This is a genomic window from Paenibacillus sp. J22P169 (assembly GCF_059691995.1).
Window position 1 is genome coordinate 2,018,502 of the sequence record NZ_JCAUAO010000001.1, and the last position, 461,373, is coordinate 2,479,874.

The 461,373-nt window shown below is 45.7% G+C and carries 350 protein-coding genes, 1 tRNA gene and 5 pseudogenes (2 of these 356 running past the window's edge); 56 read left to right on the forward strand and 300 right to left on the reverse strand.

The window, feature by feature from the left end; genetic code table 11:
* The 25 genes from AC58QG_RS09625 to AC58QG_RS09745 all read right to left on the reverse strand — a co-directional run.
* Positions 1–709 carry the 5' portion of an ABC transporter permease gene (locus AC58QG_RS09625; RefSeq protein WP_497361828.1) on the reverse strand. It extends 260 nt beyond the left edge of the window, so 709 of the gene's 969 nt are visible here — the first part of the coding sequence; the start codon lies at positions 707–709; its stop codon lies beyond the left edge, outside the window.
* Positions 710–828: 119 nt separating this feature from the next.
* Entirely contained in the window at positions 829–2,838 is a 2,010-nt protein-coding gene (locus AC58QG_RS09630) for a beta-galactosidase (protein ID WP_497361829.1), read from the reverse strand.
* A 172-nt stretch (positions 2,839–3,010) separates the two neighbouring features.
* The gene (locus AC58QG_RS09635; RefSeq protein WP_497361830.1) at positions 3,011–5,872 is read right to left on the reverse strand and encodes an Ig-like domain-containing protein; all 2,862 of its coding nucleotides are present in this window, start codon (positions 5,870–5,872) and stop codon (positions 3,011–3,013) included.
* Between the two features lie 114 nt (positions 5,873–5,986).
* Positions 5,987–8,866 (reverse strand): Ig-like domain-containing protein, encoded by a 2,880-nt coding sequence (locus AC58QG_RS09640; RefSeq protein ID WP_497361831.1) that lies wholly within the window; start codon positions 8,864–8,866, stop codon positions 5,987–5,989.
* A gap of 127 nt (positions 8,867–8,993) precedes the next feature.
* Positions 8,994–10,103: a glycoside hydrolase family 172 protein gene (locus AC58QG_RS09645; RefSeq protein ID WP_497361832.1), complete on the reverse strand. Its 1,110-nt coding sequence runs from the start codon at positions 10,101–10,103 to the stop codon at positions 8,994–8,996.
* A 206-nt stretch (positions 10,104–10,309) separates the two neighbouring features.
* Positions 10,310–11,467: a DUF2264 domain-containing protein gene (locus tag AC58QG_RS09650; protein ID WP_497361833.1), complete on the reverse strand. Its 1,158-nt coding sequence runs from the start codon at positions 11,465–11,467 to the stop codon at positions 10,310–10,312.
* The gene (locus AC58QG_RS09655; protein WP_497361834.1) at positions 11,460–12,581 is read right to left on the reverse strand and encodes a glycoside hydrolase family 88 protein; all 1,122 of its coding nucleotides are present in this window, start codon (positions 12,579–12,581) and stop codon (positions 11,460–11,462) included. The genes AC58QG_RS09650 and AC58QG_RS09655 overlap by 8 nt, the downstream gene beginning before the upstream one ends.
* 454 nt (positions 12,582–13,035) lie before the next feature.
* Positions 13,036–13,818 (reverse strand): SDR family NAD(P)-dependent oxidoreductase, encoded by a 783-nt coding sequence (locus AC58QG_RS09660; protein WP_497361835.1) that lies wholly within the window; start codon positions 13,816–13,818, stop codon positions 13,036–13,038.
* Positions 13,819–13,971: 153 nt separating this feature from the next.
* Complete coding sequence (locus tag AC58QG_RS09665; protein ID WP_497361836.1) at positions 13,972–15,057, reverse strand: Gfo/Idh/MocA family protein; 1,086 nt, start codon at positions 15,055–15,057, stop codon at positions 13,972–13,974.
* A gap of 173 nt (positions 15,058–15,230) precedes the next feature.
* A complete protein-coding gene (locus tag AC58QG_RS09670) occupies positions 15,231–15,896 on the reverse strand; it encodes a hypothetical protein (RefSeq protein ID WP_497361837.1) in 666 nt (221 codons plus the stop codon).
* A 92-nt stretch (positions 15,897–15,988) separates the two neighbouring features.
* On the reverse strand, positions 15,989–16,954 hold the full coding sequence (gene glpX / locus AC58QG_RS09675; protein ID WP_497361838.1) for a class II fructose-bisphosphatase: 966 nt from the start codon (positions 16,952–16,954) through the stop codon (positions 15,989–15,991).
* A gap of 46 nt (positions 16,955–17,000) precedes the next feature.
* The gene (locus AC58QG_RS09680) at positions 17,001–17,804 is read right to left on the reverse strand and encodes a pyruvate, water dikinase regulatory protein (protein WP_497361839.1); all 804 of its coding nucleotides are present in this window, start codon (positions 17,802–17,804) and stop codon (positions 17,001–17,003) included.
* Positions 17,805–17,820: 16 nt separating this feature from the next.
* The gene (locus AC58QG_RS09685; protein ID WP_497362823.1) at positions 17,821–18,456 is read right to left on the reverse strand and encodes a helix-turn-helix transcriptional regulator; all 636 of its coding nucleotides are present in this window, start codon (positions 18,454–18,456) and stop codon (positions 17,821–17,823) included.
* A gap of 409 nt (positions 18,457–18,865) precedes the next feature.
* Positions 18,866–19,051, reverse strand: a complete 186-nt coding sequence (locus AC58QG_RS09690) for a hypothetical protein (RefSeq protein ID WP_497361840.1) — start codon at positions 19,049–19,051, stop codon at positions 18,866–18,868.
* Positions 19,052–19,136: 85 nt separating this feature from the next.
* Positions 19,137–19,679 carry a chromate transporter gene (locus AC58QG_RS09695; protein WP_497361841.1) on the reverse strand — a complete coding sequence of 181 codons (543 nt, stop codon included), beginning with the start codon at positions 19,677–19,679 and terminating at the stop codon, positions 19,137–19,139.
* 18 nt (positions 19,680–19,697) lie between these two features.
* On the reverse strand, positions 19,698–20,342 hold the full coding sequence (locus AC58QG_RS09700; protein WP_497361842.1) for a chromate transporter: 645 nt from the start codon (positions 20,340–20,342) through the stop codon (positions 19,698–19,700).
* A 144-nt stretch (positions 20,343–20,486) separates the two neighbouring features.
* Positions 20,487–21,401: a DMT family transporter gene (locus AC58QG_RS09705; protein WP_497361843.1), complete on the reverse strand. Its 915-nt coding sequence runs from the start codon at positions 21,399–21,401 to the stop codon at positions 20,487–20,489.
* Between the two features lie 357 nt (positions 21,402–21,758).
* Positions 21,759–22,262 carry a hypothetical protein gene (locus AC58QG_RS09710; RefSeq protein ID WP_497361844.1) on the reverse strand — a complete coding sequence of 168 codons (504 nt, stop codon included), beginning with the start codon at positions 22,260–22,262 and terminating at the stop codon, positions 21,759–21,761.
* 211 nt (positions 22,263–22,473) lie between these two features.
* Positions 22,474–24,024, reverse strand: a complete 1,551-nt coding sequence (locus AC58QG_RS09715; RefSeq protein ID WP_497361845.1) for an ABC transporter substrate-binding protein — start codon at positions 24,022–24,024, stop codon at positions 22,474–22,476.
* 80 nt (positions 24,025–24,104) lie between these two features.
* Positions 24,105–25,004: a carbohydrate ABC transporter permease gene (locus AC58QG_RS09720; protein ID WP_497361846.1), complete on the reverse strand. Its 900-nt coding sequence runs from the start codon at positions 25,002–25,004 to the stop codon at positions 24,105–24,107.
* Positions 25,005–25,026: 22 nt separating this feature from the next.
* Positions 25,027–25,971 (reverse strand): ABC transporter permease subunit, encoded by a 945-nt coding sequence (locus AC58QG_RS09725; protein WP_497361847.1) that lies wholly within the window; start codon positions 25,969–25,971, stop codon positions 25,027–25,029.
* Positions 25,972–26,163: 192 nt separating this feature from the next.
* Positions 26,164–28,500 carry an AraC family transcriptional regulator gene (locus tag AC58QG_RS09730; RefSeq protein WP_497361848.1) on the reverse strand — a complete coding sequence of 779 codons (2,337 nt, stop codon included), beginning with the start codon at positions 28,498–28,500 and terminating at the stop codon, positions 26,164–26,166.
* Between the two features lie 31 nt (positions 28,501–28,531).
* On the reverse strand, positions 28,532–30,613 hold the full coding sequence (locus AC58QG_RS09735; RefSeq protein ID WP_497361849.1) for a right-handed parallel beta-helix repeat-containing protein: 2,082 nt from the start codon (positions 30,611–30,613) through the stop codon (positions 28,532–28,534).
* Positions 30,614–30,719: 106 nt separating this feature from the next.
* Positions 30,720–31,868 (reverse strand): glycerate kinase, encoded by a 1,149-nt coding sequence (locus AC58QG_RS09740; protein ID WP_497361850.1) that lies wholly within the window; start codon positions 31,866–31,868, stop codon positions 30,720–30,722.
* A 30-nt stretch (positions 31,869–31,898) separates the two neighbouring features.
* Positions 31,899–32,780: an NAD(P)-dependent oxidoreductase gene (locus AC58QG_RS09745; protein WP_497361851.1), complete on the reverse strand. Its 882-nt coding sequence runs from the start codon at positions 32,778–32,780 to the stop codon at positions 31,899–31,901.
* A gap of 224 nt (positions 32,781–33,004) precedes the next feature.
* Between AC58QG_RS09745 and AC58QG_RS09750 the strand changes: the two genes are divergently transcribed.
* Positions 33,005–34,534, forward strand: coding sequence for an MDR family MFS transporter (locus AC58QG_RS09750; protein WP_497361852.1), 1,530 nt, complete (start codon positions 33,005–33,007; stop codon positions 34,532–34,534).
* Positions 34,535–34,598: 64 nt separating this feature from the next.
* On the opposite strand, the gene lacZ is transcribed toward AC58QG_RS09750, so the two are convergent.
* Positions 34,599–37,748 (reverse strand): beta-galactosidase, LacZ type, encoded by a 3,150-nt coding sequence (gene lacZ / locus AC58QG_RS09755; protein WP_497361853.1) that lies wholly within the window; start codon positions 37,746–37,748, stop codon positions 34,599–34,601.
* Positions 37,749–37,880: 132 nt separating this feature from the next.
* Between lacZ and AC58QG_RS09760 the strand changes: the two genes are divergently transcribed.
* Positions 37,881–38,717 carry an AraC family transcriptional regulator gene (locus tag AC58QG_RS09760; RefSeq protein WP_497361854.1) on the forward strand — a complete coding sequence of 279 codons (837 nt, stop codon included), beginning with the start codon at positions 37,881–37,883 and terminating at the stop codon, positions 38,715–38,717.
* 1,199 nt (positions 38,718–39,916) lie between these two features.
* Here AC58QG_RS09760 and AC58QG_RS09765 read toward each other — a convergent pair.
* The 6 genes from AC58QG_RS09765 to AC58QG_RS09790 form a co-directional block, all read right to left on the reverse strand.
* Complete coding sequence (locus AC58QG_RS09765) at positions 39,917–40,219, reverse strand: hypothetical protein (RefSeq protein ID WP_497361855.1); 303 nt, start codon at positions 40,217–40,219, stop codon at positions 39,917–39,919.
* Between the two features lie 241 nt (positions 40,220–40,460).
* Positions 40,461–41,333 carry a sugar phosphate isomerase/epimerase family protein gene (locus tag AC58QG_RS09770; protein ID WP_497361856.1) on the reverse strand — a complete coding sequence of 291 codons (873 nt, stop codon included), beginning with the start codon at positions 41,331–41,333 and terminating at the stop codon, positions 40,461–40,463.
* A 33-nt stretch (positions 41,334–41,366) separates the two neighbouring features.
* The gene (locus AC58QG_RS09775) at positions 41,367–42,227 is read right to left on the reverse strand and encodes a sugar phosphate isomerase/epimerase family protein (RefSeq protein ID WP_497361857.1); all 861 of its coding nucleotides are present in this window, start codon (positions 42,225–42,227) and stop codon (positions 41,367–41,369) included.
* Between the two features lie 31 nt (positions 42,228–42,258).
* Positions 42,259–43,323: a Gfo/Idh/MocA family protein gene (locus AC58QG_RS09780; RefSeq protein WP_497361858.1), complete on the reverse strand. Its 1,065-nt coding sequence runs from the start codon at positions 43,321–43,323 to the stop codon at positions 42,259–42,261.
* Positions 43,324–43,485: 162 nt separating this feature from the next.
* Positions 43,486–44,454, reverse strand: coding sequence for a quinone oxidoreductase family protein (locus AC58QG_RS09785; protein ID WP_497361859.1), 969 nt, complete (start codon positions 44,452–44,454; stop codon positions 43,486–43,488).
* 157 nt (positions 44,455–44,611) lie between these two features.
* Positions 44,612–46,276, reverse strand: coding sequence for a putative bifunctional diguanylate cyclase/phosphodiesterase (locus tag AC58QG_RS09790; protein ID WP_497361860.1), 1,665 nt, complete (start codon positions 46,274–46,276; stop codon positions 44,612–44,614).
* A 229-nt stretch (positions 46,277–46,505) separates the two neighbouring features.
* Between AC58QG_RS09790 and AC58QG_RS09795 the strand changes: the two genes are divergently transcribed.
* Together AC58QG_RS09795 and AC58QG_RS09800 are read left to right on the forward strand one after the other, a co-directional pair.
* On the forward strand, positions 46,506–47,270 hold the full coding sequence (locus tag AC58QG_RS09795; protein ID WP_497361861.1) for a phytanoyl-CoA dioxygenase family protein: 765 nt from the start codon (positions 46,506–46,508) through the stop codon (positions 47,268–47,270).
* A gap of 89 nt (positions 47,271–47,359) precedes the next feature.
* Positions 47,360–48,190 (forward strand): helix-turn-helix domain-containing protein, encoded by an 831-nt coding sequence (locus tag AC58QG_RS09800; protein WP_497361862.1) that lies wholly within the window; start codon positions 47,360–47,362, stop codon positions 48,188–48,190.
* 82 nt (positions 48,191–48,272) lie between these two features.
* Here AC58QG_RS09800 and AC58QG_RS09805 read toward each other — a convergent pair whose 3' ends face one another.
* The 9 genes and pseudogenes from AC58QG_RS09805 to AC58QG_RS09845 all read right to left on the reverse strand — a co-directional run bounded on the left by AC58QG_RS09805 (position 48,273) and on the right by AC58QG_RS09845 (position 58,295).
* Complete coding sequence (locus tag AC58QG_RS09805) at positions 48,273–50,105, reverse strand: heparinase II/III family protein (protein ID WP_497361863.1); 1,833 nt, start codon at positions 50,103–50,105, stop codon at positions 48,273–48,275.
* 177 nt (positions 50,106–50,282) lie between these two features.
* Positions 50,283–50,915 (reverse strand): SGNH/GDSL hydrolase family protein, encoded by a 633-nt coding sequence (locus AC58QG_RS09810; protein WP_497361864.1) that lies wholly within the window; start codon positions 50,913–50,915, stop codon positions 50,283–50,285.
* A 171-nt stretch (positions 50,916–51,086) separates the two neighbouring features.
* Entirely contained in the window at positions 51,087–51,257 is a 171-nt protein-coding gene (locus AC58QG_RS09815; RefSeq protein WP_497361865.1) for a Spo0E family sporulation regulatory protein-aspartic acid phosphatase, read from the reverse strand.
* Positions 51,258–51,385: 128 nt separating this feature from the next.
* Positions 51,386–52,186 (reverse strand): polysaccharide deacetylase family protein, encoded by an 801-nt coding sequence (locus AC58QG_RS09820; RefSeq protein WP_497361866.1) that lies wholly within the window; start codon positions 52,184–52,186, stop codon positions 51,386–51,388.
* A 76-nt stretch (positions 52,187–52,262) separates the two neighbouring features.
* Entirely contained in the window at positions 52,263–53,330 is a 1,068-nt protein-coding gene (locus AC58QG_RS09825) for a dihydrodipicolinate synthase family protein (protein ID WP_497361867.1), read from the reverse strand.
* Between the two features lie 2 nt (positions 53,331–53,332).
* A complete protein-coding gene (locus AC58QG_RS09830; protein ID WP_497361868.1) occupies positions 53,333–54,349 on the reverse strand; it encodes an NAD-dependent epimerase/dehydratase family protein in 1,017 nt (338 codons plus the stop codon).
* Positions 54,350–54,513: 164 nt separating this feature from the next.
* Positions 54,514–55,866, reverse strand: coding sequence for a GGDEF domain-containing protein (locus AC58QG_RS09835; RefSeq protein ID WP_497361869.1), 1,353 nt, complete (start codon positions 55,864–55,866; stop codon positions 54,514–54,516).
* Positions 55,867–55,953: 87 nt separating this feature from the next.
* Positions 55,954–57,336: pseudogene (locus AC58QG_RS09840) on the reverse strand (ADP-ribosylglycohydrolase family protein).
* A gap of 41 nt (positions 57,337–57,377) precedes the next feature.
* Positions 57,378–58,295, reverse strand: coding sequence for a nucleoside hydrolase (locus AC58QG_RS09845; RefSeq protein ID WP_497361870.1), 918 nt, complete (start codon positions 58,293–58,295; stop codon positions 57,378–57,380).
* A gap of 168 nt (positions 58,296–58,463) precedes the next feature.
* Between AC58QG_RS09845 and AC58QG_RS09850 the strand changes: the two genes are divergently transcribed.
* Positions 58,464–59,216 (forward strand): helix-turn-helix domain-containing protein, encoded by a 753-nt coding sequence (locus AC58QG_RS09850; RefSeq protein WP_497361871.1) that lies wholly within the window; start codon positions 58,464–58,466, stop codon positions 59,214–59,216.
* Positions 59,217–59,294: 78 nt separating this feature from the next.
* Here AC58QG_RS09850 and AC58QG_RS09855 read toward each other — a convergent pair whose 3' ends face one another.
* Together AC58QG_RS09855 and AC58QG_RS09860 are read right to left on the reverse strand one after the other, a co-directional pair.
* Entirely contained in the window at positions 59,295–60,122 is an 828-nt protein-coding gene (locus tag AC58QG_RS09855; protein WP_497361872.1) for a sugar phosphate isomerase/epimerase family protein, read from the reverse strand.
* A 14-nt stretch (positions 60,123–60,136) separates the two neighbouring features.
* On the reverse strand, positions 60,137–61,330 hold the full coding sequence (locus AC58QG_RS09860) for a Gfo/Idh/MocA family protein (protein WP_497361873.1): 1,194 nt from the start codon (positions 61,328–61,330) through the stop codon (positions 60,137–60,139).
* Positions 61,331–61,448: 118 nt separating this feature from the next.
* Here AC58QG_RS09860 and AC58QG_RS09865 point away from each other — a divergent pair, with 118 nt between their 5' ends.
* Positions 61,449–62,315, forward strand: coding sequence for an AraC family transcriptional regulator (locus tag AC58QG_RS09865; RefSeq protein ID WP_497361874.1), 867 nt, complete (start codon positions 61,449–61,451; stop codon positions 62,313–62,315).
* A gap of 90 nt (positions 62,316–62,405) precedes the next feature.
* Here AC58QG_RS09865 and AC58QG_RS09870 read toward each other — a convergent pair whose 3' ends face one another.
* The 4 genes from AC58QG_RS09870 to AC58QG_RS09885 all read right to left on the reverse strand — a co-directional run bounded on the left by AC58QG_RS09870 (position 62,406) and on the right by AC58QG_RS09885 (position 65,975).
* Positions 62,406–63,314: a fumarylacetoacetate hydrolase family protein gene (locus AC58QG_RS09870; protein WP_497361875.1), complete on the reverse strand. Its 909-nt coding sequence runs from the start codon at positions 63,312–63,314 to the stop codon at positions 62,406–62,408.
* 47 nt (positions 63,315–63,361) lie between these two features.
* Positions 63,362–64,135 carry an SDR family NAD(P)-dependent oxidoreductase gene (locus tag AC58QG_RS09875; RefSeq protein ID WP_497361876.1) on the reverse strand — a complete coding sequence of 258 codons (774 nt, stop codon included), beginning with the start codon at positions 64,133–64,135 and terminating at the stop codon, positions 63,362–63,364.
* Between the two features lie 147 nt (positions 64,136–64,282).
* Positions 64,283–65,038, reverse strand: a complete 756-nt coding sequence (locus tag AC58QG_RS09880) for an IclR family transcriptional regulator (protein ID WP_497361877.1) — start codon at positions 65,036–65,038, stop codon at positions 64,283–64,285.
* Positions 65,039–65,111: 73 nt separating this feature from the next.
* The gene (locus tag AC58QG_RS09885) at positions 65,112–65,975 is read right to left on the reverse strand and encodes a helix-turn-helix domain-containing protein (RefSeq protein WP_497361878.1); all 864 of its coding nucleotides are present in this window, start codon (positions 65,973–65,975) and stop codon (positions 65,112–65,114) included.
* 146 nt (positions 65,976–66,121) lie between these two features.
* Here AC58QG_RS09885 and AC58QG_RS09890 point away from each other — a divergent pair, with 146 nt between their 5' ends.
* A complete protein-coding gene (locus AC58QG_RS09890) occupies positions 66,122–68,716 on the forward strand; it encodes a GH116 family glycosyl-hydrolase (RefSeq protein ID WP_497361879.1) in 2,595 nt (864 codons plus the stop codon).
* Between the two features lie 59 nt (positions 68,717–68,775).
* Here the strand turns inward: AC58QG_RS09890 and AC58QG_RS09895 are convergent, their stop codons facing one another.
* From AC58QG_RS09895 to AC58QG_RS09945, 11 genes are all read right to left on the reverse strand, one after another.
* A complete protein-coding gene (locus AC58QG_RS09895; protein ID WP_497361880.1) occupies positions 68,776–70,944 on the reverse strand; it encodes a MerR family transcriptional regulator in 2,169 nt (722 codons plus the stop codon).
* Between the two features lie 150 nt (positions 70,945–71,094).
* Entirely contained in the window at positions 71,095–72,309 is a 1,215-nt protein-coding gene (gene fdhA, locus AC58QG_RS09900) for a formaldehyde dehydrogenase, glutathione-independent (RefSeq protein ID WP_497361881.1), read from the reverse strand.
* A 235-nt stretch (positions 72,310–72,544) separates the two neighbouring features.
* Positions 72,545–74,833 (reverse strand): chondroitinase-B domain-containing protein, encoded by a 2,289-nt coding sequence (locus tag AC58QG_RS09905; RefSeq protein WP_497361882.1) that lies wholly within the window; start codon positions 74,831–74,833, stop codon positions 72,545–72,547.
* A gap of 377 nt (positions 74,834–75,210) precedes the next feature.
* On the reverse strand, positions 75,211–77,811 hold the full coding sequence (locus tag AC58QG_RS09910; RefSeq protein WP_497361883.1) for a discoidin domain-containing protein: 2,601 nt from the start codon (positions 77,809–77,811) through the stop codon (positions 75,211–75,213).
* Positions 77,812–77,847: 36 nt separating this feature from the next.
* Entirely contained in the window at positions 77,848–78,858 is a 1,011-nt protein-coding gene (locus AC58QG_RS09915) for a glycoside hydrolase family protein (RefSeq protein ID WP_497361884.1), read from the reverse strand.
* Between the two features lie 492 nt (positions 78,859–79,350).
* Positions 79,351–79,566: a hypothetical protein gene (locus AC58QG_RS09920; RefSeq protein ID WP_497361885.1), complete on the reverse strand. Its 216-nt coding sequence runs from the start codon at positions 79,564–79,566 to the stop codon at positions 79,351–79,353.
* A gap of 232 nt (positions 79,567–79,798) precedes the next feature.
* Entirely contained in the window at positions 79,799–80,530 is a 732-nt protein-coding gene (locus AC58QG_RS09925; protein ID WP_497361886.1) for an alpha/beta hydrolase family protein, read from the reverse strand.
* Positions 80,531–80,745: 215 nt separating this feature from the next.
* Positions 80,746–82,788 (reverse strand): alpha-galactosidase, encoded by a 2,043-nt coding sequence (locus tag AC58QG_RS09930; RefSeq protein ID WP_497361887.1) that lies wholly within the window; start codon positions 82,786–82,788, stop codon positions 80,746–80,748.
* Positions 82,789–82,861: 73 nt separating this feature from the next.
* On the reverse strand, positions 82,862–84,478 hold the full coding sequence (locus AC58QG_RS09935) for an extracellular solute-binding protein (RefSeq protein WP_497361888.1): 1,617 nt from the start codon (positions 84,476–84,478) through the stop codon (positions 82,862–82,864).
* A 123-nt stretch (positions 84,479–84,601) separates the two neighbouring features.
* Complete coding sequence (locus tag AC58QG_RS09940; protein WP_497361889.1) at positions 84,602–85,492, reverse strand: carbohydrate ABC transporter permease; 891 nt, start codon at positions 85,490–85,492, stop codon at positions 84,602–84,604.
* A gap of 30 nt (positions 85,493–85,522) precedes the next feature.
* Complete coding sequence (locus tag AC58QG_RS09945) at positions 85,523–86,446, reverse strand: ABC transporter permease (RefSeq protein ID WP_497361890.1); 924 nt, start codon at positions 86,444–86,446, stop codon at positions 85,523–85,525.
* 229 nt (positions 86,447–86,675) lie between these two features.
* Here AC58QG_RS09945 and AC58QG_RS09950 point away from each other — a divergent pair, with 229 nt between their 5' ends.
* Together AC58QG_RS09950 and AC58QG_RS09955 are read left to right on the forward strand one after the other, a co-directional pair.
* A complete protein-coding gene (locus tag AC58QG_RS09950; protein WP_497361891.1) occupies positions 86,676–88,214 on the forward strand; it encodes a response regulator transcription factor in 1,539 nt (512 codons plus the stop codon).
* Positions 88,211–89,992, forward strand: coding sequence for a sensor histidine kinase (locus AC58QG_RS09955; protein WP_497361892.1), 1,782 nt, complete (start codon positions 88,211–88,213; stop codon positions 89,990–89,992). Before AC58QG_RS09950 ends, AC58QG_RS09955 begins: the two co-directional genes overlap by 4 nt.
* Before the next feature lie 50 nt (positions 89,993–90,042).
* On the opposite strand, the gene AC58QG_RS09960 is transcribed toward AC58QG_RS09955, so the two are convergent.
* Positions 90,043–94,173, reverse strand: a complete 4,131-nt coding sequence (locus AC58QG_RS09960; RefSeq protein ID WP_497361893.1) for a carbohydrate-binding protein — start codon at positions 94,171–94,173, stop codon at positions 90,043–90,045.
* Between the two features lie 538 nt (positions 94,174–94,711).
* Between AC58QG_RS09960 and trxB the strand changes: the two genes are divergently transcribed.
* The 5 genes from trxB (at position 94,712) to AC58QG_RS09985 (ending at position 97,596) form a co-directional block, all read left to right on the forward strand.
* Positions 94,712–95,641 (forward strand): thioredoxin-disulfide reductase, encoded by a 930-nt coding sequence (gene trxB, locus AC58QG_RS09965; protein WP_497361894.1) that lies wholly within the window; start codon positions 94,712–94,714, stop codon positions 95,639–95,641.
* Positions 95,642–95,667: 26 nt separating this feature from the next.
* Positions 95,668–95,994 carry a thioredoxin family protein gene (locus AC58QG_RS09970; RefSeq protein WP_497361895.1) on the forward strand — a complete coding sequence of 109 codons (327 nt, stop codon included), beginning with the start codon at positions 95,668–95,670 and terminating at the stop codon, positions 95,992–95,994.
* 80 nt (positions 95,995–96,074) lie between these two features.
* The gene (locus AC58QG_RS09975; RefSeq protein ID WP_497361896.1) at positions 96,075–96,623 is read left to right on the forward strand and encodes a pyridoxamine 5'-phosphate oxidase family protein; all 549 of its coding nucleotides are present in this window, start codon (positions 96,075–96,077) and stop codon (positions 96,621–96,623) included.
* A 79-nt stretch (positions 96,624–96,702) separates the two neighbouring features.
* Positions 96,703–97,182 carry a DinB family protein gene (locus AC58QG_RS09980; protein WP_497361897.1) on the forward strand — a complete coding sequence of 160 codons (480 nt, stop codon included), beginning with the start codon at positions 96,703–96,705 and terminating at the stop codon, positions 97,180–97,182.
* Between the two features lie 87 nt (positions 97,183–97,269).
* A complete protein-coding gene (locus AC58QG_RS09985; protein ID WP_497361898.1) occupies positions 97,270–97,596 on the forward strand; it encodes a hypothetical protein in 327 nt (108 codons plus the stop codon).
* Between the two features lie 22 nt (positions 97,597–97,618).
* Here AC58QG_RS09985 and msrB read toward each other — a convergent pair whose 3' ends face one another.
* The 4 genes and pseudogenes from msrB to AC58QG_RS10005 form a co-directional block, all read right to left on the reverse strand.
* Positions 97,619–98,077: a peptide-methionine (R)-S-oxide reductase MsrB gene (gene msrB / locus AC58QG_RS09990; RefSeq protein WP_497361899.1), complete on the reverse strand. Its 459-nt coding sequence runs from the start codon at positions 98,075–98,077 to the stop codon at positions 97,619–97,621.
* A 7-nt stretch (positions 98,078–98,084) separates the two neighbouring features.
* Positions 98,085–99,095, reverse strand: coding sequence for a peptide-methionine (S)-S-oxide reductase MsrA (gene msrA / locus AC58QG_RS09995; protein WP_497361900.1), 1,011 nt, complete (start codon positions 99,093–99,095; stop codon positions 98,085–98,087).
* Positions 99,096–99,887: 792 nt separating this feature from the next.
* Positions 99,888–101,063, reverse strand: a pseudogene (locus AC58QG_RS10000) (right-handed parallel beta-helix repeat-containing protein); the annotation flags it as partial.
* A gap of 144 nt (positions 101,064–101,207) precedes the next feature.
* Positions 101,208–101,861, reverse strand: a pseudogene (locus AC58QG_RS10005) (3-keto-alpha-glucoside-1,2-lyase-like domain-containing protein); the annotation flags it as partial.
* A 435-nt stretch (positions 101,862–102,296) separates the two neighbouring features.
* Here AC58QG_RS10005 and AC58QG_RS10010 point away from each other — a divergent pair.
* Complete coding sequence (locus AC58QG_RS10010) at positions 102,297–103,124, forward strand: helix-turn-helix domain-containing protein (RefSeq protein WP_497361901.1); 828 nt, start codon at positions 102,297–102,299, stop codon at positions 103,122–103,124.
* A gap of 22 nt (positions 103,125–103,146) precedes the next feature.
* On the opposite strand, the gene AC58QG_RS10015 is transcribed toward AC58QG_RS10010, so the two are convergent.
* The 19 genes from AC58QG_RS10015 to AC58QG_RS10105 form a co-directional block, all read right to left on the reverse strand.
* Positions 103,147–103,851 (reverse strand): phytanoyl-CoA dioxygenase family protein, encoded by a 705-nt coding sequence (locus AC58QG_RS10015; protein WP_497361902.1) that lies wholly within the window; start codon positions 103,849–103,851, stop codon positions 103,147–103,149.
* Between the two features lie 381 nt (positions 103,852–104,232).
* A complete protein-coding gene (locus tag AC58QG_RS10020; RefSeq protein WP_497361903.1) occupies positions 104,233–105,120 on the reverse strand; it encodes a glycoside hydrolase family 43 protein in 888 nt (295 codons plus the stop codon).
* Between the two features lie 63 nt (positions 105,121–105,183).
* Positions 105,184–105,735, reverse strand: a complete 552-nt coding sequence (locus AC58QG_RS10025; protein ID WP_497361904.1) for a GNAT family N-acetyltransferase — start codon at positions 105,733–105,735, stop codon at positions 105,184–105,186.
* Positions 105,736–105,803: 68 nt separating this feature from the next.
* Positions 105,804–107,894 carry a glycosyl hydrolase 115 family protein gene (locus AC58QG_RS10030; protein ID WP_497361905.1) on the reverse strand — a complete coding sequence of 697 codons (2,091 nt, stop codon included), beginning with the start codon at positions 107,892–107,894 and terminating at the stop codon, positions 105,804–105,806.
* A 74-nt stretch (positions 107,895–107,968) separates the two neighbouring features.
* Positions 107,969–109,297 (reverse strand): ABC transporter substrate-binding protein, encoded by a 1,329-nt coding sequence (locus AC58QG_RS10035; RefSeq protein ID WP_497361906.1) that lies wholly within the window; start codon positions 109,295–109,297, stop codon positions 107,969–107,971.
* Between the two features lie 122 nt (positions 109,298–109,419).
* Positions 109,420–110,976 carry a response regulator transcription factor gene (locus tag AC58QG_RS10040; RefSeq protein WP_497361907.1) on the reverse strand — a complete coding sequence of 519 codons (1,557 nt, stop codon included), beginning with the start codon at positions 110,974–110,976 and terminating at the stop codon, positions 109,420–109,422.
* A gap of 31 nt (positions 110,977–111,007) precedes the next feature.
* The gene (locus tag AC58QG_RS10045; RefSeq protein WP_497361908.1) at positions 111,008–112,711 is read right to left on the reverse strand and encodes a cache domain-containing sensor histidine kinase; all 1,704 of its coding nucleotides are present in this window, start codon (positions 112,709–112,711) and stop codon (positions 111,008–111,010) included.
* An 86-nt stretch (positions 112,712–112,797) separates the two neighbouring features.
* Positions 112,798–113,637 carry a carbohydrate ABC transporter permease gene (locus AC58QG_RS10050; protein WP_497361909.1) on the reverse strand — a complete coding sequence of 280 codons (840 nt, stop codon included), beginning with the start codon at positions 113,635–113,637 and terminating at the stop codon, positions 112,798–112,800.
* Complete coding sequence (locus AC58QG_RS10055) at positions 113,634–114,593, reverse strand: carbohydrate ABC transporter permease (protein WP_497361910.1); 960 nt, start codon at positions 114,591–114,593, stop codon at positions 113,634–113,636. Before AC58QG_RS10055 ends, AC58QG_RS10050 begins: the two co-directional genes overlap by 4 nt.
* A gap of 176 nt (positions 114,594–114,769) precedes the next feature.
* On the reverse strand, positions 114,770–120,088 hold the full coding sequence (locus AC58QG_RS10060) for a carboxypeptidase regulatory-like domain-containing protein (RefSeq protein WP_497361911.1): 5,319 nt from the start codon (positions 120,086–120,088) through the stop codon (positions 114,770–114,772).
* A 292-nt stretch (positions 120,089–120,380) separates the two neighbouring features.
* Positions 120,381–121,193 carry an MBL fold metallo-hydrolase gene (locus AC58QG_RS10065; protein ID WP_497361912.1) on the reverse strand — a complete coding sequence of 271 codons (813 nt, stop codon included), beginning with the start codon at positions 121,191–121,193 and terminating at the stop codon, positions 120,381–120,383.
* 264 nt (positions 121,194–121,457) lie between these two features.
* Positions 121,458–121,754, reverse strand: a complete 297-nt coding sequence (locus AC58QG_RS10070; RefSeq protein ID WP_497361913.1) for a hypothetical protein — start codon at positions 121,752–121,754, stop codon at positions 121,458–121,460.
* Between the two features lie 847 nt (positions 121,755–122,601).
* Positions 122,602–124,680, reverse strand: a complete 2,079-nt coding sequence (locus tag AC58QG_RS10075) for an acyltransferase family protein (protein WP_497361914.1) — start codon at positions 124,678–124,680, stop codon at positions 122,602–122,604.
* A 289-nt stretch (positions 124,681–124,969) separates the two neighbouring features.
* The gene (locus AC58QG_RS10080) at positions 124,970–125,326 is read right to left on the reverse strand and encodes a response regulator (RefSeq protein ID WP_497361915.1); all 357 of its coding nucleotides are present in this window, start codon (positions 125,324–125,326) and stop codon (positions 124,970–124,972) included.
* 18 nt (positions 125,327–125,344) lie between these two features.
* Entirely contained in the window at positions 125,345–125,791 is a 447-nt protein-coding gene (locus tag AC58QG_RS10085; protein ID WP_497361916.1) for a chemotaxis protein CheX, read from the reverse strand.
* A 136-nt stretch (positions 125,792–125,927) separates the two neighbouring features.
* Positions 125,928–126,758, reverse strand: a complete 831-nt coding sequence (locus AC58QG_RS10090; RefSeq protein WP_497361917.1) for a sugar phosphate isomerase/epimerase family protein — start codon at positions 126,756–126,758, stop codon at positions 125,928–125,930.
* Positions 126,759–126,866: 108 nt separating this feature from the next.
* Positions 126,867–127,076 (reverse strand): alpha/beta-type small acid-soluble spore protein, encoded by a 210-nt coding sequence (locus AC58QG_RS10095; RefSeq protein ID WP_056615159.1) that lies wholly within the window; start codon positions 127,074–127,076, stop codon positions 126,867–126,869.
* A 71-nt stretch (positions 127,077–127,147) separates the two neighbouring features.
* Positions 127,148–128,902: a sensor histidine kinase gene (locus AC58QG_RS10100; protein ID WP_497361918.1), complete on the reverse strand. Its 1,755-nt coding sequence runs from the start codon at positions 128,900–128,902 to the stop codon at positions 127,148–127,150.
* A 71-nt stretch (positions 128,903–128,973) separates the two neighbouring features.
* Entirely contained in the window at positions 128,974–129,951 is a 978-nt protein-coding gene (locus tag AC58QG_RS10105) for a hypothetical protein (RefSeq protein ID WP_497361919.1), read from the reverse strand.
* Between the two features lie 148 nt (positions 129,952–130,099).
* Between AC58QG_RS10105 and AC58QG_RS10110 the strand changes: the two genes are divergently transcribed.
* On the forward strand, positions 130,100–131,026 hold the full coding sequence (locus tag AC58QG_RS10110; RefSeq protein WP_497361920.1) for a hypothetical protein: 927 nt from the start codon (positions 130,100–130,102) through the stop codon (positions 131,024–131,026).
* A 65-nt stretch (positions 131,027–131,091) separates the two neighbouring features.
* On the opposite strand, the gene AC58QG_RS10115 is transcribed toward AC58QG_RS10110, so the two are convergent.
* The 33 genes from AC58QG_RS10115 to AC58QG_RS10275 all read right to left on the reverse strand — a co-directional run bounded on the left by AC58QG_RS10115 (position 131,092) and on the right by AC58QG_RS10275 (position 172,595).
* On the reverse strand, positions 131,092–132,009 hold the full coding sequence (locus AC58QG_RS10115) for an aldo/keto reductase (RefSeq protein ID WP_497362824.1): 918 nt from the start codon (positions 132,007–132,009) through the stop codon (positions 131,092–131,094).
* A gap of 193 nt (positions 132,010–132,202) precedes the next feature.
* Entirely contained in the window at positions 132,203–132,328 is a 126-nt protein-coding gene (locus AC58QG_RS10120) for a hypothetical protein (protein WP_497361921.1), read from the reverse strand.
* Positions 132,329–132,367: 39 nt separating this feature from the next.
* Positions 132,368–134,197 carry an FAD-dependent oxidoreductase gene (locus AC58QG_RS10125; RefSeq protein WP_497361922.1) on the reverse strand — a complete coding sequence of 610 codons (1,830 nt, stop codon included), beginning with the start codon at positions 134,195–134,197 and terminating at the stop codon, positions 132,368–132,370.
* An 86-nt stretch (positions 134,198–134,283) separates the two neighbouring features.
* Complete coding sequence (locus AC58QG_RS10130; RefSeq protein ID WP_497361923.1) at positions 134,284–134,460, reverse strand: hypothetical protein; 177 nt, start codon at positions 134,458–134,460, stop codon at positions 134,284–134,286.
* Positions 134,461–134,704: 244 nt separating this feature from the next.
* On the reverse strand, positions 134,705–135,673 hold the full coding sequence (hutG, locus tag AC58QG_RS10135; RefSeq protein WP_497361924.1) for a formimidoylglutamase: 969 nt from the start codon (positions 135,671–135,673) through the stop codon (positions 134,705–134,707).
* A complete protein-coding gene (hutI, locus tag AC58QG_RS10140; protein ID WP_497361925.1) occupies positions 135,670–136,977 on the reverse strand; it encodes an imidazolonepropionase in 1,308 nt (435 codons plus the stop codon). Before hutI ends, hutG begins: the two co-directional genes overlap by 4 nt.
* Positions 136,978–136,992: 15 nt before the next feature.
* Entirely contained in the window at positions 136,993–138,669 is a 1,677-nt protein-coding gene (hutU, locus tag AC58QG_RS10145) for a urocanate hydratase (protein WP_497361926.1), read from the reverse strand.
* 31 nt (positions 138,670–138,700) lie between these two features.
* Entirely contained in the window at positions 138,701–140,263 is a 1,563-nt protein-coding gene (gene hutH / locus AC58QG_RS10150) for a histidine ammonia-lyase (protein WP_497362825.1), read from the reverse strand.
* Between the two features lie 276 nt (positions 140,264–140,539).
* On the reverse strand, positions 140,540–141,400 hold the full coding sequence (locus tag AC58QG_RS10155) for a DUF421 domain-containing protein (RefSeq protein ID WP_497361927.1): 861 nt from the start codon (positions 141,398–141,400) through the stop codon (positions 140,540–140,542).
* 567 nt (positions 141,401–141,967) lie between these two features.
* Positions 141,968–144,418, reverse strand: coding sequence for a carbohydrate binding domain-containing protein (locus AC58QG_RS10160; protein WP_497361928.1), 2,451 nt, complete (start codon positions 144,416–144,418; stop codon positions 141,968–141,970).
* A 122-nt stretch (positions 144,419–144,540) separates the two neighbouring features.
* Complete coding sequence (locus AC58QG_RS10165) at positions 144,541–145,773, reverse strand: DegT/DnrJ/EryC1/StrS family aminotransferase (protein WP_497361929.1); 1,233 nt, start codon at positions 145,771–145,773, stop codon at positions 144,541–144,543.
* A 32-nt stretch (positions 145,774–145,805) separates the two neighbouring features.
* On the reverse strand, positions 145,806–146,903 hold the full coding sequence (locus tag AC58QG_RS10170; RefSeq protein WP_497361930.1) for a neutral/alkaline non-lysosomal ceramidase N-terminal domain-containing protein: 1,098 nt from the start codon (positions 146,901–146,903) through the stop codon (positions 145,806–145,808).
* Entirely contained in the window at positions 146,900–147,820 is a 921-nt protein-coding gene (locus AC58QG_RS10175; protein ID WP_497361931.1) for an N-acetylglucosamine kinase, read from the reverse strand. The genes AC58QG_RS10170 and AC58QG_RS10175 overlap by 4 nt, the downstream gene beginning before the upstream one ends.
* Positions 147,817–148,548, reverse strand: a complete 732-nt coding sequence (locus AC58QG_RS10180) for an SIS domain-containing protein (protein ID WP_497361932.1) — start codon at positions 148,546–148,548, stop codon at positions 147,817–147,819. The genes AC58QG_RS10175 and AC58QG_RS10180 overlap by 4 nt, the downstream gene beginning before the upstream one ends.
* Before the next feature lie 19 nt (positions 148,549–148,567).
* A complete protein-coding gene (locus AC58QG_RS10185) occupies positions 148,568–150,298 on the reverse strand; it encodes a polysaccharide deacetylase family protein (RefSeq protein ID WP_497361933.1) in 1,731 nt (576 codons plus the stop codon).
* Positions 150,299–150,312: 14 nt separating this feature from the next.
* Positions 150,313–151,224, reverse strand: a complete 912-nt coding sequence (locus AC58QG_RS10190) for an ABC transporter permease (RefSeq protein ID WP_497361934.1) — start codon at positions 151,222–151,224, stop codon at positions 150,313–150,315.
* Complete coding sequence (locus AC58QG_RS10195; RefSeq protein WP_497361935.1) at positions 151,193–153,001, reverse strand: NHL repeat-containing protein; 1,809 nt, start codon at positions 152,999–153,001, stop codon at positions 151,193–151,195. The genes AC58QG_RS10190 and AC58QG_RS10195 overlap by 32 nt, the downstream gene beginning before the upstream one ends.
* 52 nt (positions 153,002–153,053) lie before the next feature.
* The gene (locus AC58QG_RS10200) at positions 153,054–154,664 is read right to left on the reverse strand and encodes an extracellular solute-binding protein (protein ID WP_497361936.1); all 1,611 of its coding nucleotides are present in this window, start codon (positions 154,662–154,664) and stop codon (positions 153,054–153,056) included.
* Between the two features lie 66 nt (positions 154,665–154,730).
* Complete coding sequence (locus AC58QG_RS10205) at positions 154,731–155,603, reverse strand: carbohydrate ABC transporter permease (RefSeq protein WP_497361937.1); 873 nt, start codon at positions 155,601–155,603, stop codon at positions 154,731–154,733.
* 107 nt (positions 155,604–155,710) lie between these two features.
* On the reverse strand, positions 155,711–157,099 hold the full coding sequence (locus tag AC58QG_RS10210; protein ID WP_497361938.1) for an ABC transporter substrate-binding protein: 1,389 nt from the start codon (positions 157,097–157,099) through the stop codon (positions 155,711–155,713).
* 173 nt (positions 157,100–157,272) lie between these two features.
* Complete coding sequence (locus AC58QG_RS10215; protein WP_497361939.1) at positions 157,273–158,040, reverse strand: MgtC/SapB family protein; 768 nt, start codon at positions 158,038–158,040, stop codon at positions 157,273–157,275.
* A 17-nt stretch (positions 158,041–158,057) separates the two neighbouring features.
* The gene (locus AC58QG_RS10220; RefSeq protein WP_497361940.1) at positions 158,058–159,059 is read right to left on the reverse strand and encodes a CehA/McbA family metallohydrolase; all 1,002 of its coding nucleotides are present in this window, start codon (positions 159,057–159,059) and stop codon (positions 158,058–158,060) included.
* Positions 159,056–159,523, reverse strand: coding sequence for a hypothetical protein (locus AC58QG_RS10225; protein WP_497361941.1), 468 nt, complete (start codon positions 159,521–159,523; stop codon positions 159,056–159,058). Before AC58QG_RS10225 ends, AC58QG_RS10220 begins: the two co-directional genes overlap by 4 nt.
* A gap of 61 nt (positions 159,524–159,584) precedes the next feature.
* Positions 159,585–160,517, reverse strand: coding sequence for an aldo/keto reductase (locus tag AC58QG_RS10230; RefSeq protein ID WP_497361942.1), 933 nt, complete (start codon positions 160,515–160,517; stop codon positions 159,585–159,587).
* Between the two features lie 95 nt (positions 160,518–160,612).
* Positions 160,613–161,491, reverse strand: a complete 879-nt coding sequence (gene iolE, locus AC58QG_RS10235; RefSeq protein ID WP_497361943.1) for a myo-inosose-2 dehydratase — start codon at positions 161,489–161,491, stop codon at positions 160,613–160,615.
* Between the two features lie 21 nt (positions 161,492–161,512).
* Complete coding sequence (locus AC58QG_RS10240) at positions 161,513–164,206, reverse strand: DUF5054 domain-containing protein (protein ID WP_497361944.1); 2,694 nt, start codon at positions 164,204–164,206, stop codon at positions 161,513–161,515.
* A 26-nt stretch (positions 164,207–164,232) separates the two neighbouring features.
* Positions 164,233–165,516, reverse strand: coding sequence for a CehA/McbA family metallohydrolase (locus tag AC58QG_RS10245; protein WP_497361945.1), 1,284 nt, complete (start codon positions 165,514–165,516; stop codon positions 164,233–164,235).
* A 26-nt stretch (positions 165,517–165,542) separates the two neighbouring features.
* Positions 165,543–166,337, reverse strand: coding sequence for an endonuclease/exonuclease/phosphatase family protein (locus AC58QG_RS10250; protein WP_497361946.1), 795 nt, complete (start codon positions 166,335–166,337; stop codon positions 165,543–165,545).
* Between the two features lie 21 nt (positions 166,338–166,358).
* On the reverse strand, positions 166,359–167,246 hold the full coding sequence (locus AC58QG_RS10255) for a carbohydrate ABC transporter permease (RefSeq protein ID WP_497361947.1): 888 nt from the start codon (positions 167,244–167,246) through the stop codon (positions 166,359–166,361).
* 18 nt (positions 167,247–167,264) lie between these two features.
* Positions 167,265–168,155, reverse strand: coding sequence for an ABC transporter permease (locus tag AC58QG_RS10260; RefSeq protein ID WP_497361948.1), 891 nt, complete (start codon positions 168,153–168,155; stop codon positions 167,265–167,267).
* A gap of 85 nt (positions 168,156–168,240) precedes the next feature.
* Positions 168,241–169,908 (reverse strand): type 2 periplasmic-binding domain-containing protein, encoded by a 1,668-nt coding sequence (locus AC58QG_RS10265; RefSeq protein WP_497361949.1) that lies wholly within the window; start codon positions 169,906–169,908, stop codon positions 168,241–168,243.
* A gap of 171 nt (positions 169,909–170,079) precedes the next feature.
* Positions 170,080–170,865 (reverse strand): response regulator transcription factor, encoded by a 786-nt coding sequence (locus AC58QG_RS10270; protein ID WP_497361950.1) that lies wholly within the window; start codon positions 170,863–170,865, stop codon positions 170,080–170,082.
* Entirely contained in the window at positions 170,865–172,595 is a 1,731-nt protein-coding gene (locus AC58QG_RS10275; protein WP_497361951.1) for a sensor histidine kinase, read from the reverse strand. Before AC58QG_RS10275 ends, AC58QG_RS10270 begins: the two co-directional genes overlap by 1 nt.
* 249 nt (positions 172,596–172,844) lie before the next feature.
* On the opposite strand from AC58QG_RS10275, the gene AC58QG_RS10280 reads away from it, so the two are divergent.
* A complete protein-coding gene (locus AC58QG_RS10280) occupies positions 172,845–173,660 on the forward strand; it encodes an alkaline phosphatase family protein (RefSeq protein ID WP_497361952.1) in 816 nt (271 codons plus the stop codon).
* 357 nt (positions 173,661–174,017) lie between these two features.
* Here the strand turns inward: AC58QG_RS10280 and AC58QG_RS10285 are convergent, their stop codons facing one another.
* The 3 genes from AC58QG_RS10285 to AC58QG_RS10295 form a co-directional block, all read right to left on the reverse strand.
* Positions 174,018–175,220, reverse strand: a complete 1,203-nt coding sequence (locus AC58QG_RS10285; protein WP_497361953.1) for a multidrug effflux MFS transporter — start codon at positions 175,218–175,220, stop codon at positions 174,018–174,020.
* 186 nt (positions 175,221–175,406) lie between these two features.
* Complete coding sequence (locus tag AC58QG_RS10290; protein WP_497361954.1) at positions 175,407–176,309, reverse strand: DMT family transporter; 903 nt, start codon at positions 176,307–176,309, stop codon at positions 175,407–175,409.
* Between the two features lie 10 nt (positions 176,310–176,319).
* The gene (locus tag AC58QG_RS10295) at positions 176,320–178,545 is read right to left on the reverse strand and encodes a hypothetical protein (RefSeq protein WP_497361955.1); all 2,226 of its coding nucleotides are present in this window, start codon (positions 178,543–178,545) and stop codon (positions 176,320–176,322) included.
* Between the two features lie 145 nt (positions 178,546–178,690).
* On the opposite strand from AC58QG_RS10295, the gene AC58QG_RS10300 reads away from it, so the two are divergent.
* The 4 genes from AC58QG_RS10300 to AC58QG_RS10315 all read left to right on the forward strand — a co-directional run bounded on the left by AC58QG_RS10300 (position 178,691) and on the right by AC58QG_RS10315 (position 183,942).
* Positions 178,691–180,067, forward strand: coding sequence for an extracellular solute-binding protein (locus AC58QG_RS10300; protein ID WP_497361956.1), 1,377 nt, complete (start codon positions 178,691–178,693; stop codon positions 180,065–180,067).
* 163 nt (positions 180,068–180,230) lie between these two features.
* Positions 180,231–181,721, forward strand: a complete 1,491-nt coding sequence (locus AC58QG_RS10305) for a spore germination protein (RefSeq protein WP_497361957.1) — start codon at positions 180,231–180,233, stop codon at positions 181,719–181,721.
* Entirely contained in the window at positions 181,718–182,803 is a 1,086-nt protein-coding gene (locus tag AC58QG_RS10310) for a GerAB/ArcD/ProY family transporter (RefSeq protein WP_497361958.1), read from the forward strand. The genes AC58QG_RS10305 and AC58QG_RS10310 overlap by 4 nt, the downstream gene beginning before the upstream one ends.
* The gene (locus AC58QG_RS10315) at positions 182,800–183,942 is read left to right on the forward strand and encodes a Ger(x)C family spore germination protein (RefSeq protein WP_497361959.1); all 1,143 of its coding nucleotides are present in this window, start codon (positions 182,800–182,802) and stop codon (positions 183,940–183,942) included. The genes AC58QG_RS10310 and AC58QG_RS10315 overlap by 4 nt, the downstream gene beginning before the upstream one ends.
* 5 nt (positions 183,943–183,947) lie before the next feature.
* Here AC58QG_RS10315 and AC58QG_RS10320 read toward each other — a convergent pair whose 3' ends face one another.
* Together AC58QG_RS10320 and AC58QG_RS10325 are read right to left on the reverse strand one after the other, a co-directional pair.
* Positions 183,948–184,895 carry a hypothetical protein gene (locus AC58QG_RS10320; protein WP_497361960.1) on the reverse strand — a complete coding sequence of 316 codons (948 nt, stop codon included), beginning with the start codon at positions 184,893–184,895 and terminating at the stop codon, positions 183,948–183,950.
* Positions 184,895–188,236, reverse strand: a complete 3,342-nt coding sequence (locus AC58QG_RS10325; RefSeq protein ID WP_497361961.1) for a DUF5107 domain-containing protein — start codon at positions 188,234–188,236, stop codon at positions 184,895–184,897. The genes AC58QG_RS10320 and AC58QG_RS10325 overlap by 1 nt, the downstream gene beginning before the upstream one ends.
* Positions 188,237–188,345: 109 nt before the next feature.
* Here AC58QG_RS10325 and AC58QG_RS10330 point away from each other — a divergent pair, with 109 nt between their 5' ends.
* Positions 188,346–189,236: a helix-turn-helix domain-containing protein gene (locus AC58QG_RS10330; protein WP_497361962.1), complete on the forward strand. Its 891-nt coding sequence runs from the start codon at positions 188,346–188,348 to the stop codon at positions 189,234–189,236.
* Here AC58QG_RS10330 and AC58QG_RS10335 read toward each other — a convergent pair.
* The 6 genes from AC58QG_RS10335 to AC58QG_RS10360 all read right to left on the reverse strand — a co-directional run bounded on the left by AC58QG_RS10335 (position 189,205) and on the right by AC58QG_RS10360 (position 202,297).
* Positions 189,205–191,295 carry a hypothetical protein gene (locus tag AC58QG_RS10335; protein ID WP_497361963.1) on the reverse strand — a complete coding sequence of 697 codons (2,091 nt, stop codon included), beginning with the start codon at positions 191,293–191,295 and terminating at the stop codon, positions 189,205–189,207. The two genes, AC58QG_RS10330 and AC58QG_RS10335, sit on opposite strands and share 32 nt — an antisense overlap.
* Positions 191,296–191,315: 20 nt before the next feature.
* A complete protein-coding gene (locus AC58QG_RS10340; RefSeq protein WP_497361964.1) occupies positions 191,316–193,169 on the reverse strand; it encodes a heparinase II/III family protein in 1,854 nt (617 codons plus the stop codon).
* A 275-nt stretch (positions 193,170–193,444) separates the two neighbouring features.
* Positions 193,445–198,544 carry an immunoglobulin-like domain-containing protein gene (locus AC58QG_RS10345; RefSeq protein WP_497361965.1) on the reverse strand — a complete coding sequence of 1,700 codons (5,100 nt, stop codon included), beginning with the start codon at positions 198,542–198,544 and terminating at the stop codon, positions 193,445–193,447.
* 148 nt (positions 198,545–198,692) lie between these two features.
* On the reverse strand, positions 198,693–200,294 hold the full coding sequence (locus tag AC58QG_RS10350; protein ID WP_497361966.1) for an ABC transporter substrate-binding protein: 1,602 nt from the start codon (positions 200,292–200,294) through the stop codon (positions 198,693–198,695).
* Positions 200,295–200,386: 92 nt separating this feature from the next.
* On the reverse strand, positions 200,387–201,280 hold the full coding sequence (locus AC58QG_RS10355; protein WP_497361967.1) for a carbohydrate ABC transporter permease: 894 nt from the start codon (positions 201,278–201,280) through the stop codon (positions 200,387–200,389).
* A gap of 36 nt (positions 201,281–201,316) precedes the next feature.
* Entirely contained in the window at positions 201,317–202,297 is a 981-nt protein-coding gene (locus AC58QG_RS10360) for an ABC transporter permease (RefSeq protein ID WP_497361968.1), read from the reverse strand.
* Positions 202,298–202,539: 242 nt separating this feature from the next.
* Here AC58QG_RS10360 and AC58QG_RS10365 point away from each other — a divergent pair, with 242 nt between their 5' ends.
* Together AC58QG_RS10365 and AC58QG_RS10370 are read left to right on the forward strand one after the other, a co-directional pair.
* Complete coding sequence (locus AC58QG_RS10365; protein WP_497361969.1) at positions 202,540–204,141, forward strand: response regulator; 1,602 nt, start codon at positions 202,540–202,542, stop codon at positions 204,139–204,141.
* Positions 204,125–205,933 carry a sensor histidine kinase gene (locus tag AC58QG_RS10370; protein ID WP_497361970.1) on the forward strand — a complete coding sequence of 603 codons (1,809 nt, stop codon included), beginning with the start codon at positions 204,125–204,127 and terminating at the stop codon, positions 205,931–205,933. The genes AC58QG_RS10365 and AC58QG_RS10370 overlap by 17 nt, the downstream gene beginning before the upstream one ends.
* Before the next feature lie 67 nt (positions 205,934–206,000).
* Here AC58QG_RS10370 and AC58QG_RS10375 read toward each other — a convergent pair whose 3' ends face one another.
* The 6 genes from AC58QG_RS10375 to AC58QG_RS10400 all read right to left on the reverse strand — a co-directional run bounded on the left by AC58QG_RS10375 (position 206,001) and on the right by AC58QG_RS10400 (position 211,919).
* A complete protein-coding gene (locus tag AC58QG_RS10375) occupies positions 206,001–206,240 on the reverse strand; it encodes an SGNH/GDSL hydrolase family protein (protein ID WP_497361971.1) in 240 nt (79 codons plus the stop codon).
* A 126-nt stretch (positions 206,241–206,366) separates the two neighbouring features.
* Positions 206,367–207,029 (reverse strand): hypothetical protein, encoded by a 663-nt coding sequence (locus tag AC58QG_RS10380; protein ID WP_497361972.1) that lies wholly within the window; start codon positions 207,027–207,029, stop codon positions 206,367–206,369.
* 14 nt (positions 207,030–207,043) lie between these two features.
* On the reverse strand, positions 207,044–207,919 hold the full coding sequence (locus tag AC58QG_RS10385) for an amidohydrolase family protein (RefSeq protein ID WP_497361973.1): 876 nt from the start codon (positions 207,917–207,919) through the stop codon (positions 207,044–207,046).
* Between the two features lie 16 nt (positions 207,920–207,935).
* Complete coding sequence (locus AC58QG_RS10390) at positions 207,936–209,870, reverse strand: DUF8034 domain-containing protein (protein ID WP_497361974.1); 1,935 nt, start codon at positions 209,868–209,870, stop codon at positions 207,936–207,938.
* Positions 209,871–209,882: 12 nt separating this feature from the next.
* On the reverse strand, positions 209,883–210,995 hold the full coding sequence (locus AC58QG_RS10395) for a glycoside hydrolase family 88 protein (protein ID WP_497361975.1): 1,113 nt from the start codon (positions 210,993–210,995) through the stop codon (positions 209,883–209,885).
* 15 nt (positions 210,996–211,010) lie between these two features.
* Entirely contained in the window at positions 211,011–211,919 is a 909-nt protein-coding gene (locus AC58QG_RS10400) for an aldo/keto reductase (RefSeq protein WP_497361976.1), read from the reverse strand.
* A gap of 272 nt (positions 211,920–212,191) precedes the next feature.
* Between AC58QG_RS10400 and AC58QG_RS10405 the strand changes: the two genes are divergently transcribed.
* Complete coding sequence (locus AC58QG_RS10405; RefSeq protein WP_497362826.1) at positions 212,192–212,269, forward strand: AraC family transcriptional regulator; 78 nt, start codon at positions 212,192–212,194, stop codon at positions 212,267–212,269.
* A 26-nt stretch (positions 212,270–212,295) separates the two neighbouring features.
* Here AC58QG_RS10405 and AC58QG_RS10410 read toward each other — a convergent pair whose 3' ends face one another.
* The 9 genes from AC58QG_RS10410 to AC58QG_RS10450 form a co-directional block, all read right to left on the reverse strand.
* On the reverse strand, positions 212,296–213,027 hold the full coding sequence (locus AC58QG_RS10410; RefSeq protein ID WP_497361977.1) for a sugar isomerase domain-containing protein: 732 nt from the start codon (positions 213,025–213,027) through the stop codon (positions 212,296–212,298).
* Between the two features lie 22 nt (positions 213,028–213,049).
* The gene (locus AC58QG_RS10415) at positions 213,050–213,994 is read right to left on the reverse strand and encodes an ROK family protein (protein WP_497361978.1); all 945 of its coding nucleotides are present in this window, start codon (positions 213,992–213,994) and stop codon (positions 213,050–213,052) included.
* Positions 213,995–214,008: 14 nt separating this feature from the next.
* Positions 214,009–214,767 carry an SDR family NAD(P)-dependent oxidoreductase gene (locus AC58QG_RS10420; RefSeq protein WP_497361979.1) on the reverse strand — a complete coding sequence of 253 codons (759 nt, stop codon included), beginning with the start codon at positions 214,765–214,767 and terminating at the stop codon, positions 214,009–214,011.
* A 42-nt stretch (positions 214,768–214,809) separates the two neighbouring features.
* On the reverse strand, positions 214,810–216,090 hold the full coding sequence (locus AC58QG_RS10425; RefSeq protein ID WP_497361980.1) for a Gfo/Idh/MocA family protein: 1,281 nt from the start codon (positions 216,088–216,090) through the stop codon (positions 214,810–214,812).
* A gap of 175 nt (positions 216,091–216,265) precedes the next feature.
* On the reverse strand, positions 216,266–220,360 hold the full coding sequence (locus AC58QG_RS10430) for an InlB B-repeat-containing protein (RefSeq protein ID WP_497361981.1): 4,095 nt from the start codon (positions 220,358–220,360) through the stop codon (positions 216,266–216,268).
* A gap of 276 nt (positions 220,361–220,636) precedes the next feature.
* On the reverse strand, positions 220,637–222,208 hold the full coding sequence (locus AC58QG_RS10435; protein WP_497361982.1) for an ABC transporter substrate-binding protein: 1,572 nt from the start codon (positions 222,206–222,208) through the stop codon (positions 220,637–220,639).
* 61 nt (positions 222,209–222,269) lie between these two features.
* Positions 222,270–223,145, reverse strand: coding sequence for a carbohydrate ABC transporter permease (locus AC58QG_RS10440; RefSeq protein ID WP_497361983.1), 876 nt, complete (start codon positions 223,143–223,145; stop codon positions 222,270–222,272).
* Between the two features lie 12 nt (positions 223,146–223,157).
* Complete coding sequence (locus AC58QG_RS10445; RefSeq protein ID WP_497362827.1) at positions 223,158–224,033, reverse strand: ABC transporter permease; 876 nt, start codon at positions 224,031–224,033, stop codon at positions 223,158–223,160.
* Positions 224,034–224,357: 324 nt separating this feature from the next.
* Entirely contained in the window at positions 224,358–225,920 is a 1,563-nt protein-coding gene (locus AC58QG_RS10450; RefSeq protein WP_497361984.1) for an ABC transporter substrate-binding protein, read from the reverse strand.
* A 391-nt stretch (positions 225,921–226,311) separates the two neighbouring features.
* Between AC58QG_RS10450 and AC58QG_RS10455 the strand changes: the two genes are divergently transcribed.
* The gene (locus tag AC58QG_RS10455) at positions 226,312–228,447 is read left to right on the forward strand and encodes a helix-turn-helix domain-containing protein (RefSeq protein WP_497361985.1); all 2,136 of its coding nucleotides are present in this window, start codon (positions 226,312–226,314) and stop codon (positions 228,445–228,447) included.
* Between the two features lie 72 nt (positions 228,448–228,519).
* Here the strand turns inward: AC58QG_RS10455 and AC58QG_RS10460 are convergent, their stop codons facing one another.
* The gene (locus AC58QG_RS10460; protein ID WP_497361986.1) at positions 228,520–229,398 is read right to left on the reverse strand and encodes a phytanoyl-CoA dioxygenase family protein; all 879 of its coding nucleotides are present in this window, start codon (positions 229,396–229,398) and stop codon (positions 228,520–228,522) included.
* Between the two features lie 99 nt (positions 229,399–229,497).
* On the opposite strand from AC58QG_RS10460, the gene AC58QG_RS10465 reads away from it, so the two are divergent.
* On the forward strand, positions 229,498–230,397 hold the full coding sequence (locus AC58QG_RS10465; RefSeq protein WP_497362828.1) for an AraC family transcriptional regulator: 900 nt from the start codon (positions 229,498–229,500) through the stop codon (positions 230,395–230,397).
* Between the two features lie 57 nt (positions 230,398–230,454).
* Here the strand turns inward: AC58QG_RS10465 and AC58QG_RS10470 are convergent, their stop codons facing one another.
* From AC58QG_RS10470 to AC58QG_RS10495, 6 genes are all read right to left on the reverse strand, one after another.
* Positions 230,455–231,369 (reverse strand): NHL repeat-containing protein, encoded by a 915-nt coding sequence (locus tag AC58QG_RS10470; RefSeq protein WP_497361987.1) that lies wholly within the window; start codon positions 231,367–231,369, stop codon positions 230,455–230,457.
* A gap of 68 nt (positions 231,370–231,437) precedes the next feature.
* A complete protein-coding gene (locus AC58QG_RS10475) occupies positions 231,438–231,761 on the reverse strand; it encodes a MocE family 2Fe-2S type ferredoxin (protein ID WP_497361988.1) in 324 nt (107 codons plus the stop codon).
* A 24-nt stretch (positions 231,762–231,785) separates the two neighbouring features.
* Positions 231,786–233,000: a formaldehyde dehydrogenase, glutathione-independent gene (fdhA, locus tag AC58QG_RS10480; RefSeq protein ID WP_497361989.1), complete on the reverse strand. Its 1,215-nt coding sequence runs from the start codon at positions 232,998–233,000 to the stop codon at positions 231,786–231,788.
* A gap of 21 nt (positions 233,001–233,021) precedes the next feature.
* The gene (locus AC58QG_RS10485; RefSeq protein ID WP_497361990.1) at positions 233,022–234,140 is read right to left on the reverse strand and encodes a fatty acid desaturase family protein; all 1,119 of its coding nucleotides are present in this window, start codon (positions 234,138–234,140) and stop codon (positions 233,022–233,024) included.
* 109 nt (positions 234,141–234,249) lie between these two features.
* Positions 234,250–235,146, reverse strand: coding sequence for a cupin domain-containing protein (locus AC58QG_RS10490; protein ID WP_497361991.1), 897 nt, complete (start codon positions 235,144–235,146; stop codon positions 234,250–234,252).
* Between the two features lie 24 nt (positions 235,147–235,170).
* Positions 235,171–236,256 (reverse strand): fatty acid desaturase, encoded by a 1,086-nt coding sequence (locus AC58QG_RS10495; RefSeq protein WP_497361992.1) that lies wholly within the window; start codon positions 236,254–236,256, stop codon positions 235,171–235,173.
* Between the two features lie 170 nt (positions 236,257–236,426).
* Here AC58QG_RS10495 and AC58QG_RS10500 point away from each other — a divergent pair, with 170 nt between their 5' ends.
* The gene (locus tag AC58QG_RS10500; RefSeq protein WP_497361993.1) at positions 236,427–237,296 is read left to right on the forward strand and encodes an AraC family transcriptional regulator; all 870 of its coding nucleotides are present in this window, start codon (positions 236,427–236,429) and stop codon (positions 237,294–237,296) included.
* A 30-nt stretch (positions 237,297–237,326) separates the two neighbouring features.
* On the opposite strand, the gene AC58QG_RS10505 is transcribed toward AC58QG_RS10500, so the two are convergent.
* From AC58QG_RS10505 to AC58QG_RS10540, 8 genes are all read right to left on the reverse strand, one after another.
* A complete protein-coding gene (locus AC58QG_RS10505; RefSeq protein ID WP_497361994.1) occupies positions 237,327–238,133 on the reverse strand; it encodes a response regulator transcription factor in 807 nt (268 codons plus the stop codon).
* Positions 238,134–238,164: 31 nt separating this feature from the next.
* A complete protein-coding gene (locus tag AC58QG_RS10510; RefSeq protein WP_497361995.1) occupies positions 238,165–239,988 on the reverse strand; it encodes a cache domain-containing sensor histidine kinase in 1,824 nt (607 codons plus the stop codon).
* A gap of 116 nt (positions 239,989–240,104) precedes the next feature.
* On the reverse strand, positions 240,105–241,748 hold the full coding sequence (locus AC58QG_RS10515; RefSeq protein WP_497361996.1) for an extracellular solute-binding protein: 1,644 nt from the start codon (positions 241,746–241,748) through the stop codon (positions 240,105–240,107).
* Between the two features lie 74 nt (positions 241,749–241,822).
* On the reverse strand, positions 241,823–242,698 hold the full coding sequence (locus AC58QG_RS10520; protein WP_497361997.1) for a carbohydrate ABC transporter permease: 876 nt from the start codon (positions 242,696–242,698) through the stop codon (positions 241,823–241,825).
* A gap of 18 nt (positions 242,699–242,716) precedes the next feature.
* A complete protein-coding gene (locus AC58QG_RS10525; protein WP_497361998.1) occupies positions 242,717–243,667 on the reverse strand; it encodes an ABC transporter permease in 951 nt (316 codons plus the stop codon).
* Positions 243,668–243,877: 210 nt separating this feature from the next.
* Positions 243,878–245,041 carry a DUF4317 domain-containing protein gene (locus AC58QG_RS10530; protein ID WP_497361999.1) on the reverse strand — a complete coding sequence of 388 codons (1,164 nt, stop codon included), beginning with the start codon at positions 245,039–245,041 and terminating at the stop codon, positions 243,878–243,880.
* Between the two features lie 447 nt (positions 245,042–245,488).
* The gene (locus tag AC58QG_RS10535) at positions 245,489–245,746 is read right to left on the reverse strand and encodes a hypothetical protein (protein ID WP_497362000.1); all 258 of its coding nucleotides are present in this window, start codon (positions 245,744–245,746) and stop codon (positions 245,489–245,491) included.
* Positions 245,731–245,937, reverse strand: coding sequence for a hypothetical protein (locus AC58QG_RS10540; protein WP_497362001.1), 207 nt, complete (start codon positions 245,935–245,937; stop codon positions 245,731–245,733). The genes AC58QG_RS10535 and AC58QG_RS10540 overlap by 16 nt, the downstream gene beginning before the upstream one ends.
* Before the next feature lie 238 nt (positions 245,938–246,175).
* On the opposite strand from AC58QG_RS10540, the gene AC58QG_RS10545 reads away from it, so the two are divergent.
* The gene (locus AC58QG_RS10545) at positions 246,176–247,363 is read left to right on the forward strand and encodes an AraC family transcriptional regulator (protein WP_497362002.1); all 1,188 of its coding nucleotides are present in this window, start codon (positions 246,176–246,178) and stop codon (positions 247,361–247,363) included.
* 473 nt (positions 247,364–247,836) lie between these two features.
* On the forward strand, positions 247,837–248,055 hold the full coding sequence (locus AC58QG_RS10550) for a hypothetical protein (RefSeq protein ID WP_497362003.1): 219 nt from the start codon (positions 247,837–247,839) through the stop codon (positions 248,053–248,055).
* A gap of 261 nt (positions 248,056–248,316) precedes the next feature.
* Here AC58QG_RS10550 and AC58QG_RS10555 read toward each other — a convergent pair whose 3' ends face one another.
* Positions 248,317–248,451, reverse strand: a complete 135-nt coding sequence (locus tag AC58QG_RS10555) for a hypothetical protein (protein WP_497362004.1) — start codon at positions 248,449–248,451, stop codon at positions 248,317–248,319.
* 239 nt (positions 248,452–248,690) lie between these two features.
* Between AC58QG_RS10555 and pdxR the strand changes: the two genes are divergently transcribed.
* Both pdxR and AC58QG_RS10565 read left to right on the forward strand, forming a co-directional pair.
* Positions 248,691–250,127: a MocR-like pyridoxine biosynthesis transcription factor PdxR gene (gene pdxR, locus AC58QG_RS10560; protein ID WP_497362005.1), complete on the forward strand. Its 1,437-nt coding sequence runs from the start codon at positions 248,691–248,693 to the stop codon at positions 250,125–250,127.
* A gap of 346 nt (positions 250,128–250,473) precedes the next feature.
* Positions 250,474–250,623: a hypothetical protein gene (locus tag AC58QG_RS10565; RefSeq protein WP_497362006.1), complete on the forward strand. Its 150-nt coding sequence runs from the start codon at positions 250,474–250,476 to the stop codon at positions 250,621–250,623.
* Positions 250,624–250,909: 286 nt separating this feature from the next.
* Here AC58QG_RS10565 and AC58QG_RS10570 read toward each other — a convergent pair whose 3' ends face one another.
* From AC58QG_RS10570 to AC58QG_RS10595, 6 genes are all read right to left on the reverse strand, one after another.
* Positions 250,910–252,025 (reverse strand): copper amine oxidase N-terminal domain-containing protein, encoded by a 1,116-nt coding sequence (locus AC58QG_RS10570; protein WP_497362007.1) that lies wholly within the window; start codon positions 252,023–252,025, stop codon positions 250,910–250,912.
* 7 nt (positions 252,026–252,032) lie between these two features.
* On the reverse strand, positions 252,033–252,614 hold the full coding sequence (msrA, locus tag AC58QG_RS10575) for a peptide-methionine (S)-S-oxide reductase MsrA (protein WP_497362008.1): 582 nt from the start codon (positions 252,612–252,614) through the stop codon (positions 252,033–252,035).
* Positions 252,615–252,653: 39 nt separating this feature from the next.
* Entirely contained in the window at positions 252,654–253,673 is a 1,020-nt protein-coding gene (msrA, locus tag AC58QG_RS10580; protein ID WP_497362829.1) for a peptide-methionine (S)-S-oxide reductase MsrA, read from the reverse strand.
* Between the two features lie 272 nt (positions 253,674–253,945).
* Entirely contained in the window at positions 253,946–254,587 is a 642-nt protein-coding gene (locus tag AC58QG_RS10585) for an aquaporin (protein WP_497362009.1), read from the reverse strand.
* A gap of 341 nt (positions 254,588–254,928) precedes the next feature.
* A complete protein-coding gene (locus tag AC58QG_RS10590; protein WP_497362010.1) occupies positions 254,929–255,309 on the reverse strand; it encodes a hypothetical protein in 381 nt (126 codons plus the stop codon).
* A gap of 219 nt (positions 255,310–255,528) precedes the next feature.
* On the reverse strand, positions 255,529–256,725 hold the full coding sequence (locus AC58QG_RS10595; protein ID WP_497362011.1) for an epoxide hydrolase family protein: 1,197 nt from the start codon (positions 256,723–256,725) through the stop codon (positions 255,529–255,531).
* Between the two features lie 503 nt (positions 256,726–257,228).
* Here AC58QG_RS10595 and AC58QG_RS10600 point away from each other — a divergent pair.
* Positions 257,229–257,912: an MOSC domain-containing protein gene (locus AC58QG_RS10600; protein WP_497362012.1), complete on the forward strand. Its 684-nt coding sequence runs from the start codon at positions 257,229–257,231 to the stop codon at positions 257,910–257,912.
* Positions 257,913–258,105: 193 nt separating this feature from the next.
* Positions 258,106–258,678: a CGNR zinc finger domain-containing protein gene (locus tag AC58QG_RS10605; RefSeq protein ID WP_497362013.1), complete on the forward strand. Its 573-nt coding sequence runs from the start codon at positions 258,106–258,108 to the stop codon at positions 258,676–258,678.
* Between the two features lie 5 nt (positions 258,679–258,683).
* On the opposite strand, the gene AC58QG_RS10610 is transcribed toward AC58QG_RS10605, so the two are convergent.
* From AC58QG_RS10610 to AC58QG_RS10635, 6 genes are read right to left on the reverse strand one after another with little or no spacing between them, the layout of a single operon-like run.
* On the reverse strand, positions 258,684–259,280 hold the full coding sequence (locus AC58QG_RS10610; protein ID WP_497362014.1) for a CDP-alcohol phosphatidyltransferase family protein: 597 nt from the start codon (positions 259,278–259,280) through the stop codon (positions 258,684–258,686).
* Positions 259,237–260,343: an ABC transporter ATP-binding protein gene (locus tag AC58QG_RS10615; RefSeq protein ID WP_497362015.1), complete on the reverse strand. Its 1,107-nt coding sequence runs from the start codon at positions 260,341–260,343 to the stop codon at positions 259,237–259,239. The genes AC58QG_RS10610 and AC58QG_RS10615 overlap by 44 nt, the downstream gene beginning before the upstream one ends.
* Entirely contained in the window at positions 260,324–261,154 is an 831-nt protein-coding gene (locus AC58QG_RS10620; RefSeq protein WP_497362016.1) for an ABC transporter permease, read from the reverse strand. Before AC58QG_RS10620 ends, AC58QG_RS10615 begins: the two co-directional genes overlap by 20 nt.
* Positions 261,126–262,019 carry an ABC transporter permease gene (locus AC58QG_RS10625; RefSeq protein ID WP_497362017.1) on the reverse strand — a complete coding sequence of 298 codons (894 nt, stop codon included), beginning with the start codon at positions 262,017–262,019 and terminating at the stop codon, positions 261,126–261,128. Before AC58QG_RS10625 ends, AC58QG_RS10620 begins: the two co-directional genes overlap by 29 nt.
* Positions 262,000–263,277 (reverse strand): ABC transporter substrate-binding protein, encoded by a 1,278-nt coding sequence (locus AC58QG_RS10630; RefSeq protein WP_497362018.1) that lies wholly within the window; start codon positions 263,275–263,277, stop codon positions 262,000–262,002. Before AC58QG_RS10630 ends, AC58QG_RS10625 begins: the two co-directional genes overlap by 20 nt.
* A 1-nt stretch (position 263,278) precedes the next feature.
* The gene (locus tag AC58QG_RS10635) at positions 263,279–264,727 is read right to left on the reverse strand and encodes a dihydrolipoyl dehydrogenase family protein (RefSeq protein ID WP_497362019.1); all 1,449 of its coding nucleotides are present in this window, start codon (positions 264,725–264,727) and stop codon (positions 263,279–263,281) included.
* A 568-nt stretch (positions 264,728–265,295) separates the two neighbouring features.
* Here AC58QG_RS10635 and AC58QG_RS10640 point away from each other — a divergent pair.
* Entirely contained in the window at positions 265,296–265,865 is a 570-nt protein-coding gene (locus AC58QG_RS10640; protein WP_497362020.1) for a CGNR zinc finger domain-containing protein, read from the forward strand.
* A gap of 95 nt (positions 265,866–265,960) precedes the next feature.
* On the opposite strand, the gene AC58QG_RS10645 is transcribed toward AC58QG_RS10640, so the two are convergent.
* The 8 genes and pseudogenes from AC58QG_RS10645 to AC58QG_RS10680 all read right to left on the reverse strand — a co-directional run.
* Positions 265,961–267,787, reverse strand: a complete 1,827-nt coding sequence (locus AC58QG_RS10645; RefSeq protein ID WP_497362021.1) for an APC family permease — start codon at positions 267,785–267,787, stop codon at positions 265,961–265,963.
* On the reverse strand, positions 267,714–267,974 hold the full coding sequence (locus tag AC58QG_RS10650; protein ID WP_497362022.1) for a hypothetical protein: 261 nt from the start codon (positions 267,972–267,974) through the stop codon (positions 267,714–267,716). The genes AC58QG_RS10645 and AC58QG_RS10650 overlap by 74 nt, the downstream gene beginning before the upstream one ends.
* A 155-nt stretch (positions 267,975–268,129) precedes the next feature.
* Positions 268,130–269,317 (reverse strand): epoxide hydrolase family protein, encoded by a 1,188-nt coding sequence (locus AC58QG_RS10655; protein WP_497362023.1) that lies wholly within the window; start codon positions 269,315–269,317, stop codon positions 268,130–268,132.
* A gap of 480 nt (positions 269,318–269,797) precedes the next feature.
* Positions 269,798–270,346, reverse strand: coding sequence for a DUF4309 domain-containing protein (locus AC58QG_RS10660; RefSeq protein WP_497362024.1), 549 nt, complete (start codon positions 270,344–270,346; stop codon positions 269,798–269,800).
* Positions 270,347–271,259: 913 nt separating this feature from the next.
* Positions 271,260–271,562 (reverse strand): hypothetical protein, encoded by a 303-nt coding sequence (locus tag AC58QG_RS10665; protein WP_497362025.1) that lies wholly within the window; start codon positions 271,560–271,562, stop codon positions 271,260–271,262.
* A 300-nt stretch (positions 271,563–271,862) separates the two neighbouring features.
* Positions 271,863–272,276, reverse strand: coding sequence for a hypothetical protein (locus tag AC58QG_RS10670; protein ID WP_497362026.1), 414 nt, complete (start codon positions 272,274–272,276; stop codon positions 271,863–271,865).
* A 233-nt stretch (positions 272,277–272,509) separates the two neighbouring features.
* Entirely contained in the window at positions 272,510–273,160 is a 651-nt protein-coding gene (locus AC58QG_RS10675) for a YdcF family protein (RefSeq protein ID WP_497362027.1), read from the reverse strand.
* 169 nt (positions 273,161–273,329) lie between these two features.
* A pseudogene (locus tag AC58QG_RS10680) lies at positions 273,330–273,503 on the reverse strand (small acid-soluble spore protein H); the annotation flags it as partial.
* Between the two features lie 243 nt (positions 273,504–273,746).
* Here AC58QG_RS10680 and tlp point away from each other — a divergent pair.
* A complete protein-coding gene (gene tlp, locus AC58QG_RS10685; protein ID WP_497362028.1) occupies positions 273,747–273,968 on the forward strand; it encodes a small acid-soluble spore protein Tlp in 222 nt (73 codons plus the stop codon).
* A 244-nt stretch (positions 273,969–274,212) separates the two neighbouring features.
* On the opposite strand, the gene AC58QG_RS10690 is transcribed toward tlp, so the two are convergent.
* Positions 274,213–275,514: an epoxide hydrolase family protein gene (locus AC58QG_RS10690; protein ID WP_497362029.1), complete on the reverse strand. Its 1,302-nt coding sequence runs from the start codon at positions 275,512–275,514 to the stop codon at positions 274,213–274,215.
* 218 nt (positions 275,515–275,732) lie between these two features.
* On the opposite strand from AC58QG_RS10690, the gene AC58QG_RS10695 reads away from it, so the two are divergent.
* From AC58QG_RS10695 to AC58QG_RS10705, 3 genes are read left to right on the forward strand one after another with little or no spacing between them, the layout of a single operon-like run.
* Positions 275,733–277,259 (forward strand): spore germination protein, encoded by a 1,527-nt coding sequence (locus tag AC58QG_RS10695; protein ID WP_497362030.1) that lies wholly within the window; start codon positions 275,733–275,735, stop codon positions 277,257–277,259.
* Complete coding sequence (locus AC58QG_RS10700) at positions 277,237–278,364, forward strand: GerAB/ArcD/ProY family transporter (RefSeq protein WP_497362031.1); 1,128 nt, start codon at positions 277,237–277,239, stop codon at positions 278,362–278,364. Before AC58QG_RS10695 ends, AC58QG_RS10700 begins: the two co-directional genes overlap by 23 nt.
* Positions 278,354–279,451, forward strand: a complete 1,098-nt coding sequence (locus AC58QG_RS10705) for a Ger(x)C family spore germination protein (RefSeq protein ID WP_497362032.1) — start codon at positions 278,354–278,356, stop codon at positions 279,449–279,451. Before AC58QG_RS10700 ends, AC58QG_RS10705 begins: the two co-directional genes overlap by 11 nt.
* A 106-nt stretch (positions 279,452–279,557) precedes the next feature.
* Here the strand turns inward: AC58QG_RS10705 and AC58QG_RS10710 are convergent, their stop codons facing one another.
* The 6 genes from AC58QG_RS10710 to AC58QG_RS10735 all read right to left on the reverse strand — a co-directional run bounded on the left by AC58QG_RS10710 (position 279,558) and on the right by AC58QG_RS10735 (position 285,257).
* A complete protein-coding gene (locus AC58QG_RS10710; protein WP_497362033.1) occupies positions 279,558–280,052 on the reverse strand; it encodes a TVP38/TMEM64 family protein in 495 nt (164 codons plus the stop codon).
* A 208-nt stretch (positions 280,053–280,260) separates the two neighbouring features.
* Complete coding sequence (gene msrA / locus AC58QG_RS10715) at positions 280,261–281,400, reverse strand: peptide-methionine (S)-S-oxide reductase MsrA (protein ID WP_497362034.1); 1,140 nt, start codon at positions 281,398–281,400, stop codon at positions 280,261–280,263.
* A 402-nt stretch (positions 281,401–281,802) separates the two neighbouring features.
* Positions 281,803–282,189 carry a hypothetical protein gene (locus AC58QG_RS10720; RefSeq protein WP_497362035.1) on the reverse strand — a complete coding sequence of 129 codons (387 nt, stop codon included), beginning with the start codon at positions 282,187–282,189 and terminating at the stop codon, positions 281,803–281,805.
* 269 nt (positions 282,190–282,458) lie between these two features.
* The gene (locus AC58QG_RS10725) at positions 282,459–283,121 is read right to left on the reverse strand and encodes a response regulator (RefSeq protein WP_497362036.1); all 663 of its coding nucleotides are present in this window, start codon (positions 283,119–283,121) and stop codon (positions 282,459–282,461) included.
* Positions 283,118–284,335: a sensor histidine kinase gene (locus AC58QG_RS10730; protein ID WP_497362037.1), complete on the reverse strand. Its 1,218-nt coding sequence runs from the start codon at positions 284,333–284,335 to the stop codon at positions 283,118–283,120. The genes AC58QG_RS10725 and AC58QG_RS10730 overlap by 4 nt, the downstream gene beginning before the upstream one ends.
* Before the next feature lie 376 nt (positions 284,336–284,711).
* Positions 284,712–285,257 carry a pyridoxamine 5'-phosphate oxidase family protein gene (locus AC58QG_RS10735; RefSeq protein ID WP_497362038.1) on the reverse strand — a complete coding sequence of 182 codons (546 nt, stop codon included), beginning with the start codon at positions 285,255–285,257 and terminating at the stop codon, positions 284,712–284,714.
* A 203-nt stretch (positions 285,258–285,460) separates the two neighbouring features.
* On the opposite strand from AC58QG_RS10735, the gene AC58QG_RS10740 reads away from it, so the two are divergent.
* Positions 285,461–286,042 (forward strand): CGNR zinc finger domain-containing protein, encoded by a 582-nt coding sequence (locus tag AC58QG_RS10740; RefSeq protein WP_497362039.1) that lies wholly within the window; start codon positions 285,461–285,463, stop codon positions 286,040–286,042.
* A 475-nt stretch (positions 286,043–286,517) separates the two neighbouring features.
* Here the strand turns inward: AC58QG_RS10740 and AC58QG_RS10745 are convergent, their stop codons facing one another.
* The 29 genes from AC58QG_RS10745 to AC58QG_RS10885 form a co-directional block, all read right to left on the reverse strand.
* A complete protein-coding gene (locus AC58QG_RS10745; RefSeq protein WP_497362040.1) occupies positions 286,518–287,411 on the reverse strand; it encodes a MurR/RpiR family transcriptional regulator in 894 nt (297 codons plus the stop codon).
* A gap of 27 nt (positions 287,412–287,438) precedes the next feature.
* Positions 287,439–288,281: a carbohydrate ABC transporter permease gene (locus AC58QG_RS10750; protein ID WP_497362041.1), complete on the reverse strand. Its 843-nt coding sequence runs from the start codon at positions 288,279–288,281 to the stop codon at positions 287,439–287,441.
* A 10-nt stretch (positions 288,282–288,291) separates the two neighbouring features.
* Positions 288,292–289,185, reverse strand: a complete 894-nt coding sequence (locus AC58QG_RS10755) for a carbohydrate ABC transporter permease (RefSeq protein WP_497362042.1) — start codon at positions 289,183–289,185, stop codon at positions 288,292–288,294.
* Between the two features lie 87 nt (positions 289,186–289,272).
* Positions 289,273–290,625 carry an ABC transporter substrate-binding protein gene (locus AC58QG_RS10760; protein WP_497362043.1) on the reverse strand — a complete coding sequence of 451 codons (1,353 nt, stop codon included), beginning with the start codon at positions 290,623–290,625 and terminating at the stop codon, positions 289,273–289,275.
* A gap of 28 nt (positions 290,626–290,653) precedes the next feature.
* On the reverse strand, positions 290,654–291,568 hold the full coding sequence (murQ, locus tag AC58QG_RS10765; protein WP_497362044.1) for an N-acetylmuramic acid 6-phosphate etherase: 915 nt from the start codon (positions 291,566–291,568) through the stop codon (positions 290,654–290,656).
* Complete coding sequence (locus AC58QG_RS10770; protein ID WP_497362045.1) at positions 291,558–292,559, reverse strand: N-acetylglucosamine kinase; 1,002 nt, start codon at positions 292,557–292,559, stop codon at positions 291,558–291,560. The genes murQ and AC58QG_RS10770 overlap by 11 nt, the downstream gene beginning before the upstream one ends.
* A 177-nt stretch (positions 292,560–292,736) precedes the next feature.
* On the reverse strand, positions 292,737–293,681 hold the full coding sequence (gene mdh, locus AC58QG_RS10775; RefSeq protein WP_497362046.1) for a malate dehydrogenase: 945 nt from the start codon (positions 293,679–293,681) through the stop codon (positions 292,737–292,739).
* A gap of 18 nt (positions 293,682–293,699) precedes the next feature.
* Positions 293,700–294,086, reverse strand: coding sequence for a BMC domain-containing protein (locus AC58QG_RS10780; protein ID WP_497362047.1), 387 nt, complete (start codon positions 294,084–294,086; stop codon positions 293,700–293,702).
* A gap of 4 nt (positions 294,087–294,090) precedes the next feature.
* Positions 294,091–294,363, reverse strand: a complete 273-nt coding sequence (locus AC58QG_RS10785) for a EutN/CcmL family microcompartment protein (protein WP_497362048.1) — start codon at positions 294,361–294,363, stop codon at positions 294,091–294,093.
* Positions 294,364–294,375: 12 nt separating this feature from the next.
* Entirely contained in the window at positions 294,376–295,053 is a 678-nt protein-coding gene (locus AC58QG_RS10790) for a hypothetical protein (protein ID WP_497362049.1), read from the reverse strand.
* A 2-nt stretch (positions 295,054–295,055) separates the two neighbouring features.
* Positions 295,056–295,712 (reverse strand): phosphate propanoyltransferase, encoded by a 657-nt coding sequence (locus AC58QG_RS10795; protein WP_497362050.1) that lies wholly within the window; start codon positions 295,710–295,712, stop codon positions 295,056–295,058.
* A 43-nt stretch (positions 295,713–295,755) separates the two neighbouring features.
* Positions 295,756–296,049: a BMC domain-containing protein gene (locus AC58QG_RS10800; protein WP_430089281.1), complete on the reverse strand. Its 294-nt coding sequence runs from the start codon at positions 296,047–296,049 to the stop codon at positions 295,756–295,758.
* Positions 296,050–296,076: 27 nt separating this feature from the next.
* On the reverse strand, positions 296,077–297,609 hold the full coding sequence (locus tag AC58QG_RS10805) for an acetaldehyde dehydrogenase (acetylating) (protein ID WP_497362051.1): 1,533 nt from the start codon (positions 297,607–297,609) through the stop codon (positions 296,077–296,079).
* A gap of 48 nt (positions 297,610–297,657) precedes the next feature.
* Positions 297,658–298,308, reverse strand: a complete 651-nt coding sequence (gene eutL / locus AC58QG_RS10810; RefSeq protein ID WP_497362052.1) for an ethanolamine utilization microcompartment protein EutL — start codon at positions 298,306–298,308, stop codon at positions 297,658–297,660.
* The gene (gene eutC, locus AC58QG_RS10815; RefSeq protein WP_497362053.1) at positions 298,292–299,392 is read right to left on the reverse strand and encodes an ethanolamine ammonia-lyase subunit EutC; all 1,101 of its coding nucleotides are present in this window, start codon (positions 299,390–299,392) and stop codon (positions 298,292–298,294) included. Before eutC ends, eutL begins: the two co-directional genes overlap by 17 nt.
* A gap of 34 nt (positions 299,393–299,426) precedes the next feature.
* Complete coding sequence (locus AC58QG_RS10820) at positions 299,427–300,803, reverse strand: ethanolamine ammonia-lyase subunit EutB (protein WP_497362054.1); 1,377 nt, start codon at positions 300,801–300,803, stop codon at positions 299,427–299,429.
* Positions 300,804–300,820: 17 nt separating this feature from the next.
* A complete protein-coding gene (locus AC58QG_RS10825; RefSeq protein ID WP_497362055.1) occupies positions 300,821–302,284 on the reverse strand; it encodes an ethanolamine ammonia-lyase reactivating factor EutA in 1,464 nt (487 codons plus the stop codon).
* A gap of 34 nt (positions 302,285–302,318) precedes the next feature.
* On the reverse strand, positions 302,319–302,822 hold the full coding sequence (locus tag AC58QG_RS10830; RefSeq protein ID WP_497362056.1) for a EutP/PduV family microcompartment system protein: 504 nt from the start codon (positions 302,820–302,822) through the stop codon (positions 302,319–302,321).
* A 14-nt stretch (positions 302,823–302,836) separates the two neighbouring features.
* Entirely contained in the window at positions 302,837–303,178 is a 342-nt protein-coding gene (gene eutS / locus AC58QG_RS10835; protein WP_497362057.1) for an ethanolamine utilization microcompartment protein EutS, read from the reverse strand.
* 31 nt (positions 303,179–303,209) lie between these two features.
* On the reverse strand, positions 303,210–304,139 hold the full coding sequence (locus tag AC58QG_RS10840; RefSeq protein WP_497362058.1) for a metallophosphoesterase family protein: 930 nt from the start codon (positions 304,137–304,139) through the stop codon (positions 303,210–303,212).
* A gap of 2 nt (positions 304,140–304,141) precedes the next feature.
* Positions 304,142–304,930, reverse strand: a complete 789-nt coding sequence (locus AC58QG_RS10845) for an MgtC/SapB family protein (protein ID WP_497362059.1) — start codon at positions 304,928–304,930, stop codon at positions 304,142–304,144.
* 29 nt (positions 304,931–304,959) lie between these two features.
* Positions 304,960–305,727: a DeoR/GlpR family DNA-binding transcription regulator gene (locus tag AC58QG_RS10850; protein WP_497362060.1), complete on the reverse strand. Its 768-nt coding sequence runs from the start codon at positions 305,725–305,727 to the stop codon at positions 304,960–304,962.
* Between the two features lie 19 nt (positions 305,728–305,746).
* A complete protein-coding gene (locus AC58QG_RS10855; RefSeq protein ID WP_497362061.1) occupies positions 305,747–306,571 on the reverse strand; it encodes an HAD family hydrolase in 825 nt (274 codons plus the stop codon).
* 174 nt (positions 306,572–306,745) lie between these two features.
* Positions 306,746–307,795, reverse strand: coding sequence for an ABC transporter ATP-binding protein (locus AC58QG_RS10860; RefSeq protein WP_497362062.1), 1,050 nt, complete (start codon positions 307,793–307,795; stop codon positions 306,746–306,748).
* Entirely contained in the window at positions 307,792–308,637 is an 846-nt protein-coding gene (locus AC58QG_RS10865) for an ABC transporter permease (RefSeq protein WP_497362063.1), read from the reverse strand. The genes AC58QG_RS10860 and AC58QG_RS10865 overlap by 4 nt, the downstream gene beginning before the upstream one ends.
* Positions 308,637–309,488: an ABC transporter permease gene (locus AC58QG_RS10870; RefSeq protein WP_497362064.1), complete on the reverse strand. Its 852-nt coding sequence runs from the start codon at positions 309,486–309,488 to the stop codon at positions 308,637–308,639. Before AC58QG_RS10870 ends, AC58QG_RS10865 begins: the two co-directional genes overlap by 1 nt.
* The gene (locus tag AC58QG_RS10875) at positions 309,455–310,612 is read right to left on the reverse strand and encodes an ABC transporter substrate-binding protein (RefSeq protein WP_497362065.1); all 1,158 of its coding nucleotides are present in this window, start codon (positions 310,610–310,612) and stop codon (positions 309,455–309,457) included. The genes AC58QG_RS10870 and AC58QG_RS10875 overlap by 34 nt, the downstream gene beginning before the upstream one ends.
* Before the next feature lie 379 nt (positions 310,613–310,991).
* Entirely contained in the window at positions 310,992–314,684 is a 3,693-nt protein-coding gene (locus AC58QG_RS10880; RefSeq protein ID WP_497362066.1) for a polysaccharide lyase family 8 super-sandwich domain-containing protein, read from the reverse strand.
* A 167-nt stretch (positions 314,685–314,851) separates the two neighbouring features.
* A complete protein-coding gene (locus AC58QG_RS10885; RefSeq protein ID WP_497362067.1) occupies positions 314,852–315,253 on the reverse strand; it encodes a hypothetical protein in 402 nt (133 codons plus the stop codon).
* Positions 315,254–315,422: 169 nt separating this feature from the next.
* On the opposite strand from AC58QG_RS10885, the gene AC58QG_RS10890 reads away from it, so the two are divergent.
* A complete protein-coding gene (locus AC58QG_RS10890; protein ID WP_497362068.1) occupies positions 315,423–316,232 on the forward strand; it encodes a helix-turn-helix transcriptional regulator in 810 nt (269 codons plus the stop codon).
* A 17-nt stretch (positions 316,233–316,249) separates the two neighbouring features.
* Here AC58QG_RS10890 and AC58QG_RS10895 read toward each other — a convergent pair whose 3' ends face one another.
* The 11 genes from AC58QG_RS10895 to AC58QG_RS10945 form a co-directional block, all read right to left on the reverse strand.
* Positions 316,250–317,302 (reverse strand): Gfo/Idh/MocA family protein, encoded by a 1,053-nt coding sequence (locus tag AC58QG_RS10895; protein ID WP_497362069.1) that lies wholly within the window; start codon positions 317,300–317,302, stop codon positions 316,250–316,252.
* 13 nt (positions 317,303–317,315) lie between these two features.
* Positions 317,316–317,696 (reverse strand): cupin domain-containing protein, encoded by a 381-nt coding sequence (locus AC58QG_RS10900; RefSeq protein ID WP_497362070.1) that lies wholly within the window; start codon positions 317,694–317,696, stop codon positions 317,316–317,318.
* A 292-nt stretch (positions 317,697–317,988) separates the two neighbouring features.
* On the reverse strand, positions 317,989–319,059 hold the full coding sequence (locus AC58QG_RS10905) for an alpha/beta hydrolase (RefSeq protein ID WP_497362071.1): 1,071 nt from the start codon (positions 319,057–319,059) through the stop codon (positions 317,989–317,991).
* A 126-nt stretch (positions 319,060–319,185) separates the two neighbouring features.
* The gene (locus tag AC58QG_RS10910) at positions 319,186–323,382 is read right to left on the reverse strand and encodes an endo-1,4-beta-xylanase (RefSeq protein ID WP_497362072.1); all 4,197 of its coding nucleotides are present in this window, start codon (positions 323,380–323,382) and stop codon (positions 319,186–319,188) included.
* A 201-nt stretch (positions 323,383–323,583) separates the two neighbouring features.
* Positions 323,584–324,576 carry an endo-1,4-beta-xylanase gene (locus AC58QG_RS10915; protein ID WP_497362073.1) on the reverse strand — a complete coding sequence of 331 codons (993 nt, stop codon included), beginning with the start codon at positions 324,574–324,576 and terminating at the stop codon, positions 323,584–323,586.
* A 208-nt stretch (positions 324,577–324,784) separates the two neighbouring features.
* A complete protein-coding gene (locus tag AC58QG_RS10920; RefSeq protein WP_497362074.1) occupies positions 324,785–326,290 on the reverse strand; it encodes a response regulator transcription factor in 1,506 nt (501 codons plus the stop codon).
* Positions 326,283–328,106, reverse strand: a complete 1,824-nt coding sequence (locus AC58QG_RS10925) for a sensor histidine kinase (RefSeq protein ID WP_497362075.1) — start codon at positions 328,104–328,106, stop codon at positions 326,283–326,285. Before AC58QG_RS10925 ends, AC58QG_RS10920 begins: the two co-directional genes overlap by 8 nt.
* 25 nt (positions 328,107–328,131) lie before the next feature.
* Positions 328,132–329,649 (reverse strand): response regulator transcription factor, encoded by a 1,518-nt coding sequence (locus tag AC58QG_RS10930; protein WP_497362076.1) that lies wholly within the window; start codon positions 329,647–329,649, stop codon positions 328,132–328,134.
* Between the two features lie 120 nt (positions 329,650–329,769).
* Entirely contained in the window at positions 329,770–330,681 is a 912-nt protein-coding gene (locus AC58QG_RS10935) for a carbohydrate ABC transporter permease (RefSeq protein ID WP_497362077.1), read from the reverse strand.
* A gap of 13 nt (positions 330,682–330,694) precedes the next feature.
* On the reverse strand, positions 330,695–331,669 hold the full coding sequence (locus AC58QG_RS10940; RefSeq protein WP_497362078.1) for an ABC transporter permease: 975 nt from the start codon (positions 331,667–331,669) through the stop codon (positions 330,695–330,697).
* Between the two features lie 72 nt (positions 331,670–331,741).
* On the reverse strand, positions 331,742–333,418 hold the full coding sequence (locus AC58QG_RS10945) for a type 2 periplasmic-binding domain-containing protein (RefSeq protein ID WP_497362079.1): 1,677 nt from the start codon (positions 333,416–333,418) through the stop codon (positions 331,742–331,744).
* Positions 333,419–333,639: 221 nt separating this feature from the next.
* Here AC58QG_RS10945 and AC58QG_RS10950 point away from each other — a divergent pair, with 221 nt between their 5' ends.
* Positions 333,640–334,746: an FAD-dependent monooxygenase gene (locus tag AC58QG_RS10950; RefSeq protein ID WP_497362080.1), complete on the forward strand. Its 1,107-nt coding sequence runs from the start codon at positions 333,640–333,642 to the stop codon at positions 334,744–334,746.
* Positions 334,747–334,947: 201 nt separating this feature from the next.
* Here the strand turns inward: AC58QG_RS10950 and AC58QG_RS10955 are convergent, their stop codons facing one another.
* From AC58QG_RS10955 to AC58QG_RS10995, 9 genes and pseudogenes are all read right to left on the reverse strand, one after another.
* Positions 334,948–335,529, reverse strand: coding sequence for a glycosyl hydrolase family 95 catalytic domain-containing protein (locus AC58QG_RS10955; protein ID WP_497362830.1), 582 nt, complete (start codon positions 335,527–335,529; stop codon positions 334,948–334,950).
* A gap of 254 nt (positions 335,530–335,783) precedes the next feature.
* Positions 335,784–336,815: a galactose/methyl galactoside ABC transporter permease MglC gene (mglC, locus tag AC58QG_RS10960; RefSeq protein WP_497362081.1), complete on the reverse strand. Its 1,032-nt coding sequence runs from the start codon at positions 336,813–336,815 to the stop codon at positions 335,784–335,786.
* A gap of 17 nt (positions 336,816–336,832) precedes the next feature.
* A pseudogene (locus AC58QG_RS10965) lies at positions 336,833–336,976 on the reverse strand (ATP-binding cassette domain-containing protein); the annotation flags it as partial.
* 435 nt (positions 336,977–337,411) lie between these two features.
* Entirely contained in the window at positions 337,412–338,947 is a 1,536-nt protein-coding gene (gene glpK, locus AC58QG_RS10970) for a glycerol kinase GlpK (protein WP_497362082.1), read from the reverse strand.
* A gap of 2 nt (positions 338,948–338,949) precedes the next feature.
* Positions 338,950–339,888, reverse strand: coding sequence for a transketolase family protein (locus AC58QG_RS10975; protein WP_497362083.1), 939 nt, complete (start codon positions 339,886–339,888; stop codon positions 338,950–338,952).
* A gap of 3 nt (positions 339,889–339,891) precedes the next feature.
* Positions 339,892–340,737, reverse strand: coding sequence for a transketolase (locus tag AC58QG_RS10980; protein WP_497362831.1), 846 nt, complete (start codon positions 340,735–340,737; stop codon positions 339,892–339,894).
* Between the two features lie 26 nt (positions 340,738–340,763).
* Positions 340,764–342,197 (reverse strand): L-fucose/L-arabinose isomerase family protein, encoded by a 1,434-nt coding sequence (locus tag AC58QG_RS10985; RefSeq protein ID WP_497362084.1) that lies wholly within the window; start codon positions 342,195–342,197, stop codon positions 340,764–340,766.
* 30 nt (positions 342,198–342,227) lie between these two features.
* Positions 342,228–343,517: a Gfo/Idh/MocA family protein gene (locus AC58QG_RS10990; protein WP_497362832.1), complete on the reverse strand. Its 1,290-nt coding sequence runs from the start codon at positions 343,515–343,517 to the stop codon at positions 342,228–342,230.
* 35 nt (positions 343,518–343,552) lie between these two features.
* Positions 343,553–346,252: a glycoside hydrolase family 78 protein gene (locus tag AC58QG_RS10995; protein ID WP_497362085.1), complete on the reverse strand. Its 2,700-nt coding sequence runs from the start codon at positions 346,250–346,252 to the stop codon at positions 343,553–343,555.
* Positions 346,253–346,605: 353 nt separating this feature from the next.
* Between AC58QG_RS10995 and AC58QG_RS11000 the strand changes: the two genes are divergently transcribed.
* From AC58QG_RS11000 to AC58QG_RS11010, 3 genes are read left to right on the forward strand one after another with little or no spacing between them, the layout of a single operon-like run.
* The gene (locus tag AC58QG_RS11000) at positions 346,606–347,553 is read left to right on the forward strand and encodes an OmpL47-type beta-barrel domain-containing protein (RefSeq protein WP_497362086.1); all 948 of its coding nucleotides are present in this window, start codon (positions 346,606–346,608) and stop codon (positions 347,551–347,553) included.
* 36 nt (positions 347,554–347,589) lie between these two features.
* Positions 347,590–349,518, forward strand: a complete 1,929-nt coding sequence (locus tag AC58QG_RS11005) for a hypothetical protein (RefSeq protein ID WP_497362087.1) — start codon at positions 347,590–347,592, stop codon at positions 349,516–349,518.
* A gap of 17 nt (positions 349,519–349,535) precedes the next feature.
* Positions 349,536–352,148, forward strand: coding sequence for an Ig-like domain-containing protein (locus AC58QG_RS11010; RefSeq protein WP_497362088.1), 2,613 nt, complete (start codon positions 349,536–349,538; stop codon positions 352,146–352,148).
* Positions 352,149–352,231: 83 nt separating this feature from the next.
* Here the strand turns inward: AC58QG_RS11010 and AC58QG_RS11015 are convergent, their stop codons facing one another.
* The 57 genes from AC58QG_RS11015 to AC58QG_RS11295 all read right to left on the reverse strand — a co-directional run bounded on the left by AC58QG_RS11015 (position 352,232) and on the right by AC58QG_RS11295 (position 439,234).
* Positions 352,232–354,379: a hypothetical protein gene (locus tag AC58QG_RS11015; RefSeq protein ID WP_497362089.1), complete on the reverse strand. Its 2,148-nt coding sequence runs from the start codon at positions 354,377–354,379 to the stop codon at positions 352,232–352,234.
* A 50-nt stretch (positions 354,380–354,429) separates the two neighbouring features.
* Positions 354,430–356,352 (reverse strand): ABC transporter ATP-binding protein, encoded by a 1,923-nt coding sequence (locus AC58QG_RS11020; RefSeq protein ID WP_497362090.1) that lies wholly within the window; start codon positions 356,350–356,352, stop codon positions 354,430–354,432.
* A gap of 45 nt (positions 356,353–356,397) precedes the next feature.
* Complete coding sequence (locus AC58QG_RS11025) at positions 356,398–357,750, reverse strand: four-carbon acid sugar kinase family protein (protein ID WP_497362091.1); 1,353 nt, start codon at positions 357,748–357,750, stop codon at positions 356,398–356,400.
* A gap of 32 nt (positions 357,751–357,782) precedes the next feature.
* Positions 357,783–359,042, reverse strand: a complete 1,260-nt coding sequence (locus AC58QG_RS11030) for a ribulose-bisphosphate carboxylase large subunit family protein (protein WP_497362092.1) — start codon at positions 359,040–359,042, stop codon at positions 357,783–357,785.
* Positions 359,036–359,710, reverse strand: a complete 675-nt coding sequence (locus AC58QG_RS11035) for an aspartate/glutamate racemase family protein (protein WP_497362093.1) — start codon at positions 359,708–359,710, stop codon at positions 359,036–359,038. Before AC58QG_RS11035 ends, AC58QG_RS11030 begins: the two co-directional genes overlap by 7 nt.
* A 13-nt stretch (positions 359,711–359,723) precedes the next feature.
* Positions 359,724–361,715, reverse strand: a complete 1,992-nt coding sequence (locus tag AC58QG_RS11040; RefSeq protein ID WP_497362094.1) for an alpha/beta hydrolase family protein — start codon at positions 361,713–361,715, stop codon at positions 359,724–359,726.
* The gene (locus AC58QG_RS11045; RefSeq protein ID WP_497362095.1) at positions 361,708–363,033 is read right to left on the reverse strand and encodes a Gfo/Idh/MocA family protein; all 1,326 of its coding nucleotides are present in this window, start codon (positions 363,031–363,033) and stop codon (positions 361,708–361,710) included. The genes AC58QG_RS11040 and AC58QG_RS11045 overlap by 8 nt, the downstream gene beginning before the upstream one ends.
* Before the next feature lie 229 nt (positions 363,034–363,262).
* Positions 363,263–366,502, reverse strand: coding sequence for a hypothetical protein (locus AC58QG_RS11050; RefSeq protein ID WP_497362096.1), 3,240 nt, complete (start codon positions 366,500–366,502; stop codon positions 363,263–363,265).
* A gap of 277 nt (positions 366,503–366,779) precedes the next feature.
* The gene (locus AC58QG_RS11055) at positions 366,780–367,097 is read right to left on the reverse strand and encodes a MocE family 2Fe-2S type ferredoxin (protein ID WP_497362097.1); all 318 of its coding nucleotides are present in this window, start codon (positions 367,095–367,097) and stop codon (positions 366,780–366,782) included.
* On the reverse strand, positions 367,094–368,188 hold the full coding sequence (locus tag AC58QG_RS11060) for a fatty acid desaturase family protein (RefSeq protein ID WP_497362098.1): 1,095 nt from the start codon (positions 368,186–368,188) through the stop codon (positions 367,094–367,096). The genes AC58QG_RS11055 and AC58QG_RS11060 overlap by 4 nt, the downstream gene beginning before the upstream one ends.
* Before the next feature lie 27 nt (positions 368,189–368,215).
* Positions 368,216–369,118, reverse strand: coding sequence for a sugar phosphate isomerase/epimerase family protein (locus AC58QG_RS11065; RefSeq protein WP_497362099.1), 903 nt, complete (start codon positions 369,116–369,118; stop codon positions 368,216–368,218).
* Positions 369,119–369,144: 26 nt separating this feature from the next.
* Positions 369,145–370,251: a Gfo/Idh/MocA family protein gene (locus AC58QG_RS11070; protein WP_497362100.1), complete on the reverse strand. Its 1,107-nt coding sequence runs from the start codon at positions 370,249–370,251 to the stop codon at positions 369,145–369,147.
* A 41-nt stretch (positions 370,252–370,292) separates the two neighbouring features.
* Positions 370,293–371,282: an aldose 1-epimerase gene (locus tag AC58QG_RS11075; protein WP_497362101.1), complete on the reverse strand. Its 990-nt coding sequence runs from the start codon at positions 371,280–371,282 to the stop codon at positions 370,293–370,295.
* Between the two features lie 13 nt (positions 371,283–371,295).
* A complete protein-coding gene (locus tag AC58QG_RS11080) occupies positions 371,296–373,029 on the reverse strand; it encodes a glycoside hydrolase family protein (RefSeq protein WP_497362102.1) in 1,734 nt (577 codons plus the stop codon).
* Between the two features lie 17 nt (positions 373,030–373,046).
* The gene (locus AC58QG_RS11085; protein ID WP_497362103.1) at positions 373,047–373,934 is read right to left on the reverse strand and encodes an ATP-binding cassette domain-containing protein; all 888 of its coding nucleotides are present in this window, start codon (positions 373,932–373,934) and stop codon (positions 373,047–373,049) included.
* A 1-nt stretch (position 373,935) separates the two neighbouring features.
* A complete protein-coding gene (locus tag AC58QG_RS11090) occupies positions 373,936–376,848 on the reverse strand; it encodes an ABC transporter permease (RefSeq protein WP_497362104.1) in 2,913 nt (970 codons plus the stop codon).
* Between the two features lie 12 nt (positions 376,849–376,860).
* Positions 376,861–377,889 carry an efflux RND transporter periplasmic adaptor subunit gene (locus tag AC58QG_RS11095; protein WP_497362833.1) on the reverse strand — a complete coding sequence of 343 codons (1,029 nt, stop codon included), beginning with the start codon at positions 377,887–377,889 and terminating at the stop codon, positions 376,861–376,863.
* On the reverse strand, positions 377,879–378,583 hold the full coding sequence (locus AC58QG_RS11100; protein ID WP_497362105.1) for an ABC transporter ATP-binding protein: 705 nt from the start codon (positions 378,581–378,583) through the stop codon (positions 377,879–377,881). Before AC58QG_RS11100 ends, AC58QG_RS11095 begins: the two co-directional genes overlap by 11 nt.
* A gap of 84 nt (positions 378,584–378,667) precedes the next feature.
* Positions 378,668–380,047: an S-layer homology domain-containing protein gene (locus AC58QG_RS11105; protein WP_497362106.1), complete on the reverse strand. Its 1,380-nt coding sequence runs from the start codon at positions 380,045–380,047 to the stop codon at positions 378,668–378,670.
* Positions 380,048–380,090: 43 nt separating this feature from the next.
* A complete protein-coding gene (locus AC58QG_RS11110) occupies positions 380,091–381,455 on the reverse strand; it encodes an ABC transporter substrate-binding protein (protein ID WP_497362107.1) in 1,365 nt (454 codons plus the stop codon).
* Positions 381,456–381,473: 18 nt separating this feature from the next.
* Positions 381,474–382,475, reverse strand: coding sequence for a hypothetical protein (locus AC58QG_RS11115; protein WP_497362108.1), 1,002 nt, complete (start codon positions 382,473–382,475; stop codon positions 381,474–381,476).
* A 74-nt stretch (positions 382,476–382,549) separates the two neighbouring features.
* The gene (locus AC58QG_RS11120) at positions 382,550–383,860 is read right to left on the reverse strand and encodes an ABC transporter substrate-binding protein (protein ID WP_497362109.1); all 1,311 of its coding nucleotides are present in this window, start codon (positions 383,858–383,860) and stop codon (positions 382,550–382,552) included.
* Between the two features lie 125 nt (positions 383,861–383,985).
* Positions 383,986–384,672: a hypothetical protein gene (locus AC58QG_RS11125; RefSeq protein WP_497362110.1), complete on the reverse strand. Its 687-nt coding sequence runs from the start codon at positions 384,670–384,672 to the stop codon at positions 383,986–383,988.
* Between the two features lie 32 nt (positions 384,673–384,704).
* Complete coding sequence (locus tag AC58QG_RS11130) at positions 384,705–385,445, reverse strand: hypothetical protein (RefSeq protein WP_497362111.1); 741 nt, start codon at positions 385,443–385,445, stop codon at positions 384,705–384,707.
* A 27-nt stretch (positions 385,446–385,472) separates the two neighbouring features.
* Positions 385,473–386,183: a hypothetical protein gene (locus tag AC58QG_RS11135; protein ID WP_497362112.1), complete on the reverse strand. Its 711-nt coding sequence runs from the start codon at positions 386,181–386,183 to the stop codon at positions 385,473–385,475.
* 39 nt (positions 386,184–386,222) lie between these two features.
* On the reverse strand, positions 386,223–387,140 hold the full coding sequence (locus AC58QG_RS11140; protein WP_497362834.1) for a carbohydrate ABC transporter permease: 918 nt from the start codon (positions 387,138–387,140) through the stop codon (positions 386,223–386,225).
* Positions 387,141–387,206: 66 nt separating this feature from the next.
* On the reverse strand, positions 387,207–388,067 hold the full coding sequence (locus AC58QG_RS11145; RefSeq protein WP_497362113.1) for a carbohydrate ABC transporter permease: 861 nt from the start codon (positions 388,065–388,067) through the stop codon (positions 387,207–387,209).
* Positions 388,064–390,337, reverse strand: coding sequence for a DUF5696 domain-containing protein (locus tag AC58QG_RS11150; protein WP_497362114.1), 2,274 nt, complete (start codon positions 390,335–390,337; stop codon positions 388,064–388,066). The genes AC58QG_RS11145 and AC58QG_RS11150 overlap by 4 nt, the downstream gene beginning before the upstream one ends.
* Entirely contained in the window at positions 390,334–392,448 is a 2,115-nt protein-coding gene (locus tag AC58QG_RS11155; RefSeq protein WP_497362115.1) for a YIP1 family protein, read from the reverse strand. The genes AC58QG_RS11150 and AC58QG_RS11155 overlap by 4 nt, the downstream gene beginning before the upstream one ends.
* Positions 392,435–395,575, reverse strand: a complete 3,141-nt coding sequence (locus AC58QG_RS11160) for a glycosyl hydrolase (protein WP_497362116.1) — start codon at positions 395,573–395,575, stop codon at positions 392,435–392,437. Before AC58QG_RS11160 ends, AC58QG_RS11155 begins: the two co-directional genes overlap by 14 nt.
* Positions 395,562–397,631, reverse strand: a complete 2,070-nt coding sequence (locus AC58QG_RS11165; protein ID WP_497362117.1) for a beta-galactosidase — start codon at positions 397,629–397,631, stop codon at positions 395,562–395,564. Before AC58QG_RS11165 ends, AC58QG_RS11160 begins: the two co-directional genes overlap by 14 nt.
* Positions 397,628–400,750, reverse strand: coding sequence for a glycoside hydrolase family 2 TIM barrel-domain containing protein (locus AC58QG_RS11170; RefSeq protein ID WP_497362118.1), 3,123 nt, complete (start codon positions 400,748–400,750; stop codon positions 397,628–397,630). Before AC58QG_RS11170 ends, AC58QG_RS11165 begins: the two co-directional genes overlap by 4 nt.
* A 25-nt stretch (positions 400,751–400,775) precedes the next feature.
* Positions 400,776–402,854, reverse strand: coding sequence for a hypothetical protein (locus tag AC58QG_RS11175; protein ID WP_497362119.1), 2,079 nt, complete (start codon positions 402,852–402,854; stop codon positions 400,776–400,778).
* Positions 402,809–405,886 carry a glycoside hydrolase family 2 protein gene (locus tag AC58QG_RS11180; RefSeq protein WP_497362120.1) on the reverse strand — a complete coding sequence of 1,026 codons (3,078 nt, stop codon included), beginning with the start codon at positions 405,884–405,886 and terminating at the stop codon, positions 402,809–402,811. The genes AC58QG_RS11175 and AC58QG_RS11180 overlap by 46 nt, the downstream gene beginning before the upstream one ends.
* A gap of 23 nt (positions 405,887–405,909) precedes the next feature.
* Positions 405,910–407,559, reverse strand: coding sequence for a hypothetical protein (locus AC58QG_RS11185; protein WP_497362121.1), 1,650 nt, complete (start codon positions 407,557–407,559; stop codon positions 405,910–405,912).
* On the reverse strand, positions 407,552–408,406 hold the full coding sequence (locus AC58QG_RS11190; protein WP_497362122.1) for a sugar phosphate isomerase/epimerase family protein: 855 nt from the start codon (positions 408,404–408,406) through the stop codon (positions 407,552–407,554). Before AC58QG_RS11190 ends, AC58QG_RS11185 begins: the two co-directional genes overlap by 8 nt.
* Positions 408,403–409,497, reverse strand: a complete 1,095-nt coding sequence (locus AC58QG_RS11195) for a Gfo/Idh/MocA family protein (RefSeq protein WP_497362123.1) — start codon at positions 409,495–409,497, stop codon at positions 408,403–408,405. Before AC58QG_RS11195 ends, AC58QG_RS11190 begins: the two co-directional genes overlap by 4 nt.
* Positions 409,498–409,648: 151 nt before the next feature.
* Complete coding sequence (locus tag AC58QG_RS11200) at positions 409,649–412,006, reverse strand: glycoside hydrolase family 95 protein (protein WP_497362124.1); 2,358 nt, start codon at positions 412,004–412,006, stop codon at positions 409,649–409,651.
* Positions 412,006–413,466 carry a DUF5605 domain-containing protein gene (locus AC58QG_RS11205; RefSeq protein ID WP_497362125.1) on the reverse strand — a complete coding sequence of 487 codons (1,461 nt, stop codon included), beginning with the start codon at positions 413,464–413,466 and terminating at the stop codon, positions 412,006–412,008. Before AC58QG_RS11205 ends, AC58QG_RS11200 begins: the two co-directional genes overlap by 1 nt.
* 22 nt (positions 413,467–413,488) lie before the next feature.
* Positions 413,489–414,925, reverse strand: a complete 1,437-nt coding sequence (locus AC58QG_RS11210) for a DUF5060 domain-containing protein (RefSeq protein WP_497362126.1) — start codon at positions 414,923–414,925, stop codon at positions 413,489–413,491.
* Positions 414,926–414,965: 40 nt separating this feature from the next.
* Positions 414,966–415,865 carry a carbohydrate ABC transporter permease gene (locus AC58QG_RS11215; RefSeq protein WP_497362127.1) on the reverse strand — a complete coding sequence of 300 codons (900 nt, stop codon included), beginning with the start codon at positions 415,863–415,865 and terminating at the stop codon, positions 414,966–414,968.
* Positions 415,866–416,840 carry a carbohydrate ABC transporter permease gene (locus AC58QG_RS11220; RefSeq protein ID WP_497362128.1) on the reverse strand — a complete coding sequence of 325 codons (975 nt, stop codon included), beginning with the start codon at positions 416,838–416,840 and terminating at the stop codon, positions 415,866–415,868.
* Positions 416,827–419,802: an extracellular solute-binding protein gene (locus AC58QG_RS11225; RefSeq protein WP_497362129.1), complete on the reverse strand. Its 2,976-nt coding sequence runs from the start codon at positions 419,800–419,802 to the stop codon at positions 416,827–416,829. The genes AC58QG_RS11220 and AC58QG_RS11225 overlap by 14 nt, the downstream gene beginning before the upstream one ends.
* Positions 419,803–419,820: 18 nt before the next feature.
* A complete protein-coding gene (locus AC58QG_RS11230) occupies positions 419,821–420,942 on the reverse strand; it encodes an ABC transporter ATP-binding protein (protein ID WP_497362130.1) in 1,122 nt (373 codons plus the stop codon).
* 198 nt (positions 420,943–421,140) lie between these two features.
* Entirely contained in the window at positions 421,141–422,031 is an 891-nt protein-coding gene (locus AC58QG_RS11235) for a helix-turn-helix domain-containing protein (protein WP_497362835.1), read from the reverse strand.
* 131 nt (positions 422,032–422,162) lie between these two features.
* Positions 422,163–423,230 carry a sialidase family protein gene (locus AC58QG_RS11240; protein WP_497362131.1) on the reverse strand — a complete coding sequence of 356 codons (1,068 nt, stop codon included), beginning with the start codon at positions 423,228–423,230 and terminating at the stop codon, positions 422,163–422,165.
* Positions 423,227–425,383, reverse strand: a complete 2,157-nt coding sequence (locus tag AC58QG_RS11245) for an MGH1-like glycoside hydrolase domain-containing protein (protein WP_497362132.1) — start codon at positions 425,381–425,383, stop codon at positions 423,227–423,229. Before AC58QG_RS11245 ends, AC58QG_RS11240 begins: the two co-directional genes overlap by 4 nt.
* A gap of 134 nt (positions 425,384–425,517) precedes the next feature.
* Positions 425,518–426,492: a sialidase family protein gene (locus AC58QG_RS11250; RefSeq protein WP_497362133.1), complete on the reverse strand. Its 975-nt coding sequence runs from the start codon at positions 426,490–426,492 to the stop codon at positions 425,518–425,520.
* Positions 426,489–428,867 (reverse strand): glycoside hydrolase family 95 protein, encoded by a 2,379-nt coding sequence (locus AC58QG_RS11255; RefSeq protein ID WP_497362134.1) that lies wholly within the window; start codon positions 428,865–428,867, stop codon positions 426,489–426,491. The genes AC58QG_RS11250 and AC58QG_RS11255 overlap by 4 nt, the downstream gene beginning before the upstream one ends.
* A 16-nt stretch (positions 428,868–428,883) precedes the next feature.
* Positions 428,884–431,595, reverse strand: coding sequence for a hypothetical protein (locus tag AC58QG_RS11260; protein WP_497362135.1), 2,712 nt, complete (start codon positions 431,593–431,595; stop codon positions 428,884–428,886).
* Complete coding sequence (locus AC58QG_RS11265; protein ID WP_497362136.1) at positions 431,592–432,914, reverse strand: alpha-L-fucosidase; 1,323 nt, start codon at positions 432,912–432,914, stop codon at positions 431,592–431,594. Before AC58QG_RS11265 ends, AC58QG_RS11260 begins: the two co-directional genes overlap by 4 nt.
* 309 nt (positions 432,915–433,223) lie before the next feature.
* A complete protein-coding gene (locus tag AC58QG_RS11270; protein ID WP_497362137.1) occupies positions 433,224–433,850 on the reverse strand; it encodes an SGNH/GDSL hydrolase family protein in 627 nt (208 codons plus the stop codon).
* A 24-nt stretch (positions 433,851–433,874) separates the two neighbouring features.
* Positions 433,875–434,792, reverse strand: a complete 918-nt coding sequence (locus AC58QG_RS11275; protein WP_497362138.1) for a dihydrodipicolinate synthase family protein — start codon at positions 434,790–434,792, stop codon at positions 433,875–433,877.
* Positions 434,789–435,712, reverse strand: a complete 924-nt coding sequence (dapA, locus tag AC58QG_RS11280) for a 4-hydroxy-tetrahydrodipicolinate synthase (protein ID WP_497362139.1) — start codon at positions 435,710–435,712, stop codon at positions 434,789–434,791. Before dapA ends, AC58QG_RS11275 begins: the two co-directional genes overlap by 4 nt.
* Before the next feature lie 40 nt (positions 435,713–435,752).
* Positions 435,753–436,763, reverse strand: a complete 1,011-nt coding sequence (gene pdxA, locus AC58QG_RS11285) for a 4-hydroxythreonine-4-phosphate dehydrogenase PdxA (RefSeq protein WP_497362140.1) — start codon at positions 436,761–436,763, stop codon at positions 435,753–435,755.
* Positions 436,760–438,061, reverse strand: a complete 1,302-nt coding sequence (locus AC58QG_RS11290) for a four-carbon acid sugar kinase family protein (protein ID WP_497362141.1) — start codon at positions 438,059–438,061, stop codon at positions 436,760–436,762. Before AC58QG_RS11290 ends, pdxA begins: the two co-directional genes overlap by 4 nt.
* A gap of 24 nt (positions 438,062–438,085) precedes the next feature.
* Positions 438,086–439,234, reverse strand: coding sequence for an iron-containing alcohol dehydrogenase (locus tag AC58QG_RS11295; RefSeq protein WP_497362836.1), 1,149 nt, complete (start codon positions 439,232–439,234; stop codon positions 438,086–438,088).
* Between the two features lie 241 nt (positions 439,235–439,475).
* Between AC58QG_RS11295 and AC58QG_RS11300 the strand changes: the two genes are divergently transcribed.
* From AC58QG_RS11300 to AC58QG_RS11310, 3 genes are read left to right on the forward strand one after another with little or no spacing between them, the layout of a single operon-like run.
* Positions 439,476–440,492 carry a glycoside hydrolase family 130 protein gene (locus AC58QG_RS11300; RefSeq protein WP_497362142.1) on the forward strand — a complete coding sequence of 339 codons (1,017 nt, stop codon included), beginning with the start codon at positions 439,476–439,478 and terminating at the stop codon, positions 440,490–440,492.
* A gap of 15 nt (positions 440,493–440,507) precedes the next feature.
* Positions 440,508–443,186 carry a family 78 glycoside hydrolase catalytic domain gene (locus AC58QG_RS11305; RefSeq protein WP_497362143.1) on the forward strand — a complete coding sequence of 893 codons (2,679 nt, stop codon included), beginning with the start codon at positions 440,508–440,510 and terminating at the stop codon, positions 443,184–443,186.
* 47 nt (positions 443,187–443,233) lie between these two features.
* Complete coding sequence (locus tag AC58QG_RS11310; RefSeq protein WP_497362144.1) at positions 443,234–445,303, forward strand: glycoside hydrolase family 65; 2,070 nt, start codon at positions 443,234–443,236, stop codon at positions 445,301–445,303.
* 238 nt (positions 445,304–445,541) lie between these two features.
* Here the strand turns inward: AC58QG_RS11310 and AC58QG_RS11315 are convergent, their stop codons facing one another.
* Complete coding sequence (locus AC58QG_RS11315; protein ID WP_497362145.1) at positions 445,542–448,181, reverse strand: adenosylcobalamin-dependent ribonucleoside-diphosphate reductase; 2,640 nt, start codon at positions 448,179–448,181, stop codon at positions 445,542–445,544.
* A gap of 281 nt (positions 448,182–448,462) precedes the next feature.
* Between AC58QG_RS11315 and dat the strand changes: the two genes are divergently transcribed.
* The 4 genes from dat to AC58QG_RS11335 all read left to right on the forward strand — a co-directional run bounded on the left by dat (position 448,463) and on the right by AC58QG_RS11335 (position 452,438).
* Positions 448,463–449,293: a D-amino-acid transaminase gene (gene dat, locus AC58QG_RS11320; protein ID WP_497362146.1), complete on the forward strand. Its 831-nt coding sequence runs from the start codon at positions 448,463–448,465 to the stop codon at positions 449,291–449,293.
* A gap of 309 nt (positions 449,294–449,602) precedes the next feature.
* Positions 449,603–450,658: an ABC transporter substrate-binding protein gene (locus AC58QG_RS11325; protein WP_497362147.1), complete on the forward strand. Its 1,056-nt coding sequence runs from the start codon at positions 449,603–449,605 to the stop codon at positions 450,656–450,658.
* A 71-nt stretch (positions 450,659–450,729) separates the two neighbouring features.
* Positions 450,730–451,644 (forward strand): ABC transporter permease, encoded by a 915-nt coding sequence (locus AC58QG_RS11330; protein WP_497362837.1) that lies wholly within the window; start codon positions 450,730–450,732, stop codon positions 451,642–451,644.
* Positions 451,644–452,438: an ABC transporter ATP-binding protein gene (locus AC58QG_RS11335; RefSeq protein WP_497362148.1), complete on the forward strand. Its 795-nt coding sequence runs from the start codon at positions 451,644–451,646 to the stop codon at positions 452,436–452,438. The genes AC58QG_RS11330 and AC58QG_RS11335 overlap by 1 nt, the downstream gene beginning before the upstream one ends.
* Before the next feature lie 323 nt (positions 452,439–452,761).
* Here AC58QG_RS11335 and AC58QG_RS11340 read toward each other — a convergent pair whose 3' ends face one another.
* The 4 genes from AC58QG_RS11340 to AC58QG_RS11355 form a co-directional block, all read right to left on the reverse strand.
* Positions 452,762–453,016 (reverse strand): hypothetical protein, encoded by a 255-nt coding sequence (locus tag AC58QG_RS11340; RefSeq protein ID WP_497362149.1) that lies wholly within the window; start codon positions 453,014–453,016, stop codon positions 452,762–452,764.
* Positions 453,017–453,364, reverse strand: a complete 348-nt coding sequence (locus tag AC58QG_RS11345) for a hypothetical protein (RefSeq protein WP_497362150.1) — start codon at positions 453,362–453,364, stop codon at positions 453,017–453,019. It lies immediately after the preceding gene.
* 27 nt (positions 453,365–453,391) lie between these two features.
* Positions 453,392–453,571, reverse strand: coding sequence for a hypothetical protein (locus AC58QG_RS11350; protein WP_497362151.1), 180 nt, complete (start codon positions 453,569–453,571; stop codon positions 453,392–453,394).
* Between the two features lie 172 nt (positions 453,572–453,743).
* Positions 453,744–454,583: a lipoate--protein ligase family protein gene (locus AC58QG_RS11355; RefSeq protein WP_497362152.1), complete on the reverse strand. Its 840-nt coding sequence runs from the start codon at positions 454,581–454,583 to the stop codon at positions 453,744–453,746.
* Between the two features lie 218 nt (positions 454,584–454,801).
* On the opposite strand from AC58QG_RS11355, the gene AC58QG_RS11360 reads away from it, so the two are divergent.
* From AC58QG_RS11360 to AC58QG_RS11370, 3 genes are all read left to right on the forward strand, one after another.
* Positions 454,802–456,592: a DEAD/DEAH box helicase gene (locus AC58QG_RS11360; protein ID WP_497362153.1), complete on the forward strand. Its 1,791-nt coding sequence runs from the start codon at positions 454,802–454,804 to the stop codon at positions 456,590–456,592.
* Positions 456,589–457,599 carry a YqhG family protein gene (locus tag AC58QG_RS11365; RefSeq protein WP_497362154.1) on the forward strand — a complete coding sequence of 337 codons (1,011 nt, stop codon included), beginning with the start codon at positions 456,589–456,591 and terminating at the stop codon, positions 457,597–457,599. Before AC58QG_RS11360 ends, AC58QG_RS11365 begins: the two co-directional genes overlap by 4 nt.
* Positions 457,600–457,715: 116 nt before the next feature.
* Positions 457,716–458,657: a hypothetical protein gene (locus AC58QG_RS11370; protein WP_497362155.1), complete on the forward strand. Its 942-nt coding sequence runs from the start codon at positions 457,716–457,718 to the stop codon at positions 458,655–458,657.
* Positions 458,658–458,805: 148 nt separating this feature from the next.
* On the opposite strand, the gene AC58QG_RS11375 is transcribed toward AC58QG_RS11370, so the two are convergent.
* The 4 genes from AC58QG_RS11375 to AC58QG_RS11390 form a co-directional block, all read right to left on the reverse strand.
* Entirely contained in the window at positions 458,806–458,997 is a 192-nt protein-coding gene (locus tag AC58QG_RS11375) for a YqzE family protein (protein WP_497362156.1), read from the reverse strand.
* Positions 458,998–459,089: 92 nt separating this feature from the next.
* The gene (locus AC58QG_RS11380) at positions 459,090–459,371 is read right to left on the reverse strand and encodes a hypothetical protein (RefSeq protein WP_497362157.1); all 282 of its coding nucleotides are present in this window, start codon (positions 459,369–459,371) and stop codon (positions 459,090–459,092) included.
* A gap of 482 nt (positions 459,372–459,853) precedes the next feature.
* Entirely contained in the window at positions 459,854–460,507 is a 654-nt protein-coding gene (locus AC58QG_RS11385) for a Bax inhibitor-1/YccA family protein (protein WP_497362158.1), read from the reverse strand.
* 142 nt (positions 460,508–460,649) lie between these two features.
* A tRNA-Leu gene (locus AC58QG_RS11390) sits at positions 460,650–460,733 on the reverse strand.
* Between the two features lie 112 nt (positions 460,734–460,845).
* Between AC58QG_RS11390 and AC58QG_RS11395 the strand changes: the two genes are divergently transcribed.
* Complete coding sequence (locus AC58QG_RS11395; protein WP_497362159.1) at positions 460,846–461,031, forward strand: hypothetical protein; 186 nt, start codon at positions 460,846–460,848, stop codon at positions 461,029–461,031.
* 150 nt (positions 461,032–461,181) lie between these two features.
* Here AC58QG_RS11395 and AC58QG_RS11400 read toward each other — a convergent pair whose 3' ends face one another.
* Positions 461,182–461,373, reverse strand: partial view of an adenosylcobinamide amidohydrolase gene (locus AC58QG_RS11400; protein WP_497362160.1) — the end only. It continues 594 nt past the right edge of the window; only the last 192 of its 786 coding nucleotides appear in the window; its start codon lies beyond the right edge, outside the window; it ends in the stop codon at positions 461,182–461,184.

Consider the following 461,373-nt stretch of genomic DNA (forward strand, 5'->3'; position numbering starts at 1 on the left):
TCATACCGGGAATCGTTATATGCAGGAGCTGCCTCCATCGACCTGCTCCATCGATTCGAGCAGCTTCGTACAAGGAAGGATTGATACCTGTAATAGCCGCGAGGAAAACAATTGCACTCCACCCCGCCTCCTTCCACATGCCAGAGCTGACAACAATGGTACGGAACCAACTCGGCTCTTGCAGGAAAAAGATTGGCTCGTAACCGAAGGCCTTGATCATGTGGTTAATAAGTCCGATCTGGGGAGACAGGAGCATGTAACCGAAGCCCGCAATAATGATCCACGACAGAAAATGAGGAAGATAGACAATGGTCTGTATTGTCCGACGCATCGCCATGTTGCGGATCTCATTCAGTAGAATGGCGAGTATAATCGGAGCAGGAAACGCAAAGATCAGTTGATAAAAGCTTATGGCCAACGTGTTCCATAACAGCCGTCGGAAGTGTACAAACTCAAAAAACTGCCGAAACCATTTGAAGCCTACCCAATCGCTTTGCAAAAAGCCGCCGTACAAGTTGTACTCTTGAAACGCTATAATGCTTCCCAATAAAGGAACATACTTGAATACTAAAAAGTATAAAATACCTGGCGCCAACATAGCGTAGAACGGCCAAAAACGCCTCATATAACGAAATGTTGGGATTCCGGCAAGTCGCGTGTGCTTATCCTGCAGCGCCGCATCCTTCGCACTTGACGGTGCAGTACTCATGAAGTCAGCCTCCTTCTTTCTAAGATGTACCTTGATGTCTCTATACTTAAATTGTAAATGAAGCGTTTTCACTAAACAATAAGGGGATCAACCGAAAAGCATAGGAATCGTCTTGGCTTTCAATACAGGACCCGCACATCCTGCGAGTTCAATACGATCGCTCCATTAACGATTCTGTCCGTCAACGCATCCGTATACGTGGTATCAAGATGAACGGTTACATCATCTTCCGTATGGTTGATGACAAAGAGCAATTTACGTAAACTATCGTCGGAACCAACTCTGGCAATAGCTTCAACACCTTCCGGCAATCCGAACAAGATCGGCGTAATGCCTGCTTCACCGACGATCTGATCCAAGATGCCATATAATCCTTCCTTATCAGGAACAGTACCGATATATACCCCACAGCCATTACCGTAAGCTCTGCGGGTAACGGCCGGAGTCCCCCGATAGTAATTGCCAGTATATACCGCCATCGGTTCGGCCGCTGACTCTACCGGAAGTAAATCGATCACTTCGTACCACATCGTAGCTGCACTTATCTTACCGTTGTGCAGGTTACGGATTCCCACAGCAGGTTCTCCCTCGATAATACCGTAGTCCTCAATCCCAATCCCCAGCAGATCGCGAAACAGTCCCGGAAGCCGCTTCTGCGTGATCTGATTATTCCACTCCTTCGCTCCGGTGCGGATATCCGTTATGAAATAACCGCCGTCCTCCACGAATCGATACAGAGCATGTACTGTCTCTTCTTTGGCCATCATCAGGCTAGGAGCAACGAGCACCTCGTAGCCGGTGAAGTCCGCTTCCGGAGATACAATATCAACGGGAATTCCCCGATTGTAAAAGTAGGCATAATACATTTCAAAATGCTTGATGTATTCGTACCCTTTCATATGCGGTTGAAGCTCGAACGCCCACTCGTTGTTGTAGCAGCGAATGAGTCCTACTTTCGCCTGAGGCGATGTTCCGGACAGGAGCGGAGCCAGCTTCTTCAGCTCCAGCCCTACCTGCTTCACTTCCTCATATTTACGTCCGGGCTCACCATGGTGCTGCAGGATGCCATGCCAAAGCTCCTCGATGGAATAGGGCAGCGTCCTCCAACGGAAATAGACGATCGCATCCGCACCCCGGGCGACAGATTGGAACGTCCATCTTCGCAGCTCTCCCGGTATCGGAGTCGGAGCCATCTCAACAGCACCTGGAGCTCCGCTTTGGTGCTCCAGTACCCAATAGTTTCGACCGCCTTTGAAGCCTCGGGTCATATCATGCTGCTCTGCCGCATAAGCAGGTCGTTCCTTCGGTTCCGATTTCATATTCGGGTACACGTCCAGGGAAATCAGATCCAGCTCCTTGGACATGTCATAGAAATCCACTTGGTTATACTTACCCATCGCATTGTGTGTAATAAGCTGTCCCGAGGTGTTACGTCTGAGAATATTTACCTGAAACAGCTGATATTCGTGTACCGAGTCGGAGGAGAACCTGCGGTAATCCAGGGCAAGGCCCGGGTTGTGATGCTGATGCACGGCATAAGCAGGCAGATGCAGTTCATCCCATGTGCGATAAGTTTGACTGGAGAAAACCGTTCCCCACGCTTCATTGACCACTTCGATAGAGGCGTACTTCCGCTGCAGCCATCCAATAAAGGCTTCGCGACAACTGCTGCAATAACACCGGGCTGTATCAATCATCCCGAATTCATTGTCGATCTGCCATCCAATTACGTTGGCATTCGTTCCGTAATGACGAGCCATCTGAGTTACGATTCGCTCTGTATTCATCCGAAAATCCAGGTTGTTAAAGCAGTAGTGCCGTCTAGCTCCAAAACCTCGTGCCCGTCCGTACATATCCTGTTGGTAAATGCCGGGATTCTTATCCATCAGCCACTTCGGCGGACCAGCAGTCGGAGTCCCCAGTATCGTTTTTATTCCATTTTGCTCAAAGATCCTCATAACCCGGTCTAACCAGGAGAAATCGAATTCTCCCTCCGAGGGCTCCAGCCTCGACCATGCAAACTCGGCCATGCGGACCACGTTAAAGTGTGCTTCCATCATAAGCCGGGCATCTGTTTCCCAGCGTTCCTCCGGCCAATGCTCCGGATAATAACATGCGCCGAAATACATAAGCTATCTTCCTCCTCATCCAACTTATCTTCATTCTATGGCCGATGCTTGTATCCAACAATGAGGAGATCTTCCGAATTACATAGGGATAGCATGATTCTCACACAAATCAAGCCGTCCCGCTTTCGCAGAACGGCTTGAACTTACATCATGGGAGTATGTTCCCGATTCATTATGGCAAAAGGCCCATCCCCTGATAAGGCGATGTCGAATCCAGCCTGAAATCCTCTTTCATCGGTGCCAGAAGACTCCATGTATTAGGGTTCGTCGTAGGATTCTTACCCGTATGGGTTCCCGCTTCTATATTTTTGTACAAATTACCTGTCGGGAAGTCATACACATAATCACCATAATTAAAATAGATCGGGACAGCGTATAAATCCGAGTAGTCGTCCCATCTTTCTACTAAGCTCCAATCAAAGGTGGAAGTGAACGGCGTCACATCTTTGAATTTAATCGGAGCCAAGCTTGCTGTAGTCGTATTGCCCGTTGCGGTAATATTGCCTACTGCTCCGTTGTTTCCAGCGATGGTGTCAATGAATACCTGCCCGCCATCCCGGGTATTATTTGTGAAAACCATCGGATTGTGCGTATTGTCCGATACGTAGAACATTTTGTTCGAGTTCACATGTCCGCCAGGAATTTCATCATAGTGGAAATTGATTTGCCGTATTACATTGTTTTCAAACTTGAATTTCGTTGCATAATTGGAAGGCGTATCATGGATATAAGCAAGAATATCCCTGCTATGGGAGAAGTAATTGTCATGCATCACCACTTCATCCGTGGGATCCGGCGTCTCTCCGGGAGCCGCAGAAAATCTTAAAGTAAAGAGGGTGCTGGCTGTACCGATAAATACGTTGTTGTAGATCTCAGCGCTGCCGGTTCTTTGACCATACTGGAAGGTACCGTCCTGCCATTGCTGGAACGGATCTTTCCAATCTAGTGCGTTCATGACGACAACGTTATTATAGACCTTGACACCATCTCCCATATTAGTCAGCTGTATACCTTCCGTACCCGACCTTAAGACCCGATTATTATAGATCTCCAAATTAGTGAAGATATGCTGCTTGCTGATATCGCTGCTGGTATTACCGATGTACATCCCTTCCGACTCCGAATCGTGGATGTACATATCATGGATTCTTACGCCATCCATGGTCGCCGTCGGAACACCGTCTGTTTTAATCAATAGGCCCGCGAATCCGGCATGGGCAACTTCCATATGCGCAATCTCGAAATTTGTGGCGTTCTTACTTACACTGATGCCATTGGAATCGTTGCGACCCACTTCAATGCCATATTTGCCTGCGGAAGTTAAGTAATTTCCATTCTGATGCCCTTGGAAATTGACATGACCTGTTTTGAGCACACTGTCATATTTTCCAGTTAAAATCCAATGTTTACCACCTTCGATGGACAAGGTATACGAATAGGTGCCGCTGACTTTTACCTGTCCGCCATAGTTTGTAATAATCAGAGGATTGCTGGCCGTCCTTTGCGGTAAATTCCCCAGTTTAATGTATTGATAATTCCCGGCTGGGATGTAAAGCCGTTCAAGTGTCTGCCAGTTAACATTCGGGAAAGAAGCTTGCAAATCAATGTAGTAGATAGAGGTAGCCCCTTGAACAGGCAAAATGAATTGACTGTATTGTGAAATAGCAATCTCGAGAGATCCGAATACACCTGACCCATCCTGTGCGGTTGCCTTTACCGTTACATTCCCGTCCGATACCGCTGTGAGTAAGCCGCTCGCATTAATGGCAGCGTTTCCAGTTCCATTCACAACTGACCAGGTAACATTTTTATTTGTAGCGTTAAAAGGCTGAACAGCAGCTGACATCTGCAGCGTACTGCCCGTTAATATACTGGTTGCTCCACTTGCTCCCGTTACACTTATTCCACTAACAGGATGATTTAGCGAGTCCTGAATCCCGTTTCCATTCTCGTCGATCCACCCGACGATTGCGTATTCATTGGCCCTATTGGTCATCGTAAGAGGACTGCGGGCTAACAAGTATCTGGCTTTTGGTACCACAGGGTTGCTGCTGACATCCTTATCCTTTATCCATGGCGTGGTTGATCCTGTCGAAAGGTTTTGCGCACTGTTGAAGTTGATCCGAGTTTCCGCGAAACCATTGTCATTTGTAGTGTCAATGTCATCATCCCACCATAGTGATGCATAGGGGGTCTGGTTTCCTGTGCTAGATGCTCTATATTTCGTCCATGTTGAAGTTATTCTTGCCTTGCTCCAGTCCGCTCCAAAGTCAATATAGCCAACCCTATCGGTATAAGACGGTGCATCATCGGCTGTTACGCCTCCCGTAGGATCCCCGGTTAATGGATCGATACTCGGCTGGCCATCAAATGCGTTGTCCATTGGGAAAAACAAGCTTCCACTCGCCTGCCCAGCCAAAGGAGGAGTAATGACTTTGATCGACTCTTCAAAAAGATATCCAACTATGGCATATTCACTCGCTCTGTTTGTCATGTTGATCGGAGAGCGTAGCATCATATACCGTCCCAATGGCTGAACTGGGCTGCTGCTGACATCATTGTCCCGAATCCAAGGTGTTGTAGTGCCTGTATTGGGAAGATCCTGTGCACTGTTGAAGTTAAAGCGAGTTTCGGTTAGCCCACTGTCATTCGTCACGTCGATATCATTGTCCCACCATATTTCGGTATAAGGGGTCATATCGCCAATACTTGATGCTCTGTATTTGGTCCAAGTTGAAGTGATTCTTACATTCGCCCAATTCGGGCCGAGATCCACATAACCAACCCGGCTTGTGGAGTAGGCAGGCGCATTGTTCGTTCCCGGACCGCCTACCGGCACTCCGGCAACATCAAGTGCAGCATCCGGACTGTCAAAAGCATTCTCTATCGGAAAAAATGTACTTCCCGTCGCCGCACCGGCAGCAGAAGGTTTTATAATCTGCAGCTCTCCGCTTGCCATTGCAGCGCTTCCAACAAGCACAAAAGCAAGCAACATCATGATGCCGATCAACGTACTAGTGAATATTCTTTTCATCCACTACTTACCTCCTCATAGAAATTTATACATAACCGCATTAGCGGACTATGCCAAACGTTTCGAGTCTGGTTTTCATGCAGGTGAGGAGCTAAGATGTGTATACGTGACGGTTCAGTTGCCTATTGTATTCCCAAGAAACGCCAAATCCGCAAGAATGACGTCTGCGAACGCTTCGTCGATATGTTTGCCTTTTTGCGCACTTACGGCATTATGCATGGATTTGATGCTGTTTTCGAATTTCTTGGCATTGCCTTGATCGCGCTGAATATTTTTCACGTGAGACATCAAGCTGTTGCGGATACCGTTATTGCTAATCCATTCGTTAGCACTTCCGTACTCCACAAGTTCATCCAAATGATTGGCATCCATTCGAATGACAAGCTCGAATTCCGCCACAGTTTGGTTTCCGGCTCGATCTACAGCCGTAACGACGATCGGATACGTTCCGACACCCATCTCATAAGCATTTAAAGCGATAGTGGTTCCCGCAGGCTCCCCATTGAACGTTACTTCAAGCGAGTGCAAACCGCTACCTCCGTTATCGTTAGCCGTAATGTCCACCACAACCGGTTCATTCTGCAGAAACGACAGTTGCTCCGATGATTCGATGAATGGAGGCGTGGTATCAGAAGTCCCCGTTCCTCCGTCTAACAGACCTATGCCCTGATACGGAGATGCTGGGTCGAGTCTAAAGTCTTCCTTCATCGGTGTCAAGAGCCTCCAGGTAGAAGGATTCGTCGTTGGGTTTTTGCCCGTGTGGGTTCCCGGCTCAATACATTCGTACAATTCACCGGTTGGGAAATAATACACATAATCACCATAATTGAAATAGATCGGTTCTTTATACAAATCGGAATAATCGTCCCATCTCTCCACCTTGCTCCAGTCAAAATCGGCAGGGAACGTCACATCTCTGAATAAGATAGTCGCTGCATCGGATAATGTGCTGTTGGCTGTTGCAGATATATTGCTTGTCGTTCCGTTGTTTCCTCCGATTGCATCAATGAATACTTGCCCGCCATCACGGGTATTGTTATGGAAGATCATCGAATTGTTTGTATTGTCTTGAACATAGAGCAGTTTGTTCGCATTTACTTGTTCGCCAGGTAATTCATCGTACTGGTAATTGAATTGCTGGACGATATTGTTCTCGAACCGGAATTTCGACGCATAGTTGGAAGACGTATTATGGACATAGGCAAGAATATCCCGTCCATGGGAGAAGTAATTGTTGCGGAACACAACTTCATCCGTCGGATCAAGTAGCTCCCCAGGTGCTGCCGATAATCTTAGCGTGAAAAGGTTGCTGGCGCCGCCGATAAACACATTGTCAGAGATTTCTGCGCTTCCAATGCGTTGACTATACTGAAAGACACCGTCCTGCCAGAGCTGGAATGGATCTTTCCAATCGAGAGAGCTCATCACGACCACATTGTTATGAACTTTGATGCCATCCCCCATATTAGACAACTGGATGCCTTCCGTTCCTGACCGCAGGACCCTATTGTTATAGATCTCCAGATTGGTGAAAATATGCTGCTTGCTGAGATCGCTGCTGGTATTGCCAATATACATCCCTTCCGACTCCGAATCATGGACGTACATATCATGGATTTTGACACCGTCCATGGTGGCTGTCGGTACACCGTCTGTCTTAATTAACAGCCCTGCAAAACCGGCATGAGCAACCTCCATGTACGAAAGCTCAAAGTTTGTAGCTCCGTTGCCTATGCCAATCCCATTGGACGTGTTGCGGCCGACTTCTATGCCGTATTTGCCAGCGGAGTTGGCATAATTGCCGTCCTTATGCCCCTGGTAGTGGACATCTCCAGTTTTTAATTCATCGTTATATTCCCCAGTCAAAATCCAGTGTGCACCGCCTTCGATGGACAAGGTATAGGTGTGGGTGCCGCTAACCGCTACTTTACCGCCATAGTTGGTAATAATCAGTGGATTATCGGCGCTGCGTTTGGGAAGGTTACCCAATTTGATATATTGATAGTTCCCCGCAGGAATGTACAGACGTTCAAGAGTTTGCCAATTCACATTTTTGAAAGTGGCCTGCAAGTCCTTGTAATAAATGTTGCTGTTTCCTTGATCGGGCAAGATCAGCTGGCTGTACTTGGAAATAACGATCTCTTTCGTTCCTGTCACGCCTGATCCATCTAACGCCATTGCCTTGACCGTCACCGTACCTTCTGATCCTGCAGTAAGAAGTCCGCTCGCATCAATCATTGCACTTCCGGTTCCATTCTGGACGGACCATACATAGGATTTGTCGGTTGCGGTATAAGGCTGCACGACAGCCGACATTTGCAGTACAGTGTTCGTCAACATGCTGGTTGCCCCGCCTGCTCCCGATACGGTTATTCCGGATACAGCGCGGAACGGCGCCTCCTGAACTCCGTTGCCGTTGGCATCGATCCAACCAATCATCGCGTATTCACTGGCCCTATTGGTCATCGTGGCAGGTCCACGGAGTAGTAAATAACGAGCCTTTGGCGTAACCGGGTTGCCGCCGACATCGCTGTCCATAATCCATGGTGTTGTGGAACCCGTTGAAAGGCCTTTTGCACTATTGAAGTTGAGACGGTTTTCCGTGTAAACGCTGTCAATCACCGTGTTGATATCATTGTCCCACCAGAGTTCCGCGTAGGGGGACTGATCGCCAGAGCTGGACGCTCTGTATTTGGTCCATGTCGACGAGATCCTAACCTTGCTCCAATCCGCTCCGAAGTCCATGTAACCGACCCTGCCTCCGCTATAAGCGGGGGCATCCGCAGCTCCTACACCCCCAACAGGAAGGCCGGAATTCTCATCCAGGTCCGGCTGGCCGTCAAAGGCCCTTTCCAGCGGGAAAAATTGGCTTCCTGCCGCTGCACCTGCCAAAACAGGCCGAACGATTTGCATCCCTTCCGTCCCCGCAAGGCTTTGAAGCGGTTCGTTTTCCATGGCATGGATACCCGTGGGAACTATCGTTAGGGTCAACATTATGCACATCCATAAACTGCTAAGTCTCCTCATACTTACCTCCTCATCGTGATACTAGTTATACATAACCGCATTAGCGTGTCATGCCATACAGACCAGGGAGATTATTAATACGAGTTGGCCTTACTCACTCCAGCTCATTCCCCCAAAGCTTGCCAGAACCTTTGGACTTTCTCCATGCATCCCGCCAACGGTGAACGTCGCTCGCCGTAATTACCGGCATGTTTTGACGCAGTGATCTCTGCGGAATCGCTGGAAATGCCTTGTGCGGCTCACTTTGGTACCAATAGGCCACACTGGCGATATCTAATGTCAGTACGTTGGCATGCCCATGCTCAATACTAGATCGGAGCGATTTGCGAAAATGAATGGCATCCTCCAACAAGAAGCGGTAACAATGAGTACGTCCCATAAATCCGAGCTTATCCGGTATTCGGGCGTAACCGAAGTAAGGATGGGCATACAACTCGTTCGGGCACCAAGAGGAATTGAAGAAATCCTCCGTGCCGGTGCCATGCAGCGATCCCGGCCAAGGTTCACCATCCACCATAAACATGTCGTCGCCCTCTCCGTACCACATAGGACCTGGACTATCGACATAGTAATTAACACCGACAAAATGTCCCCGTCCTTCAATTTCAGCAAACAAATAATTGCCTTCATCCGTTTGATTTTTCGGCGGTTCCCCCATAAGTCCCCACTCGTTCTCTTGCTCACAGGACGGTTCGGTTATTTCCCGATTCCACCAAGCGTGGAAGCGTCCTGCATCATCTGGAATGGAAGCGTGCTCCTCATAATCGATGTAAAAATAAAAAGAGGGAACCTCAAACTCCGAGTCGTTCTCAAGTGTAATTTTCGCGCCTTGTGCGAACGGCATGGGGAAGTAGCAATTCAGACCTTTTCCGCCTCTTGGAGCCGCAGCCATCGGAAGGGAGACAAATGGATAATTCTCGCCCCAACCCTGTCCGAAGAAATCTCCGATCGGGCTTTGTACGCTTGGCTCCGATTCGCCGTCCCAGTACATGCGCAAAATCAGGTTGCGATTGTACATGGGATCCTTCGCATTGATAGTGATCCAAATATGTTTGATGATCCCCGTATTTGGAAGATCGGCGAGCACCGCCGTCTCCCCAGGCTTAATCTTAATATAATCGTCATTTCCTCCCGTTCGGTCATAGCTTGAAACCCGAAGCGTTTTGCAGTCTTGAAATCGATACAATCCATCCAATAAGCCCATTAAGATCTCTCCTTGGTTTACAGGTCGTAGGGAAGATGACCCCCAGTTTCATAATTCTTATTGTATGGGTCGCCTGTACATCAAACAATGAGGCAATCTCCCGATTTGCATAGACATAGAACGGTTCTTCAATCAATCATTGAGAAAAAGCACGTACCCATCCCATCGGGACGTGTACGTGCTTCGAAATGAAGTAATCTCCACTACTAATATAATGCTTTATCTATGGCAACCTTCTGACCTGACCATACCTGTTGGGAGGTCCACAGCGCTTCCGCACCTTGCCAGAACTCATCATCCGCCGCCAACCCAAGTGGTAGAAAGACTGCAGAGCATAAGTATAAGCTTCCAGTTGAAATGTAAGGCTCGCCTAGCTCTGGCTGATGACCGCAAAGTCCAATCCGCAACCAGCCGTTTTCATCGAAGGTGCCTGGTGCTTCAATTAATCTACGAATGACAGCCGTCAAGGCGCCACGTACTTGAGCTGGTGAAACCTCTACAGGAAGCTCCCGACGCAGTGCCGTCTGAGCAAGCGCTTGAAATGCGCCGAAACGGTAGGCTAACGAGCGGCCAATCGCTGGGAACGTACCTTCCGGTGAAATCATGCGCTCCTGAACGGCCGCATAACGCTGTGCTCGCTTCAGGATGTTCTCACGCATTTTGGCCCAGTCCGCATAATACCCATGCACATGCTCAATGATATCCACCATCATCGGCTGAATGACGAAGCTGTTGTAATAATCCGCATGATAGTCAACACCATCACCATACATGCCGTCTCCTAGATACCACTGTTCATGCTGCTTCAGAGCAAAGTCAACACGCATATGATCCCAGTCCTCGCCCATTACACCAAGTGCGGTTTCTGTCATTGCTGCGAAGAGCAGCCAGTTATTGAAGCCTGGCTTACGCGTCCGTGAGGTTTTCATCGCCGCTGCGAGATTCACCTTAACATGAGCATCCAAGCTGTGCCATAGCGTATTCGGTGCACGCAATATCGCATGCGCCAGAAACGCAGTATCCACGATGGGCTGCATGCCATTCGCGAAGTTCAAGAAATCCGGAGACTCCGGATCCGTAGCCGCATCCATGGCTTCTCGTGCCAGCTTGCCATACGCCAGACGATGTTGTTCTTCATCGGCATCTGACGCTGGTGTCTCTAACCAAGGCGCCATCCCGACGAGCGTCCGACCGAATGCTTCGAGATGCGTGAACGCGCGTTGCTCTTCTTTTTTACATTCCACTGGCATGGTGGCACGAAGTTGTTTAGCTGCAAGCGCCCGAAGGACAGGCTCAGCGATGCGGAGCATCGTCTGAACCCAATATGCGCGATCTGTGGCCACGGCTGTGTGTGAATTACTCATACCAATACCCCTTAAATCCTTTTTCTAGACGAAGCAGAGCCTCTAAATAGTAGTAGTCTCCCCAGATCACATAATCATCCGGTGCTGCGCCGCCGCGAACACTGTAAGATCCGCGCTCAAGGAATCCTTGTGCATCCGGTTTACCGATTGTAGCATAAGATTTCACTAGTCCTGCCATTGAACGTTGCACGCCATTTTCCAAATAAGCCCGATCTGGATCATCAGCTGCTAAGTGCTCCAAGATCTCCAAAGCACCCGCAGAAGCAATCGCGGAAGCAGAACTATCCCGCTTCGTTTCAGCATTTACTGGCGCATTGAAATCCCAATACACAACGTCATCTTCAGGCAAGCGCTCGAAGAAATAACGCGCTAAGCGTTTGGCTGTCTCTAAGTATAGCGGGTTTTTCGTATAGTGATACGAAAGCGCAAAGCCGTAAATCCCCCACGCTTGTCCTCTCGTCCACGTTGATCCATCTTGATAACCTTGATGAGTTCCGCCACGCAGCGGTTCACCCGTTTCTTGATCGAAATAGAACGTGTGATACGATGAATCATCACCGCGTACCAAGTAGCGGCGTGACAAATCCGCATGAATGACAGCTACATCTTTATATTTCGTATCTCCTGTTTGTTCATATGCCCAGTACAGTAATGGCAAGTTCAACAAACAATCGATAATGATTCGTCCGCCGTTGTGCGCATCACCCTCAGGACCCCAAGCTTGAATATATTGGCCTTTCGGTCTCCAACGCTTCATAAGTACATCAGCAGCTTGCAAAGTAAGTTGCTTCGCGTTCTCATCCTTCTCAAGAATCCATTGCGCCTTCGAAGATAAGGAATAAAGGAAGCCAATATCATGATGATCTAGTCCAACATGATTCTCAAGTCTTTCTTTAAAGCTCGCAACCGTTCGCTGTGCGGCTTCTTGGAACACTTTGTCCCCACTGTACTGATAGCTAAGCCACAAGATGCCTGACCAGAAGCCATCGGTCCAATCGGTATTCGGATTCAAATGATAAATATCGTTCTCACTGACATGAGGGAACTGATCCCCGAAACGCTCAATATTCACTTTCGTTTTCTGCAAAGCATCTTCAATAGCTTGTTTCCACATGTTAGAATCACTCCGTATCACTTGTTATAGGTTGCTCAATACCTGCTCCAGTTGCACGAGCGAGTTAAACGTTTAACACTCACTTTCAGCTTAAATTGAAACGTTTAACCTGTCAAGAGAAAATATCGAGATTGGTCGTCCAACTCCTATAAATTTTAAGCTTCAAAAATTAGGCTTTGCCCACCAAAAAAAAATAGAACCATCGTTACATTTGTTACGTAATACTATTCATGCATGACATTCTTTCAGGGTTAGGGAGGTTTCTTGCTTATGACAATGACATTTGCTTTTCATCCAAACACTTCAATCCGGGACGCTATCTCTGAGATAGTCTGGTATCTAAGAAAGAAGCGTAGAGCGTAAATCAAGCCCATGCCCTAAGAAACATAGAAGAAGAACAAAGCCTATGGCTTTCCGTTACTGGAGAGACATAGGCTTTGTTGTCTTTTATCAGCTATAGTGCTGCGCTTTTTCCACCATCAATATTCACGGACGTCCCCGTCACATAAGAAGCAGCATCTGATGCTAAAAAGGTGATCACATTGGCCGCTTCCTCTGCATTACCAATACGCCCTAGTGGAATATCGTGTCGCGGATCGCTAGCGAATTCCTCCCAAGTCAGGTCCGGTGCAAGTCTTTTCCATGCCTTCTCGATTTGGTCACTGCGAATTGTTCCAATACACACGGTGTTGACACGAATCTGTGCTGAACCCAGATCCTTGCTCATCGCATTGGTTAAAGCTAATCCAGCAGCTCTGCTAACGGAAGTTGGAAGCGATGAAGCGGGAGGTGTCTTGGCTGCGGACGTCGTAATATTCACGATGGAACCGCCGCCAGCTTCTTTCATATGCGGAATCGCAAATTGCGAGCAATGAATCGCTCCGAATAGTTTCAATTCCAGATCCTGGCGCCACACATCCGAGCTAACCTGCTCAAATGGTGCTGCAGCAGCTGTACCGGCATTGTTCACAAGAATATGTAAACCACCGAAACGTTGTACCGTCTCTTCAATTGCGCGCTGACAATCGGCTTCCGACGTCACATCCGCCTGAATCGTGAGCACTTCACCCTCGGTTAAGTTGGCAATTTGGATAGCGGCTTCCTGAAGCTGCTCTTTATTGCGAGCAAGTATAGCTACCTTCGCCCCCTCACGAGATAGCGAAATAGCCGTTGCAAGACCTATCCCTTTGCTGCCTCCTGTGATTAAAGCGACTTTATTTTGTAAGCCCAGTTGCATATCTTTCGCTTCCTTTCCCTATATAACAGAATAATTCCAATATAGGAATAAGCATACGCCATCTCAACGCTGTTTTTCAAATCTAATTTGAAATTCCAACAAAGACAAAAAACCATCAGGATCAATCATCCTAATGGTTTTCCGTCTAGATTTCTATTGGTTTAAGTAAACAGCCTTGCCCGTGCGAGCAGACTCATAAATGGCTTCAAGAATTTGCGATACCACATACGCTTGTTCTGGCGTCACGACAGGTTCAATGTCTTGATCAATGGCATTGATCCATGAACGCATTTCCACATCTGCCGCACTTTCGCTAGCCCCGTCGTAGAAAGCAACACCACCTGTTTTCAACTCCACTTCTGTTGTGAACAGACGGCTATGCTTCTCACCATTGATGCGAAGTCCGCCTTTCATGTCCGCTCCACCCTCTGTACCGCTTAACGAACACTTCGCTTCGTCTACTTCAAGGGTATTTAACGCCCAGCTGGATTCAAGGATAATTGTCGCGCCATCCTCCATCACGATCATCCCGAAAGCGGAATCCTCTACGGTAAACTTGCTTGGATCCCATGGGCCCCATGCGTTGGCTGCGTTTTCTTTTTGGGACAATTCATGATAGGACGTACCTAATACAACCTTCGGCTTATAGTTGTCCATCATCCAAAGTGTCAAATCTAACGCATGCGTACCAATATCGATTAATGGTCCTCCACCTTGCTTCTCTTCATCAAGGAAAACACCCCATGTAGGTACAGCACGACGACGAATCGCATGCGCTTTAGCAAAATAGATGTTCCCCAACTCACCGTCTGCACATACTTTTTTCAAATGCTGGCTATCCGCGCGGAAACGGTTGTTATATCCAATAGTCAGCTTTTTGCCTGTACGTTTCGCAGTTTCAACCATGCGTTTCGCGTCTTCGGCTGTCTTCGCCATCGGCTTCTCACACATAACATGCTTGCCTGCCTCAAGTGCAGCAATCGAAATTTCTGCGTGCGAAATATTCGGTGTTAACACATGTACAATGTCAATAGTAGCATCTTGTAATACTTCTTTATAATCTTCGCAAACAATTGCGCCTTCAATGCCATATTTCTCTGCTGCTGTTGCTGCGCGCTCTTGAACAATATCACAAAATGCAACTAATTCAACATTAGCTAGCTTCTTCAAACTAGGTAAATGCTTGCCATTCGCAATTCCACCGCAACCAATAATTCCAATTCGATACTTACGTGACATGTGAAGACCTCCAGTAGGTTTTTTCCTTGCATGCAACTATATGATATCTAGACAACTTTCTTTAATGTAGCACACGAAAACGCTTATTTTTAGTCTAATTTTCGGACAAGCCTACTCAGAAAAGACGACAAAAAAACCAGGAGAATATTTCTCCTGGCACCAACTTCACATATTCAGCTTCCGCCTGCTCGCTTCTTGGCATCCTCCAAGCAGCTCCTATAAAGCTGATCTTCCGGTTGCTGCCGCGTTAAATCCTCGTAGTAGCGAGCAACCTTTTGAAAATAGTACGCATGCACATCACTAGTCGGTACCAACCGGTGAGGTTCCCAACGATAGGTTTCTACGCGATACGCTTTGCCTTGTTCCTGCGTCCATAGCGCAATTTCACATAATCCATCCGGGCCGTTTCGTGTTGGCATATCTTCAATTTCCAAATGCGAATATGTCGTGCCAGGAGGAATGACACGTTGAAATCCGGATTGCGTCCATTGAATAATGTCCAAATCTGCAATTTGCTCACTTGTACGCTCCCAGCCAATAATGACGTCCCAGCCCTCTTGGCGTGAAACAGGAGCTGCTGCAAAATCCTTGACTGCCTGCTCCCTGCCAGTAGATGCCGACCCGATCGGGAACCAATTGCCAGAGTACTCTTTCAAGGAGAACAAATATTGACTATCTAGATATCTATACAGGGCTGTGATTTCTGGAAATCCATCACCATCCACATCGGCATAAAGAATCGCCGCGGGATTTCCCTCCTGCTGCAGTACGACAATCTCGGCCTCCTCAGGTATACAGCTGCGGACGACGGAAAGAAAATCAATTGAAGACAAGCTCATCGTTATCCCTCTTTTCGCATCTTCTCAAAACAAGTATATGCGGAGGGGAACTTGGCACATGAATAGCATTCTAAATTCGAAGTGCCTAGAAATTAGGCGCTTCCGCGTTGCTCGTTATGCATCTGATGAACACATTGGATAAACCGTACGGTCTGTGTTTGAGCTCTCATGACAACTGAATGGGTATGCGCACGTCCACCCCAGCCGTATTTGACACCGTTTAAGAAATCGCCGGATGTGACCCCTGTTGCTGCGAAAATGATATCGGAATCTCCCACAAGATCACGCATACCTAATACTTTCGATGGATCGGAAATTCCCATTTCTAGACAACGAAGGCGTTCCTCCTCATTCTCTGGCAGCAGACGGCCCTGCAACTCGCCTCCCATGCACCGCAAGGCAGCAGCGGCAAGTACCCCCTCAGGAGCACCACCTGAACCTACATGCAAGTCTATGCCAGTTTCTGGGAAAGCGACAGCCATTGCACCTGCCACATCACCATCGCTGAGCAAATAAATTTTGACCCCGAGCTTGCGCAGGATCATAATGTGTTCGGCATGCCGATTGCGATCCAGAATGGAGACGGTAAGCTCGCTGAGCTCCTTTTGCAGCAAGCTCGCGGCTTTCTGTATGGTCACCTCTAGCGGATCATCCAGACTCAGCTTGCCAGCCAAACGCGGCCCTACAGCCAGCTTCGCCATATACATATCCGGGGCATGGAGGAGATTGCCTTTCTCAGCAATTGCGACAACCGACAGTGCATTATTCCGACCGCTTGCAACAATATCTGTTCCCTCTAAGGGATCAACTGCGACATCATATTCAGGCCCTGTTCCACTGCCTACCTCTTCACCGATATAAAGCATCGGAGCCTCGTCCATTTCCCCTTCCCCGATGACAACTGTCCCACGAAAAGGAACGGCACGAAAGTATTCACGCATCGCAGCGGTCGCAGCTCCATCCGCATCGATTTTATTCCCTTTACCCGTCCAGCTAGCCGATGCAATGGCTGCGGCCTCCGTTACCCGTACGATTTCCAACGACAAGTCTCTATGCATGAGCGATCCATCCTCTCGAATTTGGTTTTATTCGTAATATGATGCGCTATGATCTTTCCGCCAAGATTAAGCCTGCTGTTTCTTCAATCGCTTTCTCACTCACATCAATTACCGAACAACCCAACTCACGATACAATCTCATGGCAAAAGCTAATTCTTCCTCTACGCGCTCTTTCGTCGCATATTTAGCCCCAAAAGGGAGACCTACTGCCTTCAGTCTTTCGGTACGAATGCCAATCAATTTATCAGGACTCATGGTGAGTCCAACCAACTTCTTCGGATCTAGCTCAAATAAAATGCTTGGTGGTTTAACCTCTGGTACAAGGGGATAATTGGATACCTTATAGCCTTTATGTGCCAAATAGATGCTAAGTGGTGTTTTCGATGTTCGTGACGGTCCGAGCAGTATAATATGCGCTTGCTTCATCGTGCTGGGATCCTTGCCATCATCACTATTGACGGTAAACTCAACCGCTTCAACCCGTTGATAATACTGTTCGTCAAGCTGATAGAGCAGCCCCACTTTGCGTTTAGGTGAATCCTTAAACGTATCAATAAAGGCTTGCATCATCGGACCCATAATATCGATCGCATTCACGTTCAATCGAATGGCTTCCTGCCGCATCATTTCTCTCAGCTCTGGCAGCACGAGTGTGTAGGCGATAAATCCTTTTAGTCGTGAAGCTTCTTCGACGATCGCTCGCACTTCATCTTCTGTTCGGATAGAACCATGCCTCTTCACACTAACCTGACTTGCATTGAACTGCCGAATCGTTGCTTGTACAACCGTATTTGCTGTTTCTCCTACCGAATCCGAACATACGAAAATGGTATGCAGCTTCTCTCCCATGTAAATTCCCCCTGATTTACGTACCCAGCGCTACATCCAGCAGCAATTTGGTCATCGTTGTTTTCGTAATTCGGCCAACCACTTCCAGCCCTTCCCGACCCTCAACTGCCTTGACGACGGGCAAGGTGTCAACCTCATGATGAATCATCTTCCGTGCGGCCTCAAGCACACTATCTTCTGGCTTTACCGTAATAATGTTTGGTTGTCTGGTCATCACTAGCGAAACAGGCATGGACGTTGCCGTTGCATGTCCTAGCGTAACTTTAAGCAAATCCTTACGCGAAACAACGCCCGCTAGGGCTCCTTCTTGATTGACAATCATCAGACTCCCTACATTTTCGAGAAAAAGTGTAACGACAGCATCGCTGACAGTGACCGTCTCCCGAAGTACGACAGGAATACCCATCACGTCCTTCACTTTCATAGACTCGATCAACTTGAATGGTGTGTGTACATCGAGTGCTGCTGTTCCGAGGAAATAACCTACTTTGGGCTTGGCATCGATATGCCGTAACATGACTAATACGGCTAAATCCGATCGAATGGTTGGGCGGCTAATGCCGAGCAGCTCCGCAATGCGTTCCCCCGCAATTGGCGCATATTTGCCGACAAGATCAATAATTTCTAACTGGCGTGCTGTAAGCTCGATGATGTTTCCCTCCTAATGCCGTGTATTCCCGTTATATAGTGTGTTCTATTTGTTATATATTGTACATTATATAACATTTATGCGAAATATAAAGTTGTTTATTGCCTATAAAAGAAATATTTATCACCTAAATAAGCGGAAAAATAGAAAAAACTCCTTGCCACCCATCTCTTAGATGTGGGTGGCAAGGAGTTGGAGTTAAAGAGGCCAGTAAGGCTTTAAATCGACTAACCTGTGTGCGACGGTGCATTGGAGTCAGCTAAGTCGACGAAATCGACTTAGCTGCGCCCAGACTCCACTTTGACGTCCTCTATGTCGATAAAATCGACTTACACGCGGCCAGACTCGGCTTTCGCATCCTCTAAGTCGATAAAATCGACTTACACTCGGCAAGACTCGGCTTTCCAGTCCTCTATGTCGATAAAATCGACTTAGCTGCGGCCAGACTCCAGCTTTCCAGTCCTCTAAGTCGATAAAATCGACTTACACGCGGCTCGTCTCCACTTTCCAGTCTTCTAAGTCGATAAAATCGACTTACACGCGGCTCGTCTCCACTTTCGCGTCCTCTAAGTCGATAAAATCGACTTACACGCGGCAAAACTCCACTTTCCAGTCTTCTAAGTCGATAAAATCGACCTAATCGCTCTGACGGCGTCCCAGGAACTGCCTAAACGGGCAGATTTTTACAATAAAAAAACGATCCCCAAAATGCCTGCGCCAATGATAACAACAAATGGATGCAGCTTATATTTGACAATTGCGATAAAAGCGCCGCCTGCAATGAGAAGCGTTGCGACCTGCTTCCATGTGACTCCCGTGTGCACCGTTCCGAAGGATGCAAGGCCAAAATGCAGCGCCGCATAAAAAATGAGGCCTGTCACAACTGGTTTTAGACCATAAAACGACGATTTAAACCAAGTATGCGAGTGCCATCGGAATAAGAAGGCTGCCACGATGATGATTAATACTAGAGAGGGCAGCACCATGCCAAGTGTTGCCACGATTGCTCCCGGGATACCCGCTGTCTCATAGCCGATTAATGTGGCACTATTCGTGGCAATCGGTCCCGGGCTAGTGCCTGCCAGCGAAATCACATGATGAAATTCGTCTACTGTCATCCATTGATGACGCTCTACCTCAAGTTGAATAACGGGAATCATGGCATAGCCGCCGCCAAAGGATATAAGTCCTATTTTGAGAAAAGTGAGAAATATATGGAGCAGCATCTACGAAGCACCTCTTTCCTATATGCCATCCGCCATATAAAATTCGGCAGTCTTGTTGTCTGTGCTTGTAGTTCCTGTTGGTGCAATATGAGAAGTAGGCTTTTTCTTGCCCCATTTTAGCTTGAAATACGTTGCGATAACTCCGACCACAACTCCGAGCGCAATCAACACAAGTGGTGATACAGGAACAAGAATCATGATAATAACGGTTCCAATCGCTGTGAGGAGGGTTAGTCGATCGAAGATTGAGGATTGTGCCATTTTGTAAGCCGCAGCTGCAATGAGACCGATAATTGCTGCATGGATGCCTTCCATGATGGCTTGCATTTTGGGGTAATGCTCAAGCCAAGCATACAGCATGCTAAGTATGAGAACGATCAGAAAGGTCGGAAGCGTAATCCCGATAACGGCCGCAATTGCTCCAGCAATTCCTGCTAGACGGTAACCGACCAAAGCAGAAACGTTGACACCAACCCCACCTGGGGCTGCACCGGAAATGGCTAAAAGCTCCGACATTTCTGAATCTGACATCCAATGTTTCGATACAACAACCTCTCGGTGAATGGCAGGAAGCATCGCATAGCCACCACCAAATGTGAGCGGACTAATGCGTAAAAATGTCCAAAATATGCGGATGAGCTTGCTTAAGATGTTCTTTTGCATGATGATCAACCTCCCCTGCACTTAATTCTATTTTGAACGAAAGTGGAGGAGAAATCCAATCAATATTCGTAATCCATTTCCAAGTATATGCTTATAATCTGGGACATTCACCCTATTTTTAGCACACTTCGAGATCAGTTTGATTTATTTCGAAAGAAAGAGGCGAACTTGCTTCTTCATAGCCAAATTCGTCATGTACACGCCCAATACAATTGAGAAGGCTCCTAACAGATGATATAGCTGCAAGGACTCACCGGTAAAGGTGGTTGCAAATATCGCGCTAAACAAAGGGATGAAGTTAAGAAAGCCTGCACAACGCTGAGGACCGACAAGCTCTATCGCTTTATTCCAGCTCAGAAAAGCGACGATGGACGCAAAGATTCCTACATACAATAACCCGCTCACCAAAGCGGGACTCCATGAAACGTGAGGTGCCATGATGATCCACTCGATGGACGAACTTGGAATCAACACGACAAGCGCAACAGTTACTTGAACCAGCAAAAAGGGACTTGCAGGGAATCTTCCTGCCATCTTTTTCATACCCACCGAATATAACGCCCAGCATAAGACGGCAATCAGCATGAACCAGTCCCCTTTATTCACAGATAACCGGAGAAGTGCAGATAAATCCCCCTGACTTATGATCCAGCACACACCTAGGATGGACACACCAATTCCCGGCAGCGCCCACCAAGCAAGTCTTTCTCTCATAACAGCCCAGGTGATAAGGACAACGAAAATAGGTGTCGCTGAATTCATTAATGACGCATTGATAGAGCCCGTGTATTGGACAGCGACATACGTTAGTGAGTTAAATCCCGCTACACCTGTCAAGGAGAGGAACAGCACCATTTTCCAATTAGCTAGAAATTCATGTTTAAGTCGCCAGGCTGTTTGGCCAAAAAAGGGTAGTAAACATAAGAAAGCAATACCCCAGCGACCTGCTGCCAATGTGATGGGAGGAATATGTAAGACGAGCGCCTTACCTGCAACAAAGTTCCCTCCCCAAATGCAGGTTGCGAGAATTAATAATAGGTACGGAGATCGTTTCAGCATGGCATGCGTAGCTCCTTTAGTTGACGTGATGAATTTCTTAGATGGGACTGCGTCCACAGACTCGAATAGCCCTCTGGAAAAAGATACATGCTAAAACATGGTATTGGCAAGCATTTATATAGGATGTCACTCTGTTACATATGGAAGATCCTTTCAATTAATGACACGAATGGGCTTGTCCAATATTTAGGGAACAATAAGTTTACGTTTACACGGCTCCATCAACCTTTATTATTTTCTACTTTTCGTTAGACGAGGCTTGGAACAATAAAAAATTGGGATACCGTCTATCCGACGTTGGACATCCAAGTAAAAGGTTGATAGCGGTATCCGCGACTACGGTATGATTCGTTGAGTCTATACATCCTCATCCAGAAAACGAACCTCACAAAAACAGCCGAGGGGAATCATCTCTCGCAAATAGAGCAGCATGCTTCCTTTCTCATGCTCTTCCATTCGCTTAAGCGCATCAAAATCAAAATGGATAATACTATTGATGACATCATAATGCTTAAAGCGTAAACGACCATAAGGAAATTGCCGATTAATCGCGGCTAGAATGCCATATTGATTTAAGTTCGAGCGTAGTGCCGTTTGAACAATATCGACAGGCACTTCTTCCAGTAATGGCACTTTATCTGAGCGAACCGCACAATACGCCTTTACTTGAAATACGACGTACGGGTACAAGTAAGCGTTTGCATACTTTTCCACATTGAGCGCATCCTGCTTCGTTAGTTGCAAATCCTCCGTCCATGCATAAATCGTCGCCTTATATTTATCTGAAGTGTGAATTCGGATGTACCTTATATGGGGAAAGCGCGTTTTCACAAGCTGTTCCGATAAGAGCCGTGTTCCCACCAAGATCACCTCTTTCATTTCTGCTTTTTTGTATGATTAGTATATGCTTGAAAATAAAAACAGCCATCCTTTTACTTTGAAAAGGTAGCTGACTTGGTCACCTCGTTTACTCATCTATATTCGAGAGCTTGGCCTAATATGATGACGCGACAGCAAAAGCCGTCCCATAAGGTCAAATGACCCCAAGGGACGGCTTCTTTCTCTGCGCTTCCTATAAGCCTTTGGCTTTCAAGAAAGCTTGCCATTGCTTCGTCGTTTCCGCATCAATTTTATCTTGACCAGCCGCTTTCAGCTTGTCGATATATTTCTGCAGTTGATCCGCAGGATCTACGGCGCCTGTTTCAAGTGCAACTTGGAACTCGTTATCGACAGCAGTTACATTGGCAACCTCAGATTTGATGGTGTCTCGATTCACATCAAAGCCGTAGGAGGCAGGGACCATGGCGCTTTCGTTCAATTTAATCGTTTTGTCCCATACATCTGGCGTTTGTGCACCTTTCAAGAAGGCATTAAATTGATTACCGAACACCCAATCTACATTCGGCGCATAGCCGGAATCCTTGATCGGTTCAATATATTTGTCATCCTTCTTCGTATAGTGCTTGCCTTCCACACCATTCGAAATCAGATTGTATAACACTTTATCCGTGTTCAGAAGGTTGATAAACATGAGAGCGCGTTCTGGATTTTTGGACGTTTTGGAAATAACCTGCATGGCGCTCGCAACACCTGTAAAGTAAGAATCTGAAATCGGTACATACACGACAGCATTGTTGCCATTGTTAGCCATTTCATCCACTTCGCCGCCTGGTTTCGTTGTAAACTCAAGACTGACAGCCACTTTCCCTTTTTTCTTGAGATCTGTAATGTTTTTCAACAGCGGTGCATCCTCGTTGATATAGCCAGCTAGTGACCATTTGTGCATCGTCGTGAAGAAGTCCTTCTTGTTCTGCAGCTGCTGAATTTTCGTGATGGATGCGTACGTCTTGTCATCCTTTTTGTAAGCAACCGCAAGACCATCTGCGGCAACCAAGTTAGGATCCGTATAGAGGCCCCATGAATTCTGTGCCATCCCGAAAGGAATAACATCCTTTTCGTTATCCTTGATTGTTTTCAAGAAAGGCTCGATATCTTTATATGTCTTAATCGAACTAACATCCAATTTATATTTATCAACGAATTGTTTTTGAATGACGAGACTTTTCGTCTTGGCAGCAATTTGATAAACAGGGAAGCCATAGACTTTGCCATCGGTCGCTTTCATGTCTGGCCAGAATTTATCTGGAATGTTCTTCCGCGCTTGAGGCGCATATTTGCTGATCATCGCATCCGTTAGCTCCAAGAGAGCACCTTTATCGATGTTCGGCTGATAGCTAAGAAGCCAATATTTCGAGCCCCATGCCACATCGAAAGCTTCACCGGAAGCCATGATTGTATTCAATTTCGGATCATACTCATCAAAGGAAAGAGGCTTCAAGTCTACCGTAGCATTGATTTTACTCTTCACATATTTGTTGATTTCCTCATTTACGAGAGCCTGATCTTTTCCTGGTGGATTACTTGGATAATAGAATGTCAATTTAACTTCAGGCAGCGTGCTTGGTGCAGGTGTGGCGGGAGTCGCGCTTGTCGATGCTGCAGGTGTTGTTGCCGCCGGTGATGTCGTTTCACTTGCCGTGTCGGTCTTGCATCCAGCCAACACAGTCATACTCAGAAGTATCATGGCTACACTGCTCAGGTACATTTTTTTTCCTTTTTTCAACCTTCACACCTCCATATTAATAACCCCTAGTATCATCAGATCCATCAAAAAAACCTTACAAACGCAACCCTCACCTCCTCTCAGCTTTTTAATGAGCCTACCGTAATCCCTTTCACAAAGTACTTCTGGAAAAAAGGAAACATGATCATCATCGGGCCGCCCGCGACCAAAGCCATGGCCATCCTAACAGATAATGTCGGGAAGTTCGCGAACTGTAATTTACTTGCAGCCTCGGCCAGAGGCGAATTCGCTAGAAATTCAATTTGCGATAAAATACGTACAAGCAACAACTGAAGCGGTACATATTTGTTATCATCAATGAACAACAAAGCATTAAACCAATCATTCCAATAGGCAAAAGAAATGAATAAGCCAAGTGTCGCTAACGCCGGTGTAGATAGCGGTAAAATAATGCGATAGAAAATGCGAAGCTCGCTAGAACCGTCAATCTTGGCCGATTCGATAATTTCCATCGAAATTTTATCGAGATAGCTTTTCATAATGATAATATTGAACGGATTCATAAGCAGCGGAATGAGAAGTGCAAGAATGGAATTTTTCAGATGGAGGTACTGTGTCATTAGGATATAGAACGGAATGGTGCCTCCATTGAACAACAACGTGAAGAAAATATAGAACGTAAGCGGTCGATGATAGCGAAAGTCGCGTCGCGACATCGGGTATGCCGTCAATGTGGTTAGTAACAATGAAAGCACGGTTCCAGCAATCGTAATGATAATCGTAACCCCATATGATTTCAGCCAAATTTCCGGTGATTTCAAGACGATTCGGTACGCTTCCAAGCTGATCTCTTTCGGAATGAAACGATAACCGAATTGAATTAAGCTGTTCTCCGAAGTCAGCGACACCGCAATAACGAGCACAAAGGGGATGATCATCAACAGACAGATGAGCGTAAAGAATACATGGATATACCATATCGATGCCGGTTTTACTGGTTTTGCTAGTGCAAGCTCCATAAGACTCCTAGGCCCTCCCCCATTAAAATAGTGCGTTATCTTTATCGATTCGGCGAACCGCTGCATTAGCTGACACAATGGTAATTAATCCTACGACCGATTGCAGAAAACCTACAGCCGCCCCTGAATTGATATCGCCAAGCTTCGAAAGGGCACGGTACACATACGTATCAATGACATCTGTTGTCGCCATATTGGCTCCTACATTGTTCGGCACAAAATAATGCAACCCGAAATCGCCCCGGAAAATGTTGCCTAAGCCTAAAATAAACACAATGATAATTAACGGCTTCATGAGGGGCAGTGTGATTCTAAAGATCATCTGAACGCGCGAAGCGCCATCTAATTTGGCCGCCTCATAATATTCCGTATTGATTCCGACGATTCCCGCATAGTAGATTAAGGTCGAGAAGCCAACACTTTTCCAAAGCGCCACCACAGGCAAAATAAATAGCCATGGCGTTGTTTCTAAGTACCATTTGTGCGGAGAAAGCCCGATGGTTGTCAGAAAGCTATTGAGGTACCCGCTTTTATGTTCCAAGAAGGCGTACGTAATGTAACCGACTAAGACAAGTGAAATAAAATACGGTAGAAATAATGTGGTTTGATACACTTTTACCATGCGCCCGCTTACCTCATATAACAAAATGGATAAAATTAGCGCTGCCAGTGTGCCGAGTACGATATACGTCATGTTGTACAAGAGGGTGTTTCGGATGATTCGAAAGGCATCTTGTGACTTAAATATAAATTCGAAATTTTTGAAGCCTACCCATTTGCTCCCCAGAATCCCTTGATCATACCTGAAATACTTGAAGGCCAAGATGAGTCCGATCATAGGTAAATACTTTATGACCAGTTCGAACAAAATGCCTGGTATCGCAAGCAACAGCAGCTCTCGATTCTTCCGCAGGTGTTTGAACTCCTGAATGAGCCATCGTTTTTTGATTGGACGTGATTTCATCATTGTGCTCCTCCTCCATATTCGTATCTTGCCACAGGATAAAGCGTTTACATAGCGTAAGATTTCCGAATTCATGTACAATGCCTATGTACAATGTTCGAATTACTCTCTTTTTTACCAACGAAAAGTACAAAACCGCCCTTCCATGCACCAATTGGTGGAAGAAGTGGCGGCGAGATGTACACATTTCCCCTCTTATGAAATGGATTTCTTCATGCGGTATTCTTTCGGTGTACTGCCGAATTTGGCTTTGAATAATCGAAAAAAATAACTCGGATTCGCATATCCGCATTTTTCCATAATATCTAAGACTGAATGATCCCCATTCTCAAGTAGCTGTTGCGCATGCTTGAGTCGAATATCGTTGATATACTCGGTAAGCGTTTGCTGGTAACTATCCTTAAATAATTTCCCCAGATAAGCAGATGACAGCTTGACTGTTGCAGCGATAGTTTGTTGGCTGAGGTTGATATCCGCATACTTCTGATGAATGAGTTCTTTGACCGTTTCCAGAATCATGTCATTCCGTTCCACATTGGACGGTTTCTGGCCATCGCAAATTTGTGCACATAAAGCCAGAAGCGCGACATACATCTCCTCTAGCGTCTCTTTCTCCTGCGGGATGTGATGAATATAATCGACGTTGAAGCTCATCTTCGTAACTCGATTTTCCATAATTTCAACGACTGTATATTTGATCACCCAGGCTAAATTCGTTACGGCGCGATGAATATCATGATAATGAAAGGTGGCAAAAAGGGAGAAGGCTTTCTCCAATTCGATACCCGCTTCTGTCATTAACCCCTTCTTCAAGCTCTCCGATAATTTACGCTCAATGGCTTCTGGGATGGATACACGCTTATTTGCATTGTTTTCCTTCACCATTTCACTCGTAATGATGGACCTGTAGCCGAAAATGACCGTATACAAGCTATTCTGCAAGGCTTGGGTATACCCAGAGGACAGCTGAGTAAGCTGTAAAATCGGATCACTGAGCCCACACGATAGACTCAAATCGTAATACGTCTCAATCGTATGCTGGATGTCCCCAAGGATATGAACAATCCTATCCATTTCGCTTGTCGTCGCCTTGTCATTCCGCGATACGATGAGGATGACATGATCTCCCCATACCTCCACGGCTTCACATGGATAGGTCTTGGACATCATTTCCTGCGCAATATTCGTGATGGCAAAGCTATGCATTTTCTTCAAGGAAAGGGCCGTGTTACTTGCATACGATTGGAAACGATCCAAGCGGAGCACGCAAACAAGGATTTCGGAGGGATAGGCAATGTTCAATCGATGCTTTTCAATCAGACTAATCATATCGTGATGCGAAAACATCTGGCCGTCTGTCATAAATTTACGAATGTAATATTTATTGACGATGTGCTCAGAGCTGATTTCCTGCAATGCATGGGACAACTCCAAATAATTCTCACTCATGGCATGCAACTCATCACCTTCGTTTCGCCTTGCGTGTCCATCGCGCGGGTGCTGGAAGCGAATTCGGTGCAGCATATCTTCGATCGGGTGATACAATTTATAAGACAACCAGACCGATATACCAATAGCGATCAGGAGTAGAACGCCAGAAACCAGCAATGATTTCACACGAGTCTGTGTGACTTCCGCCATCAGTTTGTCATACGACTGTACATAGAGAATCGTCCAATTCGGGATTGGATCTGCCATATAGGTAATCATGCTTTTCTTACCGTCTACGTCCCCTATGACGAATCCAGAAGGTTCGTTCGTTGCTAGCTTATGATTCATGATGTAGCTGTGTATGGTGTCTTGCGTCGTTGTACGCGCGTATTCATCAATAAAACGCGAGGAGTATAAGCGTCCTTCCTGATCCGCCATTAGAATATCACCTTGGGATCGGCTTCCCGTATCGTTCATTTTCTTTAAGCTGTCGAAGACCCAATCGGATTTGATATAGAGTACAATGGCTGATTCACCGCGTGAGAAAGGTTTTAAGGAGTCCGTTACAACAAAAGCGAACGCATCGATCTGTCCATCCTCGTGTTCAAGGCTCACGGGGATGAGCCGGGAGGTTTCATGCTTCTGGGAGGGGTCTAGCAGCCAATCTGAAATTTTCTTTTTGGTAACGCCGCCGTCTAAAAGAAAATCGCTCGTGGTCCCGTAAATCTCATTTTGCGTATGATTATAGACGACCATGGAATGTAAGAACGATGAACTGTCCATGATACTGGACATGCGTTGGTAGCTGCGAATTAAGTCCATCTTGGGCAAGGTTTCATCAAACATCAATGGTATGAGCAAGTTATCCTTAAAAACGAAGTACGATAAATGTGTGATGATTTCATTCATGTAGGAGAAATTGTATTGCATTTGCGTGAGGATTTTCAGATTCGAATCCTCCTGAATCCTTTTTACCGACTTCTCCAGCAAATATGTATTGGCGAATGAGGATGCTAATAGCACAATAACCATCGATAACATGATTGAACTTAGTACACGCTGCAAATATTTCTTGGATTTATAGAATCCGAAACCTTTCAAGAATACCAAGCCCCCTCACATTATGGCGATATTACTGTGGTCCTATCTGGGTATCATCAATGTCAACCCAACCAAGTTCATAGGCAGGTGAATCCTGTTGGAGTCGAATCCTTCCCTCCGGTGACAGTATGAACCTAGGATCTGCAATCGTTGTGTGCGCGTCAAACTTACCTCCAAGTAAGGAGCGCCACGCTTGCCAGTCATAGACTTGACGTTTTAGCAAGTCAGCACCCGAAGATGGTAAGGGGAGCATACCAGCAACCTGACAGACGCCTTTAGCCTGATCCTGCCAATAGAGATTCCGATCTGCTTCGGCAAATTTATCATCGCGCCAATTGACGAAATAATAGAGGTAGCCGGAATTATATATGATGTTCCCCTTCACGCTGACATCCTTATTGTCTTCGCCCGCCATTTCTTGTGTGCCAATAGCAGCTATCGCATCGGGATTCGATACGAGTAAATTTCCTTGAATAAGGTTGCCAATGCCTTTGGAAAAAATAAGCATCCAAAGCTTTCCTTCCCCTGTACTATACAGGTGCGTCAACACATTCTGGGTTACGGTAAAGTAGTCCGAAGCATCATCCAAATAAATGCCGAAACCAAATGAAAAATGAATCCCACTATGATGTAAGCGGTTCCCACGAATCGTATTCTGTGTCCCTACACCCCAAGATTCAATCAAACCGCCATCCTGGCTGTCCATCATCACATTCGAAATATCGTTATAGGCGATCTCATTATTCCGCGTATGCAGGAAGTCCCAGTGATTCTCCCAAGTCACCGTTATCCCATAAATAGTTGCTGGCATGACTTTGTGACGTAAGCCTTTCAACGATATGCCATATCGCGGCATATGCGAAATTAGATTATGGGCGATTTCGTTATGTCCGCTTTGATAGAGCAATATCCCGCAGCCATGCCCAATCAGCTCACCACCATACCGAATCACGTTATTTGTTATCCGATGCTCTTTATTCGTGTAGGAGGCAGCCGCTGAAGTGAATTCCCCTTGGAGCGGTGAAAATCCTGAGGCACATATACCCATATATCCTACATGCTCGATGCGATTACCGTTAAATCCGATGTTCCTCGTATGTTGATCCAAGAATATGCCGCAGCTGCCTGAGTTCACGATCTGACAATGTGAGACTTCGATATCCGCCGCGTACTGCATATAGACCATTCCTTCACGATGCTCATCCCGCTCCACATTACTTAAGCCCTCGTCTTCCTGAATCATTTGATAATTCGACCAGAAGTCTGTGCAAGAGAAGTGGAGTCCTTGCAAATGAAGATGCTGAATAGGCTCATCTTGATCGTTGCCTCTCAATTCAATCAGCCTTGTTACCGTTGGTACAATCATCTCTTGTTGTAACGGTGTCCCTATTTTCGGTTTGTAATAGAGCCATCCTTCCTTCTCATCCAAGTGAAATTGACCTGGTACTTGAAGAAAATCGAGCGAGCCTTGGATAAAATAACGCGAGCCTACACCGATATCCCAGATGGAAGGCTGCTGGAATCGTACATATCTGGCTTCCGCATCATGGGATTTCAGGGCTCTCAGCTCTGAAAACCAATTCCACTCTCCCTTCCCAGGCCATACGAATACCTGCGCTTGAGAGAGGTCACTTCCATGCGGAATATCACCTTCGCGGTAGTGAATTCCTTCCGTATAACTTGCCTCTGGTTCCCCCTCTACTTGATAGTAACCCGTTGCCGGAAACCGTGCTTTGGCAATTCGTTCCCCATCCGCATACAGCGTATGGAAGCTCCTTCCAGTCCCCAGCCACGCCCGCCACATGTCTGCGCTATAGGGTTCCCAGTTCGTAACCGCCTTTCCACCCACAATGCTTACAACTTCACCAGGCACATTGCGATAGGTTACACGGTAACCATTTCTCCCGGAATCTCTCTCATCGAATTGCCATGTTTCTTCTAAATAATAGGTGCCGCCGTACAAAAACACGATGACATCGTGACTCATCCCGTTTTGGATGCTGTCCCGAACTGTCATCTGCGCTTTTGTTATGGTTAAAAACGGGGCATCTTTACTCCCATCGTGATCATCATTCCCAGTTGTCGCTACATAGAATTGGGCTTCCAATGTCATGAGCTTACTCCTTTTTACATCATAATAACCTTATTTATGACTAGGAGCCTGTAGGTATACCTCTTTCGTGCGTTTAACGTACTCCTTGTTTATTCGTTGACAAGATCTATTCCTCCTTCTTACTTCCAGCTATAAACGTACGCATCACTTGCTCCGCCTTCTGCGCTAAAAGCTCAGAAGTGCGGCCCATCGCCTCCTGAAGGGTCATCGGACCATTTACGATGCTGTGAATACTTGTCATCCCAGATTCATATAGCTTCTCAATCCCTTGCCCTACGGATCCCGATAAGACGATAACGGGTACGCCAAACTTCGCTGCAGCCTGCGCAATCCCCATTGGCGCTTTGCCTGAGGCCGTCTGCGCATCCGTCTGCCCTTCGCCAGTGAATACGAGCTGTGCATGCTGCAGATGCTCATTCAACTTCGTTATCTCCATCACGACGTCGATCCCTCGCTTCGTCGTGCTCGAGGGGAAGAAAGCCTGAAATGCACCGCCAAGTCCTCCTGCGGCGCCTGCCCCAGGACGATGATGCACAGCAATCCCCGTATGCGCTTCCATCAAATCTGCCCAATGGGTGAGCGCTTCATCGAGCGCTTCAACCATATCCGGTGTCGCACCTTTCTGCGGTCCGAATACAGGGGATGCCCCTTGCGGACCGATAAATGGATTCGTGACATCCGAAGCAATGATAAACCGGGATTCAGCAATACGCTCGTCCCACTTGACGGCATCAATGTGTGTAATGAGAGACAGCGCTTGCCCTCCTGCGCCAATCTCCCGCTCTTCCGCATCTAGGAGCCGTAAACCCAACGCTTGGAGCATCCCGCATCCTCCATCGTTGGTTGCACTGCCGCCAAGCGAAAGGATAAAAGATCGATATCCTTGATCGAGCGCATGTAGAATCAGTTGACCCGTACCAAATGTTGTCGTTAGCATCGGGTTTCGTTGTTCTGCTGGAACTAGCATAAGGCCGGAAGCTGACGCCATCTCTATCACGCACGTGACGCCATCTCCGAGGACTCCATACATGGCCGTCACTTCCTCTTGCAGCGGCCCTCGTACTTGGATAGAAATCTTCTCGCCATGTGTTGCTCGAACAAGACTATCCACCGTGCCTTCTCCCCCATCCGCGATCGGAATGAGGACGGTTTCTGCTTCGGGCTTAGCTCGCAGAATCCCGTCTCTAATTGCCTCGGCTGCCCGTTCTGAGCTAAGGCTTCCTTTAAATGAATCTGGTGCGATGACGATTTTCATAGGTCAGCCTCCAAGTCGCTGCGTGTAAGTTTACTTATTAATTAATTTATACAACGCTTGGGTACCACTATCCTCTTCGCCCATTGCAGCTAATTGCTCATAGAGGGATTTGGCGAGTGAAAGGCCTGGAAGCTCCACGTTCATTTCTTCCGCTGATTGCAACGCAATCTTCATATCCTTGATAAAATGTTTCACATAGAAGCCTGGTGCAAAATTATCAGCAATCATCCGTGGCCCCAAATTGCTTAAAGACCAGCTGCCCGCGGCACCTGTTTCAATGCTTTGCAGTACAGTTGTCGGATTGAGCCCCGCTTTCTTGGCATAGACCAGCGCTTCAACTACACCCATCATATTACTTGCAATGGCAATTTGGTTACACATCTTGGTGTGTTGCCCTGCGCCCGCTTCACCCTGATGGACGATATTCGTGCCGATTTTTTGGAAAATAGGCAGCATCTGCTCGAATACTTCGCGAGCGCCACCGACCATGATGGACAATCGAGCTTCTCTAGCACCGATATCTCCGCCAGAAACAGGAGCATCCAAAGCGAATAACTGACGAGTCAACGCTTCCTCATAAATCCGTTTTGCCAAAGACGGGCTCGAAGTCGTCAAATCGATCAGAAAGCTGCCTGGCTGTGCCATAGCGAGAATCCCATTTTGCCCAAAATATATGTCTTCAACATCGCTCGGAAAACCAACCATGGTCATAATAACCTGACACTTCTGTGCTAATGCCCCAGGCGTCTCCTGCCAAATCGCACCTTTTTCTACAAGCTCCTGCGCTTTCGCTTTCGTACGTGTATAAACATGAACCTCATATCCTGCCCCAATAAAATGTCCTGCCATGCTTTTCCCCATAACGCCTGTTCCAATGAGTCCTATGATGGGTTGTGCTGAATGATTTGTCATATGGATGTCCACCTTTCTCCCGATACCTAGTTGTTCTTTGAATCACCTTTTAAACTTATCACCCTCTCTCCTTCTGGTCAAACTGGGATCGCTTTTCAGGCACAACCTTTCATCGTATTTAGAAAATACATCCTAAGGCTGATATCAAGTTGCACGTGTTGCGTACATATTAAATAGGTAATTGAAACCAATTCAGGTAGAAGAAAGTGAGGAAACGAAACGTTATGTCCACACCAGAGAAGAATAAAGGATTAGGTATTGTCCTTGCAGGGCTTCTACTAGGTATTCTTATGGCTTCTATGGATAATACCATTGTGGCAACGGCTCTGGGGACCATTGTCGGAGAACTAGGCGGATTGGATAAATTCGTATGGGTGACCTCCGCTTACATGGTTGCTGAGATGGCAGGAATGCCGATCTTCGGGAAACTATCCGATATGTATGGCCGTAAGAAGTTCTTCGTATTTGGGCTCCTCGTGTTCATGCTAGGCTCCATTCTTTGCGGTACGGCAGACTCGATTGTCGAGCTTAGTATTTATCGGGCAGTTCAAGGCTTTGGCGGCGGTGCACTCGTACCTATCGCTTTCACGATTATGTTCGATGCCGTCCCTCTGGAATCTCGAGGTAAACTTGGCGGCTTGTTCGGGGCCGTATTCGGCATGTCGAGCATTTTTGGGCCGCTGCTAGGCGCCTATATTACCGATTATATTAGTTGGAAATGGGTCTTTTATATCAACCTTCCCCTTGGACTGCTCGCTTTCATCTTCATTGCCTTCTTCTATAAAGAATCTGTCGAGCACTCTAAGCAACGAATTGATTGGTGGGGAGCCATATTACTTGTCTCTGCCATCGTATCGCTTATGTTTGCACTTGAATTAGGCGGCAAACAATATGCATGGGATTCCGCTTTTATCCTTGGTTTATTCGCACTATTCGCTGTGTTGACGATTACATTTATCTTCATCGAACGTCGAGCCGCCGAGCCGATTATTTCGTTCGCGATGTTTAAGAATCGCTTGTATGCGACAAGTAATGCGGTCGCGATCTTTAGTGGTGCGGCCTTCATTACGGCATCGGTGTATATTCCAATTTTTATCCAGGGTGTATTAGGCGGTACGGCTACGAACTCAGGCTTAGTACTGTTGCCAATGATGCTTGGTACTGTGGTAACGGCAACAGGCGGTGGGTTCTTGATGACCAAATACAGCTTCCGTTCCATCATGATTCCGACAATCGCATTGCTCGTTGTGGGTACCCTATTGCTAACGACGCTATCAGGTGATTCACCGCGGTGGCTCGTGACCCTTTATATGATTGTAATCGGTCTTGGGATTGGCGCTTCCTTCTCCGTCCTCAGTAATGCTGCTATTTACTTATTCGATGCTCGGCAACGCGGCTCAGCCACATCGACCTTGAATTTCCTCCGTTCCCTAGGCATGACGCTTGGGATTACGGTTTTTGGGATTATCCAGAGCCACGCATTTACCAGAAAAATGACAGAAGCATTCTCCGCTGGCGGGCAATCGCCCGTCAATATGCCTGCCGGCGATTCGCATACCTTACTAGATCCTGCCAAAAGACTTGAGATTCCCGCCCCTGTGCTGGACAAAATCACGAGTGCCTTATCCTCATCTATCGTGCTCACATTCGCTTGGACTATTGTCCCTGCAGCATTAGCGCTTGTATTCGCCTTTGCCATGAGTAAAGAACAACTTGATCCTACAAAGGAATTTGAGGGCGCGACTGGGCATTAAAGGATTAAAAGCAAAAAGCCGTTCTACGGGTGAAGCCACCCATGGAACGGCTTTATATGTCTAATTACATACCTTTGAAGGTGAAGGCATATGTGTACGTACGGTTTGCGAATAACGTAAACTCGGGATGTGTTCTTGCTCCCCAGCTATCGTCGCCGCCAACGCCCATCTGCTTGTAGTTCACACGCACAACAACTTTATCACTTACAGGCAGCTTATATGGGTGATCATGCGCTTCCAGCTCCGAAGGTGAGTACGGCAGCGCATTAAGCTCAACCGTTGGCAAACCTGCAATGCGGAGTCCACGACCAGCTGCATTCGTGAGGGTCGCCCAACGAACATCGGTCTTATTGCCACATTCCTGCGGACGCAAATAGGGAACGAATTGCTCTTCAACCGTGCCGCTATGCAGCGCAAGTTTGGCACCTACATTACGATCCCAGTGGTTTTCGTGCGGCCCGCGGCCATACCACGTTAGGTTCTCGAAGGCGGCGTCCAATTCGAACATGACGCCTACTTCTGGGATCTCTGGCAGCTTGTCGCCAGGCGTTAATTGCATGCTAACCTCGACTTCGCCACTGGTAGAAACGGTATAGACGAGCTGCACTTTGGAAGCAGGCTGTGTCGCTAGCTCAAAGCGTACACGAACCTCAGCGCGTCCAGCATCCAGTGATTTCGCTTGCAAGGAAAGGAGCTTGCGTCCACTTCCTGCTCCCTGCCACGGTGCACAACGAATGTGGTGCTGGTTGCCTCGGTCATTATCCGTATAGGCACGCCAGAAGTTCGGTACCGGTCCCGTTTGGAACAGCTCCACGCCTTCGTACAAGTAGGAGGTTATATCCCCTGTCGCAGCGTCAACTCGTAGAGCAAAATTCTCACCTTGAAGCGTAATGCTATCTGCTAAGGTCAATACGTTCACTGCAGTCTCCGTAGAGAGTGCCGCGGCGGATTCTTTCTCCGCTTCCCAATTGCGTGAAAGAGCAGTTGGATGAGTGGATGGCAGGATAAATTGCTCCCAAGCGATTTCGTGACCTTTAGCTCCCCAGATTGTATCGGTCTTCAAGACTAAGCTCAGCGTTAATACGAATTCATCGTTCGGGAAAAGACTTTCAAATGTACTCAGTGCAAGCTCTACCGTCGTTGTTTCGCCAGGTGCAACTGAGTAAGATTCACTTACCACACCGTTAACCGCCGCAACACCATTACGTGCAATTGTCCATGTCCAATCAAATTCATTCAAGTTCGTGAACAAGAATTGGTTTGTCACTTTGATGTGACCTTTCGCCGCATCCACTGCCTCGAACTTCACATTCTGATAGCATTTCTTCACTTCGTGCAGCTTCGGTGAAACCGAGCGATCTGCGAAGATCAAGCCATTGCCACAGAAGTTGCCATCATTTGGCGTATCCCCAAAATCGCCGCCATAGGCTTGATACGTGATGCCATCTGGCGTCGTCGTACGAATGGATTGATCAATCCAATCCCAAATGAATCCGCCCTGCAAGACTGGATATTTGTCGAACAAATCCCAGTACTTAAACAAATTACCGCAGGAGTTCCCCATCGCATGGCTGTATTCACAAAGAATAAACGGCTTTTTCGGCTTGTTGTTCGCGTATTCTTCGATGGTCTCAATTTTCGAATACATATGACTTTCCATATCCGATGCACGATCAGAGGCACGCCAGTGGAAGACGCCTTCGTAATGAACGACACGGGAAGGATCAGCTTCACGGAAGAAATCATGCATTTTCAAGAAATTGTCCCCGCCTGAGGACTCATTGCCTAACGACCAAATTACGATGGAAGGATGGTTCTTATCTCTTTGCAGCATCGAATTCGCACGATCCAGCACCGCTCCCGTCCATTCTGGTCGGCTCCCTGGCACCGATTCACCCAACTCTTCCTGCTTATAGGTCCAAGAACCGTGCGTTTCCAGATTCGTTTCATCAATCACATACAAGCCATACTCGTCACAAAGTTCATACCAGCGCGGATGATTCGGATAATGGGAAGTCCGCACAGAGTTAATATTGTATTGTTTCATGAGCAAAATATCAGAAAGCATGCTTTCCTCTTCAACGGAACGTCCGCGATCACGGTCAAATTCATGGCGGTTCACACCTTTGAATTTGATGACTTCGCCGTTAATTTTCATCAAACCGTCTTCGATTTCAAACTTGCGGAAGCCTACTTTACAGCTCTCCGTCTCTAAAAGTGTACCTTCTTCATTCCATAAACGAAGAACGAGCGTATACAAGGATGGACTTTCTGCACTCCATTTGGCTGGACGATCGATGTGAGCAGAGAATTCCACCGCTTGTTTAGCCGTACTGCTCGTTTGAATGCCAACTCGAAGCGATTCCTCCCACAGAGCTTGCTGCTCACCATCGTATAACATCGCTTCAACATGATGCACGCCTTGGCTCAGCAGATCATAGTTGGTGATTGTAGCTTGAATATGCAGCTCTGCATCCTGGTAAGCTGAATCTAGATTCGTATTTACTTTGAAATCAGCGATATGCGCTGTTGGCGTTGTGTACACATATACGTCACGGAAAATCCCGCTTAAACGCCAGAAATCCTGATCTTCTAACCAGCTAGCATCGCTCCAACGATACACTTCCACCGCAAGCTTATTCTCGCCATCGATCAAATAAGGCGTAATATCAAATTCCGCTGGTGTAAACGAATCCTGGCTAAAGCCAACCAGATCACCATTCACCCACACATAGAAGGCCGATTCCACACCTTGAAAGCTTAGGTAGACGGGCTGACCGTTCCAACCTTCAGGGATCGAAAAGCTGCGCACATAAGAGCCGACAGGGTTATATTTTACTGGGGCAAATGGAGGCTTGAGATCCTCGTGACCTACCCATGGATAAATGATATTCGTGTACTGCGGGAAGTCAAAGCCCTGCAGCTGCCAGTGCGATGGCACGGGAATATCCGCCCAATTGTTTGTTTCGAAGTCAGTCTTGTAGAAATTCTGTGGACGTCCCTCCGCATTTTCCGCAAAGTGAAATTTCCATGTGCCATTTAAGTTTTGATAAAATTGCGAAGATTCCCGAACTCCTGCCAAAGCTTCTGCTTCTGTATGATAAGGCATTAAGGTGGCATGAGCCTCTAATCGATTCAATTGGAAGATCTCCGGATTATTATTCCACTCGGGGTAACCGTTTTCAGGTGCTGTGTATACAAATTTATTCGCCATAGATGTTATGCCTCACTTTAGGTTATTGGATTATGAATCAACCTGCTTCCCTTATTGTACAAGACAACTATTTCTTTTAAAATATAAGAAACTACGCATCACATATTAAAAAATGAAAGAGCTGAGTCATTCATGGCAATTGATTATAGAAAGTTTTTCGTCATTACCGAAACCGACCGCAAGCTCCCCCTTATCCTCGAAACGATCGGATATGAGCGAGAGCAGCAGTATTATGAACGCGAAGAAGGATATCCGTGCTTTCATTGGCTGCAAACGATCTCCGGCAGTGGCGAAATCATTCTGGACAGCGGTCCCGTTAGACTTGGTGAAAGGCAAGGTATGCTCCTCGCCGGCGGTGTCCCTCATGCTTATCACGTACCTGAAACTCCGTGGTCAACCTGGTATTTAACGTTTGACGGCGCGCTTGCTGCATCTATCGTACATGCCTTGGAAATCCCTCTCTCCACGCAAATTAGCTGGGGACCTGATACGCCGCTCGCTAGTATTCATGAGTATTACTATCATAAATATCGCGATAGTCACGACTTCACCGGTACCAACGGCTCCCTGGAAATCTATCAATTCCTGACGTTGCTTAAGAAGCACGGCATCCTGAACAAGAGTGCCTCCTTCTCGCAAAGTCATGAGCGGCTTCTGCCGCTGCTGCTCGAGCTCGAACAAAGCTTCGCCGCTGCCCACGTTGGACTAAGCTGGATGGCGACTCAGCTCGGCGTCTCTCCGCAGCATGTGAATACGTTATTTCGTCGTGCTTTCGGACTCTCTCCCTACCAATATCTGCTTCAGCTGCGCCTACAGAAGTCCAAAGAAATGCTGATCGCGCAGCCTGATCTTACCGTTAAACACATCGCAGAGGCTACGGGGTTTCTCGATGCTTCGCATTTCATTTCGACCTTCCGCAAAGCCGTTGGCCAGACGCCGGATGTATTTCGACATCCGTATTTAAAATAAACGTGCCAATAATGGTTGGGATGGTGGTTGGCTTGGTGGTTGAGTGGGCAGGTAGGTGGATAGGTGATTGGCTGAATGGTGGCTGAGTAGACAGGTTGGTGGGTAGGTGATTTGCTGAATGGTGGCTGAGTAGCAGGTTGGCGGGTAGCTGATTGGCTGAATGGTGGCTGAGTAGGCAGGTTGGTGGGTAGCTGATTGGCTGAATGGTGGCTGAGTAGGCAGGTTGGCGGGTAGCTGATTGGCTGAATGGTGGCTGAGTAGCCAGGTTGGTGGCTAGCTGATTGGCTGAATGGTGGCTGAGTAGGCAGGTTGGTGGCTAGCTGATTGGCTGAATGGTGGCTGAGTAGCCAGGTTGGTGGCTAGCTGATTGGTTGGAAGCATAGGACTAAGCGATAGTGGGTATTCAGCCTGCAGCTACACCAAATAACTGGAAAAACTCCATCTATTTTCGCCTATTTCAACTCATTTTGGAAATTAGATGGAAATAGTACAGCTATTTCTGGGGATTCTTTCCTCTTTGACGCAAAAGCTTGAAATTAACTGTACTTTTTACAGTTATTCGAATTCAATCGACGATCCGCGTGAAATTAGATGTATGTTTTCCAGTTATTTTGTCGGAGGGTTCGATATTCTTAGCATAGGGTAGCTAAGCATAGTTGCTCTGGAGCAGAAAATTAGCCCAAATTTGCTTGGCAGGCATTAATTGAAGTCGATGTAGCGATGTAGCTGCTGGGATTAATGTAGTTAATGTATCTGATGTAGTTGAGGTAGTTGAGGTAGTTGAGGTAACCGATGTAGTCGATGTAGTTGAGGTTGTTGATGTTGTTGAGGCAGTTGATGTTGCTGATGTGCTGATGTAGCTGATGTTGATGTAGTTGATGTAGCTGATGTTGCTGATGTGCTGATGTTGATGTAGTTGATGTAGCTGATGTAGTTGATGTTGCTGATGTTGCTGAGTTGCCGATGTAGTCGATGTAGCTGATACAGTTTATCGAAATAGAAGTGTTCTTGAAAATAATAGTGATGATACAGAAAACGAGAAAGATGTCCCCTAGTCACTGCCTAATCTTTTCATATTCCAGCATACTCAAATTGCTTACTAGACTTAGCTTCTTAAAATCCCCCTTCCTAGCACAGATTGATAGTAACTTCCACCTCAAACACAAAAAAACCGCCGCGGCGGTTTTTGATACATATACTTATGAGATTTTATGATTAGGTATGAATTCGCTATGCACTTCCAGAAGCTTTTGGACGAAAATCTCAAAGTCTCGCAGATTCGACGAAAATTTGAAATCGGTTACACCTGTGTGGAAATCAATAACAGTTAAGGCGACGCGATTAAGGGGGTACTCAGGAATCGGTTCAGAGGCAAGTGAAATATTTTTGAAAGGGTAAATGGATGTTTCACCGTAGAAACGAAGCACTGTTAAATGATCATCTCTCAACTCCAACGAAATCTGCTGTTCCGAATCCGTGAAACTCTTCAGTGTACTCATCATAAATCAATCCTCCTCTTGTCCTCTATTTTACTCTCATTCTGGCACATTAAGAAGCCCAATTTGTAAATATTTGTTACAGAATCTTTGCTCTGTCGGCAGACATGCTGACATTACAGCGTATGCTGCAATTCGCACTTGGTCTAGGTATGAGAAAAAAATCTATTAAAGTTCCAATAGGATGAGCGACCGCGTTCTATTTGGGAGCAGCAAAGAAACCCTCGCCATTGGCGAGGGTTATCCTTTATTTATACTTTTGAATAAAAGCAATTGCGCTGGCAATATCTTTCTCAGGCTGCTCGCCTACTTCACGTTCGATCGTTAGATAACCCTTGTAGCCAATCTCTTGCAGCGCCTTAAAGTATCGGTCGAAATCAACATGACCTTCACCTAGCGCTAGCTCACGGTACGTATCTCCGGATGTTGCTGCTTCAGCGATGTTCTCGTGGGTCATCGGCTTATAGCCAAGTGAACCATATACCTCACGCGGATCTGCTTGACGAAGTCGAATGCCATCTTTTACATGCGTGTGAACGATGTAATCCTTCAGGGTGTAGACCCCTTGAACAGGATCATCCCCAGTCACCATCACCATATTCGCTGGGTCAAAGTTAACCGAGACACCTTTGGTGGATAGGTTATCGAGGAAACTTTTCAGATGCGCCGACGTTTCAGGCCCTGTTTCCACTGCAAAATAAGCGCCTAAACTGCTCGCATAGACACCAAGCTCTTCACAAGCTTGCAGCATCGTCTGATAAATCGGATCGTTCCGATCCTCTGGCACAACGCCAATATGCGTCGTCACAACCGACGAACCCAGTTCAACAGCAAGGTCTAGAATACGCTTGGATTTTTCAATTTTTGCTGCATTCACGGTCTGATCTTGAAAGCCATGTCCACCTAAGTCGCCGCAAAGCGCTGAAATTTGAAGATCCAATGATGCGATGTAGTCACGCAACTCTTTACGCGCCGCCGGCGTTAAGTTCGCTGGGTCCATCTCACCGGAAACTGCATAAATTTGGACGCCATCCGCACCTAGTTCTTTCGACTTCTTTAATCCTTCCCGCAGTCCAAGACGCAGGCTATCTACCATAATACCGATTGGATTGATTATCATTTTGTTGAACAACTCCTTATCGCTAACTTAATGCTAGTTAATTTCATCCCACAATCTTCGGATATTCTGCAATCCAATAGATGTGCCCTTCTTGCACTCTTCCATCCCTTCAAATTCCAAAGAAATGTAACCATCATATCCCGAGCTTTTGACCACACGTAGAATCTCACGCATATTCAAATCCCCTTGTCCTACAATCGCTCCCCGCAAAAAGGTACCATAGGATGATTTGAACCAGCCTTCTCCTGGATTCTGATTGGAAGGACGTATGTAGAAATCCTTCACATGGACTATAGAAGCATAAGGAAGATTATTCGTCACAGCAGCAACGGAATCCTCGTCTACGCACACAAAATTACCAACATCCAATGTTGTCCTGAAATTTTCACGATCAACGGCATGAATCAGGGCTTGAACACGTTCACTATGCTGCACAAAGAATCCGTGATTCTCAACGCTGGTAACAATTCCAAACTGGTTCGCATAGTCAGCAATCTGACGGCACGCTTCAGCTAACCGATCCAGGTTGGCGTTGAAATTTCGAATCGAGAGATCCTCACTTCGAGCAACATCGTGCCGCATTTTGGTAACGCCCAATCTGGCAGCAAGATCGACCTCGCCCTTCACTCGCTCAATTTCCTGTAGATACTGCTCCTCAGTCTCTGTTAGGAAATTAGCGCCAATGGCGTAATTGGAAATAGCTATACCTCGGGCCTGAGCTTTCTCACGAATCGCATCCGCAAGCGCAAAGTTACCCGGTAAGTCATACCCCAACGGCACAATCTCGACATGTTCACCTCCCTGATCCGCAATCCAATCGATAACATCCATGATCGACATCTCGCCAGACCTTAACGCCTGATACAAGCTATATGTGCTTACCCCGAGCTTCATACGTGCTCCTCCTTAGTTCCGATACGTCGGACTATAATCTGATTTCTTGCCCCTTCGCAGCTGATTCATATATGCCGCAAAGAATTTTCATCATTTCAAGACCATCTTCCACCGGACTAATCGGAGTTTGGCCTGTTTGACAGCAAGAAACGAAATGATTGATTTCATTTTGGAAAGCGCTGCTGATGTCAATCGACTTGTTATTGATTTGAGGTGTCACATTCGTAATCGTATCCAAGATCTCCGTTACAAACACAATCTCAGGCTCAAGTTCAACGCCGCCTTTATCACCATATAGCTTGACAGCGATTTCATCCTTCTTAGCATGAAGCGTGAAACTCACATCCACCATGAGGGAAGCCCCATTCTCAAAACGGATCAAAACATTCGCCAAATCCTCAACGGTATTGCGTTCCGCATCATAATCAGCTGCTTTATAAAAGGATAAGTTCTTCACATTCTTCCGATTTCCTAGCTTGTTGTACGTATGTCCGCTCACAGCAACCGGCTTCGGTCTGCCCATCAAGTACCAACACACATCAATCACATGTACACCAATATCAATCAGCGGACCGCCACCTGAACGTTCAACATCCGAGAACCACCCGCCAGGATTCCCTAATCGACGGAGACACGATGCTTTCGCATAATAAATCTCACCCAATTGACCATTATCTATAAAATGCTTCACAAGCTGTGCATTCGTATCATATCTTCGCACAAATCCAACTTGAAGAATCTTCCCTGTTTCACGAACCGCATCTTGAATGCGTTGCGCTTCTTCCACAGTTTTGCATAGCGGCTTTTCTACCAATACATGCTTGCCAGCATGAAGAGCAGCAATACTGATCTCTGCGTGCGTATTGTTCCATGTACAAATACTAACCGCATCAATCTCCGGGTTTGCCAAAAGCTCTTTATAGTCTGTATAAATATGAGCAATGTCATATTTCTCCGCTTTCGCGGCTGCACGTTCACGATTAAGGTCGCAGACAGCAACGATAACAGCATCCTCTGATTTCGTATATGACGCAAAGTGCAAATCTGAAATTGAACCTGCACCAATAACACCAATTCTCAATTTGTTTATGCTCATTGCACATTCAAGCCTCCTTTAAATATCTACTCTTTAAAGTTAACATGCTTTGGGCATAGCGAGAATATCTAGAATAAGCAGCTGCATGGACTATATGTTCAAAATTATTGTTGAAAATAAAGCGGTAACCCTAGAACTTCTCTAAGAATTACCGCTTCTGTCTCAAGGGATGAGTAAAATCTTGCCAGTAGACTGTCTACTCTCGAGTAATTTGTGTGCTTCTGCGCCATTCTTCAAGGAGAACGTTGTCAGTGTATCCATTCTCAAGCTTCCGTCTCGAAGCGCATCGAACAAATCATTGGCTCGCTTCATGCGATTGTCTAAGCTAGTCACGTGATTCCAGAGGTCGCCGCCCGTTAAGGTTTTGGAAGTATCCATCAACATCCTCGGATCCACAGGCGCTGGATCTCCTCCTGCCATGCCATAGAACACGACAGTCCCCTTGGTTCGAACCGCGGCAAAGCTATCCATTAAGGTTGAGCCTACTGAATCGTAGACAACTTGAACACCGCTTTTCTCAGTTGACCATTGCTTTACCCCATAAACCCAGTCCGAAGAATAGAGGAGGACTTCATCTGCACCCGCGTCTAGGGCAACTTGTTTCTTGCCTTCGGATGAGGTGAGTCCGATTACCCTTGCATCTTTCCTTTTGCACAATTGGATCAAAAGCTGTCCCACACCGCCTGCCGCGGCATGGATGAGCACTTCATCTCCCGCTTGAACACGATAGCTATCGTTCACTAAGTAATGCGCGGTCATGCCTTGCAGCAGAAGTCCAGCCGCATGTTCAAAGGAGATGTCCGCAGGCAGCGGAATCGCGCGGTCTACAGGAACGGCGACTAGCTCCGCATTCGCAAAGGGAACGTCGGCAAATGCGATGCGATCCCCAATTTGAATATGCTTGATATGCCCAGGCACCTGCTCGACTATCCCCGCGCCTTCGTACCCAAGTATGTAGGGCGGCTTCCCAGCCAAATGATAGTTACCTTTGCGCCGGTAGACGTCAGCAAAATTCAGACCTATCGCTTTTGTCCTGATTAGAAGCTGATCCGCTTCCAGAACGGGGTCTGGAATCTCCTTATATATGAGTACTTCGGGACCACCGAATTGTTCAAAAATTAATGCTCTCATGTGCAACCTCCAACGCTTAATTAACCGATGTTATTTTAACATACGCGGTGATAGAAGCAAAAATTGACAAGACTCAGAGTCCTCAAAAATACAAAAATGCCGTTATACGCAACTAGGCGTATAACGGCACATGACTACTAAACTTTTTTGTGCAAAACTATTCTCTCATAACTGATTGCTGATTTGCCAGAACCAAATCCCTTGGCAATTCCGTATAATGTGTGGGTTTATTAATAAAGTAGCCTTGTATGCCCCAGCACTGCATGTCCGCGAGCATGTGGAAATGAACACTCGTTTCAATGCCTTCTGCGACAACCTGTAAATTCAGTGCTTTGGCCATAGCTAGTATAGCCGCGATCAGCGGGACATTCCCATCCGCGATGAAAATGCGGTCGATCTTCAGCTTATCAATCGGCAGAAGCGTTAACATGCTTAACGACGAATAGCCCGTTCCGAAATCATCCAAAGCAATCGTAAACCCAGCCATCCGCAGCTTACTCAAGATGAGCTGCACTTCTTGCAGCGAGTGAAGGGTCGTGCTTTCGGTAATTTCTAATTCCATGGCGGGTGGTTCCACACCCTCCTCTTTCAAAATTTGCAATACCTCTTGGGCAAAGCTCTCCTCATTTAATTGAATACGCGAGATGTTGACCGATATTTTGAATAGAGGACCGTAGATCTCCTTCAGTTGATGCCAATCCTTGCAAGCTTGACGGATAACCCAATAGCCGATGGGTACGATGAGACCTGTTTCCTCCGCAATGGGGATGAAATCATTGGGCTGCATATGTCCACCATTCTCGCTGCTCCATCTCAGGAGTGCTTCAGCACCAACAGCTCGCCCGGAAGCCGGATTATAAATCAGCTGGTACTGCAAATGCAGCTCATTCTTTTCAATAGCTTGCGAGAGGGCTAGTTCATGAATGAAATTTTCCACATGATTATATCGAGATGAGGCTTCAAACAAATGATAACGCTTTCGACCTGCTCCTTTGGCTGTGTATAGAGCGATATCTGCTTGCTTTAGCAAATCTTGAATCGTTTCTTCGTGCTTTCGCTCTGCAATTCCGATACTCACATTCACTTTCACCGCATGTTCATCTACTTTGAAAGGATCATGAAACAGCTGACTCAGCTGCTCTGCCGTCTCTTCGACACGTAGCGATAGCATGGAATCTACGACCACGAATTCGTCTCCCCCTAAGCGAACAAGCGAATAACGACTATCTCCAAATACTTCAATAAGGCGGCATGCCACTTCTACAAGCACGGAATCTCCCGCCTGATGGCCAAACGTATCATTAATATTTTTGAAATTGTCCAAATCCAATAAATAGATCGTTGATGGCTCTACGACATGCTCTAATAAATATCTGCGATTAAACAGATTAGAAAGATCATCTTGGTACGCATAGCTGTACAAAATATTCTCATGCTGTTTTCGCTCTGTAATATCCCGAGTCACTGAAAAAATAAAGCTTACATTCCCATTCTCGTCCAAAATAGGCGTTAAAATGCTCTCGCCGCTTATCGTCCCATTGGGTAATTTAACGCCATCCTCGTACCGTATCGTGCGGCGTTCCTCGAGAACCCGGGCATATTTTTTATATAAGTAGTCCGCCATTTGACTCGAATTGGACTCAAAAAAAGATGTCCCCATTCGATCCATCGTGATCCCACTAAATTTCGTTGCGGCTTGGTTAACGTAGAAATACATAATCTCCGCACCAGATACCTTCATAATGTAAATAGAGTCTTCAATATCATCCAGCATCATTTGCAGTAAATTCAAATCCATTGTTGTCGTTGCAGGAATTGTCATCCGTAGAACCCCTTTATCCGAATAACCTAAGCTGTAAGCCCTAGCTGGGCCGTTTGTACTATCAATTCAACACGGTCCTACTCATTTCCTTCCTAGATGGTCCTATGCCAATTAAAACAATCGTTTTGTGCTATTCATAATCGTTTTACTTCCTTACTCTGAAGGGCTGTGAGATTTACAATTACATTATGCAAGAAATTAGAGCTAACTCACATGGGAGGTTACATGTATGATAACAAAAGGCGATCCATTCTCACTCACCCAGTATGCCAACGAAGGCTATAGCGGACCTATGCAAGGACTAACATTGGAAGAATCCGATATGTACTATAATCGATTCTTCGAGGTGATCGAACAAAATAAATTTGAGCCGGGTCCCACCAAAATGAACCTGTCCGCCTGGCATCAGCGTCATCATTGGGCTTATACGCTCGCTACGCACCCGAGCATCGTTAACGCGATGAAACAGATTCTAGGAGATGACTTAGTGTTATGGGCCATGCATTTCTGGTACAAAGAACCTAATAATGATAAATTCATTCCTTGGCACCAGGATATCAATTATTGGCCCATGGAACCTGCGATCAATGCGACAGCTTGGGTGAGCTTGGGATGGTCGATTCGTGAGAACGGTTGCCTCCGCGTGATTCCAGGAACGCACAAATCGTTCGTCACGCATGTTGCAACTGGGACCGACCAAAGTGCATTCGAGCAAGGCCTGCCAGCAGAGTCGGTTGACGAATCCTTAGCCATCGACTTAGAGATGTCGCCTGGTCAGATTGCTTTTTTCAATGAAGCTACCTTCCATGGCTCTGAAAATAATAAGTCAAATATTCCTCGCGTAGCCTTCTCGGTACGATATACGACCCCAGAGGTCAAGTTCAAAATCGACGAATGGGGCGGCGATACCTCGCGCATCCGCACCTTCCTAGTGAACGGTGAAGATCGGTTGAAACGAAATGAAGATATTAAAGGCGTCGTGCCGCAGGCTTAAAATGGGCCACTCCTCCTCACCTCGTCTAGTCGCTGCGAACATGATAGAATAATAAGAACAGACGAGACACGGGTGCGGAGGGATACGCATTGAATTCTTTTCAGATGATGATTGAAGCGTTAGAGATCCGATTTCTGCATATTACACAATATCAGCTTGATTATCACTGGCAGGCCAAAGGGCGCACACTCCGACACTGTGTGATGTGGTATGTGCATAAGGGAAGCTTCCAACTTGAGATTGATCATACGGACTTGCGTTGTAAAGAGGGTCACATCATCATTCTGCCTGCCCAAAGCTTGATCAGCTTTCACGCCATTTCTGATGAACTGTTGTTAACCAGCATTAACTTTGATGCCGAAATCTCATTAGTCAGCAATCGAAGCTGGGTGCAGCTTTTGAATTTGCCGCTTTTATATGAGGATAGCGCAAACTTGGTTGAACCCGTTATTCACGAGATGCTTGCCTCTGAACGGGATGCGACTCCTTATATTCATTTGCTGCAGCAGGCTTCATTGCTCCGTATCTTGTATTCGCTGCTGCATACGCGAGGCGTGGCTGAGCCCAGCTCCAGTTACTCGCACCTGGACAAACGGATCCATACCATCATCCATTTTCTACATGCGCATCCGCAGCGAATGCCGGAAATTAAGGAACTGGCGGAGCTGGTACAGCTTAGTGACTCCCATTTGCGCAAATTGTTTATCAAACAAACAGGACAAGCACCGCTCCATTTCGTTCATAGCATCAAAATTGAACAAGCCAAGAAGCTCCTTGCAACTAGTGTGAAGCCTGTCTCGCAAATTTCATATGAGCTTGGCGTGGAGAATGCGAACTATTTCTCTCGAATGTTCAAGATCAAAACAGGCTTAACCCCTATACAATATCGCCAACAGTTCGGACTATGGTTGAATGCGTAGTAAAGAAAAACCTCCAGCTCATTTCCGATCATCTCTGCACGTGCAGCGGATACCAGAAAAAAGCGGAGGTTTTAAGTTATTTTCACCCTAATTCCAACGTCACTACAATCCTCACTTGATCTCCCACCTCAGCTGCAGCTAGATCAATCAAGTAAACAATCTCCGTACCACCCTCATGATTCTGATGCTCCACAGTATGAATCGATGCTTTCAACTGTTTCGCATCATATCGTATCAGCTGCTGAGGTTGGTCATTGGCCATAGACGCAGCACCCACCCGAATCTCGCCATCCTGTACGATGACTGGCTTATGCTGTGTAATGAAGCGTTCCGTTACCGCTGCGCCAGATTCACGGAATTCGAAAGAATCCGAAAGGGTCAACTTGCCTTGCTGTTTATCAAAGTCGAAACTTCGCTCGAGCCTCTCAAGTGTAGGCTCAACATACGCCTTAGTCAGATCCAACGTGAACCTGTCACTAGCAGCTGTGAGATCAGCAGCGAGTACCTCCGCACGATGTGCGATGCCCGCCTGCTGGTAGTTGCCGTTAATGATCGGAACGCTGTGACCTGCTGAGCTGTTACACAGAATAGAATATCGCTCATCACCGAAATACTGCTTAGTGTATAAACCCGCTCCCAAATCTTCGAACCATCTGACCCCATCTACGATCCATATGAAATGTCCAATGTCATTATGATTATGGGGCTCATCGTTATGACCGCCTTTGGCAGCAAAACTGACGAATTGCTTCCCTACCTTTGCTCGGCTCACCATCCATTGTGCTTCTGACAGGAAGTCTGTCTGCAGCGGCATCTCCTCACGTTCGCGAAGCAGCGGTTCATTCAACCACACAACATTACGCACGGCACTTGCGAAGCGTCCGCAATGATCAACGGCAAGTGGCTGATTATCTAACGTTGGAATCCGAATCTCCGCAAACTGCTCACATAACCGGCTGAAAATACCAATTTGAATGCCATTCTTCCTAGCACAGTCGGAGAAATTGGCAATATGGTTGCCTTGCAAGAAACATCGCTGTGGGAACTGAGCGACTTTGCGTGCCTTGGCATCCGATTGGAGGATATCCACTTTGCCTCCCGTACGCTGCTTCAACAACTCGCTGAAATACACGTAATAGCCAAACCCGTAGTACCAGTAGCCTAATCCTTCCAAACAAGCGCCTTCTTCTGAAAACCCTTCAAGGAAGCAATCCATCGACGCGAGAACGCGTCCAATAATCGGCATCAGTGCTTTCGAATCAGGTATCAGGTAAATCGCAGCCATACCAATATTCCCCGCACAAACCGCGGACCAGTTAATCTCGCATGTTTCCCACCAATAGGCTCTCTTGAGGGTCATATACGGCTCGAGCACTCGCGCCATTATCTCACGTTGCACTCTTCTGACTACCAAACCATTAAGCTGAGCTCGGAATATATGGCAAGTCTCACTTAGCGCATGAGCTGTTTCTGAAGCAAATAAATCAATATGTTTGAATTCTTCTCCCTCAACTGCAGGATCATGATTCATTAAATGTGCTGGCAAACACCACGTATATTCATCGCAAATCGCCCAAATGGTATCTTCCAACGCCGACAGATAAGGCTCAATCCCATCTTTCAAAGCGGCCACGACCAAAGCTGCTAAGCGCCGACGGCGATCAAAATAGAGCGTTTCGAACTCCATTCGCAATCCCTTTGAACGAAATAAATCCCACTCTTTGAAGGGTAATGCCGCGATCGGTTTGCTTTCAAATTCGTGTACCAATGGTGTGATCTCGTTATAAACCGAAGTGAGCAGGGGGCTCTCCGTTTGGATCATAGGTGCATTGACCACCTGCAAGGCTTCATGAAACAAGCTACCGTGATCAGCTTCAGCTTCTAACAATGCTTCTAATAATAATCGACTATTCATAGATAATCCTCCCTACGTACACACTTTACGTTTTACTATAAACCTACCTTATACTCATAAACTAGCCAAAATATTGACCACTCTACGTCAAATAATGACTAATTTACATCAAAATTAAGAAAAGCTTCTCGCAAGGTGCGGAAGCTTTCATTTCATTTCCTGACGATATCCAATTCCTTACTCTGCTGCCCCAACGGCCTTCAACCAGGCATTTGCAATTAAGGCATGGCCAGCTGGTGATGGGTGCACGCCATCCGGTGCCCAGAAAGCGCTATCAGCTTGTGTAGAAGCTTGGGCAAATAAACCATCTAAACATAGTAAACGCGCGCCGAATTCTCTAGCTAATTCACGAACAGCCGTAATCTTAGGGTCCAAATCTTCTCTCCATAGCTTGCGATCTTCAGGCACAGGTAGAACAAATGGCTCGATGAGAAGCAGCTTCGCTCCCATGCTCGCCGTTTGGTCTAGTACCTGACGATATCCCTCTTTGAATTTCTCCGTTGAGGTCCCATCATTCCGGTCAAATCTGCGCCACGTATCATTAATGCCAATATAAATCGAAACCAGATTTGGTTTCAAATCCAAACAGTCTTGCTGCCACCGTTCCTGCAAATCAGGAACACGATTACCAGACACCCCGCGGTTTAAGAATGTAACCTGTTTCTCCGGATATTTCGCTGAAAACTGAGCAGCTGTCATAAGTGCATAGCCTCTGCCTAAATCATTGCCATTGTCACGAATGCGTCCAGCATCCGTAATACTATCTCCTTGAAATAGAACGATATCTCCTTGCTCCAACCATACTGCCATTCGAACGAACCCTCCTTTGATTTACCAAGCCTTCTTCTTGCCTATCCATAAATTCCTCACAAATTATACCATGTCATTCGGATCGCGTGAACAAAGAATATCTGCGAGCCTTGGCTTAAAAACATAAAAAAACCGAGATTCACACCCATAAGTGTGGACTCGGTTTCTTTATTACGCAATGGTCCGTATAAAAAGGTAATGATAATAGGTATTCAACAGTTCATCCAGCTCGATAGAAAGTTTCAATACCGTTTCAGACAATAGGCCGTATGTTTGACTAGCAAGATTCAGCTCATTGCGTACTGCTTCAATCTTCTCTTCCAACTCATATCGTTGACCCATATTGATCCCCCCGATTTAGAACTTCCTACTGTGGATAACTCACATGTTTTGTTACCTTTATCATAATTGATGATTGTTAAGAAACTATTAGCAAACTATTCGAAATCACGAAATTTCACAAATAAATACTAGATGTTGATCAATTGACCTGCTTGAACTACTACCTGTTCTCCTTCAACACTTAACCAGACTGGGATCGCCGAAGGATTATGGATCATCTGGCAATTAGCAGAGAAGCGAAGACGTTCAACCGCTTGCATGTACGCCACAATTTCAGCATTGGTTGCAAACCAAATGTCGGATCTGCCTTTTACTTTTTCACCGAATTGCTCAAGCAGCTCCCAGTTGTTATCATTCTCAAACTCATAACTATGTCCCCATACATACAACAACGACACCCGAGAATGTCTCTGCTCTAGCTGTACGAATGCATCGGCCTGCTCGAGCATGTTTTTATGATGACAGGTTGGATGCCACCGCAAAAAATCTTGCGGCATTTGAAAGCCGCCGTGGCTAGAAACCGTCCGCGCATATTCCATGCCTAGCGTAGGAAGTGCCTGGATCACGCGCTCTGAATATGTTCCGAAAGGATAGCTCATTCCGCGCACAGGATAGCCAACTAAGGATTCCAATGCTTCGCGATCATGCGAAATTTCTCGCACGATTTGGTCCATTGGCGATTGCTCTAGAAAGGGATGATCAATGGTATGAGCAGATACCTCATGTCCTTCGAATAACGAGGCCACTTCAGATGCTTCAATATACCCTTCTTTCCCCAAAAATCCACTGTTCAAATGAAACGTTCCTTTAATCCCGTATTCATTCAATATACGCACGAGCCTGCGATCATGTACCTTCCCATCATCGTAACTTAGCGTTAAAGCTTTGGTGACACCTTGTGGAAACCGATCAAATCGAATGCGGCGCATAGGAATCCCTCCAAAATAAGTCAATTTCATACTATCAATGTATCAGAAACTTCTTTGGCGGGCTATCATTTCCTAATTAGGACAACCAATTCGAGAGATTCGTCTTCACAAAGGCATCATCATTCAAATGAGGATAATCTTTGTACATGCGGTCGATTTCTTCCGATTGGCCTGGTGACAATTCTTCATGTGGATTCAAACACCATGTCCCCTTCAACAATCCTTGTCGACGAAGTACTTCATGAATACCAGGAATACAACCTGCGAAGCCATTGGCGGGATCGAAGAACGCTGCGTTCGCTTCGGTCACTTCGATATTACGTGTAAGCCATTCGGAAGCAAGACTAGGGTTCATTCTTATTCCTTTTATCTCGTCTAACAGCTCCACCGCTTTTTGCGTCCAGACGGCCCAATGTCCAAGTAAACCGCCAACAATTCTTTTCTCTATGTTCTTACCCTCGACTTGGAATTTGTAAACAGTTAGAAGATCATTAATGATATTATCATCATTCCCTGTATATAGAGCTATTTCATCGCGGCGCTCCGAATAGCAGACAGCACGCACCACATCAATCGTTTGATAGCGGTTGAATGGGGCCATTTTGATTGCGATAATCCCTGGAATATTCGCAAATTGCTTCCAAAAATCGAAGCTGTACACCTTGCCGCCAACGGATGGCTGCAGATAGAAGCCGATGACAGGCATTTTCTCGGCAATGCGTGCTGTACGTTCCAATATTTGTGACTCTGTCCAGCCGCTCAAGCCCCCCATAGATAATAAGGCAGCATCATAGCCTAGTGAGATCGCGGTATCTGTTTCATGCTTTGCTTGATCGGTAGGACCACAAATGCCAGCCACCTTGATAAAGGGTCTGTCCAGTCCTGCGCGGTCCACTTCTTCAGCAGCCATACGAAGCACTTTCTCGTACAAATTGTATTTCGGATCGCGGATTTCAAACTGTGTGGAGTGCACACCTACGGCAATCCCCCCAGAACCCGCAGCCATATAATAGCGCGTCAATGCGCGTTGACTTTGCTCATCCAGCAACCGATCTGCGGTTAATGCAAGGGGATGTGCAGGAATGACGAGTCCATCATGAAGTGCAATTCGCTGCTCATTACTTAATTCCCGACGTACTGTCATTGTTAGAATTTCCCCTCTCGCTCTTGAAAATGAGTAGGTTTATTGATCATACTGCCCCCATGCTCTATCCACTCTGCTACCCAGTCAAACATCTGGAGAAGTGAAACACGCGGGTATCCAAACAGCTGCATACTCTTCGCCGCATTACTAAGCAACGCTGTTTCCGACTCTTGTCCTTTGAAGATGGGCTCGATGCCAAGGCGCTTGCCTAATTGCTCCGCTGCATATTTAACAGATACGGTCTCTGGTCCCGTCACGTTCAAGAAATTGGCTGGACTATGCGTAGCCGATAGGGAACGGATCGCAATATCATTTGCATCACCCTGCCAAATACAATTGAAGTGACCCATGGAAAGATCTATCGCGCGTCCTTCCTTCAACGATTTCGCAATTTCCAACAGAACGCCATAGCGTAAGTCAATGGCATAATTCAAACGATAGATCAAAACCGGTGTTCCGTTCTTGTGACTATAATGTTCAAACATCCGCTCGCGGCCAAGACAGGACTGACCGTACTCCCCGATCGGAGCTGGACTAATGGCTTCATGAGCCCCGCCATACGACACCGGTGTGAATGGGTACACATTGCCTGTTGAGAAGACGACGATCCGGGAGTTGCGATATTTCTCGGCTACTCTTCCTGGTAAGTACGCATTCATCACCCAAGTGAAATGTTCTTTCCCCGTTGTACCGAACTTAGTGCCTGCCATATAAATAACATTGGGCACATCTGGCAATGCCTGTAAAGCTTCGTCATTCAAAAGGTCACATGCAATCGTTTCTACGCCGAAGGATTGAAGCTCTTCCTGCAAGCCGCTTTCTGAGAATCGAGAAACCCCATACACCTTTTTATCAACACCTGCTGCTCGAATCGCGTTCATCGCTAACTTGGCTAAGCTCGGTCCCATCTTACCCCCGACACCTAGCAGCATAATATCCCCTTCCAATTCCCGCATAAACTGTATTAAGTCTGTGGAAGGTGTCGACATGACCTTATCCAAATCTTCTAGTGTTCTCATTCTCGCAATCTCCTCACATCATGATCTTTAATTAAGCTTCCTGACTGTAGTATACGGACTCTCGAACATAAAAGACAAATCTTTATATCGTCTTTAAATAGAAAGAAAATACCGCCCCAGAATGGCAACAGTAGCCAACGCTAGCGCGGTTATTTGTATCCTATTTATACGCCACTCGGATTAGCGGCCAATTTCTCCAGAAATCGAAGTCGGAACGTTTGCTTAGGTCTTCCTTTGGGCACCTTCACATAACCAACACTCGATATCAAATCATGATCCATCCATTGCAGCAGCAGACGATGCGTGCTTCTAACGGTTACCCCAAGGATACTCGCTAACTCATGCACTTCGTAGTCTAGCTTGCTCGTTCGCGCGACTGTCGCCATAAGACGACTCAAATACGTGGAAGTCATCCCGGCATCTTCAGCGCTCTTAAGCAGCTCCGGATCTGTCACGGACAAATCCCGACTGAGCGGATCGGCCATTTCTAGCGGCCCTATGAGTGTTTTGTCTTCACGAACAATGAAGCACGTGTTCCCGCCTGCTTCTTTGCATCTGCGCAGGGCAAGTCGGGCATGTGTACCCGCTTCATTCGCACTGCGACCAAAGCCGATTCCCATACTTAGCGAAAGACCAAGTGATTTCCAAACTTCCCGTGCGAGTGGTACCGACTTATACCCCACCGTCTCGCGTTCGAATATCCCCCTTGTTGTAAAAAACAAATACTCATCAGCGCCGAGATGCGTTAAATAGCCATCCAACGACTCGACATAGTCAATCAGTTTCCTGTGGACTTCAAGCTTGAAGCGCTGGATATCATGCTCAGTGCTCTGCTGTTGCAGCTTTTTACCGAAATCATCCACATTAATCATGCCCACTAGGATTTGCGCTTCTTTACTTCGCCGAGTTTCTGTTGAAAGGAGCGCACGCTCCAAGGCTACCGTAATGTTCTGATCGGTCGGGGTAATCCATTCGCAGGGAATCCCCTTCTTGTTCAGCGCATCAGCGACCTCAATATCGGTTGTCATTGCTGCCTTGGTTGCTCCCCTGTGGAAAGCCTCTACGTGGAATTGCATCATCGTCTCCACTTGCGGATAAGGCACACCATCATAGATCAAGAAGCTGGAAGGTGTTTCACCAATCTCCTTAACATGCCTGCCTAAGGTGGAGGACGTAAAGGAATCGATACTAAAAATCGCATCCGCCGAATGGAGCTCCGGCTTGCTGCGCAAACGATATAAGGCACTAAATAGCCCCGTGTCCGTTAGAGGGATCATATGTACAGGCAAGTGGGTAACGATATGTTCCTTTACTCGTCGGTAGAGAGTTGGTCCTGTTACAAGAAGCACTTCAACCTCCAAGAGAAGCTGCTCGGCAATCTCCGACGCCGTTTCTGCTGAACAGGCGCGCGAAATAGGCTGGAAGGATGGAAAGGACGTCGCAATAACGCTTAACACTTTATTCACCAGAGCCTCAGGCCCTAATATACCAATGGCAATTCGATTCGGACTATCCATGCATGGCGGCTCCTTACTTCATCATTATGATCAAGTATACGCCTGTTCTCGAATAAAAGACAAATCCTTATTGTGTCTTTAAGTCCATTAGAGATTCAATTTCCTAAACACTTCATAGCTGCGTACACTACACGCATGTATCGAGATCGGGTGGAAACCCGGTAGTTGTGCATACAAGGTGTCGTTTAACGGTTCGAACCAGTGGCTAGGAATTGCTTCTTTACCCAACAAAGCGCCCATAATCGAGCCAACTGTTGCACCATTGCAGTCTGTATCCCAGCCTCCAAGGACAGCCGTTGTCATGGCTTTAGTAAAATCCCCTTTGCCATGAAGGAGCGCAGCTACAACTAAAGCTGCATTATTATTCGTGTGTACGGGGTGATAATGATTAAACGTGTTCCAAATGCGTTCAACTAACGTTAATTGGTCCGAAGTAGACTTGGCAATCTCAATTGCAAGGGTAATATCCTTGGCTAATCGAGAAGTGCGGGGAATTTCACTTAGCCCTATTTGAATCACTTTCTCGATATCATCTTCGACAAATGCTGCTGAGATCATCGCTGCCACGAACATCTCACCATAGATCCCATTTTTCACATGAGAGAAAGAGGCGTCTCTCCAAGCAAGCTCAGCAGCCAACTCAGGGTTCCCCGCTGCGCCATAAGCTAACCCATCGGCCCGAATTTGAGCACCGATCCACTCGCGGAACGGATTCAGGTGCATGCGAACCCAAGCTAGCTTCTCTTACCAATCTACCGGCTTCTCAGCATGATAATGATGGGTCACTTGGGCAAAATTCAAATATGCCTGCGTCTCTGCTGTACATACAGATTGATAGGGCAATATTCGGTGCCATAGCTTTCCAATGTCCCACGTATCAAATTCAAGCCCGAATTCCTCTAACACCATGAGCCCCAATACAGTGTACCGAATATCGTCATCCGTTAGCATGAAAGATATATGCTCCCTCGTGGCTGGCTTATGGAAGGGATATATATGAATATTGTCTGTTTTTTCTGCCTCCGAATGATACGGTGCATACGTGTTGATCGGCCAGGCGTCAGCCCCTTTGAACCACTTCTCAATGTATTGCCAGCCTGTGTGCGATTCGTCCCCTGACATAAACGTCGGGTTTTCGAAGGGAAGTCCTAAGGCGCAACCTGCACAGCGCCCTAACCATGCACCATGAAACTTGTCCTTCCATTGTTTTTCCGTAAACGCGTGGTTCAATTTCCTAGGACCTTCTGGTCGAAGCTCTCTGATTTCCGCTAAGCTATTCGGCTCTTGATATGGGAAATCCGGACTTGGCTCTAATGCCATCAGCCTTTGATAAACGTCCATTAATTGAGTTTCTGTTAGCTCAGGTGATGCTTGAAGCTCCTCTTGAATTTCTTGGACATGGCACCCTTCTTCTCGTCTTTGATTCACTTCACCTTTGACCAAACCTCGCAATTGCGACCAACCTGCCACAAGTATCATCCTTTCCACTTCTATTTTAGTTGTGTCGATAACTAGCTTGAATGGCGAAGTTTGAGGAAGAAATCTCGGAATACAAGATCTCGATCAATATGATGAACATAGCGTATGAGATGTCGTGATTGATCTTGGCTCCATCTTGCCTCGTCGGACACAATCGGGCTTGATAAAAGTACACTCGGTGTGCTTGTTTCGTTAACAAGATAAGCGATCGTTGAAATATCCCATATCACACGGGAGTAGGCATAGTGATCATGATGAACTTGTTCGAACGTCTCGTATAAATACTTACCAATAACGCCTGATTCCTCAACAAAATCTTTCAACTCTGATAGCGTTGTTGTCAAATGTGAGGCAACTCCCATGCATGGAATTAACACGAGTGGGACTCCGCTATTCAAAATAACTCGTGCCGCATGGATATCTTGCACTAGATTAAATTCGCGCGTATGCTGCCAGTGGAGCGCATGGCCCCCTAGCCAAACGACTACTATGTTCTCAATGATGCGAGGTTCCATAAGAATGGCGGATGCCACGTTGGTGATCGCACCAATGGCAACAACATATAAGGGATCTTCCGGCGAGGATGCCATCGCTCGTTCTACCAGATTACGCGCTGCCTCACTTTCCACTGGTGTTTCAGGACCCGGCAAGTACGCCACTGACCCTTTATATATGGGAATGTTCGTCCGCTCCATCAGAGCTAGGATCTTGTGAAGCTCTTCATAACTCTTCTCCATGCCGTCCTTCGGTCCTGTCGACAGATCATTGAAGAAGGGCGCGGCATAGAAGGCTTCTATCTGAAGCCGCTCTGGCGATTGCAAGGCATAAACGACAGCAAACTGATCATCAATTTCATTAAAAGTATCCGTATCCAGAACCATCCGCAGCTTACCAGACTTTGGCCTCAGTCGTTGGATACGTTGTTCTTCCGTTATTAAGGGGTATTGCATACGACAACTCCTCACTTTTTATATCATGATTTGGCTTCTCAAATTGAGCAACGCGCTTGAATATACTGCTATTCTACATAAATTCGTGCTATATTTTTATCATGGATCGGCTTATTTTTTATACGATTCGGCTATCATGCTAACTTGTAAGTGGAAGGACAATCTGCCATGAACGGACATTTGGATTTTCTATTTCGAACGACAAGGCGACAGCATGAGACGATCACCCCTCATAGGCATCAATGCTATGAATTGGTTTATTATTTACAAGGTAATGGGGCAACTCGTATCGGAGAATACACCTACTCCTTTCAAGGTGACACTTTCACCTTGATCAAACCTCATACCTTGCATGATGAGAAGCATGCAGCTGACTGTGAAGTTTTGTTTATCGGATTTCAAGTGGAGCTTGGCAAATATGCCCTCCGGGAAGGCTTATATCTCGACCAAACAGACGGAACTATTCTTGCATTGTTGCAAAGAATGCTTATTGAGATGCAGAATAAACGCTCCTTCTACTCAGCAAAATTGAATCATCTTGTTGGCGAGTTAGTTATTGAACTCCTCCGCTATGATGAATTCACCTCCCCTGAACCTTCCATCGATAAGGTTTATTACGCAAAAAACTACATCGATGAGAACGTAAGTCAGAAAATTAGTGTTGATCTATTAGCCGAATTGGTTGGCTACAGCTACGATCGCTTCCGTCATCTATTTAAAGAAAAGTATGGTCTTTCCCCTATGCAATACGTGATGTCCAAGCGCTTTGAGTTAGCCAAACGGCTGTTGAAGCAAACGGATCTCCCCATATCTGTCGTTTCAAATGACTGTGGTTTCTCCAACGATACTCAGTTCTGTTCCCTTTTCAAGAAAGCTACTGGGCTCTCTCCTCGTCGATATCGTACGGAAGAATCTAACTAATAGGACTTATGTCATGTTGATAAAAAAAGAAGAGCCGAGCAATGACTGCTCGACCCTACGAAAAATAGGAGTGATATATTATTCCCATGCCATCTCTGCTCGCGTGAGCAGGTCCTTCAAAGCACGAATCGCTGTTACCACGCGTTTGGGATTACTTGCATGAGGCAAATAATGATGCAAATGAGGTTCAACGGAAAGAAATCCCGTAAAACGATGCTCACGTAATTGGAGCATTAGAGCAGCGAGCTGGCCTGCCCCTGCACCTGCAGGAACGAATTGATGCGGCTCCTTCGTTGCATCTTTGACATGGATATAGGCCATGTATGGCTGCAATTTCGGATAAGCTTCATCCACAGGTTTAACTTTGTTCATGACAAAGTTACCGGGATCGAACGCCATACGAAGCGCATTGGAGTCACAATGCTGCAAAATATCCAGAACACGGTCATCCTTCGACCCATACAGATTATTGTCATTTTCTAATAGGATAATTACATTAGCCTGTTCAGCGAGCTCAGTGAGCTGTTTCATTCTGCTCAGTACTTCGTCCCTGCACGCATCTAAATCAGTATTCTCCGGTGGATAATACGAAAAGACTCGAATATAGGGTGTACCTAATGTTTGTGCGGCATGAATCGCACGCTGCATGGCGGCCAACTGAGGTGCAAAATCTGCTGCCACGGGATATTTGCCTATTGGTGATGCGATGGAAGAGACTGCAAATCCTCGCTCATCCAGTGTTTTGCGAATCGACTGTAACTCCTCTTCGTTTAAGTCCAGTACATTTTTCCCCCATACATTGCGAAGCTCGAGATAAGCAAGCCCCTCCTGCGTAAGAACATCAAGCTGTTCTTCCAAATCATGCGAGATTTCATCCGCGAAACACGTTAACTTTACTTTTGACATCGCGATTCCTCCTCTTATTTCGTAGTTCCGAAGGATGCCGACATATCCACGGCCGATTCGGGTACTTGATTCACTTTTTTCACAAAGCTGGATGTGCGAATCTTTTCATTCAAATGGGCCATGAACGCATCGCCATCCAATGGTACAGAAACCGGACGCTTCTCGAAGGAAGATAACATGATGCCATTGGCTAGCGTCAACGCGCCCAAACCTTCCGGTCCCTCAGCAATTAAGTCCACTTCTAAGCCGATCAACCGATCCACCAACCGTCTTGTTACAATGGCATGCCCACTCGGAACTGAGGTGTCGACGGGAACCTCCGTTGGTTCAAGCTCCCATGTTGCGAATTGCTGCTCCGTCTCTTTGGTGAAAGTAAGCATCGATTGCGGGTATTTGTAGTGGAGCAGCTTACCATTTTCAAGCAGCAGTTTCCCGTGATCTCCCACGATTTCCAGACGATTCGTTCCTGGCAGCTCAGCTGTTGTTACTATTAAATGGCCAATCATCCCGTTCGTATGTTCAAAATAAGCTGTTACCTCATCCTCAACCTCGATATCATGGTACTTGCCAATATGGGCATGCCCCGAAATCAACGAAGGCAAGCCAAACAACCATTGATACATGTCTAGTGTGTGCGGACACTGATTCGTCAGAATGCCGCCGCCTTCGCCGGCCCAAGTCGCGCGCCACCCACCGCTGTTGTAATACGTCTGGGAGCGGAACCACTTCGTATGTATCCATGTAGCACGTGTCAACTGACCGAGCTCGCCGCTTGCTACAATTTCCTTCAGCTTCGCATAGAACGGCAGCGTTCTCTCTTGGAACATAATCGCGAATTGCAGGTTCGGATACGTCAGCTTTGCCGCTTCGTAGGCCTCAATCATACGATTCGCATCGTTCACATGCACAGCGATCGGCTTCTCACACATGACATGAATGCCACGTTCGAAAGCTTCGACGGCAATCACAGGATGGTCATAATGCGGAACGGCGATGATTACGACATCGATACCTGAATGCGCTAACATCTCACTGGCGTTATAGTACGCTTTCGCCCCGTAGGTGTCAGCATACTGGTCAGCCTTCTCTTGGTCCACATCACAGACCGCAACCAATGCCACATTGTCCATATCATCCAAGTATTTCAGATGCGTACGGCCAATGTTGCCAATCCCAACAAGTCCAAATTTGATAGTCGATTTACTCATGCATGTTCCTCCCCTATATTGAATATCTCACTTTCATCCTATATCATTCTAATTACTACTTCCTTGAAGAAATTGCCTCAGATATGGATAATCTTGCTCAGTGAAAGAGGGAACGCTGATGATTTCGGACTATTTGACACAATTCGATCAACATGTGTATTTCCAGCATGCCACTAGGAAACCACCTTTTAATGTTCATTTCCATTTGCATAAGGGTTGCGAGATTTTCTTCCTCATCCGGGGAGATGTGAATTACTTTGTAGAGAAAACGGTGTATCCCCTACAGTACGGTGATTTGATCATTACCAATGAACACGAAATTCACAAGCCTGCCCTGACGACCGATGCCATGTACGAGCGCGTTACAATCGAATTTAATCCTGCACTGCTGGCACAATTCCAAACGGAAACGATTCGTCCCTTACATTGCTTCTATGACCGCCCACTTGGCGAAAATAATAAAATCACACTCACCGAACAGGAAACGTCTTCCTTGGTTGATTTATTTCACAAATATGACCACACAAACAAGCATCCCTTCGCTGGCAATGCCCTCGTTAAGCTTGGTTATCTCTTAGAAATCATTTCACTTGTGCAGAGGTGTTTTGAGACGAACAAAGAGATGGAGCTTGGTGTGGGCTTACCCGTTCGCTTGACCCCCATTCTTGCCTATTTGAATCAGCATCTAGCCGAAGATCTCTCCCTAGAGACGTTAGAAAAGCAGTTCTATATCAGCCGATACCACCTCAGTCGCCTATTTAAAAAGCATACCGGCAGTACAATCCACGAATATATCGTGTACAAACGCATCGCGCTTGCCAAAAAGCTGCTAAAGGACGGGGCCAACGTGACCGAAGCTTGCTTGGGCTCTGGCTTTAACGATTATACGGGCTTTTTGCGTATGTTTAAGAAGAAAGCAGGAGTTCTGCCGAGGCATTATGCGAAGCAGGTAAGTACACAGGGAAGTATGCAGATGAGGGAGTAGCGAAACATCCATAAACCAAAAGAGACAACCCGCAGGCTGCCTCCTTTACGAACTAATCGAACTTCTTTTCATATATAAGCAGGAAATTTGCTATACTAGCTCATCTACCATGCGGTTGGTCAAGGCACCTAATTTCTCTATCTCAATCGTAACGACATCACCATGCTTCAAATATACGCGTTGATCTACAGGCTTACCGAGAACAACACCTTCAGGAGTTCCTGTCAAAATAATATCACCAGGCGACAGCGTCATGTGCTGGGAAATATAGCTGACGATTTCATCGCAGTGGAAAATCATATCCGATGTATGTGAATTTTGTCTCGTCTCACCATTCACCGTGCACGTTATTTTCAACTGATTCGGATCACCTACTTCATCAGCCGTTACCAAATAAGGTCCAAGCGGACTAAATTCATCGCAGGATTTCCCTAACAACCATTGTTGGGTACGCATTTGCAAATCACGTGCAGACAAATCGTTCACATTGCAATAACCAAACACATGGCTCAAGGCATTCTCTTTGGAAACATATTTAGCTTGCTTGCCGATCACGATAACCAGCTCAGCTTCATAATCAACTTGACTTGTAACGCGATTCGGAAGTGGGATGTCGTCGCCTTGCGATGCAATCGTATTATTGAATTTATTGAATAAGATCGGATATTGCGGGATTGCGGCATTCGTCTCTTCGGCATGCTTGCGATAATTTAAGCCAACGCAGATGATTTTGCCAGGCTGTGTCACACAGGGTCCATAATTAACTTGGGATTCATCCAAAAGGTATGGGATTCCCTCTCTAACATCCTCCACAATTCTTGCTATATATCGTTCAAGCTGAGGGATCACCGTTGTAGCGTTGCCAATAACGGACATGATGTCAGTTGGAAGCCCCTCTTCAGGAAACGCTTTCAGAGCCTCGTTAATATCCAATACATATTGCTCCAGTTTCACACCAAGATGAAGACTACCGGATTGATTAATTGTGACGAGCTTCATTAGGAAACATCCTTTCTCTTCCATTCATTGATTTCAATAGTACTTATTTACGCGTTTTTACCAAACACAGCACCGCCATCAATATATAACGGCGAGCCCATCATGAATTTGGATTCATCCGAAGCTAGGAATAACGCGGCTTGCGCAACATCCTCAGGTGTTCCAAGCTCATCGCTAAGCTGTCTACTTTTCAGAGAGGCAATCGCAGCCTCAGGATCATCATAAGAGGTTTTTAAATAATTCTCAACAAAAGGTGTTAAAATCGTGCCCGGCAGGAGAGCATTCACACGAATTTGGTAGGGAGCATAATCGACTTGCATCGATTTGGTCAACGCCAGTACTGCTCCTTTCGTCGCAGCATACGATGCGCGTCTGGCTAACCCAATCTCCGCAATACAGGAGGACATGTTGATAATAGACCCGCTGCGCTTCTCCATCATGTGAGGGATAACATATTTGGATGGCAGAAACACGCCGCGAATGTTCACTCGAATGACCCGATCCCATTGCTCAGGCTCAAGTTCATGAAGGGCGCCAACACCGCTAATACCGGCATTATTAAAAAGCACATCAATCCGTCCACAGACTTCGATTGCCCGGTCTACCATCGTCTTAACGGATTCAGGATCAGTTACGTCTGCCTGCAGGAAGAGCGCTTTCCCACCATTAGCTTGAATTTCGGAAGCCGTTTCCTCACCCTTGATCGCATCCAAATCATTTACAATGACATGCGCCCCTTCTTGTCCAAAAAGCAGCGCTGTGCTCTTCCCAATTCCTGATCCAGCACCTGTAATCATGATTACCTTGTTCAGCAATCTCATTTGGTTTCACCTCGTAGTTTATTATAATAAACTTAGTTTTGTATTTAAAAGTATAGATTTAGTTTAGCATCCGCTTTCTATCTCGTCAATGCACAAAAAAACCATCTGTTTATCCGAATTCCGGATAGACAGATGGTTTTGGCAATTCTAGAAAACGGCTGACAATGCGTGTGCCAGCAGCTTCATCTCTTCCATCGCCAGCGCGTGTTTCAGCGACCATTGATGAACAGGCATGGAGCAGCTAACTGCCGCAATCGGCTCATCGTTACGATCAAGAATCGGCATGGCCAAGCAGCAAAAGCCGAGGACAACTTCTTCTTGATCGACCGCGTAGCCGTATTCTCTTGCGATGCGGAGCTGTTCCAGCAGCTCCGCTCCGCTTCGAACTGTGTTCGGCGTAAAGGCTTGGTAGCTGCCTTCCTCAAAGAAGGCGAGCACCTGCTTTTCTTCCAAAGCAGCAAGCAGAACCTTGCCCATAGCCGTCGCGTACGCGGGTAAACGCATGCCAGGCTCAGAGATGAGACGGACTTGTGTTGCTCCCTCTTTCTTGGCCAAATACACGAGCTCGCCTTTCTCCAAGCGGGCTAACTGAACGGTTTCACCAAGTCGCTCCACGGAACGGCTTGCCTTCTCCTCAAATAGCTTCACCAGAGACATGCCCGCGAAATAAGCGTTGCCAATCACACCGAAGAAGGAGCCTAACGCATAGGTGTCCCCTTTTTCTTTGATCACCCAATTCAAGGTCTCCATCGTATGTAAAAGGGAAAACATCGTGCTTTTATTAATCCCCGTCGCTGCGCTCAAATCCATTAATTTCAACTTCGAGGGTTGCGCTGCAACTAGCTGGAGCACGTCTTGTGCTCGTTCCAGTGCGGGGACCCAGTATTTTCGATCCATGTTCATACCTCGCAGACTCCACATGCAGACTTTGTTATTCGATGATAACACAAAGTGCGAGCCGGTGTAAGGGAGCTGCTTACAAACCGCCTCTCCTCCGATGCACGCCAGGCGTCACGCCGGTTGCTGCTTTAAATGCTTTCGAAAAGTGATGTACATCAGTAAATCCACAATACTCGCTTACTTTTTGAATCGAAACTTCTTCCTTTAGTAGCTCCAATGCATGTTCCATTCGCAATTTCATCAAGTATTGATAGGGTGTCATCTGAAAATGCTGCTTAAAAAGCACGTTAAATCGGGATGATGATAAACCAGCTCTTTGAGCCATATCCGCGACTGTTATAGGTTCAGAAATGTGAAAAGCGAAGTATGAGGTGATCCAGTTTAGAAAAGGCTGATGCGTTCGTTGTGGAGATTGCGGCTTCATGTACTGTTTGAATACGAGCGTGATCCACTCATGAGCTAGTTGATTGGCTTCCATGACGCCTAAATAGGTTTGTAATTGCCAGCATTCGATCATTTTCAAGACGAGATCTCGCATTTTATTTGGTTGGGTAGTCTCTATCTTAAAAGGGATTCGAATATCCGCACATTCATGCAATCTGGGCTGTGTGTAAGCCCTGTACGGGGACATGTCCAATTGTCCAGGGCGGGTTACGAAGCTTTCTTCTCGATATGAATTATAAAAGAAATCGAGATGGATATATGGGTTAATGGTATTGTTGAGTCCTTTGATGGTATGCAGATCGCCAGGTTGAAGAAGGCATAGATCGCCCTCCTTCAAGGCATGTTTATGTCCATTGATCTGGATCTCGAACTGGCCTTCTTGCACATAAAAGATGATGTAATCCAACAAATTGCGTTCACCTAGGAAAAAAGGCGGGCGGATTGCATAATCAGCAATACGAATATAGGGGGCTATTGCATAATCCTCTAGAATCATCTGAATCCTCTCTTCCAAGATCTCAATTCAGTCGTTTTTCACACTACAAATACTTGTAATTTACAAAGGAATCGCTGAGTCGTTCCCTTATACTAAAGATACTATTTGGGTTCTAGTATACCATTTCCAGAAGCGAGGTTGAAGCCATGAAAAACGTGTATAAAGGCCATAAAACAAGAGAAATTAGTTTTCCATTAGGGGGAATTGGCAGTGGAAGCATTGGTCTTGCAGGCAACGGTCGACTCGTCGATTGGGAAATTTTCAATCGCCCCAACAAGAAGAGTTTTAACGGTTTTAGCCACTTTGCGATTAAAGCAGAGCGCGACGGCGTTGTTGTCGATGCCCGTGTGCTTCAAGGCGATATGCAAGCTCCCTATGTGGGGGAATTTATCCGCGGTGGTCCCTTGCACAGCGGATATGGATTTGGTCCAGAGAGCCAGACGATGGCTGGAATGCCTCATTTTCAAGAAGTAACGTTTAAAGGGGAATTCCCTTTGGCAGAAATGACATTCGCAGAGCCGGCTTTCCCTGGAAATGTTCGATTAGTAGCCTTTAATCCCTTTATTCCGCTCCAAGCGGATGATTCAAGCCTACCTGCCGCCTTCTTCGAGTGGGAGCTTGAAAACACAACTGATAGCCTTCTTTCCTATACGTTATGTCTTTCGGCCAGCAATCCGATGCCAACCGAGAAAGTCGTACACGCTTACAGAAATAGCCCTGGCGAGCATGACCGCGAAATACATATGATTAAGCTAGGCTCAAATCAGTATAAACATGATGATCCCCAATTTGGGGATATCACGATCGCTACGGATGCTGTGAATGTCAGTTATCAAGATTTCTGGTACCGAGGTAATTGGTGCGATAATTTGGAAATGTTCTGGCATGATTTCAATCAACCTGGGCCTTTGACAAATAGACAGTATCCTGAGGATGAGAGCCCTCCGCATCGGAAGGACACGGCATCGTTAGCCGGGCATATTGAATTGTTGCCTGGTCAGAAGCAAAAGATCCGATTTACGATCTCGTGGCATTTTCCACTTGTAACCAATTATTGGAACCCTAACGCATCCGGTCCTAATAGTTGGACAAATTACTATGCAACGTTGTTCCAAGATTCTCAGTCAACCGCACTATATGCTTTCGAGCATTGGGATCGTCTGTTTGGGGACACCATGGCTTTTAAGGAAGCTTTATTCTCATCCACTATGCCAGCGGTTGTGCTTGACGCCGTTTCATCTAATCTATCCGTTATCAAAACAGCGACAAGTCTACGCCTGACGGATGGTTCCTTCTATGGGTTTGAAGGATCCATCGCCGATACCGGCTGTTGTGAAGGCTCCTGCACCCATGTGTGGAACTACGCCTATGCATTGCCATTTCTGTTCCCTTCCTTGGAGCGCAGCATGCGCGATCTCGACTTCACGTATAATCAACGCGAGGATGGTCGCATGTCCTTTCGATTGATGCTGCCACTCGGACGAGAAAGAAATAACTACCGCGCTTGTGCGGACGGCCAATTCGGCGGTGTTCTAAAAGCGTATCGCGAATGGAAAATATCAGGAGATACCGCGTGGTTGCGCTCGATTTGGCCAGCTGTTAAACAATCGATCGAGTATGCCTGGGCTGATACCAACGAAGACAAATGGGATCCTGAGAAGAAAGGTGTTCTAACTGGGCGCCAGCACCACACCTTGGACATGGAACTATATGGAGCCAACTCCTGGCTAAGCGGATTTTATTTGGCTGCCCTAAAGGCAGGAGCAGAAATGGCTTCATTTCTAAGCGAAGAGAACACCGCTGATACCTATATGCAAATCTTTGAAACCGGGAAAGCATGGGTTGACGAGCACTTGTTTAACGGTTCTTATTATGTACAGCAAATTGATTTAACAGATAAAACGATTCTTGATCCATTTGGTGAAGATACCGTGAAAAGCTATTGGAATAAGGAACTTGGCGAGATGAAATATCAAATCGCAGAAGGCTGCGCAATCGATCAGGTCATCGCCCAATGGCATGCCAATCTGTGCGGATTAGGTGAGATTTTCGATAAAGAGCAGACACGAACCGCATTGAAATCCTTATACCAGCACAATTTCAAAGCAAGCATGCGGCAGGAAGCGAATACTTGGCGGCTGTATGCACTCAATGACGAGGGTGGGCTTGTCATCTGTACATGGCCGAAAAGCGTTAGCAAGCCGGCCATTCCGTTGACTTACAACTCGGAAACGATGACAGGATTCGAATATCAAGCCGCCTCACATATGATACAAGAGGGATTCATCGAGGAAGGGGTTTCCATCGTAGCCGCTATTCGAGATCGGTATGACGGCGAGAAACGTAATCCATGGAATGAGATCGAGTGCGGCAGCAACTATGCAAGATCAATGGCTAGCTACTCCTTGGTTCAGGCTTTTAGCGGCTTTGAATATAACATGGTCCATGGGATGATTGGCTTCCGCCCCGCTCAACTGGTTGATGGTAGGTTCCGTACCGTGTGGTCGCTGGATATGGGCTGGGGGACATATGAGCAAACAGCTGAGCAGATTCAGATACAGGTGCTAGGCGGAAGGCTGGAGCTGAGCAGATTGAAGCTTCGTATGGAGCAGTTGTTATTGATTCAACATATTCGACATGACGAGGATATCGTAGCGTTTGAAATATACGACGATGAAATCCGCATGGCATATCCGCTCAACATGGCGTCACAATCATCACTTATCATTGCACTCTGCTAGGCCCAGCATGAGAAAAAACGCCACGCTAATCGTGTGGCGTTTTCTTGTGCCTTCCTGACTCAGATACCCAAAAATTTGGCAAGCTTATCAAGCAAGCGTTGTTGGGATGACAACTGTATCGTTATATTGTCAAATCGATTGTCTAGTAATTCTTCATTTGTAACAACTTGATTATTAACTGCCTGTTGTATAAGATCATTTAATTTCTGATTATTGATCGCGTAATTATTCCGCATTTCTTGCTCTAATTCTGTGATACTTTCCTTATGTTGCTTTCGCAATTCATATGTCACTGCATGCATTTCATTAGAGAGATTTTGCTCCAAAACTTCAGTGATCTTGGGTTGAATGGTCTGGAGTTCTTGCTCTATCTTCGTGATACTTTCCTGAAGTTGATTCTTCAACTCACTTGTTGCTGCCTGCATTTCACCCCTGAGATTTTGCTCCAGAGCCTCTGTCAACTTGGGCTGAATCGTATTGAGCTCCTGGAGTTCTTGTTCCAACGTCGAGACACTTTCTTGAAGTTGATTCTTTAACTCACTTGTTGCTGCCTGCATTTCACCTCTGAGATTTTGCTCCAGAGCTTCTGTTATCTTAGGTTGAACCGTATAGAACTCTTGAAGTTCTTGTTCCAACGTCGAGACACTTTCATCAAGTTGTTTCTGTAACTCATTGGTCGATGCAAGCATTGATCCTCTGAGATTTTGCTCCAGAGCTTCTCTCAACTTGTGTTGAACCGTATAGAACTCTTGGAGCTCTTGTTCCAACGTCGAGACACTTTCATCAAGTTGATTCTTTAACTCATTCGTCGATGCAAGCATTTCTCCTCTGAGATTTTGCTCCAGAGCTTCTATCCTCTTTGGTTGAACGGATTGGAGCTCTTGGAGTTCTTGTTCCAACGTCGAAACACTTTCTTGAAGTTGCTTCTGCAACTCATTGGTAGATGTAAGCATTTCTCCTCTGAGATTTTGCTCCAGAGCTTCTATCACCTTTGGCTGAACGGTATGGAACTCTTCGAGTTCTTGTTCCAACATCGAGATACTTTCATGAAGGTGCTTCTGGAGTTCATTGGTCGATGCAAGCATTTCTCCTTTGAGATTTTGCTCCAGAGCTTCTATCCTCTTTGGTTGATCGGATTGGAGCTCTTGGAGTTCTTGTTCCAACGTCGAAACACTTTCTTGAAGTTGCTTCTGCAACTCATTGGTAGATGTAAGCATTTCTCCTCTGAGACTTTGCTCCAAAGCTTCTGTCATCTTGAGCTGAACGGTATTGAGTTCTTGTAGCTCATCTTCTAACTTCGTGTAGCTTTCATGTTGCTGCTCCTGCAGCTTCTTTGTCCCTGCAACCAAATCAGCTTTGAGATCGTGCCCCAGCGTTTCTATCAGCTTAGGCTGAACGGTATAGAGCACATGCTGAAGTTCATTAACTTGATCAGAAACACTCTTAAATTGTATGTTGAGTACATCAACGTTAGCGGCAACTTCGTTGCTGTCATCTTGTTCAATTACCTCAGTTACTTTGTACGTAAAAATCTTGATAATATTACGCAGTTCTGCAACTTCTTGGGATATTCCATTAAATTGAAGATGTAAGGATTCTGTCATGTTGGTAATCCGCTCATCTTGATGAGCATCCTTGGCAACTTCGATCATTTTTTCCATAAATGTAAGTACAATATTTCGAAGTTCTTCAACTTCACTTGTTAGCTGATCAAATAGAACGTTAACGTAATTTTTAGTTGGTCCTACTTGTCTACCACTTGAGATTGAAGATATTCCAACCATTTGATTCTCATCAACTTGTTCGTTTGTCTGCCTTGGTGTTTTATGTGCTTCTATTTTTTGCGCTAGAAACTGTACCAAGTTACGTAATTCCAAGATTTCATCGCTTAAAAGGGGGTTAGATTTGTTGTCAGTCTGAGGTGCTTTCAATTCAGGAACGATTGCAGGAGAAGGAGCTGCAAGGTTCTCTTCAGCATTAGACGTTCGAATTTCCTCTTTCCGGTATATTTCCTGTAAATTTTCGATAATAAACTTATGTGATCGATTGGCATCCTTCATCTTTGAAATCATTCGAAATACATCAACAGTCTCTTCTGAGTATCTTAATGTTCCCCCTACAGCGATGGTTGGAAGAAAATCAGCAAATAGCTTCGACCATTCCACTATCGTTCCTTGCGTTTTTCTAAGTTTACGTGCGATTTCATTGACCTTATATGTCCTTTTCATATGTTAACGATCATATCCTTTCTTCTTATATCCCGTAGGCTTAGGCATCTATAACATGGTATTCAGGGCCATATACAAATGACAATGAAAGTGTGAAATAGTTCGCATGCAAAGAGGCTGCCCAAAAAGGACAGCCCCAAAATAGAAAACTTATTTTACAAGTCCATGCGGATCAATAACGAATTTTCGAGAAACACCACGATCGAATTCTTGATAAGCTTGCGGCGCTTCTGCCAAGGAAATAAGTGTCGCATTGACCGCTTTGGCAATTTGTGCTCTGCCGCTAAGAATCGCCATCATCAGGTCTCTGTTGTACTTCATAACAGGTGTTTGTCCGGTTACGAACGTATGCGATTTCGCCCAGCCCAGTCCGAAACGGATTTTCAATGTGCCGATTTTAGAGTCTTCATCCACTGCACCTGGGTCCCCAGTTACATAGAGTCCGGGAATCCCCAAGCTGCCTCCGGCGCGTGTCACTTCCATGATGGAATTGAGCACCGTTGCGGGCGCTTCGCCATGCGCTTTGCCATGACCATGTGCTTCAAAGCCTACGCAGTCGATGGCAGAATCCACTTCTGGGGAGCCTAGAATCTGATCGATTTGTCCTGCTAAATCAGCATTCTCTCGCAGATTAACCGTTTCGCAGCCAAAGCTTTTCGCTTGAGCTAGGCGCTCAGCATTCAGATCCCCAACAATGACAACCGCTGCCCCAAGCAGCTGTGCGGAATGGGCTGCTGCAAGACCGACTGGGCCTGCCCCAGCTACATATACCGTCGAGCCTGGACGAACACCCGCGCTAACGGCGCCATGATACCCCGTTGGAAAGATATCCGAGAGCATCGTCAAATCAAGTATTTTCTCCATGGCTTTTTCTTTGTCAGGGAATTTAAGTAACTGAAAGTCTGCATATGGTACCATTACATATTCCGATTGACCGCCAACCCAGCCTCCCATGTCAACATACCCATAAGCGGAGCCTGGCCGATCTGGATTTACATTTAAGCAAACATTGGTGTTCCGCTCTCTGCAGCTACGGCAACGACCACAGGCAATATTAAAGGGCACAGAAACTAAATCTCCCTTTTTAATAAATTCCACATCGCGCCCAACTTCAATGACTTCTCCCGTAATTTCATGACCTAAAATGAGTCCTGACGGAGCCGTTGTCCGACCTCTTACCATGTGCTGATCGCTGCCACAAATATTCGTCGTTACTACTTTCAGAATAACCCCATGCTCACATTTCCTGCCGACATTCAATGGATTCACGCCGGGTCCATCCTTCAGCACTAATTCTGGATAATCGGTGTCACGAATCTCAACACTTCCTGGTTTGCTGTAGACAACTGCTTTGTTTCCTGCCATGTTCTCTTCTTCCTCTCACACTTTAATTATGCTGAGTTAGTCCCATTCATAAAAGGTGCCTTCGATCATAACAATTTGGAAGTAACGCAAACACAAGGATACTATTCTCGCTTCTTACCTATAATCCTTCCTTCGTGCGATTAAAATGATAGCGATTACAAAATAAAACAAGAACGCACAGCCAAGCTGTTGCGCTCTTGCTTTCTAGACATATCGTTATCGAACGTTTCGTTACTTATGGCGCATTAGGTCCAACCTCTGTTGCTCCCAGCGGATGTTTCCCAAAGGATGTGCTTGTTGACCGTTCATCTGCTCCAATGTCAGTAGTGGAACGTACTTCCCCATCCATATCCTCTGTCACATACGTGTAGGTTCCCACCGCAGCGTTTATTGCCGGACTGGTGGAAGATAACTTTTGCAAACCGTTTACCGTTGTGAATAACGGATTGATTCCCCATATTTGAGCAGTAGTCCTCGAACCATTATTACTTACTGTGCTGCCGTATCCCATGTTCCCTTCAAATACTGTGTTGGTGGTGCCAACTTCATTATAGAGGGTCCCCGTGGAATTTCTTACGATATTATTAGCCACTCTGCTGTCCTGTGGAGCTAAGGGTTTACCAGAACCAACGATGATTCCCGTCGTGCTATTCACAATCGTATTGTTGACGACTTGCGCTCGGTATATTTTCCATTGTTCTTTCAAGTCATCCGCTGATGGATTGGAAGGATAACCACCCGTACCACCATCATAATCAGCATTATCAAGAATAATAGCGTTAGCTGTTAGATTTTCCATGTAATTGTTGTAGATCTTATGATCGTTGCCATAAATGCGGATTCCTGCTTGTTCTGATTCTACACCATCACCTAGGAAATAGTTTCCGTAAAAGGAGTTGTTATGTCCATGTCTCGAGGTGAGTCCACCTTTGGATGTCTTGAAGGTATTGTATCGAACGGTATTGTTACTGCTTTTCACAGAAACGATTTCCGGTTCACCATCGCAGTTCTCAAATAGATTGTACTGGATGGTATTATATCCATTGGATAATGAGATGCCCGATAAGCCAAGACGTATCGTTTCTTTGCCATTAGCAACCCATGGACCCAAATCATGAAAGTAATTATATTCAATAACATCATATTGAGAGATATTCCCGTTACCATCACCTTGATAGGCAATCAGAGGATCCGTGTCGCTCTTCGGACCAAAGTCATTATGGTCAATTCGATTATGATGACTATTGACACCACTAACCTGCAGCCAGATGAGGGTTCCTCCTGTTGCTTGCAGAGCGAATCGATTTCGAGTAACACGAATGTTATTAGATCCATCTAAAAGAAGTGCTGTATTTCCTAAATTGGTGAATTTCAGTCCCTCGATAACGACATTGGACGAATTTTGAATTTGGAGAGAAGCACCGCCAGAAATGATCGCCTGACCTGGATTAGCTGCCTTGATTGTGATTGGGCTGCTCACTGTGCCATTTTTATTACTTAAGATAAAAGCTCCCGTTTGTGAGTAAGTCCCATTGGCTAGCACGATCGTCGTACCTGCGCTTGCATTGCTTAAGGCAGATGCTAACTGTGCGGAAGTGGAAACCGAAACACCGGGTATCACAGGGGCTTCACCATAAATCTCCACCTCGGTATAACTGTTCCATAAGTTGTTGGAGTTGCCGTGGCCAACAATTCGCACATAACGGGCTGACGCTACATCTGGGAAGTCGAACGTTTGTAAGTTTGTATTCAAACTGCTCGTCACATTGGCCTGAACCGTCGTGAAATTCACATTATCCGTGGACGTTTGAATATCGAAAGTGGAGGTTCTCGTATCCCCGCTTACAAAGGCTATTTTAATAAAGGCAACCCTGACGTTCGAGCTTAAATCATACTTGATCCATTGTCCGTTGCCGCTAGCTGACCAGCGAGTCGTTAAGCTTCCATCCACTGTGTTAGCAGGCACATTCCCATCATCGGCACTAGCCGTTACGGATGCCCCAGCGATGGAGAACTTCACATCAACGGAAGCGCTTACAGAAGTATCACCGTAAATTTCTACCTCGGTATAACTATTCCATAAGTTCACAGAGTTGCCATGTCCCACAATCCGCACATAACGGGCCGGGTCTACATCGGGAAAATCAAAAGTCTGCAGGCTTGTATTCAAGCTGCTCGTCACATTAGCCTGAACCGTCGTAAAAGTAATATTGTCTGTAGATGTTTGAATATCGAAATTCGAAGTTCTCGTATCCCCACTAATAAACGCGATTTTAATGTAAGATACTTTTTTTACAGAGCCCAAATCATATTTAATCCATTGCCCATCTCCGCTTGCAGACCAACGTGTCGTTAAACTTCCATCCACCGTATTTGCTGGCACGTTCCCATCATCCGCACTCGCCGTCACCCCGGATGGCGCGACTGACAATTTCGTGTCCGCAGCATAACCTGCAAAAGGAATCATGGCAAGAAACAAACTAACTAATAGAAGAACAATGCCTACTTTTTTACCTTTTCCCATAAATACATCCTCCCTTAATTTTGATTGCCATTGGAAACAATGAATTCTCGCTAATCTTTGAACTCCTTTCATCGATGTCGAGTGCGTGCACTCTCCTCCAATTTAATACAAATCACGGAAAATAATCATCATCATTATCGTAAATTCATCTTCAAAATCGAAACTAGTTACCCTCATTACCTAAACTGGCTATTCAAATCTAGTCGTGAACGCATGCAAAGAAGCCCATGCTCACTTGCATGGACCACTCACAGGAGATTCGTACAATTTATTTACATGCTTCCACCATAAGCATCAGTGCCATGGACTGCCCATACGGCATCGGGCATTGTTTGATGTTGCGGTTCATCATCAATTTGAATTGCCTCGTGCACTCCTTAGGTGAGAATCGGCTGTTCAAGACGGTCCAGTAACTGTTGTATATAAAGACTGCGTGGAGTTACATGTCTCCCGAAGCTTTCCCAGTATGCTTCTTTGCGCTGCCGCTGATCATAGGGACTTGGTAAAAGTGACTTGCCTAGTTTTCCAACATGTCCGATCGCATAGTTTTGAGCAGTTGGAGGCTGTTGGGAGACCAACTCATTCGAGGTATTCCAAGTCACATAGTTCGCCCCTGACCACCCATGGCCGCTCCCCAACCATCCACGGTCCTGAATATGGATACGTCCCTTTACATTGTCATAGAGACAGCCCACAGACCACCGATGATGGGGTTCACTCGAGTTGTAATCCTTCTGTGACTCGCAATCGAGGAATACATTGGGACCTGCAACGCGCGCATCAACGGCAAAGGCATGTCTTGCGGTTTCCGTGTACGCTCGTTGGACGAGCGTTAATTCACCCATGAGATGAAACGGGTACCGACGGCCTCCGGTGATCACGCTGATGAAGGCATAAGCTGCACAATCCTGAATGGTGATCCATTTCGCAGAGCTTCCAACCTGCACCAGTGCATGTTGGAAATGGACGCCAATTATATTGCGTATCCAGGCGTTTTTGACATGATCCAAATAAATGAAGTTAATCGCATGCTGCTCGTCAGCCAGGTAGTGTACACTGCCCGCATTACCATCGATTCTCGTGTCACAGATACTTGGATCATACGAAACAACCACCTTCAAACACTCGATACCGATCTGTTCGATACGGCCTCCATCCTCGTATTTCATAAGCGCACCGCCTCCCCAGCGGCTTTCAATCGCATTCGCGATAGGTGCATCCAGTGTGATGCAATTGCCATCAACATGGGTAATCACTCTGTCGAACTCAAGCTGGAACGGAGACCATTGAACAGTTCCGCCTGTAACGGGCCTCATTCGAATCGCATCCATGCCAATCGCATGAATCCAACGTTCATTTCCATAGCGAAGCACCTTGACGGTGTCTCCTGCACGATAACTAGAAGCGTCCTGTACATGGATCGTACGTGCACCTGAGGGTACATACAGATCACAAATGGAGGTCTGCGTATCTGGTAATAGACGAGGGGCGGACTCTCCCTTGATCTCAATCACATTTCGCTGCTTGGTACCTGTGGCATACAGTAAAGTCCCGTCCTCAGTTTCCCCTTCACCACGCAAAACAATGCCGCTTGCCAGAATCTGCAATGTACCGTCGATGGGATAGACACCCTTCTTCAAAAGAACGGTGCCACGAAAGCCTGACGAAGATTGCGGTAATGCAGCTACCCTGTTTATAGCCTCTTGGATATGCGCCGTATTATCTCCCTCCACGGGTTCAAGTGAAATAACAGGTGCGATATCAGGGATCGCTACACCGCCTCCACCATATCCGCAATTGGAAAAGTCGATGATCTGATTCCCCTTGAAATCAGGCACATAAACCAGTTTTCCATTCTCGCCTACATGAGCGATTCGACTCTGCCCTTCCATCGTAATTAGAGGATTCTGGACGGTAAAATAGAAGGCATCATAGTAAGTGAGACCACCTTCTACTTTGATCTCTACGTTTATCTGGTACTGACCAGGTTCCCTCACTTCTCCTGGAAATGTATATGTCGAGGCCTCCCCCGATGCAAATTGCGCTATGGGATGTGTCCACATCAGCTGACCTGCAGATACATTCACTAAAGTAACTTGCAAACTCATCGCTTCAGCCGGTCGCACATGTAGAGCTGGGAATGGGCTGTCCATATCCAAGAAGGCTGGCTGACCAATCTCTAAGACTAAGGAAGGATGATCCAACTCGAGATCCACCAACCACTCCATTGAATCGTGAATATCTGCGAAGCAACTAGTCTCTTTGGTCACGCCGTTTAATTGAACGATCGCATGGATTTGGGCGACGCCCGATTGATGACTGGTCAGGCTGCCGAGTTCATCTACTAAGATCACATTATCGTTGCTGCTGCGTAGCGTGACTTTCGCTTTCGTCAAATCGGCTTCCGAACCGTCTGTCAGGATCCCTCTCAATGCCAATTGCAGCACGTTGTTCACTGGTACAGTAAACGTATCGTCCTGACCGTAATCCCTGCCTCCAACAGTGAAAACGAGTTGCTCCAACAAGGGACCAGACGGAATAGATATCTGTTCATAAATGCCGAAATCGATGAGCTGAACATCACGCTCTGGATCAAATAGGTCCATATCCAAGGATACAAATCGTCCCGTTACCTTCGGAAAAACAGCTTTTTCAATTGTGTGAATCCCGCCTATCGACGTCTCCCGACTGAAAGCTTTCTGCCAAGCTAATCCGTCATTAGAATAAAGAACACGGTAACCACTAATGAAGCCAGACGCCAATTTTAATTGGACCTTATTGAACGAATAACTTGCGCCAAGATCAACTGTTAGCCAGACGCGGTTATCATCCTTCTGATCGGAGCCTAATGGCTGCCAATAGGTATCCACGGCCCCATCTACCGCTTGTCTGCCAGCGCCATTCGCACTTTCTGAACTGCACGTTACTGCGCATGCTAGTGCGAGATTTACTCCGGTTACAGCTTCCATGCTAGTCATAACACCTCATCCTCCCAATGTTGATCCTGTTGTTATTCATTCACGGGCTATCGGAATGACCATATTCCAAGTCTGTGAGGCATCATGGAAGCCCTTGGTACCATCCGAGGTAGCTGCGAACAGATGCGTTGGCTTGCCATCCTGAAATAATAAAAATGGTCGCTCCAAATTTCCCATTGTGCGTGTGACCCCATCATCCCACCGCACGTTTCGGGAATAGGCGAGTGATGGATGAATTTTCCATCTCAAACCATCCGTCGAAGATGCGTGTACGCCGCCATACTTTTCACCAGACAGATTGCCCTCCATGTCCTTGGCTATCAATTCATACCCGTCCTCTGTTCGCCAAACGAAAGGGTCTTCCAAATGAACGTCAGGCGGGAATAGCGGATTTTCACTCATCACCTGGTAAGGGCCCTCGTAATGAGATGCACGTGCAACGCCAAACGTCATTTTCCCATGCTGGTGACCTTCATATTGTCTAGCTTTATAGATCAATAACACAGATCCGTCTTCCTCTACGCAAGGTGCAGGATTGGATGTTAAGAAGCTGTCGAATCTCCCTGGCCTTGTAGATAAAATAGGGACATCACGTCTCTCCCATGGTCCATGAATGCTGTTCGATACTGCTAATCCGATGCGCTTATTCGCTCGTGCGACGATACAGCGCGGATCTTGTAAACCATATCCGTCTCCCGCAATCGGATCAGGAAAGGGATGTGTTGACCCCATATAAAACAGTAAATACTTGTCTTTATGCTTAACGATATGCGGATTATGCGTACTGCGACCATCCCAATATTCGGCTCCTCGCGCAGGTAGAACTACCTCCTGAAACGTATAGGGTCCTTCGGGCTGATCAGAAACAGCACGAACAATTTCCGATTGGACAAGCCAGCCCGGATGCATCGGAAGAGACTTCGGCCATCTTGAGGCAAACAAGTGAAATCTGCCATCTTCGCCTTGAACAGCGGATCCGCACCAGACCCAGTAGTCTGCCATTTGGAAGCCGCCACTCATAGGTGCAGGCATAAAATTGTAAAGCATAGCGCCACTCTCCTTTTCTTGTTCATTCGTGATCTAGATACGTTCAAGCGTAATTTCTTTTAAGTTCATCAACACAGAACCGCAGATTGCCTTGGGCTGGATGGTTAGTGTATATTCCCCTGGATCGTCTAAAAACGGAGTGAGAATAATCGACCTTCGACTCGATATTACTATCCTTGTACCCCTTTGTCATTGTCCATACTTATACCACTATGTCTTTTTTTATGATGGTGAGAAGCATATTGCACAAAGAACCGCCAAGGTCATCCCCCCAGACGGTTCTTGTTCACGATCTTCGCTTCTAATTTTGTAAAGCTCTTAACCAAATTCTTAAGTCGGAAAGCTTATGAGACAACATGTAATCTGTAGTTGGCACAACTTCCACATCCTTTATCGAATTGAGAAAAGCCCCACCTACCATAAGGCAGGCGGAGCATAGTTCCCTTTAGTCATTTTTGAAAATAAGTAGCTGTGGGGGAGGGGCCTTACTTCTTAGGAAGCACAGATGTGCACGGGTGTACTTACGATATATCCGCGCTCATCTATGATTTGAATGAAACATGCAGACGTATTTTCCTCAAGTAATGCTGTAATTTCATTGATATCCGTATGAATAAGTGCTTCCTTCGTCTGCCATTCAATCTCAAACCAGTTGGAAATATGCCCTACATAGCGCAGTTCTGCCTTCACGATAGGGAACTCTGACATGAATTGGAGGGTTATCCGTTCCCCACTCACTACTTCCCTTATAATCTTAGGCAGTGATGGCGTACCCTTTGTTATGTGATCTGCGAAAGCATATATCTCTGCCGGTTTCCATCCTGCTGCATGCGAATGACTGAGCCCGAAAAGAATGCTAAGGCTGGAAGTTTGGCTGCCATTTCTCGACGCTTGATACGATTTGCTGAACAAGTGCAGCGGAAAATGCGTATCATGGCTCTCATTTTACCCATAGCATGGGAATCGTAATTCGATCGAAGTACGCCGAAGGATCCCACAATTGTTTGATCTTCTCCGCATAAATAGGCGGCATCAGCTTAAAGCTCTGCCCATACTTATTGCTCGACTCGAACAAATAACCGCACCCATAGACTGGAATGGCGAATGAAAAGCGTTCGTCCACCCCCGCAGCAATACCTGTCACGATGCCTCCCCATGATATCCCATGCAAACCGATTTGATCCGTTGCTACGCTTTCGAAGGAACACAGGATCGAATGCGCAAGGATCACGTTTGCAACGGCGTGAAACATCCACTGATCCTCCACGGGGCTTTCATAATCGGCAAATTCGCCTTGCCGAGAAGGTCCGCTCCATGCGTGGTCTGGCCTTACACCTTCCTCATCCTTAGATGTAGGAATATGTCCTTCCAGATCCATGGCGATGGCTGCGTATCCCCGGTCGTTCCACAGCTTTACCCATTCTTTGAATGCTGTCCCCCCACCTCCATGTACGAGGACTACGCCTGGGATCTTGGCTCCCATTGGTGCATCGGGAATCCCGTAATAAGCAAATACACGTGTCTGCTTTCCTTGGTATGGCAGCGCTTCATACATGATGGCTTTGATCTTTGCCTCTTCCATTTCGGGCATGGAAACTTGAATCGGCACCTGATATAGGGTAGCAAGGTCCCATGGGAGAGATGGCGGATTACTTACGTTCTGATAACTCATGCCTGAGTGTCTCCTTCGAAAGTAAAATACTTCCAACTAACTTTATTGAAATTATAGTACTGAATCTCAAAAAAGCGAAGACCTTCCACCAAATCATTTTAGAAAAATACCTTTAATTACGTAAAAAGACTGTATCTCTCTGTAGAACATCTACGAGAGATACAGCCTTGCCTGGCTTTCAGTATATTTTTTTGCTGCCGATGCAGCTCTTCCCTCTACAGAATCAACTTAAAAATCTTCGACTCTGCCGGTTCCAAGCGAACGCTTATATCGCCTTTTGACTGAAGGGCAGTTTCCTCCCAAAGATCATGCAGCCAATACGTCGCATTTTGGGGCAGACCTAAGCGCTCAATCGATATACGTTTCTCAACCGGTTCATCTTTATTAAAGTTAAACACGGCTATCAAACATTCCTTATCTGCCATTTGGAAAAACACATTGTCAGAAGCAGCGTCTGTATTTCCTTCAACCGGAATAAAACTTTTTCCTGTCCTTGCAATTTTGAGCAGCTCCGGACGGCTCAGCCAGTCCTCTGCCCTAGTTCTAGCATCCTCATTCCGGAAATCATCCCCCATGAGAAGAACCGTCCCTGCAATAAGGGAAGCAGTTAGACGACTCCTACCTTCTTGTACCCTTGTAGGTTCTTGGTTAAAGCTCTTGTATAGCACGGTATGGTCAGGATCATTGAACGGAAATAAGGTCCCATTCATCCACCAACCATATGTGAGTGAATTCAACATATACGCCGTATCTTCGAGTGTACCAAAAGCATCGCATGAAATGCGCCTGCTATGCGCATATTGATGTGGAAACATCGGCGCAATGGACAAATTTATAAAGAATGGACGCCCAATAACCTTGGGATCAAGCCTAGTTTTGATCAACGCCATGCCAAGGTTGTATGCTTGAAGTCCTGTACGTACTTCTTTATCGAAGTGCATGCCTTCCAAAGCACCGTGTCCTAGGAAGTCGAGTTTAATGTACTCGAAGCCCCACCTGACAAAACGTTCAAGGTGCCATTCCGTCCGCATCAAATTGCCAGGGTGGGTAGAATCAATCGCAAGTCCTCCGTCCAACTCGGGTAAAATTTGTCCCTGTTCATCACACAGCAGAAGATCTCGATACGTATACTTGCCATCGGTGCCTTCCACAACCCGATCAAAATCTTTCCCCCAGAAAGCAAAAGGTGTCCAATAAATGCCGGGTTTTTGTCCATTGTCACGAACGTGACGCACGGCGTCTTCGAGCTGCTCCTGCGATAAGTTCGTCCAGAAGGAATCGAAGTTAATATAGACAGTCCCCTGATGATGAAACCCGCCATCGTGCAAGCTCTTTAAGAAGTCCGACGTATGAGTGTAAAGTTCGTAGTCGAGTTCTCCCCCTGCCGCCGACCAGCTATTCCATCCGAACGGAACACCGTGTTCCCATTGAAGCGGTGGCACGATCACAGCATTAGCCTTCCCGTATTCCTCCAGTCCGGTTCTGTAATCTTCATACATGCCCACAAAGATGCGCGGTGAAGCAACTGTTTTACCGATCAGCGTACCGTGAGGAATGGTATCGCGTGTGTACTCCCCTACTGCTCCACCATAAACCTCCAGATGGTGAATAGCCGCTCCTTCACATCCGACCACTTTCAGACCGGTTTTCCAAGTATCATGCGTAACCGAACCAACGACTAAGCCTTTTCGCGATACAGGTTCAAAAATAGCCGTTACCTCGTAGCTTTCCAGCTTATTCGGCATAGCGACTGATTCGTAACGCACCCACTTGTCGTTATCGAAAGGCACCAACAACGCACGTAGTTCCTTTACCTCCATATCCAAAGAAATCGCTGATGACCCCGTAGCTGGATTCACCGTCAATGGAGAAATATAGTTCGTCTCCAAAGCATCCGATTCACCCTCCAGCTCGACTTGAACGAAAAAATATGGCACTTTTTCATAGAGCCAGAACGTCTGTGTCATAACCGGAAGCGACTCAGCTGAATGAATCACAGAGAAGCGGCAGCCTGTGCCGAAATCATCACGGATCATGTGAGTGCCGCTAACGGCCAGTTTGTGCTCTGAATATTCGGTCGAAGCAAAGTATTGGCCGTCGATCCGGGCTGCACTGTAAGCGCTGCTCAAGCGGCTCCCGGAATCCCATTCATATTCGGTTAATCCGCTTGCCAAATCGACGATTATTCGGCACAACCCATTTTCTACAACCAATTGTCCGTTCAACTCTTGAAAGATAATCGTACTGGATATCATCATGATCCGCTCCTTCATGCCTATTGAATGAAGAAGGAAGCCGAACAGTGCATCGGCTTCCTGTCTGCATCCTCTCTTACTTCCAAAGATCCATACGTTTCTTGTAGTTGTCGCTCATGATTTTCTCTACCTTCTCGTCACCTGCTGCCTTCATATCGGCAAGCATTTTATCGAACAATGCAGCTGCATCCGTTTCGGTCTTGGAGATGATTACTTTCGTAATTGTCTGGCTCATAATATCTGAAATTTTCTGGCTGACTAGCGCATCTGGGGTGCCGCCGGCAGGGCCGAGATTATCATAAGCCGCTGTTTCCCACACCGTATCGGACAAGTTCTTCAGTGCCATCTGGTCGATCTCGTTACGTTGGTAACGTCCCGGCAAATCATACGGCGTACCGTCGGAGCCTTTACCGTTCTTCACGAACCAAGTCCATTTGCGAATACCTGTTTTCTTCGCGTAGTTATCCCAATCATCTTTAAAGCCTTGAAGAACTTCCGGACGCGGTGTATGCTTGCCGTCCTTCTTATCCCAGTGCACACCCTCTATCCCCCACATGAGAAGGTATTGGCCTTCTTCGCTGGCTAAGAAATCAATAAGTTTCATCGTTCTTTCAGGGTTTTTATTCGTTTTTGTGATCGCTATCGCATCCCAACCGAGCGAACTTTTAGGTCCTAATGTCGTTTTTGCCGGGTCAACGCCAGGTCCTACAAGTTTATACGGATAGAGCTGTCTTTCAGGTCCGCCTGCTTTCTTAAGCACACCGTTAGGCGTACCGAAATCCCAATAAGCGCCTGGCGATGCAAATACGAGTCCGTTAGAAATCTTTTGCTCCCACGTTTGCTTCTTGTTGACGGGCCATTCCGGATCAATTAATCCTTGGCGGTACAGTTTATTCAAGTACATTAGCATTTCCTTATATTTCGGGTCTTTCACATCATACTTCAGGGTTCCATTTTCTTCGAAGTACGTTCTCATTCCCCACATGCCTTTAAACGTTCCGAGCACAGCGCCCATGTTTTCACCGTTGAAGCTCATCGGGAATACGTCTTTGCCGTCTACTTTGCCAAGCTTTGTCTTAAAATCCTTCAGCAGCGTCTCGAATTCATCTGCCGTGAACGGCTTTCCGCCATCAGCTTTGTCCGGAGCAATCTGTTTAAGCCAATCCATGCGCATATTTATGCCGAATACAGGCTCATTCTCTGGGCCGTACCAGTTAGAAAGATAGTAGTTCTTCCCGTCGGTAAACCGTGTCTTTTTCAAAGTGTCCCCATACATTTTCTGCACGTTGGGACCGTATTTCGCGATTAGATCATCCAGCGGAATAATCGCCCCTGCGGCGATGTACTTACTAACGATATCTCCGCGATCCATTAAAACAAGATCCGGCAAATCGCTGCTGGCGAGCATCAGATTCAGCTTTTCGGAAGGATTGCCCGTTGGCTGCTGAATTTCGATCGTAACACCCGTCCGTTTCGTAATTTCCTTCGCAACATCGTTCGTGAAAGCATCGCCCGTATTTTTATCAAAGAACGTCATTTTAATTGGTGTCGTATCGTTTGCTTTGTTATCGGTAGTAGCAGCTGGCTTATCGCTTGTAGAGGCCGTATTTTCCTTCGTCGAGCAACCGGCGATAACGGACCCCATAAGGAGCGTTGAAAGCAGCACATTGAACGATTTCTTGGTTTTGAACATAGAATAAAATCCCCCTTGACTAATTGTATTGGAAATATCTGATTACATAGCTTACTAGGGTATCGTCCTATCCACTGTGGATTGGGCTCCTAACCACCGCCTTTCAAAAATGAGCAAGCTTGATTAGGCTTTAACTGCTCCAACAGTCATCCCTTTGACAAAATACTTTTGCAAGAACGGATAAACGATGACAATAGGCACTGTTGCCACGATCGTTGCAGCCATACGGATCGAATCCGACGATACGGCGAGGCGTTTCGCCGAATCCGCCATCTGTTGCGCATCCGACACCATAGAGGATGTCTGATATTGATTCAAAATTTTGACGAGAACAGCCTGCAGCGTCTTAAGTTCAGGCTTATAGGTGAATACATAAGAATCGAACCAAGAATTCCAATGGCCGATCGCCGTAAACAAACCGATCGTAGCAAGCACCGGAGTCGTCAACGGCAATACGATCTTAACGAAAATTTGCAGATCGTTCGCGCCGTCCATTTTCGCAGATTCATCTAATTCCCCAGGAAGCTGCTGAATAAATGTGCGTACTAGAATCATAAAAAATACATTCATAAGACCTGGCGCAATGTACACCCAGAAGGTATCAATCAGGTGCAGACTCTTTAGGATCATATAGTAGGGGATTAAGCCACCGCCAAAGTACATCGTGAATATGAAGAAAAGTGTGATGAACTTCCCACCGACCAAATCACGCTTGCTGAGCGGGTATGAAAGCAGACTGATTACCAGAACAGCGAGAGGTGTGCCGATCAGTGTGCGTGCTAGAGTCACTTTAACCCCATTAATAATCTCCTGATCGCCTAAAATCTGCACATAACTTGTTAAGGAAAACACCCTCGGCCAGAAATAAACACCGCCCCGGATCGTATCCTCTGCACTATTCAGTGACAGCACTAAAATGTTCCAGAAGGGGTAGAACGTTGCAATAAACACCAGAAAGAGGAACGCATACACGAACCCGGTGAAGACGATATCGCCACTCGATTTTGTTCTCATTCAGACTCACCTTTTCCTATCTATTTCTTATTAGAACAAAGATTGCTGATTCATTCGCTTGGAGAACGTGTTGACGCTGACCACCAAGATGAAGGCAATGACCGATTTGAACAACCCAACCGCAGCACCATAAGAGAACATGCCATTCTGTAGTCCGTATCTGTACGTATAAGTATCGATAACGTCCGAATATTTCAATATGGTGTTGTTTTGCAACAAATACTGCTGATCGAACCCCGCGTTCAAGATACCTCCGATTGACAAAATGGCCAGAATGACGATCGTGGGGCGTAATGACGGAAGTGTGACATGAAACATTTGGCGCATGCGGCTTGCACCATCAACTCTTGCTGCTTCATATTGTTCGGGATTGATAGCGGATATTGCAGCCAAATACATGATTGCGTTAAATCCCATATCTTTCCACATATTGGATACGGCAATGATCCCCCAGAAATAATGGCCATTTTGGAAAAATTGTACCGGTTGTTCCGTAATGTTCATTAGCATCAACAACTTGTTGATTAGACCTTGCGAAGATAGCAGCGTTATGATGATGTTTGCAGCTATAACCCAAGATATAAAGTGAGGCAAATACGATACCGTTTGTACCAATTTTCTGAATACACCGGTCTTCACCTCATTGATCATAAGGGCCAGCAGAATCGGTGCAGGAAATCCAACCAACAGTGATAAGAAGCTTTGAGCCAATGTATTGCGCATGATGATATAAAAATCACCGCTTGTGAAGAAGTACCGAAACCACTCGAATCCAACAAACTTGCTCGTAAAGAACTGGTGAAAAAAAGAACCTCCGCCGGGCGAGTAATTGATGAACGCCATGTACAAGCCGAACATTGGACCATATGAAAATAAGATGGTAGAGATGAAGGCAGGCAGGATCATTAGGTATAAATATTTTTGCCCCTTCATCTTTTTAAGTCGCGCTTCCATATGAATAACCCGCCTTTTCCAGGCTGCGGCGGCTTGTGCCGCTCAGTCACAACCATAATCATTTTGTATATTCTCATTATAGGAATGGGCAAAAGGAAATTCTATACAAGTTTCTTCAGAAACATATTCCAAAAGAACGATCCTTTTGCGAGGTCATTGTTTATTTGAGCTATACGTTTTACAATACATTTGGTAAGATTAGGCGTTCAGAAAGGTGGTGACGCTTTCAATGTACAGCATATTACTTGTAGACGATGAAAAAATAGAGCTCGAGATGCTAGCCGATTACGTTCGTTGGGGAGACATGGGCATTCGTGTCGCTGGGACAGCGAAGAACGGCAGAGAAGCGCTTCAACGCATGGAAGAGCTTCGACCTGATATCATATTAACAGATGTCCGTATGCCAATTATGGACGGACTGGAATTCAGCAGACGAGCCAAACAGATCAATCGCAATGTCCAGATCGCTTTCCTAAGTGGTCACGATGAGTTTCACTATATTAAAGCAGCACTATCCGTGGAAGCGATCGGCTATTTGTTGAAGCCTCTCGACATCGGAGAGCTCCAGCATTTAATGGAGAGAGTTAAACAGAAGTGCGAGGAATTCCGGATTTCCTCCCAAACTTCGGAAGTACTAAAAGAATCCTATCTGAGGGAGCTGCTCCTAGAAAGTAGTCCCATGATTAGATCTCAATGGATCGAGAAACTGTTATTACTGCCTTCCCAGTTACCATCGAGCGGTCTTTTTCAAATTATATATATAACGGTTGACCCTGTTAGCAATTATGGTGTGGAGCTCGTGACACTTATCCGCAATTTCGCGCAGGCGGAAATCCCCCATTCCTTTCTCTGTCAAATCAAAGAAGGAACATTCGTACTACTCTGTCACAAGCTTGATATATCGTCATTAGAGCTTTACCATGCATCAGAGCAACTGATTCGGTATGTAAACGACAGGAACGACGCCATCATTTCAATCGGTGTATCCGACGTTCGTATGGGCTTAGATAGTCTATACGAATTATCCGTAGGCGCCAAACGAGCGAATGAAAGCAAATTTTATTTTGGCTTGGGATCGTGTACCAAGGCCGATCAAGCTGTTGAGCCGGTGTACAAAGAGGTGAACCCTGAACCGGCAATAGCATCACTTTGTCATGCCATTTCCCACTTGCAGGAATCTACAGGTATCACCGTGATTCAAGACTTCTTTGAAGAAATGCGCACCTCGAAAGTCGACCGGGATCTGGTTTGCTCAAGCTCGCTGCGCCTTATTACGGCCATAGAGCAGCATTTTGCCAATTTAATCGGAGGTGACTCCGTCAATTCCATGTATGTCGACGATTGGAAGCGTATAGCCAATTATTCAACCATAAATGAAATCGAAGATCACATCCTGGATGTCTGCCATTCCATCCTCTCCCTTATGAAGGACAAGGACAAGGACAAAAATCTCCATATCGTTCATCAAATCGTTAGTCTTATCGACCGCAGCTTCAGCAGACAGTTAACCATCGAGGATATCGCTAAACAAGTGTATCTGTCACCCAATTACGTACGAACCTTATTTAAGGAAAAAACAGGAGAAACGATATTGGAATATTTGACACGTGTACGGATTCATCATGCCGCTGAATTGCTAAAAGATAAATCCAAAAAAATTCATGAGATTGCTTCATCTGTTGGATACGAAAACGTCTCTTATTTTTGCTCCGTGTTTCAGAAGTTCAAAGGAACGACCCCTAATGAATACAGGAAGAAACTTTTATGATACAAAGACAATTGCCATTGCCACTCCGGTTTGTAGCCAGAACGTTTCTTAATCTCAGTTTGCACCGCAAATCGTTCACTGTCTTTTGCATCGTTTCAATCTTGCCGTTATTATTTTTCGTGAAATATTCCTATGACACGACCACACGGGAGTTAACGAATCAAATCTACAGCAATATGATTGCAACGACAGATCAAATAAACACAAACTTGGAAACGAAGCTAGATTCTTATTCAAAAATATCAGCATCCATTTATTTGGATAGTACCCTTCGTTTGCTGCTGATCAAAGATTACACCGAAAACAGTACAGAATACTTGGATTCATACATTTATTTCAATAATGTGATTAATAATGTACTGGCCACAAATCCCGACATTCGGGCGGTATCCATCTATACGAGCAATACGACATTTCCTGCGGATAGCGTATATATTAAGCGAATTGATGCTGAGGCAACAAAAACCAATTGGTACGAGTCTATCGCCCACTCTCACGGCAATGTGACTTACAGCGTTTCAGCAACTACAGCTTCCACAGAATCTGTATTCAAGCTGGCGCGCTTGCTAAATAACAACAGCATTAACTTTCCTTACGGTATTCTTACGTTCGATATTGCCGAAGCCGACATTTATCGGCTCATGGAAAAGGAAGATAAACAAAAAGATATTTATATCGTTAACGAGAACGGCAATATCTTATCTAACCGCAATAAAGCGCTTCTTAACCAAAATATCGGCACATTGATCTCTACTAATTTCGGTGAGAACAACTCAGGAAGCTTCGATAGTATGTACAATGGTGAGAAATCACTCGTCGTTTACAACACGATCAAGAATGGCTGGAAGACCATTTCCGTGATCCCATACAAGAGCTTTATCACGAACGCTCAAATCGCCTCCAAGCGAATTCTTATCATGGCTTTGAGCAGTATAGCGATCTCCGTTGTTTTAATTTATATAACCGCACGCTTCTTCACCAAACGGATTGAATCCCTGCTTCAAGTCATCCGGCGCGTAGAACGGGAAGATTTTAATGTCAACATGACTTTTATGGGGCATGACGAAATTGGTCAGTTATCATTTGCATTCCAAAAAATGATAGGTCGTCTGAAAGAATTGATCAATGAGGTCTACAAGAAAGAAATTTCGAAGAAAGAAGCCGAAATGAAAATGCTGCAAGCCCAAATCAATCCACATTTTTTATATAACACATTGGCGTCCATCTCTGCATTAGCCGTTAAGCATAAAGATAACACAATTAACGAAATGGTCTCACACCTCGCCAAGTTTTACCGAATTTCCTTAAATAAAGGAAAAATGATATTGCCCATCAGTGAAGAAATCAAACTCACTCAATATTACATTGCCATCCAGCAGCGCAGGTTCGAGGGACTGCTTCGACTCCACTATGTGATTGACGATTCTGTACTTGTTTATCAAACGGTCAAGCTAGGGTTGCAGCCATTTGTCGAAAATGCCATCAATCATGCCATTTGGGATGATGAAGTGGGAATTAATATTATCATAAAAGTGTACAAGGATGATCGCGATATTTATCTGGAAGTGATTGACGACGGGATGGGCATGCGGACTGAAACGCTGGAACGTGCTCTGAATAAAACCGACAACGTCTCGGGATATGGGATTACCAATGTTGACCAGCGGATCAAATTAGCGTTCGGCGACGAATACGGTGTTAGGCTTTATAGTAAGTTCGGCATCGGAACGAAGGCGCAAATTCGTATTCCGCTGCACGGTATTAGTTCTCAAGCATGATTGAAAATATGAAACAAAGGGGCTCTTGCAAGAGCCCCTTTTCCATATGGTTATTTACTGGCATTATGGATGAAGTAATCGATGTCGGCAATGAGAATGTTAGAAAACTCTTTGGTGATCTTCTTTCCGACGGTTAAAACTTTCACAAAGATTCGCAGTGCTTTTAATTGCTGGACAGTCGCTTCTTTATTATGGCTGCGCACAATCGCTTCCACTTTGGCAAGCAACTCCTTGCCTTTGTCTGAAATTGTGATTGAACCATTCGCAACACCAATGTTGATGAGATCCATGAAATGATTGGTATCTATCTGTACCTGCAGCGTATACGTATTCGCCGTCACATTGCCGGCCAGATCTGTCCCTATGATCTCAATCACATGGTTTCCAACGGCTAAGGATGCAGGGGCAGCTTGAATTGGATTGCCCATGACATTCTTATCCAGTTGGACGGTGCTATTGCTCATGCCGCTTAACACATCCGTGATCTGAACTGGCAGGCTCAAAGGATCCGTTTGCCAGATTGTTAATGGATCGCTTATTCGGACAACAGGTGCTGTGCGATCAATACCTACTGTCACTTGCTTAGCTTCCTCCACATTACCGTATCGATCCTTCGAACGATATTGAATGCTGTAAACGCCTTCCACGGTTAGCGTTACAGATCCGTTAACCGTTATCCAATCTCCGCCGTTCAGCTGATATTGCGTCAACAGTAAGCCGGTGCCTCCTGGTTGGTCTGCTGCGTTGAATGTCAACTTGATGTCTTTGTTGGTAAAGGTTCCAGAACCACTGATCCCACCAATGACGACGGTTGTCGTAGGAGGAATAGAATCAAGCTGAAGCTTAAACAGTTTAGACTCGGCAGGCTTCAGGGTTACGTCTAGCTTGCCGCTCACCTTATCCTCCGCTCCCGTCCATAAATCAGTTCGTAGATAGTTACTGCTGCCATTCAATCCCGCACGAGCCAGATCGACGGACTTCACCGAAGAGGAAGTACCGTTGTAATTGAAGACAGCCACATAATAAGTTCCATTGTTATTCAGTACGAAAGTATCGGCAGCAGTTGCTCCGGTATTCCCTTCGACCGGTTGGAAAGCTTTACCTAGTAAAGCAACTCGGTTGATTTCCTTGTTCGTCAACAATTCGTTCATGTAGGCTTGAGCGCTCTCATTATGAACATCATCAGAATTCAAGAAAACCGTGCCCGAAATAACGGCAGAATTTACTCTGCTGCGCGCTTCGTCCAAGGAACTTGCCCTCGATAATGCCATATGATCTGGGTCGGTGTACGAGTAAATCGTTCCATTCTGCCACCAACCATAGGTGAGCGCATTCAGTTCATATTCTGTTTCGCTGATTTTGCCATATGCATCGCATGAGATTCTTCGGCTGTGTGCATATTGACTTGGGAATAATGGCGCAATCGATTCGCTAATAAACATGCTGCCGGCAATGACAGTATTTACGTACGCCATCCCTTGATTATAAGCTTGAATACCGGTAGTCACAGTTGGGTCCGCGTGCTTTCCTTCCAAAGAACCGTGCGTTAAGAAATCCAATTTGATATAAGTGAAACCTAAAGCCTTAAATTTACCCAAATAATAATCCATTCGTGCCTTCGTCCCCGGATGAGTCGGATCAATCGCATAAGCACCGTCCAGAGTAGGCAAGATCTTCCCCATGCTATCCTTCAATACAATATCTCCGTACGTATATTGATTGTTCGTCCCTTCAACCGTCTGACTCATATTATTGCCCCAGTAAACAAAGGGTGCCCAATAAATACCGGCTTGTTGACCATTTTGACGAATTATTGTCACCGCATTTTGCAACTGAGTATCCGTTAAATTGTCCCAATAGGAGTCCAAGTTAATGTAGAGTGTATCTTTGTTGTTAAAAGAATGGTTTTGAAGGTGCTCCTTGAAGTAATTCGACGTATCTATGACATCTTGGTAGGTGAGATTGCTGCCGTAGGCTCCCCAACTGTTCCAGCCTACCGGAACTTCTTGGGCAACAGGTCCATGGAAGCTTAATGGCGGAGTAAACACGGCGTTCGCACGACCGTATTCTTCGAGACCGGCACGATAATCCGCAAAAAAGCCAACGAACACGGTTGGTGACGTTACTTCAGTACCAGATATGCTCCCGTGAGGCTCTACGTCGTGCGTCACGTTGGAAGAAGCTCCCCCATACACCGTGAGGTTATTCAATTTATTATTAAACCCGTTCCAAGTAATACCCGTCTTCCATGTATCGTGAGTGACAGAGCCGATCACGAGACCATTCCGATTCGCGTTATCGTAGATAGCTGTTACTTCATAACCTGTATTCGAAGTGTTGATCGATTGTGCCTTATACCGAATCCAATTATCGTTATCAAATGGGACAAATAGCGCTCTGTTATCGCCATTGCTTCCAATATCCACACCGCCACTATTGTTCACAACGACAGGAGCTATGTTATTCGTCGTCATAGATGAAGTGTCTACCGCTTTTAACTGTGTCAGAAAGAAGCTCTTTCCTTCATACACAGTATAGATTTGATGAAGTGTAGGTTTACCAGGCGATTCGTTGATGACGGTAAAACGAAGCCCTGTACCGAAACCGTCATGAACCGGGACGATCGCAGCATCCGATAAGGTATGATGGGTATAACTCTTGCTGGTAACGAGTTCCCCCAATTGTAAGCTGCCGTATACGCCTTTTACGATTTTGGCATCCTTCCATGAATAATCTGCCAGACCGGTATTCGTATGATACGTAACGGTAGTTTCACCGTTCGAAAAAGTCGCGCCATACGTATAATGCGTTACAGTGATGGAACCGTACTGTTTCGACTCGCCGGGGGCGCCAAGGTTGCTGTCGACGTTATCATCTTCACCAGGATTCGGTTCAATCTTTGGACCGACGACGATTTTATCCAAATCCGGGGAGTAGCCGTTGCCGTCAGCAAACTGGATCGTGTTGCTGCCAGCCACTAAAGCTAAAGGAATAACGTACGTATTCACTGTATTCCAGTCAGGTGTTTTCGGAAAATCATACGTCTCTGAAGCTCCACCATTTGCACTGACTTGTACGGAACGAGGATCACCGGAAATATATGAAACCGTTACTTGATAATTCCCCGTTGAACCCACTTCAACGCCATTAAATTGCAAGGCGCTGCCTTGATATAAATTGCCGACTTTTTTGCCTTCGGAACAACTGCTGCAATTCGAAATGGTTGCTTTGCCAGCTAGTGTATTAGCAGGAGCTTCTGCTTCATAGGTAACAATTTTAGGCGAAACAGCGATCATATCGATATCAGGGGAGTAAGCGTCACCGTCAGACAAGATGATCGTGTTGCTGCCCGCCTTTAAATTAAGATCAACGTCAAACGTGCCGATCGTATTCCAATCCGTCGTCTTCGGCAGATCATACAACTCGGACGTTCCTCCATTCGCACTGACGTGAACAGATCGGGGATCACCGGAGATATAGTACAGTTTCACCGAGTAGATACCAGGAGCATTCACTTGGATTTGATTGAATTGCAGCGAGCTGCCTTGATACAAATTACCGACTTTCTGACCTCCTGAACACTTCCCGCAATTGGACACCGACGCTTTGCCAGTAAGTATATTTACAGCAGACTCAGCCTCGTAATTGTGTGCGAATGGCGGCTCAGTTCCGCCTCCGTCACCTCCTCCTGGATTTTGAGTTACTTTGGAAGCGATTACTATTTTGTCAATGTCCGGCGAATACCAATTTCCATCGTCAAACACGATCGTATTCGTACCGGCATTCAGTTGAAGCGTGACCTCAAAAGTGCCAACCGTACTCCAGTCAGCCGTTTTGGGAAAATCGAAGTTTTGCGCACTCCCTCCATTTACACGGATGTTCACCGCACGAGGATCACCGGATATGTAAGAAACCGACACCTTGTAGCTTCCAGCTTCGTTCAAGGTAATGCCGTTGACTTGCAGTGAGCTACCTTGATAGAGACCACCTACCTTCTTCCCTCCCGAGCACACGGTGCATTCGGTTACTGAGGCGTTACCGCTTAAAACATTAACCTGGGCTTCTGCTTCATAGGTTTGACTTTCCGCATAAGCAGTTTGAAGGCCAATCCCCGTGTTGGAAGGGAACGTCAAAAACAAAAGCAGGAATAAAGCTACCCATTTCGTAATCCTTTCTCGCATAAAATCTCTCCTTCTACAATGTAATTACATTCATGTCCATTATAGGAATGAAATCAAAGAGATCTCTACACGATTATTTTCAGATATATAACGTTAATTAACGATCTTTATAAATCGCCAGCATTCAAAATAAAAAGGATATCCTATTCCATATCCAATTACAGTGCTCGCACACTAGTTATCGGTAATGGAAGATACCCTTATACGCGGAACCTCCGCACCTTCATTTAGTTGTCGTAAATAAGCAATCGTGAGGGATCGCCAGCCGCGAGCATGCAGCCGAAGGAAGCGGCATCCTCTGCTCAGCGTACGGTTCTGCCCCTCGAGATCGGCGGAGTGTCGTGATAATCGCTTTTCATAAAAACCTTATATAACATTATGCCTCTACTCCTCTTCTTTTATGTAAGGCGTCTCGTTTGTAACAACCAAAATAATATTTACCTAGTTACTTGCCATCCATCACAGTTCATGCTATAGTACATCAAGTAACCTTCGTAATAAAAATAAATAGTTACAAAATAGAGGAGGAATTCACTTCATGTATAAAGCAATTGTAATTGGAACAGGACCTGCTGGATTAACCGCCGCTATCTATTTGGCACGTGCCAATCTGGAACCTCTTGTCATTGAAGGTCCCGAACCAGGCGGGCAACTAACCACCACCACAGAGGTTGAAAACTTTCCAGGGTTCCCGGAAGGAATTATGGGACCGGAACTCATGGCTAACATGCGGAAGCAAGCAGAGCGCTTTGGTGCTAGATTTCGTACAGGCTGGATTAACAACGTCGATTTATCCAATCGTCCATTTAAACTGACGCTTGAAGGCGGAGAAGAACTTATAACTCAAACACTGGTACTTTCGACCGGTGCTTCGGCTAAATATCTGGGTATTCCCGGCGAGAAAGAAAATATAGGGCGTGGCGTGAGCACCTGTGCCACTTGCGACGGTTTCTTCTTCCGCGGTAAAAAGATCATCGTTGTAGGCGGTGGCGACTCCGCCATGGAGGAAGCACATTTCCTTACGAAATTTGCTTCCGAGGTACGTGTTGTCAATCGCCGCGAGGAGCTTAGAGCTTCTAAAATTATGCAGGACCGTGCTCGCAACAACAGTAAAATTACGTGGAGCTTGAACAAAACGCCGCTTGAGGTAGTAGCAGGCAGCAAGGGAGTAAACGGCTTGAAAGTAAGTAATAATACGACGGGTGAGGAAGAAATCATCGAAACCGATGGCATTTTCATCACAATCGGTCACACCCCAAATACGAAATTCTTAAATGGACAATTGGAACTTGATGAAGTCGGTTATTTAGTGGTTAAGCCAGGCACTTCCGAAACAAGCATACCAGGCGTGTTTGCATGCGGAGATGTCCAGGACAACAAATATCGTCAGGCGATTACGGCTGCGGGTAGCGGTGCAATGGCAGCTATTGATGCCGAGAAATTTTTGGAGCATAACGAAAACCATTAAATCACAATATATGGAGAAGGAAGGGATTGATAAACATGGAACGTATTCAAACACAACAACAATTTCAAGAGAAAATTAACGGTGACGGCTACACGATTATGAAATTCGATGCAACTTGGTGTCATGATTGTAAAAATTTAGACCGGTTTATCGGTGATATTATAAACGAACATTCGGATAAGCAATTCTATGCGGTAGATTCCGAGCAATTCGAAGAGCTCACCGAAAAATATGACGTCAAAGGCATTCCAAGCTTGCTGGTATTTAAGAATGGTGAAAAATTAGCTCATCTGCACAGCAAATTTGCAAAGACCCCTGCACAAATCAGAGAATATTTGGATACGATCAATTGATTCGTAACATCTATTTCACAGCATCTAACCAGAACGTTTTCTTATTTCCAATCCCCACAATTTGAAAGGCGATGAATACGATGTTTCCACTTCGCAATGTGAAACGCAGCTCGACGGATGCCGATAAAATCCTGCAATTTCTTAAACAAGCCCAGATTGGATTTCTCGGGCTTTCTTCAGAAGATGTCCCTTATGTCATTCCACTCAATTTCTCTTTTCTGAACAACGCCATTTATTTTCATGGTGCAGAAGAAGGAAGAAAAATCACTTATATCGAGCAAAACCCTCGAGCCTGCTTCACCATCAGCGAAAATTACGGAACCATCACGAGCCCGATACCCGCTAAAACGGATACCGCCTTTATGAGTGTCATTATCGAAGGCAACTTGGAACGCGTAACCGATTTAGATGAAGCGACGGCCGCCATGCAGGTCATGCTGGACAAATATGTGCCAGGCTATTACGATAAGCCGCTGGGGCGGACTCATTTGGATCGGTACGTTTCCCCGCTAGGGAGTAAAACCGCTATCTTTAAATTAAGCGCGGGCGATTTGACGGCCAAAGAGAAAGTAGAAATCCCGGATCGCATGTTCTACGAAGGTAGAACTGTTCAGAACGACCGGCCGTAACTCCTTTGTTCAAAGAACCGACTGGTAACGGATTAAAAAGTGAAACATTTAAATTATAAAAAATAGAGGAGCGATACAGATGAACACAATTATTTTCGAAGAATTGATCAATATTAGAACAGAAACATTGAAAGCATTCGAAGGTCTAACTGAGGAGCTCGCAGACCGTATTCCCACTGGTTTTCGCAATAATATTCGCTGGCACCTTGGTCACATCTATTTCGTTACGGAGTACTTGGCGCTATCGCAACTGAAGCTGCCGCTTCATCTGCCAGAAGGGTTTATGGATCGGTTCGTTTCCGGAAAGTCGCCGCTCGACACGTACCCTGCTTCACTTCCTAATCCAACATTGCCAGAACTGAAAACCCTGTTGACAGAGCAGCTGGATAGAATTCGCAAGCAGTATCCGATGGATCGCTTGAACGAAAATGTAGCCGCGATTAATACGTCCACGGGACTCGCTCGAGTAACTCCAGAGCAATCGCTCCGTTATAACCTGTACCATGAAGGATTGCACTTCGCAACACTTTCCACTTATAAACGATTATTGTCTCAATAATTGCAAAAGCGAAAATAGCCTCTCAATGAGAGTTTCCTAATAAATTTCGTCGGAATAGATAAGGGTTCAATCACTTCCAAAGAAGAAGTGATTGAACCTTTTTTCTATCTATTTTCCTTTGATCCATCAATAGCTACCTATGCCCCCATCCGTTGCCAATCGTCTGTGAATGCTGTGGGGTACTTGCTGTGTACGATGGGTGAGGCGTTGGCACCGCTTCACGATACTGTTATCATCGTTCCGCCTACAGACTGCAAGCCAGCTCAGAATGGTGGTGCACGAACGGACTCGGCCGCCAATTACTACGGCATGAATGCTGTCAGTTATGTTCAGCAGTGCATGCAAATGAATGATGGAATGATATTTGGAGACACTGGCTATATAAAAAAAAGTCGACTTTTCATTCATAATTGAATGCGAAGTCGACTTTATTCATTTATTCATTGCGAAATTGCGCGGCATAAGCCCCATAACCTCTTTTTTCAAGATCCGCTTTCGGAATGAATTCCATAGCTGCCGAATTCACGCAGAATCGTAAACCTGTTGGTCCAGGTCCGTCTTTGAACACGTCGCCTAGGAAGGAATCCGCATTCTGGCTTCTAACTTCGGTCCCCAAAAAATCTTTGCGTTTAAGCACAACGCTGTTTGATTCCAGTGGCTTTGTAAAACTAGGCCACCCTGTACAAGCATCGAATTTGTCCTTCGAGCTAAACAACGGCTCACCCGAAACGATATCTACGTAAATCCCCTCATCTTCGTTATCCCAGTATTCGTTACCAAACGGCTTCTCGTCAATGCCATGCTGAGTTACGTTATACTGGAGTTCAGTCAGCGTCTTCAATTTTTCTTCTTTGTTAAAATCTCCATTATAGCCTTGATCTGTGCTATTTTTCATCTCTCAATCACTCTCCCATATTGTGTTCAAAATTAAAACCGCGACCGGAGGAGAACTCACTCATCCTGTACCTTTTCGTTGAGCGGACTTTTTCGTAATAGTCCTGATGTTCGTCCTCGGCTTTGTAAAACGTTTTTGCAGCAGCGATCTTCGTTACTACCGGTTTATGGAACTCTTTGGATGTTTCCAATTGCTTTCGGGATGCCTCTGCCAACTCTTTTTGTTCAGAACTTGTGAAAAAGATGGCTGAATGACTGCCCGCATTTGTTGGATTAACGTTTCGCCAGAAAACTTGGAGCAGCTCATCATACGTAATCACATTCGGATTATAATGAACTTCGACTGATTCGAGATGGTCCGTAGTATTAGAAACAACTTCCTTATAGGTCGGATTTTTTCTATCTCCACCCGTATAGCCGGAATACACACTAGAGACGCCGTCAAGCTTCTGGAAAGTATCTTCCATATGCCAGAAGCAGCCGCCAGCAAAAATTGCAGTATCGGAAGAACTAGTTGAGTTTTCATTAACCGTCGTCACAACATCTTGAACCTCGGCAACTTTCGATTTCAGTGATTTAATCATGCCGTAAATAATTCCTTGGTGATAGAACATATGCAACGAAGTCGAGTAGATGAGCTCTCCGATGTCTCGGGCTTGCAAGGAGTTCTCTTTCACGGGCTCATCCAGTCTATCTTTCAACGTCTCGTTGATATATTTGCGGAGTTCTATCAGCTTGGCCATCAATATCTCCCACTCAGGGGGTTCTTCTTTCCATTTCGTAGGTTTCGAACCATAAGCGAAAAAGGTTTTATAGCTTTCCGGAAGGGCAATAGGTTGTTCGGAAAGACCAAGTACATCGAAATGTGTAATGTAAAGAACATGCCCCAGATGCCAATGGATGTTATTTTTAAATCCTTCTGGAATGACTCTGCGTTTTTCCGGTGGACATTGATTAAGTACATTTATCAATTGATTAACGTGTTTGTTAAATATACGCATTACGAATTCATCTCTCATTTTAAAACCCCTCCATTATTGAAGCACTATCAAGGTAAATGCCTTCTTCTTTGTTATCCCAAATTGAACTATACAAGGGATAAACAATGAAGACGAATAGAACAATAGATAACAGAACTATTTTACGGTTTTTAAAATTCAATTCCAGATTCCCTCGAATACTTTTAGTAATTCAAAAAACAATTAATTTCATTCAAAGATCCAACCACTAAAATTATAAGAAGAGACACAATAATCATTAATTTAAGTTTTTTGAAATTCATGTCCCGCAACACCTCCATGGAATCTATTGGGGAGAGAATCCCCTCACTTACTATATAACGTCGATAACATTGATCATCCGAACGTCTCAAAAGCTCTATGGATGCCAGTCCAACCGAGGGAGTATACATGCCTTAAGCCACTCCTCCACCAGAGACAGGTTTACGGTCCTCTTGTCGAAGCTGCAATCACATCCATGAAGCAAAGTTTTCACTTGATTCATATGATCTCTCCTTCTCTTTTGTAACCTATTATACATATTTAGATAGTTACAAATCATACTTTACCACGAACTATCACAGATTTCAAGTAACTATTTATTTTTCCTTTGAAAGTTACAAATTATGTTAAGTGATATTATAGCTTATTTTCCAAGAATTGCTCACTTTTACAAAGAAGAAAAATCTGGTTACTCCTTTTTAGTAATAAAAAATGAGACCCGCAGCAACAATGCTGAGGATCTCACTTGGATTGATTCTACCTAATTGGCCATTAGCGTAGCGATTTGAACGCGGCTCGGAGTTTCAGCAGTTAATTACGACCAATATTCGTTCCGCTCGGTGTACCCGCGCCTAGCAAGTCACTGCCTGTGGCAAGTTTCAAGAAGTTGCCTAAATTTGGAGAACCGTCGGCATTCCGTGTGAGTGTTGGAGTTAGACTTACGAAATCTGCATCACTCGCTAAGAGGCCTGCAGCATTGGTACTATTCCCGCTTTTCCACCAAACATTCGAGCTAGCTACATCAGTTCCACTCGTTTTATCACTTGAAGTACCTTTGTAAGACAAGTTATTCGTGAACGTATGCGTGCCTAAATCGAACGTGAAATTGCCTTCACCATTGCTAAATGACGTGTTGTTGGTGAGGGTGATTGAACCAGGGTTACTGTTAAACGTAAAACCGTGTTTTTTATTGAGATAGGCGACGGAATTGATCACAATATGGTTAACTGCTATTTTTTCCCCACCTAATTTATAACCGTTCCCATCGCTGCTGCTTGTCGAGTTCCCCGATGAAGTTTGGCCGTTATGATGCGCTACGCTGTTCTTAATCGTGATGGGATCAATCGGTCCCGTGTCTGATTTGGTATACAAATCCCAGCCATCATCTGTGTTGTAAGACGAAATGCATCCATCAAACACATTGCCAGGTCCTGTGGTCAGCTTAGCAGCGAATCCATCCGCGTCTTCCCCATTATCGGGATCGAAATTGTCATGTGAGTACACATTTACAATGTTATTGTTCGCAGGCCACTCACTGCGAGTTGCCGTTGATGCATATCGACCAAGCTGAACGCCTGTATCCCGATTGTCGTGGACGTCCAAATTTTCCAAACGATTGTTATTGCCTGCTACATATACACCATTATCAGCGGCACCCTTAATCTCGAGCCCTTTAATCGTCCAGTAACTGCCATTTACTTGTAATCCTCTTGCATTCAGAGATACATCTGCTAAATTGTAAGTCTGTGATGAGAAATCCAGGACAGGCTTCTCTGATCCATAAGGCATGATTTGTTTGCTCGCACTTGCAGTACCGTTATTCGTACGATCAATCGTAATTTGATTGTTGTAGCTATACGTTCCGCCTCGCAAATAAATGACCCCGCCAGGAGCAACCTTCGTCAGCGCTGAACTCAGCGTCGTTGGGCTTGTCAATGTCCCTGGGTTGCTATCTGAGCCATTCGGATCCACATAGACAGCACCTGCAGTTGGAGGAGGCGTAGGTGAAGGTGACGGACTTGGTGGAACGGATGGTGAAGGCGAAGGGGACGGTGAGGCTGATGGTGAAGGTGACGGCGATTGCGTCGGTGCTGGGGTCGTTGTCGAACCAGCACTATCCGAAACAAGGATATCATCAAAGCTTGCCGCCGCTTTATAGCCAACTAAACCAATGCCACCCGAGCTTAGGCTTGAATCTGTTGCAGTAAGCTGTAAGGTACCATTCACATACATCCGAATTGTCGTACCCGATAGTTCTAGCTTGACGGTATACCAAGTTCCTACTGCAAGCGGATAATCCAAAGTTGCCAGCGTCGTTGTGGAACCGCTTACTTTTTTACGAATTTCAAGCTTACCTCCATTGCTGTTATACAAAGATGCCGCATAGAAGTTGTTTCCATCTTGATAACGCCCCGCTACATACGCTCGGTTTGACCCATTCCAGTTATCAATTTTGACCTTGGATTCAACAGCGTAATCCGTCCAAGAAGCAATCCCTGCTGATGCGCGTCCTTCACTTGAGCTGGTTTGCCGATATACATAGGAGCCATTATCTTGAACCACTGTCCATGTGCCATTCTGCGTGGACCAGCCGCTTGCATTCCTATCATCGAAATTGTCGCTAAACAAATTGGCTGCGAAGACGGAAGGAATGAGCATGACACCAGCGATCAGTGTGGATGATACAAGTGCTGTAAGCGTATGCGCAGGTTTAAGCTTTTTCATTATTGAATTTCCTCCTTCAAGTAATTTCATGCTTAATGAACACGTTAACATTTGTTTCATAATGACACGTTAAAGTGAGGCTAAGCCGTTACTCCTAGACACCTCCTCATTTTTCTCCCGGCTTCAAAGAGGAACTAGCTTGTATCGAAGTCACTATCCGACTATATCCAGTGATTACCAGGTTCGGCAATAATCATTTTTACATAAATTAACTTTTCATTCTAAAAATAGGTCTCTTTAACCAGTAGTAATCTTTAGCTTAGATGATAATCATTTGGTTAGTTTTTAGGTTGAAGGGCTGATGCTGGCATGTGTTCCAGCTTAAGTCCACAACGAAAAGCACCACCCAAGGAAGCTGTAAAACTTCATGGGGGATGCTTGCGAACTAGCGCTTTCATATTTGAAATTATGATTCTTTTCATGAAAGAATTTGTATAAGACTTCAATTTGAAAAAAAGATATACTAAGTCATAGAACATAAGAGGTGAAACTAAGATGCAGTTTGAGAGTATGCCTATAACTTCCGGGTACATCATCCAAGAGAAATTCGCCCAATTTACCGACCATGATTTACATATGCACGATGCACTTGAGGTCAGCATAGCGCTGGATCAGGGGATGAAATACAAGATTGGAGATGCCTGCTATTATGCTGGCCCTGGGGATATCTTCCTGCTGCGTCCCTTTGAACCGCATTGGAATCTAACCCAAGAAGAGGGGCAGCCCAGTCGCTGGATCATGCTGCTCTTCTCTCCTTCATTCGTTGGGCTCATGCCTCGAGGTTCAAGCTTGCTTACACCTTTTTACATGACGAATACCTCTCCACTCATTCCTGCTGATACGGACTACGCACAAGCGGTGAAAAGATTGGCCATTGAAGCCCTCGAGGAAGCGAAGCAAGCACTCCCTGGCTGGGAGCTTCAACAGCAAACATTGATGATCCAAATGCTTGTTCACATGCATAGATTCTACATGACGCACAACCGCGATCAACTACAAGATGATTCCTCAACAAACGGTATTATCCAGGCGATCGAATATCTCATGGCGCATTGGTCAGAGGACTTGGATATGGACATTGTAATTGAACATTCACACCTAAAGAAAACGTGGTTCTATACAAAATTCAGGGAAGTGACGGGCCTAACCCCCAATGAATTTATCATTCGGTTACGTCTTCAGTATGCCGGGCATATGCTTCACGCCACATCCAAATCCATTACGGATATCGCCTTAACTTGCGGCTTTGGGTCAGCTAGCTATTTTAATAAAGTGTTCAAAGCGTTCCACCACTTAACTCCAAGAGAATACCGCAAGCGTTAAACCCTTGCCGCACTCTTACAGCCTAGAATTGATATCCTGACAGCTGTACGCGATCTTCCAGCAGCTTGCCCGTCTTCGCATAACGGCAGTTCGCCGCTCCTACTTGGAAAGCATAGGCACGTCTTGGCTTATCGGTATGGTTCATTTTACTATGGTGAAGCGTTTCGCGATGGAAAAATACCGCATCCCCTGGTGCCATCGGGTTGCAAGGTGTTCCATTAGCCGGCTCTGCTGCTCGCCTATGCCCCTCTTCTGTATTCAGATTCGGTTGCCGACCCAGCAGATGGGAACCAGGAGCGAGCCAAAGTCCTGCATTTTCCTGCGAGATATGATCAAGTGCAATAAAACCATTCAGCATGTGACCAAGAATATGTGTATATTGGTTATCCTGATGCCATTCGAGCCCCTTCCCCTGCGGATCCACGACAGCATACATCCCCATCCAGAGCTTGACGTCATCTCCCAAAATACGTTCAAAAACGCGAACAACATCCTGATTCGTCAGAAAGCTAGTAGTTTCGGGATAGGTATCTCTTTCTTTGGCGATATCTATAATCGCATTACTTTTCCATTGCCCGTTGCCCATCGTATTCGCGAACACGGTATTCTCAATGTTAATCGCATCAACGGTTTCCGCTGTTATGAAACCTGGCGCGTAGAAATACCCCTCTCGATAAAACTGATTGATCATTTCCTCTGTTAATTGAAAGTTCGTAACTTGTGACATCGCGTCTGCCTCCTCAATATCCATGGATTACTTCCCTTTCATCGTACAAAATTAATCCTATGTTTTCTTGCATTGCCAATAGCTAAAATTAGCAATTTTGTTCAGTGGGCATATAAAAAAACCGTAGATCGGGGATCTACGGCAATCATATTGTAAAACTTTAAGTGATCATCTAGATTAAATGGAAACAATACAGCTAATTTCACCATGTTTTCATCACACGAAGGAATAACTGGAAAATATACAGTTAAATATAAGAACTCTATGCAAAAGCAGCCGAATCCTGAAAATTAGATGGAGTTTTTCCAGTTAAAATGGATTTATAAGCAAAATTCGTTGGAATAACTGGATATTTTCCATTTAATTATACAACCTGCTGCTTTACTCAGCCTGTTCAGCGATTTGAAGCATCCCACTGCTCACCTGGATGGGCAATATAACTGGGCGCTCCAACGGGTGCTTATTCGGCTGATGAATGGTCAATTGCAGTGTTCCGTCAAGCTTGTGAAATAACATGCCATGGCCACCATCTCGAATATTCAGCGGTTCCGCATCTTGTATCCAAGGTCCAGTAATCTTACCCGTAGCCGAACGGGCTAAGCCCATTGTGTACCCATTTACCCCAGTCGTAGACCAGAGCATGACAAGTTCGCCATTCGGCAATCGGTGAAGAAAAGGACCATCCGTGACATAGTTGCTTTTATCCTCGCCAAAACCAACCGACCAGGGCGCCTCAGAGGCTCGGAATAAGAGGATCGGCTCGGATACGGTTCTCTGAAGATCCGCCTGCAGCTGAACTGCGTACATCTCTCCGTCCTTCACTTCCAGCCATTCCCGGCAGAAGATCATCCATGGATTCCCCAATTCATCTTCGTACAGCGTGCCGTCCAAGCATTCCCAATCCCGGGGCGTTAGCGTATCACCAGCGGGTTCAAACGGCCCAAGCGGCGAATCGGCACTCAGCAAGCAAGTTGCCCTGCACCGGTTTTCCGCTTTAAAGCTGGCCAGCATATAATAGCGACCATCACGTGCATAGACCTCAGGAGCCCAATAGTGTTTATTTGACCAAAAATCAGGCGATGGACGAAAAGCTTGAAATGGTCCTTCCCATCCTGCTAAGTCCTCACTCACATAGACATCAAATCCGATTGCTGGACCTTCCCACACATTTTGCCCAGTAGAACCGTACAAATAATATTTGCCGTTCGTCTGATCAACTAAGATATACGGGTCCCGAAAATGAATATCGCTTAACTGTAGTAGCTGCATGATAAGTGATCCCCCTAAGAGTAAAGTCTAGAGCTACCGCTTTATAGTTCAATAAGAATGATTTTAAGCATGTATAAAGTCTTCAGCCAGCATAGCGAACAACACGTGATCCTCACGCACGCCATTAATTTCCAATAATTTGCGAGCCAGTCCTTCTTGCTGGAAGCCGGCCTTTTCCAAAACGCGCATCGACCCCACATTTCGCGGCATGACACCTGCTTCTACCCGCAGTAGGCCTGCTTCCTCAAAAGCAAATTTCATGACAAGGTGAATCGCTTCTGTCATATACCCTTTTCCATTATGCGCCTGGTCCATACTATAGCCGAGAATGCACTTCTGATGCGGTCCACGTTGCACGTCAAAAAGCGAAATATCACCAATGAGTTGTTGCGTTTCATTTAGAAAAATGCCGAAAGCGTATCGTTTATCTTCTTCTCTTTGTTTGATACCGTTTTCAATGCTCTTCTCTTGCACTTCACTTGTATAAAAAGATTCATTGCGCTTAGGACATACTCCCTCAAATAATTGACGGTTACGCTGCATGAGATTCAGCAAATCATCTGTGTCACCTACATCCAGGAAACGGATATAGACTCTTCCATTATTGTCATTCATGACTACCATCATCCTTTATCTAGAGCTCCTGTTATTATACGTCGGATTAGAGGATGGTTCAAACTACGCTACCCTTGCTTACTAAAATAGTGCTGCAATTGTATAGCAAGCTCATCGTCCGAAAGCGGATTCCGATGTGTGTTTTCCAAGTATATATACTTCTCTGTTTCTGGCATGAGGTATTGTTTGTACCAATGGAAAAAATCAGGACTATCTCCTTGCATCCGTAAGAATCGTCGCAGTGTATCCACATTTTGAACGGTACTTGCGATATTGGTCAGCCAATCGGCTCGGTAGAAGTGAGCCCACTTGCTGTGCTCAGCCAAGCGAAGTGCTTGTAAGCCTTGGTTATAGCACCACATCGATTGAGAGGCAAATACGAATGCTTGCGCATACTGCTCATTGCGCGCAGCAGCATAAGAACGGCAGAGCCATAGCAATCCTTCCGAACCCGTCTGGTGAATAACGCCTGGCAGCCACAAGTGGTCAACAACCCGCTGCTTGTCATCTCCATCCAGCTTGCTGAGTAGATCATCACACTTCTGAACCCACATAGACCAAGAAGCATGCCCCTCTTTACCTCGCTGCTCAAACCACTGCATCTGCTCAGCGAAACTCACTTTACCTGTCGCCCACATTAAACCTTGATCCGCTTCTCCCGATCGCCCTTGCAGCCAATGACCAATTAGTCTCCTCGCCGGATGATGATAAAACTCATCTCCAGCCAAATCATCTGCATGAGGCCCATAAGCTATTGCAGCTTCTGTATAGGTGCGATATATTTCGGCAATTTCATCCTGATAACTTGTGTAATAGCGATGAACAAACGCATGCAAGTGAGTCTCTGTCACCATTGTCCCTTGAAGCCACAGCTCGCGAACGATATCTAGCATATACACATGCTGGCGGATATTCCCGCAATTCAACAGGAGATAATCGGTGCATCCCGCTTCAAAAGCGCTCTCCACTTCTTGCTTCACAAAGTCTGCGGAGCTTTGAAACATCGTCAAATGATTCGACGCTTGCAGATCATGGAAGGTCACATGGTAATAGATGCCATGCTTTCCTCCATCTTCCGCAGAAGGCAGCGCCGGCATCCGCAGATTCAAATTACCGTGTCGGCGCGACACCATTTTGCCATAGCCATTATCGGCCCAGATTTTAATCACATCTTGAGGTAAATCAATATAACCACCCTTGTATAACTCCGCAATTTCTCCATATAAAGCTACACAGTAGACAGGATGATCCACGGCTTGCTTAATCGTCTCATATTGCCGATAAATCACACGGGATATCATTTCCCCACGCTTTGTTGGCGTATCAAAGGATGGATCATTCTCCCAAAAAGGCTTATCACCCTGCCCTCTGAAAGAGAGCACCCACAGGATGTTTTGGTCCTTTTGCTTCTCAATGGCTTCCAACCAAAGCTTTTCAAATAATTCAGGGGCATCCTTATAGCTGGCCGATCTGCCTGTATAGGCTCTTAGGAACATTTCTGCGCCTAATGGCTCTGCATGGTGATGTGTGATCCAAAGGCCCATCTCTGCCGCAAGCTCCAAATGAATGCCTGTCTTCGGTAGATCCGTTCCCGGAATGACCATATTTCCACCACAGCGAAGCAATGCTTCAAAAACTGGCAACCACACTTCACGCGAAGGCGGGTAAGCTTCCTTCCATCCGATGAGACATACCTCATCATTGACGAACCAACCTCTAAATCTAACCTTAGCAACTGGTGAGTCATACGGTTCACCATGCACATCAATCGAAGTACATTTCTGTATGGACTGATCCATCCAGTACCAAAACGGATGAATACCTAAAACCGTCTCACTCACATGCAGAATGCCGTAAACGAGCCCTAAATCATCGTTCGCAACGACATGTAACTGCGTTTTATCCCCATCGTGCATAAAACGAAGTGCGAATGCTTCCGGATGTGCTGCACATCCATCACTTTCCGACGCATAACGAATAACAAGCTTTGCATCATCTGGTTCGTTTACAAGCATTGGCTCCGAGCCAAGCACATGCATGACATCTCTCTTCAGCATATCCAAGGCATGACGAACAGGCGAGGCCGCTTGATCTGGCGGGCAAATCGAAATCCGCCCCTCCAGTCGCAACGTAGATTTATTATTAATATTTAAGCTCATGTCTACACCCCTATCGAAGGAAAAAATCATGGCGCGTCCTAAGAAGCGACAACGCCATGATCCATTGATTTATCTTATTTTTTTACTGCTGCATCATATTCTTTGGCTTTCTTCATCAATTCCTCATAGGCTTGATCAGCTGTTGCTTTGTCGAACATGACTTTCTCTACGATCGTTTTGTAATCTTTCTTGAAGTTACCCCAGCCTTGCGGTTCAGCTACGAATTTCTGTGCTGCCGGACCCACTTTGTTAATAAAATCAACGGATGTTTTGTCAGTCGCGCTGAAATTAGGAGCAAGTGTCGTTACGATTTTCGCATTTCCTGGAATACCACGAGTTAACGCCAATGTTTTCCCAGCTTCTTGGTCGTTAATGAACCATTCAACGAATTTCTTCGCTTCATCTTGTTGTTTGGAGCCCGCGTTCACACTCCAGAACATACCTGGTTTCAACCAACCACCCGTTTGTGCTGCTTTAGGAAGTGTTGTAAATCCAAAGGCGTCTGGTTTAAGACCACTGATTGCGCCCACTTGGTTGGAGAAAATGTGACGAGCAAGCGCTGTCCCATTTACCACACTATCCATTTTCGGATCAAGTTCTTTGTCTGTGACGGTAATATCAGCAGGTGTAACGATGCCCGCTTTACGCATTTCAGATTGCTTATTCATGTATGTAATCCATGTATCCTTATCGATGGAAAGCTTGTTATCCGTAAAGGACTGGCCTTTGCCTTGACTGAGCTGATAAGCTGTATAGTCAACTAAATCTGAGCTTTGATCAACGAATACGTATTTATCTTTCCCTAGCTTTGCTTTGGCATCTTGACCGAATTTATAGTAATCATCCCAAGACCAATCCCAAGCAGGTGCCTTTAAGCCAAGCTTTTCGATTACAGTTTTATCGTAAGCCATACCAAGTGCTGCAGTTCCCAGCGGCATTGCGAAGAGCTTGCCATTAACTTTGCCTGACTCGACAAGTGCTTTGTCCATATCTGCTACATTAATGCTCGCTAGATCAGCAACCAAGTTACGAGCTACATACTCATTCAAGTAGGCTGCATCCATTTGGATAATATCTGGCGCATTTTTCGCAGCGAATTGTACCCCTAGCTTATCGTAGTAGCCGTCCCAACCAGAGAATTCGCTTTCAAAAGTAATATTCGGATGTAGTGCTGTATACTGAGTAAGTGCCTTCTGCGTCGCATCATGACGTTCTTGAGCACCCCACCAAGCAATACGAAGTTTAACAGGCGTAGCAGGTTCTGCCTTTGGTGTTGCAGCCGCTGCCGTTGTCGGCTGAACCGATGCTTTCGCAGGAGCTGCTTCCTCTGTTTTGGAACCACAAGCTGATACGGAAGCCATGACAACAAGTGATAGTGCAGCAGTCATTAATTTTTTCTTCATTGTATAATTACCCCTCTCGCATATGTCGATCTCACACACTTATCGTATCGCTGAAAGCCCTAACGGTATAGGAGAGGATCGAACTGATTTCTTTCAGTTTTTGAAACAAGTGGGGAGAAAATCTACTTTTTTAGCAAATCACTCGGGTTAATTCCGCAATATTTCTTGAAAAGAGTACTGAAATATGGCACATTTTGATATCCAACCTGTTCAGAGACTTCATAAATCAACAAATTCCCTTCTAAGAGAAGTGCCTTCGCTTTCTCAAGTCTGACACGTATGACATAGTTCATAAAGGTTTCCCCTGTCACCTTTTTGAATAATTGATTCAAATAATTTTTCGAGATAAATAACTGCCCCGCCAGCTCATCCATTGTAATGTCTTTCGCATAATGCTCATGAATATAGCCGAGCATGAAATCGACTGCCCCTTTATGCTTCTGGTTAATGCTTGGCTGTCGCTTCAATCCAATGCTCTTCACCTTCGCTTGCAGGAAGCTCTCCACATCCGCACGATGAATAATCGTATCCGTCGTCGTGACCAGCTCGTTCTCATCCGTTTGCACAATCGCCATATCAGCTTGTTGAGCTGCATATTGCAGCAGTGTCCAAATTTCTGTGGCTAAGACTCGATAGAATAGCTTTGGGTCTCCGCCTTTCGCCGACGCCTCTTGCCGATTAATGAATCGTTGAATATGCGACCATAGCTCTTCCTCACTGCTTTCCTGCAAAGACTGGGACAGGTAACGAACCAGATCCACCGCACCTTGACCTTGTTCAAATGCTTGCAGCGATTCGAAAGCAACGTCTGCTGACTTTTTCAAGTCTTCCCAATTACCTATGCGTTCACCTACTGCGGCTTTCACCGTTAAGCCCAAATACCGCAGCATGCTGCTTGTTAATGTCTCCATGAAGCGTGCTGATCTTTCAAGAGATTTCACATCTGTTTCGCTGCGAGGAATATGCAAAACGAGCGCTGAATACGGCCCGAATAGCCAAGTAAACTCTGATTCCGGCCATTCCTGCTGCGTTAGCTCCTTCGTTATATTCGACATGGCGAATCGAAATAAATGCCAATCCGCCACCGAAATATCGGTGATTCGGTCTGTTTTCACCAATTCCAGCACAACGACTTGCTGATCATAGTCTGTCCAGTACGTTTCCATATTGGGCAGCTTCAGTTCAGCCGCATTAGGCTGAAGGGTACCATTAAGCAGAGCTGCAAGCTGCTCATCTGCCATTTGCTTCTCATAGTTTTGAACAAAACGAACAAGCCGCTTTTTCTCCATTTTTTCCAGATAGAAATCTTCTAATTGTCCAATCGTCCGAAACAAGACTTCGCGAATCTGTTCGATCGTTATTGGTTTATTCAAATAATCGTCGACATCGAGTCGAATCGCTTGCCTAGCATATTCAAAATCCGTATAACCGCTATGTATAATAAATCTGCCCTGAAAGCCTTCTCCTCGCAGTTTCTCGATCATTTCAATACCGCTAATGCCAGGCATATATAAATCCGTTATGACGATATCGGGCTCCACTTCACGGATTAACTCTAGTCCACTTTCTCCGTCAATCGCCTCTCCCGCGAATTCAGCATCCATCTCGGCCCACGGAATGATATGTCGTAAACCTCGCAAAACCTGAAAATCGTCATCCACTATGGCTATTTTCCACATGCTCATTTACTCCCTTATGTTGTGAATATGGTTATTGGTCTGATAGTGGGAATCGAATGTCAACTTGAACCCCGCCTTGTTCCCGGTTGCTCAGTTGTAAGCTATACTGATTTCCGAATAAAGCATCGAGTCTTTCCTTCACATTCCGAAGTCCATAGCCTCCACGCTTTCTAGGCTTGTTCTGCCAATTATCACTGAGCCCTTTGCCATTATCTGTAATCGTTACATATAAGTTGTTCTCATCCCGATGTATGTCTATACCAATCTCAGCCTCGGCAGCTCCATGAAAGCCATGCATAAATGCATTTTCTACAAATGGCTGCAGAAAAATTTTCGGCATCAGTGAGTTCTTACAGCTCTCATCCACTTTGATTAGGTACGACATTTTATCTTCCCAACGCACCTGCTGAAATTTCAAATAATGCTCAATATGAGCTACTTCCTCCGTCACAGCCACAAGACTATTGGTATTCGAAAGAGCTAAGCGAAACATACTCGCTACTTGCGCGAGCATAGAGCTGATCTTATTCTGTCCCGCTTCAATCGCCGTCCAGTTAATCTGATCAAGCGTATTGTATAGAAAATGAGGATTGATCATCATTTGCAACGATTTGAGCTCTGCTGCCCGCTGCTGCACATGTTGCTCCCGCAGTGATTCATAGAGGTCCTCTATACGTTGTGTTAGCTTGCGATACCCATGAAATAATTTACCAAACTCATTCTTATAATCGGTTGGCAATCCTTGATCTTCCCCAGGTGAATACTGCCCCATGGCTCGAATCAATTGATTCATCGGCCTCATGAATCTACGGGATAGGAATAAGGTAAGCAGCAGCACGAGCACTATCGAGGTAGCCCCAAGAAGGAGGAAAAGCTTCGCCATGCTTTTACTTCCTTTGGTCATTTCACTCCAAGAGCTTGCCTCAAAGAGTGTCCACTGGGAATCCGGTGATTTTGCCCAAACGAAGAAATCATCCTCAACACGTAAGGAACCGCTCGGCTTATCCAATTCCCCCTTCAAGGTGAGTGTCGCTTGCTGCAATTTGCTGCTGTTGCCAGAATGCGTAATTAATCTTCCTGCTGCATCGAGTAAGGCCATGTTGGTCGTATCGTCTTCCGATGAAATCAGATGCCGAATGCTCGATACTTTAATATTAAAAACCATCAAGCTGTAATACTGGTTGCTATTATTGATGACCTTGCGGGCGAAGCTTATAACCGATTCTTCACGTCCATTGGACATGATTTTGTGCTCTCCAAGCCAAGCGCTATCCGTTTCCAAAATACTCGGATACCACGATTCCTTATCTAATTGCGACATCCGGAAGAATGTAACAGGACCTTGGGTATCAGATGTAAATGGGTAATCCGAATACACATGGATCGATTGCAGAATCGGTGTTCCGAAGACAAGATAGTTCAATTGACTTTGAAGGTCCGTCTCTACTTGAAGGCGTTCGTAAGCGTCCTTATCTCGCAATCGACCATAAAGGAGATCGACGTTTTTGGCAGAGGTTCCCGAGGTCTGCTCAATGCCAATTAAGCTTGTGCTCATCTTTTTGCTCAATTCATTCAGCAATCGTTGCTGATAAAAGGAAGTATTGGAAGCGATTTCGCTCGAAGTCCCCGAGTAACTGACGGCAATAACAATGCCGATTAACATGGCAATAATGACAGCAGAGCTGAAGAAATAAACCGCGATAATGCGGTACGTTTTGAAAGGATTTTGCAGCATGTGTCTGCCCTCCGTATGATTCAAACTAAGCTCTTATGCAAAGAAAGCCGCGGCAAATGCAGCAGCTTTCCTAGTCATTCCTTAGCTTATCCTTTTAAAGCACCTGAAGCAATACCTTCTACGAAATGCTTTTGGGCTATAAAGAAAATGATAACGGCAGGCATTACAGATACTAAGGACATGGCTAACATTTGCCCCCACGGCACCGTTCCCGCTGAATCAATGAACAGCTTCAAAGCTAAGTTAACGGTATATTTATCAACGGAGTTGATGTACAACAATTGACCGAAGAAATCATCCCAATTCCAGAGAAAGCAATAGATGGCAACGGTAACTAGCGCTGGTTTGGTCAAAGGGATAATAATTCGCCAGTAAATACCGAACCACGAGCACCCATCTATTTTCGCAGACTCATCCAGTTCTTTCGGTATGGAACGAATAAATTGAACAAGCAAATAGATGAAAAATGGACCTCCCACACCGCCTGCGAGCAAATGAGGGACATAGAACGGTAAATACGTATTAATCCAATCAAATTTACTGAATAACACATACTGAGGTACGATCGTTACTTGTGTCGGCAGCATTAAGGTCACAAGCAGAATGCCGAACCACAGCTTCCGAAGCGGGAAATCAAGCCGGGCGAAAGCAAAAGCAACTAGTGAACAAGATACGATACTAGTGAACAATACGCCAATAATTAACTGAAAGTTATTGATATAAAATACACTGAAGTCATAGTTAGGAACCGATACCCAGCCTTCGGTGTAATTAGCCCATCGGAATGTTTCGGGAAATAAATTCGGCGAGCGCATTTCATCATTCGTTTTGAGCGAAGCTCCTAGCCACCAGAAAACGGGATACATCATGATGATGCTTGAAATTAGTAATACAAGATGGGTAAAGCCTTGGCGTCTTGCTGTCATTTCCCCTTCCCTCCTTGCGTCTCATAATAAACCCAGTATTTGGAGGTAGCGAATATAAGCGCCGTTACCACTGCAATTATGACCAGTAGAATCCAAGCTAGCGCTGAAGCATAGCCCATTTGAAACTTCGAGAAAGCTCGTTCATACAAGTACATGACGTATACATAGGTTGAATTAACAGGTCCCCCATTGGTGATGATAAACGCCTGCGTAAACATCTGGAAGGAATTAATCGTGGATTGCACAAAGTTGAACAAAATGATCGGTGACAGCATCGGCAGTGTAATTGTGAAGAATTGCCGTACCTTGCTAGCGCCATCTACCGAGGATGCTTCATACAAATCCGTTGGAATTTGCTTGAGTCCAGCAAGGAAAATAATCATTGCCGATCCGAATTGCCACGCAACTAGCAGAACGATTGTCCCCAAAGCAGTATCTGGGTCAGCAATCCAGGACTTGCCTTGAATGCCGACTAGCGCTAAGGCTTGATTAATGAAACCATCTTTGCTGAAAATGTTTTTCCATAGAATCGATACTGCGATACTCGTCCCGATCAGAGAAGGGAAGTAGATCATCGTCCGATAAAAGGAAATCCCTCTGATCTTCTTATTCAGCAGCATCGCTACCAGAAGTGCAGTAACGAGCTTCAGTGGTACAGAGAATACGACGAACAGCATCGTCACTTTGATGGACTCCCGAAAGGTATCATCCTCCATCACGATATGCTTGTAGTTCTGTGCGCCGAGCCAATGCGGTACATCCAGCAAGGAATAATCCGTAAATGAGTAATACAAGGACATCAGGATTGGCCCCAGTGTTAATAGGAAAAAGCCAATCAGCCATGGGGATAAAAAAAGGTAACCAGCAACGGGAGATTCCCATCGGCTCAGAAACGGAATTTTCTTTTTCTTCGGTTTTGCAAGCAAACTGTCTGTTTGCAGCACGGTGCTTTCCATCAGTCATTCCACTCCTGTTCAAAGCGCTACGTGATTCGCTTGATATCTTATAGATTTATTATAAATCGCCTCAAATGTAAGATACATTGCGCATTGAATGAAGTTCTTTCACTATTTCACAGTAAAATAAAGGCAAGACCCAGAGCAATGTCACTCTGGGTCTTGCCTTTATACGACTAATTGTTCACTACAATACGATGAATCAGAACGGCCGCTTGTGCACGGGAAAGGTTCTGTTTCGGATGAATGCCTGTTTCATCACCTTGGACAAAGCCTGTGGCGGTAAGTGCAGCGATACTGCCTATGGCATAGCCGGAAATGTCGGAAGCATCTTTATAGTCTAGTTTTTCCTCTGTCGAACTTGGACTGCTAGGAATCTGCTTAAGTACTTGAAGCGCTCTTGCAGTCAGCACCATCGTATCTTCACGAGTGATCTGTTTATTCGGTTCAAAACGGTTATTACCTGTACCTGTTGTAAGACCATATGCTTTGGCATTGGTGAGCGCGTTGTAATAATAATCATTGGTAGCAACATCCGTGAAGGCTTCCGTTGTACGCGATGGAAGCTCCAATGCACGCATCAATAGAACAATGAAATCTGCTCGTGTAATGCTGCTTTGCGGGTCGAACTCAAGTGCATTTCTGCCTTCAATAACTCCCTTGGCTGCGAGTGTTTCAATCGAGCCGCGTGCCCATTCCACAGAAGCTAGATCAGTGAAAGTCGGATTCTTAAACATTATCGCATATTGACTAAAATGTTTGGTTGTAAAGATGACTTGACCTGTCTGTACATCATAATGCCCATTAGGTACAGGAATCATCAGACCTTGTGGATCGACATAATAAACTACGATGTGATCCGGATTCTGCTGTTCTTCTTGAGAAGGTGAATAAGGAATCCGAATCGTGACTGGTGCTTCTGGATTATGCCATGCAATCGGCTCTCCATTCGCAAGCAGCTGCACGTCGTAAACAGGATGATTGTCGATCACGTTAGCCTTTTTCAATCGAATTTCCACCATGTCACCTAGATTGTCGAGACCTTTCAGCATTTGATCTGAGATCATAATAATGCCCAACTCCGACTCAAGCTTAAGTTCAAATGCATGCTCATTCGCCTTCAACAGATCTGCTGGGAGCAGCAGGCCAAATTGTTCTAAGGACGAGTTGGTTTTCAAGTTAACAACGATCACTTTCTTGCCATTTGGACCATCTTGTGTTGAATGAATGGCGCTCTCTAAGATAGCCTTTGTTACCATAGCGGTTCCTTGGTCGTTCGTCTCTAGCATAAGTTGGGACGGGTCCTTTGTTGTATTCTGTCTCGTGTCTGGCTTCGCCACAGGATCAAGATCAGGATCTGGAGTTGGATCTGGATCTACAATCACTTCTCGTTTGATTACAAACGCATGCTCTGAAGCCGTCGCTTGAAACTGATCTCCCCGACCATTCGTTAAATCTGATTTCGTTAATCCGACTACTGTTTCACCTGAAGGAGCTGTGTCTTTAACCTTCCAATTTACAACAAATAGATCCGTATCTGGCAGGATAGATTGATTGACATCCGTCATCATCACTTTTATCTTAAGTGATCCCTCATCTGTTTGATCACCCTGGATAATTTGCAATTGAGGTGAACTTGGAAGTGTGGAAATCCACTGCAGCCTTGTCGAATCGAAGTCGACGACGAGGTCAAGCGAATACACAGCCGAGTACACACTGCTCGAAACATTGTTAATTTGAAACGTAGATTGCATGGATTGTCCCGGAGCCGCTTCTGCGGCGCCTGTTAAAGATGCAATTGCTCCGTGTGCTTGCAAGGACAACGGGTTAACCAACGTCGTCTGTCCAACCGTCACAGTGACATTGTCGATCGTCGCTTCGTCATAGCCTGCTTTTTGTGCTGTGATTGTAAATTCTGTATCGGGTGCCACGTCAGCGAAGGTAAATTCACCAGTTGCATCCGTAATCGTAGTTCTCGACTCGCCAAGTTTAGTGAGAGTTACAGTAGCACCATAAATGACATGGTTACTTTGATCAATGACCGTTCCTGCGATTTGACCATAGGGACTATTTGCCCTGTGGACGGTAATCTCATACGTTTCATTTGCAGTTCCATCAGGTGAAACTACATAAACAATAATTATATTTTGCCCTTCAATTAATGGAATCGCTTCTGAAGTTGTACCACTTAACACCGTTTTCCCATTGATTGTGATATCTGCTTGGCTGTTGCCAGCTGTCGGCACAAGTGTGACGTCATGGATGGCATAAGGGACATTGACTTGATATTGCGTAATGTCTGAAGCAAAATCAGGTATGATTGCCCCGCCATTCATAAGTAATCCATGTAAGGACGCATCGACTTGAGCAGAAATCCGGTGAATCGAAACCGTATATGTGGCCGTTGTCAAATTATCTTCTGCTGTTACAACAACTGGAATGTCCGTGTCATCTCCAGTTAAAGTAATGGAATCAGAGCTATTACCACTTACCACAGGTACGCCGTTTACAAGAATTGATTTTACATTAGGACTGCTAGCTACAGGTGTCAGATTCACATGCTCCACATTACTCGGCACTTGCATCGCGTAATGTGTACCATCCAGACGTGTTAATGTCCCGGCATCACTTGATAAATCTGCAAGTGTTGTATCTGTCTTAGAATAACCAATCCCTTGCGTAACTCGGATATTATCGACATAAACACTGCCATAATTGGAGCTATTCGCATAAAAATCGATTTTCTTAATATCCGCCATGGCGATTCGGTATGCGGCATGGTCTACTATCTTTTGACCATCCATGTATAAATCGAAATTTTGAGCAGCCATGTCGATTACCATACGCATGTTATACCATTGGCCTACGACATACTTCATAAAATCAGTTGACGTTGTACCTTTATATCCCTTCATTGTGCCTTTATCGAAAGCAAAGCTAATTCCAGGGTTCGTTAGATTCGTACTGCCATACACATAGGGTAAGCTAATCCAGTTATTCCCACTGACATATGTATCTTTTCTTTTCAAATCGGCTTCAATGGTGACAATCCCCGTTAGTGGTGTAGCAAAAGTTTGAGAAAGACTCGTGCTTCCAGAGTTGCTGCTTCTCGTTAAGAGAACACTTTTATCTGTAGCACTAGGAACCTCAGCGACCTCAACACTTCCGCCAGCAGTGCTGATTGTTAAATTATTTCCCGAACTCAATGCTCCTGTCGACAGTCCATTAAAGGTATGATTGTATAGCACTTGCGGTTGTTTGCTCGACAGCAGGACTTTGCCAATATCCGTGAGACTCTCCGGTGTAATGGTGACATTACCTTTGGAAACAGTATAATAGCCTGCTTTCGAGAGCATAATTGTGTAATTGTCGCCGATTGGTACCTGATCTAATTGCAAAGTACCCGTACTATCGGTTGTTCCGCTAACGAGCTCCACACCTTCATACATAACTTTGGCGGAAACTCCCTCAAGTGCGGACATCTTCTCATCCAAAATGCTTCCGCGTAGACTGCCATAAGGACTTGTGGAAGTAATGACAATATCCAACGTAGTCATATTGGGTGGTTGAATAGCAATTGTCGAGGTCGTCGTCACATAACCCGTTTTTTCAGCTTTAAGCTCAATCCCCGCAGCTAAAGGTACATCCGCGATCACGAAAGAGCCTTTCGCATCACTGATTGCCGTATAACTCACACTATTGACAACCATAGATACCTTCGCTCCAGCAACCGCTTTGCCTGAGCCATCCTTCACTTTTCCGTTCACCGATTCTGTTGTGCTGTCTGGTTCTGTGTAATATTCGAATGCTCCGATATCCGGAAGCCCGTTATAAAGCGTTTTACCCGCATAGTCTTTCGAGCCGTTATTAAACATCGCAACTCCGGCATTGATCATGGCTGAACCTGACTTTGAACGAAAACCCAGCGCTGAATCTAATCTTGGTCCTGTTTCGATCGTTCCAGAAGGACCGCTCACCGTGCTAACAAATTTGGGATCTACTTGTAAGGCCTTGGTATCACCAGTAGGAATCATCAACCCGGTACCAAAATAATTGTTATTCTCATAGAAAGTTGTTCCACTTGTAGTGATCGTCGCACCTGCACGTGTCGTGTACAGATTATTATTGCGAATGTTGTAGGTTGCGTCTAAAGATGTGCCATAGCCATATATCAAATAATTACTTTTATCATTATAAATGGTGTTGTTATATACCTCAGCTATCGCCTTCTTGTCCGAATGCAGATAAATGGGATATCTGGTGTTGCTTTTAATCACATTATTACGAATCACGGTATCGCCGAATACAAATTGGCATATTAGAATGCCATCCCCATTATCATGAATATAGTTATATTGAATGACAATCTTCGTAGTTCCTTTATCAGGATCAATCCCATTAGAATCGGCTCCGCCCGCTTTTTGCGTGGTCTCATAAACCTCATTGTGCTGCACGACGATATCATCTGCATAGTACATTTCAATGCCTGATGTTCCAGCCTTATAGACGACATTATTTTCAACAAGACCGCCTCTTATATCCGTCAAATACATAGCATTACAGCCATACGCCGTATCTTTTTGCGTTATATAATTGTCTCTAATAATAATATTGGTATGCGGTGTGAATTTCGGATCGGTCCCATTGGCACGTTCGCCCCATCCCGTCGATACTGCGATGGTATTCCCGTCCGCGTCTTTCCCATCCCCTGTGTACTGCTTAAATGTAATACCCGCAAATGAAGTATTCGTAATTGTAGACTGTTCCACGACCACATCATTAATAACAGTCGCTTGACTAGGGGGACTAAATATATTCGGCACAGTCGTGTCGAATACGATGCCTCCTGTTTTTTTGGAGCCGTCCCAGCCTGTCTTAAAACGAATGCCGGGCTGCGGTGGAACAGGCTGTGTGCCGCTAATCCAGTTGATTTGCCCCGTTACATCATGAACATCGACAGCCACGATACGGAAATAATCCAATGTTGTACTATTATCGCCTGAAATATGAATGCCCCGATAGTCCCCCAGGTTCTCACCTGCCGTTGCTGTTGCTGGCTTAGCATTGGATACATCTAAGTGATGAATTTCCCAATACTCCTGATTAAATAAACGTACCGCATCTTCTACTAAGCCTTTCCCTTGAATGACAGGCTTACTCCCGCTGCCATATTGATCAATAATAATCGGCATGCCTGGACTCCCTGAGCCTTTGGGCCATAACTGACCTTCCCAAACTTCACCAGACTTAAGTAAAATCTGATCCCCAGGTTGAAAAGTGGTAGCGTTTACTTTTTCTAACGTTTGCCATGCTGAGCCTTCACTCTTACCTGTATGAGAGTCATCCCCTCCTGTCGCATCTACGTAATAGATGCTCCCCGTACCTAGAGATGCCTGAACGCGTGATACAGGAAGAAGCGTACTTATACTTCCAAATACAAGAACAATCGCAAGGAACAAGGACGACCATTTCAATCTTTTTTTATAAAGTAACATGTCTGACCTCCTCTGAATTTCGATATGCCATATTATAAGATCGATTTTCCGCTCAAAGCCAGTAGGCAAATGAACGATTCTCTTTCACTATTCCAATCATTCCGCTTCACTTCGCACAAAAAATCCCAAATCGCCGACGTTGTTTCCCTCCGCTTAACTCTGGCTTCAATCGTGATTGTACCGCTTGAAGCACCAAACGATTTGGACATGGAGGTTTTCTTTATTTTATAAGGAATTAAATGGAAAATAGACTGATCTTAAAGATCAGCCTCAGCCGTCGTTGCTAACTTGCTCATTCGTTTCTAAATACTTTCAAATTATCAAGATGTCTCCGATCCATACACGTTCTGTATCCGTATCCTTGGTCAATAAGAAACTGCTCGAACTGTTCGCTATGACCATCCGCAGCCTCTTGTTTGACAATATCCAAATACTTCTCTGAGTCCCGAATACGCTTGACCATCTCTCGCTTGTCTTCCGTGACGGATCCATGACCCGGAATCAGCACGTTAACAACATCCTTATTGACCAGACTTTCAAATGTTGAGAGCGTCTGTCTATATTCGCCAAAGCTGTCATAGATAAAAGGAAATTCAATATCGGACAGATAATCGCCAGCAATCAGTATACCAAGTGGCTCAATGAGTGTCAGTATGCCATCCGGGTTATGCCCTCTTGCTTTGAAGAAGGTCAGCGTTGTTTCCCCGATTCGAAGCGCTTCTTCCACTTGGCAGACAATATTCAACTTCGGATATCGTGCATCATACCCTCTGTTGATATAGAACTCATCATCATATTTCTTCACTTCCATGACGGCTAACTCTTTATCGGTAGTCGTGTCGAAAGCTTCACCTGCTAGCGTAATCTCTTCGGCAAAAGCACCGTAACCAGCGATATGATCATAATCCGAGTGGGTATATAGCACATAAACGGGTCTACTACCGCGAATATCATCTACATACGTCCGAATTTCCAGTACTTCATCAGTCAGGTATCCCGGATCCGTGACCAAAATGAGATCAGGTGTCTCGACAACCGTGGAATTCATCTGATAGATTCGGCTTTGATACACGGTAACCCCATTTTTTTTATATAAAAGCGGCATGATGCCATCCTCCTTCCTAAACATAAACTACTCAATGTTTCCTACTCGAAATGGTTCCCGAGGAGTTGATATCAGCATAGAGAACAAGTCGCTCGTTTGCAATGCTTAACTCTCCAATTGCAGAGCGTGCTTTGATATTATCTTCGATGAAGAAATCTTCACTCCTGCTAAATCTAGCTATGACTCCAAAACAATAACACCGCGGATCTGGGATCCGCAGCGCTACATTTCTATTTATAAGGATATCGTTTCCTTAATTGTTGATTACATCTCTCTTAATTGAATAGCCGAGAACACAAGATCGATGATTTCCCCGCGTGCTTGGTTTAAAAAGCCTAAGGATGTCTGTTGCAAATTCTCAATGGAGACGCAGGAAGTTAAGAGAATCTTATCCGAGAAGAAATACATTGAAAGCTCATAAGATGAGGATACATTCTTGACTACCTCAGTAACATTCGTGTTTTTGTATTTCTCGGGGAGTTCAATCGCGTACATTAAGTACATGGGTTCACCTTGAATTTGGCTTATCTGAAAGAACTCTTTATACAAATTAGCTGTCATAGCGTTCCATCGAAAACCAAACTTATAGAATGGCTCCTCCTCCCAATTAGGCTCGAATTGTGATATTAATTCGAGAAATTGCTCGCGATAGTAGTGGATTAGATTCATCGTTGTAGATCCCTCGCAATTCCTTAGTAAAGTTTGAAAACTTCTATTTATCCTATCTTATCGATTAATTGTTGTGAAACTTCTATTTCAGGTTTTAGCTAAACATGTTCTTTGCTAATAGTTCGCTAATGTTTCTTAGAAATAATTGCTCCTCTAGCGAGGGAGTAAGTCGATTTTTCGACTTAAGCGGGGCGGATGGCTCCTCCTCTGGTGGGCAGTAAGTCGATTTTTTCGACTTAATTGGGGCAGATCGCTTCTCCAGCGGGCAGTAAGTCGATTTTTTCGACTTACTAGGGCCGATGGCTCCTACGGCGGGGCAGTAAGTCGATTTTTTCGACTTACTAGGGTCGTATGGCTACTCTGACGGGCAGTAAGTCGATTTTTTCGACTTAAGCGGGGCCGATGGATCCTACGGCGTGCAGTAAGTCGATTTTTTCGACTTAATCGGGGCCGATGGATCCTACGGCGGCCAGTAAGTCGATTTTTTCGACTTAATCGGGGCCGATGGATCCTACGGCGGGGCAGTAAGTCGATTTTTTCGACTTAATCGGGGCCGATGGCTTCTCTGGCGGGGGAGTAAGTCGATTTTTTCGACTTACTAGGGCCGACGGCTCCTTTGGCGGGCAGTAAGTCGATTTTTTCGACTTACTGCCCGCCAAAAAGAGGCAAGCTTCGCTCACCCCCTCTTCCTAAACGTATACATTATTTGTGCTGATTTTCATTCATATCAGATTCCTATTCACTTACTATCCATATGAATCGCTTTACTAATGAGGGTTGCATAATACTGCGCACCAACTTCAGTTAAATGTACGCCATCATTCACGAAGTACGCTTCCTTTCCTTTGCTAGCAGAGTACCAATCCACGATTGTCGCTACTGGAAATTCTGCAGCTACTTTTTTCAGCGTGGTATTCACAGTATCTTGCCAATCTCGAGGCACACGCGTGTTCACAAGAATAATCTGCTTCATTTCCCCTAGCGAAGTGAGCAAGTCACGCAATTGGTTCGGATTGAACGCACCGTTCGTACCAAGCTCAATAATCACTCGATCACCGAGCATCCCTTTGGACTTTAGTTCATTGAGCGTCGACTGCGCTTGGGACATCTGTCTGCCCACTTTGCCATCTACTATGATGCCTGGAAGTATTTTATCAAGGAATGGTGTTGCATCCAAAATAACGGAATCACCAATAGCGGTTATACGCGTATCTTCTTCATCCACGGGTTTGACTGGAGGTTCGACTGCCGTTGCAGTATTTTGCTGTCCTAACGACTCCGGTGACGTAATTGATGCTGCCGCTATTGGTGTTGGTGTTTCTTCTACTGTTGTTGCTGTTGCTGTTGCTGTTGCTGTTGCTGTTGCTGTTGCTGTTGCTGTTGATGTTGCTGTCGCTATTGGTGTTGCCGTTCCTGCTACTGGTGTTGTTGGTGGTGTTGATATTGGTGTTTCCGTTCCTATTGCCGTTTTTGCAGTCGTTGCCGTTACTGTTGCCGCTCCTGTTGCCATTCCCGTTCCCGTTACTGCTAACGAATTGTCTGTCGTTACCCCCTCAATGGCTATAGACTGGCTGTCTACCGATTTCTGAGCAGACAAGTTATTCGAACAAGAAATGGCGAATAATTGAATCGGCAAAATGGTGATCACTAGCATATACCGGAAACGAGATGGTGACCAGAAGTCAATTTTCCAAATGGTGGGTTGCAATGTTCCCCGACGAAAGGGTTCCTCGATATAGGAATAAGAAAATGCGGCCAGAAGAACACTCAAGACAACCTGCATGATAATTTTGGCCATACTTACTTCCCCAGTATCCATTGCTGAGCTAGTAAGAATAATGACTGGAAAATGCCAAATATACAGACTGTATGACCGTTTGCCGATCCAACGTAACGGCTTACATCCCATGACTTTACCCAGGATTGTAGCTGGATGAACAATGGCCACGATGACGATCGCGGACAACACTGAAAATAGCGCTAATCCACCGTAATAAAGAGAAGCATTGTAGGCATCGGTTTTCCACATCATGATCAGGATACCGAAGAGTCCAGCTCCACCGATCCAATCCAACATCAAGCTCGATCTGCCGCTCGCCGCGCGTTTGGTTAACATGCGACTAGGACAAACAATCGCTAGTGCTCCGCCAATGAGCAGCGCAAAGGCCCGAGTATCCGTCCCATAGTAAACGCGACTAGGATCTACACCCGGTTGATACACATACGCCATGACAAGTGTAGATGCCACCGCACCTAACAACGTAAACAAAATGAGATATCCTCGGCGGTTCGCAATCCGCAATATAAGTGCTAATACTAATGGCCAAAGGAAGTAAAACTGCTCTTCGATCGCCAACGACCATAGATGACCAATCGGAGACGGCGGACCGAAGCTCTCGAAGTAGGATACTTGATGGAAGATAAGCCACCAGTTATTGAAATAGAGTAATACCGATACGAAATCATCCCCTAATGGCATTAATCTTGAGCGATCTATGATGAACAGCCACAAGCCAACGATCACAAGCATGAAGATCATAGCCGGCATGAGTCTACGCATCCTTTTCATCCAAAAATCCTTCAAATCAATCCGCCTTGTTGTTTGCCATTGCATCAGCAACTGGTCGGTAATTAGATAGCCGGATAATGTGAAGAATACCCCTACGCCCAACAAACCTCCTGGAAGCCATGAGCTATTCAAATGATAGACAATAACAACCAGCACCGACAGCGCTCGCAGCCCGTCTAATCCTGGCATGTATCGCCTACTATCGCTGACACCGCTCACCGTCAGCTTACTTTCCGACTTATTTCCCATATGATGCATCCTCCTGCTGTTAACATAACTCTTAATCAGATATGAATAAGACGGTAAGTTCGCAAGGAAAGTTTGAACATTTACAAGTAATAATCAAAAAATATGTTAACCCTTTCGTCGACATCATCATTTACCTGACCTAGCCTTTTGCTGAGAGTTTGTAGAATAGCTTAAAAAAAAGAAAACGCTCATCCCGCTTGCAAAATAGCAACGGATGAACGTTTCTCATATGGTTTACATGGGTTAGATGGGTTACATTGGTTACATTGGTTACATGGGTTAAATAGGTTTACATCGCTCGGCGAATCGCGTCCAAAACACGATCACCTTGAAATGGTTTTACAATGAAATCTTTGGCCCCAGCCTGAATCGCCTGTACGACCATGCCCTGCTGCCCCATGGCTGAACACATAACAATTCTAGCGTTCGCGTCTTTTTTCTTAATTTCCTTGACGGCTTCTACGCCTTCCATCTCAGGCATTGTAATATCCATGGTCACGATATCCGGTTTCAGCTCTTGATACTTTTGTATGGCGACTAATCCATTCTCCGCTTCGCCCACAACATCATGTCCACCTTTTGTCAGAATATCCTTCAGCATCATTCGCATGAAAGCTGCATCATCTACGATTAAAATTTTAGCCATTCCCAATCACTCCTCTGATCAATGCTCTTTCAGTAAAACCACTCGGATATCCCCAACCGTCTCAATGGAAATGGGCAACATTAGCTTGTTAGACTGATCGTTAATATGAAAATTATCCTCCAGCAAAGACGGCGGCGTGATATCCAGTGAAACACCTTGTTCACCTAGGATCGTCGTGGTTCCACCTGCAATAATATTCGCAATTTCACTAACACAGCTATCCAGCATTTCACCTTCCATATACATCCCAAAGATCGCCTCACTCATTCGGCTAAACACGACACGCTGCCCGTCTAGGATCATACAATACTCACTGTTCGTAAAATTGATGGAGACACCAATTTCATCCTTGCTCAGCGGTTCATTGCTTGTGCTTACTTCTGCTTGATCCAACGACTTTGGAATCACGTTCCCGATCGAAACCCTTACACTATCCAATAATAAATTTTGCAGGTTTTGTGTCATGCTTTTCTCCCCTATTCAGTTGTATGTAACCGGGTGTTGACTACGTTCTATACACTCACTTTAGCCTATAATTGTTAGTTAACTACACTCCTAAATGTTAAGGATGTATGTGAAGAATATAAAAAACGGAGCTCGCTTATCGCGCTGCTCCGTTTTCAAATGATTGGCCCTTATATAAATCATCTAATAATTGCATTAATTCGGCGGCATCCGCTTCCAATTGCTCAGATGTGCTATCCATAACAAACTCCATTAGGATGTAACGCTCTTCACGGATATCAATCTGTGCCAAATACTGTGACCACTCATGAATTCCCTCAGAGAAGGGTCTGCGAATGTCTCCTTGCCAATAATAAGCGTGAATGTTTAACAGCTTCTTACTTGTCGCTAATGCCTGTAGTCCCTCACACCGTTCTTTCATGGAAAGCTCAGGAGTTGGCTGCCACAAACTGTATAGATTCGAATGCTCTGCCTCCTCTAAGAGTCGCAATGACGATTCACTAGTGTCCGTTAAGGTCCCCCTATGGCACTCCAGCGCAACCTTGATCCCTTCCGTTGCTGCCATTTCAGCAATTCGCTTAGCTTCCTCAGCAAGCCGTGCGCGGTATTCAGCGCTAGCTGCTGCAGATGACTGGGTTCCTGCCCATATACGAATGACGGGAGCATGTAAGGCCTTCGCAGAAATCAGGCTCTCTCGAAAAACTTGCTCAGGATGCTCGTTCTCCAGCAACCGAAAATAAGAACCATAAGCCGCTACCTGCATGCCAGAGGCGATCGTCTTTCTGTAAAGCAGATCTGCTCCCTCTGTATCCCCAGGATGCACATGTGCATGCTCCGACCATTCAATTGCTTTCAACCCACAAATGCTGCTTAGTAGGAGTATGTCATCTGCGGTTTTTTCACGAAATGTGACCGATACAATCCCTGGTAAAATCATAGTTGGTTCCTCACTTTGAAATAGTCTCAAGTACCATAATTCCCTAATCCATTTGATTTGTAAAGTAAAAAGACTGCATTCACCCGAGTTGCATGAGTGATTGCAGTCTTTGTAATCCTTGTGCTGATAAGCAAGCGTCTAGCGTTTGAAGCCTTGCAGTTGTTGTTCAGCAATTTGTACTAATCTTTTCGTGATCGTACCACCGATTGAACCTGCGTCGCGTGTAAGGAGATTTCCATTATAACCATTCGGTTGCAGTGCAATCCCTAACTCTTGAGCAACTTCATACTTCAATTGATTTAAAGCGGCTTTGGCCTGTGGAACTAGCAATGTGTTGTTGTTAGCCATTCATAAATCACTCCTTCTCGTGGTGTAAGCTTAGGATGTGGAGTGTAAGGAAATCTTATACATTCAAATTTTTATTTTTCATGTTTTAATGGAATGAGAATGGAAAACGTAACGCCAGCCTCTTGTGTTGTAAAATCAATACTTCCTTTATACCGTTCAATTAACTGTTTGATGATGTGTAGCCCTAAGCCTTTATTGTTCTTTCCTGTTTTGGTCGAAAACCCAGATTCAAATATTTTGGTGTGGATATCTGGACTAACTGGATTACAGGAGTTCTGCACCCGAATAATAAGCTGGTTAGCTTGAACTTGGCCTTCAACAGTAACTTTTCTTTCTGTGATAGGAAGCTCGATCGCCGCGTCAAACGCATTATCGATTAAATTACTTAAGATGCGAACTAAATCCGTCGTTTTGATCGTCGTGAGTCGCAAATTTTCCATATTTTTAAAATCAACTTGCATGTCAATGTTATGAACTTCAGATTGAGCAAGCTTTGCTTGGATAATTCCGCTTAATGCAGGAATATTAATTTCAACAGCTTTAATTTTGTAATCCATCATTTTGGCATCTTGGATTAAGGGATCAATATATTCTTGCAGGCTTTCATATTTCTTTAATTTAATCATCCATGAGATGGTCGTAATATGATTAATGATATCATGACGCTGTTCCTTAATTGACTGAACAATGGAATTAATGTTATCCAGATAGACGTCTTGAACGGTCTTAACGGCTCCTTCATTCTTCTTTCGTGTAGCCGAGAAAAGGATGATGATAACGGCACAAACCAGCAGCGTTACAATGCTCATGAAGATGAACACATCACGGAACTGTTGTTGCAAAGTCTTCTCAATCTGACTGTAATCGGTTGCAACCATGACCACTTTGGGCAAGTCATCCCGCTTATACTTCAGATTAGAGGTTTCAATGGGTGTAAAGCTTTTTAGAATGTTCGTTCCATTAATCATAACATTGTAAAACACCGTGCTATTTTTTTGTAACGCTTCTCTGAGTTTACTCTCTTCTGCATGATCTCTATATACATAAGAACCGTTCAATACGAGCCGCTCAGAATACCAGTTCGCTCTATTATTAGGCGTAGGAGTTTTATCGAAAATCTTCTCTGGATTTATGACGCCAATTTCCATTAAATTTCCTTTGTTACTTTCAAGCAGCTCGTCGATGCTTACATCCACGCCTACCTTTTCGCGATAATGCTCCAGACTGCTTGAAACATTCAGATACGGATTAATAATATAATTGGTGGTGCCATCATAATATTCTCCCCATTTTCTGATGTTGGCTACATCCGTCGAGGCCGTATCAATAGGACCGCTCCAATAATTGTCGAGGGTTAAACCCGTGCCTACATCTACACTTTTACGATCCGTTAACTGTAAATGTGCTGAATACACGATTCCCCACGTTTTCGAGCTTGCATTGATTTCTTTGGGATCCGAGGATCTAACCCCAATAAAGTCATCATCCCGTCTCTCAAATAATGTAATCCCATCTAAATTTAATTGCTTTGCCAATTCGACTAGCTCATCGTTCGTCACTTGGTGAAAGTCTGGGTTCAACGATTTCTGAATAGCGATCGAAGCTGTCCTGAGATCATGACCAAGCATTTCATCAAAGGTTGCTTCTACTTCGCTCTGCTTATCTAACTCTGTTGAAATCGTAGAGGTCACAAGGTTTATTTTCTCTTTTTGCTGATTGTTCAGAAGAATCTTCGAATGTTGGAAATAAGTCAAATTCATACTTAATATAGCAATCAAAAAAATTAATATCGTTTTTAATGGGAACTTCTCTAGAGATGAAAACATTGCTTACGATCTCCCTCAACAGGCATTTGTAACTTCATTATAAAGCAATATTGTCGAATTTTGCAGTTTTTTTAAAAAAAATGTCTATTTTTGCTTAGCAGATAATCTAGAACGATTCTGAATATTTCAAGTGTTTCGTTGTATTGCCGTAATAGAGCTGATTCTTCAAACCTTTCTTGCGCGATGTCTTCTTCAATTAACAGCAGCAACCACATGGAATACAAAGCACTATATTTATGATAATCACTAATGAAGCTCGCCTTTGTGGGAATTTGTAGTGTCGTGCGAACAGCTATGTATCTGGCAAGAATGTCTACGCGTGGTACTTGCTGAATGACCAAACGGCTATATTGCGGACTTGTAATGTCCATCAGGGAGTATAGATCCCAGAATACACTATTCAAATGTATATATTCCCAGTCGAAAATGAAAAGTTGGTTATTCACTTCCGCTATGTTTAACGGATACAAGTCACCATGTGAAATGACAGATTCATCCTCAAGGTGATCCTGTAAAAGAATATCCTCATAAAAGTAGGTAATATGGTCAGCTAGAAATCCATGTTTAATGAATAATTGCTTCAGTTGTACATCCTTTGAGTGGATAAAACGTTGTATTTCTTTCATTCTTGGTGAATGACCTTCATAATCAAGAGGTAAAAGTGATGTAGGCAAACGATGCCAAAAGGGCATGAGCTCCGACGTTTTCATCATGATGTCCGCACTGAAGCTATGTTCCAGCTCACCAAGATCTTCAAAGACCATCCAATCGTTTTCCGGCTCCAGAGTATGTGAGCTACACATAATTCGGGGGATATGCACCTCTGGAATTCGAAAGCTTATATTCTCTTGAACCCATAACTCTTTTCCCTTATTCGGATAATTCGTTAGGGGCTTATAAATAAAACTAGTCATTGTATCCTCTATTTGCACTCGAATCCGTTCTACCTTCTGACCATTACGCCCCACATAGATGACTTCTCTTTCATGGGGAATACCATCACGAACCTTACCGGACTCTAAGAAAATCATTTCGTTATTTGCAGCCATAATTTCTACACCGTCCTGATAATATTCACGATCTTAACTTACCATAACACATAAGTTAGCAGACAATGATATAAATGATATCCTTATTAAAATATGATATATTTTGCTTATAGATTCAATACATAGTCCCTATGGAGGCCATCTTATCATGTTACATGTGCTAGTAGACGAAAATGATCAAACAGCGTGGTATCCCAATTATCTCAGTGGTTTAAAAAAAGGGCTTGATTCCTCGGGAGTCCCGTATACCTTTTCCAATAAGCTGCCGGAGGATCCCAAGCATCCCGTTTTGATTACTCGCTTCACGCTATTTGATCTGATCAAAGAAGCAGACCCTGTACCTGAACAGCTTTATATTCAAGAGCATGATGTCTGGAATCCTTTCACGAATGTCTTAGACTTGGAGTCATTATGGATCTTTCATCATCCTTCCTTGAAAGCCATTTTCTATACAAATCCCAGCATGGTGCCTTGGGGGCAACGATGTCTGCCTCCAGCATCTCAAGTTGAAGTTATCGCGGCAGGCTTTCCTTACGACCACGACTATGTGAATGCCACCTTGAACGGAATCAAATCTTCAGATGAACGGGAAAAGCTGATTGTATTCCCAGGTCGAATGAATGAATTCTATCAACCTTATCTTTCTGTCCGATTGGCGTTTGAATTTATGGATTTAGGCTACAGAGTCGTTGTGGCTTCGCCCGTAACACCGCTCTCCCACTATCCTGTGGCCATGTGGAGAGAATTAGGCATTGAAGTCGGAAGGCTGCCGCATGCTGAGTATTATCAACTATTATCAAAGGCAACAGCTGCCGTGTCCGTCACGATCGGTGGTAGTCTCACCTTGGCTCTCTATGAAGCTCAACTGCTAGGCGCTACGCCAATCGCACCTAAGGGACGAGCTGATCTGCCTCCGTTCACCGAAATGTATAGCCCCAGATATGATCTGCTGCATCCTAGAGAAGCTATTGAAATGGTAGAGAATAAAGTCTCTGTTACCATTGATACGCGATGGTTCAGTATTGATGCCTATGTGGGAACATTGCTTGATACGGTTTCAAATCAAGCGAAATAACAAAAAAAACCATCATTTCCCAGAGGGACAATGATGGTCTTTTTTTGCAATCGTATACTATTTCACTATGGAAGCACGTTTCCTGCGGCACGATAAATCTCATACCATTCTTGACGAGTCAACTGAATGTCTCCAGCTTTCGCGCAATCGATTAAGCGATTGACATTCATAGTCCCCGTAACCGGCTGCATACGCGCCGGATGGCGTAGAATCCATGCAATCGCGATCGTCGTATTGGACACCTCATATTTCGCCGCGATCTCATCAATCTTCTGATTCAGCTCCGGGAACTTCTCGTTTCCGAGAAATACGCCTTCGAAGAATCCATACTGGAAAGGCGACCAAGGCTGAATGGTGATATCGTTCAATCGGCAGAAATCAAGAATACCACCGTCACGGTCCACTGCGGAATCATTCAGCATATTCACATTCATACCATTCGAAATCATCGTAGCGTTGGTAATGCTTAATTGCAATTGATTCGCTACAAGCGGCTGCTTAACCGATTTCTTCAATAGTTGAATTTGTAGCGGAGTCTGATTGGAAACACCGAAATGTCTGACTTTCCCCGTGCTTTCTAAGAGGTCAAATGCTTCAGCAACTTCATCTGGCTCTACTAAAGCATCTGGACGATGCAAAAGCAGAATATCTAAATAATCCGTTTTGAGCCTTTTCAATATGCCATCCACGGATTCCAAAATATGTTCTTTGGAAAAGTCGAACATCCCTTTCCGAATACCGCATTTGGATTGCAAAATGATCTTCTCTCGTACATCATCGCTCATATGGATGGCATCGGCGAAAATTTCCTCACAAGTACCACCACCGTATATATCCGCATGATCGAAGAAATTAGCTCCGATATCCAGCGCCCCTTGTACGAAGCGTTCAGCCTCGATCTTGTCCAGCGAGTTAATTCTCATGCAGCCTACTGCAATAACTGGAACTTCTAATGTACTAGTTCCAAGCTTCATCGTTTTGATCATAAAATAAATCCTCCTTCAACACTGCATCGCTTAATACGTGCTCCTGAGTTGCCTCTACCATTGTCACACATCGCCAACTCATATTCAAGAAATGGAGGGACTATTTACTATTCCTTTAAAAATAACAATGTCAGATTAGCATGCTACATAGAGTTAGCGTGTTGTGCGGCGAGATGATTTCGCTTGTATGCTATTCTCTGAACATAATACTCAGCCATTCTACACATAGTTTGACCCAGCTTGCATTGCGGTTATAGTTCATGAGGTCGGCATCGGAATTCAAGTAATCATTGCCTCTCGTATCCCTTTCATCCAATGCGGCCGTCCTCCTCATGAAGAAAACATTTAATTAACTTCAATAACATCGAATTTCAAATATTCGCGCATGATCCAAACCATTGGTGCTTAGAACCTCTACGCGGAGTTTCTTAACTTGTTCCAATTGAACAAAGCTTGCGACCTGTCGTTGGTAGTTCTCCTTTATGTCCATCACTTGGTGAGAATCTTCGAGAGGATTCGCCAAATAAGCAATCACACGGAAATCCTTCAAGGTTTCCGACTGCGGTCCCCATTCGTTCTTTTTGTGCAAATTATCCTCGTGGGTCAATGTCAGTCTACGGTGCATGCCTGTGTCCAGCACGATTGTTATTTCATTAATGGATATAGGTGCATCCCATTCCAGCTCAATCCAAGGCTCTCGGTCTTCCGGAAGTGACATCCATCTATGCGTACCTGGAAGGACCAAATCCAATCTGACGCCGTTCGTTCCATGCATGGAACGGGTATATCCGTCTATAATATTCGAAGCTTGCCCCTCTGGTTGCTCAGATGAAGCTCGAACAACAGCCTGACTTGCCAGATTGTCAACTGTAGGAATACCAGGAAGGAATGCATCCTGTTTAATAAGCTGCTGTTGTGTTTTCCGAATTAATTCTTGCTTTTGATAAGCCAAATTTAGCGGAAGGCCTTCTTTTATCGCTAGAGCTGCAAATGTACCAGCACCTTGCCCCATCACACCACAGGTTGCCATGACCCTAGTGCTTGAGAAGGCGATATGCGTAGCGGATATATTGCGTCCAGCAAACATCAGATTCGCTACATTGTCACTAATCAATGCTCTTAACGGAATGCCATATACATGATTGGTATGCGGTTGATGGCAGGGATCAATATCTTTGGCCTCTATCCCCTGTGGCGGATGTGTATCCATCGGCCAGCCTCCATACGCGACGACATCCTCGAAATGGACCGAATGCTCAAGATCCCCCTGCGTCAGCATGTGTTTGCCGATAAATCGACGCGATTCACGCTTGCCTGGGACGAAGCCGAACCAATCAAGCGCCCAGTTCTCCGATTCCGGATGGTATCCGCTATTTTTGATGTGATCCCAGACACCCATCATGATGGCAAGCAGCTCATCGCGAATCATTTCATTATCGGTGATTGTATCCAATAATCCGCCAAACTCCACCCACCAATACCCATATTCCCACGAGGTATGACTACGGTATTTCAAATCCTCCTCTGAATAGTGCTTCGCCCACACAGGGGGAATAAATTTCATCGGTTTGCCCATATTTCGAGCCGTGAACAAAAGCGAAGAACCGAGACGATACGTATCCGATTCCTCCCCTGCGAATGACTCCCCATATTGCTGCGAAGATTCCCTGCCTGTCGTAAATAAGGCTCCCGCTTCTTTCCCGAGGCGACCATCTCCCGTACAATCCATGAAGATATCCGCAAATATTTCGAAGCCGTGCTCCGTGCTTTCCCTTGTTGCCAGCGCTGAGATGATCCGGTCGCCATCCATTCTCACGCCAATAATCACCGTATTCAGCATCAACGTTAGATTCGATTCCGCTCTGCACTTTTCATATAAAAGGAGATCTAGCATAGATGCGCTTCGCTGTGGATTGCGTACGGCACATTCAAGTAGGATTTCTTCAAGGATGCCGCCCTCTCTGGCTTCTGTCTCTAATACCGTTCCCCGCTTGGAGTGAGCCGCCCCGACGATGTGCATCCGAATCTCTGAGGAGGCATTGCCTCCCAGCACAGACCGATCCTGACATAGAATCACTTTTGCACCATTGCGTGCAGCCGCCAATGCAGCTACTACACCAGAAATGCCGCCTCCGGCAACCAATACATCGCCATGAATTTCTAGTTTATTGTTGTCTCCACTCATGATTTATGATCTACCCCTTCTTCTCTGTCATTTTGAGTATTCGCTGATAGGTCTTGCTGTGTAAAAGATACCCGCTTGTCCTTTGATCACCTTTCTGTAGCCTGCCCTTGTGAAGTAGCTATGAGTTCTGGATCCACCACGCCTGCAACTACCATATTTTTAATCGCAGCAAGAGCATCTTTCATTCCATTGCATTCCGGATCTTTTTCCGTAAACGCTTTCACAACTATAGCAAGCATCGGTACGTATAATTTCTTTTTCATAGAAACCATTTCTTTCTTCTATTATTATATAATAAATTTTGTTTGGATATATTGTAACCGTGATCAAATTCTTCAGGCTTTACTGCACCCCACAAAGTGAAGCAAAACTTAGGAGCTAATTCCTAGTACTTTGAGGGGACGAAGAGGTGCATGGCACTGTCACAGAGCATTTGAGTCAAATTCGCTAACCACAAAAAACGCCGCCAACTCCAACGAAAAGGAGCTAGCGGCGTTTCGTATTCGATTATTTCGAGCGCGCAGCGAGCCCTGCCAAGAAGCTGAGCATGAACTGTACCGCGAGACGCGAGGTCACGTTACGCACATCGATGGTCGGATCAATGCACACGAAGTCCAGCCCTTGCACCTGCGGCAGCGAACCGAGACGGTAGAGGGCATCCAACGCATCCCACGGATTCATCCCGCCGGTACCGATCGCAGGGCATCCCGGCGCATAGGCCTGATCGATAACGTCCACGTCGAAACTCACATACAGCACATCCGTGCCATTCCCCGCTAGCTGAAGCGCCTGATCGAGCACTGTATCCATCCCCATCCGCCGTATATCACGCGACGTAAATATATGAACGCCTTTACTCTTCACGTAGTCATGGTACGGCTTCGAATTCATGAAGCCTCGAATACCGATTTGTACGATGTGATGTCCCTGAACCACACCTGATTCGAGGATGCCGCGGAACGGCGTACCGTTGGTGACGCCACCGTCCTCAAAATTACGGACATCATGATGGGCATCAAAATGAAGGATACCCACTTTTTGACCAGGATGACGGTCAACGAACGCTTTGATTGACGGGCAGCTCGTCGAATGATCACCGCCAAAGATGATCGGGATCAAGCTCGGCTGTTCTCTGTACAGCGCGCGCAGACTTTCCTCAATGCGGCGATGACATTCTGCTATATCTGTCACATGCATTTGGATATCGCCGAGGTCACGAATAGCTAGCTCTTGCAGGTCAACACCATACTCCATAGAGTATGTAGTAAACGATTTGAATGCCGCACGAACCGCCGCCGGTGTTGTCGAAGCGCCTGAATGCGAGATCGAAGGCTTAGACAACGGGATGCCGATGATCCCTGCAAGCAGTTGCTCTTGACCGTCCCACTGGCGAATCCAATGAGCAACCTTGGTTTCCATATGATCTCTAAACGCAGCTTGATCCGGCGGTTTGAGAAATGGGATCTCGTGGCTCACAGCGCAGCCCCCTCTTTACTTGCTTCACTCGTCACGATGGTACGGTTCCATACGATCACGTTTCCGTTTTTGATAACACCAAACGTATGGTTAATACCGAAATGATACGGCAGATAAGCGAGATTCGGCGCATCGAATATCGTTAAATCCGCACGCTTCCCCACCGCGACCGAACCGATATCATGCCCTCGTCCCAGCGCGTTCGCCGCATTGATTGTGCATGCGGTCAGAATCTCCTCCGGCGTCATCTTCAAGTTCAGAGACGCCAGCATCATGACGAGCTGGATCGATTCCGTCGGACAAGAGCCCGGGTTATAGTCCGTGGCAAGAGCCACCGGCAATTCAAAGGCATCGATCATGTCGCGTGCACGCGCATGTTTGGTCAGGCCGAGGTTGAACGAAGTGCCCGGCAAGAGCACTGGAATCACGCCGTGTCGGGCCATTGCAGCCAAGCCTTTATCGGTCGCAGCCAGCAAATGTTCAGCGGAAATCGCACCGATTTCGCCCGCCAGCTCCGCTCCGCCAAGTGGTTCTATTTCGTCTGCATGGATTTTCGGAAGCAAACCACACTGCCTACCTTTCAGCAGAATGCGTCTTGACTGTTCAATGGAAAAAACACCATGCTCACAAAAAACGTCGCAAAATTCCGCAAGCCCCTCTTCTGTCACCTTGGGAAGCATCTCATGGACGATGAGATCCACAAATTCCTCAGCACGCCCTTTATATTCTAGCGGCACCGCATGTGCCCCCATAAACGTAGAGACAATATCGAGCGGGTGCGTATCGTTCAAACGTTTCGCCACACGCAATTGCTTCATTTCGTCCTCCAAGGAGAGACCGTATCCGCTTTTCGCCTCAACTGTCGTGACACCATTCAACAGCATCTCGTTCAGGCTTCGACGCGCCTTATCAGATAGGTCCTGCTCACTGGCGGCCCGAGTATTTTGCACCGTGCTCAGAATGCCACCGCCCTGCGCCAAAATGTCCAAATAGGAGACGCCGGACCGCTTCAGCGCAAGCTCATGCTCACGGGAACCGCCGTGAACGAGATGGGTGTGCGGATCGATTATCCCCGGCGTCACCATACATCCGCCAACATCTATTGTTTTTGTGATTGCGACGTCTGCCAGGAGATCCATAACTTCTTGGGCTGGGCCAAATGAGACGATTCTTCCCCCGCGGATGGCAACCGCAGCATCCGTGATCACTTGGACTTCTTTCATTTGTTGCCCACGACGCGGCACATTCCCCGGAGGTGTGACCAAACGGCCAATCCCCGTAACGAGCAAATCAATCCGTTCCATCTCTTCATTCCTCCTTCACTGTCCCTGCTCACGCATGGGGATGCGAATGCCGTGCTTTTCCGCTGTTTCAATCGCTTCGTCATAGCCCGCATCCACATGGCGGATAACCCCCATGCCAGGATCAGAAGTCAGCACACTGCGGAGTCGCTCATCTGCCGCATCCGTCCCATCCGCAACTACAACCATCCCTGCGTGCAGCGAGTAGCCCATGCCTACGCCACCGCCATGATGGATAGAAACCCAAGAAGCGCCTGCTGACGTGTTGATCAGCGCATTCAAGATCGCCCAGTCGCCAACGGCATCGGAACCGTCTTTCATCGCTTCCGTTTCACGGTTTGGCGAAGCAACAGAGCCACAATCTAAATGATCGCGACCGATGACAATCGGTGCTTTCAATTCGCCATTTCTCACCATTTCGTTCAATGCGAGACCGAATTTTTCACGCTCCCCATAGCCGAGCCAGCAAATACGCGCTGGGAGACCTTGAAATGCGACACGCTCACTCGCCATCGTAATCCAGCGACGCAGGTGATCATTCTCCGGGAACAGCTTCATCACAAGTTCGTCTGTTTTGCGAATGTCTTCCGGATCGCCGGATAGCGCTACCCAGCGGAAAGGTCCTTTGCCTTCGCAAAAAAGCGGACGGATATACGCTGGAACGAAACCTTGGAAATCGAAAGCGTTTGTGACGCCTTGGTCGAAGGCGACTTGACGAATATTGTTGCCATAATCGAATACGACGGAGCCTAGCTGCTGAAGGTCGAGCATCGCTTGCACATGAGTCGCTATGCTGCTTTTTGAAAGCTTCACGTATTGCTCAGGGTCCTTCTCGCGCAGTTCGGCAGCTTCGGCCAACGTAAAGCCAACCGGGATATAGCCGATCAGCGGGTCATGAGCCGACGTTTGGTCCGTAACGAAATGCGGCTTGATGCCACGTTGCACGAATTCAGGGTATATTTCCGCTGCGTTGCCCAGCAGGCCGATGGCTAGCGCCTTGTTCTCTTCCATAGCTTTACCAGCAAGCAGCAGTGCTTCATCCAGCGTTTCCGCCAGGACATCACAGTAACGCGTTTGGATACGGCGCTCAATGCGAGTTCGGTCAACCTCAACTGCAATGACGACACCCTCATTCATGGTGACAGCTAACGGCTGTGCGCCCCCCATGCCGCCTAGGCCAGCGGTCAACGTCAAAGTACCTTTGAGTGAACCGCCTGTATGTTGGCGGGCCGCTTCGGCAAAGGTTTCATACGTACCTTGTAGAATGCCTTGCGTCCCGATGTAAATCCAGCTGCCCGCCGTCATTTGCCCGTACATCATCAGTCCCTTTTGCTCCAGCTCACGAAAATGCTCCCAATTCGCCCATTTGGGCACGAGAACAGAGTTAGAAAGAAGCACACGCGGTGCACGTTCGTGAGTTTTGAAAACGCCGACCGGCTTGCCGGATTGGATCAACAGCGTTTCATTACTTTCCAGACGCTGCAATTCGCGGACGATGGCATCGAATGAAGGCCAGTTGCGAGCCGCTTTACCGATACCACCGTAGACGACGAGATCTTCCGGTCGTTCTGCGACTTCCGGGTCAAGATTGTTCATCAGCATGCGCATGGCAGCTTCCTGTACCCAGCCTTTACAAGACAGATCTGTACCGCGAGGGGCACGAATTTCTCGTTTTTGAGGATTAGAATTCGTCATAAGTGATCTCCTTCTAAATTTCTCTATTTAGTCAAAATAGCGTTCCTGCTACAGCCTCAACCGCTTGCAGCCACTCGCCCTCCAGCAAAGCAGTAGCCACGTTTTCAATATCACGGGATGTAGAACGGTCCTCCACAACTGGGGGAACGAGCGCCCGCAGCTTGTCGTAGAGAACCCGAGTCGCTGGAGCGAGACCCTCAGATCCTACAAATTCGGCAGCTTCAGCTGCACAAATCAACTCGATCGCTAGCACCTTGGACACGTTGTCGATGACCTGCGCTGCATGGCGAGCTGCTGTTGTTCCCATAGACACATGATCCTCTTGATTCGCCGAAGACGGTATGGAGTCCACGCTTGATGGATGAGCGAGCACTTTATTTTCCGAAACGATAGATGCACTTACATATTGCGTGATCATCATGCCAGAACCAACCCCTGGATTATGGCTCAAAAAAGCAGGCAGTCCCCCGGATAGCGCTGGATTTACCAGCCGTTCGGTACGACGTTCCGAAATGTTCGCCAGCTCGCTCATGCCGATTTTCAGAAAATCCATAGCGAACGCGATTGGCTGCCCATGGAAGTTACCGCCTGAGATGACAAGACCTTTATCCACGAATAACAACGGATTGTCGGTTGCTGAGTTAATTTCAATGGCAATTTTATCCTGCACATAGGCAAGAACTTGACGTGTCGCACCATGTACTTGTGGCAGACAGCGCAGTGAGTAAGCGTCCTGTACCCGAAGCTCGCCTTGGCGTGTTGTCAATTTGCTGCCTTTCAGCAGCTTACACAGGTTCTTCGCTACGCCGATTTGTTCTGGATAAGGGCGCACCTGATGCACCTCTTCCGCAAAAGCATCCGGAATGCCGCGCAAGCATTCAACCGTCAGTGACGCGATCACATCGGCGATTTTCGCAAGTCGTTGTGATTTTATAAGCGCCAGCGTTCCGATGGACGTCATAATCTGCGTGCCGTTAATCAGTGCCAGCCCCTCTTTCGCCTGCAAGCTAATCGGTTTAAGCCCTGCATTTGCGAGCGCTTTCTCTCCTGACAGGCGTTCACCTTGGTACATCGCCTCACCCTCGCCCATCAGCACCAGAGCCAAATGAGACAGCGGAGCCAAGTCTCCGCTTGCGCCAAGCGAGCCTTGTTCCGGCACGACCGGATGTACGCCACAATTGATGCAGTCGATCAATAGTTGCAGCGTTTCCGGGCGGATGCCGGAATGACCTTTGGCTAGTGCGTTTGCGCGCAGCACCATCAATGCACGTACCGTCGGTTCCGGCAGCGGTCTGCCGACAGCGCAGGCATGGCTGCGGATCAGGTTAACCTGAAGCTGGACAGCGTCTTGTGGTGAAATCGTCATGTCGCTGAATTTTCCGAACCCTGTCGTGACCCCGTAGACCACTTTGCCAGCAGCGACCAGTTCCTCCACCATTTTGCGGCACGCGATCACACGCTTGAGTGCCTGTTCATCTAGCTTGACCGGCACATTGTCATAAACAACCGCCGCTACTAACTCAGGTATCAATTGCTCCCCGTCTAATAAAACCGGAGTCGCTTCTAAGCTGCTTTCCTGCTGTTTGTATACCATCGCCATATCAACACAGACTCCTTTCCTTTCTCGCTTTACCAAAAGAAAGGGACCGTACGGAAGTTATTAACTTCCATACGGTCCCTTTTTAAAAAAGAGGGTAGTATGCGATTGTCCGGTATCAAGCTCCAGCCGATCCATCATCGCGATCACTCACTTTATCGTTATTATGTTTTTGCCTAATCTTACCTAATCTCATTTTCACACGCTGGTTCGCAAGCTGTCAAGATGGCTTAAAGCCTAGTTATTGCCGCATGTCCAGATGAACAATTCGCATCAATGCTTAAGGATCGGCTTCAATTGGGCAATGATTTCCTCCATCTGCTTCGAGCATTGCTCGTACATCTCTTTGGCCTTTTTATTATTTGTGGTCAGTCCATACGTCATCAAATCGCCCTCGCATTGTTTTAACGTTGCAAATAGCGTTGCTTTTTCCTGAGGCACAGGTACATTAATCTTGTCATCATACAAATCTACAAACAATTGGCCGTACGAATCCACTTGACCTAGAAATACATTTTCAATCGTCACACCTATTTTATCTAATTCCGTTTTCAACCATGCCCGACTCAAACCGATGGTAGCTAAGGGTTCATCCATGATTTCACCGTCCATAATCACCGCTTGAGGCTCCTTCTCGGGTGCTACATTGATGCCCAAATGCTTTGCTGTTAGCGGTAGATTATCTCGCGTTAAGAGCACATTCACTTCTCCGCTTGGTTCCATAATTGCAAATTCAACATCGGCTACTCGAAATACCGATCTTTTACGCAATTGCTCCATGAGTTCATCCGTGGTGAGACGTTCCTTCTTTAAATTATCCTCCAACACTTTTCCCTCTTTAATCAGCACAGTTCCTTTACTATCGATGAAATCCCGCGCTTTCTTGCTTTTTAACTGTAAATATTCAATCCCCAATGTACATGCTACCCATACACCTATGGAGACCAAACCTAGATACCAGACCGAATCCGTATCCAACGAGATGTAGGCTGCAAGGTTGCCAATGGAAATGCCTGTTATGTATTCGAAGAAGGAAAGCTGCGTAACTTGTCTTTTACCCAACAGCTTAGTCATAAGGAAAAGTACAACCACGGATAATAATGTACGCAACATAATTTCGACCCAATCTAACAAAGTGAACCCTCCTGTTCATCAAACCAAATTCCTATTGTACTCAATTGTTTGTAGAACTGATGAAATTTATACAATAAAATGGAAAATATTCCAGTACTTATAGTGAATAAAAAGCCAACTATACTGCAAGCTCCTCTGAGATCAGATAGCTCTAATCCAGCCAAACCTTTCTCCGCCACCCCAAACAAATTAGATGGATTTTAAGTAGTTAAATTTGTGGATTCTCTTCAACCGGGAGCATTAGATGGATTTCCTACAGTTAATTTCTGCTAAAATCCACCAAACCGCCAATCTTACTCAAATTAGCTGTACTTTTTCCATCTAAGCACTAAATCCAAGGATAATCAGTAATATTAGCTGTACATTTTACATTTATTTGAAAAACTAGCTACTTAATTGACCACACTACTTCTACTTCTACACCTTCCCTACTTGCAACCATCATGCGCACATCATCAAGTCCAATTAAATATGGGGTAAGTTTCAATTACCCAAAGGACAAAAAAAGAGGAGATTGCCGAAGCAACTCCCCTTCATACTCGGTCTTCTCCTTACTCCATCTTCTCATTAATAAGCATATCGAACTAATTCCGTATGACCACCAGGCAGCACATAGTACAAATTCTCATACTCATCTGCGGCTAAGTAATAAGCGCCACTGCTGCTGATCGTGGTCACAGCCTTCGTGGAACGGTTAATCTTGAACAAATAAGTGCCATTGATGGTGCCATAGACGTAATTCGGATCCTTCGAAACGGTGAGCAATGTGGCATCTACCCAAGTACCCTGGCTATTGTAATCCACATCTGAGAACTTTTGTTGAAAGTAATCAAACGTATTCGTCGTAGGATTAAAGATAAATAAGTACCCTTCCGCCATACCCCATATTTTACCATCCACCGTATTCATCCCCGTGATTCCTGTCAATCCGGAAACTGGAAGTGTGTATTCTCCGCTTTTGGTTGCGGTCGCAACATCATAGACGAAAAGCTTCGCCTGGGTTTGCGTTGGCGCCAGACCATTGCCCCCTTTAATGGAAGTCCCTCCGTAGACTTTGCCATTATAATAGGCCAGTGCAGTAACACTTTGGTCCGTGACGATGTCTTTTTTTAGGGTACGTGTGTTGGTAGCAGGGTCGTAGATGGTCAATCCACCCTTCAAACTGCCATACTCGGCTACACTGCCCATAAATATTTTGCCGCCGCCACTTATCATCTCAACCGGTCGATCCATGCCATCGCTCTTTTGATCAAATAAAAGGGTTGGATTCGTACTCGACCAGCTAAGTGCTGGGTCGAACTTCCATAACTTCGCACTTCCATAAGAGGCAAAGTACGTATAACCATTTAACGCTAAGAAGCTGTACGTTTGGAACGGTGCTGCGTAGTTTTCGTCAGGGTAACCTTCATTGGCATCCCCGCGCATCGGTGTATATCTGCCAATACCGCCATCCAAATACCCACCCGAGAAGATTTTACCATCGGAACCGCCACCGATTTGATTAATGATCGTCGTAAGCTCCGGCATTCCGCTCACGTAAGCAGTACTGGTATTGCCAGTTTGAAGATTATACTTAAACAAGCTCATGCGACCATCTTTTGACCCATACACGACAAGCGAATTTCCTGGAAAGTTCGTCTGATCAGCAAGCTGTACCCAGCCGTATTTATTGGCGCCCAAATCTGCCTGAACACCAAGATTGGTGGATGTCTTCGCGACAATGTCATAAGCATACAATTGACCACCCGACACGTAGTACACTTTTCCATTGGATGCAGGAGACGGCAGTGCGGGCAGTGTCGCATCTAAGGTCGCGTTCCCACTGGCATCAATGTTCAAGACCAACACGGTTCCACTTGGTCGCATTCCTGCGAATAGCTTGCCACCTGTAAAATTCAACTCATAGACAAATGTTTCACCTGTATAGGCAGCGGGCAAAATGTCCGTTTTAGCCCCTGTCGTGTTGTCAAATCGAACTAAGGAGCCATTCGTTCCAGTGCCGATATAGGTGACGTTGGAAGCAGCATCATAGGCTAAACTTCGCACATATTCTTCATTTGGCCAAATGGGCTTCGTATTAATCATGGAATACCCGATGTTCGGCTCATATTTAAAAAATCCGGCATCCCCAAAGCCGCCGCCATATATTTTGCCATTAGTCCCTGCTGTTACCGCGTAGATATTCTCACCGCCAGTATAGGATAAACCAAGATCTGTTACCGACGTAGCGCCTGGTGAATAGCGATAGACGTGACCATTCGAGTAACCGCCGAAGTAAATTTTGCCATCCGTTGCTGTTGTCGCCCCCCAAGCTCCCAATGCACCTGGCAGCGGATAATTGGCAACAACCGCATTCGTGTCCGCGTCGATGATCGACATCATCGCGTCACTTCCAGCTGAACCTGATCCAACGGTATATATCTTGTCTTGGCTCGTGTTCATTCCGAACGTCGTGCCAAGTGTGGACGTATGTACCACTTGATTACCCAGCGACGTAAACTCTTTCGTTATCAAGACATCATCCCAGTAGGCTGTCGACAAGGTAGCAATGCCCGAGTACAACAGTACGGAAACCTTCGCCGTATTGGCTGGAGCCGTATATTTCACCTGCGCAGTTGTCCATTGATTCGTAGGTGCAGATACATTTGCGATGCCATTCCCAATGACGGTACCGCTGCTATTCCAAAATCGTAGATACAGGTCAACGCTGCCGCTGACGACAAACACTTTCGCATAAGCCAGGTAAGTCGTCCCCGCTGTTGCATCCAACTTCACGCTCTCAAGTCCAAGATTAGACGTCGTACTGGTATCGACAATTTTGGCGCTTTGCGTACCTGTATAGGCTTGCTCTGAGCTTGCTGACATCCCTGTCGTGCCATATGCTTGTGTCCAGCTTGATGTTCCACTTTCAAAGCTGTAGTTCGAAATCAGTATATCGGCTGCAGAAACCGAGAATACCATGCTTGCAAATGATAAGAAAAAGAGCAAAACAACGGCTGCGCTTACCTTTCGTTTCATCCTTCATTACCTCCCTTTGGTAAGTGAAATCATAACCATGCCAAACCTGATACATGACAGGCTCATCTTGGTGATGTGGATAACGAACAGTGGCATCCCCCCTTTCAAGCAGGCATTCCGTCTCATTTTTTCAAATAAAAAGCCGCCACTTTCCGAATCGCTCGAATCATATCCTCGATATCCTCAGGGGTGTAAAATTCACTGATCGGCAGGCGAATTGCCGTTTGTAGAACCGTCTCAGCGCGAGGACACAACCCTCTGTAATACTCCCTCTTCGTTAGATCGAACGGAAACGAGCTTCTCAAGTAAGCTTGTTTGGCTGTGAAGAGCGGCTGCATATACACAACATCCGGGATATATCCGGCCGAGTTTGGAATACCTTCGGCTTGTAAAGCAGCACTAAATTCATTACGTGTACAAGTGAAAGCTTCCGAATCCATCCGAAACATGTAGAACCAATACGAAGATTCATTTCCCTCTGCGATCGTAGGTGTATACAAACCTTGCACATCGGCGATGCCGGCAGTAAGGCGATCCCCAGCTGCTGTTCGGCGTTCACAAATCCACGGTAATTTCTTTACCTGCGCGATCCCGACAGCACCTTGAAGCTCTGTCATCCGGTAGTTCGGCGCTAGATATTGGAGATCGCGAGTCACTCCGTTGCCCAGTCGTTGATAGTTCTTATCGGCAAAGGCATGCGCCCGGAAGTAATCGCGCTCATCACCCGAATTGACACATACCATACCCCCATCTCCCGTGGAGATATGTTTGTAATCATTGGTACTAAAGCAGCCATAATCCCCGAGCGTCCCTGTTAAATGACCTTGGTAACGTGACATATAGCTTTGTGCGCAATCTTCAATTAGAACTAAGTTATGGCGCTTCGCCAGCTCGATTAATGCCGTCATTTCACACGGATTACCGGCAAGGTGAACGGCTACAATCGCTTTGGTACGCGGAGTAATCATCGCTTCCACAGACATAGGATCCAAATTGTAAGTGCGGAGATCTACATCAGCGAAAACGGGGATCGCATTTTGATACAAAATGCCAATCAGTGTTCCTTGATCGGTAATCGGACTCGTAATCACCTCATCACCGACTGAAATCCCTGCTGCGCCAAGGGCAACATGAATGGCAGCTGTACCTGAAGATGTCGCAACTAGATGCTCGACACCATATAAACGGCCAAAATCACCAAGAAACTGCTTCACTTTCGTACCGTGATGATAAAACAATGTGTTCTGTTCCAATGCGCTCAGCAGCTCTTCCGCTTCTTCGAGTCCGAATCTGCGTCCTGTTCCAAATGGGGTTATCTTCGTTGGGGAGCCGCCATCAATCGCGAGTCTATCCACTTTATCCCTCCTGTCACTTTAAAGCATCTACTCTATTCCACTGCATATTGAAGAAAGTGCTTGCAAGCGTCCCTGGATATTCGGCATACCTCAACTTCATACCCTGCCATTTCCCATGCCTGTTCATCCGGTATATAACCGATATACCCATTGGCATAGCCGACGACTAACTGATTGTGTTGCTTCGATACCTTTGCATAGCTGGAAAAGGCCTCACCAGGAATGAACCAAAGCCGTATCCCGCCTAGTTCAATCCACTGCTGATAGCCGAGCAGCAATTCCCCTGTCCGTTGGTCTTGCAACGGGAGATTTTCCTCTTTCAAAAAGATATACCGAGACGTGGATGGAATTGGCTTGCTGGTTTGCAAGCTGCTAACCAGACGATTCCCCATACGGTCCGCTTCTTCCGAATCTGATCCTTTTCTCGTAAATCTTGTGGAGATATCTCCAGCAGCGCCGTTTGCAAACAAGAAGATGCTATCCTTATATAAGCGCTCTAAAGCATCCATCGCCACGCCTGGATAATCAGCTGAGATGACCGATCCTTCAGGACCGATGACTGTTGGATGGCAAGTAAAATGGAGAAGCCCACCCAATGTTTCCTTCGAATGAGGATCATACACCATTAACCAATAAACCTCGGGATCAGCCTCCGCTGAGAAATCCCGACGATTGGAAGCGATGTCGCTGCAAGTAGATACTGACCATTGCATCGCTGCTTCACGCATATTCGCCAGCGCCTGCTCCAGACTAAGTGCAATGAAGGATACTAGGCTTTGCCTATAGACAGTTGGAACGTGTGCCGCATCTCCCGTCCATAATCCTTTGTGCAGCACATCAGGAATCCCATCGATCGCGGAGTGCGTATGCGTGGCGATTAAACTAAGTTGACTAGGGGACATACCGAAGCGCTCAGCCGCTATCCGGCATACAGCCTCACGAAGTGCATGATCAACACCAAGCAAATCCAAGCTTATAATTGCGAAGCGCGTACCTTCCGATTCTCCTGTCATGCAACGCGTATATAGCTTGGTATGCAATCCGTCAGCTTGGCGTTGCCGATGTTCATAGCCCCCGAGCGTGACTGGGAGCGATGGCGAAATATCTATTTTGGCGAACCCTATTTTCATCCCACATCTCCTAGCGCTTTCTTCGCAAGCATAACAGCCCCATGTACAGGTGTATTTTTCGGTGGCATCAAGTGTTCTGCCCACGAGCCAAGGTAGCTTTCAAGCGGCCGTAGTATGCTGCCTCCCATCTGAAAAACACCACCCGCATAGGATAATTGAGGGGGCACTGACCAGTGGCACTGTTCAATTAGCCGAAGATAATGGGCAGCCAATTGGTTGGCCGCATGATCAATAATACGTTGCGCAACTTGATCATTCTCCTGCGCACACCTCCCGACTTCTAGGGCTAGAGCAGCAATCTGCTTTCTGGACATCTCGCCATATACTTTTTCAATCAACGTCGTTTCGTTCTGAAAAGATAACCGCTGCTGGAGCCGCTCCGTCAACAAGGTTGACTTCCCTCTGCCATCCAAATCCATGGCGATCGCCTGCAGCGCATCTCGGCCAATCGCATACCCGCTTCCTTCATCACCGAAGATTGGACCAAAGCCCCCACAACGTCTAAGGGTCCCTGCCTCATCCAACGAATAGGCCACTGACCCCGTACCCGCTACCACAATTACCCCCGGTGAACCATCCAATGCACCTATCAAAGCGATTCGTCCATCCGCAACCCCTTGAATCTGCGCCTGAGGAAAGAAGCCTGCTATCAGGTCCACTGCCCAATCCGGCTCCTCTTCTCTAAGCATTGAAGCGGATCCGAGGCATATATGCTTGAGACACCCCTGATTACTTGCAAGCCAATGTGACATCATCTTCATGATTTCTTGCAGATTAGCCTTAGAAACAGCGCTGTCATCCGTCAACGCATTCATGCCACCGCCTATAAATCGTTGCGATTCACCCGTTGTTACTTCTACGAGTAATGCTTCTGTCTTGGAGCCCCCGCCATCAATACCGGCCACAAAGGTTTTCAACTCACGTCACTCCCTCCTGAAGGAGGCTTGTGCGTTAACTGCTCGTTGTGCGCATCACCTTTTGCGATGTTCGCACTGACATAGACCGGAGGGACAAAGCCTTGCGCCAAACAATTCGTTACCGTCTGAACGATGACGGCATTAATGATAAAAGCGCCGATAATTGTGGACGTAGGCCCAATGTACTGCTGCATCTCTTCCACATAGACGGAAGCATCACCTACGACGCCACAGTTATCGATGACAATATCGGCTATTTCATAGCAACGTAATTGACTGGAATGTCTTGGTAACTCCTGCATGGATTGCTTTAAATTGGTAATTAATACGACAGTTGCCCCTCGCTCTTTCGCACCAAGCGCCATTTCCACAGGGACCGCGTTGATACCCGAGTTGGACGCTAGGATGAGCACATCACCCTGAGCGACCTTGTAGGTATCTAATAGAACAGAAGCATAGCCTTCCAGCCTTTCCAGCTTCGTGCTTTTGATCCCACCTTCGTGCAGCATCAGGCCGGTTTCCAAAATTGGAATGATATCCTTGAGTCCACCAGCACGATAGAAGGCTTCCTCCGCTAACATATGAGAATGCCCCGTACCGAAAACAAAGATGTGCCGGCTGGATACCAACGTATTCGCCAACACCTCTGAAGCACGCTTCATGGCATCAGTCTGGGTCAGCATGACGGAGGATAGAATGCTTTGTACATGGGTCATAAATGTTTCCATCGTATTGGAATCCTCCTTTTTAAACACTTACCATACCGACGCTCACTTTTTTGTAGCAGTCGTGACCATATCTTTTAACAATTGAACCGCTTGTTGCATCCGAGCTCGTGAACGTAACCGGCACACAAATGACCATCTCAGGCATTGCACTTTCTACGATAAGCTCCCCATCAGCACCAAACCCCTGAATGACCGTTGTACGTCTCTTACGTTCCCAAGCATTTATCTCCTCACTTGTCATCGAAACAAATCCACGCTGAAGTGCTTCCCTCACTACCTTACGAAACGATTCACGAACGAGTGGCTGCGCTTCAATGTGCAGTTGGTGGACGAGGAAGTGTGCTACCCCGCGTACCCTGGCTACTTCATCTAGAAATGGCGTTATGATCGAGCTGTCCGCCCAGCCTTTCAAATCCATATCCTGTGTAAGGAAGCCCAGCTCTAATACATTGTAGAAGCGATTCTGATCCGAACTCCACGCTATTGGAAAATACGGATGACAGGTGCCAAATGCAAAGCCAACATTACCAGGTTTGCTCGGCCCGCGTGTCTGGTCCATTTCAATCCCATGCTTTTCACACCATTCAAACAGCTCGCCCCAACCTTCGAACCGCGTATAGTGATTTTTATTGGTAACAACGGACGTAAGTTTCGCTGTTCGCTTCAACTGCTGCAGCTGCCTGGCAAATTCAGTCTCACTCCACGTCTTCCCCTCCAATGCGTGCTCGCTTCGTTGTGAATCTAGCGCATTATAATGGAAAGCGAGTTCATGCCCATCCTCTTTAATTTGACGATATACCTCGTCGGAATACCCCGGTTCCAACATACACCACGTGGAGCGCAAACCTAATTCCCTTAACAACTCCAAGGCTGCAGTTGCTTGGGAATCGAGATTGCCATCACTATCATGGGAAATGGTTAACACGTGATCGATACCATCTGGCCATACATCAACAAAGGGTAACGTTTTGCCAAGCGCAAGTGCTGAACCAATCAACCGCGAGATAACCGCTTCTCGCCATAGATCCCCATACGGCTTGGCGAAATACTTACCGCCCGTTTCCGTTGATTGGCGATCAAATTCCCAGTCAAGTGTACAACCATCATCCGCTTTCAAAATGCCCTCATCCACATTGCCCGTTCCATCTCCAGCAGGCACTCCATCACCAAGAACAGGTTCCTCACCTTGCTGAAGGCTAACAACCGTCTTAGGAATGTCGACACCCCAGCGTTCAATTGTGCCTTGCCCGATAGCGAACTTAAGATACAGATAGCCTGCCTCTTTCCCATCAGGTGAATAGGACTTGATCGAGCCACTCGCCTCTAACAGCGAATCCGCGTCTACGATCGTCCAAGGATTCGCACCTACAAAGCGCAGCAGCTCATCCGCAGCCTCTAGCTCTTTCGGCAAGCCCCCATTTGCATAACCTGATTGCAAGTAGGGAGTTCGCAAACAGCCTAATCGTTTAGCCCATTTATTCAGCCCGCCGAAGGAGATCAAACGCCCTCCACCTGTGACATAATCCCATAATTCCTCATCGCCAGGTTGAATCTCTTCATCCAGATGCGTTTCAATGAGGATATCATACGATGCAAGCGACTTTGTCGTCGTTACTTGCACCCATTCGTAGGGAATCCCTGCATGGGACAGGATCTCTGCGATATAGCTGCCATAGCAGTTGAGTCCATAGCTTAGTCTGCGCTGGGCAGCAGAATCATCCTTGAGGATACCTAGCCTCACCATGTTCATCTATGTTTTCCCTCCTAATAAATCCCCTGTTCGCCGTACTTTTTGGCAATACGATTTGCACCGAGTACGAGAATACAGCCGATTACTCCTTTAAATAAGCCTACAGCTGTTGCAAAGCTATAATTCGATTGGTCAATTCCTTTGTAATATACATACGTATCCAGCACTTCAGCAATTTCTTTGTTGTACGCACTCCGCATCAAGAACAGCTGCTCAAATCCGCTATCCATCACATGGCCTAATCGTATGATTAATAAAATGACAATCGTACTGCGAATACCTGGCAAGGTGACATGCCAAATTTTGCGCCAGCGATTCGCACCGTCCATCGTCGACGCTTCATAGAGGTCAGGATTAATACCGGCTAGCGCCGCAAGAAATAGAATCGTCCCCCATCCGACCTCTTTCCAAATGACTTGCAGCACAATCAGTGGCCGGAAGAAATGAGGGTTCGAAAGAAAGCCGATCGGCTCCGTTCGATGGAAATAAACTTCCATGAAATTATTAATGAGCCCTTCGCCACGCAGGAAAATAATGAAGATACCCACAACAAAAACCCAAGATAAAAAGTGCGGCAAGTAAACAACCGTTTGTACAAATCGCTTAAACAATTCATTGCGAAGTTCATTTAACATCAATGCTAGCAAAATGGGCGCGGGAAAGGCGAAGGCGATCTGCATCACAGACAGCACTAACGTATTCCACATCACTTTCGTCAATTCGCTCTCAGCAAATAAGGCACGAAATTGATCGCAGCCTACCCAAGGACTTTTCATAAAACCTAAGAAGGGACTATACTCCTGAAAAGCGATCACGATCCCTGCCATAGGTAAGTACTTATAGATGATAAAATACAAGATGCCGGGCAAAGCAAGCAGGAAGAGATACCGGTCTTTATACAGTCTTCTGCGTACTGATTGAGTCAACTGAGGTGTCCCTCCCTATCGTGTTCGTGTTCCTGAAGTTATACAACGTATCTCCCACTGCAAAATAAATGTCGCCGTTCGAAGCTCGGGCAGCCGCCCTTACTGTACCTGGCAGCTGCTCTTTTCTTATAATCTCTGTCGTGCGTTCCTCGAACCATACAGCTTCATTCCCGATAAAGGCTAGAATGGTCCCCTCATCCCCTTGCAGTAGCCAGCTGCAAGGCTCCGCTGTAGGAATACGTTGGACAATATCCATCGTGTTCGGATCAAAGAGATGAATGGATGACCCGGCTTGAATAAACACATACAACTTTCCAGCTGCAATCGCATGACCCATTTGCTCTTCTTCCGTGAAAGCAATTTTATGCACAAGTCCAACACCTGGCTTCCAGACACCGAAACCACAAGCTAATTCACGAGAAGGAAGTCCGCTCGCACCGCCATTCGTCTTCATGTACACATAACGTTCATCTGCCGCAAGTCCACAAATTTGCTGACCATTGCTCAGTGGTTCAGGCCAAATGTGTACTTCATCCGTGTCTGGATCAATCCGGCTCAACGCACCGCCGTATTGCCCATATTGGGCGGACCATCCTGTCCAGATGCCGTCATCCGGACCTAGCACACTGCGTCCCTCCGGTCTGATGTAGGCTGGCGATGCAGCCGTTAACATTCGAGGGTTGCGATTATTCATTTGATCCCATGGTTGCTCGGGATCATAAATAATATGATCTCCGCCGACATAGGCGGATAAATACAATTGCTCACCTACAGCTACCATCCCGTATACCTCTCCACCTGCATTGCAGACAGTGGCTGAATTCCAAGCTTCATCCTGCACAGGATTATACCGGAAGATCGTTTGGCCGAATCCGCTGGATCCCCATACCTGATCCTTAGCGTCCGTCATTAGCGTGAATATACGGGTAGGTGTTGGATCGGAAGGTATTCTTTGTAAAATAGGAACATCTGAAAGCCGCTCAAGGATAAAATAATCCTGACCGCGAACGCCAGCATACCGCCCATTCGCCAGAGCTATGACCGAGCATGATTGGCCATTGGGCAGCATAATCGAATCGATACTCAGACACGCTGGGTCCAGATCAGGTATGCGCTGGAAGGTGGCAGCGTCGTACCACATCCGTTCCGTTCCTTTTTCTAAACAGATGAATGTACTGTTTGCTTCCCGGACCGTAAATCCAGGTGCATCGATGGATTGAAACTCACCCTTTTGCATATCGTACGCCTTCAGGAATGACTCGCTGAAACCACCGCCTACGAAGATTGTGCCTGGAAGACCGCCATAGACGGGACGGCTGTAATGATTTTCAGGATTATCTGACACCCTGCCCAGATTATGCAAGACATGGGTTAGCGGATCATATCGCAGCAAGCGGCATCCCGGCCAACTCCCGCCATATACATTCCCATCTGAGCCTAGTGTCAGATCCCAGAAATATTTCTCATCTGGATCGGAGAGCGGGGGCGCCCACTCTCGCGTTATCAGATCAAGACAATGGAGATATGCGTGATTCGGGCAGGTTCCCACGATCAGTTTTTGATCGAACCAATTCACAAGCCCCCAAGCGCCTTCATCGCCTGGCAATGGAATGACCTCATAGGCGTGACTTTCGGTATCGACGAGAATAAGAGATCCAGTTCCCCCAGCCACAAAGTTGGAGAGAACCAGCTTTTCCCTCCCGTCCAACGGATCAATCATGACGGTCTTAGCCAAAATATTAAAATTTCTACAAGGACGACCCAGAAATGTGTACACGGCTAGCCCCCCCAAAAAAGTTGATGTATGAATGTGCGACACTGGACTTAACTTACTGCCATGCTTCTTTTGCGTCCTTAATTTTAATACCCGCATTCATTTCGGTAATCATGGCTTCGCCGCCTTTTGTTTTCCATTCTTCAACTAATTTGCTCCAGTCTGCAACGGGACGGACGCCAGCAATCATTTTGGATTGCTCATCTAGTAAATATTTTTTCAATTCCGCGCCTTTCGAAATTTCTGTTGGTGAAATGACCGCGTAATTCGGGCTTTGGTAGAATTTTAGTTGCGTATACGATTTGGAAATCGCCGATGTCAATTCTTTCAGCTGTGGAAGTTTATACATAGCTGGATAGTCTACATCGGTATCCTTCGACGGAACCATGACACCATCAAGCAGATACGTGGCTGGCACAAGCCCTTGCGTGATCGATGCTGGCTTCACAACCCCAATACCATCGGCAAGATCATAACCCTCACCAAGTCCACCGCTTAGGAAATCAAAATCTTTATTTTTATCATTCTTTTGGTCATTCGGATAAAAGTTACGGGAGAAGTCCAACATGCTTAGGATACGTTTAACCTTATCTGGCTCTTTGCCAGCTTGTGCTGAAATAACTGTCATATTTGCGAAGCCACGGCTTGCGGTAAAACCTTTCGATCCATCGGGTGCTGTAAAGGCATCTAGTGGAAGGAACTGTGCTTTCGGTTCAATCTTCAACAGACCGTCCATATATTGCTCCGACATCCCGCGTGGACTACCAATGAAAATGCCTGCTTTGCCCGAATAAAACTCTTTATTCGTCGCTGCCCAATCAAGCGTAATGAAGTCCTTGGTCATCGCACCTTCCTTATAAAGGTCTGCAAACCACTGAATCATTTCCTTGCGGGCATTTGATACGATTCCCGGAATAAAGCGGTTCTTATCGTCTTTATGGTACCAAGCATCAGGATCCCAATACGCCCCCATCGGAATCGGCCAGTTAATGTCCTTCCCAATTGCGAGCCCATAGGTATCGTTTTTACCATTCTTATCCGGGTCATTCTTGGTAAAAGCTAGCGCAACTTGCTTAAGCTCTTCGTAGGAAGTTGGAGCTTTTAATCCTAAGCTGTCCAGCCAATCTTTGCGTACGACTACCGTGAAACCAAATTTCGGATTATAGCCTGGAATCGCGTATACTTTGCCATTCACTCGGAACTGATCCCAGACGTAGTCAGGAATAAGTTTCAAGGACGGATAGCTTTTAATGTAGTCGTCTAGTGCTAGAAATGCGCCTTGCTTGGCAAATTTACTGTATTTATCTGTTAATTCAGCCGAAGGCAGCAAGGTTGCATCAGGAAGACTGCCAGATGCTAAGGTGACATTTAATTTCTCTGTGTAGGATCCGCCAGGCACTAAGGCTGCTTGGTAATCAACGTTAAATTTCTCGTTAATTTTTTGAACAGCTTTGCCATTTTGCGGCGGGACATCGCCATTAATGGACTTCATCGTTGTAATGGTAATTTTTTTGGCCGCTTCCTGCGTAGCCGCTGGACTGTTGGTTGTTGGTGTGGCAGCTGTCGGTGATGATGTGGCGGTGGGCGTTGAGTTGGAGGAACAGGCAGTTGCCGCAAGCGAAACACTTGAAGCCATTAACACGACAAATAACTTTTTACGATTCATTGGTCACGTCCCCTTTTTAGTTAACAAGCGTGTATACTTTCCCTTTCTTAAATAGACGATATGAAGCTAGCCCTTGACGGAACCGAGCATAACGCCTTTTGCAAAATGCTTTTGTAGAAACGGATAAACGAGCAGGATCGGCAGCGTAGCAACCAAAATCGCCGCCATTTGAATCGTCTCGGGCGGTGGCGGGTTCTCAACCATCGCGAGATCCATTCCCGTTAACGCTTTGGAATCGCTTTGTACAACAAGTTGACGTAAGATAACCTGAATTGGCCAATAAAAAGGATTGTTTATGTAGAGGATGCCTGTGAAGTAGTTGTTCCAATGGGTGACTGCGTAGAATAAGCAAAATGCGGCTAAAGCTGGCTTAGAAAGAGGTAATACGATTTTGCGGAAGATCGTCAGATCATTTGCCCCATCGATGACGGCCGCTTCATTCAACTCATTCGGAATGTTGAGAAAAAACTGACGCACCACAATGAGATTAAACGGGGCGATTGCGACTGGCAAAATTAACGCCCATATCGAGTCTAAAAGTCCTGTTGCCTTCACGACAAGATACGTTGGAATAATACCCGCTGAGAACAATAAAGTGATAAGGATAAGCAACAGCATCACCTTTTGCCCATAAATGTTTCTTGTTAACGCATAGGCAAATGTGCAGGTAAATAATAAATTGACTGCTGTTCCAATAATGGTTACGAGAATCGTGATCCACATGGCATGAACAAAGGTACTGGAACCTAATATATAGCGATATGCATCCGCTACCCATACACGTGGAAAGAGCAGCACCTCACTGTGCAAATATTGTTCCAGTGTCGTGAATGAAACCGAGAAGATGTAGACAAACGGAAATAACATCGTCACCGAGATCACAACCAGCAGCCAAACATTCATCCAGTCGAAGAGTCGGCTCGACATCGGACGTCTCATGTAATCCCCCTTTCCGATTTACATGTAATTTATATTCTTGTTGTTATTATATAAATTACAGGACTTCATCTGCATTGTCAACAACAAAATAAATTGGATATAAACTGCTAATCACGTTTTGATGTAAGAATGTCCGTCAATCGCTGATTTAACGTTGTCTCATCTTCCAACATGGACCAATTGAGCTGTGCAGCCTCCATGATCTTATCCAGCTTCTCCGATGACAGCCCCATCTCTTTGAGCGAGGTATACGTAGGCACAATATCCCGATACATCGTATATCGGCTGAAGGCCATATCAGCCCCCTCTAATTCTGCTGCGCTGCGAAGGGCAGGAATGCTTGTTGTACGCAGCCTTAATCCGATTTGAGATTCATACGATGTGAAAAATTGTGCAAGCAGCGCGGCCTCATCTTTATTCTGCGAACGATTCGAAATCGCTATTCCGAGCGTAATCAGCAGTGTCTTTGCTTCTTTCCCACGTGGGATTGGTGCGATATCAAAGTCTATACCTTGCAGGTTCAGCAATCGATTGAGATGAAAGTACGATGTAATAATCATGGAAAGCTTTCCTTGCGCGAATAAGGCTTCTGGTGTTAGCGGCAAAGGTGCATTAGCTAAGAAATGCGGAAACAACATCGGACCATCCAAGACACGTCGATATTCGTTAAGTCCATCTTTGATTTGGTCAACACACTGTGGAATGGATCCTTCATTGCCACGAGGCGCTTCAACGCCATTTTGCATCAGAAATAAAGGCCAGCGGTTGCGCGATCTTGTATAGAAATAGAAGCCATATTTCGTATTCGGCTGCGTCAGAAGCTTCGCGTGCTCCGCAAGATCGGACCACGTCCAACTTGAATCTGGCATAGCAAGCGACATCTCTCGAAAGTGGGATTTATTATAGCAAAGCACAAGCGGTGAAAATGAAAACGGCGAAGCATACAAGTGTTCATCTTGGCTAAAGCTTTGTGCTAACATACGATATTGACCTTCTAGTGGGGGAGTAGGTGCAAAATAAGCTGCTGCATCTTGTTCCGCGGTTAAGCTGTAGAAGACAGAATCGCTCAATAGCGCAACATCGACTTGCCCCTCCTGCAATCCTGAGCGCAGAAAGGATGTGTAGTCGCCGCCGCTTTCAGCAATTCGCCCAATTTCTATATGGGGATATCGCGCCTCAAATTGATCAAGCAGTGTGGAGATTTGAACCGACTCTTCCAAGTCAGCTGGATAAGCAAATCGGATATGGCATTTTTGCTGTTTAAACTGTTCGATGACCTGATTGCCGACAGAAGGTATTTTCGTGATATACCCTTCCTCCACCAGGGTTTGCAGCCCTTTACGAACAGAAAGATTGCTCAAATCGAACTTTCTAGACAAATCTATTTCACTGGGCAAAAAATCACCAGATTGCAGAGTACCCTGAATAATTTCTTTGCGAAGTGTGCCTACCATCTCATTTAATCGCTCTCTAAATGACTTACGTCCCTTAACCACGATGATCTTCCTCCCTCGCACCAATTTACATCCAATTTAAATTTATGATTTATTGTGTATTATTTTACCATGTTCGTTATTAGATGTACATCAGTGGCTGACAACAAAAAAACAGAGCCCGTTAACTCACGGCCCTCTGTTGTTGTTGTGTTTAAAAATTAATAACTAGTATGTTACTGCATACTCACCGTTTTTATCACTGGTTTCATTTGAAGTCCATCCAACCATGGAGAATCAGCTGACAGTACGTATTCGGATCGATGAATTTCATCCAGCGCGGCAAGGAGCTTTCCTTTCTCCGGTGCCTTCATCGTGAAACAGAGCTGCATCGTAGGCTTCTCGAGGCTATTTCCTGTCATCTCAACATCAGGGATCATTTTCATCTTCATGATTTGAATGCCTTGATCCCCTAACGCGGATGCGATCTTCCCGAGTACACCTGGATGATCCAGCACCTTAACGGTAATCTCATGGACACGGCGGTTTCTGAGCAAGTGTTTCTCCCATTTGTTCAATAATAGCAAACTAACTAAAGCTAAGAAGGTGCACAACACAGCTACGAAGAAAAATCCTGCTCCAACACATAGCCCAACTGCAGCAACAACCCACACAGAGGCAGCAGTGGTGAGTCCGCTGACTACGGAACCATTCCGTAAAATGGCTCCCGCTCCAAGAAAGCCAATACCGCTTATGACTTGTGCTGCTAGCCTTGCTGGATCAGCACGCACATTGGGTTCATTGACGAATTCCGAAAACCCATAAATGGATAGAAGCATGATCGTAGTAGAACCTAAACAAACCAAAATATGTGTTCGAAACCCGGCAGCATGGTTACTCCATTCCCGCTCTAAACCAATTAATCCACCCAGTACTGTAGCAACCAACATCCGAATCAATAGATCTAGATGAGAAATATGCCAAACACTATGAATATCCGCCATAATCTTCCCTTCCTCCCTCAATCATTGAAATAAATCGGGTTTGTAAACCCAATCATGGTATGGACATGATGGAACGTCCCGAACATTTCAGCTCTCATCCAGCTAACGCCATCCAAGTCAAGCGATAGCACTTTTTCCTGATCTGTTTCCGACAGTTCACACACCGCGATTTCACCTTTGTTGCTGTTCAATCGCAACGTCATTGAAGTGTCCATTAGCTCCCATTGGCCCTTCCGCGCAGTAAAATTGACTCCGATCACGACCTCTAAACGGATGGATGAGTTCGCTTCTCTACTTACCGAGCCTCCGATTCCTGCAATCGTATCTCCTCCCAATTCACGGATGGTTAGAAGGGGAAGTGGTCCCATAGAGACAGCGATCTCCCCGCTGCGCAGGGCGTTTATGACACCCAGTTCCGCCCCTTCATCCGAGTCCAATTGCAGATACGTAGCACACACGGGTTCTTTCACAGGATCTTTGACATGCCAATCCCTTCCGCTTGTAGCGGAGATCCTAATCCCGCGATTCAGTAAATCGGTCCATAGGGCAAATGCCCGAATGTTATTCTTTTGAATCGAAGGGAATAAGCCTGACCAAACCTCGATGTAGTCAACCTGACCCCAATCGGAAATTTCAAACTCCCAAAAACAACCGGTGCACATGGGGCTTCCGACACGGAAGGGATGAGCAATGCCTACGACACCGCCTTGGCAATGAACACCTTCAATTCCCCGGGAAATATGAAAGGGACTTAACTGCCGCCAATCTACATAGTCACAAATGCCCAGCGTAACCATATGACCAAAAAACGTCGTCCATTCCAACCCTTGAATAATGTCAATGCCAATGTGCTCCTGAACTTGAACTCGTTCAGAGAGCCCTGTCATCGTATTGTGGTCGGTTAAAGCGAAGCCGGCAAATCCAAGTGTCTTTGCGGCCTCTGCTAATTCAAGAAGCGACTGTTTTCCATCACTATGATAGGTATGCGTATGAAGCTCATAGGGTAGCCAGTGTCTCATTCACTTTGTCCCCCTTCTTCAATTCGCAATCTGTAACGGACTTGCTCAGATACAACGCAATGAAGACTTATCGTCACTCGGAATTGCCCCCGTGGAAGCTGTCCTGGTATTAACCCTGGAGAGGCTTCTTCTCTAGCAATCTTAAGCGTTTGGACGGGGTCGTGCCGGTGCCCAGCACCGCGAAAGCCATTTTCATCATCGATGGAAAGGGTTAGTAAATTCTGTAAAGGCAAGTAAGCTCTCCAATTATGCTGACTTGCTTCTACATGTTCCGGCAGCATATAGCTTCGAAGACCTTCATCGATCAAAGCTTTGGCTTTCATCTCATCTTCCAACGTCTTAGGCTCATAGGCAAAATCCACAACCAATTCATCTACGGGAGCATGGAGATGCAAGGTGTAGGTGATGTGGCTTTTCGAGCAGCTTGGCGTTACAACCCCTTCAGCAGAAAATAGTGTATTCACAATATGGTTCCCCTTCCTACTGTTTTTCTCGGCTGGTTGTGGGAGCGAATCTCCCTCTCCCTTACCTATGACCATTTTCGAGCCAATTTACTTCTTGCTCGGACAATACAATATCTACGGCTGCTCGATTTGCATACAGTTCCTCTAAGGAATGGGCAGCAACTATCGCACAAGTAGGGAATGGTTGATTCGTTACATAAGCTAATGAAATTTGGGCCAAAGTTACCCCTTTGTCTTCCGCCAATTGTTTGGCTCGATCCAGTCGTTGCCAATTGGACTCATTGTAATAGACACGAACCATCTCTTCGTTATCGCGATTGTCTGGGGTGAAACGCCCCGTCAAGAAGCCGGCAGCCAACGATGACCAAGAAAATAACGGCGTGTTGGTCAGCTGATGCCATGCGCAAGTTGCTTCATCGGCTGAGACGCAACCTGGCCATCGCGGCATATTCGGTTTGGCTAAACTTAAATTCGTGCTGCTAAAAGTAAAGCCCATCAGTCCGTTTCGCGCAGCATAGTCATTAGCTAACTGGATTCGCTGATGCGTCCAATTGGATGCACCGATTGCACGGATTTTCCCGCCCTGAATATGTTCATTCAAGATATCAATGATAGGTTCCACAGCTACTTCAGGATCGTCACGATGCAGAGCATAGAAATCGATATAATCGGTTTGTAACCTTTGTAAACTATCAGTTAGGTCACTTGTAATCGCTTCGGCATTCACTCGAGGTCCATTCTCATCATGATGCGCCCCCTTCGTCAGGATATGCATCCGGTCGCGATTACCTCTCGCTTGCATCCAAAGACCGATGGATTTCTCGCTTTCACCAGCTCGATAGCCATGCGCAGTATCCACCACATTCCCGCCAACCTCAACATAAGCATCGAGCAGGTTGTCGACTTGCTGTTGTATCGAAGGCTGAAAATAATCTGAACCCAGAATCATTTGAGAAACTGCTGACGAAAATCCTGGTAGGGATAATTGTTTCATTTGTATATACTCCTTCATTCGATTCGAATCTTGATTTCACTTATGTGAAACAGTGCCCCTGGATGCATGAAGCGCCAGGGGCAAGGTAGGCCAAGTTATTCGGTTAGTGATTTCAAATAGTCCCTTGCTTTTTCGGCGTAATACAAAGGGTTCGCAATCTCTGGATTTTGTTCAGCTTCAACAATGATCCAGCCTTCGTAATTGCGTTTCTTCAACGCTTCAAAAATAGTTTTAAAGTCAATACAACCATCCCCAGGCACTGTAAACACGCCTCTTCGCACACCTTCGCGGAAACGATAGCCATCCTTGAGATGCTGTTCCAACACAGCCTCACGTACGTCTTTTAAATGGATGTAAGCGATCCGATCATAGTACGTTTGCAAAATATACAGCGGATCGCAGCCACCATAGTAAGCGTGACCGGTATCGTACAACAAATGAACCAATGTGGGATCCGTCATTTCCATTAAGCGAGCAATTTCTTCGTTGGTTTCAACGACGGTTTCACCGTGGAAATGGTACACAAGCTTCATGCCATTGTCTTTGCAATACTGGCCAGCTTTATGTAACCCTTCTACCATATATCCCCACTGCGCATCCGTTAAGGGAGTGATATGGATCTTGTTATTAGCAAGATCCTCCGTCTTATTGCTAGATTCGCATGTCACGACGTGCTTGCAGCCCATAGCTTTCAGGAAGTCTGCATGCGCACGAAACGCTTCCATCTCCTCCTCATGTCGAGCAGGATCACTAAAGTGAACCGATCTCCACTGTGAGGTGAGAACCATCTCTTTACTTGCTAATAGCTGTTTGAGCGCGTCGACATCACGTGGGAATTTGCGGCAAAACTCCGTACCTTCGAATCCGAGACTCGCCATTTCGGTCAGCACTTGCTCAGCCGTATAGTGATTTCCATATTCTTTGATGTCTTCATTAACCCAATTAATGGCGGAAATGCCGTATTGAACCTTCACTTCGATAACCTCCTAAACGTCCTAACAAATGCGAAGCGTATGCACCTCAAAAGGCTTGGAAGGTAGGATGACTTGCTTAACTCCTCTTTCGTTGCCTGCTTCTGTAAATGAAAGCTCACACTGCGTATATTCCAACAAATCGGTCTGGAACACATGAGAGATCGATGCTGGAAGAGTGATGACAAGCTCTCTCGTGGTCCCCGTCCAGTCACGTAATCTCAGCACACATCCATCTCCATTCTCAGCAGGTTTGAAGCAAGTTACCGCAGCACCCACCAAACCTTCTGGCAGTACATCCATCACCTGCGGCTCTGCCGACACGTTGCTTTCAGCAACGGTGACTGCGACAGCTGAGCTTAACGTCTCTTCCGCTTGTTTCCAAACTTCGGCATCAGACCAGCTGCCAGCGTGAGGGATGAGCCGGTAACGATAGCGTAAATCTCCTCCGGTCCACTGCGGGAAATTCGTTCCCCACATATTGTTAAACAAATTGAAGTGAAGCTCCGGCTTCTCGGGTTTATATTGATGTTCAAAATCCCACATGCCATTCTTTCCAATATAGAATAGTGGTGAGTCCAGCGGAACGATACTCATTCCGACTTCACCCTTGCCATCCGTCACATCGACAAAGTATTCGCAGCAGTTAAGCAGCGTGCTCGAAGATGGCACAAGATCACGAATCGGATCGATGACGGTTCCCATCTTATTAATCCGATACTGGGCTTGATTCAATTGGAGAGGGAAGACGAAGCTGCCTGATTCGGCCTTTGGTGTCTCTTCCTTATCCTTCAATTGCAGCTCGATATCCAGATAAGGGGAATCTGCATGCAAGCTGACCGACCAACTGATCTTGCCAGCATTCCCATATTCGTTAAGAGATTCACGATCCCCAAACGTTAGACATTCAATTCGCATGGAATTGTCTTCTTGGACAAGGTTCAACTCAGGCGCTGCTGTCGTAAAGGACACCCTTTTTTGTTGCTCCGGGTACCCGGTTTTCCCGAAATCATGGATTCCCCAGTCGTAGAAACGGTAAGCATATTTCTTGATAAAAGCCGTAATCTCACTGCTGGCGTATACATCATACGCATATTGAGCGAAACCGAATTCCGCTTCCTTATCGACGAATTCCTTCTGCAAACGTTTATCCCAGATACTTTGAATCCATCCTGTTTTTCTGGAAATCTTAACGAGCAGATACGGATTTTCGATAATCGCTTCCTCTTCTGTCATATAACCGCGCAATGGGCTATCGACAGCTGACTCCTCGGACTGCGTAGTCGCAACTGAAGCTGCAGCCACTTCTTTGGAACTTGCTGTAATGGCTAATGTCTTATAGCCAAGAGCTGGCAGCCCTGTCACGTCAGCCCACGTACCTTTGTCATCCGTATGCAGCTTCACAGGCTCTCCTGATTCACAATCGATCAGCGTTTCGTGAGCCTCTGGCAGCTGATCCTTCGGCAATAACACACGTGCATCCCGTTTCCAACCGAGATCATTATAGACTCGATAGGCAGCTGGTTTTCCTTTTTCGCTAACAAGCTGAATCGCTGTTTCAAGGGCTGCTTCCGCCGTGTTCAAATAGTCGCGTTGCTCCTGCCAGGAATGCTCCATCTGTTTGTAGCGATCGCTTTCCTTATCCTGCAGAAACTCTTTTTTCTCATATCGTCTTGGGAACAGGAACGTTTTGCAGTCCATCCCCCACGTATGTTCACCGAAGTGAAGGGCGTATTCATAGCTCAAATCAATTTGCTTCTTCGCAAGGGTAGCATCGAATGTTGCGTCCCCACTCAGCTTCGCTACTGCCAGCGCGCTTTCTGCAGCTGTAATCTTGCTTCGCAGCTCCCTCACACGAGAAACTTCACGTGGCGCCGTGCCGACACCGTGAATCCAAGAATCCGCCATATCGCCACGAATCACAGGCAGATCGGGATTTCGCGCGAGGAAATCTTCTGCAAAGTCTGTCAAACTGCCGATGTGTAGTTCGGCATTAAGACCGCTCTCTGCGATCGATTGCTTCATTTCTTGAATATAAGAAGGGTCGTGTGGACCATGATTATCGCTCGTTTGAATCATCGCTAGCCAGACAGGATGTTCCCATTCCTCTGGGGGAAGAATTCCTGTTCCATAGGAACCCTTCGAATAAAACGTTAACAACCGTTCGCCATCTGGTCCTTCCCAGAAAAAGACGGGAGGCACATCTGGCGGTGTGGATGCCGGGTTACAGCCCAGATGCAAAATTTTCACACCAGCCTTAGCTAGTAAGGATGGTACGGACCATGTGTGGCCAGGAACATCTGTCATTTTGGCATCCCTAGGTTTATAGCCATATTGCTCTGACAAATTGCGAGACACATACATCCCGCGAATCCATTCCTCCAACCCGCAAAACTCCGTATGTGTCGTATAAGGTAGCATGTGCCAGATCAATTGACGGTTCTCCAAAAACGCGAGCGCCTTCTCACGGTCCTCCGCCCTACTTCCATCCAACGATTGCTCGAGCGGCCAGGCCGACATCGTCCACACATATTTTTCGTGCTCCGCATTCGGAGCCGTCTTTTCACAAATATCAATCACATCTTTTAACATTTCTGTCCGATATCGCTGTACAACATCAGACACCCAGCCCGTAAAACCGATATCGAAATGAGTTTTAAACACAACGTAAATTTTCTCAAGCTTTTGCGCCATCGTCTGAACTCCTTTACCCGACATGATCTGTCTAATTGTCTCTGTATTCCTTATTTATCAAAATAAATAGGGTTCGTTAACGCAGCCATTAACGTCATGTCGACCTCTTGGAAATGCCGCCAAACTTCCGCACGTACAAATGTTGTGCCCTGCGCGTCGATTTGAATTGCAAGAACGCCGTCTGCCGATACTTCAACTTCCTTCTCCAAGCCCCGATTACTAATTAATTTCACCGTATCCCCGATTTTCAGATCCTCGGCTTGGAAAGAAACTACGCCGTTTGAATCCCCAGCTGGAACAATGTCTCCAACCATATAGGCACCGCAATTCAGCTGTAAGTAAGGTCCTTCAGGCGCATATGAAATGCAAACATGACCCAAGTCGATCGCACTCAAAATGCCATCCACCGATTTCTCAGAAGCGTATACCCATGTACATGGCATGGCATGCTTCACATAGGGATCCGGGCGATGTGTATCACTGCCTCCAACGGCAACCAGTCTTCTACCCAAGACGAGTTGATCATGCCACCATTGCAGTGCTCTCGCATTCCGATCTGCAAATGGCCCATTCCACACTTCTACCCAATCATGATCGACATTGAAATCCCATTCCCACGGACAAAATTCACAGTGAGGATGATTGATGACGATTTTGGCGCCATTTGCGCGAGCTTCGGCCATCTTAACCTCGACATCTTCCTGCCCTTTCACTCGGAAATCAAGGATGGGATCAGGGACACCTAGAAAATTGCTATGTCCGAAGTTCGTAGTAAACTCCATGCCAGGTATCATAAGCACATTCGTATTTCGTGGATAAGTCAGGTTCTGGCTAACCGTATTGTGATCGGTCATGGCGATGAAATCGCAGCCGAGTTCCTCCATAATTGCTGCGTTTTCCTCAAGTGTAAACGTACCATCACTATTCACGCTGTGTGTGTGCAGATCACCCTTAAGCCATCGAGGCGTTTTAAACAGAAATTCGATGGTAACGTGAACCGAACAACCTTCGCTCGGTACCTTGTAGGCGTTATGCAATACCGCCCAGTTGCCTGGCGTTAAGTCGCCTGACAAATAGCCAGGCGTAGCCTTTTCTAGACCAACTTGAAACTGTTTGCGCGCGCCTCCACTCCACCCTCTCACTCTCCCTGCATCCCTCAGACCCAGGTCGATGACTGCTCTCTGCGCACCGTGCGATTCAATCGTATACGATACCAGTAACTCCTCAACGTGCTCAGGCATTTCAAAAGGTACTTCGATATAAGCGCTTTGCTCTGAATGAGCAATTTGGCGCGTAATTGTCATAACTGAACGGTTTCTATCTTCAGGTTTCATCGCTTATCTCCTTGATTGGCGCCGCATTAGGATAGGCGCAAAGATGCAATAATAGGGTAATGATCAGAAGGGTAGCCCCCCTCAATTTGCCTTCTATCGACGATCGTTTCCAACAGTTCTACTTCAGGTGATACGAATATATAGTCAATGGGTTCTTCATCTGCACCACCATTGAAATCATGCGCAGTTCGACCTATAGGTCCTTCTAGAAGTGAATAAGCGTCTTTCAACCAACCTTTTGGTCCTTCTTCCCTAGACTCCCCGCTTAAATAACGGATAGTAGGATTGCTCGGATGACTATTCATGTCTCCCATCAGAATAACCGGCAATGGTTGGATAGACTGATGCGTGGCGATGTAATCCCAAATCACCTTCACACCGTTTTCTCTTGCTTCTTGGCTGCGGTGATCCAGATGCGTATTGTAGACAACAAATGCTTTATTGCTGTTCTTGTCTTTGAATCGAATCCAAGTACACATTCTTGGGAACATGCTGTCCCAGCATTTCGTTGCGACAACTTCTGGTGTATCGGATAGCCAGAAATGTCCCTCTTCCAGAACTTCAACTTGATCATTTTTATAGAAAATAGCATTATGCTCATCCTCATGCTCCCCAAACCGACCTGTGCCAATCCAATTGTAGGCCGGCAGCTCTTCATGAAGCTCCTTCAGCATGTCATAATAGCCTTCTTGTGTGCCGAAAAGAAGGGGATCGTGTTCTTGGATGGTTTGAGAAACACGCTTAACGCGATAAGGCCACGCATTGTCCCCATCCTTCGGCTCGTTATATCGTAAGTTGAAAGTCATGACCTTCCATGTCATCTCATTGCACCTCTTTTGTAGTTATTCTTTGACAGATCCTAGCATGATTCCATGGATAAAGTACTTTTGCAGGAATGGATAAATAATCAGAATCGGCACCATAGATACGACGATCTTGGCCGCATTGAGTGTTTTATCTGAAACCTTCATTAATAATTCCAATTTGGAGGAATCAAGCTCCAACATCGCGTTCTGACTAACAACTAGCTGCTGAATATACGTTTGCAGCGGATAATATTCCGCGCTGCGCATAAAGATCATTCCGTCAAAGAAAGCATTCCAATGACCAACAATACTGAATAACGTAACAGTTGCCATAGCGGGCAATGAAAGCGGCAGATAGACTCGAATCATCATATACCATGGGCCTGCTCCATCCATGTAACCCGCTTCGCTGAGCTCCTTCGGCAAGTTTCTAAAGAAGTTCATTAACAAAATAACGTTAAACACGGGGACTGCACCTGGCAGCACAAGCGCCCAGATTGTATTGAACATCCCTAAGGACTTAATTGTTAAATATAATGGGATAATGCCACCTGTAAATAGCATCGTGAATAACATAAACCACATATACACAGTCCGATGCGGGAATTCCTTGTTGCTTCTTGATAAAGGGTAGGCCATCATGACAGTCAATATGAAATTAATGCCACCGCCGAGCAACACCCGTTTGACAGAGACCAGAAAGGCATTGAAAAAGTGCGGCTCTTCCAAAATTTTACGATAAGATTCCAAAGTAAAGCCAACAGGCCAAAACTTAACGAGGCCGCCTGCCGCTGCTGCGTTATCGCTAAACGAGACAGAGAATACGTGTACAACAGGCGCAAGCGACATGAACGAGATGAGAAGCATAACTAAGATGAGAATGGCTTCGGCTACCTGAGCGGATATTGTTTTATTTCGTACCATAAGTATTCACCTGCTTCTTTAGAAAATTCTGTAATTAGCGTATTTGTAAGCTATCTTGTAAGAGATGATAATGAGAATGAATCCGATCATCGATTTCAATAGGCCGACGGCAGTAGCTAAGCCATATTGCGCCTGCACGAGTCCAACCCGATATACGTACGTATCAATAATATCGCCTGATTTGTAAACAAGTGGATTATACAAGTTGAAAATTTGATCAAATCCTGCGTTCAGAATATTACCAATGCTTAACGTAGCCAACAATACGACGGTAGGAATCAAACTTGGCAAAGTGACATACCATAACTGTTTCAATCGATTAGCGCCATCCATTTCAGCCGCTTCGTAAAGCGAAGGATTGATGCCAGCTAGAGCAGCTAAATAAATGATGGCAGCGAATCCAAATTCCTTCCAAATATCAGAGCTAACCACAATGGTAGGAAACCAGCTGTTTTTTGCCAAAAACATGATCGGTTCGAAACCAAACATTTTCAACGCACTGTTGATGATGCCGTCCAAAGACAACATATCCATCACGACACCTGCTAAGATGACCCAAGAAATAAAATGAGGAAGATAGACAACCGTCTGTACCCATCTCTTGAAAATATGAAATCGAATTTCATTAAGCAATATCGCAAATGTGAGTGGAACGATTAAGTGAGCAATAATTTTACAGACCGCAATAAATACGGTATTAAAGAAGATTGTTTTGCTGTCTTCCAGCTCAAACATGTACGTGAAATTTTCGAGCCCAATCCAAGGGGAGTCCCAGATGCCCAATCCGATCTTAAAGTTTTGAAACGCAATGGCGATTCCAAACATTGGAATAAGTTGGAAAATAATGAGCAGCACAATTCCCGGCAAGAGCATCAAATGGTAGTGCTTGTAAAAAGATCTAATATTCATCAGCGATACACCTCTGTTCCAATCATGATTGTACAAAAAGCGCACCACCAATCGGTTAGGCGGTGCGCTCTTGGTCATTACACGTTTATTTTTTGGATTTACTCAGTTCATCTGTTACTTCTTTCGTAATTTCGTCGCCGCCTTGTGCTTTCCAATCGGTTACGAACTTATCAAAGGCTTCCAGCGGCTTCTCACCCATTACAATACCGAAGAACGTTTCTTTCTCCAGCTTTTGCAGATTAGCCCACTTTCTTTCCATCGTTTTGGTGTTAGCTGTAAATTCGCTATACACTTTATTCATGTTTTGTTTCAACAAATCTGCTGGAGCTGTGTAGCCATAATAGCCAGACCAGTCTTTCAAATCCGCTTTAGGATTCGCTTTATCGCGCGTTGCTTTATCAAACATTTCTTTCATTTCTGGACTCAGCTCTTCTGGCTTGGTTTGCCCACCCATAGCCTTTTTCAACATATCCGACTTTCGTTCAACCGCATCTGCAAAATCGAAGGTCGCATTCCCAATTGGCCAGTGTTCTGCACTTACTGAGAAATCAAGTTTCAAAGCATCTGGGTCTACTTTACGCTGCGCATTGATAAACGTGTTCGCGTAGACCATTGCGGCTTCAGGGTTTTTCATGCCTTTCTTCACAACGATAAACTGTGTACTCACAGGCACCATCATTGTATTCACTGTGCCTTTCGCATCAGGGATCAAATAGGGTACGAAATCAGCCTTTGGATTGAGCTTCATCGTGTCAGCTGCCAAACCGCCGGACCACCATGGCCCGAAGAAAACACCTGACTTACCAGATACGATATTCTCGTTCGGATCTTTACGCAGCGCAAATTCCTTATCAATCGCGCCAGCAGCATACATATCACGCAGCTTACTAAGTGCTTGTTTCGTTTCTGGTGTGATCGAAGCATAGACAACCTTGCCTGAGCTATCTTTAATCCAGTTGGAAACACCCTCAACGCCACCGGATGGATACGCGCCAAACGCTTGGAATATACCTTTGAAATCTCCACGTTGCGCTTTCCCATTAACAGCTAGCGATTTCTCAAACCCAGCAATTCCCATTGTATCCGCTTTACCATTTCCGTCTGGATCTTTCTCAACGAAAGCTTTGGCAATCGCGGTTACATCGTCAACCGATTTCGGCGGTTGCAGCCCCAATTTATCCATCCAATCCTTGCGTACCCACACCATACTTGCAGCATCCGCTTGTACGCTAATATTCGGAATACCCATTAATTTACCCTTATAGGTCGCTTTCTCAAGCGCTTTATTATTCGTTGAACCATACAATTCTTTTGCCAACGGTGACGCATATTTCTCATATACTTTGGTCATATCCTCAATTTGGCCCGCCTCAGCTAATGCTAGGAAGATTTGCTCATTCACCAGCATAACGTCAGGTAAGTCGTTGCTCGCGATCGCCAGTTTCATTTTTTGCTCATGGTCCTGAGGAGCGGCATACCAGAGAATTTTAAAGTTAATATTCGTTTTTTGTGAAATATATTTCATGTACTGGTTGCTCTCTACCGTATCACCAGCCGGCAGCTTAGCCCCAGGGCTTAAACTCTTAAACGTAGTAACTTCAATCGGACTTGGCATCTTAAAAGGATCCACTTTCACGTTGGAATCCGCCGTCGATTGTCCGCCATCCTTACTAGTCCCTGCGTTGTTGGTAGAACATGCTGTCATCAGAACAGCGATTGCCATCATGGAAATTAGAGCTTTTTTATTCTTCATAATGCCCCTCCTCTTTAATTACCCTACACTTACATCTTAAAGAAAATGAAAGGCATCCGGGTCCATTTCTGTCTTATGTTTAGGAGCAAATCGTCTCGTATTCGGCAACTTTGAACGTCTAGTAGACGAAAGTGCACTTTTTAGGAGACGATTTGTGACCAATCCTCCTAGTTATGACTGGCTCTTGCGGAACTCTCCAGGCAGCATCCCTGTTAACTCCCGAAACACCTTGCTAAAATATTTTTCATTGGGATACCCAGCCTGTGTGGCGATCCACCCAATGGATTTGTTGGTCTGTGTAAGCATGGCTTTCGCGTGATTCACCCGTACTTCACGGATAAAATCGTTGAACGTTTTCCCAGCAACATCCCGAAAACAACGGCTGAAATAGCTGCGGCTCATATTCACCCTTTTCGCAATATCCGGCAATAAAAGGTCATGTTGGAACTCCGATTGAATAATATCGACGGCTTTCCATACACATGCATTCACTTCTGGTGAGTAAGGTCCCTCGTCTTCATCCGCAAGCGTCGTCAAATGAAGATGCTGAACTTGTGTATCCCTAGATCGCACATTTTGCTCTTCCATCTTCTTCACAATTCGTCTTAGAACCTCATCCATGTGCTCATGTTCAAGCTCGACCTTCGTAATGTAATCCAACGCCCCCAAACGAAGTGCTTCCTGGATAAGTTCGAAATCCTGATGAAACGTCAAAACGACCATGCTGATATCCTTGTACTTCTCCTTTACAGACCTCATTAAATCAATGCCTGACATCACAGGCATCGCTAAATCGGTGATGAGCAAGTCAACTTGATTGTTCTCAAGAAACTCCAATGCTTTTTTACCATTCCCAGCTTCGCCTACGACTTCTAAATTATGCTCACGCCAAGGCATCATTGTAATGAAACCTTTTCGTACCAAGTGATCATCGTCAACAACCATAACTTTTATCATCAGACCACTCCTCCTATCGGAAGACGAAGAACGATCGTCGTCCCTGCACCGATTGTGCTTTCAATACGAAAACTTGCTGCTGGGCCAAATTGAAATTTTACCATGCGATACACATATTGCAGCCCAATGCCCATGCCTACCTTCTTTTTCTCTAATGTATTTTCGCTCATCAATTGAGTGATATCTTCCTCTGTCATGCCGTCGCCATTATCCTTCACTTCAATAATGACATGTGATAGGCCATCTTCAATTACGCTCACTTCAATCACACCATTGTCACCCAAGCCATGATATAACGCATTCTCTACTAGCGGCTGAAGAATAAACCGAGGAACTGCCAATTCAAGTGCTTCAGAATCCGCATGGATCTTCACATCAAAATGAAAATTGTAGCGGATCCCTTGCAACTCGACATAATTTTTCAGAGCCTCAATCTCATCTTTAATTCGTGCAGGTCCACCTTTACCGAGATTATAATAGAGCACTTTATTTAACGTAGATACCAACCGATCAATATCCTTCTGTCCATTGGCACGAGCCAGCCATCGAATCGTATCCAGCGTATTATGTATAAAATGAGGATTGATTTGGGTCATTAATTTCTCTACCTCAAGAAAGGCTTTACTCTGTTCCTTCTGCTCAACCTCACTAATAAGTTCAAAAATGCGACTTCTCATTTCGGCGAACTCTCTGTAGATCATAGAAAACTCCGAAATCTGCGATTGCCTTCTAGGAAAGACCTCATTATTACTTTTTACATTACGAATATCCGTACTGAGCAGGTTAAGCGGCCGATACACCGTTCGCCAAATCAGCCAGGCAATAAAGAAACTCGCGATTAACGTTAAAATGGCAAAAAACACAAACTGTTTCATCCATCTATATACTTCGAGGTTATAGACCGAATTGGGAACTGCAGACATGACTTTCCATGTTTGGTTACTCGCTTCCTCGAACATACGATATTTACCAGTAATGTCCTTATTCGAATCGTCTGCGGCATACACCATCCCCACTGGGAAATCAGCCGAATTCTCGCTATAGACAATTTTGCCGTAATTATCGAGGATCAGATGCACCAAGTTGCCGCCGAATTGATCATTGTCTTTGAGGATGCTTTCAGCCAATTTAAAATTCGTTTCAATATAGACATACACATCATCACGATCCGGCAGCTCCACTTTACGCAGAATCGATAGCACTTGATTGCCATCAATTGGATTTAAAGAAAGATGTGGTCCCATATACGTAAGTTTATCGAATTTAATGAGAACAGGAAGATTCTTCAGATCATAATTGTCATTCACACTAAAATTCTCAAATAATGCCTGATTGTCATTCTCAAAATAGTAAAACATCAATCCCAGCGTAGGGTTCGTAAAATGAATCAATCCTAACTCACTTCTGATCTCGTCGTTCAATCTTTTCTTCTCATAGATATCAGCTGACAAATAGGTTTCAAGGCTTTTGCCCACTCGACCGTCAAAGGCGAGCTGCTGCGAAGTATGGTTCAACTGGCCTATGGTATCTTCCAACATAATCCTGACTTGATGCAAATTACTCTGGGCACCGCCCTCCGCCTTATTTTGCAAAATGGCATACATAGAGAAATAAGAAATGCTTCCAATCAGAATTAATGGCGCAAGCGAGCTAATAAACAGAATTATGATGAGCCGATATTTTAACGAATGCGGTTTCGGTGGTAATCCAAATTTCTTCCATCCTGTCATGATTCAGCCTCGCTTTGTTGTTATTTATTCTAGTATTGCCTAGTATACAAAACAAATAAAGCGCTAACAACCGTTAGTCAGGATGCAGCATTTGGAAAATGAAAAGACAAGAACCCGGTATGTGTGTTGATTCATGTGAAATTCATTTGTTTTTATTTGTATTGTGTTGTTTTGTGATTGTCTTCAGTTTTGAAATGCATTATGATAAATTCACAAATACCTATTTTGCTTAGAGAGGCAGGAAGACTTATGAACAGATGTAATCGTGTAATTATCATTGGCTGGGATGGAGCTGGGACATTTATCCGTGACGCTCATACACCGAATTTAGACCATTTGTTCAAGGCGGGAGCTCATACACTTGATGCGCAAACAGCATCGCCAACAATCAGTGCAGAGTGTTGGGGGACGCTGCTCCACGGGGTTGATCCATCCAAACATGGACTTCATAATGCTAAAGCTGGAGCTGAGGAATTTCCAAGTGATTCCTTATATCCTTCCATTTTCCGAGTTGCTAGGGAAGCCTTTCCTAATGCCAAATTAGCTGCTTATAGTGCTTGGGAACCCATTAATTCTGGCATCATCGAGGCAGCCATCGGTGTCCATAAGGTTTCCATGCGGGATGATCAACTTGTACTAGCAATTGCTGCATATATCAAAGACAATCCTGACTTCAAGCTGCTTTACGTCCAATTGGATCTACCCGATGCCGCAGGCCATAAGCATGGCTACAATACACCGGAGCAGCACCTCATCATCGAAGAAGCTGATCGTCATACAGGAGTTATCCTGGATGCGCTAGCAGAAGCCGGACTTATGGAAGATAGTTTGATTATCGTAGTTACAGACCATGGTGGAGGCGGTGAAGATGCATTCGGGCACGGGAGTGATCATCCACTAGACAAAACAATCTTCTGGGGCTGTGCAGGTCCAGGAGTTGAGTCCGGAACCACACTTGCTAACGTGGCCATTGCTGATACTGCAACTGTCGTTGCGCATGCGCTCGGACTTGATGTACCTTCTTCTTGGGAAGGAAAGCTGCCTGTCGGATTGTTCCGTGAATAATTTACGTCATCATACTTAAATAACGAGAGTAGGTTATCTCAAAAGTAAATATTATAGAAATGTGAGTCACTCTCAAACGTTTGAGAAGCAGCAGGCCGCTTACCTGCCTGAATTAGTCGGTTTTTCCGACTAACTCCCTCCTGCGGGGTGCTTTCCTGCCCGAGTAAGTCGGTTTTTCCGACTAACTCCTTCCTACGTGCCGCTTTCCTGAGAGACAACGGAGGCTAAAACAAAGGAGCTAATTATATGCAAAAAAGCCCAACCATCAGATTCTGTGGTTGGGCAAGACTATAACTAATGTATATTATCATTTATTAATTTGAGACAGTTTTTTAAAAAACTCTCACTTTCTTTTCCTCAAGCCGCCTCTTTTGACCCTTTTTTCACTAAAAGGAAGTAAGACAGCATCGCCGCGGCGCTAGTGGTTAAAATGATGGCACCGAGCGGAACAGCCGTGTCTTCACCGGCAATGCCGACTAATGGAGAAACAACCGCACCGAGCAAAAAGGGAATGACACCCATCAGCGCAGCCGCACTTCCCGCCATATGCCCCTGGCTCTCCATCGCAAGAGGGAAAGCTGCCGTGGACGTAATACCGATGGCCGCTACAAAGAAAACGAGCGGAATCACGAGTGCGTACAGCGGCCCGTGGAATATAGCCACCAGTAAGACGGCGATGCTGGCTGCGCCAGCAAGGAATAAACCGAACAGCAGGAAGGTCTGCTCCGATACACGGTGAGCCATTCGACCGACCAACTGCGAGCCAATGATCAAGGTGATGCCGTTCGAGCCGAACAACAATGCAAATACCGTAGGTGAAACCCCGTAAATATTTTGATAAATAAAAGGTGTACCCGAAACGTACGCGAACACCCCTGCGATCATGACCCCCTGCGCGAGCATATAGCCCGTAAAGGAGCGATCGCGCAAAAGCGATCCATAATTCCGCAATTGCTGAGCAAAATTGCTAGGACTGCGACGCTCCACAGGCAGCGTTTCTTTGAGCCTCCATTTTGTCATAGCAAGGAGGAAGGTTCCCAGCAGTGCTAAAGCAACAAAGACGCCGATCCAGCTCGTGAGCGCTAGAACACCGCTTCCCGTCACTGGCGCCACAAGTGGGCCCAAATTTCCGACTAGCAAGAGCAGCGAGAAAAATTTGGTAAGCTCGTGACCGCTAAACATATCGCGTGCGATTGCACGGGAAATAACAATACCCGCCGACGCAACAAATCCCTGCACGAGCCGAGCAAAGATCAGCAGCCATATACTTGGCGCGATCGCACAAGCTATGGATGCAGCAACATATAGCGCCATGGAAATGAGCAGCGGCTTGCGTCTTCCGTAGACATCGCTGAGCGAACCCATGACCACTTGGCCGACTCCCAGTCCGAGTAAGCAGGCGGTCAAGCTGAGCTGGACGAGGGAAGCTGTCGTACCGAATTGTTCCACAATCTGAGGAAAGGCCGGTAAATACATATCGATGGTAAAAGGGCCGAGTGTCGAAAATAAACCGAGCAGCAGCGCTAGTCGAACGGCATGCTGTTTGTTCGTGTTGGTCATCGTATGAGGTTCTCCTAATCTTCATTCCTTATCCGGAACTCTTATCTCTTTTTTGTTACACCATAACATAACTGTATAGTTTTTGACAACAGTTATATTGCGACGTCGTCATAGTAAAAAGCAGCTGATCCAGGAATTTCCTGTACCAACTGCTTCTCGACTGACTTCGTTAGGGTATTTGAACTTTCACGATAGTAGATTCCTCTCCTGTTTATACTTTATACGTATTTTATTCGAGGTAACCAAAGATACTCCGATAACGAGGATGACGGAACCGATAATTTGTGCGAGGCTAACTCTAGTTCCCAATAAAATAAATCCAACAAGCATAGCGATGAACGGTTCTAAATTAATATAGTTGGCAGCTCGGCTTGCCCCAACGACCTTAACTTGGTAAGCCCAAATCAGCGAACATATCGCCTGTATGACAACCGCTGAGATCAAGAGTAATCCCCATGCCCATAAATGCCAACTAACATGCAAGACAGGTTCGTAAACAATAACGACAGGTAAAAGCATGCTGGTGCCGACTAAGGTGCTATAAACCGTTATTATAAAAGGATCCATCTTTTCGGCTATTTTCCTTGTCTGGATAATAGAAACGCTAAATGCAAACATCGAAATGAAAATCAAACCTATGCCCATGTTCAAATGAATATCTCTTCCAAAGGCAATGACCAAATAGACACCGATTAACGCTAAAACAGAGCCTGCAGCTATTCGCATGGTAATGGCCTCTTTCAGAAAATAAGCCGCTAGAATAGCGGTAGTAATGGGGACCAACGCGATTATTAATGCAGCGGTAGTCGCGTCCGTTTCTTTTAAGCCAATAAAGAAGGTACCATGATGGATAAGTATGGCTGTGATCCCGAGAGGCAATAATTGTTTCCAGTCCTTCATGTTAACCCGGACTAATTTTCTCGTAACCAGTCCGTAAATCAGTAAAACGATGATGGATAATGTCAATCGTAACGCGGCCAGCAACAAAGGAGAAAACTCCTTTGAAAGCATGGAAGCAAATACAAAATTGCTTCCCCAAAGGGTTACACAAAATAAGAGCAATCCGTCTGCCCGTTTCAACACATCCACCGTCTTTCCCTCATGTAACTAGCTCAATACGAATCGCATGATGCAGCCCAATGCCATAACCTGATGAAGCCGTGTCTTTGCCGACTATCTTAAAAGTAAGCGAATGTTCGCCTTTACTCAGCGATGTCTGGCCTAAGAAAATTCGTATGACAGGTATAGCGTTCTCCGTATCACAATACTGGTTTACCCGATCGCCAATGGTGGTACCGTCAAGATACGCTTGAACAATTCCCCTATCCCGTCCCATGGAATAATCCGCAAACAGTTCAACGTTACGTGTGTCGTCAGGCCAGTGGAATGCCATTTCGACATATTGTCCCACCTCTGAAGCCTTACAAACCCGACCTTCCCCGATATGCTGCTCCGGATCAAACGGCAGCCCCCCTGTATCCCAAGGGAACAAGCATTGAACCGGGTACAAATATATGGAAGATTCCGTCTTCTTCATTTCTTCTTTCACGTAGATTTCCGGCTCCGGCCACGGACTCTCTATCACTTTTGCCGCTGTATCTTCTGGAAATGGAAACAGCAGCCTCGCTCCGAAAGAAAGGAAATTAGAGCTATTCAACTGCGATTGTATAGAAAAGGGAAGCGCATAACTATGGGGACGATCGCCAAAGCTTCCTGTTGTTGCTCGGACAATTACGGATTCACCTTTGACATGAAGCCAGCATGCCAATTCGCTATCTGGATTCTCTGCCTCATATCGGTCAAAATTCTCCTCGCAATTCGCCCAATAGCTAATCCGATAGGTTTCACCGTTGTGCAACTCAAATGGCAATTCGATGCCTTCAACCAGCTGCTTCCGCGTGATCAGGATCGTTCGGTCCGTTTCAGGGGCGGACCTCCAATCGGAAGTATGCTCATCCGGAGGTAACAATCGGCTTACCCGTATAGGGAATTGCTCCTGCACGGAAAGACCGGCTGCGAGGTTATCCCTAAATCGAACATTCTGCAAAGAAGGGCCAGTTACATGGAAAAAGGTGCTGAACATCAGCTGACTTCCCGGTGCAGGCGAACCGTCGTAAACTTTAGCCATTTTCAAATATGCTTTGCGCTGAAAAACGCCAGACATGACGGCATATTTGGCCTCCATATCAGACAGACTGCTCACGAACGGAGCGATATCCGCGCCTGCTTTGTAAAGATACACCAGCGCAATCATGGAACATACGATACAGACGATATCATGGGATTGGTATTTCCGCTCGTTCATCGGATTTTCTGCCCCATCATAAAACCATCTGCCGTCCGTCTCCCACTCCCGGATCATATACCATAACAAACCGCGAGCATATTCCAACAATCGGGCCTTCATAAGGGGATCAGATTCGTAGAAGCCGGTTTTTGCAACAGCCATAGCAACTAATGCAACTACGTTATCGGTGGCGTCTACGACCGGATTTCCTTCCGAACTACCCGTAGGATTATACTCCGTCCAATAATAAACGCGGCCATTCCAAACCCCTTTATGAAACCCGTAACGAGGAATTTGGTTCATAACAAAAGATCTTGCGTCTTCCAAATAATGCTGTATCCCAGTTCGCTCATACATATGGATGTGGAGGGAGGCGATGGCTGCGCATACATGGTGATCAGGCTCGTGAAGATGCCAGTTATAGCCGTATCCGTCTAACCATTCCCAATCGAACACATAATCCCACCCTCCAGCCCATCCGGGACGTGGGTGGAACTCCTCTGGATAGAACTGCTCCACAAAATCGTTCGTTCCGTCTTCTTTCCAGCGCGTAAATCGAAGAAAGGCGAGAAGTTCTTCAGCACGGTTCCAAAACTGTTGATCCTCGGTTAATACGTAAGCCGGCAAATATTCCTGCAAAATATAATCATGCATGCGTCTCGGATAGTAACGGTTGCTATAGGTGAGGGTTTGTTTATCATGACCAGTCATGAAAGGTTTAAATGGCATAGCTTTATCAATGACCAAGCGTTCGTGAACAGTCTTTCCTATGACATTGGAGACGACTGGTGTTTCAGCATCCCTTTTAACCGTGTCATTTGCCACTTGGAACGTCACAAGCTTCTCTTCCATTTCCGTTAAACCCCAAAAAAACGAGCGAAACAATGGGATCGTCCATATGTTGTGATTGGATGGATGCAGCTGGAGATCAGGCAGTTTGCTCCAAAATTCCTCTGGAGAAAGAAATTCAGTAACATCTTCCACATCGAAAACTAAATAGGGTTCGCCATATGCGTTCTTTAATAGTGAACTATTCATTCCCTCTCCTCCGCATCACAGATCAAATAAATAACATGTATCATACTTGTATCGTAATTGAATATCAATTAAAATACTAGTGAAAATGTAATTTCTTTTTACGCTATAATTGAACAACCAAATATGAATGAAAGAATGATACAAGATGAGACGAGAAAGCAATTTCCGGTATTCCCAACTGGCTAACATTTTACGCGAACAAATATTTTCCGGTTATATGAGGCCGGGTCAATATCTTATGTCTGAGAATGAATTGTGCAAACACTATCAGATGAGCAGAACTTCAGTCCGAAAGTCATTAGAAGAATTACTGAAAGAGAACTTGATTGTCAAAAAGGCAGGACAAGGCACGATTGTTTCTCCTGATCTCGTCATCCCGGTGACACAGCGTAAAACACTGCGCATCGTTGCAACCTCTCCTTCCCATTTTGCCGATAACGCCATGCAGTTGATTATTGATAGATTTCAAGAGCAACACTCGAACGTTGATGTCAAACTGCTGAGCTTACCTTCTGATGATTTTTGGGCGAACATAAGGACGAGCAGTGAAATGGGGCTGCAGCCAGACCTCATCTTTGTGACCGACCGACAATTTATGGAGAGGGATCAAGCTGAGACCTTTGTTGATTTGCGGGAGCCGCTAAAAGGATGTCTTCCATCGATGTATCCTAGAATGGTAACTACCTTTCGCCGTGAAGATGCCGTGATCGCTGCACCGGTTACTTTTTCCACCGTTTATCTGGCGTATAACCCGAATTTATTCGATAAATATAACGTACCGCGACCGGATCCGAATTGGACCAAGGACGATTTCATCCATGCTGCACAGAAGCTTTCAGTCGATACAGATGGCGATGGTATTGTAGATCAATATGGGATCTCCCTTCATTCATCTTCCAGTCGCTGGCCTGTATTCGCCTTGCAGAACGGTGTTGATTTCAAAAGCACGACACACAAAGAACCTCTTATGAAGACGTTAACCTTTATCCACGATCTCCTTTATCGCTTGCGGATCGCTACGTTATCCTCGAAATATCATTCGAGCTCAGAAGCATTTATCCATGAGAAAGCAGGCATGGTTCTTACTACATCGATCGAGCTAGCAGGCTGGAGAAACGAAAATCTAGGCTTTGAGCCGCAGGTGGCAGCTCTCCCCTTTGGCGATCTGAAAGCTACACTGCTATTAGCCAATGCTTTTATGGTGCCAGCCGCATGCAGCGACTTGGATCTAGCCGTCCAATTTCTTCAAATCGCTTGCGACACCGACGTACAGGAAACGATCAGTAGGACCTCACAGTTCTTATCTGTTCTGAAGTCAGTCAACGAAAAACTTTGGGATAAGGATACGCTTGAATCTCTTAACATCGTGAACGATTCGATCGAAAACAGCTATTTTCAACATGAGCTATTTACGGATTGGACAATGCTTGAGGAGATAGAAGCTGAGATGGGTTTGTATTGGGCTGGACTGGAGTCGGCCTCCGCAGTCGCTGAAAGGCTGGAGAGTAAGCTGCTTACCTAGCTGATTTCTAGCGCCTTCGTAAAATTAAGCAGACAACTAAGTATTCATCAGAAGTCTGCTTATTTCTTGCATTCATTGTCCCCTCCCCCAAATATTGCAAAATAATTACGGGGGGATTTGTTAATAATAGGTAATGACTTATTAGCAGCGAGGTGATGATGACATGAAACTCAATAAAATTAATTACCAAGCGCTCATGGAATCACAAACCTCTACCCTCGAGCTAGAGCCTGGAGATCTCGAGTTTCTAATCGCACAGATCCACGAACATTTATCCTATACAGAAGATCTAAAGACGCATAACCTCGAATTTAACAATCAACCTTGCGCATTGGTATATATAGAGTCGCTTGTACAAGCCGAAGTGCTTCAATCTAGCGTTATTCAGCCGTTGTTGGAATCTAATTCTGGTGTTGTGGAGCAAATCGTAACTTCAATCGATGTCAAGCATTCCAATGATGTTCTTCAAATTGGGAAGTATCTACTTAATGGCTCTTGCATAATGGTCATGGAGAATGATCCTATCGCGCTCATGATGCTAGTCGCACAATCACATGTCCGTAATATCCAAGAACCCAAAGCTGAACAAGTCATTCAGGGTTCACACGAAGGCTTTATAGAGAGCTTAAGCACAAACATTTATTTGCTCCGCAATCGGATCAAAAGTCCAAAATTGAAGGTCAAGTACTTTACAATAGGCCGTGTCACGAATACGAAAGTAGCTATGATCTATATGGATAACATAGTTGATCCAACCATTACCCAAGAATGCGAGAAAAGAATTCGGTCAATTGATCTGGATTATTTATATTCCGCAGGAAATATCGACGAGATGATCGAGGAGCACCCGTTTTCGCCTTTTCCTCAATCCCTTCAGACCGAAAGGCCGGATCGTGCTGTTTCTTATTTAATGGAAGGGAAAATTAATATTCTCGTTGACGGTAATCCCAGCGTTTTGGTACTTCCCATCACTTTTTTTTCATTTTATCAATCCCCCGATGATTACAACAACAGATGGATCACAGGGACGTTTTTTCGTTGGATTCGATTAATTAGCTTTATTTTGGCCATATCTTTACCTGCGATCTATATCGCTACCGTCTCGTATAATTCCGAAGTACTACCGATTGGCATCCTATATTCCGTTAAGGTTTCATTAACCTACGTTCCATTACCGCCAATCTTGGAAGCAATCACCATGCAAATTATACTTGAATTGCTGAAAGAAGCTTCGATACGACTGCCCTCACCCATCGCCCAAACGATTGGTATTGTCGGGGGATTAGTCATAGGCACGGCCGTTGTGGAAGCACATTTGGTTTCTCATACCATGATTGTTGTTATCGGATTGACGGCAATTGCCTCTTTTGCAACTCCGATTAATGAGCTTGGAACCAGTTTGAGGATTCTAGGGTTTCCGACCATGCTTGCCGCATCAATGTTTGGCTTTTTCGGGATTGCCATCATGATGATGATCATCTTTATACATCTGTGCAAGTTAGAGACATTAGGGGTCGCTTATTTCGAACCTTTTGGTCCTTTTACGGGTAAGCAGAGTCTAAAAGATATTTTTCTAAGACTCCCTACATGGAGGAACAATAAACAACCTGGCAACACCAAACACTCCTTCTTCGTGAGGTGGAAGCGTCCTTGAAACCTACGATAAGTAGAACTCACTTGTTTTTTCTGATCATCAAGACGCAAATTGGCATAGGGCTATTATCTTTACCTTCGAAAATCCAAGGTTCAGCGAAAGGGGATGCTTGGATCTCCGTGCTTGTGGCCGGGGTTGTCATTCAGTTATTGCTTTTCGTATATTGGCAGCTGCTCAAAAAATTTCCCAATCAGACCTTAAGTGAATTGACGGTTCGAGTGTTTGGAGCTTATGTTGGTAAAGCTCTAAATTTAATCTACTATGCTTTTTTCATCGTTATTGCGGGTTATGCATGTACACTCTATGTGAAATTAGTGAATACGTGGATGCTCGCGCTTACGCCTAGCTGGGTACTCCTTTTGCTCATCATAGGGACCGGTGTCTATCTAGCCATTGAAAATTTGCGCGTCATTGGTAGATTTTTCTTATTATGTTCCGTACTTTTTGCCCTGCTGCTCTTGATCAGTTTTTTAAACTTTTCGAACGACATGCAATTTACTAACATTTTGCCAGTGGGTCAATCCGGTGTTGGGCAAATCTTCAAGGGAAGTGAAAGCACCTTTTTTTCAATGCTAGGTTTTGAGGTGATCCTCTATTTCTCTGCCCATGTCCAAAATAGCCCCAAAGGGTTGCTCCGTGTGATCTCCTTAGCAAATGGCTTTGTTACGTTATTCTACACGTACTTTGTATTCCTTTGCCTGATTGGATTTAGTCCTACCGCGTTAGCACAAGTGAATGAACCCGTTTTGTTTATTTTCAAAGGGTTAACTTATCAATTGTTTGACCGCTTGGATCTGATCTTCTTGACGATTTGGATTATTCCAATGACCGCCACCATTGTGTCTTATCTATGCATAGCTGGCAAAAGTCTAACTACAAATCAATCCTCTTATCGATGGATGATTTTGTTCAGTGGGGGGCTTATCTTTCTATTAGCGTCCTTTCTTTCCACATTGGAAAATTATGATGTCTTCAGTAAGTGGTTAGAATATGGCTACCTGATTATGATTGTCGTGATTCCACTGCTGTTATGGATGATGTCCTTCTTGCGGAAAAACATGAAAAAGGTCGGGTCAACATGAGAAAAAAACTTGTTCTTACGGTTTGCTTAGGATTTCTAGCTATGCTCCTCACAGGCTGCTGGGACATTCAATATTTAACGAGTAAAAAGATGATAAATGGCGTAAGCCTTGATAAAGCGAAAGATAATCAAATCCTCGGAACGATAAGAGCCGTTATTTTGGAGAGTAAAGGTGGCGGACAATTCGATGTGAAGGATGAACTCATGCAAGCAACGGGGGATTCCGTTTCCAATCTTGGTCACACATTAGATAGTATGCTTCCCGGTACCATTGAAGCAAGCAAGAACCATGTGGTTATCATCGGTGAAGATCTGGCGAAAGGAGGGTTAATGTCAACTTTAGAATTTTTTTATCGGAATCCTAAAGGGTATCTGAAATCGTATTTTATCATAAGTAAGGGAAGAGCCTCTGACATACTCTCATTTAAACAAATAGAAAAGGGTCCTGTTGCTTTTGGCATTAAACAATTGATTGATGGCGCAGTGCGTACGACGGTTGTTCCTGAGCAAACGAACTATTCGATATGGAGTCAAATCACGGATCCAGGTGAAGATACGGTTGTTCCCATGATTCGTAGTATTAATAATAAAGCTTTAGTCGTTGACAGTAGCGGATTATTTGATGGTGACAAATTCACTGGTGTGACTTTGTCCCGTGAGGAAAGTATCATCCTATTGCTTCTAAAAGACAAGCTGTACAAACATGCCTTCTTGGATATTCCAATTGGGCAGAGTTCTGCACCGAACAAGTCTAGCAAGTCAGAGACTACTTTGATTGTTTTTGAAGTAAGGAAATTAAAGAGAGCCTTCGAAGTTTCTGTTGATCCAAATACGCAAGAAATCGAAAGCACTGTTAAGATTGACCTCTATGGTGCGCTTAGTAGCTCCCCAAGCAGTTTGGGCCAAAAAATCGATAGAGAGCAGCTAAATCAAGAATTGTCTGCAGTACTAAACAAACAAGCAGCGGGCGTCGCAAAGCAATTGCTAGAAGCGAATTGCGATGCGCTTGGAATAGGAAGAAAGCTCAGAGTAAAGTACCCTGAGCGTTGGAAAAACATCGACTGGAAGAACAAATACAAGGATGTGAAGTTAAAGACGAATGTTCAAGTGCACATAACAAGTACAGGGGCTATCAGTTGAAGATCTTAGAAGGCTAGCGTAGCATTACGCCAATCTCCTTGGCCAATTGAAAGCTCCAAATGCCATTCAAAAGATGCATTTGCTAGAATCCGTTGTGCAGTCCCATTTGCGACTGCCATTTCAAGTGAATCATAATAGCCGATGCTAGGCTCTAAGGCACAAGTAACTCGATCGTTAAACATCCCTTCGTCTATCCACACTCCTAGGAATGGAACCTTATCTGGTGGGACAGACATGATCAAGAAGTTACCGCTTTCTTCGCCATATAACCCTGACCAGCCCTCTGGCACCTTGCTTTCGCAATAAAACTTTCGACCATCCCGAGTAACTTCTGGGGAAAGCCGCGACACGTCTTCCCATGCGTAGGATTCGCCATTCTTCAACGTGTTACCTTCGTACACGCAGAGCATCTCCTTCATGGATGCTGGAAGAAGAACACGCGTCGGTTCCGTGACACTAAATTGGGGATGCGGCACCCACAAAAAGGGAATTGGTTGATCACTATAATTGTAAACATGGTAATCAAGCCGCACCCGATCCGCAGATGGGAATGAGATTCGTCTCATGAACCGATAGGGAGCCTTTGGGCTCCGAACGGAACAAATAACTTCGTTACCTTCGATCACGTACTCCCATGGCAGCGCCCAAAGTTCACCATGATCAGGTAAATGAACATAGTTATCCATTTCCGCTGCACATGCCGTAATCGTAGGAAAACATTCATCCCAACCGCTCATATCCCAATCCGTGAAGGTGGAGCCGTATTTCGGCTGTCGCAAAGAACGAGGACCAGAGTCCAGCATCCACTCCTTCCCTGTAGGCTTATAAACAATCGAAACCAGTTTACCACCGAGTTGCGGTATCATTTCAATCCGAATCTGCTCACTTTCAATCGTTAAGGATTTGATGCCTTTGTAGTTTCCTGCTGCGATTATAGCCTTATGCTTTTCCATTAGAAACACATGCCCCGATGAATTCGAGCGCCAGTATGATTCGCTTCCTGACTAAGCGCTTTATTAAACTGCTCTCTCGCCAGTTCCAAATTACCTAGTCCGAGATGCCCAAGTCCCATCATATAGCGGCAGTGGACTTCATTCCGAACGTTCAAATTATCCTCGAATACCAAGAAGTCTGGCAACGAAACCGCGAAATAGTCGAATTTCACATCGTCGAATAGATGCTTCTCTGCGTAATCCACCAACTTATTGAAGCGACGCTTCGCTTCCTTTTCATTGCCCAACGCAAGCCAAGCCATCCCTTGATAGAAAATCATATCAGGCGGTTGGTCGTTGTAATACATCGCACTTGCCGGTTCCTCTAATCCTTGGGATGCAATGGTGAAACATTCTTGTGCAAGCTCAGCCTCATTTAAACCTCCATGTGCGAGGCCGAGGTAGTAATAGATGTTATTCTCTTGGGCACCCGACAGCTTGCCTTCTCCTAAATTGTCTGGATAAACAAGTGCATGCCGCAATAAGGTAACTGCCTCTTTGAACCGTTTCTCGGCCAAAGCTTGCTTAGCCAGTTCGATATGGGCAAAAACATGCTGCCCAGTTACTTTGCCCTCGCCGCCTTCCCAAGGATGGAAATTTCGTACCTTTAGAGCTTGAACAGCTTTTTCGTGATAACCCTGCGCATTCAAAAGGGTAACGTACTCGACGTAAAGATCGTCGCGTTTGTTGACTAAAGCTTGATGTTCCTCTAGCTTGCTGCAGCGAGTCTCTGCCGAGTAGCCAAGCTTTTTGTACAATTGATCCAGTTCATAAAATACGCGAGCGTCTTCATAATTGCATTCAAAAGCTTTCTCCATAGCAATAAGTGCTAATGCTGAATCCCCTCGCTTGTTGAAATAAGCAAGTGATAGATTCCGATTTACAGTCGGGAAATCTTCCTTTATAGAACGTGACGCTTCCCAATGCGTGATTGCATCCTCATGTCTTCTTTTATCGTAAAACCAATTTCCCAGGTAATAATGTGCTTTATCATCATTAGAATCTGCCGTAATGACACTCGTCAGTACTTGCAGATCGAATAGGCTATTCGGGAAACAGTAATCTGATGTTGCCGAATTACCAGCTTTCCTATGAAGCTGTGCCTGCTCCGCATTCCCTCTTTTCTCTTGCAGATAGTTAAGTGTGTAATGAACCATCGGGTACACTTCTGAAATAACGTGATCTTGGACGATACGATTAAGCACGTCAATCGCTTCCTCGTACAAGCCGCTATTCGCATAATCAGATGCTAGGTTCAGATAATTATGTGCGTCTTCGCGCATAAGTCGCACAAGCTCAGATTTCACTTCACTTGCAAGCGCTTGGTCACCTTGGCTAGTTAGTGTAAGGTATCGTTCATTGGCTGAACCGAAATCAGCGATATCTAATGCAAGTGTCTCCTGCGAGTAGACTAAGGCTTCCTGTGTTTGTCCCAGCTTGCGAAGAAGCGCGGCTTTCAGGTGACGTGCTTTGTAATTGCGGGAATTGCGAATGAGGGAACGCTCAACCAACTCCAACGCTTCTCCGTAAACCCCCTTCTCACAAGCAATCTGTGCAAGCGTGAAGAAGCCAGCGTCCTGCCAAGCTGCAGACCACGTCGATTTATATAGCGCGTCAAAGGCTTCTTCCAAACGTCCTTGAAGCTTAAGCGAAACACCTAACTGATAGAGAGCTTCACTGTCATAAGGGTTTGGATTCCTCCAAGTGAGTGTCTTCACTGCCGTCCGGAAATGACCTTCTGCCTCGGCAAACAATCCGCGGCGCAACAATTGTGTTCCGTATGCTACATTGATGCGGCTATCGCTTGGGTCGCGCTTCAAACCTTCCAGATAGTAATCTTCAGGTTCGAACGTTGCATGACGATACTGTTCCAGATGCAACCCTGCCAAATATAGCTGCTCATTCGTTTTCAACTCTTCTGGGGCTTGCAGTGGCTTAGCTGCATCCGGAACCTGCTCGATGGACGGCTTCGCAGGCTGATAGCCAATGAGTAAGGTACCGTGTGCATCACGGACAGTCAGCTTCAGGTCGTGTGGTTGATCGTTATCATCCAATGTAATCACAGACTTGAATGTTTGCGTCGGAGATATCTTGACGATTTCTTTCAAGTACGTGCGGCTGCGGCCTTTCAACTCTACGACAGCACCTTCGAAAACAGATGTCGCATACGCAAGCACGATAGCTTCACGCGACTTCTCATCAACTTCTAAGTTGACGGCTGCATCGATAGATGCATTTTTCACGACACCGATATTTTTGTAAGGCATGAAATATTGTTTGAAGGATTTCTCTTCATACGGCTGCAGCCACGTGAAATCCGGTTGATTGTCTGTGTAAACACCTGTCATCAGCTCGATATAGGGGCCATCTTCATCGGTTAGGTTACGATCCCATGCTTGACCAAACTCGCCATTCCCCCACGTCCATTGTTTCTTGCCTGGAGAAACGTGGTGATTCGCGACGTGAAGCAATCCCGCTTGAACACCATGATCATAACCGCCGACGAAGTTATAATCGGATTTATAAGCCATATAGGATGTGGGTACCGGAATATTTTTATAGCGTGAAATATCAACGCCTGCGGAGTAGTCCATTTTGTAATACGTTCCTGTCGCGATTGGAAATCTAGATACATCGCGTTTACCGTGGTCGAAGACCGCTGTTACATCGGGAGGAAATACGGATTGCGTATTTTCATTAACCGCTACCGCTGGGTTTGCCCACCATAGGAATGTCTGTGGTTCCGGTGTTCGATTGTACAACTGCGCCGATATTTCCAGATAGGCTTTGCCCGGATACAGGGTGAAACCAGCTGTAACTTTCGTTCCATACATACGGTCAATTTCGCTGACCCAAACTGTTGCGCTGCCATCTTCATTTTCGGTTAACTTGTATTCAACCGGACCATACGTATTTGGACGGTGATGCTGCGGCCAGTTGAACTCAATACCGCCTGAGATCCATGGACCAGCTAGACCAACTAGTGCTGGTTTAATCACACGATTGTAATAAACGAAATCGTAATCATTCGTTTTATCTAGGGCACGGTAAATACGTCCGCCAAGCTCAGGCATGATCTCGATGCGAACATATTCGTTTTCCAGAATCACCATACTATAGGATTGTGGTTTCTTCTCATCTTCAATTTTATCGATAACCGGATGCGGATACACCTTACCCGAGCTTCCTTGATAGACACGTTTCTCTAGGAACATTGGATTGCGATCTGGCTCTCCGATGCCATAAGTCGGTATTGACGACTTTTCTTCCCAAATGCGAACTTTCTGACTCAACACGATCACTCCTTTATCTTATTGTCTCTACTTTACCTTGACAGAAGCCAATCGCCAATTGACAAAATGCTTAATGTAATGGATTATATTCTTATTTATAGGAAGGAAGCGATGGGAATTGGATACCACTAGAAAACCTGAAGGATTTAAAGAAGAGAAATTATTTGTGCTCCCCGATTACATGCAGACAGAGCTATGCCGATCAGAGCTGACACGCGATTTATTCATAAGCGACATTGGATTTTTCCCCCAAGCACAGCATCATTATCGAGAACGACCCGAAGGCAGCGACTCCCACATCTTCATCTTTTGCTCAGACGGGGAAGGTTGGATCGAGTTGGATCAGCAAAGGACAATCGCTTTGACCCAAAACCATCTAGCCGTTATTCCTGCCAAAACGCCGCATCGCTATGGAGCCTCCTTATATGCCCCATGGAGTATTTACTGGTTTCATCTACGAGGCGACCATGTCACTTCTTTTATTCGAATGTATGGCATGGATGCGGGACCGCTCCATTTACCAGTTGGAGCCATTAGCGAATTTAAGGATGTTTTTGATAAGTGTTTTGCCTTGCTATCGGACAAAACCTATTCGTTGCCCATCCACACGCATGTATCACAGTCAATTCGACAGTTGATAAGCGGCATAGGTATCAGCGCTGGAGGTACCGCCAAGGACAAAAAAAGAGAGCAATATCTCGAACTCGCCATCCGCTACATGAGTGATCGTCTGGAGGATTCGATTAAGCTCCCTGAATTGGCCAAGCACACGGGCTTGTCGAAACAGCATCTAATTTTGCTATTTAATGAAGAGACCGGATTCCCTCCGATTGAGTACTTCTTGCGTCTCAAAATTCAGAAGGCCGCCCAATTGCTTAGTTTAACAGGATTGACGATCAAAGAAGTTGCTGCAACCATTGGGATCACGGATCCTTATTACTTCTCGAGATTATTCAAGAAAATGACGGGCTCCTCACCTAGCGCATATCGGAACGTTCCGAAGGGGTAAAGTCTTTCTCTAATGCGAAATGAAGGGCAATTGTTTTCTTCACATCTTTACGAATCCATTGTGCGAGACGATAGTTGCCATTGCGATTCGGCATCAAGCCTGGTAGAAGCTCCAGCTCTACATCGTCAGATTCACCTTCAGGCTGGATGATATAACGCGAATTGGCATAGGAGACAACCAGCTTATTCCCTTCCACGCAAATGACACTCTCATCCGTTCCGTTGGATACGAGCACTGGAACCGTGACGCCAACAGCGGATAACGGCATGTCTTCTGCTGCTTCAACGGACCATTCGGTTGTGACACCTTCGAAAGCAATCCGATAAGTTTCCGTGATCCCTGCTATCCCCTCGACACCAGGTCTTGGCAGCATATCAGCAATGGATCGCTTATACGCTGGATGTAGATCTTCATCAGGAGTACGCAAATCCATATCGTTTAAGAGCTGGAGTCCCGTTGAAGCATACTGGATTTGGAAGGACAACACATCAGGATCTGCCTGAACATTTGCCAGATTGGCTTGCCAATGCATCTTCTCAGGAATGGTTGGCACACCATCCTTATCCAAAGATGCAAAAGCTTCGTGCTTTCTTCTGCCAAAGCCTGCTAATCTGTGCCAGACGCCGTGCCCGTCCCTCCAAGTCAGTCCGATAGCTGCTGGTGTATGCGGACGCGGGATGATTTGCTTAGCCACAAAATAATTCAAGTGAACATTGCCGCTGAGCCCGGGTATCCCCATCGACAGTGCCGATTCTTCTGGGAAATCTGCTTTGTGCAAGCGAACCCAACCAGTTGCATCATGCCCCATTTGTGCAGCCGTATCCATGACGAGATGATAACTGCCTTGCTGAGGTCCTGTTGTTGCATAGATCCGCTGAAAAGACTCGATCGGTACAACATATCCGCCTAAATCCGCAGGCGTTGCCTTCTCCCGTATGCTTTCGTCAGCACTTTCGAAGCATGAAGCTGCGATTTGAGCTGCATATAAGCTGTACGTGGAATAATAGGCGTAAAATTCCCAACCATTTCGAAGATCGCTATCGAACCGATTCTTTAACAACCGAAATTCTACGGGATCTTCGATCCAGCGCATAATCGATTGCAAAGCTTTCCGTGCAGCGCGCTTGAAGCAGCCAGCCCATGCGAGATCTCCTACCTTCGCATACCGCGCTGCCTCACGTTCACAGAGATTAGCAAAGGTCAAATCATTCCAAATGATTTGGTTACTCCTGCCTCCAGAGCTCGTCCCTCCAGTTGTAGATTGCATAAACATCATCGTTTGGGCACCTTTGCGCAGCTGTAACTCCAGGAATTCCTTCCATTCCCCGTTATATCCGGCATCAAGTAACCCACTAAGCTGTTGACGTGCCGCCAAATCATAGGCAGCTGGGAGATTCGGGTCGCGATAGAGCCCTTCCCGTGTGAAACGCGTCATTTGTGGCTTCAAATACTTATCGATGAAAGCCGTAGAGTTCGTAAACCCTTCTCTATGCCTCATCATTTCTCCATGCATGGCATAAGTAGCCCAGTTGCGGATGGTGCGAATATCTGGAAAATTCCGAACCGTTTGACAATAAAAGGACTCAGGCTCAACGTTGGACAAATTCATTTCCCAAGCTTCGCTCCTCTTCGTATCAACCCTCGGTGACAGCAATTGATAGGCCCGAACTAACATGTATGTCGTGAAATCAGCGTGGTCGTCCGGAACTCTATTCTCGCCTAAACAGATACAAGCCCAATCCATCGCCAGTAAAATCAGATCTTGTACATCCTTACACCGTTCATTCGCAAGTAGAATCGCCCCAGCTTTGGCAAAAGAAGCGGTAGCAAATTCATGCTCTTTCCCATCACTAGGATCCAAGATCCCTCCGTTTTCACTTTGAAACGGAAGAAATTGCCGTATACGCGCTTCGGCAAAATCCAGATAGATGTCACGAGATAATCCGGTTACTTCAAAATTATCGTGCTTACTTGCTTGTTGAAACTTATCAATGTGAGGTTGAATCGGACTTGATCCCTTTAAACTTTCTAAATAATCCATTTCATCTGCGGTAAACATGCTGCACCCCCAAGACATAGTTAGATTTCTCTGATTTCAAATTGAAACTGGGCCGTCATTTCCTTTTCCACTTGCTTGCGATCCAATATAATCCTGTAAAATGGCATTCCCGATTTATAGTGAGAGTCTACCAAGAGATGCTCGATTTCAAGTTTCCACTGGTTTGGATCGTAGATCAGTACCACCGAATTCATTTGTAACCGTCCTGTATCTGTCTCTTGGGGCTCAACAGAACTTATAAATACCTCATGAAACGTAACCGATGTTTTATTCAAAACGACGCGATCCTTGATCACCAATTGAGGGTTCTCATTTAATGGACGTTTCCAAACAAATTCACGCGTGAGGCTTTCCATTGCAACACAATCATAAGCTTGGGTCAAATCAAGAGTTACTTCGAGACCGTCTTCTGTGATTTGCTTGTGTAAGATCTCCGACCTGTATGATTTTCCAAATCCTTGTCGGCAGCCGTCTATGATTGGTACGGAATGCCCATGAGAACCTGCGTTAATCATCTCGTATCTAATCTTTGGTTGAAAATACTGTCTGGTATAGCGTCCAAGCCCTAAATCAGCCAGCACATTTTGACCATTCACATGTAAAATAAAGTGCCCCAGATCATTATGATTGTGTGGCTCCTCATTATGTCCACCTTTAGCGGCAAATGCTGTAATCCCGCCATGTGATCCCCTTACTTTCGAGATGACCCATTGATTTCCGGTGAAAATCTGTTCTTGAAGTCTCTCTCCATCTTCTGCGGCGTGTTCAATTTCCGAGTCTAGTGACCACAGCATCCCTCTCGTTACATCTAACCAATTGCCTGGAACAGGTTTCATTCGGTATGCGTCCTTAGGAAGCTGCAGCGTTGGTACATAGTGTTGTAACCGCTGGATAAGCCCTGGATTCAGGGTGACTTCGTCGGCAGAATCGGAGAAATTAACGACCTTCCCCCCCGATAGCATACAGAATTGCGGAAACTGTGAAATCGCCGCCACCTTCTCATCGCTGAGAAGGGAAATCCGCCCATGCGTTCGTTCCTTTAACAATTCGGCAAAATAAACAAAATGTGAAAACCCATATTGCCAATAGGCGGGCCCTTCTGGTGTCGCACCCTGCTCATCAAAACCAGAGAAGTAATTACGCAGGACTCCAATCACTCGCCAAAGCATGCCAGCTAGCTTCTCACTATCTTCGATCATGTAAATAGCCGTCGCCCCTATACTTGAGGAGCAAACTGCCGGCCAATTATTTGTTTTCAATTCCCAGTTTTGAGGTGTCGGGTCATTGAAGTACACGTTAAATATTCGCTTTTCAATTTCCTCTTTCACACGATGAACAACCCAGGGATGCAAGCGATCTTTCAGCAAATGAACCGTTTCCGCCAACGTAAATGCCGTCATTCCTGCTAGAAGGTCTACTGTTTCACGGGGTGGAACAGGTTGGTCCCAGATGCCGTTCGGATATTCATTCACGTAAAGTCCCACATGTGCAGGTATTACCCACGTGTATTCGTTGCATACGTTCCAAATCGCATTCTCAAGTCCTGACTTCCATTTTGGCTTATCTTCTGTCGTCGCAAGCATGCTGAAGACATGGACACCAGAATACAGCTGTTCAAAGACTTTCTGATATATCTCTCTGTCTCCCGTATCGCCAAACAGCGTGAACTCCGTGAATAGCGGGGCTCTAACGGGATTTTCAATTAATTGCTCTGCTCTCTTTTCTAAGGAAAGCCAGAAATCGGAGTAGTTCACATCTTCCCGGATGCGACGCCAATTCTCAGCATGGGTTGCTTCTGAATAGAGCGTACGCGGTAAGTGTTGCGTTTCCTCTAAAGCATTCTTTAGTTGACGAAAGGTTAATTGCTGAAGCATATTTATGATCCACTCCTACATATTAAAATTGAGCCATTGCTATGTGTTGCAATGACTCCTTACTTTGATTGTTCTATACTTTTATTTTACGAAACCGGGATACGGATGAATAGGGAGCCAATTTAAAGATAAAGCTATTATATTGTTGTCGCGAATGAGAATAGATACGAAAAGCAATTAAAGTTACTTTATTAAACTTAAATAAGTAAACATCTGCGTCCATCATGAACAAAAGGAAAGGGCACTCCTTGAGAGAGTGCCCTTCGCCAATCATCCTATTTAGTTCTCAAACTGATTGTAACTTTTAGAGGCGTTGTTGAAACAAGTGTATAGGTTGAAGGCAATACAACTTCAACTAGATATTTCCCAGCCTCCAGATTTTTGGTGCTCAAATTAAAGATATATTGTTTAGCTGTACTATCATAACGGAAAAGCGTTCCTGTCGAAGCATCAGTCGAAATCACATCTTCAATTTCTGTTCCATCTACATCAGCTGACAAGTAAGTGATTTTTATTGAAGCACTTAAATTGGAAACGTATTGATTTAAAGCGTCCGTTAGTTGGAATTTCACTGGGACTGTGCTTCCTTTTTTGAAAACACTTGAACCATCCACGTTTATCGGTTTTAAAATCCCACTAAACTTATAGACGTTTATTACTTGGACCGTTCTCGTAGCGATTGCTGTGTTTCCAACATGGTCATGGACACTATACATAATTGAATAAGTACCCTCTTTGGATGTATCAACTGTTCCAGTTGTTTCAATTGAGCTCGTTACATCGCCATCCACTGTGTCAGTAGCTGTCGCCCCAGCGTCTGTGTAAGTCGAACCCAAGTAAACAGTTGTAGAATTTGAACCTGATATCGTAATGTTCGGAGCCGTCTTGTCGATGCTTACGGTTACCGTATGGGCTTCTTCAACGTTGCCTGCATGATCCACACTCCAATATACAAGCGTATGCACTCCATCTGTGTTGAACGAAATCACATTTCCGCTTTGTTGGGCGCCACCGTCTACCGTAAAGTAAGTTGCCGCTACCCCTGAGACGATATCAACAGCGTTCAAAGTTACGTCAATATCTCCCTTGACCCATCCGGTAGGGGCATTGTCTGTCGTTACAGCCGGTGTATAATCAATGATTACAGAACTGGAACCTTGTACACCGCTGCCGTCAACAGCTATCGCTACTACTTTGACAATTCCTTCTTTTACTCCCGTAAGCACCCCGTTATCATCAATTGTTGCCTTATTCGTCGAAGTAACACCGTCTTCCTCGAAGATACTCCATGTTACATTTTTATTTGCAGCATTAGTCGGCAGAACTGAAGCCTGCATTTGCAGTGTGCCATTCTCAACGGCGATTGCATTAGCACCACCTGCACCTGATACGGAGATCGATGCAACCGGTATTTGTCCGCTAATCGTAATCGTTTTGGAAACTTTAACACCGCTGTTGTCATTAGCTGTTGCAACCACGATAACTGTCCCGTCTTTTTTAGCCTTAAGTAGTCCATTCAAATCAATCGTTGCATTATCTGTCGCCGTAACACCATCGGCATCATAAACGCTCCAAGTTAAATTGCTGCTTGCAGCCGCAGGTAGTAAAGAAGCCTGCAACTGTAATGTGCCATTCAACGCAGTGATCGTATTCTCCCCAATTAAATTGATCGAGTAAACTGGCAGTGTCGTATCAATTCTCACGTCATCGTAATAGGCTGCTTGCACGGCAGACCCGGCGCTCGACCATTGATCGCCAAGTAACACTCGCTTAAAGCCAGTAACTCCCGTCGGCGTGGCGACAAGGGTTCCATCGATATACATATCCAACTTTGTTCCGGAGGTATAATCAAATGTAAATTGATGCCAGCCAACCGTTCGTAGAATGTTTGTAGCCGTATTAGTACCGTCTATACGATACATGTATTTCGTTGCTGAACTATTCTTATCAACCCCGATTCCTCTGACGTTAGTACCATTGTCGACCCAGGCTAAATTCTGCTGCAAGCTTGGTGCTGCAAGCGTATCGTAGAACCACACAGATACGACTTTGTTCTGTAGAGAAGCAAAGGTTTGCTGAATCGCATCCATGTCTTCATTAATAATATAGCTCCAAGAGCCAGAATGACTTTGAGCGGAGCTTAGCGTTGGCGTGCCTTTACCCGAAACCACAGCCCAGTTGTTGAGGCCGGTTTCAAAACTGTCTAACGAATACATCGATTGATTCGTATCACCCGATGTCACATACTCTATGGAGACCGAGTATTCATCCGAAGTTGAGATTACGGTGCCGTTTGAATCGAGAGATTTCAAGACATAATAATATGTCAATCCTTGCATCGTCGTTGTATCCGTGCAAGCGTAGTTCGTTACTGAGCTGCATACCGCTGTCGTGTAAGGCCCGCCTGCGACAGTCGAACGCAGTACATCGTAGCCTACCGCTCCCAGCACATATTGCCAGTTCAAACTAACGGTGCTGCTACTCTTAGTTCCCTTCAACCCGGAATAAGGCACTTCTTCTGCCAAACCAAACTCATCCACATAACCTCTTAATTTGCCGCCGGTACCTTTTTGAGTGGCATAGATGGTAACACTGGTGTCGTTAGGTCCTGTCGTAAAGGTGACATTGATAGGCCTAGCTCCTGCGCCAGCGGGACCATAGATCATGGAGGAGTACTCTTTTTTCACTGAACCACCGCTGAACCCGTCGACTCCGAGCTCAATGTAGTCTGTACTAGGATTGGGTGTAGAGTCAAAAAGTACAAAGTCACTAAAATAGCTATTTCGTGGAGTCGCTGTATTGGTGTTTGTAAATTTCAAATAAACATCATATGTCCCAGGTGCAGGTAGGTTATTAAGTGCGATTGCAGTTTTATATTTCCATCCGCCTGATGATGCGTCATCGCTAAATGGGTCTGTGGCAATCAATGTACCGCCTGCGGCCGGATCGCCAATATACATCTCGATCTTACCGGTAGTGGAAACAGACGATGTACCAAAATACACTTTATCCACGCCCGGTGCAAACTCCACATCTTTGAATTTCAGGGTAGTGTCTGCTCCAGTGATCAAGTAAGCGTCGGTTGCACGGTATAAAAGGGGATTAATGGGCGTACTGACTGACGTATCTCTGTCACCAGCAAACACGCGTTGTCCCATTACCTTGCCCCAAACACTTGCATTGTAACTAGTGTTGGGTTTCACAGTTATCGTTTGGGAAATCTTTTCGCCATTTTCCAAAACAACACCGGTGTAACCATCTTTTATCAATCCACCATTTCCGGCTCTGTAATCCCATGCGTTATGCTTAATAACTTCCGGACTTCCTATTGAGGTCCATTCAGCCAAATCGTCAACAAAACCGCCATTCTTCACCAACTGTTTATAAGGAATATTGTGTATCTGGAAAGTTGGATTAATATTGGCAGCATTGGCAAAGTCATGTCCCGCTTTCCATGTCACGCCCGGTTGGACTGCACCAGCTACCGCGTAAGATGAAGTATGCCCGTCTGTAACACCAGGGATCTCAACACTACGATAGCTGTCTGTATTGACCAACGCAAAATTGCGGTTTGTTGCATCTACAAAATTAGAACCAAGATTGGCAACAGTACCAACGACATTGAGTTTCTCAACAGCTCCGCCTGCCGCTTGTGAGTTGAATGTACCAGTGAAGATATTGCCCATAATCACAGTTCCATAATTGCCGATTGTATCGTTGGGGTCACCCCAGCTACTATAAGCCGTGGCATTATCGTATGCCGTATTGTTCAACACGATCATACGCTCGCTAGGTGTGTTAATCAGGAACCCTACGCTAGTCTTCCAAACGATGTTATTATAAATCACCGCATTATTTGTCACGTTGTCAAAATAAATACCTTCACCATTTGGCGTATCATGTACCGTATTGTGGTGAACTTCTGAAGCACCAAAGTCGTGGTTCACAACATAAAGGAGTCCGCCGTCGTAGGAAATCTTCATGCCGTTGTAGATGTCATTGTACTGGATGACAGAGTTGCTGAACTTACCGCCAATACCACTTCGGCCTACATCGTGGATGGAGTTGTGGCTCACCAGCTGATTGTACCCATAGATGGTGACACCGTCAGCATACACGCCATAACGGTCAACATCGTGGATGTGATTGTTAATTACCTTGTTGTCATGGCCTTTCATAATGATTCCAGAGCCAAACATATCCTTGATTTCACTGTCACGTACAGTGTTGTTGTAGCCATCCAATGTAAAACCAGAAACCAGGCCATCGGTTATTACACTCGTATCAAAAAGCCTGTTGTAGGAGTCCACTTTTTCAATAACTCCGCCTTTAAATATGTTGTCATGGGAGTTTGCAAAGTTGATTCCTGCAGCACGTACGTCAATACCCTGGATGGTAGTACCAGAACGACCATCTAAGTTAAACACAAACGCCCTATGCTTTGCCTCAACGGCACCGCTGCTTGGATCCACCACAACATTGGAGGCATCCGTTAATACCATATACAGTTTTCCAGCGGCAACGTCCTTATACCACGCTGCTGTATTGGCTGTTGGAGTTGCTGCAATCCTCTTCAGTGCGGTAAGGGAGTTGGTGAGATAAAAACCAAAGCCTGGACTCGCAGATTTTGGGAAATAACCGGAGGTATAAGGCCATTTAAAACTCAACGAAGTGCTGCTGCCCGTAACTTCACCCGTATAGACGGTAAAACCATTAGCTACAGATGCAACAATCAACGCACCTTTCCAAGCATCTGTTGTTGTAACAGGTAAGCCGCCAGTGACAGCTTTGTTAGAATACGTCATATAGAGACCATCAGCTGTTCCGACAGGCCCTGTAGGATCAGTAGTAAATTTTGCATACTTTGTCTTGTTAAACATCTCACTATCCTTGATGTATGGCCATCTGGCTTGGCTCATGGATACGGGATTCCCCGCTGCATCCGTATAAAAGACAATATTGCCATTACCATTGTCAAAATCCCAAGACATAGGTGCCTCATAAATGTTAGCACCAGTTGCTGATGGTGCCCATCCTGTCACCAAGTCGCCTCCAGACATGATAACTTTTTCACCGTTGTAGTTCTTATATGTTACATTGTCACTTGCAGGGGTAACAGTCTCACGGTAAACACCAGCCCTAATCTCGACTGTGTCACCGCTAGTTGCTACAGTAGCGGCTTTTTGGATGGTTTTATAAGGTGCTGCTAAAGAACCATCGTTAGCGTCGTTTCCATTTGTATCATCAACGTAGTAGCTTGTCACACCTGCTGCTAATGTTGTTTCCGGCATTGAAAGAATTGGTGCGCAAATCATTAGAATCGCTAACAGTAGGGCAATTACTTTGCGCGTTTTTTTTGCTATTCCTTTATGCATCAACTATACCTCCAAATATCATTAAATTCGGGTGGTTGTAAGCGCTGTCATTTAATGTGCACCCAGTTTTTCATATTTTTCGTATAAGTGAAAGAGAGTCATTGCAATAATTACAATGACTCTTTTCTTTACATCCATTTACTACAACTTATTTTTTAGTTTTCAAGAACTCATCAACTTGTTTTTGTAGTTCAGCTACAACTTTGTCTGAACCTGCTTTTTTCATTTTTTCAATGAATTCTGCATATTTCTTGTCGGAGTCAGCAACTGCACCTGATTCTAGGACTAGTGCACTACCAGCACCAATATATTCTTTAACAACTGCTGCAATTTGTGCAAGCTCTGTTTTAATTGGATCAAGATTAGGTTTATAACCAAGTAATGGTGAAACGGTTGCGCTGGCATTCGCATCTTGCCAGATCTTAATGAAATTAGCCGGGTTAGCTTGTGTTTCGAAACTATTTGCTGTATTACCCATTGCATAAGCAAATGTTCCATATTTAGCATCTGCTGTTCCTTGGCCTGTGTAACCAATGGTTTCAATTTTATTGTCCCCAGTTTTCTTGTAATGCTTTCCTTCAATCCCCCATACAAGAAGGTTATAAAGATCTTTACCCTTAGCCGTATCTAGCAAATTAAGAAGTTGCATAGCGCGATCTGGGTTTTTGGATGTTCTTGTAATAGCAAAGTTTGTGGAATCTGACAAGTTGGAGATGGTATACTTCTCTTCCATAGGAATTAGTTGAATTGGGAAACCATATCTTGTTGAATCTGTTTTCGAAACATCTTCAATACTTCCAACCATCGTATGGAACCAAGCAATGTTTCCATCTGGTTTACCTTCATCTTGACGTTGATTTTGTAAGCTCAACATATCTTTACGAATGTAACCTTTGGCAAACCAATCCGTCATTGTTTTGATATATTGTACTTCTTGAGGTGTGTCATACAAATTGATAACCTTTAAGCTTTTCGGGTCTTTCAAATCACCTACTAATTTGAAAGATGGTGTAATGATATTGTGATGCTGCATACCCGTAAGTACAGTCGGGCTAAACCCTTTGCGTAATTGATTGTTCTGCTTCAATTTCTCTAAGTAACTTTCGATGACAGCCAAAGATTCCTTGGAAGTAGGGCCCGTTTTATAGAAAGTTTCTTGTGCTGCCTTCGGATCAATGTACCCTTTATCAATAAACTCTTTCGGTACGCGCATCGTTGGACGGTTATCTACCGCTTGCTGATAGTTTGGAATCGCATACAATTTACCATTCACACGAGCACGGTCTAATACCCAAGCTGGAATTTCTTTCTTAATTTCCGGTGCATATTTATCAACTAATGCATCCAATTCGATGTAAGAACCTTTGTTGACTTCAGCTGGATAATCCAATACAAATCCTGTCCAAGCAATGTCAATCTCCTCGGATGCTGCAGCCATAAGCTTCCATTTCTCAGCATATTCTGCCTGAGTGAGTGGAATGAATTCTACCTTCGTATTTGGAAGTAACGTTGCCAATTTTTTGTTAAACTCTTCATAAACCTCTTGTGAATCTGCTTGCTTACCAGGCCCCATTGTTACAAACTTCAGTGTAACCGGCTTTGCAGCAGCTGCTGTTGCTACAGCAGTTGGTGTTGCATTTGTAGAAGCCGCTGGTGTGCTAGCAGGTGATTTGCTGCACCCAGTTATAATTAAAGCCGTCGTCATACTTAGAAGAATCGTCTTGCTAAATACTGTGTTAAACGATTTCATTTTTGTTTTTTCCCCTTTCAATCTACACAAATATTATATTATACAGCTCTGTAATATACATCAATCATTCCAGAGCTGGTATAAACAGGCAATTATCCTTTTACTGCACCAACTGTAAGTCCTTTAGAGAAATATTTTTGGAAGAACGGAAACACCATAAGTAGTGGTCCTGCCGCCACGATCGCCATAGCAAATCTGAGGGATTCAGACGGAAGTTTATACAGATTTACATTGTCCAACTCCATGTTATAGGTCATGGCATTTTTGAGGAACTCAACTTCCATCAAGATTCGTTGCAATAGAAATTGCAAGGTGTAAAGATGCTCATTACGAATATAAATCAAAGATGTAAACCAATCATTCCATTTGTCAAGCAGCACGAACAATCCGATGGTTGCAAGAGCTGGTTTAGACAGCGGAAGAATAATTTGCCAATAGACTCGAAATTCGCTAGCACCATCAATTTTGGCTGATTCAACCAAAGCATCAGGCAATCCTTGGAAGAATGTGCGCAAAATAATGATATAGAAAGCATTAGCTAGCGTCGGAAGAATATACACAAAGATCGTATTATTGAGATGTAGATACTGCGTAATGAGAATATAGCTTGGAATTAATCCTCCACCGAATAGCAATGTGAAGAAGATAAACATAACAATCGGTTTACGAAGCTTAAAGTTTCTTCGAGATAAGGCATAAGCGCAAGTGGACATGACGATCAATCCACAAATCATGCCGCCTACTGCCTGAACAGACGTTGTTAGATAGGCATACAATATTTGATCCGGCTTTCCGAATATGAGTTTATAAGCCGTCAGATCAAAGTCTATCGGGATTAACTTGTATCCGTATTCTAATAATGATTCCTCATTGGAGAATGAGACGGCGATAACAAGAATAAATGGAATGATGAACGCTAAACTAAATAGAATTAAGAACACATGAATTAACTTATTGCCTAAATTAGCAGAGAATGATCTAGACATTCTGGGCCGCCTCCTTCTTACACTTTTATTAACAAATTAGAACAAAGAATTATCAGGATTTATTTTCTTAACAATCGTATTACTAATAACGATTAGAATAAGTCCGACTACAGCCTGGAACAATCCTACAGCAGCTGAAATGCCGAAGTCCCCTGCACGCAATCCACGGTACACATAAGTGTCAATAACATCTGTTGTTGGATACAACACGCCGATATCCCTTGGAATTTGGTAGAACAATCCGAAATCTCCTCTGAACAGATTACCAATCGCCAGAATGATGATAATCGTTAATACAGGCGCAAGTGAAGGAAGCGAAATTGCGAATATTTGTCTCATTCGCCCAGCCCCGTCAATTTTGGCAGCTTCAAACAATTCTGGATCAACACTCATCAAGGCCGCGTAATAAATAATGGAGCTTAATCCAACCGTTTTCCAAACTTCCACAGTCACGATAATATAAGGCCAATACTTGGAATTAGAGTAGACGTCAATGGACTCAAATCCTAAGAATTGGATCAATTGGTTGAAATAACCCAATGTAGGATTAAATAACGCGTACGTCATATATCCGACTAAAACCCAAGATAAAAATTTCGGCATAATCATGGATGTTTGATAGAATTTCAAAGCCAATTTCCCACGAACCTCGAACAGCAAGAGTGCAACAGTAACCGCCGCCATATTACCCAAGATGATAAATACACCTGCATAACTAACTGTATTTCTTGTAATTCGCCATGCATCCATCGATGTGAAGAAATATTCAAAATTTTTGAACCCAATCCATGAGCTCCCAAATATACCTTCGCTATACTTATAATCTTTAAAGGCAAGTATGATTCCGAACATCGGTGTATAGTGGAAAATCAGGTAATATAGAATCGCTGGCAATGTTAGAACAAATAAGGCTATATTCTCTCTAACTAGTCTTTTAAATGAATTACTTTTTAGTGGCTTAGCGATTACCTTGCTTTTTGTATCATCCGATAGGTTTTGTATGACTGTCTCTCTCATTTTGCGCTCCCCCTTTGCTTAATTTAATTCTACGAAATAGGGGTATAATTGAATAGGGAGCCAAATTAAAGAAACGGATTCGAAGTTGCGCAAATCGCAAGGATGAAGTTACTTAAAGCAAGTAAGGTTACTTATTTCAACCAATCCAGTGAATATACATTGAAACACTCCAATATCGAGCTGCCTTTGAGCTATAATGAGGTGTGCTTTAAGGAATGAATACAGCGAGAGGATGGCGTACTATGTACAAGCTTGTTCTAGTTGATGACGAAGAAATTGTACGCAGAGGCTTGAGATATTTCCTAGACTGGGAATCACTTGGGTTTCAGATCGCGGCTGATTTCGAGGATGGTAAAGAAACAATTGAATATTTAAAAACCCATGAAGTTGACATTGTGTTATCCGATATTCGAATGGCAGAGATTAACGGTATCCAGTTAGCTAAGCATATTTATGAGAACTACCCGCAGACTCATGTCATTATCATCAGCGGATACAAGGATTTCGAATATGCGCAACAAGCCATTGCTTATAATGTGGAGAATTATTTGCTAAAGCCGACGAAGTACGATGAAATTATGGTGGTTTTTCAGAGCCTGAAGCAAAAGCTCGATCATCAGAAGAGCACTCATATCCAGCAACAACAGCAGTCTGTTCGCTTTGATGAGCTTCTTCCTCTTTTAAAGGAGCAATTTTATACGGATTTAGTCATGGGAGCTTTACGGAATCCGAATGAGCTTCATAAAAGAATTCAATTATTATCCCTTGCCCTCGATCCTGCCAATTGCCCCTGTGCTTTAATCGAATTAGAGCTATGTGAACCAGAAAAACTGGCCATGAAAAGAGAAAAACTAACCTATTCCTTAAAGAGTATTTTTCTTGCTGAGAATTCGAACTTCTTATATAAAGCAGTTTTCAACGATTATCATGGGCTGCAGTTAATTGCCTTTCCGAACAAAATAACAAGCCAAGATGATCTTGGAAAAGAACTCGAAGTAGAACTGAATGAAATTATTGCTCGTATTCGCAACAATTTTGACATCGAGATTCGTTATCGTGTGACGGCCACATTCCATGATCTGATTGAATTCGCACAATTTAGTGTTCCTTTGAAATTGGTTTATTCACAAACACAAGGTAAAGATCGACTTGAGCCGATCGAGTATGAGATTCTGACGGAGAAATACAAGTTATTCATGGCGAATATTACAGACAGCCAAGCGGAGGAAACCATGAGTTTGCTTGACCGCTTATTAGACGAATTTCGAGATTTGCCAATCTCGTTTGTTCATCGTTTGATTATGGATCTGTTCGCTATGGTGTTTCGCTATTATGCAGATCGGGGGTTAGTTGGCAAAATACCTCACGAGACTGCTCATAATTACCATATTGTGATTGAAATAGGCGATCTGGAGAGCATACGCAAATGGGCCAAGCAGTTCATCCGTGATCTCATGGTGCTTAATGTGAATCCGAAAGAAACGAATGCCAAGTTGATCGTCGAAGCAGCGCAGAAGTATATCCTGCAGAATTTTCATAGGGATTTGTCGCTCGAAGAAGTGGCTAATCACGTTTTCTTAAATCATATTTACTTTAGTCGGATTTTCAAGCTAGCCTTAGGCATCAATTATATCGACTATTTAACACAATTACGCATTCAAAAAGCAATTGAACTACTGGAATCTCGTCAATATAAAATTCATGAAATTACCGAAAAAGTTGGGTATCTCAATAGCAAATACTTTGCTCGCCTGTTCAAACAAACAACGGGTGTCAGTCCTAAGGATTATGTTCGTGGGCAAAGCTTGCGTTCAGAAGGTGCTGTTAATGAAAACAAACCGTAATCTACTTCAAGCTGTCCGAATGTATAAGTTTCAAAGTCTCTTTATCAAGAGTTTAATTTTGATTTTCATCCTAGTTATTGTTCCTTTCACTGGTTTAAGCGTCGTTACGTATGTACAAATGAATAAAGCGATTGAGACGGAAATAAGCGGTGTGAACATGAATGCACTGTACCGCGTAAAGGACAGTATCGAGACCATTTTCAAACAAATGGAGCGTGTTTCGCTGGAATTGACTTATCAGGATGATGTCAACTCCTTCATGCTATCTCCTGCGGACAATACTAATCTCAATTCAAAAATGAAGACGATCCATGATAAGATTTCGATGTTTACACGTTCCATCAAATACATGGATTCCCTGTACGTGTATTCGGAGAGAAATTCGTACATGCTTTCCAATCGATTTGACTCTACTTTAGCCGATTTTGATGATAAAACCTGGTATAAATCCGTCTATCAGAAAATGGACAGCAACCGCTCTTATTTGGATCTACGTAAACGGAACGATATTTATCCATACTTCATTTCCTTTACTCTGCCTGCCTATTCGTATGAGACTAGAATTGGGGCTGTTACCGCGAATATTGATATCGAAGAACTACGTAATTATTTATTTCAAACAGGCGAGCAGTTTGAAAACACGTACATCTTGAGTGGAGATCTTGTAGTTTACAGCAATAATCGCAATGAATTTATGTCCAATATCTTTGATATCGATCTACTGAAAAATGCGGATATCATTACTAATGTCAAAGTCCCAAACACCGTGATAAAAACCATTCACAAACAGAAATATATTGTTTCTGTGCTACCTACTGAATATAAAAATTTAACTTATATCTCGTTGTTACCTCTCAAAAATTACGAACAAAAAATGAAAGGCCTGCGCACCTTTTTGTATGTGTTTTTTGTCATCGGCGGTATCATCGTCTTGGTTGTTTCCTTATTAATCTCCATTAAAACATTCTCACCTGTGAACCAGATCATGTCGATGATTGATGATCAGGAAAAGTTTGAGCCTCTCATGGACTCCAGCGAGAAAAGTAAATGGAACGAAGTACGAACCATCACCAGTTCGATCTTTCGAACCTTAGATGCGAAAAAGGGTCTCGAACAAGAGCTTCAGCTCCGTATGCATTCCTTACGAAAGGCTCAGACGATTGCCTTGCAAAACCAAACGACACCGCACTTCTTATACAACACCTTGGAAACGATTAAATACCTAGCCATCGATTTGACCAAAGGTCACAACCAAGTTTCCACTATGGTAACAGCACTTTCGGATCTCTTACGTCGTAGTCTGGATACCGACCATCCATTGACCGATATTCGCGATGAAATCCAGCATGCTAAGCAGTATGTTGACATTATGCAAGCCAGATATCCGAATAAATTTGACGTTATCTGGCAGGTCCAGAAAACTCTACTTTCTTGCCAAATTTTGAAGATTTCCATTCAACCGCTATTGGAAAATGCGTTTCAGCACGGTATTATTCCTACACGTCTGCCAGGACAGATTATTATTACAGGACTGCGCACGTCGGACGGGATTGTCATCACCGTTTCCGATAATGGGAAAGGAATGCCGGAAGATCAACTCAATAGTCTTCAGCAAAAACTGGCTAGTGGTGTTAATTTAGAAGAAAAGCATATTGGTCTTAAAAACTTAAATCAACGGATTAAATTACTGTTCGGTGATGCTTACGGGGTGTTCGTTACGCCAAATCTACACAGAGGATTAGCCGTGTTTATCGTGTTTCCTGAAAAAAATGACAGCCAAGACATCATGTAAGCTTTACGTTCGAACAGCCGGTTCAGAGTCGATTGACTCCAAACCGGCTGTTTTTAATTCCACACCCCTAGGAGAGGAACATCCGCAACGCTTGATAAATATCTATATGCGGATTCATTCGCTTAGCTTGACGAGCGATGCCTTCCATCGCCCGGATAGACTCGGTTCGGTTACCTGCATCATTAACAGCAAACTCGACAAAAAGAAGGTCGGTAGCAGCATGATCAAACACATGCTCCTTCGAGCGAAACGCCCCATAGGTTGACGTGGTTCCACCAATGGCTGCGTTGATGAACTTGGACGCCACCTCTGGAAATCGGCGCTCTAAATATCGGTATGTCGTTCATTTTAGTTTCCTTCTTTTCGATAGAGTCTTCGATAACTTTTTATAAGAACAGCCGGTTAGGAGTCGCTTAACTTCTAACCGGCTTTTTTACATCAATCGCTCCATTTTACGCCAAATCTGCTGCCCCTCTATCGCTTCTTCCCATAGGTCAAAATGAGGATACATCACCTCATGCCAATTCGTCGGAGATTGCTTCGTGGTCAGCAAGCCTTGACGTGTGATCGGACTAATCCTGCTAGGTAACTCATGATAGGAGAATATCAGCCTGTTATGCATACCAATCATATACGTCTGATTAAAACTGTTCGGGGACTCTTCTTGCTTCTGGTAATGGTAATAGACATAGCTCGGCACCATCTCTGGTTTTAATCGCGCTATCGAACCTACTCGCTCATCAATCGATTGACTGCCTCGCCAAGCTTCGTCCGGTAAACCATCATGAAACACGTCGATCATAGGAATTGTCAATCGATGCAGTGTCTCATTCGTACTAACATTTATTTCGGGCTCTTTTGGCCACTTCTCCAGATAGCGTTCAAAAGAAACGGGCCAATCCCAAAGTGAAGCGCTGTGACTGCTTACTGCCTCAGCGTAGACGCAAACATATAATTCGCAAGCGAACACAGCTACTTGCTCTAGACCTGCAGCCCCCCACTTATCACGCAGTGCAGCTGCATCTTCCTTCACGATTTGCTTGAACTGGTTAGCCGTACCTCTACGTGTCTGTGAATAGAACAATACTCTTTGCATGCCGCTTCACTCTCCTACATGCCCAAATAAAAAGCCTTCGCATTGTGCATTCGCACATTCGCACGCTCTTGGTCGCTCCAATGATCCGGCAGCAGCTGTTCGAATAATTGTACAACCTCTTCATACGTACCTGCCATTAAAGCTACCGGCCAGTCGCTGCCAAACAGGATACGCTCAGGACCGAATTGTTCTGCCGTGTGACGTACATAAGGCGCCACTCGCTCTGGGTGCATACCGTCTGCAGGCGTAATCATACCTGACCATTTGCAATACACATGAGCGAACGCGGACAACGCCGTGATATTAGCTGACCAGCTCTCTATTTCACCAGTGCGAATAGGCGGACCGCCTAAATGATTAATAACAGCCTTTAGCTTTGGCACGCTATTGAGGTATTTAAGCACGGTCGGCATCTGTTCTGGAGCGATTAAAAGGTCGATCGGAAAACCATCCTCTTCCAAGACGCGTAGATGCGCTAGCAAACGTTCTGACACCTGATCTTTGCCGGGTTCAAACATAGTTCGGTCTAGTCGAATCCCCACAAATAGCGGATGCTTCCGTAACCGAATATATTCAGAGACAAAGTTGTCAGCAAGTGGATCGAGCCATCCTACGACACCCAGAATTTCCTCATTCTCGCCTGCCAGCTCAAGCAGAAATTCCGTTTCTGCTATTGTAGGTGCAGCCTGTACTGCGATGAATCCTCGCAAGGCATCAGCATGGTCAGCAGCGTCGACAGCATTAGCTAGATCCGCTGGCAAGTAATTCTGGTAGAGCGTTGGATTGCTCGGCTTAAGCCAATGATAATCCCCACGCTCTAACTGCCAGAAATGGACATGAGTATCGAGGTAGACATCGTTACCGGTAGATGCCTTGCTTTTAGATGACATGGTAGACAAACACTCCTTATTCTTGGTTACGACCACGGATCAGCTTCTCCGTAGCATTGGCTTCTTCAGAACTCCACGGTGTTGCATAAGTAGGCTGATTCACGTAACGTTTCATGTGCAGCTTCAATTGGATGCCAGCTCCTGGAGCCAGGCAGACTGGCATCCATTTCCCGTCAATGGCACCCTCGTCCACTTTATCACTGCTTTGATTATAGCTCTCCATATAGGTGAACTGGTGCTCTCCGAAGCTGCCTGCTTGGACAATCACTTCACGTTCCTCGAATGAAGATAAGTTCACTAATGTTAGCGTGACAAACTCGTCGCCTAGCGCTTCAACCAAAGCACCGATATCCTCAGGTAGACCACAACGTTTCTGTTTGGCATCGAAATAACGTACTCTGGCATGCTGCAAGCCACCATGAGAGATGTGCATCGGAGCGCCAAGCATCATTTGAAGCAACCCTTCAAAGTAAACCGGCGAATATTCCTGCCATTGATGAATGCTGTAAGGATGATCCCAGTCCCAGCTTGTTGGATCGCCATCAGGTGAACGAAGCTTTTCTAACTGAATGGAGATCAGCTCTAGATTTTGCTTTAATATCTGCTCAGGATAATCTGGAAATTGCCCTCTCATATATAAATACCAAGGCACTGTGTTAGCAATATAATGTTTCGTTTCCTTACGTGTTATTGGATTTCTCCCCGAAATGGTAGGCATATCAATATTGCGGAAATGATCCTCGTAGGGAATCCGGTCTACACGTGCTGCGTCTTCCTCCGCCATCGAAATCGTCCATAAATAAATCGGATAGGTTGGCACTTGGATACGGTAGTCCGTCCACCCAGAATCAAAGTGCTTATTCGGAACATGCCATTTCCCATTGATTTCCTTACCTAGTTCCCAGTTAAGATCCAATTGCGAACGTGCCAAATCTAATTTACTGCGGTCACCAGTCAAAAGCACAGCATTCATCCCGGCATTGGTTAGAGGCTCGATAATGGACATGAAACCATGCGGCCAACGGTAGCCGTAGTACCCGCCCCACCATTTGCCATCATTGTACTCACCAATCGTATCGCTTAGTCCGACGTTGTCCGGAATCAACCCACCGTTACGCACTGTGCGCTCTTCCCACGCTGCCAAATAATCCAAGACCCACTGGCGATAGGATTCATCACCTGTATACATAAAGGCGTTGGTCATGAGTCCAGTTGAGTTCAAATTAAGCGGGACGTCACCTTTCGCTTTACGTTCATTCATACGGCTAATAATCTGGCGGTAAATGTCATCATCTGACCACTTGCACTTCCCGCTTGCGAAGTCCACACCTGGAATATCCTCGAATGGAGCTAAATAATTGTCGAGTACACCGCGGTGCGTGACCCAGTCTTCTTCTGTCATCTCGAACCGTGGTCCCTTACTGCCCGTAATTGGCGAACGCATTAGCTTACGCTCCGCATCAAAGTTAGGGGCTTCAGGGTTTCTGCCCATATAGAGCTCGGCAAACTTAACCGCTCTCTGACGATTCTTCAGAAGATGCGGGTCAGATAAGCCTAGGAAATAAAAATATAAATAGCCTTCGCCATGATGCATCCAATCGTAATAAGCGTCGAATTCATTATGAATTTGACCATATTCCGTCCATTGCCACGTAATGACATCCCACATTAGACGGGATAACCGCAAAATTTCTTCGTTCCCGCCTAGCGTGTACAGCAAAGATAAATTCATAAACGCTTCATATGGATCATCGGATCCGTCCATCCCTGGCCAATCTTCTCGCCAAACAATGGTTCCGTCCTCCCGCGTATAGCGTCTTACATATTCAACCGCTGCCTCATTTAAGGTATCGATTAATTTCCGTTCCATGAGTGCCCAAGTTGGTGGGGTCCACGCATCACGCGCATGTATCGTCCCCGTAGTGGCATTGGAGCTATTCTTCTGTGACATGGATCTTTCCTCCTACCAGAATGTGTCGTGTACGCCGCGCAGCTTGCAGACCGCTTCTGCAAAGAAAAAATCACCGTAGATCATCGGTACATTGACATGGGTTTTCTTAGGGCGATTGGCCGTGCCCATGCGAAGAATGGCTTCCTCATTCAAATCATCCCAAGTGGCACAGCGTTCATTTAGTTTAAAAATCAACTTCTCTGCTGCTTTGCGATACAGCTCAGACTCACTCTTAGGTACTAATAAACTCAATTCCAACATCCCGCTGGCTGCACAAGCTGCGGCACTAGAGTCCATCGCCATGTCTACTTCCCATGGCGCTCGGAAATCCCATGGCGGTAACCCATCCTCTGGTACATTCGCTAGGAAGAAATGCGCTGCGCGTTTGGCTGCATCTAGATAACGTTGTTCACCCGTATAACGAGCGCTAAGTGCCATACCGTATAAGGCCCACGCCGTGCCACGTGACCAAGCTGAATCTGGTGCATATCCTTGCCCGCCGAGCGCTTCTTGTCTTTCACCCGTTTCGGGATCGAAACACACAATATGGTGTGTAGACCCGTCAGGACGAAGAAATTCACGCATTGTTGTATCCGCATGAAGACGAGCTACATGACGGAAACGCGGGTCCCCCGTCTCTTCACTTGCCCAATAGAGCAGCGGCAGGTTCATCATGCAGTCAATAATCGCCCAACCAGTACGCTCCGGTTGATTCCATGCCCGAATGAACTGCCCTTTCACATTGAAACGCCCGACCAGATGGCTGGCTGCTGTCATTGCACGTCTCTTCGACTGTTCACTGCCAAGCAGCTTGTACTGTGCGACGGAGGAAAGACTCCACATAAACCCTACATCATGGTGCAGCGGATAAAAGTCTGCCAGTACGGGGTCCATTAAGGCTTCAATCTGATCTGCTGTATCTTTGAACTGATCTTCCTTTGACTCTCGATAAACCAGCCAGAGTAAGCCTGGCCAAAACCCATTCGTCCACCAATCCGCATCTTCACGATTGTACTCCCCATTATAAGAAATATAAGGGAAATCAGCGCCGATAGACACGTTCATACGATCTACTTTACCGATGATTTTATGCCATATTTCGTCAAGCCATGGTGCGTTCGTCATCCTTCATTAACCCCTTTACCAAGATAATGGCTGACCTGGAAATAAAGAGAGCAGCCGATCCAACTCATGTTGCGGTAAGCCAACCCCATCACAATAGCTGGCATTGAGTGCCAGTGAGCGCATCGAAGTCGTTCCCGTTAGCGTTACAGTAATATGCGGACTTGAAAGACTGAATCGCATAGCAGGCTCGATTAATCCCTTAGGCTCGGTCTTCCGCAGGAATGCTACTTGTTGTATACGACGCTGCGCTTTTTCAAACATCGGAGAATCTTGCTTCATAAATGGTGCTGGTGCTTCAGCAAGAAGCCCCATGCCAAGGACGCTTCCGTTAATAACGGATACACCATATTCCTTTGCAGTCGGTAAAAGCTCATCCATTGCTGAATAGTCGATGAGCATATAGCGGCAGAACGTTTGGATTGAATCAATCTTCCCAGTTCGAATAAATGGTAGCAACAGCGACGGATTGAAAGCATTGACTCCAATTGCTCGCACCTTCCCTTGTTCCTTGAGTTTAAGAAAGGCAGGAATGGTTTCATTCATCCCCATCTCCGAGTTCAGTTCTGAAAGCTCGTGCATTTGAATGAGATCCACATAATCTGTGCCAAGACGCTTAAGACTTTCTTCTACGGAAAGAATCGTATTTTCATACGTATACGGCACACCGCGCATAACAGCTTTGGTAGCAAGGACTACTTGGTCCCTTTTTCCTTTGAGTGCCAACCCAATCCGCCGTTCGCTTTCACCTCTACCATATAACGGTGCTGTATCGATAAAGTTGATCCCGAGTTCCAAGGCTCGATCAATCACTTCTGTTACTTGTTCGTCTGTTACCGGACCGTAATCCCCGCCAAGCGGAGCGCCCCCAAGCCCTAGCTTCGAAACTCGCATTCCTGTTTTGCCAAAAGTGGTATACTCCATCATGATCACTCCTTCACAATTTTCTGATATTTTAATACTACGGAACTGGGTTAAACATGCATAGGGTGTCAATTTAAAGATAAGTAGGATAATTTGTGTTACACGAGAAGACATGGTTACTAAAAGCAATTAAAGTGACGTATTTAAACTTTTACTACACTTTCTATGACCTCACTATATAAAATCCGATTCGTTCAAAGTTGTACTGACTTGCATGAAATTGTTGTTATCTTGTCATATTTGAAAAAGGCGTGATACACTAGGAGCAGATCAGCATTGAGGTGGGAATGCACAATTCCTCTTATTTCTGCCAAGCTTTCAAGAAACTTAATGGCGTGACACCCCTGCAATAGGAAAAAGCGCTGAATCTTAGTTATCCTTATAAATACCTAACCCGTTGCTTATATCGATCAATTAATTCTCTGTTATGTCCGTCTCCTCCGTCCCGATTGGCACTAACCAAAACCGGAGGAACCGTTCCTCTCTGCGTCAATTCATCTACTACCGCCACCGTTAAAGCTTGAATCATGACAATGCCGCCAATCGTTGAAGTCGGCCCTATTTTATGCAAGCTGTCGTCATAAGACAAGGTGGCATCACCGTGTACCCCACAAGTATCCAAGACGATATCGCCTGCTTCGTACAGCTTTTTCCCGCTCGGATGACGAGAAGCCGTCTTCAAGGAATGATCCATATTGGTTAGCACAACGATGAACAAGCCCCGCTTTTTGCTCTCCAGCGCAACCTCGATCGGAACGGCGTTAATGCCGGAATTGGAGACGATCACAATCACTTCACCCGGTCGCAAATCATAACCAGTTAGCAAAACTTCCGCATAGCCAGGCAACCTCTCCAACAGCGAAGCCCGTCCTACATTAATTTCCATCAACGATGGCTCAAGCATCGCATTCACGCATGCAAGTCCGCCAGCGCGATGAAACACTTCTTCAGCAATCATATGAGAGTGGCCGCTTCCAAAAACGTGCATAATGCCACCCTTTTCTATCGAATCCGCAATCTTGGATGAAACTTCAATTAGGGCATTTTTTTGTGTCGTTTGAATGTTGGAGATTTGTTCTTGAATGTTTCTGATGTACTGATCGAGCAGCATACACATTCACCTTCTATCCTAGTTATTGAAAAATGTGCGCCGCTGCCCCTAAGATGCCCGCGGCTGTCGGGAGAGAGGATTGCAAAATATTTACATCGTTACTTAGGAACCGTTCTCTCACTGTGTTTCTTGTAGATTCCAACAGCAAATCCCCAGCCTGACTGAACCCGCCGCCGATAATGATAGTCCCGACACCGAATAGATGTAGACAATTGACCAAGCTTACACCGAGAAGTTCCCCTGCATCCCGAAATACTTCCCTGGCATAATGATCACCTTCCAGAGCAGCTTCATAAACAAGCAAGGAGTTCAAGGTTCGCGACTGTACCCACGTTGACAAGATTGAATTTACTGATCCAAGTTCTATCCGAACTCGATCGAAAATCGCAGTAGCCGAAACGTAGGTCTCCAGGCAGCCTCTATTTCCGCATATACAAGGTTTACCGTCTGGAATAACGCTTGTATGTCCAATATTGATAGCAGGTCCACAATCCCCATGATAGATATGCTTATCAACCACTAAACTTGCGCCAACTCCGGTACCTAAACAAATATATAGAAAAGAGGATCGATTGATTCCCGCACCATATCGCCATTCACCTATTGCGCCTGCCGTTGCATCGCATTCCAGCTTAACAGGTAGTTTCAGCTGATGCTGCATGATCTCGACCAGCGGAATATCGCTCCAGCCCAGATTAACTGCAAATTTTACGATACCGAAGTTTGTATCCAGAATACCCGGACATGAGACACCTACGCCCGCAAGTTGATTCCTGACATTCAGTCTTTCAATAAACCTCTCAACTTCTTGGGTAATTAATGTTATATTTGCTATCCTCTTTTCGTCTCGGTGCAAATTCACGGAATATTGGTCAATGACATCTCCCTGCTTATTAATTAATCCCATCTTGATATGGGTTCCACCGATATCGACACCGACTGCCAGGCTCTTTTTGGAAAACATCATACGTCCGCCTTCTTTCAACCGATGAAATAACCGCCGTCCAACGGAATTTCCGCTCCATTGATCCAAGCCGATTGGCTGCTGGCCAAAAAGACGATCACATGCGCGATTTGTTCCGGGGTAGTAATGTTGGGCGCAGTCTTTAATAGATATTCCGCTTCTTCCAGCGAGTGGTTCGTCATATCGAACCATTTGTTTAACAGCGGCGTTGCTGTGCCACCTGGCATAACCGCATTCACCCGAATGCCTGACTCGCGCAAATCGAGCGAAAGGCCGCGAGTCATATGGTTTAAAGCAGCTTTCATCGCGTCGTAAACCAAATTATTACGGCTATTCACAAGCCGGTTGATCGAGCTGACATTGATAACGACGCCGCTGCTGCTTCCTTTAAGCCATGGGAGCGCTTCCTGAACAAGAAAAAACGGTGTCTTCACATTCACCGCAAACAGCGAATCCCAGTCTGCGTGTTCGATTTTTTCCATCGGTTTGTTGCAGATGAGTGCCGCATTGTTGACAAGAATGTCCAATGCCCCCCAGTGCTGCGTCGTTTGTTCAATTATCTGCCTTGGTGCTTCCGGAGAAGACAAATCCATCTGTACAAAAATGGCATCGCCTCCACGCGAGTGGATCTCATCCAACACTTGTTTTCCGCGTTCTTCGTTCATCCCATGAACAGTCACTTTGGCACCATGGGATGCCAATTCAATCACCGCTGCTTTGCCGATGCCGCTCGTTGATCCGGTTACGAGTGCTACTTTCCCTTTCAGATCTTTCACACAAATCACCTCTTATAGGTAGATTGATATACACTCCTGACTTTAATTATGAATGCTTTCTTTTAACTCCTTGAAATAATCGCCGATGCGAATAACCTTACTCTCCAAGCGCGACTTCTCGGCGGCAAACGCCATCAAATGACTCTGCACAGAAGTCCGCGCGCCTGTAAGTCCAACTTCATTCCCATCTTGGCTCACTAGTCGAATGAAGTCTCTCATGATGCCGTGGTCGCCACCGCCATGTCCTTCCACGGGAGCGTCTATCTCAATTATTTCGGTCCCACCTGTAATAAAATTGCTTACTTCGATGACGTTTTTCTCCATATCGGCTCTGATCTGACCTCGTGTTCCCATCAGCTTCATCGATCTGCCTCCTTCTTTGGTGAAGGCGCACATCGTAAAGGCGACGGTAACCTCGTTCGCGAACTCCAGATTGACAACCTGATGATCGACCACATTGTTATCGCAGTGATATACACATCTGCCGTAAGGCCCATTTTTCAAAGCTTGAAGGACTCCTTCTGTACTGTCATCATTACTGACAACTTTTCGCAGCACAGAACCTACCCAGTCCTCTCTTTCCAAGTACATTTTAGGAGCATAATAAGGACATTCGTTCTGTACTGGGCAACCATCCAAACAGTACATAGGCGCACCTTCCGGCGCGCTTTCGCCGCGAAAATGCGTCAACGAGCCAAATGACGACACCTTTGTGCAATCGGCATCCACTAGCCATGACAAAATATCCATATCATGACAGCTCTTAGCTAAAATCATAGGACTGGAAGTTTCGGAGTTTCGCCAGTTTCCTCTTACAAAACTGTGCGCTTGATGGCGGTGCTCCACATTTTCCGTATGTTGGATGGAAATAAGTCTGCCTATCGCTCCATCAACGAGCAACTGCTTTAACTTCTTATAGAACTCGGTATACCTAAGCACATGGCAGATGGAAAATACTCGTTTATATGTTTCGGCGTATTCCCCCATTTGAACACATTCAATTGGGCTTGGTGACATCGGCTTCTCGAGTAACACATGATACCCTTTCTCCAAAGCTCGAATCGACGGCTCAAAATGCATTTGGTCCTGGGTGCAAATTAAAACGGCATCAGCTAGTTTCGGCCCTTCAAGCAGCCGCTCCCAGCTTTCGAATACGTTGGCATCATCGATATTGTGAGCCTGTTGAAAACGTTTCCTTCTTATAGGGTCAATCTCCGCGATCGCTATAAATTTCACTTCATTCGGATAGTCGAGTGCATAAGAAGCGTATGCATCGGCGCCTCTTTGTCCCGCTCCAATTAATACCGCAGTTATCGTTGCCATCAGATATTCTCTCCTTTAAGATAAATCAACTGTATTAAGCTGACATAAATCTTCCAATTTTTGCTTGCTCAAAAGAGAGGCCATAAAAAGCATTTTTGCTTTTCATGGCCACTTGCTTAAATATTTTTTTTTACTTAGTCCATGCTATAATTACCGCATTCAATTGAGCTACCTCTTAATTTTTACCGGATTGATCATGCGGCACTGTGACGGTTAGGGAAGTAACAGTTTTGTTGCCCGCTTTATCAGTTGCCGTGTACGTGATGGTATAGATGCGCGACTTCTCCGCCCGTAAGCTAAAGGAAGTAGCGTCTGTACCGAAATTGGCCTGAATGTCGCTTGGATCGCTACTCGGTTGATTGCTCGTAATGGACGATAACACCACGGATTCAACGCCCGAGGCAGCATCGCTAGAATTCAGTGTGGCGTTGATCGTAACCATTTTATGATTTGCCGGCCAAATTGACGTTTTATCTAGGTGGACGCTAAACACTGGTGCTGTATTATCAGTCTTAACGCGAATGGATTTGACGTCTTCTATATTCCCCGCTTGATCCGTCGAGCGATATTTCACTTCATAAATTCCGTTGCCAAGTACAATCGGCGAGGTATATGGAACGAAACCGTTTGTCGGTTGCGTACCGTAAGTACTTTGCACAACAGTAAGCGCATACTCGGTCGAAGCTACGTTAGATTTGTCATCCGATGCCTGGAGCGAAACTGATACGTCCGACGTATACCAATCGTCTGCTCCAGTAATTCCTGTTACTGTTGCAGAGGTAACTGGTGGAGCGGTATCAGCCCTGTTAAATTGTGCCGTTATGGTGATGTCCTGTGACGGCATATGGAATGTGTAAGTGCCGTCACCATTTGCGGATACCGAATATACGGTGTTATCCGCACCTGTAACTTTCAAAGTATTTTCATCAAGCTGAAAGCCTGAATTTGCCTGGGTGTAAACTGTTACAGTGTCACTGCTGTGCGCTCTTGAGTAATTGAGACTTGTGTTGGTCGCGATATAACCGTTTGCAGGTTGCACAACATTAATATTGTTTGTTGCATTCAGGGTTATGGGGCTTCCGATTGGTGTAAAGTTAGTGTCTTTGGTAACCTGTTGCATGGTCCATTGCTTATCCGGTACAACCTCAGTCAGCCTCCAGATCTTTCCGTTAGACCATGCTTTTCTCATCTCTGCCTGCACCGCAGACGTGAATTGGCCGCCTACAACAAACGCGCCATGATTTATCGCATTGTTCCAAAGCTTGATATCATTTGCCATGTAAGGTTTATTTACAAATGTGTTTTTATCAACATACCAACCAGTTCCAGCATTCCAACCGCCCTTCATAGCAAGGTTCATAAGTAGGGTAGGCTCGGTACCAGCTCCATGACCTCCGCTTTGGTATGTCCAGCCAAGCATTTCAGGGAAAAAGTTTTGACCGTAGAACTCTAAATAATTGTTAATTTGGTTGACATTTGTATTGGATTCTCCCCAGCTGATTCTGGACGCCACATTCCATAAATTTGAGCCCATATCACTATGCTCTGTTATGAATCCATCTTTGTTTCCAGCATGAATACGATTATAAACTGCGATAGGAAATTTGCTGAAATTAAGAGGACCGTAAGTTGTCATTTTGGTTGCCTCTAAGGCATCATAAGACATGGCATGGACACCTACGGTATTAAATATGTCTGCCATACGGCCGGTCATCTGCGTATTCAATGCCATATCCGCAAGATATCCTACATAATAGTACCAAAGCAGATTAGCATCATCTCCAATATCATGAGCACTTACCATAGTAGAACGATAACCGCGCGTAACGCCTGTCAATTGCCATTCGTTATCACTTACTTGCGTGCAGGCGCCAAAAGTAATCATTTCATTGTCGATAAGAACGCTGTTTGAACCTGCTGCGTTGACAGCTGCCGGTGAGAAATCCTTGCCGTTATCGATATATACGATAGTGTCAGTAGCCGACATTGGTCTTGTCAGATGCCCAATGCCCGCGCTTGCAAGTCCAGCATTAGCAAGGGGCCTGATATATGTCGCGTCACTAGGGGAAATCTGGTTCGATAAGGTATGAACGCCAACCTTAATGCCGTAGCTTGCAGCAGTGTCAACCATCTGTTTTGCCGCTGCATCAGAACCGCCGAAGTTGCCATTAAACTGATATCCGCCATCTGTAACCCATGGACCTGATGCACCGTATTGCCCGTAGATGTAATTAATACCTGCGGCTCGAGCCATTTGGGAGTCGTTTACAATATTATTGGACATATTGTCGGTAAACACTAGGAAATCCTGCGCTGTCTCCAGAGAGGTCTTTTGCCACTTGCCGTTAATCGTCGGGTGCGGCAAGCCTTCATTGACCTCTATGTTGGATAAAACGTTTAAAATGTTAGGAGTCCTTGTTCCGTACAAGGCAATAGAGGAGCCTATCATGCTCGCATCACCTGCATAATCACCAGTAAGCACAGGAATCGTGCGCGTTGGTGAATCAGCGTTCCATGACTGAACCTTTCGCTCGGTTGGCTTCGTATAATCCCATGTGTATGACTGCAACGCACTGCCCCATGTGCTGAAAGAGGCCGAGACATTGTTGAAACCTCTAGTATTGAGAGGATGTGCGAATCCGTTAATGTTCGGTAGATTCGATGGGTAGCTTAAATTGTTATATTCAACCGGCCAACCACCGACGGTCTTACTGTTTAAGTCATGAATACCGATGCCAAAGTTGTTGTTGTAGGCAACACCTGCAACCTGACCACCTGATGTTATGCCAGTCTTAATGGGACCCCATAATACAGCCTGCGCCGAAAATCCCGACGGTAATGTCAAATCTTCCAGTGTAAATTTGGTATAGCCGCCTTTTTCATCAATATGTACGGTGGCCTTGCCCTTTACAGAGGCAAAGTCCAAGCTTAAAGTCCCGTTTTCTTTTGTATATTGTACCGCTGTTGGATACTGCGGAGTATAGTTCACAATCAGGGACATCAGATACGACGACTTGCTGTCAGGACCCGTTGTAACAAAGTCGGTGCCGTCAAGCGTGTTGACCAGTTTTGTAATCTGACCCGCGCTGTTTAGCACAATATTCAACAACCCTGCAGGAATTACATAAGCATCTGGAGTGGGCACAGTTACCCAAATCGCTGCCATAGTTGCATTATTTGTAATCGGAATGGAAAAATCATAAGGCACGTCATTAAGTTCCCATCCTGCCAAAATCATACCATCTTTGGTCAGACCTCCAGGAGGGGTTACCGTATTGCCTTTCGTGACATTCACAGTAATGGGTTCCTCATTCTCGCTGTAAGAAAATGTAACGGTGTAAACCGGAACGGTTTTCCAATTAGCCACAAGCTTCATGTCGCCTGTCGCAGGTTGCGAGAAATCCCACACTGTTCCGCCGGCAACATCCACTGTCCATCCGTCGAACACCTGACCCGATGTTTGGGAAACAGGGTCATTGGGCTTTGTTAATAATGTGCCGTTGCTTACTTTTACAGTAGATGAAGGGGTAACTCCGTCATTATAATCATAGGTAACAGTGTTCATATAGTAAGCTTGTAGCTGAACCATCTGGGGAATGTTATTGTTGGAGATTGTGCCAGTTTCACCGCCACTCCACCATCTGATATAGCGTGCAGTTGTCGGCGCAAAGTTAATCAGATGACCGCCGGCATTGGTATCCTCCTGATATTCGGCATCATTTCCTGCCGAAACTCCCGTGATGGAACCGTTCACAAGAGTACCGTTTGCAAATGTCTTGTTCGAGTCCGTTGGATCCTGATGAGCGACATCGTTGCCATCCTGATTGAATACGTTAACCCAATTGATGCCGTCTGCCGAAAGTTGAACAATTTGATTATGATATGTCCTTAAGCCTACAGCTTGGTGATTTCTAAAATAATTCCAAATTTTAATGACATTCATTGTTTTTGCAGTTCCTAAATCGATGGTCAGATATACGTCGGAAGTATTGCCGGGAGGTGGTGAATTGTTAGCACCCGGTGCAACCCATAAATCGGTATTTAAGGTGCCGCTTGTGATGTTTTGGAGTGAAAATGGAGCTCCTCCCCACCAAACACCGGCGCTTTGACCAGTTGAGTCATGAGTAGACCCCGTTACGGTAGCTTGATATGCAAGATTTCCCGGAGGGGTACCTGGTGCCACCGCTGCCGTAACATAGGTTGGAAGCGATACTGTTATGAAATAACATAAGGTTAGAATTATTGATAAAAGCCTTAACTTGGTTTGCATAGTCCAAAACACTCCCTATCATTTTAACTTTCGAAGTTTTATATTACTTTTTCCGAAGTTCTTGGGTGATGGTGATGGATTGATAAACCAGATACTCCAAGGTGTAATGAGAATAATCTTCTATTTTCTAAAAATCCCCCCTCTCAGCAGACTGAACACTTATTGTATAAAAAGCGATGAAACATTGAATGTAAAGGGACTTTTCATGTATTCACTACAAGTAGGATTACATGAAAAGTTCCCCAATTACGAACGTTCAGAACAAATTTGCTTCAATTACTTGTTTGTCGCTTTCCAAGCATCCAATTGCTTTTGCTTCTCAGCAATAATTTTGTCGCCGCCTGCACTCTTGAGCTTCTCAAGGAAAGTTGGTAAATACTTGCTAGGATCAACCGAGCCGGAAGCAAGCGCGTTATAAAGCTCCGCAATGACTGCATCAGTGTTCGCCTTCTCAGCTTTCACTGGCGTAAAGTCAAAAACAAATCCCAGCGCATTGGAAGGTGTTGCGTTTTTATTCAGATCAACCCACATTTGCGTAAACTTCTGATCATTTCCTTTGGGATCACCTTCCGACAAATAGGAGAGCGCCATGTTGCCAAATTCCCATGGAGCAAAAATTTGGAAGCCGCCTTCTTTGATCGTTTCTATGCGAGTATCAGAAACTTTCTTGTAATGCTTACCTTCAACGCCCCAGACAAGTGTGTTGTAAATTTCTTTGTCCGTGTTCAACAGATTGAGGAACATCATGGCTCTTTCTTTGTTTGGTGAATTGGCGGAAATCGCCGTCATGGTCGCAGCAGCTTTGTCGGTAGTAAGCAGCGGCTTCACGAACTGGAAGTCGTAAGACTGTGTATCCGGATTGAAGCCGGACATTCTACCTGTAGCATTCATTCCTGCTGCTGCAAAGGCCACGGAGTCAATATCGATCTGACCTAATTGAAGGGCATTCTTTCCAGCCTTACGATCTGCAGACGTATCTTTCAGGGTCGCTGCGTCTTTCCGCAAATAACCTTTGGAGTACCAGTCTCTCATCATCGTAAGATAATCCTTGAATTCTGGCGTTTCATACTGATTAACTACCTTGCTGCCATCTTTTAGGTATAGATCTCCTGGCGTCTTCGCATCGCCTAAACTCTCAAGGCCAAACATCGGAGGGGCAGTCGTGAAAGCATCGGTAAACTCCCAAGGTATCAGATTAGGCTCATTCTTCTTGACTGTTTCCAGGAAAGGCGTCAGGTCCGATAACTTGGTCACAGACTTCCAATTAAGATTGTACTTATCCGCTACTGCTTTCTGGATGATGTAGCCGTATCCTGCGGTTGACTGTTGGAAGACTGGCACACCGTAAATTTTCCCTTTTACCTTCACAGCATTCCAGAACATATCGGGAATACCTTTCTTCATGTCTGGATATTTGGCAATCAAATCATCCAACGGTGCATAAGCGCCATTCGCGACATTCTGAAAGTAATTGTTAAAGCCTGCCGCTGTCCATACGAGATCGTAGGATTCACCAGAAGCCATGGTGACTTTCATTTTTTCTTCGTAAGCGCCCCAATCAATAAGTTTCAGTTTAACCGTTGCGTTAATTTTTGGCTTGATGAGTTTATTCACGGCATCTTCTACAGTTTGCAAATCCTTCTGAGGTCCATTCGGGAAGTAATACGTAAGTTCAACCGGCGCTAATGGAGTTGCTGTAGGTTGAGCAGTTTGAGCTGCCGCCGTGCTTGGGGCAGGAGTTGCAGAAGGCGTTGGCTCAGCCTTTGGAGTACTACAACCTGCTAGTACGACAGTGAAACCAATACTTAACGTAACCAGTGAACTCGCCATTTTCATCGCTTTTTTCATGGATAGACCTCCGTATTTGTTTTTATATGTTTAACGGGCTGATGCCCGGTGAAACCGCGATTTAAGATTTCACTGCGCCTAATGTAAGGCCTTTGACGAAGTATTTCTGCAAATAAGGGTAAGCGAGAATAATTGGCCCCACGGATAACACGCAGGTTGCCATCCTAGCCGTCTCGTCCGGTTGTACAGCTGCGGCTTTCTGAGTCAAAGCATTTCCTTGGAGGAATGCGATGTTGTTCATGATAGACTGTAGAAGAAATTGCAGCGTATACAACTTGCCGTTCTCAATGAATAAAGCAGCAGTAAACCAATCGTTCCAAAAAAAGACTGCTGTGAAAAGACCTATGGTTGCGAGCACCGGTGTCGATAAGGGAAGAACCAGCTTCATAAATGTATGAAACTCGCCTGAACCATCAATTCTTGCGGATTCTATAATGGATTCCGGAATGGTGTATGTAAAAAAATTTCTCATGATCAACACATTGACCGAAGAAACCAAGTAAGGAACGAAAAGCACAAATATCGTATCTTTCAGATGAAGGTATTTCGAGAGTAGAATATACCAGGGCACTAATCCTCCACTGAACAATAGGCAGAATACGACCAAGAAGGATACAATGCTTCTATACTTCACTTCTTTTCTTGAAAGACTATACGCAAACAAGGACGAGATGATAAGGTGCAGCAGAGTGCCGACAAAGGTTACGATAATGGTAACGAGGTAAGCTCTCAAAATAGGTGAATTCCCGTTCAGAATGTATGAATAAGCATTTAAACTAAATTTCAAGGGAATTACATGATAGCCAGATTGAAATATCGTCTGCTCATCGGATAGAGATACGGAAAGTACAATAAGTAAAGGTATCAGACATATTACGCAATACACCATAAAAACAGCGTTGAGAATAAAGTTAGGAAAAGAAAGTCGTTTGATCATCTTGTCATCCTCCTAGAACAATGCACTGTCACGATCATAAAGTCTTATCAAAAAGTTCGATACAAGCACTAGGATAAATCCAACACATGCTTGATACAGTCCAACGGCGGAAGACATGCCGAAATCGCTCATGCTTTTCAGAGATCTGTAAACGTAAGTATCGATGACGTTCGTGGCACTGAACAAGACACCCGACTCCTTCGGCAGGTTATAAAACAATCCCCAATCGCCAAAAGCGGCGTAAAAAATTTTCCCCGCCTGCAGCAGTAATAAAGTAATCGTGATCGGGGCTAGCATCGGAATCGTAATTTTGATGGCTTGCTGAAATTTGTTTGCCCCATCCATTTTCGCAGCCTCATAATACTCAGAGGAAATCCCAGCAATTCCTGCTGCAAAAATAACCGAGAAGTAACCAACGTTCTTCCAGACATAGCTCGCCGGTAAAATAAACCACCAGTAGAACGGCTCGGAATACCACTGGACAGGTTCGACATCGAATTGTGCCAGTAATGTATTGATAATGCCTTTGTCCATACTCAGGAAAGTGAAAAGTAAATATTCAGCTACCACCCAAGACAAGAGAAAAGGAAGCAGTAAAATGCTTTTGTAAGCACTCGCAAGATAACGATTGCCTATTTCATTGATGAGAATCGCAATCACGAGCGATAAACCAATACCGAGTACAATGAAGATTAGGTTGTAGGCGATCGTATTGAAGGTGATTTGAAAAAGTGCATCGGATTGAAATAGAAACTTAAAATTCGTGAAGCCTACCCATTTACTCTTAAAGATCCCTTTAATGGGGTTATATTCTTGAAACGCAATGACAACCCCTAACATCGGTAGATAATACATGACAATGATGTAAAGCAGTCCGGGAAGCATCATGAGATAAAAAATTTTGTTTTTAATTAGTTCGCTTACGACCGGTATGACGGGCGCTCGCTTATTTATGGTTGGTTTCGATTCCACAAGCATTCTCCTTTGCGTGGCGGCTATGAATTTGATGTCCCCATCATAAGTCGAAACGAAACGATCGGAATACAGAAAAAAAACAGAATAACACCGATTTTTAAATAAATTAGGACTACAAAAATGAATCAAATCTCTGAAAAATGAACTAAAACGGAAAAGATTCATGTAAAAAGAGCATTCACCGAAATACAAGGCGAATGCTCTTAGAGAACTTAGCTGGTTAGGTTTTAACCAACCCTATTTAGTTGTCGCTTTCCAAGCATCCAATTGCTTTTGCTTCTCAGCAATAATTGTATCGGAGCCTGCCTTTTTCAACTTATCCAAGAATTGTGGCAAGTACTTCTCAGGGTCAACAGAACCACTCGCGATCGCATAATAAAGTTCATCGATGGCAGCGTCAACATTAGCCTTCTCTGCTTTAACCGGTGTAAAGTCAAATACGAAACCTAACACATTCGAAGGTGTTGCATTTTCATTGAGATCTACCCACATTTGTTTAAACTTCTGATCGTTTCCTTTTGGATCACCCTCTGACAAATAGGAGAGCGACATATTGCCGAACTCCCACGGAGCAAAGATTTGATAACCGCCATCTTTAATCGTTTCAATACGGGTATCAGAAACTTTCTTGTAATGCTTACCTTCAACGCCCCATACAAGCGTGTTATAGATTTCTTTGTCGGTGTTAAGTAAATTGAGGAACATCATGGCTCTTTCTTTGTTTGGCGAATTGGCAGAAATTGCCGTCACTGTCGCTGCAGCTTTATCAGTTGTAAGAAGTGGCTTAACAAACTGGAAGTCGTAAGACTGTGTATCCGGATTGAAGCCGGACATTCTACCTGGTGCATCCATGCCTGCTGCTGCTAAGGCTACGGAGTCAATATCGATCTGGCCCAATTGAAGGGCGTTCTTTCCCGCCTTACGATCTGCCAAGGAATCCTTTAAAATTGCTGCGTCTTTACGCAAATATCCTTTGATGTACCAGTCCCTCATCATTGTGATATATGCTTTGAATTCTGGCGTTTCATACTGATTGACGACCTTATTTCCGTCTTTCATGTAAAGACTTCCTGGTGTCTTCGCATCTCCTAAACTCTCAAGGCCGAACATTGGAGGGGCAACCGTGAAAGCATCCATAAACTCCCATGCGTTAAGATTGGGCTCGTTCTTCTTAATGGTTTCCAAGAATGGCGTCAGATCTGATAACTTGGTGACAGATTTCCAATCCAGTTTGTACTTATCCGCTACTGCTTTCTGTATGACATAGCCGTAACCTGCGGTTGACTGTTGGAAGACAGGCACACCATAAATTTTCCCTTTTACCTTCACAGCATTCCAGATCATATCCGGAATACCTTTCTGCATGTCAGGATATTTGGCAATCAAATCATCCAACGGCGCATAAGCGCCATTCGCCACATTTTTGAAGTAATTGTTAAAGCCCGCACCTGTCCATACGAGATCATAGGGTTCACCAGAGGCCATGGTGACTTTCATTTTTTCTTCGTAAGCACCCCAATCAATCAGTTTCAGGCGAACTGTGGCGTTTATTTTTGGCTTGATGAGCTTATTAACAGCATCTTCTACTGACTGCAAATCCTTCTGTGGCCCGTTTGGGAAATAATACGTTAGTTCAACTGATGCTAATGGGGCTGATGTAGGTTGAGTTGATTGAACAGCGGCCGCACTAGGCGCAGAAGTTGAAGATTCAGTCATTTGAGAGCTGCATCCAGCGAGTGCAACAGAGATACCAATACTCAGCAAAACAAGCGAACGTTTCATTTCCTTTGATTTGTTCAAGGTTTGACCTCCATGGGTAGGTAATAAGCCGAAGATTCAGTGAAAATCGGTCTACAATAATTGATCAAATCTCCAAAAATTGAACTCAGATGGGAAAATAACACTTTTTAAATTGAGTTTCTATGGGGGATATAATAAAATTGATTTGCATCGTACATCATTAGATTGAGGTGGTTATATGTACAAAAAATTACTAATCTCTTTCGTTGCGAGTATCACTGCCTTGATTATAATCCTTTCCTCGCTGTTGTACTATAACTACACTTCTTCTTCTATTGAGACCGTAAAAGAAATGAAGGGAAATATTTTATCTAATATCAGCTACAGTTCTGTATACATGGATAATATTGCGAAAAAGTTTTGCCAATCCTTAATGCTTAACAATTCCATTATGTCTTTCGCATACAGCAACGAACAGGATATTCTAACGATCAGCGGTGCTATGAAAACATTGAATAATTTAACGATCCCCAACAGCTATATTTACTCTACCTATATATACAATAAAAAAGTCGATACCTTCCTCACGACGAACACATTCTATGATAGCCATGATTTTTTTGATAAAGAAATCGTTGCTATGTTAAAAAGTCCTCAAGCAACCAAATCACCAAGTTTATATCCAATCCCAAGAAAAATCCCGGTAACAGATGGTTCAAAAGTAAGCGATATGAATGTATACACCTATCTTTTGTTCGATACAAATAATAACAAAGGCGACTTCGACAGTGCGATCGTATTGAACGTGGACGCGGATTGGCTAAGATTGACTATTTCATCCTTGGATAACAAAATGGGCAAAGATGGGAATGAAATTTTCGTCTTGGATGATAAAGGCGATATCGTAAGCCACTACTCTCCTGCAATGTTCAAGCAAAATATTTCAGATCAGAGCTATATTCGTGATGTTCTTCAAACAGCAGCCCCATCAGGAACCTTCTTTAAAAAGCTGCATAATAAAAAATACGTGGTTTCCTATGTTTCTTCAAATGAATTGAAATGGAAATTTATCAGCTTAACGCCTTATGATACATTTTTCTCGAGTGTCAAAAAGAATGGTTTCATTACACTTGCCTTTTGTCTAATCGTTCTTGTATTGGGACTATTATTCGCCTTTCTGGCATCTAAGAGGCTTTACCATCCTATTGAAACGCTGACGAAAGGGATCAAACAAAAGCTGGGCCAAGATAGCAAACCTGAGAAAAACATCGATGAGGTTAGCTTTCTCTCAACTGCTTTCAATGGCATGATCGATAAAACCATCCTGTTGGAAAATATGAAACGAAATACAGCTCCCCTTCTTAAAAGTGATTTTCTGAAAAATTTAGTCATTGGCCAGACCTATCTGCCTCTTGAAAAAATATTGGCCAAAGAAAACGAACTTCAAATCGATCTAAATCTTGAGAACAATCTGTTCTTGTTTATGTTAAAAATAGACTTTTATAAAGATTTCGTCGACCAGCATAATGAAAAAGATCGTTCCTTATATAAAATTGGGATTTCAAATATTGCCAAGGAAATAACCAACGAGTATTACAGAAATGAAGTTATCGAGACTGGATTCGATCAATTCACCATATTGGTTGACATTGGAGAACTTACTGAGGAATCGGATTCGTACATGGACATCTTCCATGATATCGTGACTAGAATCCAATTCTGTGTCGAGAAATATTTGAACATTTCATTAACTGGAACGCTTGGATATGTGATTGAATCGCCAGATCAAATCAAATACGCATATGAAAAAACACTTAACTTGTCCATGTATCGTATTAAATTAGGCCATTATAGTATTATTACCTCAGAGATGTTAAATGACTTGGACGACAGCTCTTTCCAATTTCCCGCCTCTAAAGAAAAACAGCTCATTGATTCCCTAAAGCTAGGGAACAGTGAAGCTGCAAAAGCAGCATATAATGACATTATTAAAGCCATGGAGCATTCATCGTATGACACGATTTTAACATCTGTGATCTATTTATTTTTCTCCATTTACAATTCTCTAAATCGGATCGTCGAAGGCTCGCAATCTACATTCAATGCGATTTCGATTGATTTTTTCAACAAAGTAGCCGGGTTTGAGACCTTAGATGAAATCGAAAAAACATTTTTCACGTTATTCGATGATATTATTCTTTTAAAGGATGGTACAAAAGATAAGAAAAAGAATATGATCGTCGACACTGTCATCGACATGATCCATGCGAACTATTCGGATAAAAACCTTACATTAACTAGCTGCGCTGAAGCGTTGTCCATTTCATCCGTATATCTTGGCAAGCTGTTTAAGAATGCAACCGGTAAATCAGTAGCCGAGTTCATTACGACAGTTCGCATGGAGAATATCAAGGACTTACTGGGACAAACACAAATGCCAATTAATGATATTTTAGAAAGATGTGGCATCGAAAAGTCAAATTACTTTTATACCAGCTTTAAAAAGTACTTTGGTGTCTCGCTAACTGAATACAGATTACAAAATGTGAAGGTACATAGTGAGAAGGAGATTTTGCCCGGCGGGTAATCGAATAATAGCCTGGTTGCCCTAATTCGCAGCATAATGGTAAAAGATCATTCAAAAAAAGACGTGACGGCATTATGCCGTTACGTCTTTTTTAAATATGACCGGGTACATCTCCCCTTGAGCAATATCGCCATCTTTTCCGCCTGCAGCAATGAATTGATTGATGGAGATGTATCGGAATTTCTCATCGTCTCGGAATCGCGTTTCACCGGTCATTAAGTGAATCGCCGACGAACGGCGTACACGGTCCGATCTGTTAGGTCCGCTTCCATGAATGGTCAAGCTGTGATGGAAGCTGACTTGTCCAGCTTTCATTATGATCGGTACAGTCCGAAAAGTTTGCCCTTCAGGTACGTTTATCCCAAGCTTGAGTTTATCTAAATTTTGTTCATGAAAATCACTGCCTGATAGAAGTCCCCAATGGTTGCTGCCTGGCACCATCTGCATACAGCCATTCTCTTCATCAACATCATCGTAGGCGACCCATGCCGTAAGGAGCGTTTCTGGGTTGTGGAAACATTGCCAGTACGTATAATCCTGATGCCAGCCGACATTAGAGCCTTGGCCTCCAGATTGTTCCGGTTTGAGCAGTAGCTGATCAGCCCAGAAACGGATCGTGTCCATTTCCGTTAGAGCAGCGGCAATCTCGCCGATCACTGGATCGTTGGCGAGTGTGCGAATCGTTAAGTCGGCATAACTCGCCATATCTGTTTTGCGAAGTGTTTTAGGATGGCCTTTCTTATAGCTCCAGATGGTTTCGGGAGGCGTTCCGGTCTCGAATTCCTCCCGGTATACTCTCTCCATTCTGTCGCGCAGTTTGGCAAGCCTTTCATCGTCGATTATTTTCGGAGACACCCAGTAACCATTTTCCTTGAAAAATTTCACGTCATCTTGCGTTGGGATTCCATTTGCATTTGGCACTTTCAGCTCATCCTCTCGTCGCGAATTCACTCTCGCTTTAATAAAATTATGACACAATGCTGGCAGCTCCGTCTTTGTCTGAAAATACTCACTTTATCCATTTGTATGGTATTATTAAAATAAAACTTGGTGATTACATTGAATCCTACATTTATTTGTCCTTTTGTACGATTTTCAATCCGCGTACCACTCCTCGCTGGCGATCGGTATGGTCCTCGGTTCTGCTATGTCCCCTCCATCTATCTCATCGAATCGGGCTGCGGCAGCATCATCTACGAAGACCGACCGAATCTACAGTTACAGCCAGGAACTTTGTTCTTTATCCAGCCTGGCCTATCCCACACTTGGGAGGTGGATGCAGACAGTCCGCTTACGTTTCGTTGTGTATTCTTCGAATGGTCCTATCGACCGAAGATGGGGATAAGGACTCCCAATGATTTATTGTGTCAACTTACCGAAGAATCAGATATCCGTTTGTTGGATGAGCAACTCGACTGTGGAATTCCTGACTCGCTAGTCGTGGATTCAATCAGCGTATGGAAAGGATTATTCGAGGCGGTAACGAATGAGTTCGAGGCTGTATCTCCCGATTTATCGGTTCTCGATCACGAAGATTATCCGAATTCGCTAGCCGTCACAGGTCATTTCAACCTCTTGCTTCACCAAATCTATCGGCTGGCTAAGCGCCAATCCGATATCACTGATCCACGTATCACCAAGCTGCTCGCGTCGATGGAACGGCTGGCAGGTGGTGAATACGAAGACGTGGAAGGATGGGCAGAGCAGCTTGGACTCAGCAGAAGCCACTTTCATACGCTTTTCCGGACGCATACCGGCTATACGCCCAAATGGTATTGGAATCGCTGCCGCATATACAAAGCCAGGAACGACCTGCTAAGTACGAACGATACCGTAACGGTGATCGCTGAACGTTACGGGTTTTCCTCTGTTCACGCCTTTACTAAATTATTTCAGAGGATGGAAGGTGTAGCTCCAACGGTCTTCCGCCGTCAATATCGATTAATCTAAACAAACAGCAGCGGTTAACTCAAATGAGTTAACCGCTGCTGTTTGTTTATTCTTCCCCTAGCAACGAACCAGCTTCGTAATTCTGCCGTGCACCGTCCATTCAGCAACATAGACGTTACCTTTGGGATCTACGCAAATACCATGTGGGGAACTGAACCTATTGGTACGGAAGTAACTGGCCTCCAAATTCGGCCATCCTGGCTGTTTGTACGCCTGTTGATCTTCTCCAAGATGAGTAATCAGCTTGTCATTACGATCGAAGATCGTGATGCGGCTGTGCAAATCTGGGAAATATAGTTCATTTCCAAAATAATAAAAATTGCAAGGCATATCCATATTCTCGTCAATAAATCTTTTGTGCTGGCCATCCAACGTAAATACTTGAATCCGGTTGTTGCCGCGATCCGCAACATAAAGTTCCGGCTCATCACCACGCAGGTCTACAGATATACCATGTGGGCATTTCATTTTACCTGGCTCAGTGCCGGTGCCGCCCCATGATTGGATGTATTCGCCAGTGGCTGTGTAACGGTGAATATAACTCTGTCCATAACCGTCTGCAACGTAAATATCGCCATTCGGCGCAACAGCAACGTCAGTAGGTACGTACTTTTTCTCGGAGTCATAAATACTAGGGAGATCAGGCGTGCCAAGAACCATTAAAACTTCACCATTCAGTGTCGTCTTCACCATTCGACCCGCAGTATCTGTTAAAAATAAAACTTCGCTTTCTCCTTCCTGATGCAAATAAAAACCATGGGCACCTCCAGCAAATTCTTCTCCCCAAGAAGACAGATAATTGCCATGTCGATCAAATTTCAAAACACTAGGAGCACTGGTGTGAAAGATATAAACATTCTCCTCGGAATCTACAACAATGCCATGGGTATAGCCTAGTTGAATTGATGCCGGGACTTTTGCCCATCCCTCCTCAACTTGATAAACATGCGAACCACTTCCAATTTGCACCATTTACATTTTCCTCCCAAGGTAGTCATCTTATTTTCTATTTCTTAAATCAACCATAATTCATTCTCTACTCAGTCGATCTTGATGAAGACCTTGTCTTCTTCAATCTTTACCGGATATGTTTTTAGATTGACGCATACCGGCTTACGCTTCGCTTCACCCGTCGTATAGTCAAACCGGCCATTATGCTTAGGACATTCAATGGTGCTTCCCATGACAAGCCCATCAGCTAAATGGAACTTCTCATGGGTGCAGAATCCATCAGTCGCATAATATTTACTTTTGTCTGATCGATAAATAGCAAACGTACGATCTTGATAATCGAATCGAATAACATCTTCTTCTTCAATATCATCGACTTCACAAGCTTCAACCCAACCCTCTATATTATGCATACGTGCCTCCAAGTAAGATGAGATTTATTTAACAAGTCCATGTGGATCTATGACGAATTTTCTTGATACACCGCGATCAAAATCTTGATACGCTTGCGGAGCAGCATCTAACGAGATGAGCGTGGCATTAACTGCTTTTGCAATTTGTGCTCTCCCACTCATAATCGCCATCATCAGCTCTCTGTTGTATTTCATAACAGGCGTTTGCCCAGTTACAAAGGTATGCGATTTCGCCCAACCAAGACCGAAACGAATCTTCAATGTACCAATTTTGGAATCCTCATCCACTGCACCTGGATCGCCAGTTACATAAAGGCCAGGAATACCCAAGCTGCCTCCTGCGCGAGTCACTTCCATGATCGAATTCAGCACCGTCGCTGGCGCTTCACCATGAGCTTTACCATGCCCATGCGCCTCGAAACCTACGCAGTCAATAGCTGAATCAACTTCTGGAATGCCTAAGATTTGATCAATTTGTCCAGCCAAATCCGCATTTTCACGCAGATTGACGGTTTCACAGCCAAAGCTTTTGGCTTGAGCTAGTCGCTCTGCATTTAAGTCCCCTACAATAACAACCGCTGCACCAAGCAATTGTGCGGAATGTGCTGCAGCAAGTCCTACTGGGCCAGCGCCTGCGACGTATACGGTTGAACCTGGTCGAACGCCTGCACTGACTGCACCATGATAGCCCGTTGGGAAAATATCAGAAAGCATTGTTAGATCAAGAATTTTCTCCATGGCTTTCTCTTTATCTGGGAATTTCAGTAATTGAAAGTCCGCATAAGGAACCATGACGTATTCCGATTGTCCGCCGACCCATCCCCCCATATCGACATAACCATAGGCAGAACCAGGACGGTCCGGATTAACGTTTAAGCATACATTCGTATTTCGTTCTTTACAGCTGCGGCAACGTCCACACGCAATATTGAAAGGAACGGAGACCAAATCTCCCTTTTTTATAAATTCCACATCGCGTCCAACTTCAATGACTTCACCCGTTATTTCATGTCCTAGGATGAGACCTGACGGAGCAGTTGTCCGACCTCTAACCATATGCTGATCGCTGCCGCAAATATTAGTGGTAACAACTTTGAGAATGACACCATGCTCGCATTTTCTTCCTATATTTAATGGATTAACACCGGGACCGTCTCTTAGAACTAGCTCCGGATAATCCGTATTACGTACCTCAACACTACCTGGTTGACTGTAGACAACTGCTCTGTTTCCTGCCATGTTCTCATCTTCCTCTCAAATTTAATTAGTCATTGATCGAGGTTCGGTAGTCACTTGTGATGCCACTGTCTTCCCAACTTGGGTGTCGTAATAATACGGGTTAGCTGTTCTAGGGAGTGGGCGATCCACCACATATTGCGGGTTTTTCTTCTGTTTAATCAATGCGTTAATGACCTCTTTGAGCGCCGCCCAAAGATTTGGACTTGGTGCCGGGTAATCAAACATCAATTCTTTGTGCAATTCAGGCAAGGCATGATAAGGAACCATCGGAAACATATGGTGCTCTATGTGATAATTCATGTTCCAGTAAAGGAATCTAAAGAATGGATTCAAATATATCGTACGCGTGTTCAGGCGATGATCCAGAACATCTTCATGCAGGCCCAAATGCTGAGTAATCCCCACAAGTATAAGTAGAATTGGACCATAGAACGTCGGAAGACCGACAAACATGAGCGGTAGAATACTCCCTACTAGAAAGCACCAGACAATAAGGCAGATGAAAATCAGCATCCAAACACGGGAGATCCAAACCGCTTTTTTGAATTCAGACTCCGGCACATAGTCCTTCTCTGTGTCAGTCAGCTTCCCGAAGCAGTGCATAATAACGCTTTTGAGATCTCTCGAGCCGCCATAAATATGAATAATTTCTCCAAAAAGAATCCGCCACACAGGTGGTCTGGTCATAGCTATTTCCGGATCACGGCCGACGATATAGGTGTCGGTATGATGACGAGCGTGACTCCAACGCCAAGGGGTTGGCGGTCTTAAGTCCATGAAAGAGGCAATCTGATAAAGGACATCATTCATCCAAGGTGTCTTGAATGCTGTACCATGTCCACATTCATGCCATCTTGAGTCGGCAGTTGACGCATAGCTGATCCCATATAAGGCAAAAGCAGGAATAGCCCACCAAGTGCCCCAGGAATAATAGGCAAGAATTCCCGTACCAATTAACCAAGCGAACATAATGATCGTGTCCCGAATTGCAGGACCATCTTTACGCTTCATGAGCTCCTTAAGACGCTTTCGCGAAATCGGGCTCACATACCATTCAGCCGTTGCTAATCCTCGTTCCTGTGCTCGTTTATTTTCTGGTCCTGTAAGAGAATAATCTCTTTTAATAGATTGATTAGACACTGATTCCCCTCCTTTTTATCATGTTAGCGCTTACTTAATGATAAACTTCTTGGGCTTCAGTGTCTTTGAAATTAGAGGACATTCATTTGCACTATACGGACATTATTATTTAGTTAAACGGAATTTCTGACAATTGAGACTTACGAAACTGACCTGGTGGAACACCAATTTTACGTGTAAACACTCTTGTGTAATAGTGAACCGTTTCAAACCCCGTCTCCTGTGCAATCCGGCTAATCGTCCAATCCGTCTCAAGCAGAAGCTCCATTGACTTCCGGACTCTTCGCTCTTGTACATAATGCGAAAAGGTTTGTCCTACCTTCGTAGCAAACAATCGTGACAAATGACGCTCTGTTATGTTGAGATAGCTGGCCAACTGATGAAGACTCAAAGAAGCAGTTAGATTGTCCTCGATGAAAAGCTTCGCTTGCAGTAAATAATAGGAAGAAATTTGTTGATGTTCTGGGAAGTCATCACTTTCAGCCGTCTCTGCAAATTCACTACAAAAAGACACAAGCAAAGCATAAGCGAAACTACGAATCATTTCTTTCGTCATGGTACGATCCTGCTCACACAGCGTAAACAACATCCGCCAAGTCTGTGCGGCTACCGTATCGTCAGCTTCCCGCACAACGATTTTATTCCGATTCATGATTTGTGAATATTGGTTTATTTTCTCTTCCGATGACCGTGAGCCATCGATTTCAAAGGCAACAAAATAGAGCTCGATTCCGTCTTCACTTTTAATTTGATGCCATTTGCCAGGTCTTGAGCATAATAAGGTTCCTTGACGGAGCGGATATTCTTCACCTGACTCCAAGTAGCTCCCCACGCCTGACAATATATAACAGACTTCAAAAAAGGAATGCCGATGCTCAGGATTATCAAAGTGTTCAGGCATGGCCCCCCAATATTGAACCCTAAAGCTTAGCTCTGCGCCTTGTAAATCAACTGCGTTTTCATTTAAAATACGGCTCATTTTTTTGTAATCTGATTTAACTGTCATGGAGATCACCTCCGATCAAGCTTATCATACCGACTGAGATAATGATGAAAGATTTCGATCATTCGCCTTCCGACGTTCAGCAAATTGACGGTACCGGGGAACAACATGAGAATAGTCTTTCCGCGCCTTCCAAATAGCCGCCCACGTCTCGCGGACAGCGGCTGTGAAACTTGGGGCTGCTGCAGGACAGTCATCCTTGATCTCCTCATGCAAAGCAGGCAAGTTATAATACGGAACCATCGGAAACATATGGTGTTCCATGTGATAATTCATATTCGTGTACAGAAACCGGAGTATTCGGTTCGAATAGAACGTCCGGGTGCAAAGCCGGTGATCGAGTGTGTCTTCGTAAAGACCCATATGCTGCGTTGAGACCAGTAAACCGTTCAGATGAGCGCCGTAGAACGCGGGCAGCCCTACGAACATTAATGGCAATATGCTTCCTGTATAAAAGCACAGGGCGATAATACTGCCATAGACAAGAAGAAATATGCGTGCTTCCCAAAACAATTTCCCGTGTTCGGTAGCCGGGATCAGTTCCTTCTCCACGGCGTTTAGACGTCCGATCGCATGTTTGAATAGGTAAGGCCCGACATGATGAATAAACGTCTCCCGGAAAAGGTAACGAATCACACGGCGCAACTTTGGAGGACGCGGTTCCATAATCTCCGGATCGCTGCCCACGACGATTGTATCCGTGTGATGGCGGGTATGGGTCCAGCGATAGTTCGTCGCTTGATTCAAGATCAAAAACGAGGTGAACTGATACAAGGCTTCGTTCATCCACGCCGTTCGAAACATCGTGCCATGGCTGGATTCATGCCATTTCGAGACTGCGGGTACTGTATAGACGCCTCCATATACGATGAAAGCGGGTATTGCCCACCACGTTCCCCAGGATAGATAAGCCACATAGCCAAGGGCTATCGTCAGTGCGATCCAGAGCAAAGTGTCCCGAATTGCCGGACCATTCTTGCGAGTCATGAGTTCCTTCATGCGTTTTCGGGAAACGGGACATTGATACCATTCCCCAGAAACAAGCCCGTTCTCGATCGCTTTTTGCCGTTCTGCTCCTAGAATACTATAGTCCCGTTGAGAGGTGTTCCCCATATGATCTCTCCTCATCAGTCTGTATTTTGCTTCGAATCTGAATATTCTAAGCGTACCAGATGGGTTGACACTTGACTTCCCAGAACATATTAAATAGGATCAGACACATAGGAGCAATTCGAACGAATGGAAGGAAGAATTGGATGACTAATAATCACTCGTCTAGTTCAATGCGCTGGATTTACCCTCCGCATTATGAAACTCTAGAGAAATTAGAAAGCGCGACATCCATCCGACTCGTTCCGGAATTACTCGTCGTTGGATACCAAAAATATGCAGAAGCGTATCCCATTCCCCTTCATTGTCATCATCACGGATATGAATTCGTCTATTTGCAAAGTGGAAGTGCGACGTGGGAGATCGACGGCATCCCTTATCCAATGAGCGCTGGTCAATGGTTTTACACCCGCCCAGGGGAGCTTCATAAAGCTCGCTTCAATCATTTGGAGCCTAGTCGGATCTGGTGGATGATTGTACAGGATCCAGAGTGCACGCCGAACTGGTTCCGCTTGGAAGGCACAGATCGCGAGTTCGCGGTTTCTCGCTTACTTCAACTTCCAAGGGTATTTCGCGCAGGTCATCGCGTGCATGAACAATTCGCTCGCTTGAAGGCGACATTAGAAACAGAAGGCCCTGATAAGGCATTTTTTGCCCGCCATCAGGTTCTAGACATCATCATGGGACTTCTGCAGCCTACTTCCTCCAAGGCGATCGAGCCCGGAGTCAAGGATGCAGTGATCCGTTCCGTCAATCAAATGACCCAAACGCCTAATCATCGTTATTCAGTTGCAGAACTGGCCCGTGCATCTCAGATGAGCGAGTCACATTTCTATAAAGTGTTTCACGAAATATTCGGACAGTCTCCTGCTGCTTATATGGAACGCGTAAGAATGGAACGTGCCTGCTCCCTTTTGCAAACGAGCGTCTCCATCACGGAAATTGCATTTGAACTAGGTTTTAAGACCAGCCAACACTTCACAACTGTATTTCGGAAACATATCGGCAGTTCTCCAAGCGAGTGGCGAAAAATGGGGCTCTAACCAAATCGGAGTCCCATCAATTAGCTCCCGCTACAAAAACTTGTTGCGATACTCGGTCGGTGTCAAACCGAACTGCTTCTTGAAGTTCTCGCGAAAGTGGTCCTGATCTGCATATCCGATCTGGTCACATATCTCGTAGATTTTAATTGCGGGATCCTTCAGCAGCCGGCTAGCTTCCTCCATACGGTGCCGAATAATCCAATGATTGATCGTCATGCCGGTTACTTCTTTAAACAGCAAATTCAAATATTTTTCGCTAAGACCGACTGAAGCCGCCACATCCGCTAGCGTCAATTCCCTGCGTGTAAATTCTTCCTTCAGATACTGAATTATCTGTTCGACCAGCTTGGTCTTTTTCATGCTTCCACGCCATTCCCCGGAAGGCAGCCTCTCCGACAAATATGGAAGCTTTTCCTTAGCGACATGTTCAGCGAGGGTCATCTTCTGACGCTCTTCCCTTTCTTTGCGAAGTACTTCGACCGCACGCAAAACAACTTTTTCTATTTCAACCGGATCGATCGGTTTCAGGACATAGTCCAGCACTTGAAGTTTAACCGCCTGCCTTGCATGCTCAAATTCACTCAGTCCGGATAAAATAATGCAGCGTATGTCCGAATTACGAGCCTTTAGGGTCTCAATTAACTCCAATCCATTCATTTTGGGCATTCCGATATCGGTCAAAAGCAGATCAGGTTCCTCACGATCCAACCAAGCCAGCACCTCTTCCCCATTCTCAACCGCACCCAGCAATGTGATGCCAATTTCCTCCCAGTGAATGGCGCGAACCAAAGTTTCACGGACGGTTTTCACATCTTCCGCAATAAGCAGCTTAAACATTCGTAACTCCTCCGTCCTTCATCCCGATTGCTCATGACAACAAGGGCAGAACAACCTCGACACAGGTACCTTCGATTGCCTCCAGATAACGCAAACCAAACGTCTCTCCGCAATGCAGCTGGATTCTCCGGTGAACATTCATTGTGCCATAGCCGGCTCCACCGCCGTTCGACTTACCGACTGGATCGCTCACAGACTGCTGCAGAAGCATGCGGTTCATTTTATCCGCTTCGCAACCTCGTCCGTTGTCTTCAACACGCAGCACAAGCGTCATCCCCTCAAGTCGGGCTGAAATTGCGATTCGGCAACCGATCGTACGGTCGGCAAACCCGTGAATGATGGCATTTTCTGCTAACGGCTGCAACGTAAGGTGTACAATTTTTACGGACAAAAGATGGTCCGGCACTCGTATATCTACGTGCAAATCGTCCATCATCATCTTTTGAATATCGAGATAGGATTCGACCTGCTTAACCTCCCCTTCCAAGGAAATCCAAGCTTGACCTTGATTCAATCCGTAACGAAATACATTAGCAAGGGAACGAACGATCTGGCTCGCTTCCTTATCCCCAGCCATAATCGCCCGGCAATTGATTAAATCTAACGTGTTATATAAAAAGTGAGGATTGATCTGTGCATGCAATAGCTCAAGCTGAAGCTCTCGACGTTCCATCTCTTCAGCAAAGGATTTCTCGATCAGACTATGAATGGTGACGAGCATGGAGGTAAATTTCTGGTTCAGCTCATCCACTTCATAAATCCCTGTATTTTGATAAGGAAGCGGTTCTTTAAATTCAACGACTTCCTGTCGCTGGATGGAGGTAACCAGCCTGGTGATAGGTACGGTGACTCGCACGACAATTCTTCTGAGCCAGAAGCCCGCAACCAACAAGGCTACTGCTGCGGTGGCTGCGCCGATTGCCGATATGGCAAAGGTGTACCTGTTGAAATGGCTCTCAGGAACTACCGCCAACAGCTTCCAACCATTTTCCAATGTCTCGAACATCACCCGGTTGTTTTCTCCGTCGATCCTAGTTACGATCGATCCATTGGAGCCGGCTAACGAACGCACAAATGGAAGATCTCCCACATTTTCAAGGAAATCGTAACGCTCGCTGTAGATAACTCGATTGCTTTCATCCAGCAGCAAATGATAGCCCTTTTCAATCTGAGCATTGTCGAACACGCCTTTAATGCTTCCCGTATCCGCTGCGACGATCACCGTACCGATGTTTCGGCCGTCTTTGATACTCGACTTTTTCCTCGCCGAATAGATCATACCCGCATGTAACCGGTCTGTCTTTTGCCCCCACCACACGGTCTGTCGTTCCCTGCTGCTTAGACTGCGAAACCATTCCTGATTCTGCAGGTCCCCATTCTTATAGATTCCCGTCGATGGGTAGAAATGATCCGGAGCCAATTCGTAAAGCCCACTTCCCGGCTCCAATGTGATGGACACAACATAGGATTGCTGGGCGACATTGTGGGAACCGAAATCGTTTAATAGGGATAGTAGGGACAGATTCTGTAAATTGGTCTGCAGCGTGTAAAAGTCGCTAACCGCTTCGAAAGGCTCATGATAAGAGCTTTCCAGCAAATTTTCTATCGATTGATTGGATAAAATGAACGCGGCTACATTATTCATCGTATTGAATTGGTACCCTACATTTCTGTAAACAAATTTCATCGACTGTTCCGCCATTTTGACGGTATGGTCGTTCTGCACCCGAATGAGAATGTAACTGGCCGCCGTTGCAAAAAGAGCGATGAAGGTGACGATCAACACAAAAATCGGAAGACTGAGCCTTGATAATAACCCCGAACGGCCGCTCCGCTTTCGTTCACGTGTAGGCATCAAATTCCCCCTTCTTTCATCGGCGTTACTGCAGAAGCCCCGTCGCCGGCAATCGCCATCCGCGGGGCTTCCTTATCTCTTAAGATTTCTGCAAGTAGGCAATATCCTCCTGCAAGCTATTTGCCCGATTTCTTCTTAAAGGACTCTTCCAGCTCCTTCAAAATTTGTGTCCCGCCTTGTGACTTCCATTTGTCCACAAACTCATCGAACTTCTTGATATCGGCACCCATAATGATTTGCGTAAAGACAGAGTCACGCATCGTGTTCATTTCCACTAGCTTAGCGATTTTAGTCGGTGAATCCAAATAGTTGGAAGCGTCCGTAATCTGGAACTTATTATTAATCGCGACATCAAGCGCCTGAGCGTTCCGGGCCTGTAGAGAATCCAGATAATGCGGCCAGCCATTTAGTCCCGGAGCAAATAGATAGCTCTGCACTCCGCGGAAACTTCCACTCTTGTCCTGCATTGTCGTCGGATCTACGATGTCGTTGGTCGTCACCTTCATCTTGCCATTCTCGAGCTTGTAGTCTTCCCCCTCAATTCCCCACACGGTTAGCATTTGATTTTCCAAAGACAAGGAATTTTCGATAATTGCCAGGGCTTTCTTCGGATCTTTGGTCTTGGCGCTGATGGCATTCATCTGGCTGAAAGGAGCTCCTTGTGGAGCTACCGCTTTTCCGTCCGCACCTACGAGAGAGTCAGTTAAAGTCAAATATTTAAATGGTAGATCGACCTGGTTCGGAAGCTTCCCATCTGTCGCCAGTTTACCGCTTTTCTTGAGTTCATTCGTTTCCACTTGGGTATCATAATCGTTTGGCGTCGACCACCAACCCATCCATGAGAACAATTTCCCACTATATAGCTTCGCCCTCAGCTGCTCCTCCTTAATGGTCGCGAACTCCTTATCGATCAGACCTTCCGTGTACATTTTTTGCAGGAACTGAAGGGCATCTCTCATTTTTGGATCAATATCGTAATTGCTGAATTTGCCATCCTTTTCCGTGAAATAGCCTGGTGTCACACTAAATGCGCCGAATATATTGTCGAAGGAATTGTTAGCAAATTTCTGCTGACCGATTTGAGCCGTATACCCTCCAAGTGGAATGACATCTGGTTTCTCCGCCTTGACCTTTTTCAGCAGGTTGTAATATTCATCAAGCGTTTTGGGTACCTTGACACCCATTCCCTCTAAGTAATCCTTACGCATGACTAGATTCCAACGGTACCCGGCACCAGGTCCTCCTTGGTAAGGAATCCCGAAGATTTTGCCGTTTACCTTCGCCTGCTCAAAAATTTCCTTCGGCACTTCCTTCCAAATATTAGGCGTATCCTTCTCATTGATGAGATTAGTAAGATCGACAAAAGCTCCTTGAGGGGCATACTTCTGGAAGTCGTCGGCAAAATCAATCCTCACCACATCGGGAATGTCACCACTTGACATTTTCAAGTTGAGCTTGGTCTTATACTGTTGGACGTCCACCATTTCGGGAATGATTTTAATGTTGAGCTTTTTCTCGATAGCTTGTTTGACGACGTCCTTCGAAGGGTCATAAGGTTTGGAAATGTCTTGTGCTTTTAACCATTTGAGTTCATAAGGCCCCTCAGCTATAGGCGAAACGGCTGCCGTTGCCGAACCTCCTGACGGTGAAGATGACGCACTGTCTGTTCCATTATCTTTGCTGCACCCCGCAACGGTTACAGTTCCAGCCAGTACAGCGGCAAGTAAGCCAAAAGACCATTTCCTGGTTTGATTTGACATGAATAATAGACCTCCTTGGTATGTCTTCTATATTTACCCTAATGGGGATAAATCGTTGGAAATGCCCGAATGACTTAGCCTTTTACTGAACCTATTAGCATACCCTGCTCAAAATATTTTTGGATGAACGGGTAGATGATCAGCATCGGCACGGCCACGATTACGATGGCGGCCATTTGGATGCCTATCGCAGGCGGTGGAGACGAACCAGCTGCTTCAAGCAGCTCCGGCGGAAGACTGGAACTAGCGATAATGGTTCGGAGAACGAGCTGCACGGGCGCTTTGTGCCAGTCGGTCACATATAGCATAGCATTAAAGAAATCGTTCCAATAAACAACCAAGTAAAGGAGACCGATGGTTGCAATAACTGGCATAGACAGGGGAAGCACAATTTGCCACAAGATCCTGAATTCGGATGCTCCGTCCATAGAGGCCGATTCCCTCAAGCTTTCTGGGATACCTTCAAAGAATGATTTCATGATGATCATATTAAAAGCGCTGTAGGCCATAACCAGTATGAGAACATAGTTGGTGTTCAGCAAACCTAACTGCTTGATGGTGATGTAGGTGGGGATCATCCCGCCCTTGAACAGCATCGTAAAGACAAAGAACATCATGATGACCCGCCTGCCGGGTAATTTCTTCTCCGCTAATGCGTAAGCCGCCGTAACGGTAAGAAACAAAGCAAGCACGACGCCCCCCGCCGTGTTGCGGAACGTGTTGCCGTATGAGGTATAGATCAGGGAGCCTTTTTTCAGTAGATATTCATAGTATTGAAAGCTGAAAGAGGTAGGGAATAAAATCAACCCATTCTTTTCGCTGAAAATATGATAAGGCGTAACGGATACGGAAATGACATACCAAAATGGAATGACAATCATTATTGTTAATATCGTGAGAACGATATAGTTGGTGGTGACAAAGACGGTCTCGCCTCTCGTGAGTTTCATAGATTCGTTTCCCCCTTATCAGAAAATGCCGGAATCATTGATCCGCTTGGCGATTTGGTTGGCGAGCAGCACCATCGCTAGTCCAATGACACCCTTGATGAGGTCAGCAGCTGCAGCAAGGCTGAGATTGAACTGTTCGATGCCTATCCGATAAATATAGGTATCCAGGATGTCTCCCATTTCAAATACCATCGGATTATATAAGTTGATGACCTGATCCAGTCCAGCGCTCATGATGTATCCAACTTTCAGGATGAAGATAACAATGATGGTCCCCGTAATTCCCGGTAAGGTGATGTGAATGATCCGCCTAAACCGCGTAGCTCCGTCCATTATAGCTGCTTCGTATACCTCCGGATTGAGCCCAGCGATGGCTGCTATATAAATGATTGCGGCCCAGCCCATTTCCTTCATCGCATCTGTGACGACGAGGATCGTTCGGAAGTACGCGGGTTCAACAAGCAGATAAACCGGTTTTCCGCCGAAAAACTCGATGATTTTGTTTATGACGCCAGTTTCTGGCGAGAGCAGCAGTGTGATGATCCCTCCGTATACGACCCAGGACACGAACCTCGGCAAATAGACCGCGGTTTGAAGCGTCTTCTTGAACCAAGCAGCTTGGATTTCGTTCAGTGCAAGCGCTAACAGGATGGGACAAAGGAAGCCACTGATCATTTTGTACAAACTAATAAGCAGCGTGTTCATGAAAGCATTGCGGAACATCTCGGATTCAAAAAGTAATCGGAAATATTTCAGTCCGACCCACTCGCTGCCTGAAAATCCTTGAATGACGTTATAATCCATAAACGCAATGCTGATCCCGTAAAGGGGGAGGTAATCAAAAATGAAAACCCATACAACTGCGGGAAGCAGCAACATATATAACAATTTGTATTTCAAAAGCCGCTTTAGCTGCTTCCTATGCCGTGTCTCTCTAGTTTCGGCGACCCTGGCTGTCACCAACTTCATCTAACTCTCCTCCTCTCTCTCTACCCGCACTTGATAAGAATGTGCTTACATTAGTTAGCTTACTTGAAATAAGAAGATCGGAAAACCCGAGCGAAGTACAATAATACAGGGGGAAAGTCACATTCACCACGCCAGTGTGATATTCCATATTTAATAGAAAAACGGAGCCCGCAAATCCGCGGCGCTCCGTTTTAGTTGTTTCAGAATTAATTATAACGTCTCCGTATTGAGCGTAAATCCTTCGATCACGACGTCTTCATCAACCTCGATCAAGATACATCGTTTTCCTTGATAATTCACCTGTCTCACGTATTTTAAATCTTGCGGACTGACCGTAATCGTGGCTACCTTCGTATCAATCTTAATCGATTTCGATGTGAACTTCGGAAGGACGCTGCTCGCTTTGATTTCATAGTTTTTGTCGTCAACGACGTTTTGGAACGCTCGTTCCACCTTTTCCATCGTCACGTTTTCTACGCCACTCGTCGATAGCATACGTTCCACATCTTTATAATCCAACTTTGGAGGCTCTTCTTCCTCGTTGGACTCAATGACACGATGAATTTCCTCGTACACATGAGCAATCGTTGCGGCATCAAGCTGATCGCCCGCCACTTCCTTCACAATGTCTTCGAAAATAGCTCTTTCTTCTAACGCTGTCACGGTCTTCTCGGCATTTAAGACTTGCTCGATGAATTGCCAATTCGGTTCATGCGCTCTCCCCGAACAATACAGAATGCGATTCACGTCGGAATAGTTGTCCGTCACGCTAGGGTAGAAAAAACCTTGCTCCGGCGTGTTCAATTTGATGATCGGATCTACGAAGACATTATACTTATATTCCCTCTCCACATAGTCGAACATGAGCGTTTTCTTTTGTTGTTCCGTAGAATTCATGCTGCACAGAATGAATAGATTCGCGAACATCTCGTTCTTTTCGCTCTCCATGGCATCTTCGTTCCTACTCTTGGTCGGCCGTGAATATTGCCCGCGAACGAAAGTAATCACTGTATCCTGCTCGTATACGGTATCCACAAACATTTTCTCCACCAACAACAGCATCAGATCTTGCCATTCTTCTGAATTACCGGTCACCAAACCTTGATGCAGAAGCACCTGTGTAGGCTGCTCCGCTTCCTCCTGAAACTTTAACTCATACATCTTCTGATCTAATTCGCCGGTCAGCAGTTTCTTGAAATTGAGCATATATAGTTCCTGCTTTTCCCTGTCCACTAAGGCGAACGGTTGGCGCTCATAATGGTAGATCTCGTTGGTTTCCTTCATAATATACACGTTTAAAATCTCGTGAATTTTAAGCATTTCGTTATCCAATTTAAAATGCTTGCGAATATGGGCAATTTCTTTCTTTATCATAATCCGTTAGCCAACTCCTAAGAAGTGAAATAGCCTTACTAGCAAAAACCATAAACTATGGTACAAAAAATTGTAAAGGATGATCTACCTTCCTGAGCGTTCACATCAAAACAAAAGCCCTTCATGAGAAGGGCTACCACCGTTACTTCCCTTTATTTTCGTTCCAAACTAAGAGTGCATTATTTATGAAGTGCACATGTGCTTTTCTATCACTTGGATGAACTACTTCCTGTATGTTAATTCATAATTATAAATTTCTCAACAATTTTGAGAAACTATCCTCAAAAAACAAAAAAGAAGATAAAAAAAAGTGTGATATTTCATAATTAATTAGAAAACGGAGCACGCAAACCCGCGGCGCTCCGTTTTTATTGTTCCATAATTCGCTAGAATTACTTATAGTATGGTTTTCGAATTTTTCATACGGCTGGCGCTTAGAAATCCCCTCTACGTTAATTGGCGTCCGCGTTCAGGATCTTTATCTAGTTTATCGCGGAGCTGCTGGATCTGCCCGTTTAGTACATGGATCGCATCCAGAGCGTTAACCTCTGTTGCGAGATGCACCAGTTTATTGAGAGACTGGATAGCTTGCAAGGGGGAAACATCTCCTAGCTCCTCGTTCAATAACGTTTTGCATAATTCATTCGTGATTCGCTTCCTGACTTGTACCTGCGCGGATTTGCTTTGGTCTAATTGTAATTGCATTTGTAATCCTCTGCAGTAGCTACCGGATTTCCGTTATCCTCCATGATCCTGATCTCACTGACCCCGTCCTTTTCGCACCAGCCGCGCAGCTTGGAGAACCCAGCGGCGATCGCTTCGATCTTGTTTCTAGCTCTCACGGTAACACCGTGTACAATTCCCCTGACAGTAAACTCGATAGTATAAAGTTTCATGATGATTTTCACTCCCCGAAGTTCTTTTTTCCATAATGTACGTTAGCGGTTTTTCTTGATCATTGAGAGCCCAATTGCTGTGAATTATACTTCCAATTAGATTTCGAAGTTGATGAAATATTAAGATTATAGAAATAGAACTATTATTTATTTTCTTTGGAATGATTTGAAAAGTTGATTTAAAAATTGAACGATTGTTAATATTGTAGATATATAGTTAAGTTTGTGGAGGGTTCCTTTGAGATCTATTGAGGAGAAAGCGCGATGTTTTCATTATCTGCACGGAATTGATGTCATTGGAGCTGATAACGATGGCCAGCTTCTGTTTGCTTGTATCCACCCAGAAAGACAAAAGTTGCTTTCCAAGACACTGCTAATCATGAAAGAGATGATCGAGAAATTGTCTGAAGTTGATCAGCCATTCTTCTCTTTTTGGACACCTGACTCGTGTTTGTTTCATACCCTATCGGTTCTGACTGAAAACGAAAGGCTCATCCTCATTATAGGGCCGATTGGACTCGCATCCCCAGAGAGCAAATACGATAAGCTAATCCCCTCCAAAAATCGAAAAGAGCTCGAATATCTGGGCCGATTATTCTATTGGTTGTTCATCAAAAATGAAGAGCAACGTATTCCACAGCCGAAAACGTACAGTATAACGCATACCCCTTCTCCCCTCGGAATCGCTGAGGTTTCTCTTGTCAACCTCTACTATGAACAAGAAGCTTTGCACATAACACTTGAGGAATACGAGCGGTTAAAAGAAAAAATGCAGACCGGAGACGTCTCTATCGTTCAGAGCCACTTGGACTCCTTGTCTAGCTTTCAAGAAGGCGTCAACCGATTTGAACTTGCGAGCGGCGACATCCTACGTTCCGCCAAAAATCATTTTATTTCCACATGCGCGATCGTTTGCCAGATTACGGTGGCAAGCGGCGTAGAAAATGAATATGCAAGAACAATTGCCTACAAATTTATCGTACGAGCGGAGAGCCTTGGTACAAGAGCAGAAATTGTACTACTCATGAAAGAGATGATTTTACACTATACGGCTGCCATCAAACAATTTGCAAATCCACAATACTCGGCATTAGTAAGAGATATCATTCACTATATGAATTTACATTTCTTCGAAAAAATCACATTAAAAGACGTGGCGGATAAATTCGGAAAGCATCCTTCCTATATATCGAATAAGATCAATTTGGAAACAGGGATGTCTTTCAGCGATAATTTGAATGAAATTCGCATAGCCGAGAGTAAACGACTACTGACTGACTCTCAAAAGTCGATCAATGAAATTGCCATCGCAGTCGGTTTTGACTATCAGAACCATTTTTCGAAAGTTTTTAAGAAAATAACCGATGTCACGCCATCCGAGTATCGGAATAAACATCGAGTGATTACTTCCGATCATTCTCAGTGATGAGGTCATTCCTGAAATTTCAAAATCAAGTCATTTTAAAGATTTATCTTCTAAACGAAGTGGTATGGTTTGCTGTTTATTACAAATACCCGCAATATATAAATTGTTTTGGTGATAATGGAATCCCGAAATAAAAACGCTTTCTTTTTTAACCTCTCAAGATCGAAGCCGGCTTCCAGTTATCGTTTTGCCGATGCGAACGAGCCAAAGCAGAGTATGTTCCATTTGGGTTTCCCTACCTTCTCCTCCAAATATTTTCTTGATTTGAACAAGCGAATATATTCATCTAGACTCACATTTATTCTAAGCGTAGCTCTCGTTTCTCCCCTTGTTCCCATTACCTAAGAAGACCAGACCTCTCTTCTTAATTGGATGGATATATCGATTGCTGATTGGATGGTTACATGACTTGGATGAACTGATACTATGATTTTGATACTATGGTTCTGAAAAACTTAAAGGAGTGAACATATATGTCGTTATATCTTTACTATATTATATTTTCCGCTATTTTAATTACCGGTGGAGTAGCAACAATAGCAATCGGGCACTCAAATAAAAATAAAGAAGGTAATCCGGGATATGATCGCCAAACAAAAAGCATATTCGTTAATCTATCTCTTTATTACGCTGTTATCATCCCTTTAGGACTGTTAGCTTTGATCGTTTATATTGTCAAATTTGTTATGTAATAGGGTATAAGATAATTTGGGACAAAGAACCTTAGTTCAGTAAGTAACTGTACTAAGGTTCTTTAGTTTCTTATACTTATAATTTCATAAAGCACTCTCAATAATAGCTTTACTTCAATAAAAATTCGTTTATTAGAAAGTAAAAGAACCCTGAAAAAATGGAAAGAAAAAATATAATTGTTAATGGAAGAAGTCCATCCATTTTCTGCTCGTAGTTGTTTCTATGTGAATTATTCATTCTTATTCTCTCCTTTTTTACGTTTATCTTATTATTTCCGGCCTTATGTCATTTTCACGTTCATCTTCACGGATGAGATGAGCCCCCCCTATAGCAAGAATCAAAGGACTTGATACAAACGCGATACAAAGCATAATAAAAGATATCAAAGCTGTCATTGGTCCATCTCCTTCCCACAGTAATAACACCAAGAGTACTACTAATAACAATCATAAATTTGAAGAGGAGGAATGTAACCAACCAATTAATCAGTTTTTATGCCATCCACTAATGATGCAATCCATGTTCACAGAATGATAAATCATAAAGACGAAAACATCGGTTATTATTCGTAGATAAGTGGTATTATATATGTAAAATTTGTCTGGTTTGATCTAATATTCAAGGGGATTTTAAGATGTGGAAACCTGATCGCTCTAGTAAAAAAGCTCTATACGAGCAAATTGCGGACCATCTGGAGCAAAAAATTTCATATGGGGAGTTTCCTCCGGGCAGTTTGCTGCCCTCCGAACGAAAACTTGCAGAACAATTTGATGTGAACCGCAGCACGGTTATTTCGGCATTCGCGGAACTGCGATCTATGGGGATTATCGAAAGCCGTACTGGTAGCGGAACTCGGGTAAGTACATCCAAATGGGGGGCCACTCCGAAACATACGCCAAACTGGAGTCGGTTTGCCGAAGGAGGAAGCTTTCTTCCTAACCTGCCCTTTTTACGGAGGATCCGCGAAGCGCTAGCTCAACATCCATCATTGATCGATTTTGCGAGCGGTGAACTATCGGCTGATCTAGCTCCCACAGATGAAATCGCTGCATTGATGAGTAAAAACGCATACACGTCCTATTTGGGTTACGTTAACCCTCAAGGTTCAACTCCATTAAGAGAGGCTTTAGTCGATTATCTAAACAATTATCGTGGAATCCGGACAACGGAATCCTCCATTCTTATCACATCAGGCTCTCAGCAATCGTTATTTTTAATTACACAATGTCTTCTGTCTCCAGGTGATGCCGTTGCAATTGAAGATCCTTCCTACTGCTATTCGCTGCCCATGTTTCAATCAGCTGGCCTTCGCTTGTTCCGTCTACCAGTCGATAAGCATGGCATACAACCAGATGATATTCGCAATTTGTACAAAAAACATCGTATTAAGATGGTGTTCTTGAATCCGAATTACCAGAACCCAACGGGAGCCCTACTAAGTGAAGAAAGGCGCAAACGTCTTCTTGATATCATTAGTGAATTGGGACTACCTGTTGTGGAAGATGATCCATATAGCTTAACCTCCTTTGATGGCATCCCTCCTTTGCCGCTCAAATCCATGGATACTACGGGTTCGGTTCTGTATATTGGCTCATTCTCCAAGATCGCCGCTTCTGGCCTACGGATCGGATGGATGGTAGCGCCTCGTTCCATTGTGGACAGACTAGCCGATGCTAGACAGCAGATGGATTTTGGATTAAGCATCATTCCTCAGCAGGTAGCGGGACAATTTTTACAATCTGCTTATTTTGCTCCTCATTTGGAGCGCTTGCGTATGCAGCTTCAATTTAAACGAGATTTACTCATCGAATCGTTAGAGAGGGAACTTTCAGGTCTAGTCGAGTATGTGGTGCCAGTCGGAGGTATTCATTTTTGGTGCAAATTGATTCCGAATATCTCAGACAGTGTTTTGTTGGAAGCATGCATTAAGCAAGGAATCGTAATGGTACCTGGGAGTGTGTATGGTTCCGATTCTGGATACGTCCGATTTACATTCGCTAGGGCGAAGCAGGAGGAAATTGCATTGGGGATATCCAGATTTGCTAGGGCACTACGTGAGTTGATTGAATGAAAACTCATTATTTCCATTACATAGTAAGCTTTTTTGGGGCATTCAATTTCCTGAAAGACATATCAGCGAAATATTTGCTACCGTGGGCTATAATAACATTCATACGTTTTTACGCGCCTTCAAAAAATTCGAGCATACCACTCTAAGCCAATTTAGAGAAAAAAACCGACAAGACAAATGAAAAGAAATTAAAACAACCTCCCCTGGTACGAATCTGTGGGCAGGTTCTTTTGCATTGGGCTTCAAATATTCCAATAAAATGGAAAAATTGAAACAAGGACAATTCTTACAACATACAATGTAGTTCATTAAAAGGTCAAACTCCAAGTTGAACAGAGGTATCTATATGTCAAAAGAAGATGAATCAGAGTCATTCGCTGATCTGGCTGATCGGTTCGATTGTTGCGAGGGTACAATTGAATTGGTGAATGACGAAATTTGCGGAAATATTTATATAGATCGTAAATTGGCACATCGTACTGTTCTCTGGGTATGACTGATCTGACCTTTAGTGTACCTGCACTTACTACGATAAGTAGATCCGTTCTCAATCCTACTGGATTAGTGGTCACATTAGACGCTGGTCAATCAGGAAAGTACTGTATAAATTTGTACAAGCGGGTATATTAAAGTTAATTGAATCACACGAAAATCCCTCCATCCGCATTCATTGGAGATGGTTTTTTTCATTTCAGGTTGATTTTCAAAAGAACGCAAAAAGATCGTTCTAACCCGTTCGGATGGTAGTAGAACGATCTTCTTTTCTGTTTGGATGGAGATTGTTAGCTCCTAGAACCAATTTCCAAGTCGATGTTGGTGAAATAGAGCGTCTGCAACCCTTCATATCCTGAATCCGTACCAATTATGATGTATAATTCTCCGTCAGCGTTGCTTTTTAGAGTGTACGTACGTTCGAAGCTTTTCAGCTGAAATCCACTTTTCTCAGCGTCCGGTTTGGCGATGTTTCCTAGGAGGCCTACGTCTTTGCCCTCAGTCGATTGGTTACCTTTGTCGAGGTTCAGGCGATAGTAAGGCGTATTCGCATAAGCACTGTCTTCTAAGACGGAAGGTTCGCGGTCGACAACGCCGGCCTTCACGAATACCGCAGAGGCGGGACCGCCACCGATTCCAACGGAGCTCTCAACTTCGTTGGTAGCCATGTCGAAACGTAATTTCACTTCGTATTCCGTATTCGGTTTCAAACCGGCGGCACCGTCCAGCTTTTTGGACATAAACATGAACAGGTCGTCACTGCGGTTCATTCCGCTTAGCATCATGCCGTGTAACTCGGCGCCGTCGTTTAGCTTAACCGTATCCACTTTAGCGTTTATCTGATAATCCTGATCTTGATAGTTGACCGGGAGATCGGCCACGCCAGTTTTCCATCCTCCGTTATCCTTGCTGAAATCGAAGGTGAGGTGGGTTTGTTGCGATTGATTTGGAATCGCGATACACGCCGTGCTCGTTTTGGAATCCCACAACGTAACCGCCCCCATTCTGGCTGCCAGTACCCTCAGAGGAGCGAAGGAAACTTCGTTTTTCAAAACGACAGGTGTCTTCAGCAAGAACGGCTCAAAATCTCCTATCGTTCCGTGAGGGCTGTTCAAAACAAGCCGAATAACATTATTTCCTTTGACGAGCTTGACTTCTTGTGCATTCCCATTCCATGTGACATCCCACCCGAGACCTTGGGCTATTTCACGAACAGGCACCATGAGATTACCATCTTCCAAATATGTGGATGATTCGCCTTTGTTCACGGAGAGGGGAAAATTTTTAATAACGGTGTATCCAGATGTATTGTCCATGGCTTGAACCGGGGCACCAAGTAAGACGGGAGCCAGCAGCACGGCTGCCATAGCAGTGGATGCGATTGTTTTTTCCAACATCGTTTTCATTTCACGATCACTCCCACATATAATGTTCTAAAATATCTCCGCTATTAGAGAAAAACTCTCTCAACTTGCTCTTTGTGGATAATCGGACTTTTTTGTAATAGTTTTGATGTTCGTCCTCTGCTTTGTGAAACCTTGATGCAGCATCAATCTTCGTTACAACCGGAGCATGGAACTGTCCTCTTGAATCCAATTCTTTGCGGGATGCTTCTGCCATCTCTTTTTGTTCATGGTTCGTGTAAAAGATGGCGGAATGACCGCGTGCATCCGTAGGATCAACGTTACGCCAGAATATTTGGAGCAACTCATCATATATAATCACATTCGGATCATAATGAACTTCGACCGCTTCGATGTGGTCCGATGTTTCCGAAACAACTTTCTTATAGGTTGGATTTTCATCATGCCCACCCGTATAACCAGTATACACATGCGAGACACCGTCAAGCTTCTGAAAAGTATCTTGCATGTGCCAGAAGCAGCCTCCAGCAAATATTGCAGTATCAGAGGGCTTGTTCGAGCTTTCACAAACCGACGTCAACTCCTCTTGAACCTCGTTGTCACACACGCGCAATACGATTTCATCTCTCATTTTATATCTCCTCCAGCTTTCTTTTGTTATCGTTTAAAACTAACTGTTCTCACTAAATTGCTCCGCATAGAAGCCATATCCTCTTGCGTTAAGTTCATCTTTTGGAATAAACTCCATGGCAGCAGAGTTCATACAGTACCGCAGCCCCGTTGGTTGAGGGCCGTCATTGAATAAATCACCTAGAAATGAATCCGCATAACGACTTCTGACATGTATAGTCGTTAAAAAAACACCAGAACTTCGTTTTAGAACAATATTGTTTGGCTCCAAAGGCTTTGTAAAACTAGGCCAGCCCGTGCCAGCATCATATTTATCCTTTGAGCTAAACAACGGCTCACCAGAAACAATATCAACATAAATGCCTTCTGCTTTGTTATCCCAATATTCATTATTAAATGGCGGCTCATCGATACCCGCCTGCGTTACGCTGTATTGGCGATTAGACAACATTTCCAGTTTTTCCGCTTTATTAAATTCTCTATCAAAACCTATTTTTGCAGGAAACTTCACTTCCCGATCCTCGCCCCAAATTTTATTTAAAAATTTATCACGACCAGATCCACGCTCAGTTATCTTGTAGTTGATTGGATTGTTTATATAAAAATCCTGATGTTCCAACTCAGCTTTATAAAACGTCGATGCAGCTGCAAGTTTAGTTACAATCGGCTTATCGAATCTTTTTGATGCTACTAATGCATCTCTAGATGCTTCAGCTAACTCTCTCTGTTCATTATTTTTATAAAATATGCCAGATAGAACATCATTGCCGCGATCAGCGAATTGACCGTCTGCATCTGTAGGATCTATGTTTCTCCAGAAAACCTGAAGGAGGTTATCATACGTTATTAGATTTGGGTTATAGCGAACTTCCACCGACTCGAGATGTCCTGTCGTTTTTGAACCTACTTCTTCATAAGTCGGATTCTCCGTATGCCCTCCCGTATAACCAGTTTCAACACGCAGAACACCATCAAGCTTTTCAAAAGCTTCTTCCATATGCCAGAAACAACCGCCAGCAAAAATTGCGGTCTCGAAAGGCGTACCCAAATTTTCATTAATTGTAGTTATAAGTTGTTGCGCCTTCACTTTTTCTTTCTTTTGATATGACATATAAATGGAAATGGCAGAAACAATAAAGATTAATAGGACAATCGTTACAACTGATTTACTTTTCTTTAATTTCATTTTCTCCTTCGCCTCCGTTTTATCTAGTGGGATGATGCGTCCGCATTCTTAGTTGTTCAAGAAACAAGTAACTTCATAGAAAGATCCAGCCGCTAGCAGAATGAGAAGAATCACAATAATTACTTTTTTCATAACCGAATGTCCCCTTATTCGTGAATTTGCAAATATACAATTGATGCAGCCACTGCCCCAAGAACTGTTGCTGCAATGTAAATCCAAAGATATTCTGTCGATCCTGATATAATCGCAGGACCAAAGGAACGGGCAGGGTTCATAGATCCCCCACTGATAGGACCGGCAACCATGACCACTAATCCAACAGTTCCACCTATTGCCATTCCAGCAAAAGGTTTAACCGCTTTTCCATGAACCGCGGACCCTAATATCACCATCATTAAGATGAAGCTCAAGATAAATTCTAAGGCAAAAGTCTGCTGCCAAGTAGACAGAGGAAGCGTTGCTCCTAAGTGAGCAATGTTACCAAACATGAGTAAGAGAGTGACACTCGCGGATATGCCCGCTACAATTTGCGTTACAATGTAAAGCACACTTTCTTTCAAGGAAATACCTCCTCTTACCAAAAACCCAATGGTAACAGCAGGATTAAAATGGGCTCCCGAAACATGTCCGAAGGCATAAATAAGAGACATAACAACCAAGCCAAATGTAATTGCAATCCCTACATGCGTAAGACTTTGTGTAAGCTCGTTAATAACTACAGCTCCAGTACCCGCAAATACTAAAAAATAAGTACCAATAAATTCAGCAATCAGTTTCTTTTTTAACATCCAATACAGCTCCTATTCACTTCACTCTTGTAACAATCTATTTATGTTATGTGGGTTACAAATATATCACGAACTTTCATGGAATGCAAGTAACTATTTAAGTTAATTTTATAGGTTACAAGAAAGATCGCACCATTGAGAAACCAATGTTCTTTTATCACAAAGTAAAAAAGGAGCATCATTGCAGCTCCTTTTTTGCTTTACTATTCCATTTTGCGAAACTTCAATTTTATGGCTCCATTTCCGTAATAGGGTAAGGAAAATAAAATTGCAAAAACAGTAAAAACATTGTCTTCGGATCCAGCTTAACATGCACTTCTCTGTTCCACTCTTTTACACGTTTATCCAAGTTCATTAAATACATACTCAGCTTCAGTTATATTCAATTGTGCTGACTCCCTTTGTTTGTTACTATCGTAACTCCACCAAGCGTCACTTAAGCCACGTGAATATGCCATATGTAACATGACTTCCATTTCTGGTGCTATGCCTGGGTATTGTTTCACTAATGTACTTAAACGTGAGTCCATAAGTTCAACTTCTTCTAGTGCGGCAAACGTCACCCTATTTCGAAAATTTGCAATCTGATCCCGATGTCCGTCATTATAGCCGCGTGAATACGCCACATATAACTTAGGTTCCATTTGGGGTGTAGTGTCTGGATACTGTTTAATTAATTTAGTAATACTAAATTCCATGAGTTCAATTTCTTCTCGTTTCATTGTTTTCACCTTTCTTTGTTATAAGAGTTTCATGCACTCATATCAAACAAAAACCGAGGAATTAATTGCTTCCTCGGTTTTTGTTTCGTCTTCGAGCTAGACAGCCCGATTGTATTAGTTAATGTATTTTAAGTCCGAATGCAGCCAACAAGACATTTGATTATCCGGTCCTATGAGTACCAACTAGCACCCGTGCGAGTTTATTCCAACTAATTCAGATTAGCGCAGTGACTTGAATGCCGTGCGAAGTTCTGAAATCATGAACTCTGACTGTTCCCAAGCTGCGAAGTGTCCGCCCTTAGGAAGTTTGTTGTAGTGGATCAGATTCGGGTATGCCTTCTCTGTCCAGCTTCTCGGTGCTTCATACATCTCATCCGGGAATACGCTAGCGGCAACCGGGAGCTTGACGCCTTTGACGACGAAGAAGGAAGTTCCGGCAACGCTGTTCTCCCAGTAGATACGAGCTGCAGAAATCGCCGTGTTCGTCAACCAGAAGAGTGTGATGTTGTCGAGAACGTCGTCGCGCGTTAGGCCTTCATTGACTCCGGCAAAAGATCTCGAGATCATAGCCAAGCTCCTCCAATCATGGTCAATCATGAAGGAGGCCAATCCTACTGGCGAATCCACCAAAGCGGTCAAAGTCTGCGGACGCGTTCCCATCAAGAAGGCGTAATAGAATTTATTTTCGCGAACTTGCTCGCACGCTTTTAACTCTTCGTCTGAGAGACCGGACGGTAGCGGGTTGCCGGACCAGATAGCCGCATCAACTTCAGGTGGAATCACTTCAGGCATGTTGGTGTGAATTCCAATCAATCCTTTTGGTTCCTGAAGGCCCATAAAGTTAACGACAATCGAACCCCAGTCGCCGCCTTGCGCCACATACTTCGTATAGCCAAGTCGAGTCATCAATTCAGCATAAGCGCTTGCGATGCGTTCAGGATTCCAGCCAGTCGCGGTCGGCTTGCCCGAGAATCCAAATCCAGGCATCGATGGAATAATGACATGGAAAGCTTCATCCGCACTTCCGCCGTGCTCTGTAGGATTAGTAAGCGGTTCGATAAGCTTCATTTGCTCGATAATCGAGCCCGGCCATCCGTGCGCAATAAGCATAGGCATCGCATTTTCATGCTTTGAACGAACGTGAATGAAGTGAATGTCCAGACCATCGATCTCAGTAAGGAAATTCGGCACAGCGTTGATCTTCGCTTCGATCTTGCGCCAGTCGTACTCGTTCGCCCAATAACGCGCAAGTTCCTGCACCGTCGCAAGCTGCGTGCCTTGTGATTGATCAGAGACCGTTTCTTTCTCAGGCCATCTTGTCGCATTGATACGATTGCGCAATTCAGTAAGTTCCTCTTGGGGAACATTCACATGAAACGGACGAATAGCATTCTTGTCTGTAGTTGTTTGTGTCATTTTTTTAATCTCCTTTTGATTGGTCTTGGATTTTTGAGTTTGTGAGTGGCCGAGTCGTGAGCACAGCGATCAGAACGAAACGCGCGGAGTTCTGCATCGCAAAGCTCGGTCTGTTCTAATTCCTCTATTGTCACCATCAAACAATTCGTCTTTGATGGTGAATGACATGTCTGGATCACCGCCGCCATACGTACAATAAGCGAACGTTTCATAACTAAAGAAGAAAAAACATCACTCGATTCATACATATCCAATCCATTTTAGTAACCTTCTAATAATGTTTTATGCGTTACGGATGTAATATATCACGGAGAGTAATGAATTGCAAGTAACCTTCTAATGTTTTTTTAAGAGTTACGAAATGGCATATCAAAATATGAATCGAAGTCTTGACGCCAGCAGATAATTTGTATAATAATAAGCAGGATTATAAAGTGCCGCTTCTTTTCGGAGCAACACTTTCCGCGTTTGATTACGTGGCATTTTGAGTGAGGAGATCATAAATGATTAACGGAGAACTTATTTCACTTAATATTAGTAAGCCACTGACAGTCTTCTATAAAAACAAAGAAATTTCTACAGGAATTTATAAATTGCCTGTGGATGAAACTTTATATTTATCTTGGGAGAATTTTGAAGGTGATGGACAAGCGGATCTAATTCATCATGGCGGTCGAGAGAAAGCAGTTTGTGTGTACCCTTATGAACATTATCCCTTTTGGGAAAAAGAGTTACTGACAAAATTGGAATATGGGGCTTTTGGAGAGAACTTAACGGTTCGTGGTCTCCTGGAAACTGAGGTTTGTATCGGAGATATATTTACATTGGGAGAAACCGTCCTACAAGTTAGTCAACCACGACAACCTTGCTTCAAACTATCCGTTCGATACAACAATCCTGGCATGCCGCTAAAAGTACAAGAGTCCGGTTACTCAGGTTTTTATTTCCGTGTTCTTAAGGAAGGCAAAGTCGCCTTAACCGACAGGTTGGAGCAGATATCGGCTCACCCAAAGTCTATTACAATTGCCTTCGCAAACCACATCATGCATGTTGATAAGAATAATTGTGAAGGACTGCAACGAATGCTTGAAATCGATGAGCTTTCGATGAACTGGAAACAGACTTTTACCAAGCGTTTATTAGGGAAAGAGACGGATACTCGCGAGCGATTGCAAGGCGCTGACTAATTTACAAATTATTAAAAAGTCATACGAATTCTAATTCGTATGACTTTATTTCATTTCCGTAGTAGTTGAGGAAAATGATCGCTGAGCAATCTGCGTTAGTGTCGGAAATTCAGGAAATCTGGGTACATAAGTAGAAGTCCGATTGGTAAAAATATCTTTGCATTCCAAATGAATACAAGGGAGTTGCAGCGAGATGTTATGGGACGATTTTATGAAAAGCGACTATCACGACTGGAGAGGCCGCGGTGAATCAGAAGACCTGTTGGATAAACCGGGATGGTTGGAACAATGGTTGGCTACCCACAACATTCCCTTTCCCGGTGCTCCGTCGGCGATAGAATTGGATGATCTGAGACGGTTGAGGGAACACATGTTGCAAATCGTCCAAAAGCTTACAGTGCTCCAATCCGCTAATTCCGCTGATCTCGCGGGTCTGAACCGAGCGCTATCCGGCGGACCCATGATTCTAAGCATCACGGAATCGGATTCGGGTTATCACTTGGAATCCACCCCTTTACAAACGGGCTGGACCCCCATAGGAGCGGAAGTGGCCGCCTCCTTCAGCCGCAAACTTGCGGAGGGAGAGCCTGCCCGCTTTCGCTTTTGCGATAATCCGGATTGCAGGGTGGCTTACTACGACGAAACCCGGAACCGTTCCAAACGGTTCTGTGACGATAAAGTTTGCGGCAACCTAATGAAGGTCCGACGGTTCCGCGAACGCAAAAAAGCACTAAAAAAGCCGCTAAAACCAGCTGTTCGCAGATAAATATGTTAGTCGACACTACTTTTTCTGAGCCACACGTACACATCGCGTAGATGCTTTGTTGTTGTGAAAATGAGAAGCATTACAAATAGCCACGACAACTCCCAGATCGCGTTTGGAAACAGTATCATTAAAGAAAAAAACACAAACGCTTCCGTTCGCTCTAAGATCCCCGGGTTATAGTGAAATCCTTTTGCTCCTGAATTTGAGATGACATTGCCTGTTACAAGAAACGTCGTAATATTAACTAGGATTGCTGCTAAGTTGAGCGAAATCGGTAAATAAGCATCGGGATGGACGAGTAAAATCGCAATAATTAAAGCACTTTCCACCACCCGATCAAACGTGATATCCAAAATATTTCCCCATTTAGAGGGCTTCGTCATTCTGGCAAGCGTACCGTCCACAGCATCAAGATAACCGGATATCCACAGAATCACAACAGACGTTATGGGAAAACCAAGAGTAAATACAACCCCACTTCCTACGCCTATCAACATCGCGATCCATGTGATCAAATTCGCTGATAAACCAGTAGATCGCAGGATTCTTGCTCCTCTATCAATTACCGGCTGTACGGTGTGACGTGCATAAGAATCCAGCACTGCTACTTACCTCCTTGGGTAGACACCAGACATTTGAGGCGACCAATCGAACACCTATTTCAATCCCTAATTCATAATGTGAAAAGCCAAGTTCCTTGATTACAACAGATATACCGTTCACGCGCGCCCTTACTTCTGTATATTCTCCGAGAAAAGTGCTGCTCTCAATCGTTCCCTTTATAGGTGATGTAGAATCCAACTGGAGCCATTCTGATCGAAGAGCAATTCGAACCAACCGATCCGGCTCTTTCGCACAATGCGGATGGACCTCTAAATCACCGAGAATGGTTGAGACACTTGTTCCCCTCTTGATTCCATATAAAACATTATCTATTCCCATGAAGTCTGCCATCCATCGGTTGGCAGGCTCGTAATAAATGTTTTCCAGCGTTCCCGCCTGCTGCTCCACGCCATCCCGGAGGATCAAAAACTGGTCACCAAGCGTCATAGCTTCTTCCCTGTCATGTGTGACCATAATCATCGGAATATCCCATTTTCGCTTCATGTCACCAAGCCAGCGCCCCATTTGTCTGCGTAGTAACGGATCCAGTTGACTGAAAGGTTCGTCTAGGAGCATAAGCTGCGGTTCGATGACAAGCGATCTAGCTAATGCCACACGCTGTTCTTGTCCGCCAGAAAGGGAAGAAAGTGGACGATGATAAAATCCCGTCAAACCGACTTTATGCAGCATTTCTTCCGATTTAACTTTTCTCTCATGAATAGGAACCCCTTTTATCTTAAGTCCGATCTCCACATTCTCTCCAACTGAAAGAAAGGGAAGCAAATAAGGTTTTTGGAAAATCATGGACAAATCCCTTTTCTCGGGTAAAAGATGGTGAATCGGTTCCCCACCCATTATGATACTTCCCTGGTTGGGTCTTAATAGGCCTGCTATAAGCTGAAGTAACGTTGATTTCCCACTGCCAGATGGTCCGAGTATGACAAGCAATTTGCCCTTCTCTAGAGTAAAAGACTGCTTTGACAGGGAAAATGACTTCGTATCATCGTATTGGTATGTCACATTGGTCACTTGTAAAAATGGATCAGACAATCGGGTCAACACGATTCGCCTCCTTTCCTTCGTAGAGATCCTTCTTTACTCCTATGGAGCCTAGAATAACGATTATGAGCGCCGGTAGGACAAACATCATGCATAACGCTCCCATGAGCGAGTAGTCACCGCTAGATAACGTACTGAAAAGCAGCATCGGAAGTGTGATCAGATTGCCACCGCCAATGAAAACTGAAAACAAGTATTGGCTCCAGGAAATCAAAAAACTAAATAAGATACTCAGTGACAAAACGGAACGCATCAGCGGCAACTCAACCAGCCAGAACGATTGCAGTCTGCTAGCCCCAAGCAAACGAAGCTGTTTTTCATATCCGATGTCGTATCCGGCATAAAATCCGTACAATAAGTAAATGGAATATGGAATAGCCGGAATCAAGTGTGACAGCAGCACCCCAATCCATTGATCGGATAATCCCAAATGCAGAAACAGGACATGTACGCCTAACGCAATGGAAATACCGGGAATCAATATAGGCGATATTAGCACTAACCGAATCGTTTTGTTCCATCTTTTCACATATAGTCCCAATGCACGAGCTGCTGGATACGCCACTACTTGAGACAGCAAACTTGTAGCAGCAGCCAATCCAAAGCTATTTAATAGCGCATCGCTCACTTGTGAATGCGTGGAAAATACATAATGCCAAGCGCGTAGAGAAACGGTTGGAAGCAGATCAGGAAATCTCCATTGTTGTGAGAATGACCATGCGAGTAGTGGTAGAAAGGGGATAAAAAACAACAAGATCATAAAAGCATACAATATGGCGTAGCCTTTACGGTAATTGATGTCGTTTTTGCGCATAGCCTTCCCCCCATTTCATATATAAAATAATAAGAATCATGCTAATTATCGTAATCACGATATTAATTCCCATAGCTTCTGACCGATACGTAAGATCAGGATTGAGATAAGCTTGATAGGCTAGGATCGGCAGTGTAGGTTTGCTCACAGAGCCTAAGACGTAAGGAACTTCAAACGATCCGAATGTATAGGCAAACACGATAATCGAAGAAGCTAACAAAGCAGGCAGCATGAAAGGAAAGGTGACGAACCTCCATCTTTGCCATGCATTTGCTCCAAGAAGTTTCAATTGCTTTTCATAGGGGACAACCCAAGACTTTAGAACACTAAGCACGGACACTGCAATAAACGGAACTTCTTTCCACACATATTCCAGCACGATTCCTCCACCAAACTGATCGGTAACCAATACAGGAAAATGCCAAGGCTGCTGTACCATCCCAAACAAGTAAGCTAACCGCGAGATCAATCCACTTTGCCCAAAGAGTATCAATATCGCTATTGCCCCTACAACATGAGGGACAGGCAGATTGAACTGCAGCAAGAAATGAAGCCCTCCTCCTTGATTTGTATACCGACGAATCCAAAATGCCAGTGTAACGGCTATCAGAGCCGCAACAGCCGTCGTAACTAAGGAGATCCCTAACGAAAAAAAGAGTGAATGATAAAATACGGGGGAATGAAAAAGCTTACTGTATACATGCAGCGACACCGTTGTCTTCCCGATTATCGGGAAGTAATCCAGGCTTTGGATACAGCTAATGAACAATCCAGCAAAGAACGTTCCTGCCACAAATAGAAGGGCTGGAAAAAGCATGCCCCCTAAGATTAGCAGTCTAATTGGTTTACTTTTGGAATAAAACATGGTTCTTCCAGCCTTCTTCTAATGCCGTTGTATATGCAGCCTGTAAATCAGGAAGCTTATGCTTTAAAAGCTCGTCTGTCGGTACGGCTGTATCGCCGCTTTTAGCCTTAAGCTCCTCATAAAGCTTTGTGTGTTCTCCTTCTAATTTCGAAGGATCTATTCCAATGCCGTCTCCCCAGCCCCTTGCCGGATTAGCTTTTTCAAATTGCAGTTGTGGATCAAGTATTAGATCGGCGACAACCAAGGCAGCAGCTTTATGTGCGGCATTAAATGGAATCCCGACATAATGATAATCACCAATTGTGCCAGTGTCGAAGATATAAGGATGAGCCGTATTAGGCAATTTCCCTTTGCCGATATCCGTCGCAATACCGCCGATATCCTGTGTGAAGGCAAAGTCCACTTCATTGTTATTAAAAAGTGTCGTTAATTCAGCGATCGTTCTGGGGTAGGTTTCCCCATTTCGCCATAATGACGGCTTTAACTCATTCAAGTAGTTCCAAACTTTCGATGCCTCAGCATTAAATTCTTGTTGATCGAAAGGTTTTGACCATAACAGATACCCACCGCTTAATTCGTAGAACAATTGCTTCACAAAGCGCGTTCCCGTAAAGTCAGGAGGTGCATTGTAAGTAAATCTTCCTGGATGTTTCTCCACCCACAACTTTAATTCTCTATAGTTGCGCGGTAGATCGTCTGGATTTATCCGAGTTTCATCATACACAAATTGAAATTGCGCACTCCCCCAGACTGATTCGTATCCATCCGTATCCAAACCAAAGTCCTTCCCGACAGCATGACTCTGATAATCGACGTATTTGGCATTCGGAAGCTTGGTTGCAAAAGGACCAAACAGAGCGTCTGCTTGCTTCAGGCTAGCGAAGTTTTCTCCGTTTATCCAAATCATATCCACACTGCCATCTTTGTTTTTACCAGCCTGCTTTTCATTTAGCACCTTATTAACCGCTTCCGCAGTATCACCTAGTGGTACACGGTGCAATATGATTCCATACCGATCTTTCAATACAGTCCCATATTTCTGATCTACAAAATCATTGATCGCATCGCTTCCGCCCCACATATACCAATTCACTGTTTGTCCATTAGCTTCCGCCAAAACTTGATCCCAACTGCCTGAAAGAAGAGTATCATCAGCAGCTTTTCCATTATCATTGGAATCTTTACCTGAGCAAGCCGAAGCGAGCAAGCTAAAGACGCATATTAATAAAATAATTTTAAAATAACGTAAACTTTTCAATCTATTTTCCTCCACTTAATCTAAACCATCTTAAATAGGTCTTTATTATGCGACCTACTATTCCAGCTTGAGAGAACTTGTATCGCCAATATTGATCAGCTGTTTTTAATAAAGCCTCGGACCTTGCAGGATACGGATGCACGACTTGCGAAATATCGGGGAGCTTGTGTCCATAGCGTTTTGCAAAAACGGCTTGCTGCATCCAGTCACCTGCTCCATCCCCGGCAGCATGAGCTCCCAAGATTATTCCTTTCCGATCCGTAATCACCTTAACGATACCTTCCGTATTCCGATCGGTTATAAATCGATCCACATGATCCAAATTCACTTTGTAAACCCGAATATCACCTCCAGTGTGTCTCCGAGCTTCTTCCTCCGTCATCCCCAAATGAAAAATTTCCGGATCCGTGTAGATAACCCATGGAACGTTATCGTAGCTTGCTTTTCGTTTCAAACCGAACACCGCGTTAGCTACGACAATCTTCCCCTCCATGCCAGCAGCATGCGTAAAAGGAAACGGCTTGATCACATCTCCAACTGCGTAAATGTGGGGAATGTTTGTCTGCAATGTTTTTTTAACCTCGATGTGATGATTGTCCATTTGAATGCCGATGTTAGGAAGTCCAAGACGATCGGTGTTAGGCTTTCTGCCGGTCGCAATCAGAATGGCATTGGTCTCCAATTGCTTCTTCTTCCCGTCACTTTCAATAAATAGCCGCTTTTTCCCATCAGGCATTGATTCAACTTTGCTAACGCTCGTTTTTAACATTATTGTTATTTCTTTGGCCAGCTCTGTGTGTAAGGCGTGAACAATATCCGAGTCTTCTTTGTTTAATATCTGCGATCCTCTCACGAGTACAGTCACTTTGGCACCCAGACGAGCGAAAGCTTGAGACAATTCCAAGCCGACCGGTCCAGCACCAATGACAACAAGGCTTTCGGGTAAGAATTTCATATCAAATACACTTTCATTGGTCAGAAAGTCTACATCTTGCAAACCTTCAATAGGCGGAATGTCAGCTCTGGAACCGACTGCAATGACAATGCGTTTACCATAAAGCACTTCGCCACCATCGATTTCGACATGGTGTTTGTCACGGAATTGACCGTGTCCCTGAAATACATCCACTCCCATGCTGCGAAAATGCTTCGAGCTGTCATGAGGCTGAATTGTTGCTTTAGCAGTTTGGACTCTACGGTAAGCTTCTAGGTAGTTTGCTTCGCCTTGTAATTGCATGCCATAGGCTTCGGCAGCGTTCTTAGCCGTATACAACTCCCTTGCTGCGGCAATCAACGCTTTGGAAGGCACACATCCTGTATGCAGACAGTCTCCTCCCGGTTCAGGTTCTTTTTCAATCAACGCTACTTTTGCCCCGAAACCAACTGCACCCGCCGCAACGGTTAGCCCACCGGATCCACCACCGATGACAATGAGATCATATCTTTTCAAAGCATACGCTCCTCTTCATTATGATTTAACCACTCGTTTCTTGAGACCAAGCGGAATCAGTGTCACAAAGGGGAATGCGTCCACTTGTAGTAGCTTCAATCACATCCAATAAGCAATGTCTTCACTTGTTTTTAAAAATTACCCCTCAACAAATGTCTCTTCTTATCAGCACTCTTATTTGATCAAATAACAAATAGATTCATAGAAAGACCCAACTGCTAGCAGAATAAGAAGAATCACAATGATTGTTTTTTTCATATCCGAATTCCCCCTATTCGTGAATCTGTAAATATACATTTGATGCAGCCACTACTCCCTAATAACAAATGTAATTATCTATAATTATTTTATAGGTTACCAAAAATACTATATCACGATTTACACATCTCCACAAGTAACCATCTATGAAATTTTTAAAAGTTACAGTCAATGCATAATGGATAATCTGAAACGGTTATGGAGCGTAGGCTTCGTATGTTTATGCGTTCTAATTGTAACTATCTATTTTTATATTTGAGTGTTACAATACAGATATAGACATTCCACATGAAAATAAGAGGGTCACAAAATGATGTTATGGGACAATTTTCTGAGAAGCGATTATCACGACTGGAGAGGCAGCGGTCATTCCGAAGACATGCTGGACAAACCAGGATGGTTGGAACAATGGTTGGAAACCCACAATCTTCCTTATCCGGGTGCTCCGTCCGTACAAGAATTGGATGATTTGAAACGGTTGAGGGGTCACATACTTCGTATCGTCCAAAATTTGACGGTGCACAAGTCCACTGACCCCACCGATCTCGAATGGCTGAACCGAGCGCTGTTAGTCGGATCAATGATTCTGCGCATCGCGGATTCTGGTTCGGATTTTAGATTGGAATCCACTCCGTTACGAACAGGATGGCCCCGCATCGGAGCGGAAGTGGCGGCTTCCTTCGGCCACTTGCTCGCGGAGAGCGATCCCTCCCGATTACGTATTTGCGGCAATCCAGATTGTCTATTAGTTTACTACGACGAAACCCGGAACCGTTCCAAACGGTTTTGCGATGATAAAGCTTGCGGCAATTTAATGAAAGTCAGACGGTTCCGCGTACGCCAAAAAGCAACGAAGCTACACGGGACTTCCGCAACCTGAGTCCCACAAGACAACGGTTCAATTTTGTTCGCAAACAAGGAAGACCCCAATAATTAATCGGGGTCTCGATGAATGTTTGATGTCTTACCTTACGTCTATTCGGTAAGATGATACGGTACGGTCGTCACAATAACGTTTCTCCGATATAGTAGGTGAGCACGTATTAGTAAACTTGATTGGTTATGAAGGATATTGTGCCAACCTTTTTTAGGAATAAATTGAGGGATTATCACCGTGACCTTATAGTTTGATTCACTTGCTTTGTGCTGAATCGTATCTATAAATTTAGTAAGCGGATTAATGATACTTCTATATGGGGAGTGCAGTGTCACTAGTCGCACATGAGGTTTCCATTTCTTCCATTTTTCTTCAAACATAGCTTCATCTTCGCGCTCAAATGGAACATAAACAGCAATAATCTGGTGAGGTGAAAGAGATTTTGCGTAGTTCAATGAATTCTCTACCACATGCGTGATACCAGCAACAGGAAGAATGATGACATTCCCCTCAATTGGTAATGTAGGTACACGGTTTGCAATTTTTAATTGGTCGCCAACTGCCTCATAATGCTTCCTTATTCGATGAAAGAGATAGATGATTATAGGCAAAAAAACTAAGACTGACCATATCTGTGAAAACTTTGTTAAGAAAAACATTAACGTTACTATAAAGCTAATGATCGCACCAATGGAATTAACGATAAGTTTTGGAATCCAACCTATAGGCTTTTCACGAATCCATTTTAACATCATACCTGTTTGGGAAAGAGTAAATGGGATAAATACCCCGACAGCATAAAGAGGGATAAGATGCTCGGTCTGCCCTTTAAATGCAATGATCAATATAATCGAAAAAACGCCAAGAAAGATAATTCCATTGGAGTATCCTAATCGATCACCACGAATCGTGAACATCCTTGGAATAAAATTATCTTTGGCAAGATTAACTGCTAGCAGTGGAAAAGCAGAATAGCCCGTATTCGCGGCAAGAATTAAGATTAATGCCGTCGTACCTTGAATAAAGAAATACATAAAGTTCCGTCCAAAGGTTTGTTCAGCAATTAGTGAAACAACGGTTACCTCTTCTCTAGGGGCTACCCCGTAATAGTAAGCTAAGTACACAATTCCTGCGAATAACAAAGCGAGTAAACTCCCCATCGCAACTAACGTTTTAGAAGCATTTTTAGGAGCAGGATCTTTAAAGTTTGGTATTGCGTTCGAAATGGCTTCCACACCTGTTAATGCTGAGCTTCCGGAAGCAAACGCTCGTAAGAGTAGAAATAAACTGATACCTGCTATCGGTGTACCGATTGGGGCATGTAAATCAGGCGAAACATGACCCGTTAAGATTTTGTAAATACCCACACCAATTAAAATGAATAAAGCTAAAACGAATAAATAAACCGGATAAGCTAATATTGAAGCCGATTCTGTTACTCCTCTTAAGTTTAAGATTGTAATAAATAGAACAAAAACAATAGCAATACCTACATTGTAAGCATGCAAACCGGGAAAAGCGGATGTAATGGCGTCTGTACCTGCAGACACACTTACTGCCACAGTTAACATGTAGTCCACTAATAAAGAGCCCCCAGCAACTAATCCTGGGTATATGCCCAGGTTTTCCTTAGATACTATATAAGCCCCTCCACCGTGAGGATAAGCAAAAATAATTTGTTTATATGAAAGAATTAAAGCCGTTAACAGAATTAAAACACCAATTCCAATTGGTATCGAATACCAGAATGCTGCTGCACTAATGGTTATCAAAACTAGTAATATCTGCTCTGGACCGTAGGCAACTGAAGATAGAGCATCTGAAGACAGTATGGCTAATGCTTTGGTTTTATTAATTTTTTGCTCCCCTAATTCCGTTGATTTCAACGGTCTTCCAATTAAAAACCTTTTTAACATGGATATCATTGTAAGTATCTCTCCCTTTTTGATTAAGACTGCTCCCGTTTTCGTTATCGTAACTCCACCTCGCTTCAATAAAGCCGCGTGTATAGGCCCAATAGAACATAGCTTCCATTTCCGGTGTAATGCCTGGGTACTTTTTGATAAATTTGGTTAGACATAATTCCATAAGCTCAATTTCTTCTTGTTCCATTTCTTTTCACCTTTCTTGGTTAAAATCGTGTGTCATGTACACCTTTCATACATGGCACGACAGTTGCTTTTTCGGGTATTCTTTAGTGGTCTGGCGTTACCAAACAATCAAAAAGGAGCTGCCTCACGGCAAGCTCCTTCATTGTATCGTTCCAATTAGCGCAGTTTCTTGAATGCCGTACGAAGTTCAGAAGTCATGAACTCCGGTTGCTCCCAAGCTGCGAAGTGTCCGCCCTTAGGAAGTCTGTTGTAGTGGAAAAGGTTCGGATATGCTTTCTCTGTCCAACTCTTCGGTGCTACATAGAGCTCGTCAGGGTAGACGCTAACGGCAACCGGGAGTTTGACGCCTTTGACGCCAAAGAATGAGAGATCGTTCTCCCCGTAGAGACGAGCCGCAGAAATCGCTGAGTTCGTAAACCAGAAGTGCGAGATGTTGTCTAGAATATCGTCGCGCGATAGGCCTTCTTGGACTCCGGCAAAAGTTCTCGAGATCAGGGCAAGACTCTTCCAGTCGTGGTCAATCATAAAGGCTGCTAAACCGACAGGCGAATCTACCAGTCCGGTCAGCGTCTGCGGGCGCGTTCCCATGATGAAGGCGTAATAGAATTTATTTTCGGTAACTTGCTCGCACGTTTTCTTCTCTTCGTCAGAGAGGCCGGATGGCAGCGGGTTACCGGACCAAATCGCCGCATCAGCATCGGCCGGAATCACGCCAGGCATATTGGTGTGAAGGGCGATCAATCCCTTAGGTTCCTGAACACCCATCATGTCAACGACGACCGCACCCCAGTCGCCGCCCTGCGCTACATACTTCTCATAGCCGAGACGAGTCATTAGTTCGCCATAAGCGCGTGCGATGCTTTTAGGACCCCAGCCCTTCGTGGTCGGCTTGCCTGAGTACCCGTAACCAGGCATCGATGGAATGACGACGTGGAAGGCATCAGACTCGCTTCCGCCGTGTTCCGTCGGATTAGTCAGCGGCTCGATCAGCTTCAATTGCTCGATAATCGAACCCGGCCATCCGTGCGCAATGAGAATCGGCATCGCGTTCTCATGCTTCGAACGAACGTGGATGAAGTGAATGTCCAGACCATCGATCTCGGTAAGGAAATGCGGGTAGGAGTTAATTCTTGACTCGACTTTGCGCCAGTCGTATTCATCTGCCCAGTAACGCGCAAGTTCTTGAACCGTTGCGAGCTGCGTGCCTTGCGATTGGTCCGAAACAGTTTCTTTCTCAGGCCATCTTGTCGCATTGATACGCTTGCGTAATTCGATAATCTCTTCTTCGGGAACATTCACATGAAACGGACGAATGGCATTTTTTTCTGTAGTTGTTTGTGTCATTTTTTTGTCTCCTTTGATTTTTGAGTTTGTATGTGATCGAGTTAACCTCGTAGAAATCGATTAGCTTGTGATCATCTACGCTCAACCCAGCTCCGCGCGGCCTGTTTGATCTCTCAGGGATAAGCGTGATATCGTCAAGCACTTCGTCTTGGTGGTGAGTTACTCACAGGTCAGCGACTCTATTGTACAATTGGAACTTTATTATAGAGATCGAAGAAAATTCCCACTCGATTCATACGATTCTCTCACACTTCAGTAACCAGTTAGTTGTTATTAGCTGGTTATGAATAGTACTATATCACAAGCGTAAAGTGATTACAAGTAACTACTTAAAAATATTTTAATAGTTACGTATATTCAACTTTCCGTGTCAACTCATCGATCTATTCTGCCCGTTACTTAAGAAAAGGCAACCGATCCACTTAGGTCCGGCTGCCTTCTCAAGTTGTTTTTGAACTTATCAATAGCTGTTCATCTTCATTATTTAAGTATAATTCTAATAATGGGTCCATCTTTGGTATCTGAAATAAATATTAGATATAAATTTTCCTTAACCTTATAAATTTGATTCCAAGCAGGACCAAATGCTTCATCGTTAAACTCTTGATCAGGTTTTCCAAACACTTTCCGAACATCATCAGTCGTCCCCTGCCATCCTACGGTAGTTGGTTTGGCTGATATCGTCTGAACTTTTGCACTTTCATCAAGTTCATTTAGTAATTTAATGGTCTTCTCACCATAAACACCAAATTCCAACGAGTACCCTTCATATTCTAGGCGATACCCAAATTCAGATCGCCCAGCACTTAAAGGAGTAGGAAGTTTCTTAAGAGCTTCGTTTTTCGTGGTCCCAAGTGGAACTTCAACTCCTCTAATTTTCCCCTCCGTCGCTAGCTTCCATATATCATTCTGGGTTCTGTTGATTTTTTCTTGATCGTCATTACAACCCATCACAATAATACACATTAAACTCATAGCGATGGTGAGTACAAATAACTTTAATAGGATTTGAATAGATATATTCTTCATCAATTACCTCCTGACCCTCAACTATTGTTCCGGATTGCAGTGTAATCCCACAACTAAGATCAAGATCAAAAAAGATATTTTATATGAAGCAGTTCCATAAAATACGCCCACTCTGTCAATGCTCCCAATAGTAGCCACAAATTAGCTAACAATATAATATTGAAACCCAAAAATAGACCTGTGCTCCGTCCAAAGGATTTGAATAGACCATAGACGGCTATACCGATAAGCATGAGGCTTAAAATGGTTACCAATTGATCGGTTATCTTTGTAACTGAATTCTTAAACAAGATAAGATGTAATAGGAATATAAATAACTCCACAGTTGTGCCAAAAATACTAGATCTTAATACAAAAATGATAAATTTCGTTCTGTCCAATTGGATCATATTTCTTACACCTTTCAAAATACTTGGAGTAGGGATAATGTTTTGACCTCCTACTATTCAGGCACAATAAGTCAGCTTACTGTTATTAAGACTTGTGCTAGTGCACTTATTTTCCATTGCCCTAAAATGTACCACGAGTAAATCATGAACTGCATTCTCATCGTTCTTTGTTATACTTTCTGCATCCGCACTAGGGATTGGTGTAAAAAATGGTTGGTGTCTAAGATGCAGTGCTTTCGACACTCGGATTATTAGATGTTTCCGACTTGCATCCACCTAAAATTAGAAGTGAAATGCTCAACAATCCATAACAAGTATATATTTTGACTTTGTCAATTCAACAACATCACATTCCATTTATTTACATATATAGACGTTTATTATTTTAATTAGTTGCAAAAATTAGGTATCAAAAATCACTCTAAACTTTCCATATACTTTTTCACAATCTGCCTGTTACTTGAATGAAGGGCTGCCTCGCGGCAGCCCTTTTGATATTTTTGACATAATTAGGATTATTTATCTCACCGAAGCTTGAATCTGAGCAGATGATCGGTCAAATGTTCTCTCTTTAAGATTTCAATCTGCTTGCTCCCTATTAGGTCGTAATGTGGATATTCATCACGAAGATGTATGTAAACTGGATTTAAACCATTCGCCAAGCACCATTCCTTCAATCGTTCCAGATCACAGCAGCCCACCTTAGTGATCGTCTTCACTCCTGGAAAGCGAGGTTCTACCCAATAATGCGTCAAAAAGGCAATTTCCCCCTGTGAGCATTTGCTTTTCCATTCATTCAGTTCATGTCTGGATATTCCAAAAGCCATGTCATCAATCTCCTATTCGGTGCAAACGTCCTGGCGCATAAATACCCCAATAATGTCCTCGGGTGGTTTGCAACCTGAATAACAACTATATTCGCTGTCCAGGCTCCTTTTAATATGCATTAGTATGAAACTTTTCCCTTGAAAATATCAGGCCCGTCCCAGTGTTTAGCTTAATGACCAGACCAGTCTAATACTTCTTTTCCTAGTGTACGACCCAGACCTTTGGCGATTATGAAGGGCAAATAAAAGCACCCTCGTATGAAGATGCTAGCTAGAATAATGCTTATTTAAATTATGTTACTAATCCCACCAACTCAACAACCCATTCACATCTTCAGTATGTAGCTCTGTTGCACTTTTGCAAAATTCCAAAAAGGCGTTCTTTAATTCTTCAGTTACATCTTCTTGATTAACCGCTAGACCTTCTATTGAAACTCTATAATCCCTACGTTTTGGTGTTACTGCATACCCATACACAAACACGGCAGGATACTTTCTCATAAATTCAAGCATATCATTAACAGTTGGTGAATTATTCTGTCTATCTTGTGGGTTAATAAACTGTTTATTGATTAGGCTTTCTAGTATATCAATACGAAAAGGTTCAAACTTAACTATCCTGTTCATCTTATCTTCCCAGTCTACCTCTAGTTTCAATAAACTATCTCTAATTCCATAGTTTAAATTGTAATTAAACGGAGTGGTTATATCCATTTTTCATTCCTCCTATTTGTTGTATAAACACACCAAGTATTTCGAATGATACTTGGTAATTTAAGGGTGTATGGGTGGATTTTTTCCCAATTAAGTTGCCTTACTCTTATGTCTCTCTAGACATGAGCTACAGCACTTTCACTATTGCTTTTTAAACTAAACTGCCCTTTCGTTTAATAGCCACAATATAAAATAGACCAACTGCGGTAGCAGCTGGTTTGATGTCATTTCAGCTATGGATCACTATAGGACTGAATTTCTTTCGTTATATATGTTAATAAAATCACTTGCTTAAGTTGTTTGAGCTCGAAAACGGCGATGCCTACGGCTTCCCGAAGCACATAATACCTTAGATCAATCGGTCGAATTTGAACGGGTTCAACGCTAGTTTGGATACCAATGCTCTCCGCCATTAGGCGGGCCCTTAATGCGTGAAAGCCATGAGTGACCAATATGGCGCTCGCATACCCGTGGTCCTGCATGATGACCTTGCTATTGAGGAGATTCTCCATGGTGGAATAGGATTGTTCTTCCAGGAGTAGCGCGGCTTCAGGTATCCCTTTTTCCATTAAGTAGGCTTTCATGACTTGAGCCTCGGAAAGCTGATCTCCAGATCCCACTCCTCCTGAAAGGATCAAGTGATCTGCCAGCTTTTCTTGATACACTTGGAGTGCGATATCGAGCCTTTCCTTCATAGATGTGCTCGGCTTACCATCCCACACTGCGGCGCCGAGAACGATTGCGCAATCACTTGGATTGCCGTGGGAGGATTTCCAGGACTCCATTACCTGACTACTCATCCAGGTGAAATAGACTACGGTTAAAAACATCATAGTGACCGTTGCAATAGCCGTCCATATCCAAAACTTTTTCTTTTTTTTCATCTCTTAGTACCCCCTTTCCTTCCATGATAAAACGTATTTTAAAGGGTGTTATATCATTAGCAAAGAGGATACCGCAAAGGTATCCTCTTTCTTTTTTCTTACATATTTCTAATTATTTAGGTGATGGGCATATCATTTTAATATCTTCAAAATCTAACATTTGGGAGCTCTCGACTAAACTGCTTAAAGGGACGCTTTGCTCGTTTTCCGGTTGATCCAAAGGATAAATTCTGGCCGTATCATTCTTTTCGTCCACATGCTGGATGTAGATTGGCGTCCCATTATAAGTGACATCAACCATAGCTGGTGAAACTGCAATCTCTTGAGCGCGTTGAATGTTCATTTTTTGTCCTCCTTCACGTACTAGTTACATTATTTGTAAGTGTGAAAGGATGTATTCATGGATATGTTACTAACGTTTAAAACCCGAGGATAATCCCCTGCTCTACTGTTTCAGGTCGTCTGGCCTTCAGTCGGTGGCTAACGAGATTGGTAGCCGTTTTTTTGATTGAATGAATAATTTGATTGATCATTTGGAATCGTATAACAGGATGTTAATCTATCACAACAAAGGGAGAGAACTACTATGGCTAAGCCAGACAATCGCGAAGATAACCCAGCCCGTATTCAGAATGCCATCGATAATACAATGACCAATCTAAACGAAGCTGAGGAATACTTGGATGAACATGCGGATGAAATTTCTGCTGTAGACAAAGAGAGCATCGAATCCAAAAATGCTCGCCGCAAAGAGAGCATCAATGGATTTATCGCAGAGAAACAAGACGAATCCAACGCACAAGAATAACAGATTTCACCTCTTATTAAAAGCTATTAAAAGCACCCTTTAGTCGAGATATCGGATAACCATTCTGGTTCAACCGAAGTCTGCTATGGGGTGTTTTTCTATGCCCGACCATCCTTTTCTAGAAGATCCGGGAACACACCAAATACCAAAAGCCGATCCTTCGTTCGGATTCGGCTTTCAGTCGATTCAGCCTTTGTTGCAAGAGATTTGACTCAGTTGCTGAGCGATTTCCACATAATTCCCTTTAACGCAGCGGCTTGAATGCCTTGCGAAGCTCTTTAACGAACAGCTCCGGCTGCTCCCACGCAGCGAAGTGTCCGCCCTTGTCGACCTTGTTGTAATAGAAGAGGTTGGGATAAGCCTGCTCTGTCCAACTCTTCGGTGCTTCATAGAGCTCGTCAGGAAAGACGCTCACTGCAGCCGGAATGGTAACGCCCTTAACGCTGAAAAAGGGGTACTTGTTCTCCCAGTAGAGACGAGCCGAAGAAATCGCTGTGTTCGTCAACCAATAGAGCGTAATGTTGTCTAGGACATCGTCTCGCGAAAGGCCTCCGGGTTGTCCATTGAAGGCCTTGGAGATCAGGTCCAGGCTCTTCGCGTCATGGTCAAGTATAAATGCTGCCAAACCGACAGGCGAATCCGCAAGTCCGGTCAGCGTCTGCGGGCGCGTTCCCATCATCATGGCGTAAGCGCTTTGCCTGTACACGTATTCCAACTGCTCGCATGCGCGCTTCTCGTCGGCCGAGAGACCAGGAGGGCAACCATAGCCGGCTATGAGCGCCTTATCGAGACTGGTCGGAACTATGCCAGGCATGTTGGAGTGAATACCGATCAGTCCCTCTGGCTTCTGAACACCCATTAAATCGGTGACAATCGCCCCCCAGTCGCCGCCTTGCGCCACATATTTGGTGTATCCAAGGCGTTTCATCAGCTCTGCCCAAGCACGCGCGATGCGGTCAGGCCCCCAACCAGTCGTGATCGGCTTACCCGAGAACCCATAGCCGGGTATCGAAGGAATGACCACATCGAAAGCGTCTGATGCCTTCCCGCCATAGGCCGTGGGATTGGTAAGCGGATCGATAATCTTAAGCAGCTCGATGAATGAGCCGGGCCATCCGTGTGTAATGATGATCGGCAAAGCCCCCTCATGCTTCGAACGAACGTGAATGAAGTGAATGTCCTCTCCATCGATTTCGGTGACGAACATCGGAAGGGCATTCAACTTCGACTCGAGCTTGCGCCAGTCGTAATCCGTTGCCCAATAGTTCGCGAGTTTCTTCATCGTTTCCAGCTGCGTGCCTTGCGTTTGATTCGGAACGGTTTCCTTATCCGGCCATTTTGTCGCTAGGATCCGCCTGCGCAGTTCGTTAAGCTCATAGTCAGGAATATGCACTTGAAACGGACGAATGGCAGTCTTGTCCGTTTGTGTTTCGTTAGGGGCTGCTTGCAGCTTCCCCACAACCCCTTCGGCATTTACGCCGAAAGCCGTCAAACCTAGGGAAAGGGTCATAATCAATGTAAAACGAGACCAGAATCTGCTGTTCATATGTAAACGCTCCTTCATATAATTTCCTATTATTAAGTTCCATCCAAACTGCAATTCTTATCCCTATTTCAAAATTAAAAAAGACGCGATCATTTTCGCATGATCGCATCTTTTTACTATGATAACGTATCTACCCTATTTCAAGGTGTCTACATACATATTATCAGGATTTATGATCCATATTATAGATAATGTTGGTTATAAAGGAAGGAACTTAAATGCGGCACTTTCGAACGAAAATCAAAAAGATTATCCATAAGAATTCAGATATAGATTTTTCTAATCCACATCCTACGCTTGAGTTAGAAAGTACTATAAAAACTTCTAATGAAAAAACAATGAAAGAAGCTAATATTGAAAAGACACTTGCAGAATTCGGGGATAGTTTTGACCTTGTTCACCGTTCATTTCATCTAGATACGATTCACATTATATATTTAAATTCATTAGTAGATTCCAACACATTAGAGTGGGAATTACTTTCACCATTAAGAGAAATGTCATTCAATGATTTCGGAAAATCTGTTCAACAATCACTTTTTAAACGAGTAAATAATCAGGAGGAAATCATACAAGGAATATTAGACGGCAATGTGACTATGTTCACTGGGGTGGATACATTTTTAATAAATGTCTCTGGATTCGAGGAACGTGCCATTTCACAATCTGAAACAGAAACTGTAATCAGTGGGCCACATGACTCTTTTAATGAGGCATTAAAAACGAATGTATCGTTGATAAGAAGAAGAGTCAGAAGTTCTCGCTTAAAAATGATTACGTTATCTGTCGGGGAAATTTCAAGAACAAAAGTTCTAATCATCTATATTGAGGGTATTGCAAAAATGGATTTTGTGAATCATCTGAAAGAAAAGATTCAATCGATTAAAGTTGATTCCATAACTGACTCCAATGTTTTGGTTCAAATGTTAGATGATCATCAAAACTCGCCATTCCCTCAATTTTATACCACGGAAAGGCCAGATATTGCTGTGACAAAACTATATGCTGGAAAGATAATTGGACTTGTCGAAGATAGTCCAAACATTTTTTGTACGCCTTCCAGTTTCTCTGATTTTTTCGAGTCACCAGATGACTATAATCAGCGTTGGACTATAGGAACAGCGGTTAGGATTCTACGATACTTCGCTTTATTCATTACCTTAGTACTAACAGCTTTTTATGTCTCTATATGTACGTTTCATTACGAAATGATTCCACAATCCCTTCTACAAAGCCTTATGCAGTCTAGAAGTAGAGTGCCTTTTGCGCCTTTCGTTGAAGCTATGTTTTTAGAAATAGTAATTGAACTTTTAAGAGAAGCGGGTGCGAGACTGCCTACAAAAATTGGTCAAACAATTGGCGTAGTAGGCGGTATTGTGATCGGCCAAGCAGCTGTTGAAGCTGGGGTTACAAGTAATATCTTAATCATTGTTGTTTCTGTATCGGCCATAGCTTCATTCATAGTACCAAGTTATATTATGAGTTCTTCCGTTAGAATCATTAGGTTCCTATTTATTGTAATGGCAGGATTTTTGGGTAATATCGGCATTTTCTTCGCATTAGGAATAGTTATCATCCACTTAACCGGGTTAACAAATTTATCATCACCTTATGTTAAGCCTGTTTCTGCAACCTTCTTCAAAAATTTGATGGAGAGCATTGTGAGAGGGCCTTTTTATAAAATTAAAAAGGGGCAACCGGCGCATTCTTTGATGCAAAACGATGGTGAAAATGAGAGGAATTAATGGTGACAATATGAAAGAACGGCTCAATCCACTTCTACTGTCTATACTATTCTATAGCATCCAAAATGGGCTTGTCTTGTATACATTACCTCGAGTAACTGCCGAATATTTTGGAACAAATGGCTGGTTAAGTATTATTTTCATTTTCGTACTCGTTAATATCAATATTACGATGATTGTAATAAGTTATAAGTTAGGTAAAGGAAGATCAATTTTTGAAATCATTGAGGCAACAGTTCCCAAGTGGGTAATGGTACCCATCTATTTGTTTATCATTTGTGTTTGGATTGGAATGGCAAGCATGATTATGAGGGAATATATCTTCATCATGAAAATAATGTTTTATCCATCATTACCTGCCATATTTTTTGTCATATTCTTTACTCTTCTTAGTTTTCAATTATTAAGAGGTGGCATCTACCATATTGCTAAAGCACTTGTGGTTTTATTCTTCGTCGTTATTCCAATGATTGTTTTGCTTTTTTATCTTATTCCAGAATTTGAATTTGCACGTTTCACGCCTTTCATTTTTAAAGGAGATACAGATTTTTTCAAGGGGACTCTTCATGTTTATTCAGCTTTCTTAGGTATTGAGGTTTCCATTCTTTTTTTCCCTTTTGTTGAAAAAAAATGGACGAAAGCACTTTTTATTGGAAATATTCTCTCAACTACCATCTATTTACTTATCACCTGTATAAGCTTTGGCTTTTTTAGCTTCGATCAAATATTAAATGATCTATACCCCGTTATGACATTGTTTGAATATACAGAAGTCTCTTTCATTTCACGCGCCGAGAATCTTTGCTTTTGTGTTTATGCCTTCAAGGTATTATCAACAACTATCATATATTATTGGGGAGCTCAGCAAATTTTTGGGAATATGGTGAAAAGTGTAAAACCCAATGTTTGGATAATTATCATACTTGCAATCGGTTTTATACTTGCAATGATTCCAAGTTCAATGTTGGATGTTAAAAAATGGTTGAACTTGTTGAGTAATTATTCAATCGGAATTGCTTGGGCATTACCTTTATTCGTATTATGCAACCTGTCTATTCAAATTCTTAAAAAAAAGATGCCTAGGGAGACAGATCATGCAAAATAAAATTATTGTATTGATCGCAATATGCTGTTTATTATTAACAGGCTGTGTAGAAAGAAATATTATTGAAGAATTGGCAATACTTGAAGCTGGTGCTTACGATTTGTCGGAAAGTGATGTAAATCCAATTAGAACAACAGTCCTTTTTCCCACTGTTACTAAAGAAGGATTGGTTGATACAATGACTCTTACTGCTAATGGCAAATCCGTTCATGATACTTTCCTAAAAATTCAAAATTTAACCAATTTAAAGCTAGTTGGTGGACAGGGTACGATTCTCTTTGGTGAGGAACTGTTGAAAAAAGGTCTAATAAATGTTGTGAAGTCATTTACAAGAGATCCAGAAATCGGAACTCGCGTTAAATTTGCTATCGTGGAGGGAAATGCAGCGAATTTACTTAAAAAAAAGTTACCATCTGTCGAAGATAATGCTGAGTTTCTTTACACGTTCTTGGATAAGGCGGGCAAACAAAATAAAGCTTTCATTACAAATAAATATCGTTTTTTAAGAGATTATTATGACGATGGTATTGATCCAGTACTACCCGTTTTTTCATCTGAAGGCGAGAACATTGAATTAAAAGGATTGGGTATTTTTAAAGGAGATCAATATGTTACACGTCTAACCTTAAGTGAAACACAGATCTTTAATTTATTAATGGGTGACATCAAAAATGGCAACTTAATGATTAATATGAATACGGAAGAGTCAGGAGAAAATTATCAGCTTTTGTTACATAGTATTAATTCTAAAAATGATAAAAAAATGAACACAGGAAATATGTCGGTCGAAGTCATTTTAGATATAAAAGGAAGCGTCCTTGAATACACAGGCACCATGGATCTAACTCAAGAGAAGTATCAAAGAGAATTGGAAAAACAGGTTGAAAAATATATAATAACCAGTTCACAAAAACTGTTAACCAAATTACAAAAAGATCAAACAGATCCTATCGGAATGGGGAAGGTGGTACGCAATCATTTATCATATGAAAGATGGCACAATATGAACTGGAATATGATTTATTCAAACTTGAATATTAATGTAAAAGCAAAAGTAGATCTGATTCATATTGGAAAATCAAAATGATCTTCGGAATGGTTAAGTGCTCCGCAATGAATATCGACTTCCCACAATCGTCGCGGCCCTATCCTCGAACAAGGATAGGGCTGTCCAGCTCTTCGGAGCTAGCTGTTCAAAGTATTTGCTCCTCCGCTTTAGATTTTACAACTCTGTACTTGAGAACAAGCGGGATCAGTGTCATAAGAACGAAAACAATCGTAGCAATGACTAGGTATGATTTCTTTTCTTGCAGAAAACTCGAACCCAGAAAACTATAAGCAAACGTTCCTGGAATGATTCCAAGAAGGGTACCGAATAAAAATGCATAAAAATTCACCTTAGCCACACCTGCTCCGTAACTGATTAGATCAAACGAGAAAATGGGAATCAAACGCAAAATTAAAATATAGATAAATCCCTTTTGCTGCAGTTGCTTTTCAATTTTGCCCCACCTCTCCTTCGACCTAGTGGAAACCAATTTATTACCCAAAAATCGCGCTAACCAAAAAGACAACACCGCACCTATTGTTGCACCAATGATCGTATACAAGGTTCCCCACACCGGACCGAAAGCCAATCCTCCTGTCAATGAAAGCACGGACGCGGGAAACAAAATCAAAGGACGCATCGCGTAAATGAATATGAACAGAAATGGCGCAGCCTCTCCGAATGTTAGTATCCACTTCCTTATGCTTTCAGGACTAAGATGCAAAACTGTATGATTGAACCATAATAAACCACTGACTACTATGAAGAGTGATAATGGTTTGAATAACTTTGGTAGTGCTTTCATTCTTATCTCCTTTCTGATGAGCATATAATAGAGCAGATATAGCTTATTTACTGCTGAATTGCGCAACATAAGCTCCATATCCTCTTTTTTCAAGATCAGCTTTCGGAATGAATTCCATCGCTGCAGAGTTCACGCAGAATCGTAAACCCGTTGGTTCAGGTCCGTCTTTGAACATGTCGCCTAGGAAGGAATCCGCGTAACGACTTCTCACATGGGTTGATGATGAAAAGAAACTAGTTTTTTGATTTATAACAATATTATTTGGCTCCAAAGGTTTCGTGAAACTAGGCCAGCCCGTACCAGCATCATATTTGTCCATTGAACTAAACAATGGCTCACCAGAAACAATGTCGACGTAAATGCCTTCTTCGTTGTTATCCCAATATTCGTTACTATATGGCGACTCATCCATATCATTCTGAGTTACGTTGTATTGGCGCTTTGTCAGCTTTTTAAGCTTTTCTTCCTTATTAAAATCTCTATCAAAACCTGTTTTTGCTGTAATTTTCACTTCTTGATCCTCGCCCCAAATTTTATTCAAAAATTTATCACGACCCGATACGTGCTCACTTATTTTGTAGCTGATTGGGCTTTTTTTGTAATAATCTTGATGCTCCACTTCGGCTTTATAAAACATTGATGCTGCTGAAATTTTTGTTGCAATCGGTTGATCGAACCTTTTTGATACTACTAATGCATCTCTGGATGCTTCAGCCAATTCCTTCTGTTCAATGCTGGTATAAAATATGGCAGATAGAACATCATTCCCACGATCAGCAAATTGACCATCTGCATCGGTAGGATCAATGTTTCTCCAGAAAACTTGAAGGAGGTCATCATACGTAATCAGATTTGGGTTATAACGTACTTCCACCACTTCGAGATGTCCTGTAGTTTTTGAACCCACTTCTTTATAGGTCGGATTTTCCTTATGTCCTCCTGTATAACCACTCTCTACACGCAGTACACCATCCAGCTTTTCGAAAACCTCTTCCATATGCCAGAAACAACCACCAGCAAAAATAGCAGTTTCGTAAGGTATACCCGAATTTTCATTAACCGTAGTTAAAACCGCTTGCTCCTTCACTATTTCTTTTTTGTGAAACGAACTGTACAAGAGATAAACTGTAATAACTAAAAAAGCAATCGATAAAGCATATAAATCACCATTTTTAAAAATCATTTTCCCTTATACCTCCTTATTATCTATTGCGAATTGAGAATCCCATTCTCTAACACTTAATAATCAAATAACACGAGCTACTTATCCCGAAGAGGAGTTGATATGCCCACGCGTTTTGTAACCTCTTAATCGCCATTAAATAGTTACGAAACATAATTTATCACGAACTTACACTATTTGCAAGTAACCACTAAAATATTTTTCAAACGTTACATTTACAACTTAGGCATTATGTTTTGGCACCCTAGATTGCGATGCGAATGAGAGGAGTATATTTTTCAAAATAAAAATGCAGCTCCAACTTTTAGAGGAGCTGCATTAACACATAGATATTTTTATATTAAAATGACCGATGCTGCCATGATTTGCGGAAAGATTTCCGAGCAATTGTGTTTAAGTGAACTAGGTCATTGAGTTTTGTACGTATTTTCCACAATAAAAATACTCGCTGCAGACCACTAAATGCTCAGTCAAACTAACTGAATCATTTTCACTACTGATCTGATCTAATTTTTTGACCAATGAAGTTACTTCATCAAACATAAGGGCGCGGCCTAAAAATGTAATCGAAAACTCCACCAAATAATAACCGTTGCCATCTTCTTTAGTCGTATTCAAAATCAAGGTTGCATCGGGTATTGAGTCTTCTTCTTCTGCACCTTCATACGTATATATATGAATTGCCCACGATTTCGAGCATTCGCCACAATAACAATCGTCATGCTTGTACTTGACCAGTTCAAACCAGCCTTTTTTCATACCTTCTCTTCCTTTTACCTCTAATTCCATACTTTCACCTCCCTGTTTGTCCGTTGGCTATGCGTAGTCTGATGCTTTTTCAAGAAAAAAATAAACCGCTTATAAAAACGGTTTTTTTCATTCTATGTTGGGTTTCGGTAGGTCTCGTCAAGGCAATGTAGTACTAACTTTTATTATACCAAGGATAAAATGTTCGTATATCTGTGAAAAGTCATGAATTACAAATAAAAAAAAGACGTACGCTCGATAATAAGGCATGATTTATTTCATTCTTCCATGACTAAAGTCATGCCGCTTACTTATAAAAGATAACGAACGGAAAATATGGCTGCTTGTGTCCTGTCGCGTAGACCCAGCTTCGCTATCAGATTGGAAACGTGATTTTTCACGGTACCTTCAGTAAGATACAGGAAACCAGCAATTTCTTTATTATTGAGCCCTTTCCCCAATAATGCGAGCACATCTTTCTCACGTTCTGTCATTAGTCTCAGCTCGTCCGGCTCATCTTTACTTAATGGGTGTGCCTGATCCGGAATCCTATCTGACATTTTTTTGTATTCTTTGAGAAGCATCTTCGTGATATCGTGTTGAAGCACAGTCCCTCCACAGTACACCGATTGAATCCCACTAATAATCGCCTCCGACGACATATCCTTCAGTAAGTATCCGTGAACACCCTTTTCCAATACTTTCATAATGAGTTCCGCGTCATCGAAAGTAGTCAGAATCAGTATTTTTGTCTCTGGGAAGTTGTTGAGGATCAATTCTGTTCCATCCACACCATCCATTCCAGGCATTCGAATATCCATCAACACGACGTCTGGTTGCCATTCGCTTACTTTGTCAAAGGCATCTCTCCCATCCTCGGCCGTTCCAACCACTTCCATACCCGGCTCCAAACCGATAATGGTAGCAAGTCCCTCTCTCATCAAACGCTGATCGTCGACAATCAGGATTTTCAATTTGGTCGCTCCATTTCCGTTTTAGAGTAAGGGAACTTAACTTCAACCGTAAAGCCTGCCTTTCGATCCAACCTATAATTCACTTCTCCGTTCCACTCCTTCACCCTTTCTTGCAAATTCCTCAAACCAAACCCCGGCTTTATCTCAGTAGGTAGCTCTCCATCATTACTAATGCTCAGAGAGAATCCGGTTTCGGCATAAGTCAACAAAATGACAATATGGGTAGCATGACCATGTTTCTGAGCATTGGTAAGGGATTCCTGTACAACCCGATAAGCCGTTAATTGAAGAGTGGCTTGAAGCGCAATGGGTGTACCTTCGACATTAATAATAGTATGAACCTTTGCATATTTAGTAAAATCTTTTGCTAAGCTGTTAAGGTTATCATCTAAAGTAGTAGAAGATATAGACTCGTCTCGTATGGCACTTACGGAAAAACGCACCTCTTGCAAAGTAGACCTAGCTAGGTTCTCACATTCCAAGATGGCTTGCTCGCTGCGTAAAGAATCCAGTTTAGCTAGTTTGCGAGCTACTTGTACTTGAACCAACAATGCCGTCAGTTTATGACCAACTGTATCATGAATATCCCGTGCAATTCTCACTCTTTCCCTCGTGGCTGCCCACTCCTCCGTCTGTTGTGCATACACCTTCAGCCGGTCATGTGATTTCATCAATTGTTCATACAGTTGCATGGTTTCCATACGTGCCCTTTGATGGAAATTAATCAAAACGCTCACAATACATGCGAATACTATGAATGAGGAGGAAATGAAATAGCTTGTTTCATCAAATTGTTGATGTATATACCAATCAATGCTGCCCATCGTAACCAAATAGAGTGCTAGTAAAAATATAGCAGTAATAATAAGCACACGCGTATTCTTCACGAACATGAAAATGGCTAAAGCCGTAATTCCATTAAACAAATGATTTGGAAATTTGCCGTCGAAATAAACATAGCCATAAGAAGCAGATACTAAGAAATCGATGACCAAGAGGTGCAATAACCAATGCCTTTTTATGTTGGAATAAAATAGATTAAAGCAAAGAAAAACCATCAAGGAAAATACAACAAAAAAGAGTCTCCAAAAGATCGCAATTGAGTTTTCAAAATAAAACAACCCTGTCAAGACTAAATCATAAACGAGCTTCAGCCCGAAAAGCCATCTTAATGAAAAAGGATTCTTCCATACGATATTCCTTACTTTCAGCATTATCGATAACTCCCTTTTTTGCTAAACCATTCATTCCACTACGGACATATCATTTCAAATAATTTACTGTGATTTTTCCTTATCCTGTATAGTTTTAACCATAATGCGAAGTCCTATTAACACTTTAATAAAATAATAGGACTGCAACCTACGGAATCTCATCTAGCTGTTGCATGATTTGCAAGGATTGTTTATCGCCAACTTTAACAGGAATGTTTACTTAAATGAAAATAGGGAACAGATGTCACTCTAATCTGCTCCCTAGTTAATTCCGATATCGTTTTACCAAAAAGGAGCTGCCTCACTGAACTGAACCCCAAACGTTAGACACAGTCTACATTTGGAGGTGCAGTTCAGCCGCTTAGCTCCTTTTTCATTACTTCCGGTCGTTTTGAACTGTCTTGCCTTCATAAAATAAGCGTTCCGCGGCTACTTCTTTCTCTTTGGCCGACAAGGAGACTGCGGGTAATTTATAGATGGCAGTTTTACTTCCTGTAGAGGAAACATATCGTTCCAAATGACTCCTCCCAAGCGGTCGATCATAATAACCTGGCACATATTTATCCAGCATGACCTGCATGGCTTCCGTCGCCTCGTTTAAATCTGTTACGCGAACTAATGATCCTTCGATGATGACACTCATATAGGCGGTATCTGTTCCTGCAGGGATCGGACTCGTAATAGTCCCGTAATTCTCACTGACTGTGAAGCAAGCTAGAGGGTTATGGTCAATGTAAGTGATTTTTCTTCCTTCTTCTGCCCCATGAAAATAGACAGCTTCGTTTAACCAAACGAAATTGAGTGGAATGACATAGGGGACGTTTTCTGAAGATAAGCCGAGAAAACCAGTTCGGGCATTTTCAAGAAAGCACTGGATTTTTCCAGTATCTGTACATTTGCGTTTGACATTGGGGAACATCATTTTCAACACCTTTTTACATATTTTAGAATTAACAAAGATAAAACTGGAAAAGGCAAAACGGTAACCATCTAGTTAAATTAAATAGGTTACGATCACAACTGTATCATGAAGCAATCCGATCGTCAAGTCACTAGCTAAAGAATGATTTGAGTGTTACAATAAAGACAATTCATTCCACATGAAAACAAGGGAGCTGCGACGCAATGTTATGGGACGATTTTCTGAAAAGCGATTATCACGATTGGAGAGGCAGCGGTCATTCCGAAGATCTTCTGGACAAAGCGGGATGGTTGGAACAATGTCTGGAATTATACAACATTCCCTATCCGGGCGTTCCGTCCGCGAAAGAATTGAATGAGCTGAAACAGCTGCGCAAGGACATACTTCAAATTGTCCAAAAGCTTACGGTACAAGCTTCCGCAGATCCTGCAAATCTCAAGGGGCTGAACCGGGCGCTTTCAGGCGGACCTATGATTCTGCACATAGCAGAATCAGATTCGGATTTTAGAATGGAATCCACTCCTTTACAAGAAGGCTGGTCCCGCATCAGAGCGGAAATAGCCGCTTCCTTTGGCCGCTTACTCACGGATAGCGATCCCTCCCGCTTGCGTATCTGCGGCAATCCGGATTGCAAAGTGGTTTACTACGACGAAACCCGAAACCGTTCCAAACGTTTCTGCGATGATAAAGTATGCGGCAATCTTATGAAGGTCCGGCGGTTCCGCGCACGCCAAAAGGCCGCTAGAATCGGCGGCTCCTCGTTACAAGGTTCGTCCGAAACTTGATTCGCCCAGAACAACCATTTAGGCTTTGTCCGAATTTATAATACAAAATAGTTAACACTCCTTTCTAAGAACATTACCGTAAGTAAAAAAAAGGAGTTGACGTATCTTAATAGATGCGTCAACTCCTTTTTACTCCACCCTTGTTTTATGAGCGGGTGACATTAAAGTTTTTAAGTGCAAGATGCCAGCAACCATAAGGGGCATACGGGTTTGATATTCCATAATTAATTAGAAAACGGAGACCGCAAACCCGCGGCGCTCCGTTTTTTTTGTTTCAGAATTCGATAGAATATCACAATTATTTGATTAGTGTTTATTTTTCTGCACCACAAATCGAAGTGGACAAGAGTAGGAAGCATTTTGTCCACAACCTCTTGAGGTTGTGAACAAAAAGCAAGGTAAACCCATTCATTATCATCCAATTTTTGGAAAATAAACAAACCACCTCAAAGGGTGGCTATCTAATCATGCTAACTCACTGTTTTTTTAAATTTGCATGCTGCTTCACAAAATTAATACCCATTCGTACTTCATCCAGTTGTTTGACAGATTCATCATACTGGCTCGTTAATACACACATAAACAAAATATCAATGAGGTGGAGCTGTGCCAACCGTGAGGACATTGCGGCGCTGCGGAACACTTCTTCCTGTTTGGCGGATACGTACAAATGAATATCTGCAATCTCACTGATCGGAGATAACCCATAGCTTGTCAAGCTGATCGTCGTTGCGCCTTTCTCTTTGGCCAGCTCTAACATTTTCCCGACTTCGTAGGTTTCCCCTGAAAAAGATATGCCGACAACCACATCATCCTTTGTTGACTTAGAAACCAGCATAGCCGAAATATGGAAGTCCGTATGGAAAGTCGTCGCTCTGTTAATACGGACGAACTTCAGCTGCGCGTCCTGAGCGATCACAGCAGAAGCCCCGACGCCGAAGAAATGGATGCTTTTCGCTTGCTGCAAAGCCGACACTGCATTAGTAAGCTCCTCATAATTCATAATTTCAGCAGTCTCCTGCAAGGCGCGAATACTGTTGCTCGTGACCTTTTGAACAATAGATTCCTCGGGCTCATTCGGTTCAATATCTGACATTCGGATGTCGCCTGAATTTCGAATATCGCCAGCTACTCTTAGCTTTAATTCTTGGAACCCGCTAAGCCCAACGGATTTACATAATCGAATGACCGCTGATGCGCTCGTAGAGCTCAATTCGCCTAACTCATTCGCTGTACATCTGATAGCCTCGTGGGGGTTTTCAATAATAAATTGAGCAATTTTACGCTCAGACGGCGGTAATTGTTCTGCTATTTCTTGGAGCATAATTAAGCCCCCTGAGAGCGACTTAGCAAGATGGTTGTCCGACATGCTTCCCACTCCATTCATTCCGATGGTTTAACCTTTAACCGCTCCTTCAATCATACCACGAACGATGTGTCTTTGGAAAAAAGCATATAGAACCATAACAGGTATCATTGAAATGGATAGCCCTGCAAATAGGGTACCCCAAGAGTTCTGATACTGTGCTTTTTTATTTAAAAAGTCCATCGCTACGCCAATTGTGTAATGATCCTGTGTCTGCAAAAAAATCAAAGCCATAAAGTATTCGTTCCAAAATTGGATCGCATTCATAATCGACACCGTTATAATGCCAGTCATCGCCAGTGGCGTAACGATGCGGAACAGGACGCCATATGGTGATAACCCGTCCATCGTCGCTGATTCTTCGAGTTCTTTCGGAATGCTGCCGATAAAGCTGGCCAGAATAAAGATGCTGAATGGCACTTTGGTAACCGCATAGACGACGGCTAGACCGATTAAGTTATTCAACATGTGAAATTTCATCAGCATGAAGAAGAGCGGAATCCAGCCTAAGACCATGGGAATCATCATCGCTGATAAATAGACGTTATGGAGCAGTTTGCTTCCGCGAAATTGAACTCGTTCAATCGCATAGGCGGTCGGAACAGCCAGCGCCAAATTGAGCAGCGTTCCAAGCCCAGTCACAACCACGGAGTTGAAAAAGCTTCTACCAATATGAAATTCTGTCCACGCTTTCGTAAAGTTCCCAAAATTTAATATGTCGGGAATGCCCCAAGGCGATGCGAAAATTTCCGCATTAGACTTCAAAGCGCTGATCAGCATCCATATGATGGGGAAAATAACGGCAATAGACCAAAGGATCAAGGGAACACGGATGGCTGAACCAGCAGCAAGTTGTCTTAGAGATGATCTCATCTGAATTCTCCTAGTACTGAATTTTTTCGCGTTTCAATAACAATTGCAGAAGTAGAACGGTAATTAAGGAAAAGACCAAAATCATGACTCCGATCGCAGCAGCATAGCCGAAGTTAAAGTTGACAAAAGCCTGCTGATATAAGTAAGACCCCATAACGTGTGTCGAATTACTCGGGCCACCCTCGGTCATGATTTGCACAATGACGAACGAACCATTTAGCGTTGTAATGACAATATAGATCATCGAAGATTTGAGCTGCGCCCAAATAAGCGGAACGGTTATTTCCCAAAATTGCTTCCAGCGTGATGCCCCATCCACATCGGCAGCCTCATAAATACTTGTCGGAATATTACTAATACCGCCCATAATCATCAGCATAAACAAACCGATCCCTGCCCAAACGGCAGGCAGCACCAAGCTCGGCAGCGCCCAGGTCATATCTCCTAACCAAGGCCGCGTCCAGCTTTCCAAACCTAGCACGCGAAGCCCCGAATTCATGAGTCCCATATTGGGATTGTAGATAAACATCCAAAGAATACCGATAACAACGACTGACATGATATTCGGGAAAAAGAAAATAACTCTATAAAACGCTGCCTCTCTGATGCGGAACTGCGTCAATACGACCGCAAAGAACGTGGCTAACAGCATAATCAGTAACACTTTAAAAAACACAAGAAAATAATCATGGTAAATGGCGCTCGGGATAACGGGATCGTGAAATAAACGAATATAGTTTTTCAAACCCACAAACGTCTTATTGCTTCCTGAGCCAGACCATTTGAAAAACGAGTAGTACAATCCGCTAAATAACGGATACACACTGAAGATTGCGAACATGATGAACGTTGGAAGCAAGCAAAACGTGAGAAACTTTGCTCGCTGTGCCTTCGATTGTACCACCCAGATCACCTTACTTCCCTTACGGAATATGGAGGAAAACTATGGAGGAAGACAGGTACTGCACCTGCCCTCCTCTCTCTAATGAAATTAATGGTTTGCTTTGAAATCCGCAGCCGCCTTGTCAGCGCGTTTCACGAAATCTTCCGCTGAAATTTTGCCTAACATTAATGCAACCAGCTCGTTGAAAATCGGTTTCTCCAAGTCAGCATGCATCGGATGCGGCAGCGGATAGAAGGTCACTTTAGACGTATTATTCACCAACGCATTGACTTCTTTTAAGTATACTTGGATGTTCGGGTTCGCATTCACATCGACACCTTTGATACTCATCATTGCGCCTTGCAGCTCCAATGAAGCCTCAGCAAGTTTACGTTTAAATACAAAGTCCACGAACGCTTTCGCGTTTTCTGGATTTTTCGCTTGTTTGGCGATGGCGATCGGAGCCGGCTGAGGAACGATAGCAAATGGCTTGCCTGCGTCCTGGATCGGTGTCGGACTGAATCCGAAATCAAAGCCTTGCGGAATATCTTTTTGCATTTCAAACGGAAGCCAGAAACCTACTGGAATAAACGCATTTTTATGAAGCAGGAAATTCATTTGGGATTGTGTATGGTTGAGTGCGGCAAAGCCAGGATCAATCAAACCATCCTTTTGCATCTGCTCAATTTTCTTCGCCACTTTCAGAACAGGCTCGCTCTTCCAAACGCCCGGCTTGGCGTCGACCAGATCAGCGACCAAAGCTTCGCCGCCTTCAGATGCGGCACCCGGCATGAATAGACCTCTAAGCGGATAAGGGTGCATGCCGTCTGTTACAAGCGGTGCTATACCGCTTTTGGCTTTAATTTCTTTCATGGAATCTGTCCAAGTTGTGAAATCGTAAGGCACTTTAAAATTGTTTTCTTTCAAGAACTTACGATCGTACCACGTTCCCCATGCATCGAAAACAAGAGGTAGGCTGTAGTTTTTACCTTCATAAACACTTGGTTTTACAAATAAGCTGGACAACAGGGGGGAACCATCTTCCAGCTTTATTGTTTTAGACCACTCGGTCAGATCCATTAATTGTCCGTCTGTCACCATCTGTGCTTCGCTGGAGCCAGCGCCGGCTATGTATACGACATCAGGCGGGTTATTGGAAATCCAGCGGGTCTTCATTTCGGTATTGACATTCGGTCCTGCTTGCTCAATGACTTCTACGCCAGGATTTGACGCTTTGAAGTCGTTAATCGCTTTTTTCCACCATTTGTCGCCGTAGCCGCCGACGAAATACTGAACTTCCAACTTGCCAGAAAGCTTAGCTTTCGTTGGTGCCGTAGTGGAAGTACCTGCGGAAGGCTGTTCCGAAGCTTTACTTGTCGCTTGATTTCCATTGTTGCTGCAACCAGCCAGCATACTGACAGCCATTGCGGCAGTTAGCACAACTTTAATTGGTTTTCTCATATACATAGCCCCTTTTCATTTTATCAACTTAGTTTCCGTTTTTGGCACGTTCGATGGCATGTCTTACATGACCTGCCGTTTGCTCAAGGACATCTTTGGCTTGAATAAGTGAAACATTCGCTTCAATCATGACAAGGGCTGGCTTAACTTCATAATTCGTCTGAACCAGTACTTCTTCAGCTTTGCTGTATGAGGCACCCGTAATATCCATCACCATTCGTTTCGCGCGTTCAAGCAGTTTTTCGTTTGAAGCCTGAACGTCTACCATTAAGTTCTCATAAATTTTACCCAATTGAACCATGGTTGCTGTACTCATCATCGTGAGAATCATTTTATGAGCGGTAGCCGATTTCATCCTCGTCGATCCAGAAACGACCTCTGGTCCAACGACAACCTCAATTTTGCAATCAGCTAACTTGCTGATGACCGCGTTATGATTACAAGATAGTGCTATCGTGTAAGCACCAACTTCGCGGGCGTACTTCAATGCGCCGATCGGATATGGCGTTCGACCGCTTGCTGCAATGCCTACGACGACGTCAAGTTGGGTCAAATTTCTGCTTTTTAATTCCTCGATCGCCAGTTCTTCGCTGTCTTCGATCCCTTCTGCGGCTTGGGTCATGGCATCCTGTCCCCCCGCAATAACGGCTTGTATCATTTCTGGCGGTGTCCGGTACGTAGGCACACATTCCGCTGCATCGAGTACGCCAAGCCTTCCGCTGGTGCCCGCTCCTACATAGAAGAGCCTGCCTCCCTGCTTAAAAGCTTTGACAATATGCTTAACTGCTATCTCCACTTGTGGCAGAACGGTTTCAACTGCCTCTGCGATTTTCTTATCTTCAGAATTAATCGTCTGCAGAATCTCTTGAACCGACATTCGATCGAGATTTAGACTGTTCTTGTTGCGCTGCTCAGTGACAAGCGCGGATAAATCAATTGTCATTTGGTATCACCCTCACTTGATCTTTAGTATGAGAATATATGGCTTCACGGGCGATGGTTAAAGCACCGTCCAAAGCATCGCCGCATGATGGATGAAGCTGCCCTACTTGTTTGGACTGCAAACGTTCGTTAAATCGGAATTTCAAGACATTGGAGTAAGCAAAGATGGAACCAGTTACGTAAATCGGTGTTTGCGCATCAAACATGTGTGATTTCTGATACAATCCGCTGACCAGATCTGCAAGGTCATCCGCTGCTTCTTCGAGAATCCGAATGGCTACCTCATCGCCGTCATTTGACGCTTCAATAACCAATCTGGCAAAACCTGCAATTTCATCCTTGGATCGCGGGGGATGATACATGTAGGAAATAAGATCTTTCTCGTTTGCAAGTTTCAACTTTTTCATGATCATCTCAGTTAACATGGTCAAGTTCTCACGATGATCAAATACACAACAGACTGCTTTCAAGGCTTGAAGACCAATGCTGTAGCCGCTGCCTTCGTCACCAAGCAAATGCCCCCATCCACCGTTGGTAAATAGCACCCCTTGAGCCATACCAATGGCATTAGATCCCGTTCCCGATATGACGAGGATGCCTTCTGAATCCTTTTTCTTCATTGCGCCCCTGAGTGCTATATGCAAGTCCGTTGTAACCGCATACACAACGTCGTCTTGAAGGTTTAGCGATCTACTAATATGTCGCAATTCTTGAAAAATTCGGTTCTTTTCTGCCTCCCTGCGAGATCCCGCTATGCCTGCACAGATACTGATGATTTCCTTAGGATCTATGCAATAATGTGAAAGACCTTGACTGATAAGGTTGCGGAGTCTGCTGCTCATCGTGTCGAACCCTACTGATAATGGATTCGAACCTCCTTCAAAAAGAGTCACGGTTCGATCTGTCGTTAACGCTTGGCCATCTGTCCCAACCTTTTGAAATGTACAAGCAGTTTTAGTACCTCCCCCATCTATTCCGATGATGTACGGCATGTCGTCTGTCACCTCCTTATTGAAATCCGATCCGTGACTTTATTATATGAGCACTGAAATGTCATGTCAATATAATTTATGTTTTATTGAAATGTAATTTCATGTTTAATTGAACGATATGGGTAGAGTAAAACAAAAAAAACCAGCTCGGTTGATTACAACCGTCTGGGTTTTTCGTCAAATCATATTCATAATGGCCAGCACCTGACGAACGGATTCAGCTGATTTAGTAAGATCGTTTTTTTCCTGCTCGGTTAGTTGCAGTTCCAATATCTTTTCAATACCATCCCCGCCGATTATCGTCGGTACGCCAAGATATAAGTCTCGATATCCGTACTCCCCTTCCAAATAGGCGACTGAAGGGAGTACTCGCTTCTTATCTAGAAGAATAGCCTCTGCCATTTGGACTAGCGAGGCTGCTGGCGCATAATAGGCACTGCCATTTCCAAGAAGGCTTACGATTTCACCGCCGCCTTTACGGGTTCGTTCTACAATAGCATCCAAGCGATCTTTAGGGATTAGTTTTTGTACGGGAATGCCGCCAACGCTAGCATACCGAACTAACGGTACCATATCATCCCCGTGACCTCCAAGTACAAATCCTGTAATGTCTTCGATGGATACGTTCAATTCTTGTGCAACAAACGTATTAAACCTAGCTGTATCCAGCACGCCTGATTGACCTATGACGCGATTTTTCGGAAAACCGGTCGTTTTATAACATACGTAAGTCATGGCATCCACCGGATTGCTTAACACGAGAATGTAACTGTTCGGAGCATACTTGGCTACATTTTCGGATACGGACCGCATAATGGCTGCATTGGTATTTACAAGATCATCTCGGCTCATGCCTGGCTTACGAGCAATGCCTGCGGTAATGATCACCATGTCAGCATCTTGCATATCTGAGTAATCGGATGTGCCTGAAATATGGACATTAAAACCTTGCACAGGCCCGGCTTCGAGCATGTCCAACGCTTTTCCTTTTGTGGGCTTTTCCAAGTTTGGAATATCCACTAATACGATGTCGCCAAGCTCTTTTTGCGCCAGCAGCAGCGCCGCCGTCGCACCCGTGAATCCGGCACCAATCACAGCAATTTTCTTGCGTTTAAACGCCATTTCACTCACCTCTACAGCCTATTCAACTTCCGTTTTATGATCGCTTTCGGGGCTAAGTTTATTTTCCGCACGTTTTCTCCCAGCATTATTTTTAGCAGCATCTGCACGTTGCTGACTGGCTGGAGCGGTCAATTCACTTTTTTGCAGCATTTGATTGACTTCATCGTCCGGCCTGGCAATCATGTGTGCCGCAACCAGTACGCCAACTCGCTTCGCAGCTTCTTTCCCTGCTTCAAGAGCCGCTTGAACGGCGCCAACATCTCCTGACACAAGTATCGTCATTAGTCCTGCATCGATACTCTCCTGCCGAACCAGCTTTACATTGGCTGATTTGATCATGGCGTCGGCAGCCTCCACGGAAGCGATAAACCCTCTTGTCTCAATCATTCCTAATGCTTCTGACATTCCATCACCTGCTTTCTACATCAATTGAATCTACAATGCCAATAATGACAGCATCAATCGGCAATTCTTTATCCTTGATGACAAGTCGGGCGGCACTCCCTTTGGTCACCATAACTTTATCTCCAATGCCTGCACCAATTCGATCCAAGGCGACCAGCGGAGCGTCAATTGGCAAGCCAGTTGGTCCTTCCGGCTGAACGAACAGAAACTTTAATCCTATGAGATCATCCTCTTTACGCGTTGCCCATACATTTCCAATTACTGTGCCAACTTGCATGTGTTCACCGCCTCAGGGCTCTTTGATAAGGATTGTAATTCCTTTATCCTTTGCAGTATCACGCGCTAACGGGGTAATCAGGGTATGCCGCGAGACAGTAATCGACGGAACATGGATGTCCCTTATATCACTTTCTGTCAGCACTCTTTTATTGACATGCAACCCCTTCTCGTTCTCCAGTTCCAATTCGGATAGCTTAGCAAACGTTGCCCCAAAAGAAATAAGCTGATCTTTGTGCTTTCGAATATGTGCACGATAACGTTTAGCTGGTTCTGGTAACCCTTCATCCGAATCAACAGATTGAAGGACCCACTCTACAGATGTGGCGGGAACCATGGTCACTGGTGTTCCATTACGCAACAGAGTTGCTAATAAACTACTTGGAGCTGAATCTGTGAATCCTTGTGCTCCCCGAATCAGTACATCCTGGTCGATATCCATCAAAACTGCATGACGGATATCCTTCTCAGCAGATTCAAGATCAGGTGAGCGAAATGATTGGGTACGAACCTGCCATTTTGCCAGTAATGCTGCAGCGATCTTATCGATTTCCGCTTTTTCGCGGCTTTCATCATGAACAAGAAGCAGACATGGTTTCTGTTCTACTAGTCCCGATCCCCTGGTTTGCAGACTTGCGATAACTTCGCGGACGATTTGCTCAATCAACTTCTTATCCATAGATAGTGTCATGATCAAACCACATAATCGGAGGATTGTATTAAATTTCCGGTGTCTCCCGTAGCGAGCATCGCAGCATTCGCTTCATCGGTATCGATGTGCATGTCAAGTTTGTAACGCTCAGAAACCCGAATCAGCACCTCGTCATAAATAATCGATCTTTTGCCTTTTATTTGGACTGAAATGACCTCGCCATTCTTAACTCCGAAGACAATCGCATCTTGAGGCGTCATGTGAATGTGGCGCTGGGCAATAATTAATCCTTCTGTCAGATACAGGCTGCCATGGGGGCCCACGATCGTAATGGGCGATGAGCCCTTAATATCTCCTGACTCTCGGAGGGGCGGCTTAGACCCGAGCTTCACTGCATCCGTCATGCTCACCTCAACTTGAGTTGCTCCTCGAACAGGTCCCAGTATTCTAACTTTTTCGATACTTCCTTTCGGCCCGACAATGAGTACCGTCTCATTAGCAGCAAATTGACCAGGTTGCGATAAATTAGCCTTTTTCGTCAACTCATATCCAGAACCAAATAATGCCTCAAGATGTTCCTTGGATACATGAACATGTCGTGCTGAGACCCCAATAGGTATCGAAGGTGTTGTTTTTCCAGCTTGATTGAGTTGAAGCACCACTTCTTCTACAATTGACTGTACCATTTGTTGATCCATGATTCATTCACCTCATCTTCCAGTCGACATTGAACACTCGCTCTTATTTTTCTTGCTCAAATTTAGGCAGTATGCTTTCCAGTTCATTGTGTGGACGTGCAATAACATGGACAGATAGCAATTCACCAACACGTTGTGCTGCGGCAGCCCCTGCATCCGTAGCCGCTTTCACAGCTCCGACATCCCCGCGAACAAGCACCGTAACAAGTCCTCCGCCTGCATGAACCTTACCGACGATATGAACATTTGCTGCTTTAACCATTGCATCTGCCGCTTCAATCGAAGCTACAAGCCCTTTTGTTTCGATCATGCCTAATGCCGTGAGTTCTCTTGACATGTTAAATTCCTCCTAGGTTTTATGTGATTATATTTGGGAAATCACTTGATGAACTAATTTGACAACCGTTGCCTTATCTACATTCCCTGATGCGCCGACCTTATCCAATACTTGATTCACCAAATCTGCTATCTGACTTTCTCTCGCGCGCTCTCCCGCAGACTTGGAATAGGCTGGTTTAGCTGATCTTCCCTGCTTAGGGACATCAACCTGTCTGATGCCGTAGGCAAGACGCTTCACATTCATGAGATGATGAGCCGTCAAGTTATCGGAGGTAATATTACCTCCAAACGAACCGCAGCCTAGCGTAAATGATGGCTTGAGTCCTGTCGTTCCGCCAACTGCACCAAGTGCAGACGGGGTATTCACCACAATCCTTGAGACAGGCATTCGTAATGCGAAGGCTCGAGCAATCTTATCGTCGGTCGTGTGAAGGGCTAACGTATGCCCTCTTCCGCCTAAATCCAATAGTTGCTCGCAAATCTCCGCAGCATCCTCCCAGCCATCAACCGTGTAGAATGCAAACACCGGAGCCAGCTTTTCGATGGAGAAAGGAATATCCTTCCCGATATTCGATTCTTCCGCGATCAACAACCGCGTCTCTGAAGGAACAGATACACCTGCCATCTCCGCAATCACCATGGCGCTTCTGCCAACAATTTTGGGATTGAGCTTGCCAGGAGCAGGGGAAATGATCGGTTCCAGTTTCTTCTTCTCTTCTGCATTCAAGAAATACGCGCCCTGGTTCTTAAATTCGCGAACGACCATTTCACGGATATTCCGATCGACAATAACGGCTTGTTCCGAGGCGCAAATCGTTCCATGATCAAACGTTTTACTTTCGACAATTCGTTGTACAGCTTTAGATATCTCAGCAGATTTCTCAATGTATACCGGCACGTTGCCAGGTCCTACGCCGTAAGCTGGTTTGCCCGAGCTATAGGCTGCTCTTACCAAAGCACTGCCGCCTGTAGCCAAAATCAGATGAATATCCTTATGCTTCATTAGGCCTTCTGTGGCATCCATCGTTGGCTGCGTGATCCAGCCGATAATTCCTTCCGGTGCGCCCGCTGCTATGGCTGCTTGCAAACAAATGTTGGCTGCTTCAACTGTACATTTGGCTGCTGACGGATGGGGACTAAAAACAATGGCATTCCGAGCTTTTAAGGCAATTAAGCTTTTGAAAATGGCCGTGGAGGTTGGGTTTGTTGTTGGAACAATTCCTGCAATTACTCCGAAGGGCGCAGCCAGCTCAACGATTCTCTGATCTCGATACTCGTTGATGATGCCGACGGTCTTAAGATCGCGAATAGACGCGTACACATCTCGGGATGCTACCTGATTCTTAATCATTTTATGCTCGATAACACCAAGACCCGTCTCCTCGACGGCGAGAGAGGCCAACTCAAATGCTTTTTCATAAGCGGCATCTGCCATGGCTTTCACGATACGATCTACGTCTTGTTGCGAAAATGTCTGGAACCGCTGTTGAGCTGCTTTCGCTTTCTTGACGGCATCTCTCATTTCCTGAATGGCGTGCAAATCTTTGTCCAGTTGCATCCTTCAATGACTCCTTTCTTTTGGAGATCGTGCTTCAATCGCATAAGATTAGTACGAGATAGGCTGCTTGGCGATCTCAATAATACTCGCCCTAAAAGCTTCCGCTGCAGCACAACATGCCGCTTGAGTGCCTGTAAGCAAGCCGCCCCCGAAGTTCGTCTCCGATGGCGGGCCAAAAAACTTCACGAGCCGCACATCAGCGGCCTTCAAAGCCGCGTCGAGTCCATACATCGCTTCGAGAGGCGGAGCAATTAGATAAGCCAGAGGCTCACCTTCGTTAATGGCTGCCAACTTAGAGAGATAGCTCCCCGTTCTGGCTACGACGTGTGCATACAAGGCATGCGTACCATTCTCATTTAACGATTCAAAGAACGCATCATATCGAATCGTATTTTGAATAGCTTCGATCCCGCTTGATACCTCGTCCGGATTCGGTCCAGCGATAATCCCGATGAATTCACCAGATAAGGGACCCGATGCATGGCTGGCGCCGGCATAACAAGAACGTGCATACACGACTTCTACTTCTGCTCTCTTGGTCGCTTCGTCAAGTGCCGTGTAGCCGATATCGTCGATTGTCGTTGTCAGAATACCTAAGCTTCGATAGCCCGGTTTCAACGTAAACTGGGCAGCCAGCGACTCATCCACATTCGGTATCATACGAATAGCTAATATTTCAGCCTTAATCCGCTCCAGCATGTCGGACTGACGCCTCCTTCTGAACCAGTGAAATACCGCTCGCCTGAAATTTGAGAATTTTGGCCACGACATCGCCTAAGTAAGCCCCCGCCTCAACGGGAGGAATTCCTCCCGAATGAATGTTGGAAACGACCATTCTGTCGGCTTCAATCATTCCTTTTCTAGGCTTATAACACAAGTAGGCGCTTAAGGATTCCGCACTGAGCAAGCCTGGGCGTTCCCCGATAATAAGCACGACAACCTCCGGTCGCAATACCTCTCCGACGTCATCCATAACAGCTACCCGACCTTTTTGTATGTAGAACGAAGTACCATAGTCGAGGCCAAGGTTCGTTAACGATTGCTGAAGGGATAACAGCACATCCTCCCCATTTTTTTCAATTGCTTGCGAGCTGAGTCCATCGGAAACGATAATTTGTACTTTAGGTTCATGAACACAGCGCTTGGAAATGACTTGGATAGCCTCAGCAGATAACCGCCTTCCTAGGTCCGGGCGACGGATGTATTCTTCTTTATCCGAAACCTGCGTTTGAACAGAGAATAAACCAAGCATGTCCAGCAGTTCCGGCGATACCTCCCCGTACACGGCATCTACGGCGGCGGCATGATCGAGTCGAAACTTTAGCCACGCTTCCGTTTTGGGCCGAAGTCCGGCTCGTCCGACGCCAATTCTGGCAGGCGTTTTACGGGCAAGTTCTGACAGAGCAGCGATGTCATGCGCGTCATCTATACCCAAACGTGTCTGTAATTCCTCCAAAATTTCATCCAGCTGATCCGTGAAAGAAGAGTCATGAGCTAGTTCTTTAGATGGGAGAGATCCATCACGGTGTTCCCAAATCCTCACCATGCCATATGGCTCCTCCGGTAATTCAGAAGTGGGATGTGTAAGGGGCGAGGAGGTCTGATTTGGAGAAACCCCTGAACTGGACTCTACTGCGCTCTGCAAATGATCCCAAACCTTTACCATATCGACCGCTTGTTGGGGATGTTCCTCATCAGCGTCAGACGCAGCGACATCCAAACGATCCTTCATCTTGTCCAGCACCATTCTGGTAATCGAGTCAATGAGCTCCGCATTCATCATGTATTCACCTCCTCCACAACTCGTGCAATTCGGGCTATAGCCTTATCTTACGTGTAAAAATCGTGGGATCTCCGGCTCTTCGGCTTAATTTGCCCGCCTCCATAATCCCCATCTTCTCCAGCCAAGCCTCAAACAGCGGAGAAGGCTTCCGATTCATCGTTTGTCGCAAAGCAGCCACATCGTGATAACTCATCGATTGGTAGTTGAGCATACAGTCGTCTCCCATCGGAGTGGCGATAATAAAGTTGACACCTGCGGCTGTGAGCAGAACACCTAAATCCTCCATATCATTTTGATCCGCTTTAATATGGTTCGTATAACAAATATCCACACCCATCGAAATGCCATGCATCTTGCCCATAAAATGATCTTCAAGGCCAGCGCGTATGACTTGCTTACTGTCGTACAAATATTCGGGGCCGATAAACCCGACAACCGTGTTTAGCATATAAGGATGATATCGCCGGGCGAATCCGTAGTTTCGCGACTCCATCGTCAACTGATCGATGCCATGATGGGCTTCAGCTGATAGTTCCGATCCTTGCCCCGTCTCGAAATATAGCCGCTCCGGGCCTGTCCCGGTCCCCAGCGTTCGTGCCATATCATTCGCTTCATCCAATAAAGCGGCTGTAATGCCGAACGAACGATTCGCAGCTTCGGTTCCCGCGATACTTTGAAAGATCATATCTGCAGGAGCGCCTTGTTCAATTGCCTTCATTTGTGTAATAACATGAGCCAGCACACAATTCTGCGTAGGAATCTCCCACTCGTTAATGAATTTATGCGTCGCATGCAACAGCCGCTTCACGCTCTCGACGGAGTCGTCAACCGGATTGATGCCAATAACGGCATCGCCCATTCCATACGATAAGCCTTCTTTTAAAGAGGCAAGCATTCCCTCCACATCATCCGTAGGATGATTGGGCTGAAGCCGAGAAGCCAAAACCCCTTTTTGCCCGATGGCTATGTTGCATTTGGTAATCACCTCGATTTTGTTCGCACTATGAATCAAATCGAGATTGGACATCAATTTGGCAACTGCCGCAATCATTTCACTCGTAAGCCCTCTGCTGATACGCATTAAATCTTCGCCTGTCGTACGATCATCCAGAATGTACTCTCGCAATTCGGATACCGTCCACCTCTGTATACGCCTATAAATAGGTTCGTTGACTTGTTCCTCAATGATGCGGGAAACTTCATCTTCTTCAGCGGGAAGTAAGGGATTGTCGCGAATGTCACTGAGTAATAAAGCGCCCAGCACTTGTTTGGCTGCAATTCGTTCCTGCACCGTTTCTGCGGCAAGTCCGGCAAGTCGATCGCCGGATTTTTCCTCGTTTGCTTTTGCAAACAGTTCTTTCAAGTTATTGAATGCGTAGACTTGACCCATGAGCATCGTTTTCAGTTTCATTAACCGGCCTCCTTTCGCTAAGAGTGGAAAACAAGCGTCTTCACAATCACGGGTACAACTTCCGTTTGCAAGGGATTCCCGATATCCAGATAATCGCCATGTAGAGCCGCCACTTGATCGATACAAATAATGTTGCGTGTAGGATTCTTTGCTTTTAAGGTTTGACCTAGCACCTTAGCGATATCGTTGGCTGTGACTACAACCAATGGCGCTAATTGATTCGGCTGCCTGCAATAAGCTTCAAGCAACCACTCCGCCAGCTGCTGCACCTCGCGAAATCGGAGATGAGACAAACCTGAGATATAGAAAGCAAAATTGATTCCTTCTCTCAGTGGATCATAAAGTCGAAGAGCCTGTTCGGTGGCCTGTACAATTTGATGCTGGCCATTAATGAGATTGTTACGCAACGCCAGATGAAATATTGGAAGGTTCTTGATGGGTAAGCAAGAGCTTTCCACTTGGATGGTTGTACCGCTAATTTCCGTTGTTTGCATACCTGCGCCAAGAACCGTCGCTCTAACCGTTTCGACGGGAGGAATCCACTTCCAATGATGCAACTCCGTACTCTGCCTTATAGCTTCTACCAGTCGCAAGCCGATATCATCATATTTTACACGCGGCACATGACTGGTATTTTTATCCAACTGATACATACATTCACTAACGCCACCCGAGAACATAATTTCATCAATCGGCATCTCCCAATCCGGCGGATGACCCAAAAGGAGCACCTGATCCGCATCCTCAACTTTTCCATTAAGTGTATGTACTAAGGTTTGAACCATCGCTTGGACAACATCATCGATAACACACTGAATGCCGTCCAACTGAACAGGATCTCCTAGTGAAAGATAAAGTCCAAGTTGCGCTAGCAGCTTTTGAACAGGTGGCGATATCGTTTTTATTCGGCTTTCAGCGAATTCAATTAATCTGCCGCCGATATGGAGCGTACACGTTCCCCTCAAATTTCCTGACTGATACACGGCAATATTCGCCGTTCCACCGCCTATATCGATATTTGCAATCGTCTTGCCCGATGCTTTCGAATGCTCATAAGCACCTGAACCTTTTGCCGCAATCATGCCTTCTAAATCTGGACCAGCCGTTGCAATTAGAAATTCCCCAGCTTGCGAGGAAATACTATGAAGCATCTCCTCCGCATTCTGCTTGGTAGCCGTTTCACCTGTAATGATGACAGCCCCTGTTTTGATATCCTGCGACCTAATACCGGCACGATCATACTCTTGTTGCACTAGCGCATGAACCGCTTCCATATCAATCCATGTAGGAGAGCGCAACGGAGTTCGATAAATGGGACTTTTATAAAAAACCTGCTTGTCGATAATTTCAATGCGCGGTACTTGGCTGGAACCAGCTGTATTCATCAGAGAAAACCGGCTCAAGATAAGTTTCGTTGTGCTGGTGCCAATATCGATGCCTGCGCTTATCATGATTTCTGCTTCTTGCTGATACGATTTCAAGTCTTCCCACCTACCTATAAATGAACCTGTAACGTTATTCATGATAGAACAGATGATGCACGGAAGCTCGGCTGCAATATGCCTTCATGTCCTCGAATGTCGCGCACTGTACCAGCTCTTTAATCTCCTGCATACCCTGTCCTACAATAGAAGAGGAAATCACGATAGCTCCTCGGGGCATCGTCTGTTTTAACTGGTTCACTGCTCGATCCACTTTAGCAAAAGCCGCATCGGCTTTGGTTATAACGCCAATTGGCAATTTGTTAAATCCCGTAGCAAATCCAGGAGGGAAAATACTTCTCGGATTGGTTGCATCTTGTACAAAAATGACGTGGGTGACTTCGAGAGCTGTAGCCATGATACTTTTATAAAAAAAAGGATTTTCCGTGTATTCACCTGGTGTATCCACAAGCCAATCCTTAAAGACTAGCGCTTGAGTTTTCACCGCATCTGCCTTACGACCCAGCAAAGCTTCGGTCAGCGTAGATTTCCCTGCACCAATAGATCCTATCAGCATGGCACGATGATTGGTGTTCATTTCAAGCACTTCCTTTAAGATTTAGTAATGCGGGAAGCCGTGTACCCTAGTTGCGCAAAAAGAAAATCATTAATTTGTTGCATCGCTACTTCAACTTCGGAAACACTTCCAACCAATACGAGGCTTCCAGTAAACCGATCAAGAAACCCAATGGAGACGTTCGCAGCTTTGGTTGCCAGATCAGCAGCGATGATGACCGTTTCACTTGGTGTCAGTGTCAGGATGCCGATAGCTCCGGACTCCACAATGCCTAATTTTTGAAACAAATCCGCATCTGGATTGGCAATGAGATGACTAAGTGTAACCTGCTTGCCCGGTACGAATTCCTGAATAAATCTCTTCTTTTCTTCTTGCATGGAAAATCCCTCTCCTGACAAGAACCTAATTTTATAGCGATGGCTTATGTTCCAGCTGCTCCCTAATCACCGAACCATCATCCAGACGGAGCCATGATTCAAACTGACGTTCACCTGCCGACAGGCGGATAACCCGCGCTCCGCGAGGGAATCCTTCCCGACCATAGGTGTTGTACCCCGTGGCCCGACCATAACAAAGACGGATACCGTGCAAAGTCCCCCAGTAATCGTTCGTATGATCATGTCCAACAAATGTGCCTATGACATCGCCCATTTCAACCATTGCTGCGAATAGACCTGTGTTAATGTGCGGACAACATACGTTCTCGAACTTATTCCCGTAGCAGACCTCGCGCTCCCAAACATCTCGATACTCAGGTAATGGAATATGGAAGAAGGCTAGCGCAGGAATTGGCGTTCCTCCATTGTTCGTTGTGAGCTCCTTGGATTGTTGCACATACCAGTCGACTTGATCTCGACGAATCCAATCATAGCCTTTCACATGAGGAAGACTGGAAAAGCTTCCGGAGTCCATGAAATATAACGTTGCCGCTGAATGACCGGCGGCATCCGCTACCTGCAGCACGTAATTTCCATAACCACTTATCTCTTCAGGGCCTCGCTCGGCTACAGCGAATTCATAACCTGTTACCGCATCCATTAATTGCTGCCTTGTTATCAGCTTCTCTGTATCATGGTTGCCGAAAACGACAGCCCACGGAATGCGCCACTCTTCAACTGTCTTGATGGCTTCATGAAATGCAGTAATCGGATCCTCACAGTTGTAACCGCCGACGACATCCCCTGTAAATACGACAAGATCCGGTTGTTCCGCCTCGAGAATACGCTTCATCAAATGACGGGAGCTTAAATCGGAATCTCCCCCATCTTTCCAGTGGATGTCCGTAAACTGAACGATCGTAAATGTGTTGTCTTCACGGAATCGTAATGAGTGTTTCATAACTATATGCTCCCCTTCTTCGCTATAAAACTCATTTCATTTAATTTCTTATGATCGATCGTATCTTCGTCGCTCATTGTTGTTGTACCCATGCTAATGACATTTGGCAATGCTGCGAGCGTTGCCACTGCTTGATCCAACTGTTTCGTCTTCGCCTTCACCATCATTTTTATGTACACCGTGCTCCTGATTCCGTCATTGAAGGTCTTTTCCCTATTTTCAATATGCGTTTCACGGATTTGAATCCCCATATCTTTAACCTTCGCGAAGATCAGACTTACATTCCTACTATCGTCCCAAACTTCAATGGATAGGGTCATCTTACTCCTTGAGTTCAAGAATCTTTTTTCCACTTTGTTTAATAGAAATAAACTGATTAGCATCGCAACCGTTGCTAATGTCGCACCATAATAAAACCCAGCCCCGACTGCAAGGCCAATGGCTGCGACAACCCACAGAGAAGCTGCTGTTGTCAAACCTGACACAGAGATGCCGGTTCGCATGATCGTGCCCGCCCCGAGAAAGCCGATGCCGCTTACGACTTGGGCAGCAAGGCGAGAAGGGTCCAATCTTACATTAGGTTCGTAAGCAAATTCAGCAAAACCATAAATCGACAACAACGAAATGAGAGCCGAGCCCAGACATACTAGAATATGCGTGCGAAATCCGGCAGCGTGATCGCCTAGCTCACGTTCGAACCCGACGATCCCGCCCAAAATAACCGCAATAACAATTCGTATGCTTAATTCCAGATAATCGATTTGCCAGACCTCGGGATTTAAGGTGACCATAGATTTCACACCCCAACTTTCGCTTTATTTTAATCAGCTATCAATACGTCAATGCTCTTTTCTTTCAAATAATTGATCCACTCTGGTGGACAGTCTTTATCCGTAATGACCATCGCCACGTCCTGAATAGCAGATACTTTCGCAAACGTCGTTTTTCCCATTTTCATATGATCCGCCAAAACGATCGCTTCGTCAGCTCGTTCTATCATTTTTCGAGAAACGCTCGCTTCGTTTATATCGTAGTCAGTAATTCCTTCAACAAGTGAAATCCCGCCGACGGAAATAAATGCCTTGTGCACTTTGAAATGATCCAGTATCTTTTCCGTCAATGTGCCCGAAGCGGATTGCAGACTGGCATTGATTTCACCGCCGGCAAAAATAATTTTGCCTTTAAACATTTCCGTAGCAAGCTGCAACACCGGCATGGAGTGCGTAATAATCGTTACGTCTGTCCGTTCGCGCAGATGAGAGATAACTTCAATCGTCGTCGTCCCATTATCGACCATAATTGTCTCGTTTGCTTTTATAAGACTAGCCGCCAGTTTGCCAATAGCTGTTTTTTCCTTGTTATTAATTTGCGCTCTTTGGATGAATGGCGGCTCCCAGCTATCCGTACTCAAAACAGCGCCACCGTACACCTTTTTGAGCTTCCCTTCCTTTTCCAAACGATCCAAGTCCCTGCGAATGGTTTCAGGTGTAACATTCAAATGTTCGGATAGCCAATCCACTTGGACTTTTCCATCTTTTCTTAAATTCTCTACGATCGTTTTCTTGCGGTCTTCGAAAGTTAATGACATGAGCTTAGGCAACCCTTCTTCAGCTACTTGGTTTGGTCACATTTAACTGTATACGTTCAAGAAGATCCGGCAATTCAAGCAAACTACCGACTTCAAACGTCGGCGCATTGTCCACATTGCAGAATGATGACCCCTGATGATTAATCCAAATGTTGCTCATGCCCACACGATTTGCGCCCAAAATATCCGTGTTGGGATTATCCCCAACCATCATGCCCTCTTCTGGTGAAATTTCAAGTAATGACATTGCGTGCTGGAAGATGGATTCCGCTGGCTTCCCTGCGCCGAAATCACCCGAGATAATAATGTGATCAAAATACGAGGCTAAATTGGGAATGGACTCGACTTTTTCCCTCTGTAAATCAGGGGCTCCATTCGTTAATAACAGCAATTTATATGTCCCTTTGAGCGTATCAAGAACAGGGAACGTCCCCTCATATACAATAGGCCTTGCGCGTCGCTCCATCGGAAATATGTCAGCAAGCTCTTCGGCCAGTTGCACATCGTCGATACTTACTTCACGTAACCCGCGTATCCATGATTCCCGGCGATAGCCAGGCGCAAATGCCTGTAACGCTCGGAACTGCGGAAGCTCTCCTTCATCGAACCGAGCCCACAATGCTTCCAAGTGCGTAATTTCAATCATTTTGGCAAATGGGAACTGCTCAAACGATTCGTATAACGATAAAGCATGTTTTCTTACCGCCGCCTCCAAATCGGTAGGATTTATATCTGGATACCTCTCAATTGCTTGGGCACAAGTCGCAGCAAATGCCTCATTAATGCCGCGTTCATCCCATAGCAATGTATTGTCTAAATCAAATAGAATCGCTTTAATACCCACAATAAAGCCCTCCACCCTATTCTTTTTTTCTTTTTATTCTATTCAGGTCTAAGTCAATAATGAGAAGAACCCTTCATCCACCGGCAAAATGGAATTGAGGGTTCTTTTGCCTGCTAATTGGAACTCTCTCTATCCGATTAGTTCCGGCAGCCCTCCACGCAATGTTGTTTCAATTTAGGAAGAACGCTTTAACGGCTTGCACTCGCGCTTTGCCACGAAGATACGTGCAAGCATGCCAGAATCAATCCGCTGAGTAACTGAATCGTGCAGTACATCTACTGTAATGTTTACGCCATCTGCATCCAATTCATAACGGATGACATTTCCAAGAACAGTCGATTGCATAACCGTGCCCATGCACGACATCCATACATCACCTTGGTCTACACTCACCGATTTCGGATGCGCCGCCGGATAAATCTCAATCGTTTCGGGGCGAACGGCGAATAACTCTCCGTGTTCGGGAAGCTCAGTGAAGTTCGCCCGATTCAGGTCATCTCGACTCCATACGTTATAGTTACCTATGAATCGCGCGACAAATTCAGTTTGCGGTGTCACATAGATGTCGTGTGTCGTCCCTGCTTGTTCAATGATTCCGCCGTTCATTACGAAAATACGGTCAGATACGGTTAACGCCTCTTCCTGATCATGCGTCACAAAGATCGTTGTCATTCGGAATCTACGTTGAATTTGACGAATTTCATTTCGCAGCGTTCGCCGAATTTTCGCGTCCAGCGCACTCAACGGTTCGTCCAGCAGAAGAATCTTAGGCTTCTTGACAAGCGAACGGGCAAGTGCGACGCGCTGCTGCTGTCCTCCCGACAATTGACTCGGATAACGGTCTTCTTTTCCTTTAAGATCGATAGTTTCGATCATTTCATCAACAAGTCGAGTAATTTCCGACTTCTTCATTCCTTCCATTTTCAGACCAAACGCAATGTTGTCATAAACGGTCATGTTCGGGAAGAGCGCATAGGATTGGAAAACCATTCCAACTTCACGATCCCTCGGCGGTAGGTGTGTAATGTCTTTGCCTCCGACTTTAATTGCTCCTTCATCAATATCATTCAATCCTGCAATCGCCCGGAGCAGTGTACTTTTGCCGCAACCGCTAGGACCAAGCAACGTAATGAACTCTCCTTCTTCAATCGATAACGAAATATTTTTCAAAACGTTCACTTTATTAAATGTTTTCGTAGCGTTACTAATTTCCACAAAACTCATGTGTGCTGCTCCTCTCTATCTACTTCAACCACTTTCGATTTGGGCTTCCGGTTACCGATCCACAATACCATGGCAGACAATATAAACACGATTGTAAAAAACGTCAGAATCGCGGCACTGGATAGATGTCCGTTCACACCCATCATCTTCTGCAAATAGATTGGAAGGGTCTCATAGCTTCCGCCAACGAGCATATTGGCAAGCACGAATTCGCCGAACGCGATGGAAAACGAGATCAAACCTGCCACAATCACACCAGGTAAAATATTCGGCAATACTACGCTAAAAAATGCTCGCATCAGTCCTGCCCCAAGCATTACTGCTGCTTCAACAAGCTCTACGACATGGATAGCCCGTAAGGAATTCCGTATACTTTGATAAACATAAGGTAAAATTCCAATAAAATAAGAACCGACTAATATCCAAATCGTACCCGTGATTGGTACCGGCCCTGACGAATATAGTTTAAGCAGACCAACAGCAAGAACGACGCCTGGAATAGCGAACGGCAGCAATACGATCGTTTGCAACAAACGCTCCAACCCTGGAAAATAGACAACGACTATGAATATAGTAGGAATCAAAACGACGAGCGATACCCCCACTGAAAGAACAGAAACGAGTATCGAGCGTAAAAATGCCTGCAAAAAGCGTTCATCCGAAAATATTTGCAGATACCATTCTAAAGTAAGTCCTTTGGGCAAAATTGTTGCTTGCCATTCCGTACTCATTGAGAACAGAAATGTTCCCAATAGCGGTACAAACATATAGATGACTAATAAACCAATAACGATGTAATGCCAATAAGAAGCGAGGTTTCTTTTGGTTGCAGTGCGTTCCATTAGTTCCCCCTCCTTGCAATTTTCAACATCTTCTCATTTAAGTACATAGCCAATATCATCAAGATCGCCAAAATGATCGCCAATGCGCTGCCTAATTCATGACGCGGGAACACATCGCCCGACACAAGTCCTGCAATCTGAATTGGCAATAGGCTGATGTTGTTGGAAACAAGCGCATAAGCGGTTGCATAGGCTCCCATTGAGTTGGCAAACAAAATACTGAAAGTACCGACAATTCCAGGCAATAAGACGGGAATACCGATATGTTGCCAGAAGCCCCACGCACTTGTACCAAGAAGTGAAGCAGCTTCACGCCATTCCTGTTTGATTGCGTAATATGCTGGATATATCATCAGAATGGCTAGAGGTATCTGGAAGTAAATATAGACCATCATCAGACCATCCCATGAATACAGGTCGAACATAAGCCATGTCAAACCTAACTTTTGATATAATAGGGTAAACATACCGCTCGTTCCAAACAAAATCATAAAAGAAAAGGCTAGAGGAACCCCGCCGAAATGACTCATGATATTGGATAGATTCAACATACGATCTCTTCCTTTTTGCGAAAGTCGCATGAAAGAAAATGCCGCAACTAACCCAACAATAATTGCAACCAAACTGGAAATAAGCGAAATCTTAAGGCTGCCCAGCAGCGCCTTCGTATATAGCGGACTGCTAAACGCTTTAACATACTGGCCAAGAGTAAACCCTTGGCCGCCTTCTTTATGAAAACTGGATATCAACATGCCCACTGTAGGCAAACAAAGAAAGGCAAGAATCCACACTGCAAACGGCAGAAGCGCGATTGCAATTATTTTGCGTTTACCAAGACCTGTTCTTGCCATAGAGCCCCAAGTCCCTTCACTGTGTTTTCCCATGCTTTAGGATCTTTGATTGCCTTAACATTTTTATATTGGTCGTTCGGGATCAATTTCGCCGCTACATCATCCGGCAATTTCACTTTATCTCGGATAGGACGAGTGAAGCCTTTGGCCAAGTTGATTTGACCTTCATCGCTCAAAATATAAGCGCGAGTCAATTTCGCAGCGTTCGGATGCGGCGCCCACTTGTTAATGATTGTCGCGTAACCGCTTACAACACTGGCTTCTTGAGGGATGCTGACATCGTACTTATTAAGGGCTCCCATTTTATCACGGTAACCAAGTCCGTTAAAATCCCAAACAACAGCTACTTTAATCTCACCCTTCTCTATATTCGGCAAGGTAAGATCCATTTTGGAAAGTCTTCCTTTTTGCGCTAGGTTTTTAAAATAATCAATGCCAGGCTGGATATTTTTCTCGTCGCCACCTTTATAGAACGCTGCTGCCAACACTGCGTGTTGAGCCTGAGCCGCCTTAACAGGGTTGCCGATTGTTACTGGATAATCCCCATTTTCGATATCAGCCCAACCCTTCGGACATTTCGCAACCAACGATTTATTACAGATAAAAGCGATTGAACCAGTATATCCTACAACCCAGTTACCATCTTTATCTTTTGCCCAATCCGGAATCTGGTCCCAATATTCCGTTTTATAAGGTTGAGTAACACCCTTTTCCACTGCCAGCGGTCCAAAAGCAATGCCCACATCGCCGATATCCGCGCTTGGGTTATTTTTCTCTGCGTCGAATTTGGCAATTTGTTCGGCACTACTGATGTCCGTGTCGACATGTTCCAGATTAAGTTTCGTCTTCAAATCTCCCCATGTGTCTTTCCAGTTCGCCCAAGAGTCAGGCATCCCAACACTTGCGACTTTCCCTTCCTTTTGAGCCTCAGGAGTCAGATCTTTTAACGTCGGCACTTTCACTTCCGTCGTTCCACTTACTGGCTTACTCGACCCTGCAGCCTCTTTGTTAGAAGAACCTGCTCCACAAGCAGCAAGACTTAAAGCAAGTACAATAGCCGAGATTGAAACCACCATTTTTCTGCCCAATGTGCTAGTGCGGATACGTTGCGATTCGTGTTTCATGCAATGCTTCCTCCTTAAGTTCTGTTCATTTATATGTTCCATCCGACCGCTCCATCTCGCCTCGTTACTGACTAAGATGCCCTGCAACATGTTTCACGGACGAAGTTGAAACCAACCCTCTTGTTTGTTGATTGTTTTTTTATGTTGTTTCGTTTTTATTCTTACCAACATTCCCTTTGTTGTGATTTTATTATACGAATTTTGAAATGTAGTGTCAATAAATATTGAATATTAATGAAATTATATTTTAATATATCTAAAAAAAGCGAAAGAAGACGCCCGAAAACATTTGTTTCCGGACGCCTTTTCATAGAATTTCGAAGTCTGTAAACTTAAATACCGACCCTTGTCAACTTCAAGGATCGGTCATGGATGGTCACTATTCGATGATTAATACCGGCCTTTGGGCGGCATCCGCATACTCTTTAGAGGCATAATTCACCCAACCAGTTGAGCCATAGTTCGTCGTTTGAGCAAGCTGAATGGCGACCTTACGATCACCAGCCAAACCTGCGTTCACTTGTGCAGTCACATCGATCCATACAGGCGTCAGCGCAGCTGGCATGGTCCAGCTAGCAATGAGACTGCCGGCAGTAGGCTTATTGTTCCAAGTTAGTGCGCTCTCTGTCCACGTATGGCTGCTTACCTCGTAGGCTACACCCGTTGTATTGCTTACGCCAAAGCTTGTTGGCACTAAGCGAATCTTCGCGCTTGACACCGATGCCGGCAACGCGCTCAGATCGAACATGACATAAGAATACCGATAGTAGCCGGAATTCGGATCATTTTTGACCACCAATTGATCCACCGTACCGAAGTTGCTGCTCGCAGAAGAACCATTACGTACATAAGCATCATCGGTCGGAGCAAGGCTATAGGTTTGCTTCTCAATGATGAGTACTGGACGGTAACTCACTGTTGCATGTTCTCTCGATGCGTAAGAAACATCACCAGTCGAACCCTGATTTGTTGGTGCCATCACGCGAAGAGAGAACACTTTGTCTGTCGACAAGGCGTCGTAGACTACGCTCGTCACATCGAACTCGACCGGCGTTCCAACAGCAGGCGCAGTCCAATTCGCTACCACGCTCCCTACGCTCGGTTGGTTGTTTGAGGTCAATCCCGTTTCCGTCCATGTATCGTTAGTGACAACATTTGCTTGCTGCGTAATGCCGCTCTTGCCAATTGAGGTTGGCACAAGACGGATTTTGGCCGATTTGATGATGCCAGAGAATGAAGATACATCAAATTTCAAGAAGGATATGCGGTTATAACCAGTCCCGTCATTTTTGACAACAAGTGCAGTAGCTGTACCATAATTCGTACTTGCATAAGATCCATTCTGCACGTACGTATCCGCGATCGGGTCCAGCGAAACTAAATCAGCGAGCAGTACCGACATTTCACCCGATGATGTACTTTCTCCCGTACTGTTAACTGCCTTTATTACGAAATAATACGTGGCCCCATTCGTCAAACCTGTAACCGTATAGCTGTTATCCCCTGCACTAACACCTGACACATCTACGGAATTCGTATAGCTGCCTGACGTTGTTCCATAGTAAATTCGATAACCAGCAGCTCCCGCATACCCGTTCCATTTGAGCGTGGCGGAGCCCGCCCCTTTCGTAATCTCCGTTAACTGTGGAGCAGCTGGCACAGATGGTGTACCTAAACTCAACTTGGCTTGGAACGTTTTTCCGATACCTCCCGCCGTCTTCACTTGCAGCTTCGTCGTCGGAGCAAATTGCGTCACCGTCACGCCCGACTGCAGATAAGTTGCACCTGTTGTCGCCTTGTAAATCTCAATGTCAATCGTACCCGAATTCGCCTGTGTCGGATCAGAAATACCGATTTGCAGCTCGTTTCCGTTCTCGGTTACGGTTACGGAAGCTTTTTTGTTGCTGGTGAGGTAGTTATTTCCATCTACTTGAACTGTCTGAGTCGTGTCTGTCCAGAAGTTCGCTCCAACTGCATTTGCTCCTGTGTCCTTAACCGCCTGTACAATTCCTGTATTTTGCAGGATAGAATAGCCCGGACTTGCTGCATAAGCGGCTGCTTCTGCTGCTGTTTTACCTGGCAGAACCGCATACGCATAAGAAGCTTGCGTCGGATCGACACCATGATTTAGCGCCAAGCTCACATAATTCGCGGACAATGTGGCAGCATTGGTTCCCGTATAAATATCATTCCATGAGCCAGTACGCGTTTCACGAAGCCCGTTCACTGTCGCGCCCCCTGGAAACACATAGGCGATTTCGGAGCCTGGAACGCTCCCCGCCAAATGCGCCCACTGAACGCCGGTCATCGTTTCCGACCAGCCGATGGCCGAAGATTTCACCGTCCCATTCACCGTTAACGTGTTCGTACCGTCTGCGTTCAGCTTGCGATTCTCAACGATCGTTTCCACCGTTTTTCCGCCAGTGCTCGTAATATCGGCACCCAACGCAATGTAGGTATCGCCGAACAGAAACCATGACTTTTTGCCGGTCAATGGGGTGCCTGTATTGCTCGACATTGAGAACTGCATACCGACCGTCCCGTAAGGTCCTGCTGCCGTCGATCCTCCAACCCAATTCGAAGTACCGATCTTATAGCTGCTTAATGTGCCCGTAGATCCATCCGTCGTTGTCCCCGGCAAACGAACCGCGTTTACCGTCGGCCAATAAGAGCCATTAAACTGGGTTTGATCCGTATTATATAAATATGCGGCACCGGCGCCTTGCCACCATGGCTTGTTATTTTCACCGGATGTCCCATATTCAAATGCAGCAATCCGCGTCGAGAACAGCCCCAACCCCAATCCGAAAGTCGGACGCAGATGTACAGCACGATCCATGCCTCCAAACACATGCGTCTGGATCATATCTCCAACAGGGACAACGAAGGAATCGCCAATCAGCGTCTTGATTTTGCTAATATTAAAAATGGAAAGTCCATCCGTATAGCTAGCGTATGTCGTATCCGCAGCAATCTGACCTTTGGCAATTTGTCGTATCGTGGCCGCATCTGATACATTCATGCCGTCCGCCAACAGCACGAGTGAAGCAATAATGCTCCGGCCCACTTGATGATCCTGCTGCGATTCGCGTGCGATCGCCCGACCGCGTACCGTATCCATCATCGCGCCTTTGTACAAGAACGGCCGATATGCTTCAGTCACCCAGCGAATCACGTTTGCCATATTCGGGTCGGTCACCTGCCAACTCGAACCGCCCAATAAGTACATGAGCTTCGCCATATCACCAATCAGTACCGCGCCATAACTTCCCGTATACGCGACATTACTGTGCTGAATAAACGATCCGTCTTCATAGAAACCGTCTCCGTCCGTTACATATAATAGTGCCTGACTGATGGCATCCCTTCCCTGAGCAACCTTGGTACTCGTCTTGTTGATGACGCCGCGCAAGGAGACAATGAGTGCCTTATCCAGTCGATTGGCACCGGTTTCCACGAGCGAAGGGGAATTCGTCCGATATGTCGGATCCGGCGTGAATTTATCCAGCGCCTTCGTGTAGTTCACGATTTGTGCCGCCGATAATTGGTCATAGACCAACACCATAACATCAGTCAAAATCAACGGCGTGCCAATTTCCCAATCCCACCAGTTATCTGATTCGCTTTTTGTTTCTTTGTATTTGTTTGCATACATCCAGTCCATACCACTAATGAGATCTGCCGCCAAAGTTGCATTGCCTTGCAGCGTCGAGCCAGTTGTCGCATATGCCAGCGCCATCGTCTTCAATCGCGAGTAACTGGAGGTAACCGTCGCAGATTTGCTCCAAGTAGCCAGATCGCTCCAAAGGTATGTACGCCCCGCACTTTTGTCCATCGATAACCATGCGCTGTTTGCATCTGCATCGATTTGGACGATTCTAACCGCAATTTCCGGATCCGATGTGTTAATAGCGCTTCCACCAGTTAAATAAATCATCCATTTATTTCTCAAACCATCATACTCATCTGCTGCACTAGCTGTTTGTGTCGGTCCAACTACAAGCATAAATGGAACCATGAGAAGACTGAAAAGAAGCGAATAAACGATAAAGATCTTCGACCTTCTATTCATTACCAATTCCCCCTAACATCATAGTGTGTCTAGCAAAGTATATGTAAAAAAGCAATCTTGACAGTTTCGTGGTACCAATTAATTGGTTCTTTCCGAAATTTCAAGACTGCTTTATATAATAAATTGTATTATTTATAAAAAATCATGTCAACAACTTAATTAATTAACTAAAATTTAATTTCATTAAATTGTGATCTCCAAATTATTAATTTCCCAATATTCCTGCTCAACCAGCATGACAGCTTTTCCAGACTGTTGATGATCGAGGAGTGCGAATATAAAGAGCTAATCTCTCCTACCATATTTTTAACCTTTACATAATTGTCATAGCTGTTCATCGTAAGGTTATCGTTCAATATACTTGTAAAGCTCGGAAGCAAAGTAAACTGGATGATGGCGCTTTCAACGGATTGAAACGAATTTTCCAACTGGAGCTGGGTCTGAAGGAGAAGCTGTGCATTTATTTTATCGATCTTCTCGTTCATTAAACCGGATGTTTTATAATAGGCAATGATGACCAATACGATGTTGAAGAAGAGCAGCTTTACGAAGTAACTTGTCCTTCTCATGATCATCCCAACTTTTCGAAATAACATTCACATTGTAAGAATCTTCTATATAACTAGTGTCTTCCCCTGCAATAAAACAAAAAAACCGCGTTTAACGCGGTGAACGCTGAGCCGAAGAAGAATGGGATGACGAGACATTGCAGCGTAACAATCCAACCCAGCATTTGACTTGACTATTCGGGATATAAATGAAACAATATTTTATGAAAAATCGATACCTTTTAACCGGAGTGATTATATGGATATCCTATCAATGCATAACGGGAAACACTGCGTTCCAGAATGGAAATGGCATGTTCCCGTCGGTTGTCATCCAGGGTTTACCTTGTGGAGTATTTGGGGTGGAGAAGGTCAAATCATGCTAGGCAAGAACTGCTACAAATTAAGCATAGGTGATGTTTTTTTTATCAATTATCAGAACGAGGTCAACGCCTATCAAAGTGAACATACCAGTCTCGATGTACGTTACATAGATTTCACATTGCAAAATCCGGATATCTTGTGTGACTTGCCTGAGCATCGTCATTTTGATCAATATCACTTTGTACTTGAGCTCTTCAATCGCTTTCGTTTAGCAGAAGAAAGAAATAACTTAACGCAAATGGAAGTATGGCTACAAGCACTTATTACGGAATATCAACATATAACGCCAACATCAACCGGAGCATATACAATAAAAATTGATGAGCTATGCCGTATGTTTCAACAACACCCGCAGCAGCAATATGATATGAGCGAACTTGCCCAGAACTTTTCTCTTACGACAGATCATTTTATTCGCATTTTTAAACAGGAACGTGGTGTTACGCCCTACGCCTATCTGCAGCACTGCAGACTGGATACTGCCAAAACTCTGTTACGCATGTCTACTCTCAGTATCACGGACATTGCGAGCAGTTGCGGCTTTTCGGATATCTATAATTTTTCTCGTTTTTTTCAGTCAAAAACAGGAATGTCTCCAAGCAGATTTCGTAATTGAAATGCTTTTTCAGTCCATCATTCAAATTTGATTGGCGTGCCATTTTCAGCGCTCAAGTAAACCATATCTAACATTTGAGTGATTTTAAGTCCCTGTTGAGGCGTGCAAGGTACCTCTTCATCATTGACAATGGCATCCAAAAACGCTTGCCGAACATTCGGCATTTTTGAAATAATCTTATCATCTAAAGGAATGTCTTGGACTTCTCCGCCGATTTCCAAAAACACTTTGTTGCTTGCAGCATTCCCATCTCCAACTGCTCTATGCAAGACCGCACCACCCTTGGAGCCATAAATCCGTGTTGTAATCACCTCGTTCTCTCGGTTGCTGGCCCAGGATGCTTCCAATTCAAGCATAACCCCGTTGGTCATACGAAACATAGCTACCCCCATGTCTTCAAGCTCGAAATTCTGAATGCCTTTGCGTTCAGCCTCGTCCTTGGAGACCTTGCAAAACGTGTTTCCTAGTACCCATTCCGGATCTGGATACCCGCAAAACCACATAGCACGGTCAAGCACATGGACGCCAAGATCAATAAGAGCTCCACCGCCGCATACTTCTTTTCCAGATGCAAGCGGATACCACCATGGCACCCCTCGTCTTCGTTGCCACAGCGTCCGCACATAATAGATATCACCGAGCTTGCCTTCGTCGATCACGGATTTTAACGTTTGGCATTCGTGTAGAAAACGCTGATTGAAGTTGATCATCAACTTTTTGTTGTGCTTTTGAGCGGCTTCAAGCATATTTCTCCCCTCTGCCGCATTTCTCGCCATAGGCTTTTCACACAGCACATTCACGCCCGCTTCCATCGCCTGAATGGAAAGCCTCATATGCAAGAAATTAGGAACTGCGAGGCTAATCGCATCCAAATTTTCCTCTTTCAGCATCTTATCGAAATCCGTATATTTTTTTGAAATGTTATATTTATCGCCTATCTCTTTCAGTCTTGATTCATCAACGTCGCACAACACAATTTCTTTAACGGTGTCGCTGCTAGCGTAGTCCTTAACATGACTTGCTCCCACAGTTAATCCGACAACACCTACTTTAAGTTTTCTGTTACTCAAGCTTATCCCCCCGTTATTTTATTTCAGAAGCATATATCACGATAATTCTTAAATCCTCTGGACCATTATTAATAAGACCGTGACTGCCGGTTGCACGGCAGACGCTTATGTCGCCGGCCGACATCTCGTATTGGTTACCATCAAGCTCCATGATTCCGTGGCCAGAAATGCAGTAATACCACTCTTCCATGGGAACATCGCTGTTATGTTGGTGATAGCCGAAGGTAGAACCAGGCGGGATTATATCATCATGAATGAATTTAATGTACTGCCTATCGCTCGATGCAACCGTTTGAATAATATCCTTTAACTGAAAAGGACCTGTGCCACCATGGCAATTTAGACGAGTCTCATACGCTTGTGACTTGTTTTCAATAAAATCTGTTTTTTTCATAAATTATAACCCCTTTTCAAACATGAGTTGTGTTAAACATTTTGATAAATTAATCATAGGCTTGACAAACTGGAATGTAAATGTAAAAAGGCGATATGTTTTATGAAAAATCGATATACCATAGAAAACTCCTATTTTTCAGTCATTTATGCAAATTCCTTATTTGATGAGCCGATTGGGTAACGAGTTTGCCATAAAATAAAATACGCGTTCACCCAATGGAATGAACGCAGTTGTTAATTAAGGACAACTATCCTGTATATTTTGGTGCTATCAAGTCTCGCAAAAAATATTAAAGTGTTTTGCTCACAACACGGGACCTTCCATGATCATCACAATTTCTAAATATCAATCTACTAAAATTGTAAGCACCGTTATTCCAAACATGAAAATCATGAAAACCATCCTTAATCAGAATTTGATAAAAATGATTAAGATGATTCCCCGATTGATGTATAAGCTCATCTATAGATTTTATATAGCTACCAATTGCTACTCCGTCCGCATCGCCACAGGTGGTATATAGCAAATGAAGATCATGGTCGCAAGACGCAAGACTGACTCCAAGCGTTTTGCCACCACTCGACGTAGGCGCGTTTGAAAAAGCTCCGACATAAGCGAACAAATCTATCATACCTGGCGCGAGTACAGTCTTATCCAATTCGTTGTTCCAGGGACTCTCCGTGCGAGTGATTCGCGTCGAATCATGCCGGTAACCGCCAAGAATCAGATTCAGGGCTTGCATTCCCCCCATAGAAAGCCCAGCGATCGCTCTGTGGGTGCGGTTATATATGATTCCCTCATGGGAGGTGTCTGTTATATCTGCGAAGGTTTTGTAATTCGATTCTATACATGGAATCAGATCGTATCTCAGCTCATAATCAAAGTAATAGAATCCCAGCATATTGGTTCCTTCGGAATTGAAGGAGGTGTCTGTCCAGTCATGCGCGCTTCTTCCGTTAGGAAATACGACGATCAACGGATCGATATCACAGTTGGCAATGAGATTATCAAATAGATTGCAAATGATAAATCGTCCGTCAACTTTACCGTTGCTGTTTAACCACTCATATTGATCTCCGCCTACGCCATGAAGCAAATACAATACATTGTATCTGACAGCATTGTCGTTTGGGTCATAAGCAGCTGGCAAGTAAACGTTGCATTTCTTCAATATGGCATCTCCCGCAACGGTTTCTCTTCCTGCTTCACTGCTATCAATGTTCCGATCTGTTACAAGCTGTCGAGTCAAATCAATATAGTTGCTTACCTTATAGGAAACCTCTTGAACCGTACCTTGAAGCTCTTCATTAACTGACTTAAAATATTCGGCAGGCACTGCCGTCACGTTCTTGCTTCTCATAGATCCTCAATTTCCCTTCAGATATAACTTTTCCGGTTAATCCCATCCTACACTGGAAGCACCAAAACAAAGCTGCCGCACATATCATCCATGTGCGGACAGCCTTCCTACTATTCTTTACTGGTGTTATTGCACGTGTTGAGCTTCCAAAATCCTAATAATGGTAACCGCCGCTTCTGCACGGGTGCTGAAAGCCTTCGGCTTCAGCGTACCGTCTTCGTAGCCGTTAAGAACACCCTTAGCAGTCAAAGCCGCTAGCGGCCCTTGTGCCCAGTCGGAGACGTCTCCACTATCCTTATAGTCCAAGCCGCTGCTGGCAGATGCCAACTGTGCGGCACGTGCAAGGATTACAGCCATTTGTTCCCGGGTGATGTTGTCATCGGGACCGAAGGTTCCATCCTCATAGCCATCCACGATTCCCAGCGCCGAAGTGGTTGCAATGGCTTCCTTCGCCCAATGACTGGCAGTATCAGCGAAATCGGTTCCGCCTGCAGCGTTCAGATGAAGAGCTCTGACGATCATGGATACGAACTCGGATCTTGTTACGGCTGAATTAGGCTGGAATGTGCCGTCTTGGTAGCCGTCGATCACTCCTGCTTTTACAAGTTCTTGGATACCTGCTTCCGCCCAGTGTCCTTTAATATCGGTCAAGGCCGGAAGTTCGACAGATGCGGACTTTTCTGCCGCCAATACTGCAAACTTGGTGAAGTGCGTCACACTGCCGGAAACGGTGCCTTTCACTAGGTCGATCTTAATATCGTCCAGTTTGACCCATTTGCCGGTTTCTTCGTTGTACCAGTACAGTGCCAGCTCATGCTTATCATCCAACAAGCTGGTGTTGAACGGAAGGGTGATCGTAACTGGTTTCTGGAACGGCCCTGCTACGTCCTTGATAAACTCGTACACATCTCCAGCAAGCTTCAAATCTGGATCCGGCTTCAGCTGTGAGGTATCGCTCAACTTTTTAATGCTCACGTATATGTCACTGCCTATTGCTCCTGCCGGTAAGTCAACTGCCGCCCCATTATTCTCTACCTTGCCTCCTGTATCTGTTTGCACCTTAACCGCCCCTTCCGGTACTGGAGGCGAGACAGAGGAAGTCTGCGAGGTCGACGGGTCGGATGACTGCACTTGCTCAAGCTTCAGAATGCCGAATCTCGAAGTGTTCTGGTAGGATTGACCTGTTGGGTCGTTCCATGAAAATACGCTGTCACGGCTTCCTCCGTCCTGATCATTGTTAACCTGGAAGTCAAATCCGATCACGGTTCCTGCTTGTGGAGTAATCGTATCCAGCGCTATAGCTGCTTCTACAACGTAACCTCCATCAATGATTTTGGTGGCCGATGCATAGTTATTTTGGGTTGCGTGGCCGCCGACGGTCTTTACGTTTTGGAAGTTGATCCGGTATTGGCCGTCGTCACCTTGGTAGCTGTCCGTTTTTCCGTTGTTCTGGTCTACGAAAATCTCCATCGAATCCTGCTCCCAAGCGTTGGCATTGGCATCGCTCAAATTGCTGTCTAACACAACGGCATAGACATAGAGGTTATGCTCATCCCACATGGCACGCAATTGAGCTTTGGTGACTGCATTGTTATGCTGCTCTACCATCACATCACTCGTGTAAACCGGTGCATTCGCCCACTTGCTGTCCATTTCGCCATCGATGCCAGGAGTTCCGTAAGAAGCGCTTGCCGCTTTTACGGCATCGATATAAGTCAAGATCCCGTAACCAAGTACGTCGTTGTCTTGAGTGTTCCTTGGATCACTCCAGGAAACGATGACGCCGTTGCTCCCATGCTCCGTACCGTCATTAATCCCCGTATCGGTAGCTCTTACGTCAAACTTCAAGTGCTTGCCCAATGCTCCTGCCATCGGGATTGATGCTTGCAGCACATAACCGTCGGTTCCTTCCGTAATTTGAGCATCATTTCGTGCGAATGTATATTTCTTAATGCCATTGTCATCTACGAAGAGTTCTATTTTATCTGTTGCGGTTTTGGTAATGTCTTTGACCGCTATGCGGGTATAAACATGTTGTTCATCCCACAAGGTTTTCACTTCAGCTTGAAGGGTACCTAATTGTTGCGTTTTCAATGCAGGAACCGTGTTCCAAACCGGATCTGAAGCATTAGCCGGTGTACCTCTCGCTGTATTTGCTGTCTGAGCGGTTATTGGTAGGTGGGATGGCGTCAACGTCTTTACTGCTTCAATCATTCCCCAATAAGCATATTTGGCTTGGTACTGCGCATCGAACGGGAAAGGAGCATCTTTACGGGTTGCACCTTGGTTATCGAGCCAAGTATGGTCGTCTGCAATCCCCCACAACGTAACATTGCTGATCCACCCGTCAGGATTATATGCCTGCGTGTTCGAGGCAGCATTTTTGCCCTCATTGTCCAGCCGAACAAGCTCTTGGAACAATTGCTTATAACGGTAGCCTTGTTTCACAAGAATGGACTCATCATAGCTGGTGGAGCTGCTGTCGGTATAAACCGAAACGTCAAGCTCCGTCACCTGGTTGTCGAATCCGGCTTCGCCGAATTTCCGGATGGATTCGGAAATTTGATCGATAGAGGGACCACTTACGTTGATGTGCGTTTGGTGGCCAACGCCGTCAATGGGAACTCCCTCGCCTTTCAACTTCGTCACCAAATTGAACAAATAGTCGCGTTTGACAGGATCTTGCGTACTGTAATCGTTGATATATAGTTTTGCGTTTGGCAACTCTTGACGAGCAACCCTAAAGGCTGTACGGATGAAATCCAAGCCAGTCAGCGTATACCACTCGCTCTTCCGCATGCCGTCTGGCTGCCCGGGGTCAATAACTTCGTTGACCACATCGATGGCATCAATCGGCACGGCTATAGCACTGAAGTGACGCGCCACGGTTTGGATATACGTCGTCAGACGGTCAAGCACCAGCTGTTTATTCTCAGGTGTAGCTGCAAGCGGTTGGCCCTGCGCATCCTTAAACATCCATTCCGCAGCCTGCGAATGCCAAGCAAGGGTATGCAGCCGGAAATTCATAGTGTGATCCTTGGCATATTGTGCAATCTTGTCTGCTTCCGTCCAGTTCCATTGCCCTTCTGCCGGTTCCAGAGAACCCGGCTTTGTGGCATTCTCAGCTACGAGGGAACTATAGTGATAATCCAGAAGCGTGTGAACATCGGAAGTAAGCTGATCTCCTGTTACGGCAGCACCAACTTTGAAGTTGTCCGCATAGATGTCCTTCAAAGGATCAATATCCGTTTGAATCGGCTTCGGCCCTGATACTTGACCCACATAGGACAAATCGAAATCGTCCATATAGAAGGATCTTGCATCTTCGTACTTGTTGGCTACTTCCACATATGCATTCAATATGGTCGGAGTGGCAGCAACGGTAAACGCACCGCTCAACTGTACCCATTGATCAGAGGTTACCGTCACGTTTGACGAAACATTCGTATAGGTACTATCGCCGCTCTGTACAGAGAGCCGCAATACAGTGGGTGATTGTCCCGGAGCCATTTTTACCCAAGTGGACAAATTGTACTTGTATCCCTTGGACATCTTGCCAAGGACGTTGAGTAAAGGCCCGTCATATTGCTCTGATACCGTGGTCAGCAAGCTCTTGGAGCCGCTTGTGGTGTGATTGTCTGCCGTAGATATATCGATATTGCCGGAGCCGTTTCTGCGCACCCAATTTCCTTGCCCGTCCTCAAAGGAGGATTGGACCCCAGTTTGGTCAACTGTTCCCGAATCAACCGGTGCAGCCGGCGTGACATCCGTTAGCTGCACTTCATCAATATAGAGGTCCTCCATAGTGGTGGAAGCTGAATCCGACTCCACCCATATTTTGAACCCCTTCGTATCGCCTGGCAGCTCGTATCCCTTCAGTTCAAAGGGGGTCCAATCGGTGGAGTTAACCGATTTATTTCCGACCAGCCAAGGATATTTGTTGGTCAGCGAGGCGGCATCGACATTGGAAGCGATATGAAAATTATCGGTTCCTGCACCGACTTTAAGCTTCAATGACAAATCGTACGTATGGCCGGCTTGTGTGTACGAAGTCAAATCCAGGAACGGGGAGCTATTACTTGCAGCACGGTTCGTCATCGCCAAAGATTTGGAGCCATTGGAGGCCGTTGCCGACGTCACGGCAATGGTACCGTCTCCCATCCAGGATACCTTAACCCAACCGCCAGTTTGGTCGTCTTCAAAACTTTGGGACAATACGACCGTATTGCCGGCAGCCGATGCCATCACGGGCACTAGAAGTTGGGGGGAGATTATCCCAAACAGCAGCACAATTGCCATCCATACATGAAGTTGTTTTCTCACAAGCATTCTCATCCTCCTCTTTCTGCAATCGCTTACAATTTTATTCCAACTTCATTCTACAACTTAGGTAATTGGCTTCACATACTCATAATAAAGAATAATCCCCCCTCAATTATGGCGCAGAATAACTAGTGCTCGCACCGTTTCCACGGTTTGAGACCTGCCACCGAAGCTATGGTTGACCATTTGCGGTCAATTTGCCTACCTGATTACACGCCAAAATGCCTGCTTAGGCCGGAGATCTCCATCGAATAGAAACGGCCAATTCTTTCTGCCTCGAACAGGGAAGTCGTCCAACCAGGTATAGTTGTCAGCCGCTCCCCAGAACGTTACCGACGTAATGACTTCTCGATATTCTTTAAATAGCCTGAAGATATCCTCGTATCGCTGCTCCTGAAGCTCCACCATCTGCTCAGTGGGTACCAACAGATCGGTCCGCCTGTCCTCAAATTGAAACATGGAGAGATCTAACTCGGTGATGTGAAGCTCCAGATCGAGGGATGCGTAAAGCTCGATCGCTTGCCGTATTTCATCCAAGGAAGGACCATAGATATTCCAATGTCCCTGCATGCCGATTCCGTGGATTGGAACCCCCTTCTCCTTCAATGAACGGACGAGATTATAGATCTTATCCCGTTTAACTGGCTCTGTCTCGTTGTAGTCATTATAGAATAGAAGCGCATTCGGATCGGCTTCATGTGCTGCCTCGAAGGCATGGCGGATATAATCCTCACCCAGAATTTCCAACCATTTGGTACTACGCATGACCAGGTCCGCCTTATCTTCTATCGCTTCATTGACGACATCCCACGCATTTACCCTGCCCTTATAACGACCGACTACCGTATGGATATGCTCCTGCATACGCAAGAGAACCATTTCTTTGCTGGCTGCACCGCCAGAAGGACCTTCAAACACCCAATCGGGGGTTTGATTATGCCAGACCATTGTATGCCCCCGAACGGCAATCCCGTTCTGCAAAGCGAAATCCATGATTTCATCCGCTGCCTCAAATGTATACCGCTCTTCCTCAGGATGGATTTCCTCGAACTTCATCTGGTTCTCCGCTGTAATGCTGTTATAATGCTGGGCGATGAAGTTTCCTTCGGATCGGATGGTCTTCGTGCTAACAGCAGCCCCGATTCTGAATATGCCTTTATAAGCCTCGTGTAAGTTCGGTACCTTGTTGTTCATAGATTGGCAAACCTCCTTAAACCCTGTTTAAACAGGCCTTCTATGTTATATGATATAGAATCTTACAACATTTACCATTCACAGATTAAAGATCTCTCCCCCCTATTCTTAAAATCTTTCAAGATTGTGTGCGATGTTTTCAGTCGCACTCATAGCAAATAGACGTGTATCTCTTATAAAGAAATACACGTCCTTCATTTGACGTCCACTATGCTTTGCTTAACTGTCTAAACATACCGGGCTTGTCAGACACACGTTTCTCAAACTCTTTGAGGAAATGATGATAGTGAACGTATCCGATCTGCTCAGCAATTAGACGAATCGTCTCATCAGTTTCGCATAGCATACGCTTCGCCGCGTTAATACGCAGGTCATGAATATACTCAATGATGCCTACGCCGTTCCTCTTCATAAACGCTTGGCCTAAGTAAACTGGGTTCATGAAGAACCGTTCTCCGATCTCTTTAATCGTCAGCGTTTCCCGATAATGCTCCTGGATAAAACGCTCAATAACTCGAAGGGGATGACCGGAGAACTTCTCTTTATGCTGCTTCAGCTGACACATATACTGCTGCACATACGCCTGCAGGGACTCCTCCACTTCCTTTAGGGAACGATGCTCCCTTCTCAAAAAATCGCGAACACGAGGCAGCGCCTCCGAGTCAATCCCCATCTCCCGCATGACAGCTACGCTTTTCAAAACAATGCGTATGACCAGCAAATGAACGACTTCCCGGGCCGTTTTGTTAGCTGACAGCATCACAAACATTTGCTTAATCAGGTCCTCAACCCGCTTTTCCTGAAGCGCCTCGAGGGCACTTTGAATGTCATCTACGATAGAAACCGCATTAAGATCATAGCTGATTTGCTTGTGATGAATCTTATCGTAATCGAGTGGGCCACCGGATTCATGAAAGAAATGATGCACTGATGTCTCTAGAGCACCTGCATACGAATCTTCTATATGACGGAGGGAGTCCACCCGTGGTCCTATCGAGAGACAGCATTCGATACCTTGCTCATGTAGGTCTTCGTATACCTGTTGAGCCCATTGCTCAATCTCAGGGAATGACTCCATAACAAGGCCGTCCTGGCTCCCAAACAAGTCGATTGCATGAGCTTTTCGCGAAAGGAAGTAACGTGCATCCAGCTCTTGTTCTGAGCCGCTAAGCCATTCTAGATGAATATACCTCCAGCCCTGATCTCCTTGTGCCAAGGGATCTAGTATCTCCCCAACGTTCCCGTCTGTTGCCGAAATTTCCGCCCGAAGAATTTGAGCAAGTAGAGTAGGTACTAGACGGTCGGAAACGAGGTCATGGCGTACCCTTTGCTGTTCTCGGTGCTGTAGCTCCCCAATAACGTATTGAATGACAGCCTCCCATTCCCTATCCAAAGCCGGCTTAAGCAAATAATGCTTTACCCCATACCTCAGGGCCGATCGAGCATATTCGAAATCATTGTAACCGCTTAAAATGATGAATACCGGATCGTTACCTGCCTTTTGCACCCGATCGATCAATTCTAATCCGTCAATTACCGGCATCCGAATATCCGTCACTACGAGATCAGGCTTACAGGCTTCAATACAGGCTAAAGCTTCTTCGCCGTTCTCGCACATTTCTACGATTTCAAAGCCAAGCTCTTCCCATTCGACCATGAGCTTTATGCCTTCCAAAGCGAAAGGCTCGTCATCCACGAAGATAACCTTATACATGTCCGATCGTCTCCTCCTGTTTCCTAATAAGACTCAAAGGAATCTGTATGGTAACGCTCGTTTTCTCGAAGGGGATACTTTCAATTTGGAACAAAGAGCGTTCAGCATAAAACAGATTTAAACGTCGGTACACATTGCGAAGTCCGATGTTCTTGCCGTTGTCTTCTCCCTTATACAGACTCTGAACAATTTCATCCAGTTTCGCACTGTTCATACCGATTCCGTTATCTTCGACCTTCATGAGCATGTTCATCCCTGCTCTTTCTACAGATATCCGAATTCTGCGATTCCCTTTCACCGATTGAAGCCCATGCTTGCAAGAGTTCTCAACGAGCGATTGAATACTCATCTTCGGGATTCGATACGATAGAACAGAGTCGTCAACGGACAATTCATAGTGAAACCGATCTTGAAATCTGAACTTCTCGATCTGGAGGTACATATCAGTGAAGCTTAGCTCTTCTTCTACTGTCACCAAATCCTCCTTCCAGCTAAGCAGCCTTCTCAAAATCTGGGACAAGTTTTGAATAATTTCTATTACTTGCTCATAACGATATTTCTTGCATACGACAAGAATCGCATTTAACGTATTGAACAGAAAATGAGGATCTACCTGGCTTTGCAAATAATTCAGCTCGGCCTGTACGCGTTCTAGCTCCAAATCTTTTTTTTGAATTTCGAGTTTGTACACGTCGTTAATTAAATTTCTAATTTTCTCCGTCATCAAATTAAAGCTGCGAAGAAGATTACCGATCTCGTCTTTTCCTTCATACATCGTAATGGGTTCGAACCTCTCGTTTTTCACCAACTGCATATGTTTGGAGAGCTTTCTTACCCGAAAATTGAAAGAGTGCATAATGATGTAAATCAATATCGTCGGAATGATCGTACTAATTAGCGTCAGCCAGATAAAGAAGTGGATAATCCCCTTTCTCTCCTCCGCGATTCGACTTCCCTCCGGAATTCCGACCAGCCGCCAGTTAAGCACATAACTAGCGCTACTGAGAGGCCTGACAAAGCTCTTCTCAGGTAAGGCTGTCAGCTGAGAATCCTTTGACACAGGCAGGGTCAGGAGCAAAGGGTCACTCCCCTTAAACGCACCTGCCGATTCAAGAACAAGCCGATTTTCCTCATCCACGAGCTTGATTAACAAGTAATTGCTCTCTTTATCAAACAGCTCAAGCAGCTTCTCCATCCGAATATCGATACGCAGATATTTAGAGAATTTCATGAGGTCAGGGAAATTGTCTAGCTTCCGAATAATGCTGACATATACCAATTTCTCCTCGGGATTCATGGGATTCGTATCCAAATAAGAGGTCACTGTCACCTTATCTTTATTTTCGTTCATCTTCTGATACCATTCACTCTTCAGATCATTAGGCTTAAGCATAAAGTAGCTTCCACCATTGGATAGCGTTGGGTTAGATGTGTATACGCCAATCCAAGAGATGTAGGGATAAATATTCGGATACTGCCCCAATTTGTCTCGGAGGTAACTGTCGTATTCTTCGTAATAAGCAACATTATCCGAGTACGTATACTCAAGCATTTCATTAAATACACGATCAGCGGAAACAGCGTTGCCAATCACAACACCTGAGTTCACCATTTGCATGATTTCGTTTCCGACCCTATCTAGAGAAATACGTAAGTTATCCATCTCTCTACGTTCTGTATTTTTGCTATCTTGCAAGAAAAATAAGTTGTTTATACACAGAATCGGCAGCAGCACACACATCAAGTAAATGATCAGAAACTTGAACTTCAGGGGAATATCATTAACAATACGCAACAGTTTCCATTTCCGGCTCATATTTGCTCTCCTTGTTAGTCGTAGGTTAACCCTTCTTATAGGCAGAGGGTAACAAACCAGTAAGTGCCTTGAACTTGGTTACGAACTGTTCGGAATCCGAGTAGCCGACACGATCGGCGACATCGGATATTTTCAGTTCTTCACGGCGAAGTAATTTTTTGGCTTCGCCAATTCGTACGACATGTAAATATTCATTGAAGGTGAGGCCAACTTGCTTCTTAAACCTCTGGCCAAAGTACGCAGGATTCAGCCGAAAGTGCTCTGCAACAGCCTGCAGCTGCAACTTTTCCCTATAGTGCGATTTGATATAGTTTCCCGCTGCGGATACGACTTCATCTTGCCCTATGCCTTTCTTCTGACCAATCCACTCTGCAGCTTGCAGAATTTCTTGTGTTACCTTGCGCTCCAAGAGGCCAATATCCATAGAAACAGTGGGAACAAACCAATTTGGAGCCCATATAGGATCACCGCCGAATTGGGCAATCGTCTTAAGAATTTCAAGCTTAATGTTGCCTAAATAAGCACTCACCCAAGATTCAGATACAGACTGCCTCGAAAAAGCGATGAATAAGTGGTGTACATGGGCTCGCACTGTTTCTGGGCACCCACTCCCTACGGCATCTAGGATGGATTCCGTCATACCAACAAATGCAGGAAGCGTCTCCGCTGACCACTCTCCTTGATAGATATAAATCCCTTCAGTTCCAGAAGGGAACTTGCACATTTCGGCTATAAGCCCCTCACGAAATGCTTCTTTTAACGCATGCGGTCCCTTGTGTTCGCCGCTAATCGAAAAGGAGAGCGCTGTGCCCCAGTTATGTCTGACACTGGCAATGATCTCTGTCATCATCGCAGAAGAAAGATCGCGTTCCTCGGGTCCTGTGACCAACAAGAATCCATGGCGTTCTTTCCCTACGCCAAATGGAAGCATCATCACTTGAGTATGCTTGATCTTATCTGCAATAATCTGCTTCAGTTCCGACTGGAATTGAGCTTGAATGTCAGGTTCAAGTAAAACGCAGCGGAAGCTAGAACGTTCATGAAGATCCAACAAGGCGCTCGCCTGCTCGATCCATTTCTGCCTATTTTCCCCCTGTAACAACTTTGAAATCGTTTCCAATCGTAAGCAATCCAAAGCAGCGCTTTCGTACTGGCTATTAACTATACGGTCTTGAATCGTAACCGCGACCGCTTCCACTGCAGCTACAAGCTCCGCTTCAATCAAAGGCTTCATCAAATAATTGGCGACACCATGCCGCATCGCTCTTTTGGCATATTCGAAATCCGCGTACCCACTCAAAATGATAAATTTCATTTCAGGATGCAGACTGGACGCTTGTTCAATCAATTCCAAGCCATCTATAACAGGCATTCGCACATCTGTCAGTACCAAATGAGGCAGGGTCGACGCCATCAAAGCTAATGCGTCTTCACCATCCGAAGCTTCCCCGCACACTTCAAATCCTAGTTTATTCCAATCAATCATTGTCCGCAGACCCTCTAGCATGTAAGGCTCGTCATCGGCAAACATAACCCTTAACATGGGAATCACCTCACTTCAGGATATGAACTATTATAAAGGATAAGATGGGCTGAATAAAGCAAAAACCGTCCCAGCACCAAGCTGAAACGGGAGATGATTATGATCATCGCTTGCTAGGTCTTACTCTTTGACACTTCCAAGGTTCATACCGACGATAAAATACCTTTGAAGAAAAGGATACACGAACAGAATCGGAACCGCCGCCACAATTGTAATCGCCGCACGTATGGAAGAAGGCGTAACCATGGCCTTCGTTTGATTGGTATTTGCCCCAGCCATCAGACCGGGATCATTGTTGCTGCTCATCGTTGATCCAAGTAACTTCATCATTTCGTACTGAAGTGTACTCAGCTTTAAATCAGACGAAGCATACAAGAACGTATCAAACCAGGTATTCCAAGATCCAACCGCAATAAACAAGGAAATGGTCGCTAGTACGGGCGTACACAATGGGAGGATAATTCTCAAAAATATGGTGAAATCACCGGCTCCGTCCATTTTCGCAGACTCAACCAAGCCTGATGGAAGCGTTCGAATATACGTCCGAATGACAATGAGATTGAACGCATTCACCATTCCTGGGAGCACATACACCCAGAAGTTATTCAAAAGTCCCAGGCTTTTAATTAGAAAGTAGTTAGGAATTAATCCCGCATTAAAATACATTGTCAACACAAAAATTAAACCGATGATTTTACGAAAAAGATAGTGGGGCTGTGCTAGTGTATACGCTAACATGCTGGTAAGGAATACACCTATCACTGTCGTTGTAATCGTACGAGCGACTGAAATCCACGCCGCATGGTAAATCGTACCTGAAAGGAAAATCGCCTTATAATTTTGCAATGACCATGAACGAGGCCATATATAGATGCCTCCCCGAAGCGCATCATTGCCCTCATTGAATGAAATCGTTAGTGTATGAAGGAACGGATATAATGTTACTATAGCAAGAACGAGCATGAAGATGCCGTTAATCGTATGGAACAGAATCGGTTCCATCCGAATTCTGCGCGCAGTCGTTGTTCCCATCGTCATCTCTCCTTTATATCAACCGCTCTTCACCAAGGCGCTTGGCGGTAGAATTTGCAATTAGAATAAGGATTATGCTTACAACTGTTTTGAAAATACCTGCCGCAGTGGCCAGCGAATAGTTGCCTTGAGCAATCCCGTACTTTAGAACGAAAATATCAATCGTTTGCGACCAGTCGACGATCAATCCATTGCCGAGCAGGTACTGAATTTCAAAGCCTGCATCCAGAATATGTCCGATGTTCATGATTAATAGAATGATAAATGTCGACTTGATCCCAGGCAGTGTGACGTACAGGATCTTCTGGTAACGGTTTGCACCGTCGATTCCGGCAGACTCATACAGCGACGGATCAATCGAGGTGATAGCTGCAAGGTAAATGATGGTATTCCATCCCACCTCTTTCCATACATTAGACAAGCCCACAATCCCCCAAAAATACTTACCTTGACTAAGCCACATCACAGGTTCCTCAATGAAGTGCAGCTTCATCAACAGCTGATTAACGATACCATCATCAACGGATAGGGAAGTCGCTACAATACCCGCAGCAATGATCCACGACAGAAAATGAGGCAGATAAGAAATCGTTTGGATGGACCGTTTCCAGAAACGAACTTTAATTTCATTCAGTAAAAGAGCTAAAATAATGGCTGTTGCAAAGCTAAGAACCAAATTGATCATACTCATGGCAAGCGTGTTGCGAAGCACTGTCAAGAACGTATCATCTTGAAAGAGAAATTTAAACTGCTTCAACCCCACCCACTGCTGTTTGGAAAATTTCAAAGCCGGACGATAATTCTGGAACGCCATCAACCAGCCCCAAATCGGTACATAATTGAAAATAAGAATATAAATCACGATGGGAAACGACATCAGAATTAACTGCTTCTGATTTTTGATCGTCTTCCAACTTAAACCGACGCCGATTTCCGGATCAATTTTTTGCTTTTTCTTTGGTCTTTTGGACAGTATGGTCACGGCCATCGACATTCCCTCCTAGGAAGTAAAGCGGAGAAGACCCTGAGTCTCCCCCACTCTACTGCATGTTCTATTCTCTTATTTGCTGCTCCAATTCTTAATACGCCAGTTAATTTGTTCATTGATACGATCTTCGATGGCTTTGAAATTGCTTTTGGAAATCTGATCCACATATTCCTTCCATACACCATCAAATTCATCCGGTTTGACCATAATAGCTTTCGGCAAATATTTGACGGCAAGGTCTTCCATCTTCTGATTGGCCACTTTGGCTGGTGAACCATCCACCAGATCAATACTCCACGCTGGGTAGTATATGGGATTTTCCACAGGTGATTTGAAGAACTCTGCCCATGTCTTATGGTTGTATGCCTTCAGCACTTCCTGATCCTGCGGCTTCAAGCTGTCGAAGAATTCCTGTGGCTGTGATCCTGCATCAGTTGCATTTCCGTCACTATACGACCCTTGCATCTTAGGCAGGCCACCCAAGAACGCTTCCGCTTTATTCGCTAGCTTCCATGTATTATCGTCTGCTTTCGCACGCTGTTCAGGCGTACGGTAGAACTTACCATCCTTCACCTCATAATCCTCGCCTTGAATACCCCATTGGAGTGTCTTCTGCCAATCTTCGGTCATAAGTGTGTCAAGGAATTTGATGATTTGAACCGGATCCTTGGCTTTCGTCGAAATCCCGAATCCGCGGTTGATGTTCAAAACTGGACGGTCACGGTAGTGCTCTGTGGCGCCTGGATATAAGAGCGGGAACCCGACGTATGTGCTGCCGAATTTACCTTGTGATTTCAAAGAATTTTCTCCATCGTTAAAATTCCATTGCTGGTCGAACATCCCAATGACGCGACCACTGGCAATTTTAGCTAAGTACTGATCGTAGTTCTGTACCAGTGCTTCCTTATCCATCAAGCCTTGCGCATTGATCTCATTCAGCTTCTTGTAATAGGTCTTGGCAATATCCTTGTCAGCAAAAATTTGCGCTTTCCCGTTATCGACGATAACACCGCCGTCATTTGGGTAACCAGCTAAATGCTCTGGCGGATTAAGCAGCGGGAATTTTCTCCAGTCAAAGCTCAACGTCTCGAACCCGATCATATCTGGATGTTTCGCTTTGTATTTCGCAATGATATCGAAATATTCGTCCAACGTTTTAGGAGTTGGATACCCCATTTCCTTCAGGACATCCTTTTGCAGGTAAAAGCCTGGTCCTCCATACGTAGTATCGTTAACTTGACCACTGAACACGCCGTAAGCCGGCAGAGCATAAAGGTGACCGCTTGCAGGATCCTTGGCCTGATTCCACACGGAGGCATAGTGCTTCTTCAAATTCGGTGCGTACTTCTCAATCAGGTCCTCGAGGGGAATAAAAGCACCGGCAGCAATTAGTTTATCATCCCCAGACATAATATCCGCATAATCACCGCCGGCAATCATAACGCCCATCTTCTGCTGCAGGTCACCGACAAGAAACTCCATTTTTAGGCTAACGCCAGTTTTATCTTTAATCATCTTGTAGATCTTGTTGTCAGGAGTCGGCTGTTGACCAGGGCCACCAATGAACACAGATAATGTAACTGGCTTAATCGCGTCGTTTTTCGTTGCTGCAGGACTTGTCTGACTACCGCTAGGCGAAGGGGTGCTACTTGCCGCATCCTTCGAGTCGGTGCATCCTGTCAACGTTAATCCTAGAGCCAGAACAGGTACCATTGCTGCTAAAACAGGTCGTTTTATTTTCTTAACCATTTTTCTAATCCTCCCTTATTCTCACCATCAAGATGCATGTTTGTATAGGTCAATCATTTATTTGCTTACACTATTTATTATACGCATCAAGAATGCGCTTACAATTCACAGAGTAAAGATATTACCCCTATGAATTACAGCTGTTAATATTCAGTTTATGAAACTATTCTACACTATACAAAGTCAAGACCACGAATACAACCATTATGGGAGGATCGAATATGGAAACAAATATCCTAGTTAGCGGGGCGAGTTTCGCCGGCCTCTCAACAGCCTACTGGATGAAGAAGTTAGGCTACAATGTGACCGTTGTTGAAATCGCCGAAGGTCTCAAAAAAGGCGGTACACCTGTCAATATCCGAGAAAATACTATCGATATCGTGAAACGTATGGGGCTGTTTGACCAAATCCTGCCGAACAGAATAACCATGGAGCTGGTGGAATTTAAAAATTCTGATGATATCACTGAAAGATTGCACTTCGTTCAAAATGACAGTGAGCAGCTTGCGGTAGATGAATATGAAATCGAACGAGATGTATTGCTGAACATGATGTTCAAGGCTGTCAAAGATGATGTCGAGTTTATTTTCGGAGATAGTATAGCGTCTTTAAAAGAAGAAAGTAACGGCGTCGACGTAGCTTTCACGGGGGGGCAAAAGCGCTCGTTTGACCTGGTATTTGGCTGCGATGGTATTCATTCGGCCGTCAGAAAATATTGCTTCGGCGAGGAGGCAGAATTTTCTCATTTCCTTAAAACGTATTTCTCTATCACGATCGTGGATAAGTTGTTGATTCGGGAGAATACAACACAGATGTACAATGAGCCGGGCAAGGCGGTCATGCTGAACGCCTACAACAATAAAACTGATATCCTCCTTTGCTTTTTTTCGGAAAAGGAAATCCCTTACGACTACCGAAACGAAGAACAGCAGCGGAATATCATTTTGAGTCAGTTTTCTGGAGTAGGCTGGCGAACGTCGGAATTGCTGGAAGAAGTGAAGAACTCGAAAACTTTTTACTTTGACAAGCTGTGCCAAATGAAAATGCCGTCGTGGACAAAAGGCAGAGTAGCGCTAGTCGGTGATGCTGGATACTGTGCCTCTCCAGCTGCTGGCATGGGTGGATCATTGGCCATAGATGGGGCGGCCGCTTTGGCGGATGCTTTCCAAAAATACCATGGTGATTATGAACTTGCGTTCCAAGAATACAATAAGAGTTTCCGTCCTTTCATCGAGGAAGTGCAAGCCACTGCGGAAAAATTTGGCATAGAGTATCTAGTCCCACGAACGGAAGAAGCCATTCGCGAAAGATATTCGCAAGAAGTATAACGCCAGCATTGCGCTCATGTAAGAACTTTTGTTCAATAAAACAGCAGCAGTCTAGGACTTTATTTTCTCGTCCATGGCTGCTGCTGTTTTGTATTTCTGGGTTATTTGTAACCCGATAAGTATTCACCATGATGGGGAACATAGTGGTTTAAGTCGAGTGTATGAATGGGTGCCCGGAAGTGGTAAACAACCTCTTATTCCTCAAACGTTCGATACAACATAACGTTTACCGCTTTCGACATGGAACCCGATACAGCCGTTCCCCATATCGGAGTAAGTCACTTCTTCGCTATCTAGCGTTACCCTGACCATTTGCTTGGCTAACACTTTGCAAGTCTGCGTTATTGAAGCTGTGATTTCCGCCTTCGACAAGGAGCCGTCGTTCCATTCCAAATCGATTTCATAGCCTCCTCTGCCCCGCAATCCTTTGACAAACCCGTCTTTCCATACATCGGGCAATGCCGGCAGGAATTCCAAATAGTCTTGATGCGATTGCAGCAGCATCTCTGCGATTCCTGCTGTTGCGGCAAAGTTTCCATCGATTTGGAAAGGAGGATGCGCGTCAAACAGATTGGCATAGACGCCGCCTCCGTTACTCATCGGCGCGTCTCCCTTTACAAGCGTTAACAAATTCGAGATTAGGCGCTCTGCACGATTGCCGTCCTTGAATCTTGCCCATAAGCCGATTTTCCAGCCAAGGCTCCAGCCCGTTCCTCCGTCCCCTCTGATTTCAAGCGATTTTTTCGCAGCTTGAAACAGATCAGGAGCAGACTGCTCCGTAATAAGTCATAAAATGATTGCGGCCAATTAGTAAAAATCCCGAAAGTTTCATTTACAATTTTATCATTAAAATGAACATCACTTAGTTAGAAAAAAATATTTAGAAATAATTCTACGCATGCATAATTATACAATTCATTATTTGATCCTAAACATTCCTTCAATATTGTTATTAATTAGTTTTGTTATTACGACTGTCGTACTCCACCTGTCTACCGTATGGGGAGCATATCACTTTCAAGAGAGCCTGTTATCCATTATTTAGAGTTCATATATTTACGCATATCAAAAGCTACCGCAGCAACAATAATGACACCTTTAATGATCAACTGCCAATATGGACTAATACCGATAAACGTCAGACCGTAGTTGATAACACTGAAGATCAATACCCCTGCCAGAACGCCCGGAACCGTTCCGATACCACCGGAAGTCGATACGCCGCCAACTACGCAAGCCGCAATCGCATCAAGCTCGTACATATTCCCATAGTTGTTCGTTGCACCCCCGGTTCTTGCTGCTTCCAGCACCCCAGCCAATCCATAAAGCGCGCCTGCAATGGAGTAGATGTAGATCAAGTAACGGTTTACGTTGATCCCCGAAACGACTGCAGCGTGAATGTTACCGCCGATGGCATACATGTATTTCCCAAGCTTTGTTTTGTTAAAAACAATCCAAACGATAACCGCCACGACGATGGCAATACTAACGATATAAGGAATGGAGTAAGTCGAACTGGAACCGATTGCACCAGTACCGAGCTGGCTGAAGTCAGATCTCAATCCGCCGATCGGCTGGGACTGGTTCGGTTTCATATCAAAATACAAGGAGTTGGCACCGTATACAGCTACCATCGTACCGAGTGTTGCGATGAACGGCGGAACTTTAAACTTAGCGACGATAATCCCATTGATAAAACCAATCAAAAGTCCGGCTGCGATCGCAATCAGAATTGGCACAAGCAGCGGCAGATACGGAAGGTCCGGGAAAAATTTGCGGCCGTAATCTTCCGTTTGCAGCATCGCAGCCGAGATAACGGCACTCAAACCGACGATTCGTCCTGTCGAAAGGTCGGTACCTCCCGTAATCAAGATAAAGGCTGCGCCCAAGGCAATAATGACACGCGTAGACGACTGCAGCAAAATATCACGAAAAATACTGACGGATAAAAAGCGCGGATCATAGATCGTAATACTGATAACTAGCACAATAAGTACGATATAAATGGCATATTTACTTATGAATCCGCTAATGTCTCTGGACTTTATTGTTCCTGTTTTTGCATTCATGATTTCTTAGCCCTCCATTATGCCGTATGCTGTGCAGCAAGGCGCATAATCTCTTCTTCTGTTGTTTTATTTCCTTCTACGATCCCCGTAAGGCGCCCTTCACACATAACCATGATTCGGTCTGACATCCCAAGCAGCTCAGGCATTTCAGACGAGATCATGTTAGAATGAATAGAACAACAAGAAGAATGTGAGGAAGAGGGGAGAAATCCAATAAAAAAAAAACAAAATCTGTGATATTCCAGAATTAATTAGAAAACGGAGCCCGCGAACCCTCGGTGCTCCGTTTTTGTTGTTTCAAATTTCATTAGAATTTGGTAATCTCAGCGAAAATGGCTATTTGTTGCAGAATTCGTTAGAAAAAAAATTCCCAACCTTTTTAGAGAGTATGCATAAATATACACTATGTCTTTAAAGTGCGGTTACAAGCCTATGCACATATTCAACTTGCAGACACCGTTTTTGTTTTTGTTTTTATTACGATGGATGATCAGCTGCAACTACTGTACCGTAACAATACTGGTATCATCAGAAGACATTCTTCGTGAATCCATCCTGCCATATCGATAGCCACCTTCATTATTAGCTCTATCTTTCTAGTTAAAGTTCTTTTGAATTTCTTCACCTCGTAAATCGGTTCCGGCAAGTACCGATTTAACAGCCCGAAGCCAACCAGCATATCGCCTCTCTCGAATTTGAGAATCAATTGCGGGTTTATATACACTAGAGTCCCTATATAATCGTTTAATCTCATTCTCAGAGTTCCATACCCCAGTGGCTAGGCCACCTAAATAAGCCGAACCCATCGCTGACAATTCGGAGACACCAAAACGTAAGACTGGTCGACCTAATAAATCCGCTTGGAATTGCATCAACAGTACGCTGTCCGCTGCGCCACCATCCGCGAATAAACCCTGGAGCCGTATCCCCGACTCCGATTGAAGCAACTCGATTGCATCGCGCACTTGATAGGCGATACTCTCCCAGGCAGCACGAACGATATGCCCCCTACCCGTTGAACGGCTCATTCCCGTAATGGCCGCCCTTGCATCTGGCTGCCAATAAGGGGCACCGAGGCCAACAAATGCAGGCACCAGATAAACATCTTCATGTTCAGGCACTTCTGTAAGCAGTTGCTCCATCTCATCAAAACTACAGAATAGCCCCAAGTTATCACGAACCCAGTTAAGACTGTCACCGGACGAACGGATCACTGCTTCAAGTGCATATGTTATCTTGTCACCACGTCCCCAGGCAATAGTTTGAACAAGTCCTCCATCTGCCGCTGCGGGCCGATCTCCGACATTCATTAGTACTGATGTTCCCGTACCATATGTTGCTTTAGCTTCTCCCGGCGCATGACATAAATTGCCGTACAGAGCTGCCTGCGAATCTCCGATGACGCCAGCGATCGGAACACTCGCTCCAAGCCAGTCCTGTGAATCCGTATAACCTAGTACTTCATCAGACGATTTTACTGAAGGCAGAAGATTAGAAGGGACTCCAAACAGAACACACATGTCCTCATCCCATTGGAGCGTGTGGATGTTAAACAATGAGGTTCGACTTGCATTCGTAAAATCAGTTGCATGAACACTTCCCCCCGTTAACTTCCACACGAGCCAGGTGTCCATCGTTCCTGCCAACAATCTTCCTTGTTTTAATGCCGCTTGTGCATGTTCTGAGTGCTGCAGCATCCAAGACCATTTGGTCGCCGAGAAATAGGGATCGATCATCAATCCCGTTTTTTCTTTTACCGACGCCTCGTGCCCTTTGGCTTTAAGGGAAGCACACATTTCCGATGTACGCTGACACTGCCACACGACAGCATGATGGACAGGCACCCCTGTTACTCGATCCCAGAGAACGGAAGTCTCCCGCTGGTTTGTCACTGTCAGAGCTGCAATGCTTTCGACGCCTATACCCGCTTGCAAAAGCGCATCGAGAGCACATATCTTTACATTATTATAAATTTCAATGGGATCGTGCTCCACCCAACCAGGCGAAGGATAAATCTGCCTGTGTGGCACAGAACTCCTTGAAACCACACCGCCAAGGCGATCGACGATGAAGGCCTTTGTGCCAGTAGTACTCTGATCAATAGTCAAAATGTATGATTTCATGATTCCCATAATTAGGTGCCTATGAGATCCAAAGCGATTTGTTTCAGATCATTTGCAGTGATCCCGTAGTGCGCAAAAACTTCAGATGTCTTGCCAGCAATTGCAGGCTCATCAGGGATACCCACGATCCTTACAGGAACAGGCTGATGTTGGACGACAACTTCAGCAACTGCGCCGCCCAGCCCGCCATGGATACTGTGTTCCTCTACGGTAATGATGCGTCCAGTCTCACGGGCTGCCGCAATGATCGCCTCTTCATCCAAAGGCTTAATCGTATGCATATTTAGAACTCGGCAGGAAACCCCTGCTTCTCGAAGCGCAGCTTCAGCATCGAGCGCTATGCGAACCGTTTCACCAGCCGCTATGATGGTTACATCCTTACCTTCTCGGAGCTTGACCGCTTTACCAATAACGAAATCGTAGTCGGCCGAATCGTAGACGTCCTCAACAGGATTCCGTCCGATACGCATGTAGGCCCCCCCCTCGTATTTAACAAGCGCCTCCGTCATGAGCTTCGTCTCGTGACGATCGGCCGGCAGTAAAACGGCAAGCCCAGGAATAGCCCGGGTAACAGCAAGGTCTTGAACCGAATGATGCGACATTCCGAGCGCCCCGTAGCTAACGCCTCCGCTGATTCCGACTAATTTTACATTGGTTGCGGAGTAAGCGACGTCCACTTTGATTTGTTCAATACTTCGCATGCTAAGAAAACATGCGGGTGAGGTTACAAAAGGCTTCTTGCCGCTATGCGCGAGGCCAGCGGAAATACCAACGATGTTCTGTTCAGCTATTCCTACCTCAACGAATTGTTTAGGGAAGTTCTTGGCAAAAGGTGCCATCGCTGCTGATCCACGTGAATCACTGGTAAGTACCATGATATCGTGATCACTACTCGCAAGATCCGCCAAGGTCTCGCAAATTACCTGTCGGTTCGGTATCGTGTTTACCATCGTTTAGCGGACCCCCATTTCTAGTTTCAAGCTATCTATTATTGCGGACAGCCCTTCCAGTGCCGTTTCCAGCTCCTGATCGCTTGGCACATGATGATGCCAGTGCGGGACATTCTCGGCGAACGAGACACCTTTCCCCTTCACGGTATTCGCCATGACGAGCGTCGGCTTTCCCTTTACTTCGGGTATCGAATCGAATGTACTCACGAGTGCATCAATGTCATTACCATCCACAGTGACCACATGCCATCCAAACGACGACCACTTCTCCTCAAGAGGTTCTAAGCCCATGACATCTTCCGTAGAGCCGCTAATCTGAAGACGATTACGATCAATAATGCCAACCAAGTTTTCAAGTCTATAGTGAGAACCCGCCATGGCTGCTTCCCAGACAGAGCCTTCCGCCTGCTCACCGTCTCCCATTAGGCAAAAAACGCGGTAGTTTTTGTTGTCTCTCTTACCCGCAAGAGCCATCCCAACGGAAATTGCAAGACCATGTCCAAGCGCACCTGTGTTCATCTCGATGCCTGGCACCTTATTATTGGGATGACCGATGAGCTTCGTACCAAACTGGCTAAAAGTGGAGAGTTCCTCCTTCGGAAAGAACCCGAGATCGGCTAAAATACACCATAAGGACTCGACCGAATGACCCTTGCTTGAAATGAAGCGATCGCGATCATCGAGTTTTGGATTCAGGGGATCGATTTTCATAATTTGATAATATAAAACCGTTAAAATATCCGTATTGCTTAATGAACCTCCGGTGTGCCCTGTCTTCGCGCCATGAATCATCTTCAGTAAGTCCATACGGATCTGCGCTGCTTTAGCTTTAAGTGCCAGCGTATTTATACCGATCACCTTCCTACTCAAAAAAATTATAGTTTTGAACCGCGCAACCATGCCTGAATTTCACGTTCGGTAGGGTCAACCGGATCCGGGGTGAGTCCAGGGATGTAGCTGCAAGCCTCGTAAAGAGCAGGAATAACGTTGGCATGAATACCTACTGAGTGATGTACATAGGGCCCCTTTACGAGCTTTTCTTCCCAAAGCGGCCAGTCATTTACTTCCACCCATACATAGGAACCACGCGTATACGGCCCTTTAATTCCCTTGGCTTTGCCAAGGAACAATTGATATTCGTTATTGTCGCCGTCAAAACGGGCGATCGTCATCCCGCCCCCGCGAATCTCACCTTCATGCGTACCCGGAGCATGATCATCGAACAGGAAATGCTTTCGTAATTTCGGCTTATCCTCAACGGATAGAGAAACGGGGAAGTTCCCGCAGTGGAAAAGCAATTCGCCGTTATCATTCTCAGGATGACGTACCGTAATATCCGCAAAAAAGGTCGGATGGACATTCATTGCCGCTGCCTGTACCATGACAGAGGTAATCGCACCATGGATATCCGTCTCGCAAGTTACGGGGATCTGTTCATCGGTCAGGATCGCATTGGCCAGACATGGCATGATCCCCATCGCATCTTGCAGCGAAGACCAGCATTGGATAGCAATCGCCGTACTGCCTGTTTTTTCAGCATAATGTTTCATCGCGACCTTCAGGGCTGCAATTCGGCGAACATCCGCTTCCGTTACTTCGGACCAATCCAGTTTTGCCTTTATATAGTCAATTGCCGTCGTCAGATCAGAGCTGTTACCGTTCTCAATTTGCTTTGTCGCGCGTTGAATGTCCACCAGTGTTATCGGATAAATTTCGATGCCAAATCGCTCCAACAGTTCGCCCTCATTGCACATCATGGTCCAGAAAGAGGCCGGTCGCGGCCCTATTTGCAGGATGCGTAGGTTTGTGAACTGTCGCACGACGTTGGCTGCCGCAACGAAGTTAGTAAACCCGCGTTCGAACACCGGATCGTTGACTCTCGAATTCGTTACATAAGTAAAAGGAACGTTGAACCGACGAAGTACCTTACCCGTAGCAAATAAGCCACATTGGGTATCGCGTAAACGCATACCGTCAGCAAGCGGGGCCTCGTCGCGCGGTCCCCAAAGCAGAGCCGGTTTGCCAAGCGCTTTTCCTACGCGGGCTACTGTATCCTCGGTACCAAAATTACAATGAGGGAAAAATACGGCATCCACGCTTTCCTGTTTAAACCGGTCTATGATCAAATCGGCGTTGATATGGTCATCGTACAGTAGTCCTTCCTGATTAAGACCTTCAAGATCGACAATATCGATATCCAAACCAAAACTTTCAATCTTCTCTTTGATCAGCACTTTGTAGCGAAAAGCATCTTCAGCGCTAAACACAAACCGACGTGTCGGCGCGTAACCAAGCTTCAATTTTCTCATATGGTCACCTCTTACATATTCTGCTTTTGCTTAATCATTTAACAAATCAGCAATTTGTACTGGCTGTCCCGTCCGGATAGCACGGTTCGCCGCAATTCCAACAAGAATTGAACGGGCCCCGTCCAAGTGATTAGCCGCCCTCTTAAATCGGTCATCTATCGGCTCCCCGAATATATCGTTCAGCAGTACCGGATCTCCTCCGCCGTGACCGCCAACGCCGTTTTCCACTTCAACTTCATAGGGCTTATCAAACATCGGAAACATGCGAATCTCTTTATTTTTTATCGCACCTTCAAGCGCTTTGTCTCCGCCCGAATTAACATACGATTGCTCCATAATTGTCATCTCAAGTCGACCTTTGGTTCCATTAAAAGCAATTCGATAACCTTCCCAAGGGGAATAGGCGTTCAAAGAATAAGTCAGTATAGCCTTATTCTTATAGCGGACAAGAACCCCCATTGTATCCTCAATGTTAATGCCGTCACCAAAAACATGTTGATCGCGAAGATAGCCGTCTTCGTGTTCAGCGTCTAAATACATGGCCTTCAACCGTCCGTTTCGGTCCAAATGGAGTGCGAACGGGTCATCCTCAGCAAGCGGATTACCCGTTGCCCTGTTGTAATATTGGGTAACGCCGCGCTTCTCTGCATTTTCCCGCCCATAAAAGAGCAAATCACCAAGCGCAAAGACCGTTTCCGGTTCCGAACCGATCCAAAAGCTGACAAGATCGAAGTGATGCGTCGATTTATGTACAAGCAGCCCGCCGCTGTTTCGCTTATCGCGGTGCCAGCGCCGAAAATAATCAGCACCATGCTTCGTATTCAACAGCCATTCGAAGTGTACAGAGTTCACTTTACCAATGGCGCCTTCTTCGATTAGTTCGCGGACTTTCGTATGGTGAGGAGCATACCGGTAGTTGAATGTAACGCGAACATTGCGTCCCGTCTTAGCAACAGTATCAAGAATATGACGACATTTTCCCTCGTCTATCGTCATTGGTTTCTCCGTAATCACATCGCAGCCAAGCTCCATCGCACGAATGATATAGGTATGGTGTGTGCGGTCAACACTAGTGACGATGACGGCATCCGGTTTCTCTATTTCAATCATGCGATCGAATGCATCCGCTTTGTAAGTGCGTACCTCAGGGTAATCGTATTTTTGCTCCAACTGCTGCTTCGCATAATCCATACGGGTCTGGTTGACGTCACATAACGCCACCAGCTCCGTCGTTTCCCGAAAGTCGGTTGCAATGGCTGAATAAAAGAAACGTGCCCGACCGCCAGCTCCAACTATCACGTACTTCTTCTTGATCGTCATGCGTTTCACCCTTTTCATGAGGATTATTAAAATCCTTAAACTGTAGCATCGAGCGTAATCAAATCGCTTTCAAACATGTAGCGGCCCGCCCCGAGTCTGAAACGGCTTTCCTCTTCCGTTTTGTTAAGCGGCTGACAGCCCTCTACGTCCCAAGCTCCTGATTCATTCTTGATGTTATCAATGGCGTACACACGGCCGGGAATATAGACCGTAGCCGTCGTATTAACGGGGATCGACACTTCAATCCGAAATGCCTTTGAAGCGGATACATTCCATGCCACCTCAATGGTTCCATATAAGGAATCATAGCTTGCTTTGACCCGGTTCAAGCGCCCTCCCGGTCTTGGCCGGATAATGGTATGTTTAAAGCCGGGTTCATCTGGATCTGCCTCGATGCCTGCCATGTAACGAAACATCCATTCTCCCACCGAACCAAGGGAATAATGATTAAAAGAATTCATAGACGGCGTTTGAAACCCGTTATGCTCTGTCCATCCGTCCCAACGTTCCCAAATGGTTGTGGCTCCATGCTTGATTGAATACATCCAGGAAGGGAATTCCTCCTGAGTGAGCAGCGTATAGGCAACATCCAGCTTATGATGCTCCGTTAGTGCAGGCAGCAAATATCCGACGCCAAGGAAGCCCGTCGACAAGCGGTCTCCTCTCGCTCGGATATCAGCGGTCAGATGGTCGGCGGCCTGATTGTTTTGCTCTTTCGTCAACAACCCGAACTGCAGCGCGAGGACATACACAGCTTGTGTTTCCCCGCGAATACGTCCGTTTTTACCCACAAACGTATTCTGAAATGCTTTGGCAATTGCCGCAAACAAGGATTCATATTTTTCTTGCTCCTGTTTGCGCCCCAGAATCCTGGAAATTTTCGCCATCAACTTTGTGCTGTAAGCAAAATATGCTGTCGCCAACACTTCTTTCGGTGTATCCGCATCAATCGATAACCAATCGCCATAGTCGGCATAATTCGGACGCACGAAATCTTCACTGTTGTCACGGAGATAGTCCACCCAACCCGCCATCGCTTCAAAATTGGTTTCCAGTATGCGAGTATCACCGTACATCACATATAGGGTCCATGGAATAATGACGCCTGCATCGCCCCATCCGGCATTGTCGGGTGCGAACCAGTTCAGGTTCGTATTCCACATTTTATGTCGGATCCATCCTGCGTCAGGCGCCACGTCTGTGAAAGCACCCGACGGCTGCTGGCAGTCGACCATATCCTGCATGTATTTCGTGAAGAAGCGCGACACATTCATGTTGTATGCCGCCGTGCGGGCAAAAATTTGCGTATCACCGGTCCAGCCCAGCCTCTCGTCGCGCTGCGGGCAGTCCGTCGGCACGGAGAGAAAATTCCCCTTCTGTCCCCACGTAATGTTGGCATACAGACGATTAACCATTGCATCATTCGTCTCCAGCCGTCCCGTCTCAGGCATATCGGAGTACACTACTTTACCTATAATAGACTCCAAATCCGGTTCGCCGGGGTAACCAATCAGTTCAACATAACGGAACCCATGAAATGTAAAATGCGGTTCGTACCGTTCCTCCTCAGTCCCCTTCAAAATATAATGGTCCTTCTGCACAGCTACCCGTAAGTTATCCAAATATAAGCTGCCGTCTGGATTCAACATCTCGGCATGGCTGACGGTCACTTTGTCTCCTTTCGTCCCCCTGACCTTCAATTCCGTCCAACCAACCATATTCTGTCCCATATCATAAATGAATGTGCCTTCTTCCGTGCGGCGAATAGAAACAGGCTTTCGATTTTGCATGATACGAACCGGCGGTTCAACCGTTCCGACTAGCAAACCGTTGTATCCAGATCGAACGTCAGGCGTCTCCCAGGCGGCTGTAACCGAGTATCCAGCTTGATCCCAGCCAGTCGGCTCCAGACGGGCATCGTAAGTTTCACCCTTAATCAGATCGGAATAAAGGATCGCTCCATTAGCCGTTTGCCACGACGAATCCGATACGATTAACTCGCTCGTACCATCAAGGTAGTCGATTCGTGCTTGGAGCAGCAAAAAAGCTCTTTCCCCATACACATGTTTCCCAAGAAAACCGACAGTACCCGCGAACCAGCCGTCGCCCAGGATGACTCCGAAGACATTTTCGCCTACTGTCAATTCGTCGGTAACATCGTAAGCCTGCACTTGTACGCGTGTGTCATAATCCGTCCAGCCCGGAGCGAAAAGTGACCCGATCCGACGACCGTTTAGCCGAAGATTATACAAACCAAGCGCAGTTACGTACACGAAGGCACGTTTCACGGGTTTCATAAGGTGAAAGCTTTTACGCAAATAAGGAGGCGGTTGCAGCTCACCTCCCATTTCCGACTTGCGCCCGATCCATTTCGCTTTCCAATCCGCTCGTGACAGCAGACCCATCGACCAGTGGGCGTTCTCACTCCATGCCGATGCTTCCCCGTGACGATCCCAGACTCGGACTTTCCAATAGTAGGACTCTCCGGAGCGTAGAGTCTCCCCTGCGTATTCAATATGGGTCGATTGATCAGATGACATTCGTCCGCTATCCCACATATCGGCCTTTCCTTGATCAAGCAGCTCCTGCGTCGAAGCGACCAGTACTTGATAATAATCCTGAACAGCAGAACGTTCGCTCGATTTAAGTCTCCAGAATAGCCGTGGCCGTCTAACATCGATCCCTAGCGGGTTATGTGCATATTCCGTTAAACATTCAACAATGGTTAAGCTCACAGTTATCCCTCCGTAAGAATTAATCTTTCTAGATAGTATTATAGAAGGTGATGAACTTGCAGTTATGGGGGGATCGATAATAGTTTATAGGGCAAAATCATTAACCTTAGAGAATTAACGATTCAAGCTGATCTATAAAAAAAAAGAGATGAATGAAACAACCTATAAAGTTGAAATCAATCACCTATTATGTCGGGACGATTTTGTATTAAAGTCAAGAAAAGCATAATTGTAATCTCGTTTCATTTTTGTCAAACCCTATTTGAAATCGATTACATTTTTTTGATGAGTGGTTTGAAGGGGGGAAACGACTTAGCAACCCGCTCAAAGAGCGAACCAAAGGAGGAATTAGTTTGAGAAAATGGCCATTATTCATACTTTCCGTCTTCATTTGTTTTACAATGACGCTGAATATCGCAGCAGCATCCCCCGTTGCCGTAACGGCATCGTTAGACGATACAACCGGAATCGTCACCGTCTCCGGCAACTCGGGCTTGGCAGGAGAATATTTCGTAACCGTGCAAGTCCGTGATCCGCTTAATCGTCTTGCTTATTTGGATCAGGGTACAAGCAATGAGGCAGGAGACTATCTGTTTCGTTTTCAATTGAACACAAGCATCTTTGGCACATACTCTGTTTCTGTCGGCGGGGAAGCCGTTGTCTCCAAGACTGAGTTTGTTGTGCGCGATAAGACAGCGCCAGTAACGACCGCAGCCGCAAGTCCAGTTGACGGTAGTAACGGATGGTACGTTACAGAACCGACTGTGACACTTTCTGCGACGGATAACGTTTCAGTGACCCAAACGCTATACCGAGTGAACGGCGGTGCGTGGAACATCTATACGCTGCCTGTCACAGTATCCGCAAACAGCGGCAGTTATTATTTTGAATACAAAAGCATCGATCAAGCTGGAAACGAAGAAGCAGTCAAAACGCTGACACTGAAGTTGGATAAAGAATCGCCGTCCGCAAGCGTCACATTAGATAAGGAAACGCTGTGGCCGCCGAATAAGAAGCTGGTCTCCGTGACTGCTGCGGTATACGCATTCGACCCCATTTCAGAGATCGACTCCATCGTTCTTACCTCCATTACGAGCAACGAACCGCTCCAGCCGGACGATGTTCAGGATGCGCAGTACGGAACATTCGACACGACGTTCACTCTCCGTTCGCAAAGAGCCGGTGCAGGTTCCGGACGGGTATATACCATTACCTACACGGTTACAGACAAAGCCGGGAACCTCTCTACAGCTGCTGCGACGGTGATCGTGCCTCATGACCAATCCGGCAAAAATAAATGATGACCTATCGGAGGTGTTAATTTGAATAAGAAGTCCATGCAAAAATTATTTCAGATCGTTATCGCTCTTACGTTGATCAGCGCGCTTTTTGGAGTTAACCCTAATGAAACAAGGGCATTGGCCGCTGAAGCACCGGCTGAAGACGGATGGAACGTGCTCATTGACGACAATTTTGAGGACAAGCCAATCAGCACGGATGCGGAAGAATTAGGCTATCTTGTATACGAGCCCATGCTTGAGGAGGGGAATGCCGGCAGCCTGAAAGGTGACGCTTCTGTGCTCAAGGCCCCAGGTAAATCAGGCAACAGTCTGTATGTATACGATAATTATAATTCGGTTAGCAATGTCGCATATCGAAATCATACGAGAATTGTCAAAACGTTTGAGAAGCAAGAAGGCATTGTCGTTGCGGAAGTTTCCTTCATGCAGCCAGGGCCGCAACACGAAAGAACGAAGGTATTGAACCTGTTAAGCAGCAGCGGAGATTACATCGCTAGAATAACCGCTGATCCAGCACAAGAAAAATTCGTGTTCGATGCCAAGACAGGACCTGATAATATGTATCCATATGAACCAAATCGATGGTACAACATCAAGCTAGTCGTCGATATCGTCAATGATCAAGTCATGGTTTATGTTGACGGCAACCTTTGCTTTTCCAAACAACCGACTGTCGAAGTCCGGAGCGCCGGCTCCACCACAAGCGAGAAAATCAAACAAAACGTCGCGATGCTGGAAATGCTTACGTCAGGCGGATCGCCAAATCCGGTCAATGCGTTCTATGTATCCCATATCAAGGTATATGCAAAACCGCCTGCCGTGTCTCCTGCAGCTCCTACTGGAGTTACAGCGTATCCACGGGATAAAGAAATCTATGTGGAATGGACTCCGTCGGCAAGCGCCAGAACGAATAACGTCTACGTGGCCACCAAACCGGACGCGGCAGACTCAGAATATGTCAAAGTCATTGACAAATATAACAAAAAATTTGTTCCCAACGATTATGTATCGATTACTAAGCTTGGGACATCATCCGGAAGTCCGCTGCTTGAGAATGGGAAAACGTACTATGTGAAAGTCACCCAAAACACCAGACTCCTGGCAAAAGGGACCGACTCGGATAATAATGAGAGTCCTCTCTCCTTGTCGCAAGCAGTTGCCGTTACACCGAGCCCCAGAAAAGTTTTGGATTCCACCGCTTCGAGCGTCATCCAGAATGTTTACGTAAACGACACCAAAAACATTGCAGACTGGTCGGTGCATAGCGGTCTGACTGAAGGCAGCTTGCCCTATGGCGATTCGCAAAGTGCAATAACCAAATTATCTTCAAGCTACACCGGGGTCGATTGGATTCAATCAGCAAATGCTTCCAACGCTTATACAGCTAGTGAGGTACTCACCACTTTTACTGTTGCTGATGATACGGACGTTTTTGTCGCTATGAGCCAGAAAACCATGGAAGCCAATATTTCATGGCTGTCGTCATGGACCAAAACGGGTGATGTCATTGAACTGGATGGCGGCTCAGAGGTCTTCGATTTATACAAGAAGAGTTATGCTGCGAATTCGCAGGTAGCGCTAAACAAAATCGGGCAGACAGACAGCAATGGCTATTTCGTACTCGTAAGAGCCCGTTCCATCCAGTTAAACTCCTTTGCGTTTATGGACTGGAGCGGTAACAAAATTTCCAAGTTGTCTCCGGGGATGAACGCGACGGCCAAAGTTGAGCTTACGAATAACACGGCTGAGAATCGAGCATTTGTTGTAATCTGTGCGTTGTACGACGATAGTAATCGACTAGTTACGTATACTTCCGCATCCGTCACCACGCGCCCAGGGGAAAAGAGAACATTAAACACCGGATTCAAAGTTCCCCAGGATATAGCTGGATATCGGGCAAAGGCCTTTATTTGGGACAGCATTAAAACCATGAAACCTTTGTCGAACAATATAACGATTCAATAAGATACGAGGAGGCAAAAATGAGAAGAACATTATCCATGTTTCTATGCCTGTTTATTGCGGCAAGCATGATCCCTTCGCTTGTTTCTGCGGCAGTACTCACTCCGGCCTTTCCGGGAGCTGAAGGCGCAGCCATGTATATTACAGGGGGACGCGGAGGAGATATTTATGAGGTAACGAGTCTTGAAGATTATACTTCCAATGAGCCCCCCCTTCCAGGAACACTGCGTTATGGGCTCACTAAAGTCGCGAATAGCAATTCAAAATCAACGGTCATTGTTTTCCGCGTTTCCGGCACCATTCATTTGAAGGAGAAAATAAAAACGAGTGTTTACAATTTAACGATTGCAGGGCAAACTGCACCTGGAGACGGCATCGCGATCGGAAATTATTCGGTGTCTCTAGGTGGATCCAATATTATCATCCGTTATCTTCGCTTTCGCGGAGGCTTTGCCGAGCTGGACGATACGTTTTCGCCCAATGCTCCGAAAATGATCATCGATCACTGTTCTTTCAGCTGGAGCACGGACGAAGTGCTGTCAACCAAAGATAAGAGCAATATTACGGTTCAGTGGTCGATCATCAGCGATTCTTTAAACATGTCCATCCATGATAAGGGAGCCCACGGGTACGGAGGCATTTGGGGCGGCACCAATATGACTTTTCACCACAATTTAATTGCCAGCAACAACAGCAGAAATCCAAGATTAGACCGTGATTTCAGACTTGAAAAAGACGCCCCGCTGCAGTTCGATTTGAGAAACAATGTCATGTACAATTGGGGCGCCAACAGTGCATATGGCGGAGAAAATGCAACAGGCGTCAATGTCGTAAACAACTACTTTAAAGCGGGACCCGCTACATTTGACGACGTGAAAAACAGAATTTTCAATCCATGGTCCGAGCAGCCCGGGAACTATTATGTTCAAGGCAACTACGTCAATGGCTATCCGGATATAAGCGCGAATAACTGGGCTGGCGGCGTTCAGCCGGAATATGGACTGGGCACCGTCAACCGCCTGGCAAACCCGGCTTCCATCACATATAAAAATACCGACGGCACCGTTGTCGATACGACAGTTACGACAGACTCCGCTATAGATGCATACAGCAAAGTCCTCGATCAAGCAGGAGCCATGTTGCCGAAAAGGGATTCTCTTGATGCTCGTATCGTAAACGATGTAAGAAACGGTTCTGGTAAATTCGCAAATTCACCCGATGGAGATGGTGGCTTCCCGGCTTTGGCCGAGTCGACTTTGCCTGTTGATTATGACAGTGACCACGATGGCATCTCTAACGCATGGGAAGAGGCGCATGGTCTCGATCCTAGTTATGCGTTGGATGGTAAAGCCGACAGCGGTGACGGATATACACAACTGGAGAAATATTTGAATTCGCTTGCCGGCAACGGATCAAGCAATCCTGTTGTGGCCATCTCCAGCCCCACTGCTGATGCAAGGCTGCAAGCGAATCATGACATTGTCATTGAGGCATCGGCATCTGACAGTGACGGCGCCATTTCCAATATTGAGTTTTCTTACTATGATACAAAAACGATGAAGTTGAATCCGTTAGGAAGGGTTAACTCCGTGCCGTACACGTTTACTTGGACAAATGCTCCCGAAGGAACTCATTATTTGTATGCAAAAGCAACTGACAACACAGGCACTCAAACATTGTCAAGCATGGTCGTTATTCATGTAAATGGAACCAACGGTACCGGACCCTGGACGTCAGTAGATGTTGGAACCGTGAAAATCCCAGGAACAGCAAGCTTATCAGAATCCAGTAGCACTTTTATCATAAAAGGAACCGGTGAAATCGGTGCAAGCGATGACGGGATCCATGCTGCGGATGCCTTTCAATACACGCACCGTGACATTTCAGGCGACATGGAATTAATCTCAACAGTAAGCCTCCAGAATCCCTCGGAATATGATAACGGCGTGAAAGCCGGCCTCATGATTCGCCGGGATCTGACCGAGGATTCACCTTTTGCCATGATTACCGTGAAGAAGGAAGAATATTACGGATCGCGCATCCATTTTATGAGCCGCTCGGCCCAAGGGGAATTAGTTGTATCAACAGCGAAGCCCAATGTTGAATTGCCGGCATTGTTGAAAATCACCAGGTATGGTAATGAAGTCAAAGGATTAGTTTCTATTGACGGCGGTTCCAACTGGGAACTGGTAGGGGCTACCACACTTGATTTGCGGAATCATGCTTACATCGGGATGGCTGTTGATGCAACGAAAAGTACAAACAACTATGATTATTACAATTCGTCGATATTTGAGAGTACGAAGCTGCGAACAAATAACATAACTGGCAATGTCTTCTCCGTCGGAAACTTACAGACGAACAATGATGACGGAGATACTTCGGTCAGCGCGCAATTTATGAATCAATCGGAGCTTGATAAAAATGGAGTATTGGTCATTGCACTCTATGATTCAAACGACAACATCCTGAACTATTCTTATTCCAGCGATTTAGTTGAAGGTCAAGGAACCAGGGAACTAACCGCCACCTTCCAGATGCCTCTTGATCCAGCTCAATATAAGCTAAAGGCATTTGTCTGGGATCAGCTAGCCAGCAAAAATGTAATTTCTAATATCGTTGAGCTGCCTTGATGCAGCAAGAAACCCCTGAGGCAGCGCCTCAGGGGTTATTATTGTGCCTTGCAATGCGTTGAAATCTACGCCTCAAGCCATTATTAGTCCGAATTGACGAACCAATCATTCTTCATCGTAGCTACTAAACGTCGATGACCTTGAAATTCCTCATAGATATTAAAATCATACGATTTAAGAAATGATAGCTTGTAGATCAAATCCCCGTTCTGCAAGCTAACTTTGAAATCGTTGTACTTTCCTACTTTCAGCTTCGACTGCGGCGTCTCCGGAGATTCATTCGATTGCAGCTCGAAGCTGCTCAAATCAGATGACCATTCAATCGCCCTCACGCCGTTCGTATCGTTGATCTGAAATACAATCTTACGGCCCTCGGTGCTGACATTCGTGCTCATATCTTTAACAATCTCATAGTTGAACTTCAAGGAGAGTTCCTTGTTATCTAGCGAAGTGCCGAAATGATCAATGGATATCGTATAGGGTGCAAGCGATATTCCCTTCAGCGGCGTCTTCACCTCGCTCTTTTCTTGCGGCAGCCAGAATGCGAAAGGCTTAACATACATGTCTGCATCGGACGAAGTGTCCTCCTCCCCCGGAGGATTAACCGAAACAAGCTTGCCGCCTGCTGCAACCGCCTCACCGAGCAGTAAATTCATGCCGGTTGTATCCACATCCTTTGGAAGCATGCTGGAGACGATGATTAGTGCTTTTCCTCCGGGTCCCACCTTCTCTTTTACATCCAACACGTTTGCCGGGTAAACGGTACCGCTTGCTGAGCGAAAGTTGGCAACCAGTTTCGCTAGGTTTGTGTATCGCTTCTCCTGATTTTCTATCAGTACCTGTACCGTATACTGATCAGTCGATTGACCTTGATAGGTATTGACATTCTGGATCGAGAACTTGGAATGATAACCCGAGTCAGTCAGCTCGAACGAGGACTCTGCATCAATGATTGGAACCCTCAACATGTCAGCTTGAGTCTCAAACTTCAACAAGTCTACTATTTTCCCCTCGGACGTTTCTTCCTGCAGCACAAGCTCTAGATTCGAGAATTCATACGTATACGGAACTTTAGCAGCCATTTGCAAACCGACAAAGCTGCCTTTTGGAATTCCTAGTACTTTGGCGGGGATGATGACCTTCGCCTCTACCTTCACCTTTCCATCCAACAGAAAGTACCCGGTCATATTGGGAATTGGCAGCGAATCTGAGCCTTTATTCATCAGCGATATGTCAGCCGACAAAATGTCCTCGTCTTCCCAGGGTAGCCGATACATGCCGTTCATCTTTGCCGTGTACATGCCATTCTCGTCTGTAAATTCCACTTCTTCGCCTGCACCTTGCACATCTTGCTCTGTAACTTTCGGCATTTCCAAGTAAGCAATCGGCACGTTCAACTTCAAATCTGACAAGTACTGTGTAATGACAATCTGCCAGCCTTCAGTTGATACCGCTGCGGGGACGCTTCCTGTAAGCGTAACCTCCTTTGTTTCCTGGGAATTCACAACAAGATCTTTTAACCCTTTAGCTTGAAGCGGATACGTATATCCTTCCGACGAGCGAATCGCAAACTGGTATTCAGGTACTGCCATGCTGTATTTTCCTAAATTTGAAAATAGCAAAGTTAGGTTAGTCAAATTATTCTTTTCATTTTGGCCAAGTGTAAAATTGGAAAGCGTGACGTCCATGACTGTTCCAGAGATTTTGACTGCTTGCGAGCTTCCTGCTTGAGTCACCTGTGTAAAATCATCAGGGACTGGAATTTCGCCGAGATTACGTTCAAATGAGTCGAGGGAGAAGTCCCACTTCCCAAGACTAAATGTCAAATCTTGCAATGACGTCGAATCACTTATCATGGCGTAATAAGAAAATTCTTGCGAAGAACCTGCGGCAATTTTCATTTTTTCTTTGTCCTGCGGCATCATTTTCGCCGAAAATTTCTCGCCATTCTTGCCATACAGGCGAACCAAATAATCAATCAGCGATAAACTCTCTGCACCTTTATTCGTGATGCTCAAAGTGAACGTCACGATATTACCGTTAAGATCAGAAAGTAGGTTAAGCTGCTTGATCTCAGCGTAACTGTCTGCGCCAAGCTGAATACGATCGAATGCGATAGACGTCTCAGCCTTGCTGCCGTCTGCGAACACGGTTGCAGGCAACAGCGAACTCATTAGGACAGCTAAAGCAACGGACATGAGGAGTGGGGAACGTTTACAAATTTTAGTCATCGGCAGTTTCCTTTCCGCCTAAAGTAGTTTGTTGAAGACCAAATTCAAATCTATGCTTGGTGCCTCAGTGTTTCTAACCCAAGCAGCTCCTCCGGCCTCATTGCCTTTAGTTGCTTTTCGTATAATTCACGATATAACCCGTTGTGTGCGAGCAGCACCGAATGCTTGCCGCATTCGACAATCCGCCCCCGATCGATGACAAGAATTTGATCGGCCCGGACCACCGTTGCTAGACGGTGCGCGATAACGAACGTCGTACGCCCCTCCATCAGTCGTTGCAGCGCTTCAGTGACCAAGTGCTCGGATTCTGCATCCAACGCCGATGTAGCTTCATCCAAAATTAAAATTCGAGGGCTCTTAAGCAGCGCTCGCGCAATGGCAATGCGTTGCTTCTGCCCTCCTGAGAGCCGAACACCGCGTTCTCCAATCATGGTTTCATAGCCGAGCTCCCACTCTTCAATAAACTCATGAGCATTGGCAGCTAGTGCCGCAGCGAAGATTTGGTCCTGTGAAGCATTAGGGTTCCCGTAAGCGATATTCTCTAAGACGGTGCCTGAGAACAGGATATTATCCTGCAGCACAAGGGCCATGTGGCTTCTCAGGTCATGTAAATCATAGTCACGCAAATCTAACCCGTCTAACAAAACACTGCCTTCATCCGGATCATAGAAACGAAGCAGTAAATTAATAATCGTAGACTTCCCTGCACCGCTGGGACCGACAAGCGCTATAACATCGCCGCTCTTTGCTTTGAAACTAATTCCTTTAAGAGCTGCCCTGGTCTCCAATACCATGGAAGGCGGAACAGGTCTCATTTTCGGCGGAATCCAATAAAAGCGTTTGGCAGGTTTCTGGCGCTCGACCAGATCTTTATCCTTCTGTTCCACTTCGGCTTGCTGCTTTTCAGGCCTTTCGATTACATAATCAAACCCGACTTGATCAAATTGAATTTCGCCTTTACAAGTTTTCAGTGGTATGGGATTGACTATATTCTGGATCTCAGGTTCAATATCGAACACTTCAAAAATTCTTTCTACGTTAGCAAGGGAATTTTGAATTGTGACGTTGACATCGGAAAAACGCTGAATGGGACCGTACATTTGGGATAAATAAGCTTGGAATGCAATCAATTCGCCTACCGACATCCTGCCCCGGATGACCATAGTACCACCTACAAACCAAATGAGCAGTCCACCAAAATCTTGAAATGTTTGACTAATTCGGCCAAGGGTATTCGATAGAAATTGAGCCGTCATCGCATAAGCATAATGAGCCGAGGCTTGCTTCTTAAAACGGTTCAACTCCATACGTTCCCGGTTAAAGGCCTGCACAACTTTCATACCGGCAATACGCTCTACAAGCACGCCAGACATGCGCTCCATCTGCCGATGCACGGAACGCCACGCATAACGAATATGCACGTTAGCGTTCGTAAAGGTTAAATAATAAACCGGGAGCAGCCATAACGAGAGCAGGGCCAGCTTCCATTCCATATGAAATAGCATAAATCCGGCGAAAAGCACGAGAAAGAGGTCGATAACCAGATTGATAACCCCAGCCCCGACCAAATTTTGTGCGCCATTTACGTCGTTGAGGATTCTTGAGACGATGCTTCCGACCTGACGGCTATCATAAAACCGCTGTGACAGCTTTTGCATATGCTCATAGAGTTGAAAACGAATATCGATAACCATCGAATTCCCCATTTTGGCCATGACCCATTGTCTTGCATAGTTCACCACGGTTCCGAAAACGTAGACGCTCCCCAACACAGCTATCACCTTGGACAACGTCCATGAACTGCTTTTAAGCGGAAGCACTTCGTCGATCAGCACTTTTGTCATCCAAGGTACGGTCATAGGTACAATAAATTGCAGGATACCTAGTCCGACAATCGTAAAGATCATGTAGCGATATGGCTTTAAAAATTTAAAGTAACGCCGTATAAGACGGGAACTTACCTCTTTCTGCATCGTACACCTTCTTTCCTCATAGGATGCTATCCGACTGTCTAGCAGTCACGATAACCCCCTTCGCACCCGTTCAAAAAAATCCAGCGGTCCGACTTGACCGCCTTTCAATACGACTTCCAAACCGTCTATACGTTCATCGTGTGAAAATGCCCGGCATAGCGGTCCGCCGGGAACGATAGGCGCAATCATTTCCATGGCGTACATATTCATTCGCTTAACAGCAAAGCCTGAAGTATCTCCTCCGGCAAATACAATTCTTCTGAGTCCTGTAGATTGAACAAGTTCTCTCGCCATTTCGCCCAAACGCCCGCCAATCCGCTCTCCGCTTGATGCTACATTCAGCCCGCTCATTCTCAACAGATATTGAGTCTCCTCAATAGACTCGTCATGCGGTCCCAGCGCTGTATATAGAACAACGTTCTTGCCGGCCCTAAGCAAACGCTCAGCCTCTTTAAGCAGACGTAACTGTGTCGTTTTGGCATCATCCTCGAAAAAAAGAGTCACGGGTACGCGAATACCCGCATATCCATGCGCCAAAGCCCAGTTGATCTGTGCACTCGTCGCAGGGGAACAACTGCCCGACACTACGAGGAGCTGCTCAGCGGGATCTACCTGTAAACGGGGGGAGGCAGCAGGCAGCGTACCGTGCACACGCCAATGGGAGACGAGTGCATAGTCCACCCCCGAGGAGCCTACCACAAACAACGGCGCTTTCTCGCTCTCTTCCGCAAGCAAACCGCCGATTTTCACAAGATGTTCATCTGTCAGTACATCGAATAGCAAAATATCCGGGGCTTGCCGAAGCCTCTCATCTAAGCGATCTTTCAGCATCGCTCCACTCTGCTCCAAATCCAGGACATTCATAAGACCGATCGAGCTGGACGTCTGCCCAGCCAAATGAACCCGAAGATCCGCTTCATTCATCGGCGTAACCGGGTGCTGTGTCATATTCGGATGCCGATCCAGACGAAGAGTGGCCGTACCATCTCCTGTAAAATGGTTACCAAACACGGTATACCGCTTTAGTACAGGCGATCCTGCCAAAAGGGGCGTAAACCGTTGATCTGGGAACACTTCCCGTCCTATATCAATGACTTTCCCAATGCTGCCCGTTAATGGAGATGAATCAAATGTGGAACAAATTTTGTAATGTAGGATCGGCGCCTGAAAAGCCTTTAGAGCAGTTAGTGCCGGACGAAGAGTCTGCTCCATGTCCTCTGGACTCATCGTCCGGCTCACGCCGGCCACGCCAAAGCCGTCGTAATGGCTAAATTTCTCGTCCCATAATGCCTTGTCGGGAATGTCCATAAACAAGATAACGCGCAGACCGCCGGTTGTCAGCGCCTCAAGCACATCCGTGGAACCAGTGAAATCATCCCCGTAATAACAGATCCGCATTCGCTATCGTCTCCCGCATTCGATTTAAGGCTTTAGCCGAAAGCGGCTAAAGCCTGCTTTAATTCAGGATGTTTATCGGCATGCACCTCCAAAGGAATTCCCGCAAGCGCCGCCTCCCATCCCTGCACAAGACTGCGAAAGCCTGCACCAGGTCCGCCTGGATGCGCATGAATGCCGCCGCCGGCGATATTCATCAGATCGACTGTGCGAAGCGTCCTGAATGTTTCGGGTGCCGCTCCCGCCCACTGCTTCGATGACAATACGGGGAGCACTGTGTCGGTTGGATCGAACATTGGCGTTAAGCAATCGTTCACGCTTTCGATGACGGATGCATTGCTCTCATAGAACTTGTTATTGAGTCCGCTGACATGCAGATGATCCACGCCGGCCAAACGGCACAATTTCTGATAGGCAGCAAAGGACATGCCGAGATATGGGTATCGCGAAAGCATGCCCCACTGGTTCCGATGGCCGTGGATACAAACGGGCGCATACTTTCTAAGGTGCGCGAGGCCCGCAAACCCGACACTGTTTATGCTGACCATGACGCAGTTACCACCGGATTTCACGACCGTTTCGAGATGGTGCAGCATCGGATCGATATCGTCGGTAATATTAAAAGCGTACATTGTTTTTTTGCCCGTGCGATCCGCAGCCCTTTCAATTTCTTCCATCACAACCTTTATGCGTTCGGATAGCGGAGCATACGGCGGATTTCCGTGAATCTCATCGTCCTTGATAAAATCAATTCCGGATAAGGCAAGTTCCCGGACAATAACCCGAAGCTGATCGGTCGTCAATCCGATGTTTGGTTTGATGATCGTCCCGATAATCGGCCTGCCATGAACACCAGTTAGTTCCCTCGTGCCGGAGATACCGTATCGCGGACCTTCATACCGCTCCTGAAACTGTTGAGGCAACTCAAGATCGAGCAGCCGGAGCCCTGACAATTCTTCTAGTTCATACAAATTGCCCGCAACCGTCGCCAACAAGTTCGGAATGGATGGTCCTATGTTCGCATATGGAAAGGCGATCTTCACGACACCACGATGGAATACACCTTTGCTGCCCAATGGCACCTTAGCTCCTGGCAGTGAAGGAAAAGGCGATATGTCCAACTGTTTAATAGATAAAATCTGACCACGGTGCTTTTGTTTCAAGCTTTCCGTTTCGTTCGGCAGTGGCAAGAACGTACCTGTGGACTGCTCGCTCACGATAATTTCACTCGCCTGCTCCAGCGGAAAGGCGGTCTCGATCCAATAAGTTGCAATGACTTGGTTGTTTATCAACATGGATATTTCCCCTGTCTTTCCAATTCGGCACGGACAGCCATCATGCCTAGACGGGGGCTGGCATACACCGGAAGACCAGTTTCCTGACACAGCACCTTTTCCATTCTCGCCATAGACCCCTGTGCCAGCACAAGTGCATCCGCCTTGTGTGCTACCGACTTAGCCGCCTCATAAATAAGCCGATCATGCTCCTCAGGCTGGCCAGAAATTAAAGCTTGATAAGCCCCTTCCGCCAAGGCGTCAAACACACAGACATTTCGGCTTTGAAACTCAGCCTCTCTAAGCAGTAACTGCCTGGTCGGTTCGAGCGTAGTTGGCAGCGTAGCCAGTACACCGATCTTTTCGAAATTTTTAGTCGCTAAACGAGCCATTTCATCGTCAATCTTCACGATAGGAATGTTGAATAACGGCCGCACCAAATCCGCCACTTCCCCTACCGATGAGCAAGTATTGAGGATAAGATCGGCTCCGATATCCTCTGCGTGCCGATAATACTGAACCAAACGGCGAATTACCGCAGTAGTCACGCTCCCCGCCTGAATTACATCGGCAATCAAGCTGTCGTCGATAATGTTGACAAGGCGGCAGCCTGGCAATTCCTCCCGAAACAGCGTCCCAATGCGTTCGGAGAGACCTTGGCCTGTGTAAACCGCAACAACTGTTATCATCCTATCTCCTCCTTTAGCTTGCTGAATCACTCATGACCGGGATGACTTTACCTAATCGGCCCTCTTGCAAGAGCCAACTATCCGCATCTGGAATATCGAAATACCGGAGCATTCCCGGCAAAATAAAACTTAAGGAATCATTTTCATCGTAAAACGGTTCCTTTATCCACTCGGCAATACTGCTCATTCGGTCATCCAAACGTACGCTTCTGACGCGAGCATCGAGCAGCGTCGCTAACTCAGCGTAGATGGCGTACTTGCCGCTGCCGTAAAGCTCGATATCCTCTGAATCGATGTTTTTCATAGTTGTTACGAGTTCTATCGCACGCAATACATCGTATGTTCGTACAGCTGCCATACTGTCGCCAAGCCACATTAACTCATCGGTATAACGGTCCATCATGCCGAAGCGCTTAAAAGGTCTCTCCTCAGGAGAATTCAAGTACGGCAGAAGCGAACCGATGCCCACCGGGTTCAGTACCATTGCTATGCGCCCGGAAGCGCAGGTTTCCTCGATCCATTTGGCATGCGTATCAATTTGTCGTGTGCCCCCGTCCCATACGGCAATTGTAACCGGCAGTCTGCGGCCCGCCAGCTCCGAAGGGAAAAATTGCAAAGCATTATTTAACAAGCCCTTCTGGCTCCACCAGACCGTCCTGAGCGCCCACAGCTGCTCCACCTCACCGCCCCCGGAAAGACGCGGGTTCAGATCGCATGGTTTGCGGTTGAAATATACGGCATTGCGCAGCCACCTCAGTGCCTGACTTTTGCGCGTCCCCTCCGGCAGCGCTCGACGCGCTTTTTCCAACTCTGCCAAACGCTCCATCGTTTCAGCGTGGGCATTACGGGCATGGGCGCATTCGCCTATGACCTGCCCGCTCTGTGTGCACCAAAGCTGATCCGCTGGCAGTAACTGTATGACTTCATCAGGCGGTGTAACCTTATGGCCTAACAGGTGTTTGGAGAAGAACTCAGCTGCCGTACGGGCCAACGGAATCGAAAAGCGGTGTGCATTCTCATCCTCGAAAATATCCAGTTGTTCTCCCTTGCCGTACATGTCCCAAAATCTTCGGTTCACACCAACAGTATGGCGTGGACCCTCGATCGGTACGGAATCGTACGTTGTAGCGAGCACCAGTACAGGTCGAGGCGCCATCGCGAGCACGATATCTTCATGATCGAAGCCTAATGCAGAGAAGCCAGGCCATTTTTGCTCGGCATCTTGCGCTTTGCCAGTTAGAAGGAAGTACGGTCGGTTCATGATGAATCCGCCTGGTGCGGCAGCAGCGATACGCTCGTCGTACAACATAAGCAGAGATGTCTGCGTGCCTCCCCCGGAATGGCCGGTAACCCCGATCCGTTTTGGATCAACTTCCGGTCTCGTACATAAATAATCGATTGCCCGCACGGCATCGTGCAGCATGTAGCGCGCGAAGCTGTCGCCAAGCGGCAAGCATTGCCGGCCGACATTTTCATGCTCCGTCACGCTCGTCATCGGAGCCCGCCCCGTCTGAGGATCATAGAAGCCAAACCGCTCTCCTTGACCTATTGGATCGAGCGACATAACGATGAGACCAGCATGAACCAAGTAGTGACAAACGGTCTGATATTCGTCACAATGCTTCGCCTGTTCGCGGTGCCCACATAGGAGCAGCACAGCGCCTCGGGGCTCTATGATCCCATCAGGCAGATAGAGATTAGCTGTTGCATACACTTGCGGCCTGGATTCGAAAATGATTTTCTCTACACGAAAACCATTCCCTAAGACGCTACCGGTTATTTGCGGATTGAGCGGAGTATCCAAAGCCGGCATACCACCGAGGCAGTTGATAATTTCCTCGCGGATCTTCTTCTGCCTCCGTACAAGATCGGCTTTATTTTCAATGGAAGCTCGCGCCTTTTCACCAAGCTCGGCGGCATGCATGGCGGATTCGTAAATCCACCTTGGCAGCTGGCTTTTTACATCAAAATGAGCGATTTGAACATTTTCAAATTTTTCAAACACGATGAGGCCCTCCCCCTTTTGACACTTCTGCCAGGTCTGGCCCGACCAGAAGATCGGTTAAACGTATAGGTTGATTCGCATAGGCCGACTTCCATACCGCTTCTCCGGTAAGCACTGCAAGCGCACCAGCCTCAGCACCCGCCATGATTTCATAAGAACGCAGCGGATCAGGACCTAGAAACAAGTCCTCCAAAATCAATGGATCTCCCCCGCCATGCCCTCCAGCTCGCGGTACGACATGAATCGTTTCTTTACCACCAAATAGCGGGAAGTAATCGATCGTTTGCTCAGGTACATGGAAGGAGGCCCTCCCGGACATGATTTCCTTGGTTTCGATTCTGCCCTTTGTTCCATTAATAGCTAGCCGATAGCCTTCGTATGGCAGAGAGAAATTAACAGAATAGCTAAGCATCGCACCTTTGTCATACTTAACAACCGCTGTATACGTATCCTCGATATCAATTTCGGAGTCGAAAATGCACCCGTCAGGGCGGTATCCCGTAAAGTTAGCAGGCTTAATCTCAAGCGCTGTGACATGGTCGTCAGGAGGCACATTCTCTTTGCTCCGTGATGACCATCGCATGAAATACGTGCAAGACTGCTTGACTCGGCATGTCCCGCAGTGTCTACCATCCTCTTTCGTGGGATTAAACTCTCCATCCGGACCAAAATAATTGAGCGCCCCATACGCAAACGCTTCCACAGGTTTTTGGGCGATCCACCAATTCACAAGATCAAAATGATGCGTGCTTTTGTGCACCGACAGTCCGCCGGAGTTGCTACGTTTGCGGTTCCATCTCTTGAAATAGCTTGCCCCGTGATACGTATCGAGGTACCAATTCAGATCAATGGAAGTTACCCGACCAATTCTGCCTTCTAGAATCATTTCCTTAATTTTGGTATGAACCGGTGAGTACCGATAATTGAAGGTAACATGCAGCTTGCCTCTGCTGATGCTCTGCGCATCCAGAACCCGCTTGCAGTCAGCCCCGTTAGTCACCATCGGTTTCTCCGAAATGACGTCAAGATGATGCTTTAGGCCCCCTACTATATAGTCGGCGTGGGTAAAATCCACGCCTGCGACGATCACTGCGTCAGGATTCGTTTCCCGTATCATCCGTTCAAACTGATCCGGAGCATATACCGGGGTTCCAGACAGCGACGGAAATTTCTTGAAACAATTTGCAAAGCGTCCCGGATCTGCATCAAGCAGTCCGACAATTTCACAATGCTGCTGGAACGTCTCCAGCATAGGACGGATAAACATGCCGTTCGCCCTTGTACTTACACCGCAAATGACGTATTTTTTTTTTGCCACGCTGTTCTCCCTCCTCGCTTCTACTGTTAAGTATACAAAGTCGCGCATGGCAAACCATTAGTGAAAACGACTGTCATTATAGGTCAATCCTGTCGGGGGAAGGGGAAGGAAAAGAAAGTACCTGCGTAATAAAAGCATGGTCGTTTCTCATCTCGAGAACAGACAAAAGCCCCGCCGGAAAAACCGACAGGGACTACGCTATGTTGCCTAATTCAGGATAATTGTAGTCTTAGCCTTCTGAGGTCAGGAATATTGTAGACTTGACCATCTGAGTTCCTCCGACAACATAAATGGTGAATTGTTGAATGTTGTTTGTCGTTTTATCACTTCTATTCGGATTGCGGGTATACGACAAAGTCAAATCGGAATTGACTGAAACCGAATCCTGTTTGGCTGCATCGGTTTCTGTATAAACAATCTCACCGATAAACATTTGCAAGCCGATCATGTCTACTATGGAAGACATTTGATCTTGTTTTTTAACGGCAGTGGCGCAAGCGGTATCTTTATTCTTATCGTCCCTGCAATAATTGGTAAAGGTACCATAACCATTGGTTCCTACCTGGAATTGCCCCATTATAGCAGCGTCCCACAAATAGAGGCCGTTCATATCCTTCTTCTTGCCGTCGATTGGTGTATTGCTTGTTATATTTGCCTTGATACTGATCGGAACCATGGAATCGACGTTGGCGCCCAATCCTTGGGTGATATACTTTACTCCCTGCGGAGTGTCAAAGTATACGTTGAAGTTGAATTTTCCGCTGTCAAGGCCGATAATCTTTCCGTTGTAATAACCCATTGCTCTCGGATTGTCGGTAGTAACTGCCCTGACATTAACAGACAGGCCCGTATCAAGACCTAATGGATCCTTCGCAAAGATAACGACGCCTCTGGTAAGCGACGGATAGTTCGTCACAAGATAAACCGAATCGGTAACGCTTTTAATCTTCCCGGCATCGTAGAGCAACCGTCCGATTGCTAGAAGGTTGCCGTTGGCTGTCGCCGCGTCCAGCTCATAGTGGATATTCGGACTATTCTGGTCGTCGACATCCACAGTCAGCGAATCGGAGCTGAGCCTTTCCTGGATTTCTCCGTTCGTATCGAGATGAACTAAGGTCGCGGTCAGTTTATAGCTGCCCTTCTTCGTTGTGACCGGTTTGAAGGAGATCTTTTGAGCGTTGATATCCTTATTCCCCTTCAAGGCGATCGGACTTGTATCGCTGAGTGTCGCATTCCCTGTAGTCGAAACAGCTCCCAGATCACCGCTTAGTCTTTCAAGCTTCATCTCGACCTTATAATCATCTCTGTTCGTAGAATATTCTTCTTCAAATTGATCGTAAATTTTGAAAACTGCAGGTGTCTTCGATGACGACAATGTGTTGATCAGTAATATGTTCCGCGCGGAACTACCTTCATCCAGTATTATGGAATTCGGCTTACGGGCTGAATCGAGCGTAAATGAATAGGTCATCGTTTGATTCAGACCGTTGATACGTACGTTGATACTCGCTGGTCCAGGGGAAGTAACTTGTTTCACGCGAATAGATCCGTTGAGACTAATCGCGACTTTTCTGACCTGACCTGTTTTCGGGTCGGTTCGCGTCGCTGGATCTGCTTCCAGTACAAGACCTCCTGTGGCATATACGGAAATTTTCCCAGTCGTTTCAAGGGCCGCGATCTCCGTTGAAGTTAATTCCTGATTTGCCGAATCGACAACTTTCAAACCAATCTCTTTATTCGTGTCACCTTCCGTCAATGACGCTTTTAACGGTCCGATGACGACAGTATAAGGTGTCTTAGGCGTAACCACAGTAACTGTCTGTGACACTTGTTCGCCGTCAAAAATTAAATTCACGGTCACTTCCTTGTTGCTGTCTAAATCCGGGTAGGCCACCAATTGCAATTCTGGATAGCCATCGTTGTCAAAATCAATGAAATCGTTAGGTCCATCCGTTTTAAACACATTTCCCCAAGCCCCGGTAAAGTTCTTAAATATGCCCATGTTCAAAATCTTAGGATCTACAATGCGACTACCGTACTGGTCATAAGCTTTGAAGGTGAGGTATGCCCTTTCCCCGGCTTGAAAAACCAGTTGTCCAGCTGGGAGCTTCAGATTGCTTTTCGTATCGCCTAAGTCGACTTTCTTCACTTGCGGCATATAGCCAATTGTAAACGTTTTAATGACACTGAGGTAACCGCCCTTCTCAAGCAGATTTACTGTAATTTCACTTTCCGGTCTTAAATCGCTTAAATCGAGGATAATGGCATTACTGTCGGCCAAAACGGTCGATGTGACGCGTTTTGGTGTGCTTACATAAATACTTACATTACTTGCTGACAATTTCATAGGTTCGCCATACTGGTTAACGGCCTTATATTCGATAAGCGCCTTTGACCAAGGTAGTTTTTCAGAAGTCGTAACGAATTCAACCTTGGCTGCACGTTCATTCTCAGGCATAAAAGCCATCTTTCCGCTGGCAACATCTACTCCGCTGAGTATGACTTGGTATTGTGCAAATTCAAAATCATCGCTCATTTCAAGCGTAGCAGTCATACTATCGTCAGACCACGTCGTGGTTGGCTCGAAGTTAACAGGCTTGTTTTCGGAATCCAAGAAACCAGCCTTCGAAACGTTCAGAACAGCTTTATTGGTGTCCACGTCGCGATTCAGCCTAACTGATAACTTTTTCTTGCCAATAACCTTCACTTCAGCGATCGAAGCTTTGGCTGGCTTCGCTGTTGTCGTATGCAGCCTCCATGCTTCATAGGCTGCAAGTGCCAGCATTTTTCTAGTCACGGTTACGCTGCCGCCAAATTTTCCGTCGTTCTGATTAGTCATGAGCTTTTGCTGAAGTGCAAAAGCCACATATCTTTTGTATGTATCGTCTACCGTCTCATCCTTAGCAGGTGCAGTTGCTTTTGCCTTTTCATCGAGGCCAAGCCCCTTGATCAGCAGCATGGCGAGTTCTTGGCGGGTTACAGACCCAGTTGGGTTGTACTTGTTATCTACGACTTCATAGGCAAGAGTTGCATTCTTTAATGCCTCAATATATGGACGCGCGGGATCATTCTGCTGGACATCGATAAAGCTCGTTGCCGTTGTTGTTGGCTCGATCGTTAAACCCAAAACAAGTGTTGCTGTTTTCGCCAATTGAGCACGAGTTATGGCATCTTCCACACCGAAAGTGCCAGCTGCCTCATGATCGATCGCATCCATTTTTAATAAAACATTGATTTTCTTCTTATCGTCCTTCGACAGACTCTTCAAATCGCTGAGCTGGTCAGCCAAATATGTGTCTAAGGTTACAGTCGAAGAAGAAGCTGCCGGTTTCGCTGCTTTTTCTTTCGTTGAAGGCGTCGCCGCTGTCGTCTGCGACGTTTGTGAAACAGCCTCTTCGGCATAGACAATTGGAGTTAAACAGTAACAAAACAGCATAAATGATAATAATAATGCAATTTCCTTCCTCATTTCATGCACCTCCTGATAAAAGATGAACACTCAAAGTAAAACGCTTACATTTTGTGCGAGATATTGCTATCTGTTCAATTTAATCAGCCCCGTTCACTCATTCATTTTCTGGCATGGACTAACTTTATTATAAAAAAGCGAACATCTTATAGGTGCTTTTATCCAAGTTTATAGGTTATTTTGTTCATCGTTACTCAACTACGACGGCAGCGTCCGCTACGATGTAAACCATCGTTGCAGGCCTCATATCGCTCGTTTGCTTAACATCATGCAGCTCTCAAATCTGGATAAATACTTTGCCCGCTTCTACTTTTACCGGATACGTTTGTAAATCCACACAGGCAGGCACACGTTTCGCGACACCAGTGGGTATGTCGAAACGGCCATTATGCTTGGGGCATTCGATCTGATTGCCTATGACTAAGCCATTGGACAAATGAAACCTTCCATGGGTGCAAAAGCCATCTGATGCATAGTAGTCACCTTTCTCCGTACGGTAAATCGCGAAAGTTTGGTCACTGTGATCGATACGGATGACATCCTCCAAATCCACTTCATCTGCACGGCAGGCTTCGATCCATTCTCCGAGACTCATCCCAATTCGCTCCTTTCTTTTAATTCATGTACCGGCCCATACATATAAGGGCGTGCCGTTCTAGGCAATGGTTTCACCACGACGTAAGCAGGGTCCAGCTTTTGCTTCCTTAGAGCGCCGACGACCTCTTTCAGTGCAGCCCATAAACTCGGTCTCGCCGCCGGACAATCGGCTTTCATCTCTTCATGCAGCATTGGAAGCGCATGATAGGGGACCATCGGAAACATATGATGCTCGGTATGATAGTTCATGTTCCAGTATAGAAACCTAAAAATCGGATTCATATAAACCGTTCGGGTGTTCAACCGATGATCTAGCACATCTTCATAAAGACCTAGATGCTGCGTAATACCGAACATGAGAACCACGATACCGCCGTAAAAAGAGGGCAAAAACACGAACATTGCGGGCAAAATGCTACCTGCATATAGGCAAGCTGTGAGGACCGCAAGGATAATAATCATGTAAATCCGAGCTTCCCGAAACGTTTTCCGGTGCTGAGATGAGGGAATATACTCATTTTCCTGCGTGTCCAGCTTGCCGAACGTATGCAGTAGAAAGCGTTTGATTTCAATCGGGCCGCCATACAGATGAAAAATTTGCATGATGAGGATTTTCCAAATTGGGGGCCTTTCGGTGATGATTTCCGGATCTCGTCCGACGATGATCGTGTCGGTATGATGGCGGGCGTGGCTCCAGCGCCAAGGAGTAGCGGAACGCAGTACCAGGAAGGACGCAATTTGATAGACGACCTCGTTCATCCAAGGTGTCTTAAAAGCCGTTCCGTGCCCGCACTCATGCCATCTGGAATCGCCCGGTGTCGCGTAGAGAATCCCATACGCCCAAAAGGCGGGTACAGCCCACCAGGTCCCCCAGGAAAGGTAGGCAAGATACCCCAGAACAAGCAGTCCGCCAAACCAGATGATCGTGTCACGAATAGCTGGACCGTCTTTCCGTTTCATCAATTCTTTCATCCGCTGGCGGGGAATTGGGCACGTATACCACTCGGCCTCCGCTAGTCCGCGCTCGACCGCCTGTTTATTCTCAGCGCCTGTGATGCTATAGTCTCTTTTCACCGATTTTGCTGTCATGCCAAGCACCTCCTTTTCCATTAATCATTAAACGCCGATTTTCTTCAGCTTGTCGTCAAGGAATTTTTTCGCGCGCGGGATGTCCTGCTCATCCAGGTGCTCGATAATAATCGGGATATTCGGATGCAGCTTGGACAGTTTTTGCAAATATAACTCATAGTTCAGAATCCCCAGGCCGGGAGCTGGAAGCTCAACGGCGCCTGCGCCCCGAAAGGTGTGTGATTCGACTGCATCGATTTCAGCATGTTTCTCTGACATGTCTTCAGCAGGCTTGCAGTCCTTGGCATGCGCAATTTTAATTTTGTCGCCGAGTGTATGGAAGATGCGGTTCAGCGTTTCGTCGACATGACCAATGTTGCTGTCCGTGAAGTAGTTGGTCGGATCCATCAGCAGCCCGAGTCCCGGATGATTCACATCGGAAAATAAGCGGGCCAGCGAGTCGACAGAGCCGATCACGTTATTCACATAGTTTTCCACCAGGAAAACTGACCCATGGTTATAAGCGAATTTGGCAAGTTCTTCGATTTGCTTGCAAGTCTTCTCATATGCTTCTTCCGTGCCATTCTTCGGATCCCATACCCAATCGCTTTCCATGTTGTAGGTCCCCGTCTCACTGATGACGTATGGACTGCCCAAATCACGGGCAAACTTCAGCAAAGTTTGCAAACCGAGCAAATTCTGTTCTCGCTTCTTCGGGTCCGGATGAATGATATTCGTATAACCAGAGATGCAGACGATCGGCAAATTAGCGTCGCGGAAGGCGTCACGAATTTTGTGGCATTCCTCCTTGGTAAGCGACTCGAAAGCAAGGTCCATTCCTTTAAAGGACAGATCCAGCTGAACGCAGGAAAAGCCATCCCTTTTCATGCGGGAAATGGATTCCTCTAGGGAATATGGATAGTACCCGTTAAAAATACCGACTGAGATCATACATGAATTCCTCCTTGAGAATAGGTTTATACAAAAGAGTTTGTTGCTTTGGAGAACATAACCGTCCGGCCTTCTGCAATGGACTTGTAGCAAGCGTCAACCGCCGCCATCGACTTTAAGTTGTCCCGGCCGCTAATTTCCGGCTCGCTGTCTGTCTCGACTGCGCGCAGCAGCTGCGCCATCGTGCCTTGAAAAGCATCGGGAAACCAGACTTCCTCCCACTTCGGCCGGAACCATTGATATGGCGCTTGCCTAGTCGTAAATTCCAGTGTACTTGGCGATCTCTCCGGATAAACCGGCCAGCCGATCGTCCCCTGAGCCATGCCGTCCAGTCCCTCAACCCGCCATTTGATGTAAGTATCCTGCTCGGTCCCTTCTCCGGGCCACGCCCAGACGTCGTCTAGACTGGTCGCCATCAGCTCGTTCGCATACTGGAACGTATATTGTGAAATCCCGTCTATATGCGGGAATTTCGTGCGAGGATCGCTCCGTGTGACGGCCGTAATTTTCTCCGGATCGCCGAACAAAAAACGGAAAACATCAATATGATGAATGCCCATATTCAAAATCTCAATGTGCTCATATTTATGAAGGAAATCCTGCCAATGCGGAATCGCGCGCATTTCAATCGTTGCGAGCACCGGCTGCCCCAGATAACCTCGGTCAAGAATCGTTTTCAGCGCGCGCATCGATTGGTCGTACCGCATGTTGGAATTGACGGCGATTTTGATGCCCGCATTTTCGCACAGGTCCACAATTTCGCGAGCTTCGCGAGAATTCATAGCAAGCGGTTTCTGGCACAATATGCCCTTGATATGCTTCATCTTCACAGCAAGACGGACGACCTCGAGCTGCCGGTCCGGAGGAAACGCGATGTCCAATATCTCGATTTCCGTAGCTTGGACCAGCTCTTCCCACGTCCTGTACACGGCCCTAATGTTTCGCAACTCAGCAACCGTCTTGGCGTTATCGTAAGTCCGCGATGCGATGGCCACCGGATTAAAACCAGCATCTCGATAAGCCACAAGATGGCAATCACGCATGATGAAACCGGAACCGATGCACCCGATACGGAAATCTTTGCGTGTTGGCAATTCCGGTCTGATATTCAAGTTCAAATCCATGTTACCCATCCGTTACTCCTCCTCTTACATAAGTTCAACTGCCATTCCATCTAACGAGCCGTTTCAGTCCACAAACCGGTCGTGAATCGAACCTGCTCACCGACCTTTATCCCTCGAGCTCCTGTCTGTTCATATTCGTATGGGAGATTAAACGCATCCGTTACATACGTGTAAGGCTCCAAAGAATAAGCCGATGCCCAATCCGGTCGGAACAGGACGACAAAAGGAAAGGTATGATCCACCTGATAAGCAATCGTATAGCCCCGATCTTTCATTTCAATACGGCAGGTATGATCCGCAACCTGGTCCAGGGATATCAGTGAACAGCCGAGCAGAGGATATTCCTCGAGAAGGATGCCTTCATGCAGCCTTCGGCTGAACGTCGATATCTCCGGTCTCCCGGTCACGAATGCCTGATTCGTAACAGGCCATTCCGCAGCCGCAGGTATCTGAAGGACAATCTTTTCCCCGCTTCCGAATGGCAGTGGAAAGTAAGGATGCAGCCCAAAAGCGAACGGTGCTTCTTCCGCGCCTTCATTCTCGATCACACCTTCCAGATAAAGTCGTCCATCCATAAGCCGATACGTCATCGTAAAGGTCAGCTGATGCGGAAAATAGGCCATAATCTCCGGATGATCTGCAAAACGGAATCGGCTGGTTACCCAGGCTCCCTCCTCTTGTGATGCGCCGTAACCCGCCACTTTCCATGCCTTGGAACACATTTCGCCGTGCAAATGATGATCAGGAAGCTCGTTCAAAGGCAGTTTGTATTCACGGCCCCTGAAGGAAAAACGTCCGTTTTGCACCCTGTTTGGCGGAAATAAGATGGGTGTGCCGTATTTGAATGCGGCAAACGATTCATGTTGGAGGGAATATAAGCTAGCAGGCGGCAAAATGATCTCATGTCCGCCGCATTCGAACCGAAAGAGATTGTTGCCGATTTCCGGGATCAGTTCCGCGGTGGCGCTGCTCTCCGTGTCGGTTAACCTCATGACCGAAAATCCCTCTTTCAACACGGAGCCAGCCCAATATTTGCTCATATGCCCCCTCCTTTTACCAATACAATTCCTCCTCCATCCTGCGATACTGCCCAGGACGCAGCGGTGCAGTCTCATAAATCTTCCGGTTGTTATAGAACGGATGATGCGTCCCTGCCGGGCTTAAATGAATGACATCGTCACCGCGCCAGCGAGTAATAAATTCCTGTCCAACCGCCTTTTCCACCGTTTGGCGCTCGCTAAGCGGAAACGTTATTGTAATCTTTTCACCTTCCTGGACTTGGCCCAGCAGGAGGAAGCGCTGATTCACCCACATGCTCGGATCGCCGCCGGACTGTGTTCGCACGTCATTGCCCAACTCCCGGTGAACGGCAACCTTCGCATAGCCAGCCCATTCCGGGATACGAACCTGCAGTCTCGGCAAGCTGCGGTGTATGTCCAGCTCCACCCGGCCTTCGTGAGGCAAATAACTGCTAACATCAAGCCAACGCGAACCCCGGTTCAACAGGAAGTTCACGCTGACCGTCTCATTGTGCGCTGTGATCGTGTTACTCCAGCCCATGAACAGCCCCCTTGTTCCTGAGCCGATACAGCATGTCTGCAGGTCGTTGGTATGTCCTCTGCCTCCGCTAACATTACAGCAAAAATCATTTGGTGCGGAATACCCGGCAAAAGCCCCTCGTGCGCGCTCAGCCACGTTAAAGTAAGACTTCATACCAACATCATCATTTGCTTTATCTTCAGCATCCACGACCCAATCCAAATTCAAGAGCTGTGATTCCGTCAGGTGATTGCGCAGAAAACGCTCTACGATGCCCCAGTATTCAACGTAACCGCTGCGGGCTAATGTAATGCCTGTAGAGATCAGGTCAACGAGCGAGCAAGTCTCATGTTCAAAAGCTTGTTCATGCATATCTCCCGGCGTCCAGCCAAAAGAAGTACAGCGTGTCAGCGCCCAATCGTAGCTCTTCTTGACGAAATGAATGATAGAAGCGTCCTGGGTGTGCCATCCAAATCTAGCTAACGCATCAAGCGTGCCAATGCGGGTATGGAAATGTCCGCTGCGGTAGGCAAGTGCATCGTTAAAGCTCCCGTCCGAATTGAAAACACCGCTGCGATGAATGATGAGCGCCGAAAAATACTGGCATAACTCGAACGCATCGGTATTCCCCGTCAACTCATAATATTTCAGAAGCGGCATCACCAATCGTCCGCAAAAAGCGGCCGGATCCGGGGCAAGCCGAAGCTGAACCGCGTTCGTGGACGGCCAGCCTTTCATTGTATATTCGGAGGCCGGATAGTACCACACGTCCTTTTCCTTAACAGCGATTCGTTTGAGCGCAGCCACATGTTTATCCGCAACATGCTTGATCTTGCGATCCCCGGTTGACATAAACCAAGAAGTTAGCGCTAGGATGACTGCCCGCTGGTCAATCAAGTTTGCGTTTGTCTCCCAAGGTGCCTTAGGATTTATTTGCCGATAACTGAGCCCGTCTTCCTTAAAGAAGCTTAAGAAATTAGCTCTGTAACGCTCCTCAATGTCGCGTCCTCGCTGGTCTCCTGTCATATGCCTTGCCAAGATCAGGGCATCCACTAATCGGCCGTGACTGGAGCCATAGTCCCAATCCCCATGCGTCAAAAACGCTGGTTTTTCCATTAAATTCGCTGCAAAAAAAGGGATATACCCGAAATCCTCATCGGCCATACCGATAATCGCTTGAAGAACATGCCCTGCCCGTTCTTCAAGCAGGAGTGTATCTGGAATTTGTTTCGTTTCCTGGCAATTCATTGATAGGATCTCCTTCGCTATACTTTGATAGGAGGCATGAGTATTATTTTGCCGTCCTCCACGGTAACTTTTACTTTGTTCATTTCCTTCGCTCCAATTGTTTCTAAGTAGCTCGCAGGAATTTGCAGGCGCCCCGCCTGGTCCAGCACTGCATACTCAATGTGAGACTCTTCTTCATGCACATCTTCGATGCCTTGCTCCAAGTCTATAAGCTCTTGCTCATATGATTTGCGTCGCACAATTTCCGATGACGTTCTCCCGTCTCGAATGGCTACAACTCGATCTACCTTCTTGGCCAGACTAGGATCGTGCGTCACAATCACAATGGTGATGCCCAGTTCCCTGCTCAGCTGCCGGAACAAATCAAGAATTTGGTTCGCCATGTTCGTATCCACCGAACCGGTCGGTTCATCCGCTAGAAGCAGCTTCGGATAATTAGCCAGCGCAATGGCAATGGCCACTCGTTGCTGCTCGCCGCCGGATAACTGATTCAACTTGTTGTTCCTTCTATGGCTAAGCCCGACAGCTTCCAACAGCTCAAGCGCACGCTCCCGTTTACGTTTGCCCCTAAGAAGTATGGGCAGTTCCACATTTTCCTGAGCCGTTAAATACGGAATCAAATTGCGCGCATTGTTCTGCCAGACAAAGCCGACTGACTCGCGTTTGTACTTGACCAGGTCTTTCTCCCCCATGCTCAGCAAATCTTTGCCATCCACCATCAAACGGCCCGCCGAAGGACGATCGAGCCCGCCAAGCATGTTCAGCAGCGTTGATTTGCCGCTGCCGCTGTTTCCGATAATGGCCATTAGTTCGCCGGCCTCCACATGCAGGTCCAACCCCTGTAAGGCAACAACTTCCAAATCGGCTATTTTGTAAATTTTCACCAGACTATCACAATGAATCATCCTAGTCCTCCCCAAGCTTAACGGCCTGATGAATCCGGATTCGCGAGACGATATGCCCCAGCACCGCAAGTCCAATTGTAATCATGACGGTAACGATTCCATACAACCGCTCTGTGTCCCGTGGGTCGAAGGTGACTTGAAACGGCGGTACTTGCGTTCCCGGGTCGAACGATAATTCGAATAAGGGCACGAACAAATGGCTGGCTAAATTCCCCGTAATAATCCCGATAAAGATAGCTGCCCCCGATACCATCACTTGTTCACCAATCAACATGACAATCAACTGCCAAACGGAAACGCCCATCGCCCGAAAAATACCATACTGCAGCGTACGTGCGGATAATGTCAGAACCCAATACAGTAAAAATCCAAAAAAGCAAACGACAACCGAAATGATAAATCCTAAGGTCATCACGCCGTTAATCGCCAATTGAAAAGGATCCTTAATCGCCTTGATCTGTTCCTGCTTCGCGTCGGTTACCGATTCGATTTCGTAGCCGTGAGTCCTGACGGCTTGATATACGCTATTACTGCTCGCCCCCTGCTTCAACTTCATCCATACTTCATAGGGTTCAATCACGATATTATTCTGGATGTATGCTAAGTGACCGACGATCAACATCGGCTTCTTCACCTTTGTCGTGGTTCCTGACTTCGTCGTAACCGACACCGTATCACCCGCTCCAGGATTAGGGTTCCAGGACGGCCAATAATCAATGATTCCGAATACGGTAAATGAAGCGGGCTCTACATTCTGCCAGCCAGCGGTTATCGTATCTCCGACCTTCACGCCGTATTCTTCCTCTATTGATCTGGAAATTAATATAGCAGAGGGATTTTTGGCGATTAGGTTCAAATAGTCGTAAAAATGATGATCAAGCAAACGGTTCCGCAGCCAAGCCGTTTCGCCAAAAGCTTTCGTATCGATGCCCATCAGCTCGACAGGAGCGGTTATCTTGCCTTTGTTGAATGAGGCATCTTTCCGGATAAACACCTTTGCCGCATGGTCTACAGAAGGCAATTGTGTGAACGGCAGAAAAGAGGGTTCACTATATTGAACCTTTTGCGGAGGGCTCGCCGGGGTATTGGAAGCGGCCTCCGAAGACGAACTGTCATCGCCAGAATCCTCAGCACCGAACAAGATAGCCGGTGGCGCATCATTCTCCCAATGGATTTTCATGACGATATCGGCACCTGCTGAGTATCGGATTTTATCCGTCGTATTCTGGTTAATGGTGCGAGTCGCGCTGGCGCTGAATAGCCCTGTCGCGATCGTAATAATTAGAAATACCATAATAAACTGATATTGAATAATCGAGCGGCTCACCTGGATTAAAGTGGTATACAAGGTAGGCGGCCACCATCTTTTACCTGCCTCATACAATAGCTTCATAAACAAGGGATATAGCCGAAGGACAAACAAGCCGAGTCCTAAAATAAACATGGCAGGTATGAGGAACAAAAGCGGATCAACTCTTAAATCCGCAGATTTTAAACCAAGCGAAAGAATATCGTTAACTCTCGTTTTATAATTTTGTAAACCGTACAGCGAAATGCCAATAATTACGATATCGAGAAAAAACTTATGCCAAAAAGATTGCTTCTGGAGTCTCGCTGACTGCTGCTTGTGGCCGACAATGGTTACTCTCGTTGCGAGGATAACAGGGATCAGTGTCATCACAAGCGAGGCGGCAATGGCCGTCAAAGCATACAGGAACGCATCCTCGTTAAGCTTGGTTTCAAGCTTTGCGCGCTGCACAAATTCAAGGAACCCGCTAGAGGCTCCTAATAATTTGGTGAGCAAGGCTCCGAAATAAGGCCCGACGATGAAAGCGATTGCCCCAAGCACTAGGCCTTCAAGCGCATAACTAGCAACAATTTGCAGGCGGCTCGCCCCCCTGCTGCGAAGCACGGCGATTTCCGTTTTCTGGCGTTCCGTAATTAAGTTGGCAACCATAAATAAGTAAAAAGCAATCATCAGCATAACCGGCACATTCAGTGACCATAGCATCTTTCGCAAATTAGTTTCTTTTACGTAGTAATTACTAAGCGTTTGAAGCGCTGGAACGTTCTTATTATGAGATTCATAATGAGCATCCATAAACGTGTCAATTTCGTAATCGTTGTAAAGAAATTTGTCTGCTGATGCCAGTGTTAACAATTTATAATCGAGCGCAAAGTACCAATAGCTAGATTGTACATTCAGCTTACCGCCCGATGTGAACTCTTTTTCAAACAAATTGAAATCGATCAGAAAACTGTTCTTATAGCTGCTCGTATTGTTGTACCAGTAAAAATCGGTGTAGTCCTTGCGATCAAACACGCCAACGGGTTTAATCGAGATTGGCTGCGGCAAACTGGCATCTTTAATAATGAAAACGGTATTCAGCACCATTCCGAGCTCGGTCAAAGCCTCTGGCGCAACGAGAGCTTCATACACACCGTCCACTGGTTCTTTCATAGGAAGGCGTCCATCCGCCAACCGGATGTGGCTTTCCATACCGTCAATGGCAGAAATATCCGCCGATCTTTGGACATTCACATCGATCTTATCAGGTTCCGCAGGTACTAGATTGTAGCGCTGAGTCGCTCTTTCGCGAACGAAATTTTGTACGGGAATGCCGAAACGTCTCTCTTTTTCCTTCAAAAATTGTTCGGTTTCCGCTATGTTGACAGGCTTTTCTTTCTTGTCTTGCGAAGATAAATCAGCTGATATCCAGTAAATCCCAGGATATTGATTACTGCCAAGCTGCAGCTGCTGCATTTCTTGGATCAACATTCTCTGTAAAATGGCGTTCGTATAAATCGGCATGCTGCTCGCCAAGGCAACGGACAGCACGAGTCCGAACAGCAGGCTAAGCTCAAGCCATTTATTATTGATCATTTTGCGCAAGATCATGATAAATAATGCCAATGTCTTAGCCTCCTAATTGTTCAGGATAATCTGCTGCCCTTCGCTTAACCCTTTTCGTATTTCCACTTCCGTTGCTGCTACAATCCCCTTCTCAACATCCACCTCTTTGCGGCTTTCGCCGTCCAGCACCTGCACGTAATCGCGTCCCATGTAGTTACGCAAACCCGATCTTGGAATAACCATCACTTGATCCCTTTTCTGGGTCACAATGGTGATGTCGGCTTGGTTGCCAATTGTCACGCCCTCAGGCAGGCCTGCTAATTGAATGTAAAGAGCTCTGGCATTTTTATCCTGAACCGCTTTATTGCTGTTCGGTGGGGCGGAGAGTGGCGTTTGAACAATTTTTCCGGTTAATGTCTTATCTTTGATTTTGACAGCAACATCCATGCCCACTTCGACCCCTGCCAAATCGTTCTGGCTGGATGCCGTATATACAAGCTTCATTTGTTTCGGATCTGAAAGGGTAATTAACTGCTTGTAGGCAGCCACTTGGTCCCCGGGCTGAATCGCGTCAATAAACGTTACGACTCCGTCAATCGTGGATGTCAACCTCGAGTTCTGGAGCTGACTCTGCAGCGATTTCAATTGGAGCTGAGCGCTTTCCATATCGAGCAGCTTTAAACGAATATCCGGATCATCGGCATCCTTTTCAGCCATAGCCTGCTGCAAGGATATTTTAAGCTTCTCAATGGAAATTTGCTGCAGCTTGACTTTCATATCCAGATCAGCTGTTTCCGTCGTTGCCAGAACATCTCCGGCTTTTACTTGAGCGCCCAATTTCACGTTTATTTTTCTTAATCGTCCGCCAGATTCCGAATAGAACAAATAATCCATATTGTCCGAAGCAAATGTAGCTACACCCGTAATTTGTTGGGTGATATTACTGCGTTTCACGGCGTACAAACTTAATGTCTCCTTGGCGGGCTCGACAAGAGGCGGGTTCAGCTCCCCTTCCTCAACCGGCAGCAGCGAGCATCCTGTTAACATCCAGGATATGCAGCATGTGCTGATAACCGACAGCACAATTCGCTTAAGTTGCATCGACAATTTGACCATCCTCCAATGCGTAAACATGATCGGCAAAGCTCATTATCGCAGGATCATGCGTCGTAAGAATGATCGTCATTCCCTCGTTCTGCACGAGATCCTTGAATACGCGCATCACCTGCGCCCCCATCTTGCTGTCCAGCTCGGCAGTCGGTTCGTCAGCGAGAATCAAGGCCGGCTTATGGGCAATCGCTCTTGCAATCGCCACCCGCTGCTGCTCTCCCCCAGACATTTCAAACGGTCTGTGCTTCATCCTTGCTTTAAGTCCCACATATTCTAGCGCATTTTCTGCATAATCCTTGAAATGTACGGACTTTACGCCTGCAACTCGCAAGCCGAACTCGACATTCTCATATGCCGTCATCAAAGGGACGAGGCCGAATGATTGAAAAATAAGACCCATCTCCTTGCGCCTAACTGCGTTGCGTTTCTTCTCTGAAAATGAGCTGATTTCGCAGCCGTTGAAATACACTTGGCCCTCCGTCGGCCTGTCCAGCGCCCCTAAAATATTGATTAACGTCGTTTTCCCAGAACCCGACCGTCCCCTAAGTGCAATGAGTCGCTTGGCAGGTATGCTAAAGCTCGCTCCTCGCAAAGCATGAACAGCTGCTGAGCCGCGTCCAAAAATTCTGGTAACGCCTTCCGCCTGAATAAGAGGAGGGAGACTAGGTTGTTGCTGCGCAATCATGACTACTCACACTCCTATATTTGCAATTTCGGTTAGTAAAAAAACTCCAGTTCGAAAACTGGAGTTCGACATGTTCATTCGAAGCTATTCGCCGTTTTGCAATGTCCACAAAACAAGAGCATCCAAAAGCTTCAAATTATCATCCGTCGCATTATCATAAGAACCGGCAAATGAGAAGAACGATAGGCGAGCTTTCACTTCATAACCATTGTCAGCATGCGATCCTTTGTTATAGTAGTAGACCGCCGCCTGAGTCGGTTTGCCAGGGATGGTGGCAATCACTTTCGCTTCTTTGCCCGGAATACCATAAGCTACAGCCGTTTTAGGGTCTGTTGTTAAGAGAACATCCACTGAACCGGAAAGTCCAGCTGCAGCCTTTTCTTTAGGTGCAGTAATGGATACAGATTTGATATTGTATTCGTTAGTGTTTTCCTCTTGTGACGAGAGACCGAGATAATACATCCCGTGATTTTTTAAATAGACGGTTGGGATGGCAACATCCTTCATTAAGCCGGAACGCAGATATTTGGAGTTCAACGTATTGCTGACGAAGATCATATCATAGCCTTCCGTTGTTTCAACTGTTAATTTATCGCAATTTACCCAAGTTACTCTGAAACCGAGATCCTTGAGACGATTAATAATTTTCTCATCATCCGGGTTTTCTTTGAGCTGTGTCATTTGTGCGCTTTGACGTGTGACGAAGAGAAGCTTTTTGCCTTCTGCTGAAATTTCTCCAGACGGCGCTGCAGGCTTATCGCCAGGCTCTGTCGCTGGTTCTTCAGGGGTACTGCCGGCAAGAATTTGCTTTGCCGCATAGCTTGCAAGGGCCAACATTTTACGTGTAGCCGATACTTTCCCGCCGAACGTGTTATCGGACTGATTCGCTAGCAAGTTTTTCTCAAGAGCCAATGCGACATAGCCTTTCGCCCAATCATCTACCGTAGAGTCATCAACTGGGGTAGCCGATTTAGCTTGATCGTCCAAGCCAAGTCCGCGAATGAGGAACGCTGCCAATTCTTGACGCGATACATCTCCTGCCGGCTTGTAGGTTTTTCCTTCAGCATCGTATCCGTTCGTAAGGCCTGCCTTCTTCAAGGCTTCAATATAAGGAAGCGCATAAGCGTTCGCTGGATCATCGGATCTGACATCCGTAAAGGAAGATGTTGTAAGAGTTTCATCCATCGTCAAGTCGAAAATAATCGAAGCTACTTTCGCAAATTGCGCCCGATTCATCCGTGCATCCAAACCGAACGTATCCTCCGTTAGCCCATTAAACACACCATCTTGAATAAGTGCAGCAAACTTATCCTTTTCGTCTTGCGGCAAATCCTTTAGATCTTTGAAATCGTCAACATTCTTGACTACGGCGGCTGGAGCTTCTGTCTCTTCTGCAAAAGCAAACGGCAGGACAGTTAATGACAAGAGGAGGATAGATAATAGCGAGAATACAAATTTTTTCACGTGAGTCACCTTCCCAAATTAGATTTGTGATGATAATGTCTTCTTACTTGTTCGAACTCGCTGCTTTGTTAATTTCACTTTTAGCTGCTTTCACTGTATCGATTGATTTGGTAGCCGCTTCCTGCACCATGCGAATCGCCGTTACAGAGTCTTTGGACTCATTGAAAATTAGCGGCTGGAACACGCCTTGTACAGGGACATCATACCAAACTAAGCCTGGCTGACGAGCCGCAGGAGGCATCGCGTTTTTGCCGTAATAAATGGATTCCACATGCTTGCCCTGCATTTGCGGCAAGTTCTTACCGAAAGCCGCTTTGACTGCACTTGTTTCCAAAGGTCCTATGACGCCTTCTTTGGCAAGATCGATTTGATGCTCTTCGGATAGCAGCGCAGCCATTACCTGAAAGGCGAGGTCTTTCTTCTTGGACTGCTTTGTAATGTACATCGAATACACATTAGGCTGATATCTTGTGTTTGGAGCATCATTTAAAGAAGGAACAGAGGCAATGTCGAAATTCAGGTTTTTGTTTTCCTCATAGAATTTGACCAGATGATCGCTTACCGTTGCCACAGCCATAGCGATATTCGGTTTAGTAGCGAACGTTTCCACCGTATCAAACTGATTGGCTGGAATTTCGTAGAACCTCCTCATGTTATCTACTAATTTTTTCCAACCAGGGTCGCTCATATCCCCCTTATCCTCGGTTTTACTTAACGCAGACAAGGACAACTGATTATAATTTAAATAATGACCTGGATTTTGCGAGAAGCCTTTATATGTGATGTCACCCTCAACGCGTGTCAGCTTTTTCGCTAACTCGTAAATCTCATCATAGGTCATGCCATCCTTTGGGTAATCAATGCCAAATTTATCAAAAATATCTTTGTTATAAAATAAAGCATAATCATTGTTATAGAACGGCAGCCCGTATATTTTGCCATCCGGAGTTAGATTTCTCACTTGAGCCATGTGGGCCGGATTTAATTTGCTTGTATCAAAGTTATACTTTTTAATCAGATCGGTAATATCATACTGCAGATCGTTACTGATCAGTTGACCCTGCGCGTTACGTCTGGTGTCGTCAATAATGATGTCAGGAATCGTTCCGGCTGCTATCAAGTCTTTGTGCTGTCGACCAGGATTATCCCAATGAACATGTTTAACTGTGATATCCGGGAACTTTTTTTTGACAAAGTCGCCGATTTGCTTCTGGAAAATTTCTTCTTTGATGTAATAGGCCGGCCATACGGTATAAATAAACAATTCGTTTTCCGGCGACGACTGGGCTTGCGGTGAATTCTTCTCATCGTTTCCGCCCGGTTTAGAACTTGGAGCTGCCTCGTTTGTACATCCTGCCGCCAGCGCTAGCGTAAGAGCAATCGCGCAGCTTACCATTAACCTTTTCATAAAGATAACTGCCTCCTTTTACCCGTTTTGTAATGTCCACAATACGATATTATCCCAGATCTTCCATCCAGCATCTGTAGAATTGTCCTGCATCCCATTACTCCAATAGTAGAACGAGACTCGCGCTTTCACCGCATAACCGTCATCGGCTTTCGTGCCTTTATCGTAATAATAGACGGCAGCTTTAGTCTTATCACCGGGAACAGCAGCGATTACTTTCGCTTCCTTGCCTGGGACACCGTAGCTGATGCCGAAGTTTTCACCAACTTCCTTGAATACATCAACAGTCCCCGTTAACCCGGCAGCAATCTTATGCTTGCTGTCGACGATCTGGATCGATTTCGATTTCATCACAGTCGAATCTTCCTCTTGGGAAGATAGGCCGAGATAAAACATGCCGTGGCTTTTCACATAAACAGTTGGAATGGCAACTTCCTTCATAGCGCCAGTTTTCAAAAATTTAGAATTTGTCGTCTGACTAATATAGATTAAATCGTATCCTTTCGTCGCATCGGCCGTAAGCTCACGATCGCTAAAATGGCTTACGCTGAACCCCATCCCTTTCAATCGGATGGCAATTGCAACATCTTCAGGAGGCAGTGGCATGGAATCTCTTCCGACGAGGAGCACTTTCTTTCCTTTCGGTGAAATCTCCGGCTGCTGGACAGGTTCAGGTTGACTGGCAGATGGTGCTGGTGCTGCCGTCTGACGCGTGGCTGGCGCTCCGCTTGGCTTAGAAGCATCTGAAGGTGTCGCTGCAGGCGCAGGACTCGCAGTCTTCGTCGCTTCCGCCGTTGCAGCAGCCGTAACGGCAGGCGTTGTTGTTGCCATAGGCGTTGAAGTAGTTGGAGTCTCTGAAGCCTTGGACACATCTGCCGTTGCGGCTGTGGTCGCAGTAGGCGTTACAGTTGACGCAGGTGTAACCGATACGCCTGGATCAACAGCTTGCTCCGATGATGAACAGGCACTCATGGCAATTGACATGAACACCACGATCAGCACCATAAGTAAACGCTTCATTTTATGGGCCTCCCTTTTTCATACTGGAATGAAGGGCCCCTCCAACTGTTAGTTGGAAGAGCCAATTACTGTGATTATTTTGCGGCTTTCTCGGTTTGAATCCCTTTTGTTGTAGATTCTTCAACCATGCGCAGTGCGGTTACGGAGTCCTTGGATTCTCCGAAGATCAGAGGCTGGAACACGCCATGCGCCGGCACGTCAATATAGGTTAAGCCTGTAGCGCGAGCTGCTGGCGGCATGGCGTTCTTACCGTAAAATAATGCTTGCGTGTGCTTTCCTTGCATTTGAGGCAGGTTTTTCCCAAACGCTTCTTGAACTTTAGGCGTTTGCAGCGATCCGATAATGCCTTCCTTGGCAAAATTGATTTGCATCTCCTCGGAAAGCAGGTACTGTATGACCTGGAATGATTGATCTTTTTTGGTCGACTGTTTGGAAATGTAGGCAGAATAAAGGTTAGGCTGAGCCTTGACGCCTGGAGCATCCGCATAGGATGGCATGGCTGCGATATCAAAATTCAAGTTTTTATTTTGCTCGTACCACTGAACGATTTTTTCACTAACATGTACACTCATCGCCATGGTCCCTTTTGGGAAATCATCGACGGATGTAAATTGATTGGCCGGAATTTCGTAAAACCGCCTTAGATTGTCGACATGCTTTTTCCAGCCTGGTGTGTTCAATTCCGCTTTGTCTTCAGTCAAGCTAAGAGGTGAAAGCGAAAGCTGATTATAGGTCATGTATAAACCGGGATGCTGTTGGTAGCCTTTGTACGTTTTTTCGCCTTCCACACGGGTCAGCTTTTTAGCCAATTCATAAATTTCATCATAAGTCATTCCGTCTTTCGGATAATCAACACCGAATTTATCAAAAACATCTTTATTGTAGAAAAGAACTAAATCGCTCAATTGGAAAGGCAAACCATAAATTTTCCCTTCCGGCGTGACATTCTTCATCTGAGCCATAGCCGCAGGGTTTAAAGTGCTGGTGTCAAAATTATACTTTTTGATCAAATCGGTCATGTCATACTGTAGATCGTTCCCTAAAATTTCCCTATGTAGATTTCTCCGCGCATTATCTATGATAATGTCAGGAACCGTCCCGGCTGCAATCAGGTCCTTATATTGCCGACCTGGATTATCCCACTGTACGTGTTTGAAAGTGAGATCAGGAAACTTCTTCTTAAGGTGTTGCCCTACTTGCTTCTCCCAGATCTCTTCTTTCGCGTAGAAAGCAGGATAAACCGTATAAATAAATATTTCGTTGTTCGGTGATTTACTTTCTACGGCAACGGGTTCCTTGTCGGTGTTCTCAGGTTCTGACGTACAGCCTGTCATAATGACAAATGCCGAGGTAATTACTAAAGATGCTTTGAGAATCTTTTTCATTTTAAGAGCCTCCCCCAATCAAAATTTTCAAATTTTGTATACTTTTACTTTATTACGAAATGTTTACGTTTTCATTAGGGGGGTTCTCCAACATTATAGGTTGTTTGTTGCATCTTTCCCTCTCTTCAATTTTTTTCCACCGCCCATCGAACGGCTGTATCAAATAGCTTCCATCCATTGTCAGTACGGTTAATTTCTTCACCTCCGGTTAAATTGAAGAACATCCGCCTAGCCGGCAAGGGTTGGCCGCTCATATTTTTCAAGCCTTTCTCGAAAGCACAAATCACTGCGCGTTTGTCATTATCTGGAGCCGAGGCGATAATGACACCCCCTTGCGGTACCACATAGCTAATCTTGCCTTCAGCCTTATAGATGTCCACATTACCGGATAGTCCCATCGCAGCCTCATGTTTGCTATCTTTTATGGCTATCGCTCGGCCGGTATATTCGCCATAATCCGAATCATCTTTGCTTACTAAACCCACTTGACCCAAACTTTTGCCATTCGCATAGATGACGGGCGCAGGGGATCCCAGTAGTTTATCCGCGAGGCGATGAGAACCTGCAAAGGAACTGACATAAACCAATCCAAAATTTTGGGCCGTATCTGGGGTAAGCTCTTTGTCTGACTGCAACGTAACTTCGTAGCCAAGCTCCTTGAGGTGCTTCATCACAATTCGGTCATTCGCGCTGTCCGTCCCAACATAAAGTACTTTCTTCGCTGTCCTGGCATCATTTTGCGTCGGAGTTGAACAAGCTGCACTCGTAAGAATAATTACTACAATCAGCAAGCAGGAAAACAGCTGTTTCATAAACTCCCCTACCTCCTTTTCTAGAACAGATATTATTTTTTCTCTTGCACCCAGCGAACGGCTGCATCAAATAGCTTCCATCCGTCATCGCTTTGATTAATTTCTTCACCGGTCATCATGTAGTAAAAAACTTCACGTGCAGCAACTTTTTGCCCTTTCACATTCGTCGAACCTTTCTCGAAAGCAAAAATAGTCGCCTTCATCTCATCATTTGGCAGGGTTGCTACAACGATAGCTTCTTTGCCTGGCGTCGCCCAACCCATCTTTCCAATATCTTTATACACATCGATTTGGTCTTGCAGACCCGCTGCCAGTGCATGCTGGTTGTTTCGGATTTGAATCGTTTTGGCCGCATTGTTGCCTTCTAATTTGCCATTTGCGTCTGGTTCGGTCATGCCCGTATCGCCCGATATTTGAGGCTCGTCATAAATGACAGGCACTGGCGTTGTTACGAATTTGTCCTTGATTTTACCCGAATTGACCGATTCGCTGACAAAAATCATAGAGAACCCGTTTGCTTTCTCGACGGTCACCTCTTTGTCAGATATCACCGTAACGTTCATGCCGTGCTTTTCTTTAAAACGTTTGATCACAATACCGTCTCCACCGCCTTCTTGGCCGATAAAGAGTACGCTTTTCCCATTGCTCTGTGATTTGGCTGCATTCGTGGATGAAGGTTGGTTGGATACCGATACCGGTTGATTCGTGACCGAGTTGCAAGCGGAAAGTGTGAATACCATACAAGTAATTAAAGCGGCACCGAACTTTTTCATAGACCGAATTCCTCCCTGCCAGTATCATTATTTATTAATTTGCCCGTTGTGAGCTGCCCACTGGATCGCTGCATCCAAAAGTTTAAATCCTTCATCCGTTTGGTTCATTTCTTCCCCTGCAGACAAATAGAAGAACACCTGCCGTGCGGGTACTGGCTCGTTGTTAATGTTTTTCGCACCCTTTTCATAGGCAAAAACAGCCGCTTTCTTCTCATTCCCTTGTGCTGTCACAATCGTCACAGCCTCTTTGCCCGGCAAAGCGTACCCAATTTTCCCGTCGTTTTTATAGACGGTTACCTGATCTTTCAGACCGGCTGCCAGCGGATGCTTGCTGTCTTTAATTTGAACCGTTTTTGCCGCGCTCAACTCACCGTAATCCAGCAATCCCGTCATCTGGGAGATGCTGGCCACCTGCGGCTTGGCATACACGACGGGCACTGCCGAATTTTTAAGCTGGGCATCAATTCGGGAGGAATTGACCGTAGGACTGACATAGACCACCCCATACCCTTTCTCGAGTCCAGCTTTGAATACGTTATCCGCCATATCAATGACGGTAAAGCCAGCCTTCTTAAAATGTGAAATGACATAGGGATCATGGGTTCCTTCCCCGCGTTTGAGATAGAGCATCTTGACAGAACCTGCCGGCGCGCTGGCCGATTGGTCCGCCGACTTTGAGCACGCCGCGATTAGGACGACCATGACGCCGATTAAACAGAATGTGAGAAGACGTTTCATTTCTTTGAGCCTCCGTTCCGATCAAATTGTAATTCGCTGCTATTCCACCAAGCCTGTTCGTTCCACACCTTCTACAAACCATCGCTGCGTGAACGTGTATAAGACCAGAGGCGGAATAATCATTAAGAATGTTGTGGACATCCGGATGGCTTCGTCATTTACTGACGGTCCATAGGCCTCGGCTTGCTGACGCAGCGCTGAAGCAATTTTCTCGATCCCGAGCGATAAAGGAGCCGTTTCTATGTCGGACAAGTACATGCTCGGCAAATAGAAATCGTTCCACGTCCAAATAAACGAAAACAAAAACACGACTAGGATCGCTGGCTTGGCAAGCGGCATCATCACTTTGTAAAAGATTTTAAACACGCCGGCTCCGTCAATACGAGCAGCTTCCTCCAGCTCCTTCGGTTGGGTCGAGAAAAATTGGCGGTAAATGATGACGAATAACGCACCTTTTAGCCCAAGACCGAAAAAAGCCGGAACGATAATCGGATAAATCGTATTCAGAAGACCTAGCTGTCTGGCATAAATAATATTGGGCAGGATAGTGACCTGCATCGGCACAATAAAGGTTAGCATTAGGAAAAAGAACAGAACGCGCTTGAACGGAATTTTCAGCCTTGCAAACGCATAACCCGTTACAGCACATGAGAGGGTTTGCAAAATAGCAACCGAAAGCGAAAGCCCCAAAGAAATGCCCAGCGCCTTCGGATATTTCAACCACGCCCAAGCCTCTTGGAGGTTACCGAGATAGATCGTCCTCGGGAACCAATTGACGGCAGGATCGAGCAGGTCGTCTGCATTTTTGACCATAGTCGCCATCATATGCAGAATCGGCTTCAAATAAATGTAAGCCGTATCGATCAGAATCAGATAGATGAACAGCTTGAAAAGCAGACCTTTGTCTGCTTCTCTACCGATGACTGCATACCGGATTTTACTGAGAAGCTGCAGCATGCCTGCCGTCTGCTCTTCTTTCAATTTGATACGAAACATAGCGTCATCCCTCCAATCATATTATGGTTATGCACGATGCGACTTCGTCACCCTGCTGAAAATGATGAACAGGATCGCCAGGAAAAAAGCAATTATCATAAAGTAGATCCAAAACAATGCGCTGTATTGGCCATATTCACTTTCCCTTACCTTCGACAGAATCGGGTTGGTCGGGAAGGTGAACAGGTCAACAACCGTGTAAATCAAGTTTAGGAAAATAAACGGCGTCATCGCAGGAAGCGTAATCTTCCAGAACGTTTCCCAAGGACCTGCACCATCGATGCGCGCTGCCTCATAAGCTGAATTCGAGATCGTCTGTCTTCCGCCCAAGAAGATCATAATTTGAACGCCTGAGTACCATAAAATGAGCACGAACGAGTTCAGAATGGAAATCAGCGGGTCGGACCATGTTGCCGATAGGTTGGCTTGAATGAGACCGGAAATGTTGAATTTGGACATAAAACCGAGATCGCCTTCTCCTTGCGTCAGAAACTCCTTCACGACCTCACCAGTCGCCAAAATGACGGGTAGAAAGAAGATGGCGCGAAAGAACGTGCGGCCGGGAAATTTCTGATTCAAAATAATGGCGATTAACAAAGCAAATATGACAATGATTGGAATCATAAACAGCGCTTGGCGCAGAAATGGCAGCAGCTGGTTGTACAGCATACTCCCATCTTCAAACAAGATGTACTTATAATGTGTCCATCCGATGAAGCGGGTCGTCGTCTTCGTTGCGGTTATCTTTACATCCTGAAAGCTCATAAATAAGGAGTAACCGATCGGGAACGCCATAAAGATGATAAATCCGATGAACCACGGGAGTATAAACAGCGTTCCTTCCAAATATTCGGATAGGGATGACTTCAGTCTCGCTCTACGATTCATTGGCCTCCCCCTCCTCGAATGACAATAAAGTTATGCTCCGGTACGATCAAATTTCCGCTCCGGTATTCCGTCAAATTATAGTTAACGATAATCTTTTTTCCGTTTGCATACGTTGTTTCTTTCACGCCTTCGGCAAGCGTCCGGTGACCGGTAATAAACTGGTCCTGCACGTCTCCGAGTGTATCGTTGTATCGCTTATACTGCTCTGCGGCAAAGTTCTCCCAATCTGGATAATACGTGTTATAGTAGCGTAAGCCGTAGGAGTTCACGGATTTTTTCGTTTCTGCCTTCGTGAATATGAAGGACGGCGCTGCTCCGTATTCGATATCCCGTAAGAAATCGTTCACATCTTCCTGACGGTTGTTTACATACTCCGATGAGTACGAGACTAAACCGTGTGTAGCAATCTGGGCGAAAGGAACAGAGTCGTCAGAAAACAAATCGTAGGAATTGTCGTATACCATACCTCGGATGAAATTGATATGCGGCAGTGCGTAAACATTCGATTTCTCCCCCTGTACGCCGCCGAGTGTATCCTTAATCTTTTGTAAAACACGTTCCTGAATATTGCGGGCCTCGTCTCTTGAAGAGCCATACTCCGTGTTGTAGTCGTTATATAGCTTCTGGCCGAGCAATCCGACGGCAAGCCCGTCGACGCCCATTGCTTTATACTTGGGCAAATCGTTATTCACCATTTGTTCAATGAATTTATCGCTGACGACTGGCGTCCTCTCTCGGTTGAACAATGGACTCTGCATAAGCGTCCTGCCAGCTAAGTTGACCATCGCATTAAACTTCTCATCAAAGCCGCCGCCCTTTGTATTGTTAAGTAAATACTGCGCTTCCAAATACACCGGATACCCCAGCCCGTGCGCGTGATCGATGAAAGCCTTCATGCCTTTGTCACCGCCAATGCGGGAATCGACCGGGAATGTTTGGCCGAAGGAGCTGTAGCCTCCCTTCTGCCAGCCCGTAAAGGTAAGCGACATATTTTTGATCCCTTTGTCATGCAGAGAATTGACGATTTGAATGCCCTCGTTCGTCGTGGTCAAATTAAGATAGCGATCGCTGACCACCCCTTTTTCCCGATCCGCGCCGATGATAGTCGTATATAACGGAATATTCGGATCTTTGACCTGAACGGGTTTGGACCCTTTTTCCTTTATTAAATATTGGCGGTATGCCTCGGCCATTCCGACGTAATCCGACTTCTGGTCAGCCAGCATATAGTAACGAACGGAACGATCGCTCCCAAACTTCTGATCACGATCATAGTCAACGTACCCCCATGAATCGGGAACGTCTGCATTTCTTGTTGTAAACTGCAAGAAGCTGGATCGATAATTCATTTGCGCACCGATCCAGTTATAATTGCTTAGGACGCCGGCGGGAGCGGCGACAACGTCGGCAAACTCATCACCATCGTGTACGACCGCCAAAAAGCCTTTCGACCCCGACTTCATGCCGAAGACTGGCATCATAATTTTATTTCGGTTGTTGTTGATCCCTGGAAATGCAATATCTTGGCCATATACTAATTCGTCATATATTTTGTTGACGTTCAATTGATTATTTTTAAATCGCACCAGGGCTCCTGCACCATCCGGAATGAACAGGTATCCGTCTTGTCCATCTGTATACTCGGCTCCTAAGAATGGGAACAGTCTGACCCATACGAGACCCATTTTGGTTTCCTTTACGCCTTCTTGTATGATTTTCGTTTCAACGTAGTCCTGATCAACGGTCACCTGAACCGGAATTGTGAAGCCCGTAGCCGGAAATTCATAGGCAAGCTTAAAACCACCGGGAATCGCTTGAACATCCTTCACCTTCCCGCCTTCCGCCGCCAGGTTCGTCTCCTTTGCCTGCAGAATATTTTTAGAAAAATCCACATATTGGACCATGAGCGGTGAGGCTAGATGTTTTTTCCAGGTTTCGGAAATTTTCTCTTTTGGCCAATATTTCGGATCGGGATAGGAGCGGTATACATTGCCATTCCGTTTGTCTTCAACAATAAAATGTCCGGTCTTCTCATCCATTTTCAGTCTCAACATTCCTGACTCCGCAACTTCTTTAAAATCTGTATCCAGTGGCAGCTTAGCGGGAACACTCGCAACCTGATCTGCTGTGTTTTGTTGTACAGCCTGCGAAACGCGCCCGTTCGGGGCTTTAAACTCAATGTTGACACGGGTTAGAAAGATGACAACGGCCGCCAAGATCAGAATGGTAACAATGATGGCTTTTTTATTCATTTTGATCATCCTGATCATCTCAAGGTCACCTCCTGGTACATCTGATAAAGTAACGATCCGAGATCGCTAGTAAGTCCCATAATAATGAAAATTAGAACACCAATGACAAGCATCGTACAAAGCGTGAGGAAAATATTCATGATGGTTTCACCAAACGTGTAATTATGTACATTCTGGATTTTCCAGAAAATGAGCAGCCCGATCCATACCGTCATAGCGTTCCCCACGAAATGGTAGATGGATGACTCGGACATCGTCAACACATTCGACACGAAAGCGAGTGGGATTCCGATGGCTATGTACGGCAGAAGTGCGTAGGCGCTTCCGATAAAGATGTGTTTGAACCGCCCTTCCCCCCGGTAAATCGAGCTGACGAGGTAGTTGGCGGCAATCCAAGCGATCCAGACGATGAAAAATTGCGTGAACGTAGAGTAAATGTCGACAAATGTCTTCGGATTAAAAGCAAAACTAGTCGCAAACTTGCTGATGATAAGAGAAGCATACACGCCAAACAGAATGACGCTTGCACTCAAATAGCTGCCTTTGTTCTCATAGTGAATCGCAGAAAACCCGTCAATCGGATGTTTTAAAACATGCAGCGCAAGCCTACAGTTCGAGATGAAGCGGTTTTGACTTTTCGGCCGATTGCGCCATCTAGTCCGGAATTCTCGTTTTGCCGTGAATTTATCGGCAAGGAGATAAGAGAAAGTGCCGAACACCAGCACACTGGCAATCCAAGAGAAATTCTGCTGCAGCCACAGCATCCTAATTTGCCAGAAGGAATCGGAGTACCCTTGCTGGTCTCCCGCTTCTTTGAACAAATCTTTCGCCGCTTCATATTGTTCTTTTTTAAAAGCCGACTTGGCTAGCCCCAGATACGCAGGTGCGAACTGTCCATTTAACCGCAGAACTTCTTTCCACGGCTGTTCGCTATCCTCATAACGGCCAGCCAATGTAAACTGGTTGGCTTGATCAACTTTTTGCCCAAACTCCGATAAGCGGAATACCTGCACTATATTTTCCTGGTCGTCCAGCACAAATAGTTCGTTCTTATCATTCACGTCGAGCGCTACCGGGCTCTTTAACAGACCGACTTGAGAGGAACCGATAGCAGACGCTCCGCCCCAGAAGTACAATAAATTGCCTGATGCGTCGTAATGACTGATATATTTGTTTTGCTGATCCACAACAATCATATTGCCGCTTGGATCAACGGCGACATCGCTCAGTTGAGGTCCTGTTACGACCGCCTGTGCCGGAACGTCCCAAGGGGCGGTTTCTCCGAACGATTTTGAGGAGCTGCGCAGCAAGTTGTCACCTTTGACATTTAACTTTTTCAATTGATTCGTTGTAGCTGTTCCGCCTGTCACTGTAAAGATATAACCGTTATCGTCAGTAGCTACGCTATTGATCGGTTCCGGTCTTTTTGCGACCTCATTGGCGTACATTTTTTTGGTATAAAGCATTCTCTTTAATGCGTCTAACGGGGAGATCGCCGTGCCGTTTGCACCGAAGAAGCCTTGAAACTTGCCTTTTGGATCGATCATCACAAGCCCCTCGTAACTGCCATGCACTGCAATGTACATAAATTCACGTTCGTCGACCATCACTTTAGCCGGATCGAAAACAAACGTATCGGGAATATACCGGGATTCTGGCCGTTTGTACTCCTGTACCACCTTGCCGCTGGCGTCCAGCTTAAGCACTCTTTTATTCCCTGTGTCGGCGACGTATATACTGCCATCCTTGGTAACGAATACCCCTTCTGGTTTATTAAAAGGGGACTCCTGAAGCGTAATGTATCGCAAGAGCTTCCCAGTTTCCGTCATATGCACGATGCGATTGTTGCCCGTATCAGCGATATAAACTTCGCTATTCGCATCAACAAAAATGTCTTTTGGGTTTTTCATCGGTGAACTGATTAGAACCTTGCTGTTTCCAGGATCTGGCGCAGTCAGATTTTGCCCGATTACGCCCCTCGGAAAGTACGCTGGCTGAAGCCATATCAAATTACCCCGGCTATCTTTTGTATACGTGGAGTATTTCACTGAGGCATCCGCAGACGCAGGAAATAATGCGGCGCATAAGATGATGAAGGAAAGAAATAGACCCCACTTATGGATTTTCATGCTCAAACCTCCGTTTCCATCTCTCTGTGTATAATGAAATTTGCCCAAACAAGCCATATGGGCGCAACTGATAGTCCGAGGTAAAATATTGGCCTTCTTTACGGAAAGACGCCCAACTGGTTGTCGGCGTATCGCCGGAAGCCTGATGGAAGGGTCCCAGCATGTTGCGCGGGCTTCCCATCACTTCAACATCAATCCTGTTTACGCCCACATCTAGCTGCTCCGTTACATCTAGCCGGTTCGCAGCCCGCCAAGGCACATGCCCGGCAGTCTTGCCGTTAACCCGCACCTCGACGGTAACAGCGACATAATCGCCAAGCTCCAATACCGTCCGGCTTTCCGTCTTTTCTTCCACCTGAACGTCAAAATGGTAAATCATACTGCCGCAATAGTGAGGATATCCTTGCTCGCACCAATCCCCGAATGCCAATGTCTCCGGTTCGACCACGATGTTTCTTGCGGCATCGACGCCAAAATGACCGATCAGATAAATATCTTCCACTTCCATCCGGTTTAGATATTTGCACGATAATGTCAATTCGTTCTTTCCAACTTTCAAACCAGATAGAAACACTTGATCAAACGACCGGTCAAGAAACCAGCCGTCCGGCTGATTTACAATCAGATTACCGTTTAACCTAATCTCGTAATACTCCGAGGACTCCACGACAAGGTACACGGCTTCTTGCGGCACGGATGAAACTTGAAAGGTAAATTTGAAATCGACCGGCTTCCCATCTTCCGGATGGGGCTCATGAATCCATCTATACCTTTGCTCATTGCCGTTACCATAAACCTGTCTCATGCCGAAAGCTTCACGAATTGCCCTCTGTGCTTGCCAAACTTCCATTTCTTCCGACCAATCGCCATCCTCTACGCGGTAAGAGCAGATGTCCATTGTTAATACGTTGGGCATCGTCCGAGTGAACTTGCAAACCGGACCAAGCTTCTGTACCGTCGTGTGCTCAGACGTCACGCGGCCCTCGTCTATTTCAGCATTACGTCCTTTTTTATGCCATAAGTATAGCTTGGAATCTGCAGGACCGAATACATCTTCAATACACGTGTATCCGTTGCGTAAGCTGGTCTCGACCGCCTTCATTTCGCCTGTCAACGCCCGCCATTCTTCCATATGTCCGAAGCCATCCAAGGCGATCTCTAGGCTTACGCGATGACTCCTTTCACGGTCGTTATTGACGGTAAATAACGCAATGCTTTCTCCCAAATCCCTAAGCATATACAAGAAATCGGAGCATTCTTCCGCATCTGCGCCCTTGATGCTGACTCTGCGTGGCAGCATGTGTTCCAATGCGGCAACGGTTTGCTCGGCGTCCTCAACGATGAACATGTTTTTATGATCATATAAGTCGCTAAGGAGGTTCGTCGCCTTGCCTTCAAGCATCGTTGGGCGAGATCCGACAGCTATCGCTTTGCCCCCGGCGTTCAGAAATTGCGACAGTAATCGGAACGTGCTGTGCAGCATTGTCCGGATTTCCGGAATGACGACAACTCTGTATGCTGCCTTATTTACCGCAAGCTGATTTCCATGAATGAAGCCGGTTTCCTCCATGATGGTTTCATCGCCAAGATCAAAATCATAGTGCGCCCTGAGCAGCTTGCCGAGAAAAGCGTTAAATTCATGGCCATAGCGGTTCGCTGCGGAGACGTCCGGGTCTTTGCCGCGGGCTGGAAATCCGTAGGGTCCCGTACCTACCATACTCCATGCGCTGGAAGCAGGATGGAGCACGAGTATGTCACGAACCGGGCGGCCTTCCGTCAAAACCACCGACAGTCTGGCGAAATAATCTTCCATAATCGCATTGTATTTCCACCAGCTTGTGTTGTAATTGAATACCGGCGGATAATCCCGCTTCCGACATCCTTTGATGGAGTAAAGCGCCAAGTGTTGGGACCGCAGATTGACGCCCAATACGTATTGGAAATCGCCGATCCATCTCTGCCCTTCGAAGGTGAAGCCCCAACCCGTGCAGCCATAGGTTTCGGTAAGCACGAACTTTCTCCCGTATTGGTTGGCAACGCTGGTACACTGCTTAACCGTTATATATTCATTTGTCTGTTCGTTCAACATATCGATGCCTGGAACGTGCTGATAGCGGTAATTGGGCATTACCGCCCCACAGACTCGGGTCGCTGTGCCCAAATTATTTTCCCAAAGGAAATGCCCCGTAAAAGCAAGCTCATTGTTCCCGCACCACTCGCCAATTTGCTTGGAGTACGATTCGCCGAATCGTTCAGAAATTGTCCGCCAATAATCGTGACGCGCCTCTGAGGACCGCTCCCCGTTGAAAAATAGATACGGGACGAGATCCAGCAAATCATAACCACGTTTCATCTGAAAATAGGCGGGAAGCGACCAGCTCCACGGAATCCAGCCTCTGCCCTCTGTAAACTTGCAATGGCGGTCATGGATACTCGGCTCGTCAGTAAATACGCCGCGAACGGTTTTGCCGAAATGCCTGCCCACTTCTTGCTTGTAAGCTTCGTATGTAATGTCAATGAACGCTTTTACCGATTCGGGATTCAATTGATCCGGAGGCGCTTCATTGTTGAACCAGGCACTTCGTTCTGATATTTCAACGCGAAAGACGAGCAACACTTCATCCTCATTTCCTGCAGCTATGTTGGCGTCGGCTTGAAGTCTCTCACAGCGAACCAAGTCTCTCTCATCAATCACGGCTCTGAATAAAGCTACAGCGTCATCAATTGAATCAACCGCACCGTCAACTCCGTTTAAAGCTGTTGACCGGAGCACCTCCATCGTGAGCCCCTTCGCACGGTAAGCGTCACCGCCATGCGCTTGCACGAGGCCCCCGGCAAAGCCTGACGGCCAGCGATCTTCGTCATACAGCCATGCCTGCATGCCAAGTGCCTCGGCTGTTTCCACCGTTGAACGAACCCGCTTCATCCACTCTTGACCCATGTAGACGGTTTCAAGCCCATCCCTCGAATGAATGAAAAACCCGCCTATCCCTTGATCCTTCATTTCTTTAACTTGCCGATTTAGCTCTTCCTCCTCCAAGTCATCATTCCAAGCCCAAAATGGCAGTGACCTGTATTCGGTAGACGGATCATTAAATTGATGGCGCAATCTCTCAATTTCTTCCACTAGTATCCGCCTCCTTAGACACTTCGAAAATCATGACGCTTTTCGGGGGAAGTTCGACGTCTCCGCTAACGCTCAAGCCGCTATGGAGCTCCTTCTGCTCGCGCTTCCCAATATGTATTTTTTGCAAATGATGGCTATGATTTAACACGAAAGTAAATTGAAGATCAGCTTTTTCACGCTGTATAATTTCGATGTCCTGCGGCACTTCAAACAACGAAGAAATTCCATTGCTTTCGCATAAAGATTTCATCCATTGCTGCAAAAAGTCACCGCTCGGGTTCGTTGCCGCATACCAGGCCTCACCTGTACCAAATTGGTTGCGAGTTAATGCGGGATAGCCTGCATAGTAATCGCTGCCAAAGCTTGCTAATGTTTCCGCTCCTTCCGGATGTACCACTTCACAAAGCAGTCCGCAATCGTAAGAACCTCGAAGCTCGCCAAGAGCCTTTTTCATCACAAGTGTGTTTTTTTGTTCTGGAAGCAAAGCGTCGATTTCCTCCACCCAGATACCCAGAAGCTTGCGCAATTCGCCTGGATAACCGCCTGCTGTCACCAGATCGTTTTCGTTCACAATACCGCTGTAGCATGTTGTAACGAAGGTTCCTCCGTTTTCCACATACACTTCCAGCTTCTCTGCATATCCAGGCTTCACCATATACAACAGCGGGGCCACCACCAGCTCGTACTGGTGCAAATCTGTCTCCACATGGATGAAGTCGACTTGGATGTGATTATTGTAAAACGCATCATAATATTTCTGGATTTGATCGAGATATTTCAAATGCGCGGAAGGTCCTCCGCCAAGCTCGACAGCCCACCAATTATCCCAATCAAACAGAATACCCACCTTGCTCTTCACCCGTGCATCCAGTAAATGATTGCCCAATTGCTTCAATTCCTGGCCTAGTTCTGCACATTCCCTAAACACGCGTGTATGCTCATGACCTGCATGATCGATGACGGCTCCGTGAAATTTCTCGTAAGCGCCGAGCGAACGGCGCAGTTGGAAAAACATCACAGATTCCGCCCCGCGAGCCACCGCCTGGTAGCTTCGAAGCCTCATGACACCCGGTCTTTTAGGCGGATTCACGGTCTTCCAGTTGAGCACGCTCGGCGTCTGCTCCATCAGCATAAATGGGGCGCCGTTTTTCAAGCCGCGCATTAGATCGTAGCGGAGCGCCATATAGCTTTCCGGTGTATGGTTTTCTGGATATATATCGAGCGCGACGATGTCTAGATAAGGCGCCCATTTGAAATAATCAAGCGGCTTATAGGTGCCGTTCCCCTGGAAATTGGTCGTTACTACCGCATCCGGGATGAACGATTTAATCGCGTTATATTCAATGAGATAACAAGCCAGCCAACTGTCTGAATTAAATCGGTAAAAGTCCAGCGTCATTCCCTGAAACGCAGTTTGGTCCGAGTTGCCCCCAGAGAGCCCTTCGCTTAATGCGCTTGGAAGCACGATGTCCTTCCAGTCATAAAAGGTGTGCCCCCAGAACCGCGTATACCATGCCTCGTTCAGCCGCTCCAGCGTTCCATAACGATTTTGCAGCCATTCTCGAAATGCTTTCTCACAGTTTTCGCAATAGCAGCGGTTGCCAATCTCATTATTCACATGCCACAGAAGCAGGGCCGGATGGCCTTGGTATCGCTCCGCCAATCTGCTGACCAAGTTTTCGGCATAATGGCGAAAAGTAGGACTATTCGGACAAGAGTTATGTCTTCTTCCAAATTTCCTTTGTTTTCCATCGGAGGTTACGGTTAAAATATCCGGATATTTTCTAGCCATCCAGGCCGGATGAGCGGCTGTCCCCGTTCCTAAACATGCATACATGCCGTTCTCATGCAACTTGTTCATTACCTCGTCTAACCAATCAAACCGGTACGTCTCCTCATCCAGTTGGTTTAGAGCCCACGAGAAAACATTGACCGTTGCAATATCGATGCCGGCAAGCTGAAACAACCTCATATCCTCATCCCATATTTCCTTCGGGAACTGCTCTGGGTTGTAATCGCCGCCATACATGATTTTCGGAAACTTCCGGCTGTTCATCTTGTCGCCTCCTGAATGAATGATGTAACTTGCTCAGGCCATCGTTTGCTCAACTGCATGGGCGATACATCTCTTTCAGAAAACGGCTTCAGCCGCAAACGGAAAGTTGTATCCTTCGGATGAAGCAAATAACGTTCTAATGGAGGAGCTTCCCCGCAGCTATGATTTCCAATCGGAGCTTGCCGGTAATCCATGTTCACAATTGTTTCATTTAACCGGACTAGATCGGTTGTATGCTTTGCACTCGTTATATTCGCAGTGGAATAATGACTCGCGCTTATATCAAGTAAGGGCATGCCACCGATAAACAAACCTGTTCCCAAAGCGTTCGTTACAGCCGCCCACCGTGCATTCGCTTTATTGCCATGCTCCTGCGGCTTGATATACGGTACGTATTGCTCCTGTACCGTACCTTTGTACATGCCGAGCCTCCCGCTTTCCTTCCGGTCGATATAACATTCGTGCGGGCCAAGCCCGAACCAAGATAACCGATCAAATGCGCCAGGCATACCCATCTGCAAGCCCAATCGCGGCAGCGGGGGAAGTCCTGATCGCGGATTCACGCGGACAGTCATGAAGACATCCCCTGATCCGTAAACTGTGTACTCCGTCCAGGTTTCAAAACATGCGCCTAATCCCGCTGCGCCAAGCGTCGAATTCACCTTAATTTGCACAGCATGTTTCTCATAAGGAAGAATGGAAAACTCGTTTACACGCTGCTGCAAAGCATTATACCCCGCTTTTCTCCACTCTTTCGCCTGACGGGCATCGTTATCCATTGGCGCCCGCCAAACATTGACGATCGGACCGGCCTGAAGAAGCGGAATTCCGTTAAACTCAATTGAAGTTAAGGTCCCACTGTTTTTGTTCCAAACCATCCGAAAATCGGTGCCGTTTACCTGGACATCATGATCAGTTTCCTGATGACGCAAGCCGGGCATCGCTTTCGTGCTGATGTGCGGTATGGCTTTAGGTGGAGCGGATAGCGGTAAATCTGCCCAAGCCACTTCATGGCCCTTTTGCGCCCATCGCGTCTCATTCCGCGTAGTAAACTGAATGCGGAGCCAACATTCGCCTTCCAGTTGTTCGTATGCCTTGCTAAAGGGTATGATGATCGACGCTTCTCCGCCGGCTGGTACATCTGTACTCGCGAGCTCGCCCTGCTCAACGATTTCTCCGTCACTCAACAGTTGCCACGAGCCCTCCAGGTGACCCAAAGATAAAAAGTCGTAGCGATTCTGAATGCTTACGATGCCCGAATTTATATTGACTGCTCTTACTTTTACCGGTTCAATCACTTTTTTAAACTCAATGAGGGAAGACTTGCTCGTTCGATCAGGGAATAACATGCCGTCAATGCAAAAATGACCGCTGTTTGGATGATCGCCAAAATCGCCGCCGTACGCGTACCATGCTTTGCCATCCTCCGTCTGCCTCCGAACGGCTAGATCTGCCCACTCCCAGACCATGCCGCCAAGCAGTCGGGGGTATTGGTAGATAGCATCCCAATACTCCTGTAAATTGCCTGCCGCATTTCCCATTGCATGCGCAAATTCACACATAAGGAAAGGTCTTGGATCGTCTGTTTTTTCCCCTTCTGCAATCAGCGCTTCCAGTGAGGGATACATGCAGCTCACAATGTCTACGACCTTGGCATCCTTGGCCCGTTCGTAATGAATTGGACGTGTCGGATCAGCTTCACGCACCCACTCCGCCATAGCATCATGGTTGGCTCCGTAGCCCGATTCGTTTCCAAGGGACCAGATGATGACAGATGGATGATTTTTATCCCTTTCCACCATACGGCGGGCGCGGTCGATAAACGCTTCTCTCCACTGGTCATCTTGAGCTAGATGACTTTCATTCCCAATAAAATGGCAGCCGTGGGTTTCGAGGTCCGCTTCGTCGATAACATAGAGTCCGTAGCGATCGCAAAGATCAAGCCAGCGCGTATCATTCGGATAATGGGATGTACGCACTGCGTTCATATTATGCTGCTTCATCAGACGGATATCTTCCACCATGGTTTCCAGTGGTATGGCAAAACCGAGATCCGAATGGAACTCATTTCGATTGACTCCCTTAAGCGTCACAGGTGTACCGCTGACAAGGAGGCGACCGCCCTGAATGACGATATCGCGAAACCCAACGGAAACGCTTACAGATTCCAGCGATTCCCCCGTTTCATCCCGCAGCTCCAATACTAATGCGTATAAGTACGGATCCTCTGCCGACCATTTGCGGGGAGCCGAGACCGGTATGTACAAGTCGAGCACTTTTTCGTCAAATAGCGGGGTAGCATCAACCTCCCCTTTGTAAATCACTTGACGCGTCTCGTCCCAAAGCGAGATGATTAAGTTATGGCTCTGAGCCGCATGATTGGTAAAGCATTTGACCGCTATTCGAAGGCCTAGATTGGCATCTAGCCGATTTTCACAAAAGCTGGTTTGCACGAAAACATCCCGGATATGCACATCAGGAGTTGCTTTCAAATACACGTCTCGGAAAATACCGCTTAACCGCCATTTGTCCTGATCCTCCAAATAGCTGCCGTCACTCCATTGATACACCTGCACGGATACCGTGTTTTCCCCCGCTTTCAGCAGTGAAGTAATCCGAAATTCACTGGTCATATGGCTGCCTTGTCCATACCCTGCAAATATTCCGTTCACCCAAAGATGAAAAGCTGAATCAACACCTTCAAACACGAGAAACACTTGCCTGTCATCCCAAGATTCCATTAGATGAAAGCTTCTGCGGTAGAAGCCAGTCGGATTATCGTTTGGCACGTGCGGCGGATCTATCGGGAACGGATAATAACTACTGGAATAATGCGGGTGTCCGTATCCGTGCATCTGCCAATTACCCGGAACAGGCATTGTAGTCCAATCATCGGTCTTGTAAGACGGATCATAGAAGCGCTCTGGCGCTTCCGACGGATTTGACGCGTACAGAAATTTCCAATTCCCATTTAGCGACTGATAGTAAGGTGAAAGCGCCCTCTCCCCAATAAGTGCTGTTTTTGCGTCTGCGTAAGGTATGTAACCGGTATTCGGGGGTTCCATGTTGCGACCAAGCACCTCTAGATTTTCCCAATCCGGAATTTCTTTCTCTCTCATTTTAACGACCTCCTATCTTTCTCCGTCATGCCAATGTATCCCGGAACCGCAAAGCATTTATTAGAACCAGCGCAATTACCCACGAAGGGTTCCATTTATTGCTATGTCCCCTATGATTCCAATTCGTTTGGAAAAAGCCCTCCCCTTGTTCCCCTACAACGGTAAATTTCCATTCACCGGGCTTCGTACAAATGCCTTGCCCCATCGCATCCAGCGCCATTCGTCCCCATCGTTCATACTGTTCCTTGCCCGTTAATCTGCCAAACTGCCAAAACTCATAGGTTGGAAAAAATACATCCAAGTGATGATTTTGCACACTGACACCAGGCCAACCAACGGCGCTGAAACCCGTGTTCCGGAACGCTGATCCCTGATTATACACAGGGTTCCACATATAAACGAAAGTCAGTAGCCAGTCCGCAGAAATTTCAGCCCATTCACAATATCGTTCATCGCGAGTCAATAGAAAGAGTTCGTAAGCGGCAAGGAAGAAATACATGCCCGCTTCCTTATCCTCGCACTTAGCATCAAGCGTAGAACGGGCAAATGGTCGTTCGAATGTCTCAACATGAAGCTCGTAATAGCGCTGCATCATCTTCTCGGCATGATCCAAATATTTTCTCTCCAAGGTGATCCCGTATGTTTTCACCAGAGCGATCAAACACGGCAGACCGGCTGCCGTTATCATGGAATCTGCCGGCTTGCCATCCATCATCCACGCAGAGGGATAGATGCCTGGAGGCAGGGCGCCACTCAGGAAGAAATCAGCTGCTTCGCGCAGCGCTTCGATCCAGTGGTCCGGCACTTGCCGGCCGCCTTTCCGAAATAAGAGGACAATTTCCGCCAGATCGGCTATGGTTTCACCGTAAGCCCGGCTTGAGGCAACAGGCTGCTTGTTCAAGTGGAAATCGTCCCATGCTCCTTCCTCTAGGCGATACATGCTGTGTCTCATACCTGACACTTCGGTGCGGCTCTCGGATAAATAAAAATTAACAGCCTGAAGGCATCTGACAATTCTTTCTTCCTCTCCCTCTTCGATGCCCAACTTGGCATCGCACCAGGCCAGCTTCAAGCATTGACCCGTCCAACCGTACATATAGTGCAGCGGATGCTTGGATGCGTTGCCGAATACATTCGAATCGTTAAATTTCACATATCCAGCGGCACCATGCTCGCTGGTTCTCCAGCGGTCGTCCATCGCGCTGGTTTTCAGTCGGATCAGCTCTTCGAGCGAGAGCGGCTTCTTTCCTTCAGGCGTATACAGCTGCATGCCTTTACGAACGATTTCGCGGTACGCATGGCCGGGACGGGGAACTGTATCCCAATCCAGCGCATACTGTTTAGTTAAGGTATCGCCTTGTTCCCAATCCAGATATCCGCCTTGATAAGGCTCTGTTTTATTTTTTGCTACATAATACGTGTCTTTCTCACCGTTGAACATCAGAACACCGCTTAGCGCAGTCGTGATCGTTCGGTTTTCCTCTTGTATCGCTCCGAGCGAACCGTATTGCACAATTCCCTCTTCTGTTTCCACGTAGTCCGGGATCGAAAACAAAGAGAAATATCGCGTCGTTTCATGTTCCGCCCATTCCACATTTACACAGGGAATTGGCAGCCGATGCTCTTCACAGATGAATCCTTTGCCAGGGCCCACCCCAAGCCGGGGAACAATCCGATTCGGATCGGAGGAAGGATTGTTATTATACATCATGTGCGGAATCGTCACCTTTTCCTTGCTCCGCTTTGGAAGCATGAAAAGGAGGCCAACGGCTACTTCATTTAACAAGTTTCCGCTCCGATTTTCCCAACTCACGGTTACACGCAAGAGATCCATATCGTCAAAAGCCAGACTCAGTGTGACGTTCAGCGCTTCTAATGTGCCACTGATCCGAATCAAACCGGACTCGACATCCATTCGCACATCCCCCAGCCCAGGTGTGTCCATATGCCACGGTCTTCCGGCGGAATAACAAAGCATCTCATGTAAGCGTCCCGTGAAAAAGGGGGCGTGTTCCCCCTCCGTTCTCAGAACGAGCTGTATCCCTTTTGTCGTGACTGCTACTTCGGCTCGTCGCCCCTGATTCCGGCTAGCAATGACGTACACTTGACACTCTCCCCTTTCTTGCTAAACAAGGCTTTCAAGAGACGGTCTAAAGTTGGATTAAAACCTACCCTGCCGGCTAGCGGCATGCAGACGAAAAACATTAGGCCGTTCCCCAAGCGCTTCATCCCTACCACAGGAAGCTTCCGCTTCCCATTCGTCTCATTCTGCGCCTGATAGGTGAATACGATAGGCTCAATTCCCTCTCCTTGCAAGTAACAGTTGGAAACTCCGTCAATCCGGTCCGTGGTCAAATTATACAGATAAGAGATGTCGTGCGGCTGCAATCCTGGCATGTTGAGGTCGCCAGCTTGCATAGAAAGCGTATACACTTCTCGTAATTTCACTGTCTGAATCTGCGTATCATCTAGATCCCACACACCGCTGTCCGAGTGCTTCAGTAAACAAACAGCGGTTGCGCCATTACGAACAGTAGCAAGAACGGATGTACGGTGACGGTCGAATGCTTCTTTAGAGGAAACGACAAGCGTATTACTGCTCTGCGCTTCGTCGACATAACGCTCCCCGGCAACATTCAGCAGCGAGCCGAGCAGCTCAGATGCTGAATCGAGAAATAAAACCTTTTGCGGCTTCTCGCTGCCTGCTCTTGCAAATGCCTCCAAATCAAACCTTTCTACGTTCAGAATGTTTCCGTTTTCATCAAGCAATTTTGCATCCATATATAATTTTTGCCTGTCCTGTACCGTAGGTACTGAGAACAGAATGGAACCTGCATAAAGGGAAGAGGCTACCGGTAGATGGCATGATAGTTCATAATGACCGTAATCTCTTGAATCATCTCTCAGCGTTGCCACGATTCGGCATTGTCCGTATTCCTTCGCTGTATCATTCAAGAGCCAAGCTTCAATTCCCAACGTCTCGCCTTCGTACGCTTTCCATCTGTCGCACCTCAGATTAACGCGAACGGGCTCTAAACATTCCTTATAGGTAAAATACGCTGGTTTCGGTATACGATCGACGCCGACAAGCGCTTTCATCCATCCAGCAGGCCAGGCATCAATTAACAGGTGGATGGCGGTAGACACGACCCTGTCCGCCCTTCTGCGCCATGCATCCGTCATCAGCTTCGTTGCCAAGCTTTGATGCTGCTGACTTGCCTCAATCCAATCGCGCATCGTATGCTGTTCGGCAAACCAATCCCCGTGAAGATTGTAGGTTTGAGCGCCATGGATGACGTTCGGCAGCCAGCGATCCTGTCCAGATGAGGGAAGCCACTCCTTCGGATAGCGAGTCATCATCAGTTCAACATGATCCAGTCCCTCAGTTCCGTACTCGCCGCATCCCGCCTTCCATCCCTCCCGGATCGTCGGAAGATAGCCTTTGTACATTTTCCCTACAGGAATAACGTTATTCGTATACCAAAGGTTATAGCAATGAAAATCGGGCAGCCCTTCACGGGTAGGCGGATTATAATCACCTTCCGCGTTTTTAATTACACGATCGGGATTTTCAACAAATATCGCCTGTCTAGATGCAACAAAAAAAGCTTCCAGCTCGTTCCGATGCAAGAAACGGTGGCCCTTTCGTCTTTTTTCAGTCCGAGAAGGCTCGTTAATTAGCGATACCATGACGGAGGAAGGATGGCTGCGAATCAACCTTTCCATTTCCGCTGCTTGCTTTACACCTTCGACGAATTGATTTCGGCGAATAAATCCGAATGTGGGCAAATCGCATTGATGCATCATGCCGAGTATATCGAAATAATCGTAGATTTCTTCCTGTACAGGGCGTTGGGTTATCCGGTAAAAATTCAAATTCGCAATCTTAGCAATCAAAATGTCATCGATTAATTGTTCAAAATCGTTGTTCATGACACATTGTTGCAAGTGACCCATTTCATTGGCGCCTCTCAGTATGATAGGACGATTGTTCAAATATAGCGTGCCTTTCGGCGATTGCTGTTCATCCATATGAAATTTGCGCATACCGAATATGCGATCCCGGCTATCCAAGCAATGATTACCGTTCTTTACTTCAATTCGCGCCACATAAAGAAACGGGGATTCCGGTTCCCATAATTGAAATGACGGGAAATCCACCTTATAACGGAAATAATTGATGCCTGGCCCGGCGTAAGCCACTTTAAACGAGATGAGGCCTACGCCATGACCCGTGAAATTTCGGGGTATAATTTCCAATTTTAACTCAAAATTTTCCATAATATTGGGCGTAGTGTTCACGGCATCAATCCATACTTCCACAGAGCCGCTGTCAATGTCCGGCCGCACGAACACATCTTGGATAAACAGCTCCGACCGCTGTTCCAAATACACTTTATTGTATATACCCGCTCCCGGCGGACAGTGATTCCAACCTTCACTGGGATCATCCCAGCCCGGTCCAGTCGCTGCGTATATTTTGTCACCATCCAGCTTCGTTCCACCGACACCCATCATCGGAAAATCAGTATGCACTTCAACGACCAATGTATTTTGCTCCTGTAAAAAGTCCGTCACATCAAATTCAAATGGCGCAAAAAAACCTTCATGACTGCCGATGCACTTGTGATTGAGATACACAGTCGTTTTATAATCAACACCTTTGAACACGATGAATACTCGTTTTCCCTCAGGAATGTTAGGATAGATAAACTCGTTGCGGTAAAATCCCGTCCATTTACCTTTTTCCCCTGTGGGTCCGCGGAAATCAGGAATCGTTACTTCCTCCCAATCCCCTACCCCATCCAATACACGGGTAAAATCAGCATCGGCTGGCGTTTGATAGCGGAATTGAAAACGGCTGTATTCTTGACATTCTCGATGAAAGGTAGGAGACGGCGCCAAGTTGCGCATATAAGGCCGATATTTGTCGCGCAATTGCTGCAGTTCTTCTTGGAAGCGAGCCAACTGCTCATCGAACGTTAGCCTAACTACGCGCTCGGCCTTATCCGTCCCAGGTACAAAATATTTCTTCTCATAAGTTATAGGCGGAATGTCCCGCAGTTCTTCTTTATTTCCGGGATGCTCACGAAATGCGATTTCCGCGAACTGATCCAAACGTTTTGTCGGCTCCAATCAAATCTCCACCTTACTCCTCGTCATACCTGCACAATCTCAAAATCTAACGTATAACCTTCTTCGTCCTGCGGATACATCCTCACTTCCGATGATCCGAAACGCTGTCTCCACATTCTCTTCTCACCTAAGAACGGCTCGATGGTCTCTTTCACTTCACCCGCCAAGAAATCGTTTACGACGATCCAACGACCGAAGCCCACTTTCCCGCTCTTCCTTAGCAATTCTGGGCAATCCGCAGGAAGGAGCCAGGCGGCGATGACGACTAGAGTCCCCTCTTCTGCCCTTTTGGCAATGATTGAAAATGTGTTTGCGGAAAGCGTTGTGCCGCCGACGATAATTAACTTAGGCTGCCCAAGTTTCTCTGCACTTACGTGATCGTCAAACGCTAGGACATTCGGCAGCGGATAAAACAATGGATGCACCTGTTTACCGCCGGCACCCGCAAATCCCTGACCGAGCGGAAACTGATCAAGGGGCACGTCCTGCTTCAATTGGTGCCTCGGAAAGTCGTACCCTGGAATATGCATGCAGCTGCCATGGGCAGGTATCTTTCCACGGCTAAGCAGATGCCAAATGTGAAACATGCTTTGGCTTGGTGCGATGTCTTGCCCCTGAAGCATACGATTTCCAAATAATCGCTCATTTTGACCATAATTCCCGTCATCCGAATGAATGACTGCTATGTCTGGATCTGCCTGCATATGATGCCAAGTTAGCGGATGTTCAGGAATAAATTTTCGGACGAATTGCTGCCACACTTCGCCGAATTCTGTCTTTGTGAAGCCTGCCGGCCCATACTTTAACAAAACGTCGATATTTTCCACGAACAGATGTGTCGGCCCCATGAAGTACCCCATCTTTAAAGCAGACTCAAATTCCTGCGGAGAGTGTCCTGGGAAGCCGGGAAACCGCGTAAACCAAGTTCCTATATCCGGTCCCCATAAATCGGCACAAATCCAAAGCGCCCTGTCGTATTGTTTGGCTGCACCTAGCGCTGTGGAGAGCTGCAGCGATTGAAATGATTCCTTCATGATTTTCGGACAAAGGTCCATACCCGCTCTGGCAAATGTGTGAAACATCGTCGGAAATACCTGTTCCGATATTAAAGGTACGGATTTGCTCATAAACCCCTTACGCTCCACAACTTGCTGAACGTGTTGCGTTCGCATTCGAACGGATTGTTCCACCTTGCTTCGCGACTGCGCTACATTTAAACCGTCCGTGCCGCCCCAATGAGGGAACCATCCATCTTTTCGGTACTGTGCGGCGTTAATTTGCAAATGCTCGGGCTCATCGTACAGCAATCCAATGCATCGTCCTGAGGTGGACGCCTCTACAATCGCCTCGTCGGGAATATCATATCGGTTTGTTCCTTCCACCCAAGGCCCGTTAATGTTGCCGTATTCGTTGCCGAGGCAAATGTCCATACCCGCTGCGGTAATATCCGCAACAACCTCCCAATGATCAATCTCTGGCAGAACGTGATGAACGTAAAAGTCCGCTTCCAATTCACGCAGGCTGTTCACAAAAGCTTCAGATTCCGGTTTCGGATCCTGTGAAGGACAGATGCTCCCTGTTCCCGTCCGCATAATGAGATCTGAAACCTCTCCCGCCCACGGATCCTGCCACGCTACGACAGGACCCTGAATGCCTAGTTTCGGTTTATGCATAGTTTGCCTCAACACGCTCAAAGGCTCGACGGATAATTGAAAGGCAATCAGCCACTTCTTCCGGCTTCGCATGCTCTAGAATCAAGGGAACATCTGGCAACCGGCGGGCAAGGAGCCCTGCATACTCATTCCAATCCGCCTGCCCAGCCCCGACCCGTGGGGTTGTAAACCCTTCATCTCCGTAAAGTGCGTCCTTTGCATGGGCGATTGGGCAATAATCGCCGATATGATCAAACATTTTCGCCATCGCCTCGGGCTGCCTGATCAAATCTTCTTGCTTCAAGTAATTAAAGGGATCCATAATGAATGCCAAACCTTCCGTTCCTAACCTTTCCATCATATCTACGGCTTGGCCTGTGCTTGCAAGTACGTTATTCACAAAGCCTTCGGCTAACAGAGCTGCTCCGTTCTTCACAGCCCGATTTCGCAAGCGGTCCATGATTTGCAGCAGCTGCTCCCATGCATCGGCGGTACGGTTACCTTCAAAATCGCGCCATGCGTTAGTCGGATGAAGGCTTCCAGTCTCTGTCGCAATATACCTAGTGCCATAGATCGAACATAGGTCGATCATCCTTTCCAACTGCTCCAGCTTGACTTCCCTTTTCTGAAGATTTGGGTTCATCAAATTCGTATAACCGGATAAGCCGATGACGGTAATGCCGTTATTCTCAAAGATAGTGCGGATTTTCTCGGCGCGGGATATCGAAAACGGTTGGTCGTCCATCACCTGCATAGCTTGCTTGGGATCAATTTGCACATACCTCAAGCCCTGATTGCGAGCATCTTCCGCCATGGCTTTTGCACTCCAGCCCATATAGATATAGCTCATAAAACCGAGTTGGTTCATCTCACAACGCTTCCTTTCAGCATATCCGTTCTTTCCACCACACAGGCTTTCTCGCTGGAATTCACCATCGCTGTTGTCAACGCCACGGTCTGGATGTTATCCTCTGACGTGACCGGCGGGAGGTCGCCTTCCTCCAAAGCAGTCATGAAAGCAATCATAGAGCCCGCGAAAGCATCTGGGAACCAGTTTCCTTTCAGCTTGATCTCATGAACAACGTTTTTGTGTTTGTTCAGTGCCATAAATAGCGTATCTTGCGTACACCAAAGACTTCCTTCCGTCCCATCGATCCACCAAGTATTGCTGTGTGAGCGGCTTGCTTTGGCAATATTGTTAAAATGGAGCGAAGCCATCAGCGGGTTCCGCCCGCCTTTAGGACCGAACTCTACATTCGCCGAGTAGATGAGCGGGTCGATTGCATTTTGCCGGTTTAGCTGTGCTGTCGTGCAGTGCACTCTTGACCATTCCTCTGGATAAGGATTGAAGTACCGGCAGAGGTCTACATAGTGCACACCGTGGTCGACAATGTTAAAATCTTTCATATTTGTCCACCACCAGCCAGCCTGGTCCTGGAACGATCGCATATAATGATGAATACTGTATACTTCGCCGATGAGGTCTTGCTCCAGCACCATTTTTAGCGCTTTATGCGCCGGGGCCCAGCGAGCCTGTTGGTTGACGCCCAGGATAATACCTAGCCTGTTTGCCTCGTCACTAAGACGTTGTGCTTGTGTCACATCCAGGGCTAACGGCTTTTGGCACAATACTGGCCTCGGAGCCTTCCCGATTAATTGCAGCACTTCCCATCGCGGTTCAGGATGGATGGCCAGATCGATTACACCTACATCTTCCCTCTCGAGTAGTTGATTAACATCAGTTGTCCAGAAAGGAATATCAAACTTTTCCGCTGTTGCGCGAGCCGCTTCCTCGTTTACGTCGCAGCAAGCCGTAATAGGCAAACCGTACTTGCGGTAGGCGGGCAAATGCGCCGTATTGGCTATGCTGCCGCATCCGATGAGGCCGATTCCGTATTCGTTCATATTTGTAATACGCTTCTTATTAGGCAAATAATCTTCTGGTCTAATGAACTCCATAGTCCCACCTCTTTATTTCTTACATTACACGAGGATGGAAATACATTTATAGGGTGTTCATGCTTTTTTGTAGGGATGATACAACCACGTTGGCATCGTTGCCGCAACGAATAAGAAAAAGGCCACCAATCACGGTGGCCTTAACAATCGTTCAAATATTAGTTGCCGTTTTTAAGAGTTCGTTTTGCGGCTGCTCTCCGAGAGTAAGCACATAGCGTTTACCAGCCTCAGCTTGGAATCTTATTACATGAGACAGAACCTCAGCCTCCACCGCCACACCTTCAGATTCTACAATGAGCGGAGCCTGCCCGCGCCTGTAAACAACTGTGCATGATTGGTTATGCTTGGCTTGGATGACACAGCGGATCAGCTCACCATCTTCCCAGGCGATGTCGATTTCAAAGCCGCCCCTTGCTCTTAAACCGCTAATCTCTCCTCTTGCCCATGCATTCGGCAACGCTGGAAGCAGGTTAATCTCCCCACGATGGGATTGCAGAAGCATCTCTGCAATTCCTGCGGTTCCGCCAAAATTGCCATCGATCTGAAACGGCGGGTGATTGTCGAATAGATTCGGCAGCGTTGAGTGGGATAGCAGCATACGAAAATGTTCATAAGACTTTTCCCCATCTTCTAAACGTGCAAAGAAATTAATGATCCATGCCCGACTCCAGCCCGTATGGCCACTTCCGGATTCCAGTCTGCGTTCCAAAGTTCGTTTGGCGGCATTCGCCCATTCAGGCGTATGGCGCACATGAATCATTTCTCCAGGATGAAGGGCGAACAAGTGAGAGATATGGCGATGGCCCGGATGTACCTCGTCCCAGTCCTTCACCCATTCTTGTAGCTGCCCGTGCTTCCCGATTTGCGGCGGCGGCAGTTTGCGAATCTTGCGTTCCCACTCGTGACGGGTTAATTCATCCGTTCTCAGGTGTTCCGATGCCTCGATACAAGCTCGGAACAAAGAATAGATGATTTGTGTATCCATGGATGGACCTAAGGTTAAACATCCTACACTGCCATCAGGACCGATAAATTTGTTTTCTGGCGATGTAGACGGTCCTGTGATAAGGCGCCCCTCTTCATCTTCAAACAAATAGTCCAAGAAAAATTCGGCTGCTTCTTTCATAATCGGATACGCTCGTTCGCGAAGGAAACGTTCATCCTGACCATAGCGGTAATGCTCCCATAGATGCAGGGTCAACCAAGCAGCCCCCATTGGCCAAATCGATCCCGGCATAAAATTGCCCTCAATTTGGGTTGCTCCCCACATATCGGTATTATGGTGTGCGACAAACCCCCTGCACCCGTAAACCTCCTGCGCCGTTTTCCTGCCGTTTATCCGCATGCGGTCGATCAAATCGAACAATGGCTCATGGCATTCTGACAGGTTGCACACTTCCGCAGGCCAGTAGTTCATTTCCGTATTGATATTAATCGTATATTTACACTCCCATGGAGGAGTAAAACTTTCATTCCATATCCCTTGCAAATTGGCAGGATTAGAACCCGGACGAGAGGAGGCCATTAATAAGTAACGGCCGTATTGGAAATATAATGACACAAGTCCGTTATCACTCCCGCCATCTTTGAATCGCTGCAACCGGGCGTCTGTAGGCAGTGAATCCGCTACTTTGTTATCATCGGGCCGCCCTAACTCCAGCCTCACACGCTTAATCCTGCTAACATGATCCGCAACGTGATCCGTTTTAACTTTATCATACCCCTTGCCTGCCGCATGCTCCAATTGACGTAAGCATATTGCTTTCGGGTCTGAGTGACGAAAGGAGGTCTGAGCTGCGATATAAATCGTAACCGCTTCTGCCTGAACGATGAGAAAATCACCGATTGTTTTAACCGATCCTCCATCAGGAACCGCTTTCACCGCTGCACAGTAGGTAACCCCGCCTCTCCCATTCTCGCCGCTCATCATCAGTGTGTCATTGGCCACCCTTTGTGTACCTTCATCAAAAGGTCTTCGGCTCAAATGCATACGAAGATTCAACTTGGCAGGCCGATCACACGCGATGCGAATCACCATGACCTGATCAATCGCGCTGCTGAACAATTCCCTAGAATGCTGAATATCGTTCAGGCAATAGCTTACTTGCGCGATTCCCTGTTCAATGTCCAATTCCCTATAGTAATTGGAAATCATCTTCTTTTCGCCGTCATGGTAAATTTGAAAATCCCCGAGCGGTTGATAAGGATGTAAGGATTTCGGAATGGACATCATTCCCATTTGAGCGAGCTCTTCAGCTTCGATTTGTTTACCTTTCATCAACAGTTGGCGGATCTTCGGAAAATATTTTTGTCCCTCCGGATTATCTCCGTTAACAGGTCCTCCATACCAAACGGAGTCCTCATTTAATTGCAGTCTTTCGTTATTCACTTTGCCGAATATCATGGCGCCAAGCCGCCCGTTCCCGATCGGCAGCGCTTCGTTCCACGATTTTGCCGGTTTTTCATACCACAATTTTGTACCTTCAGCAGAATTGCGCATTTGTTTCATCAGCACCACTCCTTCATTTTTTGAATACGTAATGCATAGTAGAGTTTTCCAGGCAAATTTATTCGAAAGCGCCCTTCATAATTGCCTTCTAACGGGGTAACGATCATGTTCCAAGTATCAATCAGATCTACGTTGTATGTGCCTTCCGGCAATAAAAATTCGCGGTAAGCAAATCGATGGGGACCAAAATATTGCAAATAGTACTCGCCAGGAATCGATAATGTCGCTGCGTCATAGCTATCACTCGTATAGGTTAATTGAGTAGGCGCATTCTCAAGAATTCCTCTTAAGAATTCGATTCTCCGAACGCATTTTCCTTGTAGCTCTCCACCATGTGACCACCATAAGATTTCCTCAGCATTCCAATACGTTTCCCCATGTGTCACATACCCCCCACGGCATGTGCCTTCCCAGATTCTGCAAAGCAATTCTTCTGGCGTTAAACTGCCCCACCTCGTATCCAAATTGCCCTCATAACCGCATTCGTCGATGATGACAGGCTTGCCGTATTGTTTGGTACATTCCGAAATGACTTTCACATCGGCATGCTGGATACTGACATGTGTTGTCCATGGCGTGCCGAAATCGTACCACGTTCTGCCGTTATGAATAGACCGTAAATGTTCTCCATAATCGCATTCCTGAATAATCCGAAAAAGCCGGTTCCAATCCTCCAACTTTTTATGTGTCATCAAGTCATATTCGTTAGCTAATGACCACCATACATGACTGAAAGAGGCCAGTCTCGCGACGACATAACGAACATAACGGTCATCCGCTTCTTGAGGCATCCGGTCAAATCCCCAGCGGCCTTCATCATAGGGATGAAACAAAACTAGATCCGTCTGGATGCCCAATTCTGCCAAATCCTTTACCCGCTTCTCCAAATGAGCAAAATAGTCAGGACAAAACCTTGTAAAATCGAACCCGGATTCCGGCGAACCTTCGAATGGATATAAGAGCAGTTCCAAATCATTAAGCATGTACGACTTTGGGAAAACGAACATTCTAATTTTATTGAAAGGCGCGTCACTTAGCGTTCGCAGCGTTTGTTCCTGTATATCGTCGTTCTGCAAGTGCCACACATAACACGTCGTTCCGATCGGCGTATAGCGTGTTCCGTCCGCATAATGAAAATGCGTGGAATCCTTAACCCTCACTGGACCGTGATGGTTAGTCAAATGCGTAGCCGAAGTGCAAGTAAACTCCCCTTTCAACCCGTCCATCACCACAGATGAACTCGAAGTTTCGAAGGTCCATAGACCTTCTTCCTCTGGCATAAATCGGATTCGGTACTTGCCGTAACCATCATAGAAGCCTTCAGCGTACGCCTCTTTCATTCCCTTCTTGAACTGGGCGCTAAGATAAATGTCCGTGAACGGGTTCCCCTCAGAGGGACCGTCCAGCTTTAGCTCAAACATGCCCCATTGCTCAACATCCCTTGTAAAATCCAGAAACATCTCCTCCTTCCAGATAAGCTGTTTATCCTGCCTTTTGAATACGAAGAGCCATAAAAGGCTTTCCTGGCAGCTCGACCCTGCATACCCCGCTGTATGTGCCTAATAAAGGGGTAACCGTCATGTTCCAAGTATCAATAATCTCTATACGATAAGAAACGTCGTGCCTGAGGTCCAAGAATTTATACGCATGCTGATGGTGCCCAAAGTACAGCAGTTTATACGTTCCTTCATGCCCAGCTTTCATCCAGTCCGCAGGGCCATCCTCCATCACTTTACGCAAGAACGCGATTCTTTCCGTACTTTCTCCGTACAGTTTTCCTCCCGAGGATATCCAGGCTCGCGTCTCCCGGTCAATGAACGACTCGCCATGCCCTACAAATCCGCCTCGTGACAACCCTTCCCAAAAGCGGTGAGTCAGTTCCTCACCGGATATATTGCCCCATCGTCTGGAGCTGTTGCCTTCATAGGAAATCTCGTCGATAACAATCGGTTTGGCAACTTCTTCACGCCAAGCAGTCGTCAACTCCGCATCCCAGTGCTGAATACTTTGATGCGTAATCCAGGGCTTGCTAAAATCATATAAACTTGAGGATTTGTACATCTTCGTACCGTTATGAATCGACCGTAAATGCTGATAGGGATCATATCGCTGAGTCAATTGAAGCAGACGATCCCAATCCGCGATCGATTTATTTTTATTGAAATCATATTCGTTGCAAAGCGACCACCATACATTACGAAATGACGCCAAGCGGGCGATCACATAGCGCAAGTAAAAAGCGTCCGTATCGGCGTCCATGTTATCGACTCCCCAATACCCTTTATCGTAAGGATGGAATAATACGAGATCGGCCTCTATCCCAAGCTGCATGAGATCCCGGATACGGGATTCTAAATGAACGAAAAATTCCGGGTTAAATTGTCTTTTGTCAACATCGTTCGGGCAGGTTCCAGCGAAGGCAAGCCTTAGTGGAGGCTGCATATCTCGTGTTGGCAAAAGACACATCCTTACTTTATTAAATGGGGAGCTCTTCAGTGACTGTAAGGTGAGCTCTTCCAACTCTTCGTTGCGATAATGCGTCCAATGATAGCAGGTAGTACCGAAAGGCATATAGGGCGTTCCATCATCGTACTCGAATAAATACTGATCTTTAACCCGCACAGCTCCATGGTTCCCTGCTGACGGCGGGATACATACGAATTCGCCGATTTGTTCGTCAAGCTCAGGGTGGCTGCTACGGGTTACATACCGCCAAACGCCAGGCCTATCAGGCATGAAGCGAACCCGATAAGTGCCATTGCCGTCATAGAAGCCGTCAGGCTCGACGATAAAGTTCTTAAACTCAAATCGTGCGGATAGCTGTACATCTAGATACGGGTTTCCTTCTGTCGGACCATTCAACGCCAGCTCAAACTGTCCCCATTGTTCAACTTCCCGCATTTTCTGGTGCTGTGTCATATGCCCGTCCTTCCCTCCTTTTCTCCAAAACTAACTCCTCTTATTTGATTCCGGAATGAGCCATTGTTGCGATAACCTTGCTTTGAAAAATGAGAAACATGATCAGATTTGGCAGAAATAGGAGGAGCGCTGCGGCTGCGGCTGCACCTTGCCTAGCCACGCTGTTTGCCATTCCGCTCGTCAATGTTTCCACATAGAACGGGAAAGTCTTCATCGTCTCACTTTGCATATATGAAGTTGATGTACTTGAATCCTTCCATGCTGAGTCAAAGGCGATAATTGCAATTGTCGCAACTGCAGGCATCAGCATAGGGATTACAATGCTGATAAAAAGCCTAAATTCCTTAGCTCCGTCTATCCGTGCAGAATCAAGCAGTTCATCCGGCAATTGGTCAATAAATTGCTTCATGAGAAACACTCCGGTCGGTACGGCGACCAACGGCAACACGTGACCCCAGTACGTATCGAAAATGTGCAGCTTACTAATGATCAAGTATTTAGGAATTTCTACCGTTTCCGGAACGAACACCAGGGTCAGCAAAATCGTTGCAAATATCAGCTTATGTCCTGGGAATTTATGCTTGGAAATGGCATAAGCGCACATCGCGCTTGTCATTGTGATCAAAAAGACAGCCATCGATGTGACGACTATGCTATTAAATAAATAGCGGGAGACTGGAACCGCCGTACCTTTGGTCGTGGCGAGCAGCTCTGCAAAATTCTGCATCGAAGGTTCCCTCACAAAGATGTTTGGCGGATAGATGAATAGTTCCTGATACGGCTTAAAGGCATGATTAATAATGTACACGATCGGCAGCAGCATGAAGATGCTCAGCACGACGAGAAGCACTGCCGCAAACATCTCGAATGGACTCAACTTTCTAATCCCCACGCTTCTGCGCCATACATCCAATTTGCGCAACGTCACTGTGATTCTCATTTATTCTTCTCCCTTCGTTCCGAACAGCTTCCAGCTCAGCTTTTGGGCGAAATAAACGATCGTAAGCAAGCACACAGTCAAGGCCGTCGCATAGCCGAGTTCAAACCGTGTTAGTCCATAATCGTCAATATGCGTCGTGATCATATGTCCCGCATATTCCGGCGTCGGATTCATGCCGGACAGCGCCGTTCCGATGGAAGACATTTGAATCGCCCCAACGATAGCCATTACGGCTCCGAACAGCATTTGAGGTTTTGTGGAAGGGATCGTAATGTACCAGACTTCCTCTAAACGGCTGCGAATGCCGTCCAGTCTGCCTGCCTCGTACAACTCAGGATTCACGTTTAAGATACCCGCCAGCATGCCAAGAAATCCGATCCCCATACTCTTCCACAGCGATACAACGACCATGGAAGTCATCAAATGCTCTTTACTCGTTACCCACTGAACTGGTTCGTTAATCAAGCTCATCTTTAGTAAGAAGCTGTTCAGATAACCAATTCTATCGCTGGAGAGCATCGGTGTCCAAATAATGCTCATAGCGACTAGGCTTGCTAAGGATGGGGTATACATGGCAAGCGTAAACCATTTGCGGTACATCCCAGGCAAAATCGAAATAAGCCAGGCAAGCATGAAGGCGCACACATAACCGCCAGAGCCAACAATAAGGGCAAATGAAAGGGTATTGGGCAGCGCATATTTGATCAAAATCAAATCTTGTGAAAGCATATCCCGGAAATTGTTCCAGCCAATAAACCTTGGTGCTTCAATTGCGTTGAAATAAGTAAAACTAAGCGCTAATGCGGACAAGACCGGTAGCAAAATAAAAATAATGAAACAAATCATGAACGGTGCGATGAATAAATACGAGACCCGGTATTCCCAAAGCGTTTGCAGCGCCACCACCAGCTTGTTTTTTTGGATTTTAACCGGCTGAAGTGATCTCGGAAGCACTTGCACGTCACTTTTTAACATACTTATCCACTCCTTCCCATGACTTTGTAATCACAGGTAAATTCAAAGAACGTATTAACTGTCCACTGTCATCCATAAAATGAAACTCCTGCATTTTCCTTTGTATTTCCCTATCGACTTCCTTTATAGCGGTTTCCAGAGAAGTCCGATAGTTCTCCCCGCCGATGACGGTTCGGGTCCATGCATTCAAAAGCTCTCGTTCCATATAATAGCTGCCTGGTACTTTCGCAACCTCCCGGAACCATTTCCACTGTTCCAGAATGGCTTGAAGGTCTTCTTCCTTCCAAGGAAGCTTTACAAACGCATCGACATTGGATGTGTACCACCGGAACGTTACGCCGTTAAGCGTTTCCAAGTCGACACCGTATTGTTCCTGCACCTCTTCGGACATCCACCATTTTAGGAATTCCCAGCTTTCCTTCGGTTTCTTTGTGTGTTTGAAGATAGACGAAGCAAATTGAGTGCCGCCATTCCCTCCTGTCCACCTAACAACAGTTCCATCTGCCTGCTTGACGCCGGGAATCGGTGCTAAACCCCATATACCGTTCAGCTCAGGTGCCGCAACGGTCAATTGGAGATAGCCATTTAGATCGGCGATACCGATCGGATACGAACCGTTGCGGAAATGCTGAACGAAATTATCGCTTCTCAGATCGATTCCGAATTTGCCTTGCAAATCCGTCCACGCTTTGAACGCTTCGAAACCCTTATCCGTATTAAGTCCTGTTCTTGAGCCGTCCTGTTTGAAGTATTCAAGACCATGCATTTGCATAAATATGGTGTGCTCGACCGGCGTAAAGTTCATGTTGTTCTGCTGAAGGACCGGCAGCATTCGGTATACGTCATCCCACGTGTCCGGGACACTCAGCCCAAGATTTTGCAAAATATCTTTCCTGTAAAACATCATGGAGAACGTCTGTGTCTCCGGAACGGCATAATAGCCTTCATTATAGAAATAAGGCATCCACGCACCTGGAGCGAATTGCTTATACACATCTTCGAAGTCTGGGAATTGCTTCAGATTGTAAACTCCATTGCGAATGGCATAATCGAACGGTGTATCGTGCGGCAATCCAATTCCGACATCGGGAGCCATCCCGGCGGCATTCATCAATAGAAGCAGTTTATCATCCTTAAGCAAGTTGACTTTAACTTTAATGCCCGTTTGCGGCGTAAACGTTTCATTCGCCATCTTTTGCAGCAAATTGACATAATCCCGTCCACGGTTCATCCAAACATTTAGCACTTGATCATCCGTTTTATCCGAGCTTTCTTTGGTCATAAAGGTATTTAGAAAGTTGATAATCGAGCCTTGTATCTTCTCCATAAACGTTGCTTCCATTTTCGGAAACGGCTTATTTACCGGAACAACATAAATACGATCAATCTGGAGCGGTTGGGAGCTTAGCTGTTTGACTAACTCAATAAGCTTGCCCTGTATTTTATTCATCCTGCCTGCATCATAAGGAATTTCATCTGGATACTTTAAAAGCGTTTCAATATCTTTGCTTACAGTTACCAATCCTTGGGAAAGGGCATCCGTGCGGCCATTGATTGAAATTAACTGTTCTCTGGTTACCGTAACTTTAGCATTTAGTTCATGCAATTGTTCTACAAAACCGGGTAAATCCTTTTTAAGATCCCAAGTCCGATTTTTATCGTCTACCCCGCCAGTCAAGGTGCGCAGGTCGGTGGACAGCTTAACCAATTTGGTAATTGACTTCTCCATTTCTGCGGCAATGGACATAACTGGTGCCTGTGTGACACGCATGGAAATGGTATTGCTTCCTTTTTGCAAATAAAATTGGTATGGCTCACCTTCATCATCGGCTAACTCTCTTCCTTTCCAGCCGGTTGCGTAGGGAAATCGATATGCCTTCAATTCGGAAAATGGCACTTTCCCGTTGATCATAATTGAGCGGAAGGAGGAGCGGTTTGAAACGAATGATTGCTGTTGACGCAGTGCAATTTTGTAAAAGCCAGCTTCAGGAACATCAAAGCTCCAGCTGATTTCCTGATTTTTCGACGACCAGTGAGTTCCATCCAGCGTATTGTAGCTAATTTTCCCGCGTACATAAGGACTATTAGCGATATCGTTGTCGAAGGAGAGTGTGATGGAAGAGTCGTTCTTCCACGCGACCTGCTCCGCTTCGATCACAATCGGATCAACCTGTAAGGCAGCAGCGTCCTTCGGCATTTCTTTTCTTACGGTTTCATAGTCTGCAATAGGGACAAGCGCTTTGAACGTCATCGACTCTAATGCCATCGGATCACTTCCGGACAAGCGAATCTTATGCTTCCCGGGAGTCAAATTCCATAGCAATGGATCTAAATAAGCCCCGGACATATCACGCATTTCCCACGTTTGCCACCCGGAAATATCGATGGCTGCCGGACGAATTTCGTCGCCGTTGTCATCCTTGACAATCGGCAGTTTATCCTTCCAGTGACGATATAGCTCAAGCGACTTGGACTCCAGGAATGGATATGTCCCGTCCACACTCAAGCCCAAAGCAATCGGTTTACGATCTCTCGTATCTACAAAAGGATGATAGGACATCTCAATCGCATACAGTCCACCTTGCGCAACATCTATCTCATATTCAATCCATTCGTCCCCTTTGGCTTTCCACACCATAACGTTGTTTTTCCCATCGTAAGACTCTATGGCAACGTTGGCATTTGCCGACTTCCCCGTCATATTCGCTCCATTTATCGTAATACTTCCGGTGGGATTGGATTTGGAACCACTCTTTTTCCATTCTTCAAGTACTTCAGCATAAGTAGGAATCAAATTTTTGAGTGCGGTCGAAGTTTCATCTATGCCCGCAGACGTAGATCTTGCTTGAGGCAGGACGCCATTGCTGTCAGCCAGTGCGGATAGCCCTGGGCCCATCACGCAGATCAGGGCTAACATGAAAGACACCAATGCCCGTGTTCTTAATAACGCTTTCAACTCCATCCCTCCCGCTGCACTAATCTAGTACGACAAATTCGCTGTGGAATCTTTGTCGAAAAAAAGTGCTTTCTGCATATCTATTGTTAGAACTAACTTCTGATTGTCATCAAAGTCATGATCAGCCTGCACCCTGGCGATGAGGTGTTTGGGCATCCCGATGTCCAAATACAAGTACATGTCCGCTCCCATTAATTCATACAGCTTTTGAATGCCGACAATCTGCGCATGGGGATTAGCCTCCCGAATGATTGGATCCAAATGGATATTCTCACTACGAATGCCCAGTATGACGTTCCTTTCGACTTTCTTGTGTTTTCTGAGCATGTCCGCTTGAAGCTGCGGAATTCTCAAATAATAGCGGTTGGTATGAAACTCAAGTGAATCACCGCTGCCTTCAAGAATTTTACCTTCAATAAAGTTGATCGGCGGCGTACCAATGAAACCGGCAACGAACATATTTCGCGGTTTGTTGTATATCTGCTTTGGTGTATCCACCTGTTGGATTAAACCATCCTTCATCACTACAATGCGATGTCCCATGGTCATCGCTTCCACCTGGTCGTGTGTCACGTATACCATCGTTACACCAAGCTGTTTCTGAAGCCCGATAATCTCCGTCCGCATTTGTACTCTCAGCTTCGCGTCCAGATTCGACAAGGGCTCATCCATTAAAAAGACTTGCGGATTGCGGACTATCGCCCGGCCCAGAGCCACACGCTGCCGCTGACCGCCTGAGAGCTCCCTAGGCTTCCGAGTTAAAAAAGGCTCGATTTCCAGTATTCTCGATGTGGATTTAACGGATTGATCGATCTCGTTTTTTGCCATTTTCCGCAATCGCAATCCGAACGCAATGTTCTCATATACGCTCATGTTAGGGTACAAAGCATAGTTTTGAAAAACCATTGCAATATCCCTGTCTTTCGGCGGTAAATGATTGACCAATTTATCTCCGATGTATAGTTCTCCTGAGGTAATATCCTCCAAGCCTGCGATCATCCTGAGCGTAGTCGATTTCCCGCAGCCGGAGGGCCCGACCATCACGATAAATTCGCCATCTTGAATTTCTAAATTAAAATCTCTGACAGCATAAGCTCTCTCTTTACCAAAACGTTTTTCCACGTTGTTTAATAGAATTCGCCCCATTACAGTACCTCCTATTGGTCATATCAACATGTCATTGATAACGGTTTCAATACTCATTTGTTTTATTATACACCCCTCATTTGAATGGATTATAGGTGATGATTACTTAGTTATAGGGGGAATCCTGCTTTCAGTTCAATTCTGTGGATCCAATTGAAACAAAAAAAGCTGCTCCATCTCGATGGCCAGCTCCATAAATTAACAAGAAATATCTGATTCGTCGAGTTCCTGAAAGTTTTGACGATATTGTCTAGGCGTTACACCTGTTTTTTTACGGAAAAGGGCATGAAAAAACTTCATATCCTGATACCCTACCTGATTAGCGATTTGATAGATCGGGATATCGGTGGACTTCAACAGTTCACAGCATTTTTGTATACGTACGTTTTGCAAATACTGCGTAAACGATAAGCCTGTTGACTTTTTAAATAATCGTTGAAAATGGCTGGCACTTAAGAAAAAGTAATCCGCCACATCTTGAACCGTAAGATTTTGCGTATAACGGGATTTAATGAAATGAACGACTTCATCAAACATCCGAACGGAAGCGGTTTCCGTTTCATTGATCATCTCAAAGCGCTGAAGCAGTACCAGCATTTGGATCAGAAGTGCGGTCAAAACCGTCTCGTAACCTGGGCTTTTTTTCAAATATTCCCTGTACATGTTTTGTACGATAAAGGAAAAGGTGTCGTGTTTATCCTGAAAATGCAACCAATGTGCTGTACATTTGTTTGGATTATTTATGGCATGGTAGGTTACGGAATCCTGCTGCAGGAGATTTCTCCATTTATCAAGCAGTTCAAGTCGGAAAATGCAATTGTAGATGACAAGCAGTTTATCTTGCTTTGGAGAGGAGGGTCGAAACACGTGAGACGTACCGATCGGGATGATAAACAAATCCCCCTGCTTAACAAAGATAACTTCATCATCGATGTAGTGATAGCCGCTGCCTTCGCCAACGTAACTAATTTCAACGAAATCATGCGTATGCTGTAAAGTCGTAAAAGATTCCAACTCACGATTCAGAAAAATGTCCAATTCATTTTCAAAAAATAAATCGCCGCTTAAATGACCGATTCTTCCATTCATTTTCGTCACCTTTTCGTACGAGATTTGTGATCTGACGTTTTCATGTACGTGAATCTGCAGCAAGTTGAGGAAAGCGGGAATAAAGCGGGAACACGCTAATGCGCGTTCCCTTCTCCTTCATGACAAATTGGCTATTGTCCCTCTCTTACCCATTGTAACGGCACACGGATATATTTAATTCCCTTCCGCAAATAAGAAAAAGCAATATGAATGTGATGATCACGAGTCGTGATGATGGAAGGGTATGAATATCCGATTTCTGATTCTTTATATTCCAAATCCGCCATCTGGACATTTCTGAAATAAGGCCATGTTTTCCCTTCGTCTTCCGAAATAGAAACAGTGAGCGGCGTTCGGAGCGGTTTTTTACGAAATTCCCCTTTTCGCTGGACCCATCGGAACTGATCTCGCTCCATAGTAGAATTGTTATATATTAATGCCAAATGGCCATTATGCAGCTTGACGAGTTGCGTGGACGAATTATTGTTCGGCAGTTCACTCTTGGCAGGTATCGACCAGTTCTTACCGTAGTCCCGTGATACACTGGTATAGATTCGGTCGGCCTGACGGCTGCGAAACATAGCATAAAGCATCCCATCGTCTAATTCCACAACGTTCATCTGAACACGATGTTTGCTGCTGGGCACCATATATTCCGTCCACGTCAAGCCCTCATCAGAGCTTATAAAAACTACGCTATAATGACCATCAAGCTTGCAATAATAGGCCGGCAACAGCCAGTCGCCGTTCTTCAGTGCAAGGGGAGGATGCCGCAAGAATATTCCCGGTCCGTCAGAGAGAACCTCTGCAGCACTCCACGTTTCCCCGCGATCCTCAGAGATTCTGTAGACGATCCTGGACGTTTTCTGATTGTGAGGTTCGTTAGATGTATGAAACAGCCAAATAATTCCATTCGGCGCTTGGAACAAAACCGGATTTTGCTCGGACCGCTCAAGATCCTCTGATAGTTTGACAGGTGCCAACCATTGTTTGGATCCTGCAGCGAGTCTCGACAAGACAACATTGGTATCCGGATTCCCTTCCCCGCTGCCGGAGAACCAAACACACAGCAAATCGCCATTGTCCAATTCCAACAAATTAGCCGCATGGTTATCATTTAGATGAAAGGCTGGAAGGTAAGCTTCTTGAATCGTTGTATCTGTTTCGCCTTGGAGAACAGCACCATTAAATCTGCTCATGATAGGATCGCCCCCTTCTTGCCCTTTAATTCCCGCAAGGGAATCTCAATTCGGCACAGTGTATTGTTCGAGAAAACAAGTTCGCCGTCCACATACAGACGATAGCCTTCCTCAAGATCAGGCACCTCTGAACGCACGCCCGGTTTCCTGTATGTGATCCGAAATTCATTCCCTGCCGCCTTCACACGGTCTAGACAAAAGTAATCTAATCCTACATCCAGCGGGTCTAAAATAATTCGATCCTTCTCAATCATGAGACCAGCCACATGCGTGATCACCAGATCGATATAGAACGAATGATTATATTCCTGCTCATCACTTAGCGGTTCGCCTGTCGCACTGTTGTAATGTTCAACAAGACCAGGCTGGTTAAGGTCTCTTTTCATAAAATGAAGGAATGAATACTCACGCAGCGAGTGAGCGAAAAAAGAATCAAATTGATGATTCCTGCGTTTGCTCTCCTTGGCGAGCGCGTCGAGTGTGATCGAATTCGTATATGGCCAGGTCGGACCATCCCATACACAACCGTTTCTTCCTTTCACATAATGGCCCATCCAGCCCCCTTCCTTCGAATAGGCAGGACAATCTGCGGAGACAGACGGAAATGGACACTTCGTTTTAAATTCATGTTCATTGAATAGATGATCGATCATCTCATTGTAGGGCTCATCGATCATCTCCGCCCAAGCCGGGTAGAAGCCAACAATATTTTTCACGAATGCTTTCTGGTCAGTCTGGTAATGGAGATCATAGAAAAAAGCAGTCTCCTTATCCCACATTTTCTCAAGAATGTCCTTTTTGATGGCCTCTACCATAAGGCGGTAGCTTTCAGCGTCCGAATCACCAGCGATTTCGCACATGTTAGCAACTGCAAGCGTGTTCAAATAATGATAAACCGTTCGATCCACTCTTTTTAAATGCGTATACGTTTGCTTATCCTTCGGGTTCTTAGGAAAGTCATGGAAATACCAGTAACTTGGCTGATATTCTTTTCCCGTTCGTGTATGCTTGTATTCGATCATTAAATGATCAGTACCGCTTCCGTGTATGCGTATAGATTCTGAAATTTGGCTTTTAAACGAAGGAAGCAGCTCGATGACCATATCCCGGTTACGATGCACCAGATACAGCTGGTAAGCAGCCCAACAGGAAAAGTTGGCGAAAGCATGCATCACCGTATCAACGGTTAGACAGCTGAACTGGCCTCCTTCCCCCGGAGATGCTGCCATATTCCGCAGTGGCCCTTCAGGATATGCTGCTTCCTGGTACCATCTAGCATCCATAATATGAAGCGGAACGGACAAATTAATGAGTTTGCTGAATTCCCAGCCGCCTTTGCTAAAGGGCTCTTTGCTTTTTTTATGGGACCTTCCTTCATAAAATAACGGATAGGTCAAATTACCGTACTTCGGATCGGCCAAATTATGCCGAAGCAGAAACCAGCGGTAGATCCAAGTTTTGTCTAGCAGCGAATCGTTACTCGTAAATACAGGCGCATTTTCAAACCATTCCTGATATTCCTCACACTGCCTTTCAATGATTTGATCTGCTGTCCATCCGTATTCCGTATAAGCCGCCGCCCGTGCTTGAAGCATGTCGATGTCGTCAAGGCCGGAAATGCCGAGTGAAGCCGCCACGATGTACGAAGCGGAGTCTCCAGGCTGCAAACGTACTCCCTCAAATAATGCCGGGTCGCTTACGGATATTACGCCTGCTATATCGAAACTGTAGTGTTCTATGGGAAAAAGACCTTGCAAATAATTTCCATTGCTTAACTGAAATGCATCTCCGTATGTCTTTAATCTCAGCACAAGCTCTTCGCTGCTGTGATTCGTCCACGTTTGACATGAAACGGCACAATCATTCCAGGATATAAATTTTCTTTCCACCAGAGAAAGCCGGTTATCCGAGTATTCCATGAGCAAATAGCTTGGATACCATTCCGTTCGACACGGCTCAAATCTATTTGTCACATTATTATCTATTTTAAACAATAAGGGAATATTTACTTTATGAATAAAATCGAATCGTCCGGAAAATCCAGGCACAGGATCCAAATAATCTGCCCACAACCTCGCCCCAGTCGAACCAAGCAGCAAAGCACCGGGATGTGTGCGAAGCGTTTTCCTTCCTGCGTGTAGTTGTTCGTTCAATTGATTAGCAGTCAGAATGAATCCGCCCCCATCAAAATTAAAATATCTATTCTATTTTAACTTTCATCTAACTATATATTATTCCTATAATAGAATAGTAGTGCCAATATTCCCATAATATAGGGCATTCCTGCTCAAATACATGATACTTGTTGGAATGCAATGCGTTCTCTTTTCCACGTATAAGTTACATACAGCTCGAGACCGCTCGCCACTATCGCTGGATACGAATATTGTTTCTCCCCTTCATCAAGCAGCAGCTCGTTTTCCCAAGTTAGGCCATTGTCCCTAGATAGGCGCAGGACCAGCGGTGTTCTGGGCCCTTTCCTCGTCCCGGGTTCCGGACGAGTTGGATTATACACGAGCGCTAGAATGCCATTTTCCAGCTTTGCCAGGTCGATCCCGCTATTGTTGTTGGGCAGCACCGTCGGATAGGCCTGGCACCATGTTTTTCCCCCGTTCGTCGAATCACTTCGGTAAATGGCCCCTTCCGTGCTGCGCATAAGCATATGTATGCTTCCCGGCTCGGATTCCCATAAGGTCGGCTGAATGACACCTTTCCCCGTCAATACACTGCGATCCAGCGGGACCGTTTCGCTGCGAGTCCACGTCTCTCCACCGTCATATGAAAGATCAACGAATGCATCCCAAGCCGGCTCGAGCGATGCTGGAGCGACAATGGTGCCATCATGCAGTACGATTGGCTTGTTTTTGACCGGGCCTCTTCCTCCATGGTCGCCTTCTATTAAGGGTACCGGATGCGACCATGTAAACCCGTCATCTGATGAACGCACGACCATTGTTACCCATTCGGCAATGGAAGCGCCGATTTTATAATACAGAAAAAGAACGCCGTCAGCCCTGCGAAACAAGACAGGATTCCAATGCGGAATGTCCTCCTGGTCGGCTGCTTTTATAGGCGGTGTCCAACAGCCGCTTATCCTACGCGACATCCATATCGCAACATCGCCGGCTTTCTCCTTCGTGCCGCCAAACCATGCTGCTATGATATCTCCGCCAGGCAGCAGCACTAACGTGGAGGCGTGACAGCTTAGAAAAGGTCTGTCGTCCTCAAAAATAAACTCTTTGACTTGATTAGTGTATCTCATCTCACATCGCTCCTTGGAACAATTTCGTAACCTTCTCCCCTTCTCGTTCCAAACGCGATGACGCCCGGTTCAATGTCCGTGAATGGGATATCGTGCCCATTCTGCAGAACACGTACCGGTTCCGCTGTACGCAGCAAGAAGTCCTTACCTGCCGTTGATATGATGCGAACTCGCAGCAGCTTACCGTTCTCCCATTCCATCTCGACTTCAAAACCTCCGCGCGCTCGCAGTCCTTTCACATTGCCGGTTTTCCATTTATTTGGCAATGCAGGCAGAAATTGGACATGTCCTCCATGACTTTGCAGCAGCATTTCGGCTATACCCGAAACACCTCCAAGATTTCCATCAATTTGGAAAATATGCTGTTTCACCTTTGGATGCCGATGCGCATTCATCATGTTCGGATGCAAACCGGCGAGCAATTCGTTCACAAAACGGTTTGCTTGCTTTGATTCTCCGAGACGCGCCCACAGATTGATCATCCAGGCACAGCTCCAGCCTGTATGTGCTCCGCCGTGTTCCATGCGTCGTTCGAGCGTTCTCCTGCAGGCAGCGGCAAGTTCGGGTTCCTCATGCATTGTAATCTGGCCTAATGGATGAAGAGAGATTAAATGTGCCATATGGCGGTGTCCCGGCTCGAACTCATCTAAATCTTCGTCCCACTCCTGGAGCTGGCCATACTTTCCTACACGATACGGCGGCAGTTGGAGCAACGCTTGCTCCAATTGCCCTCTAAATGTGCGGTCCGAATCCGATACAATCCGGCCTGCTTCCAAACAGTGACCAAATAAATCTTTGAGGAGCGCCAAATCACTCGTCGCACCTTTTGTAACGCTGCTTTTCTGCCCATCAGGAGTGATAAAAAAATTTTCCGGTGACGTGGAAGGACAAGTAGTCAGGCTGCCATCCTCCGCTTCAACTAACCAGTCCAAACCAAACAGTGCCGCTTCTTTCATCACAGGGTAGGCTTGCCCGAGGAACAGTTCATTCTGGTTATAAGCGTAATGTTCCCATAGATGTTGGCATAACCAAGCCCCAGCCATCGGCCAAAAGGCCCAACTTGGCGAACCGCCAACGGGAGTCGCAGTTCTCCATAGATCGATATTGTGGTGGGCCGTCCAGCCTCTGCATCGGTAGTGGCTACTTGCTGCTTTACGGCCTGTGTGCTGCAAGTCTTTGATCAGATCGAACAACGGCAAATGGCATTCCGCAAGATTCCCCACTTCTGCCGGCCAATAGTTCATTTCAACATTAATGTTAGTCGTCCAGCTGCTGCACCATGGCGGACGGATGTTATCGTTCCAAATTCCTTGTAAATTTGCCGACTGTGCGCCGGGTCGTGAGCTGGACAGCAGCAAGTATCTTCCATATTGGAAAAATAGGGCGGCAAGACTGGGATCCTCGACACCGCTTTTCACGGCTTGAATTCGGGTATCTGTCGGTATGTCACTTCTGTCCGGACCGCCAAGATCAAGAGAAACTTTGGAGAAGCGTGCAGCGTGATCGTTCAAGTGCCGCTCTTTCAATCGGTCGTAGCCGAGTAATGATGCTTTTGTCAGCCTATCTTCACTTAATTCGTGCGGATGTCCATCGAATAGGGCCGGATCCTGATTGAAGCCATTGAAGCTGGTTTCGGCGGCCAGCAGGAAAGTGACGGTCCCAGCGCCGATTACCCGAATCCGCCCACCGCTTACCTCCACCCTGCCTTTGTCTGTCATGGCGAGCATCCGAATATTAAAACCGATGCCTTTCCCCTCCGCATATTGAACGGGATCAGACGATTTTATTGTATTGGGCATAATATGAATCGGGCAGCGTCCTGCAAGGATCACCTGGTTCATTGACGCTTTATTGACTTGATGTTGCAGAGGACTGCTAAGCACTGCTGTCAAATTTATGTTTCGTTCACACTGCAAGCGAATCGCCATGATTTGATCTACCGCTGATACGAACAACTCTCTTGTATGGACATCGTTATTTTGCAAATACCGCACTCGCGCGATTCCTTCTGCTAGATCCAATTCCCTTCGGTATTCCGAAATACCGCCTGACTCATCGAATATCAGATCCAAATCCCCGAGCGGCAAGTACGATTCGATTTCCGGCCCTTCCATGTGCCGCTCTATGATTTCCTCTGCCTCGGCGTTTTTACCTGAAAAGATCAACTCGCGTACATGATCCAAATGCTTGGCTGCTTCCATGTTGACCGTTTCCCTCGGTTCCCCTGACCATAGCGTATCCTCGTTCATCTGAATGCGTTCCCGGTCCGTGCCGCCATACATCATCCCACCAAAACGGCCGTTACCGACGGGGAGCGCTTCGAACCAAGACCTGGCTGACTGCGCATACCATAATGTCGTGCTTCTATCAGACATCCTGTTCCCCCCACATTTATTCGTACAGCCAATCCAACGTGTCAATTCCGTCATTTTTATGTTCAACATCGCGCGCACGCATATCTTGATCGACAGGGACAACACCCAGTATCAGGTAAGCTCCTTTGCCGAAATCGAGTAGATGCCGCCCAGCCTCATATTGAAACGCGTGGATATTCACAGAGGGGTAAGCGTACAAGCGGAGCCCTTTGCGCAATACCGGCGCATAACCACCACGGTCGTCCGCATGAGTGTTTTCTTCTAGGCTAGGAACTTGCAGCCACTGCTCATCCTTTGAATTGAAATACCCAACCAGCACTTTCGATGGCTGCTGCAGCTCAATCTCGATGGCCAAGCCGTGAAGCCCCGCCTGCCTTTGACTAAAACGGATGCCACGGAGCCCGTTCAGTTCCTCCGCACAGCCCACAATCTGAATATCGCCGTCGGTGAAAACCTCAGCCCCTTTTTCCACATGGTACAACTCCGCATGCTCAGACAATATTTTAAATGGCGCCTCTATGTAACGAACGATTGGAGCCTTAAGATTTTTTAGGGCTTCGGGCAGCGTCCCCGCTTTCAGCTCCTGCAAATGGTTGCGGAAAGCATTCAGCTCAGCTTCATAAAGAGGTAAACAAGCGCTCCAATGCCTGTAATCGAGCCCCCCTCGAATCGGCACCTTCCGCTGCGGAGTCTGCATACTGTTAGCGAACAAATATGTTTTTTCCGTAAGCGCTGTCAGCTTTCGGTAACTGTCCAAACTTTGTTCCAATTCTACTGCAGCCTCTTCCAGCAATTCGAGACGGTTAAAATACTCCCCTTTGACCGAGTGCTTATAGGTTAAAATGAGGATCGCAGCCCTGACTTTATGTGCATAGGCTTGCACCATATGGCGGATTGCGGACATATCGCTCGCCAGCCGCTCGTATTCGTCCCGGTTGCGGTCGACAAGATTGCGCGCGCGTTCAATCGCCAGCACCGCTTCCTGCGCATGTCTTTGCGCGTCGGCAATAATATCCGTGGGCGTCTCTCCGATGTGAGGCTCACCACTCAGTTCCTTAATGACATATTCCTCCAGCCGTTCACCTTGGGGCGACTGGGATTCCCATAAATCTGGCCATGGCATATGTCGATCGGGATTGGTGAGCTGGCTCATTGTCATCCCAAGGCTCATCGTTTGGCGATTGCCCTCGGTAATGCCGAAACGGCGTAACAATTTCGGCGCACATTCCCCAGAGGCTTCATAGGCATCCAGCATCGCTTCCCCAGCCTCACTGCCGCCGTAACGCTTACCAAGTGTATCAATCCAGTAATTCCGTTCAGCTTCCGGATCGCGATCCGGATTCCAAGCATACCGAAACCAGGCAGCAAACCAAATCCAATCGCGCTCCAATTGCCGCAGACGCGTCTCCGTCCGATCCGGCGCATAAGGCCAATCCCAAAAGAACAATGGATACAGATGAAGCCCGTTTGCCTTCAATCGGTATTTGGCAGCCTGCATACATTTTTGAATAAATGAAGGCGCACCGTAACGGAATGGCTCCAGATTAGCCAATATATGGACATTGACAATGTGAATCGTCTGCAAAGAGCCTAGACGATTGTGCGTTTCTTGCCATTTGCCCCGTGGTGTATAGGTGGTCAAGGACTCACCATTGTATTTGGCTTCCGTATACAAATTTGGGTAAAGTGGCAGCGCAGCCTCAATGACTTTTTGCGGTTCGATGGCATGTGAACGCAGGATGATCGGAGGTTTTTCCTTTGCGTTCGAGTTTTTCAACCCTTCTTGAAGTCCAGCAAGAATCGTTTCATTAAACCATTCCACGCCGTAAATCTGCCCTTGAAGCGCTTCGCCAAGACAAACCATCAGCCCGGCATTTGGGAATGATTGGACGAAAGCTTTGATTGATTGTTTATAGTAATCACTTGTAACAGGCAGCGGCTTCGGCTGATGCAGCTTCAGACCGTGCTTCTGCGCAAACGGCAGCGGAATATGAATGTTGTAAAACTTTAACACGACCCATATTCCACGTCGGTCTGCCTCTTCCGTGAGCCAGCGGAACATCTCTGAATTAAGAGCTAACTCTTCTTCCGTCACTTCCAGCGCTTCCGGATAATCTTCCAGCTTTACCAAGGAAGAGAATGGATGGCCGGACCACAAGTAGACCACATTGCATCGCTGCTCAACCATCATATCGAGGAAATCCTTCCACAAGGCCCGATCGTAAAACCATTGAAAACGGTCGGGTGTAATCGGATACTCATAAGTCTGGCGTGGCGGCTCAACGGTCGTTTTTTGCAATCCGATTGCCGGGCCTCGCAATGAAAAACGCGGCTTATCCCCATAAGCGATATCGCTTGGCAGCTTTTGAGCGTCGCGGATTCTTCGCGCAAGCTCCATGCAACCGTACAAAACGCCTGAGTCATTTCCCCCGGAAATGACTGTTAGATTTCCTGGACAAGAGACCAAATAAAAACCTTCACCATCTGGAGCCTCTGTGTGATACAACAGGACATCTCGCTGTTCCAATTGCTGCAACAATTCTGATTCTTGGCGGTTACCGATATATATTTTCAATCCCGGCACCGACCGATAACTTTCCAACGTCCAGGGGGCCTCTGCCTCAAGCACCGTATAACCACAGTCCTGAAGCGCTATTTTTAGCTGTCGAATGCCGAATTCCACTCGCGGTGCTGTGTTGCGGTCGTATCCAAGCGTTATTGCCATCATCTTCGTCTAGGCCCGCCTTTCATAAATAATTCGATAACCGGCACTGCTATGTCCGGCTTCTTTACAGGGAGTGACAAGACTAGCGTGCTTTCATCTCTTCCTTCTTTAAAAGCTCCATTGTCGATACCGCTTTCTACAAAGCCTTGCTTAAATCGGATCTCAGATGCATCATTAAGCAGCTGCGCATACTCCACTTCGCCGGCCAATCCATGCAGGTGAATGCTTTTAAAAGGCCAACTAAATACATGCACATACATGCGGTTTGTCTCAGGGTTATAGGTCAGACGGCAATCCTGCGGACACTGGGTCGTTTCTGGCGCCTGCGTACATCCATAAATCGAACGGCTGTGACGCTTCATCCATTCGCCGATTCCTTTTAAACGATCGATAGATCGTTCGTCAAATTCGCCCCGTCCGGTCGGACCTACGTTCAGCAGCAGATTGCCTCCTTTGCTGACGACATCTATCAGCATTTTGACCAGCATATCTACGCTTTTCCATGATTCCTCATCGCGATGATACCCCCAGGAACCGCTAAACGTATGCGGCGTCTCCCAAACAACACGCTTCCCGCCCACCTGAACCCATTTTGTCGGCAAATATTGCTCAGGAGTCGTAATATCGCCGCCGATTTGTAACCGATCATTCAATAAAATGTCCGGCTGAAGCGTACGAATGAGCTTCATCAGCTCCCTGCTTCCCCAATCTTCCTTTCCTTTGCCGGGCAATCCATTCTCCGCAGGAAACGAAAAATCATAAAACAATAGGTCGACTTTGCCATATTCGGTTAACAATTCTTTGGTTTGCCCAAACAAATATTCGCGATAACGTGAAAATTCCTTATCTGATCTTGCAGCGATAGCTTCCTGATCAAATCGCAAAGGGTGCTTCGTGTCGATGGTATAATCTGGATGATGCCAATCGATCAGTGAATGATAAAAGCCTACTTTCATGCCTCGCTTGCGGAACGCCTCCGCCATTGGCCTGATTAAATCCCTTCTGGCCGGCGTGTTCGGCGCTTTATAATCGGTCAGCTTGCTGTCCCATAAGCAGAAACCTTCGTGATGTTTGGTCGTTGCCACAGCGTACTTCATGCCTGCATCGAAAGCGAGCTGCGCCCACAAATCAGGATCGTACAAATCAGGGTCAAACTTATTGAAATATTTGTTTCGGTACTTCTCTCCGCTCAATCTCTCCCGTGACTGCAGCCATTCATGCCTAGCTGCCAGCGAATATAACCCCCAATGAATAAACAGGCCGAACCGATCGTGCGTAAACCATTCACTGTCTCCGGTCGTTCGTTCTATTTCATATGTCATTTGTTTTCCCTCCTATTCGAATGTCTGCAAAACAGACCCGCGAATCTCATAGCGACAGCCTCTCCGATTCCGGAAGCCGCTCCGGTAACAACCGCTACTTTGCGATCCAGTCTCATGCTTTTACTCCTCTACATTCCGATGTTTTCCAGTTGCACAGAAATCAACTCATGATCAGTTTACAAGAAAGCAAGCAGCCCATTATAGGCTGAATTTATCATTTATATAGGTGACGCGCTTCACATGCTTGTAAAGCAAAACAACGTTATCGTCACGCCCTCTCATTGAGCGCTCCGCTAACGTTGTTTTGCTTCAGCGCCCTTCAACAGCCTTCAACCATGTCGTGGCCATCAGCATATCACCCAACGAATTCATATGTACGCCGTCGGTTGTTAAGTCCTGACCGGTTTCTTGTTGGATGAAATCAATAAAAGCTAGATGCGTAGGGACTAGGACCGCATCGTATTGTTCCGCCAGCCTATTCACTACGTCCACATAGGGCCTCAGCAACCGATTCCCCGTGGCATCCGAATACTCTTTGATGACCGTGGGCTGCATTAAGATCACTCTGCAGTCTGGTATTTGCTTCGTTTGCTTCAACAGGCTGCAGTACACCTCTTCGAACTTGTCAGGGTACACCTGCTCGCTGCTTGGCGAATCAAGTTGCCGCCACACATCATTAATGCCGATGGAAATCGAAACCCATTGGGGTTGATGATCAAGCACATCAAGCGTCCATCTTTTCTCCAAATCAATCACACGATTGCCGGATACACCCTCATTAATGATTTTAAGTCCTAGCTGCGGGTAAGCCGCCGTGAGATAATCGTGAATGAGGCGAACGTATCCCGAACCCAGTTTTAATGGGTCTTTCTTTCTTCCTTTGTCCGTAATACTATCACCGATAAACACGATTCTGTCCTTCGTTTTGAACGGCACATGAATGCCTCCTCTTCAAATCTGTTAGGCTAGCTGCCCCTTGATCAGCCGATACACCGCATCAAGTTGTTGCACTTCAAGCTTATGATTATCCTTGAAAGCGATTGCATCTTTGGAGCGGCAATGCATCGAAACTGGCAAGCCTCTCCGACTAAGATGATATTTCGCATTGACGGGATACATCTGCAGCTCTACTAATGACGCTGCTCCAACAAACGACTGCAGCATGTCCGCAGTTGCCGGTTCTGCGCTCCAATTTTCGGTCAGACGCACATAAATATCAGGATGAAAATTGGCCATTACCCCGCTGAAACCCGCCGCACCTAATTGTAAAGAGGCAAGCAGCGTTGCAGAATTCGCATTAAATATTTTGAGCGGACTCCCTTTCACCGCTTCAATTTTTGCGGCAATTTGCTGTAAATCGCAGCTTGTATCCTTGAGAAAAGCAAATCTGCCTGTATCCGCACATTGCTTTAGCAGTTGCGGGCTCAGAAGCCTTTTGTACGGATAAGGACATTCGTAAATGCCCATTGGCACACCTGGGATTCGGTCAATCAGTTTCAGCAAACGGTCGAACCACCGTTCATCTGATTCATCCGGATTAGCCATCCGGTTGCTGACTAACACGACTGCCTGAACTCCCGTCTCTGACATCCGCTTCAACTCCTCCATCTGCCCGTCGAACTGATCGGAGATATGGCCCGAAGCTATGACCGGTACCCGGCCCTCTGCTTTATCCGTGACGAATCGAGCAATGCTCACTCGTTCCTCTAGTGTCAAATAAAACATTTCGCTTGATTGACACACCGCAAATAGACCATGTACGCCTTGATCAATGTACCACTCAATCAGTTGCTCTAATGCACCGAAGTCCACTTTTCCGAGATCAGTAAATGGTGTCACCATCGTTGGCCAAACTCCGTTCGGAATGTTCAGATTCATTGTCTCAACTCCTTTCTTCCTGATGTGTCATCTGTATCCATATACCGATCAATGACACTCTTAAGCTGGTCTCTGGTTGATTGATTCAGAGGTTGTACTGGCAGTCTTGGCTGCCCCGCAGGCAGTCCTATCATGCACATCGCTTCCTTCAATACGGATGGAAGCGTCCCAAGCGAAAATGCGTTACGCAAAGCACGCAGTTTACGCTGCTGTTGTTCAGCATCTTCTGACTTACCCTGTATCCACAAATCATAAATGGACCTAACAATTTCAGGAAATACGTTGGCTGTTGCCGCAATGGCTCCATGTCCACCGGCCATCAATGTCGGCAAAATCAATGAATCCGTTCCCGCTAATACGGCGAAATTAGGTCCAGATACCTCTATGTATTGCAAAATCGTATCAAAGCTGCCGCTGCTGTCTTTGATCCCGACAATGTTAGGCACTTGGCTGAGTTCCTTCACTGTATGGGGCTGAAGAGAGTTGCCGGTCCTCGCCGGGATGTTATACAGAAGGACGGGTAGTCCCGTCGCGTCTGCAATCATTCGAAAATGACCAAGCAACTCCTGCTGTGTAAATGTTAAAAAATACGGCGTAATAACCGATAAAGCATCCGCCCCCATACGCTCCAACTGCACGGCCAATTGAATGGATTCCTTCGTGCTAACACATCCGGCGCCCACATATACGGGAAGCCGCCCGTTTGCTTCCTCAATAACAATCTCGGCGACTCGCAGCTTTTCCTCGAAAGTTAAGGAAAAAAACTCCCCATTTGTACCTAAACAAAATAACCCGTGCACATTCGCGTTGATAAGCCTGCGGGTTAATAGCCGTAATGCAGATTCGTCAATATGATAATTAGCATCGAAAGGTGTGACCATTGCAGGAATGATGCCTGACGGTCGTAGTATCTGAACCATAACATCTCTCCTTCTCTATGGAATACAGTGGGATGTGAATTTAACAGTGCCTTTCATTTATTCTGGGAGCAAGTTCAACCGCTGAACGAATCGCTTCCAGCATACTTCGCTCGTCCGCCAATCCGGTACCGGCAATGTCAAAAGCCGTACCATGATCAACCGACGTTCGGATAATGCCTCCGTTCAAACCAACCGTAATATTCACGCCAGCCTCAATCCCCAGCACTTTGATAGGTATGTGTCCTTGATCATGGTAGCAAGCCACAACAATATCAAAGTCTCCTCGTAAAGCTCTGTAAAAAAGCGTATCTGCTGGATACGGACCAGTGACGTTTACTCCCTCTTTGACTGCTCGAATCATACCTGGAATCAGCTTCTCTTCTTCCTCGCCGTTACCGAATAAACCATTCTCCCCCGCATGCGGATTAATACCGCAAACAGCAATTCGCGGCCGATCAATTCCAGCCTTGCGAAGTGTTTCATGCGCCAGCATAATTACTTTGTAAGTCCTGTGCGAATCGATAGAATTAATGGCATGAATAAGTCCCAAGTGCGTAGTCAAATGGATGACTTTCAGATTTGGGGCTGAAAGGATCATGGAATAATCTTCGGTGCGAGTCAGTCCAGCCAATATTTCGGTGTGACCTGGATACATATGACCTGCCTTGTTCAAAGCTTCCTTGTTTAACGGTGCTGTACATATAGCGTTAATTTGACCGCTAATCGCAAGTTCCACAGCTTTCTCCACGAACTTGTAGGCAGCGTGTCCCGCTTCGGCATTTACTTGTCCGAAAGGCAGATTAGTAGGCAGCATATACATATCCAAGCAGTCCATACAGCCATAAATGTAACGCCCGTCCATTGGTCCTTTTACTGTGCGTATGAACGCCGAACCTCCGATGATAGAGAGCGCGCGTTCTAGGATGACAGGATCGCCAATCACGAGAGGACGGCACATTTCGTAAACATGAGCATTCTGTAGCACTTTTACAATAATTTCCGGCCCGATGCCGCTGGCATCGCCCATGGTGATTCCGATTATTGGTTTCATTTGGACCCAATCCCTCTATTTAAAAATTCCAATGCATTCACTAGCGCATGTTCGGAACCGAATCCACCCGCTTTGGTAACCGCTAGCAGCGGTTTTTCCATCATGAGCAATCCTACCGGGATGCCGCTTTCTACCTCGTCAATCAAACGAAATTCGTTCGTACCGAGAGAGGCACTTATTTGTCTAGCGGTATCCCCTCCGGTCATAACAATGCCTCCAACATCTACGCATTTCAGTAGCCGGGATACGATTTCACCCAATGCATGGGCTACTTCCTCACTGACTTGCTGTGAGTTCAAGCCGTTTTGACTCCCAATATCTTGAGCAAGGTGAATGTCCCCCGGATCTCCCGACGAGTACAACACCGTATGAAAGTTTCCACTACATGCAAGCTCAGCTTGCTCTACCGCATGCATCACTTCCCGTTCCCTATCGGAATATCCGGAAACTAGCTGAAAAGTCTCTAAGCGAATGCCCCGCACATGAGGATGATTCAAAAGCACTTCCAGTTGGCGTCGTGACTTTGAACTGACGCTGCCGATGACAGTAAGAATCGATTTCGCTGCTTTAAAGTGTCCAATGGGTTCGATATTCCGAGAAATTGGAACTTGTTCAGACAATTGTCGAGCTAAGCCTGCTGAACCGGCCCATACGACCGAATAGGGCATCTCTCCGATCAGAGAAACAATGCGCCTAAGATCATGTTCATCCACTGAATCGACAACAAAGTAGCGTTTTCCGCGAGCTAAACAGCTTTGAAGAAGCGGCTCCAATTTGCTTCTCCCCTCCTCCAATACCTTCAATGAAATCACTTCGACGGGGCGCCTTGTCTGTTTGCGGAGCAAAACATGGATGTCCGATTCATCTACAGGCGTTTTCGGATCGCGAGCGAACTCGGTATCCTCCAATGGTATGCCATGAACATACAGTCTTCCTTGCCGAACAGTCCTGCCCATTTGTGGGAAGGCCGGAGCTATTAACACCAAATCGGGACGAAAGGTATCAAATATGGCATCGATTTCAGCACCTACATTCCCACGTAGCGTAGAGTCCATTTTTTTCAGCACAATATCCGCTCCAAAGGCTCGAGCTTTGAACGATGCTTGTTTAACCCGGAGGTATGCTGCTTCTGCGTTGAGTGCTCGGCTGTCGGTATCAAAGACGAGCACATCTCCTGATGTCTGATTTTCCAACTCGTTCATGCCTAGCAGCACACTTACCTGCAGACCCCGTTTGGAAAACTGTACACCAGTATCACTTGCTCCCGTAAAATCATCTGCAATAACAGCAACTTTCATAGAGACTCCCCTCTTTACACATATTCAGAGAAGCAATTTACGGTAAACGGTTTGGATTGCAGCCATGTCCATTGGCTTAGGATTGTTATGTAAAAGTCTTGTGACCTTGGAAGCCGCAACCGCCAGTTCCTCTACATCCCCATCAGTTACACCGAATAATCGCAAATCTTGCGGGATACGCATTTGGGCAGTCCATTCGAAAATTCGCCGAATGACCGCTTCAGCAGCAGCGCTCCCTCCCTCCGTTCCCGCCTGCAGCCCCATCGCGCGGGCAACATGACCGAGCCGATCGTGTATGGCGTCCATATTATAAGACATTACGTGCGGCAGAAGCATCGAATTGGCGACCCCGTGCGTAATGTTGAATTTACCTCCAAGCGGATAAGCCAGCGCATGGACAGCTGCGGTTCCCGCCGAACTAAGCGCCATGCCCCCATACATCGAACCGAGCAGCATGTTCTCTCTGGCTTTAAAATCCGATCCGTTATGGTAAGCATGGAGTATACTGCCGGCAATTAAACGAATCGATTCAAGAGCGAACATGTCGCTGATCGAATTAGCCCTAGTGGATATATACGATTCCAGAGCATGAGTAAAAGCATCCATTCCTGTTGCAGCCGTAATGTTCTGCGGCAGACTTACGGTTAATTCAGGATCGATTATAACCATCATAGGCAGCAAGTGCCTACTTATAATACCAACCTTTAATTCCTGTTCAGGAATGGTAATAATCGCGTTCGGCGTCACTTCTGAACCGGTGCCTGAAGTTGTCGGAACTAGCACGGTTGGTATCCCAGGCGTTGATACTCGATCAGTACCAATCAGACTCATCACATCCACGGGATCAGTCAGCAATACGGAAAATAATTTTGTTGCATCAAGAACGCTCCCCCCACCAATTCCGATAAATAAATCAACGGGTTCAGAGGATATCTCTCTAAATACTTCTCGTATATTATTTACCGTCGGTTCTGGCTTCACCTCGGTTATCAACCTACTGGATATCCCTGCTTGTGACAGTTCACTTTCAATCCGATCAATGACCCCTATTGCTTTCATCGAAGGTTGCGATACGATCACCGCATGCTTGAAGTTACCACGCAGCTTTAGGTTTGGAACTAGAGTGGCTATCGCATGATTACCCGTAACAATACTGCCGGCCGTCTGGAACATAAACGGAACAAATCCGTTACTATCTTTCACTCAAGCCCCGCCTTTCTTGCTTATGACCTGATTTTCCCCCTCATCCTACGCCCGCAAATAATTGATGTCAATGCAAATGGAGCCTGAAGATCGCATTGACCTATATATCAGATACAATCCCCTACACAGCAAGTAAGCGCTTAATTGTAATCTGAATAATGAGTTATTATTAGCAACAAAGGATTTTTTATATGAAGAGGAGCGTGTCATCTTGAATATTACGCCTTATCTCACTCCATATAAATTAGGTAGTCCGGTTCTCGTCGGTTCCGGAATGCCTGGAAACTTCGATGAGCGTGCTGTGGATTGTCCTTTTGTTTTTCAACATAATGGCATGTATTACATGATGTACGTGGGGTTTGACGGTATTGGCTATCAAACAGCATTGGCTGTCAGCCATGACCTCATGAACTGGGAGCACCAAGGAGTCATTCTGAAACGGAATGGAAACGCAGCTTGGGATTCCATTAATATTGCAGGTACATGGATCTTAAAAGAAAACTGTCTGGATGCTCCTCCTGTGCTGAAAAAATGGAATAATAAATACTGGCTGGTATATCATGCTTATCCGAAAGAGGGCTATGAGGAAGGCTCTGCCAAAATCGGAATTGCCTGGACAGAAGACGAGCAATTACTTGAATGGCACCGACTTCCCGATCCTATCCTAATCCCGGAGGAAGGCGCAGAGTGGGAAAATGGCGGTCTCTACAAAGAATGTCTTGTCGAGCATGAGGGCAAGTTCTATTTGTTTTACAATGCCAAAAACACAAAAAAAGGACGATGGATCGAACAAACAGGCATCGCTTTCTCTACAGATTTAAAACAGTGGCACAGATACGAACATAACCCAGTCTTACAGATTACGCCGGACGGATGGGATTCAGGATTTGTCAGCGACCCGTGCGTGTTGTATGACCAAGACCGTGACCAATGGATCATGTATTATTTCGGTTATAACTACAAACAAGCTCAAGAAGGAATTGCGCTTTCCACTGATCTTGTACATTGGGAAAAGCATCCCGAACCGATCATTCGGGTTGGCGAAGAAGGCAGCATCGACTCGATTTTTGCACACAAGCCCTCTGTCATTACGCATCAAGGCGTTCTTTATCACTTCTACTGCTCTTGCAGACCATACAGGGAAGGCGATCCAACCAAAAACTACGGTAAAGAGTTCCGAACGATCAGTGTCGCAACTTCACAACCGATTGATACGCAAACTCGATGACGAAGGAGAAAACCGATGCTCGTGGATGAAATGTTTGTTGAAAGCACGCGTCGCCCCCTCGGGATAGATGTTCTCCAACCGACATTCGGCTGGAGTTTTGTCGATTCACCAGAACGTATGCAGATGCAGACTGCTTACAGAATCCTTGTTTCAGATAGCAAGGAAAACTTACGGGAAGAGCACGGAATTGTATGGGACAGCGGTAAACGTTTAAGCAAGAAAAACGTACACATTATATATGAAGGAGCCCCACTCCAGTCACGGCTTCGGTATTATTGGAAGGTACAGGTTTGGGATCAAAAAAGCCAAATGACCGAAAGTTCTGTTACGTGGTGGGAAATGGGACTTATTCATGACGATGATTGGTCTGCGAATTGGATCGCTCAATTCGCAAACGAGCCTACTGAAAGACCCGCCCTTCCTTTATTCAGGCGTGAGTTCAACCTCGAAAAACCTGTGACGAGAGCTAGAGCCTATATATGCGGACTAGGTCAGTACGAGCTGCGGTTAAATGGGAGAAAAGTTGGCGACAACGTCATAGAGCCTGGCTGGACAAACTATGACAAAACATGTCTCTATTGCGTCTACGATGTGACGGAAGAACTGAACGAGGGCGCCAATGCGGTCGGTGTGATGCTGGGGAATGGATTTTTCAATGTGACAGGCGGGCGATACAGTAAGTTCAAGCATTCTTTTGGTACGCCTAGATGCCTAGTTCAGCTGGAAATCACACATTCTGACGGCACCCAGGTTCGGATTGTCAGTGATAGGAATTGGGACTCCGCTTCTGGACCTATTTTATTTTCCTGTATATACGGCGGCGAAGATTTCGATGCTAGTCATCTGCAATCAAACTGGGACCAGCCCGAACTAACTTCCAACGATGTATGGAAACCCGCCGCCGAAGTGAATCCCCCTTTGGGAAAACTGAGAACACAAGCTACCTCCCCTTTGAAAGTGATGGGAAGGCTCCAACCTCTGCATATTTCTCAACCGATTCCTGGTGTGTATGTGGCTGATTTCGGGAATAACTTTTCGGGTTGGATTGAAATCCGTGTAAAAGGCCATCAAGGTGCACAAATTACCATGTCCCCTGCCGAATTACTGAAGGAAAACGGCACCGTCAATCAAAAATGGACCGGTTCCCCATGTAGGTTTACCTATGTGATGAGCGGAGACAGTGATGAGGAAGTTTGGTCACCACGATTCAGCTATAGTGGTTTTCGTTTCGTACAAATCGAAGGCGCGGTGCCCTCCGATTTCGCTGGAGACGATAGCAATGGTCCTATTCTTATCCAACTGGAGGGCCAGATGATTTATCCGGACACGAAAGTTTGCGGATGCTTCGTTAGCTCGAATGCGATGCTTAACCGTACACACGAGATTATTAATCGAGCCATCCTTAGTAATATGAAGAGTATATTTACGGATTGTCCGCATCGAGAAAAGCTAGGCTGGCTTGAGCAAATTCATCTGATGGGACCTTCCGTTGCATTTAATTACGATGTTGAGCGATTGTTCGTAAAAATCATGGAGGACATCCGGGACGCACAACTTCCAGACGGGATGGTACCGACGACTGCGCCTGAATATGTTGTCTTCTCTGAGAAATGGCGTTGTTTCCGAGATTCCGTATCATGGGGCGCCTCCTATATACTTACAGGTTGGAATTTACTGGAATTATATGGAAATAACCGAATTTTGGCCGAGCATTATAAAGGTATGAAAGCCTATATCGATTATGTAACCGAAGGCTCCGATCAATTGATTGTACAAAACGGTCTTGGAGATTGGTACGATGTTGGAGACAATCCTCCCGGCTTCGTTCAAAATACACCCGTTGCCCACACTGAAACCGCCATGTTTTATCATATCGTCGACGTGTTCACGCAAATCGCTAATCTTTTGAATTACAGCGATGACGCAGTCAAATACGCAAATCTCCGTAAAGACATTAAATTAGCATTTAACAATGCTTTTTTTGATTACAAGACACAGCAATATGCAACTGGCAGTCAAAGTTCCAATGCCATGCCGCTTGTTTTGGGACTTGTTGACGCTCCGTACAAAGCGACTGTTCTATCACACATCATAAAAGACATTGAACTGCGCGGGTATCATACGACTGCAGGCGATGTCGGCCACCGCTATGTACTGCTTGCACTTGCCCAGTGCGGTCGTTCGGACATCATCTATGAAATGAGCAATAAGATCGATCACCCGAGCTATGGATATCAAATCGTTCACGGTGCGACAACGTTGACCGAAGCATGGGACGGTCCGACCGTCGGTAAATCACAGAACCATTTCATGCTCGGTCATTTGGAGGAATGGCTCTATAGCGGTTTGGCAGGCATCCATTATCGATTTGATCCCGATTTCGAAAGCTACAATCTGACTATCCGACCGGCAATACCTGACGGCTTGAACGAAGCTGCATCTGAATATCGTTTGCCAACTGGACAGATGCGTGTCGCTTGGAAGCGCAATGATCACAATCGACTGACGCTTAAGGTAACCGTTCCATCAAATTGTATGGCAGAAATCTATGTTCCTTCTATATCCATTGATACTTTGCTCGAAGGCGGACAACGGGTGAAGGCAGTCGAATCTGTTCAAATAGCCAGGCTTGACAGCAGTCATGTTGTTGTTTACGTAGGTTCGGGCAGCTATCAATTTGAGAGCACTGTTTGAAAATGATTGACGTCCATTTGCCTTAAATTAACTCGGGGGGTGCTGTAATGATAGATCGAAAATCTTTAGTCCAACGCCACAATCCGGTTATTACCGAATTCGATAAATTTTCTTCCCTCTCCGTTGGCAACGGGAATTATGCCTTTACTGTTGATGCAACCGGATTGCAAACATTCCCGGATATTTATAAAGATGGAGGTGTGCCGCTTGGAAACTTCTCCAACTGGGCGTGGCATACACATCCAAATCCGGAAGGATATCGCGTGGACAAGTTCCCGCTTACCTATTACCCTACCTTCGGAGGGAGAAGTGTCGGTTTTCCGTATATGCCCCCTGGGCAAATAACCGATGAGTATAAATGGCTCAAGTTTAATCCTCATAAACTACACCTGGGAATGGTTAAATTCCGTTTATTATTGCCTTCAGGTGAAGCGGCGTCCTTTGACGACTTGAATGAGATTGAGCAAGTGCTCAATCTATGGGGAGGATTAATTGAAAGCCAATTTTCTATCAGCGGAAAAAAAACCGAAGTAACCACCTGCTGTCATCCTACTCAGGACTTAATTGCTGTTCGGGTTAAATCCGAATTGATTCGGAAGGGACGCCTACAGATTGTCTTTCAGTTCCCTTACGGCACATGGAAGTTCGCAGGTGTTGATTGGGAAAAACCTGGTCAGCATGAAACGAAACTCGCAAAATACAGCAGCAATTCCGTAAAAATTCGCCGGAAGTTAGATCAAGACTCATACACCATGTCTGCTGCTTGGTCGAACGGAACATTAGCGCAAGACGTGCAAGACAAACATTTATTACTGTTAACGCCATCACCCGACCACGATGAGTTCGAGCTCAGGTTTAGGTTTACTCCTGAGACAAGCGATTCCGATTTACCAACGTTCGAAACAACACAAGCCGCATGTGACCAACATTGGAGTAACTACTGGACTTCGGGAGGAGCCATCGAACTTATTGGCAGTACAGATATACGCGCGCACGAACTAGAGCGTAGAATTGTGCTCTCACAGTATTTGACTGCTATACAATCATCCGGCTCATTACCACCAGCGGAATCTGGACTTACCCATAACAGCTGGGCTGGTAAATTTCATCTGGAAATGCATTGGTGGCATTCCGTCCACTTCGCACTCTGGAATCGGGTAGATTACCTAGCAAACAGTCTAGAATGGTATGAAAGCATCTTAGATAACGCCCGAATGCTCGCCACTTCACAAGGATATGAAGGTGCAAGATGGCCGAAATGTGTTGCTCCAGACGGCATTAATGGCCCTTGCTACATTGAGCCTTTTCTCATCTGGCAACAGCCACATCCCATTTATTATTCCGAGCTGATCTATAAAATCAATGGTACTAGAGAAATATTGGAGAAGTACGCTGAAATCGTCTTCGATAGTGCCGCATTCATGGCTTCCTTTGCAGAATGGGATAACGAGCAGCAGCGGTATGTGCTAGGTCCGCCAGTCGCCCCTGCGCAGGAAATATTCGATCATGCAACGACAATGAATCCAACCTTCGAATTGTCGTACTGGGCTTTCGGATTATCGACAGCAATTGTATGGAGGAATAGGCTCGGTCTCCCAAGGATAGAGAAGTGGGAACATGTCTTGAACCATTTGTCCAGACTCCCTGAAGTTGAAGGACTTTACGTAGCTGCGCAAACAGCCCCCGATACATTTTCAGGTGGTATCGGCACGAAAGATCACCCTACCATGCTAGCTCCGCTCGGTATCCTTCCTGGCGATATGGTGGATCGTGAAACGATGCACCGGACACTACACGAAGTCATCAAGGAATGGAATTGGGATGCGACTTGGGGATGGGATTATCCCATGGTGGCAATGACAGCGGCAAGACTCGGAGAAAGGCAATTAGCCATTGATACCCTCTTACTTGACAAGGTTACTAACACCTTCTTACCTAACGGACACAACTACCAGCGGAAACCTTTAACCGTATATCTACCCGGAAACGGGGGGCTTCTGAGCGCAGTGGCGATGATGGCAGCCGGCTGGGAACATGGACCTAACACACACGCTCCGGGATTTCCACAAGATGGTACATGGAACGTAAGATTTGAAGGCTTAGTAAGAATGTTATAAGTGATAAAAACCTTACGGAGTCGAAAAACGTTTTGCTGTGTTATTCTTTAAAACGGTAAGAACATGAAACAATCACGAATCTAACGAATTCTGTAACAAATTGTCTAACGAATTTTGAAATAAATCTAATTAATTATGGAATTTCTGACAAAAAGAAAGAAAACAGAAAGAAGCAAACAAGAGAATAAGTAAAGTAAGTAGAAAAAAAAAATCCAGGGCCTCCGCCCTGGATTTTTCATCAATTACATCTGCTATAGCCGCAGTTGACGCAATTCTTACAACCTTCGCTGTTCACCAGCGAAGCGGAACCACACGACGTGCACAGATCCATCGCCGCGACATTCGTCGCGCTCTGAGCCGCGTGCCCGCCATGACCCGTACCGCCAGTCACCGGCGCTGCATCAAGCACTTCTCTCGTCGCGGTCACGTAGTTCCGCGCGTCGTCAGGCTCGCTCATCACTTCGTCGTGCTGCTCGAGCGCTTTGGCAACCGCGTCTGCGATCGACTCGACACGGTTGTTGCCAAAACCAATGGCGCCGGAGCCGCCGATGCCCTTCAAGTGCTTCACGAGCAGCTTCACTTTGTCCCCGTGATCGCCATAACGCAAGAACAAGGAGCACACGCGACCGAGTGCTTCGGACATCGCGAACACGTCAGACCCTGCTTTTCCTACGTTGAGGAAAATCTCGCTCGGTGTTCCATTCATATCATTGATCGTGATATAGGCCATACCGAATGGGGTATTAACTTTATAGGTAGCGCCACGTAGAATTTGCGGACGGCGCTTGTATTGTTTATCGAAGCCCTGTTCCGTCTTGGCGTCCACGTTCACTGCTAGCTTGCCAGAAATAGAAGCAAAGCTTTCTTTCTCCACAACAGCCTCTGCCGCGACAGCTACTGGAGCTACTTCCGGCTGAGCCTCAACTTTCACTTCATCCTTCTTATCCGACCCCGTGCTCAACACCTGAACATCACGGCTGCCATCGCGATAGATCGTCACACCTTTACAGCCCAGATCATACGCCAATTCATAGAGTCGTTTGGTTTCTTCAACCGTGAAGTCAGCAGGACAGTTAGCCGTCTTCGAAATCGAGCTGTCCACCCAAGTTTGAATCGCTGCTTGTGCACGAATATGATCCTCAGCGGACAAGCTCATCGAGGTGACGAAGTAATCAGGCAGTTCTTGGCCTGGATTGGCATCCTTCCAATTCTGCGCAATGGGTACATACTGTTTATCGAAGCCTAAACGGCTTTGACGATAGTATTCGAATGCGAAATAAGGCTCAATGCCTGTCGATGTGCCGACCATCGTACCCGTGCTGCCAGTTGGAGCTTGTGTAATGACGGTTACGTTACGCATACCCTGCTGACGAATGGCATCGCCAACCTCTGGATACACCTCTGTCATTTTGCGCATAAAGCCGCTTTCCATAAATTTATCTTCAATAAAGGCTTGGAACGATCCTTTTTCACCTGCAATCTCAGCTGAAGCCAAATACGCTTCTCGCGCCATGAACCCATAAATCTTGTCCAAGAACACAAGCGATTCCGGGCTGCCGTAACGAATGTTCAATAGGATCATTAGCTCAGCCAGACCCATTGTACCCAGTCCTACGCGACGCTCGTTCTGCTGATTCGCACGATTTTCTTCAAAATGATACGGCGTTTTATCAATGACATTATCAAGAAAACGCGTCGAATAGCGCACTACGGTCGCCAGTTCTTCCCAATCCACATCGTGGTTGGCCGCATCATAGAACTTCGACAAATTAATGGCAGACAAGTTACATACGCCCCAAGCCGGAAGCCCTTGCTCCCCACATGGATTCGTACAAATGATTGGATTGAAGTACCAGCTGTTGGACATCTGATTGTAATATTCTAAGAAGACTACGCCTGGTTCAGCTGATTTCCATGCCGACTCAATGATCGAGTGCCAAACATCACGCGCACGAACCGTGCGATAAGGCTTAACAGCCTTGCCTAATTTCTTCCACGCTTCTAAATTGCCGTCCCATAGTTCATTGTACTCTGGATCTGTCGTATCCGGGAACACCAGTTCCCACTCCAAATCTTCCTTCACTGCTTTCATGAAGCCGTTACTTACACAGACGGATAAATTCGCGTTCGTAATTTGCCCCATCGTGGACTTCACGGTTATGAAATCCTCCAAATCCGGATGCCAATCGTTAATCATCAGCATTAGCGCTCCACGACGACTTCCACCTTGCTCGATCAAGCCCGTCGTATAGCTAAATAATCCGCCCCAAGAGACAGCACCACTGGAAGATCCATTTACACCTTTCACCACAGAACGTCTCGGACGAAGCGAGGACAGATTGATCCCAACGCCACCGCCACGCGACATAATTTCCGTCATTTCAGTCAACGTATTCATAATACCGCCACGACTATCCTTCGGCGAAGGAATAACGTAACAGTTGAATAGCGTCAACTCATCACTCGCATCCGCTCCCGCTGCAATTCGGCCTCCGGGGACAAGCTCCCAATCGTTTAGAATGTATCTGAATTTCTCCGTCCATTCCTGACGCTTCTCCGCTGTCTTCTCGACGGATGCCATTGCTCCTGCCAAGCGGTCCCACATTTCTTCTGGTGTTTTCTCCATATTTAACGTAAGCTTCTCAACTGCAGATTCCACGGTTTCCCCACTGCGAGTTCGAACTTTCACGGTATTTCCATCACGACTAATAATTTCGCCAACCTCTTTGGCTGGGAATTTCGGATCATCCTTGGTCAAAACGAGGACGGTATCCCCTACCTTCGCGTGACTCGTGTCTGCATTTTTAAGTGCATAACGATCCAAAAATATTTTCTCACTCAATCCCGTTAGCTTCTTACTCTCATACACATTCCCCATGAACATAAGCCTCCCAATAAAGTGCAAATTCAGCTGCAATTAAGATAATCACTACAAGAGTCGATAGCCAATAATTCTCAATATATGGTAGTGCCAAATTATTATACTACACAACATATGGATGTACCATTGGCAAAAGAACCAAATTCACTCTAGTCGCTGATTTACTAGCTTTGACGCATCTCTCTTCCTTTGTTAACCTATAAGTAGAATACCACATCAGGGCATGATTTAGAACATATGTTCCATAAATATTTAATTTTATTAAGGAGTGCACTCACATGTATTTTTATAAAAATGAATTCGTACATAAACAGGACATACAGATCTCACCTGATGATCGCGGCTATTACTTCGGTGACGGTATTTACGAAGTGTTTCGCGTTTACAATGGACAGATCTATGAAGGCGCAGCACATATCCAGCGACTCGAACGAACAGCTAGTGAAGTACGCCTCTCCTTACCTCATACTAGTGCTGAAATCCTAACTATACTGAACAAGCTCATTCAGCAAAATAACCTGATAGAAGGCACCGTTTATTTGCAAATCACCCGTGGAGAGGCGCCTCGCGCACATCCTTTCCCGACACAGGCTGAACCGATTTTACTGGCCTATTGCTCTGAGGTGAAGCGTCCGCTAGCTACGATTCAAAATGGCATACAAGCTGTCACACAACCTGATATTCGCTGGCTAAGATGTGATCTCAAAACACTGAATCTGCTCCCAAATGTACTCGCAAAGCAAGCTGCGCTTGATCATGGCGTTCAGGAAGTCGTGCTTCATAGGGAAGGTACAGTAACCGAATGCAGCGCATCGAATCTGATGATGGTCAAAGATCAAGTACTCTACACGCATCCTGCCAATCATTTGATTCTTCATGGCATTACACGTGCTGTGGTACTCAGATTAGCGCATGCCTTACAAATACCAGTAAAAGAAGAATCCTTCATGATTGAGCAGCTTCTGCATGCGGATGAAGCCTTTATCACGGGTACGACGGTGGAGATTACACCGATCCTGCAAATCGACGGTCATTCCATCGCTTTTGGGACGCCTGGTCCTATCACGAACAAGCTTCAAGCTGAATTTGAAAGAACCTTCCTTCAATAGAAGGCTCACACTCCTCCAAAATTTCACATGGGTAGCCCTAGTCAACTCGGATGAGAGCTAAGGCTGCCCTCTTCTTTGCCAACAAACCTCATCTCCCCAAACGCAAATTTCCATTTCCAGTCAAATGTTTACAAAAAAATCACAAATACGGATAAAACAATTGACGGAAATCCACGAGCCAATTAAACTATGGTTAATTATAAAACAACTTGGACACCTCACACCTCCACACTTTGCCAAACAAAAGCGTTAAAGTGGTGGGAGAGCAATGCGTCCAAGCAACAACCAGGAGTTACGAGAGGGGTAATTATGTTGAAAAAGAAAGCACTCGTATCATTCGTATTATCAGCAGCACTTATGGTCGTAGCAGGTTGTGGACAGAAGGCAGATCCAACACCGGCAGCAGGCGGCGCAGCCTCAGCAACTCCGGCAGCTACAGCAGCCGCATCAAAGACTTACAAGATCGCGATTTCACAAATTGTTGAACATCCATCCTTAGATGCAACACGCCAAGGATTCCTAGCAGCGCTTAAAGATGCGGGCATCGTGGAAGGTACGAACTTGAAGGTTGACTTCAATAACGCACAAGGTGATCAACCGAATAACTTATCCATCGCTCAAAAAATAGCTTCCGCTGACAATGATCTTGTGCTTGGTATTGCAACGCCATCTGCACAAGCAGTCGTACAGCAAGTGAAAAAAGCTCCGATTCTTTTCGCAGCTGTTACAGACCCTCTTGCAGCTAAAATCGTAACCAATGTGGACAAGCCAGGCGGCAATGTCTCAGGCGCATCCGACACGAATCCAATGGCAGTTGCCCAATTGATGGATTTCGTTGCAGCCAACATGCCTAAAGTGAAAACAGTTGGCCTCGTTATTAATGAAGGCGAACCAAATGCAGTTATTATGGCGAAAAATGCGGAACAATCTTTAACAAAACACGGCATCAAGCTTGTCAAAGCACCAGTAACGAACACTTCTGAAGTGAAACAAGCTGCACAATCCCTTGTTGGCCGTGTAGATGCTTTCTTGATTACGCTTGATAACACCGTTGTTAGCGGTGTGGATGGTATCATTCAAGTTGCTAACGATAAGAAAATTCCTTTCTTCTCCAGTGACCGTGATACCGTTGAAAAAGGAGCTTTCGCAACAGTTGGCTTCAAATACTATGATCATGGCTACCAAGTAGGCCAAATGGCGGTCGACATTCTCAAGAATGGTAAGAAACCGGCTGACATGAAAGTAACGGTTCCAGACAAAATGGATCTCATCCTTAACCTAAAAGCAGCTAAAGCACAAGGCATCGAAGTAACGGATGCGATGAAAGCCGCAGTAAAAGATAAAGAGAAAAACATTATTCAGTAACGAATAAAGACAGTAAAGGGGTGAACGTCGCTTTCGTTCACCTCTTTTTTTCAAAGTAAGGAGGAATAATGATGATGGATTCAATGACTGGCGCCGTCGAGCTAGGTCTGCTCTATGCCTTGATGGCGCTAGGTGTTTATATTACGTTTCGTATTCTAGATTTCCCAGATCTAACGGTCGACGGGAGCTTTACGACAGGCGGTGCCATTGCAGCGATCCTTATCGCTCATGGCTACTCACCTCTACTAGCTTGCTTAGCCGCTTTTGCCGGTGGACTTGTGGCTGGCGCTTGTACAGGACTTCTTCATACAAAGGGTAAAATTAATGGGCTTCTGTCTGGGATTCTCATGATGATTGCCCTGTATTCGATTAATATGCGTATCATGGGGAAGCCGAACATTTCGCTTCTTGGCGTAGATACGTTGTTCACTTCCATGTCGCCAATTCTGGTTGTGCTGATCATTGTCATCGTGTTCAAATTGCTGCTTGATGCGTTCCTGCATACGGATCTAGGTCTTTCCCTCCGTGCTACGGGGGACAACGCACGCATGATTCGCAGCTTCGGCGCGAATACGGACCAAACAACGATTCTTGGCTTGAGCTTGTCGAATGGGTTAGTAGCACTATCCGGTGCACTCATCGCCCAGCAGTCAGGCTTCGCCGACATCTCGATGGGTATCGGGATGATCGTGGTCGGACTAGCTTCCGTTATTATTGGGGAAGCGATTTTTGGAGCTCGTTCGGTTTTCCAAGCGACACTAGCTGCTGTACTCGGTTCCATCGTGTACCGTATTGTTGTCGCATTGGCACTTAGAGTCGAGTGGCTTAAAGCGTCCGACTTGAAGTTAATTACCGCGATTATCGTCATTATCGCGCTCGTTCTGCCTTCCGTGCAGCGAGCGATTAAACAAAAAGCGAATGCAAAGCGCCGCTCAGCTGAGCTCATCGAGCGTGCGATGCAAATGAACAAAGGAGGTGAGCGTTAATGCTGCAGCTCTCGAACGTTTCCAAGCTCTTTAATCCTGGTTCCGCCGATGAGAAAATTGCGCTCATCGGCATTAACTTGACCCTGAAGCCCGGCGACTTTGTCACGGTCATCGGCAGTAATGGCGCCGGTAAATCGACGCTGATGAACATCATCTCCGGCGTCATGACGCCAGACGCCGGCGAAGTGCGCATCGATGGTGAGGTCATCCACCATCTGCCGGAATATCAGCGCAGCCGCTGGATCGGCCGCGTCTTTCAAGACCCCATGGCGGGGACAGCTCCTCGTATGACTATCGAGGAGAATCTCGCCATGGCTTATGCCCGCGGCAAGAAGCGCGGGCTCAGCTTCGGCGTCAACGCGCGTAAGCGCGCGTTGTTCCTGGAGCAGCTGCAGCGCCTCGGCATCGGCTTAGAAAGCCGTCTGCGCGCGAAAGTCGGTCTGCTCTCCGGCGGCGAGCGTCAAGCCCTCAGCTTGCTGATGGCTACTTTCACCGAGCCCCAGATTCTGCTGCTTGATGAGCACACAGCCGCACTCGATCCTGCGCGGGCTGAGCTCATCACACGATTGACCGAGGAAATCGTGCGTGAAATGAAGCTGACCACACTCATGGTCACGCACAACATGGAGCAAGCGATTCGTCTCGGCAATCGCCTGATCATGATGGACAAAGGTCGCATCATTCTTGATGTGAACGAGGAACGGAAGAAGGATCTCACAGTAGCGCAGCTGCTAGGTGAGTTTGAACATATTAGCGGCAACAAGCTAGCAGATGACCGAGTGGTACTCGGTTAAACCAAAAGGGCAGTCCAAGAGCCATCTTTCATGGCTTTAAGGGCTGCCCTTTTATTTGGATGAATCCGGATGAATCAGTTAACTGGAAAAACTCCAGCTATTCTAGATGTTTTCCGATCAATTACTTGAATAACTGGAAAATGTACACCTAAACCAGCGAATTCTGACCACTCAGCCTCGAGTCGGCGAGATTACCTGTACTGAATCCATTTATTCCTAAATAATCAGCCATTTCCTCTAATTTACCTACATATAATCCAGTTATTCCTCTCCACTTTGCTGAAAGGGAGCTGATCTGGAAGTGTGATCCAGCGGTTCTTTCTCTAATACGTTGTCAAAGTCACTTTACTAATCTGCGGATTCCACACGGAACCTGCTGTATTGTTCCATCTCATCTTCACGTAATTCACACCACTCAAGCCTGTTAAAGCGTACGTATACTTCTTCCAATCACCTGATCCGCCTGAAATCGTAGGTGACGCTGTTGTCCACGTCGATCCATCTGGTGACGTATAGAGTGTGAAAGCTGAAACAGCTTCAGAAGGCCAGAAGTACGTAACCGCGCTAAATGAATTCATTCACGGCTGATACCACACAATCTCTTCATTCGTCTTCGTTGTTCGCTTCGCTCGAGACGTATCTCCCTCGAATTTCGCCGTATTCAACGTATCAAAGTTCAAATTAGCGGTATGTCTGAACGTTTTACTCCAATCATTCAACTCATCAACAGTCATGGTACCGCTTACAGAAATAGCTCTGTCTTTCGCAGGAGTCGTGTTGCTAACACCCCAATCGGTTCCTACATTCGGACCAAACAAAGGAAATGCCTTCCCGCTAAGGAACGATGGCTGCGCAGTCAAATACAAGGAAGCCGGAATGTTCGACGTAGAGCTTAAAGAGCCCCAGTTGATCGTACCGCTCGTCAATTTATTGGCCCCTAGATAATGACCTGATCACGATTCCAAATTCCAACCTACAGGCCATAAACTGACATGTCCTGAGATGACGGCGGGCTGTTCACTGAATGATAACGCGAGCAGATGGATCAAGGGCAGCACACATGTGATCCCAATGACGGTTAGCACCAAATAATTCAATGCATAAAATAGTTTCTCTCCTGGTGATTCTCTCATCGGACTCCTCCATCCCCTTCTTATGGTATGACACCACTTTAATAGGAGAAGAAAGTTCCTTCAATACACATGATTCGGGTATATCCAGATGAGAATTCAATGCCGCGCTTAAGCGCATTACACACGAAAAAGGTTGGCCAGGCATACCTACCTGGCCAACCTTTCACAACCATTATCGCCGTAAATTCCACTCATCCGTCCCATATTTCTCACTTACTAATCGCTCCGTAAGCTCAATCTCATAATCCGTCAATGACGACTCAACGAGTTCAACACCAAGTCCTAGTGCAATTTCACGACGGAACGCTTCTTCTACTTCTCTCAATGTAACCTCAGCTTTGCCTTGCGCACGCAGCAATTCATTAATCGCCACCGCTTTCTTCAGAAAGCTTTGTTTCATGCGATCGGCCACCTTCTCATTCGAGAAGCGCAGCATCCGAAATAATTGATCCGTATCCATGTCCAGCAAGATCGAACCATGCTGCAGCACGACGTTTTTCTGGCGAACCTGCGCGCTGCCTGCCACTTTGCGACCTTCAACGACCAGCTCGTACCACGAAGGTGAATCAAAACATGCCGCTGAACCAGCGGAGGCATATTTTTCTTTTTCCTCATCGCTCGCCAGCTGCACCATTTCCGCTTCAAGCCCTAGCGCTCGAAAGCCTTGTAACAGTCCTTCACTCAGCACACGATAAGCTTCCGTTACGTTGCGCGGAATACCCGGATAATCCTCAGCTACGATAATGCTGTACGTCAGCTCTTTATCATGCAGCACAGCTCTTCCGCCAGTAGGTCGTCTCACGAAGCCAATTCCCTCGTTCGCTACCGCATCCTGATCCACTTCTGCGGCTTTTTGAAAATAACCAATGGATAACGTAGCTGGATTCCATCCGTAGAAACGCACCGTTGGAGGAACCTTGCCCTCACTGTGAGCGGTAAGTATCGCTTCATCTAAAGCCATATTTTCAGCAGGAGAACGATCCCCTGTATGTATAAATCGCCAAGCTGTCATCTCAACTCAACTTCCTTTCTTGTAACACGTCACCTTTTTCCAAAAACTAACCTCTATCATAGCATATTCATGTTCGGCATTCGACCTCCGAAACCCCTATCCCATAGTAAAACTCTTACATGGGAAAAGTTATGAAAGATTCTTCTCTGGACATACTAACAAGTATTCGACATTTACGAGGGTAGGCGTAGAATCAGAACGTTTAGGAGGGCACAGCCATGCGTCAACATGATCAGCAAGAGAACATTCGCCCCATTCATAAACAGCTTGATATGCATTTTGAGAGGGACTGGTTTACCGAGCTGGACAATCGTGTACGTGGAGGAGGTCCTTGGGATGACTGGACCTTATATCAGCTTGCCTACGAATCGGAAGAATCGGGGCTTATTTCTACGTTTGATGATATGCAATGCCTCGCGCACTTAGGGACACTAGAACCTATGGCGCATCAGATTGATACCGCGAAACGAGTGCTTAACGAGATGCGTGGACGCGCCATTTTGGCCGATGAGGTTGGACTTGGGAAGACGATCGAAGCTGGTTTAATTTTAAAAGAATACATGATCCGCGGCCTTGTCCGCAAAACGCTCATCCTTGTACCCGCTTCCCTCGTCTTGCAATGGGTTCGGGAATTGAATACCAAATTCGGCATCCCTGCTGTTGCGCATAAAAAAGCCTACATGTGGCAGCAAGCCGACATCATCGTAGCCTCGATGGACACCGCGAAAAGGGACCCTCATCGCGATATTGTGATGGGCCTTGAATACGATATGCTCATCGTCGATGAAGCGCATAAGCTGAAGAATAAAAAAACGACCAACTACACCTTCGTCAACGAACTGCGCAAAAAATACTGCCTGCTCCTCACAGCTACGCCTGTGCAGAACGATCTCAAAGAGCTTTACAACCTGATCACCCTGCTGAAGCCAGGCCAGCTTGGCGGTCAAAACAGCTTCAAGACCAACTTCGTTGTTGGCAAGCGGACGCCGAAGAATGAAATTCAGCTGCAGCAGGAGCTGTCCAAGGTGATGATCCGGAACCGCAGAGGCGACGGAGGCGTTCACTATACGAAGCGGATTGTTCGGAACATTCCACTCACCCTCTCGGATGATGAGCAGGCACTCTACGATGGGGTTACGAATTTCGTGCGAACACGTTATTCCGAGAGTGGCGGCGATCTCAGCTCCATGCTTTCAATGATTACACTCCAGCGTGAGGTGTGCAGTTCGCGTGACGCTGTTTTTATTACATTGGTGAATTTATTTAAAAAGACAGCCGAAGACTCGCCCATGCGCCCTAAAATTTGGGAGCTTGTCGAGCTTATTCGCAGCATCAAGTCGAACAGCAAAGCGGAAACGACGATGCGACTCATCCAAGACATCAATGATAAAGTCATTATTTTCACCGAGTATCGGGCTTCCCAAGAATATTTGTTGAATTACCTCAAAGAACGGAAAATTACGGCGGTCCCTTATCGGGGAGGCATGAATCGCGGCAAGAAAGACTGGATGATGGATCTCTTCCGTAATCGCGTTCAAGTACTTATTGCAACCGAGGCGGGTGGCGAGGGCATTAATTTGCAATTTTGCCACAACATGATCAACTTCGATCTCCCGTGGAACCCTATGCGCGTGGAACAACGGATCGGTCGGGTCCATCGACTCGGGCAAACGCATGACGTCAACATTTACAACTTATCCACAAGGAATACCATTGAAGAACATATCCTTTCGTTATTGCACGAGAAGATCAATATGTTCGAATTGGTTATTGGGCAGCTGGATACGATTTTGGAGAAAATTGAGAAACGAGGCTCGCTTGAAACGTCACTGTTCCGTATGGTAATGGAAGCCGGCTCTGGTGAGGAAATACGCCGAAAAATCGATGAACTTGGACATACCATCAGTGAAGTAAGGGAAGAAATCGAGCAAAATCCGCAGTATGGCGCCAAGTTCCAAGATATTCTTGATGCCGTAGGCGGTTCTCAGAGTGTAGAGGTGGGCCCATGAATAAACGAAACATCCATTCGTTCGTGATGCGTTTTCTGGAAGCCTATGACTGTACGATCCTAGAGAAAACACCTGCTTATGTAACGGTTAAGCTTTCTCCCGAGGCAGATCGGGAAATGACGGGCCGTCCTTACTATTGGAGTTTTATTGAGCGAACGGGTGCTGCTGCGGAAACGATGACTTATAAATTTGTGATCGATCCCGAGCAAATGAAGTTGGAGGCTAAGCCGAAGGCTGCTGTGACCACTTCAGTCCAAAGCCCTCCCTCATCCGGCTACGGACCCTCGGGTTCAGGCGGAGCTGCTGCTGCGAACCCAGCTGCGGGTAGTGCGCCGGATAGCATTCTCGGCCGTTATTTCGGCTTCGTTCCGACGACTATCACCACGCGAGTCCCACAAGATGACGTCACCTTCGGCAGTCGGCGACTTGACCAGATCTTCGGCATCGTTCGCGAGCGCGGGCGCTACATTCACTTATTTGAAGAGCCCTTCCCGACGGGGGCGACGTATCATGCTTCCCTCGTCTACAATACGTGGCTCTGTGTGAACTACAAGGTTGAGCTTCTCTGTGACCGTAAGCGGACAGAAATCCATTCCCTTGCGATTCAACTTGGCACCGGTGAAATTCGGGAGCATTTTCATAAGCAATTGCTTACGAAAAGTCTGTCACCGAAGCTCCCTGCGAATAGTCACATTTTACCGGACACCATTTCAATCCCAAAAGCGATCAATGCCTTGGAGATGACACTCGAGCGCAAAATCAGCACCTACGACCATCGCTGGGCCGATGAAGCGAATGCTCAGCACCGGAGTGAAATCGATCGTGTGGAAGGCTACTATAACGGGCTTTTACTTGCAGCAGAACCCGCCAAAAGAGACGAGATCGAAATTCAATGTCGGAATCGGCTGGAAGAAATCGATTGGCAGCATAAGCCTCGGATCGCTGTATCCGTCATTAATGGCGGTTTATTTCACCTCAATGCGAGTCGTTTATCATCCAGAAACTGACGCAAGTCGCTAAAACCTCGCAAATAACCCGCAACAGGTTCTAACATTCTTTTCAAGGCATACGAATTACAATAGTCACATACACTAGTAGGTTAGCGAGAGGCAGGTGAACGAAGATGAAGTCGTGGACCACTTGGACAGCCACTTGTATTATTCTGTGCAGTATTGGCTTCATGCCCTTACACACGTCGGCAGTAGACGACTTAGCAGGGACAAGCCTTACACAGGCTCAAGTGAAAGAACCAAGTAAAGCAGCAACCTCAACGCCTGACTTGACGAGTACAACATCCTTCGGTTCAACGATCAGTCAGTGGCAATCTACACTTGCGAAGGAAGCAGGCTTTGAAAGCTGGCTTCACGCACGGTGGAACAGCTATCCGCTCGGTCCTGGCACCCATGGATGGGTTATTATCCTATCCGATCAGGGGCATGAGGTGGGCTATATGATTGTGCATGCTGTAGCCAGCGGCGGTTTTCGTTTGACCGAATATGGGACAGGCCAGTCACCGTTATTTAGTTTAGCTACGTTGTATCGCTCTTTGATACAACAAGAACTCATTCCTTCTTCAACCTTATACGACGATTTTGTGCAAAATGAAACGATCATTGAAGACCGCTTATATATGGATACCCTTACTTCTGTTTGGAAAATCGCGCTGGGTGACGAGATTTATTATCTCGATGCCAAATCGGGGGAATTGCTGCCACTTACGGAGGATCCAGTACCACGTCTAGTTGATAGCGTTGATACCGCGACGGATTTATCTCAAGTTGCTCAAACCTTGATCCGTTCCGCATTCGATCCTTATGACCGATTGCCATGGATTGAAGGCACACCGCTGCCTGTGACATCCTTGCCTGAGCTTCAGATTGCTCTTGAGCAGCAAGGTGATCTGACCTATGTCACTGAGTTGTATGATGATCAAGTGACGATGCCTTTAGCGGTATTAGGTTATCAACAATGGCTGCATGGGGATAACTATCTTGTCTTAGAGCACGAGGGCCCGCGATATGTGCGACTAGATGCTTCCCTTGGACTTGGGGAAATTTATCCCTGAGTGCCATAGTGTCAACACGACAAGCCCACACTAAAAAGCCAACCAGCTTATCTGGTTGGCTTTTTTCGTGCGCTTATGTGAACAACGTCGAGTCTCCTTACGGAACGTGGTTCCGCTATTTGTCGCTATTGTTCTTTTAGCCCGCGGCTCATTTTCTTGACTTCGTCCGCCCGAACAACATCCGCGCTGCTAACGGCAGCATCCCAAACCAACGAGTTTGCCAACCTTCACGCTGCTCTTTGATCGTTGCTTTTGCTTGTTGACGTACTTCCTTCGGCGTGTCGATATAGGTGACGACTTGTTGGGTTATGTACTTCACCAGATCATCGCTTTTTGCCATAATCCCACCTGCCCTTTTACCCTTATTCTAACCAGAGCTATAAGGCTTTAAACTACGCAAAGACAGGTGGCATACCGCTTACTCATTGGCAATCATCCTGGCCTTCCGCCGCTCTCCGCAATAATTTTATCAGCAAAGGATTTGATCGTGCCACAGCCTAACAGCATCGGCTTATTATCACACAGCAACATCAAGGTTTGTGCATTCGTATCCCAGGCATATTGGAAGCCAACATTCATGCTGACCACTGATATCGTAAATTTGCCTGAAGCTGTGTTAGGTATAGCAAATCCTTGCCTCCTACCTACCTGCTGCAACGCTCTGAATACCGAAGGCGAAATCCCTTTATATATCCATGTGCTACAAGTTGCCATAGGTCTTCTCACCTCTTTCAATTAGGATCATTAAATTGTATGAGGCAAGTGCTGAAATCGTGCTTATTTCCATAAAAAGCATCCATTTGGTTCGTTGCATATGCTTCTAATCTCGTCCAACAAACATAAGCTTAGAGTAACTAGAGAGAGAAAGAGGTGTTGGTTTGAATGTGGGAACTAATGCTTGCAACTGAGCAGCTTGACATTTATATGGATGAAGCAAATCTTAGGCTTGAGATACGTATAAAATCCGAAAAAAATGTAGCTCCTTTCACACTCCGTATGAATTATACTGATCTGACCCAGTTAATCCATACACTGCTAGAAATCAATCGAAGCTTTCGAGGAGATATTCCTTTTTTTCATACGAAAAGGCTGCCAGGCAAGTCTTAGCCTTTCAGCAAAAAAGCACGATGGTCTCCCCCACATTTTCGTGGTTCGGAGCCATCGTGCTTTTTTATTGTCCTGCGTTAACCGCATCATTAGTTTCTGTTAAATCCCGCGATCGAAGCGATGAAACGCAAAATGTATAGGAACAAGTTAATAAAATCAAGATAAATATTCAATGCTGCAAGTGGAACAGCTTCGGATGCGACACCGTTGCGATACTGTGCGACATCGTACAGAACCCAACCGCTAAAGATCAGAATCCCAACCATCGACCAAACCAAATTCATGACAGAGCCGAAGTTTAGGAACATACCTAGCACACTCATCAGGACAAGTCCAATCGTACCTGCAAACAAGAAGCCGCCTAGGAAGCTAAAATCACGTTGGGAACGGTGGGCATAGAAGGCCAATGACCCGAAAATCGCTGCCGTTGCGAAAAAAGCACCCGATACCACACTAGCGCCAAGCTGTCCGCCATACGCCATGATGACTGGATATAGCGTCACGCCAGAAATCGCTGTGAACGCGTAGAGAAAGCCGTAGCCAATATGCTTGCCGCGAATTCGGATAACGATAGCCGCTACCAGCATGACCACCTCTGCGATAACGAAGAGCATAACCATAGATGGAGGTACTACCATTGCGCCGATCAATGTCCCCAGAAAGGAAACTAATAGGGAAATGGCGAACGTTTGAAGCACATGCGCAAAGCTGCCGGATTGTGTAATCGTAACTGTTCTATCCATGAAAAATTCAGCTCCTTTAGATTTAGAGAAATGTACAATCTATCCTATGTATTATACCTTCATTTCATGAAAACCGCTACAGGGCAGCGTTTGGACATAAAAACACCCTTCTCTGAGAACTCAGAAAAGGGTGTTTCCGCGATGCGATCAAGAGGACTCGAACCTCCACGGGGGTAAGCCCACACGGACCTGAACCGTGCGCGTCTGCCAATTCCGCCATGATCGCGTTTACAAAATTAATATACCATGTGATGCGAAAGCTCGTCAATGAAACTTTTACCACGCATGTATAATTATATAACCACTTCCTAACCCTATTCGCAAAGGAGGTATGACCTATGGATGAAGAAGAAATCAAAGCATTGGAGCCGAAGTATACGGGCAATCAGCGTCATTTAACCGAGGGTGAAGCAGAGGGGATCGTTCACGATCCGAATTTCAAAAACGAGAATGATGATGGCGAAATCTCTGACATCGACGCGCTAGCAGCAGGCCTCGGCTATGGCGTGTTCCGCAGAACGTAGATAAGCAAACTGTATAAATAAAGAGGGTATCCCAAAAGCCATTTATATGGCTTGGGACCCTCTTTTTGCAATTATTTATATCGAAGCGTTATATTCCGCATCTGTAAGCGTGTTTTTCACCGTTACAGCGCTGGGAGATGGCGATTCTGGTCATCCCTGCGAATGTGCAGCAGAACGCTTACTCATTTCAAGCTCATACAACGTTCCTGATGCTAGGATAGCTTCGTAAACCGTTCTTCCAATCAGGTAGCCTACAGTAGTCGCTGTACCAGCGTAGCGGTACGTCGCTCCTCTCCCCGTCGCGGCAATTAACACCGCATCTGTTGTCGTACCTGTTGCGAT

What these genes read in the sequence shown, in the direction of transcription:
- AC58QG_RS09630 (WP_497361829.1), bottom strand. Translation starts at nt 2,838, where the DNA reads ATGTATTTCGGCGCATGTTATTATCCGGAGCATTGGCCGGAGGAACGC.
- AC58QG_RS09635 (WP_497361830.1), bottom strand. Translation starts at nt 5,872, where the DNA reads ATGAAAAGAATATTCACTAGTACGTTGATCGGCATCATGATGTTGCTT.
- AC58QG_RS09640 (WP_497361831.1), bottom strand. Translation starts at nt 8,866, where the DNA reads ATGTTGACCCTAACGATAGTTCCCACGGGTATCCATGCCATGGAAAAC.
- AC58QG_RS09645 (WP_497361832.1), bottom strand. Translation starts at nt 10,103, where the DNA reads ATGGGCTTATTGGATGGATTGTATCGATTTCAAGACTGCAAAACGCTT.
- AC58QG_RS09650 (WP_497361833.1), bottom strand. Translation starts at nt 11,467, where the DNA reads ATGAGTAATTCACACACAGCCGTGGCCACAGATCGCGCATATTGGGTT.
- AC58QG_RS09655 (WP_497361834.1), bottom strand. Translation starts at nt 12,581, where the DNA reads ATGTGGAAACAAGCTATTGAAGATGCTTTGCAGAAAACGAAAGTGAAT.
- AC58QG_RS09660 (WP_497361835.1), bottom strand. Translation starts at nt 13,818, where the DNA reads ATGCAACTGGGCTTACAAAATAAAGTCGCTTTAATCACAGGAGGCAGC.
- AC58QG_RS09665 (WP_497361836.1), bottom strand. Translation starts at nt 15,057, where the DNA reads ATGTCACGTAAGTATCGAATTGGAATTATTGGTTGCGGTGGAATTGCG.
- AC58QG_RS09670 (WP_497361837.1), bottom strand. Translation starts at nt 15,896, where the DNA reads ATGAGCTTGTCTTCAATTGATTTTCTTTCCGTCGTCCGCAGCTGTATA.
- glpX (WP_497361838.1), bottom strand. Translation starts at nt 16,954, where the DNA reads ATGCATAGAGACTTGTCGTTGGAAATCGTACGGGTAACGGAGGCCGCA.
- AC58QG_RS09680 (WP_497361839.1), bottom strand. Translation starts at nt 17,804, where the DNA reads ATGGGAGAGAAGCTGCATACCATTTTCGTATGTTCGGATTCGGTAGGA.
- AC58QG_RS09695 (WP_497361841.1), bottom strand. Translation starts at nt 19,679, where the DNA reads ATGCTGCTCCATATATTTCTCACTTTTCTCAAAATAGGACTTATATCC.
- AC58QG_RS09700 (WP_497361842.1), bottom strand. Translation starts at nt 20,342, where the DNA reads ATGCAAAAGAACATCTTAAGCAAGCTCATCCGCATATTTTGGACATTT.
- AC58QG_RS09705 (WP_497361843.1), bottom strand. Translation starts at nt 21,401, where the DNA reads ATGCTGAAACGATCTCCGTACCTATTATTAATTCTCGCAACCTGCATT.
- AC58QG_RS09720 (WP_497361846.1), bottom strand. Translation starts at nt 25,004, where the DNA reads ATGGAGCTTGCACTAGCAAAACCAGTAAAACCGGCATCGATATGGTAT.
- AC58QG_RS09725 (WP_497361847.1), bottom strand. Translation starts at nt 25,971, where the DNA reads ATGATGAAATCACGTCCAATCAAAAAACGATGGCTCATTCAGGAGTTC.
- AC58QG_RS09735 (WP_497361849.1), bottom strand. Translation starts at nt 30,613, where the DNA reads ATGACATTGGAAGCCCAATTCTATGTAGCGACAACTGGGAATGATGAT.
- AC58QG_RS09740 (WP_497361850.1), bottom strand. Translation starts at nt 31,868, where the DNA reads ATGAAAATCGTCATCGCACCAGATTCATTTAAAGGAAGCCTTAGCTCA.
- AC58QG_RS09745 (WP_497361851.1), bottom strand. Translation starts at nt 32,780, where the DNA reads ATGACAAATCATTCAGCACAACCCATCATAGGACTCATTGGAACAGGC.
- AC58QG_RS09750 (WP_497361852.1), top strand. Translation starts at nt 33,005, where the DNA reads ATGTCCACACCAGAGAAGAATAAAGGATTAGGTATTGTCCTTGCAGGG.
- lacZ (WP_497361853.1), bottom strand. Translation starts at nt 37,748, where the DNA reads ATGGCGAATAAATTTGTATACACAGCACCTGAAAACGGTTACCCCGAG.
- AC58QG_RS09760 (WP_497361854.1), top strand. Translation starts at nt 37,881, where the DNA reads ATGGCAATTGATTATAGAAAGTTTTTCGTCATTACCGAAACCGACCGC.
- AC58QG_RS09765 (WP_497361855.1), bottom strand. Translation starts at nt 40,219, where the DNA reads ATGATGAGTACACTGAAGAGTTTCACGGATTCGGAACAGCAGATTTCG.
- AC58QG_RS09770 (WP_497361856.1), bottom strand. Translation starts at nt 41,333, where the DNA reads ATGATAATCAATCCAATCGGTATTATGGTAGATAGCCTGCGTCTTGGA.
- AC58QG_RS09775 (WP_497361857.1), bottom strand. Translation starts at nt 42,227, where the DNA reads ATGAAGCTCGGGGTAAGCACATATAGCTTGTATCAGGCGTTAAGGTCT.
- AC58QG_RS09780 (WP_497361858.1), bottom strand. Translation starts at nt 43,323, where the DNA reads ATGAGCATAAACAAATTGAGAATTGGTGTTATTGGTGCAGGTTCAATT.
- AC58QG_RS09785 (WP_497361859.1), bottom strand. Translation starts at nt 44,454, where the DNA reads ATGAGAGCATTAATTTTTGAACAATTCGGTGGTCCCGAAGTACTCATA.
- AC58QG_RS09790 (WP_497361860.1), bottom strand. Translation starts at nt 46,276, where the DNA reads ATGACAATTCCTGCAACGACAACAATGGATTTGAATTTACTGCAAATG.
- AC58QG_RS09795 (WP_497361861.1), top strand. Translation starts at nt 46,506, where the DNA reads ATGATAACAAAAGGCGATCCATTCTCACTCACCCAGTATGCCAACGAA.
- AC58QG_RS09805 (WP_497361863.1), bottom strand. Translation starts at nt 50,105, where the DNA reads ATGAATAGTCGATTATTATTAGAAGCATTGTTAGAAGCTGAAGCTGAT.
- AC58QG_RS09810 (WP_497361864.1), bottom strand. Translation starts at nt 50,915, where the DNA reads ATGGCAGTATGGTTGGAGCAAGGAGATATCGTTCTATTTCAAGGAGAT.
- AC58QG_RS09815 (WP_497361865.1), bottom strand. Translation starts at nt 51,257, where the DNA reads ATGGGTCAACGATATGAGTTGGAAGAGAAGATTGAAGCAGTACGCAAT.
- AC58QG_RS09820 (WP_497361866.1), bottom strand. Translation starts at nt 52,186, where the DNA reads ATGCGCCGCATTCGATTTGATCGGTTTCCACAAGGTGTCACCAAAGCT.
- AC58QG_RS09825 (WP_497361867.1), bottom strand. Translation starts at nt 53,330, where the DNA reads ATGACAGTACGTCGGGAATTAAGTAATGAGCAGCGAATTGCACTTCAT.
- AC58QG_RS09830 (WP_497361868.1), bottom strand. Translation starts at nt 54,349, where the DNA reads ATGAGAACACTAGAAGATTTGGATAAGGTCATGTCGACACCTTCCACA.
- AC58QG_RS09835 (WP_497361869.1), bottom strand. Translation starts at nt 55,866, where the DNA reads ATGGATAGTCCGAATCGAATTGCCATTGGTATATTAGGGCCTGAGGCT.
- AC58QG_RS09845 (WP_497361870.1), bottom strand. Translation starts at nt 58,295, where the DNA reads ATGCAATACCCCTTAATAACGGAAGAACAACGTATCCAACGACTGAGG.
- AC58QG_RS09850 (WP_497361871.1), top strand. Translation starts at nt 58,464, where the DNA reads ATGAACGGACATTTGGATTTTCTATTTCGAACGACAAGGCGACAGCAT.
- AC58QG_RS09855 (WP_497361872.1), bottom strand. Translation starts at nt 60,122, where the DNA reads ATGTCAAAAGTAAAGTTAACGTGTTTCGCGGATGAAATCTCGCATGAT.
- AC58QG_RS09860 (WP_497361873.1), bottom strand. Translation starts at nt 61,330, where the DNA reads ATGAGTAAATCGACTATCAAATTTGGACTTGTTGGGATTGGCAACATT.
- AC58QG_RS09865 (WP_497361874.1), top strand. Translation starts at nt 61,449, where the DNA reads ATGATTTCGGACTATTTGACACAATTCGATCAACATGTGTATTTCCAG.
- AC58QG_RS09870 (WP_497361875.1), bottom strand. Translation starts at nt 63,314, where the DNA reads ATGAAGCTCGTCACAATTAATCAATCCGGTAGTCTTCATCTTGGTGTG.
- AC58QG_RS09875 (WP_497361876.1), bottom strand. Translation starts at nt 64,135, where the DNA reads ATGAGATTGCTGAACAAGGTAATCATGATTACAGGTGCTGGATCAGGA.
- AC58QG_RS09880 (WP_497361877.1), bottom strand. Translation starts at nt 65,038, where the DNA reads ATGAACATGGATCGAAAATACTGGGTCCCCGCACTGGAACGAGCACAA.
- AC58QG_RS09885 (WP_497361878.1), bottom strand. Translation starts at nt 65,975, where the DNA reads ATGATTCTAGAGGATTATGCAATAGCCCCCTATATTCGTATTGCTGAT.
- AC58QG_RS09890 (WP_497361879.1), top strand. Translation starts at nt 66,122, where the DNA reads ATGAAAAACGTGTATAAAGGCCATAAAACAAGAGAAATTAGTTTTCCA.
- AC58QG_RS09895 (WP_497361880.1), bottom strand. Translation starts at nt 70,944, where the DNA reads ATGAAAAGGACATATAAGGTCAATGAAATCGCACGTAAACTTAGAAAA.
- fdhA (WP_497361881.1), bottom strand. Translation starts at nt 72,309, where the DNA reads ATGGCAGGAAACAAAGCAGTTGTCTACAGCAAACCAGGAAGTGTTGAG.
- AC58QG_RS09905 (WP_497361882.1), bottom strand. Translation starts at nt 74,833, where the DNA reads ATGGGAAAAGGTAAAAAAGTAGGCATTGTTCTTCTATTAGTTAGTTTG.
- AC58QG_RS09910 (WP_497361883.1), bottom strand. Translation starts at nt 77,811, where the DNA reads ATGACTAGCATGGAAGCTGTAACCGGAGTAAATCTCGCACTAGCATGC.
- AC58QG_RS09915 (WP_497361884.1), bottom strand. Translation starts at nt 78,858, where the DNA reads ATGCTTTACAATTTTATGCCTGCACCTATGAGTGGCGGCTTCCAAATG.
- AC58QG_RS09920 (WP_497361885.1), bottom strand. Translation starts at nt 79,566, where the DNA reads ATGTCAGAGTTCCCTATCGTGAAGGCAGAACTGCGCTATGTAGGGCAT.
- AC58QG_RS09925 (WP_497361886.1), bottom strand. Translation starts at nt 80,530, where the DNA reads ATGAGTTATCAGAACGTAAGTAATCCGCCATCTCTCCCATGGGACCTT.
- AC58QG_RS09930 (WP_497361887.1), bottom strand. Translation starts at nt 82,788, where the DNA reads ATGATGATATCCAGTACGATTATCTTTCAAGAGTTGAACGGACAATTG.
- AC58QG_RS09935 (WP_497361888.1), bottom strand. Translation starts at nt 84,478, where the DNA reads ATGTTCAAAACCAAGAAATCGTTCAATGTGCTGCTTTCAACGCTCCTT.
- AC58QG_RS09940 (WP_497361889.1), bottom strand. Translation starts at nt 85,492, where the DNA reads ATGAGAACAAAATCGAGTGGCGATATCGTCTTCACCGGGTTCGTGTAT.
- AC58QG_RS09945 (WP_497361890.1), bottom strand. Translation starts at nt 86,446, where the DNA reads ATGGAAGCGCGACTTAAAAAGATGAAGGGGCAAAAATATTTATACCTA.
- AC58QG_RS09950 (WP_497361891.1), top strand. Translation starts at nt 86,676, where the DNA reads ATGTACAGCATATTACTTGTAGACGATGAAAAAATAGAGCTCGAGATG.
- AC58QG_RS09955 (WP_497361892.1), top strand. Translation starts at nt 88,211, where the DNA reads ATGATACAAAGACAATTGCCATTGCCACTCCGGTTTGTAGCCAGAACG.
- AC58QG_RS09960 (WP_497361893.1), bottom strand. Translation starts at nt 94,173, where the DNA reads ATGCGAGAAAGGATTACGAAATGGGTAGCTTTATTCCTGCTTTTGTTT.
- trxB (WP_497361894.1), top strand. Translation starts at nt 94,712, where the DNA reads ATGTATAAAGCAATTGTAATTGGAACAGGACCTGCTGGATTAACCGCC.
- AC58QG_RS09975 (WP_497361896.1), top strand. Translation starts at nt 96,075, where the DNA reads ATGTTTCCACTTCGCAATGTGAAACGCAGCTCGACGGATGCCGATAAA.
- AC58QG_RS09980 (WP_497361897.1), top strand. Translation starts at nt 96,703, where the DNA reads ATGAACACAATTATTTTCGAAGAATTGATCAATATTAGAACAGAAACA.
- msrB (WP_497361899.1), bottom strand. Translation starts at nt 98,077, where the DNA reads ATGAAAAATAGCACAGATCAAGGCTATAATGGAGATTTTAACAAAGAA.
- msrA (WP_497361900.1), bottom strand. Translation starts at nt 99,095, where the DNA reads ATGAGAGATGAATTCGTAATGCGTATATTTAACAAACACGTTAATCAA.
- AC58QG_RS10010 (WP_497361901.1), top strand. Translation starts at nt 102,297, where the DNA reads ATGCAGTTTGAGAGTATGCCTATAACTTCCGGGTACATCATCCAAGAG.
- AC58QG_RS10015 (WP_497361902.1), bottom strand. Translation starts at nt 103,851, where the DNA reads ATGTCACAAGTTACGAACTTTCAATTAACAGAGGAAATGATCAATCAG.
- AC58QG_RS10020 (WP_497361903.1), bottom strand. Translation starts at nt 105,120, where the DNA reads ATGCAGCTACTACAGTTAAGCGATATTCATTTTCGGGACCCGTATATC.
- AC58QG_RS10025 (WP_497361904.1), bottom strand. Translation starts at nt 105,735, where the DNA reads ATGAATGACAATAATGGAAGAGTCTATATCCGTTTCCTGGATGTAGGT.
- AC58QG_RS10030 (WP_497361905.1), bottom strand. Translation starts at nt 107,894, where the DNA reads ATGAGCTTAAATATTAATAATAAATCTACGTTGCGACTGGAGGGGCGG.
- AC58QG_RS10035 (WP_497361906.1), bottom strand. Translation starts at nt 109,297, where the DNA reads ATGAAGAAAAAATTAATGACTGCTGCACTATCACTTGTTGTCATGGCT.
- AC58QG_RS10040 (WP_497361907.1), bottom strand. Translation starts at nt 110,976, where the DNA reads ATGTGGAAAATAGCCATAGTGGATGACGATTTTCAGGTTTTGCGAGGT.
- AC58QG_RS10045 (WP_497361908.1), bottom strand. Translation starts at nt 112,711, where the DNA reads ATGCTGCAAAATCCTTTCAAAACGTACCGCATTATCGCGGTTTATTTC.
- AC58QG_RS10050 (WP_497361909.1), bottom strand. Translation starts at nt 113,637, where the DNA reads ATGACAGCAAGACGCCAAGGCTTTACCCATCTTGTATTACTAATTTCA.
- AC58QG_RS10055 (WP_497361910.1), bottom strand. Translation starts at nt 114,593, where the DNA reads ATGGAAAGCACCGTGCTGCAAACAGACAGTTTGCTTGCAAAACCGAAG.
- AC58QG_RS10060 (WP_497361911.1), bottom strand. Translation starts at nt 120,088, where the DNA reads ATGTTACTTTATAAAAAAAGATTGAAATGGTCGTCCTTGTTCCTTGCG.
- AC58QG_RS10065 (WP_497361912.1), bottom strand. Translation starts at nt 121,193, where the DNA reads ATGCCGCTTTTATATAAAAAAAATGGGGTTACCGTGTATCAAAGCCGA.
- AC58QG_RS10070 (WP_497361913.1), bottom strand. Translation starts at nt 121,754, where the DNA reads ATGACAGCTAATTTGTATAAAGAGTTCTTTCAGATAAGCCAAATTCAA.
- AC58QG_RS10075 (WP_497361914.1), bottom strand. Translation starts at nt 124,680, where the DNA reads ATGGGAAATAAGTCGGAAAGTAAGCTGACGGTGAGCGGTGTCAGCGAT.
- AC58QG_RS10080 (WP_497361915.1), bottom strand. Translation starts at nt 125,326, where the DNA reads ATGGCTAAAATTTTAATCGTAGATGATGCAGCTTTCATGCGAATGATG.
- AC58QG_RS10085 (WP_497361916.1), bottom strand. Translation starts at nt 125,791, where the DNA reads ATGACACAAAACCTGCAAAATTTATTATTGGATAGTGTAAGGGTTTCG.
- AC58QG_RS10095 (WP_056615159.1), bottom strand. Translation starts at nt 127,076, where the DNA reads ATGGCTAACAACAACACATTGCTAGTTCCACAGGCCAAAGCCGCTTTA.
- AC58QG_RS10100 (WP_497361918.1), bottom strand. Translation starts at nt 128,902, where the DNA reads ATGTTTTCATCTCTAGAGAAGTTCCCATTAAAAACGATATTAATTTTT.
- AC58QG_RS10105 (WP_497361919.1), bottom strand. Translation starts at nt 129,951, where the DNA reads ATGGCTGCAAATAACGAAATGATTTTCTTAGAGTCCGGTAAGGTTCGT.
- AC58QG_RS10110 (WP_497361920.1), top strand. Translation starts at nt 130,100, where the DNA reads ATGTTACATGTGCTAGTAGACGAAAATGATCAAACAGCGTGGTATCCC.
- AC58QG_RS10125 (WP_497361922.1), bottom strand. Translation starts at nt 134,197, where the DNA reads ATGAGTGGAGACAACAATAAACTAGAAATTCATGGCGATGTATTGGTT.
- AC58QG_RS10130 (WP_497361923.1), bottom strand. Translation starts at nt 134,460, where the DNA reads ATGAAAAAGAAATTATACGTACCGATGCTTGCTATAGTTGTGAAAGCG.
- hutI (WP_497361925.1), bottom strand. Translation starts at nt 136,977, where the DNA reads ATGGAACGGATTGATTTGCTCGTTACGGGGATTGGCCGTTTGGTCACA.
- hutU (WP_497361926.1), bottom strand. Translation starts at nt 138,669, where the DNA reads ATGACGAATTCTAATCCTCAAAAACGAGAAATTCGTGCCCCTCGCGGT.
- hutH (WP_497362825.1), bottom strand. Translation starts at nt 140,263, where the DNA reads ATGGTATACAAACAGCAGGAAAGCAGCTTAGAAGCGACTCCGGTTTTA.
- AC58QG_RS10160 (WP_497361928.1), bottom strand. Translation starts at nt 144,418, where the DNA reads ATGAAACGAAAGGTAAGCGCAGCCGTTGTTTTGCTCTTTTTCTTATCA.
- AC58QG_RS10170 (WP_497361930.1), bottom strand. Translation starts at nt 146,903, where the DNA reads ATGAAAATAGGGTTCGCCAAAATAGATATTTCGCCATCGCTCCCAGTC.
- AC58QG_RS10180 (WP_497361932.1), bottom strand. Translation starts at nt 148,548, where the DNA reads ATGGAAACATTTATGACCCATGTACAAAGCATTCTATCCTCCGTCATG.
- AC58QG_RS10185 (WP_497361933.1), bottom strand. Translation starts at nt 150,298, where the DNA reads ATGAACATGGTGAGGCTAGGTATCCTCAAGGATGATTCTGCTGCCCAG.
- AC58QG_RS10200 (WP_497361936.1), bottom strand. Translation starts at nt 154,664, where the DNA reads ATGAATCGTAAAAAGTTATTTGTCGTGTTAATGGCTTCAAGTGTTTCG.
- AC58QG_RS10205 (WP_497361937.1), bottom strand. Translation starts at nt 155,603, where the DNA reads ATGAGACGTCCGATGTCGAGCCGACTCTTCGACTGGATGAATGTTTGG.
- AC58QG_RS10215 (WP_497361939.1), bottom strand. Translation starts at nt 158,040, where the DNA reads ATGGCGGATATTCATAGTGTTTGGCATATTTCTCATCTAGATCTATTG.
- AC58QG_RS10220 (WP_497361940.1), bottom strand. Translation starts at nt 159,059, where the DNA reads ATGAGACACTGGCTACCCTATGAGCTTCATACGCATACCTATCATAGT.
- AC58QG_RS10230 (WP_497361942.1), bottom strand. Translation starts at nt 160,517, where the DNA reads ATGAAACAATTATCCCTACCAGGATTTTCGTCAGCAGTTTCTCAAATG.
- AC58QG_RS10240 (WP_497361944.1), bottom strand. Translation starts at nt 164,206, where the DNA reads ATGTCGGGTAAAGGAGTTCAGACGATGGCGCAAAAGCTTGAGAAAATT.
- AC58QG_RS10245 (WP_497361945.1), bottom strand. Translation starts at nt 165,516, where the DNA reads ATGAAACCTGAAGATAGAAACCGTTCAGTTATGACAATTACGCGCCAA.
- AC58QG_RS10250 (WP_497361946.1), bottom strand. Translation starts at nt 166,337, where the DNA reads ATGACATGGAAGGTCATGACTTTCAACTTACGATATAACGAGCCGAAG.
- AC58QG_RS10255 (WP_497361947.1), bottom strand. Translation starts at nt 167,246, where the DNA reads ATGGTACGAAATAAAACAATATCCGCTCAGGTAGCCGAAGCCATTCTC.
- AC58QG_RS10260 (WP_497361948.1), bottom strand. Translation starts at nt 168,155, where the DNA reads ATGAATATTAGATCTTTTTACAAGCACTACCATTTGATGCTCTTGCCG.
- AC58QG_RS10265 (WP_497361949.1), bottom strand. Translation starts at nt 169,908, where the DNA reads ATGAAGAATAAAAAAGCTCTAATTTCCATGATGGCAATCGCTGTTCTG.
- AC58QG_RS10270 (WP_497361950.1), bottom strand. Translation starts at nt 170,865, where the DNA reads ATGATAAAAGTTATGGTTGTTGACGATGATCACTTGGTACGAAAAGGT.
- AC58QG_RS10275 (WP_497361951.1), bottom strand. Translation starts at nt 172,595, where the DNA reads ATGACAGGATGGAAGAAATTTGGATTACCACCGAAACCGCATTCGTTA.
- AC58QG_RS10280 (WP_497361952.1), top strand. Translation starts at nt 172,845, where the DNA reads ATGAACAGATGTAATCGTGTAATTATCATTGGCTGGGATGGAGCTGGG.
- AC58QG_RS10285 (WP_497361953.1), bottom strand. Translation starts at nt 175,220, where the DNA reads ATGACCAACACGAACAAACAGCATGCCGTTCGACTAGCGCTGCTGCTC.
- AC58QG_RS10295 (WP_497361955.1), bottom strand. Translation starts at nt 178,545, where the DNA reads ATGAATAGTTCACTATTAAAGAACGCATATGGCGAACCCTATTTAGTT.
- AC58QG_RS10300 (WP_497361956.1), top strand. Translation starts at nt 178,691, where the DNA reads ATGAGACGAGAAAGCAATTTCCGGTATTCCCAACTGGCTAACATTTTA.
- AC58QG_RS10305 (WP_497361957.1), top strand. Translation starts at nt 180,231, where the DNA reads ATGAAACTCAATAAAATTAATTACCAAGCGCTCATGGAATCACAAACC.
- AC58QG_RS10315 (WP_497361959.1), top strand. Translation starts at nt 182,800, where the DNA reads ATGAGAAAAAAACTTGTTCTTACGGTTTGCTTAGGATTTCTAGCTATG.
- AC58QG_RS10320 (WP_497361960.1), bottom strand. Translation starts at nt 184,895, where the DNA reads ATGGAAAAGCATAAGGCTATAATCGCAGCAGGAAACTACAAAGGCATC.
- AC58QG_RS10335 (WP_497361963.1), bottom strand. Translation starts at nt 191,295, where the DNA reads ATGTTTACCGCAGATGAAATGGATTATTTAGAAAGTTTAAAGGGATCA.
- AC58QG_RS10340 (WP_497361964.1), bottom strand. Translation starts at nt 193,169, where the DNA reads ATGCTTCAGCAATTAACCTTTCGTCAACTAAAGAATGCTTTAGAGGAA.
- AC58QG_RS10345 (WP_497361965.1), bottom strand. Translation starts at nt 198,544, where the DNA reads ATGCATAAAGGAATAGCAAAAAAAACGCGCAAAGTAATTGCCCTACTG.
- AC58QG_RS10350 (WP_497361966.1), bottom strand. Translation starts at nt 200,294, where the DNA reads ATGAAATCGTTTAACACAGTATTTAGCAAGACGATTCTTCTAAGTATG.
- AC58QG_RS10355 (WP_497361967.1), bottom strand. Translation starts at nt 201,280, where the DNA reads ATGTCTAGATCATTCTCTGCTAATTTAGGCAATAAGTTAATTCATGTG.
- AC58QG_RS10360 (WP_497361968.1), bottom strand. Translation starts at nt 202,297, where the DNA reads ATGAGAGAGACAGTCATACAAAACCTATCGGATGATACAAAAAGCAAG.
- AC58QG_RS10365 (WP_497361969.1), top strand. Translation starts at nt 202,540, where the DNA reads ATGTACAAGCTTGTTCTAGTTGATGACGAAGAAATTGTACGCAGAGGC.
- AC58QG_RS10370 (WP_497361970.1), top strand. Translation starts at nt 204,125, where the DNA reads ATGAAAACAAACCGTAATCTACTTCAAGCTGTCCGAATGTATAAGTTT.
- AC58QG_RS10380 (WP_497361972.1), bottom strand. Translation starts at nt 207,029, where the DNA reads ATGCAAAGAGTATTGTTCTATTCACAGACACGTAGAGGTACGGCTAAC.
- AC58QG_RS10385 (WP_497361973.1), bottom strand. Translation starts at nt 207,919, where the DNA reads ATGTCATCTAAAAGCAAGGCATCTACCGGTAACGATGTCTACCTCGAT.
- AC58QG_RS10390 (WP_497361974.1), bottom strand. Translation starts at nt 209,870, where the DNA reads ATGTCACAGAAGAATAGCTCCAATGCCACTACGGGGACGATACATGCG.
- AC58QG_RS10395 (WP_497361975.1), bottom strand. Translation starts at nt 210,995, where the DNA reads ATGACGAACGCACCATGGCTTGACGAAATATGGCATAAAATCATCGGT.
- AC58QG_RS10400 (WP_497361976.1), bottom strand. Translation starts at nt 211,919, where the DNA reads ATGATGGAGTATACCACTTTTGGCAAAACAGGAATGCGAGTTTCGAAG.
- AC58QG_RS10410 (WP_497361977.1), bottom strand. Translation starts at nt 213,027, where the DNA reads ATGCTGCTCGATCAGTACATCAGAAACATTCAAGAACAAATCTCCAAC.
- AC58QG_RS10415 (WP_497361978.1), bottom strand. Translation starts at nt 213,994, where the DNA reads ATGATGTTTTCCAAAAAGAGCCTGGCAGTCGGTGTCGATATCGGTGGA.
- AC58QG_RS10425 (WP_497361980.1), bottom strand. Translation starts at nt 216,090, where the DNA reads ATGGCAACGATAACTGCGGTATTAATTGGAGCGGGACAAAGAGGCGCC.
- AC58QG_RS10430 (WP_497361981.1), bottom strand. Translation starts at nt 220,360, where the DNA reads ATGCAAACCAAGTTAAGGCTTTTATCAATAATTCTAACCTTATGTTAT.
- AC58QG_RS10435 (WP_497361982.1), bottom strand. Translation starts at nt 222,208, where the DNA reads ATGAAAAAAGCGATGAAAATGGCGAGTTCACTGGTTACGTTAAGTATT.
- AC58QG_RS10440 (WP_497361983.1), bottom strand. Translation starts at nt 223,145, where the DNA reads ATGATCAAACGACTTTCTTTTCCTAACTTTATTCTCAACGCTGTTTTT.
- AC58QG_RS10445 (WP_497362827.1), bottom strand. Translation starts at nt 224,033, where the DNA reads ATGATGCTTCCCGGACTGCTTTACATCATTGTCATGTATTATCTACCG.
- AC58QG_RS10455 (WP_497361985.1), top strand. Translation starts at nt 226,312, where the DNA reads ATGTCTTTCGCATACAGCAACGAACAGGATATTCTAACGATCAGCGGT.
- AC58QG_RS10470 (WP_497361987.1), bottom strand. Translation starts at nt 231,369, where the DNA reads ATGGTGCAAATTGGAAGTGGTTCGCATGTTTATCAAGTTGAGGAGGGA.
- AC58QG_RS10475 (WP_497361988.1), bottom strand. Translation starts at nt 231,761, where the DNA reads ATGCATAATATAGAGGGTTGGGTTGAAGCTTGTGAAGTCGATGATATT.
- fdhA (WP_497361989.1), bottom strand. Translation starts at nt 233,000, where the DNA reads ATGGCAGGAAACAGAGCAGTTGTCTACAGTCAACCAGGTAGTGTTGAG.
- AC58QG_RS10490 (WP_497361991.1), bottom strand. Translation starts at nt 235,146, where the DNA reads ATGACAGTTAAATCAGATTACAAAAAAATGAGCCGTATTTTAAATGAA.
- AC58QG_RS10495 (WP_497361992.1), bottom strand. Translation starts at nt 236,256, where the DNA reads ATGGGGAACACCTCTCAACGGGACTATAGTATTCTAGGAGCAGAACGG.
- AC58QG_RS10500 (WP_497361993.1), top strand. Translation starts at nt 236,427, where the DNA reads ATGCGCTGGATTTACCCTCCGCATTATGAAACTCTAGAGAAATTAGAA.
- AC58QG_RS10505 (WP_497361994.1), bottom strand. Translation starts at nt 238,133, where the DNA reads ATGTTTAAGCTGCTTATTGCGGAAGATGTGAAAACCGTCCGTGAAACT.
- AC58QG_RS10510 (WP_497361995.1), bottom strand. Translation starts at nt 239,988, where the DNA reads ATGCCTACACGTGAACGAAAGCGGAGCGGCCGTTCGGGGTTATTATCA.
- AC58QG_RS10515 (WP_497361996.1), bottom strand. Translation starts at nt 241,748, where the DNA reads ATGTCAAATCAAACCAGGAAATGGTCTTTTGGCTTACTTGCCGCTGTA.
- AC58QG_RS10520 (WP_497361997.1), bottom strand. Translation starts at nt 242,698, where the DNA reads ATGAAACTCACGAGAGGCGAGACCGTCTTTGTCACCACCAACTATATC.
- AC58QG_RS10525 (WP_497361998.1), bottom strand. Translation starts at nt 243,667, where the DNA reads ATGAAGTTGGTGACAGCCAGGGTCGCCGAAACTAGAGAGACACGGCAT.
- AC58QG_RS10530 (WP_497361999.1), bottom strand. Translation starts at nt 245,041, where the DNA reads ATGATAAAGAAAGAAATTGCCCATATTCGCAAGCATTTTAAATTGGAT.
- AC58QG_RS10535 (WP_497362000.1), bottom strand. Translation starts at nt 245,746, where the DNA reads ATGCAATTACAATTAGACCAAAGCAAATCCGCGCAGGTACAAGTCAGG.
- AC58QG_RS10540 (WP_497362001.1), bottom strand. Translation starts at nt 245,937, where the DNA reads ATGAAACTTTATACTATCGAGTTTACTGTCAGGGGAATTGTACACGGT.
- AC58QG_RS10550 (WP_497362003.1), top strand. Translation starts at nt 247,837, where the DNA reads ATGTCGTTATATCTTTACTATATTATATTTTCCGCTATTTTAATTACC.
- AC58QG_RS10555 (WP_497362004.1), bottom strand. Translation starts at nt 248,451, where the DNA reads ATGACAGCTTTGATATCTTTTATTATGCTTTGTATCGCGTTTGTATCA.
- pdxR (WP_497362005.1), top strand. Translation starts at nt 248,691, where the DNA reads ATGTGGAAACCTGATCGCTCTAGTAAAAAAGCTCTATACGAGCAAATT.
- AC58QG_RS10565 (WP_497362006.1), top strand. Translation starts at nt 250,474, where the DNA reads ATGTCAAAAGAAGATGAATCAGAGTCATTCGCTGATCTGGCTGATCGG.
- AC58QG_RS10570 (WP_497362007.1), bottom strand. Translation starts at nt 252,025, where the DNA reads ATGAAAACGATGTTGGAAAAAACAATCGCATCCACTGCTATGGCAGCC.
- msrA (WP_497362008.1), bottom strand. Translation starts at nt 252,614, where the DNA reads ATGAGAGATGAAATCGTATTGCGCGTGTGTGACAACGAGGTTCAAGAG.
- AC58QG_RS10585 (WP_497362009.1), bottom strand. Translation starts at nt 254,587, where the DNA reads ATGTTAAAAAAGAAACTGATTGCTGAATTTATTGGTACTTATTTTTTA.
- AC58QG_RS10590 (WP_497362010.1), bottom strand. Translation starts at nt 255,309, where the DNA reads ATGAAACGAGAAGAAATTGAACTCATGGAATTTAGTATTACTAAATTA.
- AC58QG_RS10595 (WP_497362011.1), bottom strand. Translation starts at nt 256,725, where the DNA reads ATGACACAAACAACTACAGACAAGAATGCTATTCGTCCGTTTCATGTG.
- AC58QG_RS10600 (WP_497362012.1), top strand. Translation starts at nt 257,229, where the DNA reads ATGATTAACGGAGAACTTATTTCACTTAATATTAGTAAGCCACTGACA.
- AC58QG_RS10605 (WP_497362013.1), top strand. Translation starts at nt 258,106, where the DNA reads ATGTTATGGGACGATTTTATGAAAAGCGACTATCACGACTGGAGAGGC.
- AC58QG_RS10620 (WP_497362016.1), bottom strand. Translation starts at nt 261,154, where the DNA reads ATGCGCAAAAACGACATCAATTACCGTAAAGGCTACGCCATATTGTAT.
- AC58QG_RS10625 (WP_497362017.1), bottom strand. Translation starts at nt 262,019, where the DNA reads ATGTTTTATTCCAAAAGTAAACCAATTAGACTGCTAATCTTAGGGGGC.
- AC58QG_RS10640 (WP_497362020.1), top strand. Translation starts at nt 265,296, where the DNA reads ATGATGTTATGGGACAATTTTCTGAGAAGCGATTATCACGACTGGAGA.
- AC58QG_RS10645 (WP_497362021.1), bottom strand. Translation starts at nt 267,787, where the DNA reads ATGATATCCATGTTAAAAAGGTTTTTAATTGGAAGACCGTTGAAATCA.
- AC58QG_RS10650 (WP_497362022.1), bottom strand. Translation starts at nt 267,974, where the DNA reads ATGGAACAAGAAGAAATTGAGCTTATGGAATTATGTCTAACCAAATTT.
- AC58QG_RS10655 (WP_497362023.1), bottom strand. Translation starts at nt 269,317, where the DNA reads ATGACACAAACAACTACAGAAAAAAATGCCATTCGTCCGTTTCATGTG.
- AC58QG_RS10660 (WP_497362024.1), bottom strand. Translation starts at nt 270,346, where the DNA reads ATGAAGAATATATCTATTCAAATCCTATTAAAGTTATTTGTACTCACC.
- AC58QG_RS10665 (WP_497362025.1), bottom strand. Translation starts at nt 271,562, where the DNA reads ATGGCTTTTGGAATATCCAGACATGAACTGAATGAATGGAAAAGCAAA.
- AC58QG_RS10670 (WP_497362026.1), bottom strand. Translation starts at nt 272,276, where the DNA reads ATGGATATAACCACTCCGTTTAATTACAATTTAAACTATGGAATTAGA.
- AC58QG_RS10675 (WP_497362027.1), bottom strand. Translation starts at nt 273,160, where the DNA reads ATGAAAAAAAAGAAAAAGTTTTGGATATGGACGGCTATTGCAACGGTC.
- tlp (WP_497362028.1), top strand. Translation starts at nt 273,747, where the DNA reads ATGGCTAAGCCAGACAATCGCGAAGATAACCCAGCCCGTATTCAGAAT.
- AC58QG_RS10690 (WP_497362029.1), bottom strand. Translation starts at nt 275,514, where the DNA reads ATGAACAGCAGATTCTGGTCTCGTTTTACATTGATTATGACCCTTTCC.
- AC58QG_RS10695 (WP_497362030.1), top strand. Translation starts at nt 275,733, where the DNA reads ATGCGGCACTTTCGAACGAAAATCAAAAAGATTATCCATAAGAATTCA.
- AC58QG_RS10700 (WP_497362031.1), top strand. Translation starts at nt 277,237, where the DNA reads ATGGTGAAAATGAGAGGAATTAATGGTGACAATATGAAAGAACGGCTC.
- AC58QG_RS10705 (WP_497362032.1), top strand. Translation starts at nt 278,354, where the DNA reads ATGCAAAATAAAATTATTGTATTGATCGCAATATGCTGTTTATTATTA.
- AC58QG_RS10710 (WP_497362033.1), bottom strand. Translation starts at nt 280,052, where the DNA reads ATGCGTCCTTTGATTTTGTTTCCCGCGTCCGTGCTTTCATTGACAGGA.
- msrA (WP_497362034.1), bottom strand. Translation starts at nt 281,400, where the DNA reads ATGATTTTTAAAAATGGTGATTTATATGCTTTATCGATTGCTTTTTTA.
- AC58QG_RS10720 (WP_497362035.1), bottom strand. Translation starts at nt 282,189, where the DNA reads ATGGAATTAGAGGTAAAAGGAAGAGAAGGTATGAAAAAAGGCTGGTTT.
- AC58QG_RS10730 (WP_497362037.1), bottom strand. Translation starts at nt 284,335, where the DNA reads ATGCTGAAAGTAAGGAATATCGTATGGAAGAATCCTTTTTCATTAAGA.
- AC58QG_RS10735 (WP_497362038.1), bottom strand. Translation starts at nt 285,257, where the DNA reads ATGATGTTCCCCAATGTCAAACGCAAATGTACAGATACTGGAAAAATC.
- AC58QG_RS10740 (WP_497362039.1), top strand. Translation starts at nt 285,461, where the DNA reads ATGTTATGGGACGATTTTCTGAAAAGCGATTATCACGATTGGAGAGGC.
- AC58QG_RS10745 (WP_497362040.1), bottom strand. Translation starts at nt 287,411, where the DNA reads ATGTCGGACAACCATCTTGCTAAGTCGCTCTCAGGGGGCTTAATTATG.
- AC58QG_RS10750 (WP_497362041.1), bottom strand. Translation starts at nt 288,281, where the DNA reads ATGAGATCATCTCTAAGACAACTTGCTGCTGGTTCAGCCATCCGTGTT.
- AC58QG_RS10760 (WP_497362043.1), bottom strand. Translation starts at nt 290,625, where the DNA reads ATGAGAAAACCAATTAAAGTTGTGCTAACTGCCGCAATGGCTGTCAGT.
- murQ (WP_497362044.1), bottom strand. Translation starts at nt 291,568, where the DNA reads ATGACAATTGATTTATCCGCGCTTGTCACTGAGCAGCGCAACAAGAAC.
- AC58QG_RS10770 (WP_497362045.1), bottom strand. Translation starts at nt 292,559, where the DNA reads ATGCCGTACATCATCGGAATAGATGGGGGAGGTACTAAAACTGCTTGT.
- mdh (WP_497362046.1), bottom strand. Translation starts at nt 293,681, where the DNA reads ATGGCGTTTAAACGCAAGAAAATTGCTGTGATTGGTGCCGGATTCACG.
- AC58QG_RS10780 (WP_497362047.1), bottom strand. Translation starts at nt 294,086, where the DNA reads ATGTCAGAAGCATTAGGAATGATTGAGACAAGAGGGTTTATCGCTTCC.
- AC58QG_RS10785 (WP_497362048.1), bottom strand. Translation starts at nt 294,363, where the DNA reads ATGCAAGTTGGCACAGTAATTGGAAATGTATGGGCAACGCGTAAAGAG.
- AC58QG_RS10790 (WP_497362049.1), bottom strand. Translation starts at nt 295,053, where the DNA reads ATGACACTATCTATGGATAAGAAGTTGATTGAGCAAATCGTCCGCGAA.
- AC58QG_RS10795 (WP_497362050.1), bottom strand. Translation starts at nt 295,712, where the DNA reads ATGGATCAACAAATGGTACAGTCAATTGTAGAAGAAGTGGTGCTTCAA.
- AC58QG_RS10800 (WP_430089281.1), bottom strand. Translation starts at nt 296,049, where the DNA reads ATGTCAAGAGAACTCACGGCATTAGGCATGATCGAAACAAAAGGGCTT.
- AC58QG_RS10805 (WP_497362051.1), bottom strand. Translation starts at nt 297,609, where the DNA reads ATGCAACTGGACAAAGATTTGCACGCCATTCAGGAAATGAGAGATGCC.
- eutL (WP_497362052.1), bottom strand. Translation starts at nt 298,308, where the DNA reads ATGCTGGAGCGGATTAAGGCTGAAATATTAGCTATTCGTATGATACCG.
- eutC (WP_497362053.1), bottom strand. Translation starts at nt 299,392, where the DNA reads ATGATGAATGCGGAGCTCATTGACTCGATTACCAGAATGGTGCTGGAC.
- AC58QG_RS10820 (WP_497362054.1), bottom strand. Translation starts at nt 300,803, where the DNA reads ATGAAACTGAAAACGATGCTCATGGGTCAAGTCTACGCATTCAATAAC.
- AC58QG_RS10830 (WP_497362056.1), bottom strand. Translation starts at nt 302,822, where the DNA reads ATGAACACCAATCATCGTGCCATGCTGATAGGATCTATTGGTGCAGGG.
- eutS (WP_497362057.1), bottom strand. Translation starts at nt 303,178, where the DNA reads ATGCAAGAAGAAAAGAAGAGATTTATTCAGGAATTCGTACCGGGCAAG.
- AC58QG_RS10840 (WP_497362058.1), bottom strand. Translation starts at nt 304,139, where the DNA reads ATGAAACACTCATTACGATTCCGTGAAGACAACACATTTACGATCGTT.
- AC58QG_RS10845 (WP_497362059.1), bottom strand. Translation starts at nt 304,930, where the DNA reads ATGGTCACCTTAAATCCCGAGGTCTGGCAAATCGATTATCTGGAATTA.
- AC58QG_RS10850 (WP_497362060.1), bottom strand. Translation starts at nt 305,727, where the DNA reads ATGTCATTAACTTTCGAAGACCGCAAGAAAACGATCGTAGAGAATTTA.
- AC58QG_RS10860 (WP_497362062.1), bottom strand. Translation starts at nt 307,795, where the DNA reads ATGAGTTTTGTGGAAATTAGTAACGCTACGAAAACATTTAATAAAGTG.
- AC58QG_RS10865 (WP_497362063.1), bottom strand. Translation starts at nt 308,637, where the DNA reads ATGGAACGCACTGCAACCAAAAGAAACCTCGCTTCTTATTGGCATTAC.
- AC58QG_RS10870 (WP_497362064.1), bottom strand. Translation starts at nt 309,488, where the DNA reads ATGGCAAGAACAGGTCTTGGTAAACGCAAAATAATTGCAATCGCGCTT.
- AC58QG_RS10875 (WP_497362065.1), bottom strand. Translation starts at nt 310,612, where the DNA reads ATGAAACACGAATCGCAACGTATCCGCACTAGCACATTGGGCAGAAAA.
- AC58QG_RS10880 (WP_497362066.1), bottom strand. Translation starts at nt 314,684, where the DNA reads ATGAATAGAAGGTCGAAGATCTTTATCGTTTATTCGCTTCTTTTCAGT.
- AC58QG_RS10885 (WP_497362067.1), bottom strand. Translation starts at nt 315,253, where the DNA reads ATGAGAAGGACAAGTTACTTCGTAAAGCTGCTCTTCTTCAACATCGTA.
- AC58QG_RS10900 (WP_497362070.1), bottom strand. Translation starts at nt 317,696, where the DNA reads ATGAAAAAAACAGATTTTATTGAAAACAAGTCACAAGCGTATGAGACT.
- AC58QG_RS10905 (WP_497362071.1), bottom strand. Translation starts at nt 319,059, where the DNA reads ATGAGAAGCAAGAACGTGACGGCAGTGCCTGCCGAATATTTTAAGTCA.
- AC58QG_RS10915 (WP_497362073.1), bottom strand. Translation starts at nt 324,576, where the DNA reads ATGAACAACAAGGTACCGAACTTACACGAGGCTTATAAAGGCATATTC.
- AC58QG_RS10920 (WP_497362074.1), bottom strand. Translation starts at nt 326,290, where the DNA reads ATGTATAAGGTTATCTTCGTGGATGACGAGCCTTTCGCTTTGGAAGGC.
- AC58QG_RS10925 (WP_497362075.1), bottom strand. Translation starts at nt 328,106, where the DNA reads ATGAGCCGGAAATGGAAACTGTTGCGTATTGTTAATGATATTCCCCTG.
- AC58QG_RS10930 (WP_497362076.1), bottom strand. Translation starts at nt 329,649, where the DNA reads ATGTTAAGGGTTATGTTTGCCGATGACGAGCCTTACATGCTAGAGGGT.
- AC58QG_RS10935 (WP_497362077.1), bottom strand. Translation starts at nt 330,681, where the DNA reads ATGGGAACAACGACTGCGCGCAGAATTCGGATGGAACCGATTCTGTTC.
- AC58QG_RS10940 (WP_497362078.1), bottom strand. Translation starts at nt 331,669, where the DNA reads ATGGCCGTGACCATACTGTCCAAAAGACCAAAGAAAAAGCAAAAAATT.
- AC58QG_RS10945 (WP_497362079.1), bottom strand. Translation starts at nt 333,418, where the DNA reads ATGGTTAAGAAAATAAAACGACCTGTTTTAGCAGCAATGGTACCTGTT.
- AC58QG_RS10950 (WP_497362080.1), top strand. Translation starts at nt 333,640, where the DNA reads ATGGAAACAAATATCCTAGTTAGCGGGGCGAGTTTCGCCGGCCTCTCA.
- mglC (WP_497362081.1), bottom strand. Translation starts at nt 336,815, where the DNA reads ATGAATGCAAAAACAGGAACAATAAAGTCCAGAGACATTAGCGGATTC.
- glpK (WP_497362082.1), bottom strand. Translation starts at nt 338,947, where the DNA reads ATGGGAATCATGAAATCATACATTTTGACTATTGATCAGAGTACTACT.
- AC58QG_RS10975 (WP_497362083.1), bottom strand. Translation starts at nt 339,888, where the DNA reads ATGGTAAACACGATACCGAACCGACAGGTAATTTGCGAGACCTTGGCG.
- AC58QG_RS10985 (WP_497362084.1), bottom strand. Translation starts at nt 342,197, where the DNA reads ATGAGAAAATTGAAGCTTGGTTACGCGCCGACACGTCGGTTTGTGTTT.
- AC58QG_RS10990 (WP_497362832.1), bottom strand. Translation starts at nt 343,517, where the DNA reads ATGACGATCAAGAAGAAGTACGTGATAGTTGGAGCTGGCGGTCGGGCA.
- AC58QG_RS11005 (WP_497362087.1), top strand. Translation starts at nt 347,590, where the DNA reads ATGCAAAAATTATTTCAGATCGTTATCGCTCTTACGTTGATCAGCGCG.
- AC58QG_RS11010 (WP_497362088.1), top strand. Translation starts at nt 349,536, where the DNA reads ATGAGAAGAACATTATCCATGTTTCTATGCCTGTTTATTGCGGCAAGC.
- AC58QG_RS11015 (WP_497362089.1), bottom strand. Translation starts at nt 354,379, where the DNA reads ATGACTAAAATTTGTAAACGTTCCCCACTCCTCATGTCCGTTGCTTTA.
- AC58QG_RS11020 (WP_497362090.1), bottom strand. Translation starts at nt 356,352, where the DNA reads ATGCAGAAAGAGGTAAGTTCCCGTCTTATACGGCGTTACTTTAAATTT.
- AC58QG_RS11025 (WP_497362091.1), bottom strand. Translation starts at nt 357,750, where the DNA reads ATGCGGATCTGTTATTACGGGGATGATTTCACTGGTTCCACGGATGTG.
- AC58QG_RS11030 (WP_497362092.1), bottom strand. Translation starts at nt 359,042, where the DNA reads ATGTTGATAAACAACCAAGTCATTGCAACTTATTGGATCGAGACCGCC.
- AC58QG_RS11035 (WP_497362093.1), bottom strand. Translation starts at nt 359,710, where the DNA reads ATGATAACAGTTGTTGCGGTTTACACAGGCCAAGGTCTCTCCGAACGC.
- AC58QG_RS11050 (WP_497362096.1), bottom strand. Translation starts at nt 366,502, where the DNA reads ATGAGGAAGGAAATTGCATTATTATTATCATTTATGCTGTTTTGTTAC.
- AC58QG_RS11055 (WP_497362097.1), bottom strand. Translation starts at nt 367,097, where the DNA reads ATGAGTCTCGGAGAATGGATCGAAGCCTGCCGTGCAGATGAAGTGGAT.
- AC58QG_RS11060 (WP_497362098.1), bottom strand. Translation starts at nt 368,188, where the DNA reads ATGACAGCAAAATCGGTGAAAAGAGACTATAGCATCACAGGCGCTGAG.
- AC58QG_RS11065 (WP_497362099.1), bottom strand. Translation starts at nt 369,118, where the DNA reads ATGATCTCAGTCGGTATTTTTAACGGGTACTATCCATATTCCCTAGAG.
- AC58QG_RS11070 (WP_497362100.1), bottom strand. Translation starts at nt 370,251, where the DNA reads ATGGGTAACATGGATTTGAACTTGAATATCAGACCGGAATTGCCAACA.
- AC58QG_RS11075 (WP_497362101.1), bottom strand. Translation starts at nt 371,282, where the DNA reads ATGAGCAAATATTGGGCTGGCTCCGTGTTGAAAGAGGGATTTTCGGTC.
- AC58QG_RS11080 (WP_497362102.1), bottom strand. Translation starts at nt 373,029, where the DNA reads ATGAATTGCCAGGAAACGAAACAAATTCCAGATACACTCCTGCTTGAA.
- AC58QG_RS11085 (WP_497362103.1), bottom strand. Translation starts at nt 373,934, where the DNA reads ATGATTCATTGTGATAGTCTGGTGAAAATTTACAAAATAGCCGATTTG.
- AC58QG_RS11095 (WP_497362833.1), bottom strand. Translation starts at nt 377,889, where the DNA reads ATGCAACTTAAGCGAATTGTGCTGTCGGTTATCAGCACATGCTGCATA.
- AC58QG_RS11100 (WP_497362105.1), bottom strand. Translation starts at nt 378,583, where the DNA reads ATGATTGCGCAGCAACAACCTAGTCTCCCTCCTCTTATTCAGGCGGAA.
- AC58QG_RS11110 (WP_497362107.1), bottom strand. Translation starts at nt 381,455, where the DNA reads ATGAAAAGGTTAATGGTAAGCTGCGCGATTGCTCTTACGCTAGCGCTG.
- AC58QG_RS11115 (WP_497362108.1), bottom strand. Translation starts at nt 382,475, where the DNA reads ATGAAGCGTTTACTTATGGTGCTGATCGTGGTGTTCATGTCAATTGCC.
- AC58QG_RS11120 (WP_497362109.1), bottom strand. Translation starts at nt 383,860, where the DNA reads ATGAAAAAGATTCTCAAAGCATCTTTAGTAATTACCTCGGCATTTGTC.
- AC58QG_RS11125 (WP_497362110.1), bottom strand. Translation starts at nt 384,672, where the DNA reads ATGAAACAGCTGTTTTCCTGCTTGCTGATTGTAGTAATTATTCTTACG.
- AC58QG_RS11130 (WP_497362111.1), bottom strand. Translation starts at nt 385,445, where the DNA reads ATGAAAAAGTTCGGTGCCGCTTTAATTACTTGTATGGTATTCACACTT.
- AC58QG_RS11135 (WP_497362112.1), bottom strand. Translation starts at nt 386,183, where the DNA reads ATGAAACGTCTTCTCACATTCTGTTTAATCGGCGTCATGGTCGTCCTA.
- AC58QG_RS11140 (WP_497362834.1), bottom strand. Translation starts at nt 387,140, where the DNA reads ATGCTGCAGCTTCTCAGTAAAATCCGGTATGCAGTCATCGGTAGAGAA.
- AC58QG_RS11145 (WP_497362113.1), bottom strand. Translation starts at nt 388,067, where the DNA reads ATGAATCGTAGAGCGAGACTGAAGTCATCCCTATCCGAATATTTGGAA.
- AC58QG_RS11150 (WP_497362114.1), bottom strand. Translation starts at nt 390,337, where the DNA reads ATGATCAGGATGATCAAAATGAATAAAAAAGCCATCATTGTTACCATT.
- AC58QG_RS11155 (WP_497362115.1), bottom strand. Translation starts at nt 392,448, where the DNA reads ATGAAAATCCATAAGTGGGGTCTATTTCTTTCCTTCATCATCTTATGC.
- AC58QG_RS11165 (WP_497362117.1), bottom strand. Translation starts at nt 397,631, where the DNA reads ATGAACAGCCGGAAGTTTCCGAAAATCATGTATGGCGGCGATTACAAC.
- AC58QG_RS11170 (WP_497362118.1), bottom strand. Translation starts at nt 400,750, where the DNA reads ATGAGAGAGAAAGAAATTCCGGATTGGGAAAATCTAGAGGTGCTTGGT.
- AC58QG_RS11185 (WP_497362121.1), bottom strand. Translation starts at nt 407,559, where the DNA reads ATGCATAAACCGAAACTAGGCATTCAGGGTCCTGTCGTAGCGTGGCAG.
- AC58QG_RS11190 (WP_497362122.1), bottom strand. Translation starts at nt 408,406, where the DNA reads ATGAACCAACTCGGTTTTATGAGCTATATCTATATGGGCTGGAGTGCA.
- AC58QG_RS11195 (WP_497362123.1), bottom strand. Translation starts at nt 409,497, where the DNA reads ATGGAGTTCATTAGACCAGAAGATTATTTGCCTAATAAGAAGCGTATT.
- AC58QG_RS11200 (WP_497362124.1), bottom strand. Translation starts at nt 412,006, where the DNA reads ATGAAACAAATGCGCAATTCTGCTGAAGGTACAAAATTGTGGTATGAA.
- AC58QG_RS11205 (WP_497362125.1), bottom strand. Translation starts at nt 413,466, where the DNA reads ATGTTTCTGGATTTTACAAGGGATGTTGAGCAATGGGGCATGTTTGAG.
- AC58QG_RS11210 (WP_497362126.1), bottom strand. Translation starts at nt 414,925, where the DNA reads ATGACACAGCACCAGAAAATGCGGGAAGTTGAACAATGGGGACAGTTT.
- AC58QG_RS11215 (WP_497362127.1), bottom strand. Translation starts at nt 415,865, where the DNA reads ATGAGAATCACAGTGACGTTGCGCAAATTGGATGTATGGCGCAGAAGC.
- AC58QG_RS11220 (WP_497362128.1), bottom strand. Translation starts at nt 416,840, where the DNA reads ATGTTAAAAAGTGACGTGCAAGTGCTTCCGAGATCACTTCAGCCGGTT.
- AC58QG_RS11225 (WP_497362129.1), bottom strand. Translation starts at nt 419,802, where the DNA reads ATGGAGTTGAAAGCGTTATTAAGAACACGGGCATTGGTGTCTTTCATG.
- AC58QG_RS11230 (WP_497362130.1), bottom strand. Translation starts at nt 420,942, where the DNA reads ATGGGGCGAATTCTATTAAACAACGTGGAAAAACGTTTTGGTAAAGAG.
- AC58QG_RS11235 (WP_497362835.1), bottom strand. Translation starts at nt 422,031, where the DNA reads ATGAATGGAAGAATCGGTCATTTAAGCGGCGATTTATTTTTTGAAAAT.
- AC58QG_RS11240 (WP_497362131.1), bottom strand. Translation starts at nt 423,230, where the DNA reads ATGAGCAGATTTAATGGTGCTGTTCTCCAAGGCGAAACAGATACAACG.
- AC58QG_RS11250 (WP_497362133.1), bottom strand. Translation starts at nt 426,492, where the DNA reads ATGAGATACACTAATCAAGTCAAAGAGTTTATTTTTGAGGACGACAGA.
- AC58QG_RS11255 (WP_497362134.1), bottom strand. Translation starts at nt 428,867, where the DNA reads ATGTCTGATAGAAGCACGACATTATGGTATGCGCAGTCAGCCAGGTCT.
- AC58QG_RS11260 (WP_497362135.1), bottom strand. Translation starts at nt 431,595, where the DNA reads ATGATGGCAATAACGCTTGGATACGACCGCAACACAGCACCGCGAGTG.
- AC58QG_RS11265 (WP_497362136.1), bottom strand. Translation starts at nt 432,914, where the DNA reads ATGACATATGAAATAGAACGAACGACCGGAGACAGTGAATGGTTTACG.
- AC58QG_RS11275 (WP_497362138.1), bottom strand. Translation starts at nt 434,792, where the DNA reads ATGAATCTGAACATTCCGAACGGAGTTTGGCCAACGATGGTGACACCA.
- dapA (WP_497362139.1), bottom strand. Translation starts at nt 435,712, where the DNA reads ATGGTTCAGATACTACGACCGTCAGGCATCATTCCTGCAATGGTCACA.
- pdxA (WP_497362140.1), bottom strand. Translation starts at nt 436,763, where the DNA reads ATGAAACCAATAATCGGAATCACCATGGGCGATGCCAGCGGCATCGGG.
- AC58QG_RS11290 (WP_497362141.1), bottom strand. Translation starts at nt 438,061, where the DNA reads ATGAAAGTTGCTGTTATTGCAGATGATTTTACGGGAGCAAGTGATACT.
- AC58QG_RS11295 (WP_497362836.1), bottom strand. Translation starts at nt 439,234, where the DNA reads ATGTTCCAGACGGCCGGCAGTATTGTTACGGGTAATCATGCGATAGCC.
- AC58QG_RS11305 (WP_497362143.1), top strand. Translation starts at nt 440,508, where the DNA reads ATGCTCGTGGATGAAATGTTTGTTGAAAGCACGCGTCGCCCCCTCGGG.
- AC58QG_RS11310 (WP_497362144.1), top strand. Translation starts at nt 443,234, where the DNA reads ATGATAGATCGAAAATCTTTAGTCCAACGCCACAATCCGGTTATTACC.
- AC58QG_RS11315 (WP_497362145.1), bottom strand. Translation starts at nt 448,181, where the DNA reads ATGGGGAATGTGTATGAGAGTAAGAAGCTAACGGGATTGAGTGAGAAA.
- dat (WP_497362146.1), top strand. Translation starts at nt 448,463, where the DNA reads ATGTATTTTTATAAAAATGAATTCGTACATAAACAGGACATACAGATC.
- AC58QG_RS11325 (WP_497362147.1), top strand. Translation starts at nt 449,603, where the DNA reads ATGTTGAAAAAGAAAGCACTCGTATCATTCGTATTATCAGCAGCACTT.
- AC58QG_RS11330 (WP_497362837.1), top strand. Translation starts at nt 450,730, where the DNA reads ATGATGGATTCAATGACTGGCGCCGTCGAGCTAGGTCTGCTCTATGCC.
- AC58QG_RS11335 (WP_497362148.1), top strand. Translation starts at nt 451,644, where the DNA reads ATGCTGCAGCTCTCGAACGTTTCCAAGCTCTTTAATCCTGGTTCCGCC.
- AC58QG_RS11340 (WP_497362149.1), bottom strand. Translation starts at nt 453,016, where the DNA reads ATGAATTCATTTAGCGCGGTTACGTACTTCTGGCCTTCTGAAGCTGTT.
- AC58QG_RS11350 (WP_497362151.1), bottom strand. Translation starts at nt 453,571, where the DNA reads ATGAGAGAATCACCAGGAGAGAAACTATTTTATGCATTGAATTATTTG.
- AC58QG_RS11355 (WP_497362152.1), bottom strand. Translation starts at nt 454,583, where the DNA reads ATGACAGCTTGGCGATTTATACATACAGGGGATCGTTCTCCTGCTGAA.
- AC58QG_RS11360 (WP_497362153.1), top strand. Translation starts at nt 454,802, where the DNA reads ATGCGTCAACATGATCAGCAAGAGAACATTCGCCCCATTCATAAACAG.
- AC58QG_RS11365 (WP_497362154.1), top strand. Translation starts at nt 456,589, where the DNA reads ATGAATAAACGAAACATCCATTCGTTCGTGATGCGTTTTCTGGAAGCC.
- AC58QG_RS11370 (WP_497362155.1), top strand. Translation starts at nt 457,716, where the DNA reads ATGAAGTCGTGGACCACTTGGACAGCCACTTGTATTATTCTGTGCAGT.
- AC58QG_RS11375 (WP_497362156.1), bottom strand. Translation starts at nt 458,997, where the DNA reads ATGGCAAAAAGCGATGATCTGGTGAAGTACATAACCCAACAAGTCGTC.
- AC58QG_RS11380 (WP_497362157.1), bottom strand. Translation starts at nt 459,371, where the DNA reads ATGGCAACTTGTAGCACATGGATATATAAAGGGATTTCGCCTTCGGTA.
- AC58QG_RS11385 (WP_497362158.1), bottom strand. Translation starts at nt 460,507, where the DNA reads ATGGATAGAACAGTTACGATTACACAATCCGGCAGCTTTGCGCATGTG.
- AC58QG_RS11395 (WP_497362159.1), top strand. Translation starts at nt 460,846, where the DNA reads ATGGATGAAGAAGAAATCAAAGCATTGGAGCCGAAGTATACGGGCAAT.